The following is a 453380-nucleotide window of genomic DNA, read 5'->3' as shown; positions in this document are numbered from 1 at the left end:
CAACGAGACCGACGGGCTGACCGAGCCGGTCCGCGAGCGGATCGACAGTGTCCTGTCGCTGCCGATGTACGGCGGCGTCGAGTCCCTCAACGTCGCCTCCGCGGGTGCGGTCGCGGCCTACGAGCTGCTGCGCCGCCGCGGCTGAGGCCGCTGGTACCCGGCCGGACCGGGCCGTACGGTCGGCCCATGGTGCACCGTCGCATCCCCCGCCCGTCCGAACTCGCCCCGCTGCTGCGCCCGGCCCCGGTCACGCTGCACCGGACGACCGCCCGGCTGGCCCGCGCCACCAGCGTCGGCGACCTGCGGGAGCTGGCCCGGCGCCGGGCACCGCGGGCGGTCTTCGACTACACCGACGGCGCCGCCGAGGACGAGGTGAGCCTGCGCCGGGCCCGGGAGGTGTGGGCGTCGGTCGAGTTCACCCCGACCGTGCTGCGCGACGTGTCCCGGGTCGACACCGGGCGCGACATCCTCGGCACCCGGTCGGCACTGCCGTTCGCGCTGGGACCGACCGGTTTCACCCGCATGATGCACACGGCGGGCGAACGGGCGGTCGCCGCCGCGGCGGCGCGGGCCGGGGTCCCCTACGCGCTGTCCACGATGGGCTCGACGACGATCGAGGCCGTCGCCGAGGCCGGGGCCGGTGGCCGGCACTGGTTCCAGCTCTACCTGTGGCGGGACCGCTCGGTCGCCCGCGAGCTGGTCGCGCGGGCGGCGGCCGCGGGCTACGACACCCTGATGCTGACCGTCGACACCCCGGTCGGCGGCAACCGGCGGCGCGACGCCCGCAACGGCCTGTCCATCCCGCCGGCGCTGTCGCTGCGCACCGTGCTGGACGGCGCCCGGCGCCCCCGCTGGTGGTTCGACCTGCTCACCACCGAGCCGCTGACGTTCGAGAGCCTCGCCGCGGGCGGCCGCTCGCCGTTCGAGATGATCAACCAGGTCTTCGACCCGGCGCTGACCCTGGACGACGTGGCCTGGCTGCGGGAGGCCTGGAGCGGCTCGCTCGTGATCAAGGGGATCCAGTCGACGGCGGACGCCCGCCGGGTCGTCGGCGCGGGCGCGGACGCCGTCCTGCTGTCCAACCACGGCGGCCGCCAGCTGGACCGCGCCCCGGTCCCGGCGGAGCTGATCGAACCGGTGGTGCAGGAGCTGGGCGACGACGCCGAGGTGCTGGTCGACACCGGGATCCTGCACGGCGGCGACGTCGTGGCGGCCGTGGCGCTCGGTGCCAGGGCCGCGCTGGTCGGCCGGGCCTACCTGTACGGGCTGATGGCCGGCGGCGAGGCCGGGGTGGCGCGGGCCGTGGAGATCCTGCGGGCCGAGGTGGAACGGACGCTGCAACTGCTCGGCGTGACCCGGATCGACGACCTCCGGCCGGAGCACGCACGGCTCCGCTCGTCGATCCCCGGCGTCCATCACCGGATCGGGGGACACGCTCCGGGTGCGGACGGCCGGTGATCACGTCACGATGGCCGGCATGAGTTTCCTGGACAAGGCCAAGGAACTGCTCGGCAAGCACGACGACAAGGTCGATCAGGCACTGAACAAGGCGGGCGACTCGGCGAAGCAGAAGTTCGCCGGGCACGACCAGCACATCGACACGGCGACGAAGTTCGCCCGCGAGCGGACCGGGACCGGTGACACCACCGCCCAGCAGCCGGGTCAGCCCGGCCCGGACGGCCAGGCGCCGCCGCCCCCGCCGCCCGGGCAGGCGCCGCCGCCCCCGCCGCAGCCGTGACCGCGCGCCGGAACCGTCCGGCGCGCCGCCGCAGCAGCTGATCACGAGGCGCCGTCCGCACCGCGGGCGGCGCCTCCGTACGTCCGGGTCAGCCCGCGGCGGGGACCCCGAGCAGGACCTCCAGCTCGGCGAGCGTCGCCTCGGCGTCGACGTGCCGGACCCCGACCGCACCCGCCGCGGCCGCGCCGCGGACGCAGGCCCCGATGTCGTCGACGACGACGCAGTCCGCCGCCGCCAGCCCCAGTTCCGCGGCGGCCGCCGCGAAGGCGTCCGGGCTGGGCTTGCGGGCGCCGCGCACCGCGCCGAGCAGCACCGTGCCGAAGGCGGCCGCGCAGTCCTCCGGCACCGCGTGCGCGCCGGAGAACAACGCCGTGCGCACGCCCGCCGCGGCGGCCCGCCGGGCGTAGCCCAGCAGCAGCGGGCCGGTGCCGGGGTCGTCGAGGACCCCGCCGTAGTCGACGATCAGGCCGCGCAGGCTCCGTGTCTCCGCCACCGGATCGACTGTAGGCGAACCGGGCTCAGTCGAGGGCCCTGCGGAGGAACCCGCGGATGCCCAGCAGCGTGAACACCACGATCGCGACGGCCGGGACGAGCACGCACACCCACAGCGGCAGGTGCGGCACCTGCACCGGGACCAGCGACGCCCGGATCCCCTCGCTCACGTAGGTCAGCGGGTTCAGCGCCGAGAGCACCTGGAACCAGCGCAGGTCGGCCAGCGTCAGCAGCGGGTACTGCACCGAGCCGGTGAACAGCAGCGGCGTGAAGATCACCGCGAACATGATGTTGATCCGGCGTGGCGGCACCGCCGTCCCGATCGTCAGGCCCATCGCGCCGCCGAGCAGCGCCCCCAGCACCACCATCAGCAGCGCCGGGGCGAGCCCGGCCGCCGGCCAGCTGACGTCGACCATGACCAGGCCGATGGGCACCATCAGCAGGCTCGCCAGCAGGCCGCGCAGCCCACCGAAGACGATCTTCTCGACGGCGACCGCCCAGACCGGCATCGGCGCGAGGAGCCGGTCGTCGATCTCGCGGGTCCAGGACAGCTCGAACACCAGCGGCAGCGTGACGCTCTGCAGCGCGCCGAACATGGCGTTCAGCGCGATCAGGCCGGGGAGCATGATCTCGCCGTAGCCCTCGGCGACGATCCCGCCGCGGCCGAGCACCACGACGAACACCAGCAGGAAGAAGAACGGCTGCACCAGGGTCTGGGCCAGGAACGAGGGCAGCTCCCGGCCCGTGACGTAGAGGTCACGCCGCAGCACGGCGAGGAAGGTGGTCCCGGTCATCGCAGGTCCCTCCCGGTCAGGTCGATGAACACGTCCTCCAGCGAGGCCTCGCCGAGCGAGACGTCGCGCACCACCGCTCCGTACCGGCCGAGCAGCTCGACGACCGGGCTGAGCAGCGCGGCCGGTTCGCGGGTGACCGCGAGCCGCAGGGCCACGGTGGCCCCGGCGTCCGCGGCGGGCTCGCGCCCGGCCGGGGTCTCGGCCCGGGCCACACCGTCGAGACCGGCCAGCGCGGTGCGCAGCGGCTCGGCCCCGTCCGGCCCCGGGACGGCCACGACCTCGATGGTCGCCCGCCCCGGCAGGGCCGCGACCAGCGCGTCCGGCGTGTCGAGGGCGAGCAGCCGCCCGTGGTCGACGATCCCGATCCGGTCGGAGAGCTTGTGCGCCTCGTCCATGTCGTGCGTGGTGAGGACGACCGTGACCCCCTCGTCGCGCATCCCGCGGATCTGGTCGTGCACGAACAGCCGGGCCTGCGGGTCGAGCCCGGTGGACGGCTCGTCGAGGAACAGGACCTCGGGCCGGTGCATGAGGCCGCGGGCGATCATGACGCGCTGGGCCTGGCCGCCGGAGAGGTCGTCGGCGATCGCCTTCGCCTTGTCGGTCAGTCCCATCCGGTCGAGGAGCTCGTCGGCCCGCCGGTTGCGCTCGGCCCGGCCGACGCCGTGGTACGCGGCGTGGAACACTAGGTTGTCCCGGACGCCCAGCGAGCGGTCCAGGTTCTGGCGCTGCGGGACGACGGCCAGCTTCGCGCAGACCGCGACGGCGTCGGTGCGCACGTCGAGACCGGCGACCCGGGCGGTCCCCGAGGTGGGCACGACCCGGGTGGTCAGGACGCCGACGGTGGTCGTCTTGCCGGCCCCGTTCGGTCCGAGCAGGCCGAAGACCTCGCCTTCGGCGACCTCGAACGACAGCCCGTCGACCGCGTTGCCGGGTGCCTTCGGATACCGCTTCACGAGGTCGGTGACCTCGACCGCGACCTGTCCCATCGTTTCCCCCTACAACGGTGCGTCGCGGCGATCCTGCTCCAGGAACGCGATCACCGCGACCAGATACTCCCGGACGGCGTCGGCGTGCGCCGCGGGAGGCTCGGGCAGCCGCGGCCCGTGGGTCGCGGCCACGGCGTCGCGCAGCCGGGCGTGACCGGGCCCGGTGATGACCACCCTGCGGAGCCGCCGGTCGACCCCGTCGGTCGTGCGCGTGGCGAGCCCGGCCGCCTCCAGCACGTCGAGGACGGGGGTCAGCGTGGGCGGGGTGATGCGGACCCGCGCGGCGAGCTCACGCTGCACGAGACCGCCACCGGCCCGGGCGAGCTCCTCCAGCACCCGCACCGCCGTCAGCGAGAGCCCGTGCTCCGCGGCCCGGGCGCGCCGGGCGCCGAGCACGAGCTGACCGGCCCGGACGAGGAGATCGGCGCCGCTCGGCCCGGCCTCCCCCACGGCTACGGGGTGGGGCGGGTTCGTCAGCGACGACGCAGGCTGCGGAGGTCGGGACACCGGCGGAGCGTAGGTCGGCCGGACGACCGGCACGGCCGGTCGCGCGGGACGGTCTGCGGAAGCGAACGGCACGCGCGTACCGGACCGTGGGATGCGCACGCCGGGACGCTTCGCACGCACATGATGCGGCGACGAATGCGGATCGGAGGCGTCCGGGCGGCGGATCGCGGCCCGATGCTCCTCCGGTGACCTCCAGCCCGCCCGCCCCCGGGACCACCGCTCCGGAGCCCGCCGCCCCCGGCCGGGCGCACGTCCGCCCCTCCCCTGTCGGGGGCACCGGCTCCCCGGAGGCCGGCGCCCCGGACCCGGATGCGGACGCGGCACCGCCCGGGCCCCTCGTCGAGGACACACCGAACGGCCGGATCCTGCACGCCCGGACGGTCGAGGACGTCCCGCGGGACCTGCCACCGGGGCTGGTCGTCGTGCTCCCCGGCGGGTTCCGGATGTGGTCGGGGGGACCGCTGCCGGTACCGCCGCCTCCGGCACCGGCGGCACCCGCGCGCGGTGCCCACCGGCCACCGGCCGGGCCGCGGGAGCTCGGAGCGGCCGGGGCCCGGGCGGCGGAGCTGGTCCGGCTCGTCGCCGAGGTGCTGAACGGGCGCCGGGCGCCCGTCCAGCTGGCCGCGGTCGCCACGCCCCGGGTCCTGCGCTACCTGGGCGCCGCCCGGCTGGACACCGCGGCGACCCGGCCGATCGCCGGGCCGCACCCGGCCCGGCGCCGGGCCGGAGCGGAGGCGTCACGGGCCCGCGGACCGGTCGCCGTGCCCGGCTGCGGCGTCACCCGGCCGGCGCCGCGGCTGCACCTGTGCCGGCCGCACCGCGACGCGGTGGAAGCCTGCACCACGCTGACGGTCGCCGGGCGCCACCGCGCGCTCGCGGTCCGCCTCGATCGCCGGTCGGCGGCGGGGCCGTGGACCCTCACCGCCGTCCGGCTGATCTGATCGTTCGCGCCCGCCCGCGTCAGCGACGCCGGCGGTTCGCCTTCTCCGCCCGGCGCCGGTCGGCCCGGTTCACCCCGGGGTCGTCGTTGCCGGCCGGGACCTGGTGGGCCCCGCTGGGCGGCATGCCGCCGCCGCGGACCGGTGCCTGGCCGCCCCGCGGGACGGCGGGCTGCCGGCCCGTCCGGCCTGGGACCGGACCCGGGCCCTCGCCGCGACGGGCGACCCCTCCGTCCTCGCCCGGGCCGCTGTACTGCAGGTTCTGCGGCGGGGTGGCACGGAACAGGTTCGGCAGGACGACGGTGCTCTCGCTCGGGTCCTCGGCCGGGACCCGCCGGATCACCGGGATCTCGGTGGTCTCCGGGTCCTCCTCCTGGACCGGTGCGGCCGGCTGCTGCACCTGGACGACCACGTTGAACAGGTGGCCGATCGTCTCCTCCTTGATGCCCTCGAGCATCGCGGCGAACATGTCGAAGCCCTCGCGCTGGTACTCGATCACCGGGTCGCGCTGGGCCATGGCCCGCAGCCCGATGCCCTCCTTGAGGTAGTCCATCTCGTAGAGGTGCTCGCGCCACTTGCGGTCGATGACCTGCATCAGGACCTGACGCTCGAGCTCGCGCATCCCGCCCTGCGGCCCGATCAGCGAGTCGATCTCCGCCTCGCGGCGGGAGTAGGCCGCCTCGGCGTCGGCGAGGACGGCCTTCTCCAGCTCCTCCGGCGAGATCCCGTCGTCGTCGGCCAGCGCGCGCCAGTCGATCGAGACCGGGTAGAGGCCGCGCAGCGCGGTCCAGAGCTTCTCGAAGTCCCAGTCCTCGGCGTAGCCGTCGGCGGTCGCACCGACGATGTAGCCGTGGACGACGTCCTCGAGCATGTTCCGGGTCTGGCGCTGCACGTCCTCACCGTCGAGGACCCGGCGGCGCTCGTCGTAGATGACCTTGCGCTGCTGGTTGAGGACCTCGTCGTACTTGAGGACGTTCTTCCGGATCTCGAAGTTCTGCTGCTCGACCTGGGTCTGCGCGCTGCGGATGGCGCGGGTGACCATCTTCGCCTCGATCGGCACGTCGTCCGGCAGGTTGAACCGGTTCATGATCGACTCGACGACCTGGCCGTTGAACCGCCGCATCAGCTCGTCGCCGAGCGAGAGGTAGAACCGGGACGCGCCCGGGTCACCCTGCCGGCCGGAACGACCGCGGAGCTGGTTGTCGATCCGCCGCGACTCGTGGCGCTCGGTGCCCAGCACGTAGAGGCCGCCCGCGCTGCGGACCTCCTCCGCCTCCGCCTTCACCTGCATGCGCATCCGGTCGAGCGCCGAGTCCCACGCCGCCTCGTACTGCTCGCGGGTCTCGACCGGGTCGAGACCCTGGCTGCGCAGCTCCAGGTCGGCGAGGAACTCGGGGTTGCCGCCGAGCATGATGTCGGTACCGCGGCCGGCCATGTTCGTGGCGACCGTGACCGCGCCGGCGTGCCCGGCCTGGGCGATGATCTGCGCCTCGCGCGCGTGGTTCTTCGCGTTCAGCACCTCGTGCGGAACGTTGCGCTTGAGCAGCAGCTTCGCCAGGAACTCGGACTTCTCGACGCTGGTCGTGCCGATCAGGACCGGCTGGCCCGCGTGGTGCTTCTCGGCGATGTCGTCGGCGACGGCCTCGAACTTGGCGACCTCGGTCTTGTAGATGAGGTCGGCCTGGTCGGCGCGCACCCGCGGCCGGTTCGGCGGGATCGTGACGACCGACATCGTGTAGATCTCGTGCAGCTCGGCGGCCTCGGTCTGGGCCGTACCGGTCATGCCCGCGAGCTTGTCGTAGAGCCGGAAGAAGTTCTGCAGCGTGATCGTCGCCAGAGTCTGGTTCTCCGGCTTGATCTCGACGCCTTCCTTGGCCTCGATCGCCTGGTGCATGCCCTCGTTGTAGCGGCGGCCGGACAGGACGCGGCCGGTGAACTCGTCGACGATCAGGACCTCACCGCTGTTGACGATGTAGTCCTTGTCCTTCTTGAACAGCTCCTTGGCCTTGACGGCGTTGTTCAGGTAGCCGACGAGCGGGGTGTTCGCGGACTCGTAGAGGTTGTCGATGCCCAGCTGATCCTCGATCAGCGAGACGCCCTCCTCGGTGATGCCGACGGTGCGCTTGCGCTCGTCGACCTCGTAGTGGATGTCCTTGGACAGCATCGGCGCGAGCCGGGCGAACTCCTGGTACCAGCGGGCGCTCTGCTCCGCGGGGCCGGAGATGATCAGCGGCGTGCGCGCCTCGTCGATGAGGATCGAGTCCGCCTCGTCGACGATCGCGAAGTTGTGCCCGCGCTGGACCATGTCCTCGGCGTTCCACGCCATGTTGTCGCGCAGGTAGTCGAAGCCGAACTCGTTGTTCGTGCCGTAGGTGACGTCCTGGCGGTACTGCTCGCGGCGCTCCGCGGGCGTCATCTCGGCCAGGATCACGCCGACCGTGAGACCGAGCCACCGGTGGATCCGGCCCATCGTCTCCGAGTCGCGCTTGGCCAGGTAGTCGTTCGTCGTGATGACGTGGACGCCCTTGCCGGGGATCGCGTTCAGGTAGACCGCGAGGGTCGAGGTCAGGGTCTTGCCCTCACCGGTGCCCATCTCGGACACGTTGCCCATGTGCAGCGCACCGGCGCCCATCAGCTGCACGGTGAAGGGCCGCTGCCCCAGGGTGCGCCGGGCCGCCTCGCGGACGGTGGCGAAGGCCTCCGGCAGCAGCGAGTCGAGGGACTCGCCCTCGGCGTGCCGCCGACGGAACTCGTCGGTCCGGGCACGGAGCTGGTCGTCGGAGAGGCCCTCGAACTCGGGCTCCAGGCCGTCGATGTGTGCGGCGATCTTGCCGAGCCGCTTCACCAGCTTGGTCTCGCCGGCCCGGAGGAGTCGACTCAGGAAGGGCACTGCCGACCTCATTCACGTCGCGGTCAGGACACGGGCGGGCTCGCTCGCCGGAGGAGGTCACACCGCCCTGTCGCCATCGTACGGGCACGCGACGACGGGTTTCGCGCCGCTTCGGCGACGCAGACTCCCCGCACGCCCGGCGTCACCCGACCGGGACCTGTCCGGCGCGGGTGCGGGCGTCGAAGCGACCCGCACCCGCGCCGGACGGTCAGCCGCCGAGCCGGATGACGCCGTAGTCGTAACCGTGACGCCGGTAGACGACCGACGGACGACCGCTCTCGCTGCAGGAGAACAGGTAGAAGTCGTGCCCGACGAGCTCCATCCGCGACAGCGCCTCGTCGACCGTCATCGGGGCCGCGTCGTGGGTCTTCTCGCGGACGATCCGGCCCGGCAGGTAGTCGGCCTCCCACTGCTCCTCGAGCCGGGCGATCTCGGCGTCGGGCAGGGTCTCGCCGTGCGAGCGCGGGGCGGGGATCGTGTCGGTGGTCGGCGGCGCCTGCTCCATCAGCGCGACGGCCGACGCGTCCGCGGCGACCCGGGACGCGTGCACGCGGTCGCGGCGGCTCGGCTTGCGGCGGTCGTGCGAGCGGCGCAGCCGCTCGGCGAGCTTGCTCGCGGCCAGGTCGAGCGCGGCGTAGAAGTCGGCCGCGGAGGCCTCGGCCCTGGCGACGGCTCCGCAGCCGCCGCGGCCGGTGATCTCGACCCGCTGACAGGACTTCTGCTGGCGGCGGTTCGGCTCGTGGAACAGCTCCACCTCCATGCCGACGATCTTGTGATCGTGGCGCTCCAGACGGCTGAGCTTCTCCTCGACCAGGCCACGGAAGTGGTCGGGCACCTGGACGTTGCGGCCGGTGACGACGATCTCCACTCGGACATCCCTCGCTTCGGTCGTGCTTTTTCCGGGACTCGACGACGGCCCCGGGGTGGGCTATCGGTCGCTCCTCCTGCTGTGGTAGCGGCTGCGAGTTCATCGGACGTTAGCGGTAAATCCGCGTGCTCGACAGGTCGTTCGCCGACCCACTCGTGGGACGTTCCGCCGCCCCCCGTACGCGCTCCGCGACCGGGCCCGGCCACCCGGGTGACGATCGGATCCGCACGTGACACGCACACCGCAGCGGCCGGTCCGGCGGAACCGGAGGAGCGCCCCGGCGAGCCGGGGACACTGTTCGTCACCAGAACGGCAATGTGACTTTCGACACATGACGCCGGTCACGTCCACGGGCGCACCGTCGCGTCGGCCAGCACGACCGCTCCGGCCGGCCGGAGCCGGGCGGCGCGGAGCAGTGCACCGCAGGCGCCCAGCGTCGCGCCCGTGGTGACGACGTCGTCGACGACCAGGACCGCGTCACCGGGGCCCGGCCACGCGGCGCCCGGCAGCGGTACCGCCCGCATCGCCGCGCCCAGGTTCGCCCGGCGCCCGGCGGCGTCCAGACCGACGGAGTCCCGGGCCCGCCGGTCGAGCGCCAGCACCGGCAGCGTGCGGGCCGGGAGCCCCACGGCCGCCAGCCGCGGCTCCAGCTCCCGGCACAGCCGCAGGACGTGGTCACCCCCGCGGGCCCTGGCCGCGGCCGGCCGGGACGGCGCGGGCACCAGCCACACCCGGTCCGGGTCGGCCCGGGCGACGCCGGCCGGCAGCACCGCGCCCACCGCGGGGACCAGCAGCGCGGCCAGGGCCGGGGCCAGGTCCCGGCGCCCGCGCTCCTTGTAGGCGAGCACGGCCCGGCGCAGCGGGCCGCGGTAGCGGGCGACCGCCGCCACCCGGCCGGCCGCGGGCACCCGGACCGCGATCGGCCCCGCCGTGTCCTCCGCGCACGCGGGACACCAGCCGCCGCCCCCGGCCCGGCCGGTGCCGCAGCCGCCGCAGGTGTGCGGCAGGAGCAGGTCCAGCAGGGCGGACAGCGGAGCGGGAGCGGAGGACGGCACCCGGCGAGCATGCGTCCCCGCACCGACACCGCGCGGCCGATCACCCCGCGCGCGGGGTGATCCGTCCACAAGGTGGCGGATCCGTCCACAGGCGCGGTGGCCGGGGGCGTCAGCCGGGGTAGAAGGGCCGGGCGGAGGTCGAGGTGCCCGACGCCTGTTTCCACGCGTCCAGGTCGCTGCCGGAGAACGTCCACATGCCGGTCCGGTCGGTCACGTAGATCGGGCGTCCCGGGGCCGCCGTCACCGCGTGCAGTGGCGCGGTGAGGTTCGTCCCCGAGAGCGGGTCCACCACGAGCCCGTCGATCGTCACCAGGACGACCGGCCGTTCGGAGTCCGACGCGACCACGAGCTGCTCCTCGGACCGCCAGTCGACGGCGACCACGCCGTCCAGGTCGTTCGGGCGCAGCGCCCGGGTCGGCCCGAGCGCCACCGCCCCGGCCGGCCCCGGGACGACCGGCGCGACCAGCAGCCGCCCGTCCGCGACGACGGCGATCCGGCCGCCCTCCCTGGAGTGCGCCAGATCCACGACCGGCCCCGCGCCGTCGAGGACGGTGGTGTCCACCGCCGCCTCGCCCGGCGCGCCGGCCGCGGGGACCAGCACCCGGCGCACGCGCCCGTCGGCGACCGCCCAGATCTCGTCCCCGGAGGCGTTCCAGCTCAGCGCCGTCACCGCCGACCCGGAGACCGGCGTCGCCGACAGCTGCCCGTCGGCCGGGCCGACGAGCAGTCGCTGGGTCCCGCTCTCCTCCCGCGAGACCACCGCGATCCGCCCGGCCCGCGGCGAGGACGCCGCGTCGACCACGTCGAACGAGCCGTTGCCCGCCTGCCCGGCGACCGGCTCGTCCTGACCGCCCTCGACCACCCGGTGCACCCGGCCGTCGTCGACCACCAGCGGGTACGCCGGGATCCGTTCCGGCGTCGCGACCATGGCGCCGACGTCGTCACGGGTCAGCTCCGGACGGTCGGGCAGCAGCGGCTCGCCGTCGGACAGCAGCCGCACCCGCGGCACGCTGACCTCGGCGAGGGTCAGCACGATCTGGGCGGCGAGGCGCTGCCGGTCCGGCGGCTCCAGCCCGGACACCCCGGTGAGGTCGACGAGCACGACGCCGTCCGGGGTCTCCGCGACCGCCGAGCGCAGCTTCGCCGTCGCCGGGAACGCGGTCACCGCCGCACCGGCCAGCCCCCGCGACGGGCCGCGCATCAGCACGTCCATCGCCCGTGCGGCCAGCTCGCCCGGACGGCCGTTGGGGATGTAGTGCGGGTCCGACAGCAGCGTGTTGCGCCGGGGATCGACGAACCACGCCCGCAGCGAGCGGTAGTTGCCCCGGAAGTCCGAGAGCCGCACCAGCACCCCGGGCGGCAGGCGCTCGATGCGCCACCGGTCGTCCTGGCGGACCACGCCGATGTCGATCTCGACCGGTTGCGGCCCCGGCTCGAACGCGCCGGACGGGCTCACCTGGCCGAGCCGGTCGGCCCGCAGCCGGACCACGGCCCGGTCCGGGCCCGCGTCGGCGGAGCTCGGCGCGAACACGGTGTCGAACCGTTCCGAGAGCACGGTGAGCGTGGCGCCGTCGTCCCAGGTCGAGGCGCTGTCGGCCAGGTAGCGACGGGCCGAGGCGTGCCGTTCCTCCGGGCTGCCGGAGTTGTTCACGAAGCCGCGGACGAGCCCGAGCGGGTCCGCGTCCTCGATCGGGCCGTCCGGGACCGCGGCCCCGGTGTCCCCGGTCTGCCGGATGACCTGCACCGACGAGTGCTCCGGGACGCTCGCGCAGCCGGCCAGCACGGCGAGGCACACGAGCATCCCCACTCCGGCGGCCCACCGGGTCAGCCGGCCCGTCACCGGTCGCCGCCCGGGTCGGTGATCGCGCGCTCGGCGGGCTGCACCGGCGCGTGCTCCGGGCCACGGACCGGCCAGGCGTCACCGGCCGGCCGCGCCGAGACCCCCCGCGGGGGCGTCGGCACCGAGCCGCCGGACCGGCCGTCGAGCAGCGGTGCCGGACCGCCGCGGCCCGGGGGCGGGCCCAGCGGCAGCGGCGGCGTCGAGATGTGCCCGCCGACCAGGCGCGGCAGGGTCAGCCGGAACGCCGAGCCGCTCCCCCGCTCGCCCCAGGCCTGCAGCCAGCCGCCGTGCAGCCGGGCGTCCTCGATGCTGATCGAGAGCCCGAGCCCGGTCCCCCCGCTGCGGCGGGCGCGGGACTCCTCGGCCCGCCAGAACCGGTTGAAGACCAGGTCCGCCTCACCGGGGCGCAGCCCGACCCCGTGGTCGCGCACGACCACCGCCACGGCTGCCGGGTCCCCCGCCACCGTCACCTCCACCGGACGTCCCTCCCCGTGGTCGATCGCGTTCGCCACCAGGTTGCGGACGATCCGCTCGACCCGGCGCGGGTCGGCCTCCACCTCCTCGCCCTCGGCGAGGTCGAGCACCAGCTCGGTCCCGGCGTCGGTCGCCAGCCCGCGGACGGCGTCGACGGCGCGGTGCACCACCGCGGCCATGTCGACGCGCTCCGCACCCAGGTCGGCGACACCGGCGTCCAGCCGGGAGATCTCCAGCAGGTCGGCGAGCAGGGCCTCGAACCGGTCCAGCTCGGTCACCAGCAGCTCCGAGCTGCGGCGCAGCGCGGGCAGCAGCTCGTCGCGGGAGGCGTAGAGCACGTCGGCGGCCATCCGCACCGTCGTCAGCGGGGTGCGCAGCTCGTGGCTGACGTCGGAGGTGAAGCGCCGCTGCAACGCCCCGAACTCCTCCAGCTGGGCGATCTGGGCCGCCAGGCTGCCGGCCATCTCGTTGTAGGACTCGGCGAGCCGGGCGACCTCGTCCTCGCCGTGGACCGCCATCCGCTCGCCGAGGTGACCGCCCGCGAACCGTTCCGCGACGTCGGCGGCGTGCCGGATCGGCCGGACCACCTGCCGGGTCACCAGGCTGGCGATCGCCGCGAGCAGCACGAGCAGCACTAGGCCGCCGACGACCAGCGTGCTCTGGACCAGGTTCAGCGTCTGGCGCTCGCCCTCCAGCGGGAAGAGCAGGTAGAACTGCAGGTCGCGGCCCGCGGTGGAGATGAGCTGCCCGAAGATCAGGGTGGGGACGCCGTCGATGGTCACGTACTGCTGGCTGGTGCTGCCCTCGGCGACCGTGTCCTGCAGCTCCCGGGTGACCGGCTCGACGTCGCCGGAGGAGATCTCCGGGCCGTTGCCGGTGCCGGTCGTCAGCGCGGCGCGGTACTCCCCGACGGCGTTCGGCCGGGACTCCCGGGCGTTGGTCAGCCGCTCCAGCGCGGAGTCCAGCAGCTCCTGGGTGCCCTCGCGGTCCGGATCGGCCCCGGAGAGCTCGGCCTCCAGCACCGACCGGCTCGTCTCGGCCTGGACCAGCGCGCCCTGCGCCTTGCTCTGCAGCAGCCGCTCGGTGATCTCGCTCTGCAGCACCAGCCCCAGCACGAGCACCACCGCGGTGGACAGGGCCAGCGTGGAGACGACGACCCGCAGCTGCAGCGACCGGCGCCAGGACGCGGCGACCAGCGCGCCGAGCTCGTGGGCCTGCGCGCGGAGCGGGGCGAGCACCCGGGCGGTCCGGCCCGTGCCCGCCGGCCGGGAGGCCCCCGGCCGCGCCGCGCGCGGGCTCACCGCCGCCACGGCCCGACCGGCCCGGTCACGGGGGCCCGGCCTTGTACCCCACCCCACGGACGGTCAGGACCACCTCGGGGCGCTCCGGATCCCGCTCCACCTTGGAGCGCAGCCGCTGGACGTGCACGTTCACCAGGCGGGTGTCGGCCGCGTGCCGGTAGCCCCAGACCTGCTCGAGCAGGACCTCGCGGGTGAAGACCTGCCGCGGCTTGCGGGCCAGCGCGACGAGCAGGTCGAACTCCAGCGGCGTGAGCGCCACCGGCTGCCCGGCCCTGGTCACCTGGTGCGCCGGGACGTCGATGTCGATCTCACCGATGGACAGCTGCTCGGCGGGCTCGGCGTCGTTGCGCCGGACCCTGGCCCGGATCCGCGCGACGAGTTCCTTCGGCTTGAACGGCTTCACGACGTAGTCGTCGGCGCCGGACTCCAGGCCGAGCACGATGTCGACGGTGTCGCTCTTCGCCGTGAGCATGACGATCGGGACCCCGGACTCGGCCCGGATCGCCCGGCACACGTCGATCCCGTTCATCCCGGGGAGCATCAGGTCGAGCAGCACCACGTCGGGCTGGGTGTCCCGGACCGCGGGCAGCGCCCGTGTCCCGTCGGAGACGACCGCGGTCTCGAACCCCTCGCCCCGCAGCACGATGGTGAGCATCTCGGCCAGGGCCGGGTCGTCGTCGACCACCAGCACGCGCGACTTCATTGCTCCACTATCCCAGTTCGCCGCTCGGGGTCAGCGCAGGAGGTCCGCAGCCAGCGCCGCCGGGTCCCCCGGATCCGCCCTCGGCGCCGGTCGGGGACCGGTCCCCGGGGCACCGGGCGCGGCCAGCACGGTCCACCTGCTCAGCCAGGCGGCGTCGGCGAGCTGCCGGTAGACGGCGTCGGTGCGGGCCTGCAGATCGCCGTCGCGCTCGTAGGCGTCGCGTTCCCGCCCGGCCTCGGCCGACGCGCGGCTCCGGGCGCGCTCCGCGGCGACCGACGGCGGCGGCGCCAGCAGCAGCTGGTGGTCCGGCACCGGGACGGCGAACCGGTCGATCTCCAGCCCGCGGACCCACTCCACGACCTCGCCACCGGCGTCCTGGCCGAGCCGGGCGGCGTTGTAGGCGGCGTTCGAGGCGACGTACCGGTCGACCAGGACGACGTCGTGCCCGGCCAGCGCGTCCCGCAGCCCGGGCGCGGCGGCCCGGCGGTCGAGTGCGAACAGGACCGCCATCGCGTGCACCGACGACGCCAGGTCGCCCATCCGGCCGTAGAGCGCGTCGCGGGCCAGCTCGGCGTGCACGTCGTCGTCGTAGCGGGGGAAGGCCGTCGCCGTGACCGACGCGCCCGCCGCGCGCAGTGCGGCGGTCAGCCGACCGGCGAAGGTGCGCTTGCCGGCCCCGTCGAGCCCCTCGATGACCACCAGCCGTCCCACGGGCGAGACCCTAGGTCTCCGCCCGCAGCCCGCTCACCGCGGGCCAGCTCGCCGCGAAGCCGGGATGCAGGTCCAGCTCGTCGAGCCGGTCGGTGCGCACCCACCGCAGCTCGGTGCTCTCCGCGCCGCGGACCTCGACCGGCGGTGCGGCCCCCGGCCACCCGGCCCGCACGACCACCGTCGTGTAGCTCCAGCCGCCGTGGTCGTCGACGTACTCGCCGGTCCCCCGGTCCGGGGTCAGCGCGGAGACGTCCAGCGCGCTCTCCTCGCCCGCCTCGCGCAGGGCCGCCTCCCGGGCGGACTCGCCGCGGTCCCGGGCGCCGCCGGGGATCCCCCAGGTGCCGCCGTGGTGGCTCCAGCCGGCCCGGTGCTGCAGCAGGATCCGGTCCACGCCGGGCGGGTCACCGGCCCCCCGGTGCCGGACCAACAGCCCGGCCGCGCCGAACAGCCCCCAGTGCCGGTGGCCGCGGGCGCAGTGCACCCAGCCGTCCCCGGATCCCCGGTCGAGCACCGGTGACACCCCCTCCACACGCCGACGGCGCGATGGCCGCAGCCATCGCGCCGTCGGGCACAACGCACCAGGACTCGGTACCGATGCGCGCTCCGCAAGCTCCGCGCTCAGCACCGACGCGCGCTCCGCGAGCTCCGCGCTCAGTACCGGTAGTGCTCCGGCTTGTACGGGCCCTCGACGTCCACGCCGATGTACTCGGCCTGGTCCTTGGTGAGCTTGGTCAGCTCACCGCCGAGCGCCGTCACGTGGATCCGCGCGACCTTCTCGTCGAGGTGCTTCGGCAGCCGGTAGACGTCCTTGTTGTACTCCTCGTGCTTGGTGAACAGCTCGACCTGCGCGATCACCTGGTTCGAGAAGCTGTTGGACATCACGAACGACGGGTGGCCGGTCGCGTTGCCCAGGTTCATCAGCCGGCCCTCGGACAGCACGATGATCGAGTGCCCGTCCGGGAAGATCCACTCGTCGACCTGCGGCTTGATGGTGATCCGGCGGACGCCCTCGACCCGGGCCAGCCCGGCCATGTCGATCTCGTTGTCGAAGTGACCGACGTTGGCGAGGATCGCCTGGTGCTTCATCCGCTTCATCAGGTCGACCGTGACGATGTCCTTGTTGCCGGTCGCCGTCACGACGATGTCGGCCTGCTCGATGACCTTCTCCAGGGTGGCGACCTGGTGGCCCTCGAGCATCGCCTGCAGCGCGCAGATCGGGTCCGCCTCGGCGACGATGACCCGGGCGCCCTGGCCCGCGAGCGCCTCGGCCGAGCCCTTGCCGGTGTCGCCGTAGGCGGCGACCACGGCGACCTTGCCGCCGAGCAGCACGTCGGTGGCCCGGTTCAGGCCGTCGACCAGCGAGTGGCGGATGCCGTACTTGTTGTCGAACTTCGACTTGGTGACCGAGTCGTTGACGTTGATCGCCGGGAACAGCAGCTCGCCGCGCTCGGCCAGCTGGTAGAGCCGGTTGACGCCGGTGGTGGTCTCCTCGGTCACGCCGCGGATGCCGTCGTTGATCGTGGTCCAGCGCTTCGGGTCCTCGGCGAGGCTGCGGCGCAGCGTGTCGAACACGACGCGCTCCTCGTCGGAGACGGTGAGGTCGTCGTCGTCGAAGGTCGGCACGACGCCGGTCTTCTCGAACTCGACGCCCTTGTGCACGAGCAGGGTGGCGTCGCCACCGTCGTCGAGGATCATGTTCGGGCCCACGACGTTGCCGTCGGCGTCACGGAACTTGAACAGCTGCTCGGTGCACCACCAGTAGTCCTCCAGCGACTCGCCCTTCCAGGCGAACACCGGGACGCCCTGCGGGTTCTCCGCCGTGCCGTTCGGGCCGACGACCGCCGCGGCCGCCGCGTAGTCCTGGGTGGAGAAGATGTTGCAGGACACCCAGCGCACGTCGGCGCCGAGGCTGACCAGGGTCTCGATCAGGACCGCGGTCTGGGTGGTCATGTGCAGCGAGCCGGCGATCCGCGCCCCGGCCAGCGGCTTGGCCTCGGCGTACTCGCGCCGGAGCTCGGTCAGACCCGGCATCTCGTTCTCAGCCAGCCGGATGTCCTTGCGGCCGTACTCGGCCTCGGCGATGTCGGCGATGGCGAAGTCCAGGCCACCGACGTTCTGCAGCTTCGGGTGGCCGGTCGTCTCGGATGCGGTCATGGGGTGGGTGCGCCTCCTCGGGCGGTCGGGTCGGATACGGCCGGGGTGGTCGGATCCGGACGGACGGGCTCCGGCGGCGGGGGAACGGTGCGCGCACGGGACACGGCACCCTCCCTCCTCGTCGGAGACAGGCGCCCTTTCCTCGATCCGTGCCGGGCCGGGCCCCGAGCGTGGCGGCCGCCCCCGGTACCGGGTCGGCGACCGCTGCAGCGCCTCTCGGCGCCCGGCTCTCTCGCGGGTTCCATCGTTCCCAGCGACCCGGAGGGTGTCAACTCCGGCGGGTGATCATCCGAGCAGACGTTCGGCGAGCACGGACCGGGCCGCGGCGTGCCTGCCGTGCGACGCGAGCAGGCCGGCGGGGGCGAGCACCGACTCGCTGTCCACCCGTACCTCCACCTGGGCCAGCACACCGAGCAGCACCGGGTCGCGGCGCACCGTGGCGGCCACGGCGGCGAGCCCGGCGGCGTCGCGCTGGCGGAACACCCCGCCGGTCAGGACGACGAGTCCGACATCACCACCGGCGCCCGTGCCCGGCACCGCGACCGGGGGGTCCGGGACCAGCAGCCCGGCCGCGCCGGTGTCCGGCAGCACCCCGGTGTGGCGCAGGTGCCGCCGCAGCGCGATGACGGCGGCGATCGCCGCGAGCCGCCGGCCTCGGCCGCCGCGCCCCGGTCCGCGGGCACCGCCGGGCCGGAGGACTCCAGCGCGGCGACCGTCGGGCCCAGCAGGTCCGCCTCGACCGGATCGACGATGCCCTCCGACTGCGCCTCCACCAGCACCCCGGCCGCGGTGCCGGAGCCGTGGACGTCGGTCGTCGCGGACCCGACGTCCACGACCAGCACGCCGGTCCCGGTCAGCCGGGCGAGCGCGGTCACCCCGGCCGCGACGGCGAGCGGGGTGCGGGTGGGCGCCAGCGCACCGAGCCGGCCGGGCCCGGCCTGCACCCCGAGCGCCTGGCCGGCGTAGAGCTCGGCGACGGCGTCGCGGACCGGCCCGGTCACGATCTCACCGGGGCGCGGGGTGGCGTTCGGGCACGAGGTCACGCTGCGCCCGCCCGCCCGGAGCAGGCCGAGCGCGTCCGCACGGGCACCGGCGTCGACCGCGAGCAGCACCGGCCAGCGCCCGCGGGTCCGGGCCAGCCGGCCGGCGTTGTGCAGGACCACACCGGGGTCGCCGCCGTCGGCGCCGCCGAGCAGCAGGACCGCCCCCGGCCGCTGCCCGGTGAGCTCGCGGACCGCGTCGCCCTCCAACGCGCCGGTGTGCACGCCGACCACCCTGGCCCCGGCCGAACGACAGGCCCGGTGCGCGGCCTCGGTCGCGGTCAGCCGCTCCGCCCCGACCACGACCAGCCGCAACGGACCGCCGGCCGACGAGCAGGCCAGTACCTCCGGGGCCCGGCCGCCGGACGGGCGCCCGCCGGACGCGGCCGCTGCGGCCACCGCGGCGTCGACACCGGCCTGCACGTCGGGGGTGGTGGGGTGCTCGGCGAAACCCGCCGGGGTGCCGTCCGCCCGGACCAGGACCGCCTTCGTCCAGGACGACCCGACGTCCAGGCAGACCGCCGCGGAACGCGGATCGCCTGGCGACGGTTCGGTCATGAGCGGTGAGCGTACTGCGCGCGGGCGGTCACGAGGAGTGCTCGCGGGAGTTCTCCACCCCCTTCGACGAGCTGCCGGGACGACGGACGGCGGCGTCCCGGGGTCCGGGACGCCGCCGTCGAGGGGAGGGCGGGGTCACTCGCCCTGGGGGGCCTTCTTCCCGCGTGCCTCGGCCGCGATCTCGGCCAGGGACTGGCCGGTCGCGAGCCGGGAGCGCCGGCGCCCGTAGACGAAGTAGATCGCCGCACCGAGCGCCATCCAGGCGAAGAACCGGACCCAGGTGTCGGCCGGCAGGAACAGCGCGATGACGAAGCAGGCCACCGCCGAGACGATCGGCAGCACCGGCATGAACGGCACCTTGAACGTCCGCGGCAGGTCCGGCCGGCGACGGCGCAGCACGATCACGCCGATCGAGACCAGCACGAACGCGGCCAGGGTGCCGATGTTGACCAGCTGCCCCAGCTCGGTCAGCTCCAGGAAGCCGCCCATCAGCGCCGCCGAGACGCCGGTGATGATCGTCAGCCGGTACGGGGTGCGGTACTTCGGGTGCACCCGGGCCAGCCACGGCGGCAGCAGCCGGTCGCGGCTCATCGCGAACGCCACCCGGGTCTGGCCCAGCATCAGCGTCATGATGACCACGGTCAGGCCGATCAGGATGCCCAGCGAGATGATGAACTCCGCCGCCGGCACCCCGGTCGCGGCCATCGCCGCGGCCGCCGGAGCCTCCACGGCCAGCTGGTCGTAGGGCAGGATCCCGGTGTAGATCAGCGACACGACGATGTAGAGCAGCGTCGCGATCGTCAGCGAGGCGATGATCCCGATCGGCATCGTCTTCTGCGGGTTCTTCACCTCCTCCGACAGCGTCGCCACGATGTCGAAGCCCAGGTAGGCGAAGAAGACCAGCGCGGCCGCGGTGAACACGCCGGTCAGGCCGAACGCCGTGTCGATCCCGAACAGGTCGAGCAGCAGCGGGGTCCCCGCGTCGCTCGAGTAGTCGGCGGGCCGGGACTCCGGGATGAACGGGGTCCAGTTGGCACCGGAGACGTAGAAGACGCCGATCAGGATGATGCCGGCGACGATCACCAGCTTCAGCGAGGTGACGGTGGCGTTCACCCAGGCCGAGAGCTTGATGCCGATGATCAGCACGACCATCATCAGCAGCGCGATGAAGACCGCCGGGAGGTCGACGATCCCGCCGCCGCCCGGCCCCGCGGAGATGGCGTCCGGCACCGGGACGCCGAGGCTCGCCATGACGCTGTCGAAGTACCCGCCCCAGCCCTTCGAGACGGTGGCCGCGCCCAGCGTGAACTCCAGGACGAGGTCCCAGCCGATCATCCACGCGATGAACTCACCCATCGACGCGTAGGAGAACGTGTACGCACTCCCCGCCACCGGCACCGTCGACGCGAACTCCGCGTAGCACAACGCCGCCAGCGCACACACCACACCACTGATCAGGAACGACAGCGACACCGCCGGACCCGAGTACAACGCAGCGGCCTCACCCGCCAGCACGAACACCCCGGTGCCGATCAGCACCCCGATGCCCATGATCGTCAGCTGGACCGGGCCCAGCGCCTTCTTCAGCTGGAACTCCGGTTCCTCGGTGTCCCGTATCGCCTGCTCGACCGTTTTGGTGCGGAAGATCCCGCCATTGGGGCTTCTGGCCTTCATACGCGGAAACATACGTAATGCACGGTTCGGCCCGACACCCAGGTACGACGACGGCGGCGCCCCGGTCACCGGGACGCCGCCGTCGTGGAGCGGGTCGGGTCAGGCCTTCTCGCCCGTCGCCAGCCGGCTGCGCCGGCGGCCGTAGGCGAGGTAGACCACGGTGCCGATGATCATCCAGAGGATGAACCGCAGCCAGGTCTCACCGGGCAGGAACAGCGCCACGGCGAAGCAGAGGATCGCCGAGACGATCGGCAGCACCGGCATGAACGGCACCTTGAACGTCCGCGGCAGGTCCGGGCGGGTCCGGCGCAGCACGATCACGCCGATCGAGACCAGCACGAACGCGGCCAGGGTGCCGATGTTGACCAGGTTGGCCAGCTCGGTCAGCTCCAGGAAGCCACTGAGCCCGGCCGCGACCACACCGGTGATGATGGTGAGCCGGTACGGGGTGCGGAAGGTCGGGTGCACCTTGCCCAGCGACGGCGGCAGCAGGTGGTCGCGGCTCATCGCGAACGCCACCCGGGTCTGGCCCAGCATCAGCGTCATGATCACGACCGTCAGGCCGATCAGGATCCCGAGCGAGATGATGAACTCCGCCGCGGGTACGCCGGTCGCCGCCATGGCCGCCGCGGCCGGGGCCTCCACGCCGAGCTGGTCGTAGGGCAGGATCCCGGTGTAGATCAGCGACACGACGATGTACAGCGTCGTCGCGATCGCCAGCGAGGCGATGATCCCGATCGGCATCGTCTTCTGCGGGTTCTTCACCTCCTCCGACAGCGTCGCCACGATGTCGAAGCCCAGGTAGGCGAAGAACACGATGGCGGCACCGGTGAACACGCCGGTCAGGCCGAAGCCGGTGTCGATGCCCAGGATCTGCAGCAGCAGCGGCTGGCCGCCGACCGCGCTCTCGTAGTCCGCGGGCTGCGACGGCGGGATGAACGGCGTCCAGTTGGCGCCGGAGATGTAGAAGACGCCGATGATGATGATGCCCGCGACGATCACCAGCTTCAGCGAGGTGATCGTGGCGTTCACCCAGGCCGACAGCCGGATCCCGATGATCAGCACGACCATCATCAGCAGCGAGACGAACACGGCGGGCAGGTCGATCGCGCCGCCCTCGCTGCCCGGGCCGCCGGACAGCGCCGCGGGCAGCTCCAGGCCCAGACCACCGAGGACGCTGTCGAAGTAGCCGCTCCAGCCCTTGGCCACGGTCGCGGCACCGAGGGTGAACTCCAGGGTCAGGTCCCAGCCGATCATCCACGCGATGAACTCACCCATCGACGCGTAGGAGAACGTGTACGCACTCCCCGCCACCGGCACCGTCGACGCGAACTCCGCGTAGCACAACGCCGCCAGCGCACACACCACACCACTGATCAGGAACGACAGCGACACCGCCGGACCCGAGTACAACGCAGCGGCCTCACCCGCCAGCACGAACACCCCGGTGCCGATCAGCACCCCGATGCCCATGATCGTCAGCTGGACCGGGCCCAGCGCCTTCTTCAGCTGGAACTCCGGTTCCTCGGTGTCCCGTATCGCCTGCTCGACCGACTTCGTGCGGAAGAACCCGCCGCCGCGGTTCGTGACCGTCATGAGCCGACAAATTACGACCCGTGCGATCCGCGGTCACGCGTTTGGTCCGGATTTGAGATCACGATATGGTTGCGACACAAAACCGCTCGATTTCCGACACGATTCAGCGCCACGAGTCGATAGCCGGCGCACGACACCGCCCGCACGGGTACGATCCGCAGCCGCAAAGGGCGGACATTCCAGACATCGTGGAGTTTCGCGTCGTTCTGCCCCGAACCGAGCGGGAGACCCCGCGCTCCCGCCCGGACAGCGGTCAGAGGGTGCCGTGCTCCAGCCCGTGCGCCTGCGCCACCTCGGCCGAGAGCAGGGCGCCGCGGTGCGTCGAGAGCCCGGCGGCCAGCACCGGGTCGGCCGCGGTCGCGGCCTCCCAGCCACGGTTCGCGATCCGCAGCACGTAGGGCAGGGTCGCGTTCGTCAGCGCCCGCGTCGAGGTGTGCGGCACCGCGCCCGGCATGTTCGCCACGCAGTAGAAGACCGTGTCGTGCACCGCGTAGGTCGGGTCGGCGTGCGTGGTCGGGCGGGAGTCGGCGAAGCAGCCGCCCTGGTCGATCGCGATGTCCACCAGCACCGCACCCGGGCGCATCGCGGCGACCAGGTCGTTCGGGACCAGGGTCGGCGCCTTCGCACCGGGCACGAGCACCGCGCCGATGACGAGGTCGGCGTTCGTCACGGCCTCACGGACCGACAGCTTGGTCGAGTAGACGGTGCGGACCCGGCCGGCGTACCGCTCGTCGATCGCGCGGAGCTTGTCCACGTCGATGTCGAGCACCGTCACCTGCGCGGCCATCCCGGCCGCGATCGCGATCGCGTTCGCACCGGCGACACCGGCACCGAGGACGACGACGTCCGCGCCGGGGGCCCCGGGCACCCCGCCCATCAGCACGCCGCGGCCACCGGCCGAGCGCATGAGGTGGTACGCGCCGGCCTGCGGCGCGAGCCGGCCCGCGACCTCGCTCATCGGGGCCAGCAGCGGCAGCCGGCCGTCGGCGGTGCGGACGGTCTCGTAGGCGATCGACGTGGTGCCCGAGGACAGCAGCGCGTCGGTGCACGGCCGGGACGCGGCCAGGTGCAGGTAGGTGAACAGCGTGAGGTCCGGACGCAGGAAGCCGTACTCCGACGCGATCGGCTCCTTGACCTTCAGCAGCAGCTCGGCGGAGCCCCAGACCTCGGCGGTGTCGGCGAGGATCTGCGCACCGGCCTCCTTGTAGTCGGCGTCGGTGATCGCCGAGCCGGCGCCCGCGTCGTGCTCGACGACGACGTCGTGCCCCTGCCCGACGAGCTCGTGCACCCCGGCCGGGGTCAGGGCGACCCGGAACTCGTTGTCCTTGGTCTCCTTCGGCACGGAGATGCGCATGTCTGGCTCCTCATCCTCGACTGCCCTCCATAGTGAAGAAGAAGCGATACTCTGCCAACTCCAACGACAGATATTCTCCGAACGAGGGTCATGAGCGAAGAAGATTCCGTCAGCGTCGGCCGACGAGCGGCCGGGCCGAACGTCGTTCGACTGGACGAGACCGACCGGAGACTGCTGCGCCTGCTCGAGCAGGATGCGCGCACGCCGAACAACGCGCTCGCCGAGGCCGTCGGCATCGCCCCGTCGACCTGCCTCGGGCGGATCCGGGCACTGCGCGAGCGCGGGGTGATCCGGGGCTACCACGCCGACGTCGATCCGGCCGCCACCGGGCACCCGCTGCAGGCGATGATCTTCGTGACGCTGCAGGCCGACGCCCGCGACCGGCTCGACGAGTTCGTCACCCGCAGCTCGCGGCTGCCCGAGGTCCGCGACGTCTACTTCCTCGCCGGTGCCGACGACTACATGCTCCGCGTCGCGAGCGCCGACACCGGGGCGCTGCGCCGGCTGGTGGGGGTGCTGAACTCCTGGGGCGAGGTGGCGGGCACGCGGACGTCGCTCATCTTCGAGCACCACCGCGCGCCGGACACGTACTGATCCCGTGATCGCGAAGGGCGGAGCGAGCCCGACGGCACACGCCGGTCGCGCTCCATCCCTCGTGATCATCCCGCCGAGCGCGCGGCCCGGCCGAGCCGCAGGGCCGAGACCAGGAAGAAGACGCCGCCGAGCAGCGCGTACCCGGCCGTGCTGCCCACCATCGCGTCCGGGCCGGTCGACTGGAGCACGAACGAGGCGCCGGCGAGCACCGAGAGGCCGCCGCTGGCGATCATCGCCCACTGCCCGCCGAGCGCCCGGCGCCGCAGCGCGACGAGCAGCTGCACCAGCCCGGCCACGATCGCCCAGATCCCCCACACCCGCAGGACGGCCGGGGCGCCGGAGGTGACCGCGAAGGCCAGGCCGATCGCGACGCTCGTGCTCAGCACGATGTTGGCGACCAGTGCCGGGACCGAGCGGGTCCCCCGGGAGGCACGGGCGTCGACGACCGCGGCCCCGACGTCGAACAGCGGGTAGAGCACGAGCAGGGTCGCGACCACCGGGCCGAGGTCCGGCGCCAGTACGAACAGCGCGATCGCCCACAGCAGGGCGAACCCGAAGCGGACGAGGTAGAGCCGCCGGAGCGCGGGGACCGGAGCGGTCTCGGGGACGGTGGCCGTGGTCATGGAGGTCCTCCCGGACGGGGTGGGTGACGAACGGAGAGAGAGAAAGACCGTTCTCTCTGGTCAGCTTCGCACACGATCGCGAGCCCAGCAAGACCGACCGTTCTTTCTGCTACGGTCCGGGCATGACGTCACCGACCCGCACCGGGCGGTCCGAGGCCCGCGACCGGCTGCTCGCCACCGCGAGCGCGTTGTTCTACCGCGACGGGATCCGGGCGGTCGGCGTGGAGCGGATCCTCGCCGAGGCCCCGGCCACCCGGGCGACCTTCTACCGGCACTTCCCGTCGAAGGAGGACCTGGTGCTGGCCTACCTGCGCGCCGTGGACGCCGACCTCCGGGCCGACGCGCAGGCGATCATCGACGCGGCGCCGACGGCCGCCGAGGCGGTGCGCGGGCTCGGGGCCGCCGTGGCCGACTCGCTGACCCGCCCGGGCTTCCGCGGGTGCGCCTTCCTCAAGGCCGCGGCCGAGCACCCCGATCCCGACGACCCGGTGCGCCGCGTCGTGCTCGACCACCGGTCCTGGTACCTGGACACCCTCACCGGGCAGTTCGCCAGGGTGTTCGCGGACTCACCGCGCCGGCCGGACCCCGAGCACGCCGCACGGCACTTCGTGATGGTGCGCGACGGCGCCATGAACGGCGCCGACCTCGACGGCGCCGAGGGCGTCCGGGCCGCGTTCCGCCGCGGGGTGGAGGGCCTGCTGACCGTCCTGCACTGACCGTCCCGCACCGGCCGTCCCGCACCGGCCGTCCGCGCCGGCGGGCCGCCGGTGGCCCGGGTCAGAGCCCGTCGCCGGCCAGGAAGACAGTGGCGCCGTCGTCGCCGGTGCTCAGGACGGCCCCGGTGTCGGCCGCCGACAGGTAGACCGCGGCCCCGCGCGGCAGCTCGATCTCGGTGCCCTGCGCCTCGACGGCCGCGGAGCCGGAGGTGCACAGCAGGATGCGCGCACCGGTCCCCGGCACGTCGAGCTTGTCCCGCCCGCCGGTGTCCGCCCGGCGCAGCAGGAACTCCTCGACCGGCACCTCGTAGCGCTGCCACCCGGCGGCGGACGGTTCCGGCGCCGGCCGGCGGACGGCCGGCGGCGGGGCCGCGAAGTCGAGCACCCGCAGCAGCTCCGGGACGTCGACGTGCTTCGGCGTCAGCCCGCCGCGCAGCACGTTGTCCGAGTTCGCCATCAGCTCGATGCCGGCACCCGACAGGTAGGCGTGCAGGTTCCCGGCCGGCAGGAACAACGCCTCGCCGGGCACCAGGTCCACCCGGTTCAGCAGCAGGGCCGCGAGGACCCCGGCGTCACCGGGGTACCGCTCGGACAGGTCGAGCACCATCTTGGCCTCGCCGGTCCAGTCACCCGCGCCCCGCTCCAGCAGCCGCACCGCACCCTCCTGCAGGGCCGGGACCAGCGCGTCGAGCACGGACTGGGGCAGCGTGATCCAGGTGGTGAACAGCGCGCGCAGCCCGTCCGGGCCGGGCTGGCCGGCGAGCAGCTCGGTGTAGGCCCCCAGCTCCGGCACGTCCAGCGACCGGAGCAGCTCCACGGTGCGGACCGGCTCCCGGAACCCGACGAGCGCGACGAAGTCGGTGAGCGCGCAGATCAGCTCGGGCTTGTGGTTGGCGTCGCGATAGTTGCGGTCCCGGGCGTCCACGGCGATGCCGGCCGCGTTCTCCCGCTCCCAGCCCTCCCGGGCCTGCTCCAGGCTCGGGTGCGCCTGCAGCGACAGCGGCTCCTCGGCGGCGAGCACCTTCAGCAGGAACGGCAACCGGCCGGCCCAGCGGTCCCGTCCGGAGCCGAGGGCGGCGATCGGGTCGTCGGCGATCAGCCGGTGCAGCGGGCGGCGGCCGCCCCCGTCCGGGACCGTCGACGACGCCGCCGGGTGCGCACCCAGCCACATCTCCGCCTGCGGGTGCGGTGCCGGCACCACGTCGCCGAGGAGTTCGGCGATCACCGTCCGCGATCCCCAGGCGTAGGTGCGGATCGGGTTCTCCAGCAGTTCCACGGGTCTCCCGGGGTCGGGCGGGTCAGGGGTTGAGCGTGGCGCGGGTGGCCAGGCCCAGGTACACGGCGGCGACGTCGGCCCGCAACGCGAGCAGACCGGCGCGGATCAGCACCGCGTCCCGGGTACCCCGCGGGACCTCGTCCACCGGGTGTGCGAGATCGGCGTTGGGCCACTCACGGCCGAGGACCCGGCGGCTCACCTGCTGCGGATCCTCCTCACCCGTGCCCATCAGGACCAGTCGCGGCGGGGCCGCCGCGGCGGGTTCGGGGTCGTCGAACGGGTCCCGGAAGATGTCGTCGGAGCGCTCACCCAGGTCGACCGCCACCCGCAGCCCGGCGAGCGTCCCCGCCTGGCCGATCCCGTCGGCGTGCGCGACGACGCCGGCGTGCGTCGCCAGCGCGGTCGCCGCGTGCCGGGCGACCGCGGCCGCGGCCGGGTCGGTGCCCCACAGCAGCGGGGTCCGCTCGGCGAGCCGCAGTGCGAGCGACTTCGCCGGGTTGACGAACGGCTCGTTGCCGGGCTGGGAGCGCTCGGCCTCGGCGTCGAGCGCGTCGGCGAGGGCCTCGGTGTCCGGGGCCAGGGGCAGCAGCTCCAGCTCGCTGACCGTCACCAGCGCGACCGTCAGCGCCTGGGCGAACCCGAGCCCCTCCGGCAGCGGGATGCGCGGCTCCACCAGCCGGGCCCGCCCCGCACCGGCCCGGGCGACCGGCCCGCCGTCGGGCACCGACAGCACGGTCTCCGCGCCGCGGTGCACCGCGGTCGCGACCGACTCCGCCAGCTCGGGGTCCGACGGGTCCGCGGAGTGCGCGACGACGACGTCCAGCGGGCCGATCCAGCCCGGGACCCGCTCGGCGTGCACCACCGGCACCGGGCAGCGGTCACCGAGCAGCGCGGTGACGAGATCGGCCACCGCACCCGACACCCCGGGACGGCGCAGCAGCACCAGCGCCCGCGGCCGGTGCCCGCGCAGCCGGTCCAGCCCGGCCTCGCGGGAGGCGTGCGCCGCGGAACGGACCTGCGCGCCGGCGGTCGCGGCCGCCCGCAGGACACCGGTGGTGTCCCGCGCGGTCAGCGTCGCCGCGTCGGCGAGCAGCGTGTCGTCGAGCACCCCGTTCACCCGTCGACCCTCGCCGGGCCGGTGCCCGGGAGGGCCTCGTCCAGCAGCAGCACCGGGATCCCGTCGGTCACCGGGAAGGATCGGCCGCAGGACCCGCAGGTCAGGGCGTCGGCCTCGGGATCGGCGACGGTCCCGGGGCGGAGCGGGGCGTGCGCGTCACACGGGCAGGCCATGATCTCCAGCAGCTGGGGGTCGAGCTGTACGGCCACGGTTCTCCTCGTCGTCATGTCTCACGCTCGATGCTGCCATCACTCCACGTCACCGCGCGGCAGCCGACCGGGTACCGCGCCGGTGCCGGAGGGTGCCCGGCCCGGCGGCCGGGCCGGGTGTCAGCCGCGGACGACGGCCAGGACCTCGTCGACCAGCGCCCGGACGGCGTCGTCGTCGGCCGCCTCCACGTTCAGCCGGAGCAGCGGCTCGGTGTTCGACGCCCGCAGGTTGAACCAGGAGCCGCCCGGCAGCGTGACCGTGAGCCCGTCGAGGCGGTCGAGCTCGACGCCGTCCCGGGCACCGTAGATCGACTCGATCTCGGCCACCGCGGCGGCCTGGTCGGTGACCGTCGAGTTGATCTCGCCGGAGGCGGCGTACCGGTCGTAGCCCGCCATCAGGCCGGACAGCGGCACCGGGGCGCCGGCCGCGGCCCGGTGCTCGCCGAGCGCGGCGAGCAGGTGCAGCGCGGCGAGCATGCCGGAGTCGGCCCGCCAGAAGTCGCGGAAGTAGTAGTGCGCCGAGTGCTCGCCACCGAACACCGCGCCGGTCTCGGCCATCGTCTGCTTGATGAACGAGTGCCCCACCCTGGTCCGCACCGGGCGCCCGCCGTGCTCGGCGACCAGCTCGGGCACGGCCCGCGACGTGATCAGGTTGTGGATGACGACGACGTCGTCCTCGCCCGCCGCCTGCGCCCTGGCCAGCTCGCGGGCGGCCACCAGCCCGGTGATCGCGCTCGGGCTGACCGCCGTCCCGCGCTCGTCGACGGCGAAGCAGCGGTCGGCGTCGCCGTCGAAGGCCAGCCCGAGGTCGGCCCCGGCGTCGATCACGGCCTTCTGCAGGTCGACCAGGTTCGCCGGGTCGAGCGGGTTCGCCTCGTGGTTCGGGAACGTGCCGTCGAGCTCGAAGTAGAGCGGGACGACCCGGACGTCGAGCGCCTCGAACACGGTCGGGACGGTGTGCCCGCCCATGCCGTTGCCGGCGTCGACGACCACGGTCAGCGGCCGCGCACCGGCCAGCGAGGACAGGTCCACCAGCGAGCGCAGGTGCTCGGCGTAACCGGCGAGCACGTCGTCGCGGCGCACGGTGCCGGTGCGGTCGGCGACCGGCACGCCGTCGGCGAGGAACCCGGCCGCGGTGTCCCGGATCGTCGCGAGCCCGCTGTCCTGCCCGATCGGCACCGCGCCGGCCCGGCAGAGCTTGAGCCCGTTGTAGCGGGCCGGGTTGTGGCTGGCCGTGAACATCACGCCGGGCAGGCCGAGCGAACCGGAGGCGTAGTAGAGCATGTCGGTGCTGGCCAGGCCGATGTCGACGACGTCGAGCCCCTGCCCGGTCACACCGTCGGCGAAGGCCGCGGCGAGCGCCGGGGAGCTGTCGCGCATGTCCCGGCCGACGACGACGGCACCGGGTGCCGGGTCGTCGGCGGCGACCAGGCGGGCGGTCGCCGCGCCGAGGGCGCGAGCGGTGGGCTCGTCCAGCTGGTCACCGACGACACCGCGGATGTCGTAGGCCTTCACGATCGCCGAGAGGTCGGGCACGACGCCTGACCCTAGCGCAGCCGGGTCACCCGTCCGCGCAGGTCTCCACACCGGCGTCACGTCAGGCGGGATTCCTGCACCGGTGGCTCAGTCGTCCTCACCGGGAGCGGGCAGCACCCGCAGGTGCCCGCGCCGCCCCGTGGCACCCGGCCCGGCGACCACCTCGACCGGCCGGTCCACCCGGCCCGCCTCACGGACGGCGTCGGCCAGGGCCGTCAGGTCCTCCCCGGTGTGCTGGGGCGGGGCGAACTCGCTCTCGAACCGGACGACCTCCCAGCCCCGCGGGGCGGTGAGGTTGTGCGCGTGCCCGGTGCACAGGTCGTAGGAGTGCGGCTCGGCCTGGGTGGCGAGCGGGCCGACGACGGCGGTGGAGTCGGCGTAGACGTAGGTGAGCGTGGCGACGGCGAGCTCGGTGCAGCCCGTCCGTGAACATCTCCGCACACTCAACACACGGGCGACGATAGCCCGTGTACCCGGCCGGACAGAACTGCGACGCGCACTCTCGTGCCGGGTCGTGCGTCGTCGCGGGTCGTGCCGAGGGGGTGGGGCCTAGAATGCACCGGTGTCCGCCGCGAACCGCCTGTTGCGCCGCACCCCCCGCCGCCGGGACCGCCGCGGCCGTGGGCTCCGCGGGTTGATGTACCCGGTGTCCACGCCCGCGTTCCGCACCCGCGCCGAGCGGTTCGACGCCAAGGTGCTGGAGGCGCTCGAACCGATCGAGGCCCGGTGGGGTCCCGAGCTGGCCGATCTCGACCTGGCGATCGACGACGTCCCCGCGGTCGACCGGACCTCGCCGGACGAGGTCGTCTGGGGCACGGGCGTGCTCGCCGACGTCGGCGTCCCGCTGGCGCACCTGGTGCCGGCCGGGGTGGACCCGGCCGGGCTGCCGACCCGGGCCCGGATCGTGCTCTACCGCCGGCCGCTGGAGGCGCGCGCCACCGGCGGTGAGGACCTGGCCGACCTCGTGCACGAGGTACTGGTGGAGCAGGTCGCGGAGTACCTCAACATCGAGCCGGACGCCGTCGACGGCGGCTGAGCGCCCCGCACGGCACGACGCCCGGGCCCATCGTGTGATGGGCCCGGGCGTCGGTGGTTCGTCCCCCTGGGCGGGTGTCAGACCGCGGCGCGCCGCAGCCGCCGCCGTTCCCGCTCGGAGAGCCCGCCCCAGATGCCGAAGCGCTCGTCCTGGGCCAGCGCGTACTCCAAGCACTCGGCCCGGACCTCGCAGCCGGCGCAGATGCGCTTCGCCTCCCGGGTGGAGCCGCCCTTCTCGGGGAAGAACGCCTCCGGATCGGTCTGTGCGCACAGGGCGCGCTCCTGCCAGTCCGGTACCTCGTCCCCGGGCACCTCGTCCAGCAGCAGACCCTTCAGGTCGAGCACCTGCGCGGCCCGGTCGTGGTCGGACAGCTCCGCCGACACCCCCGGACCGTCGTGGCCGGAGACCATCGTCTGCTGCCCGACCGGCTCGACCCCGGCCGGTCGCAGCATCCGCATGAAACCCTCGACGTCGTCCACTCGCCCACCTCCCCGCAACGCACCGGCGAATGACACCGCTGTAAGTACAGCGCTGACACTAGCTGCGTGCAAGCCGCCTCTGCCGAACGAGTGACGGGGTGCGTGCCGGTGTTTGGCGCGTCCGGGAGGATGGGTACGTGCCTGCTCTCGCCCGACGCATCAGCCCGTGGTTCCTCCTGCTCGTCGGCATCACCGCGCTGGGCGGTGTGCTCGCCGCGGTGGCCGTCCCGGCCGGATCGGACGCGCTGGCGATCGCCGGGGTCTTCGTCATCGTGCTGGGCGGATGGACCGTCTCGCTGTGCCTGCACGAGTACGGCCACGCCATCACCGCCTACCGCGGCGGCGACACCTCGGTGGCCCTCAAGGGCTATCTGACCCTCGACATCCGGCGGTACACCGATCCCGGGTTGTCGCTGGTCCTGCCCCTGATCATCCTGCTGATCGGGGGGTTGCCGCTGCCCGGCGGCGCGGTCTGGATCAACCAGTGGGCGCTGCGCTCGCGGGGCTGGCGCTCGGCCGTGTCGCTGGCCGGACCGGCCGCGAACCTCGTCGTCGGGATCGTGCTGATCGTCACGGTGGCGGTGTTCACCTCGATGCCACCCCCGCTCGCGGCCGGGCTGTCCGCGCTGGCGCTGTTCCAGATCGTCGCCGTCGTGCTCAACCTGCTGCCGGTGCCCGGCCTGGACGGCTGGGGCGCGATCGAGCCGTTCCTGTCGGTGCCCGCGCAGCGCTTCGGCGCGAAGGTGCGGCCGTGGGCCCCGCTCGCGCTGCTCGGCGTGCTGCTGTTCGTGCCCGGGATCAGCACGCTGTTCTTCGCCGCGACCCAGCTGCTCTACTCGCTGGTCGGCGGCGACTCCCAGCTGGCCGGGCAGGGGTTCAGCGCGTTGTTCTTCTGGCGGTACCTGTAGCGGCGCCGGTGGCCGCGGCGACCATCGTCGCGACGGTGTCGCCGTCGCCGGGCAGCCCGTCGACCGGCCACCAGCGCAGGTCCAGCGACTCGTCGCTGATCCGCGGGACCGCCCCCGCCGGCGCCCGGACGAGGTAGCGGACGTCCAGGTGACGGGTGGGGACTCCGAGCGAGCAGGTGACGGCGTGCACGTCGACGTGCAGCGGGTGCTCGCCGATCTCCAGGCCGTCGATCCCGGACTCCTCGGCCGCCTCCCGCAGCGCCGCGTCGCGCAGCCCGGCGTCGCCGGGCTCGCAGTGCCCGCCGAGCTGGATCCAGCGCCCCACCCTGGGGTGCAGGGTCAGCAGGGTGTGCGTGCCGTCCGCGTCCAGGACCAGCGCCGACGCGGTCAGGTGGCCGGGCACGCAGGACCGGTCGCAGGCGTCGTCGGGGCGGGCGTCGAGGAACGCCAGCAGGGCCTGGCGCAGGGCCCGCTGCCCCTCCCCGGCCGGGTCCCACGCGCCCAGCTCGCGGGCCGCCGTCGCCGCGGTCACCACTCGATCAGCCCATCGCCCGGGTCCCGGGGTTCGCGCGGTACGAGCGGCTCGCGCGGCACCCCGACGGCCACCGCGCCGAGCGCCTCCCAGTCCGCGGGCAGGTCCAGCGCCTTCCGCGCCACCTCCGGGGCGAAGATCGTCGACCCGACCCAGCACGACGCCAGTCCCTCGGCGGCCAGCGCCACCAGCAGCGACTGCACCGCGGCACCACCCGCGACGGTGAACATGTCCCGCTCGCTCGCGTCCCGGGGGTCGTCACCGTCACCCGAATAGGTGTGCATCCCCTCGCGGGCGCGGAAGGCCAGCACCACCTCCGGGGCCCGGCGCAGCAGGTCCCCGCGGGCGAGCCGGCGCTCGACCTCCTCCGGGCCGCGGCCGTCGGCGACGAGATCGTCGCGCCAGCGCTCGCGCAGCGCGTCCAGCACCGCGCCCCGGCGATCGGGGTCCCGCAGCCACACGAACCGGAACGGGGTGCTGTGGTGCGGCGCGGGCGCGGTGAGCGCGGTGCCCACCGCACGGCGGAGCGCGTCCGGGTCGACCGGCTCGTCGGTGAAGTCGCGGGTGCTGCGCCGCAGCAGCACCGCCTCCCGGCGGCCGCGGGCCATCGCCTCCTCCGCCCCGAGCCAGAACAGGTCGTCGGCGACCGGGCGGACCAGGTCCCGGGCCGCCGAGCCGTCGTCGGCCAGCTGCAGGCCGCGCACGACGGCGACCGGCATCGCGCCCAGCTTGCCCTTGACCAGGTCGGCCGCGGCGGCGATCTCGTCGGCGACGGCGACCTCGGTGACCACCAGGTCGTTGCCCTGCGCGTCGACGGCACCGGCGTAGCCGTGCAGCACCGGGATCCCGGACGAGCCGATGGCGGCGTCGGTCTGCCCGACCCGCCAGCTCCGGCCGAGCGTGTCGGTGACGACCACGCCGACCTCGACCCCCAGGTGCTCGCGCAGCCCGGCGCGCAGGCCGGCCGCGCTCGCGTCCGGGTCGGCGGGCAGCAGCGCCAGCTCGTCGCGGCGCACGTTGGAGCCGTCGATCCCGGCGGCGGCCTGCACGATGCCGAGCCGGCCCGCCACGATCGCCATCCGCCCGCGCCGCGCCACCACCCGTTCGGTCTCGGCGTCGACCAGGCGGCGACGCAGCGCGTCGCGCTCCGCGTCGTCGGCCGGTGCCGGGACCAGGCGCCCCTCCACCTTGGAGAACACCTTCGAGGTGACGACGACGACGTCACCGTCGCGCAGCCAGGGCGCGGCCCCGGCGAGGGCCGCGGTGAGGTCGTCGCCGGGACGGAACTCGGGCAGGCCGGGCACCCCGAGCACCTCCAGCCGCTCCGCGGCGTGGTCCGGGTGGGCGCTGCCGGGCCGCGGCTCAGACACGCACGCCCGCCAGGTCGAGGGCGGCGCGGACCATGTCGGCGGTGGCGTCGTGGTCGGTCATCAGCAACGGGACCTCGCGCACCGTGGCGCCCGGCAGCTCGCAGCCGTCCCCGGTGTGCACCAGGTAGCCGTCGAGCAGGCCACCCTCGCCGCGGCCGCCGTAGTGCCGCCCGACGCCCGCCGCGCTGGTCTCGACACCGATCGCGGCCAGGCAGGCGTCGGCCATCCCGCGGACCGGGCGGCCGCCGACGATCGGGCTCACCCCGACGACCGGCGCCGGGGTGCTCGCGAGCGCCTGCGCGACACCCGGCACCGAGACGATCGTCCCGATCGAGACGACCGGGTTCGACGGCGCGACGAGCACGACGTCGGCCTCCGCGATCGAGGCCCGCGCGGCCGGCAGGATCCCGGCCTGGTCGGCGCCGACCGAGGCGAAGCGGTGCGCCGGCGGCGCGGCCCGGTGCTTGATCCACCATTCCTGGAAGTGCACCGCGACCTGGTCCGGGGCGTCGGAGTCCGCGGGGGCGTCCGGGGAGTCGATCACGACGTGCGTCTCGACCCGGTCGTCGGTCGCGGGCAGCAGCCGGACCCCCGGCTGCCACCGGTGGCACAGCGCCTCGGTGACCTGCGACAGCGGGTACCCGGCCCGCAGCATCCGGGTCCGGACAAGGTGGGTGGCGACGTCGCGGTCGCCGAGCCCGAACCAGGCCGGCTCGGCCCCGTAGGCCTCCAGCTCGGCCCGGACCGACCAGGTCTCCTCCGACCGGCCCCAGCCCTTCTCGACGTCGATCCCGCCGCCGAGGGTGTACATGCAGGTGTCGAGATCGGGGCAGACCCGCAGCCCGTGCAGCCAGATGTCGTCGCCGACGTTGACCACGGCGTCGATCGAGTGCGGGTGGCCGTCGCCCGCGCTCCCCGGCCCGACCGGGGGGAGCCCGAGAGCCGCCTTCACGCCTTGCAGGAAGCGGGCCCCACCGACCCCGCCGACCAGAACGGTGACCTTCACAGGGCGGACCCTACGTCCGTCGGGGCTGCTCACAGCGCCCGGTAGTCCCGCGGGGAGAACCGGGGCCCGAACCGGGGGCGCCGGAACCCCGACGCCTCGATGTAGCGGACCGCGCGCTGGCGCTGCGGCGCGTACGGCGCGAGCACCTCGAGCAGCCCGGCGTCGTCGAGATCGTGCCCGAGCAGCGCCCAGCCGACGGTGTTCGGGACGTGGAAGTCCCCGAAGCTCACCGCGTCCGGGTCGCCCCAGGCGCGCTGGGCGACCTCGGCCGCGGTCCACACCCCGATCCCCCGGATCCGGCGCAGCAGCGCCCGGCCCGCCTCGCCGCCCAGCTCGGCGGCGCGCTCCAGCCGGTGCGCGACGACGGCCGCGTGCAGGATCGCCGAGCGCCGCGCGTGGTCGACCCCGGCGCGGTGCCACTCCCACTCCGGGACCTCGCGGATCCGTTCCGGGGTGGGCGGCACCCGCATCCCGTCCGGGACGACGCCGGCCGGTCCGGGCGCCGGGTCGCCGAAGTGCCACGCCAGCTCGCGGAACGAGCGCCGCGCCTCGGTGCCGGTCACCTTCTGCTCCAGCACGGCGGGCAGCAGGGTGTCCCACACCCGTCCGGACGCGCCGAGCCGCAGCCCGGGGCGGCGGCGCACCGCGTCGGCGACGACCGGGTGGTGCGCGGTGAACCCGGCCGGATCGTCGTCGGCGCCGAGCAGCGACGGCAGCCGGTCGACCTCCCACCCCGCGCCGGGGCCCCAGCCGCTCGCGCGCACGGTCCCGTCCGGGCGGCGCCGGATCGCGACGGTGGCCGGGCCGTCCGGGGTGGTCGAGACCCGCCAGATCACCCCTCCATCGGCGACGGTGCGCCAGGTCGGGTCGCCCCGGCCGCGCCGCAGCGGCGCCAGAACCCCGTACAGGTCGAGGGGGAACGGCGGGCGCCACTCGCGGTCGCGCACCGGGGGCTCACACGTCCGGCGAGAACCGCACCCCGTGCGGCGGGAGCGACACGTCCGGCCAGATCCGCATGTCGTGGCGCAGCTCGCAGTGCGCCCCGACGACGGCCCGGTCGCCGACGACGGTGTCCCGCACGCTCGCGCCCTCCTGCACCACCGCGCCGGCCCCGATCACCGAGTTCTCGACGACGGCCCCGCCGGCGACGACGGCGCCGTCGAACAGCATCGAGCCCTCGACCCTGGCCCCGGAGCCGATCCGGGCGCCGCGGCCGACCGTCGACCCGCCGAAGACGAACGCGTCGGCCGCCACCTCGGCGCCCTCGAGGACCATCGACTCCCCGGTCGGGCCGGGCAGCGCCGCCGACGGGGCGACCCCGCGGACCAGGTCGGCCGAGCCGTGCACCAGGTCACCGGGGGTGCCCATGTCCCGCCAGTACGCGACGTCGACGTGCCCCTGCACGTGCGCGCCCGAGGCCAGCAGCCCGGGGAAGGTCTCCCGCTCCACCGAGACCGGGCGCCCGGCCGGGATGGAGTCGATGACCTCGCGGCGGAAGACGTAGCACCCGGCGTTGATCTGGTCGGTCGGCGGATCCTCGGTCTTCTCCAGGAAGTCCAGCACCCGGCCGCTCGCGTCGGTCGGGACGCAGCCGAACGCCCGCGGGTTCTGCACCCGGACCAGGTGCAGCGTCACGTCCGCGCCGGAGTCCCGGTGCGTCGCGGCGACGGCCTTCAGGTCGGTCCCGGCCAGCACGTCACCGTTGAAGATCATCACGTGTTCGGCGGACAGCGCGTGGGCGACGTTGCGGATCCCCCCGCCGGTGCCCAGCGGCTCGGTCTCGGTCACGTAGGTCAGGTCCAGGCCCAGCGCGGAGCCGTCGCCGAAGTGCTCCTCGAACGTCTCCGCCAGGTAGCTGGTGCCCAGCACGACCCGCCGGATCCCGGACTCCCGGATCCGGGACAGCAGGTGCGCCAGGAACGGCACCCCCGCCGTCGGCAGCATCGGCTTGGGCGCCGACAGCGTCAGTGGCCGCAGCCGGGTGCCCTTGCCCCCGACCAGTACGACCGCCTCGACATCGTGCACCGCGGTTCCCCCTCGGTCTCGTCTCGTCCGGGCCAGGGCCCGGGTGTCAGCGTCCGCCCCGGGTCGCCAGGCCCGACCGCACGGCCAGGCCCGCCCGCAGCGCGGCCCGCAGCGGCGCGCGGAGCGGACCGGGGTTCCGGTCCGCCAGGTAGCGGTAGGCGCTGCGGTGGTGCTCGGCGAGCATCCGCGCCGACACCTCCTGCTTGCCGGTGGACGCACCCCCGACGTGCATCACCTCGGCCGAGGGTACGTAGACGTTGCGCCAGCCGGCGCGGCCCAGCCGCTCGCCGAGGTCGGTGTCCTCGAAGTACATGAAGTAGCGCGGGTCGAACCCGTCGACCGAGTCGAACGCGGCCCGGCGCAGCAGCAGGCACGACCCGGACAGCCAGCCGGCGTCACGCTCGGTGACGTCGTCGCGCTCCCTGCGGTAGGCCGCCGAGAACGGGTTGCCCGGCCACACCGTGCCGAGCGCGGCGTGCCCGGCCCCGGTGACCAGGGACGGGACCTCCCGCGCCGACGGGTAGACCGCGCCGGACGGCTCGCGCACCAGCGGCCCGAGCGCACCGGCCCGCGGGTGCCGCCGCCCGGCGTCGAGCAGCAGGTCCAGCGAGCCGGGGGCCCACTCCAGGTCCGGGTTGGCGACGACGACCCAGCCGTACCGGTCGTCGAGCGCGGCGACCCCGCGGTTCGCGGCGGCGCCGTAGCCGACGTTCTCCCCGATCGGGAGGAACGTCACGCCGGACCGCTCGCGGGCGGCCCGCTCCGGGGCGCCGTCGACCGAGCAGTTGTCCGCCAGCACCACCGGGACGTCGTCCCGCACGGTCGCGGTCCGCAGCGAGTCGAGGAACCCGTCCAGCAACGGGCCGGGCGAGTAGGTGACGGTGACCACGGCGAGCCCGTCGCCGTAGGCACGCCCGCCCGCACTCACGTCCTGCGCCCCGCTGCCGGGCGCCTCGCCGTCCTGCACAGCCGTGCACGCTAGCGAGAACGCACACCCGGCGCGGCGGCGGGACCACCGACCGGCTCTCGTCGCGATCGCGAACGTCACACCGCGTGGCCGGGCCGCGCCCGGCGACAGCCTCCCCCGAACCGGCGACACGCTCGTCATCTGCGACGACGGTCCGCATCCGGGGATCACCCTCAAGGAGCAGCGGGGTACGGCGTCCGGGCGAGGGCACGCGACACGCATGCCGCAACGGCCTGCCCCGGCCGTCGGCATGCTGCACCCTGGGCGAAACCGGCGGTCATACCCACCGACGTGTGGCGACCGCCCGGGTTCGGTCACGACACCCGGCCGGGTGACCACCGGCCCCCGACACGTCCACGTCCCACCGCACCGAGGGAGGCGAGCATGCGCGAGCTGTACGACCGGCCCCGCCCCCCGGCGGCGGAGCGTGCCGCCGCCCGCCGGGCCGCCCGTCCGCCGGCCCCGGCCCGGCCCGAGCGCTCCCGCGGTTCCGGCGACCGGCGGCCGTCCGGTGGTGGCGGGTTGCGCTGGCTGCACCGGTTCCGGGTGCTGGTCGCGGTGCTGTCGGCGCTGACCGTGCTCGCCACCGGGGCCGTCTGGGCCCTGTACCGCGACGTCACCGGCGGCATCACCACCAGCAACCTGCTCTTCGGGGGGTCGGCGGGCGGTGAGCAGAACATCCTGCTCGTCGGCGTGGACAGCCGGACCGACGCCCAGGGCGATCCGCTGCCCGACGAGGTGCTGGCCGAGCTGCGCAGCGGCGCCGAGGCCGGGGTGCTGAACTCGGACACGATCATCGTCGTGCACGTGCCGGCCGACGGCGCCGGCGCGACCGCGTTCTCGATCCCGCGCGACGCCGAGGTGCAGATCCCCGGCCTGGGCCGCAACAAGATCAACGCCGCCTACCCGCAGATGAAGGCCGAGGCGGCGAACCGCCTGGTCGCGGACGGGATGAGCGACCCGAAGCAGGTCGACCAGCAGTCGTCGCAGGCCGGACGGCAGGCGTTGATCGAGACCGTGCAGCAGCTGACCGGCCTGGGCATCGACCACTACGCCGAGGTCAACCTGCTCGGTTTCTTCAACCTCACCCGGGCCGTCGGCGGCGTCGACGTCTGTCTGAAGGCACCGGTGTCCGACGCGTTCTCCGGCGCGGACTTCGCGGCCGGCCCGCAGAGCATCTCCGGGGCGGACGCGCTGGCCTTCGTCCGGCAGCGGCACGGCCTCGCCGGCGGCGACCTCTCCCGGATCAACCGGCAGCAGGTCTTCCTCGCCGCCGTCGCGAAGAAGGTCCTCTCCTCCGGGACCCTGACCGACCCGGGCAAGCTCGGCGCGCTCGTCGACGTCGTCCAGGAGTCGGTGGTCATCGACAGCGGGTGGGACGTCCTGGCCTTCGCCCGGCAGGCGTCGCAGATCGCGGCCGGGCAGATGACCTTCCTCACCGTCCCGACCGGCGGGCCGGAGGACACCCGCTCCGGCGACGTGCTGAGCATCGACCCGCGCGAGGTCCAGGACTTCGTCTCCCGGCACACCGATCCGGCACCGGAACCCGCGCAGGCACCCGAGCCCGGGACCGGGCAGGCACCGCCGGCCCCGGTCGTCGCCGACGTCGGCAACGGCTCCGGCCAGACCGGGCTCGCCGCGCGGGTGGCCTCGACCCTCGGCCAGAACGGCATCACGTCCGGTGCGGTCAGCAACGCCCCGGACCGGACCACCACCGTCGTGCGCTACAGCCAGGCCGACGGCGACGCTGCGGCGCGCCGGGTGGCCGACGCCCTCGGCGGGGTCGGTGTCGAGCAGTCCGACGCCGTCGGCCAGGGCCGGGTGCAGGTGCTGATCGGTACGGACTTCGACCCGTCCGACGGCGCCGGCGGCCCGTCCGCGGCCCCGGCGCCGGGCCCCGCCGCCCCGCCGATCACCGCGGGCGACGTCCCCTGCATCGACTGAGCCCGGGTAGCGTCGGCGCCCGATGACGACCGTGTTCGGCTCCGGCCTGTTCCTCACCGACGCCCTGCTGGGCCCGGCGCTCGGCGCCGCGGCGGCACGACCGCTGTTCACCCACTACGACGACGCCTCCGGCGAGCGGATGGAGCTGTCCGGGACGACGACGGCGAACTGGACGGCGAAGGCCGCCAACCTGCTGCGCGACGAGTGCGACGTCGAGCCGGGCACCCGGGTCGCCGTGCTGCTGCCCGCGCACTGGCAGACCGCGGCCGCCCTGCTCGCGGCCTGGTCCTGCGGGGCGGAGCTCGTCGGCGACCCGGCCGCCGCGGACCTGGTGCTGGCCGACGCGGCCCGGCTGGACACCGCGCTCGCCGCCGGGGCGGACACCACCGTGGCGTTCTCGCTGGACGCCTTCGGCCGCGGGATCAGCGGGCTGCCCGCCGGGGTGCTCGACTTCGCCTCCGAGGTCCGGGTGCACGGCGACGACTTCGTGCCGTGGGACCCGGTGGACGACGCGGCGCCGGCCTGGGACGGGGCGAGCGGCGCCGAGGTGCTCGCCGCGGCCCGGGACCGGGCCGTCGCACTGGGCGTCGCCGCCGGGGACCGGGTGCTGTCGACGACCGCCTGGGACTCCCCCGACGGCCTGCGCGACGGGCTGCTGGCCGTGCTCGGCGCCGGCGCGTCGCTGGTGCAGGTGGTGAACCCGGGACCGGACCCGTCGGTGCTGCGGCGCCGGGCGGACACCGAGCGCACCACGGTGCGGCTGTCCTCCCTGGTGTGAGGCCCGGACCGGCGTCGTGAGACTCTGGTCGACCGTGAACGCCAACCCCTCCACCGTGACCGCGGCCGGCGGCCGGGTGAGCGCCCGGGACGTCGACGACGCGGCGGCCCGGCTGCACGCCGTGATCGGCCCGACCCCGCTGCAGCTCAACCCCCGTCTGTCCGACGCGATCGGCGGCGAGGTCTGGATCAAGCGCGAGGACCTGCAGCCGGTCCGCTCGTACAAGATCCGGGGCGCGTACAACCTCATCGCCCAGCTGCCCGAGGCCGACCGGGCCGCGGGTGTGGTCTGCGCGAGCGCCGGCAACCACGCCCAGGGTGTCGCCTTCGCCTGCCAGCGGCTCGGCGTCCGGGGCCGGGTGTACCTGCCGGGGACCACGCCGCGGCAGAAGCGCGACCGGGTCGCCCGGCTCGGCCGCGACGCCGTCGAGGTCCGGGTGGTCGGCAACACCTACGACGAGGCCGCCGCCGCGGCCCGGGCCGACGCCGAGTCCACCGGCGCCACCCAGGTGCCCGCGTTCGACGACCCGCGCACCGTCGCCGGTCAGGGCACCATCGCCCGCGAGATCCTGGCCCAGCTCGCCGACCCGCCGGACGTGCTGGTCGTGCCGGTCGGCGGCGGCGGGCTGCTCGCCGGGGCCGTGACCTACCTGGCCGAGCACTCGCCGTCGACCCGGATCGTGGGCGTCGAGCCCGCCGGGGCGGCGAGCATGGCCGCAGCGCTGGACGCCGGGGAACCGGTGGAGCTGGGATCGCTGGACCCGTTCGTCGACGGGGCCGCGGTGCGCCGGGTGGGCGCGGCCACCTTCGACGTGGTCCGCGGCTCGGGCGCCGAGCTGCTCGCCGTGCCCGAGGGGCGGATCTGCGTCGAGATGCTCGCGCTCTACCAGTCCGACGGGATCATCGCCGAGCCCGCCGGGGCACTGTCCCCCGCGGCGCTGGCGATGCTCGACATCCCCCGCGACGCGACCACGGTCTGCCTGCTCTCCGGCGGGAACAACGACGTCAGCCGGTACGCCGACATCGTCGAGCGGGCGCTGGTGTTCGAGGGCCGCAAGCACTACTTCCTCGTCGAGTTCCCGCAGGAGCCCGGCGCGCTGCGGCGCTTCCTCGACGACGTGCTCGGCCCGGACGACGACATCACCCTGTTCGAGTACACCAAGCGCTCCAACCGGGAGACCGGGCCGGCGCTGGTCGGGATCGAGCTGGGATCCCCGGACGACCTGCCGGCGCTGCTGAAGCGGATGGCGGAGTCCCCGCCGCACATCGAGCAGATCCCGCCGGACAGCCCGCTGTTCGGGTTCATCCTGTAGGGGCCGGGTCCCGGCCCTGCGGCACCCGGTCACCGAGCCCGCGCAGCGCCGCGTCGTACTCCTCGGCGAGCCGGTCGACCAGCTCGGCCGTGGTCCCGGCCCGCTCCACGTCGGCGATGCCCTGGCCGGCGCCCCAGACGTCGCGCCACGGCCGGGGGCCGGGCCGGTCGTCCGGTGCGCTGCCGAAGTCCATCAGGGTGGGGTCGGTGCCGGTCGCCGGGACCGGGTCGAGCCCCGCCGCCTCGATGCTCCCGCGCAGGTAGTTGGCCGGGACGCCGCTGAACCGGCTGGTGTAGACGATGTCGGCCGAGGACGAGCCGAGGACCATGTCCTTGTACGCGGCCGCGGCCCGGCACTCCCGGGTCGGCAGGAACGCCGAGCCGACGTAGGCGAGATCGGCCCCGGCGGCGACGGCGGCCAGCACCGACGCCCCGTGCGCGATCGCACCGGAGAGCGCGAGCGGCCCGTCGAACCAGCGCCGGATCTCGCGGACCAGTGCGAACGGCGACAGCGTCCCCGCGTGCCCCCCGGCCCCGGCCGCCACCGCGATCAGCCCGTCCGCGCCCTTCTCGACGGCCTTGCGGGCGAAGCGGTCCGTCGTCACGTCGTGCAGGACCAGCCCGCCGTAGGCGTGCACCGCCTCGTTCACCTCGGCCCGGGCGCCCAGCGAGGTGATGACGACCGGCACCCGGTGCTCGGCGACGGTCGCCAGGTCGGCGTCGAGCCGGTCGTTGCTGCGGTGCACGATCAGGTTGACCGCGTACGGCGCCGCCGTCCCGGCGGTCCCGGCGATCTCGGCGAGCCAGTCGCCCAGCTCGCTCTGCGGCCGGGCGTTGAGTGCGGGGAACGAGCCGATCACGCCGGCCCGGATCTGGGCGGCGACGAGTTCGGGCCCGGACACGATGAACATCGGGGCGGCGAGCACCGGGACCCGCAGCGGCGTGTCGAGCGGGGGCGGGAGGGCCATGACTGCACCTCTTCGGCATCGGAGCGGCGGCATCGGGTCGCGACGACGAGCGGACCACCGGCTGAACGCTGACTGACCGCTCGTACGGTCAACATAAGTGACCGTACGAGCGGTCGGCAACCCGTCGCGGTTATGCTCGGCCCGTGGCCAGGGCGAGCTCGCGGGACGCGATCCTGCTGGTGTTCGCGGAGATGGTCGCCGACCGGGGCTACGCCGAGACCAGCATCGCCGACGTCGCGACGGCGCTCGGGCTGAGCAAGGGCACCGTCGTCCACCACTTCGGCGACAAGCAGAGCATGCTGGGCGAGCTGCACGCCGCCTACTTCACCCGCCGCTTCGCCGAGGTCGACCACGTGCTGGCCGAGCTGCCGGACCCGGTGGACCGGCTGGTCGCGCTCATGTACCTGATGCTCGTGGCGCACCGCGACGACCGCGCCGCGACGCTGGCCTGCCTGCGCGAGCTGGTCCGCTACCTGACCGGCGAGCTGCACGGGTACGTGCACCGGCAGCGGGAGCGGTTCACCGGCGTCGTCGTCGACACGCTGGTCGCCGGGCGCACGGCGGGCGCGCTCACCGTGGACGACCCGGAGATGACCGCGCTGCAGATCTTCGGCATGTGCAACTACGCCTGGACCTGGTACCGGCCCGACGGCCGGCAGACGGTCGAGGAGATCACCACCGTCTTCGCCTCCGGCCTGCTCCGGGGCCTGAGCAGCGACGCGACCGGACCGTCGGACGTCGGCGCGCGGGTCGAGCGGGCCGCGCGCGTCGTCCGGTCGGCGCCGGGACGGCTCCCCGCACCCGCCCCGGCCGGACCGCCGGCCTGACCCGCCCGGGCGCGGGAACGCCGGTCGGCCGGATCCGGTGCCCGGCCCGGGGCCCGTCCTGCCGTAGCGTTGCGTCGCGATGACCTCCCCGCCCGCGACCGCCCGCCGCCGCGGTGACGGGATCGGTGACTCCGTCGCCCTCACGCTGACCTCGGCGTTCAACTCGGTCGCCGGGCTGCTCGGGGTCGTCATCGCGGCCTGGGTGATGCCGCAGGCCGAGGTCGGCCGGGCCACCGAGTTCGTGTCGGCCATGCAGCTGATCGGCGGTGCCGCACAGCTCAACCTCGGTATCGGGATCATGCGCTGGCTCCCGGGCGCCGGGCGGAAGTCCGTACGGCTGGTGTTCGGCACGCTGCTGCTCGTCATGCCGCTGTCCGGGCTGGCCGGCCTGGTCTACGGCCTGGTCGTCCCGCGGGTCGCCGAGGTCGCCGCCGGCGACCGGCCGTTCGCCTGGGGACTGGCACTCCTGGTGCTGGCCTGCGCCGGCTGGGGCGTGTTCGTCGTGCACGACTACGTGCTCGTCGCCACCGGGCGGCCGTGGCTCGCGGTGTGGCGCGGCGGCACGTTCGCGCTCACCCGGGTCGTGCTGCTCGGCGTGCTCGGTGCGGCGTTCGCCGCCGAGGGCATGGTGCTGTCCTGGGCGATCCCGGTCGTGCTGTGGACGGCGGCGGGGACCGTCCTGCTCTGGGTCGTCGTCCGCCGGTTCGCCGCCGCCGACACCGACCGCACCGGGGACCTGCCGAGCCGCCGGACGATGGTCGCCTTCCTGGCGCCGACGGCGATCGCCCAGTTCGGCGCGGTGCTGCTCTACAACCAGATCCCGCTGCTGGCGAACTTCCGGATGGGCAACGCGATCGGCGCGGTCTTCTTCGTCGCCTGGCAGGCCACGGTCGTCGTCGACACCGCGGCGGTGTTCTTCACCAACTCCCTCGCCGTCGCGACGGCGCGGGAGCCGCACCGCGCGGCCGAGCTGGCCCGGCTCACCCGGCGCCGGATGCTGCTGGTGTTCGTGCCGCTGCTGGCACTGGGCGCGCTGCTCGGCGGGCCGGTGCTGGGCGTGCTGGGCGCGGGCTACGCCGTGGGGGCGCCGATCGTCGCCGCGCTCATGGTCGGCGTGCTGTTCCGGCTGGTGGTGGTGTTCGAGCTGGCCCGCCGCCAGGCCGACGGCGACGGCACCGGGTTCGCCCGGCTGGCCCTGCTCAACTGCGGGCTGGTGGTCCTGTTCGCCTGGCTGGTCCCGCTGCCGGTGCCCGGGACGGTGCACCCGGCGCTGGTGATGCTGCCGTTCGTGATCGGGTACGTCCTCGTCCAGGCCGGCTTCGCGGTGTACCTGCTGCTGCGGGACCGGCGGATCGGGCGGCGTCCGGTCAGCTGAGGTCGTCCCACCAGGTGAGGACGCGGGTGGCGTACAGCGTCAGCCACCGCGAGGGTTCACCGGCGGGGACGTCGACCTCGAACCACACCGCGCCGGGGTCGCGCTCGCCGTTGCGCCACCGGCCGTCCGCACCCCGGGCGGCCCGGACGACGTCGACGGCCCCGGCCAGCCGCGGGTCCGGCACACCACCGTCGAGAGCGTGCGCGCGCCGGAAGTGGTCGGTCGCCCGCAGCACGTCGAAGCGCCAGCGGAACGGATAGGCGAACCGGTCCACCCACGGCCCGACCCGCTCCCCGGTGCTGCGGCGGTACAGCAGCTCGCGGGTGAGCAGGTACTCCTCCCCGGTCCGGCGGGCCTCCCGGGTCTCCGGGGTGCCGCCGGTCGCGGTCTCGTGGGCGAGCAGCCCGATCAGCGAGTTGAGCGTCGAGTGGAACGACGAGCGCCGGGCACCCTCGACCCACTCGCAGTTCCAGCCGCCGTCGTCGAGCCGGTGGTCGGCGAACCACCGGGCGAGCCCGGAGACGTCCCGGCCGAGCCACACCCCGTTCGCGAGCGTCGAGGCGTTGATGCAGCAGTCGACCTCGCCGTCCCAGTACGGCAGGTCCTCGTACTCCCAGCGGCAGGTCGCGTCGAGCAGCTCGGCGGTGCGCCGGGCGTGCAGGACCGCGGGGTCCAGGCCCCACTCCCGCAGCGTGGTCAGCGACCAGGTGGTCGCCGTCCACGCCTGGCCGGGGACGTCCGGGGCCGGGACCGGGAAGTACGCGCCACCGGCCCAGCGGCCGTCGGGATCCTGGAGTGCGAGCAGCCGGGCGCCCCATCCCTCGTGCGCGACCCGGGCCCGGGTCGCCCGCCACCGCGACGGCGGAGCACCGGCCAGGTCCCGCTCGACCTGCCAGCGCAGGGCGGGATCGGAGTCGAGCAGCCAGTCCAGGACGCCGGTCACCCCGCGACGGTAGCGGTCCGGCGCCGCGGTGCGGACCGCCTCACTTCAGCAGGTTGCGCGCCATCACCATGCGCTGGATCTGGTTGGTGCCCTCGTAGATCTGGGTGATCTTCGCGTCGCGCATCATCCGCTCGACCGGGAAGTCCCGGGTGTACCCGGCCCCGCCGAGCAGCTGCACGGCGTCGGTCGTCACCTGCATCGCGGTGTCCGAGGCGAAGCACTTGGCGGCCGAGGAGATGAACCCGAGGTCCGGCTCGCCCCGCTCGGCGCGCGAGGCGGCGACGTAGCAGAGCTGCCGGGCGGCCTCGACCTTCATCGCCATGTCCGCGAGCATGAACTGCAGGCCCTGGAACTCCGCCAGGTGTCTGCCGAACTGCTTGCGCTCCTTGAGGTACCCGGTCGCGACGTCCAGGGCGCCCTGGGCGATCCCGACGGCCTGCGCCCCGATCGTCGGACGCGTGTGGTCCAGCGTGCGCAGCGCCGTCTTGAAGCCGGTGCCCTCGGCGCCGATGATCCGGTCGGCCGGGATCCGGCAGTTCTCGAAGTGGATCTCACGGGTGGGTGAGCCGTGGATGCCGAGCTTGCGCTCCTTCGTCCCGACCACGAAGCCGGGGTCGTCGGCGTGCACCACGAACGCGGAGATGCCGTTGGCCTTCTTCTCCGGGTCGGTCACCGCCATCACCGTGTACCAGGTGGACTGCCCGGCGTTGGTGATCCAGCACTTGGTGCCGTTGAGGACCCACTCGTCGCCGTCGCGGCGGGCCCTGGTCTTCATCGACGCCGCGTCCGAGCCCGCCTCGCGCTCGGAGAGGGCGTAGCTGACCATGGCCTCGCCGGACGCGACCGAGGGCAGCACCTGCTTCTTCAGCTCGTCGGACGCGGAGAGCAGGATCGGGGTCAGCCCGAGCCCGTTCACCCCGGGGATCAGCGACGACGACGCGCAGACCCGGGCGACCTCCTCGATCACGATGCAGCCGGCGAGCTCGTCGGCACCCTCACCGCCGTAGACCTCGGGGACGATCACCGCGTGGAAGCCGGCGCGGGTCAGCGCCTCCTGGGCCTCGATCGGGTAGCGGGCCTGCTCGTCGACGTCCGCCGCGTGCGGGGCGATCTTCGACTCCGCCAGGTCCCGCACCGCGGCGCGCAGGGCCTGGTGCTCGTCGCTGAGCCGGAAGCTGTCGAAGTCGCTGTTCATACCGACCGATGCTAACGGCACTCCGTGCCACCCAGCAACGCCGGTTGCTACCCTCCGTGCCATGACGACCAGCACCCGTCGGGGGCGTTCCGCCGAGGGACGCGCCGAGGTCCGGCGCCGGCTGGTCGCCGCCGCGGCGCGGCTGTTCACCGAGCGCGGCTACGACGACACGACCGTCGACGACATCGCCGCCGCCGCCGAGGTCGGCCGGCGGACGTTCTTCCGCTACTTCCACGGCAAGGAGGACGCGCTCTCCCCCGACCACGAGCGCGGGCTCGCCCGGATCTCCGAGGTGTTCGACGACGCCCATCCCGGCGAGCCGCTGCCGTCACTGGTACTGCGTGCCGCGGAGACGGTCTTCGACCTCTACACCGACGATCCCGACGTCGCCCGGCTCCGGTTCGCGCTGGTCGGGTCGGTCCCCGCGCTGCGCGACCGCGAGGCAGCCTCGGTGCACCACTACCGGCGGTTGTTCACCCGCGAGCTGACCGCCCGGCTGACCGGGCGCACCGACGGCGAGCTCGTCGCGGCGGTGACGGCGGCGGCGCTCGTGGCGGCGCACAACCAGGCCCTGCGCCGCTGGCTGGCCGACGGTGCCCGGCCCGCGGACCTGGCCACGTGGGTGGCCCACTTCCGGAAGGTGGCGCCGATGCTGCCGCTGGCGGAGAACCGGCCGGCCGAGCCCGACCTGGAGTCGGTGACCCGGCGCCTGGAGCGGGCGGCGCAGGCGCTGGAGCGGGACCGGCACCCGGGGTGACCGGGCGGTCCGGCGCCGTCGCGCCCGCTCGGGCGTCCGGCGGCTCCGGACCCGGCCGGGTCAGGGCGCGGGCACCCGTCCGGTGTGGCTGCGCGCGCCGGACAGCACCAGCCAGGCCCATCCCACGCAGACCGCCGCGAGGAGACCGGCGGCCGTCCCGGTCAGCTCGTCCGGCGCGACCAGCGACTGCCCCCGGACCGCCTGCCAGGTCGTGATCGCGAAGACCCCGGTGACGCCGAGCACCGCGACCCCGGTGAGCCGGGCCCGCACCGCGGGGTCCCGCAGGCGGTCGACCCGCCGGGCCAGCACCGCCAGCACCAGCACGACCAGGACCAGCACCTGGATCGCGTGCAGCCCGACGAAGTGCGGGACCCGCAGGTCACCACCGGTCGTGCTCCAGTTCGTGAGCGGCATCCCGGACCCGTCCGGGTTCCCGACGCCGCGCGCCCCGGCCAGCGGCACCGGCCGCCCGTAGGCGTCGGTCACGGTCCGCTCCGGCCCGGAACCGGCGATCCCGAACGCGACGAGTATCCCGGCCGTCGCGAGGAGCAGCCCGGCGCGCAGGGCCCGGGTCAGGGCGGCGTCGCCGACCCGCTGGAACAGCAGCAGCACCGAGATCAGCAGGCTGACGCCGAACAGCCCCAGCACCCCGGAGGTGAAGATCTGCTGCCCGATCGCGTTCACCGGGTCGGAGGCGGTGTTGAAGTGGCTGTGCGTGCCGCGCGCCGCCTGCAGGGCGATGAACCCGACGTCGACGAGCCCGGTCACCGCGAACGCCGTCCCCAGCCACCACATCGTGCGCCGCGCCCGGGGCAGCATCGGGAGCAGCGCGGCGAGCGTCAGGCCGTAGACGGCGAACGAGACGCCGAACTTCAACGGCTTCGCCCAGACCGAGGCGCCGGCCAGCATCCGGTGGTCGACGACGGTGCCGACCACCGCGACGACGACCAGCCCCGCCATCGCGGCGGACATCACGAACAGCGGTCGGTGCCAGGTGATCTCGCGCATGGTGTCCCCCTCGACGGGCCGGTGCGGCCACTGCGTCGAGCGTCGCGAGTCGTGTCCGCCGCCACACCGGGGCGGGCACCCGGACCGCGGTGGGGCACGCCGGTCGGGGATCCCCTAGGGGGCGTCCGGCCCCGGACATGCGTGATCCCCGGGCCGCACCGGTGTGCGCACGCCGGACCTGAGTGGCCCGGACCCGGGGATCACGGGTGACCGTCTGGAATTCGCCGGCACCACACCGGCTTCCACGACCGTCTCGCCGGACGGGTTCTCCCCGCCGACGCAGAACGTGGTGCTAGCTGACGGCCACCTCACGTGTCCAATAGCTCATCTGCTGGACCACCTCCTCTCCCGTGTACCGACACCGTACGCACGTGATCGGCGACGGCGCCACGGGAAATTTCAGGCCCCGTTCTCGCCCCGCGCGGTCGCCCGCAGGGCCGCGTCCTTGTCCAGCACCGTCCGTTCCAGACCGGCCTGGTAGGCCACCATCGCGGCCCGCAGCGACTCGTCGCCGGCGCCGAGGATCCGCACGGCGAGCAGGCCGGCGTTGCGGGCGTTGCCCACGGCGACGGTCGCGACCGGCACCCCGGCCGGCATCTGCACGATCGACAGCAGCGAGTCCAGGCCGTCGAGGTACTTCAACGGCACCGGGACGCCGATCACCGGCAGCGGCGTCGCGGCGGCGACCATCCCGGGCAGGTGCGCGGCACCCCCGGCACCGGCGACGATCGCCTGGAGCCCGCGGTCGGCGGCCGAGGCCGCGTAGTCGAGCATCCGCTGCGGGGTGCGGTGCGCGGAGTAGACGCCCACCTCCCACCCCACGCCGAACTCGTCCAGCGCGGCGCCCGCGGCGCTCATCACCGGCCAGTCGGAGTCGCTGCCCATGACCACACCCACCCGGGGTGTGCTCGCGTCGGCCATCAGGAGTCCTCCCGGGGGTCGCGGTCTGCGGGGCCGTGGGCCGACCAGCCGTCGGTCCACGTCGCGGTGGCGAGCCAGGTCGCGGCCAGCTCGGCGCGCTCGCGCACGGCCGGCTCGTCGGAACCCAGCACGGTCACGTGCCCGATCTTGCGGGCCGGGCGGCCGTCCTTGGCGTAGAGGTGCACGTGCGCGTCGGGGAAGCGGGCGAAGCAGTGGTGCAGCCGCTCGTCCATCGACATGGCGGGTTCCTCGGCGGCGCCGAGCACGTTCGCCATGACGGCGACCGGCGCGACCGGCGCCGTCGAGCCCAGCGGGTAGTCGAGCACCGCCCGCAGGTGCTGGGCGAACTGCGAGGTCACCGAGCCCTCGATGGTCCAGTGCCCCGAGTTGTGCGGGCGCATCGCCAGCTCGTTGACGACGACCCCGCCGTCGGCGGTCTCGAACAGCTCGACCGTCATCAGGCCGGTCACACCGAGCTCCTCGGCGATCCGGATCGCGAGGCCCTGGATCCGGGCGGCCGCGTCGGCGTCCAGGCCGGGGGCGGGCGCCGTCACCCGGGCGCACTGGCCGTCGACCTGCAGGGTCTCCACCACGGGCCAGGCGGCGGCCTGGCCGAACGGGGACCGCGCGACGCTCGCCGCCAGCTCCCGGACCATCGGCACCGCGGACTCGACCATGAGCGGCGTCCCGGCGGCGAGCAGGTCCGCGACGAGCGCACCGGTCTCCGGGCCGCCGTCGCGCAGGAACCACACCCCGCGGCCGTCGTAGCCGCCGCGGACCGCCTTGAGCACGACCGGCCAGCCCTGCGCCGCGCCGAACTCCGCGACCTGCTCCGGGCCCGTGATCCCGGTGAACGCGGGTACCGGCAGCCCGAGCGCGGCGAGCCGGCGGCGCATCACCAGCTTGTCCTGGGCGTGCACCAGCGCCTCGGGCGACGGGCGCAGCGGCACCCCGGCCGCGGCCAGCGGGGCCAGCACCTCCTGCGGCACGCCCTCGTGGTCGAACGTCACCGCGGAGCAGCCGGTGGCGAGCTCACGGAGCGCACCGCCGTCGTCCGGGTCGCCGAGGACGACGTCCGGCGTCACGCGGGCCGCCGGATCCGTCCGGGCCGCGGCCAGTACGCGCAGCGTCTGCCCCATCGCGACCCCGGCCTGCGCCGTCATCCTGGCGAGCTGGCCGCCACCGACCATGCCGACGACGGGCAGCCCGGTCGCCGTCGCCTCAGTCGCCTCAACCCTGTCCACAGGACGGAGAGCCTAATCTGGCACGATCGACGGAGTGACGGTGGTGGAGGCGACGCTGAGGCGAATCCCCCAGCCGTACCGTGACAAGGCCATCAAGCACCGGGAACTGATCAAGTTCCTGATGGTGGGCGGCACCACGTGGATCATCGACACCGCGGTGTTCCTGCTGCTGAAGACCCTGGTGCTGGACAGCAAGCCGGTCACCGCCAAGGTCGTCGCGGTACTGGTGGCGACGATCGTGTCCTACGTGCTCAACCGCGAGTGGTCGTTCCGGACCAGGGGCGGCCGGGAGCGCCACCACGAGGCGCTGCTGTTCTTCGTGATCAGCGGGATCGGGGTCGGGGTCTACTCCGCCCCGCTGTGGGTCTCGCGCTACGTCTTCGAGCTGCAGGAACCGCTCGTCTCGCTGGTGACCCAGGAGTTCGCGGACTTCGTCGCCGGGCAGATCGTCGGCACCCTGGTGGGCATGGCGTTCCGCTGGTGGGCGTTCCGCCGGTTCGTCTGGCCGGACCAGTTCGTGCGCCGCCAGACCCCACCCGCGTAGCGCCCGTCCTCCTCCGGAGGTCGGAGACCGGAGTGCGGTCGCAGGCCCGATGTGCCCGGCGGCCGGGGCGGACAGGCTCGTGGCATGAGGATTCCCCGCCCGGCACGGCTGCTCGCCGTCGCCCTCTGCGCGGTGGCGCTCCCGGTGCTGGCCGGCTGTGCGGGTGCCGTACCCGTCACCCCGGCCGAGCCGCCGCCGGCCACCACCGCCCCGCTCACCCCCGCCGACGTCGGGGCCTGGCTGGACGGCATGGTCCCGGCCGCCCTGGACCGGACGCAGATCCCCGGCGCCGCGGTCGCGGTCGTCCGCGACGGGGAGGTGGTCGCGGCCCGCGGGTACGGGGTCGCGGACGCCGGCGGCCGGCCGGTCGACCCGGCGGACACCCTGTTCCGGCTCGGGTCGATCTCCAAGGTCGCGACCGCCGTCGCCGTCCTGCAGCAGGTGGAGCAGGGACGGATCGACCTCGACGCCGACGTCCGGCGGTACCTGGACTTCCCGCTCCCGCTGCGGTTCGAGCAGCCGGTGACCGTGCGGCACCTGCTCAGCCACACCGCCGGGTTCGAGGAGCGGATCCGCGGGCTGATCGTGCTGGACGAGCAGCCGGGGACGCTGCACGACGCCGTGGCCGCCGACCCGCCGGAGCAGGTCTTCGCGCCCGGCACCACCCCGGCCTACTCCAACTACGGGTACTCGCTGGCCGGGTACGTCGTCGAGCGGGTCACCGGCCTGCCCTTCGAGCAGTACGTCCGGGAGTCGGTGCTGGACCGGGCGGGGATGACGTCGTCGACGTTCGCGCAGCCGCTGCCGCCCCCGCTGGCCGGCCGGGTGGCGGACGGTTTCGCCGTCGCCGGGACCCCGCCGGTCGGGTTCGAGGGCTTCCTCGACCAGCCGGCCGGGGCGCTCACCGCGCCGGTGACCGACGTGGCCCGGCTGGCGTCGTCGCTGCTCGGGACGGGGACACCGCTGCTGGCGCCGGAGACGCTCGCGCTGATGCAGCCGCCCGGCCCTGGACGCGGACAGCCTGGGCGGGCTCGCCGAGGGGCCGCGGATGGCACTCGGCCTGTTCGACGAGAGCCGGGGTGGCCGGACGATGCTGGGGCACGGCGGGGACACCGCCGCGTTCCACGCCCTCATGCAGATCCACCCGGGCGAGCGGATCGGCGTCGTCGTCGCGATGAACGGCAACGGCAACGACGGCCTGGCCAGCTCGCAGCTCCGCAACGCCGTGCTCGACGGGTTCACCGACCGGTACGTGCCGGGCCCGGAGCGGGCCGCACCGCAGGAGCCCGCACCGGGTGCGGAGGAGCGGGTCGCCGCCGCCGCGGGCCGCTACGAGAGCGCGCGGGCCTCGTTCAGCACGTTCGTCGGTGCGGCGAACCTCCTCGGCCAGGTCACGGTGACCCCCGGCCCGGACGGCACGCTGATCTCCTCGCCGGGGGTCGGGCGGGCCGGGCCCACCGCGTACCGGGAGATCCGGCCGTGGGTGTGGCAGGAGATCGGTGGCGAGCAGGTGCTGGCGGCACGCCACGACGGCGACCGGGTCACCGCGATCGGCGCCGAGTCCGCGTTCACGCTGCTGCGGGCCGCCCCGCTCCGGGACGCCGCGATCGTGCTGCCGGTGCTGGTCGGCGCGCTCGTCGCGCTGGTCGCCGGGCTGGCCGCCTGGCCGGTCGGGGCACTCGCCCGGCGGCGCTACGGGGTCGCAGCGGCGGGCACCGGTCGCGCGGACCGGGCGGCGATCGGGCTCACCCGGCTCGCCACGGGGTGCGCCGTGCTGGCCGCCGCGGCCTGGAGCGCGACGGTGCTCGCCGTCATGGGCCTCGCCGATCCGCCCCGCCCACTGCTGTACGCGGTCCTGGCCGCGCAGTGGGTCGCGACCGGCGGGGTGCTCGCCGCCGCCGTCGCGCTGGTCACCGGGTTCCGGGCGGGGGTCGGCCGCGCGCGCCTGGCCGGGCGGGTGCTGATGCTGCTGGGTCTCGTCGGTGTCGCCTGGGTGGCGCTGGCGTTCGGGCTGCTCTCGCCCGACCTGGGCTACTGACCACCCCTACGATCGGCGGCGCCATGACCACACACCCGTTCTCCGCGCGGTTCGACCGCGTGCTGACGGCGTGCGGGCTGACCGGACCGCTCCGCCGCGACGTCGCACTCGCCGTCGTGCTGGCCGCCGTCACGGCGGCGCTGATCCGGACGGTCACCGAGGCGCTGCCGGTGACCGTCGGGGCGACCGCGACCGCGCTGGCGGTGCTCCAGTCGCTGCTGCTGGCCGTGCGCCGGATCGCCCCGGCCACTTGCCTGCTGCTGGTCGCGGCGGTGCAGACGGCGCTGCCGCTGCTGCTGCCGTCGGACCTGACGGTGCGCGGCATCGCGACGGCGATCGCCGCCTACACCTGCGCGACGCTGCTGCCCGTCCGCCGGGTCGCGGTGCTCGTCGCCGCGGCCGGCGTCGCGGAGATCGCCGGGGTGCTGGCCGCCATGACGATCGCGGGCAGCTGGCCGGTGGTCGTCCTGCTGAGCGACGTGGTGTCCGCGGCGGTGGCGCTCGTCGGCGGCGCGCTCGTCGGCGGGTCGGTCGCGACCCGGCGCCGCTACGCCGAGCTGGTCCGGGTCCGGGCCGCCGAGGTGGTCGCCGCCCAGCAGAGCCGGGCCGACGCCGCCGTCCGGCGGGAGCGCACCCGGATGGCCCGCGAGCTGCACGACATCGCCGCGCACCACCTCTCCGGGATGGTCGTGCAGGCCGGGGTGGTCGAGCAGCTCGTCGAGCGGGACCCGGCGACGGCCCGGCGGACCGCGGCGGAGCTGCGCGCCCAGGGCCGGCGCACGCTGCGCGACCTGCGGACGGTCGTCGGGACGCTGCGCGAGCCCGGCCCGGGCGACGGCCCCGAGACGGACGCCCCGGTGCCCGGCCTCGCCGATCTGGACCGGCTCGTGGAGCGGGCCGCGGCGCTCGGGGCGCCGGTCGTCCTCCAGCGGCACGGGCCACCGGCCGAACCGGCGCCGATCGCCGACGTCACCTGCCACCGGGTCGTCCAGGAGGCGCTGGCCAACGCCCGCGAGCACGCGCCGGGCGCGCCGGTGCGGGTCGTCGTGACCTCGACCGCCGCCCACGTGACGGTCGAGATCCGCAACGGTCCCGCCCTGGCGCCACGACCCGACGGCACCGCCGACGGCGACCGCGGCTTCGGCCTGGTCGGGATGCGCGAGCGCGCACACCTGGTCGGCGCCGAGTTCTCGGCCGGTCCGGCCGCCGACGGCGGCTGGGAGGTCCGGCTGGTGGTACCGCTGGAACCGGGGACGGAAGGGGATCCGACGTGATCAGGGTGGTGCTGGCCGACGACCAGTCGGTCGTCCGGGCCGGGTTCCGGGTGTTCCTGGAGCTGGCCGGGGACATCGAGGTGGTCGGCGAGGCGGTGGACGGGCCCGGCGCGGTGCGGCTGGCCCGCGAGCTGGCGCCGGACGTGGTCTGCATGGACGTCCGGATGCCCGGCGGCAACGGCCTCGCCGCGACCCGGGAGATCGTCGCCGGGCCGGCGCCGGTGCCCGCCGTGCTCGTCGTGACCACGTTCGACCTCGACGAGTACGTCTTCGGCGCGCTGGAGGCCGGGGCGGGCGGCTTCGTCCTCAAGGACACCGGACCGGACGACCTGGTGCACGCCGTCCGCCGGCTGGCCGACGGGCACGGGCTGGTCGACCACGCCGTCACCCGGCGGGTGATCGCGGAGTTCGCCCGCCGCCGTCCCGCGCCCGAGGACCTCCCGGCGGTACCGGTCACCCCGCTGACCCCGCGGGAGTCGGAGATCGTGCGCCTGCTGGCCCGGGGGATGTCCAACGCCGAGATCGCCGAGACGCTGACCGTGGAACTGAGCACGGTCAAATCGCACCTGGGCCGGGCGATGTCGAAGATCGGCGCCCGGGACCGGGTACAGACCGTGGTGTAGGCCTACCGCAGCGGCGTGGCGAACCTCCCACCCCCCGCCCCCTGACGCCCGCCCCCGCCCACCCCGTGACCCACTCATGGAGCTTCAGCCCGGCGTCACGAGGCTGAAGCTCCATGAGTGCTGTCCGGTTCGGGACGCACGGGACGCACGGGGCGGACGTGGTGTTCGGGGCGTCGCACCGGCGCCGATGTACTCATGGAGCTTCGGCCTCGTGCGGGCAGGCTGAAGCTCCATGAGTGGAACCGGGCGGCGGGGTGGTGTGCCCGAAATGGGCTTTCGCCTCGGCGAAGATCGTGAGGAGGCGGTCCACCATCTGCTCGGTGACGGCCAGGCTCAGCGAGCCGGTGCGTGATCCGAACTCCAGGTGGAGCTCGTCGTCGTGCAGCTCCGGGCGGAGGGAACACGAGGCGTCCAGGTCGACCAACGAGCTGAGCGCTATCCCCTGCTGGGTGAGCATGTCCGGCGTCCTTCCATGTCGTCGTGTCGCGACGCCCGCGTCCCCGACCGAACGGAGCGGAACACCTAGACTTCGTCGAGGCACGCACGTCGCTAAGAGGAAAGTTCCCCGAAGCATAGGGAGAAGTTTCCTCTTGGTCACTCCTTCGATCGGGTGGCCGGCGCCGTCGCACGTTGACACGCCGGGCGACCGGGTTCCTGGTGGTGCGTGCACGCGGAGGAAGGACACCGGATGGGCGCGCGGCAGACGATGGAGCGTCGACAGCTCGGCCTGGCGCTCCGGCGTCACCGGGTGCTCCGGAGCATGTCCCAGGCCGAGGTGGGCGCACTCGTCGAGCAGAGCGACTCGCGGATCAGCAAGGTCGAGGACGGCACCGCGACGCTGAGCCCCGAGCAGCTCGCGACGGTGCTGGACCATCTCGGCGTCCACGGGACCGAGCGCACCACGATCCTGGAACTCGGCGTGCGCGCCCGGAAGCGGCAGCGGCGCGGGGAGCGGGAGAGCCATCCCTACACCGACACGCTGCCCGGCTCCTTCCAGCGCATCGCGGATCTGGAGGCCGACGCCGCCGCGATCTTCTGCTACGAGCCCGGGGTCATCCCCGGAACACTCCAGTCACCGGGATACATCCGCGCAGTCATGCAGTCGTGCGACGGGATCTTCTGGACGTCATCGGACTCCGAGATCGAGAACCGGATCACCTTCCGGCGGGAACGCCAGATCAAGACCCTCGAAGCGGCGGCGCCGAAGGACCTGCAGTTCGTCTTCACCGACAGCGCCCTCGACCTCGACGGGGACGACTCGGGGGTGCTCCGCGACCAGCTGGAACACCTCCTCTACCTGCACCGCCAGTACCCGAACATCACCATGCAGGTGGTCCGGGCGGGTGGCCTGCGCAATCCCGCGCCCAACGGCGGGATCACGGTGCTCGACTTCGGCGGCTCGGCACCGAACGTGGCGTTCGCACCCATCGTGTACGGGCCGTCCACCTACTTCGACGCCGAGCACGACACGGCGGCGCTGTTGCGTGCGTTCAGGAAAGTGCAGGAACTCGCCCGCGACCCCACGGGCACGATCGAACTCGTCCGCCGGAAGCTACAGGAGACCTGACCATGCCGACCCACACCACCGACACCGGCTGGTTCAAGAGCAGCCGCAGCAACGGAGGCGGCGACCAGTGCGTCGAATGCCGCATCATCGACGGTGTCGGCGTCCTCGTCCGCGACTCCAAGAACCGCGACGCCGCCACCCTCCGATTCACCCCGGACGAGTGGTCGGCCTTCCTGCACGGCGCCAAGGCGGGCGAGTTCGACCTCCCCGGCTGACCCACCGGTGGGACTCGCGCTCACCGGGCCCGGACGGGCATCGCCGTCAGGCTCGCCGACGCCGGGAGGCGGAGCCACGCCGTGGACTCGGCGTCCCAGCCCGACAGCTGCGCGACACCGTAGGGGGTCGCGACCCGGACGTTCTGGGCCCGCGCGAGCCCGGCGGCACTGAGCGTCACGGCGGTGACATCGTGGCGCAGCGCCGCCCAGTCGATGCCCACGGTGTCCCGGGTCACCCGGCGCGGGTGACGCCGCACCAGCTCGGCGTAGTCGTCGACGTCCCGGATGGTCCACACCTCGTCGTCCGGGCCCAGGGCGAAGTCGAAGCGCATCAGCGGCCTGTCGTGCTGGGAGAACTCGCCGGCCTCGAGCCTCTCCCACGCGCTCCGGAGACCGGGCAGGAAAGACGACGTCCAGAAGGCCCCCTCCGGCTTGTCGACCGCCGCCCAGGATCCGCTCGGGTTCGACACGCGCACGGGACGCAGCTCGGTGGGTTCGGAGAACTTCGACTGCGGCGACCGCAGAGATGCACCGGCGAGCCACCCCGAGCCGAGCCGCCGGTCCACCAGCTCTGCGACATCCGAGAGTTCGGGGTCGGCGCGCTCGGTGAAGTTCTCGACCGAGTGCTGGTGTGCGGCAGCGAAGATGATGTCGTCGTACAACTCGTCGTCCGGCTGCGTCGACGGGTCCAGGTCGAAGTCCTTCAGGGAGTCGGCGACCTGGAGCAGCACCGGCCCCCAGACCCTGTCGTTCGGCATCGCCGCTCCCGTCCCGAACCCCGGCCGCCGGTTCAGCGGGGCCCGGACCGGTCGGCCGCCGGGGCGGTCGCGGCGACGTCGTCGGTGCGCGCGGCGGGCAGGTAGAGCCGGAACACCGGCGGCCGGGCCCGGTACAGCTCCAGGCGGCCGCCGTCGGCCTCGATCAGCGTCCGGGCCAGCGCCAGCCCGAGACCGGTGGACGACTGGGCGGAGATCCCGCGGTCGAACACGTGCGGCACCAGGTCCTCCGGGACCCCCGGCCCGGTGTCGGATACCTCGACCTGCAACGCGTTGTCCCCGGTCCGCGCGGCGATCGTCACGGTGCCCTCGCCGTGCTGCAGGGCGTTGTCCACCAGCGCGCCGACGGCCTCGCGCAGCCGGGCGGCGGTGACCCGGGCGAGCATCCCGTCGGGGATCCGGACCCGCAGCGTCCGACCGGCCGCCGTCAGGGGCTCGCGCCACTCCCCCGCGACGTCGGCGAGCGCCTCCGCGAGATCGACCGGCTCGGCCCCCACCGCCCGCGCGGCACGGGCGGACTGCAGCAGGTCGTCGAGCACGGCGGTGAGCCGCTCGGTCTGTTCGAGCGCGGCCAGCGCCTCGCGGCGGGCGTCCGGGTCCGGGTGGGTGGACAGCTCGTCGAGCCGCAGCTGCAGGGCGGTGATCCGGCTGCGCAGCTGGTGCGACACGTCCCCGACGAGCGACCGCTCGCGCTGCAGCAGCTGCGACAGCGCACTCGCCGAGGAGTCGAGCACCTCCGAGACCCGGTCCAGCTCGGCGATGTCGTAGCGGGCCGGTGCGCGGCGGAAGTCCCCGGCGCCGAGCCGCGCCGCCCGGGCCGCGAGCTCACGCAGCGGGTCCGACAGCCGGCTGGCCGTGTAGATGGCGACCCCGGCGCCCACCGTCACCGAGAACCCCACCAGCAGCACGACGACGAGCACCACCTGCGTCTGCTGCGACCGCATGACGGCGGTCGGCTGGGCCAGCTCGATCGATCCGCCGGGCCCGAACGGCAGCTGCTCGCTGACCGGGTCCTCGACGGTCGCCGCCCCGTACCCGACCGGCGGCGCGTCCGGGGTCAGCACGGTGACCCGGCTGTTCGGCGGGATCGCCGCCTCCACCAGCCCCCTGGTCTGCGGGCCCGTCCCGGAGTCCTCCAGGGTGTCGGTCACCTGCTCGAGGCGCTGGGTCAGCTCGGCCCGGGTGAAGTCCTCGACGAGCTGCCAGGTCGCCAGCGCCAGCGGACCGCCGAGGAACAGGGCCGTGACCGCCACCGTCAGCAGCGTCGAGAGCAGGATGCGCCGGCGCATCAGTCGTGGTTGTAGCGGAACCCGACGCCGCGGACGGTGGCGATCCGCTTCTCGCCGCCGATCTTGCGCCGCAGCCAGGACATGTGCATGTCCAGCGTCTTCGACGACTTCATGTCGGCGTCGCCCCACACCGCGTGCAGGATCTCCTCGCGGGTGACCACCTGCCCGGCGTGCGTCATCAGCACCCGCAGCAGCTCGAACTCCTTGTTGGCCAGGGTGATCTCCGCGCCGTCGAGCAGCACCCGGCGCCCGGACAGCTCCATCCGCAGCCCACCGACGTCGACGACGTCGGTGGTCCGGCGGCGCAGCAGCGCCCGCACCCTGGCGAGCAGCTCGGCGAGCCGGAACGGCTTGGAGACGTAGTCGTCGGCGCCGGCGTCGAGCCCGACGACGAAGTCGACCTCGTCGGTCCGCGCGGTCAGCATCAGCACCGGCAGGTCGGCCTGCGTCGCCCGGACCCGCCGGCACACCTCCAGGCCGTCCATGCCCGGCAGCCCGAGGTCGAGGACGAGCAGGTCCACCTGCTCGGAGGTGACGCGCTCCAGCGCGCCGACGCCGTCGCCGACGACCTCCACGTCGTATCCCTCGCGTTGCAGCGCACGGGACAGCGGCTCGGCGATCGCCGCATCGTCCTCGGCCAGCACCACGGTCGTCATCGGCACCAGCATAGGACGCCGGGCGCCGGGCGCCGTCCGGGAGCGGGCTGGCATGCTCGGCCACCGTGCGCCCCGACCAGAACCCGGTGGCCGGCGCGGGGGACCTCGACCTCGCGCTGCGGCTCGCCGACCTCGCCGACGCGATCACCCTGCCCCGCTTCCGGGCCGCCGACCTGCGGGTGAGCCGCAAGCCGGACCGCACCCCGGTGACCGACGCCGACACCGCCGCCGAGGACGCCGTCCGCGCAGCGCTGGGCCACGAGCGTCCGCGGGACGCGATCCTCGGCGAGGAGCGGGGCGGCTCGGCGGGCGCCGGGCGGGTCTGGGTGATCGACCCGATCGACAGCACCAAGAACTTCTCCCGCGGCGTCCCGGCCTGGGCGACGCTGATCGCGCTCGTCGTCGACGACGTCCCGGCGGTCGGGGTGGTGAGCGCCCCGGCCCTGCACCGCCGCTGGTGGGGCTCGGCCGGAGCCGGTTCGTGGGCGCGCGACCTGCCGTCCGGGACGCCGCGGCGGATCGCCGTGTCCGGCGTCGCGGACCTGGACGACGCCTACGTCTCGACCACCGACACCGACGTCTTCCGCACCGAGGGCGACCGGCGCGACGGCTGGCTCGCCCTCACCGAGGCGTGCTGGGAGTCCCGCGCGTTCGGCGACTTCTGGCACCACGTGCTCGTCGCGGAGGGCGTGATCGACGTCGCGGTCGAGCCGGCCGCGAACCCGTGGGACCTGGCCGCGCCGGCCGTCGTCGTGCGGGAGGCCGGTGGGCGGTTGACCGATCTCGCCGGAGCGCCCACCCACTCCGGTGGCAACGGCCTGACCAGCAACGGCCTGCTGCACGACCGGGTGCTGGAGATCTTCGGTGGCTGAGCTCGCCTACGAGGACATGGCCCCGGGCGCGGTGTTCGACCTCGGCACCACGGTGGTCGACCACGACGAGATGCTGGCCTTCGCCCGGCGCTTCGACCCGCAGCCGTTCCACGTCGACCCGGAGGCGGCGAAGGCCTCGGTGTTCGGCGCGCTCGCCGCGTCCGGCTGGTTCACCGCCGGGCTGTGGATGCGCGCCTACACCGACAACGTCCTGAGCCGCTCGACCGCGCTCGGCTCGCCCGGCGGCGACGAGATCGCCTGGCCGGCGCCGGTGTTCGCGGGCGACGAGCTGCGCGGGACGATGGAGGTCGTCGACGCGCGGGTGTCGCGCAGCCGCCCCGGGCTGGGCCTGGTCACCCTGCGCGGGACGATGACCCGCACCACCGACGACACCCTGGTCTACCGGTCCCGGTTTATCAGCATGTTCGGGCTGCGCAACGCCTGACCCCGCCGTGCGACGGCCGGGCGATCGCCGCATCCGGTTCCCGGGGGCGCACCGGATCTCGGGAGTCGTACGTCTCCCGGCCTCGTCCGGGGCCGTCGACCTCCTGCGGGGAGCGGTGCTCCTCCCGGTGTGGCGTTCCGCGGAACGGTCCGGCGTCTGCGCAGTGATGCGTCGGCGGGTGCGGGGCCCTCTGGCCTCGTCCTCGGCGCTCCGTCAGGGCGTCGAAGTCCATGCCGGAATGCTCGGCGGCGCTGCGTCCTCGCTGGTCAGGAAGTGCTGTCCCCGCGCCTGCGGGGGTGGTCCGCGGGCTGATCCCGCGCTCACCGAGGCTGCGCGGACAACGACGCCACGATGGCTTCCGCGACCTGCGCAGGGTCCCGACCCGTGGTGTCCACGACCTCGGCACCCGACGGCCGCGCACACCCGCTCTCCCGCACCGCCGCGGCGATCGCGTCGGCCAGCGCCCGGCCGGTGAGCCCGAGTCGGCGGTCACCCGCAACGGGCGGACCGCCACCCCCGGCCCGCGACGTGACGCGTTCGGCGAGCGCATCGGGGGACGCGTGCAGCCAGAACAGCCGTACCTGCTCCGCACCCCGGACGACGCCGAGCCGGCGCACCGTAGGAACGTCCCCGCCGACCACGACGGTCCGGGCACCGCCCCGGACGAGACCTCCCGCGACCGCGCGGACGTTCCGGGCGCGCAGCCCAGCGAGCCGGTCATCGCCGACGCTGGTCCCGAGGAAACGGAGCTGATGCGCATCGAGGTACCCCACCGGCTCGCCGGCCCGTGCCAGGCGGGCGACGACCTGGTAGCCGATGGTCGACACCCCGGCACCACCCGGTCCGGTGACCAGGACGACCCGTCGCGGAACCGCGGTCGCGCCGTGCACCGGACGGGTGCCGTGGTGCCCGGAGGCGATCTCCAGGTGTGCGAGTGCCGGACCCGTGATCCGCGCTGCGACCTCCGCCGGGGTCAGGCCGGTCGTGTCCAGCCGCAGATCGGCCACCGCGGGATCGATCCGCGCGGCGTGGGCCACGGCGTCGTCGGCGAGATGGACCAGCCACCCGCGACGTCGTATCCGCTCCCGGACGGCGTCGTCGTCCGCCTCCAGCCACACCGCCAGCACGCGTTCGCGGGGTACGCCCGGCAGCAGTCGGGACAGATGGTCGCGGTCGTCGGCGAGCCCGGCGACGACCAGCACGCGGGCGCCCTGCGCGCGGTACCCGTCGCTCAGGGCGGGCATCGAGGAGGCGATCAGCTCGGTCTCCGAGGCGGCCACACCGCGGGCGAGCCGGAGCTGGTCGGCGTCCACGAACGCGGCCGTGACCCCACGCGCAGCCAGCTCGGACAGCATCCGGTACCCCGCGGTGGACTTCCCCACCCCCGAGGTCCCGAGCACCCAGACGACGGGCAGCACGCGGCGACCGTACCGCCGCCGCAGCGACCCGGCCGGCCGATATCGGTCTGCTAGCGTTCACGCAGGTCGTGACTGGCGCATACAGATGGACAACCATCGGGGAGCGACCTCACCGAGCACGTGTGCCGCGCGCCTGGGCCTTCTCCGCCGTCGTACAGGAGGCCCGGTGCCCTCGTCCCATCCCCAGTCCGTCGCCGTCAACGCCGCGCTCGAGGTCATCGGTGACGTCGAACCACGGATCGCCACCGCCATCGCGGCCGAGCTGACCGACCAGCGCGCGTCGCTCAAGCTCATCGCCAGCGAGAACTACGCCTCGCCCGCCGTCCTGCTCGCCATGGGCAACTGGCTCAGCGACAAGTACGCCGAGGGCACCGTCGGCCACCGCTTCTACGCCGGCTGCCGCAACGTCGACACGGTCGAGGGCATCGCGGCCGAGCACGCCAGGGCGCTGTTCGGGGCCGAGCACGCCTACGTCCAGCCGCACTCCGGCATCGACGCCAACCTGGTCGCCTTCTGGGCGGTGCTGGCCCAGCGGGTCGAGGCGCCGGCGCTGACCGGCGTCGGCGTCCGGCACGTCGACAAGCTCGGCGACGAGGACTGGCAGGCGCTGCGCCACGAGCTGGGCAACCAGCGGATGCTCGGGATGTCGCTGGACGCCGGCGGCCACCTCACCCACGGCGCCCGCTCGAACATCTCCGGCAAGCTGTTCGACCTCTACAGCTACGGCACCGACCCGGCGACCGGGCTGATCGACTACGACGCGCTGCGGCGCACCGCGCACGAGGTCGAGCCGCTGATCATCCTCGGCGGGTACTCGGCGTACCCGCGCAAGGTCGACTTCCGCGTCCTGCGGGAGATCGCCGACGAGGTCGGCGCCACCCTCATGGTCGACATGGCGCACTTCGCCGGCCTAGTCGCGAGCGGCCAGTTCAGCGGTGACTTCGATCCGGTGCGGCACGCGCACATCGTCACCACCACCACGCACAAGTCCCTGCGCGGCCCGCGCGGCGGGATGGTCCTGTGCGACGCCGAGCTGGCGCCCTATGTCGACCGGGGCTGCCCGATGGTGCTCGGGGGCCCGATGCCGCACGTCATGGCGGCCAAGGCGGTCGCGCTCGCCGAGGCCCGGCGCCCGGAGTTCCGCGACTACGGGGCCCGGGTGCTGGCGAACGCGGCCGCGATCGCCGAGGGACTCAGCCGGCGCGGCGCGACGCTGGTCACCGGCGGGACCGACAACCATCTCGTCCTGATCGACGTGGGCGGGTACGGGCTGACCGGGCGGCAGGCCGAGCAGGCGTTGCTGGACGCCGGCATCGTCACCAACCGCAACTCGATCCCGTCGGACCCCAACGGCCCCTGGTACACCTCGGGCATCCGGATCGGCACCCCGGCGCTCACCACCCGCGGGCTGACGACCGACGACATGGACCGCATCGCCGAGCTCATCCACACCGTGCTGGACGCCACCGAGCCGGGCACCGCCGACGACGGCACGCGCTCGCCCGCCCGCTACCGGCTCGACCCGGCACTCGCCGAGAAGGTGGCGACGCAGGCGGGCGAGCTGCTCGCCGGGTACCCCCTCTACCCGGACGTCGTCCTCGGCTGACGCCGGGCTCCCGGCACCCCGCTGCACGGCTGCGGGGTGCCGGGACTCGTCGGACGACGCAGCTCCCCATAACATTGCATTGCTTTGTTATGCTTTGGTCTCCCGACGAGAGGAGTACGGCCATGACCGTCACGCTGGTACACCCCGAGCGCGTCAACCGGGTCGACGTCCACCACCAGGTCGCCGACACCCGCGGCACGCGCACCGTCTACCTGGCCGGGCAGGTCTCCTGGGACACCGAGGGCAACCTCGTGGGACCGGGCGACGTCGCCGCGCAGGCCGAGCAGGCGTACCTGAACATCGCCGCGGCGCTCGACGCGGTCGGGGCCACGGCGGCCGACCTGGCCAAGGTCACCGTGTACATCGTGGACCTCGACGAGGCGAAGGCGGAGCAGTTCGTCGTCGGGCGCGAGCGGGCGGCCGCGACGCTGGGCGTGCAGCTCCAGCAGCCGAGCACCTGGATCGGGGTCACCGCCCTGGCTGCCCCGGGCTACCTGGTCGAGGTCGACGCCACCGCCGTACTGCCCTGACCACCGGGCCCGCAGGCCGGCGACCGTCGCCCCGGCTCACCGGCGCAGCACCGGTCCGGCGGGTTCGCACGAGGCCCGGAGTCGTGCGAACCCGCAGACGAGGTGCGGAGCCACCTCCGAGGTGATCCGGGTTCCGGAACGAGCGTCACGGGCCTTCCGGGGTGAGCGCGGTGACCACCCGCGACGGCGACGGCCGCCCCAGGTGCCCGGCCATCCATCCGCTGGTGGCGACCAGTGCCCGCAGGTCCACGCCGTGCGCGATGCCGAGCCCGTCGAGCATCCACACCAGGTCCTCGGTCGCCAGGTTGCCGGTGGCCGATCCGGCGTACGGGCAGCCGCCGAGCCCACCGGCGCTGGCGTCGACCGTCGTCACACCCCGGCGCAGCGCGGCCAGCGTGTTGGCGAGCGCCTGGCCGTAGGTGTCGTGGAAGTGCACCGCGACCCGGTCGACGCCGACGCCGCGCCCGGCGCAGGCGTCCAGGACCGCGCCGACGTGCGCCGGCGTCGCCACCCCGATCGTGTCGCCGAGCGAGAGCTCCTCGCACCCCATCTCCATCAGCCGCGCCCCGACGGCGGCCGCCTGCGCCGGGTCGACGCCGCCCTCCCACGGGTCGCCGAACACCATCGACACGTACGCCCGCACCCGCAGCCCCTCCCGCACGGCGCGGGTGACGGTCGGTTCGAACATCGCGAACTGCTCGTCGAGGCCGCGGTTGAGGTTGCGCTGCGCGAACGTCTCGGTGGCCGAGGCGAACACGGCGACGTGGTCGCAGCCGGCCGCGATCGCCCGGTCCAGGCCGCGCTCGTTCGGCGTGAGCACCGGGTAGTCGAGGCCGTCCCGGCGCTCCAGCACGTCGAGCAGCTCGGCGGCGTCGGCGAGCTGGGGCACCCACTTCGGGTGCACGAAGCTCGTGGCCTCCAGCGTGCGCAGGCCGGCGTCGGCCAGCCGGTCGAGGAACTCCGCCTTCACCGCGACGGGGACGACGGCCTTCTCGTTCTGCAGGCCGTCCCGCGGGCCGACCTCGTAGATCTCGACGCGCTCCGGGAGACCGGGATCGCGCACCGTCACCGGCAGGCTGGTCATGACGCTGTCCTCTCCGGCACGGCCCGCGGTTCCTCCGTGCTCCGTCGCTGCGGTGATCGCCCCATCCTCTCCCGGACCGCGGCGTCGGCGTGCTCCCGCAGCGCTGTGTGCTGCCTCTCCACCCCGGCGCTGTGCCGGGCGTCGGCCAGCCGGCCGATCTGGCGGTGCAGCCGGGCCTGGACCCGCTCGACCGCCGGGACGTCGGTGAACCGCAGCTGCCGGCCGGCCACGTCGAGCAGCAGGACGCCGTAGCCGAGCAGCCGGCCGGGCCCCGTCGTCCGGACCCGGACGGCGTCGATCCGGTCCATCGGGACGTCCAGGCCGTCCCGGCGCAGGACGCCGTCGCGCACGAGGAACCGCCGGTCGGTCAGGACGAGGTGCGAACACCGCCAGCGGGCGATCGGGAGCACGGTCCACCGCACCGCGGCCGGCACGGCGAGCGCACCGATCAGCGCCCAGGCGTACGGCGCCCACGGCTGCAGCCGCACGACCGCGCCCGCGAACCCGGCCATGGCCGCGACCAGCAGCAACGCAGCGGCCGGGCGCAGGCAGAGCCGCCAGTGCGGGCGCCCGGCCAGCACGACGCGCTCGTCGTCGTCGAGCGCGTCGGCCGGGAACGCCATGGGCCCCACGGTAGGCCCGCCGGGGCCGGTGCGGCCGTCACGACGCGCGGGGAGAAACCCTGGTCAGCGCTACGAGTGATCGGCAGCGCGCAGATGGACGATGTCACCGGCCGCCACCGCGACGCGCTGTCCGCCGTCCGAGTGCACCAGCAGCCTGCCCTGCGGGTCGACGTCCTCGGCCATCCCGACCAGCGACTCGCCGCCGGGCTTCTCCACCCGCACCCGGGCGCCGAGGCTGGCGCACCGCGACCGGTAGGCACTGCGCAGCCCGCTGGCGTCGGCGTCGCCGCCGCTCTCGCGCCAGTCGGCCTCCCACCGGTGCAGGTGGGTGAGCAGGGCGACCGCCACCTCGGCGCGGGACGCCGTGAGCCCGTGTGCGGACAGCGACGTCGCGCCCCACGGCAGCTCGGGGGACGGCGTCGACACGTTCAGCCCGATCCCGAGCACGATGCCGGGACCACCACCGGACAATGCTGTCATCTCGGCGAGAATTCCGGCGGCCTTGCCCAGCGACGGGCCCGCGAGCAGGTCGTTCGGCCACTTCAGGGCCACCGGCAGCTCCGGGGACAGCTCCCGGATGGCGTCGACGAGCGCCACCCCGGCGAGCATCGGCACCCAGCCGAGCCGGTCGGCCGGGACGCCCTCGGGCCGCCACAGCACCGACATGGTGAGCGCGGCGCCCGGCCGCGAGGTCCACGTCCGGTCCAGCCGGCCCCGGCCACGGACCTGTTCCTCGGCGATCAGCACCGAGCGGTCGGGGGCGCCGCGGCCCGCCTCGGCGAGCAGGTCGGCGTTGGTCGAGCCGGTCGAGGCGACCACGTCGACCGCCGCCCAGCCGCCGGCCGGGCGCAGCACCGCCGTGCGGAGGGAGTAGACGTCGAACGGCTCGTCCGCACGGTGGTCGCGCCGGCCCGGATCGGAATCGGTCCCGCTGGTCATCACGGCGAACCGTAACGGGCGCCGACCACGGACCGGTCCGCAACCCGGATGCGGATCGGTAACGACTCGCCGGTAACCGGATCGGGCTGCGTCGTACGTCACCCCGGTCGACGGGCGCGGACCGGGTTAGAGTCCGATTCCATGAGCGCCGCAACGGAGCCGATGGCGACCCCGGACGGTGAGTCCGGCCAGGACCAGCCCGACGTCCACACCACCGCGGGCCGGCTCGCCGACCTGTACCGGCGGTTCGACGAGGCGGTGCACGCCGGCTCCGAGGCCGCAGTGGACAAGCAGCACGCGAAGGGCCGCCAGACCGCCCGGGAGCGGATCGACCAGCTGCTCGACCCGGGATCGTTCGTCGAGCTCGACGCGCTGACCCGGCACCGATCGACGAACTTCGGCATGGAGACCAAGCGCCCGTTCGGCGACGGCGTCGTGACCGGTTCCGGCACCGTCGACGGCCGTCCGGTCGCGGTGTTCTCCCAGGACGCGACGGTGTTCGGCGGCGCGCTCGGCGAGGTCTACGGCGAGAAGATCGTCAAGGTGATGGACCTGGCCGCGAAGATCGGCTGCCCGATGATCGGGATCAACGACGGCGGCGGCGCCCGGATCCAGGAGGGCGTGGTCGCCCTCGGCCTCTACGGCGAGATCTTCACCCGCAACGTGCGCAGCTCCGGGGTGATCCCGCAGATCTCGCTGGTCATGGGCCCGTGCGCGGGCGGGGCGGTATACTCCCCGGCGATCACCGACTTCACCGTGATGGTCGACGAGACCAGCCACATGTTCATCACCGGGCCGGACGTCATCAAGACCGTCACCGGCGAGGACGTCGACATGGAGGAGCTCGGCGGCGGCCGCGCGCACAACTCGAAGTCGGGTGTCGCGCACTACCTGGCCGGTGACGAGTCCGACGCGTTCGACTACGTCAAGCAGCTGCTGAGCTTCCTGCCCTCGAACAACCTGTCCGAGCCGCCGTCGTTCCCGGCCCCGGAGCCGACCGAGGGCTCGGTCGCCGACACCGTCACCGACACCGACCGCGAGCTCGACACACTCGTGCCGGACTCGGCGAACACCCCGTACGACATCCGCGAGGTGATCAACCGGGTGGTCGACGAGGCCGACTTCCTGGAGGTCCAGGAGCTCTGGGCGCCGAACATCGTGATCGGCTACGGGCGGGTCGAGGGCCACAGCGTCGGCATCGTCGCGAACCAGCCGACCCAGTTCGCCGGCTGCCTCGACATCGACGCCTCGGAGAAGGCCGCCCGGTTCGTCCGGACCTGCGACGCGTTCAACATCCCGGTGCTCACCTTCGTCGACGTCCCCGGGTTCCTGCCCGGCACCGACCAGGAGTGGAACGGCATCATCCGGCGCGGCGCGAAGCTGATCTACGCCTACGCCGAGGCGACCGTCCCGAAGGTCACCGTGATCACCCGCAAGGCCTACGGCGGCGCCTACGACGTCATGGGGTCCAAGCACCTCGGCGCGGACGTCAACATCGCCTGGCCGACCGCGCAGATCGCCGTCACCGGGGCCCAGGGCGCGGTGTCGATCCTGTACCGCAAGGAGCTCAAGGGCCTGGAGGGCGACGAGCTCGCCGCCAAGCGCGCCGAGCTGCAGCAGGACTACGAGGACACGCTCTGCAACCCCTACATCGCCGCGGACCGGGGCTACGTCGACGCCGTGGTGCCACCGTCGCACACCCGCGGGTACGTCGGGCGGTCGCTGCGGATGCTGTCCACCAAGCGGGAGCAGGGCCCGACCCGCAAGCACGGGAACATCCCGCTGTGAGCGGCGACGACGAACCGACGCCCGAGGAGCGGCGCGCGCTGTTCCGCGTCGTGCGGGGCACCCCGGACGACCGGGAACTCGCCGCGCTGACCGCGGTGCTCGCCGCGGCCGCGTCCGGCACGGGCACCGGCTCCGCTCCCGCCGCCGCACCGAGCCCCTGGTCGCACCCCGCCGCCCAGCTGCGCGCCCCCCTGGCCCCCGGCCCCGGCGCCTGGCGCGCCTCCGCCCTCCCCCGGTAACCGCTGCTCCCGTCCTGACCTCACCCCGCCGCAGGGTGCACTCATGGAGCCACAGCCTCGTGCGGCCGGGCTCGTGCTCCATGAGTGGGCAGGGGCGGGGCGTGCGTGTCCGCCCGGCGGAGCCGGTCCCGGACCGCCGCGCCGTCCTCGCCCCCGAGCAGTGCCATGACCAGCACGGAGGTGTCCAGGACGACGTCGGACGGGCCTCCGGTCACCGCCGCAGCTCGGCGAGGTCGGCGATCACCGCAGCGCGCGTGACCACCGGAGACGACGCGGACCGGTTCACCTCGTCCATCGCCGCGAACACCTCGTCCGCGGTCGGCCGGGACGCCACGTCGACCACCACGTCGCGCATGTAGGACCGGATCGACCGGCCGCCGGCGCGCGCACGCGCCCGGATGACCACGTACACGTCCTCCGGGATCTCACGGACCTGAATGGTCCGTGTCCGGGGTACGGCGGCCCGGTCGGCGACGCGGCTCCCGCGGATCACCGATCGTCCGGGTCCGGGCCGAGCACCGCGTCGGTCGCGACGATCTCGACGTCGAAAGCGTCCTGGGTGGGAACGAGGTAGCGGTTCCGGTGGTTCTGCCCGTCCGATCCACCGGCCCCGGCGGCGGCCATCGGACCGAAGCCGCCCCCGGGGACGCCGGATCCGCGGCCGGTGGCCGGTTCGGCCCGGGTGGGTGCGAACTCGCCGGGAGCGGTGCGGGCGCCCGGGCCCCGCGGCTCCGCGCCCCACGTCCCGGCACCCCGGCCCGCCGGCGGGAGGCCGTCACCGCCCGGCCCACGGCCGCCGTACGGGTACCCACCGCCGCCGGCACCACGGCCCGTGTCGGGGAGCAGCTGCTGACGACGGACGTCCTCGCCGAAACGCCGGGCGATGTCGTCACGGATGCGGTCGGCACCGGGAACAGGTGCCGCCGGGTACGCGCCGGGCGGGGGACGGTCGACCGGCGGCGCGGGCTGGAAGCGCTCGGGCTGGGCGGTGGGCGGGCCCGCGCCCGGCGAGCGGGGATCGCCCGCCGGGAACTCGGGTACGCCGACCGGGGCGACGCGGTCGGTGGGGTCGGGCCGGTCGGGGGCCATCGGTCCGCCGCCGGGGACGGCGCGGTCGCCGGAGCCGCCGGGGCCGGCCGGTCCGCCGGGTCCGGCAGGTCCTCCGGGGCCGCCCGGGCCTCCGGGACCGCCCGGGTCGGAGGGGCCGGACGGTCCGCCGGGTCCCGCGGGCCCGGCGGGTGCCGCCGGGCCGGATCCGGGCGGCGGCAGTCCGGGCCCGGGCGGTGTCGCCGGGCCCCCGGCCGGGCCGGGCGGGGCACCACCACCGGTCCCACCGGGGCCGAACCCTCCGCCGCCACCGGCCCCGCCGGCCCCGCCACCGGCCGTACCGCCGCCGGCGCCTCCGGGATCGGGTGCGAGCCCCGCCGGCGCCGTCGCCGTCGTGAACCGGTCGTCGGTCTCGAAGGTCTCCGACTCGTACTGCTTGAGCGCGCGGTCGGCCGCCTCCTCGTGCGCCGCGTTGCGTTCGGCGATGGTGACGTGATCGGCCCCGTTGCCCCAGAGGGACTGCCAGCCCTCGCTGATGTTGTCCCCCGCGCGCTGGATCCAGCTGTACTGGTTCGGGTCGACGTAGCCGATCTGGCGGCTCATCCGCTCGTACGCTGCACCGTGTTCGACCATCCGGTCGGCGCCGTTGCGGCTGACCGTCACGGTGTCGGCCGCGCCGTTCGCGGTGGCGGTCAGCGACTGCCGGGCGGCGTCGCCCGCGGAGCCCTGCCAGGCCGTGCCGAGGGTGCCGACCCCCTGCCCCGTCGACAGGCCCGCGGTGTCGAGCGCGGCGCTCACCGCGCTCAACCCGTCGGCGGCCTGCTGCGCGGCGGCCATGCCCGGCTGGCCCTGGACCCAGGAGAACTTGGTCGCCATGTCGTACGCGGCGAAGTTGTGGCACGGGATGAGGGACATCGTCGTTCTCGTCAGGTCCTGGCCGGGTACGTCGCACGGACGCCGTCGAGGCGTTCCTGCAGGGCCGGGCGCGCGTCGGTGAACGAGTCCCGGATGTAGTCGTCGGTGTGGCCGTACTCGCGGGCAGCCTGCTCCAAGCGCTGAGCGGCGTCCTGAAGCTCCTCGGCGTGGGCGAGATGGACGTCGCGGATCTGCCCTATTTTGGCGTTGAAGCTCTCGGCTGCGGCGACGGAGACGACGTCGCCGCCACACGGAGTGAACCCGTTCTCGATACCGGGGGCCCGAATCGCCTCACGGATCTTCTCGGCGTGGAAACGTAGCTCGTTGCGGACGGCCAGGACGTTGTCCGGGGTGATCTGAGCCATCAAACTGTCCGACGCGGTCCCCTGGGGCGCGTGCGACGGTGTCTCCATAACCCGAGCGTGCCTGACGCAGCCCTCCAGCTACGGCCGAACAGCGACTCTGATTCGCGAGAGCAAACCCGGCGATCGAGTCACCTGCTGAGGCCACGCGCAGTTCCGACGATCCTGGCGGTGAACTCGGCGGCTTGCCGGCACACGTCGGCCATGGCCTGAGGCCGGCCCTCCACGGTTCGATGCGTCCCGACCTGCACTCGGATCGCCCTGTCCGGCCGAGCATCGACGACCAGGATGCACATCGGGTACCTGCCGTCCTGCTCCTCCCGGATCGCCCCGTAACCGGCAACCTGATCCAGTGAACCGGTACCGATCGCCGCGGTGGCATCCAGATCGATCAACTGCACGATGTAGTCCATGCCGCCCTCCCAACTACCCCCTTCGCAGTTACGGGAGCGTGCGCCGCTGACCACGTTCTCCGAGGGCTCGTCGAGATCGTCGATCTGCAACTCCGCCACCAGTTCCGGCGTCAGCAGGTCACACGGCTCGATCCGGTCCACCGCGATGTCCTGCGGCCGCGGCGGGAACGGTCCCGCGGGCTCCGCCGCCCCACACCCGGCGACCACCGCCCCCGCGACCACCAGAACACACATACGGCGCAGAGCCGTTCGCACCACGTGATCCTCCGCAACGGACGAGGGGACGCACAGGCTAACCGGCGCCCCGTCCCCCGACGGCCGATCCGCGGTTCCGGACCCGGCGTCCACCCCCGGGTGGACGCCCCGGATCCACCCGGGATCGACCGTCGCGCCGACGCGCCGGACCGGTCCCGCGGACGATCGTCGTCGGCATGGACACCACCACGCTCTTCATCACCGTCGCCGTCGTCGGGCTCGTGCTGTACCGCCAGTTCAGCGGCGGTTTCGTCCGGCCGGGGAACCGGGACGTCGTGCTCCCGGTCGTCGTGCTGGCCCTCGGGGTGACGACGCTGACCACGGCGGCCCCGCCGGTCACCGCGACCGGGGTCGCGCTGCTCGCCGGGGAGCTCGTGCTCGCCGCCGCGCTCGGCGTGCTGCGTGGCCGGGCGTTCCGGCTGGAGGCCCGGGACGGGCTGCTCTACCGCCGCGGCTCGGTCGCCCTGCTCGTGGGCTGGGTCCTCACGATCGGGTTGCGGCTCGTCGCGGGGGCGGTCGGCACCGCGCTCGGCGCCGGGCCGCTGCTGACCTCGACGACGACGCTCGTGTTCGGGGCCGGCCTGCTGCTGCAGGGGTTCGTGCTGCGCAACCGGGTCGCCGCGTCCGGGATCCCGGTCGGCGCCCCGGCCCGCCGCCGGTCCGCCGCCTGATCCGGCACCACCACCGATCTGTGCCAAGGTGAAACGATGAATGCCGCCGCCGGTCGCGGGCCCGGCAGGCCCGGGGTCCCGGCCCTGCTGATGTCACTGCTCTGGCTGCCGCTGCTGCTGGGCCTGCTGGTGCTCGGCCGCGGCCAGCAGGTCTCCCCGGTGTGGCTCTACCCGGTCGGCATCGTCCCGGCCGTGGCCGGATGGCTGCTGTTCTCCTTCCGGCCCGGGATCTCCGGGCGCACGCTGTACGCGGTGATCGTCGTGCTGGTCGGGGGCGGCGCCGTGCTCCTCGCCGGGTCCGACGGCTGGACGGCCGCCGCCGGGTTCCCGATGCTGGCCGCCCTCATCACCGGGATGCGGCTGCCGACCCGGACCGCGGCCGTCGTCTCGGGGCTCAACGCCTGCCTGCTGGTGCTGGTGGTGGGCCCGTACGAGTCGCTGTGGGACCCGGTCGCCGTCATCGCGGCGGTCGCCGCGCTGATGCTGTTCGGGATGGCCCGCCGCGACGCGGCGCGCCGGGCCGAGGAGCACGAGGGCGCGCTCGTCGCCGACGCCAGGGCCCGCGAGGAGCACGCCCGCGCCGAGGCCGTCACCGACCGGGCCCGGGTCGCCCGCGACGTGCACGACGTGCTGGCGCACTCGCTGTCCGCGCTCGCCGTCCAGCTGCAGGGGGCCCGGCTGATGGCGCTGCGCGACGGGGCGGCCGAGGACACCGTCGCTCAGATCGAGCGGGCCCAACGCCTCGCCTCCGACGGCATCGCCGAGGCCCGCCGGGCGGTCCGGGCGCTGCGCGAGGGCCCCGGCCCGGTCGACGTCGGCGCCGAGCTGCACACGCTGGCCGACGCGCACCCGGACGCGACGGTGCACGTCGACCCGGACCTGCGGCTCGGCGGACGGGAGGGCGAGACGGTGCTGCGGACCGCACAGGAGGCACTGAGCAACGCGCGCAAGCACGCGCCGGGCGCCCCGGTGACGGTGTCGCTGCGCGGCACCGGCGACGGCGCCGAGCTGGAGGTGCGCGACTCCGGATCCGGTCCCCCGGCCCCCGCCGACGGCGCGGGGTCGGGCCTGGTCGGGATGGCCGAGCGGGCGGCGCTGGTCGGTGCCGAGCTGGAGACCGGCGCCACCGGGGACGGCTGGCGGGTCCGGTTGCGGATCCCGGCGGACGCCGGGGAGAGGATCGTGCGATGAGCGCGCTGCGGGTGGTGCTGGCCGACGACCAGCGGATCGTCCGGGACGGGCTGGCGACCGTGCTCGGCCTGCTCGAGGGCATCGACGTCGTCGGGACGGCGGCCGGCGGCGACTCCGCGGTCGGGCTCGTCGCCGAGCTGGCGCCGGACGTCCTGCTCACCGACCTGCGGATGCCCGCGGGCGACGGTGTCGAGGCGACGCGGCGGGTCCGCACCGACCATCCCGGCACCGCGGTCGTCGTGCTGACCACCTACGTCGACGACGACGCCGTGGTCGACGCGATCGCCGCCGGAGCCTCGGGCTGGCTGTCCAAGGACGCCGACGCCGAGGCCATCGGCCGGGCCCTGCGCTCGGCCGCCGACGGGGTCTCCACGGTGGACGCGTCGGTGCTGGCCCGGCTGGTCTCGGCCCGGTCCGGTGGCACACGGCCCGAGCCGGCCGAGCCACCGGACGGGCTGACCCCGCGCGAGGTGGAGGTGCTCGCGCTGATCGCGGACGGGCTGTCCAACACCGAGATCGCCCGCCGGCTCGTGGTCGGCGAGGCCACGGTGAAGACGCACGTCAACCACCTGTTCGCCAAGACCGGGCTGCGGGACCGGGCGCAGGCCGTCGGCTACGCCTACCGGCACGGGCTCGCCGGGCGGTAGCCCGTAGCGTCCGGTGGGTGCGCCTGGTCCTCGCTTCCGCGTCCCCCGCCCGCCTCTCGGTACTGCGCGCCGCCGGTGCCGACCCGCTCGTCGAGATCGCGGACGTCGACGAGGACGCCCTGCTCGCCGCCCAGCCGGACGCCGACCCGGGCGACGCCGTCACGGTGCTCGCCGCCGCGAAGGCCGCCGCGGTCGTCGAGCGGGTCGCGATCGAGCACCCGGACGCCGTGGTGGTCGGCTGCGACTCGATGCTGCGCATCGACGGTGAGCTGGTGGGCAAGCCGCACGACCCGGACACCGCCCGGCGGCGCTGGAAGACCATGGCCGGACGCACCGGCGAGCTGCTCACCGGGCACGCCGTCCTGCGGCTCGACGGCGGGACGGTCGCCCGGCGGGCGCAGGCGCACGCCGGGACCACCGTCCGGTTCGCCGAGCCGGACCACGCCGAGCTGGAGGCCTACCTCGCCAGCGGGGAGCCGCTCGCGGTCGCCGGGGCCTTCACCCTCGACGGGCTCGGCGGCTGGTTCGTCGAGAGCATCGACGGGCACCCGTCCAACGTGATCGGGATCAGCCTGCCGCTGCTGCGGCGGCTGCTCGGCGAGGTCGGGGTGGGCGTGGTGGACCTGTGGGGCCCGCGACCGGTGTGAGTGTCGGACCGCGCGGTTACCCTCCCGCCATGGCTGTGGAGAACGACCCCGACGCGAAGCTCGCCGAGTACGCGCACCCCGAGCGCCTGGTCACCACCGGGTGGCTGGCCGAGCACCTGAAGGATCCGGGTCTCGTGGTCGTGGAGTCCGACGAGGACGTTCTGCTCTACGACACCGGGCACATCCCGGGCGCGGTGAAGGTCGACTGGCACACCGAGCTGAACGACCCGGTCACCCGGGACTACGTCGACGGCACCCGGTTCGCCGAGATCATGTCCGAGCGCGGCATCGGCCGGGACACCACGATCGTCGTCTACGGCGACCGCAACAACTGGTGGGCCGCCTACGCCCTGTGGGTGTTCTCGCTGTTCGGCCACGCCGACGTGCGGCTGCTCGACGGCGGCCGCTCCAAGTGGGTCGCCGAGGGCCGCGAGATGGTCACCGGCACCCCGGAGCCGCAGCGGGCGGAGTACCCGGTCGTCGAGCGGGACGACGCGGGCATCCGCGCCTTCAAGGACGACGTGCTGGCCCACCTCGGCAAGCCCCTGGTCGACGTGCGGTCCCCGCAGGAGTACACCGGCGAGAAGCTGCACATGCCGGACTACCCGCAGGAGGGTGCCGTGCGCGGCGGGCACATCCCGGGCGCCGCGAGCGTGCCGTGGGCCCGGGCCGCCGCCGAGGACGGCTCGTTCCGGCCCCGGGCCGAGCTGTCGGCCATCTACGAGCAGGAACAGGGCCTGAAGTCCTCCGACGAGGTCGTCGCCTACTGCCGGATCGGCGAGCGTTCGAGCCACACCTGGTTCGTGCTGACCCACCTGCTGGGCTTCGGCACGGTCCGCAACTACGACGGTTCCTGGACCGAGTGGGGCAACGCCGTGCGCGTCCCGATCGTCCAGGGCGAGGAGCGCGGGTCGGCATGACCGAACGGACCGAGCAGCTCCCGCCGGACCTGGCAGAGCTGGTGGACGACTTCGCGGCCCTCGGCCCGAAGGACCGGCTGCAGCTGCTGCTGGAGCTGTCCCAGGAGCTGCCGGACCTCCCGGAGCGCTACGCCGACGCGGCCGACACCATGGAGCAGGTCCACGAGTGCCAGTCGCCGCTGTTCCTGGCCGTCGAGGTCGGGGCCGACGGCGACCGGCCGGTGCACCTGTTCTTCTCCGCACCGCGGGAGGCCCCGACCACCCGGGGCTTCGCCTCGATCATGCGGACCGGGCTGGACGGTCAGCCGGCCGCGGCGGTGCTCGCCGTACCGGACGACTTCTACACCGACCTGGGCCTCGCCGAGGCGGTCAGCCCGCTGCGGCTGCGCGGGATCGCCGCGATGCTCACGCGGATCAAGAACCAGGTCCGGGCCGCCGTCGCCTGATCCCGGGGGGGTCCGGGGCAACCTCAAGTCTCGGTGAAATCCGGCTCCGTCCCGAGTGAGCGGGCGCACACTACTTCGAACGATGAAGTGTGCGCTCGCCGCTGGGGGTGGTGGAGATGGGCACGAACCTCACCGATGCGACCTGGGGGATCCCCGGGTCGACGTTCCTGGTCCTCTACGGGGTGATCGGGGTCGTCGCCGTACTGCTCGCCGTGCGTGCACGGCGGCACATCGCGCGCGGCGACCCGTACGGCCTGCACGGCCTCGACACCCGGCCCGAGGATGTCGCCTACCTCAACGGCGGCCCCGAACTGGCCGTGTACGCGGCGCTGTCGGCGATGCACGTCGACGGCACCGTGGTCACGTCGCGCCGCACGTCGGGCCAGGTCCAGGCCGGCAACCGGCCGACCCGGGCGGCGACGCCGCTGCAGCAGGCGATCCACCGCAGCGCGTACCGGCTGACGCCGCGCCGGACCCTGCACACCCACGAGCCGGTCCGTCTCGAACTGGCCCGCATCGGGCGGCGGCTGGAGGGGATCGGCCTGCTGCTCTCCGCGGGCGACCGGAGCCGGTACCGGGCGACGGCGTGGCTGCCGGGCGCGGTCTGCGTGCTGGGCGCGGCCCGGTTGGCGGCCGGGGTCGGCAACGGCCGCCCGGTCGGGTTCCTGGTGCTGCTCGTCGTGGTGCTGGGCGTGGTGACCGTGGTGCTCGCCGTGCGGGCACCGGACCGGACCCGGATCGGCACCACCGCGCTCGCCGAGGTCCGGGCCCGGCACGACGTGCTGTCGCCGGCGATGCGGCCGGACTGGACGTCGGCCGGGGCGAGGGCGGCGGCGCTGAGCGTGGGTGCGTTCGGCATGGGGGCGATGCTCGCGTCCGAGCCGGCGTTCGCCGAGGAGCTGGCCGCGCAGAAGGCCGCCGCGCTCGGCGGCGGGGGCGGGGGCGGCGGGAGCTGGTCCGGCTCGTCGGGATCGGGCGGGTCCTCCGGTGACGGCGGGTTCTTCGGGGGCGGCGGGTTCTCCGGCGGTGACGGCGGCAGCGGAGGCGGCTGCGGCGGCGGCGGCGGTGGCGGTGGCGGTGGCGGTGGCTGCGGCGGCTGACGGTCGCGGGGCGGCGCCCCGCGACCGGCCGGTGCGTCCCCGCGGCTCCGCCACCGGGGGGTGTGGAGCTGTGGGGGCGCGCCGGGACACCGGCGACCGCCGGCTGCGCGGCACGGGCGCCGGCTGGCGGGGCGCGATCGCCGCCGCCCTGGACGACGTGCCCGGGCTCGGCTTCCACGAGGTGATCGCCGAGTCCATCCGGCCGGGCTCCGCGCGCGACGACGTATCGGCGTCCCTGCTGCGCCACGACGTCGTCGTGCACGGGGTCCGGCTCTCGCTCGGCTCGCCCGACGGCCTGGACCCGGCCCGGGTCGCGCACCTCGCGGCCTGCACCGGGGCCACCGGGGCCGTGCTCGCGAGCGAGCACGTCGCGTTCGTCCGGGCGGGCGGCATGGAGGCCGGGCACCTGCTGCCGCTGCCGCGGACCCGCGAGGCGCTGGACGTGCTGGCCGGCAACGTCGCGCGCACCCGGTCCGAGCTCGACGTCCCGCTCGCCCTGGAACCGATCGCCGCCCTGTTCGACTGGCCCGACGACGAGTTCGACGAGGCCGGGTTCCTGCTACGGCTGCACGAGCGGACCGGCGCCCCGCTGCTGCTGGACGTGGCGAACGTGGGGGTCAACGCCCGCAACCGGGGCCGCGACCCGCGGGCCGACATCGACGCGCTGCTCGCCGTCCTCCCGCCGGGGGCGATCGCGTACTGCCACGTCGCGGGCAGCGCCGACCACGACGGCCTGGTCCACGACACGCACACCGCGCCGGTCGGGCCGGAGGTCCTCGACCTGCTGGCGCACACCGTCGGGCAGCTCCCCGAGCCGCCGCCGGTGATGCTGGAACGCGACGGCGCCTACCCGCCCGCGGCCGAGCTGGCGGCCGAGCTGGCGGCGATCGCGGCGGCCGCCGGGCACCCGTCGCCGTGCCGGGCACCGGCCACCGGGGTGCCGTCGTGAACGCCCTGTGGCCACCCGATCCCGGGACCCCGCTCCCGGCATCGCGGCGCTGCCCGGCCCGGTCCGCGTCGCGCACCGGCCGGGCCGCACCACTGGCCCAGCGGCAGGCGGCGCTGGTCGCCGCGCTCGTCGCGGGCGGGCCCGATCCCGCCGGCTTCCCGGAGCCGCTGCTCGCCGCCACCCGGTCCGCGCTGCTGCGCACCCGCGCCGCGCGGACCGCGGTCCAGTGGCCGCTGCTGGCCGACGACGCCGGCCCGGGCTGGGCCGCGCTCTACGCCCGGCGGTTCGCCGGCGTCCCGCCCTACGGCGCCGACCGGGAGGGCTGGGACCTGGCGCGCGAGCTCGCCGCGGCCGGCCTGCTCGGCGCGGGCGCGGTCCGTGAGCTGGACGAGCGCGAGATCGCGTTCCGCTACGACGGGCGCTCCGCCCCGGTCCCGCGGTCCGCGTTCGCCCGGCGCCTGCTGCGGTGGCGGGACGTGGTGCGGCGCGGCCCGATCGGCTCCTGAACCGATCCCGCCCCGCCCCCGGCCCGGGTGACATTGGCATCACCGCGGGCCGCAGCCGGGCCGATCACCGATCGCGCTTCTACACTCCCCGGTAACCCTGCGCCGGAGCATCGGGCCGGCGCGCGCGACCGGAGGAGTTCGACCGTGCCCGCACTGCGCAAAGTGCTCGTCGCCAACCGGGGAGAGATCGCCGTCCGGGTGATCCGGGCCGCGAGGGACGCGGGGCTGGGGAGCGTCGCCGTCTACGCCGACCCGGACCGCGACGCCCCGTTCGTCCGGCTCGCCGACGAGGCCTTCGCGCTGGGCGGCAGCACCGCGGCCGAGTCCTACCTCGACATCGGCAAGGTCGTCGCCGCCGCGCAGCAGGCCGGGGCGGACGCGATCCACCCCGGCTACGGCTTCCTGTCCGAGAACGCCGACTTCGCCCAGGCCGTCATCGACGCGGGGATCACCTGGATCGGGCCGTCCCCGCAGTCGATCCGCGACCTGGGCGACAAGGTCACCGCCCGGCACATCGCGATGCGGGCCGGTGCGCCCCTGGTCCCGGGCACGAAGAACCCGGTCGGCGACGCCGACGAGGTGCTCGCCTTCGCCGACGAGCACGGCCTGCCGGTGGCGATCAAGGCCGCGTTCGGCGGCGGCGGACGCGGCATGAAGGTCGCCCGCGAGCGCTCCGAGGTCGCCGAGCTCTACGAGTCCGCCGTCCGGGAGGCCACCGCGGCGTTCGGCCGTGGGGAGTGCTTCGTCGAGCGCTACCTCGACCGCCCGCGGCACGTCGAGACCCAGGTGCTGGCCGACCAGCACGGCAACGTCGTCGTCGTGGGCACCCGGGACTGCTCGCTGCAGCGCCGCTTCCAGAAGCTGGTCGAGGAGGCTCCGGCCCCGTTCCTGACCGACGAGCAGCGCAGCACCCTCTACGAGGCGTCCAAGGCGATCTGCACGGAGGCCGGCTACTACGGCGCGGGCACCGTCGAGTTCCTCATCGGCGAGGACGGGATGATCACCTTCCTGGAGGTGAACACCCGGCTGCAGGTCGAGCACCCGGTCTCGGAGGAGACCACCGGCATCGACCTGGTCCGGCAGATGTTCCGGATCGCCGAGGGCAAGGAGCTGGAGCTCGGCGGGGACCCGGAGCCGCGCGGGCACGCGATCGAGTTCCGGATCAACGGCGAGGACGCCGGGCGCAACTTCCTCCCGGCACCGGGCACCGTCGAGCGGATCCACTACCCGGCGGGCCCCGGCGTCCGGCTCGACGCCGGTGTCGAGGACGGGTCGGTCGTCGGCGGCCAGTTCGACTCGCTGCTGGCGAAGCTGATCGTCTCCGGCGCCGACCGGCAGCAGGCCCTGCAGCGGGCCCGCCGCGCGCTGGAGGAGTTCCGGGTCGAGGGCATGGCCACCGTGCTGGACTTCCACCGGCTCGTCGTGACCGACCCGGCGTTCACCGCCACGACCGGTGAGGCCTTCGCCGTGCACACCCGGTGGATCGAGACCGAGTGGGACAACACGGTGCCGCCGTTCGCCGGTGGTGCCGGTGCCGACGAGTCGGCCGCGGAGCGCCGGACCGTGGTGGTCGAGGTCGGCGGGCGACGGCTGGAGGTGTCGCTGCCCGGTGACCTCGCGCTCGGCGGGGGCGGCGGCAACGGCGGCCCGGCGAAGGGCGCGCCGCGGCGGCGCAGCGGAGCCGGCGGCGGGGCGAAGGTCTCCGGCGACGCGGTGACCGCGCCGATGCAGGGCACGATCATCAAGGTCGCGGTGTCCGACGGCGACACCGTCGCGACCGGTGACCTGATCCTCGTCCTCGAGGCGATGAAGATGGAGAACCCGGTCACCGCCACCAAGGACGGCACCGTCACCGGCCTGACCGCCGAGCAGGGCGCCTCGGTCTCCCAGGGCACCGTGATCTGCGAGATCAAGGACTGACCGGCGGTGCCGCTCGACCCCGTCGAGATCAACGCCGGGGCCTGGTACCTGCGCCTGCCACGCTGCGACGACCGGGTGGACGACCGCCCGGCCGTCGCCGCGGCCGCACGGGACCCGCAGATCCGGCGTCGGCACGACCTGCCGGACCCGGCGGCGCCGGACTTCGACGACCGGGTCACCGCCCGTCTCACGGACCGGATCGACGGCTGGGCCCGCGGCACCCGGTGCGCCTGGGCCGTCGCCGAGCCGACGACCGGCGAGATGCTCGGTGAAGTGACCCTCGAGCCGGATCCCGTCCACGGGACCGGCGAGATCGCCTGCTGGACGCTGCCCGGCGCCCGTGGCCGCGGCCTCGCCCGGACGGCGGCCGGTGCGGTCTGCCGGTTCGCCTTCGGCGGACTCGGCCTGCACCGGCTCACCTGGCGGCACGCCGGACCGGACGTCGCCGCGGCCCGGGTCGCCGACGCGCTGGGGTTCGTCCCGGAGGGCCGGCTGCGCGCGGCGTGGGCCGCCGACGGCGGGCGGGTCGACGTCGTGCTGCTCGGCCGGCTCGCCGGCGACCCGGTTCCGTCACTCTCGCCGCCGCGGCGTTGACCGCGCGTCACCGGAGCATCTAGCGTTTACGTGAGGGTCGTGCACGCCGCACAGGCGTCCACGCATCCTCGACCACAACTGAACAGAGCCGACCCGTGTGCCCGATCCACGGGGCCCGGAACTACCGCCACGCGGAGTACCGCGCCGCGGATCCGCTCGCCACGCCGGCCCAGCCGCGTCGTGAGCCGTCCCAGCTCGAACGAGACGTCACAGGATCCGTCATGCCCCTCACTGTCCCTGTCCCCTCCGTCGACACCGCGCAGCAGACGCTGTTCGTGACGACGCACGTCCACACCGACGGCCCGATCCCGGGCCCGCACTCCCTGCTCACCCTGACTGCGTCCGCGTACCGCGCGGACGGCGTCCCGATCGGCACCTTCACCGCCAACCTCCGGGAACTGCCCGGGGCCACGTTGCACCCCACCGCGCTGGAGACCTGGCGCGACCGGGCCGACGACTGGCTCTGGACCCGGCGGGCCGCGCGCCCGCCCGCACAGGTCGTGAACGCCTTTCTCTCCTGGGTCGAGGACCTGGGCCGGAGCCCGGTGTTCGTGACCGACCCGGAGCAGCCGGACCACCTGTTCTGCTACTGGTACCTGCAGCGTTTCGCAGGCCGGTGGCCGTTCGCCGGGATCACCCCGGCGATCGACGGGCCGGACCGGGCCCTCTCGCCCCCGGCGTGCCCGCTCAGCGGGTGCCGCCCGGCGGACGGCAGCGCCCGCCCCGTCCTGGTGGCCCCGGCGGCCTAGGGCGTGTCTCCCAGATAGGCGGAGCGGGGTGCGCGATGCTTGATCGGTGCCGCGTACCGCTGTCCTGACTGATGTCCAGTGGGCCCGTCTGGCGCCGCTGTTGCCCTCTTCCGAGGGTCGTCGCGGGCGCCCGTTCCGCGATGACCGCCGGGTGCTCGAGGGGATCATCTACCGGTATCGGTGCGGGCTTCCCTGGCGCGACGTCCCAGCCGAGTTCGGGCCGTGGCAGACGTTGTGGAAGCGGCACCGCCGCTACAGCGGCGACGGCACCTGGGACCACATCCTGGCTGCTCTTCTGGTCGAGGCCGACGCCGCCGAGGTGCTCGGGTGGGCGGTCAGCGTGGACTCCACGATCATCCGTGCCCACCAGCACGCCGCGACCCTCAAGCGCGACACAGGGGGCCGGATCGAACTACACGAATCTGCTCGCCGAACCAGCAGATCACGCGCTGGGACGGTCCCGCGGAGGGCTGTCGACGAAGATCCACCAGCTCGTTGACGGGCACGGCCGCCCGCTGGTGGTCCTCCTCGGCCCCGGCCAGGGCGGCGACTCGCCAATGTTTCCGCACCTGATGGCGCACCTGAGCATCGCCCGACCGGGCCCGGGACGACCCCGGACCCGGCCCGAACGCGTGCGCGCGGACAAGGCCTACTCCTCACGCGCGATCCGCCGGCACCTGCGCGAGCGCCGGATCATCGCTGTCATTCCGGAGCCCTCTGACCAGCAGGGACACCGCAAACGACGGGGCTCACGCGGTGGCCGACCGCCCGCATTCGATCCGGTCGACTACCGAAACCGCAACGTCGTCGAGCGCGGGTTCTGCCACGTCAAGCAGTGGCGCGGGCTGGCCACCCGTTACGACAAGCTCGCCCTGACCTTCCGCGGCGGCGCCGTCCTGAAGGCGATCGTCACCTGGCTCCGCGCATTGGGAGACACACCCTAGCGTGCGCGAGTCCGATCCCGCCGTCCTGCGGAGGCAGCCGTGCCCGAACCCCGTCCGGATCTGCAGATCGCTGCGGATGCGCCGTCCCGGACGGCGCAGGCGCTCGACCGCGCCGCCGAGCGGCTCGCCGGTGCGTTGCGCGCCCTCGACGCCGACGCCCGCCGGGTCGAGCCCTGGCTGGGTGACCCGGTCAGCGCGGAGGCCGCGGCCCGGTACGCCGGGCACGCCGCGGAGGGCCCGGACGCCGCGATCGAACGGCTGCGCGGGTTGCACACCGAGCTGGTCCGGGCCCGGGAGGCGGTCGCCGCCTCCGGGCGGGACTACGTCACCACCGAGGACGCCATCACCCGGTCCTGGAGCGTCCGGTGAGCGCCGCACGCTGGGCCGGCATCGGTCACGCCGAACTCCGCGCGATGGTGGCCGCCGGGCCGGGGGCCGCGGCGTCGGCCGGCGCGGAACGGGCCTGGCGGGACGCGGCCGCCGCGCTCGCCGAGGTGCAGCGCGAGCTGGGCGGGTCCACGCAGGCGTTACCCGCCTCCTGGACCGGCACCGCGGCGGACGGCGTCGCGCGGGCCGTCGGCACGCTCGGCGACTGGTCGGCCACCGCCGCGGCCGAGGCGACCCGGACCGCCGACGCACTCGCCGCGCAGGCCGCGCTCGCCGCGGACCTGCGGGCCCGGATGCCGAGTGCACCGGCCGCCGCACCGCCGGAGACGGCACCGGCCGGAGCCGCCGTGCTGGACGACTGGGCCGCGGCGGACGCGACCGCGGCGAACGCCGCGGGCCGGGCCGAGGAACTGATGCAGCGCTACGACGACGACAGCCGGACCGCCGACGTCCCGTGGGCCGGGTGGGCCGCCGCGCCGGTCGTGATCAGCGACCGGGCCGGGGGCGACGCCCCGCCACCGGACGGCACGGGTTCCGGCGACCGGGCCGTCCCGGCGATCGGCACCGGCGCGGCGACGGGCACCGGTCCCGGCGCCGGTTCCGTGCCCGCCGGGAGTGCGACGGTGAGCATCGGCCCGGACGGGTTCGTCGCCGCCGCCGTGGCCCCGGACGGCGCCGGGACGATCGGCGCGGGTGTCGGCATCGGCGGCGGCATCGGCGCCGTTCTCGGTGCGGGCGTCGGCGCGGGCGCCGGTGCCCCGGTGCTCACCGGCGGTGGCCCGGGCGAGGACCGCTCCCCCGCCGCGGACGGGACGGACCCGGCGGACGACCCCGGTCCCGGCCCGGACTCCGGCTCCGGTGGCGAGGGCGGCTCGCAGCGCCCGGACGCCGCCGGGCCGGGCGCGGCCGGTGGCGCCGCGACCACCACGCTGCTCGCCGGGGGTGCGGTGGCCGGGGCGGCCGCACTCGTCGGGGCGGCGGTGCGGCGGGACCGTCGCCGGTCGGCGCCGGACTGCCCCCCGCCGGGCGACGACCGCACGTCCACCGGCTCGGCGGACGCCGACACCCGGTCACCGGCAACGGGCACCGGCTCACCGGACCCCGGCACCCCCGGGGCGGACACCGGCGAACCGGGGGCGGACACCCGCCACCCCGGGACGAGCGGCGACACGGGGACGGATCGGCCGGGGCACGCCGCCGACGGCTGCACCGCCGGGCCGGAGGACCACCTCCTGCGCCCCGAGGACCCCACGGCCGATGACGGTTCCGCGACGACCGACCGGCCCGGCGGCGATGCCGCGGACGGCCGCCCCGCTCCGGGACCGGGCCACGACGGCGGCGATCCCCCCGCCGGGGACCCGGCCGCGGACGACACCCCGACCAGCGGCGCCGAGCACCGGCCGCCCTCCGGCGGTGAGCTCACCGGCGGGACCCGCGCGCAGAGCGGCACCGGCGGCACCGTCGAGACGGTCGACGGGACGGTGCCGGGCGACCGCCCCGGGCCGGTCACCGCTCCGGGAACGCCGGACGCGCCGCCGCCCACCACCGAGCCCGGCTCGGCTCCGGTCCCCGAGCCCCGGTCGCACGGCACGGCGCCCTACCTCGCGGAGGCACCGGGCACCCCGGCTCCCCCCGCGACCGCGGCACACGGCGTGGCTCCGCACCCCGCGGCACCCGCGGTCCCGGCCCCGGCCGCACCGCCCGCCGGGGTCCCGGTGTCCCCGGTCGCCCCGTTCGCGGACGGCCGGCTGCCGGGTGTGCACCCCGCGGGTGCCGACCCGATGAGCGGGGCCCCGCTGCCCGGCGGCGTCCCCGGCGCCGTCGGTACCGGAGCGGGCGCCGCACCCGCGGGCTCCCCGGCGACCGCGGCCCCCGCCTGGCGGGCCGTCGCCGGATACGGCGCCGCGGACGGCACCGACGGTGCCGACGGTGCCGACGGAACCGACGAGACGAGCGGCAGGACCGACCGTCCCGGGCCCACCGGCCCGGCCGACGACGACGCGGTCCTCCGTCCCGAACAGCGCTGGAGGGGCCGTGGCTGAGCCGTACCCGTGGAACACGACCGCACGTTTCGAGATGAGCGGTGCGGAGTTCGACGTCGTCTGGGAGCACCTGGGCCTCGGCGCGCTCCCGGTCGCGCTGCGCCTGCCGTCGCCGGGGCGGACGTTCGCCGAACGCCGCCGGGTCACCGCCGCCGGGCTCGACGGCCTGCGCGGGCGGGGCCTCGCCGGTCCCGGCGGCACCGAGCCGGCCCTCGTCCGGCTGCTCGGGCTGCTGGCCCGGCCCGCGCGGCAGCTGGAGCTGCGCGGCTGGTTCGGCTCCCCGTTGCGGGCGATCGCCGCCGAGCGCGACGACGACGGCGTCCTCGTCGTGCACACCGGCGGGCGGGTCACGATCTCGGCCGCCGGGACCCCGGCCTACGCGGCCACGTCCGCGCTGCCGTCGCTCCCGGCGGGTCCCGGACCGGCGATCGGGTTGCCGACACCGGTGCTGGCCGCCGTGCTCGACGGCACCGGCACCGGCACCGCGGCACCGGCGGACGGCCTCGGCCCCGTCCCACCGGTCGACGCCGCGACCGGCCTCGACGCCGAGCGGCTGGCCGCGCTGCTGCGGGGACCGGCCGACCGGGCGCAGGTCTGCGCGGTCCGCTTCGACCGCTGGGGCAGCCCGGCCCGGTTGCCGGGGCACGTCGCCGTCGTCGACACGCGGTACGGGCGCTACCGGCTCTCCCGGGGGCCGGGGCCGCACGGCGGCGCGGAGTGGTCGACCCTGGCCCCGGCCGACGAGCGGTCACTGCCGCCGCAGCTCGCCGCGCTGTTCGACACTCAGTCCAGGTCGGAGTGCTGCATCAGCTGACGGCCGGCCTCGGTGATCGACCCGGACAGCGACGGGTACACCGAGAAGGTGTGCGCCAGGTCGTCGACGTTCAGACCGTTCTGGACCGCGAGCGCGATCGGCAGGATCAGCTCGCTGGCGACCGGCGCCACCACGACGCCGCCGATGACCGCCCCGGACGCGGGGCGGCAGAACAGCTTCACGAAGCCGCGGCGCAGCCCCCGCATCTTCGCCCGCGGGTTCGTCGACAGCGGCAGCATCACCGTCCGGGCCGGGACCTCGCCGGTGTCGATCGCGTTCTGGCTGATGCCGACGGTCGCGATCTCCGGCCGGGTGAAGACGTTCGCCGCCACCGTCCGCAGCCGGATCGGGGCGACGCCCTCGCCGAGCGCGTGCCACATCGCGATCCGGCCCTGCATCGCCGCGACCGAGGCGAGCATCAGCACACCGGTGCAGTCCCCCGCCGCGTAGACGCCCGGCTCCGAGGTCCGCGACACCTTGTCGACCGGGATGAAGCCACCGCGGTCGGTCTCGATGCCGACCTTCTCCAGGCCCAGCTCGGTGGTGTTCGGCACCGAGCCGACCGTCATCAGCGCGTGCGAGCCGGTGACCGTGCGGCCGTCGGACAGCGTCACCAGCACGCCGTCACCGGTGTTCTCGACCTTGTCGGCGCGCGCGTTGGGCAGGATCTCGACGCCGCGCTCGGCGAAGACCTCCTCCAGCACCGCGGCGGCGTCGGCGTCCTCGTGCGGCAGCACCCGGTCCCGGCTGGAGACGAGGGTGACCCGGCAGCCGAGCTCGACGTAGGCCGAGCAGAACTCGGCACCGGTCACCCCGGACCCGACGACGACGAGGTGCTCGGGCAGCTCGTCGAGGTCGTAGAGCTGGCGCCAGTCCAGGACGCGGTCGCCGTCCGGGCGGGCCGAGGCCAGCACCCGCGGGGTCGCCCCGGTCGCGATGAGCACGATGTCGGCGAGCAGCGCCTCGGTCGAGCCGTCGGCGAGCGCGACGGTGATCTCGTGCGCGGCCCGTGCCTCCGCCGGCCCGCCGAACTGCGCGGTGCCGACGACGATCCGGACGCCCTCGCCCTCCAGCCGGGCCCGGATGTCGGAGGACTGGGCCAGCGCGAGGGACTTCACCCGCTGGTTGACCGCCGGCAGGTCCACGGCCGAGCTGCCCCGGTCGACCAGGACTCCCAGGTCCTCGGCCCGGTGCAGGTCCACCCGGACCGCCGCGGAGGCGATGAAGGTCTTCGAGGGGACGCAGTCGTGGACGACGCAGGCGCCGCCCATCCCGTCCCGCTCGACGACGGTCACGTCGCTGCCGTGCTGCGCCGCGACGAGCGCGGCCTCGTATCCGGCAGGTCCGCCGCCGATGATGACGATGCGGGTCACGGGAGGTTCCCCCTGGAGATGTCGGTGGTGGTGTGGCCGGGGGCGGCCTCGCCACCGGCGTCGACGGCGCTCACAGTACGCGTGTCCGATTCTTCTCACCGGGCGGGTCGCGGTCCCCGATCGGTGGACGTCTACCCTGCTCACGTGCCGCTGTATGCCGCCTACGGGTCGAACATGGACCCGGAGCAGATGAAGGAGCGCGCCCCGCACTCGCCTACGGCCGGGACCGGGTGGCTCCAGGGCTGGCGGCTGACGTTCGGCGGCGAGGACTACACCTGGGAGGGCGCGCTCTCCACCGTGGTGGAGGAGCCCGGCTCGCAGGTCTTCGTGGTGCTCTACGACGTCCCCGAGCCCGACGAGCGCAGGCTGGACCGCTGGGAGGGCGGTGAGCTGGGGATGCACAAGAAGCTGCGGCTGCGGGTCGCCACCCTCGACGGCAGCGTGCTCGCCTTCATCTACGTGCTGAACGCCTACGAGGGCGGCGAGCCCTCCGCGCGCTACCTCGGCGTGATCGCCGACGCGGCCGAGACCGCCGGTGCACCCGCCGACTACGTCAACGAGCTGCGCAGCCGTCCGAGCCGCAAGTCCTCGCCCGGCACCTGACCCGCACCGGCACCGTCCGCGGACGCGGTGCCCTCGGCCACGCGCACCGGCACCTGCCGCTACCGGAGCCCGCCGCCGCACCCGCGCCACACGGCACGGCGCGGCCGCACCGGAGGCACTCCGGTCCATCGGCGCACCCCGCGTCGGCGCACCGCGCCCACACACACCGCGCCGCACGCCCACCCACGGCGCGCGACACGAGATCGGCCCGCAACCGGCGCACCCCTGCCGCCTCGGCGCACCCCGCCACGGCGTTCCGCGCCCCACCCGCGGGGTGCGGCACGCCGGGCACGTGCGCGGACGCCGCGCCGGAGCACGACAGCAGGCTCGCCCGACGCACCCACACGACCGTCACGTGCACCCCTGCACGGTGACCCGGACCCGCGCTCACCGGACCGCTTCGTGCTCACCCGATTCCGCGAGCGTCCCCGTGACGCGTGAGCGTCCAGGTGCACAGGTGCAGCGACGCCGGGGCGGGGACGGGGCGGCAGATGGTCAGGGCGCGCTGCGGTGGCCCCACCAGGCGGTGGTCCGGACCCGGTTCCGGTCGGTGGGTGCCGTCGTCCGGGTACCACCGGCACCGAACCGCACCCGGACCCGGCGGCCGGTCCCGGGGTCGGTGACGTGCACCGCCCGCGTCCCCTCCGGCACCGCGACCCGGCCGTCCTGGTCCAGGTCCAGCTCCCACTGCCGCAGGATCCGCCGGTCCCCGGTCAGCGCCGTCACCACGACCCGGCGCCCCGCCCTCCTCATCGGACGGCGGCCCGGGCCGGACGCGGGCCCGATGGCGACGGCGGCCCGGCAGGCCGGGGGCATCGCTGCCGGGCCACCGCCTGATCGTGGGGGTGCCGTGGCACCGCCCGTATCCGGCCCTCCCCGGCGGGACCGGCCGCCGGGGAGCAGCGGCCGGTCCCGCCGGGGGTCGCGCCGGCCGGGGTGTCGGGTCGTCGGTCCATGTCCGCCTCGCTCAGGGGTCGGTCGCCGTCGCGGCCCGCGCCCCCGGACGGGCGAGCCGGCGATAGGCTGTAGCTGCAGGGTCTCGGTAACGCGTCCTGAAAGTAGCGCACTACAGAGGGAGCGCGCTACCGTCAGGCATGGCGCAACCGGGTGATCCCTTGCTGTGGCAACCGCTGCTCGAGGACGTGGGAGGTGACCCGGCCGTGGCGACACCACCGCGGACCGCCGCTCGCCGATGGCTGGCCATCGAGCTGGCCCGGATGCGCGGCGACCGGGAACCGGCCGAGGTCGCGGCCCGGCTCGCGAAGGGGGCCGGGGCCTACCGGCACTACGAGACCGGGGAGCGGCTGCCGTCCGCGTCCGACCTGGAAGTCCTGCTGAACTGGTACGGGCGGCCGGAGCGCGTCCCGTTCTTCCGCGACCTGCTGGACGCGGCGAAGCGCGGCACCGACTGGTGGCGGAGCATGCCCGCGACCCCACCGAGCTGGTTCGACCTGTATCTCGGCCTGGAGTCGGCGGCAGCCCGGATCAGCGGGTACGACGCCCAGGTGGTCCCCGGCCTGTTCCAGACCCGGGAGTACACCGAGGCGGTGTTCCGCGGTGGCGCGCATCCGTGGACCGACTCAGAACTCGCCACCGTGGTCGAACTCCGGATGGCTCGCCAAGCCGTGCTCGACGCACCCGACGCGCCGCAGATCTGGTGGATCATCGACGAGGCAGCGCTGGATCGGCAGGTCGGCGGACCAGAGGTGCTGGCCGCCCAGCTCGATCGCCTGAGCGAGCTCGCCGCGCGGCCCAACATCGAGATCCAGATACTCAGCCACGCCAGCGGAGCGCATGCTGGAGTCGAGGGCACCTTCGTGGTCCTCGACTTCCCGACCGACGGCTTCGAGGGCGATCCCGGCACCGTGTACGTGGAGAACTTGGAAGGCGGCAGCTACTACGAGATGCCCGACACCATTCGCAGATACCGTCGGGTCTTCGAACGACTTCAGGTGCAGGCCGACAAGCCGGCTGCCTCCGCGGAGCTGCTCAGAAGCGCGAGAAAGAGGTTCTCCTGATGGAACAGACCCCCAGCATCGACGAGGCCCGGGCGACGCTGTCCGCGGCGGAGACCGACTGGAGCAAGTCCAGCTTCTCCAACGGCGGGGCGAGCGGCTGCTTCGAGTTCAACTTCACCGTCCCCGGGCACGTCGGGGTCCGCGACTCGAAGCTGGGCAACGCCAGCCCGGTCCTGGTCTTCACCGCCCGTGAGCTCGACGCGATGCTCGCCGGAGCACGGGCCGGGGAGTTCGACGGCCGGATCGTCTGAGCCGTCCGCATCGCCTGAGCCGACCGGATCGGCTGAGCACACCGGATCGGCTGAGCACACCGGCCCGGCGGCGAGCGCGGCCACGGCCCGACCGGCCGCGCCCGGTCGCCGGGCGTCCGCTGCTCGGTGCATCGCGATCCGGCGACCTGGGCCGGACCCCGTCCTGAACCTCCACGGGTCCGGCCGAAACGGTCCGGCGAGGGTGGTGCCGGGGATAGAGTGACCGCTCGCCCGACCCCGGAGGAACACGTGGCACGACCGGCCCGGAGCCGCGCGTCCGCCCTGCTCACGCTCGCCGTCACCGCTGTGCTGGCGGCGGGCTGCGGAGCCGAGGAACCACCACCCGGGCCCTTCCCGCCCCGGCCGCAGGACATCGCGGTCGACCGCCTCGACCCCTGCCAAGGCTTCACCGCCGCGAAGGCCACGGAACTGGAGACCCGGGGGCCGCAGCCGTCGGACGACGAGCAGAACGCCATGGTCTCCAGGGCCCAGGGAGCCCGGAGCCGGGGCTGCGCCTGGCACAACTTCGACGACGGCACCAGCTACGGCGTGACCTTCATCGACCGCGACGCGACCAACGGCCACGGCGCCGACATCGGCAACGGCACCATCGACCAGATCGCCGGATACGGCATCGTCCGCCAGGAGGACGAGGTCTTCGGGGCCTGCACCATCAGCATCGACGCCAACCAGGACCGGACGATCGACGTGGACGTCTACGAACTCGCCGGCGCCGACGGTCAACGACCACCCATCGCAGGAATGTGCCGACAAGCGGCCGACCTGACCACCCACGTGATCGACACCCTGCGCACACTCGGCGGCTGACGCGCCCACCCCGTGACCACGATCTCTCGTTCCGCCTCGGCGGGAGACCCGGTCCCCTAGCTTCCCGGTATGACGCGAGCACACGAGCCACGCGGCACCGCATCCGACAGCCTCATCGTGCAGATCGACCAGGACAACGTCCTCGGGGTCCGTCACGCACTTCAGTTCCAGGCCGACCAGATGCAGGTCGCTCTGTTCGACGCCCGGAAGGCCGTCGATCAACCCCCGTGCGGGGCCGATCCCGTGTCGATCGAGGCCGCCCAGGCGTTCGACGAGAAGATCCTGCAGATCATCGCCGTGCACGAGGCACATCGACTCGAGATCGTCGGCGCCGTCGACCGTCTGCGCGACGCCGCCCTCGAGTACGGCTACACCGACCAGGACATCGAGAACTCGTTCGCCAGGGAACTCCCCGGCATCCAGCAACGCCACGCCGACGCCCTCGCCGCCCGGGCCGCCTCGGCCTGAGAGCCGAGGCCCTGCCCGGGCCGCGACGTCAGCTCGCCTCCGCCAGCGCCGCCAGCGCGGCGTGCACGAGCACCCGGGAACCGAACGGGAGTGCCCGCTCGTCCAGGTCGAATGTCGGCTGGTGGATGTCCCGCTTCGGACCACTGCCGGACCAGACGCCGAGCCGGGCCATCGCACCCGGGGCGTGCTCCAGGTACCAGGCGAAGTCCTCGCCACCGGAGGACTGCTCGGTGCTCGCGTCCGCACCGTCCCCGCCGACGGTGACCGCGGCCTCGCGGAGCATGCCGGTGGCGAGCTCGTCGTTGACCACCGGCGGGACGCCGCGGACGTGGTCCAGCACGTAGCCCACGCCGGTCGGCGCCAGGACCGAGGCGACCAGCGCGCGCAGGGTGGTCTCCAGCTCCGTCCACGTCGCGTGGTCAGCGGTGCGCAGGGTCCCGCGCAGCAGGCCGGACTGCGGGATGGCGTTCGCAGCCTCCCCGGCGTGCACCGCACCCCAGGTCAGCACGGTGCCCGACCGCGGGTCGACGTGCCGGGTCAGCAGCAGCGGGACCTGGGTCGCCAGCAGGCCGAGCGCCTGCACGAGGTCCGCGGTCAGGTGCGGACGGGAGGTGTGGCCGCCGGTCGAGGTCAGCCGCACCTCGATGAGGTCGCAGGCCGAGGTGATCGGCCCGACCCGGGTGCCGAGGCGCCCGACCTCCAGCCGCGGGTCGCAGTGCAGGGCGAAGATGCGCTGCACGTCCGTCGCGACACCCTGCTCGACCAGGTCGAGCGCACCGCCGGGCTGCACCTCCTCGGCCGGCTGGAAGATCAGCCGGACCCGCCCCGGCAGGGACGGCGCCGAGTTCAGCGCCAGTGCCGCACCGAGCAGCATCGCGGTGTGCCCGTCGTGCCCGCAGGCGTGCATCACGCCGGGGAACTCCGACGCGAACGCCACCCCGCTCTGCTCCTGCAGCGGCAGCGCGTCCATGTCGGCGCGCAGGGCGACCAGCGGGCCGCCGTGCCCGATGTCGCAGACGACGCCGGTGCCGCCGGGCGGCGTGAACGGTTCCAGCCCGGCCCGGCGCAGCGTCTCGGTCACCCGGGCGGTGGTGAGGTGCTCCCGGCGGGCGAGCTCGGGACGGGCGTGGATCGCCCGGCGCCAGCCGACGATCTCGCCCTTGTGCGCCCGCATCCAGGACTCCAGCCAGGCCGGACCCGTGCCTGCGCCCAGATCCTCGACGGGGAAGTCGACGATCTCGGGAAGCTCGGTGCGAGTCTGCAGCGCAGTCACGTTGTCCTCCTCCTCCGGCAGTACCGGACAGGTCTCGCGACGCGGTCACGGCGCCGTCCGGTCGTGCCCGCTCGAGTCCGATGGTGCTCACCCGTCCGGCGGTGTTCCAGTCGAAATCGGCCGTTCGCGACACGGGGCGGCGAGGGGTCGGCGGGGTGCTGCCAGCGGAATCAGCACACCGGACGAGCGGGCGGACGGGAACGCGACGAGCGGCCGTTTCCGCCGTTCACCGGCGGTCCGGGCGGCCGCGGCCCGCCCGTCGCACGGCGCGGCCGGCCCCGGGTCGCCCGGTCCCCGGGGTGGACCGCCGGGCGTCCCGCACCGACCGGGACGATGACACACAGTCAGCACTGCGAACGGGCTGTGACAGCAGGTGTCCGGGCCGGGAGCCCCGCGGGGACGATGGGACAATCGCCGACGTGTCCGTTCCCGAAGGCGAGGTCCAGCGCCGCCAGATCGCCGGGCGGTACCGCGTCGACGGCCCGCTCGGCAGCGGCGCGATGGGCACCGTGTGGTCCGGTTTCGACGACGTGCTGCAGCGCCGGGTCGCGCTCAAGGAGCTGAAGATCCCGGACGGGATCCCGCACGGCGAGAAGCAGGAGCTGCGCGAACGGATCATGCGCGAGGCCCGGGCGCTGGCCGGGCTGTCGCACCCCAACGTCGTCACCGTGTTCGACGTGCTCGACTCCGGCGGTGACGAGCCGCTGGTCGTCATGGAGCTGGTGCCGTCGAAGAACCTGGCCTCGGCGATCTCGGAGCTGGGCCGGCTGGACGTCTCGCAGGCCGGCGTCGTCGGGTTCGGCACCGCGGCCGCGCTGCGCGCCGCGCACCGGGCCGGGATCACGCACCGCGACGTCAAGCCGGGCAACGTCCTCATCTCCGACGACGGCCGGATCAAGCTGACCGACTTCGGGATCGCGCGCAACGAGTCGGACGCGCCGATGACCTCGGCCGGCCTCGTCCTCGGCTCCCCCGCCTACATCGCGCCGGAGGTGGCCGCCGGGCAGCCGGTGACCCCGGCCGCGGACCTCTGGGGCCTGGGCGCCACCCTCTACGCCGCCGTCGAGGGCCGCCCGCCCTACGACGTCGACGGCGACCCGGTGCGCACGATCACCGAGGTCGTCGACGGCCCGGTGCCGACCCCGACGATCACCGGCCCGATCGCCGAGGTCATCGCCGGCCTGATGGTGAAGGAGCCGTCCGGGCGGATGCCGCTGGACGAGGCGCGCGCCCGGCTGCGCCCGCTGCTCGCGGACCCGGACGACCCGGTGTTCCCCGGCTCACCGGACGTCCCCACGATCATGGCCAGGGTCCCCGCCCCGACCGCGCCGTCGGGCCCGCAGGTCCCCCAGGCCCCGCACCGGCCGCCCGGCGGGCCCACCGCGACCGGCACGAACGCGCGGGCCGGTGCCCCGCTCGCCGCCGACCCCGGGCCGGTCCCCTCCTTCGGGATGCCCGCCCCGCCCGAGCCGCAGCACCGGCCCGGCCCGCCGCGGCCGATGCCGGCACCGGTGCCCGCGCGGGCACCGCGCGCGGGCGGGGCGGCCCCGGCCCGGACGGCGGCCACCGGGGCCACCGGCGTGCTCGGCGGGGTGCCGCTCGTCATCGGCGGGGCGGCGCTCGTGCTCGCCGGTGCGCTGGCCGGCTTCGCCGGGGTCCGGGCGCTGTCCGGTCAGGAGCCGCTGAGCACGGTCACCGTCGCCACCGAGCGCACGCCGCGGATCGCGCACCCGGACCCGCTCGGGTTCTCCGTCGCCGTCCCCGACGACTGGACGCAGTACCGCTCGCCCGGCGCCGACGGAGCCGTCGTGGTGCGCTTCGTCAGCCCGGACGGGCGCCAGGAGCTCTCGGTCCGGCCCGCGGCGTCGACCGAGGCGGTGACCGGGGCGCTCACCCCGGACCTGCTCGGCGTCGACACCGCCGACGTCGGCCCGGTGACCTCCGGGCCGGACGGGTCCAGCCAGGTCGAGCTCACCACGACCAGCGGCCCGCAGGAACGCAGCACGCTGCTGCGGATCGTCCCCGGCCGCACGCCGGACGGCGTCTGGGTCCTGCAGCTCACCTCACCGGCCGGGCAGAACGAGCGGGCCGCGGCCGGGCTGTTCGACGCCGTCGCCGCGGGCTTCCGCAACACCGGCTGAACCGGGCTCACACCAGCAGCGCGAACAGTCCCCCGACGGCCGAGCCCAGCAGCGCACCGGCGACGACCTGGCCCGTCGTGTGATCGCGCAGCCGTACCCGAGACCAGGCCACGGCCGCGGCCGGCAGCACGGCCGCCCACCACCACGGGCCGTGGACGACGGCCATGACGACCGTCGCGCCCGCGACCACGCCGGTGTGCATCGACACCTTCCAGACGACGGTGATCGCCGCCGAGGCGAGCAGCAGCACCAGCATGATCACGTCGAGGGCGACGACCAGCCACGGTGCGTCCAGCACCACGAGCAGGCCGAGGCCGAGCAGACCGAGCCCGATGAGCACCAGGAACGGGATCAGCCGCCCCTCCCGGTTGCGCACGTGATGGCCGTCCCACCGCCCGGAACGGGCGCCCCAGACGATCACCGCCATCGGCAGGATGCTGCTGGTCGCCGCGACGAGCAGGCCCCAGCCCACGGTGGGGAGGACGGCCCCGGTCGCCGCCCACGCCACCGCGAGCGGGAGCAGCGCGACGACCACGGACGGAGCGAGGACCTCGGTCAGTACCCGGGCGACCCGATCCAGCGGCCCCACCGGACGATCATCAACAGCACGCACGATCGGAGGACCCTACCGACTCCCCCGCTCCCCCACGCCCCCTTTCCCACTCATGGAGCTTCAGCCTCGTGCCACCGGGCCGAAGCTCCATGAGTACGCGGGGCGCACCCTGCGGTTCCCCCGAGATCGTGGAGGGTTCTTATGCCGCGTCTCGGGTGAGGGCGGCGTTCTCGTAGTTGATCGGTGAGAGCCCGGCGGCGGCACTGTGTCGCCGCCGGTGGTTGTAGAAGCCGTAACACCAGTCGATGACCGCCGCCCGCGCCCTACTGATGGTGTCGAAGTCGTTGCGGGACAGCACTTCCCACTCCAGGCTGGAGAAGAACGCCTCCGCCGCGGCATTGTCGAAACACGACCCGACCCGGCCCATCGACTGACGGATGTCGAGCCGCCGACACAGAGCGGTGAACGCGCCCGCGGTGTAGGTCGACCCGCGGTCGGTGTGGAAGATCACCCCGGCGATTCGGTCCGCCCCGCCGCGGGCCGCCACCGCCATCCGGATCGCCGCACACGCCAGCTCGGCGTTCGGGTGCAGCCCCGTGGCCGCGCCGAGCAGCCGCCGCGAGTACAGGTCGATCACCGTGGCCAGATACAACTTCCCGGCCGCGGTGGGGATCTCGGTCATGTCCCCGACCCATCTGCGGTTCGGCTCGGCCGCAGTGAAACCCCGACGAAGCAGGTCCGGGAACTTCGGCGCCGTGCGGTCCTGGCGGGTCAGCCCGTTGTGCCGCTTGATCCGGCGGGCGACCAGGCCCTGGCGGCGCATCGAGTCCGCCACGGTCTTCTCCGACACCCGCCATCCGGCCTCACACAGGTCGGCGTGCAGACGGGGTGAGCCGTGTAGCCGCTGGGCGTCGTCGAACGCCACGGCCACGGCGGCGTCCAACGCGCAGCGGCGCTTCTCGGTCGCGGTGGCACCACCGTCGGAACGCGCGGCGCGGTCGAGCCACTTGTACAGCCAGGAGATCGACACCCCCAACAGGGCGCAGGCCAGCGTGTGCGGCACCCGGTGGAAGGTCCTCTGGTCGGCGATGAAACGGGCCACGCTCACTTCGTCGCCTCCTTGACCCACAGGACCACGGATCGCTTGAGGACATCACGCTCCATCCGCAGCTCGGCGTTCTCCGCGCGCAGCCGCTTGAGCTCCTCGACGCCGCCGCGAGACAGGCCCTCGGTGTCCTCGCGGGCCTCTCGTGCACGGGCCACCCAGTTGCCCAGCGTGCCCTCGTTGACCCCCAGGTCACGGGCGACCTGGGCGATCGGCTTGCCCGTCTCCTCCACGACCCGGACCGCTCCGTCACGGAACTCCCGGTCGTAGCGCTTCCGTACCTCTGGCATCGCTACCCCTTATAGCTGATGCCTCCCCGATCATGGGGGAACCGCACCCGGCCGCCGGGTCCACTCATGGAGCTTCGGCCTCGTGTGACCGTGCTGAAGCTCCATGAGTGGGGAAAGGGAGGAAGAGGAGGGGAGGGGCGGGACGGGCCGGATTAGGGTGGTGGCATGGCCGATCCCGTCACTCTCGCGCAGGACGCCGCCGCCGAGCTCGGGCGGCGGACCGGTGTCCCGGCCCACGACGTCGCGGTCGTGCTCGGTTCGGGCTGGCGACCGGCCGCCGACGTCCTCGGTGCCGGCGAGGAGGTCCCGCTCGCCGAGCTGCCGGGGTTCGTCCCGCCCGCCGCGGTGGGCCACGGCGGCACCGCCCGCTCGCTGCGGATCGGGGACCGCAGGGTGCTGGTGCTGCTCGGCCGTACCCACCTCTACGAGGGCCACGGCATCGACCCGGTCGTGCACGGGGTCCGGACCGCGGCCGCCGCCGGGGTCCGCACCGTCGTGCTCACCAACGCGGCGGGCGGGATCACCGAGGGGCTCTCGGTCGGCCAGCCGGTGCTGATCGCCGACCACCTCAACCTGCTCGGCCGCTCGCCGCTGCAGGGCGCCCACTTCGTCGACCTCACCGACGCCTACTCCGCGCGGCTGCGCACCGTCGCCCGTGAGCTGGACCCGTCGCTGGTCGAGGGCGTGTACGCCGGGCTGCCGGGTCCGCACTTCGAGACCCCGGCCGAGATCCGGATGCTGCGCACGCTCGGCGCCGACCTGGTGGGCATGTCGACGGTCCTGGAGACGATCGCGGCCCGCGCGGCGGGTTGCGAGGTCGTCGGGATCTCGCTGGTCACGAACCTGGCCGCCGGACTGTCCGGGCAGCCGCTGGACCACCAGGAGGTCCTGGACGCCGGGCAGGCCGCGGCGACCCGGATGGGTTCGCTGCTGCGCGACCTGGTCCAGCGGGTCTGACCGCGTGCTCGCCCCGCAGCTGCGCGACGCCGTCCTGCGCTGGATCGCCGACGACCCCGACCCGGACACCCGCACCGAGCTGCAGCGGGTGCTCGCGACCGCGATGGCCGGCGGTCCCCCCGCCGAGGACGCCGCGGCCGAGCTCGCCGAGCGGATGTCCGGTCCGCTGCGGTTCGGCACCGCGGGCCTGCGCGGACCGGTGCGGGCCGGACCGTCCGGGATGAACGTGGCGGTGGTGACCCGGGCGACGGCCGGGCTCGCCGCCTGGCTGCGCGCGTCCGGGCAGCAGGGCGGGCAGGTGGTCGTCGGCCGGGACGCGCGGCACGGTTCCGCCGCCTTCGCCACGGCGACGGCCCGCGTGCTGGCCGGTGCCGGGTTCACCCCGGTGCTCCTCGACGGACCGGTGCCGACGCCGCTCGTCGCGTTCGCCGTCCGGCACCTGGGCGCCGTCGCGGGGATCGCGGTCACGGCGTCGCACAACCCGCCCGCCGACAACGGCTACAAGGTCTACCTCTCCGACGGCGCGCAGCTCGTCGGACCGGACGACGCCGCCATCGAGGCCGCCGTCGACGCCGCACCGGCCGCCGTCGCGGTCCCGCTCGGCGCACTCCCGGACCCGGCCGACCTCACCGGCCCGTACCTCGACCGCGTCGCCACGCTGCCCCGCGGCCCCCAGGGCCCCGCCCCGCGGATCGCGCTGACCCCGATGCACGGCGTGGGCGGTGCGCTGGTCACCGCGGCGTTCGCCAGGACCGGGGTGCACGACGTCCGGGTGGTCGCGAGCCAGGCCCGGCCGGACCCGGACTTCCCGACGGTCGCGTTCCCGAACCCGGAGGAGCCCGGCGCCACCGACGCGCTGCTCGCGCTCGCCGCGGAGTCCGGGGCCGACCTGGCCGTCGCCCTGGACCCGGACGCCGACCGGTGCGCGATCGGCGTCCCCGGCGACGGCGGCTGGCGGATGCTCAGCGGCGACGAGACGGGCGTCCTGCTCGGCGACCACCTGCTGCGCACCGGACCACCGCCCGGCGACGACCGCCCGCTGGTGGCGACGACGGTGGTCTCCTCGTCGATGCTGGGCCGGGTCGCGGCGGCCCGCGGCGCCCGGTTCGCCGAGACGCTGACCGGCTTCAAGTGGATCGTCCGCGGCGGGCCGGGGCTGGTCTTCGGCTACGAGGAGGCGATCGGGCTCTGCGTCGATCCCGGCGGGGTCCGGGACAAGGACGGGATCTCCGCGGCCGTCGTGGCCGCCGACCTGGTCCGCGGGCTCGCCGCCGCCGGGTCGTCGGTACCCGCGCGGCTCGACGAGCTGGCCGCGGAGTTCGGCGTCCACCTCACCCGCGGCGTCTCGCTGCGCCTGCCCGCGGCCGAACGCGACGCCGCGGTGCAGCGGCTGCGCGACGCACCGCCGTCCGGCTGGGAGATCGACCGTCCCGCGCCGGACGTGCTGCGGCTGCGCCGCGACGGCGAGCGGGTCGTCGTCCGCCCGTCCGGGACCGAACCGAAGCTGAAGGCCTACCTGGAGGTCGTCGAGCCCCCGGCCGGGGACGTCGCGCTCGTCCCGGCGTCGCGGGCCGTGGCGGCCGACCGGCTCGCCGCGCTCGGGGCCGAGGTCGAGCGGATGCTGGCCCCGTGACCACCCTGCTGATCGTGCACCACACACCGTCCCCCGGGACGGCCGAGCTGCTCGACGCGGTGCAGGCGGGTGCGGCCGACCCGGAGATCAGCGGGGTGCGGACGGTCAGCAGGGCCGCGCTGGCCGCGACCGCGTCGGACCTGCTGGCCGCGGACGCGGTGCTGCTCGGCACCCCGGCCGCCATCGGCTACATGTCCGGGGCGCTCAAGCACTTCCTCGACCAGGTCTACTACGTCTGCGGGGACGACACCCGGGGCCTGCCGTACGGCCTGTGGGTGCACGGCGGCTCGGACACCTCCGGAGCGACCCGGTCGGTCACCCGGATCGCCGAGGGCATGGGCTGGACCGCGGCCGCCGCACCCGTCGAGCTCACCGGCCCGCCGGACGCCGCGGCCCGCGACCGGTGCCGTGAGCTCGGTGCGGTGCTGGCCGCGACCGTCATGCCGGACGGGTGAGCCGCCGCGCGGCCCGCCGGTCCAGCCAGGTCTCGATCCGGCCGGCCCACATCCCGGCGATCTCCCGGTAGGCGAGCGGGCCGGCGTGCAGCCCGTCGGCGGTGCGCCCGGCCGGGAACAGCGACGACACGTCGGCGTACTCCACGGAGTGCCCCAGCTCCCGGTGCCGCTGCGCGACCTGCGGCAGCAGCGTGTTCAGCTCGCCGCGGGCCGCACGCTGGCGGGGCAGCGGGGCCCACACCCCGGCCATGACGACGTGCGTGCCCGGCGCCGCGGCGAAGATCCGCTCCAGCACCCGGTCCAGGCTCTGCGCCGTCGACCGTGCCGACGCCCCGGCGAGCAGGTCGTTCGTCCCGGCGTGCAGCAGCACGACGTCCGGGTCCGCGGCCAGCACCCAGCCGCCGACGAACGAGGCCATCCGGGCCGCGCTCCAGCCCGAGCGTCCCTCGTGGTCGCCGTCGGGCAGCGCGTCCGGCCCGGAGTTCCGCGAGCCGACGTAGTCGAGCCGCACGCCGCGCGCGGTGAGCCGCTCCCACAGCGGCAGCCGGTACCCGGCGGTGCCGAGGCTGCCCACGCCGACCGTCGACGACGCCCCGAGCGGCAGCACCCGCAGCACGCCGGGCGCGGCGACCGCGGGGACGTCGTTCTCCTCCGGCCGGTCGGCCACCGCCAGGGCCGCGACCGCGGCGACGACGGCCGCGACGAGCACGACCGAGAGCAGCTGCCGGGCCGGCACCCGTCGCGCGCGCACCGGAGGGCTCAGACCGAGCCGAACTGGCGGTCCCCGGCGTCGCCCAGGCCGGGGACGATGAAGGCCGAGTCGTTCAGCCGCTCGTCGACGCTGGCGGTCACCAGCCGGACCGGCAGCCCGGAGTCCGCCAGCACCCGTACCCCCTCCGGGGCGGCCAGCACGCAGACCGCGGTGACGTCGTCCGCGCCGCGGCGGGTGAGCAGCTCGACCGTGTGCACCATGGAGCCGCCGGTCGCCAGCATCGGGTCGAGCACGAACACCGGGCGCCCGACGAGCGAGTCGGGCAGCGACTCCATGTAGGGCACCGGCTGCAGCGACTCCTCGTCCCTGGCCATCCCGACGAAGCCCATCTGCGCCTCCGGGACGAGGTTCAGCGCCGCCTCGGCCATCCCCAGCCCGGCCCGCAGCACGGGGACGAGGACCGGGGGCGCCGCCAGCCGGTAGCCGGTCGTCCGGGCCACCGGGGTGTGGATCGGCGTCTCGGCGAGCGGGGCGGAGCGGGTCGCCTCGTAGATCAGCATGAGGGTCAGCTCGCGCAGCGCGGCGCGGAAGGTCGCGCTGTCGGTGCGGGCGTCCCGCATCGTGCTCAGCCGGGCCCGCGCCAGCGGGTGGTCGACGACGCTCGTGTCCACGGCCGCAGCCTACGGTCGCCGGCCCGGCGGCGGTGTCCCCGGAGGCGGTGCGGTCGCCCACCAGGGCGGTGCGGTCGCCCGCCGGGGCAGCGGATCGGCCCGTGCCGCCGGTACCGGCCGGGACACGGGGACGACGGTGACACGGAGGCGTGTCATGGTTCACGAAGAGTGAGCGCTCGGCGCGCACCGACGAGTGACGGCTCCGCGTCCGGAGAGCGGCCCTCGCCCTGCCGGGTGAGGCCCGGAACACCCCCGCAGACCTTGCGTCACAGTCGATCCCCGGCCGCGTTCGTGATCACGAGGGGTACCGCTGCGAGCACCCCCCGTTGGTCCCTTCGCGTGACCGTGTGCGCCGAGTGCGGCAATCAGCACGCGGCGTCGCCGATTTCGCGATTCACCTGACCCGAACGGGTGGTATGGCCGTAACGGTGTCACACCGAGGGCTCCGGCGACGCTGTACTAGATGACGAGGAGGTGATCCGATGCCGGAGAACACGACTTCCGAGGAGCAGACGTTGATCGCTGCTGCGGAAAAGCTCACGCAGTGCGACGGGTACGTCGTCCTGGCGGTGGACCCGCAAACCGGGGAGGTGGACGCGCACGGCCCGTTCGACGGGATGACGGCGACCGTGAAGGCGGACCAGTTGCGGCGGGACTTCGACCGCGGCGGTCTGGAGGACGTCTCGATCGGCGTGGTGCGGTTGCACAGCAAGGCCTGAGCGACCGGGGTTCCCCGACCCCCGCTCCCGACGACCGCGCCCCGCCGCCCCCGAAGGGCCCCGACCCGAACCGACGGCGGGCGCGTCCCCCGAGGCTCCAGCAGCACGTCCGAGACGACTTACCGACGGTCGGCCCGGCCGGGTGACCGGCACGACGATAGGGTCACCGCGTGGCAAGCGACATCGTCCCGATCCGGCTCGCTCTCACCCGGGGCGACGTGGTCACCCTGTGGGCTCCCCCGTGGCGGGAGGACGGCGAGGAGTGGGAGGCCTTCCTCGGCGACGACGACAACGTGTTCGTCTTCGACGAGATCGCGGGCCTCGCCGCGTTCGTCCGCACCGCCTCCGGGCACGATCTGGAGGACCACCCGGCCTGGTCCGTGGTCCCCGGCCTGGACGTCGGCGAGCTGACGCCGGACGACGCCCACGGCTACGACCTCGTCGGCCTGCCCGAGCTCGCGGCGGCCGACCCGGACGCCTGGATCGTCCAGCAGCTGCACGAGATCATCTCGATCGTCCGCTCGCTGGCCGACGTCTGCGACCTGACCGACGTCGTCACCGCGCTGGACGGCGAGGAGTCCTTCGCCCGGCTCCGCGACGGCGAGTCGGCCTTCACCGGCCGCGAGGGGGCCAAGCGCTGGTCGGCGCTGTCCGCCGCGGTCACCCGGCACTGGGACGACATCCTCGACACCGTCGACGGGCTGGTCGCCACCCCGAAGATCGACACCGGCGCGCTGGAGAAGGCGCGTGCCGAGGCCGCCGAGTGGGAGGCCGCCCGCGAGGCGGCGTTCGGCAGCGGCGACGATGACGACGAGGTGCTCGAGGCCGCCGCGCTGGAGGCCGGCCCGGCCGACGACGAGCCGCAGGCCACCGGGTTCTGGGCCGAGGTCGGCATCGACCCGATCCGCATCGAGTCCGGCGAGCGGTCGGTCGTGACCCTGCGGTGCTACCTCGACGACAAGCCGGTCTACCTCGGCTCCGACGGCCGGATCGACGTGTTCGCCTCCGAGCGCGCGATGGCCCGGGCCCTCGCGGACCCGGAGCACCCCGCCGTGCACGGCACCGACCTCGCTGCGGCCGTCACGCTGCCCGAGGTGCTGGAGGCCGCCGCGACCGGCGACCTGCAGGTCGCCGTCGAGGACATGAACACCTACGTGCTCACCGGCATCGGGGCGGACCTCGCCGAGGGGGTGCTGGACCTGGACCCGGTACAGCTCGACCTGGCGTCGGAGCTGCTCACCGACGTCGGCGAGTGGGCGGGCGACCCGGAGCCGGCGGAGTACCTCGCGGAGTCGAACAGCCTGGGCTGGCTGGTGTCGTTCGTGGTCCGGCCGGACCCGACCCGGATGGCGCCCAGCCCGCCGTTCAGCCGCGAGGCGGAGGCCTGGGGCGAGCTCGTCGCCGGGCTGGAGGCCCGGCTGCGGGAGCACTGAGCAGCGCCCGGCCGGCACCCGCCGGCGCAGGGCCCGCTGCTCAGCGGCCGGTCAGCGCCCGGTACCCCGGCTTGATCACGTCGTTGATCAGCGCGAGCCGCTCGTCGAACCCGATGAAGGCGGACTTCATCGCGTTGACGGTGAACCACTGCAGGGTGTCCCACCCGTAGCCGAAGGTCTCGGAGAGATCGGCCAGCTCGCTGGTCATGCTGCACCCGGACATCAGCCGGTTGTCGGTGTTGACCGTGACCCGGAACCGGAGCGCGGTGAGCAGCCCGATCGGGTGCTCGGCCAGCGACGGGGCGGCGCCGGTGTGCACGTTCGACGTCGGGCACATCTCCAGCGGCACCCGGCTGTCGCGCACCCAGGCGGCCAGCCGGCCGAGCTGCGGGGCCCCGTCCCGGGCCCGGGTGATGTCGTCGACGATCCGGACCCCGTGCCCGAGCCGGTCGGCGCCGCACCACTGGACGGCCTCCCAGATCGACGGCAGCCCGAACGCCTCGCCGGCGTGGATGGTGACGTGTGCGTTCTGCTGGCGGACGTACTCGAAGGCGTCGAGGTGGCGGGTGGGCGGGAACCCCTTCTCCGCACCGGCGATGTCGAAGCCGACGACCCCGGCGTCGCGGTGCCGCACGGCGAGCTCGGCGATCTCCCGGGAGCGGGCCGCGTGCCGCATCGCGGTGAGCAGCGTGCCGATCCGGATCCGCCGCCCAGCCGCGGCCGCCCGGTCGGCACCGATCCGGAAGCCGTCGAGCACTGCCGCGACCACGGCGTCGACGTCGAGGCCGTTCTCGACGTGCAGCTCCGGGGCGAACCGCACCTCGGCGTAGACCACGCCGTCCGCGGCCAGGTCCTCGGCGGCCTCCGCGGCGACCTGGGTCAGTGCCTCCCGGGACTGCATGACGGCGACGGTGTGGCCGAACGTCTCCAGGTAGCGCTCCAGCGAACCGGAGTGCGCCGCACCGAGGAACCATGCGGCGAGCGCGGCCGGGTCGGTGGTCGGCAACCGGTCGTACCCGATCTCGCGGGCGAGGTCGATCACCGTCTCCACCCGGAGGCCACCGTCGAGGTGGTCGTGCAGCAGCACCTTCGGCGCCTGCCGCACCGTCTCGCGGGTGACCGGGACGGGAGCCGGGCTCGTCGGATCGGCCATGGTGACCCCCTGGGTCCTCGCCGGTGGAGGTGCCGGGCACACAGCCCCGGAACCGGGAAACCGGATGGTAACCAGCCGCACCGACATTCCGGCCCTCCGAACCACCCGGCCCCGCCCCACCCCCACACCCCCTCACACCGCCCCCTCTCCACTCATGGAGCTTCAGCCTCGTGTCACGAGGCTGAAGCTCCATGAGTACGGAGGGGAACCACCGCCCCCGGCTGCACTCATGGAGCTTCGGCCCGGTGTGACGAGGCCGAAGCTCCATGAGTGCAGAAAGAAGAAGAAGGAGGGGGCGGGGAGGAGGAGGAGGAGGAGGAGGAGGGGCGGGCTCTCGCCGCGGGGGCGGTACCGCTCGACGCAGCGCCGGGCGAACCGGACGATCGTGTGTACGGCCCCGTGCGGACCGGGCTCGCAAACATCCGGCGCCGGCGAGCACGGCGTGGCGGGTGGGCACGCGCGCACCGACCTGCCATGATCCCGCTCGATCCGGGGGCGTGACATACCCCGGATGGCTCAATCCGCCACCGTCCGTCGACGCTCGAACGGCGGTCGCTACCCTCTGGGCACTCCCCACTCAGCTCAGAGGAAAGCGCGCAGGTGCCATGAGCGACACTTCGAACCTCTCGTTCGACCGGATGCGCGGCATGCTCATGCGGGCGGCCGAGATCCGTGACAGCGAGCAACAGCAGATCTTCGACTCCCTGGACGAGATCCACGCCCGGCTCGCCGCGCTGGACGCCATCGGCACCGTGCGCAAGAAGCTCACCGAGCTCCCCGACCGGACCGAGCTCAACGTCGTGTCCGAGCGCCTCGACGAGACGGTGACGAAGCTCGACAACACCGAGATCGTGCTCGGCGCGATCACCCGGGCGATCGAGTCGCTCCCGGACAAGCTGGCGAAGCCGATCGCGCAGCTCGACGGGCGGCTCGACGGCATGGGCGGGCGCCTGGAGGGTGTGTCCGGCCGGATGGACGGCCTGGACGACCGGCTCGGCGGCCTGCACAAGCGCCTCGACGACCTGGACAACCGGCTCGACCGGCACGAGATGCGGCTCGACGCCATGCCGAACGCCGTCGCCTCCCCGATCAAGGAGCGCATCGACGGGGTCGAGCGGCAGGTCAAGGACCAGCTCGACGCCGCGGTGTCCTCGTTCGAGGAGACCGGCGAGGGCCTGCGCAACCTGCTCGGCGACACCTCGGTCGGCCTGCACCGCCGGCTGGAGGAGCTGGCCCAGCGCCCGGCCGTCGACCCGGCTCCCGGGTTCGAGGCGCTCACCAAGCGGCTGGAGGCGCTGTCGGCGCGGCTGGAGGAGGTCGGGACCCGGCTGGACTCGGTCGAGACCGGGCTCGACGGCAAGCTGTCCGACCTCGACGGGTCGGTCAAGGAGCGGGTCGGCAAGCTCGGCGGCTCGCTGAAGGAGCGGCTGAGCGAGCTCGACGGCTCGGTGGGCGACCGGTTCACCGGCGTCGACGAGAAGCTGACCGGCTTCGACGCCCGGCTCGACCGGCTCACCTCCGACGTCGACGGCCGCTTCGACACCCTCGCCGAGAACGTCGACTCCCGGCTGGAGAAGCTCTCCGGCGACGTCGACCAGGTCTCCGGCACCGTCGGCGAGCGCTTCGACACCCTCGCCGAGAACGTCGACGGCCGGCTGACCGGCATCGACGCCGTGCTGAAGGACCGCCCGGACACCGGCTCGGTGACCGACCTGGTGACCAGGGCGAACGCCGAGTCCGAGCTCCGCAACGCCAACCAGCTGGACGAGGCGATGGCGACCTTCGCCGAGCTGATCATGGGCCGTGGCGGGCAGTACGCCCAGCAGGCCCCGCCGCCCCCGCCCCGCCCGGCCCAGCGCCGCGGCCGGCAGAAGGTCGCGGTGAAGAGCCAGAACGGCGCCTCGGCCGCCGACCTGGTCGGCGACGACCCGGACGCCTGACCGGAGAACCACCCACGACGCCGTGCCCCGCACCCCGGGGCGCGGCGTTCGTGCGTCCGGGGCCGGGACGAGCCGACGGTGTCAGGACACCGCGGCGGCCATCCGGCGCACCGCGGTGGTGAGCACGTCGGGCCCGGTCGCCACGTTCAGCCGGACGTGCCCCGCGCCGCCGTCGCCGAACGTCGGCCCGGAGTTCAGCGCGACCCGGGCCCGGTCCAGGAACACCGCGGCCGGGTCGTCGCCGAGCCCGAGCGCACGGCAGTCCAGCCAGGCCAGGAACGACGCCGGGCCCGGCCGGTAGCCGACCCCGGGCAGGTGCTCGGCGAGCAGGGACGCGAGCAGCGTCCGGTTCCGGCCGACGGCGGCGACGAACCCGTCCAGCCAGTCCCGGCCGTCGTCGAGGGCGGCGATGTGGGCGTGCACCGCCACGTGGCTCGCCCCGACCTCCAGGATGTCGGTGGCCAGCCGCCCGGTGTCGGCGTCCGGGCCCGGCACGGCGACCGCCGCCTTGAGCCCGGCCAGGTTCCACCCCTTCGACGCCGACCACAGCGCGAACCCGTCCCCCGCGCCGGGGACGGCGAGCCACGACGTGAACGCGGTGCCGGGATCCACCAGCGGCGCGTGGATCTCGTCGGCCACCACGGTGACGCCGTGCCGCCGGGCCAGGTCCGCGACCGTCGCCAGCTCGTCGGCGGTGTGCACGGTCCCGGTCGGGTTGTGCGGCGAGCAGAGCAGGAAGGCGCGCACGTCCGGCCGCGCGAACGCGGCGGCGAGCGTGCCGGGGTCGAGCCGCCCCTGCGCGGTCAGCGGGGCCGGCACCGGGACGAGCCCGGCGTGCCGTAGGTGCGAGTGGAACGGCGGGTACACCGGCGGGGTGACGACGACCCCGCCGCCGGGCGGGGCGAGCGACTGCAGCACCGCGACGGCGCCCTGCATGACGTCCGGCACGAGCACCGCCCGCCCCAGGTCGACCGCCGTCGGTGCCGCCGCTCCGGCTCCGACCGCCGTCGGTGCCGCCGCTCCGGCTCCGACCGCCGTCGGGAGCCCCCACCGGTCCGCGGCGAACCGGGCGAACGCCTCGGCGTAGCCACGACCGGCGGGGTAGCCGGTGTCCCCGCGGCGCAGCACCGCGGTGACCGCCTCGACGACGGCCGGGGCGAGCGGCACGTCCGCCTCGGCGATCCAGAGCGGGAGCACGTCATCGGGGTACTCGCGCCACTTCGAGCTCGTCCGCCGCCGCAGCTCGTCCAGGGCCGGCCACTCCAGGGGATCCACCCGGCCGATACTGACACGGCCCTCAGCGCCGGGCGAAGCGCCGGAACACCGCGTCGAGCTCGGCGACCTTCAGCACCCGCATGCCGACGACGGCCAGCGGCAGCGCGACGAGGCTCCCGAGCACCAGCACGGCCCAGGACCGCACGACGTCGGACCAGCCGGCCAGCAGCGGATCGGCGAGCTGCACCAGCCCCCAGGCCAGCGCGGCGCCCACCGCGGACGCCAGCGTGACCCGGGCCAGCGTCGACAGCACCTCGACGCTGCGCGCCCGGCCGAGCCGGCGGCGCAGCAGCCACTGCCCGAGCAGCGCACCACCGACGAACGACAGCCCGTTCGCCGCGGCCAGCCCCAGCACGACCTGCTCCGGCGGCAGCAGCAGCGGGCACATGAGCAGCAGCGGGATCTTCACCGCGACCATGCCGACCTGGATCAACGTCGGCGTCCGCGAGTCGGTCATCGCGTAGAAGACCCGCATCTGCAGCATCGTCACGGCGTAGGGCAGCAGCCCGAACGCCGACCACGCGATGGTCTCGCCGAGGCGGGCCGCGCCGGTGCCGCTCCCGGCGCCGACCGAGAACAGCGCGGTGCCCAGCGCGCCGCCGAACGCCGTCATGACCGCCGCGATCGGCACCAGGCCCACGGTGGACAGCCGCGCACCCAGCGACAGGTCGGCGACGACCTGCCCGGTGTCCCCGCTCGCCGCGGCCCGGCTCATCCGCGGCATCAGCGCGGTCAGCAGCGAGACGCCGAGGACGCCGTACGGGACCTGCAGCAGCAGCCACGCGTTCGTGTACGTGGTGACCGAGCCGCCGTCGGCCGCCGCGGCGACCCGGGTGGTCACGATGTAGCCGACCGCGCCGACCGCGACGTAGCCCATGATCCACAGGACCATGCCGCCGGCCACGCCGAGCCGCGGGTCCCACCCGAGCAGCGGCCGGTAGCGGAACCCGATCCGGCGCATGAACGGGATCAGCGTCAACGCCTGCACGACGATGCCCAGCGTCGTCCCCAGGCCCAGGACCAGCAGTTTCGGGTCGCCCATCCGCACCGGGTCGAGGCTGATCTCCCCCGGCATCAGGGCGAACACCCCGAGCACCCCGAGCACGACGAGGTTGTTGAGCACCGGCGCCCAGGCGAACGGCCCGAACATCTGCTTCGAGTTCAGGATCGCGCCCAGCAGGGCGCCGAGGCCGTAGAAGAAGATCTGCGGGAGCAGCAGCCAGGCGAACGCCGTCGCCAGTTCCGGGTTGGACCGCCCCGACTCCCCGGAGCCGAGGTAGAGCTGGGTGAGCAGCGGCGCGGCGGCCATCGCCAGCAGGGTCGCGACGAGCAGCCCGATCCCGACGACGGTGAGCAGCCGCCGGGTGAACGCCTCGCCGCCGTCGGCGTCCTCGGTCTGGGCCCGCACCAGTACCGGGATCATCACGCTGGTCAGCACGCCGCCGATGAGGAACTCGTAGACGATGTTCGGCAGCGTGTTGGAGACCGTGTAGGAGTCGTTGACGACGGCGAAGCCGAGCACCGCGACCACGGCCAGTGTCCGGACGAAGCCGGTGATCCGGCTGACCAGGCTGGCGATCGCCATCATGCCCGAGGAGCGGACCAGCGAGGCGTTCCCCGATCCGCCGGACGGGGCGGCCGGACCGGCGGAACCACCCGCCGGGCCCGCCGGCCCCCCGGCCGGACCGGCGGGCTGCTCCGGCGGGCCGCCGGGGGCGTCGTCCGGGCCGGCCGGGTCCGCCGCGGCGGCCGGGGCAGGGGCGGGGCCGGGGACCGGCGGTGCGACCGGGGGGACCGGGTCGATCGGGGTCGTCTCCGGACCGGGGTCCGGCACCACGGGTCGCCCGACCGGGCGGGTGATCTCCGCGGTGGTCTCCGTGTCCGCCTCGCCGGGTGCCCGGCGGGGCCGCCCCGGCATCACCGGTCGGGGGATCGCCGCCCGTTCCGCACCTCGGTCCTCACGCATCGCTCACCATCGTGCCGGACCCGTGTCCCCGCCCCGGAGCCGCCCGGCCGGTCCGCGGGCCGCCGGTCACCGGCGGGCGGGGCGGCGGTGCGTCCGGGTGTCGCTCAGCGGAAACGGGCCGCCCAGGTCGCCGTGTGCAGCGCGCTGGCGGCCCGCCACTCCCGGGTGCGTTCCCGCAGCTCCTCGCGCACCGGCGCGTGCTCCGGAGAGGACCAGAGATCGTGCTCCTCGTGCGGGTCGGTCTCCAGGTCGAACAGCTGCCCGCGCGGATGGTCGACGAACTCGACGAGCTTGTGCCGCCGGTCCCGCACCATCGTCATCAGCTCGGTCCCCTTGAGCAGGCCGTCCCGGGCGTGCTCGGAGAACACGTGCGAGCGCCCCTCCCACCGCTCGCCCCGCAGCGCGGGGGTCAGCGACTCGGCCTCCATCCACACCGGCGGCGCGAGCCCGGCCAGCTCCAGCACCGTCGGCCCGACGTCCATCAGCGAGGCCAGCCCGTCGAGCCGCCGGCCGGCGGCGACGCCGGGGCCCCGGAACACCAGCGGGACGTGGACGCTCGGCTCGTACATGGTCCACTTCTGGGAGTGCCCGTGGTCGCCGAGCGCGTCACCGTGGTCGGAGGTGAACACGACGACGGTGTCGTCGAGCACCCCGCGCCGCTCCAGCGCGTCGAGCAGCCCGCCGACCTGCTCGTCGATCAGCGAGACGTTGGCGTAGTAGTGCCTGCGCCGGCGCTGTTCCTGCTCGGCGGTCGGATCGTCGAGGTGCACGACGGCGTCGTGGTCGTTGTCCAGGTGCTCGCGCCGCAGGGCCTGCAGCGGCTCCGGCTGGGCGTCGATGTCGGCCCGGGTGGCGTGCGCCGGGGGCATCGGCCGGTCCCGGTAGGGCTCCAGGTGCCGCGGCGGCGGGTCGTAGGGCGGGTGCGGCCCGGGGAAACCGACCTGCAGGAAGAACGGCTCGTCGTCGGCTCCCGGGTAGGTCTCCAGCCAGTGCCGGGCGAGGTTCCCGACGAACGCGTCGGCGTGCAGGTCCTCGGGCAGCTCCCACTCGAAGGCGCCCAGCCGGTCGGCGTAGTCGTCGCGCCGCCGGTAGGTGACCCGGGTCGGCTTCTCGTGCCCGCGGATCCACAGCGCCTTGTCCCACTGGTCGAGGAAGAACGGCAGGCTCGGGTGCGCCCGGTCCTTGTTCTCCACGACGTGCCGCTCGGCGAACCCGACCGGCGCCTCGTAGGGATAGGTGTGCATCTTGCCGATGCTGGTGCAGCGGTAGCCGCTGCCGGTGAGGTCCTCCACCCAGGAGTGCGACCACGGCTCGTCGTTGCGCAGCACGCCGGAGGTGTGCGGGTAGAGCCCGGTGAACAGGCTGGCCCGCGACGGCGCGCAGGACGGCGCGGCCACGTAGGTGTTGGTGAGTGCGGTGCCCTCGGAGACCAGCCGGTCCAGGTTCGGGGTGTCCACGTGCTCGTGGCCGAGCGCGGCGATCGAGTCGAAGCGCTGCTGGTCGGTGATGATCAGGACGATGTTGGGGCGGCCGTCGGGCACGGAACTCCTCCGCTGGTGGTCGGGCGATGGGTCGGAGCGGGCGGGATCAGGTCTCGGCGAGGTCGTCGCGGAAGGTCTCCCGGGTGAGCAGCACGCAGACCGCGCTGACGGCGCACAGGGTCACCAGGTAGATCGCGGCCGGCCAGTACGAGTAGCCGAACGCGGCGACCAGGGCGAGCGCGATCGCCGGGGTCGGGGCGCCACCGAGCAGCGCCGAGCCCTGGTAGACCACGCCGAGCCCGGTGTAGCGGGTGCTGGTGCTGAACATCTCGGCGAAGTAGGCGCCCTGGATCGCGAACATGCAGCCGGTGCCGACCGCGACGAGCACGACGATCGCCGTCCAGGTCAGCAGCACGCTGCCGGTGTCCAGGACCGGGAAGTAGAGCAGGCCGCCGATCCCGCAGACGACGACGCCGGTCAGGTACACCGGTTTGCGCCCGACCCGGTCCGACCACCGGCCGATGAACGGCAGCAGCACCAGCTCCACGGCGGCGGCGAGGACGAACCCGTTGAGGATCATCGACGAGCTGAGCCCGAGGTGGACCGTCGCGTAGGAGATCGCGAACACGTTGATGACGTTGAACGTGACGGCGTCGGCCATCCGGGCCCCGAGACCGAGCAGCAGGTGCCGCCACTCGGTGCGGAACAGGGTCGCGACCGGCAGCCGGTTCGCCTTCTGCCGGGCGATCTGGAACACCGGGGTCTCCGGCACCCGCGAGCGTACGATCAGCGCGACGACGACGAACACCCCGCTGAGCAGGAACGGGATCCGCCAGCCCCAGCTGAGGAAGTCCTCCTCGGGCAGCAGGCTGACCAGGCTGACCAGACCGGTGGAGACGAGCAGCCCGGCCGGCGTCCCCATCTGGTGGAAGCTGCCCATGAACCCGCGGCGCCCGGTCGGCGCCGACTCCAGCGCGAGCAGCGACCCGCCGCCGAACTCGCCGCCGATGCCGATCCCCTGCAGCAGCCGCAGCGAGATCAGCGCGACCGCCGCCCACACGCCGATCGTCTCGTAGGTCGGCAGCAGCCCGATCAGGAACGTGACCGCACCGATCAGCACGACGGTGATCATCAGCATCGGCTTGCGCCCGATCCGGTCGCCGAAGTGCCCGAAGATCAGGGCACCCAGCGGGCGGGTCAGGAACCCGGCGGCGAACGCACCGAAGGACTCGATGACGCTGACGGTGTCGTCGCTGCCCGGGAAGAACAGCCGGGGGAAGATCAGCGCCGCGGCGGTCCCGAAGAGGTAGAAGTCGTACCACTCGATGAAGCTGCCGCCGAATGCCGCCCGGACGGCCTTCCAGGACCCGCGCGTCGTCGTTGCCGCTGCGTTCGCCATGCCTTGCCCCGTATCTCTCATCCGTGAGATAGTGATCGCTCTTTCGTGAGGCGTGACCGTAACAGCGGTGCGGGCCGGACTCAATGTTGCGCAGCGGGGGCGGTCGGTACCGCTCATCCGTGGGATCAGGGGGTGTCGTGGACGGCCGTTCCGAGGTGATCGGGCGCGAGGTCGTGCTGGAGGTGGCCCGGGCCTACTACCTGCAGGACCGGTCGAAGACCGAGATCGCCCGCAGCACCGGGCTCAGCCGCTGGCAGGTCGCCCGGCTGCTCGCCGAGGCCCGTGCCGACGGCACGGTGCAGATCCGGGTCGGCGACCCGGCCGGGGAGCGGACCGCGCTCGCCGGGGATCTCACCGCGGCGCTGGGGCGCTACGGGGTGCGCGACACCCTGGTCGTCGCGGCCACCGAGAGCGCCGACGAGGAACCGGCGGTCGACGCGGTCACCGGGGCGCTCGCGACGCTGCTGACCTCGCTCGTCGACGAGGGCGCCGCGGTCGGCCTGGCCTGGAGCCGGGTGATCGAGCGGCTGCCGCGCCGGCTGGAGCGGCTGGCGCCGTGCCAGGTCGTGCAGCTCGCCGGGGCGCTGTCGTTCCCCGGCGACCGGCTGGGCTCGGTCGAGGTGACCCGGGAGGTGGCCCGGCGGGCCGGCGGGACCGCGTTCCCGTTCTACGCCCCGCTGTTCGTCGACGCCCCGGCCGCGGCCGCCGCCCTGCGCGAACAGCCCGAGGTCGCCCGGTGCCTGGAGCGGGTCGAGCACCTCGACGTCGCCGTCGTCTCGGTCGGGCACTGGAGCGAGCACGGCTCGGCGGTGCACCCGCTCGTCCCGGCCGGGCTGTCCCGCCGCACCGCCGACGCCGGGGCGGTCGGCGAGATCAGCGGCCGCCTGCTCGACGCCGGCGGCGGCGCCGTCCGGCCCGGGCTGGACCAGCACGTCGTCGGGATCACCCTGGACGGGCTCCGCCGGGTGCCGGTGCGGATCGCGACCAGCCACGGCCGGTACCGGGCCCGGGCCACACTGGCCGCGGTCCGGGCCGGGCTGGTGAGCCACCTCGTCGTCGACCAGTCGCAGGCCGAGGCGCTGCTCGCCACCCTCGCCGCACCGGTCTGAGCCCCGGCCGGCGGCGATCGCTCAGGCGTTCTCCTGCGGCGGGGCGAGCGGGCGCGGGTCGCCGGGGCGGTCGTCGGCGGTGAGGTCGATGCCGAGATCCTTCGCGAACACCAGGCGGGTCTCCATCCGGACCGTGTCCCCCTCGACGGCGAGGTCGAACACCCTGGCCCCGCGCAGCCGGTTGCGGTCCGGCCCGTCCAGCCCGTAGGCGCCGAAACCGGTGCCGGGCCCGTAGCCGAGCCGGATCCCGTAGTAGTCGCCGCAGTAGGTGTTGACGTGGTCGTGCCCGGCGAACACGCCGTGCACGTCACCGCGTTCGCAGATCGCGGAGAACAGCCCGGAGTTGAACGGTCCCGGGCACTCGTCCTCGTTGCGCTCGCCGACGATGCGGTGCCTGGCCCGGCCGCGGGCCGCGGACTCCTCGGTCCGGGTGTCCACCCCGCCCCACCACATGAAGCGGAACTCCCACAGCGGGATGTGCAGGAACATCAGTCCCGGAACCGGGCCACCGTGCCGCTCGGCGAGCGCGGCGGACTGCTCCCGGTACCAGCCGACCTGGTCGCCCCGCACCCAGTCCCAGTGCGGGTAGCCCTCGATGTCCTGGCCGGCGATCCGCTCGGGCGCGTACCGGCCGGCGTCGATCAGCCAGACCGCGTACGCCGCGCGGTCACCCTGCGGGGCGGCGATCTCGACGACCCCGTTGCCGGTCCCGGTCGGCCCCGGCTGCTCGTCGGCGTTCACGTTGTGCGCGTAGGTGCGGCAGAACCGCAGCATGTCGGGTTCCTCGGCGGCGGGCGAGTCCTCGTCGTGGTTGCCGAAGGTCAGCGCCCACGGGATCGCCCGGCTCTCCATCGGCCACACGACGTTGTTGATCGCCTGCTTGACCTGCTGGCGTCCCTCGCAGCCCTCGGTGATCACGTCCCCGTTGACGACGACGAGGCCGGGCTTCTCGGCGTCGAGCGTGCGCTCGATGAGCTGCACGGTGCGGACGTCGGTCCGCTCGTCGTCCTGGGTGTCGTTGAACTGCACGACGCGGAAGGTGCCGTCCGGGGCGAAGCGCAGGCGGCCGGCGACCACCCCGGTGCCGGGCCGAGGGCTCGCGGCGGCGGTCCCGGACCGGACGCCCGCGGCCAGCGCGCCGAGACCGCCCGCCGCCGCGAGCACGGACCGCCTGCCTATCGGGGACGAACCCACTGCTGCCTCCCGGCTCGATCGACCGGGCCCGACGCTAGCGATCACCCCCGGCCGTGCCGCGACGCGCGGGACAACGCCGGATGAACTCCGGGTCGGCCGGGTCGGCCGGGGCGGCCGGGTCAGCCGGGGCGGCGCGCGTCGAGTACGAGCGGGCGCTGCGCCGGTGGGTCGGCGGTCACCAGCAGCGCGGCCCCGGCGAGCGCCCGGTGGGCGTCCGGGAACCGCTCCGGGGTGTCGGTGTGCAGTTCCAGCAGCGGGGTGCCGGGGCGGACCTCGTCCCCGGGGACGGCGAGCATCCGCACCCCGGCACCGGCCTGCACCGGGTCCTCCTTGCGCGCCCGGCCGGCGCCGAGCCGCCAGGCCGCCGTCCCGACGGCCAGCGCGTCCGCCCCGGCGAACACCCCGGAGCGGTCCGCGGTGACCGTCTCGACGTGCGCGGCGACGGGCAGCGGCGCGTCCGGGTCGCCGCCCTGGGCGGCGATCATGCGTTCCCAGAACGGGTGCGCCGCGCCGGAGGCCAGCACCTCGGCGGGATCGGTCCCGGTGACCCCGGCCAGCGCCAGCATCTCCCGGGCCAGCGCGACCGTCAGCCCGGCGACGTCGGCGGGGCCGTGCCCGCGCAGCACCTCGACCGACTCGGCGACCTCCAGCGCGTTGCCGACGCACCGCCCCAGCGGCCGGGACATGTCGGTGAGCAGGGCGGTCGTCGGGAGGCCGTGCGCGGCACCGATCGCGGTCATCGCGTCGGCCAGCTCCCCGGCCCGGGCCGCGGTCTTCATGAACGCGCCGGAACCGACCTTGACGTCCAGGACCAGGCCGCCGGTGCCCTCGGCCAGCTTCTTGCTCATGATCGAGCTGGCGATCAGCGGGACCGACTCGACGGTGCCGGTCACGTCGCGCAGCGCGTAGAGCCGCCGGTCGGCCGGGGCCAGCGTCGGGGTGGTCGCACAGATCACCGCGCCGACGTCGGCGAGCTGGGCCCGGATCTCGTCGGTGGACAGCGCGGCCCGCCACCCGGGGATCGACTCCAGCTTGTCCAGGGTGCCGCCGGTGTGCCCCAGGCCGCGCCCGGACAGCTGCGGGACCGCGGCGCCGCAGGCCGCGACGAGCGGGGCCAGCGGCAGGGTGATCTTGTCCCCGACCCCGCCGGTGGAGTGCTTGTCGACCAGCGGGCGGCCGACGTCGCCGAAGTCCAGCACCTCGCCGGAGTCGATCATCGCCTGGGTCCAGTGCGCGGTCTCCGCGGCGTCCATCCCGTTGAGCAGGATGGCCATCGCGAGCGCGGACATCTGCTCGTCGGCGACCTCGCCGCTGGTGTAGGCGTCGACCACCCACCCGATCTGCTCGCGGCTCAGCCCCCGGCAGTCCCGCTTGTCCGCGATGACCTCGACGGCACTGAACCCGCTACCGGAACCCACGGCCCCCGTCACCCCACTTCCCGATCGATCGGCACACCGGCGCCCGGCCGGACGGTCGGACGGAGCTCACGGCAGGTGCTCCGGGCCGAACGCGTCGGGGAGGACCTCGGTGAAGCCGAGCACGCCACGGGGGGTGTCGCACAGGAGGTCCGGGCCACCGAACTCGTAGAGGACCTGGCGGCACCGGCCGCACGGCATCAGCAGGTCACCGGTGCCCGACCGGCAGGCCACGGCGACCAGCCGGCCGCCGCCGGTGAGCCGCAGCTGCCCGGCCAGGGTGACCTCGGCGCAGACGCCGAGGCCGTAGGAGGCGTTCTCGACGTTGCAGCCGGTGATCACCCGGCCGTCGTCGACCAGGGCCGCGGCGCCGACGTGCAGCCCGGAGTAGGGCGCCCAGGCCCCGGCGGCCGCGGCGACGGCGGCGTCCCGCAGGGAGGGCCAGTCGGGGTCCATCTAGCCGCCCTCCCCGCGTTGGTACGGATCACCGAGCCGGGCGGGTGGCCGTAGTCGTTGCGACGCCACCGCGAGCACGATCAGCGTGACCAGCTGCGGGGCGTAGGACGCGAACTCCGACGGCACCGACTCGATCGTCCAGTACAGGGCGTAGACGGCGACACCGGCGCCGAGCGCGACGGCGGTGGCCGTCCACATCCGGCGGATCGCCCACAGCACGGCGACGGCCACCGCGACCAGGGTCGCGCCGTAGAGCAGGGCGTGCACCGCCTCGCCGCCGGCCCGCAGCTGCAGGCCGTCGACGTAGCCGAACAGCGCCGACCCGACGAGCAGCCCGGCCGGCCGCCAGTTGCCGAAGATCATCGCGGCGAGCCCGATGTAGCCCCGGCCGCCGACCTGATTCTCCAGGTAGCTGAGCTGGCCCGGGTTGAGGACGAGCGCCGCGCCGCCGAGCCCGGCCAGCGCCCCGGAGATCACGACGGCCGCGTACTTGTGGGCGACCACGTTCACCCCGAGCGACTCCGCGGCGACCGGGGACTCGCCGGTGCTGCGCAGCCGGAGACCGAACGGCGTCCGCCAGAGGATCCAGTAGCTCAGCGGGACCAGCCCGACCCCCAGCACGACGATCGGCGTCAGCCCGGTGACCAGGCCGGAGAGCAGCCCGGCGAGATCGGAGACGAACACCCGTTGCTGGGCCTCGAGCGCCTGCAGCCCCGGCGACAGGCCGGGCACCGAGAACTGCTCGAAGCCCTCCAGCCGCGGGGACTGGCGCGGGTTCTGCGACACCGGGGTGAACACCAGCGTCGCCAGGTACTTCGTGAGCCCGGTGCCGAGCAGCGTGATCGCGACCCCGGAGACGATGTGGTTGACGCCGAACGTCACCGTCGCGACGGCGTGCACCAGCCCGCCCAGCGCACCGAACGCCAGCCCGCCCAGCAGCGCGGCCCACGGCCCCCACTGGTAGCCGGCCCAGGCCGCGCCCCAGGTGCCCAGCACCATCATGCCCTCGAGGCCGATGTTGATGATCCCCGCGCGTTCGGCCCACAGGCCGCCGAGCGCGGCGAACAGGATCGGCAGGCCCAGCCGGACCGCGGCCTCCGAGGTCCCGGACGACGCCAGCTGGGTCTGGCCGGTCAGCGTCACGGTGATCGACAGGACGAGCACCAGCCCGGCGGCGAGCAGCGCCGACCGGGCCCACCGGGGCAGGGCCGCGGCCCGCTGCAGCACGGCGGCGGTCACGAGCCCACCCCCGCGGGTTCGGGCGCGGCGACCGCGACCCGGCGTTGCTCGGCCCGCCGCTCCACCCGCCGGACCAGTTCGTAGGCGACGACCACCGACAGCACGATCAGCCCCTGCATGATCAGCACGATCTCCCGCTGGATCCCGACGACGTCGAGTGCGACCGCGGACTTGTCCAGGAAGGCCCAGAGCAGCGCCCCGAGCGCGATGCCGATCGGGTGGTTGCGGCCCAGCAGCGCGATCGCGATGCCGGTGAAGCCGTACCCCTGCGGCGAGGTGAGGGTGTAGGCGTGGTCGCGGCCGAGCAGCTCGGGCAGTCCGATCAGCCCGGCGATCGCGCCGGAGGCGAGCAGCGCGACGACGATCGTCCGGCGCGCGTTCACCCCGCCGGCCGACGCCGCCGTCGCCGACTCGCCCGACGCCCGCAGCTCGAACCCGAACCGGGTCCGGCCGAGCAGGAACCAGTAGCCGGCGCCGAGCACGGCGGCGACGACCACCATCCCGAAGATCTCGCTGTCGCCGACCGGGATGCCGGGGAACCAGCCGGACTCCGGGATCGGCGGGGTGGTGATGTTGTTGCCGCGCAGCTCGCCGAAGGTCTCGGCCCGGATCAGGAACGCGATCAGGCCGGTGGCGATCGCGTTCAGCATGATCGTGGAGATGACCTCGGAGACCCCGCGGTAGGCCTTGAGCAGCGCCGGGATCGCGATCCACGCGGCACCGGACAGCATGGCGACCACGAGGATCAGCAGCGTGTGCAGCACCGGCGGCAGGACGACCGTCCCGCCGACGATCGCGGCCAGGCAGGCCGCGACCCGGAACTGCCCCTCCACGCCGATGTTGAACAGCCGCATCTGGAAGCCGATCGCGACCGCCAGCGCGGCGATGTAGTAGACCGCCGCGGAGTTCACCGTGTCGACGGCGATCGTGCCCGAGCCGAGCTGGGCCAGGATGGTGGTGAGCGCCGTCCACGGCGAGGCGCCGCTGACGAGCAGCGCCACCGCGCACAGCAGCGCGGCGACACCGACGGCCAGCACCGGCGCCACGATCGCGCCCCGCAGCCGGATCACGTCGCGGCTCCCGTCATCGTCGTACCCAGCTCCTCCGGGGTGACGGTGGCCGGGTCGGCGGTGCCGACCAGCCGTCCGTCGAGGATGACGGCGAGCGTGTCGGACAGCCCGATCAGCTCGTCGAGGTCGGCCGAGACCAGCAGTACCGCGAGCCCCGCGGCCCTGGCCCGGCGCAGCTCGGCCCAGATCCCGGCCTGCGCGCCGACGTCGACGCCCCGGGTCGGGTGCGCCGCGATCAGCAGGATCGGGTCCCCGGACAGCTCCCGGCCGACGACCAGCTTCTGCTGGTTGCCGCCGGACAGCGCCGAGGCGGTGACGTCGATCCCCGGCGTGCGGACGTCGAAGGAGGCCACGATCCGCTCGGTGTCGGCGCGGGCCGCGGACCGGTCGATCAGCCCGCGGCGCCCGATCGGGGCCCGGGACTGGAAGCCCAGGATCCGGTTCGCCCACAGCGGCTGGTCGCCGAGCAGGGCGTGCCGGGAGCGGTCCTCCGGGACGTAGCCGACGCCGCGCTCGCGGCGGGCCATCGTGGACAGCGACGAGACGTCGTCGCCGTCGAGGGAGATCCGGCCGCGGGTGTGCCGGCGCATCCCCATGATCGTCTCGACCAGCTCGGTCTGGCCGTTGCCCTCGACGCCGGCGATACCCAGCACCTCACCGGCCCGCACCACGAGATCGACGCCGTCGAGCAGGTCCCGGCCGCCCCGCGGGTCGGTGAGCCCGAGCCCGGAGACCCGGAGCACCTCGCGGTCGGTCACGGTGGAGTCGCGGGTCTCCGGCGACGGCAGCTCGGAGCCGACCATCATCTCGGCCAGCTGGGAGTTCGTCACCGACCCGGGATCGGCGGTGCCGACCGTGCGGCCGCGGCGGATCACCGTGATCCGGTCCGCCACCGCCCGCACCTCGTCGAGCTTGTGCGAGATGAACAGGAACGTGTAGCCGTCGGCCTGCATCGACCGGACGGTCGCGAACAGCTCGTCGACCTCCTGCGGGACCAGCACCGCGGTCGGCTCGTCGAGGATCACCGTGCGGGCGCCGCGGTAGAGCACCTTGAGGATCTCGATCCGCTGCCGGTCGGCGACGCCCAGGTGCTCGACGAGCACCGACGGCCCGGCGGTGAGCCCGACCGTGCCGGCCAGCTCGGCGATCCGGGCCAGCGCGGCGCGCCCGATGCCGTGCCGCTTCTCGGCGCCGAGCAGGACGTTCTCCGCGACGGTGAGGTTGTCGGCCAGCATGAAGTGCTGGTGCACCATCCCGATCCCGGCCGCGATGGCGTCCGCCGGGCTGCGGAAGTGCGTCGCCACCCCGCCGACCTCGATCGTCCCCTCGTCCGGGGCCTGCATCCCGTAGAGGATCTTCATCAGGGTCGACTTGCCGGCCCCGTTCTCGCCGCACAGCGCGTGGACCTCACCGGTGCGCACGGCGAGGTCCACGCCGTCGTTCGCGACGACGCCGGGGAACCGCTTGGTGATCCCGCGCAGCTCGACCGCGTGCTGGGTGTCGCTCACTTGGTCGACGACACCTGGATCTCACCGGCGATGATGGCCGCCCGGTACGCCTCGAGCTGGGCCTTGATGTCGTCGACCTGGCCACCGGAGGTGGAGTAGCCGACGCCGTCGTTGCGCAGGTCGAAGCGGTCGGGCAGGGCATCGACGGTGCCACCGGCCACGGCGTTGATGTAGTCGTAGACGGCCACGTCCACCCGCTTGACCATCGACGTCATGATCGTGTCGCGGACCTGGGTCAGCTGCGGGGAGTTGTACTGGTCGGAGTCGACGCCGATCGCCTTGCGCTGCGCGGTCTGCGCGGCGGCGAACACGCCCTGGTTCGACTGGCCGGCCGCGGCGAAGGAGATGTCGGATCCGGCGTCGTACTGGCCGGAGGCGATCTCGGTGCCGCGGGTCGCGTCGTTGAACCCGGAGAAGTCACCAGCCGGGGAGATGTAGGCCGAGTCGATCTCGATGTCCGGGGCGACGGCCTTCGCGCCCTGCTCGTAGCCGGCGTCGAACTTCTGGATCAGCGGGTTGTCCACACCGCCGACGAACCCGACCTTGCAGGTCTGGGTCTTCAGCGCGGCCGCGACGCCGACCAGGAACGAGCCCTGCTCCTCGGCGAACACCAGCGGGGTCACGTTGGGCAGGTCGACGGTGTCGTCGTCGACGATCGCGAACTGCGTCTGCGGGAACTCGGCGGCGACGGCCTTGACCCCGTTGACGTAGTTGAACCCGACCGCGATCACCGGGTTGTTGCCGGCCTGCGCGAGCTGGCGCAGGCGGGTGGTGCCGGCGTCCTCGCTCTCGCCCTGCTGGGCGGTCGCCTCGGTGGCCTTCGGCATGCCGAGCTCGCTCGACGCCCGGTCCAGGCCGGCCGCCGCGGCGTCGTTGAACGAGGCGTCGCCCCGGCCGCCGATGTCGTAGGCGAGGCCGACCTTCAGCGCGCTCGCGTCGGCCTTCGGCTGCTCCGGGGCGGGCTGCGCGCTGGCCGCGGGGACCGCGGGCGGGGCGACCCGCTCGCACTCCCCGCCCTGCGCGGCACCCCCGCCGCCGGTGTCCCGGGCACAGCCCGCCAGTGCGAGTACCGCGACGGCCCCGACCGCGATGGCGGTGGCGCCCCGTCCGCGTCGTCCGGTGCGCTGGTTGATCCGCACGAACGTCCTCCCCGTCGACCGATGCCGCCCGGTCGGCAGCACACGTTCCGCGGGACGGTAGCCGCTGCACCGGCCGGACGGCAGAGGCGATACATCGCCGTGACGAGAAATCGTCGAGCGGTTGACGGACGGTACGTTCCCGCATCGGAGAACGGATCGATCAGCAGGAGGACGGATCGTCATGGATCGTGCGGAGCTGCGGGTGGACGCCCCCGCGGACGCGGTGTGGGCGCTGGTCTCGGACGTGACGCGGGCCGGCGAGTGGAGCCCGGAGGCCACCGGCGGGCAGTGGCGCGACGGTGCGGCCGGGCCCGCGGTGGGCGCCCGCTTCGTCGGCGGGAACCGGCGCGGACGGATCCGCTGGTCGACGCACTGCCGGGTCACCGAGTGCGAGCCGCCGCACCGGTTCACCTTCGTCGTCACCGAGTCCCGGACGGCGTGGGGCTGGGTGCTCACCCCCGCCGACGATCACGCGGGGACCCACGTCGTCGCCTGGCGGGAGAACGTGGGGCGCACCTCGCTGCCGGTCCGGCTGCTGCAGCGCAGCGGGCTCCTCGGCCGGGACCGCGAGGCCCTGATGCGCTCGGGGCTGCAGCACAGCCTCGAGCGGGTGAAGTCCCTCGTCGAGGACGGCCCGGCGAACGGCACGACCGGGTGAGCCCGCCGGATGGGGCATGCTTCCGGGTGTGACGACGAGGGCCCGCCGGTGGCGGCGCAGCGCGGTGACCGGGCTGGTGGCGGGGCTCCTGATCGCGACCGCGGGAACGGCGGTGGCGGCGCCGCCGGTCGCGGCGCAGCCCGGCGGCTGTCCCGGACAGGCCGTCCCGCCGGGGCCACCCGCCGAGGAGGAGACGACCGGGGCCGCGCCGGACCCGCTGCCGGTGCCCGACCCCCCGGTCGGCGCGCTCGACGTCTGCACCGAGGAGCACGTGGGTGCGGTGCCGCCGCCCCCGGTCGGCGCCGCGTCCTACGTCGTGGCCGACCTGGACTCCGGCGCGGTGCTCGCCGCCCGCACGCCGCACGCGCGGCAGCGGCCGGCGTCGACGGTCAAGCTGCTGCTCGCGCTGGTCGTGGACGACGAGCTGGCACCGGACCGGGTCGTCACCGGCACCGTGGAGGACGCGAACATCGAGGGCAGCCGGGCCGGCCTGGGCCCGGGCAGGCGCTACACCGTCGACCAGCTGCTGCACGGGCTGCTGCTCGCCTCCGGCAACGACGCCGCGAACGCGCTGGCCCGCGAGCTCGGCGGGCTACCGCCGACGCTCGCCGCGATGCAGCGGACCGCCGCCGCGCTCGGCGCCCGCGACACCCGGCCCGCGACCCCGGCCGGGCTGGACGGCCCGGGGATGGCGTCCTCGGCCTACGACCTGGCGCTGTTCCTGCAGGCGGCCCTGCAGCGCCCGCGGATCGCCGCGGCGATGCGCACGCCGAGCGTCACCTTCCCCGGGTTCGGCGACCGTCCGCCCTTCGAGCTCGGCAACGACGACCGTCTGGTCGGCACCCCGGGGTTCCTCGGCGGCAAGAACGGGTTCACCGACGCCGCCCGGCACACCTTCGTCGGCGCCGCCGAGCGGGGGGGCCGGCGGCTGGTCGTCGCGCTGGTCCGCGGGGAGCAGCGCCCGGTGCGGATGGTCGACCAGGCGAGCGCCCTGCTGGACTGGGGCGCCGGTGCCCCCGACGACCGGCTCGGGACGCTCGTCGACCCGGTCCGGGACGCACCGGCACCCACGCCGGCCGCCCCGGCACCCGCACCCGTCCCGCCACCGCCCGCCGCCCCGGCACCCGCCGGTCCGGGACCGGTGACGCTGGTGGCGGGCGGCGCGGCCGCACTCGTCGGCATGGCGGCGCTGGTGCTCGTCCCGCTGCGGCAGCGCCGGCGGGACCGCGGCTGACCCCGGGGCGGGTCAGCGCCGCCGGCGGCCCCAGGCCCGCACGCCCAGCACCCCGCCGACGATGCCCGCGGTGAGCAGCCCGGCCGACGCCAGCGCCCCCGGTCCCTCCCGCACGACGTACTGCGGACGGAGGACGGCGGGTGCCGGCAGGTCCCGCGGGCCCTGGTCGTTCTCCTGGGCGGTGGCCGCCCACGCGGTGACGAACAGCAGGAACCGGGAGGTGAAGAAGATGAAGACCAGCAGACCGAGGATCGAGCCGAACGCCGCTCCGGCCGCCGAGTTGGTCACCGAGCCCAGGTAGACGACCATCACCCGCTGCAGGACCGCGAACCCGACGGCGCCGAGCAGGGCCGCCTTCATCGCGCTGCGCAGCGCGACCGGCTCCCGCGGCAACCGGGCGATCACCCAGAGGAACACCAGCCAGTTGCCCGCGAGCACCAGCAGGAACGACGCGACCTGCAGCAGGAACCGGGCCCAGCCGGCCTCGCCGAGGCCGACCAGTCCGAGCAGGTAGGTGCCCAGCGCGCCGCCCACCGACGAGATCGCGAACGACGCGACCAGCGCCAGCCCGAGCCCGACCAGCGCGAGCAGGTCGAACGCCAGCCGCTTGATCATCGGCGGCGCGTCGTCGCGCTGCCCCCACTGCTCGGTGAGCGCCTCGCGCAGGTTGCTCATCCAGCCGATACCCGAGTAGAGCGCACCGACCAGACCGACCAGGCCGATCGCCCCGGCCCGGTTGATCGCGGTCTCGACGATGCCGCCCAGCAGCTCGCCGATCTGCCCCGGCGCCGCCGAGGCGATGCCGTCGCGCAGCTGCATCAGCAGCTCCGGGTTCCCCCGGAGCACGAACCCGGCCGCGGCGAACCCGACCATCAGCAGCGGGACCAGCGCCAGGATCGAGAAGTAGGTGATCGCCGCGGCGTAGTGGTCACCGTGGTTCTCGGTGTACCCCGCGCCGGCCCGGACGAGATGGTCGAGCCACGGGTGCTTCTCGCGCTGGCGTTCGAGGAAGGTCGGGCCGTCCTCGTCGTCGTCCAGCCCGTGCGCCGTCGTCGTCGGACGGTTGTCGGCCATCGCGTTCCCCCGGGGTCGCCTCGTGCTCGCCCACCCCGGGAGTGCCGGTCACACCGAGGGCGGGAGGAGTCCGATCCTCTCGTGAACCGCGGCCAGTGTCGCGCCGGAGACCTCGCGCGCCCGGGTGGCGCCCCGCGCCAGCACCCGGTCGAGCTCCGCCGGGTCGGCCAGGTAGCCGTTCACCTTCGCCGCGAACGGCTCGGCGAACCCGGCGACGATCTCCCCCAGGTCCTTCTTCAGGTCCCCGTAGCCGCGCCCGGCGTACTCCGTCTCGACCTCGCCGATCGCGCGGCCGGTCATCGCGGCGTTGATCGTGAGCAGGTTGGCGATCCCCGGCTTGTGCTCCGGGTCGTAGCGGATCTCGCGGTCGTTGTCGGTGACCGCCGAGCGGATCTTCTTCGCCGAGGTCTTCGGCGGGTCCAGCAACTCCACGATCCCCGACGGCGACGACGCCGACTTGCTCATCTTCGCCGTCGGCTCCTGCAGGTCGTAGATCTTCGCCGTGGCCTGCGGGATGTGCGCCTCCGGCACCCGGAAGGTCTCGCCGAAGCGGTGGTTGAACCGCTGCGCGAGGTTGCGGGTCAGCTCCAGGTGCTGGCGCTGGTCCTCGCCGACCGGGACCCGGTCCGCCTGGTAGAGCAGGATGTCGGCGGCCTGCAGGATCGGGTAGGTGAACAGCCCGACGGTCGCCCGGTCGGTGCCCTGCTTCGCCGACTTGTCCTTGAACTGGGTCATCCGGCCGGCCTCGCCGAAACCGGTGATGCACTCCAGGACCCAGCTCAGCCGGGCGTGCTCGGGGACGTGCGACTGCACGAACAGGCTGCACCGGTCCGGGTCGAGCCCGAGGCCGAGCAGCTGGGCCGCGGCGACCCTGGTCCGCCGGGCCAGCTCCGCCGGGTCGTGCTCGACGGTGATCGCGTGCAGGTCGACGACGCAGTAGAAGGCCTCGTGGTCCTCCTGCAGGGCGACCCACTGCCGCAGCGCACCCAGGTAGTTGCCGAGGTGGAACGAGTCGGCGGTCGGCTGGATCCCGGAGAGCACCCGGGGGCGGCGGTCGGCGGTCATGGGTTCATCGTCGCGCACCCGGCCGGCGCGGCGGGGCCGGGGACACCGATCTCCGGTCGAACGCCAGCCCGCACCGGTCGCAGGCCAGCCGCACCACCAGGATCTCGCCGCAGGCCCGGTGCCGGATCACGAAGTCGATCGGGGCGCCGTCGGCCCCGAACCAGCGGTGCGACCAGTCCACGAGGCAGGCGTGGATCGGGAAGGCCGCGCGCCCCTTGTCGGTGAGCCGGTACTCCCCCGTCCCGCGGCGCACCAGGACCCCGAGCTCGACGAACCGGCGCAGCCGGTCCGACAGCACCTCGGGGGAGATCCCCAGCTCGGCGACGAAGCCGTTGAACGAGCGGATCCCGGCCAGCGCCGCGCCGAGCACGGTCGCGCCCCACCGGTCGCCGACGATCTCCATGGCACCCGGCAGGAACGACAGCGGATCGACCGGCAGCGCGCCACGGGTGCGCCGCGGGTGCTGCCGGGGCAGCGCCTCGGGACCCGGCGCCCCGGGCGTCCGGTGGACCTCGGTGTCCCCCACGCCGACCACGGCGTCGCAGGCGGCGCAGCGCAGGAGCACCCCGGCGGACTCGCCGCAGCCCCGGTGCACGATCGCGGGCAGCGGGACGTCGCGGGGCACCCAGGTCTTCTCCCAGTCCCAGGTCGAGATCAGCAGCTTCCAGACGTCCTCACCGCGCGGGGTGAGCGCGTACTCCCGCCGTTCCCGGCCACCCTCCCGATACGGACGGGTCGTCAGCAGACCGGATTCGACGAGCGAGCGCAGCCGCCCGGACAGCGTGGCGTCGGAGATGTCGAGGGTCTCGCGCCAGCCCGCGTACCTGCGGGTTCCGAGGAAGGCGCGTTGCAGGATCAGCAGCGTCCAGGTGTCGGCCAGCAGCCCGAGACCACGCGCCACGGCGCCCAGATCCTGCGGCCGCACCTGCTCGCCTCCCTTGACCTGTTCCGACCATGATCGTAGCCTGGTCCTGACTCTGTCGATCGAAGCCGGGTGCGCCGCGGGGAGCGCGCACCAGGCCGGGCCCGCCGCGGCGGGTGGTCATCGGCAGAGGTGCGGACCGGCACCCGGGGGGTGGGGTCCGCCCGGCCACGGCCGGCAGGACGGGAGGCGGCGCAGAGGGGGACGTCGCCACCATCCCGCCGGCCGTGTGGCTCAGGGCCGCGTCCGGTCTCCGTCCGGCGGGGAGTCGGCGGCCGCGGGATCCTCGGGCGCCGGGTCCGGTGCACCGGCGGGCTCCACCGTCACGACGCCCTTGTCCAGGTCGATCGGCCCCAGCCGCCACTGCTCCCCGCCCTGTGCGGCGTCCGAGTCCTCGTGGATCCGCTTCCGCGGGAACATCTCTCCGAGTACGCCCATGCCGACCACGGTACGGACATCACGCCCCCGCCGGCCTCCTCCGCGCGGGCCCCCGCCCACGGTCCGCACCGCGGTGAGCGGGGGCCGGCGCGGTCAGGCCGGGGCGAGCGGCAGCATCCGGGGCCCCGACGGCCGGGCCGGGGTGAGCACCGACGGCTCGCCCCGGTAGGTCGTCGTGCGCTGCCGGACCGGGCGCCCGGCGGCGTGCGCGATCGCGGTCAGCTCCTCGACCGAGCGCTCCGAGCCGTTCTCCGACCCGGCCATCCGGCTGATGGTCTCCTCCATGAGCGTGCCGCCCATGTCGTCGGCACCACCGGCGAGGACCTGCCCGGCGAGCTCGTCCCCCAGCTTGACCCAGGACACCTGGACGTGGTCGATCCGCCCGTGCAGGGCCAGCCGGGCGAACGCGTGCACCGCCCGGTTGTCCCGCTCCGTCGGCCCCGGCCGGGCGATCCCGGCGAGGTAGATCGGCGCGTTGTGGTGCACGAACGGCAGCGGGACGAACTCGGTGAATCCACCGGTCCGGTCCTGCACCGAGGCCAGCGTGCGCAGGTGCCCGAGCCAGTGCCGGGGCTCGTCGACGTGGCCGTACATCATCGTCGACGAGCTCGCGATGCCCAGCTCGTGCGCGGTCGAGACGACCTCGATCCACTGCGACGCCGGCAGCTTGCCCTTGGTCAGCACCCAGCGGACCTCGTCGTCGAGGATCTCCGCGGCGGTGCCCGGGATCGAGCCGAGGCCGGCCGCCTTCAGCTCGGTCAGCCACTCCCGGATCGACACCCCGGCCTTCGCCGACGCCGAGACGATCTCCATCGGCGAGAACGCGTGCACGTGCATCCCCGGCACCGCCGCGGTCACCGCACGCACCAGGTCGGCGTAGAACGTCACCGGCAGCTGCGGGTCGATGCCGCCCTGCACGCAGACCTCGGTCGCGCCGTCCCGGGCGGCCTCCGCGGCCCGCTGCGCGACCTCGTCCAGGGAGAGCCGGAACGCGTCGGCGTCCCGCTCACGCTGGGCGAACGCGCAGAACCGGCAGCCGACGTAGCAGACGTTGGAGAAGTTGATGTTCCGGTTGACGACGTAGGTGACGTCATCGCCGTTGACCTGCCTGCGGACGTCGTCGGCGAGCCGGGTCAGCTCCCGCAGCGCGGGCCCCTCCCCGGTCAGGACGGCCATCGCCGCGGCCTCGTTCGCCGGGTCCAGCAGCGCGGCCGGGTCGGACGCGGCCAGGTCCAGGCCCGCGCGCACGTCGCCGTCGAGCCGCTCCGGGGCCCGTGAGCGCTGGGACGCCAGCTCGGCGGCGACCTCGTACCAGTCGCCGTAGACCGAGCCGAAGTCGCTGCGCCGGTCCTCGGTCCGGCCCTCGGTGTCGACGGCGGTGTGCAGGTCGGTCCGGCCGGTGGACGCGAAGCCGCCGTCCGGTTCCTGCCACGATCGGCCCTCGACGACGGCGTCCGGGGCGGCGAGCCCGTCCGGCGTCGCGAGCGCGGCGACGTGGCCGTGCAGCCGGGTGTCGATCCACGGCGACCCGGCCCGCACGAACTTCGGGTACGCGGTGAGCCGCTCGCGCAGCTCGAACCCCTCGGCCGCGGTCACCCGGGCCAGCTCGTCGACCGCGGGCCACGGCATCTCCGGGGACACGTGGTCGACGGTCACCGGGGACACCCCGCCCCAGTCGTCGATCCCGGCGCGCAGCATCAGCGCCTGCTCGTCGCCGACGAGGTTCGGCGGGGCCTGCAGCCGGACCTTCGGGCCCAGCACGATCCGGGCGACGGCGATGGTGGCGGCCAGGTCGCCGAGATCGGCGTCCGGATCGTTCGCCATCGCGGTGTCGGGCTTGGCCCGGAAGTTCTGGACGATGACCTCCTGCACGTGCCCGTGCGCCCGCGCCGCGGACCGGATCGCGAACAGCGACTCGGCCCGCTCGGTGCGGTTCTCCCCGATCCCGATCAGGATCCCGGTGGTGAACGGGACGCCGACCCGGCCGGCGTCGGCGAGCACGCGGAGCCGGACCGCGGGCTCCTTGTCCGGGCTGCCGAAGTGCGGGCCGCCCTTGGCGAACAGCCGCTCCGAGGTGGTCTCCAGCATCATCCCCATGCTGGCTGCGACCGGCTTGAGCCGGGTGATCTCCGCCCAGGACAGGACGCCCGGGTTCAGGTGCGGCAGCAGCCCGGTCTCCTCCAGCACCGCGATCGCGCACGCCCGGACGTAGTCCAGCGTCGAGTCGTAGCCCCGGGCCTCCAGCCACTCGCGGGCCTGCGGCCAGCGGTCCTCGGGCCGGTCCCCGAGCGTGAACAGGGCCTCCTTGCAGCCCTGTGCCGCACCCTGCCGGGCGATCTCGACGACCTCGTCGCGCTCCAGGAACATCGACTCGAGCCGGTGCGGGACGGTGGCGAACGTGCAGTAGTGGCACCGGTCCCGGCACAGCCGGGTCAGCGGGATGAACACGTTGCGGGAGTAGGTGACGACGCCCGGACGGCCCTCCTCGACCAGACCGGCGTCCCGGACCCGGCCGGCGTGGGTCAGCAGCTCGTCGAGGTGCTCCCCGCGGGCGGCGAGCAGGACGGCGGCCTCGGTGACGTCCAGGGTCGCCCCGTCACGGACCCGCCGCAGCGCCCGGCGCAGTGCCGACTCCGACGGGGCCGACTCCGACGGGGCCGACTCCGACGGGGCCGGTTCCGGGGGCGCGGGCGGGGTGCTGGCGGTGCCGGGATCGGTCGGTACGGTCCCGGCCGGATCGGGGGCAGCGGGAATGTCGGCCATGACAGCCACACTAGGTTTCCGGGCCCACCGGGGCGAGGTGTCCGATCCGGGCGGAGCATCACCGCGCGGGCGGGAATACCCGGGCCGCTACCCGACCTCGGCGGCCGTCCCGCCGGTGACCGCGACCAGCTCGGCGAACGTCGTCGGGAAGACCGAACGGGCGACGCCACCGGCCGCCCACACCCGCTCGTAGTCACCGAGGGCGACGTCGACCAGGGTGCGCACCGGCGCCGGGTGCCCGACCGGGGCGACCCCGCCGATGACCTGTCCGGTCGCCGCCCGCACGAACTCCTTGTCGGCCCGGCCGACCCGGGTGACGCCCAGGAGGCCGGCCACCCGTGCGGTGTCCACCCGGTGCCGGCCCGACGTCAGCACCAGCAGCGGCTCGCCGTCCGCGTCGAACACCAGCGAGTTCGCGATCTGGCCGACCTCGACCTCCAGCGCCGCCGCGGCGGCGGCCGCGGTGGTCACCGCGTCCGGGAGCAGGACCAGCCCGGCGATCGAGGCCGGGTCGGCTCCGGCCCGGCGCAGCGCCTCCTTGACGGCGGCGACCCTGGGGTGGTCGGCGGGGTGCTCGGGTGCGTTCACGCCCTCCATCCTCGCGGTGCGTGCCGGCGCTCTCCGCACCGGTCCTAGGGTGTGTCTCCCAATGCGCGGAGCCAGGTGACGATCGCCTTCAGGACGGCGCCGCCGCGGAAGGTCAGGGCGAGCTTGTCGTAACGGGTGGCCAGCCCGCGCCACTGCTTGACGTGGCAGAACCCGCACTCGACGACGTTGCGGTTTCGGTAGTCGACCGGATCGAATGCGGGCGGTCGGCCGCCGCGTGAGCCCCGTCGTTTGCGGTGTCCCTGCTGGTCAGAGGGCTCCGGAATGACAGCGATGATCCGGCGCTCGCGCAGGTGCCGGCGGATCGCGCGTGAGGAGTAGGCCTTGTCCGCGCGCACGCGTTCAGGCCGGGTCCGGGGTCGTCCCGGGCCCGGTCGGGCGATGCTCAGGCGCGCCATCAGGTGCGGAAACATTGGCGAGTCGCCGCCCTGGCCGGGGCCGAGGAGGACCACCAGCGGGCGGCCGTGCCCGTCAACGAGCTGGTGGATCTTCGTCGACAGCCCTCCGCGGGACCGTCCCAGCGCGTGATCTGCTGGTTCGGCGAGCAGATTCGTGTAGTTCGATCCGGCCCCCTATGTCGCGCTTGAGGGTCGCGGCGTGCTGGTGGGCACGGATGATCGTGGAGTCCACGCTGACCGCCCACCCGAGCACCTCGGCGGCGTCGGCCTCGACCAGAAGAGCAGCCAGGATGTGGTCCCAGGTGCCGTCGCCGCTGTAGCGGCGGTGCCGCTTCCACAACGTCTGCCACGGCCCGAACTCGGCTGGGACGTCGCGCCAGGGAAGCCCGCACCGATACCGGTAGATGATCCCCTCGAGCACCCGGCGGTCATCGCGGAACGGGCACCCGCGACGACCCTCGGAAGAGGGCAACAGCGGCGCCAGACGGGCCCACTGGACATCAGTCAGGACAGCGGTACGCGGCACCGATCAAGCATCGCGCACCCCGCTCCGCCTATCTGGGAGACACGCCCTAGACCGTATGGAGGCCGGCGCCTCCGCTCGTAAGTTGGCGCGGGTCGCCGTCGTTGGGTGACGGTGCCGCATTTACGGGGAGGCGCCGGTGTCGGGCGAGGGTACGTGGGTCGGGTTGGACGTCCATGCGCGATCAGTGATCGGTTGCGCGATCGAGGAGAGTGCAGCTGAGATCCGGACGCAGCGGATCGGGGCGCGGACTGAGCAGATCGTGGAGTGGGTGCGTGCGCAGCCCGGTCCGGTGATGGCCTGCTACGAGGCCGGCCCGACCGGATTCGGGCTGGCGCGGGCGCTGCGGGCCGCGGGTGTGGCCTGCGAGGTCGTGGCGCCGTCGAAGATCGAGCGACCGTCCGGGGACAAGGTCAAGACCGACCGGCGCGACGCGGAGCGGCTGGCGCGGTTGCTGCGGATCGGTGAGGTCCCCGGGGTGCGGGTCCCGACCGAGGCCGAAGAAGCCGCCCGGGACCTGGTCCGGGCTCGCGAGGACTGCCGCAGCGACCTGATGCGGGCCCGCCACCGTCTCTCCAAGCTGCTGCTGCGCCAGGGCCTGGTCTGGGACAACACCGCCTGGACCGCCGCGCACGAGGTCTGGCTGCGCAGTCACCACTTCGACCGGCGCGGTGTCCAGCTCGCCTTCGACGAGGCCCTGGATGCGGTGTTCACCGTCCATGCCCGCCGGGCTCGGCTCGACGCTGCGATCGTCGAGATGGCCGCCAGCGACCCGGTGTTGGCCGGGCCGGTCGGGCGGCTGTCGTGTCTGCGGGGCGTCTCGACGCTGACCGCGACCGGGCTGTGCGTCGAGGTCGCCGACTGGCACCGGTTCACCGGCGCCACCATCGGCTCCTACCTCGGGCTGGTGCCCTCGGAGTTCTCCTCCGGGTCGCGGCGGGTCCAGGGCGGGATCACCAAGACCGGTAACTCGCATGCCCGGCGGCTGCTGGTCGAAGCGGCCTGGCACCACCGCCGCCCGCTGCGCCCGAGCCGGGAACGGGCCCGACGCGCCGATGGGCAACCCGCCGTGGTCCGCGACCGCGCCGACGCCGGGAACCGGCGCCTGCACCAGCGCTGGACCCGCTTGGACCACCGCAACAAGCGACCGACCGTGGCTGTCGTCGCGGTCGCCCGCGAGCTCGCCGGCTGGTGCTGGAGCCTGGCCACCCTCGAGGAAACGGCCGCAGCGAGAACCGGCTGAGCCTCTGGCTCGGCCGCCACAGACCCCGGCGGGAGTCGGGAGAGGATGCAGGCAGCGCGAGGAGCGACCCGCGATACAGCTATGAGCAGCTCAGCCCCGATCAGCTCGGGACGAGGCGACGCTCGCCCCTAGACTCGCGGAACGCTCCCGACGAACACCCGGTCATGCGGTGACCAACCCGCGTATATCAGTCTGACCGCGCGTCGAGCCGACACGCCTCCACCCACCCGGCCCCGTCGGGCCCACAACCGCCCTGAGCAGCCCCGATACCAGATATCGAGGGGCCGATCACCCCTGCCCACTTGACAGAAGTGACCTCCATATCAGGTGTGATGTCCATGGACGTTGTTCCAGGTTGAGCTGATGACGGCCTGTCGCTGAGACAGGCGAGGACCCCCGGTTGTGAAGTGGAGCTGTCTAGGAACCGCTTCACCAACCGGAGGCCCTTGTGACCCACGCTAACGCTGCGCTGACTCCGCGTGCCCGGCTACGGCTGGCCCGTCTGATCGCCGACCAGGACTGGACCTGCTCCACCGCGGCCAGAATGTTCATGGTCGCCCCTCGCACCGCCCGAAAGTGGGCTGACCGCTACCGCGCCGAGGGCCCGCCCGGGATGGTCGACCGCAGCTCCCGACCACGGTCGATGCCGGCCAAGACCCCGCCGAGGCTGGTGAAGCAGATCGTGCGACTGCGGTGGCACCACCGACTCGGACCAGTACAGATCGGCGGCCGACTCGCTCTCGCCGCCTCGACCGTGCACGCGGTCCTGCGCCGCTGCCGGATCAACCGGCTCTCCCACATCGACCGGGTCACCGGCGAGCCCCTACGCCGCTACGAACACCCACACCCCGGCTCGTTGATCCACGTCGACGTCACCAAGTTCGGCAACATCCCCGACGGAGGCGGACACCGCTTCGTCGGACGCCGACAAGGCGCCCTGAACAAGCGGTCCACTCCCGGGCTGCCCAGGGGAACCGACTACAAGCCGCGCACCGGCAGAGCGTTCGTCCACACCGTCATCGACGACCACTCCCGCGTCGCCTACGCCGAGATCCACAGCGACGAGAAAGCCGACACCGCCACCGGTGTGCTACGCCGGGCCGTGGACTGGTTGAACGCCCGCGGCGTGACCGTCGAACGGGTCCTGTCCGACAACGGCAGCTGCTACCGCTCACACGCCTGGCGTGACACCTGCAGCGAACTGGGCATCACCCACAAGCGAACCCGGCCCTACCGGCCTCAGAGAGTGTTTGAGAAGATCATGTTGAGGGTGTGACTACGTACTTCTGCTGGCGTCGGGCGGGTTCGCCACGGGCGATGCGGCGGGTGATGGTGTTGATCGCCGCCCAGCGGATCATGGCCTCGGACACTGCGGGGTGGCGTTCGTAGTCGCGGGCCAGGCGGCGGTGTGCGGTGACCCAGGCCAGGGTCCGCTCGACCACCCACCGCCGCGGGAGGACGGCGAATCCGCGCTGCTCAGGCGGTTTGCGCACGATCTCGACGCTGGTGTGCAGGATCGTGGTCGCCCAGTCCAGCAGGCGCCCGGCGAACCCGGCGTCGGCGTAGACGAACCGCACCCTCGTGCGCAGGTAGAGGTCGAGCAGGATCGACTTGGCGCCATCGCGGTCCTGCACCGACGCCGAGCACACCATCGTGGTCAGCAGCAGGCCGAGGGTGTCGGTCACGATGAACCGCTTCCGACCGTTGACCTTCTTCCCGGCGTCATAGCCGCGGGTGTCCCGCCCGACCGTGTCAGCGCCCCTCACCGACTGCGAGTCGATGATCCCCGCGCTGGGTTCGGGGTCGCGGCCCTCATCAGCGCGTAGCTGACGGCGCACGATCGGGAGGATCTGCTCGGTGACCCTCTGCTGCTCCCACCGGTTGAAGTACCAGTACACCGTCTGCCACGGCGGGAAATCCACTGGTAGAGCCCGCCACGCGCACCCGGCGCGCACGACGTAGAGGATCGCATCCACCACATCACGGCGCGCGTGCTTCTCCGGCCGGCCTCCCGCCCCCGCCGCTGGCAGCAGCGGCTCGATCAACGCCCACTGCTCATCGCTGGTGTCCGAGGGGTACCGCCGCCTACGCCGAGCCACTCCTCCACGATGGACCACACCCGGACGCATCCAGCGCAGACACGCCGACCCTTCTCAAACACGCTCTCAGACCAACGGCAAGATCGAACGTTTCCACCGCACCCTCGCCGACGGGTGGGCATACGCCCGCTTCCACCCCTGCGAAACGGCTCGGCGAGACGCGCTCCCCGGCTGGCTGCACTTCTACAATCACCACCGGCCCCACAGCGCAACCAACGGCCTACCGCCGATCAGTCGCCTGACCAACCTGCCTGGACATCAGGGTCTGTAACAGGAACGGTGGTTCCGGCGTTGTTGGTCAGTAGTGCTCGGCGGACGGCCAGCGGTCACCGAACGTGATCGCGAAGGCGTTGATCACCGGCTTCCAGCGGATCGTCCACCGTGCGCGGCCTCGCCCGGTCGGGTCGAGGCTGCGGGTCACAAGATACAGGCATTTCAACGCGGCCGCCTCGCTGGGGAAATGCCCTCGCGCCCGTACCGCTCGGCGGTAGCGGGCGTTGAGTGATTCGAAGCTCTCTTGTCAAGCAGCAGCTGCGGAGCTGGTCGGTGTGGTCGCCGTGGAGCGTCTTGCGTCGGTCCACATGTGTCTGATGATGATGTTCGCGAGCTGCCGCTTGTGGCTTCGCCGAGCCTCACGTTTTGTCTTGTTGTCGGTGACCCGTTTCGCCATGTACTCTTTCGCCGGCGGGTGGCATCGGACTTGCGTGACGTGCACGATGTGCAGAACAGAGTTGACAGCTCGATTGCCGCCGAGGTCGAGTCGGTGCCGACGGGCCGGCCCGTGACCTTCACCCGACGAGAGGGCGACGGGCGCGATTCCGCACCAGCGTGCAAACTGGGCCTCGGTCGTGAACCGGCACGGATCGCCGATCTCGACCAGAAGATCCATGGCTGTGACCACGCCGACACCGCGGACCTCTGTGAGGGTGCAGCCAAGGTCGCTGAGGAGGGCGGGAATCTGTCGGTCGAGTTCCTTGATCCGCGCCGTCAGGGTGATGATGTCGTTCAGGCTGGCCGCGAGCCGGTCGAGCTTGAGCCGCTCGGCTGGGCTGAGCAGATCGGGGTTCGCGACGCCGTCGACCAGGGACTGGAGCTGCGGGAGAACGCGGCTGGTCGAGGGCAACGTGGCGCGGATGGCGACGGGGAGCGTGACGAGTACTGCTTCGGACTCGGTGAGCAGCCGAACACGCTGCAGGACAAGAGATTCACGCCAGTCGCGGATCACCGTGAGCGTCTGCCATGTCGGGCTGGGCGCGGTGTGCTTCCCGGCCGGAGGCAGCTCGGGGTCGCTGAGGGCCTCTCGGGCGATGGCCTCCGCGTCCTCGGCGTCGGTCTTGGCCCGACGACGACGCTTACGCCGCTCCGCGGTGCGGTTGGCTTGGACTTCGCGCACGTCGTAACCCGCGGCCGCGAGCGCGAGGACCAGCGGCTGGCCGAGAAATCCCGATCCTTCGATGCCGATCCGGTCGATCGTCAGCTCGACACCGAGCAGGAACGTCAGCAGCTCATCGATACCGCCCTTGGTGATGGAGAAGGACTTGTTGTCGACCACGCCGCCTCGATGATCGAGGACTGCGATGGTAGCCGTATTCTTGTGAGGATCGATCCCCGCGACACCGTGTTCGTGCGTCAACACTTGTTCCCGTCTGCGTGGCCTATCGTGGACAGCGCAGGCCCGCGGTGTCGGCAGATCTGGGTTGAGTCAGGCAGGCTCTCTTCAAGCCAGGCACCGCGGGCCTGCGCTCACGCGGCCAGCCCGACACTTCGAATCGAAGACAGCCTCACGGCGTCAATAGCGTTCAGAGTCAGGGCTGGCCGCCTCGAGCATCGGCCGGGGAAGCAACGCCCTGACCGACTCCTTGATCTAAACACCCAGATCGCGTTCGTCGAACACAACACGGCACGGATCTCGGCATCGTAGTCGAGGAACGGAACGAACTCGGTCCAGGCGTTGCGCCACAACCGGATCATCGCCGGATAAGTGCGACCCCATTTCTCGTCGAGGTCATCGAGAGCAGCGAGAGCGGCGTCGGCGGTGGGGGCCGTGTAGATCGCCCGAATCCCTCGCTTGATCGCATCGGTGTCACGCCGCGACGTCAACCGGAACGAGTTCCTGATCAAGTGCACGATGCATGTCTGCACGATGGTCTGTGGCCACACGTTCTCCACCACCTCGGGCAGGCCTTTCAACCCGTCGCAGACCAGGAAGAACACGTCCCGCATGCCGCGGTTACGCAGGTCGGTCAGCACCCCCAGCCAGAACTTCGCGCCCTCACCACCGGAGCCGGCCCACAGGCCCAGCACGTCCTTGCGGCCGTCGACGGTGACCCCGATCGCCGCGTAGACGGGCCGGTTGGCGACCTGCCCGTCGCGGACCTTCACCATGATCGCGTCCACGAAGACCGCGACGTACACCGCATCGAGTGGCCGCGACACCCATTCCTGCATCTCGGCGATCACCGAGTCGGTGATCCGTGAGACGGTCTCCTTCGACACCGACGCCCCGTAGATCTCCGAGAAATGCGCCGAGATCTCCCCGGTCGTCAAACCCTTCGCGTACAGCGACAACACGATCTCATCGACATCCCCCAACCGCCGTTGCCGTTTCCGAACGATCTGGGGTTCGAACGTCGAGTCGCGGTCTCTCGGCACCTCGATCTCGACCTCCCCGACAGCATCGGAGATCACCGTCTTCGACCGGTGACCGTTCCGGTTGTTCGTCGATTCCCGGTCCGGGTCGGCCCGGTTCTTTGCATGCCCGAGGTGCTCGGTCATCTCCTCCCCGAGCGCAGTCTCCAGAACGTTCTTGGTGAACAGCTTCAACAGCCCATCCGGGCCGGTCAGCTCCAGGCCGCGTGCTCGCGCGTCGGCCACCATCGCCGCCGCGGCGGCCTGCTCGGGCGAGAGCTGACGCCCTGAACCCGTCTCATCCTTGGCTGAACCCACAAGGTCCGATGTCATCACTCACAGTGCCCATCCCACCGGACCCGAGCCCGGCGTGTCGGGCCGGAACCACCGTTCCTTGCACAGGCCCGACGATCTTGGGGTCTCTAGAGCACCGCCCAGAGGATCATCCCGACGACCGCGAGCGCGAGCAGCGCGGCCACGACCAGCAGGATCCAGCGGTTGCGGCCGAGGTCGCCGCCGACCGCGCGGGGCCGCGCGGCCCGGTCCAGCAGGGCGTCGGCACCGCGGGCGTCGAGCCGCTGGGCCGGGTCGGCCGCGGTCAGCCCGGAGATGGCCTGCGCCAGCGCGCTCCCCGGCGCGACCCGGCGGCCCGCGGCGTGGTGCAGCACCGCGCCGAGGCTCCACAGGTCCGCGGCCGGGGTGTCGGTCCGCTCCGGGGCGGTGAAGGCTTGCGCGTCGCCGCCGGGAGCCGCGGGCCGCGGGCCGATCGCGCGGGCCAGCCCCACGTCGGTGACCAGTGCTCGGCCGTCCGGGGTGAGCAGCACGCAGTCCGGGTCCAGCCCCGCGTGGGTGCTCCCGGCGGCGTGCACGGCCCGCAGCGCGGCCAGGACGTCCCGCCCGATCGTCGCGACCCGGCGCGGTGCCGGGTCCCCGGTGGCGGGGTCGCCGCCGCCCAGCGGGTGCGCCTCCGGGTGCTCGGTGACCAGGTACTCCCGCATCCCGCCGTCCGCGGCCCGGTCGGTGACCAGGTCCAGGACGCCGACGAGGCCCGGGTGCCGCAACCGCCCGGCCGTGCGGACCTCGGCGAGCAGCCGCTCCCGCGCGGTCCCGTCGGCGGGCAGCGCGATCTCGGTGACCGCGACCGTCCGGCCGGTGATCCGGTCCTCGGCCCGCACCGACGGCCCGAACCCGCGCCGGTCCAGCTCGTCGAGCAGCAGGTAACGACCACCGACGACCCTGCTCGCGATCATCCGGCCGCCGCCAGCCGGACCACCACCGGCGCGTGGTCGGACCATCGGGCGTCGTGCGTCACCGCCCGGTCGACACCGGCGGAACGCGCGGCCGCTGCGAGGCCCGGGGTCAGCAGCACGTGGTCGATCCGCCATCCCACGTCGTTGTCGAACGCCCGCCCCCGGTAGGTCCACCAGGAGTACGGGCCGTCGGCGCCGGGGTGCAGGTCGCGGACGACGTCGGACCAGCCGGTCCGCAGCAGCCCGGCGAACCACTCGCGCTCGTGCGGCAGGAAGCCGGAGTTGCGCTGGTTGTTGCGCCAGTTGCGCAGGTCCCGCTCGGTCGGCGCGATGTTCCAATCCCCGGCGACGACCATCTCCCGCCCGCCGGCGGCGCACCGGCCGGACGCGGTGTGCAGGTGGTCGCCGAAGGTCTTGAGGAACGCGTCCTTGGCGTCCTGCCGCTCGGTGCCCGCGACGCCCTTCGGCAGGTAGAGCGACCCGACCGTCAGATCGCCGGGCAGGTCCACCTCGAGGTAGCGGCCGTCCAGGTCGGTCACCGGGTCGCCGAAGCCGATCCGGACCGCCTCCGGCTCGGCACGGCTGAGCACGGCGACGCCGTTACGGCCCTTCGCCGTCTCGCTCGGGGCGAGACGCAGGTGCCAGCCCCCGGCGGCCAGCGCGTCGGTGAACGCGGCCGGCAGCTCCTCCGGACGGGCCCGGACCTCCTGCAGGCAGACGACCTCGGCGTCGGTACCGGCGAGCCAGTCGAGCAGTCCCTTGCCGGTGGCCGCCCGGATCCCGTTGACGTTCGCGGTGGCGACAGCGGCGGGGAGGGGCACGCGCCTACTCTCCCGCACCGATCGTCACGCGGCGCAACCGCCTCAGCACACGCTGCCCGCGGTCGCGGCGACCGCGCTCGACGGCACCCAGCGGTCGCCGCCGGCCAGCTTGCGGAACCCGGTGTCCACGATCGCCTCGGCCGAGACCTCCTCGCCCTGGAGGAGGGTCTCCAGCGGCTGCCCGGACGCACTGGGTGTGGCGCGCACGGTCACCTCCGACGCCTGCACCGTGACCGAGCAGCCGCCGCCGAACTCGTCGGTGGCGCTGCCGTAGAGCAGGGCGACCAGGGTCAGCCCGATCGCGATCACCCCGACCAGCGGCCAGCCGCTGAACAGCGAGCGCCGCCCGAGGGCCGGGATCTTCAGCTTGGGCACGCCCACGCTCCTCGTCGGTGTCGTCGATGTCGTCGGTGTCGGTACGGGGTTCCGTACGCACGGTAGCCGCTCGGGGACCCCACGCAGATCCACCGGCCGGGGGTGTCGGACCGGTTACTCCTGCGGGCGTCCGGGGGCGGTGGGGGGATAGCGTGTCCGTCGAGGAAGCGGGCCGCCGCACCGGGCCACGCCCGGGCCGCCGGGCGGGTGCCGGAGCGTGCAGGGCCGCCGTACGCACCAGCACCCCCGACGACACCGAGGCAGGCCGGACACCCGATGAAGCTCATCTACACCTACACCGACGAGGCGCCGGCGCTGGCGACCCACTCGTTCCTGCCGATCATCGAGGCGTTCGCCGGGCAGGCCGGGGTCGACGTGGAGACCCGGGACATCTCGCTGGCCGCGCGCATCCTGGCCAAGTTCCCGGACCGGCTGACCGACGCCCAGCGGGTGCCGGACTCGCTGACCGAGCTGGGCGAGCTGGCCACCACGCCGGACGCCAACATCATCAAGCTGCCGAACATCAGCGCGTCGATCCCGCAGCTCAAGGCCGCGATCACCGAGCTGCAGGGCGCCGGGTACGCCGTCCCGGACTACCCCGAGGCCCCGCAGACCGACGACGAGCGGGCAGCCAAGGCCGCCTACGACGCCGTCAAGGGATCGGCGGTCAACCCGGTCCTGCGCGAGGGCAACTCCGACCGCCGCGCGCCGCAGTCGGTCAAGAACTTCGCGCGCAAGCACCCGCACTCGATGGGCGCCTGGAACCCGGAGTCCACCTCGCACGTCGCGACGATGTCCGACGGCGACTTCCGGCACTCCGAGACCTCGTTCACCGCCCCGGCCGACGGCGCCGTCCGGATCGAGCACGTCGCGGCGGACGGCACCGTCACGGTGCTCAAGGAGTCGGTGCCGGTGCTGGCCGGCGAGGTGGTCGACGGCGCCGTCCTGCGGCGGGCGGCGCTGCAGGCGTTCCTGGCCGAGCAGGTCGCCGACGCGAAGGCGAAGGGTGTGCTGTTCTCGGTGCACCTCAAGGCCACGATGATGAAGGTCTCCGACCCGATCATCTTCGGGCACGCGGTGCGCGCCTACTTCGCCGACGTGTTCGCCACCTACGGCGACGACCTCGCCTCGGTCGGCGCCGACCCGGACGACGGTCTCGCCTCGGTCCTCTCCGCGCTGGAGAAGCTCCCCGCCGGCAAGCGCACCGCCATCGAGCAGGCGATCACCGACGCGTACTCCTCCGGCCCGGCGCTGGCCCAGGTCGACTCCGCGCGCGGGATCACCAACCTGCACGTGCCCAGCGACGTCATCATCGACGCGTCGATGCCGGCCGCGATCCGCTCGTCGGGGCAGATGTGGAACGCCGACGACACGACCCAGGACACCAAGTTCGTCATCCCGGACTCGTCCTACGCCGACCTCTACGACGAGACCGTCAAGCACTGCATCGCCCACGGCGCCTTCGACCCGACGACGATGGGCACCGTCCCCAACGTCGGCCTGATGGCGCAGAAGGCCGAGGAGTACGGCAGCCACGACAAGACGTTCGAGGTCGCCGCGGCGGGCACCGTCCGGGTCGTCGACGCCGCCTCCGGCGAGGTGCGGCTCTCGCACGAGGTCGCCGAGGGCGACATCTGGCGTGCCTGCCAGACCAAGGACGCCCCGATCCGCAACTGGGTCTCCCTGGCCGTCGAGCGGGCCCGGGCCACCGGCGCCCCGGCCGTGTTCTGGCTGGACTCCGCACGCGCCCACGACGCGCAGCTGATCGCCAAGGTCGAGACCTACCTGGGCGAGCTCGACACCGACGGTCTGACCATCGAGATCCTCCCGGTCGGCGAGGCCACCCGCTACACCCTGGAGCGGGCCCGCAAGGGCGAGGACACCATCTCGGTCACCGGCAACGTGCTGCGCGACTACCTGACCGACCTCTTCCCGATCCTCGAGCTGGGGACCTCGGCGAAGATGCTCTCGATCGTCCCGCTGATGAACGGCGGCGGGCTGTTCGAGACCGGCGCCGGCGGCTCGGCGCCGAAGCACGTCCAGCAGCTGCAGAAGGAGAACCACCTGCGGTGGGACTCCCTCGGCGAGTTCCTGGCGCTGGCCGTCTCGCTGGAGATGCTGGCGTCGAAGATCGCCGACCCGGCGGCCGGCGCGAGCGCGGAGGGCGCCTCGGCGCTGCGGGCGAAGCTGCTCGGCCTGGCGCTCGACGACGCCACCGGTGCGCTGCTGGAGAACGGGCGGTCGCCGTCGCGCAAGGTGAACGAGCTGGACAACCGGGGCAGCCACTTCTACGTCGCGCTGTACTGGGCCCGCGCGCTCGCCGAGCAGACCGAGGACCCGGAGCTGGCCGCGGTGTTCGCACCGCTCGCCGCGACGCTCGGCGAGCAGGAGGAGACGATCCTCGGTGAACTCAACGGCGCCCAGGGCGACCCGGTCGACCTCGGCGGCTACTACTACGTGGACCGGGCGAAGGCCGACTCGGTGATGCGGCCGAGCGCCACGTTCAACGCCACGATCGACGGGTTCGCCCGGCGGTCCTGACCCTCGTTCGACCGGCGGCCCGTTCCTGTCCGCAGGGGCGGGCCGCCTCGCGTCCGGGGATGGTCCGCCGTGCGTGTCCGGTCTCGCGGCCGATGCGGTCACCCGGCCACCCCATCGGTACCCGGCGGCCACTCGGATGATCACCGTTACGATCTTCGGGTGATCATCGGCGGCCCGATGGACGATCATGGTCACGTCCGGAGGCACACCCGGTCACCCAGTGTGCGCGGCACCGCGTAAAATAGCGCTAGCGATGATCATTATCGAACAGTCGACAGCCGCTCCCTACGGGGTCGTCCCTCCGGCCCCTCCGGCCCCTCCGGCGCGCCCGCCGTACCGGCCGCTGGCCACCAGCACCGGCCCCGGCCGGCCGGGCAGCAAACGGCCCGCCGGCCCGCGCCGCCCACCGACCCGCCGCCCGGCGAGTCCGGGGACGACCGGCGGCGCCCGGAGCCGCGCGGTCAGCTGACCGTCAGCGAGCCCCGGGTGATCGTCAGGGCCAGCAGCAGCACGGCCAGGCCCAGCGCGCCGTAGACGATCGCGTCGACGTAGCGCCCCCGGACGGCGAGCAGCCCGACCCGGTCCGGCGGCAGCGCGACCCGCAGCCCGGCGGCGACGAGCACCGCGACGGCGAACGTCGCCGAGCCCTCCCGCCAGTGCTCGGTGGCCACCCGCTGCAACGCCACCAGGGCGATCGCGAAGACGGTGAGCAACGGCCAGTGCGCACGCAGCCGGGCGCGCAGTCCGAACCCGCTGCGGGTGGTCGCCATCGGCCCTCCCGCCTATCGGGTCCCGGCCCGCTCGGCCGCCTCGACGACGTTGGTCAGCAGCATGCCGCGGGTCATCGGGCCGACCCCGCCCGGCATCGGGGCCAGCATCCCCGCGACCTCGGCGACCTCCGGGGAGACGTCGCCGACGAGGCCGACGTCGGTGCGGGTGACCCCCACGTCGAGCACCGCGGCCCCCGGCCGGATCTGCTCGGCCGTGACGAGTCCGGCCCGGCCGGCCGCCGCGACCACGACGTCGGCCTCCCGCAGGTGCGCGGTCAGGTCCTTGGTGCCGGTGTGGCACAGGGTGACGGTCGCGTTCTCGCTGCGCCGGGTCAGCAGCAGCCCCAGCGGGCGCCCGACGGTGACCCCGCGGCCCACCACGACGACCCGCGCCCCGTCCAGCTCGACGCCGAACCGCCGGCACAGCGCGACGATCCCCCGCGGCGTGCACGGCAGCGGCCCCGGCTCGCCGAGCACCAGCCGGCCGAGGTTCACCGGGTGCAGGCCGTCAGCGTCCTTCGCGGGGTCCACGCGCTCCAGCGCCGCGCCGGAGTCCAGGCCGGACGGCAGCGGCAGCTGGACGATGAACCCGGTGCACGCCGGGTCGGCGTTCAGCTCGTCGATCGCCCCGAGGACCTGGGCCTGACTCGCGTCGGCCGGCAGCTCACGCTGCAGCGACGTGATCCCGACCTTGGCACAGTCGCGGTGCTTGCCGCGGACGTAGGCGTGCGAGCCCGGGTCGTCGCCGACCAGGATCGTCCCCAGCCCGGGAGTCCGCCCCGCCGCCGTCAGCTTCTCGACCCGGGTCTGCAGATCGTCGAGGATCTCCGCCAGAGTGGCCTTGCCGTCCATGACCGTTGCGCTCACACCGAGCATCCTCGCAGGCGGATCCGGGCCACCGCACCCGACGGCGGCGGCTGCGGTCGTCAGCACGGTGTCAGCGGAAGTCACGGGACCGCACGGCCACGGCGAGCGGCATCCGCTGCAACCGGTCCGCCAGCAGGTTGAGGACCCCCTCCGGGCTGCGCTCCAGCCGGCCGCGCACCAGCAGCGCCGCGCTGCCCGCCGCCACCGGGCGGTACCGGGCCCACAGCCCCTCCGAGCAGGTCACGTTGAGCATCCCGGACTCGTCCTCCAGGTTCACGAAGGTCACCCCGCCCGCCGTCGCGGGCCGCTGCCGGTGGGTGACCAGGCCGCCCACCAGCACCCGCGGCGGCGCGTCCGGGCCGGCGGCCGCCCCGACCGCGTCGAGCCGGTCGATCCGGACCGCACCCAGGCCGTCGAGCTCGCGGCGCAGGTGCTGCACCGGGTGGCTGTCCGGTGAGACGCCGGTGGCCCAGACGTCGGAGACGGTCAGCTCGGCCTCGGTCATCCCCGGCAGCGCCGGCGCGGTCAGGCCGACCGCGGTACCCGGCAGGTGCTCGGGCCGCACCCCCGCGACGACGCCCGCCGCCCACAACGCCTCCCGGCGCGCCACGCCGAAGCAGCCGAACGCACCCGCGGTCGCGAGCGCCTCGGCCTGCGGCCCGGTCAGCCGGACCCGGCGGGCGAGATCGGCGAGATCGGTGAAGGGCCCGGCGGCGGCGCGCTCCGCGTCGATCGTCCCGGCGAGGTCGGCCCCGATCGTCCGTACGTCCGAGAGCCCGAGCCGGACCGCCCGGCCACCGGTGCTGTCGCCGTCCGCCTCCAGGGTCGCGTCCGCCCGGCCCTCGTTGACGTCCGGGCCGCGGACCAGCACCCCGTGCCGGCGCGCGTCGGCGACCAGCGACTGCGACGAGTAGAACCCCATCGGCTGCGCGTTGAGCAACGCCGCGCAGAACGCCGCGGGATGGTAGAGCTTGAACCAGGCCGAGTAGTAGACCAGCGCGGCGAAGCTGATCGAGTGGCTCTCCGGGAAGCCGAAGTTCGCGAAGGCGAGCATCTTCGTGAAGATCGTCGAGGCGAGCTCGCCGGTGATCCCCTTCTCCGCCATGCCGGCGAAGAACCGGCCGCGCAGCCGCTCCATCTTCTCGGTGGAGCGCTTGGCGCCCATCGCGCGGCGCAGCTCGTCGGCCTCGGCCGCCGAGAACCCCGCGACGTCGACCGCGATCTGCATCATCTGCTCCTGGAACAGCGGGATGCCCAGCGTCTTGTGCAGCGCGGGCCGCAGCAGCTCGTGGTCGTGCTCCCACGCGTCGATCCCGTTGCGGCGCCGGATGTAGGGGTGCACCGAACCGCCCTGGATCGGCCCGGGCCGGATCAGCGCGACCTCGACGACCAGGTCGTAGAACTCGCGGGGGCGCAGCCGCGGCAGCGTCGCCATCTGGGCCCGGGACTCGACCTGGAAGACCCCGACCGAGTCGGCCCGGCAGAGCATCGCGTAGACCTCCGGATCGGACTCGCCGATCCGGTGCAGCTCGACCCGGGTGCCCTCGCTCGCCTCGACCAGGTCGACCATCAGGTGCAGCGCGGTCAGCATCCCCAGTCCGAGCAGGTCGAACTTGACCAGGCCGGCCGCGGCGCAGTCCTCCTTGTCCCACTGGACGACCGTCCGGTCCGCCATCCGGGCCCACTCCACCGGGACGACCTCGGACACCGGGCGGTCGCAGATGACCATGCCACCGGAGTGGATGCCGAGGTGCCGGGGCCCCCCACGAGCTGCCCGGCGAGGTCGAGCAGCAGCGGGGGCATCCGCGGTTCCCGGTCCACGTCGGCGCCGGGTGTCTCCAGCCCGTGCCAGCGCTCGATCCGCGTGCTCCACGCGTCCTGCTGGCCGGGCGAGAACCCGAGCGCGCGGGCGGTGTCGCGGACCGCCGAGCGCGGCCGGTAGGTGATGACGTTCGCGACCTGCGCGGCGTACAGCCGGCCGTAGCGGCGGTAGACGTACTGGATCGCCTCCTCCCGGCGGCCGGACTCGATGTCGATGTCGATGTCGGGATAGCCGTCGCGGTCCGGCGAGAGGAACCGCTCGAACAGCAGGCCGTGCCGGACGGCGTCGACCGCGGTGATGCCGAGCGCGTAGCAGACGGCGGAGTTGGCGGCGGATCCCCGGCCCTGGCAGAGGATGTCCGACCGGCGGCAGAAGTCGACGATGTCGTGGACGATCAGGAAGTAGCCGGGGAAGTTCTTCTCCTCGATGATCGCCAGCTCGTGCTCGATCATCCGGGCCGCGACCGGGTGCTCGGCCCGGCTGCCGTACCGCTGCATCCGGCCCCGCTCGGTCAGCACCCGCAGCCAGGACGCCTCGGTCTCTCCCTCCGGGACGTCGAACGGCGGCAGTTCCGGCGCCACCAGGTGCAGCTCGAAGGCCAGCTCCCGGCCCAGTTCCGCAGCCCGGGCGACCGCTCCCGGGTGCCGCTGCTCGAACCGGGCCGTCATCTCCCGGCCCGACCGCAGGTGGGCGGTGCCGGCCGCGGGGAGCCAGGGATCGATCTCGTCCAGGCTGCGCCGGGCCCGCACGGCGGCGACGGTGGCGGCCAGGGGCGCCCGCTCCGGGGTGGCGTAGTGCGCCGCGGTGGTGGCGACGGTCGCGACGCCGGCTCCGGCGGCCAGCGCGGCCAGCGCCTCGTCCCGCTCGGCGTCACGCGGATCGCCGTGCGCGGTCAGCTCGACCCGCACGTGCTCGCGCCCGAACCGCTCGACCAGGAGCCCCAGCGCGGCCGCGGCGGCCGCCGGCCCGTCTCGGTCCAGCGCCCGGCGCACGGCGCCCTTGCGGCAGCCGGTGAGCACGACGACCGAGCCCGCGGTGTCGGCGACGACCTCGTCGAGGTCGTAGACCGGGCGCCCCTTCTCCCCGCCGCGCAGCTGTGCGGTGGAGATCGTGCGGCACAGTGCGCGGTACCCCGCCGGCCCCCTGGCCAGCAGCAGCAGGTGCTCGCCCACCGGGTCGGCGACGCCGTTCTGCGGGGCGGTCAGCCCGAGGCTCAGCTCGGCCCCGAAGACCGTGCGGATCCCCAGCGCCGCGGCGGCCTCGGCGAACCGGACCACGCCGTACATCCCGTCGTGGTCGGTGAGCGCGATCGCCTCCAGACCCAGCTCCGCGGCCCGCTCCACGAGCTCCTCGGGGGCGCTGGCCCCGTCGAGGAAGCTGAAGTGCGAGTGACAGTGGAGCTCGGCGTAGGGCACCGTCCCCGCGGCGGGGCGCAGGTCGCGCGGCGGTTCGTACGGGCCGCGGTGCGCCGACCACGCCGGGGCGTCGCCCCCGTCTCCCCCGTCGCCGGCCGGGCCACCGTGCAGGCCGGATCCGTCACGCGGCGGCCGGCCGGAGAGCGCACTCTCCAGTTCGGCCCACGGAACGTCCGGATTCTCCCAGCCCACGTGTCGAACGTACTCGAACGTCAGTTCGAAGAACAGTCCCGGCGCCGGGCCTGTGGACCGGGCCTGTGGACCGGGCACGGCCGTACGACCGGCGGCCACGGGACGGGCGTGCCGTGCGAGGGCCGGCCGGCTGCTCCCCAGCGCCGGTCGGCCCCGCACGGCGGTACCGGGTTCCTCCACGGCACCGGCCACTCCCCAGCGCCGGGCCGCAGGGCCACCCGGGGTGCCCTGGTCGGGATGCCGGCGGCGCCCGCTCGCGGGAACCCACCGACAACGACGAGTTCACCACCGGAGTCTGTGGAAGTGCTGAGACGAGACCGTGAACCGGCCGTGGATCTTTCCCGTTCGGCCCGTGGGCGGGCCCCGGATGCCGGTACCGTGATCGACGTTCTCACGGCGGGCCCACGTCCGGTGACGGATGGTGGCCCGGCGTCGTGCGGTCCGGGCCAGCTCCGGTCACGCACCGGACGAGCACCGGTCGACCGGTGCGGACGAGGCCCGGGGGCGGGCGGGACGGCGGGGGTGGCCCCATGAGCAGGGCGATGACGGGAACGACGGGCGGCCGACGGGGCTGGTGGCCCGGCACCGGGACCCGGCTGGCCCGGGTGCTCGGAGCGGGGGTGGCGGTCGTCGCGCTGGCCGCGTGCTCCCCGGCCGGGCCGGGGACCGCGACGATGGAGACCGAGGATGCCGCGTCCGCCGGGCAGGCCGATCCGGGGCTGCCGGACCGGCTCGCCGGGGCGGTGAGCGGTGACGGCGCGTTCGCGCACCTGCAGGAGCTGGAACGGATCGCCGACGCGAACGACGGCAACCGGGCGATCGCCACCCCGGGTTACGACGCGAGCATCGACTACGTCTCCGGGAAGCTGCGCGAGGCCGGGTACGAGGTGCAGACGCCGTCGTTCGACGTCCGCACCTTCACCGCGGGCGACGCCCGGCTCACGGTGGCGGACGCGCCGGTGCCCACCGAGGTCCTGAGCTTCTCCCCGGCCACGCCGCCGGGCGGCCTGACCGCACCGCTGTCGATCCGGCCGAAGGCACCGCAGGACACCGGCTCCGGGTGCGAGGCCGCGGACTACACCGGGATGCCGGCGGGGGCGATCGCCGTCGTCGAGCGCGGGACCTGCCCGTTCGGGCAGAAGTCCCAGCTCGCCGGGGCCGCCGGGGCGGTCGCCGTGATCGTCACGAACACCGAGGACGCGGCGCTGTCGGCCACCCTCGGCGAGACCACGGACGTGATCCCGACCGCGGGGGTGCAGAAGACGGCGGGTGCGGCCCTGCGCGACGGGCAGCAGGCCACGCTGCTGCTGGACACGACGATCCAGCAGCAGACCTCGCGCAACGTCATCGCCGAGACGAGCACCGGCGACCCGAACCGGGTGGTGATGGCCGGGGCGCACCTCGACGGTGTGCCGGAGGGCGCCGGGATCAACGACAACGGCAGCGGCAGCGCGGCGCTGCTCGAGGTCGCACAGAAGCTGGGCTCGGCCCCGCCCGCCGGCCAGAAGGTGCGGTTCGCCTGGTGGGGGGCCGAGGAGATCGGCCTGGTCGGCGCGACCCGGTACATGGAGGCCCTCGCGGAACCGGATCGGGCGAAGGTCGCGCTCTACCTGAACTTCGACATGGTCGCCTCCCCGAACTCCGCCTACCTCGTCTACGACGGGGACGACTCCGACGACCTCGGTGGCGAGCCGGGCCCGCCCGGGTCGGAGACCGTGGAGCGGGTACTGACCGAGTCCCTGGTCGCCGCCGGCGTGCAGGGCCCGGAGGGCACGGCGTTCGACGGCCGCTCGGACTACGGGCCGTTCATCGAGGCGGGCATCCCGGCGGGCGGCCTGTTCACCGGGGCGGAGGAGAAGAAGACCCCGGAGCAGGCCCAGAAGTGGGGCGGCACGGCGGGCCAGTCCTACGACCCGTGCTACCACACGGCGTGCGACCGGCTCACCAACCTCGACCGGACCGCGCTGGACCGCAACGTCACCGCGATGGGTGCGTCGGTCGGGCGGTTCGCGGTGGACCTGACCGGAGTGCCCACCCGCTGACCGTGGCGGGGCCGCCGGGCGGGTGGCCGGTTCAGTCGTAGACACCGGTCACCTCCCAGCGCGCCCCGCGGTGCTGCAGCAGCAGCGCCGTCCCGTCGGCCAGCACCACCTGCAACCGGGTCGTGGGCCCCGGGCCGTCCGGTGACCACCAGCGGGCGTGCACCGGCCACGGCCCAGCCCAGCCGACGATCTCGCGGTCCGGCCCGTCGCCGCCGCGGATCCGGTGCGGTGCGTCGTCGAGCAGGTCGGGCGCCACCGGCCGGATCTCGGCTCCGCCCGCGCCCACCAGCCGGACCGGGGACGGGGACGGCGGCACGGTGGCCGGGGACGGCGCCGGGAGCCGGCCGGGCCAGGACGCGGGCGGGTCCACCGGCGGGCGCCGCCCGGGCGCGCGCCGGGCCGCGACGGCGGCCGGGCTCCCCGGCACCCCCGGCCCGGCCGCAGCACCGGGCCGGGTCCCGACCCCGGCGCTGTTCCCGGCTCCGGCTCCGGCTCCGGCTCCGGCTCCGGCTCCGGCATCGACACTGACACTGACACTGACACTGACGTCGGGGCCAGCACCGGCACCGGCGACAGCACGCGTGTCGGGGCGGGCGTCGGCGTCGGGGCAGGCGTCGTCGGCCCCGGGCCCGACGTGCCCCGGTGTCCCGGCGGCACGGCCGACGGCCGCCCCGGCCCCGGGCCGTGGTGGCACCGCCGTCGGCTCGACGACCCGCTCGTCGCCCCACGGCACCCACCGCACCCGTTCGCCGGGGTCCCGCCCGCCCGCCGGGACCGCCGTGACCACCGCGGCCGGGCCGAGCAACGCCTGCACCCGGACCAGCGCGCGCCCGGCGCGGTCGTCGTTCTCGCCGACGTCGCCCCACAGCCCGTGCTGCAGCACCCCGGCCGGCACCGTGTCCTCCGGGGTGAGCCGGAGAGCGACCAGCGTGCCCGAGCCACCGCGGCCGAGCCAGGTGTCGAGCTGCCAGCGCACCCGGTCGACGGTGCCGGCCGGGGTCAGCGGTTCGGCGCACCGCCAGATCCGCAGCAGCTCCTCCCCGCTCCCGGTACGGGCGTGCACCCCCAGCCGGGTGCACGCCAGGCCGTGCCCGGCGAGCGCCTCGTGCAACCGGGTGGCGAGCCCCCGCGCGGCGAAGGCCGCCGCGTCCACCCGGTCCACCGGCGGGTCCAGCTCGATCGCCGCGGCGAGTTCCTCCGGCGGGACCCGCCGGGCCGGCGGCCGTGGATCGAGACCGCGGGCGAGCCGGTGCGCGGCCACCGCGTCGGTGCCGAACCGGGAGGCCACGTCGGTCTCGGCGAGTGCGGCGAACGCACCGAGGGACCGCAGGCCGAGCCGGCGCAGCAGGTCGACCAGCTCGGAGCGGTCCACCGCCGGGTCCCGGTCCAGCTCGGCGACCTCCAGTGGCGCGAGGAACTCCGCCGACCGGCCCGCGGGAACCCCGCGGCCCCGCCGGGCGGCGAGCTCGGCCGCGAACATCCCGTCCGCCACGCCGATCTGGCACTCGGTGGCCGCGTGCAGGGCGACCTGGTCCATCAACCGCTCGACCGCGGCCCGCTCCCCGCCGAACCAGCCGACCGGGCCCCGGGCGGGCAGCACGAGCAGCCCCGGCCGGACGATCTCGACCCCCGGCGCGAGCGCCTCGACCGCGACGGCGACCGGCTCGAACAGCCGGGCGTCCCGCCCCGGGTCGGGGGCGAGCACGGCGAGATCCGGGCACCGGGCCTCCGCCTCGCGGCGGCGCAGCCCCCGGCGCACCCCGTGCCGCCGGGCGGTGGCCGAGCAGGCCAGCACCCGGTTGGCGCCGAGGACGGCCGCCGGCCGGTGCGCCGGCACGTGTGCGGCCCTGGCCGCAGCGGTCACCGGCCAGTCCGGCGACCACACCGCCAGCACCCGCGGATCGGGGGGCGCGCTCCCACGGCCGTGCGGGCCGGGCGCACCCACCGCCTCCGCCGTGCTCATCCCGCAGCCCGTACGACGACCCGGTCACCCGGCACCGGCGCACCGGTCACCGGCTCCGGGACGGCCGGGGCGACCGCGACCGCTCCGCCCGGCCCCGGGAGCAGTACCTCCGCCACCCGGCCCGCCGGTCCGATCCCGCGCCCGGAGGACCGGACCTCGAGCCGCCGCGACCGCAACCGCCCGGTACCCCGGCCGACCCCGCCCCACTGCGGGCGGGCGCAGCTCAGCCGCAGGTCCGCACCGGGCCACGGCCCCAGTGCCAGCAACACCGCTCCCCGCTGCCGGGCCCGCGCCGCCAGCCGTTGCCGGTCCCCGGCCCGCAGGCCGGCCCGCTCCGGACCGGCGACCGCCACCAGGTCCAGCCCGTCGAGCAGGGCCGCGGTGACCCCGACCGGGTCCGCCCCCGGATCCGGGACCAGCGCCAGGCGGTCCAGCCGCACCCCGGCCTCGGCGGCTGCCGCGGCCCCCAGACCGGGACGACCCACCACCCCCGCCCAGGCCCCCTCGGCCGATGCCGCGGCGAGCAGGGCGAACAGCAGCGAACCGGCACCGGCACCGGCGCCCACCGCGACCGTGGACCCGCGGCGCAGCCCGCCGGCCGGGAGCAACCCGGCCAGCGGACCGGGGACGGGGAGCAGGCCCGCCGCCGCGGCCTCCGGCTCCGGACCCGATCCGGCGTTCCCGGTGCGGGGAACCGGACGGGCCCGATCCCCGTCGGTCCGGGTCTGCACCCGGTGCAGTGCCTGCCGGGCGACCGCCAGCCGGTCCGACACCGGCCCGCCGACCGGGCCCCGCGACCCGTGCTGCGACTCCCGACCGCACACGGGATCACGGGGCCCGGCGAACCCGCCCCGACCACCGGTTCCGGACCGGTCCGTTGCGGCGGGCTCCCCGTCCGCCGCCACCGGCCGCAGCCCGGCCCCGATCACCGGACCCACCGGCTCCGACGATCGGTCCAGCGGGTCCGCACCGGAGCCGGGTGGATCCGGGTCCCCACCCCGATCCACCCGGTCCGGCACACCCCCGGTCACCCGGCCCACCGCCGCCGCTCCCCCGACGACGGTGACCCCGGCACCGCACGCCGCCGCACCGCCCGCATCGGCACCGCTCACCCCGGAACCCGACCCGGCACCGCGCGACACAGCCCTGCCCACACCGACCTCCCCCTCGCACCGCGACCGGTCCACGACCGGCCGGAACCTGCCCGGCACGCCGCGGGGAAGGCGACGTGGATCGAACTGACGTTCGAATCATAGGCCCGACGCCGGCCTCGATGCAGCCCCCGGACGGGGGATCCCTCGGTGGACCGGCACGGAGCACCGTCGCACGGCACCCCGACAGTTCCGGTCCGTCGCGGGACGAGCCGCAGCGGACGGACCGAGCGCAGGACGGCCCGGGACGCAGGACGGCCCGGACCGCACGCAGCGGGCCGGGCCGTCCGGGAGGGGCGGGCTCAGTGGGCGAAGTGCCGGGTCCCCGTCAGGTACATCGGGACGCCGGCCTCCGCACAGGCCGCGACGACGAGCTCGTCGCGCACCGAACCACCCGGCTGCACGACCGCCGCGATCCCGGCCGCGAGCAGCACCTCCAGGCCGTCCGGGAACGGGAAGAACGCGTCCGAGGCCGCGACCGCGCCGCGCACCCGGTCACCGGCCCGCTCCACCGCGAGCCGGGCGGCGTCGACCCGGTTGACCTGGCCCATCCCGACGCCCACGGCCGCACCGTCGTGCGCCAGCAGGATCGCGTTGGACTTCACCGCGCGGCAGGCCCGCCAGGCGAAGGCGAGATCGGCGAGGACCTCCGGGGAGGCGGGATCGCCGGTGACGAGCTTCCAGGCGGCCGGGTCGTCACCGGCGGCGTCGACCAGGTCCCGCTGCTGGGCGAGCAGCCCGCCGGAGATGGGCCGCAGCTCGGTCCCGCCCCGGACGAACTCGCCCGGGATCCGCAGCAGCCGGACGTTCTTCTTGCGCTGCAGGATCTCCAGCGCACCGTCGGCGTAGGACGGCGCGACCAGCACCTCGGTGAAGATCTCCGCGACCTGCTCGGCCAGGGTCGTCGTCACCTCGCCGTTGACCGCGATCACACCGCCGTAGGCGGACACCGGGTCGGTGGCGTGCGCCTTGCGGTGCGCCTGGGCGACGTCGGCGCCGACCGCGATCCCGCACGGGTTCGCGTGCTTGATCACCGCGACCGTCGGGGCGTCACCGTGGTCGTGCGCGGCGCGCCAGGCGGCGTCCGCGTCGACGTAGTTATTGTAGGACATCTCCTTGCCGTGCAGCTGCTCGGCCCCGGCGAGCCCGCCCGGGGTGCCGCCACCGGTGTACAGCGCCGCGGCCTGGTGCGGGTTCTCGCCGTAGCGCAGCGGGCGCTCCCGGACCCAGGTGGCGCCGAGCCACTCCGGCGTCTCCTCGTCGGTACCGGCGAACTGCTCGCCCATCCAGGTCGCGACGGCCGTGTCGTACGCCGCGGTGTGCCGGAACGCCTCGGCGGCCAGGCGGCGCCGGTCGGCGACGACGAAACCACCCGCGGCGACCTGCTCCAGGACCCAGCCGTAGCGCGCGGGGTCGACGACCACCGTCATGCTCTCGTGGTTCTTCGCCGACGCCCGCACCATCGCCGGGCCGCCGATGTCGATCTGCTCGACGACCTCGTCACGGGCCGCCCCGGACGCGACGGTCTCCGCGAACGGGTAGAGGTTCGACACCAGCAGGTCGAACGGCGCGATGTTCAGCTGCTCCAGCTGCGCGACGTGCTCGGCGGACCGGCTGTCGGCGAGCAGCCCGGCGTGCACCCGGGGGTGCAGGGTCTTGACCCGGCCGTCGAGGCACTCCGGGAACCCGGTGACCTCCTCGACCGGGGTCACCGGGACGCCCGCGTCGGCGATCCGCCGGGCCGTCGACCCGGTCGAGACGATCTGCACCCCGGCCGCGTGCAGCCCGGTCGCCAGGTCCAGTAGCCCGGCCTTGTCGTAGACGCTGATCAGGGCCCGGCGGACCGGCCTGCGCTCACTCACTGACTCACCTCGTGGTTGTCCCGGCCGCTGCGCGACGCCGCGAGGCTCCGCACCGTCTCGACCAGCAGTCGTCGTTCCTCGGTCTTGATCCGCTCGTGCAGGACGTCCTCGTCGTCGGAGGGCAGCACCGGCACCTCCACCTGCGCGAGCACCGGCCCGGTGTCCAGTCCCGCGTCGACCTCGTGCACGGTCGCGCCGGTCGTGGTGACGCCGGCGGCCAGCGCGTCGCGCACGGCGTGCGCTCCGGGGAACGCCGGCAGCAGGGCCGGGTGCGTGTTCAGCATCGGGCATCCGAGCGCGTCCAGGAAGGTCTGTGCGACCAGCTTCATGAAGCCGGCCCCGATCACGACGTCCGGCCGGTGCCCGAGGACGGCCTCGGCGAGCGCGTCGTTCCAGCTCTGCCGGTCGGGGTGGTCGGCCAGCCGCTCGACGAACGTCGGCAGGCCCGCGTCCTGCGCCCGGTCCAGTCCGGTGGCCCCCGGCCGGTCGGCACCGACGGCGACCACCCGGTAGCCGGGGTCCGGTGCGTCGAGCAGCGCCTGCAGCAGGGTCCCGGCCCCGGAGACCAGCACCACGACCCGGTACGCCCCGGGCAGATCCCGCGCCTGCACCATGCTCCTCCCGATCGGTGTCCCGGCCGCCGTCGCGACCGGCGACCAGCGTAGACGCGCCGGCACCGGGGCCGGACCTCAGCCGCCCGGCCCGTCCTCGTCCGCTCGATCGCCGGCCCGGTCGTCGGCCGGGCCCGCGGCCCCGGAGCGACGGCGGTTCTCGACGAGGTCCCGCACGCTGTCCGACCGGTCGCGACGGCCACGGCCGCCGGCCGGACGGGTGGACGGGCGGCGGTCCGGGCCACCCACCGGCACGTGCCGGGCCAGTTCCGGGCCGGCGCAGGCCAGCACGGCGGGCACCCCGACCAGCAGGAGGACCGCCAGGAACACCGAGCCCGGACGGAACGACACCGGGTCGTACGGCCCGTCGGCCAGTGGCCCGCCGGCCGCCGTCGCGAGCAGGGCGGCCCCGGCCGCGACGACGACGACCGCCGTCACCGGCGCGGCCAGGCGTTCGACCGGTGGCACGTCCCCGGCGAGCGCCCGCCGGCTCGCGTACCCGGTCAGCACCCCGACCGCGACCGGGAGCAGCAGCACCAGCGGCGCGGCGGCCGGGACCGTGGTGACCGGGAGCACCACGGTCAGCGGGAACGGCGGGAGCGGACCCGGTTCGGCGAGCAGCGGACCGGAGGTCGCCACCCCGATCCCGACCCCGGCGCCGAGCGCCCAGGACACCGCACCCACCAGCGCGTTCGGCAGGTAACCGACGGCGAGGACGAGCACCCCGAGCCCGGCACCGACACCGGGCCCGAGCCGGGCGGCCGTGTCACCGACCTCGGTCGCGGCAAGGGCCAGCGCCCCGGTCAGGACCAGCGCGCCGACGAGCAGCAGGCCGGTCGCGCCCACCCGGGCCCCGGCGAGTGCCGCGCCCGGCCAGCCCGCGAGCAGCCGCCGCCACGCGGCCGGCGGCCCGCAGGCGTGCACGACCCCGATCCCGGCGGCGGCCCCGGCCACCAGCCCGGCCCCGACCAGCGACGCCCACGGGGCCGTCACCGCCATCGACTTCGGCAGCAGCGCACCGGCCAGCACCGCGACCGCGGCCGCCGCCCCGGCCTGGGAGGCGACGACCGCGCCCGCGTCGTGCCGGACCCGTCCGCCGAGACTGCGCACGGCCCAGCCGGAGAACCCGGCGACCGTCCCGACGGCGATCAGGGTCGGCACCATGGGCAGCACGCCGAGCGGACGGCCGTCGAGGGCGATCGGGATCTGGTGGGCGGCCAGCCACATGGGCACCGCGGTGGCGAGCGCACCGTCCGGCGTCACGGGGACGCCCCCGGTCCCGGCGAGCACGGCCGCGACCGGCACGAGCAGGGTGTATCCGGTCAGGACCGAGCCCATGGTCGCCACGAGCAGGATGCGCAACCGGTCCAGCCCGGTGCCGGGACGGCGCGTCCGGGGACCGGCCCGGCGGGCCGCGGCGGGATTCCGCCCACCCCGGGCCCGATCGGGCCGCTCGCCGCGGCGCGCCCCGTCACTCCCGGACGGCCGGGACCGGACGGCGGATCGGCCACGGGTCGGCCGGGACGAGGTACTCACCCGGCCAGGGTCCCAGCGGCCGGACGTCCGGGGCCGCAGGCACGCCGGGGGTGGGCCGCCCCACCACGGGACCGGCCCCGCGGATCCGGGGGCGGATCAGGCCGAGGTGCCGGGGCCGCCGCCCGCACGGTCGCCGCGGTTCTGCTGGTCCCCCTCGGCGGTACCCGGCTCCCCCGCCACGCCGGTCTCCGGAGCCCGGCCCGGCGCCTGCTGCGGGGCGTCCTGCGGCGCGGCCTGCCACCACGCCGGAGCCGCCTGCCGGCCGGGCTGGTCCGCCGGGCCGGTGCCGGGCGGCTGCGCGCCGTCCGGCCGGCGGGCCGCGGACCGGTCGGTCTGCTCCACCGACCGGGCCTCGGGAACGGCTCCGGTGTACGGCGCCTGCCCCGCCGCGGGAGCCCCGGCGGGCGGGTACCCGATCTGCTGCGCTCCCGGGACGTCCGGAACCTGCTGCCCGGCCCCCGCCTGCGGGACCGGATCCACCTGCGGCGCCCCACCATCGGGCTGCTGGGTCCCGGCTGCGGTCTGCGGGGTCGCGGTCTGTGGGGTCGCGGCCTGCGGACTCGCGGCCTGCGGATCCGCGGCCTGCGAGCTCCCCACCTGCGGAGCTCCGGCCTGCAGCGATCCGGCCTGCGGGGCGCCCGCCTGCGGGGGCGCGGCGGATCCCGGCTGTGCCGCGGCGCCGTAGGTTCCCGGCTGCTGGCCGGCGGCTCCGGGCTGCCCCTCGTACTGCGGTGCCTGCTGGTGCTGTTGTGCCTGCGGTGCCTGCTGTGCGGGCAGCGCCGTCTGCACCGTCGGTGCGGAGTGGGTGGCGGGGGCGATGCGGTCGCCGTAGGCGACCCCGGAGAACGCGCCCCCGGACACCCCGGCGGCCGGCGGCTGCCCGTACGGCTGGCCGGGCTGGGCGTAGGACGGCGCGTACTGATCCGGCTGCTGGGCGAACTGCTGGCCCGGCTGCGCGTACTGACCGGGCTGGGCGGGCGGCGCGTACTGCCCGGCCTGGACCGGCTGGCCGTACTGCTGGCCCGGCTGCACCGGGTACTGGCCGGCGTTCACGCCGGCGGCGGGCCCGCCGTACCCGGCGGCGGGAGGCTGCTGCGGCGCGCCCGGGGTGGCCCACTGCGCGTCGCCGACGTGCGAGGGCCGGGCGGGCCGCGGCGCCGGTGCGGACAGCACGCCGGACAGCAGCAACTGCCCGTAGAGCAGGGCCGTCACCGACAGCAGGCCCAGGGCCAGGGTGACCCAGCCCACCGCCCCGGCCGCGATCGGGCTGTCACTCCCGGTGAACAGGAACAGCAGGGTCAGCACCCCCGTGCCGGCGAGCACGATCCCGCCGACCAGCACCCGGCCGGTCCCCGGGAGCAGTGACAGGCCACCGGCGATCCCGCCCGCGACGACGAGTGCGAGCGCGTAGCCGGCGGCGGCCGACAGCCCGAAGAGGGCGACGACCAGTGCGACCAGCGCCGCGACGGCCCCACCCAGCACGGCGAGCCGCACCGGGCCCGCGGAGGGTGGCGCGTCCTCCCGGGCGGCACCGGGGACGGACGGCTGGTTGCTCGGCATGACGACTACTCCAGCGGGCCTCGACGGCAGGGGATCCTGCGTCGCACGCTAGCCGATGCCCCTGACACGGCCGGGTGACGCCCGGCGGCCCCGCACACGACGACGCGCGGGCCCCGGAACCCGGGACCCGCGCGTCGTGGTGCTCGTCCGGCTCAGGCGGAGAGGATCCCCTTCATCAGCGCGGCGGTCTCGGACGGCGTCTTGCCGACCTTGACCCCCGCCGCCTCCAGGGCCTCCTTCTTCGCCTGCGCGGTGCCGGCCGAGCCGGACACGATCGCGCCGGCGTGGCCCATCGTCTTGCCCTCCGGCGCGGTGAAGCCCGCGACGTAGCCGACGACCGGCTTGGTGACGTTGGCCTTGATGAAGTCCGCGGCGCGCTCCTCGGCGTCGCCACCGATCTCACCGATCATCACGATGGCCTCGGTCTCCGGGTCCGCCTCGAACGCCTCGAGGGCGTCGATGTGGGTGGTGCCGATGACCGGGTCGCCGCCGATGCCGATGGCGGTGGAGAAGCCGAACTCACGCAGCTCGTACATCATCTGGTAGGTCAGCGTGCCGGACTTCGACACCAGGCCGATCCTGCCGGCGCCGGCGATGTCGGCCGGGATGATGCCCGCGTTCGACTTCCCGGGGGAGATGACGCCGGGGCAGTTCGGCCCGATGATCCGGGTCTTGTTGCCCTTCGCGACGGCGTGCGCCCAGAAGTAGGCCGAGTCGTGCACCGGGATGCCCTCGGTGATGACGACCGCCAGCGGGATCTCGGCGTCGATGGCCTCGATCACGGCGTCCTTGGCGAACTTCGGCGGCACGAAGACGACCGACACGTCGGCGCCGGTCTCCTTCATCGCCTCCTCCACCGTGCCGTACACGGTGACGTCCTTGCCGCCGACCGAGTGCGTGGTGCCGGCCTTGCGGGCGTTGACACCGCCCACGACGTTGGTGCCGGCGGCGATCATCTTGGTGGCGTGCTTGGTGCCCTCACCGCCGGTGATGCCCTGGACGATGACCTTGCTGTTCTCGTTGAGGAAGATCGACATTTCTCTCAGGCTCCCGCGGCGTTCGCAAGCTCCGCGGCCTTCGCGGCCGCGTCGTCCATCGTGGCGACCACCGTGACCAGCGGGTGGTTCGCGTCGGCGAGGATCTGGCGTCCCTCGACCACGTTGTTGCCGTCCAGCCGGACGACCAGCGGCTTGGTCGCGTCGTCGCCGAGGATCTTCAGCGCCTCGACGATGCCGTTCGCGACCGCGTCGCACGCGGTGATGCCACCGAAGACGTTGACGAAGACGCTCTTGACCTCGTCGTCGCCCAGGATGACGTCCAGGCCGTCGGCCATGACCTGCGCCGAGGCGCCGCCGCCGATGTCGAGGAAGTTGGCCGGCTTCACGCCACCGTGCGCCTCACCGGCGTACGCGACGACGTCGAGGGTCGACATGACCAGACCCGCGCCGTTGCCGATGATGCCGACCTGGCCGCCGTCGAGCTTGACGTAGTTCAGGCCCTTGGCCTTGGCCTTCGCCTCGAGCGGGTTCTCGGTGCGCTCGTCGACCAGCTGCTCGTGGTCGGGGTGCCGGAACCCGGCGTTCTCGTCCAGGGTGACCTTGCCGTCGAGGGCGATCACCTTGTCCTGCGGGTCCCGGACCAGCGGGTTGACCTCGACCAGGGTCGCGTCCTCGGCGACGAAGGTCTCCCACAGCTTCACGATCACGGTCGCGGCCTCGTCGGCGACGGCGGCCGGGATCTTCCCCGCGGCGACGATCTCGTCGGCCTTCGCCTTGTCGACCCCGGCGATCGGGTCGATCGGGATCCGGGCCAGCGCCTCCGGGCGCTCGACGGCCAGCTCCTCGATCTCCATGCCGCCCTCGGCCGAGCACATGGCCAGGAACGTCCGGTTGGACCGGTCCAGCAGGAACGAGAAGTAGTACTCCTCGGCGATGTCGCTGGCCTCGGTCACCAGAACCTGGTGCACCGTGTGGCCCTTGATGTCCAGGCCGAGGATCGCCCCGGCCTTCTCCTGCGCCTCGGCCGCGTTCTCGGCCAGCTTCACGCCACCGGCCTTGCCCCGGCCCCCGGTCTTGACCTGGGCCTTGACCACGACTGCGGTGCCCAGCTCGTCCGCCGCGGCCGCCGCAGCGGCGGCGTTGTCCACGGTCTTCCCCGGAAGGACCGGGACTCCGTGCGCGGCGAAGAGGTCCTTCGCCTGGTACTCGTACAGGTCCACTCGGCTCTCCCGCTCCACTTCGCTCTCACCGCGACCGGCGCGTCCCGGTGCTTGCTCCCGGACGCGCCCCGCACACCGGAGGCGGCAGCGGTCGCGGACGTCCGTCGTGCTGCGTCGGGGAGCCTAGCCAGACCGGTCCCACCGGTCCTGACCTGGGCCGGTGACAGCAGTCACCCTGTCGCCACAGTGTTCGATTCAGATGGGCCGTCCGAGTGACGGGCGCCACCGGGAGGGCAGCGGGGACGCACCGTCCCGCACGTCTCCCGCGCCCCACTGTGAGCGGGATAACCGTGCGGACGGCCCGGCCGACGTCCGCGGCGTACCGGTCGTCGATGATCATCGACCGTCCGGAACCGGGCGACGACCCGCCGTTGCCGCGTCGCGACTCCCGCGTTACCGTCGAGCCGTCCACGTCACGGACCGATCACGGTGGTCGGCGCCACCCCCGAACGGCGCCATCCCCGCGGAGCCCCACTCCGACGACCACCGCGGGACGGTCCGGGCGACCTGAACACCCAGAAGGGCAGGTCTTGGCGCGCCACCGCTCCCCCAGCGGCGCCGTCCGACCGGAGTCCCGCCCCGGCACGACCCCCGACGTGCCGGACACCGCGGGCGTCCACCGGTACCCGGCGCCTCCGTCGTCGGTACCGCGTACCCGCGTTCCCGCCGGCGTCGACCGGCGTCGGCCGGTGCCGCCGCCCGCTGCCTCCGGGCAGCCGGCGCGTACCCGGCCGGCCGCGTCCCGTGACCGCCGTGCGCCCGAGGCCCGCCCACAGCACGACGCCACCGCCCGCCGCCCCGTCAGCGGGCCCCGCGACGGCGACCGTGCACAGCCCGTGACCGGTCACCGGGCCGTCCCCCGGCCGCAGCAGGCCGGACCTCAGCGCGACGCCCGCCCGTCCCGTCCCGCGCGCACCGGACCCGCCGAGCACCGCCCGGGTCGTACGACGGCCGCACCGCCGGCCGGCCGGGCCCGTCCCGCCGCACCGCGGACGGCACCCGCGCGCCGCACTCCGGATCCGGTCCCCGAGATCGTGGCGGCCCCGCTGCCCCCCGCGGATCCGCCGGCGCCCGGTGCGCACCGGCTCCCCCGCACCCCCGCCACCGGCCACCGCACCCGCGTGACGGTGGCCGCCGCGGCCGGGGGCGCGCTCGTCGCGGCCGGCCAGACGATGGCCGGCGCGCTCGGCATCCCCGTCCTCAGCGGCGACGATGCTGTCGAGGACTCCTACTCGCGGCTGTCCGCCTCGGCGATGCTCCCGGTCTCCGCCGACCCGCGGCCGGCCGACACCACCGCGCCGGCCGTGACCTCGGCGATCGGGGGTGAGCAGCTCGCGCCCCAGGCCGCGTCGCTGCCGAACCTCGACGAGACGACCGAGGTCGACGTCGCCAGCCTCACCAAGGCCGCCCGGATGGGCGAGCAGGCCGCGAAGGTCGAGCAGGCGATCTCCGGCGCGATGTCGCACGGGGCCCCCGAAGCCGTGCTCTACGACGGCGACGCACTCGTCATGCCGACCGCGGGCCGGTTCACCTCCGGCTTCGGCGCGCGCTGGGGTGTGCAGCACTACGGCATCGACCTCGCCGCACCGATCGGTACCCCGATCTTCGCCCTGACCGACGGCGTGGTGGAGAAGGCCGGGCCGGCCAGCGGCTTCGGGATGTGGGTCGTGCTGAAGCACGCGGACGGGACGAAGTCGGTCTACGGCCACATCAACCGTTCGCTGGTCGAGGCGGGCCAGGAGGTCCGCGCCGGCGACGAGATCGCCGAGGTCGGCAACCGCGGCCAGTCCACCGGCCCGCACCTGCACCTGGAGATCTGGCAGTCCGACGGCAGCAAGACGAACCCGCTGCCCTGGCTGACCGAGCGGGGCCTGGACGTCGGGAACGCCACCGGCGGGCGCGACGCCTGACCGGACCGGCAGAATGGCCCGTGTGACGGACGGGTCCGAAATCCGGGTGGGGGACGCCGATCGCCGGGCGGTCGACGACGTCCTGCAGCGTGCCCACGGCGAGGGCAGGCTCTCCCTCGAGGAGTACGAGGAGCGCTCCGCCCTGGTCTGGGCGGCGCGTACCCGCGCGGACCTCGCGCCCCTGACCCGCGACCTCCCCGCGGGCGGTGACCTCACCCGGCCGGTGGCCGCGGAGCCCGCACCGCGGTCCCGGGCCGCCGATCTCGCGGCCACGGCCGCACGGTCGGTCGGGAGCGTGCTCGGCGCCGTCGCCCTCGTGGCCGCCGCGGTCTGGGGCGGTTCCGAGCTGCTGACCGCGCAGGACGGTGCCGCGGTGTTCAGCTCCCGGACGGTCGGTGTCGGTCCCGGCCAGGACCGGGTCGAGACGCGGTCGCTGTTCGGCTCGGTGCGCGTCGTCGTCCCGGACGGGACCCGGGCCGAGCTGAGCGGGCTCACCCTGTTCGGGTCCACCGAGTGCCCGACGGCCTGCGCCGCCCCCGGGCCGGGGACGGTCGCCGTCGATGCCTCCGGGCTGTTCACCTCGGTCGAGGTGCTGACCCCCGCGGAGTCGGCGGCGACGCCGATGGGGAGCGACCGTGAGGACCGCGGCAACAGCGGAGACGGCGACGACGACTGACGCCGCCGGGAGCCGGCGGTGGTGTCCACCGGCCCCCGGGCGACGGTCACGCCGAGGTCTCCGCCCGTGCCGCGGTCCGGCGCATCGAGCGGTAGGTGAGTGAGCGCAGCGCGGTCTCGGCCGGCCCCCGCACCCCCGCCCGGTCCATGGCGTACGCCACCACGACCGTCACCATCCACGCCGCGACACCGACGAGCATCGCCGAGGCGCTCGTGAGGTGCGCGCCGAGCCCGATACCCGAGGCGGCCAGCACACCCGCCCAGATCACCGACTGGGCGATGTAACCGCTCATCGAGCGCCGTCCCAGGGCGACCAGCGCCCGGGCCGGCAGCGGCGTCGTCCCCCGGGTGGTGATCCGGTGCGCGATCAGGGCGAACAGCGCCGCGTAGCCGATGCCGGCGAAGAAGCCCGTGTAGGCGTGGACCTGCGAGAGATCGACCGTGCCGACGTCCAGCACCCCGACGTGCACGAGCGCCTGCACCGCCCCCGCACCCCAGCCGACGGCCAGCCCGGCGACCGCGGCCCGCCGCAGCAGCGGCAGGTGCCGGGCCGGCTCCTCCAGGATCCGGTGCCGCGAGGCCAGCAGGCCGACCAGGAACGCCGCGGGCAGCACGAACATGACGAACGGCGTCACGAGCGTCGGCAGCCACTGGACCAGGCGCAGCGGGATCGACGCGAGGTAGCTGCTCTCGGCGATCGGCAGCCGCGCGGAGGCCGGGATGCCCCCCGGGGCCGACAACAGCACCGACAGCGCCGTCATACCGGCCGCGACCAGGGCGCCCAGACCGAGCAGCACGCCGATCCAGACCTTCAGGACGCGGTCACTGCGGTTCAGGAACAGCGGGACCATGATCAGCCCCATCAGGCCGTAGGTGCCCAGGATGTCGCCCTGCCACAGCAGCGCGGCGTGCACCAGGCCGAACAGCAGCATCCACCAGTTGCGGGTCCGCAGCAGCCGCCGCGCCCCCTGGACCGAGGTGCCCCCGGCGACCTGCCTGCTGTACATCTGCCCGATCCCGTAGGCGAACAGCAGCGCGAACAGCGGGTACGCCCGGGCGTCGACACCGGCGATCGTGATGAACTGGGCGATCCGGTCGGCGAGGCCACCCTCCGCCGGGTGGAGCAGGGTGGCACCGACCTCGGAGGTGTAGAGGAACCAGGGCACGTGCGCCAGTGCGATGAACAGCAGCATCAGCCCCCGGGCCAGATCCGGCGCCAGCGCGCGCCGGGACACCGGGGTCGGGGCGGACAGGACGGCGGCGCCGCCGGACGGATCGGTCGCGGTGGACATGCGAACGGTCTCCTCTCAGGTCGTTGGACCCATGAGAAACCGTGCCGCCACGGCACACGCAAACCGGTGCGAGCCAGAACACGGCCGGACGGGCCGGCACGCGGTCACGTGCCCCGGGCGGAGCCCTACAGCTTCTGCATCGGGACGCCGCCGATGAGCATCAGCCGCACCGTCCCGCCGGACCCGAAGTCGATGGTCACGGTCGCCCGCGGCCCGACACCGTCCGAGGCGACGACCGTGCCGAGGCCGTACTTGTCGTGGTTGACCCGGTCACCGACGTCGAGCTGCAGCGAGGTGTTGTTGAGGCTGCGCTCGGGCACCTTCCAGTCCCCGCGGTCACCGGAGCCACGGCCGCCCGACCGGCCGAAGCCGAACCGGCCCACCGGCGCCGACGGCCGCTCGGCCACCAGCTGCTCCTCGGTGCGCCGCCAGTCGGTGAGCTCGGGCGGCACCTCGTCGAGGAACCGGGACGCCGGGTTCGTGCTGGGCTGCCCGAACGCCGAGCGCACGATCGCCCGGGACAGGTAGAGCCGCTGCTCGGCCCGGGTGATGCCGACGTAGGCCAGCCGGCGCTCCTCGGCCAGCTCCTTCGGGTCCCCCAGGGTCCGCAGGTGCGGGAAGACCCCGTCCTCCCAGCCGGTGAGGAACACGACCGGGAACTCGAGGCCCTTCGCCGTGTGCAGGGTCATCAGCGTGACCACACCGGACTCGTCGTCCGGGATCGAGTCGGCGTCGGCGACGAGCGCGACCCGCTCCAGGAACGCGGCGAGCGAGCCGGGCTCCGGCGCCCCGGCGTCGGTGTCGTCGTCGTTGCCGGGACCGTCGGTGGCGTCCGGGCCCGCGGCGTCGGGACCGGGGCCGGAGCCGATCGCACCTCCGGCGTCCGGATCGCCGCCGACCGCCAGGTCGGCCACCGCGGCGTCCCCGGCGAACTCACGGGCGACCGTGACGAGCTCCGCCAGGTTGTCCATCCGGGTCCCGTCCTGCGGGTCCTCGGAGGCCTGCAGCTCCTCCACGTACCCGGTGCGGCCGTAGACCGCCTCCAGGATCTCCGCGGTGTCGTCGCCGCGCTCGACCAGCTCACCGAGCTCGTCGAGCATCCGGACGAACCCGGCGATGTTCTTCTGCGAGCGCGTGGCCAGTGCCGGCAGCCTCGCCGGTTCCTCGGCTGCGGTGCGCAGGGCGCGGGCGAACGACGTGCGCTCCCGCTCCGCGTACTCCGCCACGACGGACTCGGCCCGGTCCCCGATCCCGCGCTTGGGCACGTTGAGGATGCGCCGCAGGCTGACCGTGTCCTCCGGGTTCGACAGCACCCGCAGGTAGGCCAGCGCGTCCCGGATCTCGCGGCGCTCGTAGAACCGGACGCCGCCGACCACCTTGTAGGGCATCCCGACCCGCAGGAACACGTCCTCGAAGACCCGGGACTGGTTGTTCGTGCGGTAGAAGACCGCGATGTCGCTGTTGCGGTACTCGCCGGTGTCGACCAGCCGGTCGATCTCGCGGGCGACGAACGACGCCTCGTCGTGCTCGTTGTCGGCGACGTAGCCGACCACCCGCTCGCCGTCCCCCGCGTCGGACCACAGGCGCTTGTCCCGGCGCTCCGGGTTCCGGGCGATCACCGCGTTCGCCGCGGACAGGATCGTCTGGCTGGAGCGGTAGTTCTGCTCCAGCAGGATGGTCCGTGCGTCCGGGAAGTCCTGCTCGAACTCGATGATGTTGCGGATGTTCGCGCCGCGGAACGCGTAGATCGACTGGTCGGAGTCGCCGACCACGCACAGCTCGGCCGGGCGGGCCTTCTCGGTCGCCGGCAGCACCAGCTGGCGGACCAGTTCGTACTGGGCGTGGTTGGTGTCCTGGTACTCGTCGACCAGCACGTGCCGGAACCGTCGCCGATAGTACTCGGCCACCGCGGGCATCCGGTCCAGCAGCGAGACCGTCTCCATGATCAGGTCGTCGAAGTCGAACGCGTTCGCCTGGCGCAGCCGGGACTGGTAGATCCCGTAGACCTCGGCGATGCGCCGCTCGTGGTCGGTGCCGGCCCGCTCGGCCGCGTCGTCCGGCGAGAGCAGCTCGTTCTTCAGGTTCGAGATCTGCGCCGCGAGTGCCCGCGGGGCGAACTTCTTGGGGTCGAGCTCCAGGTCCCGCCCGACGATGCCGACCAGCCGGCGCGAGTCGTCCGCGTCGTACACCGAGAAGGCGCTGCGCACGCCCAGGTGCTTGGCCTCGCGGCGCAGGATCCGCACGCACATGGAGTGGAACGTGGAGACCCACATCGGGCCGGAGCGGCGCCCGACCAGCCCGTCCACCCGCTCCTTCATCTCGGCCGCGGCCTTGTTCGTGAAGGTGATCGACATGATCTCGCCGGGGTGCACGCCGCGCTCGGCGAGCAGCCAGCCGATGCGGTGGGTGAGCACCCTGGTCTTGCCCGAGCCGGCACCCGCGACGATGAGCAGCGGGGAGCCGGCGTGGGTCACGGCCTCGCGTTGCCGGTCGTTGAGCCCCTCCAGCAGCTGACGCCCGCGCGACGTCTTCGGCTCGGTCGTCGAGCTCGTACCTGGAAGTTCGAACAGCGCACTCATTGTGACGAGCACGGTACGCCGAGGGGCTGACATTCCTGCGGCCGCGGTGAACGACGACGACGCGGGACACCGTGTCGTCTACACTCGACTGCGTGCACACGGACAGGCGATTTCGCTACGGGTACCGGCCTCCGGCACCCGCTGCGCAGCCCGTCTGAGTACGGAACCCAGCCGCCCCGGAGTCCAGAGGACCCGGGGCGTTCGCGTGTCCTCGGCCCACGGACGACCCGGCGCTCGATCGAGACGAGGAGATCATGACCGCGACCGAACCCGGCACGGACGCCCGCGAGGGGACGCACACCACGGAACCGGTGCCGCCCGGCACCGGAGGCTCCGGGGGCACCACGGGACCGGCGCCCGCCGCGGACGGCCCGGCGGCCGGCGCCGAGGCCGAGATCGACCGGCTCCGCTCGGAGATCGACCGGCTGGACACCGAGATCCTGGACGCCATCCTGCGGCGCACCGAGGTGTCGAAGCGGATCGGTGCCGCCCGGATGGCCGCGGGTGGCCCGCGGATCGTCTACAGCCGCGAGATGACCGTGCTCGACCGGTTCGACGATCTCGGCCCGGAGGGCCACCAGCTCGCGATGATGCTGTTGCGGCTCGGCCGGGGCCGGCTCGGCGGCCGCTGAGCCGGGCGGTGGCGCGGCCGCGCCACCCGTCGCTCTCCGCGACGGCGCACGGACGGGTCAACCGTTCGGCGATTCGCCGTCACCGTCAGAACTGTGACCCAGCGCGCATGATCACGGGAAGCGACCTGGCCTTTCCGCCACGTCGTCGGCACACACCGGTTGCTTCCCGGACCAACGAGCCGGACGAGCGGTCGGATACGACCGATGAACGGGAATCACCTGATCGGGTTACCCACGACGAGCGGACAGTGACCGCTTGGGAATGCGCGGAGGTTCCGGTAGACCTTCCCGGGTCGAGACGACACCCGAAGGAGGACGTGCGGCCGTGAACGACACCCCTGCCGGAGCCCCGCTCCCCGGCGCCACCGGCGCCACCGGGCCCCGTGAGGTCGTGAGCGTCGCCGAGCTGCTGGCCCGTCACTCGGGCCGCGCACGCGACTCCCGCCACGCAGCCGAGCCGATGACCGGTCCCGTCCTGTCCGTGGGCGACCTGCTCCGCCGTGAGGGCGGCCCGGCCGCCGGCGCGACCGTCCGGGCCGACGTCGCCGCGGCGGGCACGCCCGGTGGCTGGCCGGACATCGAGCTCCCACAGCCCCGCGACACCGGCGCCGAGGAGGCCCCGGTCTGGGTCGCCCGGCCGGCCGGCGGGCGCCGCCGGGCCGGCGCGGTCGCCGGTGCGCTCGTCGCCGCCGGGTCGGTGCTCGGCGCGGCGCTCTACAACGGGGCCGCGACCCACGACTCCGACGCCCAGGCCGCCGCCGACGGGCTGTTCCCCGGCGTGGCGCTCCCGGCCGGCGGCAGCACGGCCCCCGAGACGCTGCCCGCGCAGTACCTCCCGGCCACCGTGGCGCTCAGCTCGCCGCTGCCCGAGGTGCCCGCCACCGCCCCCGGGGCGAACGACTGGATGGACGTCGCGTTCGGGCAGGAGTCCGCCGCCGGCAGCACGCTGCGCGAGGTCTCCACCGGGACGGGCGCCGACGCCGCGAGCGCCATCCCGGCCCAGCGCACGACGACGGCGGCCGCCGCCGCGCCGCGGGAGACCACCGACACGCCCCGCGGCTCGACGGCCACCGGATCGCCCCTGGGCGGCCTGCCGCCCGTGCAGGCGCTGAACGACCCGGACCGGGAGCCGGCCGGGAACCTGCTCGAGCCCGTCACCTCGCCCGGCCGCTCCGGCGGCGAGAGCCGCCGCACCGGGCCGCTGCAGGACGTGACCGAGCCGGTCCGCCCGCTGGTGAGCAGCGTCGGCGACGGTGTGGTCGCGCCCGTCGCCCGGGTCGCCGCGCCGGTCGGGGAGACTCTCGGCGGGGCGCTGGAGCCGGTCACCGGCGCCGTCGCACCCGTCACCGACGCCGTGAAGCCGGTGACCCGCCCGCTGACCGACACCCTCGAACCCGTCACCACGCCGGTGCTCGGCGCGCTGTCGCCGGTGACCGAGCCCGTGCTCGGTGCGACCGAGCCGCTGACCGGGCCGCTGCTGAAGGCCGCGGAGCCGGTGACCGGGCTGCTCGACACCTCGGCGAAGAAGAAGGACTCCGACGACGGGTCGCGCTCGTCCCGGAGCAGCTCCGACTCGGCGTCCGACTCCGGGTCCGGGTCCGACGAGACCCAGCCGCTGCAGCAGGTCACGAAGCCGGTCGGCGAGGTGCTGGGCACCGTGACCGAGCCCGTCGGCGAGACCGCGTCGGCGGTCACCGAGCCGGTCGGTGGCCTGCTCGGCGGAGTCACCGAGGGAGCCGGCTCGCTGCTGGGCGGCTGAGCCACGACCGACGAGCACGGCGCCGGACCCGAACGGGTCCGGCGCCGTCGCGGTTCCGGCCCGCTCCGGTCGCTGCGCGACCCACACGAGCCTCCTGGCAGTGCCGATGCTCCTTCCGGCCCGCTCCGGTCGCTGCGCGACCCACACGAGCCTCCTGGCAGTGCCGATGCTCCTTCCGGCCCGCTCCGGTCGCTGCGCGACCTACACGAGCCTCCTGTCGGAAGCCCAGCGGGACAGTTCGTGCCGGTTCGACGTCTGGGTCTTCCGGAGCACGCTCGACACGTGGGTCTCCACGGTCTTCACCGAGATGAACAGCTCCCCGGCGATCTCCTTGTAGGCGTACCCGCGGGCCAGCAGCCGCAGGACGTCCCGCTCCCGCTTGGTCAGCTGGTCCACCTCCGGGTCCACCGGCGGCGCGGCCCCGGGACGGTCGGAGAATGCGTCCAGCACGAACCCCGCCAGGCGCGGGGAGAACACGGCGTCACCGACCTTGACCCGGCGCACCGCGTCCGCCAGGTCCCGCCCGGAGATCGTCTTCGTGACGTAGCCGCGCGCCCCGGACCGGATGACGCTGATGACGTCCTCCGCCGCGTCCGACACCGACAGGGCCAGGAAGACCGACTCGGTCCCCGCCGCCCGGGTGCGCCGCAGGATCTCGGCACCGCCGCCACCGGGCAGGTGCACGTCGAGCAGCACGACGTCGGGGGCCAGGTGCGCGACCCCGGCGACGGCCTCGTCGACCGAGCCGGCCTCACCGATCACCTCGATCTGCGGTGTGCCCCCGTCGCCACGATCCAGCTCGGCACGCACCCCCGACCGGAACAGCGCGTGGTCGTCGACCAGGTAGACCCGGATCGTCGATCCGGGCTCCGCGGAGCTCATGAGGTCCCCTCTCCTGCCAGCGGCATCGACAGCCGCACCTCCGTACCCTCGCCCGCACCCGTGCGGAACCGGACCGTACCGCCGTGCCGCCGCATCCGGGCGTGCACCGAGTCCGCCAGACCGTGCCGGTCGCCGTCCACCGCGTCCGGGTCGAAGCCCTTCCCGCGGTCCCGGACGAACACCTCGGCGGCCCCGGGCTCGCCGTCCGCACCGGCCGGTTCGACCTCCACGTAGACGTCCACCTCGGCCGTCCCCGAGTGCTTCGCCGCGTTCACCATCGCCTCCCGCGTCGCCAGCACGAGCGCTCGCAGGTCGCCGTCGAGCTCCGCGTCACCGACGAGCACCGGATCGACGCCGATCGCGTAGGTGTCCTCCACCTCGCCGGCCACCCGGGTGATCGCCGCGGACAGCGTCGTCTCCGCCTCCGGGGCGACGCTCCCGGGACCGCCCCGGGCCCGGCCACCGGGCCCGTACAGCCAGGAGCGCAGCTCGCGCTCCTGCCCGCGGGCCAGCCGCTGCACCTCACGCGAGTCCCCGGCCTGGCGCTGGATCAGGGCCAGCGTCTGCAGCACCGAGTCGTGCAGGTGCGCGGCGATCTCGACCCGCTCCGCCTCGACCGCCCGTGCCCGTCGCTCCTCGCCCAGGTCGCGGACCAGCCGGATCCACCAGGGCACCGTGAGCACCGCGACACCGAGCAGCGTGGCCAGCACCGCCAGCACCCCGAACCGGACCTGCCCGATGTCGAGGTTCCCGAACAGGTAGACCGCCACGCCGGTCAGGACCAGCGCCACGCCCAGCAGCGTCCGCAGCAGGGCCGCCCGGCCCCCGACCACCCGGGTCCTGGCGTCCTGCGCCCAGCGGCGCCGCTGCGCCTCGTCGGCCTCCCGCCAGACGACGGCCGCACCGACCGTCGCCAGCCCGAGCGGACCGGCGATCCAGCCGAGCACCGACGACCCGGACGTCGCCGCCACCAGCGACAGGCCCAGCCCCAGGGTGAGCACACCCGCCGCCTGCAGCTGCTCGGAGCGGCTCACGGTGCGCTGGACCGACGGATCCTCCTGCCGGAGGAACACCCAGAGCAGCGCGTAGCCGAGCGCCGCCGCCCAGCTCAGGAACATCAGGACGACGAACGCCGCCCGCACCCACCGGACGTCGGCACCCAGGTGGTCGGCGACCCCGCCCGCCACGCCGCCGAGCATCCGCCCGGTCCGGCGCCGGACCAGCGGGGCACGGCCCCGGACGGCGGTGCGCACTCCGGCTGTGGCGGCCGCCGGGCCGGGCGCACCGGCCTCCGGCTGCGGCCCCGGCGGCTCCACGGGACCGCCGTGCACGGACGGGTTCGGGCTGTTCACGACTCCATCGTCACACGGGACACCGACGATTCCCTCCGGCGGAGTTCCGGGGTCGGCTCGGGGTTGTCCCCGAGACCGCGGGGCACCGGAGCCGGGCAGGGTGGTCCCCATGGACGGAACGCAGGCTCGCGCCCCGGGGGCACGGCGAGTGGGGACCCAGGGCACCGACACCCTGCGGGACATGTGGGACTCCCGGCCGGTGCGCCCGCGGGACGACCGGAAACTGGCCGGTGTGGGCGCGGCGATCGCCCGGCGCTACGACGTGGACCCGACCCTGGTCCGGGTCGGCTTCGTGGTCGCGGCCGTCTCCGGGCCCGGGATCCCGCTCTATCTCGCCGGCTGCGCGGTGCTGCCGGACGCCGGAGCACCGGGCGGCACGCCGGGGCGGCGCGGGCCCGGTGCGGTCTCCAGCTCGGCGCTGTCGCTCGTGCTGCTGGTCATCGCCGGGCTGCTGGCGATCCCGCTGGTCTTCTCGTTCGCCTCGATCGCGGCGACCGCCGTCACCCTCGGGCTGCTGCTGGCGCTGCACCTGACCCGGGGCTCGCTGCCCGGCCTGCGGGCCGCGGCCGCCGTCCCCACGCCCGTGGCCCCGGCCGTCCCGTGGACGGCCGCCGACCCGCCGGCGGGCGGGCCCGTACCGGCTCCGGACCCGGGCCGCCGGCCGCCGGACTGGGACCCGCTCGGCGTCGCGCCGTTCGCCTGGGACCTGCCCGAGCCCGGCCCGGCACCGGTGCCGCCACCGGAACCGCGGTCCAAGCTCACGCCGGTGACGCTGGCCGTGGCGCTCGTCGTCGCCGGGATGGTCGGGGTGCTCGCGCTGACCGCCCCGGGGCTGCTCCCGGCCTCCGCGGTGCCCGCGGCGGCACTCGCCGTCGTCGGCGTCGGGCTCGTCGTCGGGGCCTTCCGCAGGGCCGGGCGCTGGCTGATCCCGTTCGCGCTGATCCTGGCGCTGCTGACCGGGCTGACGTCACTGCTGAACGGCGCGCTCGGCCCGGACGGCTGGGCACTGCGCGGCGGGATCGGCCCGAGCGTCGAGAGCCCCATGACCGTCGCCCAGATCGCCCCGGAGTACCGGCGGGGCACCGGCACGATCGACCTGGACCTGAGCCGGGTCGACCTGACCCCGGCCGCGGGCGCCGACGGCCCGGTGCGCACCCGGGTCGAGGTGGGCGTCGGCTCCGTCACCGTGCGCGTCCCGGAGGGCGCCGATCTCCTCGTCCGCGGGTCGACCGGGATCGGCGACGTGACCGTCGACGGGCAGTCCCGGACCGGGGAGGACACCGACCTGCGGGTCGACGACCCGGGGCCGGACGGCCGGAGCGGCCGGGTACTGGAACTCGACCTGCGGGCCGAGATCGGAGCCGTGGAGGTGCTGCGTGGCCAGGACGACTGAGAACGACAGCGGGATCGGGACCGGGACGGCGCGCCGCCGCCCGGACCCGCTGGCCCTCGTCGCCGGGCTGATCGCCCTGGTCATCGCCGTCGCCGGGCTGACCGGCGTGGGCCCGTGGGAGTACGTCGACCTGCGCTGGCTGCTCGCCGGGGTGGCGGTCGTGGTGGGAATCGTGTTTCTCGTGGCGAGTCTGCGTAACTCCCGGGGCACTTCCGACGACTACTAGACATCACGGTCGTCGGCGGGCTGGGGAGCATCGCCGACGACCGCGCCGCCCGAGTGGCCGCGGCTCCGACGGGGGTCGGGAACCGCAGGCCCGGGCAGGCCGGGGCGGGACCGGTTCGACCGGTCCCGCCCCGTTCACCGTGTGCGGGTCACTCCCACTCGATGGTGCCCGGCGGCTTGCTCGTCACGTCGATGACGACCCGGTTGACCTCGGACACCTCGTTGGTGATCCGGGTCGAGATCCGCTCGACGACGTCGTAGGGCAGCCGGGTCCAGTCCGCGGTCATGGCGTCCTCGCTGGACACCGGGCGCAGGACGATCGGGTGGCCGTAGGTGCGGCCGTCGCCCTGGACCCCGACGCTGCGGACGTCGGCGAGCAGCACCACCGGGCACTGCCAGATCTCGTGGTCGAGCCCGGCCGCGGTCAGCTCCTCGCGGGCGACGGCGTCGGCGGCGCGCAGCGTCTCCAGCCGGTCCCGGGTGACCTCGCCGATGATCCGGATGCCCAGGCCCGGGCCGGGGAACGGCTGGCGCGCGACGATGACCTCGGGCAGCCCCAGCTCGGCACCGACCATCCGGACCTCGTCCTTGAACAGCGCGCGCAGCGGCTCGACCAGGTCGAACTCGATGTCGTCGGGCAGCCCGCCGACGTTGTGGTGGCTCTTGATCACCGCGGTGCCGTCGCCACCGCCGGACTCGACGACGTCGGGGTAGAGGGTGCCCTGCACCAGGAAACCGACGTGGTGGTCGGCGACCACCTCGGCCGTGGCCGTCTCGAAGACGCGGATGAACTCCCGGCCGATGATCTTGCGCTTCTGCTCGGGGTCGGTGACCCCGGCCAGCGCGTCGAGGAACCGGTCGGCGGCCTCGGCGACGTGCAGTGTCGCACCGGTCGCGGCGACGAAGTCCTTCTCGACCTGCTCGCGTTCCCCGGAGCGCATCAGGCCGTGGTCGACGAACACGCAGGTCAGCCGGTCCCCGATGGCGCGCTGGACGAGAGCGGCCGCGACGGCGGAGTCGACCCCGCCGGACAGCCCGCAGATCGCCCGGCCGTCGCCCACCTGGGCCCGGATCGCCGCGACGGTGTCGTCGATGATCGAGGCCGTCGTCCAGGACGGCCGGATGCCGGCGACGTCGTGCAGGAACCGGCGAAGCACCTCCTGGCCGTGCGGGGAGTGCCCGACCTCCGGGTGGTACTGGACCCCGGCGAGGCGGCGCTCGCGGTTCTCGAACGCGGCGACCGCGACCCGGTCCGACGACGCCGTCACCGTGAAGCCCTCGGGTGCGGCGGTCACCGAGTCGCCGTGGCTCATCCACACCGGGTGCGTGCGGGGCAGCCCGTCGTGCAGCGTGCCGGGGGTGTCCGACAGCGCGATCTCGGTGCGGCCGTACTCACGGGTGCCGTCGTGCGCGACCTCGCCGCCGAGCGCGCGGGCCATCGCCTGGAAGCCGTAGCACATCCCGAACACCGGGACCCCGGCGTCGAACAGCGCGGGGTCGATCGCGGGGGCGCCGTCGGCGTAGACGCTGGCCGGGCCGCCGGAGAGGATCACGGCGGCGGGCTCGCGGGCGACGATCTCGGCCACCGGGGTGGAGGACGGGACGATCTCGGAGTACACGTCCGCCTCGCGCACCCGGCGGGCGATGAGCTGCGCGTACTGGGCGCCGTAGTCGACGACGAGGACGGTCGGGGTCTGCACGCGACCAGGGTAACGACGCGACGGAGGTCACCCGGGGGCCGTACCGCCGAGGCCGTGTCGGTTACGTCGGAAGGGCTGGTCGCCGGGGCCGCCCCGGGGGGAGCACCCGGCATTCGCGGCGAGGGCCGGCATCACACGACGACGCTGCGTCGCCGGGCTCAGCCCCGGTCCGCGTCGGCCAGGCGCCCGATGCCGTCCAGCACCAGCCCCAGGCCGAACTCCCAGTCACCCGCCGGATTGTCCTCCTCGAACCCGCCGGCGTCCCACAGCGTCCGCATGGTCGGGAACCGCTCGTCGGTGAAGAACCTCCCCCAGAATCCCGCCCGCGCCGCGTAGTAGTCGTCCTGACTCTCCCCGGTACGGGCCGACAGGCTGGTGTCGGTGATCACGCCGCGGGCGGCGCCGAAGACGTAGGACTCGATCAGGCCGGCCGAGTGGACGACGGTCCGCGCCCCGAGGCCGGTCAGCGAGACCACCCGGTAGAGGTCCTCCTGCACGTCGAGGACCCGTGGCCCCAGCGGCATCCGCCACAGGTTCGAGCTGATCATCCAGGGGTGCTCGCGGTACATCCGCCACGCCTCGTGGGCGTGGAACTCCGCCTGCGCGCGCCAGCCGAGGGCGCGGTCGGGCAGTTCCCGCACCCCCCAGGCCCGGTCGATCATGAGCTCGAACAGCTCGTCCCGGCCGGGAACGTAGGTGTAGAGGCTCATCGCCCCGACACCGAGTTCCTGCGCGACCTTGCGCATCGACAGCTCGTCGAGCGACCGGGCGGCCACGGTCATGCCCGCCGCGACGACCCGGTCGAGGGTCAGCTTCTGCCGCGGCCCGCGGCGCGGGGGCGGCGGCGGGTTCCAGAGCAGCTCGACCATGGCCTGCCCGGCGGGCGTGCCCCACTCCTGCTGTTCGGTCACCGGCCACCCTCACACTTCCTCTTCGTACGGCGTACCCTACTGAACCCGCCGCACGACGCCCGCGCTCCGTCGATCCCCTCCCGCTCCTCCTTCGCCCGGCGCTGCCCCTGCACGCTCGCCGGACGTGCGGGCGCGCACCCGATCGCGTGCGCGGTCACGCAATCGGTGAGCGTCCTCCCCGGGTGGGTCAGGGCTCGTGGCGGCCTGGGGAGCGGTGTGGGGGTGGCTGGACGGTGCCGAGCAAGGCGCGTAGGTCGGCTGCGCTCGCGGCGCGTCGTCGCAGGTCCACCGCCACCACCGGGGCGATGTCCCGCAACCGGCCCAGCACGGCGGGCTCGGCCAGGTCGTGCCGCCCGGCGACGCTGCCGGTGACGATCGCGTCCGGCCGCAGTGCGGCGACCGCCTGCGGGTCCGGGGCCCGGGCCTCGCCCACCGGGTCGACGCCGTCGAGCTCGCCCGCGCACCCCACGACGTCGGCCCCCAGCTCGACGAGCAACGCGCCGACGCCCGGATCGGCGGCGACCACCCGCCGGACGGGGCCGCGCAACGGCACCGGGGCCCCGGTGGCGTCGACGAACGCGCGCCCGCCACCCATGGCGGCCCCGGCTGTGGGTCGGCTCATCCGGCGGTCCTCCTCGGCCTCGGTGCGACAGCCGTCATCATGCCCGCGGGGGCCCGCACCCGAAACCGGATGGACCCCGTACCGGCGACGCGCCTACCGTCGGTGGACGTGACCAGTCCGTCCGAGACCCGGATCCGCCGCGCCATGAGCAACTGCTCCAAGGGCGAGGCGACCCGGATGATCCTGCCCCCGTGGGTCCGTGACCTGGACCTCGACCACCTGGCCGACGTGTACGGCTGGCGGGACCCGAAGGCCCCCGACCGCGGTGTCCTGCTCGTGCCGGCGCCGGGGGGTGTCACCGGCGTCGCGCTCCGGGCCACGTCGGGCGCGGCCCGCGCGGCGGCGATGTGCGCGCTCTGCCGGACGACGCACACGGTCGGCGGGGTGGCCCTGTTCGCGGCGGCCCGGCGCGGCGCCAAGGGGCGTCAGGGCGACACCGTCGGCACCTACATCTGCGCCGACCTCGCCTGCGCCGAGCACGTCCGGGTGGAGAAGGCGACCGCGGCGCTCAAGCCGACCCCCGGCACGACGGTCGACGAACGCCGGGCCGGCCTGCGCGAGCGCGCGACCGAGTTCGTCGCGGCCGTGCTCGGCGAGGTCCCGGTCACCTAGACCCGCAGGTTCAGCCCGACCCGCTGGAACTCCTTCAGGTCGGAGTACCCGGTCTTGGCCATCGCCCGGCGCAGCGCGCCGAACAGGTTGGTCGTGCCGTACGGGCTGTCCGTCGGGCCGAAGAGCACCTGCTCCAGGGACCGCCCGGACCGGGCGAGACCGGTGATCTCCGACCGCGGCAGCGACGGGTGCGCCGCCGAGGACGTCCAGTAGAGCCCGCCGGCCGGCGACTCGGTGGCCTCGGCGAGCTGCTCGCCCAGCATCACCGCGTCGGCGCCGCAGGCCACCGCCCTGGCGATGTCGCCGGACGTGCCGATGCCGCCGTCGGCGATCACGTGCACGTACCGGCCACCGGTCTCGTCGAGGTAGTCCCGGCGGGCCGCGGCGGAGTCGACGATCGCCGTGGCCATCGGCACGCCGACGCCGAGGACCTCGTCGGTCGTCGTCGAGGTGGACTGGCCGTACCCGACGATGACGCCGGCCGCGCCGGTCCGCATCAGGTGCAGCGCCGTGCGGTAGTCCCCGACACCACCGGCGACGACCGGGACGTCCAGGTCGGCGATGAAGTCCTTGAGGTTGAGCGGCTCGTCGTCGGAGACGTGCTCGGCGGAGACGATCGTCCCCTGCACCACGAGCACCTCCACACCGGCGGCCAGCAGCGCCGGAGTGAGCTCACGGGCGCGCTGCGGGCTGACCCGCGCGGCGACGGTGTGCCCGGACTCGCGCAGCGGGCGCAGCGCCTCGACGATCAGGTCCTCGCGGATCGGGGCCTGGTGCAGCTCCTGCAGCACGGCCACCGCGGAGTCCGGCTCGTCGCCGGTGGCGGCCTCGACCACCCGGGCCAGCGCGCCGTCGGCGTCACCGTGCCGGGCCCACAGGCCCTCGGCGTTCAGCACCGCCAGGCCGCCCAGCTCGGCCACCCGCGCCGCCGACGACGGCGAGACCACCGCGTCGGTCGGGTGGGTCACCAGCGGGATGTCGAACCGGTAGGCGTCCATCTGCCACGCCGTCGACACCGCCTTCGAGCTGCGGGTCCGCCGCGACGGCACGATCTCGATCTGGTCGAGGTCGTACGCACGACGGGCCTCCCGGCCCATCCCGATCTCCACGAGGTCACGCACGCCGCACAGCCTAGGCGGTGGGTCCGGCAGCGCTGTTCGGACCCGGGATGTGGGCGCCGGAACGGGCGGGATCGGGCACCCGACGGCAGGCCGGGCGCTACCGGGCCACCGGCGGGCCGAGAAGTCCGGTGAGGGCGGCTGCCAGCTCCGGTACCCCAGGAAACCGCCCCTCGGCCACCCCGACGACCAGGTCGAAGATCGGGTCGTCGTCCGCGTCCACGCGCACCCCGTTGAGCGCGAGGAAGGTCTCCGTCGCCAGCCAGCCGAGCCGCTTGTTCCCGTCGACCAGCGCGTGGTTGCGCACCAGGGACTCCAGGAGCGCGGCGGCCTTCTCCGCGAGGGTCGGGTACGCGTCGGCACCGAACACCGTGGCCCGCGGCCGGGCGACAGCAGACTCCAGGAGCCCGTAGTCACGGACCTGGACGTCGCCGTCGATCGCGGCCTCAGCGACTTGGAGGAGGGAGTCGAGCGTGAGGTACTCGGTCACGCCTCGCCCAGCCGGCGGAGCAGGTCACCGCGACGTGGGGCCAGCTCCGCCAGTACGTCGGCCACGCGGTCGTGATGACCGCGCCGCTCCAGGTACTCCCGGACCGCGGCCCGCGTGACCTCGCCCATCGAGCGACCCTCGATCCGGGCCCGGTCACGGAGCTGCTCGGTCTCGTCGTCCGAGAAGCGCACGTTCATCGCCATGCCGCGATGGTACCGAACTGGTACCGGTTACCGGGCGGCGTAGTTCGGCGCCTCCACCGTCATCGTGATGTCGTGCGGGTGGCTCTCCTTCAGCCCGGCCGCGGTGATCCGGACCAGCCGGGCCTGCTGCAGCTCGGCGATCGTCTGCGCCCCGACGTAGCCCATGCCCGAGCGGAGCCCGCCACCGAGCTGGTGCACCACCGACGACAGCGGCCCGCGGAACGGGATCCGCCCCTCGATGCCCTCCGGGACCAGCTTGTCCTCGCTCAGCACGTCGTCCTGGGCGTAGCGGTCCTTGGAGTAGGAGCGCCCGGACGCACCGGCGCGGCCCTGCATCGCACCGAGCGACCCCATGCCGCGGTAGGTCTTGAACTGCTTGCCGCCGACCAGCACGACCTCGCCCGGCGACTCCGCGGTGCCGGCCAGCAGCGAGCCCAGCATCACGGTGGACGCGCCGGCCGCGATGGCCTTCGCGACGTCGCCGGAGTACTGGATGCCGCCGTCGCCGATCACCGGGACACCGGCCGGGGCGCACGCCCTGGTCGCCTCGTAGATCGCGGTGATCTGCGGGGCGCCGACCCCGGCCACCACCCGCGTGGTGCAGATCGAGCCCGGGCCGACGCCGACCTTCACCGCGTCCGCGCCGGCCTCGACCAGCGCCCGGGCACCCTCGTAGGTGGCGACGTTCCCGCCGACGACGTCGACCTGGTCACCGGCCTCGGCGCGCAGCTTCGCGACGGTCTCCAGCACCCGGCGGGAGTGGCCGTGCGCGGTGTCCACCATGAGGACGTCGACCCCGGCCTCGACCAGCGCCATCGACCGGGCGTACGCGTCGTCCCCGACGCCGACCGCGGCCGCGACGACGAGGCGCCCGTCCGGGTCCTTGGTGGCGAGCGGGTACTGCTCGGTCTTGTTGAAGTCCTTGATCGTGATGAGGCCGCGCAGCACGCCGTCGCCGTCGACGATCGGCAGCTTCTCCAGCTTGTGCCGGCGCAGCAGCCCCAGCGCCGCCTCCGCGGTCACGCCGGCCTTCGCCGTCACCAGCGGGGCCCGGGTCATGACCTCGGAGACCGGACGGTCGGTGTCGATCTCGTACCGCATGTCACGGTTGGTGATGATCCCGATCAGCCGGCCGGACTCGTCGGTCACCGGGACGCCGGAGATCCGGAACTTGGCGCACAGCGCGTCCACGTCGGCGAGCGACGCGTCCGGCGCGCAGGTCACCGGGTCGGTCACCATCCCGGCCTCGGACCGCTTGACCACCTCGACCTGGGCCGCCTGGGCCTCCGGGGAGAGATTGCGGTGCAGTACCCCGAGTCCGCCGGCACGGGCCATCGCGATGGCCATCCGGGACTCGGTCACGGTGTCCATCGGGGACGACACGAGCGGCACCTGGACCCGCACCCGGCGGGTCACCTGGCTGGAGGTGTCGGCCGAGCTGGGAATCACGTCGGACTCCGCGGGCAGGAGCAGTACGTCGTCGAAGGTCAGTCCGAGCATCGCGAACTTGTCCGGCAGGCCGCCGATGTCGCTCGTCATCTCTACCGGGGCTCCCCTTGCGTTGCGGCTGTCGCGGCGGGCGCTCGCCGCAGGCCGTCATCCTACGTCCACCGCCGCGGGGTGGGCCGGGGCCCGACCCCCCGCCCGGGTACCGTGTACGCCGTGTCACCAGAGGCGCTGCCACCGGACCCGTTCGCCGGAGACCCGGATGACCCCGCGCGCTCGCTGGAGGCGCTCGACGAGCACCGGCACGACGGCTGGGCGGACTCCGGTGACCCCGACGCTCCCCCACTGACCGAGACCGACCGTGGCGAGATCCTGGCCGATCTCGCGGATCTCGCCGTCTACCAGGCGCTGCTGTCCGGCCGTGGCGTCCGCGGCATCGTCGTCGACTGCACGGACTGCGGCGAGCAGCACTTCCACGAGTGGAACCTGTTGCGCGCCAGCCTGCAGCAGCTGCTCGACGAGGGCCGGATGCGCCCGCACGAGCCGGCCTACGACCCGGACCCGGCGCACTACGTCACCTGGGAGTACTGCCGCGGTTTCGCCGACGCGACGCTGGCCGACGGCGGGCACTGACCCGCACGGCTCAGACCACGACGAGGAACACGGCGAAGGCCCCGGGGGACGTGTCCTCCGGGGCCTTCGCCGTGCTGCGTCAGTTCGTCGTGCTGGAGACCGCGCCGGACGTGGTCGACGACGTCGGCCCGGCCGACTCGTCGGCGCCGCCCTCACCGGACGCCGTCGGCGTGGCCGGGGTGGCCGGGGTGGTGCTCGGGTCCGGGGACCCCTCGGTGGTCGGCGAGGTCTCGGTCGGGCGGGTGGTGCCCGTCCTCGGGTCCTCGGAACCCTCGCCGGCCCCGGGATCGGACAGCATCCGCGGGTCGTTGCGGCTCGGGGACGTGCCCTCGGGCCTCGTGGTCCCGCTGGAGGACTCGCCACCGGAGGTCGAGGTACCCGACTCCGCCGGGCTGGGACGCGGCTCGGTGCGCCCCTCGTCCGGACGGCCCTCGGAGGTCACCGGGGGCGGCGGGGCCGGGGTGCCGTCGCGCAGCGGCGACCGGGGATCGATCGGCGTGCCCGGCGGGGTCTCGTCGACCTTCTTGGTCAGGAACCGGTTCTGCTGCTCGAAGTCGTCGCGCTGCTGCGGATCGGTCTGGCGCAGCAGCGGCTCCAGCGCGACCAGGTCCAGCCGGGCGCCCGCGGTGTCACCGGTGGCGAGCTTCGCGTTGACCCGCTCGATGCCCTCGCGCAGGTCCGCCGCGGCCTGCACCTGCTCGGCACGCTCGCTGTAGAGCACGCGGCTGACGCTCCACAGGCTGTCGCCCGGCTGCGCCTCGTAGGCGCTGATCGAGACGACGGCCAGCGCACACGCCGCGACCGCGGCCGCGGCCAGCAGCGGGCGCAGGAACGACACCTTCCGCACCGGCCGTGCGGGCTGCAGCATCGCGACGGCGTCGTCGGTGTCGACGAGGTCGGGCACCGGCTGCCGCTCGACGTCGTCCTTCCAGGACGAGAGCAGCGCCACCAGACGGTCGTCGACGTCGTAACCGCGGTTGCCGGGCCCGGACACGCCGAGGCCGGACGAGAGCGCGTTGATCAGCTCGTCGTCGGCCTGCAGCTCGACCAGGTCGACCGGGCCGTCGTCGTCGGCCGGGGCCGGCTCGAACGGACGACCGACCGCCGACGGCGACGTGTGCCCGTTGCGCACCGGCGGACGCTCGGGGCCGCCGGGGGGCCGGGGCACGCCGAACGGGCCGCGCGACACCGGCGCCCGGCCGGGGTCGCGGCCGTCGCCGGACGGTGGGGGGAAGCCCGGACCGTACGGACCCTGGTCACGCATCCCGGACCACCTCCTCACTCATGATTTTCCGCAGCCGGGTGAGCGCCCGGTGCTGTGCCACCCGGACGGCGCCCGGAGTGGAGCCGACGGCCGCCGCGGTCTCCTCCGCCGACAGCCCCACGACCACCTGCAACACGATGATCTCCCGATGTTTCTCCGGGAGGACCTCCAGCAGCCTGGACATCTCCTCGGACAGCTCGACCTGCAGCGCCCGGGCCTCGGGGCCCTCGGACACCTCGATCCGGTCCGGCACGTCGGCGACGGGCTCGGACCGGTTGCGGGACGCCGCCCGGTGCGCGTCGATCACCTTGTGCGACGCGATCCCGTAGACGAACGCCAGGAACGGGCGGCCCTGTACCCGGTAACCGGGCAACGCCGTGAGTACGGCCACACACACCTCCTGGGCGACGTCGTCCGCCGAGACGGATCCCCTGTCGGTCCCCAGCCGGGCGCGGCAGTAGCGCACGACGAGGGGCCGGACCACGGTGAGAACGCGCTCGACCGCGGATCGGTCGCCGGCCATCGCGGCTTGGATCCACTCGTCGGGTACGTCTCTTGATTCACTCATCGTGGGGAACCGCCCAGGCGTTACGAGGCTCCGTCAGTGTCATCCGATCGTGGAGGCAACCCACGTCGCGGCAGGTGGAGGCACAGCGCGTCCACCGTATCCGAGCGGCACGTGCCCGCGGGAGTTGCTCCATGCCGAGTCCGACGATCGTGCGGGGTGTCGGGTTGCCGGCGTGTCGGGTACGCGCGGTCACCAGACGACCACGGTCGGCCGACGGTCGCCGAGGCGCCCCGAGAGCGCACCGTCCGGCGCCGGCGAAGATCGTCGCTGGTGGGCGACCGATCGTCGACCGCCCGGCGCGGGTCTCGTCCGCTTCGGCGCCGGTGACGCGAAGGGTTCCGAGGGGCCTCAGTGACGATCGGGGCCGTCGAGACAGGAGGGACGGGAGTGACAGGAGTGACAGGAGGGCGTTGTTCCCGGTTCCCGGGCAACCGTTCGGCGCCACGAAGGGGATCGGGGCAACGGGGCCGCCCGTTGGTGCCGTACCCGAGTGGGGGACGCCCGCGGGCGTCCGCGACCGCTTCCGGACGGGCGGCACCGGTACCGGGCACCGCCGGGGCCGGGACCGCGGGGGACGGTCCGGCCCGGGGAGTCACCCGGCGCGACGCCGGGACCGGGTGGGCGATCTACCGCCGCGCACCGTGCGGTGCACGACCCGCGGCAGGTGGCCTCAGGAGACCAGGCCGCGCCGGAAACCGTGGGCGACGGCCTGCGCCCGGTCCCGGACGCCCAGCTTGCGGAACAACCGCCGGGCGTGGGTCTTGACGGTGTCCTCGGACAGGTAGAGCTCGCGCCCGATCTGGCCGTTGCTCTTGCCCTGGCTCATCCCGCGCAGGACCTGGAGCTCCCGCTCGGTGAGCTGGACACCGGGGTCGGTCGGCACCCGCGGGGTCGGCACCGAGGTGCTGGCCAGGGTGTGCGCGAGCGCGGCCACCAGCTCGGGACGCGAGGCGTCCCAGCGCAGGTAGCCACGTGCCCCGCCGGCGATGGCGGCGGCGATGCTGCCGGCGTCGTCCGGGGCACCGAAGACGATGACGTTCGCCTGCGGATGCGCCGCGACCAGGCGACGGGTCGCCTCGACTCCGGTCGGCACCGCACGCTGGGTCCCGACCAGGACCACGTCGACGGACTGGCGGGCGTAGCGAGCGAGCAGCTCGTCCCCGTGGGCGACGCAGTCGATGCGCTGGACCCCGGGGACCGCGGACATGACTCGGGTCAGACCCTCGCGGACGCTGCGACGATCGTCGCAGATGAGTACCGTCGTCACGACGATTCCTTCCTGCAGCTTCCTGCAGCCGGGTGATATTCACCCTCCGAATCGGCGGGTGACCCTCTCACCTTGACACGGTCGGGGCGATTTTGTGCCCTCCGTTCGGAACTTTGGCCCACCTGCTCAGCGTCATGTGGGTGAAGAGTCGCCGAATGGAGTAGTGGTCACGGTACATCGTCCGGACGTGTCTGCGGGCGCGAGTCCCGCAGCAGGTCCCGGCCGATGCCGTCACTTCGCGTATAGAGGACGCTCACCGTGTGCAATCCTGCATGTCGGCGACCCTCCGCATCCGTTCGGCGACTGCGCGTATCGAACCGTGACGATCCGGCGTGTCGCACTCGGGCGCCAGGGGGTACCGGTCTGCTCCATCCGTGGCGGCGCGCCAGATCGGCCGCCGCGAGCAGCGCCGGCCGGTGCAGCGGGAGTGCGGACCCGAGCGCGGCGAGCGCGACGGCGTCCAGCTCCGCGAGCACGGTGCCGGGGTCGGCCCCGGCGACCCCGGCGGACACCGCGCGCACCAGCCCGCTCTTGAGCAGGTGCCGCGCCGACCCGAGCGCGACGGCGCCGGCCACGGCCGCGTCCGCCGCGGCGAGCGCCCCGGCCGGGTCCCCGGCGACCAGCGCGGTCTCCGCGGCGACCCAGTCGTACCGGATCCGGCACCGGGTCCCGGCGGGACCGCACCACGGCTCGGCCCGGGCCAGCAGGGCCGCGGCGGTGCGGGCGTCGGCCCGGCCGACGGCGTCCGCCGCGAGCCCGGTCAGCGCGTCCCCGACGGCCGCCGTCGCCCCGGTCCCCCACGGCTGCCCGCGGTCCCCGGCGACCGGCCGGGCCAGGGCCAGGGCCGCCGCGTCGAGCGGCTCGGCGAGCCGGTGCCCGCCGAGCTGGCGCAGGTGCGATGCGCGGGTGACGCCGGCGTGCGCCCGCACGGCCGGGCCGACGCCGGGGTCCCGGCGCAGCCGGTCCAGCACCGCGGCGGCCGCCGCGTAGTGCCCGGTGCCGCCGAGCGCGACCGCGGCGGCCCAGCGCGTCGGCGCATCGGGGGAACGGGCGGCCCGGAACGCGGCCGCGGTCGTCGCGGCACCACTGAGCAGCTCGATCACCCGGGGTGACGAGCCAGGTACCGGATCCGGTTTCCGGACGTGCACGATCGTTCACCTCGAATCAGGTTTGCGCACGCCGAAGCCCGGGAATCTGGTCGGAGTCAAGCCCGAGGTCGACGGCAGGAGACGAACATGGCGGACATCCGGCGGCTTCCCGGCCCGGTCTCCGACATCTACGACTGGCAGATGGAGGGCGCCTGCCGCGGCATGGACAGCGCCTTCTTCTTCCACCCCGAGGGAGAGCGCGGCCCGGCCAGGGTCCGCCGTGAGGCCCGCGCCAAGCAGGTGTGCAACGACTGCCCGGTCGTGCGGCAGTGCCGCGAGCACGCGCTCGCCGTGCACGAGCCGTACGGGATCTGGGGCGGTCTGTCCGAGTCCGAACGCGACACGATCATCCGCGGCCCGCGCCGCACCCTGAAGGTCTCCGGCGACGCGCCGGTGCTGCCGGTGGAGAAGCTCGACATCGTCTGACCCTTCCCGGCGGGGACCTCGGCGCGACACCGCACCCCTGCGACACACGAACGGCGGGCGGCCCCAGTGGGGCCGCCCGCCGTTCGTCGTGCGGGTCGGAACTCAGTGCCCGTGCCCGTGGCCGTGGCCACCGGCGGCGGGAGCGGGCTCCTGCTCCGGCTTGTCCACGACGGCGCTCTCGGTGGTCAGCACCATGCGCGCGATGGACGCGGCGTTCTCGACGGCCGACCGGGTCACCTTGACCGGGTCGATGACGCCGTCGGCCGCCAGGTCGCCGTAGCTGCGGGTGGCCGAGTTGTACCCGGTGCCCCAGCCCTTCTCGGCGACCCGGGAGACCACGATGGCGCCCTCGTCGCCGCCGTTCTCGGCGATCCAGAACAGCGGTGCGGACAGCGCCTTGCGGACGATCGCGACGCCGGTCGCGGCGTCACCGGTCAGCCCGAGGCCACCGTCCAGCTCGGCCGCGGCGTGCACCAGCGACGAGCCGCCGCCCGGGACCATGCCCTCCTCGAGACCGGCGCGGGTGGCCGCGACGGCGTCCTCGATGCGGTGCTTGCGCTCCTTGAGCGCGGTCTCGGTCGCCGCACCGGCCTTGATGACCGCGACGCCGCCGGACAGCTTCGCCAGCCGCTCCTGCAGCTTCTCGCGGTCCCAGTCGGAGTCCGAGTCCTCGATCTCGCGCTTGAGCTGCGCGACGCGGCTCTCGACGTCGGCCTTGGCGCCGCCGCCCTCGACGATCGTGGTGTCGTCCTTGGTGACGACGACCCGGCGGGCCCGGCCGAGCAGCTCCAGCCCGGCCTCGTTCAGCTTCAGGCCGACCTCGGGGTTGATGACCTGGCCGCCGGTGGCGACCGCGAGGTCGTCCATGAACGCCTTGCGCCGGTCACCGAAGAACGGCGACTTCACCGCGGCGACCTTGACGGTCTTGCGGATCGAGTTGACGACCAGGGTGGACAGCGCCTCGCCCTCGACGTCCTCGGCGATGATCAGCAGCGGCCGGCCCTCGCCGAGCACCTTCTCCAGCAGCGGGAGCAGGTCCTGGATCGAACCGATCTTGTCCCGGTGCAGCAGGACGTAGGCGTCCTCGAGCACGGCCTCCATCGACTCGGAGTCGGTGACGAAGTACGGCGACAGGTAGCCCTTGTCGAACTGCAGGCCCTCGGTGATCTCCAGCTCGGTCGCGAGGGTGGAGCCCTCCTCGACCGTGATCACGCCGTCCTTGCCGACGGTGTCGATCGCCTGGGCGATCAGGTCACCGATCTCCTGCTCGCGGGAGGCGATCGCGCCGATCTGCGCGATGTGCTCCTTGCCGTCGACCGGGGTGGCCTTCGCCAGCAGCACCTCGGAGACCTTCTTGGCGGCGGCCTCGATGCCCTGCCCGAGCGCGGCCGGGCCGGCTCCGGCGGCGACGTTGCGCAGCCCCTCCTTGACCAGGGCCTGGGCGAGCACGGTGGCGGTGGTGGTGCCGTCACCCGCGACGTCGTTGGTCTTGGTCGCGACGGTCTTCGCCAGCTGGGCCCCGAGGTTCTCGTACGGGTCCTCGAGGTCGACCTCGCGGGCGATGGTCACGCCGTCGTTGGTGACGGTCGGACCGCCGAACTTCTTGTCGATGACGACGTGCCGGCCGCGCGGGCCGAGCGTCACCTTCACCGCGTCGGCGAGCTGGTTCACGCCGCGCTCGAGCGCGCGACGGGTGTCCTCGTCGAAGCTGATCTGCTTCGCCATCTGTCCTCTCTCAACTGCTCGTCGTGGGGAGAAAAGCGACCGCCCCGGTGTGGACCACCGTCCGGTGGTCCGCCCGGGGCGGTGCGCTCACGAGGTGCTCGAACGTCAGTTGACGACGGCCAGCACGTCGCGGGCGGAGAGGATCAGGTACTCCTCGCCGTTGTACTTGACCTCGGTGCCGCCGTACTTCGAGTAGATGACGACGTCGCCGACCGCGACGTCGAGCGGGACGCGGTTCCCGTTGTCGTCGACGCGACCCGGGCCCACGGCCAGGACCTTGCCCTCCTGGGGCTTCTCCTTGGCGGTGTCCGGGATCACGATGCCGGAGGCGGTGGTGGTCTCCGCCTCGCTGGCCTGGACGACGATCTTGTCCTCGAGCGGCTTGATGTTCGCCACGACGATGATCTCCCCTTCCTGGGGTGAATCCGGTATCACGGTTCTTGTCCGGTGTCAGCAGCGCGCGGGTGACGCCCTCCGTCCCGCCGTCGCGGGTGCCGGGACGGGTGGCGTGCGTCGCGCGCATTGGCACTCTACTCACGAGAGTGCCAGAAGCACGGCGGGGGCTCAACCGCTTCCGGTGGTTACCGGGGCCCGGCGAGCTCGATGATCCGCTCGGCGGCCGCGACCGGGATCCGGCGGCGCCCCCGCAGGTGCCGGAAGACCGGGGCCAGCACCGGGTCGGCGAGCAGCTCCGGCCGCGGCACCGGGTTCGCGATCGGGTGCACGACGACCGGCGCCCACCAGCCGCCGGCGGGGCGGGCACGGGCGCCGGCGAGCGCGTCCGCCAGTGCCACGACCCCGCCGCCGGGCCCCGTCCGGTAGACCACCATCCGGTCCCCCTCGGCGGTCGTGCGCAGGCAGCACGGCTCGGCGGGCGGGTCGGCCACCTCGGCGGCGTCCCACAGCAGGATCGCGCACGGCAGGGCCGGACGTCCGGGGGTGACGGGGAGCATCGCGTCCGGCCTACCCGCGGACGCGGTGCGGCAATCCTCGCGGAGCCCGGCGGGTCACCCGCCGCCCCGCGCCGGACGTGGGTGCGCCGGGCGGGCCGGTAGCGTCCCGGGGGTGACTGACCTGGTACTCGGGGCGAACGTGTTCGGCTGGACCGCGGACCGGGAGTCGTCCTTCGCCGTCCTCGACGCGTTCGTCGCCGCCGGCGGGACCCGGATCGACACCGCCGACTCCTACACGTGGCGCGCCCCCGGCAACTTCGGCGGCGAGTCGGAGACGATCCTCGGCGAGTGGATGGCCGCCCGCGGCAACCGGGACCGGCTGCACCTCGCCACGAAGGTCGGCTCCTGGCCGGAGCGCCCCGGGCTCGGGGCGGCGAACGTCGCGGCCGCGGCCCGGGACTCGCTGCGCCGCCTGGGCACCGACCGGATCGACCTCTACTACATCCACCGCGACGACCCGGACACCGCGCAGGAGGAGACCCTCGACGCCCTCGACGCGCTGGTCCGGGAGGGCCTGGTCCGCGAGACCGGGGCCTCGAACCTCGGCGTCGACCGGCTCCGCTCGGCGCTGGAGATCTCCGCGCGCGACGGGCTCACCGCGTTCACCGCGATCCAGCCGCACTACAACCTCATGGAGCGCGACGACGTCGAGGCCGCACTCGCGCCGCTCGCGGTCTCGGAGGGGCTGGCGCTGTACCCGTACTACGGGCTGGCCAGAGGCTTCCTGACCGGCAAGTACCGGCCGGACTCCCCGGTGCCCGACGGCCCGCGCGCCGAGGGGGCGGCGGCCTACCTGGACTCGCGCGGCCGCGCGGTGCTGGCCGGGCTGGACGAGATCGCCGCCGGGCACGAGGTGCCGGTCCCGGCCGTCGCGCTGGCCTGGCTGGCCGCGCAGCCCGGCGTCACCGCACCGATCGCGAGCGCCCGCAGCACCGGACAGCTGGCCGGGCTCCTGCCGATGCTGACGCTGCAGCTGACCGACGACGAGCTGCGCCTGCTGTCCTACCTGTCCGCGACGACCTGATCCCGGCCGGAGATCACCGGACGGCGTCGCGGCGCATCGTGTGCGCGTCGGCGCCGGAGGGGTGGTAGTAGCGCCTGCGCAGGCCGACGACGGTGAAGCCGTGCGCCTCGTAGAGCGTCCGGGCCGGGGTGTTGTCCGTCCGGACCTCCAGGAACACGGTGGCCCGCAGCTCGTCGGCGGCGTCCAGCAGCCGGCCGAGCAGCGCCCGGCCGATCCCGTGCCGCTGCCAGGCCGGGTCGACGCCGATCGTGTGCACCTCGGCCTCGGCCAGCGGCGGCCCGGCGACGACCGCCAGCCCCGCGTACCCGACGAGCTCGCCGCCGGCCCGGGCGCAGAAGTACAGCTGCCCGGTCGTGACGGCGTCCCGGAACGCCTGCGCGCTCCACGGGTCGTCGCCGGGGAACAGCAGGTGCTCCAGCTCGGCGCAGCGCTCGGCGTCGGCCCGGTACAGCGGGCCGATCGTCACCTCGGTCGTGCTCATGCGGTGACGCGCTTGCGCCCGGTCGGTTCGACCGCGTCCGGCCGGCGCAGGTAGAGCGGCTCCACCGGGGCCGGGGGACGCCCGGCGCGCAGCGCGGCCGCGGCCACCCCGACCAGGCCCCCGGGCGTCGGCGCGGCGGGCCCGCCGACCGGGACACCGAGCGGCCCGGCGAACCCCGGGTCCCCGACGACCGTGCCGACGGCCAGCTCCGGCAGCCGGGCGGCGAGCGCGGCGGGCGGCTCGACGGCGGGGCCGCTCAGCCGCCGGGCCGCGGGATCGTAGGCCGCCCAGTAGACCTCGCGGCGCCGCGCGTCCGTCACCACCAGCAGGTTGTCCGGGCCCGTCCGCGGGTCCGCGGCGCCGGGCTCGGCGATCCCGGCCGCGGCCAGCGCGATCGCGTCGTGCGAGCAGACGCCGTGCACCGGCGCGTCGAGGGCGTGCCCCAGCGCCAGCGCCGAGGCGATCCCGACCCGCAGCCCGGTGAACGGCCCCGGCCCCGCACCGACGACGACCGCGTCCACCTCCTGCAGCGCCCGCCCGGCCTCGGCGCAGAGCGCGCGGACGGCGGGCACGAGCAGCTCGCCGTGCTTGCGGCCGTCGTGCGCGCGGACGGCCAGCGCCGTCGCGGGACCGTCCGCGGGCAGCTCGACCAGTCCGGCGGTGACGACGGTCGTCGCGGTGTCCAGGGCCAGTACCAGCACGGTCGCCGAGCCTACGGGCGCGCCGTCCGGCGCAGGGTGGCGACCCGGGTCTCGTCGTCGCGGCGCTCCAGGACGACCTCGACCGCCTGCTCGGCGAGCCGGTCCGCGACCCCGGCCCCCCACTCGACGACGACCACCGCCCGGTCCAGCTCGGTGTCCAGGTCCAGATCGTCGAGCTCGGCCGCCACGTCCACCGACCCGTCCGGACCACCGAGCCGGTAGGCGTCGACGTGCACCAGCGCCGGGCCGGTGCCGGACGGCGGGTGCTCGCGGGCGATCACGAACGTCGGCGACGCGACGGACCCGGTCACGCCGAGCTCACGGGCCAGGCCCCGGACCAGCGCGGTCTTCCCCGCGCCGAGCGGGCCGGTGAGCAGCACCAGGTCCCCGGCGACGAGGTCGCGGCCGAGCTCCGCCCCGAACGCCTCGGTGTCGGTGACGGTCGGCAGCTCGCGGCGCAGCGGCCCGGCCCCGGTACCGGGGATCACGACCCGTCCCGCCGGGCCCGTGCACCGGTGCGGCCCTCGCGCACCCGTCCACCGCGGAGCGGCCCGCCCCGGCGGCGACGGCTGCCGCCGCGGCCGTCCGCCTGCTCGTCGGTCTCCCCGGCGCCGCGGCCGGCCCGGCGCATCGAGCGGTGCGGCGGGCGGGTGAGCCGGAAGCGGTCGGTGCCGGTGCGTTCCATGCTCCGCTCGATGAGGTCGCCGAGCTCGTCGTCGACGGTGTCGGGCTGCTCCAGCATCGGCATGTGCCCGACGCCGTGCAGCCGGACCAGCCGCGCGGTCGGGATCGCCTCGGCGATCACCTCGGAGCGCCGGTACGGGATGATCCGGTCGGCGTCACCGGCCAGCACCAGCACCTCGGCGCCGGACAGCCCGGGCAGGGCCGCGAGCCGGTCGTGCGTGCCGAGGGTGTCGACGAAGTCGGTGAGCGCCCCCACCGCGTTCGAGTCGATCATGGTGTCGACCAGGTCGACCATCCGCGGGTCGACCTGCCGGTCGCCGTAGGCGAACCGCTTGGTGATCGCCCAGATGACGTCGCCGAGCGCGCGCCGCCCGCTCTCGACCAGGTTCGGCTGCCAGGCGGCGAGCCCGGCCAGCGTCCGGATGACCGGGTTGCGCCGGGACAGGAACGTGCCGGGCAGCCCGGACGACGCCATCTCCCCGGTCGAGGTCGACACCAGCGCGACCCCGGCGACCCGCTCGTGGAACAGCTCCGGGTGCTGCTCGGCGAGCGCCATCACCGTCATCCCGCCCATCGAGTGCGAGACCAGCACCAGCGGGCCCTCCGGGGCGAGGGCGCGGATCACCGCGTCGAGGTCCCGGCCGAGCTGCTCGATCGTGCAGCTGTCCTGCGGGGCCCGCTCGGACCGGCCGTGGCTGCGCTGGTCGTAGAGGACCGTGCGGACCGACGGGCCGGACAGCAGGGCCAGGAACTCGCGCTGCTCCTGCCAGGTCCGCCGGTCCAGCGCGAACCCGTGCACCAGCACGACGGTCAGCAGCGGGGCCGTGCCGTCCGCCGGCCCGACCTCCTCGCAGGCCAGGCGGACGCCGTCGTCGGCGGTCACCGAGCTCTCCTCGCCGGCCCACCCGGCCGGCGGCAGCCCGCCGTGCTCGGCCATCTCGGTCGCCAGGCTCTGCCGCGCCGCGGCGATCTTGCGCCGTTGCGCGGCCACCCCGGCACCGGCCACGGCGCCCGCCGCGCCGACCAGGCCACCGGCGACGCCGGCGACCGTCCAGCCCCTGCGGCTCATCGGTCCCTCCCGTCGGCACCGGTGGGGGGCACCGTGCGGCGCACCCGCCCCGAGATGCCGGTGACGATCTCGTAGTGGATGGTGCCGAGCTCGTCGGCCCACTCCTGGGCGGTCGGCCCGCCCGTGGTCCCGGTGCCGAACAGCTCGACCTGGTCCCCGGCGGCGACGCCGAGCTCGCCCGGTGCCCCGCAGTCGACGACGAACTGGTCCATGCACACCCGCCCGACGACCGGGCGGTCGGCGCCCGCGACCAGGACCCGCATCCGGCCCCGGTCGTTGCTCCGGCGCGGGACCCCGTCGGCGTAGCCGAGCGGGACCAGCGCCAGCACCCGCGGCCCCGGCGCGACCCACTCGTGGCCGTAGGACACGCCCTCGCCGGCGGCGACCGTCTTGACCAGGGCGATCCGGCCGCGCACCGTCATCACCGGGCGCAGCGGGCTGTCCTGCGGCCGGGCCACGGGGTCCAGCCCGTAGACCGCGATCCCGGCCCGCACGACGTCGAGGTGCAGGTCCGGGCGGGTCAGGGTGGCCGCCGAGTTCGCCAGGTGCACCAGCGGGGTGATCCCGCGGCCCCGGACGTGCGCGACGGCGGACCGCAGCCGCTCGGCCTGGGCGTCGATGCTGGGGTCCCCCGGCTCGTCGGCCCGCGCGAGGTGCGACCAGACCGCGGCCAGCTCGGCGGTCCCGTCGACCGCAGCGGCGACGGCGTCGTCGACCAGGCCCGGCCACTCGCCGGGCGGACAGCCGTTGCGGGACAGGCCGGTGTCGGCCTTGAGGTGCAGCCGCACCGGGCGCCCCGCGGCACGGGCCCCGGCGAGCACCGCGGCCAGGTGCTCCCGGGACGACACCGACAGGTCCACCCCCGCGGCGACGGCGGCGGCGAAGTCCTCGTCCGGCAGGTGCAGCCAGGACAGCACCGGCGCGTCGATCCCGGCCGCGCGCAGCGCGAGCGCCTCGTCCAGGGTGGCGACGCCGAGCCGGTCCGCCCCCGCGGTCAGCGCCGCCCGGGCGATGCGCTCCGCGCCGTGCCCGTAGCCGTCGGCCTTGACGACGACCATCGTGGCGGCGCCGGAACCCCCGGCCAGACCGGACAGGTACCGGACGTTGTGCCGTACCGCGCCGGTGTCGATCACGGCCTCGGCGCGGGGCCCGGCGGCCGGGGAGGCCACGGCACCGGCGCCGGGGTCGGGTTCGATCGCTGGCAGCACGGCCCGATCATCGCATCCCGTAACGACCGTCCGGTCCGGTACCGATCGGTCCCGGGTCCGGACCAGTACCGATCGGTCCCGGGGCCGGACCGGGCTCAGTCGGTCCCGGCCTCCATCGCCGCCCGGTCCAGCGACTCCTCGGCCTGCTCGGTGCCCTCCGGCGCCGCCGGGGTGGCGGTGATCTCCGCGGCCCGGCCGGACTCGACCTCGCCCACGAACTCCTCGAACTCGCCGCCGAGCATGCCGGTCGCCGCGTACTGCTCCAGCTTGGCGCGGGAGTCGGCCAGGTCCAGGTTGCGCAGCGTGAGCTGGCCGATCCGGTCGCCCGGGGTGAACGGCGCGTCCTCGACCCGCTCCATCGACAGCCGGTCCTCGGCGTAGGCGAGCGCCGGGCCGCGGGTGTCGAGCACCGACCAGTCGTTACCCCGGCGCAGCCGCAGCGTGACCGACCCGGTGATCGCGTTGCCGACCCAGCGGGTCAGCGACTCGCGCAGCATCAGCGACTGCGGCTCCAGCCAGCGGCCCTCGTAGAGCAGCCGGCCGAGCCGGCGGCCCTGCTCGGAGTAGGCCGAGAGCGAGTCCTCGTTGTGGATCGCCGAGACCAGCCGCTCGTAGGTGACGAACAGCAGCGCCATCGCCGGGGCCTCGTAGATGCCGCGGCTCTTCGCCTCGATGATCCGGTTCTCGATCTGGTCGGTCATACCGAGCCCGTGCCGGCCGCCGATCCGGTTCGCCTCGTCCACCAGCGCGACCGGGTCGTCGTAGCGGACGCCGTTGATCGCGACCGGGCGCCCGGCCTCCCACTCGACGGTGACGTCCTCGGTCTCGACCGCCACGGCCGGGTCCCAGAACCGGACACCCATGATCGGCTCGACGATCTCGAGCGAGGTGTCGAGGTGCTCCAGCTTCTTGGCCTCGTGGGTGGCGCCCCAGATGTTGGCGTCGGTCGAGTACGCCTTCTCCGCCGACGCCCGGTACGGCAGGTTCCGCGCACCCAGCCAGTGGCTCATCTCGGTGCGGCCGCCGAGCTGGTCGACGAACACCTCGTCCAGCCACGGCTTGTAGATCCGCAGGGCCGGGTTGGCGAGCAGGCCGTAGCGGTAGAAGCGCTCGATGTCGTTGCCCTTGAACGTCGAGCCGTCGCCCCAGATCGACACGCCGTCGTCGGCCATCGCCCGGACCAGCAGGGTGCCGGTGACGGCACGGCCGATCGGGGTGGTGTTGAAGTACGGCATGCCGCCGGCGCGGATGTGGAAGGCACCGCAGGCGATCGCGGCGATGCCCTCGTCGACCAGGGCGCGGCGGCAGTCCACGACCCGGGCGGACTCGGCGCCGTACTCGATCGCGCGCTCGCGCACCGCGACCAGGTCGGGCTCGTCGGGCTGCCCGAGGTCGGCGGTGTAGGCGTAGGGCACCGCGCCGTTCTCGCGCATCCAGGCGACCGCGACGGAGGTGTCGAGGCCACCGGAGAAGGCGATGCCGACGCGCTCGCCGACGGGGAGACTGGTGAGGATCTTCGGCACGGGACAGACGCTAACAATCGCGTTGCGGCCCAGGTCAGGCGGTGCCGCCCGGCGCGGCGGCACGGACCGCCCGCAGCGCGGCCGGGATCGCCGCCCGCATCTCCGACGCGGGTGCCGGGACCGCCGGGAGCCCGTGCCGCCCGGCCGCGACGGTGGCGGCCCGGCCGTGCACGACGGTGGCGCACCCCGCGGCCCACCACGGCTCCAGCCCGGCGGCGAGCAACGCCCCGATCATCCCGGTCAGCACGTCACCCGAGCCGGCGGTCGCCGCCCAGGAGTCCACGGCCGGGTCGACGAGGGCCCGGCCGTCCGGCGCGGCCACGACGGTCGCGTTGCCCTTGAGCAGCACCGTCACCCCCAGGTCCGCGGCGGCCCGGCGGGCGGCGGCGACCCGGTCCGGCCCGGCGTCACCGGCGATCCGGGCGAACTCCCCGGCGTGCGGGGTGAGCACCACCGGGCGGGCGTGGATCCGCGCCCGCAGGTGCGGGTGCCGGGCGAGCAGGGTGATGCCGTCGGCGTCGATGCACAGCGGCACCTCGCGGTCGAGCACCGCCTCCAGGACCGCGAGCCCCGCGGACCCGGTCCCGATCCCCGGGCCCACCGCCCAGGCCTGGGTCCGCCCGGCGTCGGTGATGTCGCCGGTCGCCACGATCTCCGGCCGGTGCCGGCGCACCTCGTCGGCGGCCGATCCGGCGAAGCGCACCATCCCGGACGTCGCGAGCGCCGCGGCCCCCGCGGCCAGCACGGCCGCCCCCGGGTACGTGGCCGAGCCGGCGGCGATCCCGACGACGCCCTGGGTGTACTTGTCGTCGTCCGGGCCGGGGACCGGCCAGCGCGCGCCGACCTCGGCGTCTGTGAGCAGCCGGGCGTGCGGCTCGGCGGGCAGGAACGGGCCGAGCCCGATGTCGACGAGGTGCACCGGCCCGCAGAGCGGCGCGGCGAGCGCGTGCACCGGCTTGCGGGCACCGAAGGTGACGGTCCTGGCGGCCCGGACGTGGGCGCCGTCGGTCGTCCCGGTGCCGGGGTCCACGCCGGACGGCAGGTCACAGGCCACGATCGGGACGCCGGCGTCGTCGGCCGCGGCGACCAGCGCCGGGGCGGGGTCGCGCAGCGCGCCGCGCCCGGAGATGCCGACGATCCCGTCGACGACGACGTCGGCCCCCGCCACCAGCGCCCGCGCGGCGTCGAGCGGGGCCGGGCCGGTACCGGTACCGCGGCCGCGGCCCGCGCCGCCGGTGTCCGCGCCGCCGTTGTCCGCGCCCGGGGCCGGTCCGCCTCCCGGATCACCGGTGTCCGGGCCGAGTGCCAGCACCCGGCCGCGGGCGGCGCGCAGGGCGGCCAGCCCCTCCGCGTGAGCGCGGCCCGGAGCGAGCAGGACCGCGGTGACCCGGGCGCCGCGCCGGCGCAGCTCGGCACCGGCCCAGAGCGCGTCGCCGCCGTTGTCCCCGGCCCCGACCAGCAGCACCACCCGGCGGCCGTAGGTGGAGCCGAGGAACCCGCGCAGGTGGGCGGCCAGCCCGCCGGCCGCCCGGCGCATGAGCACGCCGTCCGCGACGGTCGCCGCCATGGCGGCCTCCGCCGCCCGGACCTCCGCAACCCCGAACACCCCGTGCATGCCCAGCAGGCTAGTGGCTCACCCCGGTCCGCTCACCGGATCCGTGGACGCGCACGCGATCGCGCGAGCGTCGCCGGAACCCGTGAGCGGGCCCGGGCTCACTCCACCGTGACCGACTTCGCGAGGTTGCGGGGCTTGTCGACGTCGTAGCCGCGGGCCCTGGCGATCTCGGCCGCGATCACCTGCAGCGGGATCGTCGCGACCAGCGGCTGCAGCAGGGTCGGCACCGCGGGCAGCTCGAAGAGGTGGTCGGCGAACGGGCGCACCGTCTCGTCACCGGTCTCGGCGATCACCACGGTCCGCGCACCGCGGGCCTTGATCTCCTGGATGTTGGACAGCAGCTTCGAGTGCAGCACCGCCCGGCCCTTCGGCGACGGCATCACGACGACGACCGGCAGGTCCTGCTCGATCAGCGCGATCGGGCCGTGCTTCAGCTCACCGGCGGCGAACGCCTCGGCGTGCATGTAGGCGAGTTCCTTGAGCTTGAGCGCACCCTCCAGCGCGACCGGGTAGCCGACGTGGCGCCCGAGGAACAGCACGGCCTTGGACGGCGCGAGCAGCTGCCCGAGCGCCCGCGCCTCGCCGAGCGACTCCAGCACCTCGGCCACCGCGGCCGGGGTGGCCTCCAGCGCCTCGAACTCGCGGACCACCTCGTCCGGGTACTTGGTGCCGCGGGCCTGCGCGAGGGCCAGCCCGACCAGGTAGTTCGCCGCGACCTGGGCGGTGAAGGTCTTGGTGGCCGCGACACCGATCTCCGGCCCGGCGTGGGTGTAGATCACCGCGTCGGACTCGCGCGGGATCTGCGCACCGTTCGTGTTGCAGATCGCCAGCACCCGCGCCTTCTGGTCCTTGGCGTGCCGCAGTGCCTCCAGGGTGTCGGCGGTCTCCCCGGACTGGGAGATCGCGACGACCAGCGTCGAGCGGTCGAGCACCGGGTCCCGGTAGCGGAACTCGCTCGCCAGCTCGATCTCCACCGGGAGCCGGGTCCAGTGCTCGATGGCGTACTTCGCGAGCAGCCCGGAGTGGTAGGCGGTACCGCAGGCGATGACGAAGACCTTGTCGACGTCGCGCAGGTCCTGGTCGGTGAGCCGCTGCTCGTCGAGCACGATCCGGCCGTCGACGAGGTGCCCGCGCAGGGTGTCGGCGATCGCGGTCGGCTGCTCCTCGATCTCCTTCAGCATGAAGTAGTCGTGGCCGCCCTTCTCCGCGGCGGCCAGGTCCCAGGTCACCTCGAACGGGTTGACCTCGGCCGCGCCGCCGTCGAACCCGGTGACCGCGTAGCCGTCGCGGGTGATGGTGACGATCTGGTCCTGGCCGAGCTCGACCGCCGAGCGGGTGTACTCGATGAAGGCCGCGACGTCGGAGGCGAGGAAGGTCTCGCCGTCGCCGAGGCCGAGCACCAGCGGGGAGTTGCGGCGGGCGGCGACGACCCGGTCCGGGTCGTCGGCGTGCGTGACCACCAGGGTGAACGCGCCCTCCAGCCGGCGGGCGACGACCCGGACGGCCGCGGTCAGGTCCCCGGCGGCGTCCTCGGCCCCGGCCAGCTCACCCGCGAACGCCAGCCCGACCAGGTGCGCGGCCGTCTCGGTGTCGGTGTCGGACTCGGCCCAGATGCCGCGCGCCTCCAGCTCGGCCCGCAGCTCCAGGAAGTTCTCGATGATGCCGTTGTGGACGACCGCGACCGCGCCGTCGGAGGACCGGTGCGGGTGCGCGTTGCGGTCGCTCGGCGGCCCGTGCGTGGCCCAGCGGGTGTGCCCGATGCCCGTCGTGCCCACGAACCGGTCCCGGCCGACCTCGTCCAGGCGGGCCTCCAGGTTCGCCAGGGCCCCGGCCCGGCGCTCGACCAGCAGCTCCCCGCCGATCGGGAGCGCCACACCGGCCGAGTCGTACCCCCGGTACTCCAGACGACGGAGCCCCCCGACGACGACGTCGAGTGCGGGGCGATGACCGACGTAACCGACGATGCCACACATGACGGCGAGCGTATCGACGTCCGGACGGCGCCCCCGCGGCACCGGGTGCGAGCGGCGCCACGCCGACCGGGTAGCGGGAGCCGGGCGGGGTGTGACCAGCCCCGGTACCGTGCCTGCGTGGCCCGGAGCGATGTGACCCGCCCCCCGTCGATGAAGGGGGCCCGCGACGCCCTCGGCGTGCTCTCCCGGCCGGGCCCGAACCGGGTCCGGTTCGGTGATCTCGGGCTGGTCGGGCTGCCCGGGATCGTCTACACCCCCGAGCAGGGCTACCAGCTCCCCGCGGTGGTGCTCGGGCACGCCTGGCTGCAACCGGTCCGGCGGTACCACGAGCTGCTGCGGCACCTGGCGACCTGGGGATTCGTGGCCGCCGCGCCGAACACGCAGCGCGGTCCGGTCCCCAGCATGTCCCGGTTCTCCGCCGACCTGTCCACGGTGCTGGACGTCTGCGTCGGCGTCCGGCTCGGCGACGGCCGGATCACCGTCGACGCCCGGCACACCGCCCTGATCGGGCACGGCACCGGCGGTGGCGCCGCGGTGCTGGCCGCGGACCGCCGGGAACGGCTGGGCGCGCTGGTGACGCTGGCCGCGTCGGAGATCGCGCCGTCGGCCGTCGAGGCGGCCGGGCGGGTGCTGACGCCCACCCTGCACCTCGCCGCCGCGGTGGACTCGCTCGCCCCGTCCGAGGGACACGCCGAGCGGATCGCCGCCGCACAGCGCGAGGCCGGGGCCGACGTCACGATCCGGCGCATCGAGAAGGCCGGTCACCTGGGCTTCTGCGAGGGCAGGCACTGGTCGAGCGTGCTGCTGCAGAACCGTCAGCAGCACCGCACGCGCAAGATCACCCGGGCGCTGGTGACCGCGTTCCTCATGCAGGAGCTGCTCGGCGAGAAGCGGGTGTCCGTTCTGACCTCGGGCTCGGTGCCGGGCGCCCCGGTCATCGAGCCGATGGCGCCGGAGGCCGGCGAGGAGACCGGGGAGTCGCCGAGCCTGCTCGGTACCGGCGGCTGAGGCACCCCGGCTCACGGACCGCTGGTGGGCGGGCCCGGCTCGATCGGCTCCGTCATCGGCGGGAGCAGCGGCGCGACCACCCCACGATGCTCCGTCGTGCGGATCCCGGGCGGGCCGGGCGGCGGCATCCCGGACGTGTCCGGTTCGACGGTGCCCGGTGGCTGCTCCGCGGGCCCCTGGCCACCGTCCGGGTCGTGCGCGGTACGCCGGTCCCTCGGGCCGCGGCCCGGCGGCACCGCGCCGGGCCCGTGCACGGTGCCGTGGCCCGGAGGCACCGGATCGTGCCCGTCCTCCGCGCCGCACTCCGGTGGCAGCGCCTCGTACCCCGGCGGTAGCCGGCCGGTCCCGGCCGGTGCACCGGGTCCCGGTGGTGCCGGGGACCGATCCGGCCACACCCCGTACCCGGGTGACGCCGGATCGTTCCCCGGCCACACCCACCGCGCCGGCGGCACCGGCGCGGGCGAACCGTCCCGGGGCTCGTACCCCGCTACCGGGTCGTCGGCTGCCGGGTCGTCGGCTCCCGCGCCGATCGCGACCGCGTCGGCCAGCACGTCGTCCGCCAGCCGCCGGACCGCCCGCCGGACCAGGTCGAGCCGGTCGCCCCACTCGCGGCCCCTGGCGTCGTCCCACGGGGTTCCGGACCGCACCCCCGCCAGGACGGCCGCGGTCTCGTCCAGCCGCCCCACCAGCCGTCGCAACGCGGCGCCCTGTTCCTCGGCGGTGGCCGTCACGGGATCGGGGTGCACGGTCCCGCCCCGCCCGGGGCGTCCCGGTGCCGCTCGATCCCGTCGCGGAGCCGGACAGCCGTGGCGGTGTCGGTGTCGCGGGTGGTGGTGGCCGTGTGGGCGGCGGTGGCGGCCAGCGAGTCCAGCTCGTCGGCGATCAGCCGGGCCGCGGTGCCGGACCCGGCGGTCGCGGCGCCGGCGTCGGTCCGCAGGTCCGCGGCGGCGTGCCGGAGACGGGCGGCGGCCCGCTCCAGCCGGTCGGGGTCACGCTGCACGTCGGCACCCATGGCCCAAGAGTGCACCGCCACCGTCCCGGAGCGGCCCGCATCACAGCAGCCGGTTCACGATCGGGAACCGGCCGCCCGTCGGGCGTCACGTCCGGGCGGCCGGGGCAGCCGGAACGTCACGCCCGACGGGCGGAACGGTCAGCTCGCGGCGGCGACGACCTTCGCGAGGCGGTCGGCGACGGCGCTCGCCTCGGACTCGGTGGGCGCCTCGACCATCACCCGGACGAGCTGCTCGGTGCCCGAGGGGCGCAGCAGCACCCGTCCGGTCCGGCCCAGCTCCCCCTCCGCCTGCGAGACGGCCTCGGCCACCTCGACCGACGCGGCGACGGCGTCCTTGTCGCCGACCGCCACGTTCTGCAGGACCTGGGGCAGCGGCGTCACGACCGACGCCAGCTCGGCCAGCGACGACCCGGTCCGGGCCACCCGCGCCATCAGCCGCAGCGCGGTGAGCAGGCCGTCCCCGGTGGTGGCGTGGCCCGGCAGCACGACGTGCCCGGACTGCTCGCCACCGAGGGAGAACCCACCCTCGCGCAGCCGCTCCAGCACGTACCGGTCGCCGACCTTGGTGGTGTCCAGGGTGATCCCGGCCGCCTGCATCGCGAGGTGCAGGCCGAGGTTGCTCATCACCGTCGCGACGAGGGTGTCGTGGGTGAGCTCACCGGCGTCGCGCATGGCGAGCGCGAGGACCGCCATGATCCGGTCGCCGTCCACGACGTTGCCGGCCCCGTCGACGGCGAGGCAGCGGTCGGCGTCGCCGTCGTGAGTGATGCCGAGATCCGCGCCGTGCTCGCGGACCGCCGCCTGCAGCGGCCCGAGGTGGGTGGACCCGACGCCGTCGTTGATGTTGAGGCCGTCCGGCTCGGCGTTGAGCGCGATCACCTCGGCACCGGCCTGGCGGTACGCCTCGGGGGCCGCCACCGACGCGGCACCGTGTGCACAGTCGACGATCACCCGGAGACCGTCCAGCGAGCCCGGCACCGCCGACAGCAGGTGCGCGACGTAGACGTTGGTCGCGTCCGGCGCGTCCCACACCCGGCCGATCGCGTCCCCGGTGGGACGGCGGGCGGCCGGGTCACCGAGCCCGCGCTCGATCTCGGCCTCGACGTCGTCGGGCAGCTTGTGGCCGCCGGCGGCGAAGAGCTTGATGCCGTTGTCGGGCATCGGGTTGTGCGACGCGGAGATCATCACACCGAGGTCGGCACCGGTCTCGGCGACCAGGTGCGCGACACCGGGGGTGGGCAGCACGCCGACCCGGATCGCGTCCGCACCGGCCGCGGTGAGACCGGCGACGACAGCGGACTCCAGCATCTCGCCGCTGGCCCGCGGGTCCCGGCCGACGACCGCGACGGGCCGGCCACCGGAACCGTTCGACAGGGTGCGCGCAGCCGAGGCACACACACCAACGGCGAACTCCGGAGTGAGGAGTTCGCCGTTGGCCAGGCCCCGGACGCCGTCTGTCCCGAAGAGGCGACGCATCCGGCTGCGATTCAGCGCTTGGAGTACTGGGGCGCCTTGCGGGCCTTCTTGAGGCCGTACTTCTTGCGCTCGACGGCGCGGGCGTCCCGGGTGAGCCAGCCGGCCTTCTTCAGCGGCGGGCGGTCCTCGGAGTCCAGCTCGACCAGCGCACGGGCGATGGCCAGGCGCAGCGCGCCGGCCTGACCCGCGGTGCCGCCACCCTTGAGGTTGGCGAAGATGTCGAAGCGCTCGGCCTTCTCGAGCAGGACCAGCGGCTCCTTGACGATCTGCTGGTGCAGCTTGTTCGGGAAGTAGGTCTCGAGCGGCTTGCCGTTCAGCGTGAACTGGCCGCTGCCGGGCAGCAGCCGCACGCGCACGACGGCCTCCTTGCGCCGGCCGACGGTCTGCACCGGGCGGTCGCCCTGCAGCGACGCCTGGGCGAACGCGTCGGCGTCGAACTCGGCGAACTCGCCGGACTCGTCGGAACCGTCGATCGAGTAGTCGACGTCGGCGACGGCCTCGCCGACGGTCTCCGTCAGCTCGGTGTCCGTCAGCTCGGTCTCGGTGGCCTCGGCGGCCGACCCCTCGGTCTCGACCGCGTCGACGACCTCGTCGGGTCCGTTCTCGGGGCTGGTCACGGGCTGTCCCTCTTCGTTGCTCGGGGTGGTCACTGGGTGACCTGCTTGATCTCGAACGGCTGCGGCTTCTGCGCCTCGTGCGGGTGCGACGGACCGGCGTAGACCTTGAGCTTCTTGGCCATCGCCCGCCCGAGGCGGTTCTTCGGCAGCATGCCCTTGATCGCCTTCTCGACGAGGCGGTCGGGCTGGGTGTCGATCATCTCGCCGACCGAACGCTGGCGGAGCCCGCCCGGGAAGCCGGAGTGGCGGTAGACGAACTTGTCGGTCCGCTTGTTGCCGGACACCGAGATCTTCTCCGCGTTGATGATCACGACGAAGTCGCCGTTGTCCATGTGCGGCGCGTACGTGGGCTTGTGCTTGCCGCGCAACAGCGTGGCGGCCTTGGCGGCGAGCTGACCGAGGCGCACGTCGTCGGCGTCGATCACGTGCCAGGCATGGGTGATGTCGCCGGGCTTGGGGCTGTACGTGGGCACGAAGCTACCTCGTCGTCGTTCTCGGCTGCGGTGGGTGGAACCGGCGGGGTCCGCTCGGTTACCGGCCCACACTGGTGTGTCGGTGATCCTCAGCGTGCCGCTGGTGGACGCCGATCGGACGCTCGAACCGCCAGGACTCGCCGACGAGCCTGTCCCCAGTCCACCTGCACGAGGGATGGCGTACGGCGCCCGCGGGTCTCCACCGCTGCACAACGAGAGTCGAGAGTACCCGGCGGTTCCGGGAGCGGGCACTCCGGGGTCGGTGCACCCGCTCCCGGGGCGCTCAGGCGCTGAACCGCCTGGCGTTGTTCATCTCGACGGCGCGGTAGCCCTCGCCGGCCTGCCCCACCAGCATCTTGATCTTCTGCAGGGTCTCGGTCAGCTCGGCCGCCGAGGTGTCCCAGCGCCGCTGGGCGTCGGTGTAGCGCGCCGCCGCGTCGCCGGTCCAGGTCCCGACGACCGGGGCCAGGGACTGCTTCAGGTCGTCCAGCTGGGCCAGCATGCGTGCCCGGGACCCGTCGATGTCCGCCGCCGCCTGCTCGATCGCAGCGAACGTGACCTTGATCTCGCTTGCCATGTCCGGCCTCCTCAGCCCAGTGCCGACGTGATCGCCGAGACACCGCGGGTGTTCTCGTCCTCGACCTGCTGGTAGGCGACCGCGGTGCCCCCGAGCTGCTCGGAGATGTCGGCGAGCGCCGCGTTGAGCCGCTTGGCCTCGGCGTCCCACTCGGCCATCAGCACGGTGAACGCGGTGGCCGCGGAGCCCACCCACTGGCCGCGGGTCGCCTCCAGCCGCGACCGCAGCCCGCTCAGCTCGCCGTTGACGGCGGTGCTGACCTCCTGAACCCGGCCCGCAGCCCGGGTCATCTCCGCTGTCGTCGTGCCGAATCCCTCGGCCATGCGCCTCACCCCGATCCGATAGCCGGCCCGGCCGTGTCACCGGCCCGGCCCCGGGGACGTCCGTCCCCGCCCGCGCACCGTGGCAGCTCCGCGGCCCGGCCGTGGGCGTTCGGGGATGTTCGTTCGCGACCGGGAACGGCTCACCGGACCGGGCGGACCGATCCGACGACCTCGGCGCACGCCGCGGCAGGACCGGCGGCGCCCGGCCGGCGGCAGCCGACGACGAGCTGGTCCCCGCCGTCGAACAGGACGTGCCAGTCGACCAGGGTGCCGTCCCCGGGCCGCTGCACGTAGCGCTGCACGGCCCGCCCGGCGACCGTCGCGGCCTCGGCCCGGCCGCCGAGCAGCCCGGCCAGCTCCGCCGGTGCCCGGCCGGGCTCGCGTCCGGCGTCGTAGGTCAGCGGGCTCCGCTCCACGACGACGAGGTCCGCGCCGTCCGGCCGCCCGGCCGGGGTGAGCAGCACCCGGCGCCGGGCCGGGTCGCCGCCGCTGTGCTCCCACCCGGCGGGCACCGCGGCGCGGAACCCGTACTGCACGACGACGCCCGTCCCCGGCTCACCGGGCGTCCCCACCAGCAGTCCCGCGACGACGAGCACGGCCCCCAGCACGGCGAGCGCCGGGAACAGGAGGCGCATCGGGTCCGGTCCGTCCACCCCGGACGGGGCACTGGCCGCGGCCTCCCCGGTCCGGGCGGCGCCGGTCCCCGGACGGTCCGCCCCGAGCAGGGCCGCCCCCAGCAGCGCGGCGCCCAGCACGGCCGCCGTGCCCGGCCCGGCCCCCGCCACCTCGGCCGGGTCCCCGGCCGCCTCCGGGCCGGCGACCCGCACCGGAGCTCCGCAGCTCCCGGCGACGGCACGCACCCAGGCCGGGTCGGCGGCCCGCTCACCGGCGAGCACGACCTCGACCGGGCCGCCCGGCACGGTCGCGGCGTCCGCGGGCCCGGCGGGCACCCGGGGCGGCGCGGCACCGGGAGCAGCCGGGACCGGATCGCGGGCGCCGGGTACCGCGCACGGCCACGCCGCGGGCGTCACCGTGCGGTCCGGCGCCACCAGGGTCGCCTCGGTCCCGTCCGGACCGGCGTCGAGCACGAGGACCGGGCCGGGCGGCGGCTCCGGCCCGACCGCGAGCACCGCCACCGCGACCGGCACCGGGAGCACCCGCGGCGCCCCGGGGAGGTCCCCGCCCGGCGTCGCCCCGACCCGCACGACGATCCCGGGCGGATCGTCGCCGAACACCGCGCGCACCGCCGCCGCGGGCGGCGTCCCGGGCGCGACGGCGGCCAGGAACCGGATCCCGCGGGCGTCCGCGGAGGCGAGCAGCACCCCGCCGGGACGGGCGTGCACGGCCACCGCGTGCGGGCTCACTCCGGGTCGGTCCAGGCGATCTGCATCCGGCGGGCCCCGAACCGCCGGTCGACGAGCACGGCGCGGCCCGGCGGCATCGGGCCCGGCTTCACCTTCTCCAGCAGCGCGCCCTCGTCCGGGCTCCCGGAGCCGACGAACCCGGGTGCCCCCAGCTCGCGGAGCCGGCCGAGCACCGGGTCGAACAGCGCCCGGCTCGCCCCGCCCGAGCGCCGGGTGAGGACGACGTGCAGGCCCACGTCCCTGGCCTGCGGCAGGTACTCGGCCAGCGGCAGCAGCGGGTGACCGCCGGAGCTGCCGGTCGCCGGGACCACGAGGTCGTAGTCGTCCACCAGCAGCCAGACGTCCGGGCCGCTCCACCACGACCGCTCCCGCAGCTGACGCGGGGTGACGTCGGCGCCGGGCAGCCGGCGGCCGAGCGAGCCGGCGATGTCGGTGCAGGCCTGGACGGTCGCGTCCGGGGTCGAGGCGTGGGTGAGCAGGTGCTCCGGCGGGATCGACCCGAGCAGCGTCCGCCGGTGGTCGACGACGACGATCCGGGCCTGTTCGGGCGTCCACCGCTCGGCGATGCCGTGGGCCAGCAGCCGCAGCAGCGACGTCTTCCCGCCACCGGCGTCGGCGAAGCACAGCAGGTGCGGCTCGTCCGGGTCGAGCTCGACGGTGCCGAGCCGGTCCTCGTCGACGCCGAGGGCCGGGCCGCGGCCGGGTCCCGGCGGCAGCTCGGTGACCGCGATCCGCTCGGGCAGCAGCCGGACCGGCGGCGTCGACGTGCCCGTCCAGGCGGCAGCGACGACCGGTGCCGGGTCCGCGCCGTCGGTCAGCAGCGGTGCGGCGAACACCGCCGCCGCGCCGTCCGGGGCCAGCCCGTGGCCGGGCCGGGTGGGGACGGCGGCCGCCCGCCGCCGGTCGATCTCGGAGTCGGCCGGGTCGCCGAGACGCAGCTCGAACCGGCTGCCGACCTGGTCGCGGAACGCCGGCCGGAACTCCGCCCAGCGTGCGGCCGACACCGCGACGTGCACGCCGTAGGCCAGACCACCCGACGCCAGCGCGGTCAGCTTCTCGTCGAGGTCCTCGAACCCGGCCCGCAGCGCCGCGTAGCCGTCGACGACCAGCAGCAGGTCGGTGCAGGGCTCGTCGGCGAACTCCCCGGCCGCCCGGCGGGTGCGGAACTCCTCCACCCCGGCGATCCCGTGCGTCCCGAACAGCTGCTCCCGGTGCTCGACGACGGCGACGACCTCGGCGACCACCCGCCGGACGAGATCGGTCCGGCGGCGGTCGGCGACCGTCCCGACGTGCGGCAGCCCGGCGAGCGGGGCGAGCGTCCCGCCCCCCAGGTCCAGGGCGTGCACCCCCAGCTCGTGCGGGGTGTGGGTGAGCGCCAGCGCGACGACGAGCGTGCGCAGCGCGGTCGACTTGCCCGAGCGCGGCCCGCCGACGACGGCGAGGTGCCCCGCCGCCCCGGACAGGTCCACCACCATCGGGTCCCGGCGCTGCAGGTACGGCCGGTCCACCAGGCCGATCGGGGCCTGCAGCGCCCCGGACGGGCCGGGCACCTGCAGGCCGCGCCCCGGGCGCTCGGCCGGTTCGCCCAGCACCACGGTCAGCGGCGGCGGCTCCTCCAGCGGCGGGAGCCACACCTGGTGGGCCCGCGGTCCCGGGCCGGAGACCGCGTCGACGATCCGGTCCAGCACGGTCGGGATCCGGGCGTCCGGATCCTCGGTGGGCGCCGCCGCCGGGGCCGCGCCGTCGCGGGGCTCGCGGACCGGGACCGGCGCGGCCGAGAACGGCAGCACCCGGCGCGACACCGCCGCCGCCCGGCGCCGGACCGGGCGGTCCTCGGACGGGCCCGAGGCGTAGGCGGCGCGGAAGCGCACCAGCTCGTCGGTCCCGGCGGACAGGTAGGCGGCGCCGGGCGTCGGCGGGAGCAGGTGGGCGTCCGGGACGCCGAGCACGGCCCGGGACTCGGCGGCGGAGAACGTCCGCAGCGCGATCCGGTAGGACAGGTGCGACTCCAGGCCGCGCAGGCGTCCCTCCTCCAGCCGCTGCGACGCGAGCAGCAGGTGGATGCCGAGCGAGCGGCCCAGCCGTCCGACGGTCACCATCAGGTCGATCATCTCCGGGCGCTGGGCGAGCAGCTCGGAGAACTCGTCGACCACCACCAGCAGCGACGGCAGCGGGTCGGGCACCGGCTCGCCGCGACGTTCCGCCGCCCGGCGCAGCGCGACGTGCTCGGCCTGCGACGCGAGGTTCCCGGCGTCGCGCAGCACCTCCTGGCGGCGGGTGATCTCGCCGGCGAGCGCATCGGCCATCCGGTCGACCAGGGTCAGCTCCTCGGCCAGGTTCGTGATCACCGCGGAGGTGTGCGGCAGCCCGGCCAGCCCGAGGAAGGTCGCGCCGCCCTTGAAGTCGACGAGGACCAGGTTCAGCTCGTCGGCGGTGTGCGTGGCTGCGAGCCCCAGCACCAGCGTGCGCAGCAGCTCGGACTTGCCCGACCCGGTCGCGCCGATGCACAGCCCGTGCGGCCCGGCCCCGCCCTGCGCGGACTCCTTCACGTCGAGCAGCACCGGGCGGCCCGCCTCGTCCACCCCGATCGGGACCCGCAGCCGTTCCGCGGGGCCACGACGGCGGCGCAACGCCGTCGTCCCGGCCGCGTCGATCGTTCCGAGCCCCAGCAGCGACGGCAGCCCGGTGGACAGCTCGTCGGCCGCCGGGTCGACGGCCGCGCCCGCGGAGCCGGCCGGGCGGTAGCGGGCCAGCCGGCGGGCGAACGCCCGTGCCTCGGCGTAGGTCACGGCGTCCGGCGTCCCGATCGCCGTGCCGGTCGGGCCGCCGCGGCGCAGGACCGAGCCGCCGCCGGGGGTGTGCCCGGCGGCCAGGCGCAGCACCGACGCGGCGGGCCGGCGTCCACCGGCCGGGCCGATCCGCAGCACCGTCACCCCGGGCAGCCCGGCCCACGCCCCCGGCGAGTCGGCGACGCCGTCGAGCACGACGAGCAGGTGCGAGCCCGCCGACGACGGCTCGTCGACCCACCAGCGCCGGACCCGGTCCGGGTCCTCGGCGATCATCCGGACCGGCCCGACGGCGTCGGTGAGCCGCGGGTGCTCGGCGTGCGGCAGCCACTTCACCCAGTCCCACCGCGAGGCCGCCGCACCGGGTGCGACGACGGCGATCCGGGCGTCGTCCGGACCGTGCCAGAGCGCGTACTGCACGACGAGCGCCCGGGCGAGGTCCAGCGCCGGGGCCGCCGGGGCGGCCTCGTCGACCGGTTCGAGCCAGACGGTCGCCGCGGCCCGGACGTCCACCGCGACCGGCAGGTCGGCGACCGTCGAGTGGCGCCGCAGGAACCGGCGCAGCGCGAGCGCGGACAGCGGCTCCAGGGTCTCCAGCGGGCCGGTGTGCGGGGCGGTGAGCCGGGTCGCCAGCCGCTGGGTGCCGCGGCCGGCGCGCAGCCGCCCGAAGTCGTCGTCGGCCGGGCGGCGCTCCCACAGCCGGTTGACGGCGAGCACGTCCGGCCAGGCGCCCGGGTCCGGGTGCACCGTCTCCAGTGCGGCGCGCTGGGCGGTGGCGACGTCGCGGGCCTGGCCGGCCAGCACGTCGAGGTAGCGCAGGTAGTCGCGCCGGTCCTCGTCCATGGTCGCGGTGCGCGCCCCGGCCCCCCGGCCGCCGCCGGAGACCAGCATCGCCACCGCGGACAGCGCGAACATCCCGCCGAACAGCCAGGTGCTGGCCTCCCCGCGGCCGAGCACGACGAACAGCAACGCGCCGCCGATCATCACCAGCGGCAGCAACCGCTGCGCGAGACCGCCCGGTACCGGACGCTCCGGCTCGGGCGGCGGCTCCAGCACCAGCTCGCCGCCGGGCGGCTCCGGCACCGTGCGCCGGGGCCGTCGCAGACCGATCGTTCCCGCCACGCGGACCTCCGCACGCACCGATCCGTCGCGGATCACCCGCGAACTTGTGCCGAACGCCCACGGCGAGTGCCGGGACGGGCGAATACTCGCAGCCGGCGCGGAACCCCGTGGCCGTTTCCGCCAAGTCCCGGAGCCGCTCGTGACCAGCGTCCTGCCCGCGCCGTCGACCGTCGGTGCCACCACCGGTCCCTGGGTGCGGGTCTCCGTCCTGACCCCGCGCGGTCGGGCGGACCTGGCCCTCCCGGCGGACGTGCCGGTCGCCGAGCTGGTGCCGATGGTGCGGGAGCTCCTCGGCCGGGACCCGGCGGCGCAGCGCCCGCAGGCCTGGCGGTTCACCGGTCCGGCCGGCGGCCCGCTGCCGCCGGACGCCACCCTCGACGAGCTCCGGGTCCGCGACGGCGAGCTGCTCCGGCTCGGTCCCACCGAACCCGCACCCGCGCCCCCGGTCCTCGACGACGCCGCCGAGGCCGTCGCGCGGGCGGTGCGGGACGTGAGCGACGGCTCCGCGGCCGCGCCGTGGGCCGGCCCGGCCGCGGCCGTGCTCGGCGTCGCGGCGGCCTGCCTGGTCCTGTCCACCGTCGACGGTCCACTGCGGTGGCTGGCCGCGGCGGTCGCGGCGGCCGGGACGGTGGCGGCGCTGGTGCTCGCGCACCGGGCCCCCGGCACCGACGCCCGGACCGCGGCCGGGGCGGCGCTGTGTGCCGTGCCGCCCGCGGCGACGGTCGGCCCGCTGCTGCTGCCGGCGTCGTTCGGGGCCGGCGGGCTGCTGCTCGCGGTGGCCGGTGCCGGGCTCGCCGCGGCGGCCGGGCAGGCCGTGCGCCGGAGCGTGTCGCCGCTGCTGCTCGCGGTCGCGCTGGCCGCCACCGTGACGGCACCGGCCGTGCTCTTCCACGTGCTCCTCGACGCCCCGGCCGCCGCGGTCGCGGTCGGCCTCGCCGCGCCCGCGCTCGCCGCCGGCCCGCTGCTGCCCCGGATCGCGGTCCGGCTCGCCGGGGTCCCGGCGCCGGCGGTGCCCAGCGACGCGGGCGGGCTGCCCGACGCCGAGCGGCTGCTGCCCGGCGACACGCTCGCCGTCCGGGCCCGGCTGGCCCGCGGCCTGTACTCCGGGACGCTCGCCGGTACCGCGCTCCCGGCCGCCGGAGGCGCCGCGACGGCCGCGGCGACCGGCGGCTGGACGGGGGCGCTGCTGCTGGTGGTGACGGCGGCGGTGCTGCTGCTGCGGGCCCGCGCACTGGCCGATCCGATCGCCGCCCGGGTGCTGACCGGGACCGCCGTCGTCGCGGTCGCGGTGGCGGCGGTCCCCGCGGCGCTCGCCCTCGGCCCGGGGCTGCGGGTCGCCGTCGGGTGCGGCCTGCTGCTCGCGGTGGCCGGGGCGGCAGCCGCCGTCCGGACGACGCCGTCGCCACCGGCGCGGCGGGCGCTCGACATCACCGAGCTGATCCTGACCGCGGCGACCATCCCGGCGGCGCTCGCGGCGATGGGCCTGTTCGGCCTGGTCCGCGGCCTGTGACCGGGAGGAGGACGGCGGGCACGGGCATCCGGGTCGCCACGGCGGCCGGGATCGTCCTGCTGGCCGCCGGGCCGGTCGCGGTGACCGGACCGGCCGGGGCCGTCACCTCCGCCGGCCCCGCGGGTGCCCCGCCGGGCCCGGTCGCACCGGCGAGCGCGCCGCGCACCCCGCCCGGACCGGCCGCCGTCGGCCCGCCGGGCGGGCGGCCCGTGCCGCGGACGGGATCCGGTGCCGCGGTGGCCCAGGTGGACTCCGGCCCGCCGGGCGAGGCCGACGGGCTCCGGCAGGTCCGTGGGTGCAGCAACCCGGGAACGGGCGGGCCCGGCGCCGCCGCGGAGGCGGTCCCGCGACCGCCGGACGGCCTCGCCACCGGCGCCGGCGAGACGGTCGCGGTGATCGACACCGGGGTCGAGGCGGTCCCCCGCCTCGACGGCCGGTTGCGCGGCGGCGGCGACTACCTCGCCGGCGGCGACGGTCTCGACGACTGCGACAGCCACGGCACCGACGTCGCGCTGCTGCTCGCCGGGGCCGCGGATCCGCGCACCGGGACCGGTGCGGGCCTCGCCCCCGGCGCCGGGGTGCTGTCGCTGCGCCAGTCGTCGCTGCGCTACACCGTGCGCGACGACGAGGGCGCCGAACGTCCGGCCGGCGAGATCTCGACGCTGGCCTCGGCCATCGAGCGGTCCGTCGAGCTGGGCGCATCCGTGATCAACGTGTCCGAGGTGGTCTGCGTACCGACCGACCGGCTGGACACCGCCGACGCACCGCTGCGTGCCGCGGTCGCCGCCGCCAGCAGGGCCGACGTCCTCGTCGTCGCGGCGGCCGGGAACCTCGACCCGTCCGGGACCTGCACCGGTGACCCCGGCCTGCGCCCGCTGCCCGCGCTCTACGACGAGGTCCTTGCCGTCGGGGCGGTCGACGGCGCGGACCGCCCGGCCCCGTTCTCGGTGGCCGGAGCCTGGGTGGACCTGGCCGCGCCGGGAGTGGACCTGCCCGCGCCGACCGGGCCGGAGGGCTCGGTGATCAGCGGGACGTCGTACGCGGCCCCGCTCGTGGCGGGCACCGCCGCACTGGTCCGGGAGCGGTTCCCGATGCTCTCCGCCGAGCAGGTCGCCGACCGGCTCCGCGCGACGGCCCGCCGGCCCGGGGCGGGCCGCGACGACCGGGTCGGCGACGGCGTCCTCGACCCGACCGCCGCGCTCACCGCCGAGCCGCTGCTGCTGGACCCGGGCCCCGGTTCCGCCGTCGCGGCCGGGACCGCCGGGGGCCCGTGGACCGGCTACGACGACGCGGCGACCGCCCGTGCACCGCTCCCCCCGGCCACGCCGCACTCCCCCGTCATCCCGGCGACCGTCGCGGTGGGGGCGGTCGCGGCCACCGTGGGCGCGCTGGTCGCGGTGCTGGCCGCGCTGCGCCGGCGCTCCGGGGGCCGCTGACCCGCGCGGTCACCCCACCCGCGGCCCCCGTTCCGGTCCGGCCGGGCACACCGCCGTCTGAGCCACCGCACCCATGTCGTGTCGAGCACTCCGGCACCCTGCCGCGCGCCCCGCTCGCGGGGTGCGGCACGCCGCAGCGAGGTGCACAGCGCGCTGCCGGTCACACCGGTCCCGGGCCCCGTCCGGGCGGGCACGGGTCGCAGCTCGTCGCCGGTCCGGACGGCGCGGGCCGGGGACCACGGAACGTCCGCCCCGGCCACGGGCTCAGCCCGGGACGTCGGCCATCTCCTGGGCCTCGGCGACGTCCAGCACCCCGCCCCGCGGCAGCAACCGCACGATCTCCGCCGGGGCCGGCTCGGCCGCGCCGATCCCGAGCGCCGCGGCGGTCGGGTCGTCGGCGATCCCGTGCAGGGCCCCGGACGACGCCAGCAGCCACGGCACCCCGCCCGCCGGTCCGTCGGCGTCGGAGGATCCCGCCCGCAACGGCCCGGGGCCCGACGGCGGCAGCACGACCTCGTCGAGCGCCGGGCCCGTCCCGTCCGCACCGGCGAGCGACACCGTGACCGCACCCGCGGCCACCGGGGTCCGGGCGGTCGCGACGACCCGGGCCCGGCCGGGCTCCCAGGTCCAGCACAGCACCGGGGTGTCCGGCCCGGGACCCGCGGACGGCGGCGCCACCGGCCAGGCCTCGACCCCGGGGATCCGCGACGCCGGCACGTCGTTGATCTGGCCGGGCGGCAGGGTCGTGGGCAACCCCTGGCCGCTGCGGGAGAGCACCGCGTCGGCCAGCGTCACCGGGACCGGCGCGAGGCCGTCCTCGGTGACCAGGTAGAAGCTCTCCGGCGCCCCCAGCGGCTGGACGACCACGACCTCCCCGACCCGGCCGAGTCCGGGGATCTCGGTGCCGGTGGTGTCCGGCATCCGCAGTGGCGGGCCCTCCGGGACGGCCGACAGCAGCCCGCCGCCGACCGGGCGCACCAGCGCGTCGCGCAGCCCGAGCCCGGCCATCACGTCCGGGTCGGACGGGTCGATCCGGTGCCGGCGTCCCTCGTGGACCAGGTAGGTCGCGCTGCCCTCCGCGGTGACGAGCAGCGCCGGGCCCGGGCCGTCCGGGACCGGCCCGAGCGACCCCGCGAGCACGGTCGCCGCGCCGGGGCCGGGTCCGTCCGACGGAGCGGTGTCGCACACCGCCCACGCGGCGGGCACGGGTGCGCCGTCCAGCGCGACGCCCACCGCACCCGGCACCGCGGCCGGTGCGGTGCGGGGCGCCGTCGCGAGCGCCTCGTCGGGCACCGCCACCGGGACCGCCGTCGCCGCCCCGGCCTGGCCGCGGGCGGCCAGCACCAGCCGTCCGACGACCGGGTCCGGAACCGGGACCAGCCGGGGCGGGTCGGGGATCACGGCGTAGAGGACGCCGGTCCGCGTCCCCTGCACGAGTGCCTGGCGCTGCCAGTCGGTCGCCGGGGCGTTGCGCGCGAGCAGCGCGGTGACCCCCAGCGCGAGCAGCCCGAGCAGCACACCGGCGAACACGGCCCGGCGCTGGGAGCGGATCTGCTCGTGCAGCGGCACCGGATCGGCACGGACGAGCGCGGCCTCCGTCCGGCGGACACCGAAGCGGTAGGCGTCGACCTGGTCACGCGTGGCCGGGGCGCGCTGCACGCGGGTGGGGCCGGATTCCGGGGGCACCGGCCGGACGGTAGGCGGTCCGGGCCGGGACCGCGGCCGAACGGGGTGTGCTGCGTAGAACTACCCGGCGACGCCGATGTCCTCGTTCCAGACCTCGGGACGCTCGGCGACGAACGCCGTCATCATCTCGACGCACCGCGGGTCGTCGAGCACCTGCACCCGCACCCCGTGCTCGGCGAGCCAGTCGTGCCCGCCGTGGAACGTGCGCGCCTCGCCGGCGAGCACCGCCCCGATCCCGAACTGCCGGACCAGCCCGGAGCAGTACCAGCACGGGGAGAGCGTGGTGACCATCGTCGTCGCCCGGTAGTCGCGCTGGCGGCCGGCCGCGCGGAACGCCGCGGTCTCGCCGTGCGCCGACGGGTCGCCGTCCTGGACGCGGCGGTTGTGGCCGCGGCCCAGCACCTCGCCGTCCGGCCCGACGAGCGCGGCCCCGATCGGGATGCCGCCGGACGCGAGGCCGTTCCGGGCCTCCGCCACCGCCACGTCCAGCCAGCTCGGGTCCATGCGGGCGAACCTATACCGGGATCGCGCGGTGGGTCAGCCGGCGCCCGGGCCCGGCACCCGGATCCGCCGGGTCTGCTCGGCCCGCGCCGCCAGCTCGCCGGGCGGTGGGTAGTCGACACCGGTCAGCGACAGTCCGTGCGGGGGCGCGACGGTGACCTCCGAGGCCCGCGCCGTCCGGGCCAGCAGTTCCGCCGGCCACGCGACGGGGCGGTGCCCGCGGCCCACCTCGAACAGCGCACCGACCAGGCTGCGGACCATCGAGTGGCAGAACGCGTCCGCCGAGACCGAGGCGACCAGCACGCCCGGTTCGTCCGGCGCCGCCGCCCAGTCGAACCGCTGCAGCGCCCGGACGGTCGTCGCACCCTCGCGACGCTTGCAGAACGCGGCGAAGTCGTGCTCGCCGAGCATCAGCCGCGACGCCGCGTTCATCGGACCGGCGTCCAGCGGGTGCGGCCAGGCGACGGTCTCCCGGGCCCGTAGCGGCTCGGCACCGAACGGTGCACCGGTGACCCGGTAGCGGTAGTGCCGGCGCAGCGCGGAGAACCGGGCGTCGAACGCGTCCGGGACCCGGGTCGTCGCCCGCACCCGGACGTCCGGCGGCAGGTACCGGTTGAGCCGCCGCACCAGCCCGTCGATCTGCGGGTCGAGCGCAGCCGGGACGTCGACGTGGGCCACCTGGCCGTGCGCGTGCACGCCGGCGTCGGTGCGGCCCGCGACGGTGAGGCGCAGCGGGGTCCGCAGCACCGTCGAGATCGCCTCGGTGAGCACCCCCTGCACCGTGCGCCGGGTCGGCTGGGCGGCCCAGCCGGAGAAGTCGGTCCCGTCGTAGGCGAGGTCCAGCCGGACCCGCACGGTCGCGGACGGGTCGGAAACGCCGACGAGCCCGCCGTCGGTGACGGCGGGCTCGTCGGGGTGGTGCGATCGGCTCAGGAGCCGGACTCCTTCGTGCTCTTCGCGTCCGCCGAGCCGGCGGCGTCGGCAGCCTCGTCGGCGGCCTCCTCCGCGGCTGCGGCGGCGTCGACGGCCTTGTCGGCGGCCTCCGAACCCGGAGCGACCTCCTCGGCCTCGACGGCGGCGTCGACCGCCTTCTCGGCGGCCTCCTGGGCCTCGTCGGCCGCGGTGACCTCGGCCTCGGTGGCCGTGGTCTCCTCGTCCGCCGCAGCCGGGGCCGCGGCGGCCGGGGTGGCCGCCTGGGAGCCGGCCGCGCGACGGGCACGGTTCGCCTCGTCGGTGACCGTCTTCTGCTGGACCAGCTCGATGACCGCCATCGGGGCGTTGTCGCCCTTGCGCGGCATCGTCTTGGTGATCCGGGTGTAGCCACCGTTGCGGTCCGAGAAGAACGGACCGATCTCGGTGACCAGGCGGTGCACGACCGACTTGTCGCGGATCACCTTCATGATCTCGCGCCGGTTGTGCAGGTCGCCGGCCTTGGCCTTGGTGATCAGCCGCTCCGCGTACGGACGCAGCCGCCGGGCCTTGGCCTCGGTGGTGGTGATCCGGCCGTGTTCGAACAGCGAGGTCGCCAGGTTGGCCAGGATCAGCCGCTGGTGCGCGGGAGACCCGCCGAGGCGGGCACCCTTGGTGGGCTGGGGCATGGCTACAACTGCTCCGTTTCTGCGTAGTCCTGACCGTCGTCACCGAAGGTGCCGGGGTCGAACCCGCTGTCACCGTCGACGCCGTAGTCGCTCGCCGCCGCCGACGGGTCGAACCCGGGCGGGCTGTCCTTGAGGGCCAGGCCGAGACCGACGAGCTTCATCTTGACCTCGTCGATCGACTTGGCGCCGAAGTTGCGGATGTCGAGCAGGTCCGCCTCGCTGCGGCCGACGAGCTCGCCGACCGTGTGGATGCCCTCGCGCTTGAGGCAGTTGTAGGACCGGACGGTGAGGTCCAGCTCCTCGATCGGCATCGCGAACGCCGCGATGGTGTCCGCCTCCTGCGGGGAGGGGCCGATCTCGATGCCCTCGGCGTCGACGTTCAGCTCGCGGGCCAGGCCGAACAGCTCGACCAGGGTCTTGCCGGCCGAGGCCAGCGCGTCCCGCGGGGTGATGGACGGCTTCGACTCGACGTCGAGCACCAGCTTGTCGAAGTCGGTGCGCTGCTCGACTCGCGTGGCCTCGACCTTGTAGGTCACCTTCAGCACCGGCGAGTAGATCGAGTCGACCGGGATGCGGCCGATCTCGGCACCGGTGGCCTTGTTCTGCATGGCCGGGACGTACCCACGACCCCGCTCGACGACGAGCTCGACCTCGAGCCGGCCCTTGTCGTTCAGCGAGGCGATGTGCAGGTCCGGGTTGTGCACGGTGACGCCGGCCGGCGGCACGATGTCGCCGGCGGTGACCGCACCCGGGCCCTGCTTGCGCAGGTACATGGTGACCGGCTCGTCCTCCTCGGAGCTCACGACGAGCTCCTTGAGGTTCAGGATGATGTCGGTGACATCCTCCTTCACCCCCGGCACGGTGGTGAACTCGTGCAGGACGCCGTCGATCCGGATGGACGTGACGGCGGCGCCGGGGATGGACGAGAGCAGCGTCCGGCGCAGGGAGTTGCCGAGGGTGTAGCCGAAGCCCGGCTCCAGCGGCTCGATGACGAACCGCGACCGGGTCTCGGCGACGACGTCCTCGGAGAGAGAGGGTCGCTGAGAGATCAGCATGGGTGTGTGCCTCCTTAGCACCTGCGACAACCGCTATTTGATGTCGCAGACAGGGCCCGCCGCCCCTCCCTGCGGGGCGGCGGGGGTGTCGAGCTACTTCGAGTAGTACTCGACGATGAGCTGCTCGGTGACCTGGGTGTCGATCTGAGCGCGCTCGGGCAGCTGGTGGACCAGGATGCGCAGCGTCGACGGGACGACCTGCAGCCACGCCGGGACCGGGCGGTCGCCCTGGGTCTCCTTGGCGATGACGAACGGGTCCATGTTCCGCGACTTGTCCCGCACGTCGATGATGTCGTACCGCGACACCTTGAAGCTGGGGATGTCGACCTTCTTCCCGTTGACCAGGAAGTGGCCGTGGTTCACCAGCTGGCGGGCCATCCGCCGGGTGCGCGCCAGGCCGGCGCGGTACACGACGTTGTCGAGCCGCGACTCGAGGATCTGCAGCAGCTCGTCGCCGGTCTTGCCCTCCCGGCGGTGCGCCTCCTCGTAGTAGGCGCGGAGCTGCTTCTCCTGCAGGCCGTAGCCGAAGCGGGCCTTCTGCTTCTCCTGCAGCTGCAGGAGGTACTCGGTCTCCTTGATCCGGATCCGGCCGTGCTGGCCGGGCGGGTAGGGACGACGCTCGAACGCCTGGTCGCCGCCGACGAGGTCGGTCTTCAGTCGGCGCGACTTGCGGGTCATGGGGCCGGTGTAGCGAGCCATGGTGGTTCTTCCTTCCCCTTAGACCCGGCGCCGCTTGGGCGGGCGGCACCCGTTGTGCGGCTGCGGGGTGACGTCGTTGATGGTGCCGACCTCGAGGCCGGCGGCCTGCAGCGAGCGGATCGCGGTCTCGCGGCCGGAGCCCGGGCCCTTCACGAAGACGTCGCACTTCTTCATGCCGTGGTCCATGGCCTTGCGGGCGGCGTTCTCAGCGGCCAGCTGCGCGGCGAACGGCGTCGACTTCCGCGAGCCCTTCAGGCCGACGTGCCCGGACGAGGCCCAGGCGATGACGGCACCGGTCGGGTCGGTGATCGACACGATCGTGTTGTTGAACGTGGACTTGATGTGGGCGTGACCGTGCGCGACGTTCTTCTTCTCGCGACGGCGGACCTTCTTGGGTCCGGCACCCTGACGTGCGCGGGGCGGCATTACTTCTTCCCTGCCTTCTTCTTACCGGCGACGGTCTTCTTCGGACCCTTGCGGCCGCGCGCGTTGGTCTTCGTGCGCTGGCCGCGGACCGGAAGGCCGCGACGGTGACGGATACCCTGGTACGAGCCGATCTCGATCTTGCGGCGGATGTCCGCCTGGATCTCACGGCGCAGGTCGCCCTCGGTCTGCAGGTTCGCTTCGATGTACTCGCGAAGCTTGCTGACGTCCTCGTCGGTCAGATCCTTCGACCGCAGGTCGGGGCTGATGCCCGTGCCCACGAGGATCTCCTTCGAGCGGGCCCGTCCGACCCCGAAGATGTAGGTGAGCGCGATCTCCATCCGCTTGTCGCGGGGGAGGTCGACGCCGGCAACACGTGCCATGCGGCGTGTTCTCCTTGTTGTCGTTCCAGGTCTTCCCGATGTCCGTCCCGATCCGCCGTTGGAGATCGGGCCCCGGCCTGGTTCCGGGGGTGCTACCGGGCCCTCATGGCCCGGCAGGTACACCGGGGGCTTCTCGCGTCCGCGATCAGACGATCACGACGAGTGCCGGTCTGCTCAGCCCTGGCGCTGCTTGTGGCGCAGGTTCGAGCAGATCACGATGATCTTGCCGTGGCGGCGGATCACCTGGCACTTGTCGCAGATCTTCTTGACGCTCGGCTTGACCTTCACGTCGTCTGCCTCTGCTAGTCGATCTTCTCGGTCGTGCGACCGACGGTCACTTGTAGCGGTAGACGATGCGGCCGCGGCTGAGGTCGTAGGGCGACAGCTCGACCACCACCCGGTCCTCCGGAAGGATCCGGATGTAGTGCTGGCGCATCTTCCCGCTGATGTGGGCGAGCACCCGGTGGCCGTTCTCCAGCTCCACCCGGAACATCGCGTTCGGCAGGGGTTCGACGACCCGGCCCTCGACCTCGATCGCCCCGTCCTTCTTAGCCATGTCCTCCGCTATCCGTGACAGGTGTCGGTTGCACCGCTGCACCGGCCTGGGACCGGAGAGCGGCACGGTGCGCACGGAAGGGCCCGGACCCGAAAGTGGGATACACGACGGATCCGGCGCCACAGAGCGCACCGGCTGTCCAGTGTACGGAGGTCGCCCGCGGTGGATGCACGCGGGGGTGACGGACGCCGCGCGCCCGCCGGACCGCCGACGGTACCGAAGACCCCGCCCCCGGGACCAGGGCAGCGCGCCGGGCGTTCCCGGCCCGCCCCCGTCACCGGGCCTCAGGTCACCGACCGGTACCGCGACCACACCCACCGGCCCGGTCTCCGCGCCGACGGGCGGGGCGCGGCCGCCACCCGTACCGCGGCCCGGCAGGGCGGGCAGACCGGCCGCGGGGCGGCACAGAGCGACTCGGCGACGACCGACGCACCGCAGAGCGCCGGGAAGCCGTCCCGGACCCGGGCCGCCAGCGCCGCCGAGTGGTGCCGTTCGTGGACGTAGTGCCGCAACCCGTCCACCGCCGAGTCCACCGCCACGACACCGCGGCGCAGCAGGTCGGTGTCGGCGCTACCGCTCCACTCGCGCGCCATCAGCGCGCGCTAGCCGTTCTCATATGGAGCACGCTACATGTGAGAGATTTCTGTAGCTACGTCACTCCGTATGACCCGGCGTGTCGCGGACGACCTCACCGGGGGAGACTGCGGGGGTGGTCGCATCGGACAGCCGGACGGCTCTGAAGTGGTGGATCGCCGTGGAACTGCGCCGGCTCCGCGAGGGCTCGGGCCTCACCCGGGAGCAGGCGGCCCGCGCGACGAAGGGCAGCATCCAGGCGATCGGGCACTTCGAGACCGGCCGGACGCTGCCGGGACCGCTGCAGCTCGACGTCCTCCTGGAGCTGTACGGGGTGCCCGAGCGGATCGACCACTTCCAGGAGCTGCGGGTCCGGGCCAAGCGCGGGAAGGACTGGTGGGTCGGCGCGCACGACGCCGCGCCCGAGCACCTGAACCTGTTCCTCGGCCTGGAGACCTACGCCGCACAGATCGAGAGCTGGGACGCCCACGTGGTGCCCGGCCTGTTCCAGACACGCGACACCGCGCACGCACTGATGAGTGCCGTGCGCCGGGAGACCCCGGACTCCGACGGCGGCGGGCGTGACACCGCCATCGAGGACCTGGTCGAGCTGCGGATGGAGCGGCAGCGACGAGTGCTGGACCGGGACGAGCCGCCGCTGGTCTGGAGAGTGATCGCCGAACCCGCGCTCCGCTGGCCGATCGGTGGTGTCGAGGTCCAGCGCGAGCAGCTACGTCATCTCCTCGCGCTCGCCGAGCGCCCGAACATCGAGATCCAGGTCCTGCCGTTCGAGGCAGGCGCCCATCCCGGTACGGAGGGCACGTTCACGCTGCTCTCCGCGCCGGGCGAGCTGGAGAACTACCCGGGCTGCGTCTACGTCGAGGACCGCATCCGGGGCCACTACTACGATGAGGCCGACGACATCCGCGTGTTCAGCAACGAGCTGAACCGGCTGCGCGTGGAGGCGCTCCGCCCCGGCGACTCCCTGGCCCTCATCGCGCGCCTCCTCGAGGAGCTCTGACCGGCATGCCCCACGACGACATCGTCGCCGCGCTCTCCGCATCCACCACCTGGCACAAGTCCACCCACAGCGGCGGGGAGAACGGCGGCTGCGTCGAGGTGGCGACGATCCCCGGACACGCCGGGGTCCGCGACACCAAGCTCGGTACGGCGAGCCCGGTCCTCGCCTTCACCACGGCGGAGTGGCGCGCCTTCCTGACCGGTGTCGCGCACGGCGAGTTCCCCGCCGGCTGATCCCGCCCCGTGTGCGCGCCGAGGTGCGCACCAGCGGGGCGCTGCCGCACTCCGGGCCCGCTGACGTGCATCTCGGCGCGGGCACCGTGGCGCGCCGCGGGGATCCCGCTCGGCTCGGCTCGGCTCGGCTCGGCTCGGCTCGGCTCGGCTCGGCTCGGCTCGGCTCGGCTCGGCTCGGCTCGGCTCGGCTCGGCTCGGCTCGGCTCGGCTCGGCTCGGCTCGGCTCGGCTCGGCTCGGCTCGGCTCGGCTCGGCTCGGCTCGGCTCGGCTCGGCTCGGCTCGGACATGATGATCGAATCATCGGCTGCGTTCGGTGCCGCAGGTGGCACGTGATGTCGCCAAGGATCTGATCACCGCGGATCTGCCCCGGGAGCGGCGCACGGCATCCGCCCGGGCCGCGGATCTCCGCGCCGAGATGCGCATGAGCGGGCGCTGTCGATCACCGGAGCCCGCTCACGCACATCTCGGCGCGGGTACCGCGGAGCGGCGAGCCGCTGCTCGGCCCGAGCCGCATCCGCGACGCACCGGCGCCCGATGCCGGTGCCGGTGCCGGTGCCGGTGCCGGTGCCGGAGTCAGCGCCCATGCCGGAGCCGGTGCCCGTGCTGGACTCGGTGCCGCCGCCCGCGCCGGAGTCGGTGCCGGACTCGGTGCCTGTGCCCGCGCCTCAGCCGGCGCCCATGCCCATGCCGGTGCCGGTGCCGGTGCCAGGTCCGAACGATGAGGCCCGCACGGTTGATCGTCGGCTCGGCTGCGTCCGGTGCCACCAGCGGCACCGGACGTCGCCACAAATTCGATCACCGGAGCCCCGGCCCGGACCGCGCACATCCCACACCCGAACGCGCACTCCACACGACGCCGGCCCGAACACCCCTCCGGCGGATCGGGCGCGACACCCGTACCGACCGTGCATCCCGAAACGGATCCGAGCCCGGGCCGGCCACGCCCGGCAGGCCGGCCGCGGCCCCGGCAGACCGGGCGCGACACCTCGGACCGCACCCGGATCGCAGGAGCGACAGCCACGGGGCCCGAGCGGCCCGTCCCCGGCGACCGATCGCCACATCAATCCCACGTGATCACACGAGCCACACCCGTCACGCACCGTCGACACAAATGGCCACGCTCCGTGACTCAGTAACCCGATGGGCGTGACGTCGTTACGCCTCCCATGCACCGATCGCCACTCTGCGCGGTCGGATCCGTCGAAGGGAGTACTGGTGCCTCGTCTCGTCCGTCCCACCGTGCGGCTGCTCGTGGCGGTGGTCGCCGCTGCGACCACCGCCGTGCTGGTTCCGGCCGTGGGGGTCGCCGCGCCGCCGCCCCCGGCGAGCGGGAAGGCGGTGGCGCTGAACGGGGTCACCGACGACGGGGAGCGGTTCGCCGCGTCCCGGGTGCTGCAGGACCCGGCGCTCGGCGTCTGCTACGACCTCACGACCCCGGACGGCCGGCAGGCGTCCTGGTCGGAGTTCGTCAACGGGACGAACCGGGTCGCGCTGGTCTCCACGGGCTCCTGCGTGGCCCGGATCGAGGACCGGACGCCACTGGCCGCGGGCGAGCGGGCCACCCGGACCGTCCGCTCGGTCCGCTTCAGCAGCATCCCCTGAGGCAGGGCCCCACCACCGCGGCGACGGTGTCCCCGCGACCACCCGGCCCCGGGGACACCGCACCGGCTCAGAGCGCCTTCAGCTCCTCGGTCACCTCGGTCACCGACGACTTCGCGTCACCGAAGAGCATCGACGTGTTCTCGGCGAAGAACAGCGGGTTGTCGATCCCGGCGAACCCGGACCCCATCGACCGCTTCAGCACGATGACGTTGCGGGACTCGTCGACGTTGAGGATCGGCATCCCGTGGATCGGGCTGGACGGGTCGGTGCGCGCCGACGGGTTCGTGACGTCGTTCGCCCCGATCACCAGGGTGACGTCGGTGCGGGCGAACTCGTCGTTGATGTCGTCCATCTCCTTGAGGGCGTCGTAGGAGACGTCGGCCTCGGCGAGCAGCACGTTCATGTGCCCCGGCATCCGGCCGGCGACCGGGTGGATGGCGTACTTGACCTCGACGCCCTTGCTCTCCAGCAGCTTGGCCATGTCCTTCACCGCGTGCTGGGCCTGGGCGACCGCCATGCCGTAGCCGGGCACCACGATCACCTGCGCCGCGTACGCCATCTGGATCGCCGCGTCCGCCGCGGAGGTCGACTTCACGGTGCGCTCGACGCCGTCGTCGGCGGCCGCGGCCTGCGTCCCGCCGAACCCACCGGCGACGATCGCCGGGATGGTCCGGTTCATCGCGACCGCCATCTGGTTGGTCAGGATCGAGCCGGACGCGCCGACGATCATGCCCGCGACGATCATCGCCGTGTTGTCCAGCGCCAGCCCCGCCGCGGCGGCCGAGAGCCCGGTCATCGCGTTGAGCAGGGAGATCACGACCGGCATGTCCGCACCGCCGATCGGCAGCACGACGAGCACGCCGACCACGGCCGCGATCACCAGCACGGCGACGATCCACGTCTCCGACGCCCCGCCGAGCCCGGCGAACACCGCGGCCACCACCGCCAGCGCCAGGAGCAGCAGGTTCAGCGGCTGCTGCACCCGTCCCAGCCCGATCGGGCGCCCCGGCAGGATCTCCTGCAGCTTGCCGAACGCGATCAGCGAGCCCCAGAACGAGATCGACCCGACGATCGCCGCGAACATCGACGCGATGACGACGTAGAGCTCGATCCCGGCGAAGCCGTCGGACCCGCGGAACTCCGCCCACGCGATCAGCGCGACCGCACCGCCGCCGACGCCGTTGAACAGCGCCACCATCTGCGGCATCTGGGTCATCTTCACGTTGCGCGCGGACGGGACGCCGAGCAGCGTGCCGACGACCAGCCCGACGACGATGAGGATCCAGTTCGCCTGCACGAGCAGCAGGGTCGCGAGGACCGCGATCGCCATCCCGACGGCGGCGATCTTGTTCCCGCGCACCGCCGTGCGCGGCCCGGTCAGGCCGGACAGGCCGTAGATGAACAGCGCGAACGCGACGATGTAGAGGATCGGGACGATCACGCCGAGCGGACCGTCCGGCAGCGTCTCGGTGGCGGCGAGGTTCACGATCCGTCTCCCTTCCGCTCGGTCGGCTTCGCCTTGAACATGCCGAGCATCCGGTCGGTGACCAGGAAGCCGCCGACCACGTTGATGACGCCGAACGCGATCGCGACCACCAGGATGATCCCGTCGACGACGCCGACCTCCTCCCGGCCGAGCACGACGATCGCGCCGAGCAGCACGATCCCGTGGATCGCGTTGGTGCCCGACATCAGCGGCGTGTGCAGGGTGTTCGGCACCTTCGAGATGACGGCGAAGCCGACGAAGCCGGCCAGCACCAGGATGGCGAGGTTCGCCAGCAGTCCGGTGTCCATCAGGAACCCTCCTCCGCGCGCGTCACGCAGGACTTGACCAGGACCTCGTCGTCGACGTCCGGGGTCAGCACGCCGTCGGCGAGCATCAGCTCGAGCAGCGAGGTCACGTTCCGGGCGTAGAGCTCGGAGGCGTGCTCGGGCATCGTCGACGGCAGGTTCAGCGGGGACACGATCGTCACGTCGTGGCGCACGACCGTCTGCCCCGGCTCGGTCAGCTCGCAGTTGCCGCCGGCCTCGCCCGCCATGTCGACGATCACGCTGCCGGGCCGCATGCCCTCCACCGCGGCGGCGCTGACCAGCCGCGGGGCCGGGCGGCCCGGGACCAGCGCGGTGGTGACGACGACGTCGAACCCGGTGATCGCCTCGGACAGCGCCTGCTGCTGCTGCGCGCGCTCGTCGTCGCTGAGCTCACGGGCGTAACCGCCCTCCCCCGCGGCGTCGATCCCGAGATCGAGCCACTGCGCGCCGAGCGACCGGACCTGGTCCGCGACCTCCGGGCGCACGTCGTAGCCGGTGGTGCGGGCGCCGAGCCGCTTCGCCGTGGCGAGTGCCTGCAGCCCGGCGACGCCGACGCCGAGCACCAGCGCGGTGGCCGGCTTCACCGTCCCGGCCGCGGTGGTGAGCATCGGGAAGAACCGGGTGGAGTGCTCGGCCGCCGCCAGCACCGCCTTGTACCCCGCGACGTTGGCCTGCGAGGACAGCGCGTCCATGCCCTGGGCCCGGGAGATCCGCGGGATCGACTCCATCGCGAACCCGGTGACCCCGGCCGCGCGCAGCTTCTGCACGGTCTCCGGATGGGCCAGTGGGGACAGGAACCCGACCAGCACCTGCCCGGACCGGAGCCTGCCGATCTGCTCGCCGGTCGGCGGGTTCACGACGGCGACGACGTCCGCCGCCCACGGATCGCCGATCTCGGCGCCCGCCGAGGTGTACTCCGCGTCGGGGATCAGCGCGCCGGAACCGGCGCCGCTCTCCACCACGACCCGGGCGCCACGACCGGAGAGCTTCCCCAGCACCTTCGGGACCAGCGCCACCCGGCGCTCGCCCTCGCGGACCTCGCGCGGTACCCCGACCGTGACCGTTCGCTGCGGACCGTCCCGCCCGGCCTCATCGCTCATGACCGGAACCTAGTCCAGATGTCGCGCCCCGTGGGCCGAACACGTGATCACGGCTACCCCCGGGGAGGGCACTGGACCGATGCGCCCGATCCGGCTGGATCGTGCAAGTGCCCCGATCAGCTACCCGGGCGGTCCGGTGCGCCGGCCGGCGCGGTGAGGAGCCACGGGCCCTCCTCGGTCACGGCGACCGTGTGCTCCCAGTGCACCGCCCGGCCCCCGCTCGCGGTGACGACGGTCCAGCCGTCGTCCAGTTCCTCGGTCTCCGGGTCCCCGGCGACGAGCATCGGCTCCACCGCCAGCGCCATCCCCGGCCGCAGTCGGGGTCCGCGGCCCGGGTCGCCGTGGTTCGGCAGGAACGGGTCCATGTGCATCGAGGTGCCGATGCCGTGCCCGCCGTACTCGGCGACGATGCCGTAGTCGGCACCGTCGGCCTCGGCCGCGGCCCGGCACGCCTCCTGGATAGCGTAGGAGACGTCGGTCAGGCGGGCGTCGGCCCGGACCGCCAGGATCCCCGCCTCCATCGCGCCGCGGCAGGCCGCGGACAGCGCGAGATCGGCGGCGGACACCGACCCGACGGCGATGGTCACGGCGGAGTCGCCGTGCCAGCCGTCGAGGATGGCGCCGCAGTCGACCGAGAGCAGGTCACCGTCGGCCAGCACCTGGTCCGGGCCGGGGATGCCGTGCACGATCCGGTCGTTCACCGAGGCGCAGATGCTGCCCGGGAAGCCGTGGTAGCCGAGGAAGGACGGCACGCCACCGCCGTCCCGGATCGTCTGCTCCGCCAGCGCGTCCAGCTCACCGGTGCTCACCCCGGGCTTGGCCTGCTCGGTGACCGCGGCGAGCGTGGCCGCCACCAGGGCACCTGCCTCCCGCATCAGCTCGAGCTGGCGCTGGGTCTTGAGCTCGATGTCGCGGCCCCGGTACCGGGCGATGGCGCCACGGATGCCACCCCGACCGTTCATGATCGTCCCTCGGTTCCCCGCGTGCTCAGGCGCCGCGGTCGCGCAGCGCCGCGAACACCCGCTCGGTGATCTCGTCGATCTCGCCGACCGCGTCGATCGTCACCAGCTGGTCGCGGTAGTGGTCCAGCAGCGGGGCCGTCTCCTCGCGGTAGACGCGCTGCCGGTTGCGGATGGTGTCCTCGTTGTCGTCGCTGCGGCCACGGCCCAGCAGACGCTGCACGACGACCTCGTCCTCGACGTCGAACTGGACGACGGCGTCGAGCGCCAGCCCCTTCGCGTCCAGGATCTCCGCCAGCGACGCCGCCTGCGCGGTGTTGCGGGGGAAGCCGTCGAGGATGAACCCACCGGCGGTGTCGGCGTCGCCGAGCCGGTCGGCCACCATCCCGACGGTCACCTCGTCCGGGACCAGGTCGCCGGCGTCGATGTAGCGCTTCGCCTCACGACCGAGCTCCGTCTCGTCGCGCAGGTTCGCGCGGAACAGATCTCCGGTGGAGATGTGCAGGACGTCCAGCCGCTTGGCCATCTGCTCAGCCTGGGTCCCCTTGCCCGCACCGGGCGGTCCCACCAGAACGAGTCGCACGAGAACCCGACCTCCTGAAATCTTGTCTGCATCGCACCGGCGGCGTCACCGGTGCACGGTGCCGCCGGCACCGGGTCGGGGCCGGGGCCCCGACCGGGGTTCCCGCACGGCCACGCTTCGACGAGCCTAACGCAGGAAACCCTCGTAGTTCCGCTGCATGAGCTGGCTCTCGATCTGCTTCAGGGTGTCGAGGCCCACGGTCACCATGATCAGCGCCGCGGTACCGCCGAACGGGAAGTTCTGGTTCTGGCCGCTGCCGGTGATGCCGAGGAAGAAGTTCGGCATGACGGCGATGATGCCCAGGTACAGCGAGCCCGGCAGGGTGATGCGGCTGAGCACGAAGTTCAGGTACTCCGCGGTCGGCCGGCCGGGCCGGATGCCCGGGATGAAGCCGCCGTACTTCTTCATGTCCTCGGCGCGCTCGTCGGGGTTGAACGTGATCCCGACGTAGAAGTACGTGAAGAAGATGATCAGCGCCATGTAGAGCACGATGTGCACCGGGTTGGACTGATCGACCAGGTAGGTCTGCACGAACTGCTGGAACCAGCCGCCGTCGTTCCCGGCCAGCCGGGCGATCAGGTCGGGCAGGTAGAGCAGCGAGCTACCGAAGATCACCGGCACGACACCGGCCTGGTTCACCTTCAGCGGCAGGTAGGTCGAGGTGCCGCCGTACATGCGACGGCCGACCATCCGCTTCGCGTACTGCACCGGGATGCGGCGCTGGCCGTTCTCGATGAACACGACGCTCGCGATGATGGCCAGCGCGAACACGCAGACACCGGCGAACACCAGGCCGCCGGAGTTCTCCAGGATCTGCTGGCCCTCGGCCGGGATCCGGTGCGCGATCGACGCGAAGATCAGCAGCGACATGCCGTTGCCGATGCCGCGCTCGGTGACCTGCTCGCCGAGCCACATCACCAGCGTGGTGCCGCCGACCATCGTCACGACGATGACGATCAGGGTGAAGATCGACGAGTCCGGGATGACCGGCAGCGCGCAGCCCTGGAACAGCTGCCCGCGCTCGGCCAGCGCGACGAAGCCGGTGGCCTGCAGGACGGCGATGCCGATCGTCAGGTACCGGGTGTACTGCGTCAGCTTGGCCTGGCCGGACTGGCCTTCCTTCTTCAGCTGCTCGAAGCGCGGGATGACCACCTGCAGCAGCTGCACGATGATGCTCGCCGTGATGTACGGCATGATCCCCAGCGCGAAGATCGACAGCTGGAGGAGCGCGCCACCGGAGAACAGGTTGATCAGCGAGTAGACACTCGCGTTGTCACCGCCCTCGACCTGGCGGACGCACTCCTGGATGTTCGGGTACGACACACCCGGCGACGGCACGTTGGCCCCGAGCCGGTACACCGCAACGATCGCCAGCGTGAAGAGGATCTTCTTGCGGAGATCCGGTGTGGTCAGGGCCGACCGGACTGCGCTGAGCACTCGGTGATCCTCCTACGACGTCGACGGTTCGACACCGCCTGCGCCGGCCCGGACGGGCCGGCCGGATGGAAGTCGCGGTCCGCGCCTTCCGGGACACCCGGGCCGGCGTTGTCCGCCGACGGGGGTTGCGCCGTACCACGCGGCACCGCGCGGTACTGCGACGTCCGGTCATCACGGACGCACAGTCCGGACGTGACTGTAACAGCGGTCCGGAGGCACCCCGGCGCCCGCCCACGCACCCGGCCCCGCCGGAGCGGGACACGAACGGTGGGAGCGGTACGGACGGGGCCCGAACGAGGTCCGGGCCGGCCCGGCGCAGTGCGCCGGACCGGCCCGGTGGCCGGAGCGGGAGACCCGCTGCGAAACCTCAGAGCTCGGAGACGGAACCGCCTGCGGCCGCGATCTTCTCGCGGGCCGACGCCGAGAACTTGTGCGCCTTCACGGTCAGGGCGACGCCCGAGAGCTCACCCTCGCCGAGCACCTTGACCAGCTGGTTGCGACGGACGGCGCCCGCCTCGACCAGCTCGGCCGGGCCGACCTCGCCGCCCTTCGGGAACAGCTCGGCCAGGTCACCGACGTTCACGACCTGGTAGTCGACCTTGAAGCGGTTCTTGAAGCCCTTGAGCTTCGGAAGCCGCATGTGCAGCGGCATCTGCCCGCCCTCGAACCGCGGCGACACCGTCTTGCGGGCCTTCGTGCCCTTGGTGCCGCGCCCGGCGGTCTTGCCCTTCGAGCCCTCACCACGACCCACACGGGTCCTGGCCTTCTTCGAGCCCGGGGCCGGACGCAGGTCGTGCAGCTTGATGACGTTCTGCTCGTCGCTCACGCCTGCACCTCCTCCACGGTCACGAGGTGACGCACCACGTGGACGTACCCGCGGGTCTGCGGGTCGTCCGGGCGCTCCACCGACTGCCGGATCTTGCGGAGGCCGAGCGAACGCAGCGAGTCCCGCTGGTTCTTCTTGGCCCCGATCTTGCTCTTCACCTGAGTGATCTTGAGAGTGGCCATGTCACTCACACCCTCGTCGCTTCGGCCTCGGCACGCTGGCGCAGCATGCTGTGCGGAGCGACGTCCTCCAGCGGCAGGCCACGGCGGGCCGCGACCTCCTCCGGACGCTGGACCCCCTTCAGCGCCGCCACCGTGGCGTGCACGATGTTGATGGCGTTGTCGGAGCCGAGGGACTTGGACAGGATGTCGGAGATCCCGCCGCACTCCAGCACCGCGCGGACCGGACCACCGGCGATGACGCCGGTACCCGGCGAGGCCGGGCGCAGCATGACGACGCCGGCAGCGGCCTCGCCCTGCACGCGGTGCACGATCGTGCCGCCGATGCGCGGGATGCGGAAGAAGTTCTTCTTCGCCTCCTCGACACCCTTGGCGATCGCGGCCGGCACCTCCTTGGCCTTGCCGTAGCCGACGCCCACCAGGCCGTCGCCGTCGCCGACGATCATCAGCGCGGTGAAGCTGAACCGGCGACCGCCCTTGACGACCTTGGACACGCGGTTGATCGTGACCAGCCGCTCGATGTACGGGGTCTTGTCCTGGGCCGCCCCGCCACGGCCGCCGTCCCGGCGGTCCCGGTTGTTGCTGCGGTTGTCGTTGCTACCGCCGCCGGGCCCTCCGCCGTCACGCCGCGTACGTCCCGGCATCAGACGATCCCTTCAGTGTGCTTGGTCTGCATCAGAACTCCAGGCCCCCTTCGCGGGCGGCGTCGGCCAGAGCCGCGATCCGCCCGTGGTAGGCGAGGCCACCGCGGTCGAACACGACCGCGGAGACGCCGGCCGCCTTGGCCCGGGCGGCGATGAGCTCGCCGACCTTGGCCGCCTTGGCCTTCTTGTCGCCCTCCAGGCCACGGACATCGACGTCCAGGCTCGACGCGTGGGCCAGGGTGTGCCCGGCCAGGTCGTCGATCAGCTGGACGGTGATGTGCCGCGAGGAGCGGTTGACCGCCAGGCGCGGACGGACCGGCGTACCGGAGATCTTCTTGCGCAGCCGGGCGTGCCGGCGGATGCGCGAGTCGCGACGCTTGCGCGCGACCTGGGACGCCATCCGGCGACGAGCGGCCCCGGAAACGGTCTCGTTCGTCTCGGCCATCACTTACCCGTCTTTCCGACCTTGCGGCGGACCTGCTCGCCGGAGTAACGGACGCCCTTGCCCTTGTACGGGTCGGGGCGGCGCAGCTTCCGGATGTTCGCGGCGGTCTCGCCGACGAGCTGCTTGTCGATGCCGGAGACGGAGAACCGGGTCGGGCTCTCCACCGCGAAGGTGATGCCTTCCGCCGGCTCGATGATGACCGGGTGCGAGAAGCCCAGGGCGAACTCGAGGTTCGAGCCCTTGAGCGCCACCCGGTAACCCACGCCGTGGATCTCCAGCTTCTTCTCGTAACCGGCGCTGACGCCGACCACGATGTTGTTGACGAGCGAGCGGGTCAGGCCGTGGTAGGCACGGACCTCGCGCTCCTCGTTCGGGCGCTTCACCAGCACCGTGCCGTCGTCGTCGCGCTCGACCGTGATCGGCTCGATGACGGTGTGCGACAGGGTGCCCTTGGGGCCCTTCGCGGTGACCGTGCGGCCGTCGACGGTGATCTCCACGCCGGACGGAACGGTGATGGGCAGCTTTCCGATGCGTGACATCGTTCGTTACCCCTCTCTCACCAGGCGTAGGCGAGGACTTCCCCGCCCACGCCGTTCCGGTAGGCCTGCTGGTCGGTCATCAGACCCCGGGAGGTCGAGATGATCGCGACGCCGAGCCCACCCAGGACCCGCGGCAGGTTGGTCGACTTCGCGTACACACGCAGACCGGGCTTGGAGACCCGGCGCAGACCGGCGATGCTCCGCTCCCGGTTGCGGCCGTACTTCAGTTCGACGACCAGGGACTTGCCGACCTCGGCGTCCTCGGTGTGGTGGGCCGCGATGTAGCCCTCCTTCTGCAGGATCTCCGCGATGGAGACCTTCAGCTTGGAGTGCGGCATCACGACGCGGTCGTGGTAGGCCGAGTTCGCGTTCCGCAGACGGGTCAGCATGTCTGCGATCGGATCGGTCATCGTCATGGTGTCTGTCTCTTTCCCGCCGTGGTTCCTCGCGGCCCGGTGCGGCGCCCCGGTCGGGGCGCCGCACCGGCGTGGGCCTTCGGCGATCGGGTTGATCCCCTGCCCCGCGGGTGCGGGGCCGGTGAGATCACCAGCTGGACTTGCTCACACCCGGCAGCTCGCCGGCGTGGGCCATGTCGCGCAGGCACACGCGGCACAGGCCGAACTTGCGGAAGACGGCACGCGGACGGCCGCACTTCTGGCAGCGGGTGTAACCCCGCACCGCGAACTTCGGCGTCGCGTTCGCCTTGTTGATGAGCGCCTTCTTCGCCATTCGCTCAGCTCTCCTTGAACGGGAAGCCCAGGTGGCGCAGCAGCGCCCGGCCCTCGGCGTTCGTGGTCGCGGTGGTCACGACGGTGATGTCCATGCCACGCGGCCGGTCGATGGTGTCCGGGTCGATCTCGTGGAACATCGACTGCTCGTTCAGGCCGAACGTGTAGTTGCCACGCCCGTCGAACTGGTTGCCCTCGAGCCCGCGGAAGTCGCGGATACGGGGCAGCGCGATCGTCAGCAGCCGGTCCAGGAACTCCCACATGCGGTCGTTCCGGAGCGTCACCTTCGCGCCGATGGGCATGCCCTCACGCAGCTTGAACTGCGCGATGGACTTCGTCGCCCGACGGAGCTGCGGCTTCTGGCCGGTGATGGTGGCCAGGTCCCGCAGCGCGCCGTCGATGAGCTTGGAGTCCCGGGCGGCGTCGCCGACACCCATGTTCACCACGACCTTGGTCAGGCCGGGGATCTGCATGATGTTCGAGTAGCCGAACTCCTCGCGCAGCTTGTCCAGGATCTCGTCCCGGTAGCGCTGCTTGAGACGAGGGATCTCGGTGGTCGGAGCGGTCATCTCAGATCTCCTTCCCGTTGCTCTTGGAGATCCGGACCCGGCGGGCCTTGCCGTCCTCGCCCTCGACGGACTTCGAGCCGATGCGGGACGGCTTGCCGTCGGAGTCGACGACCATCACGTTCGAGACGTGGATGGCAGCCTCCTGGGTGACGATCCCGCCACTCTCGGCACCGCGCTGGTTCTGGCTGATCCGGGTGTGCTTCTTGATCCGGTTCACGCCCTCGACCAGCACGCGCTGGCGGTCCGGGTAGGCCGCGATGACCTTGCCCGTGGCGCCCTTGTCCTTACCGGCGATCACCTGAACGGTGTCGCCCTTCTTCACCTTCATCTTCGCCTTCATGGATCAGAGCACCTCCGGAGCGAGGGAGATGATCCTCATGAACTTGCGGTCGCGCAGCTCGCGCCCGACCGGGCCGAAGATTCGGGTCCCTCGCGGGCCGTTGTCCGGCTTGATGAGGACAGCGGCGTTCTCGTCGAATCGGATGTAGCTGCCGTCGGGACGGCGCTTCTCCTTCTTGGTGCGCACGATGACCGCCTTGACGACGTCACCACGCTTCACGCCGGCGCCGGGGATGGCCTCCTTGACCGTGGCGACGATGACGTCGCCGATCCCGGCGTAGCGCCGCGCGGAGCCGCCCAGCACCCGGATGCACAGGATCTCCTTGGCACCGGTGTTGTCGGCGACGCGCAGCCGCGACTCCTGCTGGATCACTGTGTCTCCTACTTGGCCTTCTCGAGGATCTCCACCAGCCGCCAGCGCTTGGTCGCCGACAGCGGACGGGTCTCCATCAGGCGAACACGGTCACCGATGCCGGCCGTGTTGCCCTCGTCGTGCGCCTTGACCTTGCTGGTCCGGCGGATGACCTTGCTGTACCGCGGGTGCTTGACCCGGTCCTCGAGGGACACGACCACGGTCTTGTCCATCTTGGCGGACACGACCAGGCCCTCACGGACCTTGCGCTCCCCGCGCTGCCCCTCCGGCTTCGTCTGCGCGGTGGACGGCTTCGCCGCCGCCGTCGCATCCTTGGCCGGGGTGCGAACGTCCTCGCTCACGCCCTCGCTCATGCTGCGCCCTCACTCTCGGTCGGCGCAGCGGACAGGCCCAGCTCACGCTCGCGCATGACGGTGTAGACCCGCGCGATGTCGTGGCGGACGGCCCGCAGGCGCCGGTTGTTGTCCAGCTGCCCGGTGGCCATCTGGAAGCGGAGGTTGAACAGCTCCTCCTTGGCCTCCCGGACGCGCACGACCAGCTCCTCGTCGGAGAGCTCGCGCAGCTCGGCGGCCTTGGTGTTGCCAGCGCTCGCCATCAGATGTCACCACCCTCACGGGACACGATCCGGCACTTCATGGGCAGCTTGTGGATGGCCCGACGAAGTGCCTCGTGGGCCGTCTCCTTGTTCGGGAAGCTCATCTCGAACAGCACCCGGCCGGGCTTCACGTTCGTGACCCACTTCTCCGGCGAACCCTTACCGGAGCCCATGCGGACCTCGGCGGGCTTCTTCGTCATCGGGATGTCCGGGAAGACGTTGATCCAGATCTTCCCGCCACGCTTGATGTGCCGGTTGATCGCGATACGCGCCGACTCGATCTGCCGGTTCGACACGTACGCGGGCTCCAGCGCCTGGATGCCCCAGTCGCCGAAGGTCACCGCGGTGCCGCCACTGGCCATGCCCTTGCGCTTGGGCCGGTGCTGCTTGCGGTGCTTGACCTTGCGTGGGATCAGCATCGGTCAGCTCTCCCCACCGTTGCTCTGGTTCTCACCGGAGGCCGGGGTCTCGGCGGTCGCCGTGGCGGCGCCGCCGCCCTGGGCGGCGCGCCCGGCCTCGGTGCTGGTCGCAGTGGTGCCCGAGGCACCGGACCGACGACGGGCCGGACGCTCACGGCGCGGGCCACGGCCCGGAGCGTCGGCGGCGGCGGGCGCGCCCTCACGGCGGCCCCCGACGACGTCACCCTTGTAGATCCAGACCTTCACGCCGATCCGGCCGAAGGAGGTCCGGGCCTCGAACAGGCCGTAGTCGATGTCCGCGCGCAGCGTGTGCAGCGGGACCCGACCCTCGCGGTAGAACTCCGACCGCGACATCTCGGCGCCGCCGAGCCGGCCGGAGCACTGGACCCGGATGCCCTTGACCTGCGGGCTGCGCATGGCCGACTGGATGGCCTTGCGCATGGCCCGCCGGAAGGCGACCCGGTTCGACAGCTGCTCGGCCACGCCCTGCGCGACGAGCTGCGCGTCCGACTCCGAGCCCTTGACCTCGAGGATGTTCAGCTGGACCTGCTTCTTGGTCAGCTTCTCGAGGTTGCCCCGGATCCGGTCGGCCTCGGCGCCACGACGGCCGATGACGATGCCCGGACGCGCGGTGTGGATGTCCACCCGCACGCGGTCCCGGGTCCGCTCGATCTCGACCTTGGAGATGCCGGCCCGCTCCATGCCCTTGGAGAGCATCTTGCGGATCTCGACGTCCTCCTTCACGTACTCCGAGTACTGCTTGTCGGCGTACCAGCGCGACTTCCAGTCCGTGGTGATGCCCAGGCGGAAGCCGTGCGGGTTGATCTTCTGCCCCATCAGCGGGCCCTCCCCTTCGCACCACGACGGCCGGCCTTGGCGGGAACCGACTCGACCTCGATGGTGATGTGGCTCGTCCGCTTGCGGATGCGGTACGCGCGCCCCTGGGCACGCGGCCGGATGCGCTTCAGCGTCGGGCCCTCGTCGACCATCGCCACGGCCACCACGAGGGTGTCCGGGTTCAGGTCCAGGTTGTTCTCCGCGTTGGCCGCGGCGCTCGCCACGACCTTCGCGACCGGCTCGGCCGCAGCCTGCGGCGAGAACCGCAGGATGGCCAGTGCCTCCGAGACCGGCAGGCCGCGGACCAGGTCCACGACGCGACGGGTCTTCATCGGCGAGCTACGGACGAACCGTGCCACGGCGCGCGCACGAGTCGGCTCGAGCGCAGCGCCGGTGGTGTCGGCAGCTGTGTTCACAGCGTCAGCCATTTCTCTCCACCTCTCCTAGTCGCTACTCGGGCCGGCTTCTAGCGCCGACGCGCCTTGCGGTCGTCCTTGATGTGTCCCCGGAAGGTCCGGGTCGGGGCGAACTCGCCCAGCTTGTGCCCGACCATCGAGTCGGACACGAACACCGGCACGTGCTTGCGGCCGTCGTGCACCGCAATGGTGTGACCGATCATGTCCGGAATGATCGTGGACCGACGGGACCACGTACGGATGACGGTCTTCTTGCCGGACTCGTTGAGGGCGTCCACCTTCTTGAGCAGGTGGTCGTCCACGAAGGGGCCCTTCTTCAGGCTGCGCGGCATCTTTACCTCCCTGCTCAGCGCTTCTTGCCGGTACGGCGCCGGCGGACGATCAACTTGTCGGACGGCTTGTTGCGACGGGTACGCCCCTCGGGGGTACCGGCCGGGTTCACCGGGTGGCGGCCACCGGAGGTCTTGCCCTCACCACCACCGTGCGGGTGGTCCACCGGGTTCATGACGACACCACGGACGGTCGGGCGCTTGCCCTTCCACCGCATGCGGCCGGCCTTACCCCAGTTGATGTTGGAGTGCTCCGAGTTGCCCACCTCGCCGACCGTGGCGCGGCAGCGCACGTCGACGTTGCGGATCTCGCCGGAGGGCATCCGCAGCTGCGCGTAGGGCCCGTCCTTGGCGACCAGCTGGACGCCGGCACCGGCCGAGCGCGCGATCTTGGCGCCGCCACCGGGGCGGAGCTCGATCGCGTGCACCACGGTGCCCGTCGGGATGTTGCGCAGCGGCAGGTTGTTGCCCACCTTGATGTCGGCCCGGGGACCGTTCTCGATCGGGTCGCCCTGCTTCAGCTTCGCCGGCGCGATGATGTAGCGCTTCTCGCCGTCGGCGTAGTGCAGCAGTGCGATCCGCGAGGTGCGGTTCGGGTCGTACTCGATGTGCGCGACCTTGGCCGGCACACCGTCCTTGTCGTTGCGGCGGAAGTCGATCAGGCGGTAGGCCCGCTTGTGACCGCCACCCTGGTGCCGGGTGGTGATCCGCCCGTGCACGTTGCGGCCGCCCTTGTTGTGCAGCGGACGCAGCAGCGACTTCTCCGGGTGGTCCCGGGTGATCTCGGCGAAGTCCGAGACGCTGGCGCCGCGGCGGCCGGACGTCGTCGGCTTGTACTTACGAATGCCCATGGCTCAGCTCGCTCCCTCAGCTCGCCTGGCCACCGAACACGTCGATCGCCTTGCTCTCCTCGGAGAGCGTGACGATCGCGCGCTTGGTGTCCTTGCGCTTGCCGTAGCCGGTACGGGAGCGCTTGCGCTTGCCCGAGCGGTTGAGCGTGTTCACGCTGGTCACCTTGACCCCGAACACCTTCTCCACGGCGATCTTGATCTGCGTCTTGTTCGCGTCCGGTGCGACGACGAAGGTGTACTGGCGCTCGTCGAGCAGCCCGTAGCTCTTCTCCGAGACCACCGGCGCGAGCAGCACGTCCCGCGGGTCCGTGATCACTTCTCGGCCTCCTCAGCGGCAGCCCGGCGGCTCGCGGCCTTCGGCTTCGCGATCGGGCCGGACAGGAACTCGTCCAGCGCCGCCTGCGTGAACACGACGACGTCGTTGACGAGCACGTCGTGGGTGTTCAGCTGGTCCGGCGCGATCATGTGGATCTGCGGCAGGTTGCGCAGGCTCAGCAGCGCGGTCTCCGCGGTCCGCTCGACGACGACGAGCACCCGGCTCGCCAGGGCCTCCGGCACGACGGCCTCGAGGGCCTTGCGGGCGGCCTTCGTCGACGGGGCGTCGCCCTCGACCAGCGAGGAGACGACGTGCACGCGGCCGGCACGGGCCCGGTCGGAGAGGGCACCGCGCAGGGCGGCGGCCTTCATCTTCTTCGGGGTCCGCTGCGAGTAGTCCCGCGGCGTCGGGCCGTGCACGATGCCACCACCGGCGAACTGCGGCGCGCGGACCGAACCCTGACGGGCGCGGCCGGTGCCCTTCTGCCGGTACGGCTTCTTGCCACCGCCGCGGACCTCGCCGCGGGTCTTGGTGTCGTGCGTGCCCTGGCGCGCCGCGTTCAGCTGCGCGGTCACCACCTGGTGCATGAGGGCGATGTTGGCGGTCACGTCGAAGACGTGGTCGGGCAGCTCGACGCTGCCGTTCGCCTTGCCCTCCGGGGTCTGGATCTGCACGGTGCTCACTTGCCATCGCCCTTCGCGGGGGTCTTCACCACGACGAGGCCACCGCGGGGACCGGGGACCGCGCCCTTGATGAGCAGCAGGCCGCGCTCGGCGTCCACCCGGTGAACCTTGAGGTTCTGCGTGGTCTGACGCTCGGAGCCCATCCGGCCCGCCATCCGCACGCCCTTGAACACGCGACCCGGGGTGGCGCAGCCACCGATCGAGCCCGGCGAGCGGTGCTTGCGCTGCGTGCCGTGCGAGGCGCCCAGGCCCTTGAACCCGTGACGCTTCATGACACCGGCGAAGCCCTTGCCCTTGGTGACGCCCACGACGTCGACCTCGGCCACCTCGGCGAACGCCTCGGCGGTGACCTCCTGGCCGGGGGTGTAGTCCGCGGCGTCGGAGGTGCGGAGCTCCAGCAGGTGCCGGCGCGGCGTGACGCCCGCCTTGGTGAAGTGGCCGGTCTCCGGCTTGTTCACCTTGCGCGGGTCGATGGTGCCGTAGGCCAGCTGGACGGCGGTGTAGCCGTCGGTCTCCTCGGAGCGCACCTGGGTCACGACGTTCGGCCCGACCTGGACCACGGTGACCGGCACGATCCGGTTGTTCTCGTCGAACACCTGGGTCATCCCGAGCTTGGTGCCCATGACGCCGGTGATCTTGCGCGCCTGCCTGGTGGCGACGGTCTTCTTCACAGCTGCAGTCATCGTCTGTATCCCCACGCCTACTGGATGTTGACGTCGACGCTCGCCGGCAGGTCGATGCGCATGAGCGCGTCGACCGTCTTCGGCGTCGGGTCGAGGATGTCGATGAGGCGCTTGTGCGTACGCATCTCGAAGTGCTCGCGCGAGTCCTTGTACTTGTGCGGCGAGCGGATGACGCAGTACACGTTCTTCTCGGTGGGCAGTGGCACGGGGCCGACGACCCGGGCACCGGTACGCGTCACCGTCTCCACGATCTTGCGAGCAGACGCGTCGATTGCCTCGTGGTCATAGGCCTTGAGCCTGATGCGGATCTTCTGTCCCGCCATGGTCGTCGGTCGTCCTCTTCTTCCTGCCGCGGGGGTGTCGCGGTGTCGGCCCCGTCGAGACAGCACGGCGCGAAGCTCCGTCGTGTACGGCCGGCCTGCGGCCCGTGCTCTGTTCAGGTCTGTCGGCCGGTAGCGGCTCCAGTCGCCTGGAACGCACGTCCTGCCGGGGCTCTCCGGTCCACGCGGTCGGGCGTGTCGCGCCCGATCCTCATGGATCTACCCGGGTCACCGCGTCCCACCCCCTGTGGGGCGGGCATGTAGCTGATCTTCGCAGGCCCTGTGCTCTCCGCGGACGGAGGGACGGACCCGAGGGCTGACAACGAACATGGCGCGTGGAGCGCGACACCTGGACTACCGGGAACCGGGAACCGGGAACAGGAGCGGCGCTTCCACGCGCCATGCTCATCGTGCAACCCGTCAAGGATGCCACACGCTCGTGCGGCGTCCTCGACCGGGGGGTGTGGTGCGGGCCCACCGGGATCCGGCGGGCCCGCGACCTCACGCGTTGATCTTGGTGACCTGGCCGGCGCCCACGGTGCGGCCACCCTCACGGATGGCGAACTGCAGGCCCTCCTCCATGGCGATCGGCTGGATCAGCTGAACGCTCATGGTGGTGTTGTCACCCGGCATGACCATCTCGGTGCCCTGCGGGAGGGTCACCACACCGGTCACGTCGGTCGTCCGGAAGTAGAACTGCGGACGGTAGTTGTTGAAGAACGGGGTGTGACGGCCGCCCTCGTCCTTGCCCAGGATGTACACCTGGCCCTCGAACTCGGTGTGCGGGGTGATCGAACCCGGCTTCACGACGACCTGGCCGCGCTCGACGTCCTCGCGCTTGATGCCGCGGAGCAGCAGGCCGACGTTCTCACCGGCCCGACCCTCGTCGAGGATCTTGCGGAACATCTCGACACCGGTGACGGTGGTCGAGGTCTTGTTCGGCCGGATACCGACGATGTCGACGGTCTCGTTGACCTTGACGATGCCCCGCTCGATACGACCGGTGACGACCGTGCCGCGACCGGTGATCGTGAAGACGTCCTCGACGGGCATGAGGAACGGCTTCTCGATGTCGCGCTCGGGCTCCGGGATCGCCTCGTCGACGGCGTCCATGAGCTCGACGATGGCCTCGGCCCACTTGTCGTCGCCCTCGAGGGCCTTGAGCGCCGAGACGCGGACGATCGGGAGGTCGTCTCCCGGGTAGTCCTGGTCCGAGAGGAGCTCACGGACCTCCATCTCGACGAGCTCCATGATCTCCTCGTCGTCGACCATGTCCGCCTTGTTCAGGGCGACGACGATGTACGGCACGCCGACCTGACGCGCGAGCAGCACGTGCTCACGGGTCTGGGGCATCGGGCCGTCGGTCGCGGCGACCACCAGGATCGCGCCGTCCATCTGGGCGGCACCGGTGATCATGTTCTTCACGTAGTCGGCGTGCCCGGGGCAGTCGACGTGCGCGTAGTGCCGCTTCTCGGTCTGGTACTCGACGTGCGCGATGGAGATCGTGATACCGCGCTGGCGCTCTTCCGGCGCCTTGTCGATCATGTCGAACGCCGACGCCTCGTTGAGGGTCGGGTACTTGTCGTGCAGAACCTTGGTGATGGCCGCCGTCAGCGTGGTCTTGCCGTGGTCGATGTGACCAATGGTGCCGATGTTGACGTGCGGCTTGGTCCGCTCGAACTTCGCCTTCGCCACTGGGGGGTCCTCCTGGACTTCTTGTGTTCTCCGCCGTGCTGACGGCAGGTCTGTGGGGGTGGTACGAGGTGCGGGCCGCGGACCTTACCGATCCGCGGACCGCGCCCTACGAGCGGTGCAGGATTACTCGCCCGTCGCCTTCGCGATGATCTCCTTGGCCACGCTCGCCGGAACCTCGGCGTAGGAGTCGAAGACCATCGTGTAGTTCGCCCGGCCCTGGGTCCGCGACCGGAGGTCACCGACGTAGCCGAACATCTCGGACAGCGGCACGAGCGCCTTGACGACGCGGGCGCCGGCCCGCTCCTCCATCGCCTGGACCTGGCCACGGCGGGAGTTCAGGTCGCCGATGACGTCGCCCATGTAGTCCTCGGGCGTCATCACCTCGACGGCCATCATGGGCTCGAGGATGGCGGGGCTCGCCTTGCGGGCCGCCTCCTTGAACGCCATGGAGCCGGCGACCTTGAAGGCCATCTCCGAGGAGTCGACCTCGTGGTACTGGCCGTCCAGCAGCGTGAGCTTCACGCCGACCACGGGGTAGCCGGCCTGGATGCCGTACTGCATCGCGTCCTGGGCACCGGCGTCGACCGACGGGATGTACTCCCGCGGGATACGGCCACCGGTGACCTTGTTCTCGAACTCGTACAGCGCACCGTCGCCGCTGGTGAGCGGCTCCAGGTTGATGATGACGCGGGCGAACTGCCCCGAGCCACCGGTCTGCTTCTTGTGCGTGTACTCGTACTTGGTGACCGACTGCCGGATGGTCTCCCGGTAGGCGACCTGCGGCTTGCCGATGTTCGCCTCGACCTTGTAGTCGGACTTCATCCGGTTGACGAGCACCTCGAGGTGGAGCTCGCCCATGCCGGCGATGATCGTCTGACCGGTCTCGTCGTCCAGGGACACCTGGAACGTCGGGTCCTCCTCCGCGAGCTTCTGGATCGCGAGGGAGAGCTTCTCCTGGTCCGCCTTCGACTTGGGCTCGACGGCGACCTGGATGACCGGGTCCGGGAAGGTCATCGACTCGAGGACGATCGGGTTCTGCGAGTCGCAGAGCGTGTCCCCGGTGGTCGTGTCCTTCAGACCGATGACCGCGTAGATGTGGCCGGCCACGGCCTCGTCGACCGGGTTCTCCTTGTTGGAGTGCATCTGGAACAGCTTCCCGATGCGCTCCTTCCGGTCCTTGGTCGAGTTGATGATCTGCGCACCGGAGGCGACCCGGCCCGAGTACACCCGGACGTAGGTCAGCTTGCCGAAGAACGGGTGCGCGGCGATCTTGAAGGCCAGGGCCGCGAACGGCTCGTCCTTCGAGGGCTTGCGGCTGGCCGGCGTCTCACCGTCGGTCAGGAAGCCCTCGACCGGCGGCACGTCGTACGGCGACGGCAGGTAGTCGATGACCGCGTCGAGCATGGGCTGGACGCCCTTGTTCTTGAACGCGGACCCGCACAGCACCGGGTAGGCGGCACGGTCGGTGACGAGCTTGCGGATGCCGGTCTTGATCTGGGCGACCGACAGCTCCTCGCCGCCGAAGTACGCCTCCATCAGCGAGTCGTCGGTCTCGGCGACGGCCTCGATGAGGGCGGTGCGGTACTCCTGCGCCTTCTCCAGGAGGTCGGCCGGGATCTCCTCGACCGCGTAGTCCTCGCCCTTCTTGGGCTCGCCACGCCAGGTGAGCGCCCGCATCTCGACGAGGTCGACGACACCGATGAAGTCGTTCTCCGACCCGATCGGGATCTGCAGCGGGAGCGGGGTGGCGTTCAGCCGGTCCTGGATGGTCCGGACCGTGAAGAAGAAGTCCGCGCCCAGCTTGTCCATCTTGTTGACGAAGCAGATGCGGGGGACGTCGTACTTGGTGGCCTGCCGCCAGACCTGCTCGGACTGCGGCTCGACCCCCTCCTTGCCGTCGAAGACCGCGACGGCGCCGTCGAGCACCCGCAGGGACCGCTCCACCTCGACGGTGAAGTCGACGTGCCCGGGGGTGTCGATGATGTTGATCTGGTGGTCGTTCCAGAAGCAGGTCGTCGCGGCCGACGTGATCGTGATGCCGCGCTTCTGCTCCTCCTCCATCCAGTCCATGGTGGCGGCGCCGTCGTGCACCTCACCGAGCTTGTAGTTGATCCCGGTGTAGTACAGGATCCGCTCGGTCGTGGTGGTCTTACCGGCGTCGATGTGGGCCATGATGCCGATGTTGCGGACCTTCGTGAGGTCCGTCAGCACATCCTGTGCTGCCACTGCTCAGCTCTCCCTCGATCGCGAGTTGGCGCCCGACGGCTCGCCGGTCACCAGCGGTAGTGGGCGAAGGCCCGGTTCGACTCCGCCATCTTGTGCATGTCCTCACGCCGCTTGACGCTGGCGCCGAGGCCGTTGCTCGCGTCGAGCAGCTCGTTCATGAGGCGCTCGACCATGGTCTTCTCCCGGCGCTGCCCGGAGTAGGTGACCAGCCAGCGCAGACCCAGGGTGGTCTGGCGGACCGCACGGACCTCGACCGGGACCTGGTAGGTCGCGCCACCGACACGGCGGCTGCGGACCTCGAGGGCCGGCTTCACGTTGTCCAGCGCACGCTTCAGCGTGACGACCGGGTCGGTGCCGGTCTTGTCCCGGGTGCCCTCGAGGGCGGCGTAGACGATGCGCTCGGCGAGCGACCGCTTGCCGTCCTTCAGCACCTTGTTCACCAGCTGGGTGACCAGCGGCGAGCCGTAGACCGGGTCCGACACCAGCGGACGCTTCGGGGCGGGGCCCTTGCGCGGCATCAGCTCTTCTCCTTCTTCGCGCCGTAGCGGCTGCGGGACTGCTTGCGGTTCTTGACACCCTGGGTGTCCAGCGATCCGCGGATCACCTTGTACCGCACACCCGGGAGGTCCTTCACACGCCCGCCGCGCACCAGCACGATGCTGTGCTCCTGCAGGTTGTGACCCTCACCGGGGATGTACGCGGTGACCTCGATGCCGCTGGAGAGCCGCACACGCGCGACCTTGCGCAGCGCCGAGTTCGGCTTCTTCGGCGTGGTCGTGTACACGCGGGTGCAGACCCCACGGCGCTGGGGGCTCCCCTTCAGCGCGGCGGTCTTGGTCTTGGTGACCTTGTCCTCGCGGCCCTTGCGGACCAGCTGCTGGATCGTGGGCATGAACCGTCTACTTCTTCCCGTCGGGTGTGACTGCTCGACTGTCTGTCCGTGTGACTCCGGGGACCGGGCGCCGGGGTGGCCTGTCGCATCCGCCACCGTCGCGCCGGACCCCGGGGTCGGGCGTGTCGCCCCGCGCACGCTCGGAGCCGGAAGGGCCCCGCTGAGGCATTCGGGACGTCCGTCGTGCCCGTGGTCGAGGCGCGGAACCGGCCCCGGGGAGTCGAACCACCCGGGGCCCGTGCGCCACGAGGCACGCGGACCGGCCCGACCGAAGTCGAGCGCAGGGCATAACCGTACTCGGCCCTCTTCCGGGCGGTCAAAGCGGGTCCCTCCGGACTCCGCCTCGCCGACCTCCGGGGGCTTCGGAGGTCCGCGCATCCGCCGGGGAGAACCCCCGACGGAGACCTGTGGTGACCCGACGATGCCGCACACGGCGATCCCTGGCAAGCGGACTCACCCGCTCGCCGCGGAACAGCTGCCGCTCGTCGTGGCGGGATCGGTGCTGGCCGATCGGGATGCACCCCGGTTACCGTCCGGTATGCATCTGCCGACGGCCGTCAACCGGCTCGCCACGCGCGCGCTCGTCGCACCACTGCTGGCGCCGACCCTACCCCGGCCGGTCCGGCGGGCCGGCCTCGACCTCATCGGCGCGGCGATCCCGGCGCCCCGGGGGACCCGCCGGGCCCGCGGCGAGCTCGGCGGCGTGCGGACCTCCGTCGTCGCCCCGCCCGGCGCACTGGCCCCGCACCGGGTGCTGTACCTGCACGGCGGGGGCTACGTCGTCGGCTCCTCGGCGTCGCACGGCCCGCTGCTGGCGGGGCTCGCGCACGCCACCGGGACCGCGGTGTTCGCCCCGCACTACCGGCTGGCGCCCGAACACCCCTTCCCCGCCGCTCTCGAGGACGCGCTGGCGGCCTGGCGGGCCCTGCGCGCCACCGGCCGGCCGGCCGGGCACATCGCGGTGGCCGGTGACTCGGCGGGCGGTGGGCTGACGACGGCCCTGCTCCTGCGCCTGCGCGAGACCGGCGAGGACCTCCCCGGAGCGGTCGGGCTGATCTCCCCGTGGCTGGACCTGAGCTGTACCGCGGACGCGCTGTCCCGCAACGCCGCGAGCGACGCGATGCTGGACCCGTCCTGGCTGCCGTCGGCGGCCGCGGACTACGCGCCGGGCACGCTCGCCGACGCCCCCGAGCTGCGCCCGCTCGAGGCCGACCTGTCCGGGCTGCCGCCGCTGCACGTCGTCGCGGGGGCCGAGGAGATCCTCGTCGACGACGCCGACGTCCTGGTGGAACGGGCCGAGCGGGCCGGGGTCCGGGTCCGCTACCAGCGCACCGCGGGGATGTGGCACGCGTTCCCCACGTTCGCCGGGATGCTCGCCGAGGCCGACGACGCGCTGCGGGTCCTGGGCGCCGGGCTGCGCGCGGACTGCACGTCCTGACCCCGGGGCCCGGGCCGCTGCTCCGGCCCTGGGTCCGGCCAGTACCGGCCGTGCTGGTCAGGCCGGTCGGGCCGGTCAGGCCAGTCAGACCAGTCCAGCTGGTCAGGCCAGTCGAGCTGGTCAGGCCAGTCGGGCTGGTCGGGCGGGTCGAGCCAGTCGGGCTGGTCAGGCCGGGCCGGTCGGTCGTGGACGCGGCTGCGGCGCAGGCGGCGGGGCGGATGTCGGTCGCTGGGCCCGGGCCGGGCTGACCCACGGTCCGGCCGCGACAGGCGTCCCGGTGCGGCTCTGCGGTCCCCCGCGGGCCCTCGCGGCCTCGGGACCGGTCTCCCGTGCCGAGATGCATCTCATGGGGGTTCTCCGGACGCCCGTGCCCCGTGGTGTGCATCTCGGCGCGGGGCACCGCCCGGTCGTGCCCGCCCGCGCCGACCGGCACTGCTCCGGGGTCGAACGGCCGCCACGCATGCATGCTCCGGGCTCGGGCGGTCGAGGCGCCTCCCCGGCCACGGGCACGCCTGCGCACGCCGAGCACGGGACATCTCCGGGACGACCGGCCCGCGTGTGCCCCTCAGCCACGGCCGCCGACACCCCCTGGCCACCGGCACGCCTACGTACCCCGGGCACTGCACATCTCCGGGACAACCGGCCCGTGTGTGCCCTTCAGCCATGGCCGCCGACGCATCTGCCGGGCGATCGGCATGCGCGCGCACTCCAGGTCCGAGCCGACGGCGCCTCCCCGGGCAGCACCGCGTCCTTTCCGGCCGGGCCCGCACCGATCGCGCCGCTCTCCGTGCCGAGATGCGCTGCACGGGGCTCGGACGATGTCCCGGCGCCCTCTGACGTGCATCTGGGCACGCCGGGCGATACGGGAGCCCCGAGCCCGTCCGGTTCGCCATCGCGATCGGTCCGTCCGGACCCGGGCCGGCGGGTGCCCGGGCGGCGCAGGATCACGGGATGACGGTGCGCGGACGGGCCGAGGTGTTCCGGGGAGCCGACGCGGTGGCGGCGGGGCTCGTGACCCGGGACCGGCTGCGTGGGCCGGGGTACGTCCGGTTGCTGCCCGACACCTACGCCCGGGTCCGTGACCGTGAGCCCGATCTGGGGCTGCGGTCCCGCGCCGCGAGCGTGTGGGCCGGGCCCGGGTCCGTGCTCTGCGGGTACTCGGCGGCGGAGCTGCTCGGACGGTCGTGTGCGCCGCCGTCCGCGCCGGCCGAGGTCGTCGTACCCGGGCGGGCCGCGCCCCGGACCAGGGCCGACGCCGTCGTCCGGCGGGAGACGCTGCGTCCCGCGGAGGTCACCGAGGTCGATGGGGTGCGGGTCACGACCCCGCTGCGGACGGCGTTCGACCTCGCGCGCCGGGTGCCGGGTTCCGAGGGGGTCGTGGCGGTCGACGCGCTGGCCCGGGCGCCTTCCACCCGGACCTGTTGCTGAACCTCACCGTCCGCCACCCGGGAGTGCGCGGCGTACGGAACGTGCTCGACGCGCTCACCTGGGCCGACGCCCGCTCCGGATCTCCGCAGGAGACGCGGCTGCGCCTGCTCCTGGTCCACGGCGGGCTGCCCCGGCCGGTCCCCCAGCACCCCGTCGTCGACGACCGGGAGCAGCTGTACTGGCTGGACCTGGCCTACCCGGACGCGCGCGTCGGCGTCGAGTACGACGGCGGCGACCACTTCGCGACACCGACCGCGGCCCGGGCCGACGCACACCGGCACACGAGACTCGCCGCCCTCGGCTGGCGGGTGCTCCGCTACACGGCCACGGACCTGCGCGACGCACCGGACCGGGTCCTCGCCGAGGTGCGGCGCGCGCTCGGCGGACCGGTCCGCCCGGTGCGCACGGCCTGAGCCGGTGCCGAGAGGCACACGAGGGGGCGTCGCGGCGGCTCCGCGGCCCGCTGGTGCGCATCTCGACGGGGGCCGTCCGTGCCCGGACGGTCCTGGGCGCGAAGGACCACGGCGGCGGGCACGTCTACGGACGGGCGCGGCGTCCGAACCGGCGGGCGCCGCAGTGCCGCGTGACGCGCCGCCACCGGCGACGGACCCGGCGATCCCGCCGCCGGTCGACCCGGACCCGGATCGGACGACCTGAACCGGCCCCGGACACACGAACGGGGCCGGTCACCGCCACGGGAGAGCGGTGTCCGGCCCCGTCCGGGACCTCTTCGGGAGCCCCGACCGGCCGTCGCCGGTCGGGGCGGTCTCCCACCGGTACGTACTACCGGTAGTCGCGCCCGAAGTCGTAGTCGTCCAGCGGCACCGCGGCACCGGTACCCGTGCCGAACACGTCGGGGCTGTAGTAGCCGTCGTCGTAGCTCGGCAGGGCGTAGGCGGCCGCGCGGGCCTCCTCGGTCGGCTGGACCTGGATGTTCCGGTACCGGTTGATGCCGGTACCCGCCGGGATCAGCTTACCGATGATCACGTTCTCCTTGAGCCCGACGAGCTTGTCGCGCTTTCCGTTGATCGCGGCATCGGTGAGGATCCGGGTGGTCTCCTGGAACGAGGCCGCGGACAGCCACGACTCCGTCGCCAGCGAGGCCTTGGTGATCCCCATGAGGACCGGACGGCCCGAGGCCGGCTCGTTCCCCTCGGCGACGACCCGGCGGTTCTCCGACTCGAACTCGCCCCGCTCGGCCAGTGCACCGGGCAGGAACTCGGTCGCGCCGGAGTCGATGATCGTCACCCGGCGCAGCATCTGCCGGACGATGACCTCGATGTGCTTGTCGTGGATGTCCACGCTCTGCGTGCGGTACACCTTCTGCACCTCACGCACCAGGTGCAGCTGCACCTCGCGCGGGCCCATGACACGCAGCACCTCGTGCGGGTCCGCCGTGCCCTCCAGGAGGAGCTGACCGACCGTCACGTGGTCGCCGTCCGCCAGCGGACGCTCGACGCCGTCGACGGTGGTCATCCCGAGCCACTGCCGCTTGGACAGCTTCTCGTAGGCGATCTCCTCGCTGCCGTCGTCCGGGATCAGCGTGATCTTCCAGAAGCGGTCGCCGTCCTCGATCCGGATGCGCCCGTCGACGTCGGCGATCGGCGCCTTACCGCGCGGGACCCGGGCCTCGAAGAGCTCGGTGACACGCGGCAGACCGGTCGTGATGTCGTCGCCGGCGACGCCACCCTGCTTGAACGTCCGCATCGTCAGCTGGGTACCCGGCTCACCGATGGACTGGGCGGCGACGATGCCGACGGCCTCGCCGACGTCCACCAGCTGACCGGTGGCCATCGAGCGGCCGTAGCAGGTGCCACAGATGCCGGTGGCCGACGCGCAGGTCAGCGCGGACCGGACCCGGATCTGCTTGACGCCGGCGTCGACCAGCGCGTCCAGCGCCTGGTCCCCGAGGTCGTCGCCCCGCCCGACGATCACGCTGCCGTCGGCCGCGGTGACCTCCTCGGCGGAGGACCGGGCGTACACCGAGGTACGCAGGTAACGGTGCGGGATGAGCCGCCCGTCGCTGGTCTCCTCGGTGACCGGCATGGAGATCGCCCGCTCGGTCCCGCAGTCGACGTCACGGACGATGACGTCCTGCGAGACGTCGACCAGACGACGGGTCAGGTAACCCGAGTCCGCGGTCCGCAGCGCGGTGTCCGCCAGACCCTTCCGGGTGCCGTGCGTGGAGATGAAGTACTCCAGCACCGTCAGGCCCTCGCGGTAGCTGGCCTTGATCGGACGCGGGATGAACTCACCCTTGGGGTTCGCGACCAGACCCTTCATGCCGGCGAGCTGCCGGATCTGGGTCATGTTGCCCGCGGCCCCGGACTGCACGATCGTCGGGATCGGGTTGTCCTCGGGGAAGTTCTCCTCCATCGCCTTGGCGACCTCCTCGGTCGCCTGGCTCCAGATCTTCACCATCTCGTCGTTGCGCTCCTGGTGCGACAGGGCACCACGCTGGTAGCGCTTGTTGACCTGGTCGGCCTTCGCCTCGTAGTTCTCGAGGATGCCCGCCTTGCTCGGCGGCACGAGGACGTCGGCGATCGAGATGGTGACGCCGGACCGGGTGGCCCAGAAGAAGCCGGCGTCCTTGAGCCGGTCCAGCACCTGCGCGACCTCGGTCATCGAGTACCGCTCGGCCAGGTCGTTGACGATCGTGGCCTGGCGCTTCTTCGGCAGCGGCTCGTTGACGAATGGGTAGTCCGCCGGGAGCAGCTCGTTGAACAGCACCCGCCCGAGCGTCGTCTCGGCCGTCCAGACGCCCTCGTCGTTCACCGTCTCGGACGCGGCACCCGGCGTCGGGGTGACGTCGGGGAGCCGGATCTTGATCGGCGCCTGCAGGTGGAGCACCTTGCGGTCGTAGGCCATGATCGCCTCGGCCGAGGAGCCGTAGTGGTTACCGGCGCCCTGGGCCTCCTCGCGCAGCCGGGTCAGGTGGAACAGACCCGTCACCATGTCCAGACGCGGCATGGCCAGCGGCCGGCCCGACGCCGGGGACAGGATGTTGTTCGAGGACAGCATCAGCACGCGGGCCTCGGACTGCGCCTCGGCCGACAGCGGCAGGTGCACCGCCATCTGGTCACCGTCGAAGTCCGCGTTGAACGCCTCGCAGACCAGCGGGTGCAGCTGGATGGCCTTGCCCTCGACCAGCTGCGGCTCGAAGGCCTGGATGCCGAGACGGTGCAGCGTGGGCGCCCGGTTCAGCAGCACGGGGTGCTCGGAGATGACCTCCTCCAGCACGTCCCACACCTGCGAGCGGCCGCGCTCGACCATCCGCTTGGCCGACTTGATGTTCTGCGCGTGGTTGAGGTCCACCAGGCGCTTCATCACGAACGGCTTGAACAGCTCCAGCGCCATCTGCTTGGGCAGACCGCACTGGTGCAGCTTCAGCTGCGGGCCGACGACGATGACCGAACGGCCGGAGTAGTCGACGCGCTTGCCGAGCAGGTTCTGGCGGAACCGGCCCTGCTTGCCCTTCAGCAGGTCCGACAGCGACTTGAGCGGCCGGTTGCCCGGCCCGGTCACCGGACGCCCGCGACGGCCGTTGTCGAACAGCGCGTCGACGGACTCCTGCAGCATCCGCTTCTCGTTGTTGACGATGATCTCGGGCGCGCCGAGGTCGATCAGTCGCTTGAGGCGGTTGTTGCGGTTGATGACCCGGCGGTACAGGTCGTTCAGGTCCGAGGTCGCGAACCGGCCACCGTCGAGCTGCACCATCGGGCGCAGGTCCGGCGGGATGACCGGGACGCAGTCGAGCACCATGCCCATCGGCGAGTTGCCGGTGGTCTGGAACGCCGCGACGACCTTCAGGCGCTTGAGCGCACGCAGCTTCTTCTGGCCCTTGCCGGACCGGATGATCTCGCGCAGCTTCTCGGCCTCGGCCGGGATGTCGAAGTTCTCCAGCAGCTTCTGGATCGCCTCGGCACCCATGGCACCGGTGAAGTAGTCGCCGTAGCGGTCGTAGAGCTCGCGGTAGATCGACTCGTCCGCGATGAGCTGCTGGACGTCGAGCTTGGTGAACGTCGTCCAGATCTCCTCGAGCCGGTCCAGCTCGCGCTGGGCCCGGTCACGGAGCTGGCGCATCTCCCGCTCGCCGCCGTCCTTGACCTTGCGGCGGACGTCGCCCTTGGCCCCCTCGGCCTCGAGCTCGGCGATGTCGGACTCGAGCTTCTGGGCGCGGGCCTCGAGGTCCGCGTCACGGGTCTGCTCGATCCGCCGGCGCTCCACGCTCATCTCGTTCTCGAGCGTGGACATGTCGTTGTGCCGCAGCTCGGTGTTCACCGAGGTGATCACGTAGGCCGCGAAGTAGATGATCTTCTCGAGGTCCTTGGGAGCCAGGTCGAGCAGGTAGCCCAACCGGCTCGGGACGCCCTTGAAGTACCAGATGTGCGTGACCGGCGCGGCCAGCTCGATGTGGCCCATCCGCTCACGACGCACCTTGGCGCGAGTGACCTCGACGCCGCAGCGCTCGCAGATGATCCCCTTGAAGCGGACGCGCTTGTACTTGCCGCAGTAGCACTCCCAGTCCCGGGTCGGACCGAAGATCTTCTCGCAGAAGAGCCCGTCCTTCTCCGGCTTCAGGGTGCGGTAGTTGATGGTCTCCGGCTTCTTGACCTCACCGTGCGACCACTGGCGGATGCCTTCGGCGGTGGCCAGGCCGATGCGCAGTTCGTCGAAGAAGTTGACGTCGAGCACGTAAGTCCTCTGTTTCTTCGTTATCTCGGCTACTCGGTCTACGGCAGGGTCAGTTGACGACGTCGTCGACGGTCATCGACTCCGAGCCCGGGCGGCTGGACAGGTTGATGCCCAGGTTCGCCGCGGCACGCTCGAGGTCCTCGTCGTCGGCGTCCCGCATCTCGATCGCCGCGCCGTCGCTGGAGAGCACCTCGACGTTCAGGCACAGCGACTGCAGTTCCTTCAGCAGCACCTTGAACGACTCGGGGATCCCCGGCTCCGGGATGTTCTCGCCCTTGACGATCGCCTCGTAGACCTTCACGCGGCCCACGACGTCGTCGGACTTGATCGTCAGCAGCTCCTGCAGGGTGTAGGCCGCGCCGTACGCCTGCATCGCCCAGCACTCCATCTCACCGAAGCGCTGGCCACCGAACTGCGCCTTACCGCCCAGCGGCTGCTGGGTGATCATCGAGTAGGGGCCGGTCGACCGGGCGTGGATCTTGTCGTCCACGAGGTGGGCCAGCTTCAGGATGTACATGTAGCCGACCGCGACCGGGAACGGGTACGGCTCGCCGGAACGCCCGTCGAGCAGCTGCGCCTTCCCGTCCGGGCCGACCATCCGCTCGCCGTCCCGGTTCGGACGGGTCGACGCGAGGAGGCCGGTGATCTCGCCCTCGCGCGCACCGTCGAAGACCGGGGTGGCGGTGTTGGTGTCGGCGGGCACCGAGTACAGCTCCTCGGGCATCCGCTCGGCCCACTCGGGCCGGCCCTCGATCTCCCAGCCGGACTTGGCGATCCACCCGAGGTGGGTCTCCAGGATCTGGCCGATGTTCATCCGTCGCGGAACACCGTGGGTGTTCAGGATGATGTCGACCGGCGTGCCGTCGGGCAGGAACGGCATGTCCTCCTGCGGGAGGATCTTGCCGATGACGCCCTTGTTGCCGTGCCGGCCGGCGAGCTTGTCGCCGTCGGAGATCTTGCGCTTCTGGGCCACGTAGACGCGGACCAGCTCGTTCACACCGGGGGCCAGCTCGTCGTCGTCGTCGCGGGAGAAGACCCGGATGCCGATGACCTTGCCGTACTCGCCGTGCGGGACCTTGAGCGAGGTGTCGCGGACCTCGCGCGCCTTCTCACCGAAGATCGCGCGGAGCAGGCGCTCCTCCGGGGTCAGCTCGGTCTCGCCCTTCGGCGTGACCTTGCCGACCAGGATGTCGCCGGGCTGGACCTCGGCGCCGATCCGGATGATGCCGCGCTCGTCGAGGTCGGCGAGCACGTCCTCGGAGACGTTCGGGATGTCCCGGGTGATCTCCTCGGCGCCGAGCTTGGTGTCCCGGGCGTCGATCTCGTGCTCCTCGATGTGGATCGAGGTGAGGACGTCGTCCTGGACGAGGCGCTGCGACAGGATGATCGCGTCCTCGTAGTTGTGGCCCTCCCACGGCATGATCGCCACGAGCAGGTTCTTGCCCAGCGCCATCTCGCCGTTCTCGGTGCACGGCCCGTCGGCGAGCACCTGGCCCACCTCGACCCGCGCGCCCTCGTCGACGATCGGCTTCTGGTTGTTGCAGGTGCCCTGGTTCGAGCGGCGGAACTTGTTCAGCCGGTAGGTCTGACGCTGCCCCTCGTCGTCCATGACGGTGATGTAGTCGGCGCACAGCTCCTCGACCACACCCGCCGCCTCGGCGGTCACGACGTCGCCGGCGTCGACCGCGGCACGCAGCTCCATGCCGGTGCCGACCAGCGGCGACTCGGAACGGAGCAGCGGCACCGACTGACGCTGCATGTTCGCGCCCATCAGGGCGCGGTTCGCGTCGTCGTGCTCGAGGAACGGGATCATCGCGGTCGCGACCGACACCATCTGGCGCGGCGAGACGTCGATGTAGTCGACACCGGTCGGCGAGATCAGGTCGACCTCGCCGCCCTTGCGGCGCACCAGGATCCGGTCCTCGGCGAAGGAGCCGTCGTCGTTCAGCCGGGCGTTGGCCTGGGCGACGACGAAGCGGTCCTCCTCGTCGGCGGTCAGGTAGTCGATCTGCGAGGTGACGACACCCTCGGTGACCTTCCGATACGGCGTCTCGATGAAGCCGAACGGGTTGATCCGCGCGTAGGACGCCAGCGAGCCGATCAGACCGATGTTCGGACCCTCGGGGGTCTCGATCGGGCACATCCGGCCGTAGTGCGACGGGTGGACGTCACGGACCTCCATGCCCGCGCGCTCCCGGGACAGACCGCCCGGGCCCAGCGCGTTGAGCCGGCGCTTGTGCGTCAGGCCCGCGAGCGGGTTGTGCTGGTCCATGAACTGGGACAGCTGCGAGGTGCCGAAGAACTCCCGGATCGCGGCCGTGATCGGCCGGGTGTTGATCAGGGTCTGCGGCGTGATGGCCTCGACGTCCTGCGTGGTCATCCGCTCGCGGACGACGCGCTCGGTCCGGGACAGCCCGACCCGCACCTGGTTCTGGATCAGCTCGCCGACGGTCCGGATCCGGCGGTTGCCGAAGTGGTCGATGTCGTCGGTCTCGACCGGGATCTCGGTGGCCGCGTCGCCCTGGCCGGACGTCATCGAGGTCTCGCCGGCGTGCAGCCGGACGAGGTACTCGATCGTCGTGGCGATGTCCTCCTCGGTCAGCGTGCCCGTCGGGATCCCGACGTCGAGACCGAGCTTCTTGTTGGCCTTGTACCGCCCGACCTTGGCCAGGTCGTACCGCTTGTCCTTGAAGAACAGGTTCTCCAGGAGCGCCTGGGCGCTCTCCCGCGTCGGCGGCTCGCCGGGGCGCAGCTTGCGGTAGATGTCGAGCAGCGCCTCGTCCTGGCCCGCGGTGTTGTCCTTCTCGAGCGTCGTCATGATCGTCTCGGAGAACCCGAAACGCTCACCGATCTGCTCGGCGGTCCACCCCAGGGCCTTCAGCAGCACGGTGACCGGCTGCCGGCGCTTGCGGTCGACCCGGACGCCGACGGTGTCGCGCTTGTCGACGTCGAACTCCAGCCAGGCACCCCGGCTGGGGATGACCTTGACCGAGTAGACGTCCTTCTCGGTCGTCTTGTCGATCGCGTGGTCGAAGTAGACACCCGGCGAGCGGACGAGCTGCGACACGACGACGCGCTCGGTGCCGTTGATGATGAACGTGCCCTTGTCGGTCATCACGGGGAACTCGCCCATGAAGACCGTCTGGGACTTGATCTCACCGGTGGTGTTGTTGGTGAACTCCGCCGTGACGAACAGCGGGGCACCGTAGGTCATGTCCTTGTCCCGGCACTCCTCGACGGAGGCCTTGACCTCGTCGAAGCGGGGGTCGGAGAAGGACAGCGACATCGACCCGGAGAAGTCCTCGATCGGCGAGATCTCGGTGAGGATCTCCTCCAGCCCGCTGACCGGCATCTCGTCACCGGCCTCGATCCGGCGCTGGAACCAGGCCTCACTGCCGACGAGCCACTCGTAGGACTGGATCTGCAGGTCGAGGAGGTCGGGGACCTCCAGCGGCTCTGCGATCTTCGCGAAGGTGACCCGGGTCGGTGCGCCGGGGTAGTTCGGGTTCGCCGAAGCGGAGAGGGTCGAGGTGGTCGCGGCGGCGCGGGAGACAGCCAAGATGCGTCCTTCCGAGAACTGCGCTTCTCGTCTGGCGTGCACCGGTGGCGAGCGCTACCGTCTCCCTCGATCCGTTCGGGGTCCCCCCGGATCGCGAGCCGGCAGCCCGGCCACGTGGCACGCCGTCTGTTGTCGGACACTGCCGTGCGCTCCAGATTCCCCGCGCCCGCCAGGACGGACCACTCCGGCGGAGCACCGGACGAACCAGTGCAGTCGGCGAAGCTTTCCCCGGTGGCGAGCGCGCAGAGCCTGGACGCAGACAGCGCAAACAATGACTATAGACGCTGCGAACGCAGCTGTCGAGACAGGTCGCCGATTCCAGCATCCAGGCAACCACCGTTGCCCAAGAGTGACCTGCCGGGCTCACCGAGTCAAGTCCCCGTCCGTCGATGAGCGGTCGGAAGTCGGGGACGACCGGTCGGCAACCGGCTTCCTCCGGCGTACGCAGCGGTTTCCGGGCGGCATCGGCACCCGGTCGGGGACGCACCGGGACGAGCGGTCCACGGCCCGGAGGCCCCGGAGAACGGCGAAGGGGGCGGGACCCGGTACGGGTCCCGCCCCCTTCGCGGAGCGTCGCTCAGATCACTTGAGGCTGATCTTCGCGCCGGCCTCCTCGAGCTTGGTCTTGGCGGCCTCGGCGGCCTCCTTGGTGACACCCTCGAGCAGCGGCTTCGGCGCGCTCTCGACGAGGTCCTTGGCCTCCTTCAGGCCCAGGCCCGAGACGACCTCACGGACGACCTTGATGACCTGGATCTTCTTGTCGCCGGCGCCCTCGAGGACGACGTCGAACTCGTCCTTCTCCTCCTCGGCGGGGGCCGCGGCACCGGCCGGGCCGGCGGCCGCGACGGCGACCGGGGCGGCGGCGGTGACGTCGAAGGTCTCCTCGAACTTCTTCACGAAGTCCGAGAGCTCCAGGAGGGTGAGCTCCTTGAAGGCGTCGAGCAGGTCGTCGCTGGACAGCTTCGCCATGATGGCTGGTCCTTTCTCTTACGAAAGACGTTCGGTGGGGGTGGTGATCAGCTCTCGGCGGAGTCGCCGTCGGCCGCGGCCGGGGCGGACTCGCCACCGTCGGCCTTCTTGTCGGCGAGCGCCTGGGCGAGCCGGGCAACCTGCGAGGCCGGCTGGCTGAACAGCGAAGCGGCCTTCGACATGTTCGCCTTCATCGCGCCGGCCAGCTTGGCCAGCAGCACCTCGCGGGACTCGAGGTCCGCGAGCTGCTCGATCTCGGCGACGGACAGGGCGCGCCCGTCCATGTACCCGCCCTTGATCTCCAGGCCGGGGTTGTCCTTGGCGAACTTCTTCAGCGCCTTGGCGGCGTCGACGGCTTCGCCCTGGACGAACGTGATCGCGGTCGGCCCGGCGAACAGGTCGTCGAGACCCTCGATCCCGGCGTCCGCGGCCGCGCGCTTGACCAGGGTGTTCTTCGCGACGCGGAAGTTCGCGTCCGACCCCAGGTCCCGGCGCAGCTGGGTCAGCTTGGCGACGCTGAGCCCGCGGTACTCGGTGACGACCGAGGCGTTCGACTCGCGGAAGCGGTTGGTGATCTCCTCGACCGCCGCGACCTTGTCGGGTGCTGCCATCGCTGCCCTCCTCTCGGGTGGTTGGTCCGTGCAGTGCCACCGCGCTGCGCAGGTACCGCCCTCGGGGCCGACGGCCCCCGGGAGAACGACGAACGCCCCGTGCGCAGGGCACGGGGCGGGAAAAGTACCGGCGGGCGCCGAGCGCCCGGATTCGCCTCGTCCTCCTGCGCGGGCCGCCCGGTGTTCCCGGGACCTTCGGTGGCCGGGGAACCCGGACACGGACCTGCGGTCTTCGGTGGATCGACGACGACAGTACCCGGGCGCCCCGGCCCGCCCGTCGCCGGGGGTCCGGGGCACCCGGGCCCGGGTCAGGCCGGGGTCATGGCGGCGATCTTCCAGCCGCCGTCGACGAGCTCGGCGTCCACCCGCAGCCGGGCCGCCGCGGCGCCCTCCTGCGGGGCACCGCCGTCGGCCTGGCGGCGGATCACCTGGTTCACGAAGACGTACACGGTCGCCCGGTCGCCGTCGATGCTCGCGACCGCCGACTTCGGGATCGTCGCGGTCACCACCGCCTGCTGCTGCGGGGCCAGCTCCCGGACGCTGCCGAAGATCCGCTCGAACTCCGGCTGGAAGGCCGGGGTGATCACGGCCCGGGCGTCGTCCTCGGCCTGCTGCAGGCGGGCGTGGTCGAACGAGTAGACGCGGGTGACGGCCTCGCCCACCTGCCGGCTCACCTCGGCGGTGGCGCCGACGTCGGCGAGCGCGCTGTTCGCGGCGGAGCCGGTGTACTCGGTCCGGTACCACTGCACGCCGAAGAAGGCCGCGGCCGTCGTCAGCAGCACGGTCGCCACGAGCAGCAGCACGGTCGCCCGGCGGGACCGCGGGGCGGCGGGCAGCCGGGGCCCGCGGGCGGCACCGGCCGGGCGGCCGGCGGCCTCGGGCCCTGCGGCCCGGCCGGTCCCGCCGTCGGCGGCGGATCCCTCGTCGGGTCCGGTGCCCGCGGAGCCCGCGGGGTCGTCCGGGCGCCCGGGAGCGTCGGGACCGGCCGGCCGTCCCGGTCCGCGCCCGCCCTCCGGCGCGTCCCCGGCGAGCGTCCGGCCGGCCCGGTCGGTCCGGCCCGCACCGGGTGCGGGGCCCGCGTCCGGGGCGGCCCCGGCGGGATCCGGGTCACCGGGGGCGGGCGGGGTGAACGGGGCACCGGTGCGGTCGTCGAGCGCGACGCCGCCGGGCCGGGTCCCGGGCTCGTCCGGCCCGGTCTCGTTCTCGCCCCGTCCGGGCCGGGGGCGACCGGCGACCTGGGGCCTGCGGATGCCGCCCGTGGGGCGGCGGCGCGAGGTGGACATGCGGTGACCTCCTGGGGTGGTCGACCTGGGAACGGGCGGTGGGTGCGGGTCAGCCGCCGGAGCCGGGGGTCGTCAGCGGCTCCAGCGCGTCGACCTTCCAGCCGTCCGGCGTCTCGACCATGCCGAGCTCGATCCGCTGGCGGGTCACCGTCGGCTCGGCACCCTCCGGGGTGACGGTCACGTCGACACCGGCCAGCACGCGGGCGGTCCCCGCCCGCGGGTCGACCTCGGCGACGGCGGCGTCGGCGACCGTCGCGGCGGTGGTCCGGCGCTGCTGGGTCACCAGCCGGGCGTAGGCGTCGCGGTTCTTCTCGAACTCGTCGCGCACCGAGCCCGACGACGACTGGATCCAGAGGTCCAGCCCCTTCTGGGCGTCGTCGTGGTCGAGGGTGTTGAGGTTGACGACGGCCTGGCGGGCGTCCCGCAGGACGTCGTCGCGGGCCTCGGCGACCCGTACCGGGTCGCTGTTCAGCGCGAACAGCCACAGCGCGCCGAACACCAGCGCCAGCACCGCGGCGACGACCGCGGCCACCGGCAGGATCCGGGCGGCGACGCCCGGCTCCGGCCCGGCCGGGTCCTCGGCGGTGTCGGTGACGTCGGGGCGGTCGGTGAGATCAGTGCTCATGGGGAGCGTTCCTCCTCCCGGCTGCGGGGCGCACAGCCGCTCGGTGGCCGCGCATCGGCGACCGGGGGACCGTCCGGGGAACCGCGCCGCCCCGATGGGCCGTCGCGGTACCCGCGGACGTGGTGCCGGGCAGGGTCACGGGGCTCACCCGCCCAGCAGGATCTGGGCGGCGTCGGTGACGAACGGCGAGCCGACGCGCTGGGCGCGGTCGTCGCCGAGCGAACCGGCGTTGGGCCGGGTCCCGGGACCACCGTCGGTGTCCCCCTCCCCCGGCGGCGGGCCGGCGTACCCGGAGTTGCCCGAGTAGTCCGGCACGTCCAGCGGCTGGGGCCGGTCGACATTCTGCATACCGCGCACGTTCGTCGGGCTGCCGGGGGGCTCGGCGCAGCGGGCGTTCGCGTTCACCGGGACCTCGGTGACGTCGAGGCCGCCGCGGTTGTCGGTGCCCTCGTAGCCCCGCGCGCAGGCCGGCGGGTCGAAGAAGTTGACGACCAGCCCGAGGTGCGCGGTGCCGTCACCGGGCACCACCTTGGGCGCCACCGCCACCAGGCCCGGGTAGGTCACCAGGATCTGCCGGAGCCCGGCCTGGCGCGGCTCCAGCAGCTCGCTGACCGTGCGCAGGTTCGCGACCGACTCGCCGAGGCCGGGCCCGCTCTCCCGGACCAGCGCGCGGAGCTCGTCGCCGGCGCGGGGGCCGTCGTCGATGATGCGGCGCAGGTCCGGGTCGGACTCGCGCAGCTGCTCGGCGACCTCGCGCAGGCCCCGGCTGAACTCCTGGAACTGCGGGGCGACCTCGTTCTGCGTGGTCAGCACCGGGCGGGCGTCGGCGATCAGCGCCGTCGTCTGCGGCAACGCCTCGGTCGCCGCGGTGGTGAACTGCCCGGTGGTGTCGAGCAGCTGCTGCAGCGGCTGGGCCGTCCCCTCGAAGCCCTGACCCAGCTCGGAGACCACGGTGCGCAGCGAGTCCTTCGGCACCGTGGAGACCAGCTGGTCCAGCTCGGTCAGGAAGGTGTTGATCCCCACCGGGGCCTGGGTGCGCTCCTGCGGGATGACCGTGCCGGCGGCGAGCACCGGGCCGCCGTCGGCGACCGGCTGCAGGTCCACGAACTGCTCACCGATCGGCGACAGGTTCCCGACGACGGCGCGGGCGTCGGCCGGGATCTCCGGTGCGTCGTTGGAGATGTCGAGCTGGACGTCGATCCCCGCGTCGGTCAGCGACAGCGGGCCGACCCGCCCGACGCTGGTCCCGCGGTAGGTGACGTCGGCACCGGTGAAGATGCCGCCGGAGTCGGCCATCTGGATGGTCACCGGGTACGTCGTGGCCCCGAACAGCCGGTCCAGCCCGGCGTAGCGGAACCCGGCGTAGCCGACGCCGACGATGGTCACGAGCGCCAGCGCCACCAGCTGCCAGCGGACGGTCCTGGTGATCACGATCCACCTCCGAAGAGACCGCCGAGCAGCCCGTCCCCGCCGGAGTCACGGGGCTCCGGGGTGGGCGTCGGGGTCGGGGTCGCCCCGGTAGCCGGGGCCGGGGCCCCCGGTTCGGCGGGCGGTGCGGCCGGGGCGGGGGTCTCCTGCTCCGGCCCGAGCAGCGGCAGCCGGGGCACACCGGGCGCCTGCGGGACCGGCGGGGCCTCGCCACCGAGCAGCGGCGTCAGCAGCTGCGCGGTCGGCGGCAGGGCCTGGAGCTGCTCCAGCGGCAGCGGCAGGCCGAGCTGGCGGCTCCGCAGGATGTTGTCCAGGATGCTGCCGAGGTCGGCGTCGACGGTCACGTAGAGGTTCGCGTAGTCCCCGGCGACGGCGTCGGTGGCCGCGTCGGTGAACGGGATGGTCAGCAGCAGCTCCAGCGACTGCGGCAGGTCCTGCCCGGAGTCGGCGAGGTTGCGCAGCACCGGGCGCAGCGCCTCCAGGTCGGCGAGCAGGTCGTCGCGGGACCGGTTGACGACGTTCGTCGCGACCCCGGAGAGCCGGTCCAGCGCCTGCAGCATCCCGACCAGCTGGGTCCGCTGGGCCTCCAGCTCGCGCAGCCCGGGGCTGATGTTCTGCAGCGCGTTGCTGATCTGCGGGCGCCGCGCCGCGAGCGTCGCCGACAGCCGGTCCAGGCTGTCCAGGGCGCGGTTGATGTCGTCCTTGCTGTCGTCGAGCGAGCCGACCAGCCGGTCGAGGTTGTCCAGCAGGGCGCGCACCTCGGGCTCGCGGCCGGAGAGCGCGTTGTTCAGCTCGGTGGAGATCGTCCGGATCTGTGCCACGCCGCCGCCGTTGAGCAGCATCGACAGCGCGCCGAGCACCTCCTCGACCTCCGCGGCCCGGCCGGTCGCGGCGACCGGGATCCGGCCGGCCGCGGCGAGCGAGCCCTCCGCCGGGCCGGCGGGCCGGTCCAGCGACACGAACTTCTCACCGAGCAGCGAGGTCGTCCGCACCCGCGCGGTGGAGTTCGCCGGCAGCTCGACGTCGCGGTTGACGTCGATCGTCACAAGCGCGTTCCAGGTGCCCGGCTCGACCTCGACCCGCTGCACCGCGCCGACCGGGACGTCGCCGTAGCGCACCAGGGACTGCGGGACGAGGTCGACGACGTCTCCGAAGGCGATCTGGACCTGGTAGGGGTCCTCGCCGAGGTTCGCACCGCCGGGCAGCGGTACCCCGCGCAGCCCGCCGCTGATCACCCCGCAGCCGCTCGCACCGACCGCGGCCGCGGTCAGCAGCGCGGCGACCCGCGCGGTACGGCCGCTCACGAGCCACCTCCGAGGAGTCCGCCGAACAGGCCGCCGTCCCGGGAGTCACCGGAGCCGTCCGGCTCCTCGGTGGCGTCCGGCTCGTCGGGCACCGGTGTCGGCGTGGCGGCCGGGCCGGGAGCGGGCGCCGGCGGGGCCGCCGGGTCCGGCTGCGGGCCGGGCGGCGGGGCCGGGGCCTGCGGGTCGCGCAGCTGCGACCCGGGATCGGTCAGCGACAGCGGTGAGCCGGGCAGCAGCTGCGGCGGCAGCGGGGACGACGGCGACACCCCCTGCTGCAGCTGGGTGATGACCTCCTGCGGGGTGGGCAGCGGGACCGCGCCGTCGAGCACCGGGCGCAGCCCGTCGCAGAGCGCGCCCGTGCCGGCCGCCGGGCCGTCCACCGGGAGCGGGGTCGCCGAACGTCGCAGGATCTCGCAGAGCGCCACCGGCAGCGGGTAGGCCAGCTCGTTGATGTTCGCCCGGGTGTCCAGGGTCTCCGACGAGCCGTTGTAGATGTTGGTCAGGTTGCCCAGCGCCGCGGGCGCGGTGTCGGCGACCTCGGCCAGCGCCCGCTGGTGGTCGACGATCTCCTGGGACACGTTCGCCAGCTTGTCCACGTTGGAGTTGAGCGCACCCCGGTTGTCCTGCACGAACGTCGCGACCTCGCCGAGTGCGAAGGACAGCTCGTTCAGCGCCCCGCCCAGCTCGCCGCGCTGCCCGGCCAGGAACCCGGTGACGTCGGCGAGCTTGGCGTTCAGCTCGCGCACCCCCGGGTCGTTCTCGCGCAGCGTGGAGGTGAACTTCTGCAGCTCGGTCACGGTGCCGAAGAGGTCCTCACTGGACCCGTTGAGGGTGGCCGAGAGGCCGCCGAGGTTGCGGACCGTGTCGTTGAGCGCCCGGCCGTTGCCGTCCAGGTTGCGCGCGGTGACGTCGAGGACGTCGTTCAGCGCCCCGTTCGCGTTCGCCCCCTGCGGGCCGAGCGCCCGGGACAGCTCGGTCGCGGTCCGGGTGAGGTCGTCGACGCCGAGCGGGAACGCGGTGCGCTCCAGCGGGATCGGCTCGCCGTTCCACTCCGGGCCGCCGGTGTAGACCGGGGTGAGCTGGACGTAGCGCCCGGTGACCAGGCTGGGCGAGACCACGGCGGCCTTGACGTCGGACGGGAGCCGGACGTCGTCGTCGGTGATCGTCATGTCGACCCGGACCCGGTCGCCCTCCGGCGTGATCCGGTCGATCTTGCCGACCGGCACGCCGAGTACCCGCACGTCGTTGTCCTGGAACAAGGCCGCCGCGCTGGTGAAGTAGGCGGTCACCGGGCGCCCGCCGCCGGAGCCGATCAGCCAGACCGCGCTCGCCGCCAGCACCGCGGCCACCGCCACGAGCGCGCCGAGCTGGATCTGGCGCCGGTCGTTGGCCCACGAGCCCATCAGCAGTCACCCCCGAGCGGGACGGCCGGCGGGACGAGCCCGCAGACGTAGTTGTCGAACCAGCGGCCGTTGCCGAGCGCGTTGCCGAACACCCGGATGAACACCGCCTCGTTGTCCAGGATCTCGCCGAGGTTGTCCCGGTTCGCCTCCAGCACCGCGAGCACCCGGTCCAGCGTCTCCAGCGCCGGGCGCAGCTGCTCGGTGTTGTCCGCGACCAGCCCGCGCAGCTGCACCGACAGACGCTGGACGCCGTCGAGCAGGTCCGCGATCGCCTGCTTGCGCTGCTGCAGCTCGCCGAGCAGCAGGTTGCCGTCGTCCACCAGCTTCACGACGTCGCCGCGGCGGTCGGCCAGCGTCGTCGACAGCTGCCGGGTGTTCGCCAGCAGCTGCTTCAGCTCGGCGTCCCGGCTGGAGATGGTGGTGGACAGCCGCGACAGCCCGTCCAGGGCGCCGCGGATCTCCGGCGGGGTGTCGCGGAAGGTGTCCGACAGCGTGGTCAGGCTGTTCGCCAGCGCCGCGGTGTCGAGCTGGTCGATGGTCCCGGAGAGCCCGTTGAACGCGTCGACGACGTCGAACGGCGAGGTCGTGCGGTCCCGGCCGATCGGCGCGTCCGGGTCCTGCTCGCCGTCGCCGCGCGGGTCGAGGGCGAGGAACTTGGACCCGAGCAGGGTGGCGATCTCGATCGAGGCCGTCGTCCGGTTGCCGACCCAGGCGTCGTCGACGGTGAACTCGACCTTCACGTGGTCGCCGTCCAGCTCGACGCTCTGCACCCGGCCGGCCTCGACCCCGGCGACCGTGACCCGGTCCGCCGCCTGCAGACCGGCCGCCTCCGGGAACTCCGCGGTGTAGCGGGTCGCCCCGGAGAACAGCGTCTCGAAGTTGAACGCGGCCAGGGTCAGCGCCACGACGGTCACGAGCCCGACGGTGGCGACGAGAACGGGCCGCTTCTGCCCAGCCTGTGCCATCAGTTGCCTCCCGGCTGCAGGGCCGCGGTCGGGTCCGCACTGGAGTCGGTGGCGGCCCCGAGCACCCCGCTCAGCGGGTCGGCCAGCCGCTGCAGCGACTCGGTGTCCGGGGTCCGCAGCAGCGGGTTCCGCTCCGCCTCCTGCGCCCGGTTGTCCCCGGTCGCGTCACCCGCGCCGCCGGTGGGGCCGGTACCGCCCGGACCGAGGCCGGACGGGTCGGGGCCGCAGCGGCGCTCCGGGTTGCGCAGGTCCAGGCCCAGGTCCTCGAGCGAGGTCGGCGGCAGGATCGGCGAGATGCCGATCTGCCCGTCGAGCCCGCAGAGGTAGAAGTTGAACCAGCTGCCGTAGGAGCCGACCCGGGCGATCCGGTTCAGCTTGAACGGCGCGTACTCCAGGAACCGTTCGACGGCCGGGCGGCCGCGGTCCAGCTCGGTGGCGAGGTCGCCGAGGTTGCGGATGTCGTCCCGCAGCGCCGGCCGGGCGTCCTCCACGAACGAGCCGGTGACCTGGGTCAGCGTGCCGATCGAGGAGATCGCGTCGCCGATCGGCTCCCGGTCCCGGGCCAGCCCCGAGACGACGGCCTGCAGCGAGCTGATCAGCTCGTCGAGGCCCTCGTCGTTCTCGTTGACCGTCTGCAACGTGAGATTGAGGTTGTCGATGACCTGGCCGATCACCCGGTCCCGGTCGGCGACCGAGTTGGTCAGCGACGACGTCGAGGCCAGCAGGCTCTGCACCGTGCCGCCCTCACCCTGCAGGACCTGCACGATCTCCATCGAGAGCTTGTTGATCTGGACCGGGTCGAGGCCCTGGAACAGCGGCTGGAAGCCGTTGAAGAGCACCGTGAGGTTGACCGCGGGCCGGGTGCGGTCCAGCGGGATCTGGCCGCCCGCCGGCAACGTCTGCCCGGTCGGGCCGGCGCCCTGGTCGAGGGCGAGGTAGCGCTGCCCGATGAGGTTGCGGTACTTGAGGGTGGCGTTCACCGTCGCCGGGAGATCGGTCGCGGAGTCCACGTCGAACTCGACCTCGGCGACCCGCTGGTCGACGATCCGCACGTCGGTCACCGAGCCGACGACCACCCCGGAGATCCGGACGTCGTCCCCGGCGAGCAGGCCGGTCGCGTCGGTGAACCGCGCGGTGTACGGGGTGACCTCGCCGCCGCGGGCGTTCGCGATCGTCAGCCCCAGCACGGTCGTCCCCAGTGCGGTGACCAGGGCGAAGACCAGGAACTTCAGCAGCGGTGACAGGGGGAAGCGGGTCACGTCAGCGTCACCTCCGCGCCGCGCAGCAGCGGCCCGACCATCGTGCTGCTCCAGGCCGGGACGGCCTCGGGGGAGCCGCCCTGCTGGGCGGCGAGGAGCTGGGCGACGACCTGCTGCTCGCCCGGTGAGTTGGCGACGCCCATGTCGACGGTCCCGGACTGGTGCGTGCCGTCCTCCGCCGGGAACGAGCTGGGCTCGATGCCGATGTTGCCGAGCGCCGTCGTCAGCGGCGGCAGGATGCCCGCGCCGTTCTGCCCGCTCTGGTCCTCGACCAGGTCGAAGCTGTTCGTCCCGTCGTAGGTGCCGTAGTCCTCGACGCCGAAGTCGCCGGGTGCCCCCATCGGCTGCCCGACCGGGCCCGGCCCGGGCACCGAGCCGTCCCGGAACGGGCCGTCCGGCGGGTACTGGGTGCCGTCCGGGACCGGGATCGGGTAGCAGCGCGGGCCGCGGTCGTCGGCGTACTCGGGCTCGTCCTGGTTCGGCAGGTACTTGCCCTTGCTGGCGACGATCTCCAGCGTGATGTTGACGCCGACCCGGTCGGTGCCCGGCCGGATCGCGTCGTTGATCTTCGGGATCAGGTCCACGAGCTGCCCGGTGAGGCAGGGGAACTCCGGCGAGTACCGGGCCAGGGTCTCCAGCGTCGGACGGCTGGACCGGGACAGGCCGATGATGTTGTCGCCGTTCGCGTCCAGGAAGGCCCGCAGGTCGTCCGAGGCGCCGGTGACCGAGCGGTAGAGGTTCCGCAGCCCGTCCCGCTTCTCGACGATCGTCCGGCTGGTGACCGTGAGGTCGTCCAGCGCGTCGAGCAGGTCCGGCGCGGCCACGTTCAGGTTGTCGGAGAACGTCGCGAGCTGGCGGATGTCCTCCTGCAGGTCCGGCACCGCCGGGTTCAGGCCCTCGACCAGCGTGTTCAGCCGGGACAGCGTGTCCCCCAGCTGGTCACCCCGGCCCTGCAGCGCCTGGGACAGCGAGCCGAGCGTGGTCGCCAGGTCCTGCGGGCGCACGGTCTGCAGCAGCGGGAGCAGCTCGTCGAGGACCCGCTCGACCTCCAGCGCGGACCGGCTGCGGTCCTCCGGGATCACCGCGCCCGCGGCGAGCCGGGCCGTGGACGGGGCCGGCGGCGGGACCAGGGACACGAACTTCTCGCCGAACAGCGTCTTCGGCAGCATCTGCGCCTGGACGTTGCCCGGGATCAGCTCGATCAGGTCCGGGTTCATCGACATCTCGATGCTGGTGGTCTCGCCGTCGGAGACGACCTGCTCGACCTCGCCGACGATCAGCCCGCGCACCTTCACGTCGGCGCGTTCCTGCATCTGGGTGCCGACCCGCGCCACGTTCAGCGTGACCGGGACACCGGAGCTGAACAGGCCGGCGTACTGCGCGACGGCGAGGCCGAGCAGCAGCACGATGACGACGACGAAGGTCAGCCCCTGGACGACCCGCTTGGTGGACCTCATCCCGCCACCCGCACCGAGGTCGACGTGCCGAACATGACCAGCGTGAGGAAGAAGTCGAGGATCGCGGTGCTGACGATCGACAGCCGGACCGCGCGGCCGACCGCGACGCCGACGCCCGCCGGGCCGCCCCGGGCCGTGTAGCCGTAGTGGCAGTGGATCAAGATGATCACCGTCGCGAAGACGATCACTTTCAGGTACGACAGCAGGACGTCCCCGACCGGCAGGAACAGGTCGAAGTAGTGGTCGTAGGTGCCGCCGGACAGCCCGTTGATCAGCGTGACGTTGAGCCGGGCCGCGGCGTAGCTGGCGAGCAGGCCCAGCGTGTAGATCGGGATGATCGCGACGATCCCGGCGACCACCCGGGTGGTGACCAGGTAGGGCACCGACGGCACCGCCATGACCTCCAGCGCGTCGATCTCCTCGGAGATCCGCATCGCGCCGAGCTGGGCGGTGAAGCCCGCGCCGAGCGTCGCGGTGAGCGCCGACGCGGCGACCAGCGGGGCGATCGAGCGGGTGTTGAAGTAGGCGGTGATGAAGCCGGTCAGCGCCTCGACGCCGAGCGCGTCCAGGGCCCGGAAGCCCTGCAGGCCGACCAGCGAGCCGACGAACAGCGACAGCGACGCCATCACGCCGACGGTCCCGAGGATGACGATCAGCGCCCCCGAGCCGAAGGAGACCTCGGCCAGCAGCCGGGCGACCTCCTTGCGGTAACGGGTGACCGTCTTCGGGATCCACAGGATCGCCCGGACGTAGAGCGACAGCTGGTCGCCCAGCTCCTCGAGCTGGTTCAGCGGCGCCTGCGCGGCCCGGCGGGCCCGGACGCCCAGTCGGTTGGCCATGTCAGAAGCCCTTCGGCGGGACGAGCTCGAGGTACAGCGCGGTGAGCACGAGGTTGATGAGGAAGACCAGGACGAAGGAGATGACGACGGCCTGGTTCACCGCGTCGCCCACACCCTTCGCCCCGGGCGGCGGGTTGAGCCCGCGGTAGGCCGCCACGACCCCGGCCACGATCCCGAACAGGAACGCCTTGATCTCCGAGACCACGATGTCGGAGACCTGGGCGATCGCCGAGAAGCTGTTGATGTACGCGCCGGGCGACCCGCCCTGGATGATGACGTTGAAGAAGTACCCGCCGGAGACGCCGACGCAGGTGGCCAGCCCGTTCAGCACGACGGCCGTGATGCCCATCGCCAGCACCCGCGGCACCACCAGCCGCTGGATCGGGGAGATGCCGAGCACCTCCATCGCCGAGATCTCCTCGCGGATGGTCCGGGCCCCGAGGTCGGCGCAGACGGCGCTGCCGCCCGCGCCGGAGATGAGCAGCGCGGTGACGATCGGCGCCGCCTGCTGCACGATCGCGAGCACCGAGCCGGCACCGGTCTGCGACTGCGCGCCGAACTGGCGGGTCAGCTCACCCAGCAGCAGCGCGATCGTCGCGCCGAAGGGGATCGTGAACAGCGCCGTCGGCAGCGCGGAGACCTTGGTGACGAACCAGACCTGCTCGACGAGCTCGCGCAGCTGGAACGGGCGGCGCAGGGACTGCTTGCCGATCTCGACGCCCAGCCCGAGGAACCGGCCGACCGGGGTGAGCGCCCGGGTGACCGGGCTCGGCGCGGTCACCGGTCGCCGCCGGAGAGCTGGTGCCGCCCGGACGCCGGCGGGTCGTCGGGGCCGGAGTCGGTGACCCGCGGGTGGATGTCGGTGGGCCACTCGTCGGTGTCGGGGGCCGGCTCGCGTGCCTCCTCGTGGGTGCTGCCGTCCCGGGCCGGGGCCCACTGCTCGGTCGGCCCGTCGTCGTCGGCCGGGGCCGCGGAGCCGTAGGAGGCGCGGATCGCCCGCTGGGCCGGCTCCGGGAGCTCGTGCAGCATCGCCTGCACCCGCTCCCGGCGGCGGTGCACCGCCTGCCGGTCCGGCATCCCGGTGGAGGCCTCCAGCTGCGGCTTCATCGGCGGCAGGCCCTCCAGCTCGCCCGCCTCCTCCATCTCCCGGGCGGCCTGGGCGGCGTCCTTCTCCTCGGACATGCCGATCGGGCCCTCGCGCCGCCCGTTGAGGAACTGGGCGACGACCGGCTCCTCGGAGGTCAGCAGGACCTCGCGCGGGCCGAACATGGCGAGGTGCTTGCGGTAGAGCAGGCCCATGTTGTCCGGCACCGTCTGCGCCGAGTTGATGTCGTGCGTGACGATGAGGAACGTCGAGTCGGTCTGCGCGTTCAGGTCGATGATCAGCTGGTTCAGGTACGCGGTGCGCACCGGGTCGAGCCCGGAGTCCGGCTCGTCGAACAGCACGATCTGCGGGTCGAGCACGAGCGCCCTGGCGAGCCCGGCCCGCTTGCGCATGCCGCCGGAGATCTCCCCGGGCAGCTTGCCCTCGGCCCCCGTCAGGCCGACCATCTCGATCTTCTCCATCACGATGTCGCGGACCGCGGTCTCGGACTTCTTCGTGTGCTCGCGCAACGGGAAGGCGATGTTGTCGAACAGGTTCATCGAGCCGAACAGCGCGCCGTCCTGGAACAGCACGCCGAACAGTTTGCGGATGTCGTAGAGATCGGACTCCGAGCACCGCACGAGATCGACGCCGTCGATGACGATCGAGCCCTGCTCCGGCTTCAGCAGCCCGATCAGACACTTCAGGAAGACCGACTTGCCGGTACCGGACGGCCCGAGCAGGACCGACACCTCACCGGGCGGCAACGTCAGCGAGACGTCCGACCAGATGTTGGCCCGGCCGAAGGACTTCGTCAGCCCCTCGACCTTCACCTCGACACCGGTCACCTGCCGCCTCCTCGCGCAATCGACCGTCCGGCCCGCACCGGGGGCCGGAAGACGCGGGGAGCGTGGGCCACTCGTCGGTGCTGAACGGCACAACGAGACGACGCGCACCGAGTTACTTACAGGTATCGGAAGCCCGGAACCGTGACCATAACGTGCTCTACGTTATGGTCACGCTCCGTCAGCAATTTCCGGCGATGATAGCGGACCGTGGGTAACAGTTGCTCCCGGAGCGGGCACCGAACTGGGCCGAACGGACCTTCCGCCCCCCGGGACGACACCGGAGGTCGCCGGACCACCCGAACTGACGATCACTCGATCGGCCCAGTGCCCGGCCGGACGTCGACGGGCGCGTAGGTCAGGATCAGCCGCTGGAAGTCGTCGAACAGGACCCGCAGGAGATCGCGGTCGCGCGGGTCGCAGGTCTGCTGGAACCCGGCCATCAGCGACATTCCGAGCACCGCGAGCCGGTGCGCGTCGGCCCGGTCCGCGACGACCTCGCCGACCACCTGCTCCAGCGCGATCCGGCGCTGCACGTCGACCCGGGCCTGGGCCCGGCCCACCTCGGCGTCGATCTGCGCCCACGCCCGGATGGCGGCCTCCGCGTCGTGGCGCAGCTCCACGGTCAGCCGCTTGACCACGAGCATCCGCTCGATCGGGTCCGCGGTCGCCCGGGCCAGCTCGACGACGCGGTCGGTCTGCTCGGCCTCCCAGTACTGCAGCAGCCCGCGGACGAACCCGGCCCAGCCGCCGAAGTGGTGGTAGAAGGACCCGCTGGTCACCCCGAGCGAACGGCACAGCGGGCCGATCTTCAGCCCGGCCGCCCCGTCCCGGGCGAGGATCGACATGGCGGCGTCGAAGTACTGCTCGGCGACCACCTGCCGGCCCGCTCTCCTGGCCACCTCGCCCGATCCCGCCCCTCGCCGCCGTGTTGGTGCGACCAGGGTGCCACGAGCCGCGTCCGCCGCGACTCTTGGGCAGTAACGTAATCTACGTTATGTTCTGGACCGGACGCAGCACTCGCACGACGACGTGGAGGAGACGTGCCCGGATTCGCCGACGAGGACGAGCTGTACCGCTACATCGGCGGGATCTTCGAGACCGCCCTGGCCGATCCCGAACTCGAACCGAAACTGCGCGCCACCGGCCTGGTGCTGCGCCAGCAGTGCACCGATCCGGAGTCGGCCCTGGTGATCGACCTGCCCGGCGGTGCCGTCTGGCGGGGCTCTGATCCCGGCGCCCCGGCCGCGCACGCGACGATGACGATGGCGACCCAGACCGCCAACGCCTACTGGCAGGGGGCGGTCAACCTGACGTTCGCCATGGCCAGGGGCCGGGTCACGGTCGACGGCACGGTGACCAAGCTGCTGCAGCTGGCGCCGCTGGCCAAGCGCCTGTTCCCGGTCTACGTCGAGCGGCTGCGCGCCGACGGCCGCGACGACCTGCTGGTCGCACCGTGACCGGCGCGGGCCGGGCGTACGACCCGCTCGACGTCTCCACGCAGGCGTTCTGGTCCCGATCGCCGGACGAGCGCGAGGAGACCTTCGCGCAGCTCCGCCGGGACCGGCCGCTGTCCTGGCACCCGCCGGCGGAGACCGAGCTGCTGCCGGACCCGGACGCACCGGGGTTCTGGGCGCTGGTCACGCACGCCGACATCACCGCCGTCAGCCGGGACCCGGAGACGTTCGCCTCGGGACAGGCCTACGGCGGTGTGATGCTCGAGGACGTCCCCGAGGACATGCTGGAGGCGGCACACTCGATCCTCGCCATGGACGCACCGCGGCACGCCCGCCAGCGCCGGGTGATCGCCTCGGTGTTCACCCCGCGGCGGACCCGGCGGATCGAGGACCAGATCCGGGCCCAGGCCGCCGCGATCGTCGACGACCTGCTCGCGCTGGGGGGCGAGGCGGACTTCGTCACCGCCGTCGCGGCCCGGCTCCCCATGTGGACGATCTCGGAGATGATCGGCATCCCGGCGCAGCGCCGCCAGGAGGTCGCCGACGCCGCCAACGCGATGGTCGCCTGGAACGACGCCGACTACATCGGCGACGGCGACCCGATGGCGGTCCTGCTGAACGCGCTGATGACCCTGCACACCGCGTCGTTCGAGCTGTCCGCGCTGCGCCGCGACGAACCGGCCGACGACCTCATGACCGCGCTGGTGCAGGCCGAGGTGGACGGCGCCTCGCTGACCGACGAGGAGATCGCGGCGTTCTTCGTGCTGCTCTGCGTGGCCGGGAACGACACCACCCGCCAGACCGCGAGCCACGCGGTGCTGGCGCTCGACCGGCACCCGGAGCAGCGCCGCCTGCTCACCGCGGAGTTCGACGACCGGATCGGGCCGGCCGTCGAGGAGTTCGTGCGCTGGGCCACCCCGGTGCTGACCTTCCGCCGGACCGCGACCCGGGACACCGAGATCCGCGGGCAGCGGATCTCCGAGGGCGAGCGGGTGGTGCTCTTCTACCACTCCGGCAACCGGGACGGGTCGGTCTTCACCGACCCGCACCGCTTCGACATCACCCGGGCCGAGAACCCGCACGTCGCGTTCGGCGGCGGCGGGCCGCACTTCTGCCTGGGCAGCCACCTGGCCAGGACCCAGCTGCGCTCGCTGTTCGGCGAGCTGCTGACCCGGGTCCCCGACCTGTCCGTCGGCGAGCCGGACCGGCTGACCGGCAACTTCATCAACGGGATCAAGCGGCTGCCGGTGACCTTCGGGACGGGCGGCTGAGCCGCCCGTCCCGCACGTACCGGGCCGTTCAGACCGCCGTGTCCTGCCGGTGCACCGGGCAGGCCGGGAACGTGCCCAGCTCGCGGACGTCGTAGCCCTGCGGGTAGCTGCGGATGTTCGGCGAGTCCGGCACCGAGTACGGCTCCGTCCGCACCGGCATCCGGCGCACCACCGCGCCCCGGGCCCGCAGCAGGGCGTCGGCCGCACGGCGGACCGGCGCCGGCGGGAACCGGTAGCCGAGCGCGTCGAGCAGCGGCGGGTCCATGAGCGCCAGCACGAACCCGCGGGCGGCCCGCTTCGGCAGCCGGTCGGTCGGCGGGAACGTCGTGGCCAGGTCGAGCGTCGCGTCGGCGACGGCCCGGCCGCCCGGGTCGTAGCCGAAGTGCTCGCCCTCGTAGGCGTCGAGCAGCGCGCCGAACTCCTGCCAGGTCGCCGGGACGTCCCGGATCCCCATGTGCCGCCCGAGCCGCCGGTAGTAGTTCGCGGTGGCGACCCGTTCGACCTCGGTGTGCCGGCGCCAGCCCCACCGGTCCACCCAGCGCAGCGGCACGACGACGAACGTCGCCAGCACGTAGCGCATGTCGTCGTTCGAGATGTCGTAGGAGCGGTGCATCTGGTTCATCCGGCGGATCCCGGCCCGGCCCTCGACGTGGTCGAACCCGTTCGCCAGCACCGACTCCAGGATGAGCGCGGTGTCGTCGTAGCGCTTCTGCACCCGTCCGGTGAACTCACCGGTGCCGGCGAGCAGCCGCCCGATCGACGGCACCGCGTAGGTGCGGAACAGCGCCAGCGACAGCGCCTGCTGGATGTCCCAGGGGAACTCCAGCCCGGCCAGGTCCCGGTAGATCTCGACGTAGTCCGTCTCCGGGTCCATCGCCGCGAGCGCGTCGCGCCGGTCGTACCGTCCGGGCCGGGTCATCGTGTCCGTCCTCTCTGCTCCGCGGTCAGGACGCCGCGGCCGCGGCGAGCACCTGCTGGTCCTCGGCGTGGAAGCGCTCCTCGAGCTTCTCCGGCTCGGCGTCGGAGTCGATCGTGCGCAGGTCGGCGCCGCGGGCGGACTCGATCGCCCCGAGCCGGCGGCCGACCTTGTCCATCGCGTACTCGGCCATCTCGTTGATGTCGATCCCGAACGGGGCCCGCCCGTCCTCCCACCGGTCGACCGTGCCGGTGACGACGCCCATCGCCGGCACCATCAGCTCCTGCATCCGGCCGTCGACGACGTCCCACAGCGCGTCGTCGGCGGCCACGTGCCGGCGGCAGGTGAAGGTGCCCCAGGCCATGTGCCTGCGCTCGTCGTCGCCGATGTGCTTGATCACCTTCTGCATGCCGGGCAGGATGCCGCGCTCGGCGCAGATCTTGTTCCAGGCGAAGTAGCCGGTGAGCGCGAGCGTGCCCTCGACGACGTGGTTGTAGGTCACCGAGGCGCGGATCTGGTTCGCCGGGCTCGGGTCACCGGCCAGCGCGTAGAGGCTCTCCGGCAGCGCCCGGGTGAAGATCTCCAGGTAGGACTCGTTGCGGTCGATGTAGGAGTGCAGGTCGCCGGTCATCCCGACGGCGTCGAACCACAGCCGGAAGGCCTGGGTGTGCTTGGCCTCCTCGAAGACGAACTGGGTCAGGTACATCTCGTCGCCGAGCCTGCCCTCGGCCGCCATCGCCGCGACGAACGGCTGCAGGTCCTGGGTCACCGACTCCTCGCCCGCCATGAACTGCGCGGCGAGCGCGCAGGTCTGCCAGCGCTCGTCGTCGGTCATCGCGGCGAAGTCGACCGCGTCCTGGGTGAAGTCGATCGCGGCCGGGTCCCAGTGCCTGGCGTTGCCCTTGCCGAACAGCCGCATCGGGAACGAGTCGGCCCGCAGCCGTCCCGCGGACAGGCTGGCGAACCCGTCCCGCTTGCCGTGCTCGATGGTGCGCGTCGCGGTGGTGGTCACGTTCGGCTCCCTTGCCGTCGGTGGGCACTAGTAGCGGATCAGGCCCCTGATGTTGCGCCCCGCCCGCATGTCCTCGTAACCGTCGTTGACCTGGTCGAGCGTGTACTCCCGGGTGATCAGCTCGCGGAGCTTGAGCTGGCCGAGGTTGTGCATCTCGAGCAGGCGCGGCACGTCGTGCTGGGCGGCGGAGCTGCCGAACAGGGCGCCGCGGACCTGCTTCTCGTAGAGGGTGAGGTCGAGCAGCGACAGGGTCGCCGTCTCCTCCTCGGCGTTGGCCAGCGCGGTGACGACGACCCGGCCCCGCTTCCCGACCAGCTGCAGCAGCGGCTGCAGCTCGGCCCCGGCCGCGACGCCGGTGCAGAGGATCGCGGCGTCGGCCATCTGCCCGCGGGTCAGCTCGCTGACGATCCCCCACGCCTCGTCGATGCTCGCCGCGACGTGGGTGGCCCCGAGCTCGCGGGCGCGCTCACGCTTGAACTCGACCGGGTCGACCGCCACGACGTAGCGGCAGCCGGCGACCCGGGCGCCCTGCACCGCGTTCGCGCCGATCCCGCCGACGCCGACGACCACGCACGCGTCGCCCGCGCACAGCTCGGCGCTGCGCACCGCGGACCCGAAACCGGTGGTCACACCGCAGCCGACCAGCGCGGCCAGGTCCAGCGGGAAGCCCTCGTCGATCTTCACGACCGACTTCACCGGGACGACGGTGTGCTTCGCGAACGTCCCGAGCAGACACATCTGCCCGACCTCCTGACCGCGAGCGGAGAACCGGTAGGTCCCGTCCAGCTGCGGGCCGAGGGTCGCGCCGGCGCCGTCGTTGCAGAGGTTCGGCAGACCCTTCGCGCAGTACGGGCACCGCCCGCAGGACGGCAGGAACGTCATCACGACCGGATCGCCGACCGCCAGCTCGGTCACACCGGGACCGACCTCGATCACCCGGCCGGCGCCTTCGTGCCCGCCGACCATCGGCAGCACCGCGGGCAGGTCCCCGGTCACCAGGTGTTCGTCGGAATGGCACATCCCCGACGCCGTCAGCTCCACCATCACCTCACCGGCGTGCGGGGCGTCGAGTTCGACCTCCTCGACCTCCCACTTGCCGCCGGGTTCCCACAGCACCGCTGCCGTCGTCCGCATGCCGGTCGATGATGCGGACCGGGTGGCCTGGGGCACACCCGCCGTCCGCGCCACGGCTGGCCCCCGGGTGCCACCTCAGGCCGGGGGGAGCGGCAGCGTCAGCCGGGCGACGAGCCCGCCGCCGTCGCGCGGGAGCAGCCGCAGCTCGCCGTCCATCGCCGAGGCCAGCGCCTCCACGATCCACAGGCCCAGCCCGGCGGTGCCGCGCCGCTCCCCCAGTGCGACGCCCTTCGCCGTCACCACGCCCTGCTGGCCGTCCGGCAGGCCCGGGCCGCGGTCGCGGACCTCGGCGAGGAGCTGCGAGCCGTCGTGGGTCAGGTGCAGCTCGACCGGCGCGTCGCCGCTGTGCCGGGCCGCGTTCTCGGCCAGGTTCGTCAGCAGCCGGCGCAGCCGCTGCGGATCGCAGAGCACCGCTGCGTCCGGCGGCACGACGACCGGGCGGCGGCGCCCGGCCGCGACCCCGGCGGCGTCCAGCGCACCGGCGGCGATGTTGGCCAGTGCGACCCGGCGGGGCCGGTTGCGGCCCAGCGGGCTGCCGTCGGAGACGGCGAGATCGGCCAGCCCGTCCAGCATGTCCTGCAGGTGGGCGGCGTGATCGGCGAGCAGCCGGGACGCCGTCCGGGCCGCGTCCGGGGACAGCCGTTCCCGGGCCAGGTCCGCGGACAGCGCGGTCAGCGACGCGACCGGCGTCCGGAACTCGTGCAGCACCACCCGGGCACCGTCGAGCCGGACCCGGCTCTGCGAGACGATCCGGTCCCGCAGCTCCCGCTCGGACAGGTACCGCTCGTGCTCGCTCTCGGCCCGGGCCCGGTTGGTCGCGGTCTCGGCGAGCTGGCGTTCCAGGAGCCGGACCAGCACACCGACCAGCACCGCGGTCGCGAACAGGAACCCGGTCCACCACACCCCGGCGACGATCCGGTCCGGCAGCGAGGTCCCGGGCGCCGACCCCGGTACGGCGGCCGCGGTGTAGCCGACCCCCAGCACGACGGCGGCCGCCCGGCCGACCCGGTCCCCGGCCCGCAGCGCGATGGCGATGACGACCAGCGGCAGCGCCGCGACCATCGGGCTGGCGATCCCGCCGGTCAGCCCGCAGGCCAGCACGGCGAGTGCACCGTCCACACCGGTCAGCACGGCCGGCCGGACCGGCAGCGTCCCGCGCAGCACCGAGATGGCGGCGAGGGCGGTCGCGTACACCGCGGTGAGTCCGATCAGGACGGTCGCCGCGAGCACCCGGTCCCCGGCGACCTCCGGCCGCACGACGACGAGCACCACCGCGGCGAGCACCACGCACAGCCGCAGGACGACCGCGGTGCGCTCCTCGTCGACCCGTTCCGGGAGCTCGTCGGAGCCCCGTCCGGCCGCCCGGCCGGCCGTCCTGTCCGCCATGTCGGTGACACCCCGATCTCCCGGCTCGCCCGTTGCCGGCGCGCCCACACTAGGCTCGCCGTCGTGCCCGACGAGCCACACGTCGTCGTCATCGTCGACGACCACGCCCTGTTCTCGCAGGGTCTCGCCCTGCTGCTGGAGTCACGCGCCGGGGACAGGTTCCGGGTCGCGGGCTCGGTCACCGTGGGCGAGGAGGCGGTCGCCCTCGTCGGCCGGCACCGGGCCGGGATCGCGATCGTCGACCTGGCGCTGCCCCCGCTCGGCGGGGTGGAGACGATCCGGCGGATCAAGGCCGCCTACCCGGCGACCCGGGTGCTGGCGCTGTCCGGCACCGAGGACCTGGACCTCGCCGCCGACGCGCTGCGCGCCGGTGCCGACGGCTACCTCGGCAAGTCGGCGGACCCCGAGGTACTGGTCGCGCCGCTGCTGGCGATCGCGGCCGGGGTGCGGGTGCTGCGCGGCGAGCTGCTGGACGCGCTGCTCAGCGCGTCGGACCGGACCTCCGGCGGTCTGCTCGACCGGCTCGGCGAGCGCGACATCGAGCTCTGGACGCTGCTCGCCCGCGGGATGGAGACCGCCGACATCGCGCGCCCGCTGCTGGTGAGCGAGCGCACCGCGAAGCGCATGATCGCCTCGCTGCTGCACAAGCTCGGCGCGGCCAACCGGATCGAGGCCGCCGCGCTCGCCGGCCGGTGCGGCCTGCTCGACGAGGATCCCCCCGGCCGCTGACCGGCGCTCAGCCGCGCGCGACGGTGACCTGCCCGACCGCGGCGACGGCCGCACCGTTGCGCGCGACCAGCTCACCGAGGCGCTCCGGGACACCGGGACCCTCGGCAAGCCACTGCCGGCGGGCCAGCCGCCAGGCCGCGACGACGGTCTCCAGGGCCAGCCGCACCAGGTGCTCGGGCTCCCCGCCGGTCACCGGCCGGATCCGGTCGTAGAGCCGCTCGGTGGTCGCCGCGCACAGCCGCAGCGCCGCGGCCTCCACCGTGGGGTGCTCGTCGATGATCCGGGCCGCGGCGGCGACGCGGGCGAACCAGGTCCCGTCCCGCTCGGCGAGTGCGCCGGTCAACGCCGTCGTCAGGGCCGTGGTGAGCGGGCCGGGCGACAGGTCGTCGGCAGCGTCGACGAACGCGTCGAACAACGCCCGCTCGACGGCGAGCACCACGTCCTCCTTGGAGCCGAACAGCCGGAAGAACGTGCGGGGCGACACCTCGGCGTCCTCCGCGATCGCCTCCACCGTGGTGGCCGCGAAACCGCGCGAGCCGATCAGCCGCAACGCCGAGTCGACGAGATCGGACTCGGTGCGGCGGCGCCTGCGCTCACGCAGCCCCGGGGTGTCGGACACAGCGGTGATCCTAACCGCGGGGACCCGTTCTGGCACTTGCTGCCCACTGGCAGTCCGTGCCACATTGTGGTCATGGATGCTCTCGTCGTCGATCCGGCCGCCCCGGCGCGGCTGCGCCCCGCCACCGTCCCCGATCCGGTGCCCGGGCCCGGTGAGCTGCTCGTGCGGGTCACCGCGGCGTCGGTCAACCCGGGCGAGCTCGCGGCGCTGGCCACGGCCGCGCCGGGGACGGTGCCCGGCTGGGAGGCGGCGGGCGTCGTCGTCGAACCGGCGGCCGACGGCAGCGGCCCGGCCCGCGGGTCCCGCGTCGTCACCGCCGGTTGGGGTGGCGGCTGGGCCGGGCTCCGGGCGGTGCCGGTGGGCGTCACCGGGACGGTCCCGGACGGCGTGCCGGACACGGAGGCGGCCACCCTGCCGATCGCCGCCGGGTCCGCGCTGCGGGCGCTGCGCGACCTCGGCCCGCTGCTGGGGCGCCGGGTACTGGTGACCGGCGCGACGGGTGCGGTCGGCCGGTTCGCGGTCCAGCTCGCCGCGCTCGGCGGGGCCGACGTCGTCGCGACCGTCCGCGACCGGGGCCGGATCGACGAGCTGCGCGCGCTCGGCGCCGGCGAGGTGGTGGCCGGCGCGGGCGCGGTGCCCGGGCCGGTCGACGGCGTCGTCGACACCGAGGGCGGGCCCGATCTCGTCGCCGCGTTCGGCGCGCTCGCCCCCGGCGGCACCGTGGTGTCCGTCGGCCGCGCGTCCGGTGCCGACGCGGTCTTCGAGCCGGCCGCGCTGCTCGGCGACACGCTGCGGCACGGCCGCTCGCTGCGCACGTTCTTCCTGTTCGACGGCACTCCCGGCCTCGACCGGGACTTCGGCTGGCTGGCCGGGCTGCTCGGCCGGGGGCTGCTGCGCTCCCGGGTCGACCACGTCGCGGCGCTCGCGGACGCACCGGCGCTGCTGTCCGGGACACCGGGCGGCAAGGTGGTCCTGCTGCCCGGCGGGGGCTGACCGGCCGGCCCGGCCCGGGCGGGCCACGGCTGGCCCGGCCACCGGCTGGGCGGGCATGATCCGGTGCCGCGAGAATCACACCGGGCCGGGCAGGTCCGTGCCCGCCACATCTCGCGAGGAGGCGCTGATGGCCGTGTTCGCCGACGAGGCCGAGGTCTACGAGTACCTGGGCGGGGTCTTCCGGCTCGGCCTGCAGGACCCGGAGCTGGTGGCGGCGCTGCAGCCGTCCGGGGTGGTCCTGCGGATCACCTACACCGGCCCGGACGCCGTCGTCACCGTCGACCTGCCGAACGCCGAGCTGCACACCGGCGCCGGCGCCGGCCCGGATCCGAACATCGAGCTGTTCATGACCGCCGACACCGGGAACCGGTTCTGGCTGGGCAAGGTGGTCCTGCCGGTCGCGCTGGCCAAGGGCGACGTGCGTGCGAAGGGGCCGGTGTCGAAGCTGCTCAAGCTGCTGCCGCTGGCCAAGCAGCTGTTCGAGCCGTACCGCCGCAGGCTGGAGGCCGAGGGGCGCGAGGACCTGCTCAAGGCCTGAGCCCGCAGGACCCACACGACGAGGAGGTTGCCGGTGACGCAGGGCAAGGGGCCGCTGGCCGGGCTGAAGGTGGTCGAGCTGGCCGGGCTCGGCCCGGGACCGCACGCCGCGATGATCCTCGGGGATCTGGGCGCGGACGTGGTCCGGATCGACCGGCCGTCCGGCGGGCTGCAGCTCGGCTCCGCCCGGGTGCCGGACCCGACGAGCCGCGGCCGGCGCACCGTCACCGCGGACCTGAAGGACCCCGGCGGCCGCGAGACCGTGCTGCGCCTGGTCGAGCGGGCCGACCTCCTCCTCGAGGGCTACCGGCCGGGGGTGACCGAGCGGCTCGGCGTCGGGCCTGCGGACTGCCACGCCCGCAACACGCGCCTGGTCTACGGCCGGATGACCGGCTGGGGCCAGGACGGGCCGCTGGCCGCGCGCGCCGGGCACGACATCAACTACATCTCGCTGACCGGTGCGCTGCACGCGATCGGGCGCTCCGGTGAGCGCCCGGTGCCGCCGCTGAACCTGGTCGGCGACTTCGGCGGCGGCTCGATGCTGCTGGTCGTCGGGGTCCTCGCGGCGCTGTGGGAGGCCCGCTCGTCCGGGCAGGGTCAGGTCGTCGACGCGGCGATGGTCGACGGCGTCAGCGTGCTCAACCAGATGGTCTGGGGCTTCCTCGCCCAGGGTGCCTGGGCCGACGACCGCGACTCCAACCTGCTCGACGGGCACGCCCCGTTCTACGACACCTACACCTGCTCCGGCGGCGGGCACATGGCCGTCGGCGCGCTCGAACCGCAGTTCTACGCCCAGCTCGTCGCCGGGCTCGGGCTGACCGACGAGGAACTCGGCGACCAGTACGACCGCTCCGGCTGGCCCGCGATGCGGGCCCGGTTCGCCGAGGTGTTCGCCACCCGGACCCGCGACGAGTGGACGGCCGTGTTCGCCGGCACCGACGCCTGCACCACCCCGGTGCTCTCGTTCGCCGAGGCGGCCGAGCACCCGCACCTGGCCGCGCGGGCCACCATCGTCACCGCCGACGGCGTCCCGCAGGCCGCACCGGCACCCCGGTTCTCCCGGACCGGCACCACCACCGCGACCCGCGGCACCGATCCCGAGACCGTCGAGGACGTCCTCAGGGACTGGTGACCGGGAGCGGACGACACGACGCCCCCGGCTCCGCGAGGAGCCGGGGGCGTCGTGTGGTGCAGGTCAGGAGATCAGACCGTCTCCTCGACGTCCGCAGACAGCAGGTTGCGGGTGCGGTTCGGGTCCACCGGGATGCCCGGGCCCGTCGTCGTCGAGAAGGTGATCTTCTTGACGTAGCGGCCCTTGGCGGCCGACGGCTTGAGCCGCAGGATCTCGTCCAGCGCGGCGCCGTAGTTCTCCACCAGCTTCTCGGTGTCGAACGAGGCCTTCCCGATGACCAGGTGCAGGTTGGCCTGCTTGTCGACCCGGAAGTTGACCTTGCCGCCCTTGATCTCGTTGACGGCCTTGGTCACGTCCGGGGTGACGGTGCCGGTCTTCGGGTTCGGCATCAGGCCACGCGGGCCGAGGATGCGGGCGATCCGGCCGACCTTGGCCATCTGGTCCGGGGTGGCGATGGCGGCGTCGAAGTCGAGCCACCCACCCTGGATCCGCTCGATGAGGTCCTCGGCGCCGACGGCGTCCGCACCGGCGGCCTCGGCCTCGGTGGCCTTGTCGCCGGTGGCGAACACGATCACCCGGGCGGTCTTACCGGTTCCGTGCGGCAGGTTCACGGTCCCGCGGACCATCTGGTCCGCCTTGCGGGGGTCGACGCCCAGCCGGAGGGCGACCTCGACGGTCGCGTCCGTGTTGCTGCTGGAGGTCTCCTGGGCCAGCTTCGTCGCCGAGAGCGGCGAGTAGAGGCGGTCCGCGTCGATCTTCGCGGAGGCCTCGCGGTAGGCCTTGCTGCGCTGTGCCATCTGTCCTCGTCTCCTTCTGGGAGGTCAGTCCGTGGTGCGAGCCGCGCCCGGCTCTCCCACGCGTGCGGTGTGGACTCTCAGCCCTGGACCGTGATGCCCATCGACCGGGCGGTGCCGGCGATGATCTTGGCGGCCTGCTCGATGTCGTTGGCGTTGAGGTCCTTCATCTTGGTCTCGGCGATCTCGCGGACCTGGGCCTGCGTGACCGTGGCGACCTTCGTCTTGTGCGGCTCGCCGGAGCCCTTGTCGACGCCCGCCGCCTTCAGCAGCAGCCGGGCCGCCGGCGGGGTCTTGAGCTCGAAGGTGAACGAGCGGTCCTCGAACACCGAGATCTCGACCGGCACGACGTTGCCGCGCTGGGCCTCGGTCGCCGCGTTGTAGGCCTTGCAGAACTCCATGATGTTGACGCCGTGCTGGCCCAGTGCGGGGCCGACCGGCGGGGCCGGCGTCGCGGCGCCGGCCTGGATCTGGAGCTTGATGATCGCGGAGAGCTTCCGCTTCTTGGGGGGCATGTCCGTTCCTCAGTGATCGATGTACACGACGCGCGGCCCTGCCATGCCGCGGACGTTCCTCACGGGTGCGTCAGATCTTGGAGACCTGGTTGAACCCGAGCTCGACCGGGGTCTCCCGGCCGAAGATCGAGACCAGCACCTTGAGCTTCTGGGCATCGATGTTGACCTCGGAGATGCTCGCGGGGAGCGTCGCGAACGGGCCGTCCATGACGGTCACCGACTCGCCGACCTCGAAGTCGACCTCGATGGTGGGGGCGCCGCCGGAGCTCGCCGAGCCGCCGGTCGTCGCGGCCTTGCCGCCCTCGGCCTCCTTCTTCGGGGCCTCGGTCTTGGGCAGCAGGAACTTCACGACCTCGTTGATCGTCAGCGGCGACGGCTTGGACGTGGCACCGACGAAACCGGTGACGCCCGGGGTGTTGCGCACCGCGCCCCAGGACTGGTCGTTCAGCTCCATCCGGACCAGGATGTAGCCGGGCAGCACCTTGCGCTGGACCTTCTTGCGCTGCCCGTTCTTGATCTCGGTGACCTCCTCGGTGGGCACCTCGACCTGGAAGATGTAGTCCTCGACGTCCAGCGTCTGCGCGCGGGTCTCGAGGTTGGACTTCACCTTGTTCTCGTACCCGGCGTAGGAGTGGATGACGTACCAGTCACCGGGGGCGCGGCGCAGCGCGGCGCGCAGCTCCTCCTCCGGGTCCACGTCCTCGGCGGGCTCGTCGTCGGCCCCGGGCTCCCCGGACGCGTCGTCCGTGGTCCCGTCGGCGGCGTCCGCGCCGGTCCGGTCGTCGTCGGAGTCCGCCGCGCCGACCGTGTCGCCTGCGTCGGCCGGGTCCTCGTCGGAGTCCGCGTTCTCGGCGTCGATCGACTCCGCGGCCGCGCCGGGGGTCGAGTCGTCCTCGGCGTCGGTGTAGTCACCGGACACGGCGTCCTCACCGTGGGCGGCCTCGACGTCGGCGTCCTGCACGGACTGCTCGGGCAGCGTCTCGTCGGCCGCGTGCTCGGCGACGGCGTCGATCGCGGCCTCGTCGGCCTTCTCGTCGTACGCGTTGCTGTCGGAGGTCACGTCCGTCTCGCTTCCTTGTTGCTGTCCGGGTCGCTGTGGGTCGCCGGTCGGTCGGTCGTCGGCGCGCGTCAGTTGCCGAACAGCAGGGCGACGCCCTCGGCGAAGGCCGAGTCGAGCAGGAACACCAGTGTCACCATGAACGTCACGAAGACGAGAACGGCGATGGTGTACTTCACCATCTGGGAGCGGTTCGGCCAGATGACCTTGCGGAGCTCGGCGACGACCTCGCGCAGGAACCGGGCGACGCGGGCGAACGGGGAGGGCTTCTTCTCCTTCGTCGCCATCGCACCGGCGCGCGTCGGGGTCGCGCGGCCCTTGGCCGGGGTGCCGCCGGAGCCGGACCGCGCCGCTCGCCGCCCGCGACGGTCGGCTGCGTTGCTCGGGCGCTCCCGCCCGGAACGCTCCGACTCGTGCTCGTCGCTCACGCGCCCTCCTGGCTGCGGACGCCCTGCCCGCTCTCGATCACGTCCCCCACTCGGGGAGGACCTGCTCTGCTTCGCCGTCCGTGCCGTCGGCCGCGCCACCGGACATCCCGATGGCCTGCGGCGTCGTGGCAGGGGTGACAGGACTTGAACCTGCAACCTGCGGTTTTGGAGACCGCTGCTCTGCCAATTGAGCTACACCCCTCTGCCCCGAACCACCCCTGAGGGCAGCGGGACGGGCACACCGATCATCCGGTGCGCCCGGCTGATCCCAGCATACGCATCCGCTCCAGCGGGTTCGCACACCGGGGTCGATCAGGCCGGCAGTGCCACCTCGGCACGCGCCCGGCCGAGCACCGTCCGCCCGTCGAAGACCGCCTTGAGATCGACGACGGCGACCCGGCGGCCCTCGGACTCCCGGACCTCGGCCACGGTGCCGGACAGCTCCACGGTGGCCCCCTCGTCGTCGTCCGGGACGACGACGGGCCGGGTGAACCGGGTGCCGTAGCTCAGCACCGCCGCGGGGTCCCCGGTCCAGGCCGTGAGGACCCGGCCGGCCAGCGCCATCGACAGCATCCCGTGCGCGATGACCCCGGGCAGCCCGGCGGCACCGGCGACCCGGTCGCTCCAGTGGATCGGGTTGAGATCACCCGAGGCGCCCGCGTAGCGGACCAGGTCGGCCCGGGTGAGCCGGACCTCCAGTGGCGGCAGCCGATCGCCCGCCTGCACGGATCCCGCGGTCACCCGGACTCCCCCGCCGGGCTGACGAGCAGCGCGTGCGTGGTGGCGACCGGCTCGCCGCCGGTGTCGGACACCTCGCACCGCAGCGTCAGCATGTGGTTGCCGGCCCGGGTGCGCAGCTCGTCGACGTGCAGCACGGTGACCAGCTCGTCACCGGCCCGGATCGGACGGTGGTAGGCGATGCGCTGGTCGCCGTGGACCATCCGGGTGTAGTCCCAGCCGAGCGCCGGGTCCTTCAGGAAGGACTCGATCACCGGCATCGTGAAGCACACCGGGAAGGTCGGCGGGGCGACGAGATCGGGGTGCCCCGCGGCTCGTGCGGCACCGACCTCGTGGAACAGCGGATCGCCGTCACCGATGGCGACGGCGAACTCGCGGATCTTCTCCCGACCGACCTGGTACGGCCCGACCGGATCGAGCGAGTGCCCGACCCAGGACTGGTCGACCACCCTCAGGACCGATTCTCGCTACGCAAGCTGCGCTCAGCGGGTCTCGCGGTGGGCGCGGTGCACGCCGCAGTTCCGGCAGAACTTCTTGATCTCGAGCCGGTCCGGGTCGTTACGCCGGTTCTTCTTGGTGATGTAGTTGCGGTTCTTGCACTCCTCGCAGGCCAGAGTGATCTTCGGCCGTACGTCCGTGGCCTTGGCCATCGCGGGTGCCTCCCAGCAGGTGTTCCATGTCGTGCGCCAGAGTGGTGACGATGGCCGGACTTGAACCGGCGACACAGCGATTATGAGCCGCTTGCTCTACCGACTGAGCTACACCGTCATGAAGGGGCTCCGCCGATCACGGCGAAGCCCCTACGAGCCCCCTTACGGAATCGAACCGTAGACCTTCTCCTTACCATGGAGACGCTCTGCCGACTGAGCTAAGGGGGCGGCAGCGGATCCGGGAGTCGCTCCGTTCACCGACCTGAAGAAGATTACACGCCGGTCCCGGGCCCCGTGGCCGGGGGGCCCGGAACCGGCGTGTGCGCAGGTCACGCCCCGTTCGGGGGACGTGTCACCAGCTCGACTTGCGGACGCCGGGGAGCGCTCCCTCGTGGGCCAGCCCGCGCAGCCGCACCCGGGACACCCCGAACTTGCGCAGGTGCCCGCGCGGGCGCCCGTCGACCGAGTCACGGTTGCGGACCCGGGTGGCACTGGCGTCGCGGGGCTGGCGGCGCAGCTCGGCCACCGCGGCGTCGCGTTCGGCCGCCGGCGTCGACGGCCGGGCGATGAGCGCCTTGAGCTCGGCACGTCGCTCGGCGTGGCGCGCGACGATCCGCTTGCGCCGCTCGTTCTTGGCGATCTGTCCGGTGGTGGCCATCAGATCCGCACCCCGTTCGCCCGGATCCGGGCGACCGCGGCGGGCACGCCGATCCGGTCCACCGTCTTGATCCCCTTGGCCGAGAGCGTCAGCCGCACCCAGCGGCCCTCCTCGGCGAACCAGTAGCGCCGGCGCTGCACGTTCGGGTCCCAGCGCCGGCTGGTCCGGCGGTGCGAGTGGGACACCGACTTCCCGAACGAGGGCTCGCGGCCGGTGAGGTCACATCGACGCGACATCGCTCACCGCCCCGCGTGCGGGTAGGGCAGCAGTGCCATCTCGCGGGCGTTGCGGATGGCCACCGCCACCTGGCGCTGCTGCTGACCGGTCAGGCCGGTCACCCGGCGCGCGCGGATCTTGCCGCGGTCGGAGACGAACGTGCGCAGCAGCGCGGCGTCCTTCCAGTCCACGTGCTCGATCCCGCGGGCGTGCAGCGGGTTCGGCTTGCGCCGCGTCGTCCGCAGCGGCTTGTCCCTGGACCTCATCAGCGCTCCTCCTTGAACTCGACGTGTGCCCGGATCCGCGGGTCGTACTTGCGCAGCACCAGCCGGTCCGGGTCGTTGCGCCGGTTCTTCCGCGTGACGTAGGTCGTGCCGGTGCCCGCGGTCGAGCGCAGCTTCACGATCGGCCGGACGTCGGTCGTCTTCGCCATCGGAACCCTCCTCTCAACATGAGAATCATTTTCGTTTACTCTACACCCGACCGTGACCGCCCGACCCCGGGAGGAAGACATGACCGAGCTGGTGGTCCTGTGCGGGACCGAGCGCGACGGGACGGAGCGCGCGATCGCGCGGATGCGGCAGCTCGACCCGGACGTCGTCGTGCTGCACCACGACCTGCGCGATCTCGGCCGGGGGCTGGTGCACCGCAGGCTGCGCGACGGTGGCCGCGACGAGCACTCCGTACTGGAGCTCGACCACGGGTGCGTGAGCTGCACGATCCGCGCGGACGTCCTGCCGACGCTGGCCGCGCTCGCCGGCGCCGTGCCCCGCGTCGTGCTGCACCTGGATCCGTGCCTGGAGCCCGAGCCGGTCTGCTGGGCGCTCGGGGCGGTGCTCGTCGACCCCGGCCGGGGCCGCGCCCCGTGCCCGGCGACCGATCTCGTGGACCTGCGCGGGGTGGTGACCGTGCTCGACCCGCAGACCTGGCTCGACGACGCCACCGGCGACGTGACGCTGCCCGAGCGGGGCCTGACGACGCTGCCCGACGACGAGCGGACGATCGCCCAGCTCGCGGTCGGGCAGGTCGAGTTCGCCGACGTGCTCGTCACCACCCGGCCGGCCGGGCCCCGGCCGGACCCGACCGTCGCCGTCCTAGACCGGCTGGCCCCCACCGCCCCGCGGCTGGACGTCGACGACGCCGACGAGCGGGTGTTCTGCACGCGGCTCGCCCCCGGTGCGCGCCGCGGGGTCCCCGGCGGGGTGCACGAACCGCTGCTGCGCGGCGCACCGTCGCTGGACGCCGACGCCGGGGTGCGCACCCTGGTGTTCTCCCAGCGGCGCCCGTTCCACCCGGACCGGTTGCACGACGCGATCGACACGCTGCTCGACGGCGTGGTGCGGGCCCGCGGCCGGGTCTGGCTGGCGACCCGGCCGGACGCCGTGCTGTGGCTGGAGAGCGCGGGCGGCGGCCTGCGGATCGCGCACGCCGGGGAGTGGCTCGACGGCGCCGGCCCGCAGGCCTGGGACGCGGCCGGAGCGGACCGGCAGGCGCTCGCCGCGCTGGCCTGGCACCCGCGGTGGGGCGACCGGGCCCAGGACCTGGTGGTCCTCTGCCACGCCGCCGACCCGGACGAGATCGACGCCGCCCTGCGCGGCGCGCTGCTCACCGACGCCGAGGTGGCCGCCGGCCAGGACGCCTGGTCCGGCCTGCCCGACCCGTTCGGCTGGGCACACGACGAGCCGTGCTCGGACCCCGAGCCGGCCCACACCGACCCGGGCACCGGGGACGGACGAGAGGGAGGCAGCTGATGGCCGTACCGAAGCGGCGGACGTCGCGGGCGAACACCCGGCACCGCCGGTCGCAGTGGAAGGCCCAGGCGCCCGACCTGGTGCCGCTCACCCTGGACGGACGGCGGCACCTGGTGCCGCGCCGGCTGGTCCCGGCCTACCGCCGCGGCCTGCTGCCCCCGCCTGCCTGAGGGGATCCCTTACCCCGGCGGCCCGGCACCGCCGCCGGGTCCCCGCCGGGAGTGCGTGACCGTCCGATGTGCCCGGCGGGGCCTCAGGGACAGCGTCGGGACCATGCTGATGAACCGGATCCCGATGGACCACCTGCAGGCGCTCGCCGAGGACCGGCGGCGCCGGCTGCACGCGGAGGCGGAACAGGACCGGCTGGCCCGGCCGTTCCGCAGGCCCCCGGTGTGGGTCAGGCTGCTGCGCCGGAGTACCGGCACCCGGGTCGGCCGGGCCGAAACCGGGGGCTGAGCGTCGGTGCGCCGTGCCACGATGCCCGGGTGTCGGTGGAACTGGAGCAGGACGGGGCGGGCGCCCCGCCCTGTCCCGGTCCGCTGCTGGGGCGCGCCGCCGAGCTGACCGCGCTGGAGGCCGATCTCGCCGCGGCCCGGGCCGGGCGGGCCGGCGCCGTGCTCGTGGCGGGCGACGCGGGGATCGGCAAGTCCCGGCTCGCCTCCGCCGTCGCCGACCGGGCCACCGCCGCCGGGATGCGGGTGCTCACCGGCCGCTGCCTGGACACCGGCGACGCGGCGCTGCCCTACCTGCCGTTCTCCGAGGTGCTCGCGGCGCTGACCGGTCCGGGGGGCGCCCGTCCCGCCGCCCGTCCCGCGCTGCGCGACCTGCTCCCGGGGCCGGCCACCGGCGAGCGCACGGTCGGCGACCAGGAGTTCGGGCGGCTGCAGGTGTTCGAGGCGGTGGCCGGCGCGCTGCGCACGGCGGCCGCCGCGGTACCCCTGCTCGTCGTCCTGGAGGACCTGCACTGGGCCGACCGCTCCACCCGGGAGCTGCTGGGCTACCTGCTGGCCCAGCTCGGGTCGCACCGGCTGGCGGTGCTGGGCACCTACCGCACCGACGACCTGCACCGGCGGCACCCGCTGCGCGCGGCGCTCGCCGAGCTCGTCCGGCTGCCCGCCGTGCGCCGGATCACGCTCGGGCCGCTGAGTGCTGCGGAGACCCTCGACCTGGTCCGCAGGCGTTCCGCCGGATCGCCGGGGCCGGCCGCACCCGCCGACGAGGCCACGCTGCGCCGGATCGCCGCCCGCAGCGAGGGCAACGCCTTCTTCGCCGAGGAGATGGTCGCCGCGGGCTCCGACGGACTGCCCGACGACCTGGCCGACGTCCTGCTGACCCGGCTGGACCGGCTGTCGGCGCCGGCCAGGGCGGTGCTGCGGGTGGCCTCGCTCGCCGAGCACCGGATCCCGCACGACCTGCTCCGGGACGCGGCGGAGCTCCCACCGGCCGAGCTGGAGGCCGGGCTGCGGGAGGCCGTGTCGCACCACGTGCTCGTCCCCGCCCGCGGCGCGGCCGGGGCGTTCGCGTTCCGGCACGCCCTGCTCCGCGAGGCCGTGCACGCCGATCTCCTGCCCGGCGAGCGGCTGCGGCTGCACGCCAGGCTGGCCGGGCTGCTGGCGGAGCGCGAGGGTGAGCCGGGTGTCGCCGCGGAGCTCGCCCGGCACGCGCTGGCCGCGCACGACCTGCCGCGGGCACTGGCCGCCTCGGTCCGGGCGGCCCGGGAGGCCGACCGGCGGCACGGCCCGGCGGAGATGCTGGTGCACGCCGAGCGGGCGCTGGAGCTGTGGCCGGCCGTCGGTGACCCGGAGCGGGTCGCCGGGATCGCGGAGAGCGTGCTGACCCGCGAGGCCGCGTGGGCGGCGAGCGCATCCGGGGACCCGGACCGCGGGGCCGCGCTCGGCGCCCGTGCCGTGCAGGTGGCCGACCTCCGGGAGGGGGTGCGGGCCCGGGCCGACGCCCGCCGTCGCTACGCGATGCGCCTGCTCGACGGCGGTTTCCGGATCGACGACGCGATCGCCGCCGTCTCCGACGCGGTGGACCTGCAGCGCACGGGGCCGCCGAGCACGGATCTGGCGTGGTCGCACGCGGTGCTGGCCCGGGCACTGCTCAGCGCCGACCGGCCGGAGCCGGCCTGGGAGCAGGCCCGGGCCGCGCTGGCCGCCGCCCGGGCGGTGCACGACAGCACACCGCCCGGCCCGGGGACCGCGGAGTTCCGTGATCTCAACGCGGTGTGCGCGGACGCGCTGGTCACGCTGGCGTTCTGCGCCCGGATGGAGAACGACCCGACGAGCGCGCGGGAGCGCCTGGCCGGCGCCGCCGCGCTGGCCGCCGCGTCCGGCAACCGGGTGGTGGAGCTGCGGACGGTCTGGAACCGCGGGGTCTCCTTCATCGAGGACGGCCTGCTCGACGCCGCGGCCGCGGAGTTCGCCGACGGCGCCCGCCGGGCCGCCGGGTACGGCCTGTCCTGGGGCGGCTACGGCCTGGAGTTCCGCGTCGCCCGGGTCCGGGTGGCGTTCCAGCGCGGCCGGTGGGACGAGGCGGCCCGGCTCGCCGGGGACGCCGACCCGGCGCTGTCGCTGCGGGTGACCGGGCTGCTGGCCGTCGCGGGGGCGCTGGTGACCGTCGGCCGGGGCGATCTCGCCGGGGCGGAGCGCCTGCTCGACGCGCTGCAGACCGAGCCGTCACCGAACGACCAGGCGGTCCTGCTGCGGGGCGTGGTCGGCGCCGAGTGCGCGCTGTGGCGCGGCGACCCGGCGCTCGCCCACCGCCGGGTCGACGCGGCCCTGGCCCTGCTGCGTCGGGAGTACCCGCACCACATGGGCGAGCTGGCGCTCTGCGCACTCGGCGCGGGCGCGCACGCCGATCTCGCCGACGCCGCACGCGCCGCCGGGGGCGCCGCCGACGAGCACCGCAGCGCGGCCGGCGGGTTCGCCGCCGCGGCCGCCGCCACCGCCCGCAACGGCGTCCCGCGCGGGACGGCGATCGGTCCGGAGGGCCGGGCCTGGCTGGCCAGGGCGCACGCCGAGGCCGCACGCGCCGCGGGCGACGCCGACCCCGCGGTGTGGGACGCCGTGGTCGACGGGTTCGCCGCGCACGGCGACGGCTACCGGGCCGCCGAGGCGCGGTGCCGACGGGCCGGGGCCCACCTGGAACGGGCCCGGCTGCGACGTACCGGCCCCGGCGACGAGACGGCGGCCGCCGGGCGCCGGGCCGCGTCCGCGGACCTCACCGAGGCCGGGGCCGAGGCCGAGCGGCTGGGCGCGGCACCGCTGGCCGCGGCCGTCGCGGCGCTCACGACCCGGGCCGGGGTCCCCGGGTCCCCGGGCCCGTCGGCGCCGGAGCCCGCGTCGCCGCTCACCCCGCGGGAGCGCACGGTGCTCGGACAGGTCGCGCTCGGGCGGACGAACCGGCTGATCGGCGAGCAGCTCTACATCAGCGAGAAGACCGTGAGCGTCCACCTGTCCCGGGCGATGGCGAAGCTCGGCGTGTCGAGCCGGACCGAGGCCGTGTCGGTGGCGCACTCCCGGGGCCTGCTCCCACCGCACGCATGATCGTCGCGTGTCCCGTCCGGTCCGCCGCTGGCCCGCCGGGGCCGTGACACGCACCACGGCCGCTCCCTAGCCTCGGTGGTGCCGCGCGCCCGCGGCAGGAGGGACGGCGACGATGCCGGACACGACCACCCCCGACCTCTCGGACCTCGACGGTTTCTGGACGGCCCCGCTCACCGAGCGGGCCGCCGGGTTCGCCGCGCTCCGGCGGGCACCCGGGATCGGCTGGTTCGAGCAGCCGCCGAGCCCGGTCCCGGACCCGGGGCCCGGCTACTACGCGCTGACCCGGCACGCCGAGGTCGTCGAGGCCAGCCGCGCCCCCGGCGTCTTCCGGTCCGGGCCGGGGGCGACCTCGGTCGCGGACATGCCGGCCCCGTTCCTCGAGTTCTTCGGCTCGATGATCAACACCGACGATCCCCGGCACGCCCGGCTGCGCCGGATCGTCTCCCGCGGGTTCACCCCGCGCCGGCTCGCCGGCCTGCAGGAGTCGATCGAGCGCCAGGCCCGCGAGATCGTCGACGACCTGCTCGCCGCCGGCGAGTGCGAGGGCGTGGAGTCGATCTCGGCCCGGCTGCCGCTCGGCACGATCTGCGAGCTGATGGGCATCCCGGCCGAGCACCACCGGTTCGTCTACGACCGCTCGAACGTCATCCTCGGCGCGGGCGACCCGGAGTACGTTCCCGACGAGAACGACATCGTCACCGCGCTGCTCACCGCGGGGGGTGAGCTGGCTGCGCTGATGCGCGAGCTGGCCGAGGCCCGGCTGGCCGAACCGACCGACGACGTCACCTCGGCGCTGGTCAACGCCGAGATCGACGGCGAGCGCCTCACCCCCGACGAGCTGGCGAGCTTCTTCATCCTGCTGGTCGTCGCGGGGAACGAGACCACCCGCAACGCCACCAGCTGGGGCCTGCAGCTGCTCACCGAGCATCCGGAGCAACGGGCCGCCTGGCTCGCCGACCTCGACGGGGTGACGCCGACGGCGATCGACGAGATCGTGCGCTGGGCCTCGCCGGTGATCTACATGCGCCGCACCCTGTCCGAGCCGGCGGTGCTCGGCGGCGTCGAGCTGCCGGCCGGGGCGAAGACGGCGTTGTTCTACTGGTCGGCCAACCGTGATCCGGAGGCGTTCCCGGGCACCGATCCCGAGGCCTTCGACGTCCTCCGCTCGCCGAACCCGCACCTGGGCTTCGGCGGGCCGGGACCGCACTTCTGCCTGGGTGCGCACCTCGCCCGGCGGCAGCTGACCGTGCTGTTCACCGAGCTCCTGCGCCGGGCACCGCGGGTCGCCGTCTCCGGGGAGCCGCGACGGCTGCGCTCGATGTTCATCAACGGCATCACCCGGCTGCCGGTCGTCGCCGACGGGGGCCGGGCCGTCGGCGGATGACACCGGCATCGGGGTGATGCGGAGGTGACCGCGGGTCATCGTGGAGGGAGCGTCCGGGTGGACCCGTCAGCCACTCGGGTGGAGTAGTCACTCCGACGATTGGCGGACACGGTCACCGGATAACAAGGTGAACACCCGACACGACAGGACGGGCAGAAGCAGGAACCGGCGGCGCGCACCGGATCCCGACGAACCCGTATCGACTCCCCGAGATCGTGGTGATCGCCATGCCAGCGCCCGCCGTCCGCATCCCGAGCCCGCGCCGTCCCGTCGACTCCGCCGTCTCCGTCCCGCCGGTCGCGGCGCCCGCCGCCCCGGTGGTTACCGGATCCCTCGTCCCCGCACCGCGCACGGCGCCGGACGGGACGACCTCCGGATCGGGCCGCCCGGCCGCACCCCGGCACGCGCTGCGCCCGCAGCCGACGGTCCCCGCCCCGCGGGCCGGGGCACCGGAACCCGGCGGCGTGCCGCGCGGGGTGCCCGGCCGGCACCGGGGCCCGGCCGGACCGACGCCCCTCGCCCGGAGCTTCGCCGTCCTGGCCCGGGCCGGGAGCCTCACCACGCTGGCCGCGATGGTCGTGCTGGCCGCCGCCGTCGTCGGGCTGGCCGACGGCTCCGCCCCGGCGGGCGACGGCACGGGCGCGTCCGAGGCCGCGGTCAGCGACGAGCGCTGACCGGCCGGCTCACCCCGGACCTGCTCAGGCGGCGTCCGACCGGCGGTCCGACGGGGCCCGCAGGACGTGGTCGACCAGCTCGGCGATCATCCGGTCGCCGCCCAGGCGGTACCCGAACTCCTCCCAGGACAGGATCTCGCGCGAGACCAGCTCGCCGACCGGGCCCGGATAGAGCCGGGTGGCCCGGAACGCGGCGGCCCGCATCCGCGTCTTCTCGTGGTGCTCCATGGGCGCCGGTGCGCTCATGCCCTCACCTCCGCGATCGGTGGACGTCTCCCGGGCGCGGGCGCCGCGCCGGGCCCCGCCCGTCCCCATGGTGACCCGCGGGCGGGGATTCGCCCGCGGACGTGCGCAGCGTCTCAGCGCGACGTCGTCACACGGCCGGCGGCGACGGCGCGGATACCGTGGCGGGTATGGCGGAACGCACGCGTGACCTGCTCTGGTCCGACGTCGAGGACATCCACGGCGCGATCCTCGCCCATCCGTTCGTCACCGGGCTGACCGACGGGACGCTCGCGCACGACGCGTTCCGGCACTACATCGTGCAGGACGCGCACTACCTGCGCGGCTACGCGAAGGCCCTGGCGGTGTGCGCCGCCAAGGCCCCCACCGACGACGACACCCTGATGTTCGCCGAGCACGCGGGCGGCGCGATCGCGGCCGAGCGTGAGCTGCACCAGGACCTGCTCGGCGGGCTGGGACTGTCCTCGCAGCAGGCGAGGACGGCGCCGGTCGCCCCGGCGACCCGTGCCTACGTCAGCTACCTGCTCGCCACCGCGCACGGCGGGTCCTACGCGGAGGGCGTCGCGGCGGTGCTGCCCTGCTACTGGATCTACGCGAAGGTCGGTGAGCACCTGGTCGGTGCGGGCTCACCGGACCCGCTCTACCAGCGCTGGATCGACATGTACGCCGGAGCGGAGTACCAGGCGGTCGTGGCGGCCGTGCTGGCGGCGACCGACCGGGCCGGTGCCGCCGCCTCGGCCGCGGAGCTCGCCCTGATGCGCGAGCACTTCACGACGACCGCCCGCTACGAGTGGATGTTCTGGGACGGCGCGCACCGGCAGGAGACCTGGCCGGTCTGACGGTCCCGGCCGGCGCCCGGGTCAGCGGGCGTCGTACCGGTCCGGGATGACCAGGTGCAGGAAGAACGACACGATCGCGACGATGATCGCGCCCCAGAAGGCCGACCAGAACCCGTCCACCACGAACGGCAGGTTCAGCAGCCCGGCCAGCCAGCCCGTCAGCATGAACATCAGGGCGTTCACGACCAGGGCGAACAGGCCCAGCGTGAGGACGTAGAGCGGGCAGCCGAGGGTGGCGACGATCGGCTTGACGACCGCGTTCACCACCCCGAACAGCAGCGCGACCCCGAGCAGCGTGCCGACCCGCAGGGCGGTGGAACCGGACCCGAGGTCGACGCCCGTCACGAGCACGGTCGCCACCCACAGCGACGCCGCGACGACGAGCGTCCGGACGACGAACGCCAGTCCTGCGCCGGCCTGGGACACCGGTCGGTCACTCATCGGTCGATCACCGCCTGTTGCACCAGCGTCTGCAGCTGGGATCGGATCGGGTACGTGCTCGAGGGCATGAGCTGGGTGAGGAACACCACGACGATGTCGTCCACCGGGTCCACCCAGAACGCGGTGGAGGCCAGCCCGCCCCAGGCGAAGGTACCCGGGTTGGCGAGCTGCTTGGACGCGGCGGGGTCCACCACGACCGAGAAGCCCAGACCGAACCCGACCCCGGCGAACGACGACTCGGAGAAGATCGGCCGGCCGACCGTGTCGAGGTCCCGGCCGCCCGGCAGATGGTTGCGGGTCGCCGCCGCGAGCGTGCGCGGGCCGAGGATCCGGACGCCGTCGAGCTCGCCGCCACGGGCGAGCATCCGGGCGAACCGCAGGTAGTCACCGGCGGTCGAGATCAGACCGCCGCCGCCGGAGAGGCAGGTCGGTTCCCGGGTGGCGGACCGGGCGAGGACCTTGTTGACGACGAACCCCCCACCGGGGCGTGCGTTGTAGAGCGTGGCGAGCCGCCCGGCCGCCGCCGAGTCCGGCGGCACCCAGAACCCGGTGTCGGCCATCCCCAGCGGACCGGTGATCTCCTCGCGGAGGAACTCGTCGAGGCGGCGCCCGGACGCGACCTCGACGACCCGGCCCAGGACGTCGGTGGCGACCGAGTAGTTCCATTCCGTCCCGGGCTGGAACAGCAGCGGGAACGACCCGAAGTGCTCGGCGGCCGTCGCCAGGTCCACCCCGGCCGGGGCACCGAACTCGAATCCCTTGGCCCGGTACATCTCGTCGACCGGGTGCGCGTGGTGGAACCCGTAGGTGAGCCCGGCGGTGTGGGTCAGCAGGTGGTGGATCCGCACCGGCTCGACGGCGGCGTCCGTGCCCGGGTTGAGTGCGGAGCCCCCGCGGTACACCCGCTGGTCGGCGAACGCCGGGATGTAGCGCGAGACCGGGTCGGTCAGCTCCAGGGCACCGCGTTCCCACAGCATCAGGGCCGCGACCGAGGTGATCGGCTTGGTCATCGAGTAGATGCGCCAGATCGTGTCGCCGGTGACCGGCGTGTGGGTGTCCACGTCCCGGTCGCCGTGGTGGGTGAGGTGCACCAGCCGGTCGTGCCGCGCCACGGCGACGGTCCAGCCCGCGAGCCTGCCGTCGTCGACGTAGCGGCGGAAGTGGTCGTCGACCCTGGCGAGGCGGGCCGGGTCGAACCCCACCTCGGCCGGGTCCGCCTCGATCTTCGGAACCGTCACCGTCCCGACCCTACCGACGGGCCGGGGCGGGCCGGGCGACCCGCGCCGGGCCCGCCCGGGTCAGGTGGCGACGAGTTCGTAACGGGCCAGCCGGTGCCCGCGCAGTGCGGGCGTGGCCCGCAGGCCGGTGGCCAGTGCCCGGGTCGTGCGCGGCAGCCGGGCGGCGACGGCGGCGGGCGGGTCGCCGGCACCGCAGGAGTCGGTCAGGCGCAGGCCCCACGGCTCCAGCTCGCGCGGGTCCTCGCAGGTCCAGTCGACGTCGACATCGCGCAGCGCCCCGGCCACCAGCCGGTCGGCGGCCGACCGGGAGAGCACGTCGGTGACCAGCACCGCGCCCGGCAGCATCCGCGCGGCGGTGAACACGATCCGCTGCACGCCCTGTTCCGGGAGCAGTGTCAGCACCTGGTCCGACACCAGCAGGTGCGGGCCGGGCAGGTCGCGGGCCAGCTCCATCCAGTCCTCGTCGAGCACGGAGCCCTCGACGAGGTGCGCCGGGCCCGGCAGCAGCTCGCGCCGCAGCGCGGCGATCTCCGGGAGCTCGACGTCGACCCAGTGCGCCGGGGCGGTGCCGCCGAGCCGCCCGGCCCGGTCGTCCAGGCCGGGGCCGAGCTCCACGACCGTGCCGTCCGGGTGCTCGGCGACGAAGGCACGGACCCAGTGGTCGAGGACCGCACCCCGCAGCAGCGTGCAGAGCGTGTCGGTGCGCCCGGGCGTGCTGCCCAGGTCGAGATCGTCCGCGAGACCTGCGGCGACCGGATCCGCCACCACCGGACGTCGGCTCCGGGCGTCGCGGGCCCGGACGGACGCGGCCGGGAGCGACGTCGACTCGATCGCCCCCAACCGCAACTGGCGTCGTTGCGTCACGGTGGTACCCCCTGGTCGCGCGAACCTACTAGCAGGCCGCCGCGCGGCCCGGACCGGGCGGTGGACGGCGGGTGCCGGGCGGCCGGTGGCGTGCGGACGGTCGGGTGGCGCCGGCCCGCCGATGACTTCCGGGCCGGCGGACGGTCAGATCATTCGGTACCCGTCCGAGCCCCGGGCCGAGAGGAGGGCGAACCGATGCCGGCGACCCCGCCGTTCCGGACCCGCACGGTCACCCTCGCACCCGGCCGGTCCCGCCCGCACGACGAGGACGAGTGGCGCGGCGCGATCGTGGTCGTCGACCAGGGGCGCATCGAGCTGCGGTGCTCGGCGGGCGGGAAGCGGACGTTCGGGGCAGGCTCCGTGCTGTGGTTCACCGGACTCGACCTCGTGCTGGTGCACAATCCCGGCCCGGCCGACGCGGTGTTCCGCGGCATCACCCGGACCGCCCCCTGACCGCCGGCGCGGCTCCACCCACCCGGTCGGGGGACCGCTGCCAGATGCCGTTACGGGTGGTCACGAGGCCCAGCTCGCCGGGATCGGCGACGCACACCCCCCGCGGCCGGTGGCTGTCCCACAGTTCCGCGTCGTCGAAGACGGCACCACAGCCGCCGAAACGACCGCAGCAGTGGGCTCGATCCGGCCCGGCCCACTCCCGGCCACAGCACGACATACGCACGACCTGCACCGGCGGAACGCTACGCGTGACCACCGACAGTGACGCCGCCTCGGTCCCGCGGGCGGTGACGGCCCGGTTCTCTACGATCGGGCCAGCCCGCAGCCCGCGGGCGGCGAGGGGGAGGTGACGATGGCTGCGCTCGCGGAGCGCCTGGTCGACCGGCGGCTGGGATTCACCCGCGCCGCGCCGTACGTGCGCGAGCGGGACCTTCGGGTCCCGCTGTCCGACGGTGTCGTGCTGCTCGCGGACCTCTACCGCGCGCCCGGCCCGGTCGAACCCCGCCCCACGGTGCTGATGCGCACGCCCTACGGCCGCGGTGGCCTGGGCGCGATCACCGGGTCCCTGCTGGCCCGGCGCGGGTTCCAGGTGCTGGTGCAGTCGACCCGAGGGACGTTCGGCTCCGGCGGGCAGTTCCGGCCGTTCCTGCACGAGAGCCCGGACGGCCTGGACACCCTGGCCTGGGTGCGCGAACAGGCGTGGTCCGACGGCCGGGTGTCGACCGCCGGGCCGAGCTACGTCGGGCACACCCAGTGGGCGATCGCGCCGTACGCCGATCCCGGCCTGTGCTCGATGAACGCCGACATCACGGCGTCGGAGTTCACCAGCACGTTCTACCCGGGCGGCGCTCCCGGCCTGCTCAACCTGGCGAGCTGGGTCAACCAGATCGGCCGGCAGGAGCGGCTCGGCGCCGTCACCGGCTTCCTCGCGACCCCGGTGTTCAGCCGGCGCAAGCGCCGCGCCGTGGCCTCGCTGCCGCTGCAGGCCGCCGACGTCGCGCTGACCGGGGCCCCGGTCGTCTTCTGGCGGGACTTCGTCGAGCAGGCCGAGCAGCCCCGCGAGTTCTGGGCACCCGCCGAGCACGACGGTTTCGACGCCGCCGCGATGCCACCGGTCTGCATGGTCACCGGCTGGTGGGACCTGTTCCTGGACCGGCAGGTCGTCGACTTCACCGCGCTGCAGCGCGGCGGGGCGACCGCACGGCTCACGATCGGGCCCTGGAGCCACGGCGACCGCAGGTCGCTACCGACCATCGCGCACGAGATGGTGCACTGAGCCTTTTTCAACCTGCCGTTCCGGCAGCTCAGGGGCCTGGTTGTGTGGGTGCAGACGCCGAGCTGGCGAGCCGGTGACCTGTGCAGCTGTGGTCAGAGCAGTTGCGCTGCAACCTTCGCGATCTCCTGACGCAGAAGCTCGCTGGTCAGGTTGAAAAAGGCTCACTGGCTCGGCGTCCACCTGCGGGGCGAGGAGCACGACGGCCGGGCGCCGGTCCGTGCCTACGTCCAGCACGCCGACCGCTGGACCGACCTGCCGTGCTGGCCACCGCCGGACGCGCAGCCGACCGAGTGGTACCTGGCCCCCGGCGGCCGGCTGCGCGGTGACTCCGCGGGCGTCCGCGGGGTGGACACGTTCGTCTACGACCCGGCGGACCCGACACCCACCGTCGGCGGGCCGATGCTGCAACCCCCGGCGAAGCAGCTCGACAACCGCGCCGTCGAGGGCCGTGACGACGTGCTGGTCTACACCGGTCCGCCGGTGGACACCGACGTCGACCTGCTCGGCCCGGTCTCCGCGGTGGTCTACGTCCGGACCGACTCCGGCGAGGGCGACGTGTTCGTCCGGGTGTGCGACGTCGCCCCGGACGGGACGTCGCTCAACATCACCGACGCGATGCACCGCCTGGTGCCGGGCCGGGAGGCGACCGCGCCGGACGGGACCACGGTCGTCCGGATGGCGCTGAGCCCGACCGGGTACCGGGTGCGGGCCGGACACCGGATACGGGTGCAGGTCGCTGCGGCGGCGTTCCCGCGATTCGCCCGGAACCACGGATCGGGCGAGCGAATGGCGGCGGCCGTCACCGGCCGGCAGATCCGTTACGAGATCCGGTACGGACCGGACCACCCCTCGCACGTGGTACTCCCCTATCACCCCTGACACACCGAAACGGCCGACCGATTCCGGGAAGACAGTCCCGGAATCGGTCGGCCGACGGGTGGAGCGAGGTCAGTCCTGGACGTTGACCTGCTCGGTCTTGCCCGGCGAGCACTCCGAGGAGCTCGGGGCGTCCTCACCGTTGACGGCCTGGCCGCCGAGGATGCCCAGGACGCTGGCGGCGACGTCGGCGCCGTTCAGCGAGCAGGACAGCACGTTGGCGTTGTTCAGCGCGTTCACGTCGCCGATGTTCACCAGGCCGGACTGCGCCGAGTCACGCGACTCGTCGATGTTGTTGATCTGGTCGGCGTTGACGACCTTCTTGTCGCCGTGCTTGTGGCCGTCCCCCCCGGCGTCACCGGCGAACGCCAGCGGCGAGATGGCGAGCAGTCCGGCGGTGACACCGGCGGTGACGATTCCAGCCTTCTTCAGCACAGTATTTCTCTCCGTTGTGTACGGGTCCGTTCTGGACCGGCGTGTTCGGCGTGGGTTCGGGAGCCCCGCCGATGCACAGAACGCTATCGCCCCGATCCCCGATTCAGCGAACTTTCTACCACCATTGGACCAGCAACATTACTTAATGCGAGGATACTGCTCTCTTCCGGCATTCCGGCCGCGAATGCAACGACCCCTCCCGGCCGCGGACCACGACCGTCGGTCACCACAGTGGACCCGAACGGACGCGCAACCTTCGCCCCGGACACGCTCGGTGAGACCGTCTTCCGACCTGATCGGGTTGGCATCACCCTCACACACCCCGGAGTCTCCGCGTACGACACGAAACGGAGCCGTCCGGTGCCGTCGGGACCCGACCGGGGTACGTCGCCCAGCGCGGGCCGCTCACGCGTACGTGGGACACCCGACGGCCCCACCGCCCCCGCCGCCCCACGACGAGCCGGCCGCCGAGCAGGACGGTGTGCGTCCTCCCGGATCGCTGACCAGGTCAGCGATCCGGCCGCCGGAGCGCCCGGCTCGCTCACCGGGCCCGGCGGTCCGTCCCCACTCCGGTCCCATCCCGATCCGATCTCGCCCCTGCCCTACCCCCGCCCGACTCCGGCCAGCGGATGACATGCCTTGACAGGCATATACTGTTCACGGCATGTTCGTCCGGTGCGCGATGTCTTCGACGTGCTCGCCGATCCCACCCGGCGGGCCATCCTCGACGAGCTCCGGCGACGTGACGGATGCGTCGTCGGGGCGCTCGTCGACGCCCTGGAGATCAGCCAGCCCGCCGTCTCGAAGCATCTGCGGGTGCTGCGCGACATGGAGCTGGTCGAGGTGGTGACGGAGTCACAGCAACGCCGCTACCTGCTGCGCCCCGGCGGACTGGCGGAAGCCGAGGCGTGGCTCGCGCCGCACCGGGCGTACTGGACCGACCGGTTCGACGATCTCGGCGCACACCTGGACGCCACCCACCCCCGCGGAGAGGACACCCCATGAGCACCGACGTCCGAGTCGAACGCGGTCCCGCCGGGACCGTCCTGCACGTCACCCGCCGGTATCCGCACTCCGTCGACCGGGTCTGGGCCGCCCTGACCGAGCCGGACCGGTTGAGCCGGTGGTTCCCGTGCGAGGTCGAGGCGGACGTCCGCGTCGGGGGGCTGATCACCTTCCGGTTCGGTCCCGACGACGTCGACACCGCGGAGATCACCGAGCTGGACCCGCCCCGGGTGCTGGCCTTCCTCTGGTCCGGTGAACACCTGCGCTGGACGCTCACCCCGGACGGCGACGGCTGCACGCTGCACCTGGCCAATCCGGTCGCCGACCCGGGGTGGACGGCCAACACCGCCGCCGGGTGGGACCGCTGCTTCGGTGCGCTCACCGCCGTCCTGGGCGGAGGTCCGGTCCCGGTGCACCGCGGCCCCGACGAGGCGCTCACCGAGCACTACCGGACGGTCCTCGCGCCGTAGCGTGCCGGGATGGGAATCAGCTGGGCGGCACTGACGATCGACGCACACGATCCGGCGGCCTGCGCCCGCTGGTGGGCCGAGACCCTCGGCGGTGAGCTGTGCGAACCGAATCCGCACGGCGTCGAGGTCCGTCCGCCGGGGGGCGCGGGCCCGAGCCTGTTCTTCGTCCCGGGCGCAGCGGACAAGCGCGGCAAGAACCGGCTCCACCTCGACCTGCTGACGCCGGACCCGGCCGCGACGCTCGCGTGGCTGGAACGACGCGGTGCGCGCCGGGTGGACATCGGGCAGGGCGACGCCCCCGGCTGGTCGGTCCTCCGCGACCCGGAGGGCAACGAGTTCTGCCTGCTGGAACCGGCCGGGCAGTGATCTCCGAGCAGAGCGCGGTCATCGTGCCGGTGCCCGAAGCGGACGCCGTCGTCCGTCCACTGCGCACCGAGCTGGACCGGACCGCGGTCTGGGGCGTTCCGGCGCACGTCACCGTCGTCTACCCGTTCGGCGCGCCCTCCGACCTGGGCCCGGCGGACCTCGACCGGCTGCGTGCCGCCGTCGCCTCGGTCCCCCGCTTCGAGGTGACGTTCGACGAGGTCCGGTGGTTCGGCGACGACGTCGTGTGGCTCGCCCCGCGGCCGGACGGCGGTTTCCGCGCGCTGCTCGGCGCGGTCGTCGCCGCGTTCCCGCAGTACCCGCCCTACGGCGGCGCGTTCGGCTCCTCGGTCCCGCACCTCACGATCGGTGCGCACGGCGAACGGGCCCGGCTCCGCAGCGCGGCCGCCGAGGTCGCACGCCGGTTGCCGATCCGGGCCGCCGTGACCGCGGCCCACCTGTTCCAGGGGTCGGACGCGCCGGGCGGGTGGCGCGGTGTCGCCGAACTACCGCTCGGCCCGCGGCGCTCCGGACCGAATCCGGGGGCGTGATCGACGGGTTCGCGCTACGGTCCCCGCGTGGTGATCGCCGGAGCGGTGGTGTGGCGCGCGTCGTCGTAATGACGGCACTCCCGGAGACAGTTCCCGACGGATCGGGAACCACGATGTCCGACACCCCGCACCGCACCGTCTCCTGGACCGAGCACGGCTGCCCGGTCACCGCACGATGGCTGACCGCCGACGGGCGGCGTCCTCCGCAACGCATCCTCGTCGCCGGGAACGACCTGTCCGCCGACACCGCGCTGCGGCTCGCTGCCGTGGCTCGTCCACCGGGCCGGGCTCGCGGTGCGCAGCCGGCGGAGTGTGCCCGGGACGACGGCGCACCGCTCGGGCGACCCGCTCCGGGGACACCGCAAACCGGGAGCGTGTCGTCCTGTGGACGCTCGTTCTCCGGCGAGGACTCGACCGTCCGACCGATCACGGTGGACCGACCATGGAGGACCGATGACCATCGCCTTACCGTCGACCACGCTCGTCGTGGCCGACGCACCGGGGACCGGGGCCGGACGTACCGCCGCGGCCTGCATCGTGCTCATCGGACCCCTCGCGGTCGAGAGCCGATGACACGGCCACCGCACGACCGGACGGTCGTGTCCGATCTGGTCGTTCGCCCGGCGGTCCCGGGAGACATCCACGCCCTGCACCGCTTCGTCGTCGCCCTGGCCGAGGACGAAGCGTTCCCCGGCGACGTGACGGCGAGCCCCTCCAGCCTGACCGACGCGCTCTTCGGGGCCCATCCGGTCGCCGAGGCCGTCATCGCGGCCGTCCGCGAGCGCCCGGTCGGTTTCGCCCTCTTCTACCCCACCTACAGCACGGTCCTGGGCCGACAGGGCATCCACCTCGACGATCTCTACGTCGATCGCATCTGGCGGGGCCGGGGCGTCGGTCGGATCCTGCTCAAGTATCTGACCGACATCGCGAACGCCCGCGGCTGCGGCCGTGTGGAGTGGTGGGTGCTGCGGACGAACGTCGACGCGATCCGCTTCTACCGTCGGCTACAGGCTCGAGGTCTCGACGAGATCGAGGTCATGCGCCTCGATGGGGACGCTCTCCGATCGTTCTGACCGGCAGCCGGGTGGGTCGGTGGCGCTATCCCCCGCGGCGGCACACACTCGGCGTCATGACACGCAGTGGGAAGGACGATGGGGCGTAGGCATCCACCCCGTGGCCGCCGCTTCTACCGCCCGCCCGCGTCCATCCAGGGGCTCCCTCGCACCACCTGCCACGCCCTCGATCTCCTCGACGATCCCGGTCCGTGCGCCGCCGAGGTCGGGTGGGCGCTCCGCTTCTGGGACCACTACACGCGGATCCCGCCGGAACAGCACCGCGGAGCGCGGGACCCGTTCGAGGAGGACGGGGCCGAGCGGGCCTGGGACGTGCTCGAATCGGCCGTCGCGGCGCTCGACGAGCGCTCGGCCGCTCCGCTGCGCCGCCGGGTGCGGACGATGAACGAGCGACTGCTCACCGGCTCGGTACCACTTCCGGCCGCGCCCCCCGGGCGTCCGTGGTGGCAGCGTCGTGACTGGTCCTGACCGAGCCGAGCCGGTGACCGTCCCCCTCAGGCCGACGCCCCGTCCAGCCAGAGATCGACCGCCAGCACCAGCCCGAGCACCGCGACCCCCCACCGCACCGCGACCGGCGGCACGAACCGGGTGATCACCGGCCCGGCCGTGCTCCCGGCGAACAGGCCGATCGCGAGCGGGACGACGGCCGCCCACTCGATCGGCGTCGCGACGGCGAAGACCAGCGCCGACACCAGGGCCGTCACAGCGACGAGGACGTTCTTCATGGCGTTCGCCACCGGCAGCCGCTCGTCGACGACCACGAGCAGCAGCGCGAGGAGCATGATCCCGGACCCGGCGCCGAAGTACCCGGCGTACAGCGAGACCAGCACCAGCAGCAGGACGGCCGCCCTCCGTGGGCGTTCCGCCCGCCGGGCGACCGCGGCCGTCAGCCGTGGCTGCACCAGCAGGACCAGAGACGCCAGTGCCACCAGGTAGGGCACGACCACCGAGAAGACCCCCGGCGAGGTGGTCAGGAGCAGACCGGCGCCCACCGCCGCGGCGACGACGGCGGGCAGCAGCGCACGCCGCAACGGTGCCGCCACCGACCGGATCTCGCTCCGGCTGGTGAGCGCGGCACCGGGACCGGTGGCGACGCAGGCGACCAGGTTCGCCACCGTCGCCGGGAGCGGCGGCAGGCCCACGGCGAGGAGCGCCGAGTACGACACGAGGGACGTGATCCCGCCCGCGGCACCGAGCGCGCCGGCCGCCACCCCGGCGGGGACCAGCACCAGCATCTGGGCGAGCGACGGCATCGACGACGATCGTCCCACCGCAGCGCAACGGGATCGAGCCGTGCTCCCGCCCGGGCGGGCGTCGTTCTAGCTGCTCCGGTCGGCCACCGCCGTCGCCAGACCCACCAGGTGCCGGACCGCACCGTCACCGGGCCCGAGCCGCTCGGCGTAGCGGCACGCCGAGGTCACGTGGTGCCGGGCCCGGGTCTCGGCCGCCGCGCGCCCGCCGCTGCGCTCGACGACGTCCGCGACCCGCGCGGCCTCCTCGTCGCTGAGGACGTCCCCGCCCCGGTAGACCTCGCGCAGCCACTGCGCATCGGGACCGCTGCCGGCCATCGCGACGACGACGGGCAACGTCATCTTCCGGCGCCGGATGTCGCCGAGGACCGGCTTGCCGGTGATCTCCGGGGCGCCCCAGGTGCCGAGCAGGTCGTCGGTGATCTGGAAGGCCAGGCCGAGGTGGCGCCCGTAGCCCTCCAGGTCGTCGAGGACCGGCCGCGGGGCCCCGGCGAGCAGCGGTCCGACCGTGACCGCCGCGGTGATCAGCGCGGCGGTCTTGCCGGCGGCCATCGCCAGGTACTCCTCGACGGTGACCGAGTGCCGCGTCTCGAACGCGACGTCGCGCTCCTGCCCGGCGATCAGCCGCCGGACCGTGCCCAGGAGCAGGCGGATCGCCTCGGCGCGTCCGGGGCCCTCGGCCTCGGTGAGTACCTCGACCGCCGCGGCGAGCAGGGCGTCGCCGGTGAGGATCGCCGTCGGGGTGCCGAACACCGTCCAGGCCGCCGGGCGGTGGCGACGCTCGGTGTCGCCGTCCATGACGTCGTCGTGCAGCAGCGAGAAGTCGTGCACCAGCTCGACGGCGACCCCGGCCGCGATGCCGTGCTCCTCCCCTGCGCCGGCGGCGCGTGCCGCGAGCAGCGCCAGTGCCGGGCGCAGCGCCTTGCCCGACGACCGCTCCAGCGGCCGGCCCCGCTCGTCGGTCCAGCCGGCGTGGTAACCGGCGACGTGGGCCACCGCGGGACAGAGCCGCTGCACGGCGTCGCGCAGCGCCTCGAACGAACGGGTGCGCGCAGCCGCCAGCTCGGGTGCGTCCAGGCCGGTCGGCCGGGCCGTCGCGGTCATCGCGGTCCCGGCGCGCCGGGCGCGGTCACCAGGCCGGTGTCGGTGCTCAGGCGCACCCCGTCGGCGACCCGGTAGCGCGAGCAGGTGCGCGACCACTCGAGGTTGCCACGCATCCAGGACCGCATGCCGTCGACGAACAGCTCGACCGCGGCGACGTCGTCCGCGGTCAGGCCGGCCCACTGCTCGAGAAGCCGGGTGAGGTCGGCCCGGGTGTGGTGGAACTCCTCGATCTGGGCGGCGACGAGGTCGTAGACGGCGGTCACCGCGTCCTGCAGCCCGAGATCGCGCTCCGCGGCGAGGACGAGCACGCCGTTGCTCGTCTCCCCGGCGGCGAGCTCCTTCTCCAGCGACACGACGTCGTTGACCCAGACGACGACGTCGGCCGCCCGGTCGAACATCGCGCGCAGCTGCTCGGACTCGTGGATCAGCACCGGGACCTCCCGCCCGGCGGCGAGTTCCAGCAGGTCCAGCGACGGCGTGATCCCGCCGGAGGCGCGGCGCAGCTGCGTGTAGCTCACCGGGCCCGGCGCCCGGCCGAGTCCCCGGTTGGCCGCCTCGTACTCGAACGCGGCCATGAACTGGGCCATGTGCAGGGAGAACCGCATGCGCCAGTGCCGGCTGCACCGGGCCGAGGCGAGCTCCCACATCCGGGTGAGCTGGGCCTCCAGCCGGGTGGGCGACCCGACCGGGACGCCGGCGAGGACGTCGAGCACCCGGCCGGCGGTGACCCCGTAGTCCTCGACACGGTCGTCGAAGCAGTCGTCGATGACGAACGCCCAGACGAACCAGCCGGCCATCGCCTCGATCCGGTCCGGTTCGATGCGCGGGTAGGAACGGGCGATCAGCTCACCGAGCCGGGTGCGCTCCAGCTTGCGCCGGGCCCGGTCGTCGTCGAGCAGTGCGAAGTCGTCGGCCCACCCGAGGATGCTGCGTTCCAGTTCCTCGACGTGCGGCGAGATCCGTTCCGGGAGCTGCAGGAGCGGATGGTCCTCGGCCGGCCAGATCTGCAGCCGGTCGGTGTGCAGGGTGCTCATGCCGCCGTCCCCCCACCGTCACGGGGCTCGACGATCATCGGCATGTGACCGATGGTCAGCTCCGCCTTCGGTACCGGCTTGAGGACGTGTCCCGGCTTCTCCCGCAGCCGCCACCGGGCCGAGACCGTGGCGAGCGCGATCGTCATCTCGTGGTTGGCCAGGACGTCGCCGAGGCACTTGCGGCTGCCCCCGCTGAACGAGATCACCGCGTTGCGCGGCAGCTCCCGCAGGCGTTCGGGCAGCCAGCGGTCGGGGTCGAAGCCGTCCGGGTCGGCGAACACGGCGGGGTCGCGGTGCAGCGCGTACGGGCTGAACAGGATGCTCGACCCGGCCGGGACGTGGTGCCCGCCCAGGGTGGTGTCGGTCGTCGCGCGCCGGGTGATGAACCAGACCGGCGGGTACATCCGCAGCGCCTCGTTCACGATCCGGTTGGTGTAGGGCAGCTGCGGATGGTCCTCGGCCGTCGCGGTCCGCCCGCCGAGGACGGCGTCCACCTCCTCGTGCAGCCGCGCCTCGACGCCGGGGTGCCTGCTCGTCAGGTAGAGCGCCCAGGCCAGCCCGGACGCCGGCGTCTCGACACCGGCCGCGAGGATCGTCATCAGCTCGTCGCGGATCTCGGTGTCGGTCATGGGGTGACCGTCCTCGTCGCGCCCGGCCAGCAGGATCGACAGGATGTCGTCGCGCTCGCGCTCGTCGCGGCGGTAGGCCTCGGCCATCGTCGAGATGACGCCCTCGAGCCGGTCGAGGGCCTGGCGGTACTCCCGGTTCGCCCGGGTCGGGATCTCGTGCACGACCGGCAGCGGGACCATCATCCGGCGGAAGACGCCCTTCCACACCACCGGGAACGACCGCTGGACCTCGGCGATCGCCGCGGCGCTGACGTCGGGGTCGGAGAACATCGCCTGCGCGGTGACCCGGGTGGTGAGCCTGCTCATCTCCTCGAGCACGTCGATCTCCTGCCCGGGCCGCCAGTACTCGACGAGCCGGGCGGCCTGCGTCGCCATCACCTCGGTGTACCCGGTGATCTTGTGCTTGGAGAACGCCGGCTGGATGAACGCCCGCTGCCGCTTGTGCGTGTTCACGCTGCAGGTCCCCACCCCGTCGCCGAGGATCACCCGCATCTTGTCGATGAACTCCCCGCCCTTGTCGAAGATCCGGGGGTTGTGCAGCACCTCCTGCACGACGTCGTGGGTGACCGCCATGTACGCGGTGTCCGGTCCGAGCTTCACGCGCACGACGTCGCCCTGCTCGCGCAGCGCGGGAAGGTAGTTCAGGGGATCGGAGAAGATCTTGAGGGCGTTGCCGACCAACGGCATCCGTCCGGGTGCCTCGCCGAGCCGGTAGTGCGGGTTCTCCGAGGTGACGGCCATCGTTTCCTCCACGATCCGATCGTGCGAACCGCCGCGGATCGCCCTCGGGCGACACGACGGCGGTCGATGTACAGCGCGTTCCCACCGGTCCGGGACGCGTTCTGCGAGATGCGTCCGTTCCCGGGGACGACGAGTGAGCCGGGCGGGCGGGGCGGCCGTCCCGCGCACTCGGTGCAGTTGTGGCCGGCGGTGGCTCCCCGGGCGCCGGGGTTCGGCGACGGCCGGGATGTCCGCCGCCGGATGGCGGAACATCGAGCAGACCACTGGGACACGACGCCGGGCGAAGTGGAGTGCGGCACGGAGAATCGTCCGGTCCATAGCGGACGCGCGTCCTGACCGGGGCCTGACCAGGAACTTCGGGGAGGATCCCCCGCGAGGAGAGTGCGGAACCGGCCAGACCGGACGACTCCGGCTGTCAGGGGGCGCGTTCCGCGGAACGCGCTGAGCACGTCGCGGCCGGGTGCTCGGCGAGCGACCTCAGGTCAGCCCGCCCACTCACGCCGCAGCAAGCCGTACACCCACGAGTCGGACACATCACCGTTGACGATGCAGTCCTCCCGCAACGTCCCCTCGCGCACGAATCCGAGCTTCTCCAGCACCCGCGCGGAGGCCACGTTGCGGGTGTCGGTCTCCGCCTGGACCCGGTTGAGGTCGAACGTGCCGAACGCCCACCGGAGCAGGACCCGCGCCGCCTCCGTCGCGTGGCCGCGTCCCCACGCCGCCTCGGTGAGGCAGTAGCCCAGGGAGGCGCTGCGCCAGTCGGGATTCCAGCTGTTGACCGAGCACCAGCCGATGAAGGCGCCGTCCGCCGTGCGTTCGACTGCCACCCGCACGCCGCTGCCCTCCTCCGCCATCGTCCGGCAACGGCCCAGGAAGCGCGCGATCGACGCGCGGTCGGTCCAGGGCGGGGAGTCCCAGTAACGCAGCACGTGGGCATCGCTCTGCAACGCGTAGACGGCGTCGGCGTCGGCGTCGGTGAACGGCCGCAACCGGAGCCGTCCGGTCTCCAGCGTCGGAGTCGGGATACCCATGACGCCATCGTCGCACCCGGGGCCGCACCGCCGGACCCCGTCGCCGCTCCGTTGATCGGCGCACGCCGCAGCGGACACGAGGAGCTGGATCCCCGGACACACCCGGACAACGAAAGAGACCCCCGGTTCCGGCGTTTCCGCTGGTCGGGGGTCTCTTTCACCTGCTGTGGCTGGTCCAGGATTCGAACCTGGGAAGGCTACGCCGACGGATTTACAGTCCGCTCCCTTTGGCCGCTCGGGCAACCAGCCGGGGTGCACGTCGATCTCTCTCAGTGCGTGGACGAGGATACGACACGACACGTGCGCCCCCGACGAGGGGGCCCCGACCCCGGAGGAGGACCCGCACATGGCCGACCCGTCGTTCGACGTCGTCAGCAAGGTGGACCGGCAGGAGGTCGACAACGCGCTGAACCAGGCCGGCAAGGAGCTCTCCCAGCGCTTCGACTTCCGCGGGACGAACACCACGGTCTCCTGGGCCGGCGAGGAGGCGATCACCTTCGAGTCCGACACCGAGGAGCGCCTGCGCGCGGGCATCGAGGTGTTCAAGGAGAAGCTGATCAAGCGGGACATCTCGCTGAAGGCGTTCGAGGCCGACGAGCCCGCGATCTCCGGCAAGACCTACCGGGCCGGCGGCAAGATCCTGCAGGGCATCGCGCAGGACAAGGCCAAGGAGATCAGCAAGGCCATCCGCGACGAGAAGCTCAAGGGCGTCCAGGCCCAGATCCAGGGCGACCAGCTGCGGGTGTCGGGCAAGAAGAAGGACGACCTGCAGGCGGTGATCGCCCTGCTCAAGTCGAAGGACTTCGGCATCGCGCTGCAGTTCACCAACTACCGGTGACCGACCGGCCCTGAGCTGCTGAGACCTTGACTCAGGGGGTGCCGGGTACAAACCCGGTACAACTGAGCGCGGAATCCACCAGCGTCCGGGTCTGGTCGACGGCGTCCGGCCAGTACCCGACGTAGGTGTTCAGGGTGACCGTCGGCGTGGTGTGCCCCATGGCGAGCTGGACCGTCTTCACGTTGGCTCCGCCGAAGATCAGGACCGTGGCGAAGTAGTGGCGGAGGTCGCGCAGCCCGTAGCCCGTAGGGGCCCCGCGACGGCGACGGCCGGGCGTCAGATGTGCGACCGGAGCGGGCCGAGGGACTGACCGACGCGGACGCCATCGCCGTCGTCGACGACATGCATGCCCTGATCGAGGCACTGCGCCCGTGACCGGACTTCGACCCGACGTCGCACACGCCGCAACGGCACGGTGGCCCGACCGCGCACGCGCGTGGATCGACGCCCTGCCCACCGAGCTGACCGACGTCTGCGCCGACCTCGCCGTGACCCCGACCGGCCAGATCTTCCGAGCCCGGTTCGCCCACGTCGTCGAGGCCACCAGCGTCACCGGCGCACACCTGGTCCTGCGATCAAGTCCCGACCACGACGCCGTCCACCAGGCCGCCGTACTCGACCGCCTCGCCTGCGTCGACCTCGCGCCCGCCGTGCACCTCGTGCGGCAGACCCAGACCAGCACGTGGACCGCGATGGACGCCGTCACCCCCGGCACCTCACTCGCCGAGGACGAACCGAACCCGGCCGACCTGGAAGCAGTGGCGATCAAGCTGCGAACGCTCCTCGACCAGCCGGGCGCACCGAAGGCGCCGAGCATCATTCCGTGGCTCCGGGGACGCCTCATCGACCCGCCGATCGACAACCAGCCGCCGCACCGCGGTCCCGCTGCTCCCGCTGACCGACGCGCCGCGATCGCGGTACTCGACCAGCTCGACAACGGGGCGTCGGACCGCCTGTGCCACGCCGACCTCTCGCCGCCCAACGTGCTGCGCGGACACTCGCGGTTGTGGGTGATCGACCCACGTGGAATGAACGGCGAAGCCGCCTACGACGTCGCCGTGCTCGCCCTGAAGCTCAGCGACGACCAGTTCGACACGACACGACCCCACGCCCGGAGCATCGCGATCACCAGCGGCGCCGACGCCGATCGAGCCGAAGCGTGGGTGACCGTGGTCGACGCCGGCACCGTCTGACCGCGCCCGAACGTCAAGCATCAGGTGCGACCGGAACGTCAAGCATCAGCCGGGACACGACAACGGAGCCAGCGCGCCGTGTCTAGACCTTCCATTCGGTATCAAGGCGGCGCCTACGGCGCCGCGCGGAGCGTGCGGCCTCCGGCCGGTCCCCGCGCGGCGAGCCCCGACTCGCTAAGGAATTGGCTCATAAGGGGCGGCAACAATTCCGAGTTCACTTTCGAGTGCGCCGTAACGGCGTGGCCCATCCATCAGGAGTACGTTAGCCTCCCGCGCGGCCTTTCTAACATGAAACCGCGCCGGGCGGAGCGCGACGTACGCGATCACATCCGAATGCCCGTCCAGCTTTGCGGCTTCGAGGAAATTCGTGAACTCTGTCATGCTGTGTCTGCGCGTATCGTCGATAAGTAGGCCAACGACAGCCCTTCTTCCGTTCCCGCCCGCTGTAGCGAAAGCATGTTTAGTATTATCGCTGCGGAGTATGGCAACGTTATCAAACCCCATTGCTCTTATAAGTCTACCGACTAGGGCTGTTAGCTCCGTTGAGCTCAACGAACTCAGAATGAGCTGACCGCTGTCCGGGGTCGCCGCCTCGCGCAGTTGCTCCACTGTGTCATCGGAGATATGCGAGTTCGGTCGCTCTTTCGCCAGGCGAACGAACTCTGCCAGCGATAGCAGGATGAGGGAGGCGCTGGCCTCTTCTGCAAGCTCATGAATTAACTCGGGTCTTGCGGCACCGGTCGATTCGCCATCTTTCAGGACCCACCAGTCCCCCTTACGTTCGCTCGTGACAAGCACAACTGGAGCCATCTCGTGCTTTTGGATGACGCGCACATGTTCGATTACCTGTCGCCAAAGAAGATAGTCCCCGGCTGCCAGCAGATCCGTAGGTTTGCCAGCGTCGTCGTAACCAGGAGGGATTTCATTCGGGAACCGGAAACTGACGGCTTCTTCGACGTGCGAGCGGAGCTCGTTTGCCGGGAACGGCGAACCGATCTTCCCGGCCAAGAGCTCGTCTACCTCCAAGAATAGATGGTCATCAGTATGAACTGCCTCCGTTGTGACATCCTGCTCTTTTTGGAGGCGATCGATCTCTTCGAGCGCGGCATTAATCGTCCCTGCAAGCATCTTAGTTAGGTCGTCCTTCGTTAACGAGTGCGCTTGTGGGAGCCAATCGTGCGTAGTGCGCGCCTTCGCGCGAAGTTCTATGAGCCTCTCGACTGGCTTATAGAGCTCTCGCGCGGCGGCTTCTGGGGCATTTCGCAAGGATAACGCAATCGCCTTATACTTCCCCTGCCTATTTCGCACTGTAGTAGTTCGGTTGCGGCTGAACTCAAGAGCTGCTTGGTAAGGGACCCATAGACGCGCTCCTAAACCACGAAGAGCTTCCATTACCTCGTTGCGTGGAGCTCTACCGAGTTCGTAAAGGTCAAGCAGTACATTAGCATCGAGGACAACAGTAGCGGCCGCGTCGAGCTTTCGATAATTCAGCTCTTCTGGCCTGAGATAACCCGAAAAGTCAGTAGACAGGCGACGGGTCGCTCGCAAATCTGTCTGGTCAGATGGGCGCATAGTTCAACTCTACTGTCATGTCGGCGGTGTAGTTCACCGGCTCCGTAAGGTCGTGGTCGTAGCTGGCCGCTCGCCGAGGCTGTGCAAAATGCTTTTTAGTCCACCTGTGTGCTGTTTATCCAACTAGACCGCCAGTGGTTACCAAGAATCCGCCTAGCATGGCCAGAGCAAGCGAAACTTGAACAATTCGATGTTTCCTCCAAGCGATTTTGCTCATATTGACAAGTTGCCTACTCAGAATAGGAAGAATATCGTCCTTCGAAGATTGGAGTCGATCCGCCAAGGCATCGGAGCTCCAGTGCCGGAGGTGTCCAAAATAGATATAGTTGTCAGGCCACTCTTGGGCAGTACGGTCCGACCGAATTCTGGGCATTACTACAGCAATAGCAGCAAGTGCCGCAGAAAACAATAGGATGCAGCCGAGCCAGAAAGTAGCTAGCCCGAGCTGCGAAGAGATCTGACTAAGGGGCTGCTGAGGTCGTGTAAGCAGTACGATCGCCGACAGGCCAGCCGCTTCAAGGGTCAACGCGAATGATGCTTTGGTGTCGACCTTGCCAGTCCAGTCCGATATAGCTGCATGAATCTTCCACGCGTTCTCTATACCGCTATCGCTCATGGCTTCCAGTACCAGCTAGACTTGTACACGTGGAGATTCTCGCCGCCAACGTCTCGAAGGTATGGGCCTTCCCACATTAGACGATCATCTTTACCGTACTTTGATTCCTTGTTTAGTCGATCAAAGACGTCCTTCGTGATATATGTGAAGTACGGATCGTTGCGTATGTCGCTCAGCTTGGCGGCGATGTTTGGTGGCCGCCCGACCGAAACCAGATCATTGTTCCCGCGGACGCCACCTCGTACAATAAGCGATTTGCCAGAGGCGACGCCAACACAATGCTTGAGCTTGTAGCCCTTCGAGGTCAAGCTCGACAGATTCCTCTCGACTATCGGTTTGACGATATGCTTCACGGTATAGTTGATTTGTAGAGCGCACTTTGCCGAATCCGAGTTCTTGGACTCGCCCACGAAAATCGCCATGACTCGATCTCCGTCGAAGCTTCGAATCTTTCCGTTGCGGGCATTGATTACACGACAAGTGGCGTCGAGATAGGACCTGATAACTTTTGCCGCTGTGGTCGGGGCAAAGTCACGCGCAAGCCCTGTGGAGTCTGCCATGTCAGAGTACAAATAGACCGCGTCAAGCTCGACAGCGCCATTTTTTAGCGCAATGTCCTCTGTTCTTGGGACTACTACACCTTTACGAATGTTCCAGTCACTGGTGACGACGCCAGTGACCGCCGTCGTGATCTCGTCGGCCAGGCTCACGCAATCTCCGTTCCAACAGAGAGCTCAAAAGTCATATGTTGTGGAACAACAGCCATGTAAGCACAACATGTGGGATCGGCGCTAGTCGCTGGCGGGCGACAGCACGCAGTCCGCGATCTACGGTCGCTGGGCAAAAAGGGCCCTCGCCGGGCAGGCAGGTCTCCGGGATGGTGGCGTCGTGCCATCCCGCCGACCTCCCGTGGGGCGTACCGCACGGCCACCCGCACGGTCGGTCTGGCGACAGGTCGACGGGATGGCACTCAGAGACGCAGGGGAGCGGGCTCGCCCCGGGAAATCCCGGAAATCAACGGCAGGAGCCGACGATGGACCGTTGCCCGATGGAAGAAGTGACAGTGAGGTGTTCTCAGTAGTGGTGGTCGTTCCGCTGCGACACGCCGAGGGAGTGGAGATGTCTAGCCCGGACTCTTCACGGGTTGTGCCGGTGATCTCCGACCCCAACTGAAGAAAGTGCCTCGTGACCAGGTAAGACAGCGGGTGTCGAAGCCCTGTCCGCCATGGTCGAGGAGGCACTTTCCGAGTGCAGACTACAAGCACGCGCCCACCGGTCATCGTGACCGCCGACGGCGCTGGGGTGGTGTCGCACGTCGGGTCGCGTCTGCTGGCCGATGTCGCCGACCGGACCACGTTGGCCAGTGAACTCTCGACCGCGCTCGCACCGCTGCGACGAGCTCGGGCGCGTCATGATCCGGGGCGGGTGCTGGTCGATCTGGCCGTCGCGGTCGCCGACGGGGCCACGAGGATCTGCGAGATCGCGGTCCTGGCCGATCAGGGCGCGGTGTTCGGGTCGGTGGCATCGGACTCGACCTGCTGGCGACTGCTCGACAAGCTCGACGAGCGCCGGTTGTCCTCGATCGCGGCGGGGCGGGCGCGGGCCCGGGAGGTGGTCTGGGCCCAGCACGCCGACGTCGATGGTCGCGCGTTTCCCGCGGCTCGGGTCGCCGGCCGCGACCTGCGCCGGCACGGCCGGGACGTGCTGGTGATCGATCTCGACGCCACGATCGTCATCGCCCACAGCGAGAAGGAACAGGCCACGCCCACGTTCAAGAAGACGTTCGGGTATCACCCGATGCTGGCGTTCTGCGACAACACCGGCGAGTTCCTCGCCGCCCGCTTGCGCCGCGGGAACGCCGGTGCGAACACCGCCGCGGATCACATCAGCGTGCTCGACGACGCGCTCGCCCAGATCCCTGACGCGTTCCGTCACGGGCACCCGATCCTGGTCCGCACCGACACCGCGGGCGCCACGAAAGCCTTCCTCGCCCACATCCGAGCGCAACAAGACACAGCGGTGAGCTGTGAGTTCTCCGTCGGCTGGGCCGTCACCGACCGCGAACGCACCGTGATCAGCCTGGTCCCGAAGACGGTGTGGGCCGAGGCGGTCGACGCTGACGGCGGGCACCGTGACGGCGCCGGGCTGGCCGAGATCACCGGCTTGCTCCCCGCCTCCGCGTTGGTCGACTACCCGGCCGGGACCCGCGTTGTCGTCCGTCGTGAACGGCCGCATCCCGGCGCGCAGCTCGATGCGTTCGAGGAGCGTGACGGCTGGCGCTACACCGCGTTCGCCACCGACACCCGCGTCGGGCAGCTCGCCTTCCTCGACGCCCGCCACCGCGCCCACGCCCGGGTCGAGGACCGGATCCGCTGCGGCAAGGACACCGGCCTCAACCACTTCCCGTCCCGGTCCTTCGCCGTCAACGCGGCGTGGTTGACCGTGGTCATGCTCGCGGTCGACCTGATCACCTGGACCCAGCGCCTGCTTCTCGACGGCGACCTGGCGAAGGTCGAGCCGAAGGCGTTGCGCTACCGGTTGTTGCACACCGCCGCGCGGATCACCCGCGGGCAACGCCGAGTCTGGGTCCGCATCCAACGGTCCTGGCCCTGGGCGGTCGATCTCGCCCGCGCGTTCGCGCGGCTGTGCGCGTTGCCTGTTCCTGCTGGTTGATCTCCGAAGCCCGACACGACGAGCGGCGGGAGCTCCCGGCAGAACGCGCAGGCCGGCCCCTTCGCCATGCCCACCCATCGAACGAACCGGACCGGATCCGCCGCCAGCCGATCACGCGGTCAATCCGCAGCTCCGTGAATCACCAGGGCTAGGACATGGGGCAGGGCCCCGGTAGAGCAGTTGGTCGACCAAGATCAACGAACTCTCCGAGGCCCCGCATGTCCGATCCTGTCACCTACACCGCTGTCCTCCCGATCGGGGAGCACACCGTGGCCTACCTGGCTCGGCTTCTGGCCGCTCAACGCTGTCGCCGCGGTACCCGCCCCCGGCGGCGGGCGTTGACCCCGTTCGCCCAGGCAGTGCTGGTGATCCGCTGGTTCTGCGACGCCACCCGGGTCCGGCACCTGGCCCGCGACAACGCGATCAGTACCGCGACCACCTATCGCTACCTGCACGAAGGCATCGACGTCCTCGCCAGCGCCGCACCCGGGCTGCACGGTGCCCTGCTCGCCGCCCGCCTCGCCGGACACACCCACGTTCACCTGGACGGCACCCTGATCGCCACCGACCGCTGCCGCGCGCTCGGCCCCACCGCGGGGGTCGACCTGTGGTGGTCGGGTAAACACCACCGCCACGGCGGGAACGTCCAGGTCGTGTCCGCCCCGGATGGATGGCCGCTATGGACATCCCCGGGAAGACCCGGGCGCGAACACGACGTGACCTGTGCCCGAGCCCACCCCGGTCTGCTCGAAGACCTCGATCACTGGATCGATGATGACCACGCCGCGCTGGGCGATCTCGGCTACGAAGGTGAGGCCCACCGACTCACCGTGCCGATCAAACCCATCCCCGCCGGCGGCCGAACAGTCGATCAGCGCACCGTCAACAGCCTGCACTCAGCCACCCGAGCACTCGCCGAACGAGCAAACGCCCTGCTCAAGACCACCTTCGCAACGCTACAGCGAGTCACCCTCTGTCCCTGGCGCACCGGCGCGATCACCGCCGCCGCGCTCGTGTTACTCCACACCGAATACGACCGCACAACATGATCACCACGCTACTGAGAACACCTCAGTGATCATCTGGCCGATGGTTCTGTGTCAGCGTAGTGGGCTGCCTCGAACTCGGTGGGGCTGATCATGCCCAGACTTGAGTGCAGTCGGCGGTTGTTGTACCACTCGACCCAGCTGGCGGTGGCGTACTCGACGTCGGCGATCGTGCGGTAGGGGCCGTCGTGGAAGACTCGGGTGCGGATGCATTCGGCCTTGTAGAGGCCGTTGATGGTCTCCATCAGGGCGTTGTCGTAGGCGTCGCCGACGCTGCCGACCGAGGGCCGTATGCCCTCGAGGTGCAGGTGCTCGGTGAACCGCAGACTCGTATATTGCGACCCGGCATCGGAATGGCAGATCAGCTGGTCCCGGGCCACGGCTTTGCCCTCGTGGGCACGTCGCCACAGCGCCATCCGTAACGGCACGTCCACCAGCTCGACGTCACGAGTGAGCGCGGCGTGCCAGCCCACGATCTTCTGCGAGAAGCAGTCCACGATGAACGCCACGTAGGTGAACGACTGATACGTGCGCACGTAGGTGAAGTCGGTGACCCACTTGCTGTCGGGTGCTGAGGCGGTGAAGTTGCGGTCGAGCAGATCAGCGGCCCGCTGGGCGGTCGAGTCCGGGATGGTCGTGCGCGGCCGTTTCCCGCGGACCACTCCGGCCAGCCCCACCGAGCGCATCGCCCGGTCGACCGCTCCGAACCCAGCCTCGGGCAGCACCGTTCGACGGATCAGGGCCAGCATCTTGCGACGCCCATAAAGTCCCTCTGGGGCCAGCACCGGTTCGCCGGCGCGGTTGGTGGTGAACGCCGCCGCACGGACGGCGTCTTCGACCAGGGCGTCGGTGACGGTCCGGGCCGCGACCCGGCCGGCGGCGCCGTTCCTGGTGCCGGTCCGAGCGCACCAGGCCCGCAAGGTTCGTGCCGCGATCGTGAGCCCCAGGGTGTTGAGGGCAGCAAGGATCGACTCGACGGCATGACCAGCAGCCCGCATCTGATCGACGAACGCGACGATCAGCGGTTTCGGGGGTCGAGCTCCCCCACGAAGAAAATCGTCGCCGACTTGAGGACCTCGTTGACCTCGCGCAGGCGCTTGTTCTCCGCCCGCAACCGCCGCAGCTCCTCGCGGTCATCGCTGGTCACGCCCGCTACGACGCCGGTGTCGACGTCGTGCTGGGACACCCAGCGACGCACGGACTCACGCGACACCCCGAGTGACTCAGCGACCTGGACATGCACGGCACGCTCGGTCGAGTACGCCGAACGATGCTCGGTCACCAGACGCACAGCCTGGCTCCGAACCGCTGGGTCGATCTTCTTGGGCACGACACCCATCCTCTCAGAGAGTGTTTGAGAAGATCATGTTGAGGGTGTGACTACGTACTTCTGCTGGCGTCGGGCGGGTTCGCCACGGGCGATGCGGCGGGTGATGGTGTTGATCGCCGCCCAGCGGATCATGGCCTCGGACACTGCGGGGTGGCGTTCGTAGTCGCGGGCCAGGCGGCGGTGTGCGGTGACCCAGGCCAGGGTCCGCTCGACCACCCACCGCCGCGGGAGGACGGCGAATCCGCGCTGCTCAGGCGGTTTGCGCACGATCTCGACGCTGGTGTGCAGGATCGTGGTCGCCCAGTCCAGCAGGCGCCCGGCGAACCCGGCGTCGGCGTAGACGAACCGCACCCTCGTGCGCAGGTAGAGGTCGAGCAGGATCGACTTGGCGCCATCGCGGTCCTGCACCGACGCCGAGCACACCATCGTGGTCAGCAGCAGGCCGAGGGTGTCGGTCACGATGAACCGCTTCCGACCGTTGATCTTCTTCCCGGCGTCATAGCCGCGGGTGTCCCGCCCGACCGTGTCAGCGCCCCTCACCGACTGCGAGTCGATGATCCCCGCGCTGGGTTCGGGGTCGCGGCCCTCATCAGCGCGTAGCTGACGGCGCACGATCGGGAGGATCTGCTCGGTGACCCTCTGCTGCTCCCACCGGTTGAAGTACCAGTACACCGTCTGCCACGGCGGGAAATCCACTGGTAGAGCCCGCCACGCGCACCCGGCGCGCACGACGTAGAGGATCGCATCCACCACATCACGGCGCGCGTGCTTCTCCGGCCGGCCTCCCGCCCCCGCCGCTGGCAGCAGCGGCTCGATCAACGCCCACTGCTCATCGCTGGTGTCCGAGGGGTACCGCCGCCTACGCCGAGCCACTCCTCCACGATGGACCACACCCGGACGCATCCAGCGCAGACACGCCGACCCTTCTCAAACACGCTCTCAGCCTGCTCACAACGGAGCGGCAGAGAAGCCGGGACGGTTCAAGAAGGAGCGTTGACAGAGCGAGGTGGACGCCGTGCCCGAAGCCGGACTCGAACCGGCAGCCGGACCCAGACCGCGCGCGACGCGATGGAGTTGTCGGTGTCAGCTTAGTGGCAGGGGCTCAGTAGCCACAGCCGGTACAGATCGGGTACAAACCTCGGCCGATCGAGTCCGTAACCCGCCGACACTCGATGGCATGAAACGACAGGTAGGGGCAAGACAGTTCGCGTTTGCCCTGGCCGGACGCAGTTCACCAACTACCGCTGAGCGGTTCCGGGGGCCGGGCCCGGCCCCCGGACCACCGGCTCAGATCCCGGACGCCAGGACGAGGATCACCGTCGCGTGCGTCACGGTCGCGGCGAGCACGCCGTGCCGCAGCCGCACCCAGGCACACAGCAGCCCCTCCGCGAGGGTGAACGCCAGCACCGGCCGGCCCAGGCCGGTCACGGTCGTCGCCAGGAACACGTGCCCCGCCGCGAAGAACAGGCCGGAGCCGAGCACCGTCCGCACCGGGCCGAGCCCGGCCGTCCGTTCCAGGTGCCCCTGCACCAGCCCGCGGAACAGCACCTCCTCCAGCAGGTTCCCGCCGAACGCGACGACCACCAGTGCCGGGAGCAGCGCCGTGGCCACGGCCCCGCCACGCTCGTCGAGCGGGACGCCGCGGAGCAGCCCGAGCATCGGGACCAGCAGGGCCGCGGCCGCCCCGAGTGCGGTCAACAGCGCCCGTGGCCCGAGCCGCCCCACACGACGAGACCCCGCAGGTCCCGCGGGCCGGACGCGACGGCGAGCGCCCCGGCCGCCCCCGCGAGCCCCAGCCCCACGAGCACGACCGGGTCCGGCGCGAAGCGCAGCCAGGGCACCCCGACCGGCGCCACGCCCATCGTCCACAGCCCGAGCGGGGTCATGGCGTCGCGCACCAGGACGAACCCCAGCACCAGGACGGCGATGCGCAGCGGCGTCGCCGCCCGGCCGAGCACCACGAACAACGCGCCCAGCACGAGCGTCCCGGGCAGCAGGCGCAGCGGGTAGTCGACGAGGAAGACGCTGGTCACCGGCTCAGCGTCGTGGTCGGATGGGGCCGTCGACAACTCGCGTACGGCGGCCTGGCAAGGAGCGGGACGGATGCGCAGAACGCCACGTCAGGCCCGGTCCCGGGAGACCGTGGAGATCATCCTGACGGCGGCTGCTCAGATCTTCCGGCGCGAGGGCATGTCGGCGACGACGAACCGGATCGCGGAGCGCGCCGGGGTGTCGGTCGGCTCGGTGTACCAGTACTTCCCGGACAAGCGGGCGCTGCTCGACGCGCTCGTCGCCCGGCACGTGGCCCACACCGCGACGGTGCTCCGGGAGACGTTCGCCGAGCTGCGGGCGACGCCACCCGACCCGGTGGCGGCCGTACTGCGGATCGCGGACATCGTCGTCACACTGCACGCCGACCACCCGCACCTGCACGCACTGTTCGCCCGGTTCGCCACCCGCACGGCCGACGGCACGGCGACCGTCGACGCGCTGCGCGAGTCGTGCGTGCGGGAGGTCGCCTTCCACCTCGGGCGCCGTCCCGGGGCGGCCGATCCGGAGGACCTGGCGCGGACCGTCGTGCACGCCGTCGACGGGCTGCTGCACCACGCACCGGCCCCGGCCGACCGGCAGCGGCAGCGGGTGCGCGAGATCGCCCGCCTGCTCGACGGGTGATCCGGCCGGGTCAGGGGGTGGCTGCGGGCGCGGGCGGGGCCGGTGCGGGAGCGGGCGCCCCGTTCACCCCGGCGACCACCCCGAGCGCCAGGACCAGGGCGGTCGCCGCGCCGAGCACGGCGGGCAGCACCGGCCGGACCGACTGCGGGAGTTCCGGGAGGCGCAGCCCGCCCGGTGGCCGGGTGACCGGTGCGGGCGCGGGACGCAGCGGCTCCGGACGCCGGGCCACCGGCGGCGGACCGGACCGGCCGGTCCGCTGACGCGGGATCATCGGCAGCACCTGGGTCGGCGCGTCCTCGAAGGACGCGACCGGGGCCGGACGGTGCGGGTCCGGGGCGGACTGCTGCTCGGGCACGCTCGGCCACGCCACGGCCGACGGCCCGGTGTCCGACAACGCGTGCCGGCGCTTCTGGGGCGGGGTCTCGCTCATCGGGCTCTCTTCTCGGATCGCGTGCGCAGGGGGAGCTCTGCTGCCCCCGGTCCATCGCCCGGCGCGCCCTGATCGTTACGAATTCGCGACCTGAGCGACGCCGGTCAGCGGGCCATCGCCTGCAGGCGGGCGATCCGGTCCTCGATCGGCGGGTGCGTGGTGAACCACCGCGCCATCCGCTCACCGGGCCGGAACGGGTTGGCGATCATCAGGTGCGACTGCGCGGTCAGCCGCGGGTCCGGCGGCAGCGGCGCGGCCGCGGTGCCGAACTTCAGCTTGTGCAGCGCCGACGCCAGCGCCAGCGGGTCCCCGGTCAGCTCGGCCCCGGACGCGTCGGCCTGGTACTCCCGCGACCGGCTCACCGCCATCTGCACGACGCCGGCCGCGACCGGCCCGAGCACCGCCACCAGGATGATCGCGATCGGGTTCGGCCGGTCCTCGTCGCCGCCGCCGAACAGCGAGCTGAACATGGCCATGTTGGCGATGAACGAGACGGCGGACGCCATCGCCCCGGCGACCGAGGAGATGAGGATGTCCCGGTTGTAGACGTGGCTGAGCTCGTGCCCGAGCACGGCGCGCAGCTCGCGCTCGTCGAGCAGCTGCATGAGACCGGTCGTGACGCAGACCGCGGCGTTGCGCGGGTTCCGGCCGGTCGCGAACGCGTTCGGCGCGTCGGTCGGGCTGATGTACAGCGCCGGCATCGGCTGCCGGGCCCGCTGGCTCAGCTCGCGGACCGTGCGGAACAGCTGCGGGTACTCCGCCTCGGTGACCGGCTGGGCGTGCATCGAGCGCAGCGCCAGCTTCGCCGAGTTGAAGTAGGCCCAGCCGTTCATGCCGAGCGCGACGACCACCGCGAGCACCAGCCCGGTGCGGCTGCCGATCATCCCGCCGATGGCGATGATCAGGGCGCTCATGGCGCCGAGCAGCACGGCCGTCTTCAGACCGTTCATGTGACTGTGCACCCACCCTCACCCTCCGTGCGATCTCCGTGGGCCCACCGGTTGAACGGACGAACCGGGCGCAGCGTTCCACGGTGTGATCCAGCCGCGTCCCGGCAGCGTGACCCGGCCCCGCCCGGCGTGGATGATCGGGGCATGGCCGACATCGAGGTCCGGACCGACATCAACGACGGCGTCGCGGTGCTGACCGTGTCGAACCCGGCCCGTCGCAACGCACTCAACCTGGAGCTCTCCGCGAAGCTCGTCGACGCGGTGCAGGCCGCGAACGCCGACGGGGACGTGGGCGCCATCGTCCTCACCGGGGAACCGCCGGCGTTCTGCGCCGGTGGGGACCTCGCCGAGCTGCAGGAGGCCGACCCGGACACGCTGCGCCGGGTGTACTCCGGCTTCCTCGCCGTCGCCTCGTCACCGCTGCCGACCCTGGCCGCGGTCAACGGGGCCGCCGTCGGTGCCGGGATCAACCTCGCGCTCGCCTGCGACGTCCGTCTCGCCGGCCCGTCGGCACGGTTCGACGTGCGCTTCATGCAGCTCGGGCTGCACCCCGGCGGGGGTTTCACCTGGATGGCGCACCGCGCGCTCGGCGCCCAGGGTGCCGCGGCGATGACGCTGTTCGGTGACGTCCTCGACGCCCGGGAGGCCGAACGGGTCGGGCTCGCCTGGCGGGCCTACGACAGCGACGAGGCGCTGCGGGCCGGTGCCCAGGAGCTCGCCGCCCGGGCCGCCGCCGCGCCGCGCGATCTCGTCACCACGACGAAGGAGACGATGCGGATCACCGCGCGGCTGCACGCGCACGCCGACGCCACCGACGTCGAGGTCCGCGCACAGGCCGAGAGCGTGCACTCCGCGGCGTTCACGGAGCGTGTCGCCGCCCTGCGGCAGCGGATCAGCTCGACGTGAGCATCGCCACTGCTCACACCGGCCGGATCGGGCCTGTGATGTCCGACCGGGCCGGGAGACACCCTTGCGAACAGACGGTTAACCTCGATGCAGCACCGCACGTTCGACGGAACCGGGGGCCGATCTGCCCATGACCACCAGCGACACCTCTGTCGGGGCCCAGAGCCCCGACGACGCACAGGTCGTCCAGCGCGACCGGGTGGTGATCCGCTTCGCGGGTGACTCCGGTGACGGTATGCAGCTCACCGGCGACCGGTTCACCTCGGAGACCGCGAACTTCGGCAACGACCTGTCGACGCTGCCCAACTTCCCGGCCGAGATCCGGGCGCCCGCCGGGACCCTGCCGGGGGTCTCGTCGTTCCAGCTGCACTTCGCGAACTACGACATCCTCACTCCGGGTGACCGCCCGGACGTCCTGGTGGCGATGAACCCGGCGGCGCTCAAGGCCAACATCGGCGACCTGCCGCACGGCGGGGTGCTGATCGTCAACACCGACGAGTTCACCAAGCGGAACCTGACCAAGGTCGGGTACGAGGCGAACCCGCTGGAGGACGACTCGCTCGACGCGTACGCCGTGCACGGGGTCGCGATGGCGACCCTGACCCGGGGCGCGCTCGAGGAGACCGGGCTGTCCAAGAAGGACGCCGAGCGGGCGAAGAACATGTTCGCGCTCGGGCTGCTGTCCTGGATGTACCACCGCCCGTCGGAGTCGACCGAGCGGTTCCTGCGCGAGAAGTTCGCGAAGAAGCCGGACATCGCCGAGGCGAACATCCTGGCCTTCCGCGCCGGGCACGCCTACGGCGAGACGACCGAGGCGTTCGCGGTGACCTACGAGGTCGCCCCGGCCCGGCTGGACCCGGGCACCTACCGGCAGATCACCGGCAACGTCGCGCTGGCCTACGGGATCATCGCCGCCGGGCGCACCACGAGCCTGCCGGTGTTCCTGGGGACCTACCCGATCACCCCGGCGTCGGACATCCTGCACGAGCTGTCCAAGCACAAGTCCTTCGGCGTGACCACCTTCCAGGCCGAGGACGAGATCTCCGGCGTCGGCGCCGCGCTGGGGGCCAGCTTCGGCGGGGCCCTCGGCGTCACGACGACGTCCGGGCCCGGTGTCGCGCTCAAGGCCGAGACCGTCGGCCTCGCGGTGGCGCTGGAGCTGCCGCTGCTGGTGATCGACGTGCAGCGCGGCGGGCCGTCGACCGGGCTGCCGACCAAGACCGAGCAGGCCGACCTGCTACAGGCCCTGCACGGCCGCAACGGCGAGGCCCCGCTCCCGGTGATCGCGCCGTGCACCCCGGGTGACTGCTTCGGCGCCGCCGTCGAGGCCGCGGCGATCGCCGTGCGCTACCGGACGCCGGTGATGCTGCTGTCCGACGGGGCGCTGGCCAACGGGTCCGAGCCGTGGAAGGTCCCGGACGTCGCGTCGCTGCCGACCGTGGACCCCGGGTTCGCGACCGAGCCGAACGCGCCGGACGGCTCCGGCGAGTTCTGGCCCTACCTGCGGGACCCGGAGACGCTGGCCCGGCCGTGGGCCATCCCGGGCACCGCCGGGCTGGAGCACCGGGTCGGCGGCCTGGAGAAGGCCGACGGCCGGGGCTCGATCTCCTACGACCCGGACAACCACGACCGGATGGTGCGGCTGCGCCAGGCCAAGATCGACGGCATCGAGGTGCCGGACGTCGCGGTCGACGACCCCGACGGCGACGCCGGCGTGCTCGTCGTCGGCTGGGGCTCGACCTACGGCCCGATCAACGCCGCGGCCCGCCGGGTGCGCAAGCTCGGCCACTCGATCGCGACCGTGCACCTGCGCAACCTCAACCCGATGCCGGCCAACCTCGGCGAGGTGTTGGCCGGGTACGACACGGTGCTGTGCCCGGAGATGAACCTGGGGCAGCTGGCGATGCTGCTGCGGGCCGAGCACCTGGTCGACGTCAAGAGCCACACCAAGGTCGCCGGACTGCCGTTCGGCGCCGAGGAGCTGCAGGACGTGTTCCTGGACTACCTCACCGGTTCGCACCCCGAATCCGCCACCGCCGCGACCACTGGAGCGCAGGCATGACCGCCACCGATCTCGGCCTGCCGTCGATCGGCGGGCTGGACGGCGTCCCCACCACCGACGCCAAGCAGACCGCGAAGGACTACACCTCCGACCAGGAGGTGCGCTGGTGCCCCGGCTGCGGCGACTACGCCGTGCTCGCCGCGGTCCGCCAGTTCCTGCCGACGCTGGGGATCCGGCGGGAGAACACCGTCTTCGTCTCCGGCATCGGCTGCAGCTCGCGGTTCCCGTACTACCTCAACACCTACGGGATGCACTCGATCCACGGCCGCGCGCCGACGATCGCGACCGGCCTGGCCACCAGCCGTCCGGACCTGTCGGTGTGGGTCGTCACCGGGGACGGTGACGCGCTGTCCATCGGCGGCAACCACCTGATCCACGCGCTGCGCCGGAACGTGAACATCAAGATCCTGCTGTTCAACAACCGGATCTACGGTCTCACCAAGGGGCAGTACTCCCCGACGAGCGAGGTCGGCAAGGTCACCAAGTCGACGCCGATGGGGTCGCTGGACCACCCGTTCAACCCGATCTCGCTGGCGCTGGGCGCCGAGGCGTCGTTCGTCGGGCGGGCGCTGGACTCCGACCGCAACAGCCTCAAGGCGGTGCTGCAGGCCGCGGCCGAGCACCGCGGCTCCGCGCTGGTCGAGATCTTCCAGGACTGCCCGATCTTCAACGACGGCAGCTTCGACGTCCTGCGCAAGGGCGAGAGCGAGAACCGGCTGGTCCCGATCACCCACGGCGAGCCGATCCGGTTCGGGACCGACGGCTCGCAGGCCGTGGTCCGGAACGGGTTCGGCCTGAAGGTGGTCGAGGCGGCCTCGGTCGACGAGTCCGAGATCGTCGTGCACGACGCGACGGACCACGAGCTGGCGTTCGCGCTGTCCCGGCTCTCCGACCAGGACCTGACCCACACGGTCACCGGGGTGTTCCGCGACGTCGACCGCACCACCTACGACGACGCGGCCCGCGCCCAGGTGCAGGCCGCCAAGGACGCCGACCCGGCCGCGAACCTGCAGGCCCTGCTCAACGGCCGGGACACCTGGACGATCCTGTAGGTCCACGCACGCACCACGACGACGGCTCCGGTACCGCTGGGTACCGGAGCCGTCGTCGTCGTGGGGGGTCAGCGCGCCCCGGGGTGCTCGTTCCAGGCGATGAACCCCGCGGCCCGCGCCTCCCGCGCACCGGAGAAGTACAGGTCGGCCCGCGTCCGCACGTAGTACGGCGAGTCCGGCGTGTGGAACCGGCGGGAGCCGGTGTGCACCTTGACCCGGAACGACTCCGGCGGGTCCGCGCCGTCCTCCGGGGCGAGCATCGACCCGAGGTACGGGCCGGGGCGGGCGCCCGCGGGCAACGGGTCCGACGTCGCCGTCGGCCCGATCAGCTGCGAGTCCAGCGCCGAGAGCGCGGACCCGCCGCTGGCCGGCGCCCGCGGTGCCGGCCGGGACGGGATCGGCAACGGCTCGGGTGGCTCGGGCGGGCCGGTCTGCTCGGGCAGCGTCAGCTCGGGCAGCGGTGCGGGCTCGGCGTCGTCGGGCAGCGCGTGACGTCCCGCCGGACCGGGCCGCTCGTCCTCGCCGTTCTGCTGCTCCGGGATCGCCGGGACGGGCGCGTCCGCGACCGGCTCCGCCGGGGCGGGACCGGCCGGTCGCGGTTCTGCGGCGCTCCCCGGACCCGGGTCGTCGGGATCGGCGGACCCGGGCTCCCCGGCGCCGGGGACCGCTGCAGGGGCCCCCTCGACGACGCCGGTGGCACCGGTCCCCGGGCCGTCCGGGTCTCCGGCGACCGGCTCGATGTCCCCGGCCGGGACCACACCCGGGGTGCCCGGAGGTTCTCCGGCAGCCACCCCCGGCCCGGTCGACGCACCCGCGGCACGCTCACCGGCCTCCGTGGTGGCCGCGTCGTCCGCACCGGCCCCCGCGGTCGCCACGCCGGGCACACCGGCCCCCGAGCTGGCCGCGTCGTACGCTCCCGCATCCGGGGTGGCCGCCCCGTGCACTCCGGTCCCACCGGTGTCCGCGTCGTACACGCTGGTCCGCAGGGTGGCCGCATCGTCCGCGCCGGTCCCCGGTGCGACCGCGGCGGCGTCGGTCCCGTCGCGTCGGGCGGCCGCCGTGGTGGCCCCGGTGCGCTCATCGGTCCCCGCGGGGTCGTCCTCGTGCGCGCCGGTCCCCGTGGCGGAGCCGTCGTCCGCACCGGGGGCGTGCTCGTCGCGCGGACCGTCGTACCCCGCGTCCGGCGACGGCGTGTGCGCCCCGGCGGCCGCGGCCGCCGGATCGACCGCGCCCGCGGTGTCGAGCCGGTCCGGGGCCGGCGCACCGGCCCGCCGGGTCCGGCCGCGCGTCCTGGCCACCGCGAGCCCGGCCACCACGAGGACGACGACGACCCCGAGCAGTACCCACATCCAGCTCATCACCGGACCTCCGTCCGTCCGGGACCTCCCCGGCGCCGCAGTGCTTGGTCAGTGCTTGGTATCACGGATCGTGCACGGTGGCCGCGCCCTGGCGACGCGGTACCCCCGTACCGGATCATCGTGCACGTGACGGGCCACGGAGCGGTAACGCGATGAGCGGGCCTTCGCCCGAACGAGCCACCCCCGGCCGGAGCGAGTTCGACCCGAAGGGCCTGGCCTGCGGGGTCGTCGCCTACGTGGTGTGGGGGCTGTTCCCGGCGTTCTGGCCGCTGCTGGACCCGGCGGCGCCGATCGAGGTGCTGGCCCACCGCATCGTCTGGACGGCCGTGCTCATGTCGGTGATCCTCACCGTGCTGCGGGGCTGGGGCCACCTGCGCCGTCTGGACCTGCGCGGATGGTGCGCGACCGCCGCGGCGGCGGTGTTCATCGCCGTCAACTGGGGCATGTTCATCTGGGGTGTGTCGGCCGGGCGGGTCGTCGAGGCCGCGCTGGGCTACTACATGACGCCGCTGGTGGGGGTGCTGCTCGGCGTCGTCGTCCTGCGGGAGCGGTTGCGACCGGCACAGTGGGCCGCGCTCGGGCTCGCCGCCGTCGCCGTCGGGGTGATCGCGGTCGGCAACGGCACCGTGCCGTGGCTGTCGATGGTGCTCGCCGCGTCGTTCGGGGTCTACGGCCTGTTGAAGGCCACCGTGACGCTCCCCGCGGCGACCAGCCTCACCGCCGAGGGACTGGTCCTGCTCCTGCCGGCGGCGGGCTACCTGGTGCTGCTGGAGTCGACGGGCGCCGGCACGTTCGCCTCGTTCGGCCCGTGGCACCTGCTGCTGATGCTGTCGGCGGGCCCGGTGACGGCGCTGCCGCTGTTCCTCTACGGCGCGGCGGCCCGGCGGCTGCCGCTGTCCACCCTCGGCGTCCTGCTCTACCTCAACCCGACGCTGCAGTTCCTGTGGGGCGTTCTCGTGGTCGGCGAGGCCATGCCCCCGGCCAGGTGGGCCGGGTTCGCCCTGGTCTGGCTGGCCCTCGTGGTGTTCACCGCCGACCTCGTGCACCGGGCCCGCCGGGCCCGGCCGCCCGCTCAGCCGGTCCGCTCCACGGTGTAGTCGATCAGGGTGCTCAGCGCGTCGACCGCCGGGCACGGCGGGAGCACCGCCAGCTCGGCGCGGGCCCGGTCGGCGTAGCCCACGACCGTCTCCCGGGCCCGGAGGAGCGCGTCCCCGCTGCGGAGCAGGTCCAGCGCCTCGGACACCTCGGCGTCGTCGGTGATCGGGGCGGACAGCAGCGCGCGCAGCCGCCGTGACGACGCCGAGTCGTCACCGTCGCGCAGCGCGTACAGCATCGGCAGGGTGTGCACGCCCTCCCGCAGGTCGGTCCCCGGGGTCTTCCCCGAGTCGTCCGACGGCGACGCGATGTCGATGATGTCGTCGGAGATCTGGAACGCGGTGCCGATGACGTCACCGAACCGGCGCAACGCCTCGACGTGCTCGACCGGGGCCCCGGAGAACATCCCGCCGTAGCGGGCGGCGGTCGAGATCAGCGATCCGGTCTTCTCCGCCACCACCCGCAGGTAGTGCTCCACCGGGTCCTCGCCGGCCTTCGGGCCGCGGGTCTCCCGCATCTGGCCGGTCACCAGCTGCGCGAACGTCTCGGCGATGATCCGGACCGCCTCCGGGCCGAGGTCGGCGACCAGCCGCGAGGCGTGGGCGAACAGGAAGTCGCCGGTGAGGATGGCGATCGAGTTGTCCCAGCGCGAGTTCGCCGACTCGGCGCCGCGGCGCATCGCGGCCTCGTCCATGACGTCGTCGTGGTACAGCGTCGCGAGGTGGATCAGCTCCACCACCGCCGCCGCGGTGACCACGTCGTCGCGCTCGGGGTGCGGGCCGACCTGCGCCGCGAGCAGGGTGAAGAGCGGCCGGTAGCGCTTGCCGCCCGCCTGGATCAGGTGCAGCGAGGTCTCGGTGACGAACTCGTAGTCACTGTGCACCTCACGGTGCACCAGGTCCTCGACCCGCTTCAGCCCGTCGGCGGTCGCCTCGGCCAGAGCGGGGTCGGCCATCCGGACCCCGGCCACACTCTGTGTCTCCACCCCCACATCCTACGAACGTCAGCCGGCGAATGCGCCGCTGGCGGCCCATTCGAGGACGAGTGTGGGCAGAATCCCCAGAACCAGCGTCGCCAGCACCCCCAGCGTGATCGCCACGGTGGTGAACGCGCCCGGCACCACGACCGTCGGCCCGCCCTCGGCCGGCTCGTGGAAGTACATGAGCACGACCACCCGCAGGTAGAAGAACGCGGCCACGGCCGACGCCACCAGCGCGATCACGACCAGCGGGACCATGCCGTCCGCCGAGGCGGCCGAGAACACCGCGAACTTCGCGGTGAACCCGCTGGTCAGCGGGATGCCGGCGAGGGCGAGGAGCAGGAACGTCATGACCCCGGCGACCAGCGGGGACCGCTTCGCGAGCCCGGCCCACTGCTCCATCCGGCTCGCCTCGCCGTCGGCGTCGCGGACCAGGGACACCACGCCGAAGATCGCGACCGTGGTGAAGCCGTAGGCCAGCAGGTAGAAGCTCAGCCCGGAGCTGCCCTCCGGGGTCAGCGCCATCGCGCCCAGCAGGATGAACCCGGCGTGCGCGATCGAGGAGTACGCGATCATCCGCTTGATGTCGGTCTGGGTCAGGCCGAGCACCGCACCGACGACCATCGACACGATGGCGACCGCCCAGAGCACCCCCCGCCACTCCCAGACGGTGCTACCGAACCCGACGTAGAGCACCCGTGCGATCGCACCGAACGCGGCGACCTTGGTGCAGGCGGCCATGAACGCGGTGACCGGGGTGGGCGCACCCTGGTAGACGTCCGGCGTCCAGGTGTGGAACGGCGCCACCGAGCCCTTGAACAGCAGGCCGACCAGCAGCAGGGCCAGACCGGCGAACAGCAGCGTGTCCGAGGCCAGCGTGCCCGCGGTGGCCGCCGAGATGTCGGCCAGGCGCACCGAACCGGCGTAGCCGTAGAGCAGCGCGATGCCGTAGAGGAAGAACGCCGACCCGAAGGCACCCAGCAGGAAGTACTTGACCGCCGCCTCCTGGGACAGCAGCCGACGGCGCCGCGCCAGCCCGCACATCAGGTACAGCGGCAGCGAGAGCACCTCGAGCGCGATGAACATCGTCAGCAGGTCGTTCGACGCGACGAACGCCATCATCCCGCCGAGCGCGAACAGCACGAACGGGAACGGCTCGGTCTGCATCGTCGGTTCCTGGTCCGGCGTGCCGTAGGACCGGTCGACGTGCTCGACGTCGGAGCCTCCGGGGCCGCTGCCCCCACCGGCGCGGGCCGCGGCCCGCTCGGCCGCCGAGGCGAGGAACACCCCGCCCGGCTCCACCGACCGGTCCGCGAGCAGCAGCAGGCTCGGGATCGCCAGGACGATCAGCGTGCCCCAGAGGAACAGTGCCGGGCCGTCCACCGACAGCGCGGAGCCGAAGGTGAGCACCGGCGCGGGTGCGGTCAGCGCGTACCCGGCCAGCGCGACCAGCGCGGCGAGGAGGGTCAGCCCGGTGCAGACCACCTGGGCGGGCCAGCGCTGGTGCCGCGGGAGGAACGCCTCCAGAAGCACCGACGCGCAGGCCCCGAGGAACACGATCCACAGCGGCGCGGACGCCGCCCAGTCGATCGGGGGCATCTCGATCTGCGTGACCTGGGCCGGGACGGCCGTCGGGAACGGGGCGGTCATCGGACGATCCCTCCAGCGGGCACCGGGTCGGCCATGCCGACCTCCTGCATGGTCGCCGTCACCGACGGGTTGATCAGGTCGAGCACCGGCGCCGGGTAGAAGCCCAGCACGACGATCGCGACGATCAGCGGCGCGAGCACGCCGATCTCCCGGCCGGTCAGGTCGGGGAAGCCGCTGCCCTTGCGCTCGGCGGCCACCGCCGGGTCGATCATCGATCCGGGGCCGCCGGCGCCGCCGCGCTCCAGCGCGGCGATCACCGCGTCACCGCGGACCGGGCCCTGCATGGTGCGCTGGTAGAACCAGAGCACGTAGAGCGCGGCGAAGATGATCCCGACCGTCGCGATGATCGTGAACACCGGCCGGGTCGGGAACGACCCGAGCAGCACCAGGAACTCCGAGACGAACGAGTTCGTGCCCGGCAGCGCCAGCGAGCTCATCCCGGCCAGCAGCAGGCAGCCCGCCAGCACCGGGGCCAGCTTGGCGACGCCGCCGTAGTCGGCGATCCGCCGCGAGCCGCCCCGGCTGATCAGCACGCCGACCATCACGAACAGCATGCCGGTCGAGAGGCCGTGGTTGACCATGTAGAGCGTCGCACCGGCGAACGCCTGCGAGGAGAACGCGAACACGCCCAGCGCGATGAAGCCGAAGTGCGCGACCGAGGTGTAGGCGACGAACCGGCCCATGTCGGTCTGGCCGACGGCGAGGATCGCGGCGTACACGATCCCGGCCACGGCGAGCACCAGCACCAGCGGCGCCAGGACCACGCTGGCCTGCGGGAACAGCGGGAGCAGGTAGCGCAGGAAGCCGTAGGTACCGACCTTGTCGAGCACCCCGACCAGCAGCACGGCGCCGACGATCGGGGCCTCGGCGCCGGCGTCGGGCAGCCAGGTGTGGAACGGCACCAGCGGCGCCTTGATCGCGAACGCGACGAAGAAGCCGAGGAACAGCCAGATCTGGGTCGACGTCGGCGTGCCGGTGGCGATCGACTGCAGCTCGGCCCAGGTGAACGTGCCCCGGCCCAGCTGCTCGGCGCTGGTCACGTACAGGCCGATCAGCGACGCCAGCATGATCAGGCCGCCGAGCAGCGAGTACAGGAAGAACTTCACCGCCGCGTACTGCCGGCGCGGGCCGCCGAAGCGCCCGATGAGGAAGTACATCGGGACCAGCATGGCCTCGAAGAACACGTAGAACAGGAAGACGTCGGTGGCGGCGAAGACGCCGACCAGGGTCGCCTCGGTCGCCAGCAGCAGCGCGAAGTAGCCGGCGGCCGAGCGCCCCTCGGGCAGCTTCTCCGCCCAGGCGAACAGCATCAGGCCGGGGACCAGGAACGCGGTCAGCCCGATCATCGCCAGTGCGATGCCGTCGACGCCGAACGCCAGGTGCGTGCCGAACGCCGGGATCCACGGGATCGAGAACTCCAACTGGAACCGGGTCCCGGCCGCCGCGGCCGGGATGGAGTACGCCACCCAGGCCACGACGACGAGCACGAACTCCAGCAACGCCGTCGCCATCGCGACGGCCTTGGCCGCACCGACGTTGCGCCGCAGCGGGTACATCACCAGCGCACCCAGCACCGGGACCAGCAGCAGCACGATCAGCAGCGGGTTTCCGCCGCTGCCGGGAACGATCGGGTCGATCATGCGAACCTCACCGCCAGCATCGCCGCGACGATGAGGACCCCGCCGCCGAGCATCGAGAGTGCGTAGGACCGGACGAACCCGGTCTGCAGCCGGCGCAGCCGGCCGGAGCCACCGCCGAACGCGGCGGCCGTGCCGTTGACCAGGCCGTCGATCCCGCGGTCGTCGACGTACATGAGGAACCTGGTGAGCCGCAGCCCCGGGCGCTCCAGGAACCGCTCGTTGAAGGCGTTCGCCCCCAGGTCCGCGCGGGCGGCCCGGACCACCGGCGACACCCGCTGCGGGCGCTCGACCGGGACCCGGCTGCGGCCCACGAACAGGTACGCCAGCAGCACGCCGAGCAGCGAGACCCCGACGACCAGCCACGGGATCACCGCGTGCGGCAGGACGCCGCCCTCGGCCTCGACCCGCTCGCCGACCGAGGGGGCCAGCCAGCCCGGCAGCATCCCGTAGAGGATCCAGCCGGCGAACACCGAGCCGAACGCCAGCACGACCATCGGCACGGTCATCGTCGCCGGGGACTCGTGCGGGTGGTACTCGCGGCCGTCGGTGGAGGGGACCTGTCGCCACCGCTCTTCACCGAAGAAGGTCATCAGCATCAGCCGGGTCATGTAGAAGCCGGTGAGCCCGGCCGCCAGCGTCGCGAGCCCGCCGAACAGCCAGCCCTGCCAGCCCTCCTGCGCGAACGCGGCCTCGATGATCGCGTCCTTGGAGAAGTAGCCGGACAGGAACGGGAAGCCGATCAGCGCGAGGTAGCCGAGACCGAAGGTCACGAAGGTGACCGGCATCTTCTTCCACAGGCCGCCGAAGCGGCGCATGTCGACGTCGTCGTTCATGGCGTGCATGACCGAGCCGGCGCCGAGGAAGAGCCCCGCCTTGAAGAAGCCGTGCGTGAGCAGGTGCAGGATGCCCAGCGCGTAGCCGGCCGGGCCGAGCCCGACGGCCAGGATCATGTACCCGATCTGGCTGACCGTGGAGTACGCGAGGACCTTCTTGATGTCGTCGTAGGCGCAGCCGATGATCGCGCCGATCATCAGCGTGACCACGCCGATCAGCGAGACGACCAGCCGGCCGGTCTCGGACAGGTCGTAGATCGGGGACGAGCGGGCGATCAGGTAGACGCCCGCGGTCACCATCGTCGCCGCGTGGATCAGCGCCGAGACCGGGGTCGGGCCCTCCATCGCGTCCGGGAGCCAGGACTGGAGCGGGAACTGGCCGGACTTGCCGCAGGCGCCGAGCAGGAGCAGCAGCGTGATCGCCGGTACCGTTCCGCCGGGCACCTCGCCGATCCGGGCGAAGACCTCGGTGTACTGCAGGGTCCCGAGCTCCAGCCAGAGCAGGAAGATCGCGATGGCCAGGCCGACGTCGCCGACCCGGTTCATGATGAACGCCTTCTTCGCCGCCGTCGCCGCGGACGGCCGGTCCTGGAAGAACCCGATCAGCAGGTAGGACGCCAGGCCGACGCCCTCCCAGCCCAGGTAGAGCATCACGAAGTTGTTGCCGAGGACCAGCACCAGCATCGCCGCGACGAACAGGTTCAGCTGCGCGAAGAAGCGCCGCCGGTTCGGGTCGTGGCTCATGTAGCCCACCGAGTACAGGTGGATGAGCGTGCCGACACCGGTGATCAGCAGCACGAACGTCAGCGACAGCGGGTCGAGCCGGATGCCGAAGTCGACGCTCAGCGCCCCGGACGACATCCAGGACCACAGCGACTGCTCACGCAGCCGGTCGTCGGCGGCGAGCCCGAGTGTCTCGACGAAGATCGAGACACCGACCGCGAACGACGCCAGCACGGTGGCGACACCGAGCCAGTGCCCCCAGCCGTCGGCCCGCCGTCCGGCGAGGAACAGGACCAGTGCACCGGCCGCGGGGAGCGCGATCAGCAACCAGGCCAGCGATGCGGCGCCGGTCGCCTGCGGGGCGGCCTGTGCGAGAAGGACGGTCACCAGCTCGCTCCTAGTACTTCAAGAGGTTCGCGTCGTCCACCGAGGACGACTGGCGGGTGCGGAAGATCGCCGTGATGATCGCCAGTCCGACGACGACCTCGCAGGCGGCGACCACCATCACGAACAGCGCCATCACCTGGCCGTTCAGGTCGCCGTGGATCCGGGAGAACGTGACCAGCGACAGGTTCACCGCGTTCAGCATCAGCTCGATGCACATGAACACGACGACGGCGTTGCGGCGGACGAGCACGCCGACCGCACCGATGGCGAACAGCAGCGCGGAGAGCAGCAGGTAGTACTCGGGTGTCATCGGTGCTCCCCGGTCTCGCTGGTCATCCCGGGCTCGCCGGCCTCGATGGTGCGGTCCGGGGCCCGGCGGCCGGTGAGGGCGTGCGCGTCCGGCGTCGTCGTGTCCGGCACCTCGACGGCGACCGACTCGATGATCTCGGCCATCGACTCCTCGGCGACCGAGCCGTCCGGCAGCAGGGCCGGCACCGCGACCGAGTTGGCGGTCGCGTAGACGCCGGGGCCGGGCAGCGGCGAGATCCGGGCGTGCTGGCCGCGCAGCCGGCGCAGCACCGTCTCGCGCTGGGAGAGCTTGGCGTGCGCGCTGCTCTGCGAGCCGGTCAGCACCATGGCACCGAGCGCGGCCACCATCAGCAGCGCGGCGGTCAGCTCGAACGCCAGCAGGTAGTCGGTGAAGATCAGCCGGCCGAGGCCGGGGACGTTGCCGTTCCAGCCCTGCCCGCCACCGGCGAGCCCGGCCGGGGTGACGTCGGTCAGCCCCCGGGACAGGCCGCCGACGAGCAGCGCGGCCAGACCGACGCCGAACACCAGCGCCGCGGCCCGCTGGCCGCGCAGCACCTCGATCACCGAGTCCCGCGAGTCCCGCCCGACCAGCATGAGCACGAACAGGAACAGCATCATCACCGCGCCGGTGTAGACGATGATCTGCACGAACCCGAGGAACGGCGCGGACTGCACCAGGTACAGCACGGCGATCGAGAACATCGTGAGCACCAGCAGCAGCGCGGCGTGCACCGCGTGCCGGGCGAAGACCAGGCCGAGCGCACCGGCCAGCGCGATGGGCCCGAGGATCCAGAACGCGACCGCCTCGCCGGTGCTCACCTCGCCGGCCGCCTGGGCCAGCACCGCGGTGCTCATCGGGTCTGCTCCCCGGTCTGGTCCTGGCCGGCCGCCCCGGACGGGGAGGACACGGCCAGCGTGGGCCCGGAGACGTAGTAGTCCTGCTCGTCCTCGCCGAGCCGCATCGGGTGCGGCGGCTGCTCCATGCCCGGCAGCAGCGGAGCCATGAGCTGCTCCTTGGTGTAGATGAGGTCCTGCCGGTTGTCGTCGGCCAGCTCGTAGAAGTTCGTCATGGTCAGCGAGCGGGTCGGGCAGGCCTCGATGCACAGGCCGCAGCCGATGCACCGCAGGTAGTTGATCTGGTAGATCGCGCCGTAGCGCTCACTCGGGGAGTACCGCGCCTCCTCGGTGTTGTCGCCGCCCTCGACGTAGATCGCGTCGGCCGGGCAGGCCCAGGCGCACAGCTCGCAGCCGACGCACTTCTCCAGCCCGTCCGGGTGCCGGTTGAGCTGGTGCCGGCCGTGGTAACGCGGCGCGGCGGGCGGGAAGTCCTCGGGGTACTCCTCGGTGACGACCTTCTTGAACATCGTCGAGAAGGTGACGCCGAATCCCTTGAAGAAGTCGAACATCTACTTGTTCTCCCTTCCGGCACCGACGGTCCGGCGGCGCTTGGGGGGCGATGCGGGCACCTTCAGGTCCAGCGGCGGGACCGGGTAGTCCGACGCCGGTTCCACCGACGGCGGTTCCACCTGCCGGTCCGGCAACAGGAACGCCACCGTCAGCACCACCGCCAGCGCGAACCCGATCAGCGACAGCAGCAGCACCACGTTGTTCCCACCGGTGTTCTGGAACGTGCGGATCCCGAAGATCGCCACGATCCACACCAGCATCACCGGGACCAGGACCTTCCAGCCCAGCTTCATGAACTGGTCGTACCGGAACCGCGGCAGCGTCCCCCGCAGCCAGATGAACACGAACAGGAACAGCAACACCTTCACGATGAACGCGACGAACTGCATCCACCCGTACTCGTTGAGGAACGACAGCGGCCACGGCCACATCCCGCCCCCCAGGAACAGCGTCACCGCCATCGCCGAGACCGTCACCATGTTCACGTACTCGGCCAGGAAGAACAGCGCGAACTTCAGCGACGAGTACTCGGTGTGGAACCCGCCCACCAGCTCCGACTCCGCCTCCGGCAGGTCGAACGGCGCCCGGTTGGTCTCCCCCACCATCGAGATCACGAACACCACGAAACTCGGCACCAGCAGGACCGCGAACCAGCCCGACGCCTGCGCCTCGACGATCGTCGCCGTCGACATCGACCCGGCGTAGAGCACCACGCCGACCACCGACAGCCCGAGCGCGATCTCGTAGGAGATCACCTGCGCCGCCGAGCGCAACGCACCCAGCAACGAGTACGGCGACCCGGACGCCCACCCGCCCAGCACGATCCCGTACACCCCGATCGACGAGCAGGCCAGCACGACCAGCACCCCGACCGGCACGTCCACCAGCTGCAACGCCGTCGGCTCACCGAAGATCGTCACCTCGCCGCCGAACGGGATCACCGAGAAGGCGACGAACGCCGGGATCGTCGAGATCACCGGGGCGATGAAGTAGACCTTCTTGTCGGCCATGGCCGGCATGATGTCTTCCTTGAACGCCAGCTTCAGCCCGTCGGCGAGGCTCTGCAGCCAGCCGCCGGGGCCGGTCCGGTTCGGGCCGGGCCGGTGCTGCATCCGGCCGACGACCTTGCGCTCCCAGTTGATCATGAACAGGGTGAGCACGACGCCGAGGGCGAAGAGCCCGACCACCTTGATCAGGATCAGCCAGATCGGGTCGTCGGCGAGCAGTTCCTGGGTACGGGTCAGCCCGTCCACCGGGGGCGCCTGGAGCAGGTTCACGACGCACTTCCGTTTCCGCCGGCCGGCCCCACGCCGACCAGGTCACCGTGCCGGGCCCCGAGGGTCGGCCGGACGTGCGAGCCGCGCGACGAGGTCGGCAGCCAGACGACGCCGTCGGGCAGGTCGGTCAGCGCGACCGGCAGGGTGATCGCCCCGCGCTCGGTGCGGACCGTCGCGTCGTCGCCCTCGACGAGGCCGAGCCGGGCCGCGGTGGCCGGGTTGACCTTCACGTACGGGCGGCGCGCCGTACCGGCCAGCGCCGGCTCGTCGACGGCGAGCGAGGCGTCGTCCACCATCTGGCGCGAGGTGGCGAGCACCGCCTGGCCGTAGCCGGGCACCCGGACCGGAGCCGCGGGGTGCGCCGGGGCCGTCGTACCGGCACGCCGGGTGCCGAGCCGCTCCAGCTCACCGGCCGCGGCCGCGGGGGTCTGGGTGAACAGGTCGGCGTCCATCTCGACGGCGAGGGTGTCCAGCACCCGGCAGTCGGGCAGCACGCCGGTGGCGTCCAGCGCGACGCCGAACGGGCGACGACGGCCCTCCCAGTTCAGGTAGCTCCCCGAACGCTGGGCGTCCGGTGCCACCGGGAGGACGACGTCGGCCAGCTCGGTCACCGCCGAGGTGTGGATCTCCAGGCTGACCAGGAAGCCCACCTCGCGCAGCGCGGTGCGCGCGGCCTGCGGGTCCGCCGTGTCGTCCGGGTCCACCCCGCCCACGACCAGCGCGGCCAGCTCCCCGACCGCCGCGGCGGCGAGGATGGCGTCGGCGTCGCGGCCCGGGGTCGCGGGCAGCGCACCGGCCCCGAGGCCCCAGGTCCGCTCGACGTCGGCGCGGGCGGCGGCGTCGGTCACGGGGCGCCCGCCGGGCAGCAGGGTCGGCAGCGCGCCGGCCTCGACCGCACCGCGGTCCCCGGCCCGGCGCGGCAGCCAGCCGATCGCCGCACCGGTCCGCGCGGCCAGCGCCGAGACCGCCGAGTAGAGACCGGGCGACTCCGCGGCCCGGTCCCCGACCAGGATCACCGTGCCCGGCAGCTCCAGCGCCGCCACGACGTCGGCACCCGGGTCGGCCACCACGGCGGCCTCCGCACCGGGCACCGCGTGCAGCACGGTGGCGCCGGTCTTCTCCGCGCCGACCGAGGTGAACGGTGCGACCTGGAAGTGCCGCAGGCCCTTCTTCCGCCACGCCTTGCGCAGCCGGAGGAAGACGATCCCGGACTCCTCCTCGGGATCGGTGCCGACGGTGAGGACCGCCGGGGCGTCCTCGATCCGCTGGAAGGTCACGGCGTCGTCCGGGGTGCCGCCGACCACGTGCGCGGCCAGGAAGTCCAGCTCCTCGGCCGAGTGCGGCCGGGCCCGGAAGTCGACGTCGTGGGTGCGGGCGGCGACCCGGGCGAACTTGGCGTAGGCGTAGGCGTCCTCGACGGTGAGCCGCCCCCCGGGCAGCACGCCGATCCCGGCGCCGGCGCGGGCCGCGAGCAGCCCGTCCGCGGCGATCTGCAGCGCCTCGGTCCAGGAGGTCTCGGTCAGCTCACCGTTCTCCCGGCGCACCATCGGCCGGGTGATCCGGCCTGCGCTGCCCTGGTAGCGGAAGGCGAAGCGGCCCTTGTCGCAGAGCCACTCCTCGTTGACCTCCGGGTCGTTGCCGGCCAGGCGGCGCAGCACCGTGCCGCGCCGGGAGTCGGTCCGCATCGAGCAGCCGGAGCTGCAGTGCTCGCAGGTCCCGGGGGTGGAGCGCAGGTCGAACGGGCGCGACCGGAACCGGTAGGCGGCGCTGGTCAGCGCGCCGACCGGGCAGATCTGGATGGTGTTGCCGGAGAAGTAGGACTGGAACGGCTGCCCGTCGGCGATCCCGATCTGCTGGTTCGCACCGCGCTCCAGCAGGTCGATGAACGGGTCACCGGCGATCTCCTCGGAGAACCGGGTGCACCGCTGGCAGAGCACGCAGCGCTCGCGGTCCAGCAGGACCTGGCTGGAGATCGGCAGCGGCTTCGGGAAGGTCCGCTTCTTCTCCTCGAAGCGCGAGTCGGACCGGCCGTGCGCCATCGCCTGGTTCTGCAGCGGGCACTCGCCGCCCTTGTCGCAGATCGGGCAGTCCAGCGGGTGGTTGACGAGCAGCAGCTCCATCACACCCTGCTGCGCCTTGTCCGCGCGCTCGGAGGTGTGCTGGGTCTTGACGACCATGCCGTCGGCGACCGTCATCGTGCAGCTGGCCTGCGGCTTCGGCATCGGCCGGCCGCCCATCTCGACCTCGACCAGGCACTGCCGGCAGGCACCGGCCGGGTCGAGCAGCGGGTGGTCGCAGAACCGCGGGATCACGATGCCGAGCCGCTCGCAGGTGCGGATCAGCAGCTCGCCCTTGGGCGCGTCGACGACCTGGCCGTCGATGGTGAGACGGACGTGCCCCTCCGGGACCGGCGTCTCGGTCGTCTCGTCCGGTGCGATGGTCATGCGGAGGCTCCGCTCAGCTCGGCAGGAGAACGCTCGACCGTGTCCTCGGCGGGCTGTTCCGCGATGAGGTCGAGGAACTCCTGGCGGAAGTACTGGATGCCGCTGGTGATCGGGCTCGTCGCGCCGTCCCCGAGCGCGCAGAACGAGCGCCCGAGGATGTTGTCGCAGACGTCGAGGAGGGTGTCGATGTCGGTCGCGGTGCCCTCGTGGCGCACCATCCGCTGCAGCACCTGCACCAGCCAGTAGGTGCCCTCCCGGCACGGGGTGCACTTGCCGCAGCTCTCGTGCTTGTAGAACTCGGTCCACTTCATGACCGCCCACGGCACCGAGACGGTCTCGTTGAAGACCTGCACCGCGGTCGTCCCCAGCATGGAGCCGGCCTCGGCGGCGCCCTCGAAGTCCAGCGGGACGTCGAGGTGATCGGCGGTGAACATCGGCGTCGAGGAGCCGCCCGGGGTCCAGAACTTGAGCGGGATCCCGTCCTTCATCCCGCCGGCCAGCTCCAGGAGCTCCCGCAGGGTGATGCCCAGCGGGGCCTCGTACTGGCCGGGCCGCTCGACGTGCCCGGAGATCGAGTAGATCTTCGGGCCCGGGGACTTCTCCCGGCCCATCGACCGGAACCAGCCCGAGCCGCCGTTGACGATCGCCGGGACGCTCGCGATGGTCTCGACGTTGTTCACCACGGTCGGGCAGGCGTAGAGCCCGGCCGTCGCCGGGAACGGCGGCTTGAGCCGCGGCTGGCCGCGCCGGCCCTCCAGCGAGTCGAGCAGCGCCGTCTCCTCGCCGCAGATGTAGGCGCCCGCACCGGCGTGCACCACGATCTCCAGGTCGAAGCCGGACCCGAGGATGTCGCGCCCGAGGTAGCCGCGCTCCTTCGCCTCCCGGACGGCGGCCCGCAGCCTGCGGATGCAGTGCAGCGCCTCACCGCGGACGTAGATGGCGCAGAAGTTGGCCCGGATCGCGTAGCTCGTGACGATGCAGCCCTCGATGAGCGAGTGCGGGTCGGCCATCATCGTCGGGATGTCCTTGCAGGTACCCGGCTCGCCCTCGTCGGCGTTGATCACCAGGTACTTGGGCTTGGCGCCGGGGCCGGTCCCGCTGCCGTCGTCCTGCGGGATGAAGCCCCACTTCATCCCGGTCGGGAAGCCCGCGCCGCCGCGGCCGCGCAGGCCGGACTCCTTGACCAGCGCGATGAGCTGGTCGGGGTGTGCGGCGAAGGCGGTGCGCAGCGACGTGTAGCCGTCCAGGCGCTCGTAGGTGTCGATCGACCAGGACCGCGGGGCCAGCCACCGCCGGGTGAGGACGGGCGTGAGCGGGTCCGGCGTGGTCGTGGCCGGTGTGGTGGGGTCGGGCGAGCTCATCGGGTCACCTCTTCTCCGCTGCGGCGGGCATCGCGGGCGGCTGGTCCGGCATCGCCGGGGCGGCCCAGCCGTTCTCCTCGGCGAGCCGGGCACCGCGTACGGACTCGATCGCGCTGGACGGGCCCTCGACCCGGGCGGTGGTGTCGACCTCCGCCGCGTCGTCGGTGAACCCGGCCAGTTCCAGCTCGACGGTCCGCAGGTCGGTCAGCGGGGCACCGCGGGTCGGCTGCGGACGCTCGCCGCGGCGCAGCGCGTCGACCAGCTCGACCGCGGAGTCGACCGTCTGGTTGTCGTAGTACTCGTAGTTGACCTGCAGCACCGGGGCCAGGTCACAGGCCGCGAGGCACTCGGCGTGCTCCAGCGTGACCGAGCCGGGGGTGCCGGGCTCGCCCGCGGTGCCCTCGTGGCCCAGCGGCCGGTCGCCGGTGCCGAGCCGGGTGCGCAGCCGGTCGTAGATCTCGTCGCCGCCCAGCGCCGCGCACAGCGTGTTCGTGCAGACGCTGACCAGGTGCTCGCCGCACGGGTTGCGCTTGTACATCGTGTAGAACGTGGCCACCGCGGACACCTCGGCGGTGGTCAGTCCCAGTGCCTCGGCGCAGTAGCGGATGCCGTCCTGGCTCACGTACCCCTCGACCGACTGCACCAGGTGCAGCAGCGGGAGCAGCGCCGAACGCGACTCCGGGTAGAGGGAGATGATCTCCTTCGTCCGGGCCCTGGTGACCACGTCGAACGTCGGCGAGACCGGCGACGGCTCGGCCGGGGGTGCTGATGCGCGTTCCGCCTGCGCTCCACGCTGGGTGAACTCGCGCTCGGCCGGGGCCACCGGGCTCGCCGAGTTGGACTCCGGGTTGCCTCCGGGGAGGGTCATCGGTCGCAACCTCCCATCACGGGGTCGATCGACGCGACGGCCGCGATGACGTCGGCGACCTGGCCGCCCTCGCTCATCGCGGGCATCGACTGCAGGTTCACGAAGCTGGGGTCGCGCAGGTGCACCCGCACCGGGCGGGTGCCGCCGTCGGAGACCAGGTGCACGCCGAGCTCGCCGCGCGGGGACTCGACGGCGGAGAACGCCTGGCCGGGCGGGACGTGGAAGCCCTCGGTGACCAGCTTGAAGTGGTGGATCAGCGACTCCATCGACTGACCCATGATCTTGCGGACGTGCTCCAGGGTGTTGCCCATCCCGTCGCTGCCGATCGAGAGCTGGGCCGGCCAGGCGACCTTCGGGTCGTCGACCATGACCCGGCCCGGCCCGACCTCGTCCAGCTTCGTCAGCGCCTGCCGCATGATCTTGAGCGACTCGTGGATCTCGGCGACCCGCAGCCGGTAGCGGGCGTAGCAGTCGGCCTCGGTCGCCGTCGGGACCTCGAAGTCGTACTGGTCGTACACCGAGTACGGCATGTGCTTGCGCAGGTCCCAGGCCAGCCCGGCCGAGCGCAGGATCGGGCCGGACGCGCCGAGCGCCAGGCAGCCGTCGACCGGGAGGTAGCCGACGCCCTCCAGGCGCTGCTTCCAGATCGGCTGGCCGGTGAGCAGCCGGTCGTAGTCGGGCAGCCGGGAGTCCATCACGTCGAGGAACTCGGTGACCTTCTCGCGGTAGCCCTCGGGGAGGTCCTGGGCGAGCCCGCCGGGCCGGATGAACGCGTGGTTCATCCGCAGGCCGGTCAGGAACTCCAGGAGGTGGAGCACCTCCTCGCGCTCGCGGAAACCCGAGGTCATGCCGGTCAGCGCGCCCAGCTCCATGCCGCCGGTGGCCAGCGCGACCAGGTGCGAACCGATCCGGTTGAGCTCCATGAGCAGCACCCGGATGTGCTCGGCCCGGTCCGGCACCTGCACGCCGAGCAGCTTCTCGACGGCCATGCAGTACGCGGCCTCGTTGAACAGCGGCGCGAGGTAGTCCGCGCGGGTCACGAACGTGACCCCCTGGGTCCAGGTCCGGTACTCGCAGTTCTTCTCGATGCCCGTGTGCAGGTAGCCGATGACCGCCCGGCCCTGGGTGACGGTCTCGCCCTCCAGCTCCAGAACCAGGCGCAGCACGCCGTGCGTGGACGGGTGCTGCGGACCCATGTTGATGACGATGCGGTCCTCGTGGTCCGCGTCCATCAGGGTGTCCCAGTCACCGCCGGTGACCGTGTAGACGGTGCCCTCGGTGGTCTCGCGCTCCGGCGCCGAGTACGGATCGGGGCCCGCGCTGTCCTCGGGGCCGATACTCGTTCCGCCTGCGCTGTTCTCGGTGGTGGTCACGAGTACGCCCTCCGCTCGTCGGGCGGGGGGATCTCCGCACCCTTGTACTCCACCGGGATGCCGCCGAGCGGGTAGCTCTTGCGCTGGGGGTGGCCGTCCCAGTCGTCGGGCATGAGGATCCGGGTGAGCGCGGGATGGCCGTCGAAGACGACGCCGAACATGTCCCAGGTCTCGCGCTCGTGCCAGTCCGCGGTCGGGTAGACGTCGACGACGCTGTCCACGTGCGGGTTCTCGAGGTCCAGTGCGGCCTCGAGCCGGATCCGGCGCCGGTAGGTCATCGACAGCAGGTGGTAGACGACGTGCAGCGGCCGCTCGACCGGGGCGCCGTCCGGCGCGGAGTAGTCGACCCCGGAGACCGTCGAGCAGAACTCGAAGCGCAGGCCCGGGTCGTCGCGCAGGGTGCGGGCCACCGCGTTCACCCGCGCGGGCTGCACGTAGAGGGTCAGCTCGTCGCGGTCGATGGTGACCTGCTCGATCGCGTCCCGCGGGATCGAGCGCTCGTCCAGCGCGGCGCCCAGCTCGTCGGCGAACTCGTCGAACCAGCCACCGAACGGGCGCTCGGCCGGCGCCGGGGCGTGCCCGGGCAGCCGCAGCCCGCCGTAGCCGGAGGTGTCACCGGTGCCGCGGACGCCGAACATGCCCGACCGCACGCGGGTCTCGGTCATCTTCGCGGCGGGGCGGGCACCGCCGAGCGCGTCGCCGGGGGCGGTACCGCCACCGGCCCGCTGCTGCTCGACGGCCGCGCCGCTCTCCTGCGACGAGGAGTGCGCACCGCCGGTGGGCTCCGCGTCGTCCTTCGAGGTCCCGGTGGGTCCGGTCGGCTCGGTCACTGCTGCTCACCTCCGCGGGCGGCGTCGGCGAGCGAGGGGAGCTCCTGCTTCTCCCCCGCCGCCAGCTGGTTCGTCGACGGCTTCGGCTGCGCGCCCGGCTCCAGGTAGTTCGGCACGTCCACGGTCGGGGTGTTCTTCAGCGCGCCGAGCTGCTTGTGCTTGGGCGCGAACTTGACCGACGACGGCACCATCGGCGTGCGGTAGCCGGACTCGGCCAGCTCGGCGGCCCGCTTCGGGCCGAGCGGCTCGTCGGAGATCTTGGCGTGGATCTTGAGGATCGCGTCGATCAGCATCTCCGGCCGCGGCGGGCAGCCGGGCAGGTACATGTCCACCGGCACGACGTGGTCGACGCCCTGCACGATCGCGTAGTTGTTGAACATGCCGCCGGAGCTGGCGCAGACGCCCATCGCGAGCACCCAGCGCGGCTCGGGCATCTGGTCGTAGATCTGGCGCAGGACCGGCGCCATCTTGTTGCTCACCCGGCCCGCGACGATCATCAGGTCGGCCTGGCGCGGCGAGGCCCGGAAGACCTCCATGCCGAACCGGGCGAGGTCGTAGCGCGGGGCGCCGGAGGTCATCATCTCGATGGCGCAGCAGGCCAGGCCGAAGGTGGCGGGCCAGAGCGACGACTTCCGGGTCCAGTTGACCAGCTTCTCGACGCTGGTCAGCAGGACGCCGCTGGGCAGGTTCTCCTCGAGTCCCATGCTTGCCTCAGCTCCACTCGAGCCCGCCGCGACGCCATTCGTAGGCGTACGCGAAGGCGATCGTGGCGATGTAGAGCGTGATGGCCACGAACCCGAAGACGCCGACCGCATCGGCGACGACGGCGTACGGGTACATGAACACCAGCTCGATGTCGAACAGGATGAACAGCATCGCCGTGAGGTAGTAGGCGACCGGCACGCGCCCGCCGCCGACGATCGGCTGCGGCGACGGCTCGATGCCGCACTCGTAGGAGTCCAGCTTCGCCCGGTTGAACCGGCGCGGGCCGATCAGCGGCGCCGAGGCGACGGAGAACAGCGCGAAGCCCGCCGCCAACACGAACAGCAGTACGAGCGGGAGATAGGGATCGAGCATCCGTGCACCTTCGTGATCGCGCCGCCCACCGTCGCTGGTGGTGATCGACAAGCCGGTCGGGGGGACCCTATGTCCGCCACCGTGTGATGAAGAACCCAGGCGAGCCTTACCTGAAGGGCGGTGCGGATCACGTGTGATCCACATCCGTCCTGGTCGAGCACCTCCCGATCCCGTGCCGCGTGCCACGCTTGTGAAAAACTTCACGATGTCGGGAAGAGTGTAGGGCGTGCACGGGCATTTTGCGTCAGCGGATCGGACCTGACGCGGGAATATTCGACGACGCAACGACGTGTGGTCGCCCAGGTACGGCGGGTGGCGACGGACCCGGCGATGCCGGTCGGATCCGGCCCGTCACCACCCCAGGAGACGTCGGCGGTTGGCGCGGACCCGGCGGTGGACCGGCCGCACGGCCGCGGCCACCGACCCCGCCGGCGACGCCTGCGCCACCGCCCGGGCCATCTCGGGCAGCACGGCGACCTTCTCGCCCACCATCCGCCCGATCTCGTCGCGGGCCCGCGCCCCGCCCCGCAGGACGACACCGGCCCGCGCCACCACGATCAGCGGCACCGACCACCCGATCTCCGCGACCTGCCCCGCCACCCGTCCGCGCACCACCCCAGTGTGACCCGCGGCCCACTGAACCGGTGCAGCATTTCCACCTGCCCCGCCACCGCGCCCCCGCGACCACCCCCGTCCCACCGACGTCGCAGGCCCCGCACCGACCTCGCACGGTCCGCAGCGGCTGCGAGGTGCGGGCGGGGGCTGCGAGGTCGGGCAGGGGGTGCGGGGTGCGGGGATAGGGTGGCGCCGTGGTGGGGGGCGACGAGCAGCTGGACCGGCTCGTGCGCAGCCGGATCCGGGCGCTGCGGGTCGCCCAGGGGTGGTCGCTGGAGGAGCTGTCCGGCCGCGCCCGGCTCAGCCAGTCGTCGCTGAGCCGGATCGAGAACGGGCAGCGGCGGCTCGCGCTGGACCAGCTCGTCACCCTCGCGCGGGCGCTGGACACCACGCTCGACCAGCTCGTCGACAACGCGACCGACGACGTCGTCGTCGGCCCGACGGTGGACAGCGCGCACGGGCTGATGCGCTGGCCGGTCCGCAGCGACCCGGGGCTGAGCGTCGTGCGCCAGCGGATCACCGAGCCACCGCCGGAGAACCCGGCCGCGATGCGGGCGCACCCCGGCCGCGAGTGGCTCGTCGTGCTCTCCGGCACCGCCGTCCTGCTGCTGGGCCACCGGCGGTTCCGCGTCGAGACGAACCAGGCCGCCGAGTTCCCGACGATGGAGCCGCACGCGATCGGCACCGCGGGCGGGCCCTGCGAGATCATGGGCATCTTCGATCGCGACGCCCGCCGGGGCCACCAGCGCGACGGCGACGACCGCCCGGGTGCGACCCCGTGACCTGCCGGTCTTGCGCGCGGGGCAGCAGGATCCGGAACCTGTTTGCGTTGTAGGCATAACGCTGTGCCACACACGCATGACGGTCCTACGGTGCGGTCATGCATCCACAGCACACCGCCCCCGACGACGGCGGACAGGTCGAGATCCTCGATCTCGACGCCGAGGTCCTCGCCGGGCACACCGCGTCCATCACCGCCCGGCTGGCGCAGCGGTCCGCGCCGCACCGGATCGTGGACCTGGGCTGCGGCACCGGGGCGGGCACCTTCGCGCTCCTGGAGCGCTTCCCCGGCGCGCAGGTCACCGCGGTCGACTCCGCCGACGCCCAGCTACGGGCCCTGCGGGAGTCCGCGGCCGGGCGCGGCGTCGCGGACCGGGTACAGACCGTGCAGGCCGATCTCGACGGCGACTGGCCCGGCCTCGGGCGACCGGACCTCGTGTGGGCGTCCGCCGCGATGCACCACATGGCCGACCCGCACCGTGCCCTCGCCCGGGTGCACGGGCTGCTCGCGCCGGGCGGGGTGTTCGCCGTCGTCGAGCTGGCCGGCTTCCCCCGGTTCCTGCCCGCGACGGCCCCGGCGGGACGGCCGGGCCTGGAGGAGCGCCTGCACGCCGCGGCCGACGCCGTGGCCGCCGGGCACGTCCCGCACCGCGGCGCCGACTGGGGCCCGATGCTGACCGCGGCGGGGTTCACCGTCGCCGACGAGTTCACCGTCGCCGTCGACGTCGGGCGGGACGGCGGGCGCGGCGACGCCGTCGGCCGCTATGCGCTCGCCGGCCTGCGGCGGATGCGCGGCGTGGCCGCGGACACGCTCGACCCGGCGGACCTCGCCGCACTCGACGAGCTCCTCGACGCCGACGGCCCGCAGGGCGTCGCGCACCGCGACGACCTCGCCGTCCGGACCGAGCGCACGGTCTGGCTCGCCCACCGCCCCTGACGGACCGACCGCCCGGACGGCACGCCACGACGGGCGGTGGCCGCCGTCCGGACACGGGGTGTGCCGTTCGGCGGGGCCGGGCTCAGGCCGGCTTGTACGCCCGGTGCAGGGCGACCGCGCCGACGGTCAGGTTCTGCCAGGCCACCCGCTCCCAGCCGGCCCCGGCGATGGTCCGCGCCAGCGTGGGCTGGTCCGGCCAGTCCCGGATGGACTCGGCGAGGTAGAGGTACGCCTCCGGGTTCGACGACACCGTGCGGGCGACCGCCGGCAGCACGTGGCCGAGCACGGCGCCCTGGTAGAGCGCCCGGAACGGGGCCCAGGTGGGGGTGGAGAACTCGCAGACCACCAGCCGCCCGCCGGGGCGGGTCACCCGGGCCAGCTCGCGCAGGCCCGCCCCGGTGTCGGAGACGTTGCGCAGCCCGAAGGAGATGGTGACGGCGTCGAACGACCCGTCGGCAAAGGGCAGGTGCAGGGCGTCCGCGGCGGCCTTCGGGACGTCCCGGTGGGCACCGGCCCGCAGCATGCCGAGCGAGAAGTCGGCCGCGACGCACCAGGCGCCGTCCTTGGCCAGCTCGACGGTGGACACGGCGGTGCCGGCGGCGAGGTCGAGCACCCGCTCGCCCGGCCGCAGCGCCAGCGCCCGGCGGGTCCGGGCCCGCCAGTAGCGGTCCTGGCCACCGGAGAGCGCGGTGTTGGTCAGGTCGTAACGCCGGGCGACGCCGTCGAACATGCGGGCGACGTCGTGCGGATCCTTGTCGAGCTCGGCGCGGGACACGCCGTCGAGCCTACGCACCGGGCCCGAAGTGCTCCCGGAGCACGTCACGCAGGCCCTGCAGGTACTCGGCGCGCACCCGGGCCGCCAGCGCGGGCCAGTCCTGCGACGGCGTCGACACCCGCCCGCCGGTGCCGGTGAACGCGCCCATGCCGTGCAGGGCGATCCAGCGGTGGTCGTACTCGTGCGGGTTCCTGCGGTCCCAGGCCACGGCGGTCACCGCGGCGCGGCGCACCCGCTGCGGGTCGGCGAACGCCCACCGGTTCACCGGCTCGCCGAACCGCTGGTGCAGCACCCCGAGCGCGGACGCCGCGGTCGGGTCGGTGCAACGCCCGGCGTCGAACTGGGCGCGCACCTGCGCGGTGTAGAACCACCGGGCCGCCCCCGGCAGGTCACCGGCGGCGACGAGATTCTCCGAGAGCGCGAACAGCACCGGCGGCGGACGGCGGTGCGGGGCGGCGAGCACCGCGTCCCGGGCGTTCGCCCGGGACACCGGGGACCGGTCGAGCAGTCCCCGGATCGCAGCGAGGGCCGCCGACGTGTCGATCTCCGCCATCGCACCGCCCGGCTCGACGACGATGGCCCGGCCGACGTGCTGTCGCTCACCCATGCTCCGAAGGATCCGCGCCGGACCCGGTCGGCGGATCCGTGTGACTACCGATCGCCCCGGCCGTCCGTGCTCACGCCGCCAGCCGGTCCGGTGCGGCCGACTCACGCAGCACCTGGCCGTAGTGCGCCAGCAGCTCGTCGCCGACCGCGGTCCACGTCCGGCGCAGCACCGACTGCCGGGCCGCGGCGCCGAACGCGCGGTTGCGGTCCGGGTCGCACAGCGCGGTGACGGCGGCGACCAGCTCCCGGTCCGCGGCGTCGGTCACCGGGTCGCCGGGCTCACCGCCGTCCGGGCGGGGCGCCACCAGGTAGCCGGTACGGCCGGGCAGCACCAGGTCGCGCGGGCCGCCCGCGTCCGGCGCCACCACCGGCACCCCGGAGGCCAGCGCCTCCTGCACCGCCTGGCAGAACGTCTCGGCCTGCCCGGTGTGCACGAACACGTCCAGGCTCGCGTAGATCTCGGCCAGCTCGGCCCCGCCGCGGTGCCCGAGGAACGCCGCGGACGGCAGCCGATCGCGCAGGTACTCCGTGCTCGGCCCGTCGCCGACCACGACCAGCCGGGTGCCGGGCACGGCGCCCAGCACCGCGAGCCGCTCGACCTGCTTCTCCGGGGCGAGCCGGCCGACGAACCCGACCAGCCGCTCGCCGGCCGGGGCCAGCCGGGCCCGCAGCTCGGTGCTGCGCCGGGACGGGGTGAACCGCCGGGTGTCGACGCCGCGGGCCCACTGGTGCACCCGCGGCACCCCGCGCTCGCGCAGCGCACCGGTGGCCCAGCTCGACGGCGCGAGCGTGCGGTCGGCCATCGAGTGCAGCCGGCAGGTCCAGCGCCACGCGGCCCTGGCCGTCAGCCCGAGGCCGTAGGACGTGGCGAACCCGGCGACGTCGGTCTGGTAGACCGCCACGGTCGGCACGCCGAGCCGGCGCGCGGCGGCCAGCCCCCTGGCCCCCACCACGAACGGCGCGGCCAGGTGCACGACGTCCGGCCGGAACGCCCGCAGCGCGGTGAGCACCCGGCGGCTCGGCACGCCCACCGGCATGGAGTTGACCACCGGCAGCCCGACCGCGGGGATCCGCACGACCGGGACGCCGTCGTACTCCTGCGTCTCGCCCGACCCGGGCGCGATCACGAGCACCTCGTGACCACCGGCCCGCAGGTGCTCGCACACCCGCAGCACGGAGTTGGTGACGCCGTTGACCACCGGCAGGAAGCATTCGGAGACGATTGCGACGCGCACGGCACAGAGCGTGCTCGGGGCGGGACGCCGGTCCGGGTCCACGGCGTGATCGCCCACCCAACCCTCGGCGAACATCGGGTGGGCCCGCGGGCGGCGCCGCGGCGAGTTGTCGAACCGGGAACGGGCCCGTCACCTCACGGACGCGACCGGGTCACCACCGACCCCGACACTCGGTCCGTATGACGGCCGTCCCGTACGTCCCCCGGCAGGTGCGCCCGGTGGACCCCGCCCTGCTCTCGCGCGCACTGGAGACGGCAGGCCGGCTGGCCAACGACGCCGCCGAGGTGATCACGGCGACGCTGGGCCGCGAGCACGGCGCCGCGATCGACGCGACGGCCAAGACGAACCCGTTCGACTGGGTCACCGACACCGACCGGACGCTGGAGCGGCACACCCGCCGGGTGCTGGCCGCCGAGTTCCCGGACTGCCCGGTGGTGGGCGAGGAGTATGGAGCCGATCACGGGGCCGCGGACGCGCCGATGCGCTGGGTGGTCGATCCGGTGGACGGCACCGCGAACTACGTCGCCGGGCTGCCCTGGTGCGCGTACAGCCTGGCGCTGGTCGCCGTCGACGGGCCGGCCGTCGGCGTCGTCGCCGACCCGGGGCGCGGGCAGATCTACGCGGCCGCCCGCGGGCGGGGTTTCCGGGCCAACGGCACCCCGGTGCCCCCGGCTCGGCCGGCCCGGCTCGCCGGCTCGCTCGTGTGCGCCGAGGACCCGGAGCCGGGCTTCGTCGAGCGCGCCCGCGCCGGGCACGCCGGGGTCCGGGTGCTCGGGTCGGCGGCGCTGGCGATCACCCAGGTGGCGCTGGGCCACGCCGTCGCCGCGGTGCTGACCCGCTACCACGAGTGGGACGTCGCGGGCGCGCTCTGCCTGGCCACCGAGGCCGGGGCGCTGGTGCTCGGCCGGGACGGGCACGAGGCCGCGCTGCCCGCCGGCGGGATGCTCGTCGTCGCGCCGCAGGTCGCGGCCGAGGTGTGCGCGCTGTGGCGGGGTCAGGACGGCTGATCGCGGCGCCGCCGCAGCGCGACGAACGTCGGGCCGACGACCAGCCACACGACGGCCAGGCCGCCCGCGACCGGGAGGATGCCGTCGACCGCGCTGCGCCCGGCGACCCGGACCCGGCTCGGCTCGGTCAGGTCGTACTCGACGTAGATGTTGGAGCGGTCGCTGAGCCCCGGCGGGTAGGCGATGCCGGCGCCCGGGGTCTGCAGCCGGCCCTGCTCGTCGACGAACCGGACGACCGAGCGCCAGTAGCCCGACCCGTCCAGCACGGTCGCCGCGGTCGTCGCCCGGTTCGCCGAGATCCGGGCGTCGGTGAGGAACGCGCCGCCCAGCGCGGTCACCGCGAGCAGGGTGATCGTGACCCCGACACCCAGGACGATCTCCGGGATCCGGTAGCGGACCCGCGCCAGCAGGCGGCCCGCCGCGGCACGGGTCTCGGTCAGCACATCGCCGGTCGGACTGGTCACGCCCGGCGATTCTAGGGACTCCCCGGCACCCGGGTGTGTCCGGTGCCTCGCCGTGCGGTCCGAGCAACGACGCGCCGGGTTGCCTACCCTCGTGGTGTGACTGTCGCACCGGCCCTGACCGCGCTGCGCGTCCGTACCCGTCCGCTCCGGCTCGACGGACCGCTGCTCGACGTGCTCCCCGGCCGGTCCGGCGAGCTGTGCTGGGTCCGCGGCGGGGACGGTCTGGTCGGCTGGGGCGAGGCCGCCCGGTTCACCGGGACCGGCCCGGACCGGTTCGCCGACGCCGACCGCTGGTGGCGTTCCGTCGTGGCCGGGCTGGACGTGCGCGACGACGTCGGGTTGCCGGGCACCGGCGCGGTGGCCTTCGCCTCGTTCACCTTCGACCGCCGCTCGCCCGGGTCGGCGCTGGTGGTGCCGCGCACCGTCGTCGGGCGGCGCGGCGACCGGGCCTGGATCACCGAGATCACCCCGGCCGGGCAGCCGCAGGACGGTCCGGCGCTGCCGGTCCCGGCCCCGGTCCGGTCCGCCGTCCGGCTCCGCTACGCCGACGGCGAGGCACCCGCCCACCGGTACCGCACCGCCGTCGCCGAGGCGGTGCGCCGGATGCGGGCCGGTGAGCTGGACAAGGTCGTGCTCGCCCACGACCTGCTCGCCCACGCCGACGCCCCGCTGGACCCGAGGGCGCTGCTGCAGGCACTGGCCCGGCGGTACCCGACGTGCTGGAGCTTCGCCGTCGACGGCCTGGTCGGCGCCACCCCGGAGCTGCTGCTGCGGCTCGACGGGACCACCCTGGAGTCGCGGGTGCTCGCCGGGACGATGTGGCCCTCCGGCAGCGGCACCGGCGGCACCGGCGGCACCGGCGGCACCGGCGGCACCGGCGGCACCGACGTGGCCGGGGCGCTCGCCGGGTCGGCCAAGGACCTGCGCGAGCACGCCTACGCCGTCGACTCGCTGGCCGCGTCGCTGCGCCCGCTGGTCGCCGAGCTGCAGGTGCCCCGGCGCCCGTCGGTGCTGACCCTGCCGAACGTGTCGCACCTGGCCAGCGACGTCCGCGCCCGGCTCGACCCGGCCCGGCCCGCGTCGCTGCTCACACTGCTCGGGGCGGTGCACCCGACCGCCGCCGTCGGCGGGACACCGACCCCGGACGCGACCGCGGTGATCGCCGAGATCGAGGGGCTCGACCGCGGCCGGTACGCCGGGCCGGTCGGCTACGTCGACGCCGACGGCGGCGGCGAGACCGGGATCGCCCTGCGCTGTGCCGAGGTCGGCGGCCGGACGGCCCGGCTGTTCGCCGGCTGCGGGATCGTCGCCGCCTCCGACCCGGACGCCGAGGTCCGCGAGGCCGCGGCGAAGATGCGCGCCGTCCGCGAGGCCCTGGAGGACTGAGCCGGGCGGGGCTCAGAGCCTGCCGAGTGCCGCCGTGACCGCCCCGCGCAGCGCGGAGTGCGCGTCGCGCAGGCCGGTACGCAGCGCCCGGACCCGCAGCAGCCGGCGGCCGGAACCGGGGTACGCGGCCAGCTCGGCGGGGTCGCCCGACCAGTCCTCCGCCGTCCAGCCCGCGGCCCTGGCCAGCCCGACCAGATCGGCACCGGTCGGGGTGCCGAAGATCCGCTCGAAGGCGTGCGCGTGCTCCGGGCCGCCCTGTTCGAGCAGGTGGAAGATGCCGCCGCCGTCGTCGTCGAGGACGACGGCGGTGAGGTCCGGCGACGGCTCACCGGGCCCGATGACCAGGCCGGTGGTGTCGTGCACCAGGGTCAGGTCGCCCAGCAGCAGCGTGGTGGGCACGCCGCGGGCGAGCGCGGCGCCGACCGCGGTCGACACCGTGCCGTCGATGCCGGCGACGCCCCGGTTCGCGTGCACGGTGAGCCCGGGGCGCGGGGTCGCGGCGAGGGCCACGTCGCGGACCGGGTTCGACGAGCCGAGGACCAGCTGCCCGCCGTCGGGCTGCGCGGCGGTGACGTCGCGGGCCAGCCGCAGCCCGGGGGCGCCGGCCGCGGTGCCGTCGTCGAGCGCGGTGTCCAGCGCCTTGGCCGCGGCGCGGTCGGCGTCGCCCCAGGACCACGTCCAGTCGTCGGGCGGGGTGAGGGCCCGCAGCGCCCCGACCGCGCGGACGGTGCCCGGGACGTCGGTCCACGCCGCGCCGTCCGGACCGGGATCGGCGTACACCGCGACGGCGGGATCGGCCAGCATCGCCGACACCGCGCGGTGCAGGGTCGGCCGGCCGAGCACGACGACCTGCTCCGGGCGCAGCTCGGGATGGTCGAGCAGCCACGGGCCGGTCCGCAGGGCGTGCGGCCACCAGGCCGAGGACGGCTCCGCGACCAGCGGTGCCCCGCCGAGCAGACCGGGATCGGCCGCGGGGCCGCCGCTGCCGGCGATCACCAGCGTCCGGGCGGAGGGGTCCAGCGGCAGCGGGGGCAGGGTGCGGACGGGCCGGGCGACCGCCGTCCACGGTGCACCGTCGTCGCGGCCGCCCGGGATGCCCGGGCCGAGCAGGTCGTGGCCCGGTCCGGTGTCCCCGGCGGTGGGCACCAGCGGCTCGCCGTAGGGCAGGTCCAGGTGCACCGGGCCGGGTGCGCCGGCACCGGCACCGGTCGCCGCGGCCAGCGCCCTGGCCACCGAGGACCGCCAGCGCCGCACCTCGGTACCGGTGACCGCGGTCGGCACCGCGAGCGACCCGGACCAGCGCACGGCCGGCCCGAACAGCTCGCGCTGGCTGATCGTCTGGCTCGCGCCGGTGCCGACCAGGTCCGGTGGCCGGTCCGCGGTCAGCGCGACCAGGCCGATACCGGCGTGCGCGGCCTCGAGGACGGCCGGGTGCAGGTTCGCGACGGCCGTGCCCGACGTCACCACCACCGGGACCGGGCGCCCCGACGCCAGCGCCAGGCCGAGCGCGAGGAAGCCCGCGGTGCGCTCGTCGATCCGCACGTGCAACCGGAGCAGGCCGAGCATCTCGGCGCGGGCCAGCGCGAACGCCGGCGGCGCGTTGCGCGATCCCGGGCAGAGCACCGCGTCGGTGACACCGGCGCGGACGAGCTCGTCCACGAGAACGCGTGCCTGAGCGGTGGAGCCGTTCACGGAATCAACCCTAGGTAGCGGTGGTGGTGGGGCCGGGGCGGCGCCGGGACGCGCCTCTCCCGGCGGCGCGCGACGCGCCCGGCCGGGGTACCGGGCGGCTCTCGACGGTACCCCGAACCCGCCCGGACGGGCTGTGACGCCGGTCGGGCGCCGGTCAGACCCGCAGGTACTCGAACGGTACGGCGGCGCGGGCGCCCGGCATCCGGGCGGCGGCCTCGACCGCCCAGGTCCGGACGAACGCGGGGTCGGCCATCGGCCCGTCCAGCGCGGCCAGGTACGCCCGGTGCGCGCGCAGCGAGGCGACGGCCGCGTCCAGCCGGTCGGAGACGTCCACCGCGTGCCGGGCCCGCGGCGAGGCCGCCGCCGCGATCCCCCGCACCCCGTCCCAGCGCGGGCCGGCGTCCGGGAACAGCCACCGGTTGGCCGCGTCCCGCACGGCGTCGACGACGGCCCGCCCCACCGCGACGTGGTCGGCGTGGTTGGGCTCGGCGCCCTCCTCGTCCCAGGAGTCCCGGAAGTTCCCGGTGACGACGAGCTGCGGCCGGTGCCGGCGCACCGCGGTCGCGATGTCGCGGCGGAGCCCGACCGAGTACTCGACGAGCCCGTCCGGGTGGTCGAGGAACTCGACGCTGTCGACCGGGTCGACCCCGACGACCGCGCAGGCGGCCCGCTGCTCGGCCTCCCGGATCCGGGCGCACTCCGCGGGCGGGACCGTGTCGATACCGGCCTCGCCCCTGGTCACCAGCAGGTAGGTCACCTGCCGGCCCTGTGCGGTCCAGCGGGCGACCGCGCCGGACCCGCCGGACTCCATGTCGTCGGGATGGGCGACGACCACCAGCACGCGGTCGGCGTCCTCGGGCAGCGGCAGGTAGTCCTCGGTCACCGGTCCAGTCTCCGGCGAAAACGAGGTGCGGCGCACCGCGGGGTGCCGGGTAGTGTCGTCCGGCTGTGGCGACGATCATGTACCGACGGCGCCGGTGGTCGTCACCGGTGCGGGTCTTCGCGCGCCTGCTGACGGCCGGCTTCCGGCAGCGGTCGGCCTACCTGGGCGCGGCCTGGGGCAGGCTGGCCGCCAACGCGACCTTCGGCTTCCTCAAGGCCGGGATCCTGGGGGCCACCGTCGTCGCGGCGGGTGGCTCGGTGGGCGGCTACGACCTCGCGCAGATGATGGCCTTCGTCTGGCTCGGCCAGGGCCTGCTCGGCGCGGTCGACCTCAACGGCACCGACACCCTCGCCCGGCGGATCCGCACCGGGGACGTGGCGGTCGACTTCGCCCGGCCGCTGGACCTGCAGCTGTCCCGGCTCGCGAGCTTCCTGGGCGAGCGCCTGTTCAGCCTGATCCCGCGCGGGCTGCCCAGCATCGCGATCGGGCTGGCCCTCACCCCGATGACGCTGCCGCTCGCCGCCGGGCCCTACCTGCTCGGCGCCGTCGCGCTGGTGCTCGGGATGGCGCTGTCGTTCGCCGTGGTCTACCTGGTGCAGGTCCTGGCGTTCTGGCTGGTCGAGGTGCGCGGGCTGCAGGTCCTCTACATGTCCTTCGCCGGCTTCTTCAGCGGCCTGTTCGTGCCGGTCGGGTTGTTCCCCGGCTGGCTGCAGGGGGTGGCCGCGGCCACGCCGTTCCCGTCGATGCTCATGACGACGATCGAGATCGTCTCCGGCCGGGTCACCGGGTCCGGCGCGCTCGGCCTGGTCGCGGTGCAGGTCTGCTGGCTGGCCGGGGCGCTGGCCGCCGGGCAGGTGCTGACCCGGCAGGGCCGTTCCCGGCTGGAGATCCAGGGTGGCTGAGGCCCGCGGCCCGCTGGCGCCGTACCGGGCGGTGCTGGCGTCGCGCGTCCGGGCCCAGACCGCGTACCGGGTGTCGTTCGCGACCGACCTGGCCGGGACCGGACTGGTCAGCCTGGTCGAGCTGGCCGAGATCTGGGTGCTGTTCCACAACGTCCCGGCGCTGGGCAGGCTGACGTTCCCGGCCGTCCTGCTGGTGTTCGGGCTGGCCGAGCTGACGTTCGCGACGGCCGACCTGCTCGTCGGGCACCTGGACAACCTGCCGACCTACCTGCGCGAGGGCACCCTCGACGTCTTCCACCTGCGGCCGCAGCCGTTGCTCGCCCAGCTGGCGACCAGCGACATCGCCCTGCGCAGGCTCACCCGGATCCTGTTCGGCGCCGGGGCCGTGGTCGCGGCGCTGGTGGTGAACGACGTCGAGCTGGACGCCCGCGCGGTCGCCGTGCTGCTCGTCGCCGTGCCCAGCGGGATCGCGATCTACACCGCGATGTTCGTGTGGGCGGGCGGGGCGCAGTTCTTCCTCGTGCACGCCGCGGAGACCACGAACGCGTTCACCTACGGCGGCCGCTACGCCGGGAGCCAGCCGGCGAGCGTCTGGCCCGGACCGGCCCGGGTGGTGTTCGGGTTCCTGTTCCCGGTGGCGTTCACCGGCTACCTGCCGGCGTTGCTGCTGCTCGGCCTGCCGGGCCCGGACTGGCTGCCGACCTGGCTCGGCTGGTGCGCCCCGGTGGCCGCGCTGTGGATGTGGATGTTCGCGCTGGGCACCTGGCGGCTCGGCGTCCGGCACTACCAGGGAGCGGGTGGATGAACCGACCGATCATCGAGACCGACGGTCTGACCCGGACGTTCGTCCGCCGGGTCCGGGAGGGGCGGCGGCTGCTGCGGACCCGGGTCGACGTCCCGGCCGTCGTGGACCTGGACCTGCGGATCGACGCCGGCGAGGCCGTCGGGTACATCGGCGCGAACGGCGCCGGGAAGTCCACGACGATCAAGATGCTGGTCGGGATCCTGGTGCCGACCGCGGGGACCGTCCGGACCTGCGGCCGCGAGCCGGTCGCCGGGCGCCGCGCGGTCGCCAGGGAGGTCGGCGTGGTGTTCGGGCAGCGGTCGCAGCTGTGGTGGGACCTGCCGGTGCGCGACTCGCTGTCCATCCTGGCCGCCGTGCACCGGCTCGGTCCCGCCGACGAGCGGAGCCGCACCGCGGAGCTGGTCGAGACCCTCGACCTCGGGGAGTTCCTCGCCGCGCCGGTCCGGCAGCTCTCGCTCGGCCAGCGGATGCGCGCCGAGCTGGCCGCCGCCCTGATGCACCGGCCCCGCCTGGTGATCCTCGACGAGCCGACGATCGGGCTCGACGTGCTGTCCAAGCAGCGGCTGCACGAGTTCCTGATCGGCGAGCGCGCCCGGCACGGCACCACGCTGCTGCTGACCACGCACGACATGGACGACGTCGAACGGCTCTGCGACCGGGTGCTGGTGCTCGACCGCGGCCGGACGCTCTACGACGGCGCGCTGTCCGGGCTGTCCCGCACGGTCCGGGCGGAGCGGGTGCTCACCGTCGACCTGGAACGGCCGGCGGCCGACCTCACCGGCGTCACCGACACCCGGCACGTCGACAGCGAGGCGGACGGCCTGCGCCAGCGGCTCGCGTTCGACCCCGACCGGACCACCGCGGCCCGGGTGCTGGCCGAGATCGGGGCCCGGGCCGACGTGCGGGACCTCTCGATCTCCGAGCCCGACATCACCGACGTCGTGCGCCGCATCCACGCCCGCGAGCGGGAGCGGGCCACCGGGTAGCGTCTGCGACCGAGATGAGCGCAACCCTGCACGTGACGGGCCTGGCCGCGGGCCACGGCGACCGCCCCCTGTTCTCCGGGCTCGACCTGGTCGTCGCCGCCGGGGACGTGGTCGGGCTGGTCGGCGCCAACGGCGCCGGGAAGTCCACCCTGCTCTCGGTCCTCGCCGGGTCCCGGGTCCCCGACGCCGGGTCGCTGACCCTCGCCCCGCCCACCGCGACGGTGGGGCACCTGCCCCAGGAGCCGGACCGCCGGCCCGGTGAGACCGTGGCGGGCTTCCTCGCCCGGCGGACCGGCGTCACCGAGGCCCAGTCCACGATGGACACCGCGGCCGAGGACCTGGCGTCCGGGGCGGGCGGGGCCGACGACCGCTACGCCACCGCGCTCGACCGCTGGCTGGCGCTCGGCGGGGCCGATCTCGAGGAGCGGACCGGCGAGGCGCTGCGCGAGGTCGGGCTGACGGTCGGGCCGGACGCGCTGATGACCGGGCTGTCCGGCGGCCAGGCCGCCCGGGCGAACCTCGCCGCGCTGCTGCTGTCCCGCTACGACGTGCTGCTGCTCGACGAGCCGACCAACGATCTCGACCTGGCCGGGCTGGAGCGCCTCGAACGCCTCGTCACCGGGCTGGCCCGCCAGGGCACGCCGACCGTGCTGGTCAGCCACGACCGGGAGTTCCTCGCCCGCACGGTGAACCGGATCGTCGAGCTGGATTTCGCCCAGCAGCAGGTCCGGGTGCACGACGGCGGCTACGAGGCCTACCTGACCGAGCGCGAGGTGGCGCGCCGGCACGCCCGCGAGGACTACGAGGAGTACGCCGACAAGCTGTCGTCGCTGCACCAGCGCGCCGTGATGCAGCGGAACTGGATGGCCCAGGGCGTCCGCAACGCCCGCCGGAAGACGAAGGACCCGGACAAGAACGTCCGGGCCCAGCGCGCCGAGTCCAGTGAGAAGCAGGCCGCGAAGGCCCGGCAGACCGAGCGCGCGATCGAGCGGCTGGACGTGGTGGAGGAGCCCCGCAAGGAGTGGGAGCTGCGGATGACGATCGCGTCCGCACCCCGGTCGGGTTCCGTCGTGGCCCGGGCGGACGCGGCCGTGGTGCGCCGCGGTGACTTCGTCCTCGGCCCGGTGACGGTGCAGCTGGGCTGGGCGGACCGGGTCGTGGTGACGGGTGCGAACGGCGCCGGGAAGTCGACCCTGCTGGGGCTGCTGCTCGGCCGGATCCCTCCGGACGCCGGTGCGGCCGGGCCCGGCTCGGGCGTCGTGGTCGGGGAGATCGACCAGGCCCGCAACGCCTTCCTCGGGGAGCAGACGCTGCTGCGGGCGTTCTCCGAGCAGGTCCCGGACCAGCCGGAGGCCGAGGTCCGCACGCTGCTGGCGAAGTACGCGCTCGGCGCCGACCAGGTGCTGCGCACCGCGGCGTCGCTGTCACCGGGCGAGCGGACCCGGGCCGGCCTGGCCCTGCTGCAGGCCCGCGGGGTCAACCTGCTGGTGCTCGACGAGCCGACCAACCACCTCGACCTGCCCGCGATCGAGCAGCTGGAGCAGGCCCTGGACGCGTTCGCCGGGACGGTCCTGCTGGTCACCCACGACCGCCGGATGCTGGACACGGTCCGCTCCACCCGCCGCTGGACCCTCGCCTCCGGCACCCTCACCGAACACTGAGCCCGCCCGCCCCGCCCCGCCCCGCCCCCGAACGCACTCATGGAGCTTCAGCCCGGCGATACCGGGCCGAAGCTCCATGAGTGGGTCGAGCGGGGTGGTGCGGGGTCAGGACTCGTCCGGCTCCTCGGTCTGCGCGACGATCGCGAAGCGCAGTTCCTCCTCGCCGCCCTCGGTGGTGACCGGCTGCACGTCGAGGACCTTGTCGTCCAGGATCTGCGCCGCGGTCGGCTCCAGGAAGACGGTGATGCCCTCCCCGCGCAGGACGGTGTCGGAGTCGTCGGCCGTCTGGGCGAGCGCGAGCTCGAGGCCCTGCGCCGGGTCCGGCGCGGTGATGCGCAGGCCCCCGTCGTCGGGCAGCTCGGCGTCGGTGCTCAGGGTCTTGATCGCCTCGGCGGCGTTCTCGGTGATCGCCAACATCGTCCCCACCGTACGGACGCCGGCGATCACGTCCACCGCGGGACCGGAGAACGATCACGATCGGGGGCTCCGTGACGCCGTGCCCTCCGGGAAAGCGGTGAGTGACCCGCGTCACCACCCCCCGAACGGGCGATGCCCGGCACCCCGAGGGGATGCCGGGCACCCCGACGGCGCGCGCTCAGCCGAAGTCGTCGGGATCCGGGCCGATCCGCTTGCCGGTGTGCAGCTTCTCGATCGAGGCGATGTCGTCCTCGCTCAGGGAGAAGTCGAAGATCTCGAAGTTCTCCTTGATCCGCTCCGGGTTGTTCGACTTCGGGAACACGATGTTCCCGAGCTGGACGTGCCAGCGGAGCACGACCTGCGCGGCGGACCGGTCGTACTTCTCGGCCAGCTCGGTCAGCTCCGGGGCGTCGAGCAGGCCCTTGCCCTGGCCGATCGGGCTCCACGCCTCGGTCGCGATGCCGTGCTGCTGGTGGTACTCGCGCAGCTCACGCTGGACCAGGTTCGGGTGGAACTCGATCTGGTTGACCGCGGGCACCGTCGAGGTCTCCCTGGCGAGCCGGTCCAGGTGCGCGACCTGGAAGTTCGAGACGCCGATCGAGCGGACCTTGCCCGCCTGCTTCGCGTCCTCGAGGCCCTGCCAGGTCTCGACGTAGCGGTCCTCGGCCGGCCGCGGCCAGTGGATCAGGTAGAGGTCGACGTGGTCGAGGCCGAGCCGGGACAGGCTGCCGTCGAGCCAGGACACGGCGTCGGCCCGGCTGTGGCCGGGGTTGTCCAGCTTGGTCGTGACCCACAGCTCGTCGCGCGGGATGCCGGAGTCGGCGATGGCCTTCCCGACGGCCTCCTCGTTGCCGTACATCTGCGCGGTGTCGATGTGCCGGTAGCCCACGTCGAAGGCCGCCTGCACCTTGTCCGCGGTGTGGCCCGGCTCGATCTGGAAGACGCCGAACCCGAGCTGGGGGATCTCGCGGCCGTCGTTCAGCTTGATGGTGGGGACAGACATGACCGGGGTCTACCCCGGTCCGCACCGCCGCATGCCTCGGCGTGGGATGGGCCTCGACCGGGAATAGCGCCGGGACGGCTCAGCGCCAGACCCTGGCGACCTCCGCCGCGACGGCCGCCGACTGGGCCCGGCCGGCCCGGGCCGCGCCGGGACGGCGGGCGGGATCGAGCACGTTGCGCCCGAAGGCCCGGCGCGACCGCCGGTCCGGCTCGACGAACGCCACCCTCCCCAGCGCGCCGAGCGCCTCGGCCTGCACCCGGGGCGGGACGGCCGAGCCGAGACCACCGCTCATCGGCGCGAGGACGACGACCCGCCCGTACCCGGCGGCGAGATCGGCGTTCGCCATGGACCGCACCCCACCGTCGATCCAGCGGGTGCCGGCGGCCGACACCGGCGGCCACACCCCGGGGACGGCGCAGCTGGCGGCGACCGCCGTGGCGAGCGGCACCCCGTCGTCGCGGGTGAACACCCGGAAGTCGCCGGTGTGCGCGTCGACCGCGGTGATCCGCAGCTCCCGATCGGTGGGCCAGTCCGCGCCGCCGAGCCGGGCGCCGATCGTGGCGAGCCGGTCGGACTCGGGCACCGTGCCGGTGGCCAGCGCCATCCGCCCGATCCGGGCGCGGACCCGGCGCGCGTCCCGGGGGCCGGCCAGCGCGGCGATCCCGTAGCGGGCCGCGAGCCGCAGCCCGAGGTGCGCGGCGATCTCCCCCTCGGGCGGGGTGAGCTGGGCGGCCAGCAACGCCTGGACGTCCCGGCCGGCGGCCACGTTCGCCCCCACCGCGGACCCCGCCGAGGTACCGACGACGAGGTCGGCCCCGGTCAGGTCGATCCCGTCCGCCGCGAGCCCCGCGAGCAGCCCGTACATCCAGGCGATGCCGGTCTGCCCGCCCCCGCCCAGGACCAGTGCCCGCCGGTGCTCGCCCATCGTGCCTCCCCGCTCGCCGTGCCGGTCACCTCCACAGTGCCCGAGATCGGCTGCGGCGGGTCACCAGTTCTGCACGGACCGGGTGAGGATCCCGGCGATGTCGTCCTCGGTCGGGGTGTGCGGGCAGGTCGCGAGCAGCCGCTGCTGCTTCATCGTGCCGGGGACCAGGTCCGCGACGTCGGACTCGGAGTAGCCGACCCCGCCGATGCCGTTCGGGATCCCGATGTCGCGCATCAGGCCGACGAGCACCGACGGGAGCTGCTCGCGCTCGTCGCGCTGCGCCTCGGCGCCCGGGTCCATCAGCTCCGCCGCCCGCAGGTGCCGCTGCGGGGCGGAGTCGAAGGTGAACCGGAACGCTTCCGGTGCGGTCAGCGACACGGCCATGCCGTGCGGGACCAGCGGCTCGTCCTGCGGGTAGCCGGACGGTGTGAAGTCCCGGACCATCCCGGCGATCGGGTAGGCGTTGGCGTGCGGGATGTGCACGCCGGAGTTGCCGAAGCCCATCCCGGCGAACGTCGCGGCCATCATCATGTCCGTGCGGGCGTCGATGTCGTCGGCGCCGTGGTGCACCGCGGTGCGGAAGGACCGGGCGAGCAGCGTCATCGCCTTCTCGCACCACAGGTCCGACACCGGGTTCGACCCGCAGTAGGTGACCCGCTGCTCGGGCGACTTCCGCTCGTAGGTCGCGTACCAGCGCGCGGTGTAGGACTCCAGCGCGTGGCAGACGATGTCCATCCCGGACGCCGCGGTGACCTCCGGCGGCAGCGACAGCGACACCAGCGGGTCGACGACGGCCAGTGCGGGCCGCAGCCGCCAGTGGCTGATCCCCGTCTTGACCTTCATCGACAGGATGTCCAGCACGCACATCGCGGTGGACTCCGAGCCGGTGCCGGCCGTCGTCGGGACGGCGACCAGCGGGGCCAGCGGGCCGTCCGGGGCCTTCGCCGCACCGATCGGCGCGTTCACGTAGTCCATGAGCTCGCCGGGGCCCGAGGTGAGCAGGTTGATCGCCTTGGCGGTGTCGATCGCGGACCCGCCGCCGACGGCGACGAAGCCGTCCCACGGCCCCTGTGCGCGGGCGTACTCGGTGGCCTTGACCAGCGAGTCGTCGGTCGGCTCGACGTGCACGTCGTCGAAGACCTCCGCGGTGATCCCGGCCGCGTGCAGGGACTCGGCGATCCGGTCCGCGACCCCGGTCCGGCGCACCCCCCGGTCGGTGACGACGAGCACCCGGGTCGAGCCGTAGGCGGTCATCTCGAAGCCGATCTCGTCGACCGCCCCGGCGCCGAACTTCAGCGGCGGCGCGCCCCAGGTGAAGATCTTCTCCTCGGTACCGGCGGGCTGCGACACGGGTGCCTCCAGGGTGCGGCGCTGCGGGGTCCTCGTGGTGAGTCTGGCCGGGTCCGGATCGGCCCGCGACCGGACCGCGGCGCGGAAACCCGTTGCCCCCGTCCGGCGCCACCGCCAGGTTCGACGCCGTGACCGGATCCCTGCGCGACGACCTGCACCCGACCGTGTCCCGGACCTGGGGCGCCGCCGGCGTCGCCTGGCTGTCCGCGCTGGACCCGCTGCTCGACGGCCTGGCCACCGAGCTGGACCTGGAGATCGGCCGGGCGCTGCCCCAGTCCTTCCACGCCGTACGGGCTGTGACCTGCGCCGACGGCACCCCCGCCGTGCTCAAGGCCGGTGTCCCGGACGGCCATCTCGACGCCGAGATCGCCGCCCTGCGCGCCTTCGACGGCCGCGGTGCCGTGCGCCTGCTGTGGGCCGACCCGGGGCGCGGCGCGCTGCTGCTCGAACGCGCCGACCCCGGCCACGAGATCGTCACGCTGCCCGACGACGAGGCGGTCGGCGTGCTCGGCGGCCTGCTGCACGAGCTGCACCGGGCCCCGCTGCCGGCGGCCGGGCCGGAGCACGTCCGGGCCGAGCAGGCCGCGTTCGAGGACCACCTGGCCCGCTTCCCGGGCGCCGGCCCGCTCCCCCGGCGGCTGGTGACGACGGCGGCCGGGCTGTGGCGCGAGCTGTGCGACTCCGCACCGCGCGAGGTACTGCTGCACGGCGACCTGCACCACCACAACGTCCTGGCCGCCACCCGGGAGCCGTGGCTGGCGATCGACCCGCACGGCCGCGTCGGGGACCCCGGCTACGACTGCGGCCAGGTGCTCTACAACCCGCTCGACACCGATCCCGCCGTGCTCGCCGACCGGGCCCCGGGCCGGATCGAGCGGCTCGCCGACGCCGTCGGCGTCGACCACGACCGGGCCACGGCGTGGGGGTTCGCGGTGTGCGTGCTGTCCGAGGTCTGGTGCGCGCAGGACGGCCCGATCGACGGCACCGCCCTCGCGGTCGCCGAGCGGCTGGCGCCCGGACTCTAGGCTGCGGATCATGGGAGTCTCCGAGACCTTCGATCCGCAGGCGTGGCAGCCGGTGGAGGGCTTCGCCTTCCGCGACATCACCTACCACCGGGCGGTCGACACCGGGGCGGTGCGGATCGCGTTCGACCGGCCCGAGGTCCTCAACGCCTTCCGGCCCGGCACCGTCGACGAGCTGTTCACCGCGCTGGAGCACGCCCGCACCAGCTCCGACGTCGGTGCGGTGCTGCTGACCGGGAACGGGCCGTCGCCCAAGGACGGCAAGCGCGCCTTCTGCTCCGGCGGCGACCAGCGCATCCGCGGCCGCTCGGGCTACCAGTACGCCTCCGGCGAGACCGCCGAGACGGTGGACCGCGGCCGGGCCGGGCGCCTGCACATCCTGGAGTGCCAGCGGCTGATCCGGTTCATACCCAAGGTCGTGATCGCCGTCGTCAACGGGTGGGCCGCCGGCGGCGGGCACTCCCTGCACGCGGTCGCCGACCTGACCCTCGCCTCCGCCGAGCACGCCCGGTTCAAGCAGACCGACGCCGACGTCGGCTCGTTCGACGGCGGTTACGGCTCGGCCTACCTGGCCAAGCAGGTCGGGCAGAAGTTCGCCCGGGAGATCTTCTTCCTCGGCCGGACCTACACCGCCGAGCAGATGCACCACATGGGCGCGGTCAACGAGGTGGTGCCGCACGCCGAGCTGGAGGCCACCGCCCTGCAGTGGGCGAGGGAGATCAACGGGAAGTCCCCGCAGGCCCAGCGGATGCTCAAGTACGCGTTCAACCTGACCGACGACGGCCTGGTCGGCCAGCAGCTCTTCGCCGGTGAGGCGACCCGGCTGGCCTACCTGACCGACGAGGCCGTCGAGGGCCGGGACTCGTTCCTGGAGAAGCGCGCGCCGGACTGGTCGGCGTTCCCCTGGCACTACTGAGTCACCACCGGGTGGCAGGCTGGGTCCATGGACGTGCGGGTGCTCGGGGTCGACGGCTCGCCGGAGTCGGTGACCCGGCTGACCGGGGCACTGGGCGCCGCGCTCGAGGGCACCGGACCGGCCGTGCTGCCGGTGCGGGCCCGTCCCGGCGCCGAGCCGCCGCCGCCCGCCCCGGTCGCCGCCGGGCCGCTGCCGGACGGGCTCGCCGCCGTCGTCGCCACCTCGGGGTCGACCGGCGACGCGAAGTACGTCGGGCTGACCGCGGACGCGTTGCGCGCCTCCGCCGCGGCGACCCACGACCGGCTGGGCGGGCCGGGTGCGTGGCTGCTGGCCCTGCCCGCCGAGCACGTCGCCGGGCTGCAGGTGCTGTCCCGGGCGCTGCTCGCCGGCACCGGCCCGGTCGTGCAGGACGTCCGTGACGGGTTCCGGCCCGCCGACCTCGCCCGGGCCACCGGCCGGATGCGGCACGGGGGCCGCCGCTACACCAGCCTCGTCCCGACCCAGCTGGCCCGGGTGCTCGACCACGGGTCGGCCCCGCTGCACGCGCTCGCCGGCTACGACGCCGTCCTCGTCGGGGGCTCCGCGCTCGATCCGGAGCTGCGCACCCGGGCCGAGGCGGCCGGGATCCGGGTGGTCGCGACCTACGGGATGAGCGAGACCTGCGGGGGCTGCGTGTACGACGGCGCCCCGCTGGACGGCGTCCGGGTCTCGATCGAGCCGGGGTCCGGACGGATCGTGCTCGACGGCCCGGTGCTCGCCACCGGCTACCTGGGCGCACCCGGCGACACGGCCGCGGCGTTCGGACCGGCCGGGTTCCGGACCAGCGACCTCGGCACCGTCGCCCCGGACGGCACGCTGACCGTGCTGGGCCGGGCCGACGACGTGATCAACACCGGCGGCGTGAAGGTCGCCCCGGCCGCCGTCGAGCGGGCGCTCCGGTCCGTGCCCGGCGTCCGCGGGGCCTGCGTCGTCGGCCTCCCCGACGACGAGTGGGGCCAGATCGTCGCCGCCCTGGTCGTCGCCGGTCCGGGCGGCGGACCGGACGACACGGCGCTGCGGGACGCGGTCCGCGCGGCCTGCGGCCGGGCCGCGGTGCCGCGGGTGCTCGGCCGGGCCCCGGCCGTCCCCGAGCACGGGATCGGCAAGCCCGACCGGCGCGCGGTCGCGGCGCTGCTCACGGCCGCGCACTGAGCCACGACCGACGGGTCCCACCCCCGCGCACCGGTCGCACAGCGCGACCGGTTCGTCGCGGCCCGCGAGATCGGCGCCACCCGGATCAGTGACGGTCGATGGCACTCCTTGGAGTTGGTTCACGCAGTGTTCGTTGCGCACCACCGGCACATCGAGTTTGCTACGACCACTGACGACCCAAAATCCACACATTCCACACAGACCTCACGGATCACGGGCGTCACACGGGCCACAGCAATCAGCGGGGGTAGTCCATGCGCAGGATCACGCGGGCCGGGCTGCGGAGCGTCGGCCTGCTCGCCGCGACCGGCGTGCTGTGCGCAGCGGCCGTGGCACCGGCCGTCGCGGACGAGCCGGGGACGACCTGGCAACCGGACCTGAGCACGGGCAGCGGCACCGGCGTCGCCGTCGACGGGGCCGGGGCGCGGTTCGACCCGGCCACCGCGGTGGGCGCGCCGGTCGAGGACGGCGGCGACGCCGAGGCGTCCGCGGACCCGGCCGGGGTCGTCCCGACCGGGCTGCTGACCCTGGAGCCCCGCACCCTCGACGCCCCCACCCGCGAGGTCGGCACCGCGCTCGCGGCCGACACCCCGGACGGCTCGTCGGCGACCCTGGACGTGCGCGGGCGCAAGGCGAACGGCAGCTGGAGCGAGTGGATCCCCGCCACCGACGACCGGGTCGCGCTCCCGGAGGCCGTGCGGGAGGTGCAGGGCCGGCTGGTCCTGACCGCGACCGGGCAGGCCGCGCCGACGGTCCGCGAGGTCACGCTCAGCGCCGCGCCGGCCGCGGGGAGCGAGGCCGACGGCCCGGTCGCCGAGGCCGCCCCGCTCAGCTACTCGGTGTTCGCCACGCGCGAGGGCCTGGAGGGCGGGACGACCGCGAACGGCCACGTCATCGCCCCGCGCGACCGGTTCGTCGCGCTCCCGTCCCGCAGGGCGCTCTCCCCGCAGGGCGAGACGGGCTACTCGGTGAAGGTGTGCGCCCCGAACGGGCGCTGCGCCGTCGCGCCGGTCTGGGACATCGGCCCGTGGAACACCAAGGACGACTACTGGAACCCGTCCGCCGAGCGGGAGATGTGGAAAGACCTCCCGCAGGGCCTGCCGCAGGCCGCCGCCGCGTTCCACGACAAGCACAACGGCGGCAAGGACCAGTTCGGCCGCACCCCGGCCAACCCCGCCGGGATCGACCTCGGCGACGGCCTCTTCTGGGACGCGCTCGGTCTGAAGGACAACAGCCAGGTGCAGGTGGACTACCTGTGGACGGGCTCGCAGAAGCTGTCCGCGGTCCGCGCCGAGGGCGCGGCCGACGTGCAGATCCTCGCCGAGCCGAAGGCCGGTGCCGCGTCGGTGGGCATCGCCGTCGACACGACCCAGGTGCCGGTGCTCTGCACGGTCGGCGACTTCGCCCGGATCGACGACGGCCAGTACCTGCCGGTCTCGGCGCTGGGGCAGCTGCCCGCGGACGTGTCCGGCTGCGCGGCACCGGGCGCACCGGATCCGGCCGACCCGGCTCCGGCCCCGGGGGCCCCGGCCACCGGGTCCACCGGTACACCGGCCGCACCGTCCGGGGATCCGTCCGGCCCGGCCGCCTCCCCCGGCGACCCGGCCGCCTCCTCCGCCGGCCCCGGGCCGACCGCCGGTGGCCCGACGCCGCCGTCCGGGGGACCCGGCGCACCGACCGGCGGCGATCCGGCCGCTGGTCCCGCCACGGGCCCGGCGGCCACGCCGACCGATCCCGGCCGGGCCGCAGCGGGCGCACCCCCGGCGACCGGCAGCACCGGTGGCGTTCCCGCCGCCGGCGAGGCCGGCGGAGCACCTGCCGCACCCGTCCCGGCCCCGGCAGGTGGGGAGCAGCAGGCCGCCACGCTCCCGCAGTCGGCACTGCGCGCCCCGTCCGGGGGCCGCTGAGACCAGGGCCACCCGGCCCCGGCGGGTGCGACGACTAGATTCGTCGGCGTGGCCACCACGGCAGAGTGGATCGAGGGCGCGCGTCCGCGCACCCTGCCCACCGCTATCTCCCCCGTCCTCGTCGGCACCGGTGCGGCGATCGGCGCCGGTGCCGTCGCCCCTAGACCGGCGCTGCTCGCGCTCGTCGTGGCCGTCGCCATGGTCGTGGGGGTGAACTTCGCCAACGACTACTCCGACGGCATCCGCGGCACCGACGACGACCGCGTCGGCCCGCAGCGGCTCGTCGGCTCCCGGGCCGCCGACCCGGCGACCGTCCGCACGGCGGCGTTCGCGTGTTTCGGGATCGCGGCCGTGGCCGGGATCGCCCTCACCGCGGTCTCCGGGCAGTGGTGGCTGATCGCCGTCGGGGCGCTGTGCATCGTCGGTGCCTGGTTCTACACCGGCGGCGCCCGCCCCTACGGCTACGCCGGCCTCGGCGAGGTCGCGGTGTTCGTCTTCTTCGGGCCGGTCGCGGTGCTGGGGACGACCCTCACCCAGGCCGGCTCGGTCGATGCCGCCACCGTGGGCGCCTCCGTCGCCGCCGGCCTGCTGACCTGCGCGGTCCTGGTCGCCAACAACCTGCGCGACATCCCCGGCGACCGTGTCGTCGGCAAGCGGACGCTCGCCGTGCGCCTGGGCGACCGGGGCACCAGGGGGCTGTACGTCCTCACGGCGCTGGGACCGTTCGTGCTCGCGCTCGGCGCGGCGTTCGACCGGCCGGGGCTGCTCGTCACGCTGCTCGCGCTCCCCGCCGCACTGCGCCCGGTGCGCACGGTGCTCGGCGGGGCGCGGGGCCCGGAGCTGATCCCGGTGCTGCGCGACACCGGCCTGCTGCTGCTGGCCTGGGCCGTCGCCATCGCGATCGGCCTGGCCATCGGCTGACCCACCGTCCGGCGTCCGCCCACCGTCGACCGGACCCGGTCCCGCCACCTCCACCGGCGCGCCCCGCCCCCGGCATGCCACGCCAGGCTCCGCGCCCCACGCCCGGGCTACGCGTCCCTCGCCCGGGCTCCGCACGCCACGCCGGGCTCCGCGCGCCACGCCCGGTTCCGCGTCTCTCGCCCGGGCTCCGCATGCCGCGCCGGGGCCCGCGCCCCTCGCCCAGGCTCCGCGCGCCGCACCCGGGCTCCGCGCGCCGCACCCGGGCTTTGCGTGCCGCGCCCGGGCTCTGCGTGCCGCGCCCCGCGCCCGAGGTGCGGCGCGCCGGAGCAGGACGCGCCACCGGTGTGCGGGTGCGCGACCGGAGCCACCGGACGGAAGTGGCCGCCGGGCGTGCGCACGGGACGCCGCCGGCAGGATCCGTCCGGGTCCGGGTCCGGGTCCGGGTCGGGTCGCCGGCGCCGAGATGCACGTGCACAGGGCGCCGAGGGCGTGTCCGGCCCGCTGCGCTGCATCTCGGCGCGGCGAGCCGCGGGACGGGCCCGGCGAGCGACCCCGGCACCCGGGGCGCGCCGCTGCCGATCCGCGGTCCTGCCGCACCCCGGCACAACTGCGGCACCCCGGTTCGGCGTGCCACACCCGCCGCGTGGGATGCGGCACGCCGAACCACGGTGCACCGGCTGGCGGCCGTAGCGGCAGGCCGGCGGAGCCCGGCCACGCCGGAGCACCCTGATCTGCCCGAATCAGCCCGGCCTGCGTGAAAGCACGCCGGCCGAGACCGGCGCGCCCCGGCCCACTCGGCGCGCACGAACCCGACGTGTCGCACCGCACGCGCCGGGTGCGGCACGCCGAAAGGGAGTGCGCCGACGCCCGGCGGCCCGGCGGCAGTCGACTCCCGGTCGGTCAGGAGCGGTCGGTCGGGGCCGCGCCGTCGGTGGCGCGCTCCTCGCCGCCGGGGCGCCCACCGGGCGCGGGCAGTACGTCGTCCGTGGTCTCGTCGCTCCGCGCCGGTTCGGGCCCGGCTGCCGACCGGGGCTCACCGGCCCCGGCACCGTCCGGTCGGTCCACCACGGGCTCCGGCGCGACAGCGCCGGCCGGGGCCTCCGGGGCGTCCGGGGCGTCCGGGGCCGCGTCGCCGCGCAGCTGGGCGCGCAGGGACTCGCGTTCCGCGGAACGCCGGGCCGTCGACACCGCGATCGCCCGGTCCAGCCGCCCCCGCAGCCCGCGGAACAGGACCATCGACAGCGGCAGCGCGACGATCAGCCCGATCAGCACGGCCAGCAGCAGCGGCACCCCCGCGACCGCCAGCACCAGCGCGACGACCAGCACCAGGCCGAGCCGGGCGAGGGTGTACAGCGCCACCGTCGCGGCCAGTCCGGGCTCGGCGGCGCGGGCCCGCGCGGCGGTCCGGGACGACGGGGACGGAGACGTCATGCCGTCCAGGGTACGGTCCCCGACGGGCACCCCTCGCGGCCGATCCGGTCGGCCCGGCCACGGTCGTCGTACCGGCCGATCCTCCCGTGGTGTCCGGTTCGCCCATTTCACCGGCTTTGCCCTTTAAGAACCCTTTACCTCCCGACAACCGTTCGAGTACCTGGGGTCTGAGGTGTCACGATGGCCCGGAACACCAAGCGGTGCCCGATCGGCGGCCACGCCGGCGCACACCGTCCGACGGCATCACGCTGCACTTCCGGGAGGACTCCATGGCAGCTCCGACGCAGGCCCCCGAGCGACTGCTGACCCCGGGCGAGGTGGCCACGCTCTTCCGCGTCGACCCCAAGACCGTCACCCGCTGGGCGTCCGCGGGGCGCATCGGCTCGATCCGCACCCCGGGCGGCCACCGCCGCTTCCGCGAGTCCGAGGTCCGCGGCCTGCTGGCCGACCTCACCAGTGAGGCCAGCGCCGGTCTCCGCTGACATCGCACCCATCGGGTGAACCCTCGGCTTCACTCGGACATCAGGCCACCTTCGCTACGCTGGACAGCGGAGGTGGCCTGATGTTCTTGTTCCTGATTCTCCTGCTGGGTGCGGCCGTCGTCGCCGTGCTGCTGGTCCGGACCCTGCGCTCCGAGCAGGTCGCGGCCGACCGGCCCCCGCGTACCGACTTCCCGTGGACGCCGGGCGCCCGGCCCGAGCGCCCGCGCGCCACCGGGCCGGACGACGACCCGGACTTCCTTCGTCAGCTGGACGAGAAGGTCCGTAACGAGGAGGACCCGCCCGAGCGGCCCTGACCGGAGCGGGCTCGCGGCACGGTCAGACCGGGAAACCGTCCGCCACGGCGGCCGCGAGCTCCAGCAGGGCGATCCGGGTCGGCTCCTCGAGCCGGTCCAGGTCGATCTCCGCCCCCTCCTCCAGGTGCGGGTCGAACGGCAGCCGCACCACGGCCCGGCAGCGGCCGGCGAAGTGCTCGGCCACCCGGTCCAGGTCGACGCCGCCGCCGGCCCGCCGGTACACCGAGTTGATGACGACGACGGCGTTGCGGACCAGCGCGCCGTACCCGTGCGCGTCCAGCCAGTCCAGCGTCGCCGAGGCGCTGCGGGCCCCGTCGATGGATCCCGACGAGACGATGACGATCTGGTCCGCCATCCCCAGCACCCCGTACATCGCGGAGTGCATCAGGCCGGTACCGCAGTCGGTCAGCACCAGGTTGTAGAAGTGCTCCAGCAGGTCGACCGCACGGCGGTAGTCCTCCTCGCTGAACGCCTCCGACACCGCCGGGTCCTGCTCGCTCGCGAGCACCTCGAGCCGGGACACCCCCTGCGAGGTGTAGGCGCGGACGTCGGAGTAGCGCCGGACCTTGTCCGCGTCGCGCAGCAGGTGCCGGACCGTCGCCGTCGTCTCCAGCGGGATCTTCTGGCTGAGCGTGCCGCGGTCCGGGTTCGCGTCCACGGCGACGACCCGGTCCCCGCGGTGCGCGGCGAAGGTCGAGCCCAGCGTGGCCGTCACCGTGGTCTTGCCGACCCCGCCCTTGAGGCTGAGCATGGCGATCTTGTGCGAGCTGACGAGCGGCCGGTTCAGCCGCGAGACCAGGTCCCGCCGGTGCAGCTCGGCCGGGCTCTCGCCCGGGTCCACCAGCCCCCCGGTCAGCAGGTGCACCCACCGGCGCCAGCCGCTCGCCGGCGGGCGGCTGGCGCGCGCGCTCCGCGAGGGCGTGAGGTCCAGGCCGCCGTGCTTCCCGTCGCTGCCCCTGCGGTGCTGCGCGGCACGTGCCTCCACCGCCTCGGGCGCGGTCCAGCGCGGGCGCCGGGGTGCGGGCTCCGGATCGGGACGGGCCTGCTCGGCCGCCCGCGGCCGGGACCGCGACGCCCGCTCGGAGGCATCCCGTTCGGCGGCGTCGCGGTCCCAGGAGGTCCGCCACGGCCGGTCCGCGGCCGGGCGGCCGGTCCGCGCGGGACCGTCGGTGCGCCCGTGCCCCGCCGCCGGACGCGGCGCGTCCCCGGGCCGGACCGTGCCGGCCGCCTCGGCGGGACGGGTCCGGTCGGCCGGCGCGTCACCGCTCCGGACCGTGTCGGCCGGACGGGCCCCGTGGGCCGGGCCGGTCCCGTCGGCCCCGCCGGTCCCGTCCGCCGGCCGGGCACCATCGGCCGGGCCGGTCCGGTCAGCCGAGCTGGTCCGGTCCGCCGGGCTGGTCCCGTCCGCCGAGCCGGACCCGTCCGCCTGCCTGGCCCCATCGGCCGGGCGGGGTCCGTCGGCCGGGCGGGACGGCGACGCGCCACGGACCGCGGCGGCCGTCCGGACCGTCGGCTCCTCGTCGGAGTGCGCCGCCCCGGCGGGCCGGGCCGGGCCGGTGGGCGCGGGGCCGTCCGGAGACACCCCGGCCCGCTCGGCGGGACCGTCGTCGCCGGACACCGGGGTGCCGGGGTCGTCGTACGGCACGGAGCGGGAGTCCGGACCGCCGCCGATCGGCGTCGTGCGCTCGCCGGGGCCGGACGCACCGTCCCCGTACGGCTGCGGGTCGGCCGGATCGGGACGGCGCCAGATCACCTCACCGTCCGGGTCGTCCGGGTACTCCTCGGACGGCGTGCCCCACCACGACTCCGGATCGCCCCCACCGGAGCGGTAGAGGCCGGTGTCGTCGGGGCCGTGGTCACCGGGACCGTGGTCGCCGGGGCGTGGATCGGGCTCGGCGGCCCGGTGCCGCCCGTCGTCGGAACCCTCCGGGGACGGCGGCAGCTCCGCGCGGGTCTCCCCGGCCGCGCGCACCGCCGAGAGGTCCAGGCCGTGCGGCGGGGTGCGGGGATCGATCTCGTCGACCAGCTCGTCGTCGACCTCGGGCAGTTCGCTGCCCCACGCCGAACCGGACGGCGGCGTCTGGGTGCCCACCCCGGCCCGCCCCGGTGCCGGTGCGGACGCGGCACGCTCCGCGGCCGAGGGCGGCGGGCGCTCACCCCGTGCCGGTGCCGCGGGCCCGGCCGCCGGTGCCGGGTCCTCACCACCGGTCCGGCGACGGCGGCCGAAGGACCGGCCGGCGTTGTCCGCCGCGCTCCAGCGCTCGCGCACGTAGCGGCCCACGGATCCGTCGGGCTGCTCGCCGGCACCGTTCTCACTCACGGGGTTCGACGTTAGCCGGGCATCCGGCCGGTCAGAACCCCGCGTACGAGTGGAGACCCGCCACCACCATGTTGATGAAGAAGAGGTTGAACACCAGAGTGACGAAGCCGATGGTGTTGATCCAGGCCGCCCGCGACGAGCGCCAGCCCGACGTCGCGCGCGCGTGCAGGTAGGCGGCGTAGAGCAACCAGGAGATGAACGCGACCGTCTCCTTGGGGTCCCAGCCCCATGACCTGCTCCAAGCGGTCTCCGCCCAGACCGCGCCGCTGATGATCCCGAAGGTGTAGATCGGGAACGCGATCACCGTCACCCGGTAGGCCAGCCGGTCCAGCGCCTCGGCCGACGGCAGCCGCAGCGCCAGACCCGCCGGACGGCCGCCGCGGCGGAGGATGAACAGCACGCTCGCGACGCCCGGGATCAGCAGCAGCCCGGAGCCGATCGTGATCGTTGTCACGTGGATGACGATCCAGTACGACTGCAGCGCCGGGAGCACCGGAGCGGCCTCGATGTACAGCACGGTGCCGGTGACGAACATCAGCAGCATGATCGGCGTCAGGACGAACACGCCGGCCGGCCGCAGCGCCGGGTGCCGGCGCAGCAGCACCAGCCACGCGACGACCGACATCAGGCACAGCGCCGAGGTGAACTCGTACATGTTGCCCAGCGGCCAGCGGTAGGCCGACAGCCCGCGCAGCACGATCGACCCGACGTGGGTCAGCACCGCGAGGATCATCAGCGCGACGCCGATCCGGCCGCTGCGGTCGGACCGCGTGCGGCCGCCGTCGTCGGCCGGTTCGTCCGGGGTGTCCTCCGGGGTGTCGGCGACCGCGACCGACGACTCCCCGGCCGCGGGCTCCGCGGCGACGGCGGCGGGCTCGCGGCGGGCCGCCTTCGTCATCCGGATCGCCGCGTACTCCAGCGTGGTGAACACCAGCGCCAGCAGCAGCACGAAGAGCGTGGCCTGGAACAGCCGGTCGCTCCACTGCGACAGCACGGGATCGACGAGCATCGCGGTCAACCGTCCTTCTTCGTCGTGGTCTCGAGCAGGTCCTCGGCGATCCGGTCGAACTCGTCGCCGTAGCCCGCCCGGTCGGTCCGGGCGAGCCCGCCCACCTCCACCCGGGAGGTTCCGTCCGCGGCACCCGGCCGCACCCGCACCCAGATGCGGCGCCGCTTGATCGTCAGCGACAGGGTCAGGCCGGCCAGCATGACCAGGGCCGACACCAGCAGCCAGGACTGCGAGGGGTCGTGCCCGACCAGCAGGTTCACCCACGGGGTGACGCCGTCGAACCGGACCGTGGTCCCGTCCGGCAGACGCACGGTGCCGCCGATGCCGATCCGGTCGGTGGCGACGGTCCGCAGGTCGCCGTCGTCGATCTTCTGCTGGTCGACGGTGAAGATCGACTGGCCGCGGCCGTCGTCGATGCCCAGGTCGCCCAGCATGATGTTCACGTCGGCGGTCGGCGCCCGCAGGTCCGGGTGCACCGACGCGAGCCGGCCCTCGGGGTCGATCGCACCGGTCGGGGCGAACGTCCCGGTCACCGCGATCTGGGTGGTGCGCCGCACGTCGGCGTCGGTGACGCCGGGCCGCTCGAACTTGGTGGCGCCCTCGGAGAGCTGGGTGCCGCCCTGGTCCACCGGCCGCCACTGCACCTCGCCGGTGCGGCTCTGGCCGTCCGGCCAGGTCACGGTGAACTCCGGCGCGTAGCCGTAGCCGGTCAGGTAGACCCGGTCGCCGTCGGTGCGCAGCGGCTCGTTGACACCGATCCGGTACGGCCGCCAGTCCGTGACGCCGTTCTCCAGGTCGGCGCCCGTCTGGTAGCCGATGTCGGCCTCGAACGCCGACGGCTGGCCGTTCGGCAGCCACTGGCCGTCGAACCGGTCGACGCGCACGCAGAACTCGTTGAGGTCGGTGCCGTCGACCTGCAGGCCGGCGTTGAACGAGTCGTAGCCCAGGATCGAGCTGTTGCAGAACTCGCTGCCGTCCGCCCGGACGATGACGTCGCCGTCGTAGCGGTAGAGGGTGCTGGCCGCGACGGCCAGCAGGATCGCGATCAGGCTGAAGTGGAAGACCAGGTTGCCGGTCTCGCGCAGGTAGCCGCGCTCGGCGGAGATCGAGCGGGAGCCGTCCGCCGCGGTGTGCTCGGCCCGGCGCCAGCCGCGCAGCAGGGTCCGGGCCCGGTCCAGGACGGCGTCCGGCGCCGCGGGCAGGTCGCCCTCGGCGTGGTGCGGCAACCGGGCCAGGTTCCGCGGCGTCGCGACCGGCGGCTGGCGCATCCCGCGCCAGTACTCCATCGAACGCGGCAGCACGCAGCCGACCAGCGAGAGCATGAGCAGCAGGTAGATCGCGGCGAACCACGGGCTCTTGAAGACCTCGAACCCGCCGATCGCCTCGACGACCGGTGCGATCGTCGGGTTGTCGGCGTAGAAGTCGTCCACCAGCGACGCGTTGAGCGACCGCTGCGGCAGCAGCGCGCCCGGCACCGCGGCCACCGCCAGCAGGAACAGCAGCACCAGCGCGGTGCGCATGCTGGTCAGGCCGCGCCAGGTGTTGCGGCCGAACGCGAGCAGCCGGCGCAGCGGGCCCTGGCGACGCGCCGGTGGCTCGCCGTCCGGTGAGGTCACGGACGGCTGCGTGGGGGCGGTGGGCGGGGAGCTCATCTAGATCGGCGGGGTGAACCCGGAGATCGACACCTGCAACGCCACGAGCCAGCGGCCCCACAGGCCGGACACCAGCAGCAGCCCGACCGCGACCAGGAGCACGCCGCCGGCGATCTGGATCGCCCTGGTGTGCCGGCGCAGCCAGCCCAGCGCGGACACCGCGCGGGTGGCGCCGAGCGCGATGAGGACGAACGGGATCCCGAGGCCCGCGCAGTAGGCCAGGATCAGCACGATCCCGCGGGCCGAACCGCCGCCGGTCCCGGCCGCGACCGCGACGACGCCGGCCAGCGTCGGCCCGATGCACGGGACCCAGCCCAGCCCGAACACCGCGCCGAGCAGCGGGGCACCGGCCAGCCCGGCCCGCGGCGTCCAGTGCGCGCGGTACTCGCGCTGCAGCGCCGGGATGAGCCCGGCGAACGCCAGCCCCATCACGATCATCACGACGCCGCCGAGCCGCTGCAGCAACGCCTCGTTGTCGATCAGCAGGTCGGACAGCTGGACGACGCCGACCATGATCACGCCGAAGACGACGGTGAAGCCCGCCACGAACAGCAGCGCCGCCCCCGCGACCCGCCAGCGCCCGTCGGCCCGGCGGGTCCTGGTGGCGGTGCGGACCCCGGCCCGCTCGGCCGCCTCGGCCGGGGTCACCGGCGGGGGCTGCGCGCCGACCAGCCCGGCCAGGTACGCCAGGTAGCCGGGGACCAGCGGGACCACGCACGGCGAGGCGAAGCTGACCAGCCCGGCGAGCACCGAGACACCCGCTGCGAGCAGCAGCGGGCCCGATATCGCCAGGGCGGTCGTGGGGTCCATCGGCATCCAGGGTAGAAGCCCCGCACGCTGCAACGACGAGCGGGTTCTACACGCTGTAGGAAATTCGACCCCGCAGCTCGTCCTCGGACCTCACAGCCGCCGCCGGGCCTGCGGGGACGGTGCACGGGCTGCGAGGTCAGGGGATCAGGGGCCGGGCGCCTGCGGCGCGGGCTCCGCGGCCAGCTTCGTGATCAGCGGGAGCAGGTCCGAGCTGCCGACCGGGACCAGGAACACCGCGGCCACCCTGGCCTGCCGGTCGAGCACCAGCGTCGACGGGACGACGTTGCGCGGGTAGCCGTCGAGCCGGGCCAGCGTGCGGCCGGAGAAGTCGTAGATCGAGTCGTAGGTCAGGCCCCGGTCGGTGGCGAAGTCCAGGGCCGCCTGCCGGTCGTCCTTCACGTCGATCCCGAGCACCACGGCGTCGTCGGCGGCCGCCTCCGCGACCGCCTGCAGCTCGGGGGCCTCGGTGCGGCACGGGCCGCACCAGGAGCCCCAGATGTTGACGACCCGCACCTTGCCCGGGAAGTCCGCCAGCCCGACCTCGGTGCCGGGCCGCAGCAGGCTCTCCCCGCGCAGGTCGGTGATCGGCTGGCGGCTCTCCGGCGGGTCGTAGGTGATCCGGGTCTGGCCACCGGGCGCGACGAAGCGGAACTCCTGCGGGCCGGACCCGACGGCGTCCTTGCCGACGCCGCACCCCCCGAGGAGCACCAGCACGGCCAGCAGCGGCAGCAGGAGCCGTCTCATGCCCCGGTCACCATCGCCCCGCTCGGGCCGGCCGGCTCCGCGTAACGGACCGCGGTGATCCGGGACCCGGTGAACTCGACGCTGGTCAGCGACGCGAGCGCGCACTGCCGGTGGCGCGGGTCGTGCCACAGCCGCTGCCCGAGCAGGTAGCGGCGCAGGGTCCAGATCGGCAGCTGGTGGGACACGCAGACGATCTCGCGCCCGGGGGCGGTCGCGCGCGCCGCGGACACCGCACCGAGCATCCGGTGCGCGATCCGCAGGTACGGCTCGCCCCAGGACGGGGTGAACGGGTCGCGCAGCAACCGCCACGCCCACGGATGGCGCAGCGCGCCGTCCCCGACGGCGAAGCTCTTGCCCTCGAACAGGTTGCCGGACTCGATCAGCCCGTCGTCGGTGCCGATGTCGCAACCGTGCGCGTCGGCGATCGGCCGGGCGGTCTCCTGCGCGCGCTGCAGCGGGGAGGCCACGACGGCGGCGACGTCGGCGTCCCCGAGGTACGCGGCGACCGTCTTCGCCTGGGCCTGCCCGTGCTCGGACAGCCGGTAGCCGGGCAGCCGGCCGTAGAGCAGCTTCTCCGGGTTGTGCACCTCACCGTGGCGCAGCAGGTGCACCACGGTCCGCGGGCCGTGCGCGTCGGGGCTGGTCCGGTCCCCCACGGCTCAGGCCCCGTCCGGCCGGACGGCCGTCGCGGCGGCCCGCGCCCCCGCCGCCAGCGCGGTCTCGATGCGCTCGAACGCCTCGTCGTCCAGCGCGGTGGAGACGAACCAGCCCTCGAACGCCGACGGCGGGGTGTAGACGCCGTGGTCGAGCAGCGCGTGGAAGAACGCGGGGTGCCGCCAGGTCTCGGCGGCCTTCGCCCCGGCGTAGTCGGTCACCGCGGAGTCGGTGAAGAACGGCGAGAACATCGTCCCGGCGTACTGCACGGTGTGCGGCACGCCCTCCTTCGCCAGCGCCGCGGTGAGCATGGTGCCGATGCGCTCGGCGTTCGCCGCCAGGGTCGCGTAGGCATCCGCGTCGGCGTTACGCAGCGTGGTGAGGCCCGCGGCGACGGCGACCGGGTTCCCGGCGAGCGTCCCGGCCTGGTAGACGGGGCCGGCCGGGGCCAGGTACGACATGTGCTCCACCGAGCCGCCGAACGCGGCGGCGGGCAGCCCGCCGGACATGACCTTGCCGAACGTGTAGAGGTCCCCGGGGACGCCGTCGCAGCCGAACCAGCCCTGCGCCGAGGCCCGGAACCCGGTCATCACCTCGTCGACGACCAGCAGCGCGCCGTGCGCGTGGCACAGGTCGCGCAGCGCGTCGTTGAACCCCTCGACCGGCGGGACGACGCCCATGTTGCCGGCCGCCGCCTCGGTGATCACGCAGGCGATCTCGGCGCCGCGCTCGGCGAACACCGCACGCACCGCGGCGAGGTCGTTGTACGGCACGACGACGGTGTCCGCGGCCTGCGCACCGGTCACGCCGGGGCCACTCGGCAGCCCCAGGGTGGCGACGCCGGACCCGGCGTCGGCGAGCAGCGCGTCCACGTGGCCGTGGTAGCAGCCGGAGAACTTGACGATCACGCTGCGCCCGGTGATGCCGCGGGCCAGCCGGATCGCGCTCATCGTGGCCTCGGTGCCGGAGTTGACCAGCCGGACCTGCTCCACCGGGGTGCGGTCGACGATCTCCGCGGCGAGGTCGATCTCGCCCGGCGTCGGGGTGCCGAACGACAGCCCGTACGACGCCGCCGCCCGCACCGCCTCGACGACGGCCGGGTGCGCGTGCCCGAGGATCATCGGCCCCCAGGAGGAGACGAGATCGACGTAGGTCGCGCCGTCGGCGTCGGTCATCCGGCAGCCCTGGGCCGACACCATGAACCGCGGGGTCCCGCCGACCGAGTTGAACGCCCGCACCGGGGAGTTCACCCCGCCCGGGATCAGCTCCGCCGCCCGGCGGAACAGGCGGGCGGACTCCTCGGTCCCTGGGCTCTGTTCGGTGGCGCTCACGGCCGACAGTCTCCCAGCCGTGCTCAGGACCGGCCCGCGACCCCGGTCCGGCGTGCGGCGTACCACTCGCGGGCGGGTGCGCTGTAGAGCAGCGTGACCCCGCTCGCGGCCACCGCGATCACCAGCACCGCGAACAGCGGCATGGCCGCCATCAGCAGCAACAGGGTCAGCCCGTAGACGCCGGTGAGGATCGCCAGGGTGAGCCGGGCCCCGCTGCGCCCGAGGAACGCGACGACGGCCAGCACCGCGTAGGCGAGCGCCAGCACGACGAAGATCCCGCCCATCACCCGGAACAGCTGGTTCAGCACCTCCATCGTCATCCCGGTCTGCGCCATCGCCTGGTCGATCTGGTCGCGCGGGACGCCGGCCTCGTCGAGCAGCCGGTCGTCGACCGTGACGAACAGGGCGGTCACCCCCATGACCACGAACGGCAGCACCGACGCGAGCAGGAGGATCAGCGCCGACACGACCTGCCGCGGCCGCGGGACCTTCCGGACCGGCGCGGGCCCGAGCCCGGCCGGCGACGGCTGCACCGGACCGTGCGACGGGTACGGCGCCGGGGCGGTGCCCGGCGTCCAGCCCTGCGGGTACGGGTTCTGCGGGTACTGCGGATAGGTCCCCGACGACGGGCCGGGCCGGTAGTACTGCGGTGCGCCCTGCTGGCCGGGGTCGGTGCTCACCCGACCACGGTAGCCGGACAGGTGTCCGGTTTGCCACGTTCGGCGGTACCGCAGACGGGTGCGGTTCGGCTCAGTCCAGCCAGGACGCGGCCTCGGTGGCCCAGTAGGTGAGGACCACGTCGGCACCGGCCCGGCGGATCGAGGTGAGCGTCTCCAGGATCGTCCGGTCCCGGTCCAGCCAGCCGTTCGCCACCGCGGCCTCGATCATCGCGTACTCGCCGGAGATCTGGTAAGCGGCGACCGGGACGTCCGCGGCGTCGGCGACCCGCGCCAGCACGTCCAGGTAGGCCAGCGCCGGCTTGACCATCACCATGTCCGCGCCCTCGCCGAGGTCGAGCTCCAGCTCGCGCAGCGCCTCGCGGGCGTTGCCGCCGTCCTGCTGGTAGGTCCGGCGGTCCCCGCTGAGCTGGGAGTTCACCGCCTCGCGGAACGGCCCGTAGAAGGCCGATGCGTACTTCACGGTGTAGGCGAGGATCCCGGTGCCGGTGAACCCGGCGTCGTCGAGGGCCGACCGGATGACGCCGACCTGCCCGTCCATCATCCCGCTCGGCCCGACCAGGTGCGCACCGGCGCGGGCCTGCTCGACGCCCATCCGGGCGTAGAGCTCCAGGGTCGCGTCGTTGTCGACGTCACCGTCCGGGCCGAGCACGCCGCAGTGGCCGTGGTCGGTGAACTCGTCGAGACACAGGTCGGACATCACGACCAGGTCGTCGCCGACCTCGGAGCGCACGTCGCGCAGCGCGACGTTGAGCACGCCGTCCGGGTCGAGGGCCCCGGAGCCGGTCGCGTCGTGGGTCTCCGGCACCCCGAACAGCATGACCCCGCCGACGCCGGCCGAGGCGGCCTCGGCGACCGCCTTGCGCAGCGAGTCCCGGCTGTGCTGGACGACCCCGGGCATCGACGAGATCGGCACGGGCTCGGTCGCACCCTCCCGGACGAACATCGGCAGCACCAGCTGCCGCGGCCGGACCTCGGTCTCGGAGACCAGCCGCCGCATCGCGGGGGTGCTCCGCAGCCGACGGGGACGCTGTGCCGGGAAACCCATGCCGGCCAGGGTAGGACCCGGCTCAGCCCACCGGCGCCTCGGTCCGGATCCGCAGGGCCTCGACCAGCTCGCGGTAGAGCACGCTCGACACGAGCAGTTCGGCGTGCGTCCCGCGGGCGACGACCCCGCCCCCGTTCATCACGACGATCTGGTCCGCGTCCAGCACCGTGGACAGCCGGTGCGCGATCGTGACGACCGCGCCGCGCTCGGCCTGCTCGCGCACCACGGTCTGGATCGCGGCCTCGGTGATCCCGTCGACCTGCGCGGTCGCCTCGTCGAGCAGCAGCACCGGTGGGCGGGACAGCAGGGCCCTGGCCAGCGCGATCCGCTGCCGCTGCCCGCCGGACACCGAGGTGTCCGACAGCGGGGTGTCCAGGCCGTGCTCCAGCCCGGCCACCACGGTGTCGAGACCGATGCTGCGCAGCACCTCGTCGATCTGCGCGTCGGAGACCTCCGGTGCGGCGAGCACGAGGTTCTCCCGGATCGTCCCCGGGACGACCGGCGTCTCCTGCTCGACGTAGGCGAAGTGCGCGCGGATCCGGCGGGCGTCCAGCTCCGGGTAGGGGACGCCGGACAGGAGCAGCTCACCGCGCTCGGGCTCGACGAACCGCAGGAGCAGCGACAGCAGCGTCGTCTTCCCCGCGCCGGACGGCCCGACGACGGCGACGTGCCCGTGCCGCGGCACGGTCAGGTCCACCCCGCGCACCGCGGGCTCCGCGGCGCCCGGGTACCGGACGTCGACCCCGCGCAGTTCGACCAGCGGCGCGCCCGCGACCGGCTCCCGCGCCGGGCCGCCCGGCGCACCCGGCTCGGACTCGATCGCCCGCACCTCCCGGATCCGCCCGGCCGCCGCGACCCCGGACTGCAGCGTGCTCAGGTTCTGGCTCAGCTCCATGATCGGCCCCATCAGGCCGAACGCGTAGAGCAGGAACGCGACGAGCGTGGACACGCTCATCTCACCCGACGCGACCCGCCAGGCCCCGACGCCCAGAATCACCACGATCGCGGCCTGCAGGCCGGCCCACGCGACCGTCCACACCAGCGCCTCGCGCCGGACGGCCCGGATGCCGAACCGGCGCGCGTCCGCGGCGTGGCCGAGCAGCCGGTCCCCGGCGGCGTCCTCCACGCCGGCCGCCTTCACCGTCTTCACCGCGCGCAGCGTCCCGTCCAGCGAGCCGCCGAGGTCACCGAGCGCGCCCTGGGCCCGCTCCTGGGAGGTAGCGATCGCCGGGAGCAGGACCGAGAACAGCACGACGACCACCGCGGTCGCGCCGAACGTGACCAGCGCCAGCGTCGGGTCCAGGAAGGTCATCAGCGCCAGCGAGCCGACCAGCATCACCGCGCCGTTCAGCAGCCCCACCAGGCTGGACGACGCCGCCTCCCGCAGCAGCACGGTGTCCGAGGTGACCCGGGTGACGAGCTCACCGGCCGGGCGGGCGAGCAACGGGAGCACCTTCGCCCGCAGGTAGCGGACGATCATGTTCTCCCGCGCGTCGTAGACGATGCGCTCGGCCAGCGTGCCCAGCACGACCCACTGCCACCAGGTCACCACCGCCCCGACCACGAGCAGGGCGACCAGCAGCAGCACCGGGCGGGCCAGCGACCCACCGGCGGCCACGGTGTCGAGCACCCACCGGGTGACCAGCGGGCTCGCCAGCTCCATGGCCGAGCCCGCGAGGGCCAGTACCAGGCCGAACACCAGCGTGGGCAGGTGCGGTCGGGCGTGGTCCCAGAGGATCCCCATCCGCGAGCGGTCCGGGGTCGCGACGTCCATGTCCACCAGTGAGACAGGAATGTCCTATTTTCGCAACGAGGTTTCCGATCAGGGGATTGTTATGGTCGTCTCGTGACGGTGCAGGACCGGGAGGAGAGCCCGACCCGGGAGCGGACCAGGCGGGCCATCCTCCGCGCGGCGATCGGGGTGCTGGCCGCGCACCCGGGGGCCGCGGTCGGCGAGGTCGCCGAGGCGGCCGGCGTCGCACGCAGCACGCTGCACCGCTACTACCCGGACCGGGCCGCGCTGGAGGCCGCGGTGGGCGCGTTCGTGCTCGCCGAGTACGGCGCGGCCGTCCAGCGCGCGCGCCCCGGCGAGGGCACCGGGCTGGCGGCCTACACCCGGCTGTGCGGGGAGCTCCTCGACGCGCAGGAGGTGTTCGCCTGGTGGATGCGGACCGAGGTGACCGACGAGATGCCGGCGGAGACCGACTCCGACCGGCAGGTCGCGGCGGTGGTGCGCCGCGGCCACGACGACGGGAGCATCGACCCGTCGCTGGACGCGGAGTGGCTCACCAACCACATCTGGTGCGGCCTGTTCGCCGCCTTCCACCTCCCGGACCAGTCCGGCCGCCGCACCCCCCGCGAGACGCGCGACATGTGCCTGCGCACCCTGGTGAAGGCCGCGCGGGCCTGACCCGAGGACCGCCCGCTAGCGTCGGGGCATGCCCACGGTCCCGACGCTCGTCACGTTCATGTTCGCGTCGGCGGTGCTGATCGCGGTGCCGGGCCCGAGCGTGCTGTTCATCGTCGGCCGCGCACTGGCCCACGGACGGCGGGCGGCGATCGCCTCGTCCGCGGGCAACTGCGCGGGGGTGCTGGTCCTGGTCGTGCTCGTCGCTGCCGGGCTGGGACCGCTGGTGCAGGGCTCGGCGACGGCGTTCGAGGTGATCAAGCTCGTCGGCGCCGCCTACCTGGTGTGGCTCGGCGTGCGGACGTTCCGTGCCCGCGACGAGATGGCCGGTGCCCTGACCAGCGCCACCACCGCGACCGCGGCAACCGCCGCTCCCGCTCCGTCCGGCCGGTTCGTGCGCCAGGGCTTCGTGGTCGGGCTGACCAACCCGAAGGCACTCGTGTTCTTCGCGGCCGTACTGCCGCAGTTCGTCGACCCGGCGGCGGGTAGCGCACCGGTGCAGATCGCCGTGCTCGGCCTGCTGTTCGTGACGATCGGCTGTCTCCTGGACGGCATGTGGGGCCTGGCGGCGGGCGCCACCCGGGACTGGTTCGCCACGTCGCCGGTCCGCCTGCGCCGGGTCGGCGCTGCCGGGGGGCTCGTCCTCGTCGGCATGGGCATCGGCCTGGCCGCGACCGGCCGGCAGGACTGACCCCGGGGCGACGCCCGCGGTCCGGTGCGGCACGCGTCGATCTGGTGCGTGGTTTCCCCCCGATATCGGCGCGCTCCGCACGCTCCGTGCCTTCGCGGACTCGGACAGCAAGCACCGTCGGTCGTCGGAGACGGCGCGTGAACGGGTCACGCGGGCACGGCGGATTCGAGGGGACACCGGTTGCGGATGTCGGAGAACGTGGCACACCGATATGCGGAGCGCACGCGCGACGAGGGGTGGGCCGGGCGGACCGCGTTCCACGCCGACGACCGGGCGTGGACCTTCGCCGAGGTGTTCGACGGCGCCGCCCGGGTGGCGGCCGGGTACCGGTCGCGCGGCCTGCGCGACGGGGACCGGGTGCTGCTCGCCCTGCCCGACGGCGTGGAGCTGGTGTGGTGCCTGCTCGGTGCGTGGCAGGCGGGTCTGGTCGCGGTGCCGGTGAACGTCCAGATGAGCCGGGACGACCTGGCCCGGGACGTCGCGACGGTGGAGCCGGGGCTCGTCGTCGTCGATCCGGACACCGCCGGATGGCTGGTGGGGCCGCGCCCGCACCGACGACGGAGGTCGGTCCGCTCGTCGCCGGCGAGCCGGACGGGGCGTTCGCCCCCGGCGGGGACGCGGCCGCGCTGGCGGTGTTCACCTCCGGCACGACCGGGGCCCCGAAACTGTGCTTCTACCGGCACCGCGACCTGCGCGGCGCGCGCCCTCTGGGATCGGTGGGCGGCCCGGGGACCGTGGTGCTGTCGCTGTCGCGGATGTACTTCCTGCGCGGGCTCATCGCCTCGGTGCTCACCACGCTCGAGGCCGGGCAGACGGCCGTCCTGTCGCGGCCCCGGGCGACCCCGGCCGCCGCGGTCGAGCTGATGCGGCGCCACGGGGTCACCGCCCTGTTCGCGCAGCCGAGCTTCCTGGCGCGGCTACTGCTCGAACCGGGGCACGCCGAGGTGCTCGGCCGCCTGCGCCGGGCCTCCTGCGGTGGGGAGGTGCTCACCGCGCGGCTGCGCGGGCAGCTGGTGCCGATCCTGGGTGACCGGCTGCAGAACGACTACGGCATGACCGAGGCCGGTGTCATCGCCGTCGGCAGGCCCGCCGACTACGACGTGGCGTCGGCGGTCGGCCCGCCGCTGCCCGGCAGAGAGGTGCGTGTCGTCGACGCCGACGGCCGGGAGCTGCCCGCAGGCAGCCGCGGCGAGCTGCACATCCGGGTGCCGTCGGCGCACCGCGGCGTCGCCCGCGGCGGCCTGGGGCCCGACATCCTGACCGACGTGTGGTGGCCGACCGGCGATCTCGCCTCGGTCGACGACCAGGGTGTGGTGCACGCGTTCGGCAGGCTCGACGACGTCGAGGTGATCGGCGGCCAGAACGTCGTGCCCGGCGAGATCGAGCGCCTGCTGGAGGGCCATCCCCGCGTGCGGGAGGTCGCGGTCGGCGCCGTGCGCCGACCGGCCGGGGACTCGAGCATGCGGGCCTACGTCGTCGCCGCACCCGCGCCGGGCTCGGCGGGGACGGCCGCGGTGCACGACGAGGCGCTGGGCGTCGAACTGATCGAGCTCGTGCGGTCCACGCTGTCCTGGTACAAGGTCCCCCACGACGTCGTGTGGCTGGAGGCGCTGCCCCGCAACGGCAACGGCAAGGTCCTGCGCAGGGAGCTGCGCGCGCGGGCCGAACGGACCTGACCGGCCGCCGGCCGCGGCACCCACGGCGGGGACCGCGAGCGCGCCGGCCATGACGACCCCGTCGCGACGGAGCCGGCCGCGACGGACGTGCGAGTGACGGGCGGCGCCGCGGCACCGCACACCGGAGCGGGCCCGCCGCACGGCGGGAGCCCCGGTGGGCCGCGGCGCCGTCGAACCGTGCGCGGGCGGCACCACATCCGGCCCGCGCCGGGATCGGGCCGGCACAGCACCCACGCCCAGGGAGGGCACGACCATGACCATCGACGGAGCAGCCGACCTCGCACCCCGGTCCGGGCCTGCGGCGGACCACCGCGACGGCCCGGCCGACGGCATCACCGCCGTGGGCCTGCGGCCCCCCGGTGGGCCGCACGTGGCCGCGTTCGACTGGAACGCACCCGTCGCGGTGGTCGACGGGCACTCCACCGGACTGCAGGACCTCGCCGTCGGCGGCTACGTGCTGCCGCCGTACCGGTACACCCCGCCGATCGAGCACCGCAGGACCGACGTCATCGTCCACATCCGCAGGTGCGGGCCCGAGAAGGCGGTGATCCTCTACGGCGACCGTCTCCGGTACCGCGCCGTCGCGGACCGCGGCGACCTGGTCGCGATCCCGGCCGGTCACCGGTACCTCGTCGCCAACGGCAGCGCCGACGAGGCCGTGGAGTTCACGGCCTGCCACTCCGACCGGACGCTGCACGACGTCCATCCCGTCACCGATCCGGCCGCCGACGCGGAGGACGGGTTCGCCGCCGTGGTCTCCCAGCAGCTCTGGCGGTGGGACTTCGCGCCCGGCCCGGTCCGGGTCGTCAGCCCGCACGGCGTCGGGGCCACCGGCGTCTCGCCCCAGGGACACAGAACGCTGCGACCGGTCATCGACGGCCGCCACGACGGCACGACCCCGGGCATGCGGGTGTGCGCCGGGTACCTCGAGGTGGCTCCGCAGTTCCTCGCCAGGGCACACCACCACCCCGGCACCGACGTGATCGTCGAGGTGCTCGAGGCGGGCCCGCAGGGTGCGGTCACGCTCTTCGGCGACGAGCTGCAGCACGAGGCGCGGCAGCTGGCCGGCGAGCTGCTCCCCCTCCCGCGCACCGTGCCGCACACGGTCTTCAACCCGAGCATGTTCGACCGCGTCGTCGCGGTGGAGTACCGCAGCAGCCAGAGCGTGGACCACGACAACGAGGTGCTCGCGCACCTGCAGCCCGAAGCCGTGCGGTGTGCGGAGCGGCTCCTGGCCGAGGACACCGATCCGGCCCTGCTCGAGGCGTACCGCCGCCACCGCGACCCGGCGGAGCAGGGGCGGCTCGGATGACCGCGCTCCCCACCTCGTCCCTCGCGCCCGGCAGCAGGGGCGACCGGCCGACGACGTCGCGGCCCGTGCTCGATCTCTCCGGTAACGAACTGCCGGTCCGCCCTCCGCGGTCGGTGCGGGACGCCCAGGCCGGCAGCGACGCCGTCGCCCAGCCGCAGCGGTACCCCCAGCCCCACAGCGACGACCTGGTGGCCGCGCTCGCCGCCCGGCACGGGGTGGCACCGGAGCAGGTGGTCGTCGGCGCCGGCGCGTCGGGCGTCCTGGAGGCGATCCTGACCGCGAGCGTGCGCCGCAGCAGGGGCGCCGGAACGTCCTGCCCCGTGCTGTTCGGGGGGCCGCCCGCGTTCTCCGAGCTCTTCGACCGGCCCGAACAGGTCGGGGCGCAACCGCACCCGGTGCCGCTCCGCCCCGACGGCGCCCCCGACCTGGACGCGATCCTGACGGCGGCCGGCGACCTGGGCGGGATGGCCGTCGTCGTCCTGGTCAGTCCCAACAACCCGACCGGCGCGGTCCTCGGGCGCGGGGAACTGGCCGGCTTCCTCGACCGGGTACCCGCGGACTGCCTGGTGGTGCTCGACGAGGCCTACGTCGAGTTCGCCGACCGGCGCGAGGTGCCCACGGCAGTGACGCTGGGCGGCGGCCACCACACCGCGGCCGGTCATCGGCCCGGCCTCGTCCGGGTGCGCACGTTCAGCAAGGCGTTCGGTCTCGGTGGGGGGCGGGTGGGCTACGCGATCGCCCATCCCGACGTCGCGCACCGGGTCCGGGCCGCCGTCCGGCCGTTCTCCGTCGCCCGCACCGGCCAGGTCACCGCGCTCGCCGCGCTGCAGGACGACTCCGGGGAGTACCCCCGGACCTGGGACGCCCTGGCCGGCACCCGCTCCGAGCTGACCGTGCGGCTGCGTGCTCTCGGGTACCCGGTGCCGGACTCGCACGCCAACTTCGTGTGGCTGCCCCTCGGGACGCGGGCACAGGCGTTCGCCGACCATCTCGCCGGGTCATCGGGGATCCTCGTCCGGACCTGGCCCGGAACCGGCGTACGGCTCACCGTCCCGGCCCGGCCCGACCTGCACCGCGTCATCGACGCGGCCCGCACCTTCCCCGGGTGGGCGGGCCGGGCGCGAGGCTCAGCGGCGGCGGGCCTTGACCTTCTTCGGCGGGGGCAGGTTGCCCTCGGCGCGAAGCTTGGCGGTGTGGCTCGCCAGTGCGTCGACCAGGGTCGGGACGCGGGACTCCTCGGGCTGCACGTCCACCCGCAGGCCGAACTCGCGGGCGGTCTCCGCGGTGGCCGGGCCGATGCAGGCGACCAGGGTGCGGGCGTGCGGCTTGCCGGCGATGCCGACCAGGTTCCGCACGGTCGACGACGAGGTGAAGCACACCGCGTCGAACCCGCCGGTCTTGATCGCCTCACGGATCGGCGCGGGCGGCGGGGCGGCGCGGACGGTCCGGTAGGCCGTCACGTCGTCGACCTCCCAGCCACGCTCCTGCAACCCGGCGGACAGCGTCTCGGTGGCGATGTCGGCGCGCGGGAGCAGCACCCGGTCCACCGGGTCGAGCACGTCGTCGTGCGGCGGGAAGATCTCCAGCAGCCCCTCCGACGTCGAGGACTGCGCCTCGTCGATGTCCGGGACCAGCTCCGGCTCGATGCCGAACTCGCGCACCTTCTCCGCGGTCGACCGGCCCACGCAGGCGATCTTCACACCGGAGAACGCCCTGGCGTCCAGGCCGAACTCGGCGAACTTCTCCCACACGGCCTTGACCGCGTTGGTCGAGGTGAAGACGACCCACTGGTAGCGGCCGTCGACCAGGCCCTTGACCGAACGCTCCATCTGCGCCGGGGACCGGGGCGGCTCGACGGCGATCGTCGGCACCTCCTCCGGGATGGCGCCGTGCATCCGCAGCCGCTCGCTCATCACGCCGGCCTGGTCCTTGGTCCGCGGGACCAGCACCCGCCAGCCGTAGAGCGCGCGCGACTCCCACCAGGACAGCTCGCCGCGGCGACCGGCGGCGTCACCGACGGTCAGGACGAGCGCGCCCTCCAGGTCGCCCCCGTCGGAGGCGAGCTTGCCCACCGACGACGAGATCGTCCGCTGGGTCGAGGTGGTGCCACCGGCGGTGATCGCGACCGCGGTCTCGGCGGGCACGCCCTGCGCGGACAGCCCGGTCGCGACGTCGGCGAGCAGCGCGCCGGTGGCGTGCAGCACGACCGGCCCGGGCGAGGCGGCCAGCGCGGCCCAGTCGACGCCGGCCCGGACGTCGGCCTCGACGTGCGCCGAGCCCAGCGCGACCCCGGCATAGGCCGGGACGGCGGTGGAGGCGGGCACACCCGGCACGACGTCGAACAGCGAGCCCGACGCGGAGACGGCCATCGCCTCCGCGACGACGGCGTCGTTGGTCAGCGGGTCACCCGAGACCAGGCGGGCCACCGACCGGCCCTGTGCGGACTCGGCGAGCAGGTCGCTCGCGATGTCGGCGGGCTGACCGACGGCCGGGCGGACCTCGGCGCCGTCGGCGGCCAGGGCGAGGATGCCCTCCGGCACGTCCGGGTCGGTGATCACCAGCGGCGAGCCGGCGAGCACGTCCCGGGCGCGCACCGTGAGCAGTGCCGGGTCACCCGGTCCGCTGCCCACGAAGGCGATCCGCCCCGAGGTGTTGGCAGGTCCTGTCATCTACGAACTCCCGATCCAGCGGTTCACGGAGCCGAGACCCGCAGGGGGCAGGTCCTCGGCACCCAGGTCGAGAAGCTCGTGCGCGACTGCGGCCCCGAGCTTCTCGGCATCGTCCAACTCTCCGGTGGCGGACGCGCGCAGCACGTCGCCCCCCGCGATCTCTCCCACTCCCAGCGCGGCACGCAGCGACAGCCGGTCGATCGCCCGGCCGTCGTCGTCCAGGTCGGACACGACGTCGGCCAGCGCCGCGATCGGCGCCGTGCAGCCGCCCTCCAGCGTCACGAGTACCGCGCGCTCCGCGGCGACGGCGGCGCGCACGCCGCTGTCGTCGAGCACCGAGTGCAGCGTCGCCGCCAGCTCGGTGTCCCGCTCCCGGCACTCGATGGCGAGCGCACCCTGGGCGGGGGCGGGCAGCATCTGCAGCGGATCGAGCAGCTCGTCCGCCTCCTCGATGCGGCCCAACCGGCGCAACCCGGCCGCGGCGACGACCACCGCGTCGAGCTCGCCGGACCGGACCTTCCCGATCCGGGTGTCCACATTGCCGCGGATCGGCACGACCTCGAGGCCCTGTCCGAGCGCGTAGAGCTGCGCCGCCCGGCGCGGCGATCCGGTGCCCACCCGGGCACCACGGCCCAGCTCGCCCAGGACGCGGCCGCCCGCGACGAGCGCGTCGCGCGGGTCCTCGCGGTCCGGTACCGCCGCGATCCGCAGCCCCTCGGGCTGCGCGGTCGGCAGGTCCTTGAACGAGTGCACGGCGACGTCGATCTCCCCGGCGTGCAGCGCGTCCCGCAACGCGGAGACGAACACCCCCACACCGAGCTGGGGCACCGGCGCCATCGAGCGGTCGCCGCTGGTGGAGATCGTCACCAGCTCGCTCGGGTACCCGGCGGCGGTGAGCCGGTCGGCGACCGTGCCGGACTGGGCGACGGCCAGCTTCGAGGGCCGCGTCCCGATCCGCAGCGGGGTCGGAGTCGCGGCGCTCACGAGACCTGCTCCGGCGGCCGGGAACCGATCGAGGGCACCGGGTCGAGCGGCGCGTTCAGGGCGGCGCCGACGTCGGAGCCGTCCACGCTCGCGTCCGTGCCCCGGACCGGTGCGGCGACCGCGGCGGCGGCCTGCGGGTCCAGCTCGAACAGGGTGCGCAGCGCGGCGGCGTAGCTGTCTCCGTCCGGCCCCTCGGCGAGGCGCTTGACCTGCACCGTCGGGGTGTGGAGCAGCTTGTCGACGACCCGGCGCACGGTGCGCGAGAGCTCCTCGCGGACCTGGCCGTCCAGGCCGGGCAGGCGGGAGTCGAGGCGCAGCAGCTCGGCGTCGACGACCTCCGACGCCCGCCGGCGCAGCGCGGTGACGGTCGGTGTGACCTCCGCCGACCGCTGGCCGGCGAGGTACTGCTGGGCCTCGGCGTCGACCATCTCCTGCGCGGCCGCGACCGACCCGCCGTCGGCGGCGTCGAGCAGGCGGCGCTGCAGGGTGATCAGGTCGACCATCCGGACCCCGGCCAGCTCGCCGACGGCCGGGTCGACGTCGCGGGGCAGGCCCAGGTCGCAGATCACCAGCGGGCGCTCCCGCGGGGTGGCCAGTGCCGCGGCGACCGGGTCCACGCCGACGACGTGCCCGATCGCCCCGGTACACGCGACGACGAGGTCCGCCGACGCGAACTCGGTGGCGAGGTCGTCGAGCGAGGCGGAGCGGGCCGGGACGCCGTGCTCGGTGACCTTCTCCACCAGCCGCTCACCACCGGAGACGGACCGGTTCGCGACGACGATCTCGCCCGCCCCGGCCCGGCGCAGGTGCGCGGCGGCGAGGGCACCCATCGCCCCGGCTCCGACGATCACGGCGCGGGCCCCGGCGAGCCCGTCCAGCTCGCGGTCGGCGTCGCGCAGCGCCTCGGAGACCACCGAGGCACCCGCCTCGTCGATCCCGGTCCCGGCGTGCACCCGCTTGCCGACCCGCAGCGCCTGCTGGACCAGCTCGTGCAGCACCTTGCCGACCGAGCCCGCCTCGTCGGCGACGGCGTAGGCGCTGCGCAGCTGGCCGAGGATCTGCGACTCGCCGACGACCATCGAGTCGAGCCCGGCCGCCAGCTGGAACAGGTGCTGGACCGCCGAGCCCGCGTAGTGCACGAAGAGATGGTCGGACAGCTCGCCGATCGGGACCCCGGCGTAGCCGCCGAGGACGTCGGTGACGTCGCCCAGGCCGCCGTGGAACGCGTCCACGACCGCACAGACCTCGATCCGGTTGCAGGTCGAGAGGACGACGGCCTCCTCGACGTGGCTCCGGTCGAGCATCTCCTCGAGCAGTTTGGGCACGTCACCCGGCGCGACGGCGAGGCGCTCCAGCACCTCGACCGGCGCACTGCGGTGCGACAGGCCGACCACGAGGACGCTCATGGCTCTACGACACCACCGATCCGTTGGTCTCACTGTGGTCCCGGCCCGGGGCCGGGGGCGTGGCACCGGCGGCAGCGGGCTGCCTGCGGGCCACGTGGAAGGCGAGGACCTGCAGCTCGACCGAGAGGTCGACCTTGCGGACCTCGACGTCGCCGGGCACCTGCAGCAGCACCGGGGCGAAGTTGAGGATGGACTGGACCCCGCCCTGCACGAGCAGGTCGCAGGCCGCCTGGGCGACCGGGGCCGGGGTCGCGACCATCCCGATCGTCACCCCGCCCGCCGCGCAGACCTCGGGGACCTCGCTCAGGTGCCGGACCGGGATGCCGTTGATCTCGGTGCCGACGACGGCGTCGGAGACGTCGAACAGGGCGCTCACCGGGAACCCGCGACCGGCGAACCCGGCGTACCCGGCGAGCGCGTGCCCGAGGTTGCCGACGCCGACCAGCGCCACCGACTGCCGGTGGTCCATCCCGAGCTCGCCCTGCAACCGCGACTGCAGCGACGCGACGTCGTAGCCGACCCCGCGTACGCCGTAGGAGCCCAGGTAGGAGAGGTCCTTGCGGAGCTTGGCCGAGTTGACCCCGGACACGCCGGCCAGCTCCTCGGAGGAGACGGTCTCGACCCCGGACTCGCGCAGCTCGCCCAGCACGCGCAGGTACACGGCGAGCCGGGAGACGGTCGCCTCGGGCACCGGGCGGACCGGGCGCTCGGCGTCACCGGTCTCGGGCGGCAGGCTCACGGGCCTCCTCCTCCGGTGTCGGTCGTGGGCGTCGTGGGCAGGGTGCGACGGCGGCCGGTGACACGTACCGCTCACGGGGGCTTGTCCGCGGACGGCCGGTCATCGACACTGATCGCACTCCGGTTCGGGGCTGGTCCCTCCCGCCCCCACCGGTGCTCCGGCGCGGGCGCGATCGCCGCTCACGCCGCACGCGGACCGCTCGTGCGACCGGTCGACGCGTGCGCCGGCGGGCCCGGGGACACGGCGCCGCGTGGCGGCGGGTGCCGCCCGGAACGGCGACGAGAACCCACGGTAGCCGCTTGTGAAGGCACGCACAAAGTTGCGATCTTGGTCCCGGACGTGCTCCGTTCCGCGCCTGACCTGGAGCTACCGGTGATCGACGCGCACGGACCGCTCACCGTGCGACCGAGGCCACATCGAGGCACGCGCCACCCGGTCGTCCCCGCCGTCAGACCACCGTGACGGTGCGCGACGGGAGCCCGGTGGCCGCCCCGGGCAGCGGGGAGCGGCGCTCGGCGGTCTGCACCACGCCGTCGGAGTCGGTGGCCCGGCAGGTCACCGTGTACCCGCCGGGGGGCAGGTCCAGCTCGGCCCGCCACATCCGCCATGTCACGCCGCCGGCCGGGACGTCGGCCAGCTCGGCGTCGACCCAGCGGTCGTCGCCCGCGGTCACCTCGACCCGGGAGATCCCGCGCGGGACCGCCCACGCGGTGCCGGTCACGACGACGCGACCGGCCGGGACCCCGGCGAACGCCGCCGGGGTGTCGATCCGCGACGCCGTCTCCATCGGGCCCGGCGGGTCCCAGCCGCGGACCCGCCAGTAGTCCGAGCGGGCCGCGAACGTCGTGAACTCGATCCCGGTGACCCACTTGGTCGCCGAGACGTAGCCGTAGAGCCCCGGGACGACGATCCGGACCGGGAACCCGTGCTCGGGGGGCAGCGCCACGCCGTCCATCGCGACGGCGAGCAGCGCCCCGCGGGCCGGGTCGCGCAGCAGGTCCGCCGGGCTGCCCGCCGTCCAGCCGTCCACGGAGGTGGACAACACCTGGTCGGCGGCCGGGTCCGGGACCGCCTCGGCCAGCAGCGGGGCCAGTTCGACCCCGGTGAATCGGGTCGTCGAGACCAGGCCCCCGCCGACCTCGTTGGAGACGCAGGCCATGGTCAGCCACCGCTGCACCAGCGGCCGGGCCAGCAGGTCCTCCAGCGTCAGCGTCAGCTCCCGGCCGACCATGCCGTGCACCCGCAGTCCCCACGACGCCGGGTCCACCGCGGGCACCCGCAGCGCCGTGTCGATGCGGTAGAAGTCCGCGACCGGGGTGACGAACGCCGCCCCGCCGGGCACCGTCGCGCCCGGCGGCAGTGGCGCCGCCGGGGTGATCCGCCCGGCTGCGGCGAGCGCCTGCAGGCGTGCGGTGAGCGCGTCGCGGGCGGGCCCGATCCGGCCGGACGGCAGCAGCGGCGCGACGGCGGCCGATCCCGCACCCAGCACCAGGCCGCCGGCCCCGGCCAGCGCGCCGGCCCGCAGGAACCGGCGCCGGGTCAGCGACGCCCGCAGCGGCCGCCCGTCCGGGAGCGTCCCGTCCGCGCCCGCCGCCGGGATCCGGGCGGCGAGCCGGTGCAGGCGGCGGAACGCCGTCACCGCGACGAGCAGCGCCCCGGCCGCCGGGAGGATGTCGAGCTGGCCCGCTCCGGCCGCCGTCGCCGCGGCGACCGTGCCGAGCACCCCGAGCAGCGCGATCCCGACGACCCCCGGCCGGTCGGTCCGGCGGGAGAGCGCGCCGGACCCGGCCGCCACCGCGGCGAGCACGACCAGCACCCCGGCGACGACGGTGTACCGGCTCCCGAGCCCGGCCCCGACCGTCGCCAGCTCGGCGAGCGCGGGCGGGGTCAGCGCGACGACCTGCTCGGCGACCGCGCCGACCGGCCCGGCGTCCGGGGCGACCGCCAGCGCGGCCAGCTGACCGGCGCCGACACCGAGCGCGGTACCGGCCAGCCCGGCGAGCGCACCCCTGACCGGTGCGACCCCGGCCCCGGGCCCGGTCACCGGGCGAGGTCCGCGCGCAGCCGCGCCTCGTCGACCCGGAACGAGTCGTGCTCGCGGCCGTCGAGCAGGACCACCGGGACCTGGTCGCCGTACTCGGCCCGCAGCTCGGGGTCGCCGTCCACGTCGACGCTGTCCCAGCGCTCGCCCAGCTCGCCGCACACCCGGGCGAGCACCTCGGCCGCGTCGTCGCAGAGATGGCAGCCGGACCGGGTCAGCAGCCGCACCCGCACGGTCACATCCCCGCCAGGGTCCGGCGGGCGATCTTGCCGGTCGGGGTGCGCGGCAGCTCGCCCGCGAACGCGACGACCGAGGGCCGCTTGAACCGGGCCAGCCGGTCGGCGCAGTGCGCGGCGACGTCGTCCTCGGTCAGCTCCGCCCCGTCGGTGGTGACGACCACCGCCTTCACCGCCGCCCCGGTGCGGTCGTCCGGCACCCCGACGACCGCGACCTCGGCCACCTCGACCAGCTCGGCGATCACCTGCTCGATCTCCCGCGGGTAGACGTTGAAGCCGTTCACGATCACCAGGTCCGACGAGCGGTCGACGAGATGGAGGTCGCCGTCCGGGTCGAGGTAGCCGACGTCGGCGGTGACGAACCAGCCGTCGGGGTCGGGGCCACCGGAGCCGTCCGGCCAGTAGCCGGAGAACAGGTTCGGCCCGCGCAGCGCGATCAGCCCGGTGTCGTCGGTCGGGTCGGAGCCGACGTCGAGGTCGATCTCCTCGTCGTCCGGTTCCGGCTCCGGGTCGTCCAGCGGACGCCCGGCCGCGTCCACCAGCCGCAGCTCGACGCCGGGCAGCGGCCGCCCGACCGAGCCGGGCTTGGCCGGCCGGCCCAGGTCGTTGCTGGTCACGACGGGGCCGCCCTCGGACAGGCCGTAGCCCTCGTGCAGGTCGAGCCCGGTCGCGCTGCGGAAGTCCGCGAGCCAGCCGGCCGGCAGCGGCGCACCGCCCGAGGTGCACAGCCGCACGCCGGCCATCGCCCGGTGCAGGTCGTCGGCGGGCAGGTCGAGCAGCATCCGGAACATCGACGGCACCCCGGCGACCACGCTCGCCCGCTCGTCGACGATCGCGCTCAGCATCCGCCGGGCGTCGAACCGCCCCGCCACGACGACCGTGGCCCCGGCCCAGCAGACCTGCAGCAGACCGGCCGCGAGCCCGTAGACGTGGAACATCGGCAGTGCGAGCAGCACCCGGTCCACGGCGTTGACCGGGGCCGGGCGCAGCCCCGCGGTCTGCTCCCGGTTCGCCAGCAGGGCGCGGTGGGACAGCTGCACCCCGCGCGGGGTGCCGGTCGTGCCCGAGGTGAAGACGATCAGCGCGAGCTGCTCGGGATCGACCGGCCCGCGCTCGGCCGGCGGCGCGTCCGGGGCGGTGGCGGCGGTGTCCGGCGGGCCGAGCAGCGTCGCACCGGCCCGGCCGGCCGATCCCGCGGCGACGGCGTCGTCGGCGAGGGCCACGACGACCGACGGCCGGGCCTGGCCGAACACGATGTCCAGCTCGCGGGCGACCGAGCCGGAGCCGATCGGCACCACCACGGCGTCCGCCCGCAGCGCACCGAACAGGGCGACGCAGAACGCCGCCCCGTCGGGCAGCCCCACCGCGACCCGGTCACCGGGGCCGACCCCGGCGGCGCGCAGCCGGGCCGCCTCGGCACCGGCCGCCGCGTCGAGCGCGGCCCAGGACAGGGTGAGCGGTAGCGCGCCGCCGAGATCGCGGACGGCGTCGTGCCCCGGCCGCTCGCGCGCGTTGCGGGTCACGAGATCGGCCAGGTGGACGATGCCGGCGGTGGATCCGGCTGGTGAACTCGGCACGGGGCCTCCTCGACGGGCGTCGCCGGCAGGACACGGAACGACGTGGAGCGACACGGAGGGACCAGTCTGGCAAACCGGTGGCGGACATCGGCACCGCTCGTCGCCGCACACCTGCCGTGTCGATTCGGACACGCTCAGCTAACAGTTCACTGACCGCTCCGCTGCCGCCGCTCGGCGGAAGGAAGCACGGTGAATGGCGGCGAGTGCCGTACACCACTCGATCACCGTTTATGCTCCGCCGCTACACGAGGTTCAACGCGCGAGCCGCCGGTTCGACGCGCGACTCACCCTAGGGAGTGGCATGCAGCTCGTCCGCAGCGCACCACCGCGCGGCGCCGGCGGCGCGGCCCGGCGATGTGCCGGGGACGGCGCCCGGCGCCGTGCCGGGCCCCCGGGAACGCGTCGCACGCCGGTCCGCCCGACCCCCCGGGATCCATGACCCGGCCCGTGCGACCGCAGCGGCCGTACCGGCCGCGAGAACGACCCGAGACCACAGCTGATCAAGCCGTCCGTCCCGGCCGGGTCCCCGACCCCGGACAGGACCGACCCGACGCCGTCCGCCCCCAGCCGGACGGGGAGGTGTCCGTGACTTCAGCGACCTCAGCACCGTCCCAGCCGACGGGGCCGATCGCGTCCGCTCCCCTGGTCGACGCTCCCCCCACCTACCCCGCGCAGGCGGGACCGCACCATCCCGGAGCCGGGATCACCCGAACGGGTGGTCAGGGCATGCCGGCACCGCGCCGGGCCCCGCAGATCTCGCAGGACCTGCCGCGCCCCGAGCAGGACCCGGCCGACGAGGCCGCCCGCGCGGTCGAGGACGCCAACAGCTCCTGGGCGCTGGTCGAGGCCTGCCAGGCGGGCGACACCGGCGCGTTCGGCGAGCTGTACGAGCGCTACCACGACGTCGTCTACCGGTACGTGCTGTTCCGGATGGGCGACCGGGCGTTCGCCGAGGACGTGACGCAGGAGACCTTCGTCCGTGCCCTGCGGCGGATCTCGTCGGTGAGCTACCAGGGCCGCGACATCGGGGCCTGGTTCGTCACGATCGCCCGGAACCTGATCTTCGACTACGTGAAGTCCAGCCGCTACCGGCTGGAGCAGACGACGTCGGAGATGGTCGACTTCTCGCCCACCACCAGCGGGCCGGAGCAGCAGGTCCTCGACATGGCGACGAACGACGAGCTGCTCGCCTCGATCGCCAAGCTCAACGCGGACCAGCGCGAATGCATCCAGTTCCGGTTCCTGCGCGGGCTGTCCGTCGCCGAGACCGCCGAGCTGATGGACCGCAACGAGGGGGCCGTCAAGGCCCTGCAGCACCGCGCCGTGCGCCGGCTCGCCCAGCTCCTCCCGGACGGCCTGCGGTGAGCGGCTACCCGGCCGTTCCGGCCGGAGCGCGAGAGTTGATGCTGATCACTGCGGTGAGCGCACTACTCGATGCGGTGAACGGTACCCGGCCCGTAACCTCGCGGTCGGTCGGTCGTTGTGCAGACGAGCGCGCCAGATACGCGCCGACGAGCAGCGCGAGACTGCAGTGAGGACGGACGGCATGCCCAGGGCATGGGACGACGACAGGTACCCGGCGGAGGACGGCTCCGGCCGGGCTCCCGCGGGTGCCCCCGCGTCGGAGGAGTTGGCGCACGAGATCGCGCTGACCGCCGCACTGGACCGCTCGCGCCGCGATCTCTCGCCGGACCCGCACGCCTCGGCCCGGATGCGGCAGCGTCTCTTCGACGTGCTGGCGCAGGAGGGTATCGGCCGTCCGGAGCAGTCCGACCCCAGGGCCCCGCACGGGTTCCGGCCGGCCGACCGCTCGGACCTCACCGCACCGATCGGCCCCCCGATCGCCGACGACCTGGACTGGGACGCCGTGTCGAACCGGCGCTCCGCCGGCGAGCGGACCCCGGTCGCCGACGACCAGGCCCCCCGGTCCGGGCGCGGGCGGCGCGGCGGGCGGCACGTGCTGCCCAGCGACCACCCCGACCACCCGGAGCAGGCGCCCGTCGGCGCCGCCGCCGGTCCGGCCCGCGACGCGGCGCCCGGCCCGGCCCGTGACACCGACTCCGGTCCCGGCCGGGACAGCTCGGCGCGGCCGTCGGCCCCGCGGATGCTGGACCGCCGCCGGCCGAGCGTCCGCAAGCGGTTCGGCGTCGTCGTCGGCGGGTTCGCGGCGCTGGCCGTGATCGCCGGTGTCACCTCCACCGTCAGCCGGGACGCGCTGCCCGGCGACACGATGTACGGCGTGAAGCGGGCCAGCGAGAGCATCGGCGGCGCCTTCACCGTCGGCGAGCAGGCCGAGGCGAACCGTCAGCTCGATCTCGCCCGGTCCCGGGTGGACGAGCTGGAGAACCTGGTCGCCCGGTCGACCCCGCCGTCGCCGGACGCCGTGGCCGCCGCGATGACCGACTTCGACCGGGCCACCAGCACCGGCGCCCGGATGGTGCTGACCGGCTCCGGGTCCGACGGCGCCGACCCCGCGGAGCTGGCCGAGCTGCGGACCTGGGCCGCCGCCCAGTCCGGCCGGATCAGCCGGCTGCAGGAGGAGCTCCCGGCGGCGAGCCGCCCGGAGACCGACGAGGCCGTCCGCCTGCTCGACCGGGTGCTGGACCGGGCCGAGGCGCTGCGCGCCTCCAGCGGTTGCGCGTCGGACAGCGGGAGCACGGTCGACGACCTCGGGCCGGTCCCCGGCGAGTGCCGGACCGGCAGCCCGACCCCGGTCGAGGCGTCGAAGCAGTCGGCGCCCGCGACTCCGGAGGGCAGCACCGCACCGTCGGAGACCACCGCCCCCCGGTCGGAGACGACCACCCCGGAGACGTCGACGTCCGAGTCGCCGACCAGCACCTCGGAGCGCGAGGAGTCCGACGGCGGGCTCCCGCTGCTCGGTGGCGGCTCCTCGTCGAGCAGCTCGCCGAGCAGCCCCTCGGACACCGAGGAGTCCGACGACGGCGGGCTCTCGATCACCATCCCGCCGTTGCTGCCCGGACTGGGTCCGGTCACCCTCGGCTGAGGAGTCGGCGTGCGGCACCATCGCGCGGCTCGGGCCCGGGCATCGTGCTCGGGGTCCGGGCCGCGCGGCCGTTCCGCCAGTAGGGTGGGAGCGCGCCCCGCGCTCGGGGCACGTGACGACGCCGCACCAGGAAGGCCGCCGTGGTGAGTGATCCCGGGTCCGCTCCCGACGAGGTTCGGGCCGAGACGGGGTTGTCCGAGGAACCCGGCGTCCTGGATCAGGTGACCGCGCTCGACCCCGCCGAGCGGGCCGGTCAGGCGTCCGCGGCGGCCGCCGTCGCCGCGGAGAGCGCCGACCACGTCCCGCCGGACGCCGACTCGGCGGAACCCGACCTGACCGCCGCCGCGTTCTTCGACGTCGACAACACGATGATGGTCGGCGCGTCGATCTTCCACTTCGCCCGCGGGCTCGCCGCCCGCAAGTTCTTCACCACCTCCGACATGGCCGGGTTCGCCTGGCAGCAGCTCAAGTTCCGGGTCGGGGGCCGCGAGGACAAGGGCGGTATCGCCGGGCACCGCGACACCGCGCTGTCGTTCGTCGCGGGCCGCCCGGTGGACGAGGTCGTCGCCCTCGGCGAGGAGATCTACGACGAGCTGATGGCCGACCGCATCTGGGCCGGCACCCGCGCGCTCGCCCAGATGCACCTCGACGCCGGCCAGCGGGTCTGGCTGGTCACGGCCACCCCGATCGAGCTGTCCCGGATCATCGCCCGCCGGCTCGGCCTGACCGGTGCGCTCGGCACCGTCGCCGAGTCCGTCGACGGCCTCTACACCGGCCGGCTGGTCGGCGAGATCCTGCACGGGCCGGCCAAGGCGCACGCGGTGCGCGCGCTGGCCGCGTCCGAGGGCCTGGACCTGCGCCGGTGCACCGCCTACTCCGACTCGGTGAACGACGTCCCGATGCTCTCGGCGGTGGGCACCGCGGTCGCGGTCAACCCGGACTCCGAACTGCGCGACGTCGCGAAGGCCCGGGACTGGCAGATCCGCGACTTCCGCACCGGCCGCAAGGCGGCGCGGATCGGGGTGCCGTCGGTGCTCGGCGCCGGGGCGCTCGCCGGGGCCGTGGCGGCCGGGATGGCCTACCGCAGGCGCTGAGGCGGGCAGGGACCGGCCAGGAGCCTGGTCAGCCGGTCCGGGGCAGGTCGAACTCGCCGTCGGCGGCGCCACGGCGGAACGCCGTCCACTCAGCGGTCCCCGGCCCGCTGCACTGCATCTCGGCGCGCGGAACCGCGGGATCGATCCGGCCGGCGGCGACCGACGCGCAGCACTCGTCCCGTGGTCGTGCAGCGCCCCGGCTCCGGTGCGGCACCGTCCTCCGGTGTGCCGCACCTGCCGGGCGGGTAGCGGCACGCCGGAGGAGGTCGCGGGACATCAGCCGGGGTGCGACAGGGTCCGGCACCGCGCCCCGATCCCGTGGCGGCAGCCCGCTCACCGCGCCCGGCACGACCGCGGCCGTGGCCCGGGCTCAGCCCAGGAACACGTTCCGGCGCTGGGACAGCAGCCGGTACAGCGTGTGCTGGATGGTCTCCCGGACCTGGTCGGTCAGGTTGAACACCAGCATCGGGTCCTCGGCGTCGGCCGGGGTGTGGTCGTCGGTCCGGATCGGCTCGCCGAACTCGATGTACCACTTCGACGGCAGCGGGACCAGGCCGGCCGGGCCGAGCAGCGGGAACGTCGGCGTGATCGGGAAGTACGGCGCCCCGAACAGCCGGGCCAGCGGGGCGATGTCCCCGAGCTTCGGATAGGTCTCCTCGGCGCCCACGATCGAGCACGGGATGATCGGCATCCCGGTCCGCAGCGCCGCCGAGACGAAGCCGCCGCGCCCGAACCGCTGCAGCTTGTAGCGGTCCCGGAACGGCTTGCCGATCCCCTTGAACCCCTCCGGGAAGACGCCGACGACCTCGCCGGCGCGCATCAGCCGCTCCGCGTCCGGGTTGCAGGCCAGCGTCGCGCCGGACTTGCGGGCCAGCGAGCCCGAGACCGGCAGCGTGAACATCAGGTCCGCGCCGAGCAGGCGCAGCTGCCGGCGGGCGGGGTGGTCGTCGTGCACCGCGACGGTGGTCATCGCGGCGTCCAGCGGGAGGGTGCCGGAGTGGTTCGCGACGATCAGCGCGCCGCCGGTCTCCGGGATGTGGTGGGCGCCGATCGTCTCCACCCGGAACCAGCGCCGGTAGAGCGGGCGCAGCGCCGGCAGCACCATGGCCTCGGTCAGCTCGGGGTCGAACCCGAACTCGTCGACCGGGTAGTCGCCGCCGAGCCTGCGGCGCAGGAACTCCAGCACCTGTTCCAGCCGCGTTTCCCAGGCGGACCGGTCCTCGTCGGCCTCCGGCCCCGCGAGCGGGGGGACCATCGCCGGGCGCACGGACTCGTCCGGCCCCGGGTCTCGCACCGGGCGGGCAGGGCCCCGGTTGCCCCGGATCGGGATCACGCGTGCCTCGGCCATCGCCTCGCCCCTCCTCTCACGTCCCGGCACCGTCAGCGCAGCGCCCGGACCAGGCCGAGCACGGCGCGCTCGGCCGAGGCTATGCGCTCCGGGCCGAGGACGGGGCTCAACGCCTTGCCGCGGACGAAGTCGTCGAACGCCTGGGTGGTCGTCCAGCGGGGTTCGAACCCGAAGTCTTCGATCAGCCGACTCAGGTCGACGACCCGGCCGAAGTTGAGGAAGCGCATCTGCTCGGGCGAGAAGTCGACCACCCTGGCCCCGCGCAGCACCCGGCTGACCGGGCTGACGGCGCTGCTCGGGACCGGCACCGCGACCTTGCCGGCCCGGCGGATCGCCTGCGACAGCATGAGCACGCCGTGCGCCGCGACGTTGTAGACGCCGGGCAGCTCGTGGGTCGCCGCCCGTTCCAGGACGGCGAGGCCGTCCTCCTCGTGCAGCAGCTGGATCCGCGCGTCGTAACCGAGCACGGTCGGCACCACCGGCAGGGCGAAGTACCGGTTCAGGACGGTGTCGATCCGCGGGCCGATGAAGTTGGCGAACCGCAGCACCGTGGTCGTGACGTCCGGACGGCGGCGGCTGAACCCGCGCAGGTAGCCCTCGATCTCGGCGGCGTCCTTGGCGTAGCCGCCGGAGGGGAGGTCCTTCGCGCCGGTGGCCTCGTCGAACACGGCGGGATCGCGCGAGCTGGAGCCGTACACCGCGGTCGTCGACTTCAGCACGACCCGCCGGACGCTCGACGCCTTCTGGCACGCAGCGAGCAGCTGCATCGTGCCGATGACGTTCATCTCCTTCATCGTCGCCCGGCCGCCCGCGGACGCGGGACTGGCCGAGAGCGACGCGTGCACCACGGTGTCGACACCGGCGGTGGAGATGACCTTCGCGATCAGCGGGTTGCGGATGTCGGCGCGGACGAACTCCGCCCGGCCCATCCGCTTGAGGAGGTCACGCGGCGGGGGCACCGTGTCGACGCCGAGCACCCGGTCGATGTCCGGGTTCGCGGCGAGCCGCGCGGCGAGGTGCCCACCGAGGTATCCGCTCACACCGGTGACCAGCACGACCGACGGTGCCGACGCCATGGTGCGACCTCCTCCGTAACGACACCGGCCGCGCTCCCGCCGATGGCGGGGGCACGGCCGGTGCGCGAGTCACTTACCGAGCTTGCGGCGCTGCACCCGGGTCTTGCGCAGCAGCTTGCGGTGCTTCTTCTTCGACATCCGCTTGCGGCGCTTCTTGATGACCGAGCCCATGGTGCTCCTTCTGTGTCGACGCAGATCGCCCGCGACCGCACCACCGGGTGATCGCGAGGCGGATCGGCCCGCACCTGCCGGAACGGCCGTGCGAGGCGTGCGACCGGTGGCGGTCCGCAGCCGGTTCGTCAGTCTACCCGGCCGGTCCGGCCGGGGCCGGAGGAGGGTGAGACGGCGATCAGCCCGCGTCGAAGTAGGCGTTGCGCAGGTAGTCCTCGACGGCCCGCTGCGGCACCCGGAAGGACCGGCCGACCCGGGCCGCCGGCAGCTCGCCGGAGTGCACCAGGCGGTACACGGTCATCTTCGAGACGCGCATCATCGAGGCCACCTCGGCCACCGTCAGGAACTGCACCTGCGCCGGCCGCAGGGGCTCGGGGCGTTCCGCCGCCATCGGGTACCGCCTTCCTCCCCCGTCAAGCGGCCGTACGCCCAGTGTTGGGGGATGCACGAGCAGTGTAGCGGGGCGGATGTGACGATCGGTACCCACGAGTCCGACCCGATCCTGGCACGGCTCGGCGCGTCGCGGTGACGACACGCCACGGAGCGCATGCGGGACAGGCGGATCTCACCCCTCAGGGTGACCCAGCTCGACCGAGCGGTCCCGGGCCGCGGTCGCCGCCGCCGTGAACGCGGTGCGCAGCCCGTGCCGCTCCAGCGCGGCCAGCGCGGCGGCGGTCGTCCCGGCCGGCGAGGTCACGTTCTCCCGCAGCACGGTCGGGTGCTCGCCGCTCTCGCGCAGCATCCGGGCGGCGCCGAGCGCGGTCTGCACCGTGAGCTCCGTCGCCGCCGGGCGGGCCAGGCCGAGCGCCACCCCCGCCTCGATCATCGCCTCGGCGACCAGGAAGAAGTAGGCCGGGCCGGAGCCGGAGAGCGCGGTCGCCGCGTCCTGCTTGGACTCCTCGACCCGCAGCACCTCGCCCACGGTGCTCAGCAGCGCCTCGGCCCGGTCCAGGTGCTCGGAGCCGGCGTGCGCCCCCGGGGAGAGCACGCACATCGCGGCGCCGAGCAGCATCGGGGTGTTGGGCATGACCCGCACGACCGGCGTGCCCTCGGGCAGCGCCCCCTCGAACAGCGCGGTCGGCAGGCCGGCGGCCAGCGACACCACCAGCACGTCCGGGTCGAGCGCACCGGCGATCTCCCCCAGCACCGTGACGACGTCCTGCGGCTTCACCGCGACGACGACCGTCCCCGCCCCGCGCACCGCGTCGGTGAGCGGCAGGGCGGCGACACCCAGCTTCTCCGTCAGCTCGGCGGCACGGTCGGCCGAGCGCTCGGCGACCACCAGCTCACCCGCGTCCCGCCCGGCCGCCAGCAGCCCGCCGAGCAGCGCCTCCCCGATCCGTCCGCCGCCCAGTACCGCGATCCGTGTCCCAGTCATGGACGCCAGCGTAGGAAGGACCTACCGCTGCAACGGCGCGAGGGCGAGCTGGCGGGCCTGGCACACCGTGCGCCCGCGGGAGTCGACGACGGTCACGTCCTCGTCGAACTGGGTGCCCGAGACCGTCCGCGAGCGGGAGTCGACCCGCAGCCAGCCCGGGGCCGGGCGGCCCCGCAGCAGGGCCGTGAGCTGCACCGTCGGGGCCCATCCCACGCGGCCGTCGAGGTTGAACACGGTCGGCGGCAGGATGTCGCCGGACAGCAGGGCGAACAGCACGTCCGGCTCCTCGCCGCGCGGACGCACCCAGCCGCTCATCCGCGGCGGGCCGGTCTCGCCGCGCAGGAACGGCAGCGCGGTGGCCGGGTAGCGGAGGTCACAGACCGTCGGCAGGCCGCTCACCCCGGGCTGGGCGGACGGGTCGGCCGCGTCCGGGTCCGGCTCCGGGCCGAGCCCGGCGTCGGTCTCCCAGACCGGTTCGCCCTCGGGCAGGACGCCCGCGGTGACCGTCGCGTGCAGCATCAGGCGGTCGTCCTGGAGCAGCCGGACCGCGACCGAGGAGATCGTGCGCCCGACCTTGAGCGGGACCGCCTCCAGCTCGACCGGCGCCAGGTCCGGCGCGCGCAGGAAGTCCGCCGAGACGGCCAGTGGATCGAGGGCCGGGGCGCCGTCGGCCGTCAGCCGGGCCAGGCCCGCCTTCGCCATGAGCACCATCAGCAGGCCGCCGAACGCCTTCGACCCGATCGCCCACCGGTCGTCGAGGGCCACCCGGAACCGGCCGTCGCCAAGGTCGGTCAGGACGTGTGCGTCCGCGAAGGGGCGTCCGGTTCCGACCGTCGTGTCGCTCATGCCCCCACGTTACCCACGGGTAGGGCGGGGTCAGCGGGTGAGCCCGGCCACCGGCGTCCTCGGCACGTTCGGCTCCAGGTGCAGCCGTGCGAACAGCAGCGACTCGGCGAGCAGCCCGGTGCGTTCCTCGCGGGTGCGGCAGCGCCGGGTGGAGACCTCCAGGACGACGGTCCCACCGGCCCGCGCGAACGCGCCGCCGGAGAGCGCCTGGCAGACCTCGGCGCACGGCTGCGTGCCCCGGCCCGGCACGAGATGCTCGTCGCGCGGGGCACCGGTGCCGTCGGCCAGGTGCAGGTGGGTGAGCCGGTCGCCCATCCGGGCCAGCAGCGCGAGCGCGTCGGTCCGCGCGGCCGCGGTGTGCGAGAGGTCCAGGGTGTAGGCGCCGAAGCCGGTCTCGGTCGGGTCGTGGCCGAGCGCGTAGGGGACGGTGCTGATCGAGCCCCTCCGCACCGGGAACATGTTCTCCACCGGCAGGCCGAGGCCGTGCTGCTCGTGCGCCCGGACGACCTCCGCGGCGAACACCCCGGCGTAGCGGCGCTGCCAGCGGAACGGCGGGTGCAGCACGACGGTCCTGGCCCCCAGGCGGGCGGACACCTCGGCGGTGCGCCGCAGCCGGTGCACCGGGTCGGCACCCCACACCCGCTGGGTGACGGCGAGGCAGGGGGCGTGCACGGCGAGCACCGGCATCCGGTGCCGCTGCACGAGCCGCTGCACCGCTGCCGGGTCCTGGCTCACCGGGTCGGTCCAGATCATCAGCTCGACGCCGTCGTACCCCAGTTCGGCGGCGATCTCGAATCCCGCGGCGACCCCCTCCGGGTACACCGAGGCGGTGGACAGCGCGACCGGCACGGGCGGGGACGGCTTCACATGACGAACAGTCGCCGCGCCGTCGCCCATCGTTACCGGTCCAGCAACACCAGGATCGCCGGGGACACCGTGAGCAGCAGCCCGACCAGCACCGCGAACAGCGTGGTGCGCAGCTCGTCGTTGCGCAGCAGGGCCCGGACGCCGAGGACCAGCCCGACCGTCAGGACGACGGCGAGCGCCAGCGCGACGATCGGGTAGGAGAACCACAGGAACCGGAACAGCACCCAGATCCCGGCCCCGGCGAGCGCGCCGCCGATCCACTGGGCGATCACGACCGCCCAGGCCTGACCGGTCCCGGCGGCACCCGCGGAGTCCGCGGCGTCGTCCAGCCCGGCCGGTGGCTCGGCCTCGTCCCGGCCGCGCCTGCGGGCACCGCGGCCGCGCGGGGCGTCGTCCTCGACGGCGCCGTTCTCCAGCTCGCCGTGGTCCTCGTAGTCGTCGAGGTCCGGGGACCCCGGGCGGGCCGGCGGGGCGCTCAGGACACCGGTACGGCCGCCGTCGAAGCCGGGACCGTGCTCCCGGCCGTCCTCGGCGTAGGCGTCGTCGTACGGGTCGTAGGTGCCGGTCGGCGGACCGTCGTCGGCGTAGCCACCGCGCGCCGGGGCGTCGTCGGCGTAGGCGTCGTACGGGTCGTAGGCGCCGGTGGGCGGGCCGCCGTCGTCGGTCAGGGGCGGGGCCCCGAACTGGGTGGGCGGGCCGTCGTCGGCCACCGCGGGGCGGTGGGCGTTCATCCGGCTGGTCGGGATCTCGTCCGGGGAGTCACCGCCGTACGGGCCCGGGCCGGGCGGGGGCGGCGGGGGCGCCTGCCGGGGCGGGGCGGGCGGACGGCCGTTGGGCGTGAACGCCTGCGGCGGGTAGCCGTCGGGGGCACCGCCGTAGGGCGCGCCGTTGGGCTGGGGTGCGCCGTTCGGGTACGGCCCGCCGTTCGGATGCGGGGCACCGTTCGGATGCGGCGCGCCGTTGGGGGCGTAGCCGTTCGGGGCGCCGTTCGGGGCGTTGCCGTTCGGGACGTACGGGCCGCCGTCCGGCTCGCCGCCCGGGTACGGCCGCCGGGCCGGGAACGAGGGGTGCTCGCCCGGCGCGGGCGCCGGCGGGCGCTCCGCGGTGCGGCGGGGATCGGCGGGCGCTTCGGGGACCCGGCCGGCGACGGGCGACGGGGCACCCGCCGGACCGTCGTCGTCGGCCGCACGCCTGCGACGGCGCCGACCCGTCTGGGAGCCGCCGTTGGCGGCCAGTAGTTCGGCGACCGTCCGCTGACGCGGCTCTGGGCTGTCCACACTCATCACGTCCACCGTGCCCTGTGCGTTGTCAAGGGTCCAAGCCCATCCCCGGGAGCGTGCGCCGAGCGGTCGCTCCCGTTCGTTCCGTCGAGCATGTCGAAGCGACGGAGGATCACGCCCTCGCGCAACGCCCACGGGCAGATGTCGAGTTCGTCGACGCCGAGGACGTCCATCGCGGCCTGCGCCACGACCGTCCCGGCGACGAGCTGGTGGGCCCGGCTGGGGCTCACGCCGTCGAGCTCGGCCAGGTCGGGGCCGGACATCCGGGTCACGAAACCGGACAGCTGGCGCAGCCCCTGCGCGGTCAGCCGGCGCGGTGCCCGGGGACCGGCCCCGGACGGTGCGGCCCCGGTGAGCCGGGCCAGCGTGCGGAAGGTCTTCGACGTCGCGACCGCCCGGTCCGGGCGCCCGGCCTCGCGCAGCCGGGCCGCGACCGGTTCGAGCTCGGCACGGACCCGCTCGGCGAGCGCCGTGACCTCCGAGCGCGGCGGCGGGTCGGCGGTGAACGCCTCCCGGGTCAGCCGGCCGGCGCCCAGCGGGACCGAGGCGGCGACGTACGGCGTCTCGTCCCGGCCGATGGCCAGCTCCAGCGAGCCGCCGCCGATGTCGAGGACCAGCAACCGCCCCGCGGACCAGCCGCACCACCGGCGGACGGCGAAGAAGGTCCACCGGGCCTCGTCCTCGCCGGGCAGCACCTCCAGCGCCACCCCGGTCTCACGCTGGACGAGCGCCAGCACGTCCGCGGAGTTGGTGGCGTCGCGCAGCGCCGAGGTGGCGAACGCGATCAGGTCGTCGCACCCGGAACCGCGGGCGATGTCCCTGGCCCGGTGCACGCTCTCCAGCAGGGCCTTGATCCCGACGCTGGTGAGCGCACCCCCCCCCCGCGTCGAGGTGCTCGGCCAGCCGCAGCTGGTCCTTGTCCGAGGACATCGGCTTCGGGTGCGCACCGCGGTGCGCATCCACCACCAGGAGGTGGACGGTGTTGGACCCCACGTCGAGGACGGCCAGGCGCACGACCCCAGGTTACCGAGGCGTTATCGACGCGCGGGCAACCCCTTCGGGTCACACGTCGAACTTGTACCCGAGACCACGCACCGTGACGAGGTGCCGCGGGGTGGACGGGTCGCCCTCCACCTTGGACCGCAGCCGCTTGACGTGGACGTCGAGGGTCTTGGTGTCCCCCACGTAGTCCGCGCCCCACACCCGGTCGATGAGCTGGGCCCTGGTGAGCACCCGGCCGACGTTGCGGAGCAGGTACTCCAGCAGGTCGAACTCCTTGAGCGGGAGGGCGACGTCGTCACCGTTCACCGACACGACGTGCCGCTCGACGTCCATCCGGACCGGACCGGCCTCCAGCACCCCGGCCCCGCCCTCGGTCTCGCCGGCCGGCTCGCCGCCGCGGCGCAGCACGGCGCGGACCCGGGCGATCAGCTCCCGGGCCGAGTACGGCTTGGTGACGTAGTCGTCGGCACCGAGCTCCAGCCCGACCACCTTGTCGATCTCGCTGTCCCGGGCCGTCACCATGATCACCGGGACGGCCGAGCGGGAGCGCAGCGCCTTGCAGACGTCGGTGCCGCTCATGCCGGGGAGCATGAGGTCGAGCAGCACGATGTCGGCACCGTTGCGGTCGAACTCCGACAGCGCGTCGTTGCCGTTCGCGGCGACGGCCGTCGTGAAGCCCTCCTTGCGCAGCATGAACGCGAGCGGGTCGGCGAAGGACTCCTCGTCCTCCACGATCAGCACCCTGGTCATCTCATCCTCCGGTTCTCGCGGTCACCGGCGGCGCCTGCTCCGGCACCGCCCGCCGCTCGGTCGGACCCCCGACGCCCAGCCGGGCGGGGAGCCGCATCGTGAAGGTCGATCCGGTGCCCGGGCGGCTCCACAGCCGCACCTCGCCACCGTGGTTCGCGCAGACGTGCTTGACGATCGCCAGGCCCAGCCCGGTCCCGCCGGTGGCCCGCGACCGCGCGGGATCGACCCGGAAGAACCGCTCGAACACCCGCTGCTGGTGCTCGGGGGCGATGCCGATCCCGCGGTCGGTGACGGCGATCTCGACCGAGCCCCCGGCGGCCCGGCGGCTCACCGACACCGACGAGTCCGCGGGCGAGTACGCGATCGCGTTCTCGACCAGGTTCGTCAGCGCCGTCACGAGCAGCGTCCGGTCACCGTCGACGACCAGGCCGGACGGCCCGTCGGCGGCGATCTCGACGGCGCCCGACTCGGCCGAGTTGCGGCTGCGCGACAGCGCCTCGGCCACGACGTCGTCGACCCCGACCGCGGCCAGCTCGGGGAGCCGCTCGGCGCCGGTCAGCCGGGACAGCGCGATCAGCTCCGAGACCAGGTTGCCCATCCGGGTCGCCTCGCGCAGCAGCTTCTCGCCGAACCGCCGGACCTCCGCCGCGTCGGCCTCGGACCCGGCCGCCGGCGCCATGCCGTCCAGCGAGTCGAGCAGCGCCTCGGCCAGCAGCGCGACCGCGCCGACCGGCGTCTTCAGCTCGTGGCTGACGTTCGCGACGAAGTCCCGCCGGGTGGCCTCCAGCCGGGCGACCTCGGAGGTGTCGACGGCCTCGACCAGGGTGAACCCGGCGCCGAGCGGCCGGATCCTGGCCTGCACCGCGACCGGGCCGCGCGGGGTCCGGTCCAGCGGTGAGAGATCGACCTCGAGCTGCTCCTCGCCGGGGCCCACGCGCTGGCAGGCGGCCCAGGCGCGGGGGTCGAGCCGGTCGTCGGTGACGGCGCCGAGCGCGGCGGCCCGCGGGTTGTGCAGCAGCACGTCCCCACCGGCCCCGACCACCGCGAGCCCGGACGACGAGTGGTGGAACGTGCGGTGCAGCAGCTCGCCGAGGGTGGGCGAGCCGGCGTCGGCGCCGTCGGCCGGGGGACGGTCGGCGGTGCCGGGACGATCGGGGTGGGCGGGCGACGGTCGTCGCGCCAGCGCGACCCCGGCCAGCAGGCCCAGGCCGAGCGCGACGACGGCGATCAGCCACGCGAGCGTGGTCACGGGGGCATGGTAGGCAAGCGGGGGTGCCCTCTGGCCAGCGCCGGAGCCCGGATGGTGACGCCCGCGACCCGTCCGCGCGACACTGTTCCGCCCGCGTTCACCGCGGGTTCACCACCGGGCCCCGGACGGGCGACCCCGGGCCTCAGCGACCCTGGTTCGCCACTCCGGCGATCGCCGCCTCGGCCGCGGCCGGGTCGAGGTAGCGCCCGCCCGGTGTCGTCGGCGCCAGCGCGTCGTCGAGGTCGTAGACCAGCGGGATACCGGTGGGGATGTTCAGGCCGGCGATGTCGGCGTCGGAGATCCCGTCCAGGTACTTGACCAGCGCGCGCAGCGAGTTGCCGTGCGCGGCGAGCAGCACCGTCGCGCCGGCCCGCAGGTCCGGGATCACGGCCTCCTCCCAGTACGGGAGGAACCGGGCGACGACGTCGGCCAGGCACTCGGTCAGCGGGGCGTCGATCCCGGCGTAGCGCGGGTCGGCGTCCTGGGAGAACTCCGACCCCTTCTCGATGTGCGGCGGCGGGGTGTCGTAGGAGCGGCGCCAGAGCATGAACTGCTCCTCGCCGTAGGCCTCCAGGGTCTGCTTCTTGTCCTTGCCCTGCAGCGCGCCGTAGTGACGCTCGTTGAGCCGCCAGTCCCGCTTCACCGGGATCCAGTGCCGGTCGGCGGCGTCCAGCGCGATGTTGGCGGTGGAGATCGCCCGGCGCAGCAGCGAGGTGTGGACGACGTCCGGGGCGATCCCCGACGCCGCGAGCAGCTCGCCACCGCGGCGGGCCTCCTGCTCGCCCTGCTCGGACAGCGGGACGTCCACCCAGCCGGTGAAGAGGTTCTTGGCGTTCCAGTCGCTCTGACCGTGGCGCAGCAACACGAGGGTCGGCATGCCCCCAGCCTGCCATCGCCCGCCGCAGGGTCAGGGGGCCAGGTGCTCGAGGGTGGCGCCCAGGGTGTCCACGAGCAGGTCGACCTCCTCGCGGGTGACGACCAGCGGCGGGGACAGGCGGACCGTGCTGCCGTGCGTCTCCTTCGCCAGGACCCCGCGCCGGGCCAGTTCCACGCACACCTCCCGGCCGGTCCCGACCGCCGGGTCGACGTCGACGCCGAACCACAGCCCGGCCCCCCGGACGGCGGTCAGCCCCGGCAGCCCGGCCAGCCGCTCACCGGCGCGGCGCCCGAGGTCGCGGGCCGCGGCCTGCAGCTCCCCGGTGCCGAGCAGCCCGCACACCGCGGACCCGACGGCGGCGGCGAGCGGGTTCCCGCCGAACGTCGAACCGTGTTCCCCGGGCCGCAGCACGCCGAGCACGTCCCGCCGCCCGACCACGGCGCTCACCGGCAGCACGCCGCCGCCGAGTGCCTTGCCGAGGGTGTAGAGGTCGGCCCGGACACCGGACAGGTCGCTGCACAGCGTGGCCCCGGCCCGGCCGAGCCCGGACTGGATCTCGTCGCAGACCAGCAGCACGTCGCGCTCCGCGGTGAGCCTGCGCACCTCGGCCAGGTACCCCTCCGGCGGGACGATCACCCCGGCCTCGCCCTGCACCGGTTCGAGGAGCACGGCGACCGTGTCCTCGGTGAGCGCGGCGGCCAGCGCGGCGGCGTCGCCGTAGGGCACCCGGTCGAAGCCGGGGGTGAACGGCCCGAAGTCGGTACGGGCGTCCGGGTCGTCGGAGAAGGAGACGACCGTCGTCGTCCGGCCGTGGAAGTTCCCCCCGGCGACGACGATCCGGGCCGCCCCGGGCCGCACGCCGCGGACCCGGTAGCCCCAGGCCCGCGCGACCTTGATCGCGGACTCCACGGCCTCGGCGCCGGTGTTCATCGGGAGCACCGCCTCGGTGCCGGTCAGCTCGGCGAGCTGCTGCTGGAACCCGGGCAGCCGGTCGTTGTGGAAGGCCCGCGCGGTCAGCGTGAGCGACTCCAGCTGCCGGTGCGCGGCCTCGACCAGCACCGGGTGGCGGTGGCCGAAGTTCAACGCGGAGTAGCCGGCGAGGGCGTCGAGGTAGCGGCGGCCGTCGACGTCGGTGACCCACGCCCCCGTGCCCTCGCTCAGCACCACCGGCAGCGGTGCGTAGTTGGCGGTGCCGAACCGGTCGGCGAGCGCGATCGCGTCGCCGGTGCGTCCGGAGAGCCCGGTGCGTCCGGGGAAGGTGGCGGTCACGGGGCCTCCCGCAGTTCGAGGGTGCAGCACTTGATCCCGCCGCCACCGCGGCGGAGCTCGGAGGTGTCGACGCCGACGGTGCCGTACCCGCGCTCGGCCAGTGCGGCCGCGAAGCGGGCCGCCTGCGGCGCGTGGACGACGGTCCGGCCGTCGGAGAAGCAGTTCAGGCCCAGCACGGCCGCGTCGTCGTCGCCGACGGTGACCGCGTCCGGGAACCGGTCGCGCAGCACCTCCCGCGACGCGGCGTCGAACGCCGCGGGGAGGTAGGCGACGGAGCCGGGCCCGCCCGCCGGGTCGAGGACGGCGAACGCCGTGTCGAGGTGGTAGTAGCGCGGATCGACCAGGCGCAGCGACACCACGTCGCGGCCCAGCACCGCGGCCGCCTCGGCGTGCGCTGCCGGGTCGGTCCGGAACCCGGTCCCGGCGTAGATCGTGTCCCCGACCAGCAGCAGGTCACCCTCGCCCTCGTTGACGGCCGCGGCCTCGTGCACGTCCAGGCCGGCCGTGCGGAACCAGGCCGCGTACGCGGGCGCCTCGGCGGCGCGCTCCGGGTACCGGAAGCGGGCGGTCCAGGCGATCCCGTCGACGACCGTGCCGCCGTTCGCGGCGTAGACCATGTCCGGCGAGCCGGGCAGCGGGTCGACCAGCCGGACGTCGAAGCCCAGCTCGCGGTAGACCGCGTGCAGGTCCTGCCACTGGCGCACCGCCAGCGGGGTGTCGGTGTGCTGCTCGGGGCGCATCCACGGGTTGATCCGGTAGCTCACGGTGAAGTGGGTCGGACGGCACATGAGCACCGACGGCACCCGGGCCGGGCGAGCGGCCACGGGGAGCGGTTGGACGAGCTCGACGGTCATGTCATCAGCATGCTGCGCACCCTGCCTGCGTTTCCCGGCATCGTGCGCAGGATTCGTGCGTCTTTACCGGCGTCCGTGCACGGATCTAGCATCGGACGCCGTGGACGGGATCGACGCGACCGACCGGAAGCTGCTGGACCTGCTGCGGGTCGACGGCCGGGCCGGCTGGGCCGAGCTGGCGGAGCGGGTGGGGCTGTCCGCGTCCGCGGTGCGCCGCCGGGTGGACCGGCTCACCACCCGCGGGGTGATCACCGGGTTCACCGTGCAGGTGGACCCGGAGGTCGAGGACGGCCCCGGGGTCGAGGCCTACGTCGAGCTGTTCTGCCGCGGCACGGTCGCCCCGGCCGAGCTGCAGCGGATGCTGTCGGCGGTCCCGGAGGTGGTCACCGCGGGCACCGTCACCGGCGAGGCCGACGCGCTGGTCCTGCTGCGCTCACGGGACGTCCGTTCGCTGGAGGACGCCCTGGAACGGCTCCGGATGGCGGCGAACGTCGACCACACGCGCTCGGCCGTCGTCCTCACCCGGCTCGTCACCCGTTGAACCCGGGGTCGCCGCGGCGTACGCTTTAGATGAGAGTTCAACTAATCCGGGAGCGACCATGCCCGTCCAGCGCCTCAACCACGCCGTCCTCTACGTCCGCGACGTCGCGCGCAGCGTCGCGTTCTACGCCGACACGCTCGGCTTCCGGGTGGTCACCGAGATCCCCGGTGGCCGAGGCGCCTTCCTGCAGGCGGCGGGCTCGTCCAACGACCACGACCTCGCGCTGTTCGCCGTCGGGGAGCAGGCCGGGCCGTCCCTCGCCGGGCGCGGCACGGTCGGGCTCTACCACCTGGCCTGGGAGGTCGACACCCTCGCCGAGCTGGCCCGGATCGCCGACCGGCTGCGGGCCGCCGGGGCGCTGGCCGGTGCGTCGGACCACGGGAGCACCAAGGCCCTCTACGCCCACGACCCGGACGGGCTGGAGTTCGAGGTCTGCTGGCTGGTCCCGGCCGCCCTGCTCGACGGGACCGGCATGACGACCGCCGCGCTGGACCTGGACGCCGAGATCGCCCGCTACGGCGCGGACACCCGCGGCGGGCTGGGCGTGTCGGTCCCCGCCTGACCCGCCGGGATCACACCGGCTCGGACAGGTCCACCCGGTAGCCGGTCCGGGACGAGAAGCGTGCGGTGACCGAGAACCGGTCCCCGCGGACCAGGGTGTGCCGCCACTCGACCGGACGGTCGCCGGCCAGACCGAGCCGCTCGATGGACAGCGCGGCGACGCCGTCGTCGATCCCCAGCAGCTCGCGCTCGCCGCGGGAGGGGAACACGGCCCGGATGTTCTCGTTGCCGCCGTCGACCCGGATCCCGCAGCGGCGCCGGTACTCCGGGTACAGACCGGTGTTGGAGAAGTCGACATCGAGCAGCGGGCCCGCGAGGTCGTGCGGCAGCCACACCCGGTCGACGGCGAGCGGCTCGGCGTCGGCGAGCCGCAGCCGCTCCAGGTGCACCAGCGGCGTCGACTCCTCCAGGCCCATCCGGGCGGCGATCACCCCGTCCGCCCGCACCTCGAAGATGCGCACGACGCTGCGCTGGGTCCGCCCGGCCGCCTCGACCGCGACGTAGAGCGAGTACGGCTCGTCCAGCGGCTGTTCGATCTCGGCGCCGGCGCTCGGCCGCGACACCCGCCCGCGGCTGGCGACGACCGCGCCGTCCTCCCGCATCCGGCGCAGCGCCTCGCGGACGGTGTAGCGGCTCACCGAGTACTCCGCCGCGAGCGCGAACTCACCGGGCAGCGCGCGGGCGAACTCGCCGTCGTCGAGCCGGCGGCGCAGATCGGTCAGCAGCTGCTGCCACAGCGGCGTCCCGTCGCCGCGCACCAGCGTCCGCCCGCCCATCGCCGTACCCCTGTCCTCGCCCGTGCACCGCCCCGGCGCACGGAGCACCACCCTAGGCGAGGCCACAGCTGATATGGAGGTCACTTCTGTCAAGTGGGCAGGGGTGATCGGCCCCTCGATATCTGGTATCGGGGCTGCTCAGGGCGGTTGTGGGCCCGACGGGGCCGGGTGGGTGGAGGCGTGTCGGCTCGACGCGCGGTCAGACTGATATACGCGGGTTGGTCACCGCATGACCGGGTGTTCGTCGGGAGCGTTCCGCGAGTCTAGGGGCGAGCGTCGCCTCGTCCCGAGCTGATCGGGGCTGAGCTGCTCATAGCTGTATCGCGGGTCGCTCCTCGCGCTGCCTGCATCCTCTCCCGACTCCCGCCGGGGTCTGTGGCGGCCGAGCCAGAGGCTCAGCCGGTTCTCGCTGCGGCCGTTTCCTCGAGGGTGGCCAGGCTCCAGCACCAGCCGGCGAGCTCGCGGGCGACCGCGACGACAGCCACGGTCGGTCGCTTGTTGCGGTGGTCCAAGCGGGTCCAGCGCTGGTGCAGGCGCCGGTTCCCGGCGTCGGCGCGGTCGCGGACCACGGCGGGTTGCCCATCGGCGCGTCGGGCCCGTTCCCGGCTCGGGCGCAGCGGGCGGCGGTGGTGCCAGGCCGCTTCGACCAGCAGCCGCCGGGCATGCGAGTTACCGGTCTTGGTGATCCCGCCCTGGACCCGCCGCGACCCGGAGGAGAACTCCGAGGGCACCAGCCCGAGGTAGGAGCCGATGGTGGCGCCGGTGAACCGGTGCCAGTCGGCGACCTCGACGCACAGCCCGGTCGCGGTCAGCGTCGAGACGCCCCGCAGACACGACAGCCGCCCGACCGGCCCGGCCAACACCGGGTCGCTGGCGGCCATCTCGACGATCGCAGCGTCGAGCCGAGCCCGGCGGGCATGGACGGTGAACACCGCATCCAGGGCCTCGTCGAAGGCGAGCTGGACACCGCGCCGGTCGAAGTGGTGACTGCGCAGCCAGACCTCGTGCGCGGCGGTCCAGGCGGTGTTGTCCCAGACCAGGCCCTGGCGCAGCAGCAGCTTGGAGAGACGGTGGCGGGCCCGCATCAGGTCGCTGCGGCAGTCCTCGCGAGCCCGGACCAGGTCCCGGGCGGCTTCTTCGGCCTCGGTCGGGACCCGCACCCCGGGGACCTCACCGATCCGCAGCAACCGCGCCAGCCGCTCCGCGTCGCGCCGGTCGGTCTTGACCTTGTCCCCGGACGGTCGCTCGATCTTCGACGGCGCCACGACCTCGCAGGCCACACCCGCGGCCCGCAGCGCCCGCGCCAGCCCGAATCCGGTCGGGCCGGCCTCGTAGCAGGCCATCACCGGACCGGGCTGCGCACGCACCCACTCCACGATCTGCTCAGTCCGCGCCCCGATCCGCTGCGTCCGGATCTCAGCTGCACTCTCCTCGATCGCGCAACCGATCACTGATCGCGCATGGACGTCCAACCCGACCCACGTACCCTCGCCCGACACCGGCGCCTCCCCGTAAATGCGGCACCGTCACCCAACGACGGCGACCCGCGCCAACTTACGAGCGGAGGCGCCGGCCTCCATACGGTCTAGGGTGTGTCTCCCAATGCGCGGAGCCAGGTGACGATCGCCTTCAGGACGGCGCCGCCGCGGAAGGTCAGGGCGAGCTTGTCGTAACGGGTGGCCAGCCCGCGCCACTGCTTGACGTGGCAGAACCCGCACTCGACGACGTTGCGGTTTCGGTAGTCGACCGGATCGAATGCGGGCGGTCGGCCACCGCGTGAGCCCCGTCGTTTGCGGTGTCCCTGCTGGTCAGAGGGCTCCGGAATGACAGCGATGATCCGGCGCTCGCGCAGGTGCCGGCGGATCGCGCGTGAGGAGTAGGCCTTGTCCGCGCGCACGCGTTCAGGCCGGGTCCGGGGTCGTCCCGGGCCCGGTCGGGCGATGCTCAGGCGCGCCATCAGGTGCGGAAACATTGGCGAGTCGCCGCCCTGGCCGGGGCCGAGGAGGACCACCAGCGGGCGGCCGTGCCCGTCAACGAGCTGGTGGATCTTCGTCGACAGCCCTCCGCGGGACCGTCCCAGCGCGTGATCTGCTGGTTCGGCGAGCAGATTCGTGTAGTTCGATCCGGCCCCCTGTGTCGCGCTTGAGGGTCGCGGCGTGCTGGTGGGCACGGATGATCGTGGAGTCCACGCTGACCGCCCACCCGAGCACCTCGGCGGCGTCGGCCTCGACCAGAAGAGCAGCCAGGATGTGGTCCCAGGTGCCGTCGCCGCTGTAGCGGCGGTGCCGCTTCCACAACGTCTGCCACGGCCCGAACTCGGCTGGGACGTCGCGCCAGGGAAGCCCGCACCGATACCGGTAGATGATCCCCTCGAGCACCCGGCGGTCATCGCGGAACGGGCGCCCGCGACGACCCTCGGAGGAGGGCAACAGCGGCGCCAGACGGGCCCACTGGGCATCAGTCAGGACAGCGGTACGCGGCACCGATCAAGCATCGCGCACCCCGCTCCGCCTATCTGGGAGACACGCCCTAAGTGCCCGGCCGGAAAGTCGTGTGGTACTACTTTCCCGAACCGCAAGGAGGTCACCCATGGGGCAGCAGCCCACTCCACAGCCCACCCCGCAGGACGCCGCGCGAGACGTGGCCGAGGTCGACGCGGCCCGGATCGCCGTCGGGGCCGCCGAGAGCCGGGGCCTGCCGATCATGCTCGCGGCCACGGGGGTCCTCACGTTCCTCGACTTCGCCGCGAAGGACGAGATCGCCAGCCCACGCCGGCGCCGGCTGGTCACCGGGATCATCCAGACGGCGATCGCCGGGATCGGGATGCTCGAGGCCCGCGCCAACCCGGTCAACCCGTTCGCGATCGCGCCCGTCCCGCAGCCCGCGGCGTTCGGCCGGTACACCGCGGTCGCGGCCGGCTGGTACGCCGATGAGCGACTGGCCGTGCACCTGCTGCGGCGCAGCCGGCTGTCCCGGCCCAACACCGTCGCGGGTGCCCTGCTCGCCGTCTCCCGGCCGGTCGGCACCCTGGTCGCCATCCGGATGATGCCGCGGGTGGACGACCGTGCCTGAGCCCGCCGACACCCGGCTGGTCCCGCTGCTGCTGGACCCGACCCGGCTGCGGATCGCCGCCACGCTCGTCGCGGCCGGTAAGGTCGAGTTCGGGTTCATCCGGGACCGGGTCGGGCTCAGCGACTCGGCACTGTCCAAGCAGCTCAAGGCGCTGGCGGCGGCCGGGCTGCTGACCTCGGACCGGGAGCCGACCGGCGCGGCGCGGCGGACCTGGATCCGGCTGACCGAACAGGGGCGCGAGCAGGTCGGCGCGCACGTCGTCGCGCTGCGGGAGATCGCCGCCGGCGCCCCGGCGGACGAGGGCTGAGACCCGGGTCACCCCGCCGGCCCGTCACAGGCGTCGCGGTCGTCTCGTCCACCGGGTGTACGCGCCCGATCCGCGACCGAGGGAGCACGCCATGACCGCCCGAATCGACTACCTCACCGAGCCGACCGCCGTCCCGTTCGTCGAGCACGTCATGGGACTCGGTGCGGCCCTGAAGCGCTCGTCGCTGCCGCCGGTGACGCAGGAGCTGGTGGCGCTGCGCGTCAGCCAGATCAACGGCTGCGCGCCGTGCCTCGGCATGCACACCGCGGCGGCGGCCGCGGCCGGGGAGACACCGGTGCGGCTCGCCCTGCTGGCGGCCTGGCGCGAGGCCACGGTCTTCACCCCGGCCGAGCGGGCCGCCCTGGAGATCGCCGAACAGGGCACCCGGATCGCCGACGGCGCGACGGGCGTCTCCGACGACGCCTGGGCGGACGCGGCCGCGCACCACGACGACGCGCAGCTCACCGCACTGGTCACCCTGGTCTCGTTCCTGAACGCGGTGAACCGGCTGAACGTCCTCACCGCCCGGCCGGCGGACGGTGACCTGCCGGCCCGGTTCCGGCCGGCGGCGCACGCATGAGCGACGACGACGACCGGGCCGCCGAGTTCGCGGAGCTGCGTCCGCTGCTGTTCTCGATCGCCTACCGGATCCTGGGCAGCGTCGCGGAGGCGGAGGACGCGGTGCAGGAGTCCTGGCTGCGCTTCGCCCGGACCCCGGCCGCGCCGGAGTCGGTGCGGGCGTACCTGTCCACCACGGTCAGCCGGATCGCGATCGACGTGCTGCGCTCGGCGCGGGTGCGGCGCGAGGAGTACCCGGGACCGTGGTTCCCTGAGCCCCTGCTCGCCGACCCCTACCAGGACCCGGAGCGGGCGCTGGAGCTGTCCGACTCGGTGTCGATGGCCGCGCTGCTGCTGCTCGAACGGCTCAGCCCGCTGGAACGGGTGGTGTTCGTGCTGCGGGACGTGTTCGCCTTCGGCTACGCCGAGATCGCCACGACGACCGGCCGCTCCGAGGCCGCCTGCCGCCAGCTCCTGGTCCGGGCCCGGGCGCACATGCGCGCCGACCGGCCCAGGTTCGAACCCGGCCCCCGGGAGCGCGACGAGCTCGCCACCCGGTTCTTCGCCGCGCTGTCCGACGGCGACGTCGGCGGCCTGCGTGACCTGCTGGCCGCCGAGGTGACGATGTCCGGTGACGGCGGCGGCAAGGCCCCGCAGTTCGCCCGGACGCTCGTCGGCGCCGACCGGGTCGCGCGCCTGCTGGCCTCGGCGTTCCCGCGGATGGCGGGCGCCGGCGTCGTCCGGGAACGCCACGAGGTCAACGGCCGGCCGGGCGCGGTCCTCCGGGACCGCGCCGGCCGGGTGCTGACGGTGCTGGTGCTCGAGGTCGCCGACGGGCGGATCACCGCCGTCCGCTCGGTCCTCAACCCCGACAAGCTGGGCCACCTCGGCCCGGTCGGCGACGCCTGGGCGGTGCACCGGGAGATCGTCGGATCGGGCCGGCCCACCCCGAACTGAGATCGTTCACAGGGGAATGTCGCTAGTGTCCGGATCGATGTCACCGACCGTCACGCTCGTCCGCCGCGCCGTGCGCACTCGTCCGTCCGGGTGCGCGCCATCCGATCAGGTGCCCGGCCACCGGGGCACCCGGCCTGCCCGCGCGGGCGGCGTGACCGATCGTGCAGCGGATCGTCGTCCGGATCACTGTGCACGGCCGGTCGAGTCGCTACGATCCGCACGTTCGTGTGTCGTCAAGGACCCGCGGTGACCGGAGGTGACGGGCGTATGAGCAGGTGGCCGAAGGTCGCCGCGACGCTCGGGAGTCTGTCCGTGCTCGCCGCGCTCGCGCCGCTGGCGCTCGACGGCGCACCGGCCGCCGTCGAACCATCCTCGCGGGCCGCGGACAGCCTGTCGGTGCAGCCCGCCGCCTGGACCCGCCCGGCCCAGGAACAGCAGGAGCAGCGGGAACAGGAGCAGGACACCGACGAGAGCAGCACCCAGGGCGGATCGGCCGCACCCGACCCGCTCGTGCTGGACGACGGCACCGCCGTGGACAGCGTCGAGACCTGGGAGAACGTCCGTCGCCCGGAACTGCTGGAGGCGTTCCAGGACAACGTCTACGGGCGCACCCTGCCCGAGCCCACCGACATGAGCTTCGACACCGCCGCCGGTGGCGGTGCGAACAGCAAGAAGGTCACGATCAACGTGACCGGCCCCGAGGGATCCGGCAGCTTCACGCTGCGACTGTTCCTGCCGGAGTCCGAGCCCAAGGGCACCTTCCTGCTGATCGACCACCGCGGTTCGGTGGGCGACGACGCCGGGGCCTCGTCCGGGTACGCGCCGGTGTCCACGGTCCTCGAGTCGGGCTACGCGTTCGCCGCGCTGAACGCCGAGGAGGTCGCGCCCGACGACAGCGGCAGCTTCCGCGACGGCGTGATCAACCTGTTCCATCCGGCCGGGCAGGAGCTGCCCGCCGACGCCGGGCGCGCGGTCAGCGCGTGGGCCTGGGGCGCCAGCCGGGCGATGGACTACCTGGAGACCGATCCCGACGTCGACCCGGCCAAGGTCGCGGTGATCGGGCACTCCCGCGGTGGCAAGGCCGCGCTCTGGGCGGGTGCCCAGGACACCCGGTTCCCGGTCGTCATCTCGAACAACTCCGGGTCCACCGGGGCCAAGCTCGCCAGCCGGGACGGCAGCGGCGAGTCGATCGCCGCGATCAACGACCAGTTCCCGCACTGGTTCCCGGAGACCTACAAGGAGTTCGCGGGCAACGCGGACGCGCTGCCGGTGGAGCAGAACGAGCTGCTGTCGCTCATCGCCCCCGGGCGGGTCGTCGTCGCCAGCGCCACCGAGGACGGCACCGCCGACCCGCAGGGCGAGTTCCTCTCCTACCTCGGTGCCGCACCGGTCTACGAGCTGTACGGGCTGGGCGACACCGGCCTGTCCTCGACGAGCTGGCCGCCGACGACCGGCGAGAGCTTCCGCGGCCCGGCGATGAGCTACCACCTGCGGCCCGGCGGTCACGGCCTGGAGGACGCCGACTGGGAGATGTACCTGGGCGGGAACCTCTTCAAGCGCTGACGGCCCGTCAGACGACCGGATCCGCCAGCACCTCGCCGAGCACCCGTTCCTGCACCGGGTCCGGCGAGGACAGGCCGAGTCTCACGCCCCGTGCTGCGGGCGTCGTGGGCATTTCCCGCCTGGCAGGATCGCAGGCTGTGTCCTGCGACGCGTGCGACCTCATGACCGGGAAGACGCCGCTGCCCGGCGGACGGATCCACGGGACCGCGCACTGGGTGGTCGAGCACTGCGTCGGACCGCTCGGGCTCGGCACGCTCGTCGTCAAACCGCGGCGGCACGTCACCTCGGTCGCCGACACCACCGACGCCGAGGCCACCGAGCTGGGCCCGCTGCTCCGCCGCACGGCGCGGATCGCCCGTGACCTCACCGGGGCCGAGCAAGTCTACGTGTGCCTGTGGTCGCACGCCGGCGGGGAGCCCGGGCACATCCACCACGTCGTCCAGCCGGTCACCCGCGACCGGATCGACGGCCATGACGGGCGCTACGGCCCGGCGCTGCAGGTGGAGATGTTCCGGCGCGGAGAGATCCCCGATCCCGGCGACGTCGAGCGGGTCGCCGGACGGGCCCGGGAACTGTTCGGCTGACGGCCGCGGTTCAGGACGAGGCGGGCGCCGGGCTCAGCGCGGTCCGGACCGCGAACCCGCCGAGGACGCTGCCCGCCACCCAGCGCTGCACCGTCATCGCCCGCGGCCGGGCGGCCAGGAATCCCGACACGGAGGCCGCCGTGAGGACGATCAGCCCGTTCACCGTGACGGCGACGACGATCTGCACCCCGCCGAGCTGCACGAGCTGTCCCCAGGCCGACCCGTCGGCCGGACGGACGAACTGGGGCAGCAACGCCGCGTACATCAGCGCGATCTTGGGGTTCAGCAGGTTGGTGAGCAGGCCCATGCCGAACAGCCGGGCGTCCGACACCGCCGCGAGGTCGCGGGCCTCGAACGGCGACCGGCCACCCGGGCGGAGCATCTGCCAGGCCAGCCAGGCCAGGTACAGCGCCCCGGCGACCTTCACCGTGGTGTAGGCGGCCGGGACGGCGGCGAACAGCGCGGAGAGCCCGGCGGCCGCGGCGAGCAGGTAGCAGACGAACCCGAGCGCGGTCCCGGCCAGCGAGACGAGCCCGGCGCGGCGGCCCTGGGAGATCGCGCGCGAGGCCAGGTAGATCATGTTCGGGCCCGGGGTGAGGACCATGCCGAGTGCGATGACGGCGACGCCGAGGACTGCGGTCGGCTCGATCACGGCGGTGGCTCCCTCACGGTCGGTTCCGTGCCGGAGCCAAGCACGCGGACGCCGGGGACCGACAGCGATGTCGGCCGGGCCCGCGGTGCCAGACTGACGCGATGCCCGCAGCGTCCGAACGTGTCCTCGCGGTGGCCCGCCTGAGCCACGCGCAGTGGTTCTCCGTGACCCTCTACGAGGCGGTCGCCGGCGTCCCGGACCGGCTCGCCGACGAGCACGACGCCCCCGGCCGTCCCGGCGTGGCCCGCTCGGCCCGGGGAGCCCGGCGCGCTACCACCTCCCCACCCTGCCGCTGGTGCTCGGCTCGGCGCTGGGCACCGCGGCGACGGCGGGGCGCGACGCCGGACGGCGGCGGACGGTCACCGTCGCGACCGTGTCGTCGCTCGGCGCGACGGCGATCACCGGGTACCTCGTCCGGGCCGTCAACCTGCGGTTGCTGGACGACGGCCCGCCGCTCGCCCCGGACGAGCGCCGGCGGCTGCTCGGGCGGTGGTACACGCTGAACCGGATCCGGCTGGTCCTGCTCGCCGTCGCGACGCTCGGGTACGAGCGGGCGGCGTGGAACCGGCGGTCCCGGTGAGGCCGGCCGAACAGCGCGACCGGTTCGTCGACGCGGTACTCGCCAACCCGGTCAACGCGGCGATCCTGGAACGCGGCGACGAGCTCGGCGCCGGCGACTGGTGGCTGACCGGCGGCGCCGTGTTCCAGACCGTCTGGAACGTCCTGACCGGACGGGACCCCGCCGCCGGGATCGCGGACTACGACTTCTTCTACTTCGACGACGCCGATCTCAGCTGGTCCGCCGAGGACCGGGTGATCCGCCGGGCGGCGGAGCTGTTCGCCGATCTCGACGGCGTCGTCGAGGTGCGCAACGAGGCCCGGGTGCACCTCTGGTACGAGGCACACTTCGGCCGTCCGGCACCGCGGTTCACCTCCGCCACGGACGCGATCGACCACTTCGTCGCCGTCGTGTGCTGCTACGGCGTGCGCCGCACCCCGGCCGGTGACGTCGCCGTGCACGCGCCGCACGGCTTCGACGACCTGTTCGGGATGCGGGTGCGCCCGAACCCGGTGCTGGCGCCACGGTCGGTCTACGAGGCCAAGGCCCGGCGCTGGGCGTCGGTGTGGCCGGAGCTGGACGTGCAGCCGTGGCCGGCCGGGGACGCGTGTGCCGATGCCGCCCGGTGACGGCACGGGCCCGCAGGCCCTGCTCCGGGCCGGGCGTCGTCGCACGCCTCGGCCGGACCCCCTGAGCGTTATCGTCGCGCCGTGACGTGGTCCTCGTACGGCGTGTACGTGCTCATCTCGATCAGCCTGGTGCTCGCGCCCGGCCCGGACACCTTCGTCGTCCTGCGGGCGGCGCTGGCCGGCGGCCGGGCCCACGGCGTCCTCAGCGCCGCGGGGGTCTTCACCGCCAGCGCCGCCCAGGGGGTGGCGGCGGCGTTCGGGCTCGGCCTGCTCGTCGTGCAGTCGCAGACCGCGTTCACCGTGGTGCGCTGGCTGGGCGTCGCCTACCTGACGTACCTGGGGCTGCGGGCGGTCCGGGCGGCCGTGCGCGGGCGGTACGGCCCGCTCGGCGGACCGTCGCCCGACGGTGCGGCCGGCCGCACGTTCGCGGCCGGGTTCCTCTGCAACATCACCAACCCGAAGATCCTCGTCATGTACGTCTCGGTGCTCCCGCAGTTCCTGGACCCGCAGCGGGCGACCGTGGCCGACGCGCTGCTGCTCGCCCTCACCGTCGCGGTCGTGGGCACGTGCTGGCTGATCGGGCTCGCACTGGCCGCCGTGCGGATGCGCGGATGGCTGTCGAGCCGCCGGGCGCGGCGGAGCCTCGACGCGGTCGCCGGGACGGCGTTCCTCGGCTTCGGCGGTGCCATGGCACTGAACGGCTGAGGCCCGGCGCGTTCCGCGGAACGCGGACGTCGCGTGACGCCCCGGACGAAAACGGCTGGACGCGGCCGGGCCCGCGGCTAGCCTCCGGCACCGTGCTGACCCCACCGGAACGACGGCTCGTCGAGGCCGCGACGGCCACCCTGCGTACCGCCCACCGTTCCGCGGACCACACGGTCGCCGCGGCCGTGCTCGACTCCGGCGGCGCCGTCCACACCGGTGTGAACGTCTTCCACTTCACCGGCGGGCCGTGCGCCGAGCCCGTCGCCGTCGGTCAGGCGGTCGCCGCGCCCGGGGTCCGGTTGCCGCTCCTCCGCGTCGTGGCCGTGCACGAGCGCGGCGTGATCGCCCCGTGTGGCCGCTGCCGCCAGATCCTGTTCGACCTCTACCCGGAGATCCGGGCCGTCGTGCGGACCGCGAACGGCCTGGCCGCGGTGCCCGTCCGCGATCTGCTGCCCTACGTCTTCGACCAGCGTGCGCTCGAACCGGGCGTCCCGCAGGAGCTGCACGTGTGGGAGGGATACCTCGACGCCGTCCGGTCCGGCGCCAAGACGAGCACCGTGCGCGTGGACGATCCCGCCACCGCCGGGCCGTGCCGTCTCCGGTTCGACCACGCGGACACCGGCACCACGACCGTCGAACCGGTGGACGTCACCGACGTCGTCGGGTGCACCGTGCGCGACCTGACCGAGGACGACGCCCGCCGCGACGGCTTCGCCGATCTCGCCGCCCTGCGGCGGGCGCTGGCCGGGCACTATCCCGGCATCGACGACGACACACCGGTCGACGTGATCCGTTTCCGCAGGTCGGTGGCCTGATGACGACCGCGGGCCACCCGTCGCTCGGTCGTCAGGGTTTCGGCGCGATGCGCCTGCGCGAGCACGCGGCCGGCGGTCCCGACCGCGACCCGGTCGCCGTCGTCGACGCGGTGCTCGATGCGGGCGTGACGATGATCGACACGGCGGACATGTACGGCAACGAGGATCTCGTCGGCCGTGCCATCGCCCGGCGCCGGGACGAGGTCCTGCTCGCCGGCAAGTTCGGGGTCGTCTGGGACGACTCGCTGCCCGGCGGCTACGGGATCCGGGCGGATTCGGAGTACGTGCGCCGGGCGTGTGAGGCCAGCCTCCGGCGCCTCGGGACCGATCACATCGAGCTCTACTACCTGCACCACCGCAGTACGACGACGCCGATCGAGGAGACGGTGCAGGCGATGGCCCGCCTGGTCGAGCAGGGTGCGATCGGGGCGATCGGTCTCTCGAACGTGACGGCCGAGGATCTCCGGCGCGCCCATGCCGTCCATCCGGTCGCCGCGTTGCAGGAGCAGTGGTCGCTGGCCGAACGCGGCATCGAACGCGATCTCGTTCCCGTGGCCGCGGAGCTCGGCGTCCCCCTCGTCGCGCACTCGCCGACAGCGCACGGCGTCCTGCACGCAGCGCAGGAGAGCGGCTCCGGTGGGCACGTCGCCCTGCGGGAGATCGCTTCGGCACACGGCGTCACGGTCGGGCAGGTCGCGATCGCCTGGGTACACAGCCGGGCGGCGACGCACGGTGTCGACGTCGTGCCGCTGCCCGGGAGCACGAGCGCGGACCACGTCAGGGCGAACGTCGCGGCCGGGGACATCCGGCTGGGGCCGGCCGAGCTGGACCGGCTGACCGCCGTCTGGGCGCCGGGGGACTGACGCGGTCCGACACGTCCCGTCCTGCGCCTGCCGCCGCGACACCGCGTTCCGCGGAACGCGGACCGGCCTGCGCCGGGTCCGGGCTGCTCGCGTCCCGGGCCCGTGCGCGGTCGGCTCCGTCACCACCTGCCGCCGCGGATGGATGCGGCCCGGCGACGGCGCTCGAGGAGCCAGACCGCCCCGAGGACCAGCAGGTGGAACGGCACGAGCGTGAGCACCAGGGCCATCGAGTCACCGCCCGCCCCGGCACTGCGGTCGACCACCACACCGGCCCCGCCGGACGTGAGGGTGGCCAGTCCGAAGAGGACCACGTTGTTGGCGACGTGGAACGCGATCGGCGTCTCCAGACCCCGCGTCACGACGGCCAGCAGGCCCATCGCCAGACCGATCCACACCGTGTAGCCGATCATCCACGGGTCGGTCGCGAAGTGGATAGCGCCGAACAACACCGAGGACACCGCGAGCCCGGCGACGACGGCCGTCGCGGGCGTGCGGAACCACGCGCCGACCGCGGGCCCGACGACCCCGCGGAAGAGCACCTCCTCGGCGGCGGCGGCCAGCGGCATCGTCAGCACGGTGACGACCAGCAGCGTGACCGCCGGAGTGTCGAACCGGACCTCGCCGTAGCCGCCCGGGACCGTCAGGGCGGTCGTCAGTACGGCGACGACGAACACCGGCGCCAGCGCCATCACCGTCACGGCCAGGCGCCGCCAGGAGAACGACCGCCCGGTCGCGAGCACCGCCCGCCACGGGACCCGGCCGACGACGTGCACCGCGACCAGCGTCAGCGGGACGAGCAGGCCGAGCGCGAGGTTGGCGGCGAGCAGCATCACCGGGTGCCCGACCAGCCGGACCGGGTCCTGCTCGCCGGTGACCGCCGACAGCACGGGCAGCACGACCGCCGCGGGCAGGAACTGCAGCACGAGCATGGCCGCGAGCAGACCGGGGACCAGGACGAGCGTCCGCCGTCGCTGCAGGTCCAGGTGTGCGAAGAACGGGCGCGCGGTATCGGTCTGCGCGCCACGTGCGTGGGATCCGACGGTCGAGGTGGACATGTCGTCTGCTCCTGCTCGTGTCGTTCGGGTGGATCGCCGTACCGGCGCCACCGAAGCTACGAGCTATAGGTAAGAACTACAACCTTTAGGAAGACGACGGCCAGGCCCGGAGTGCGCGGTCGAGGGCGTCGAGCGTCCGGACCCAGGACGTCTCGACCAGGTCCGGGGGATCGAACGCACCCGAACCGGACAGGCCGAGGAACCCGCTCAGCGTGGCGGCGACGAAGCGCATCGCGTGCGCGAGCTCGGCCTCGTCGATCCCGTAGCCCCGCAGCACCGCGACCGTCAGCCCGGCCAGCCGGACGATCTCGGCCGACCCGGCGTCCACCGGCGTCACGGGCCGGTTCAGCGCCGCCCACGCGCCCGGCCGCTCCCGGGCGTAGGACCGGTGGGCGTCGGCGAGACCGGTCAGCGCGGCCCGCTCCGAGCGGCCGGCGACCGCGTCCGCGACACGGTGCCCCAGCTCGCCCGTCGCCATCCGGTGCACCCCGGCCAGCAGCGCCGCCCGGTCGCGGACGTGGGCGTACAGGCTGGCGGGCTTGACCCCCAGCTCGCGGGCGACGGCGGAGACCGTCACCGCGTCGTACCCGTCACGGTCGGCGAGCACCGCCGCGGCCTCGACGACGGTGGTGGGCCCCAGGTTCGCACGCGGCATCGGCGCAGCCTACAAGCCGTAGCCCGGCACCTACACCCTCGCGACGGGGCGCGCCGCCCGGCTGTACGGCACGTGGCTTCCCGCCCTCGCTCTCGCCTGCCAGGATCGGCCGCATGCCAGCTCTACGAGCAGTAGGACGCGTGATCGGGTGGGCCTGCGTCGCGATCGGCGGACTTCAACTGGTCGGCGGGGCCCGGGTGGAGCCGGGAATGACCACCGACCCCACCGTCGACTCGCACGTCCGCTTCATGGGCCCGGTCTTCGCCGGTTACGGAATCGCCTGGCTCGACGCCGCCGACCACCCGAGCATCAGCCGTATGCGGCTCCTGGCCGGGCTCATGCTCCTCGGAGGTGCCGGACGGCTGGCGACCCGCGCGACGCTGGGCCGCCCGCACCGGTTCCACGACGCCCTGCTCGCCGTGGAGGTCGCTGTGCCGGTCGTCGTGGAGGCAGCCGGGTACCGCCATCGCCGGGCGACCCGGCGGTCACCCGCCCTGCGGCCGACGCCGGTTCCGCACTGACGGTCCGCACCGTCCGCCGACGCCGGACCACCAGGCTCGTGGCTGCCGGTCCGCGGGCCGCCCGCGACGCCCACGGACAGCCCGGGACGGCGCCGTCCCCCGCGTTCTCGCAGGTCACGGCGCCGTACCGGGCGTCCGGGCGGGTCAGGCCTTCTCGTTCTCCCGGGCCCGCAGGTCCTTGCGCAGGATCTTCCCCGACGCCGACTTCGGGATCTGCTCGATGAACTCGACGACCCGCACCTTCTTGTGCGGCGCCACCCGCTCCGCGACGAACGCCTTGACCTCGTCCTCGGTCAGGTCGTCCCCGCCCGCCTGGGTCACCACGAACGCCTTCGGGACCTCCTCGCCGTCGGCGTCCTTGACCCCGATGACCGCCGTGTCGGCGATCTTGTCGTGGGTCAGCAGCAGGGCCTCCAGCTCGGCCGGCGGCACCTGGTAGCCCTTGTACTTGATCAGCTCCTTGACCCGGTCGACGATCGAGTACACGCCCTCGGAGTCCACGACGGCGATGTCACCGGTGTGCAGGTAGCCGTCGGCGTCCTTGGTGGCGTCGGTCGCGTCGCTGTTGTTGAGGTACCCGACCATCACGTTCGGGCCCTTCACCCACAGCTCGCCGCGCTCGCCGACACCGGCCTCCGCGCCGGTCTCCGGGTCGACCAGCTTGCACTCGATGTTCGGCAGCGCGAAGCCCGAGGAGTTCAGGTCGAGGTCACCGCGGTCGTCGGGCATGCAGTGGCTGACCGGGGACAGCTCGGTCATGCCGTAGCCCTGCAGCACGGTGCAGTCGAGCCGCTTGGCCACGGCCCGGCCCAGCTCGCCGTCCAGCGGGGCGGCACCGGAGAACACCGTCTTCACCGACGACAGGTCGTAGGAGTCGACGACCGGGTGCTTGGCCAGCGCCACCGCGACCGGCGGGGCGATGTAGAGCCGGTCGACGGCGTACTCCTGGGTGATCCGCAGGAACTGCTCCAGGTCGAACTTCGGCATGGTGACGACGGTGGCGCGGGCGTGCAGCCCCTGGTTCATCATCACGGTCATGCCGTAGATGTGGAAGAACGGCAGGAACGCCATGATCTTCGTGCTGCTGTCCACGTCGCCCATGACCCGGATCTGCAGCAGGTTCGCCACCAGGTTGCGGTGGGTGAGGATCACGCCCTTGGCCAGCCCGGTCGTCCCCGAGGAGTAGGGCAGCACGGCGGTGTCGGACGCCGTCGTCGTGAGCTCGGGCGCCGGGGCCCCGGTGGAGACGAGATCGGCCAGCGAGTCGTGGCCCTCGACCGCGTCGATCGTCAGGACGGCGTCGGCGGACAGTCCCGCCTCGCTCGCCCCGGCCACCGCGCGGTCCAGGAACGGCGAGACGGTGATCAGCATCCGGGCGCCGGAGTCGGTCAGCTGGTGCGCCAGCTCGCCACCGGTGTACATCGAGTTGGCGCTGGTGACGACGGCGTTCGCGCGCAGGATCCCGTGGAACAGCGCCGCCCACTGCGGCAGGTTCGGCGCGAACAGGGCGACCACGTCGCCCTTCCCGATCCCGCGGGCGGCCAGTCCCCCGGCGATGCGCTCGGACAGGGCGTGGAACTCCGCGTAGCTCAGCTGGTCGCCGGTGGTCCCGTCGAGGAAGGCGGGCGCGTCGGCGCGGTCACCGAACCCGTCGGCGAACAGGAACTCGGTCAGCGAGACGTCGGGGATCTCGACGTCCGGGTACGGGCTGCGCATCGACAAGGCTTCGCTCCTTCGCGAGGTCCACATCGGGGACCGGGCGCCGGCAGGGGCCGCCCGGTGGTCGCCGGACATGCTAAGGGCATCGGGGCACGGCGCGCCGGGTGCGTGGCGAAAAGTTACCCGCGGGTCACCCGTCGAGCAGGTGCTCGAACGCCGCGAGGTTCGCCGTCGACTCGCCGTTGCGGGTCCGCCAGGCGTGCTCGCGCCGGATCGAGGAGGCGAAGCCGAGCTCCAGGAAGGTGTTGAAGTCGCCGTCGGCGGCCTCCAGCACGGCGCCGAGCACCCGGTCGAGCTCCTCGGCGGTCACCGCGTGCCGCGGGATCCGGCCGACCAGGTGGATGTCACCGACCCGGTCCAGGCAGTAGTGCACGCCGTAGAGCCGGGCGTTGCGCAGCAGCATGAACCGGTGCACGCCGTCGTGGTTCTCGTCGGGATGACGACAGACGAACGCCTGCACGGCGAGGGTCTGCTCGCGGGCCAGCAGCCAGGTCTGGGTCTGCAGCCGGGCCTGCCCGGGCAGCGTCACCAGCCACTGCCCCGGCCCACGGTGCACGTGCTCGACGTCCATGCCGGCCAGCGCGGCGCCCAGCACCGGATCCAGCTCGCTCACGCGCCCCGCCGTTCCCGCACCCGGAACTCCGACCGGGCCTCGTCGTAGGCGCCCAGCAGGGCGTCGGTCGTGCGGTCCCAGGAGAACCGGCGCGCGTGCTCGGCGGCCGCGGCGGCCATCCGCTCCCGGCGGGCGGGATCGGGCACCAGCTCGCCCAGCGCGTCCGCCCAGTCGGAGATGTCGTGCCCGGTCACCAGCAGCCCGGACCGCCCCTCGGCGACGGCGACCGGCAGTCCGCCCACCCGGCTGGCGACGACCGGGGTACCGCAGGCCTGCGCCTCCAGCGCGACCAGGCCGAAGGACTCGTTGTGGCTGGGGACGACGACGAGGTCCGCCGCCCGGTAGACGGTCACCAGCTCGTCCCCGCCGCGCGGCGGCAGGAACCGGACGACGTCGGTGATCCCCAGCTCGGCGGCCAGCTCGTGCAGCGAGGTCGGCTCGGCCAGCCCCGACCCGGACGGGCCGCCCGCGACCAGCACGACCAGCCGCTCGCGCAGCGACGGGGTGCGGGCGAGCAGCTCGGCGGCGGCGCGCAGCAGCACGTCGGGGGCCTTGAGCCGCTGGATGCGGCCGACGAAGGCGAGCACCACCGACCCGGGCGCCACGTCCAGCGCGGCCCGGGCCGCGGCCCGGTCGCCCGGCCGGAACCGGTCGGTGTCCACCCCCGGCGGGATCGTGACGGTGCGGTGCGGGTCGGCGTCGTAGAGGTCCATCAGCTGCTTGGCCTCGATCTCGGTGTTCGCGACGAGCCGGTCCGCCTCCGCGACGACCTGGTCCTCCCCGATCACCCTGGCCCGTGGCTCCGGGGTGTCGCCCACCGCCAGCGCCGCGTTCTTGACCTTGGCCAGGGTGTGCGCGGAGTGCACCAGCGGCACCCCCCAGCGGTCCCTGGCCAGCCACCCGACCTGGCCGGAGAGCCAGTAGTGGGAGTGCACGACGTCGTACCAGCCGGGGTCGCGCCGGGCCTCGGCCCGCAGCACGCCCGCGGTGAACGCGCACATCTGGCTGGGCAGGTCGTCCTTGCCGAGGCCCTCGTAGGGACCGGCCGCGACGAACCGGACCGTCGCCCCCGGCGCCAGCTCGACCGTCGGCGGCTGCTCCGACGACGTCGCCCGGGTGAAGATCTCCACCTCGACCCCGCGGCGGGCCATCCGGAGCGCGGTCTGGGCGACGTAGACGTTCATCCCGCCGGCGTCGCCGGTGCCGGGCTGCTCGGTCGGGGACGTGTGCACGGAGAGCACCGCCACCCGGCGCGGGAGCGCGGTCGGGCCGTCGGACGTCACGATCTCATCCTGACACGCCGCACCGAGCCGAGCGCAGCGACCAGGGCCCGCAGCGGGTCCGAGGCGTGCCAGTGACCGGCCGCGTCCGGCCATGCGGGGAGGGTGACCGCGGCGCCGCTGTCGAGGTCCACGACCAGCCGCTCGTGCAGCCGCAGCTCGCCGGCCGGGGGCTCGGCACCGAGCGCCTGGCAGGTCGCCGCGATCTCCGGCAGTGCGGTCCAGTCCACCGGTTCGCCCGCGCCGCGCACGGTGCCGGTGACCCGGTCCGACGCGAGCGGCAGGTCGAGCAGCTCGGCCAGCGTCGCCGGGTCGGTCCCGGCCGGGACGGCCGGGGTGTCCCCGAGCGCCGGCAGCACCCACGGCGCGTCGAGGACGACGGCGCGGTCCGCCGGCCCGAGCGCGCCGGTCACCGTCCGGACGTGCTCGGGCAGGTCCAGGTCCTCGGGGTCGAACGCACCGGCGGCGCAGGCCCGCGCGAGCGCGGCGTGCGCGCTCCCCGCGACGTGGCCGGGGACCGCCCGCTCCGGATCGGCCAGCCGGTCGAGCAGCTCGACGGCCTCGTCTGCGCCGGTGACCGCGAGCCCGCTGCGCACGCCGATCGCGGCGAGCACGGCGTCGTCGACCCCGTCCTGCGGCGGGACCGGGTCGTAGAGCCCGGCCAGCGAGGACGCCGACCGCAGCCGCCAGGCCGACGGCAGCCGCCCGCCGATGCGCACGTGCCGGCCCAGCCACCACGCGGTGTAGCCGGTGAGCATCGCGGCCCGGCACTCCCGGTCGGCGGCGAGCACCGCGAGGGCCGCGGGCCAGGAGCGGTCGTCGACGAGATCGAGATCGCGGACCGCGACCCCCTCGGCCGGGCCGTCGTGCACGCCGTCGGCTGCGTGGTCGGCTGCGTGGTCGGCGTAGAGCTCGCCGTCGTGCAGCTCGTCCGGGTCGAACGCGACGACCGTGAACCGGTCCAGCACCCCGGCCGCGACCAGGGCGCCGGTCCCGGCGTCGAGCCACCGGGCGTCGAGCACCCCGACCGGGGCGTCCGGGTCGAGCAGGTCCCGGACGGCCGCACCGGGCAGGACGAGATCGTCGGCGCGGGCCGGGGCCCCGGTGTCGTCGGTCAGCGCCAGGGCGCCGAACCGGGCGTCGCGTTCCGCGGACGGCCGGTCCAGCAGCGCGAGGACCGCCCGGGCCAGCGGCTCGGTGTCGAGTCCCGCGTCGGCGTCGTCCAGCGAGCCGGCGACCGCGTCGTGCAGGGCCGGTGCGGCGAGCAGGGTCTCCCGGTCGGCGTCGGTGGCGCCGAGCCGGCGCAGCAGCGGGTGCCCGGCGTCCGGGTGCACGATCCGCAGTCCGGGCACCGCGGGCACGTCGGCCCCGGCGAGCAGCACCGACGCCGGGCCCGGGACCAGCCGCCCGTCGGTCAGCGGGACCGGCAGCGCACCCAGCTCGGCCGCGAGACCCGGCACCGCGGAGACCGCCGGGGCCAGCAGGTCGTACAGCTCCCGCCACCACGACGGAGCCGCCTCGACCCCGGTGAGCCGCTCGGTCAGTGCGGCGGGCCCGAGCCGCTCGACGTCGAGCCCGGCCGGGGCCCGTACCCCGGAGCCGACCAGGCGGCCGAACGCCGGGTCCGCGCGGGCCAGGAGCTCCGGGAGCCCGTCCGGCACCGCGCCCGATCCGCCGAGGTCGATCCACTCGGCCCGGTCCGGGGCCAGCGGGTCCCGCCCGGCCGCGGGCAGCCACGGGGTGCGGGCCAGTTCCGCGGCCACCGCGTCGCGCAGCCGCCCGTCCAGCGGTGAGCGCGGGAACGCCGGCTCCGGCACCAGCGCCGTGCGCTCCGCCGGGGCGACCGCACCGACGAGCAGCGCGTACGCCGACGCCGCCGCGGCGACGAGCCCGGCGGTCCCGGGATCCTCGGCCCGGATCCGGCGGCGGTCCGGGTCCAGCGGGAACGGGGCGATCAGCCGGGCCGGCAGCGACAGCTGCTCCGCGCTCGGGGTCGGGGCGTGCAGCACCTCGCCGGCGTCGGGCCCGAGCGGGGCGGGACGGCCGTCGGTGACGGGCAGCGCCCAGCGGGCCCGGGCGTCGCCGGCCACCAGGAACTCGCGGTCGCCGATCCGCACGCCGCCACCGGGCAGCTCGGTGCGGGCGACGGTGACCGACCCGATCTCGACCCGGTCCAGGGCGGGCAGCGCCAGCAGCAGGTCCGCACACGCCGCGGCCAGTTCGCCGAGCAGCGCCGTCGGGTCCGCGCCGTCCGGGCGCAGCCGCACCTCGGTGCCGAATCCGTCCGGTGGCGGGTCCTCCTGCACCGGCCAGACCAGGCGCAGGACCGGTACCCGGGGATCGCGGTCCAGCTCGGCGGCCGCGGCACCGCCGAGCGCCCGCACCTCGTCCGCGGTGCGCTCCGCAGAGAACCCGACGCCGTCACCAGGCGGGGCGCGGAGCAGACCGCGAGCACCGCGGCGAAGCCGACGCCGAACCGGCCGGTCGCCCCGGCCGCGTCCCGCTTGGCCGAGGCCCGCAGCGCGGCGAGCGCCGCGACGCCGGCCGCGTCCAGCGGCGTGCCGGTGTTCGCGATCCGCAGCTCCCCGCCGGTGACGACGGCCCGGACCCGGCCGGGCACCCCGGCCGCGACCGCGGCGTCGGCCGCGTTCTGCAGCAGCTCGGCGACCCAGGTACCGGCGTACCCGCCGCGGAGCAGGTCGTCCTCGGTGTTGACGTCCTCCCGGAACCGCGTCGGCGACGACGACCAGGCCGCGAGGACGCCCGCCCGGAGCGCCGCGGTGCCGAACCGATCGGCGCTCAGGACCCCGGGCCGACCGGTTCGAGGTCCACGCCGTCGTCGTAGACCAGTGCGGACACGTGCACCGGGGAGCCCGCGGTCTCGGCGACCGAGGAGTGCGCGCCGCAGCCGAACCCGACCGCGACCACCCAGGCGTCCGCCGGGGACGACGAGTTGGCGCACACCCCGAACGCACCCCGCAGCGCACCGGCCAGCGGCACCCGGAACCCGCAGGTCCCGCAGGACGCCGGCGCCGCGCGGGCCAGCTCGGCGTCCGGGCCGTGCTCGCCGTCGAGCCAGCGCTCGGCGGCGGCCGCCCGGCCCTGGGGCGACAGCACCCGCTCCCGGCCGAGCCCGACCTCCCGGGCCAGCGCGTCGACGTCCGGGTCGCCGGAGCCGGTGTACCCCGGCACCAGCCGCAGGTCGTCCGGCGAGCTGGGGAGCAGGTCGCCGGGGCGCAGGTCCTCGGGCCGGACCCGCTGGTCCCACGGCAGCCACTGCGGCGCGACGAGCGCGGTGTCCCCGGGCAGCAGCACCGACTCCGAGACGGTGACCGGTTCGTCGGAACCGGCGCTGGCCACGGTGACCGCCCAGCGCCAGCCCCGGTAGCCGGGCAGCTCCGCGGCGAAGGAGTGGGTCACCGACCCGTCGTCCTCGGCGGACGCGCCCAGGTGCACGCCGACCGCGGCGGACGCGGCCCGGTCGCCCAGCTCGCCGGCGGACTCGTCGACGGCGGCGGCCCTGGCGAGATCGACGGCGGCGAACAGCTCGGGCGGTGCCGCACGGGGCGCGGCGGGTGCGGGGCTGGTCGCTGCCTGGTCCTCACCTGCGGTCACCTCGACAGTGTGCCACCGGGCTACGGCATGCTGGGGCGGTGCCCGTCCGTTCCGCTCCCGCGCGCCGCCCGGCGGGCCTGCTGGTGCCGCTGGTCCTGGTGCTGGTCGCCTGCGGGGCCACCGTGCCCGCCCAGCGGGCGACCGCCGATCCCGGCGCCGTCCCGGTCGTCGCGCCGCAGGTGCTCGGCGAGATCCCGCACGACCCCGAGGCGTTCACCCAGGGCCTCGAGCTGCGCGACGGGACGCTCTACGAGGGCACCGGCCGGGTCGGCGAGTCCGAGCTGCGGGCGCTCGACCCGGACACCGGCGCGGTGCGGTCGGCGAGCCCGCTGCCGGAGGCGTACTTCGGCGAGGGGATCACCGTCGTCGGTGACCGGATCTGGCAGCTGACCTGGACCGACGGTGTCGCCGTCGAGCGGGACCGGGCGACCCTGGAGCCGCTGCGCGAGGTCGCGGTGGACGGCGAGGGCTGGGGCCTGTGCCAGTCCGCGCCGGACCGGGTCGTCCGCTCCGACGGCACCGACACCCTGCACTTCCACGACCCGGCCGACCTGGCGCCCACCGGCTCCGTCGCGGTCACCCTGGACGGCTCGCCGCTGGGCGAGCTGAACGAGCTGGAGTGCGTCGGGAACCGGGTCTGGGCGAACGTCTGGAAGACCGACCGGATCGTGCGGATCGACCCGGCGACCGGCGTCGTGGACGCCGTCGTCGACGCGGCCGGGCTGCTCCCCGCCGACCGGCGCGCCGGGGCCGACGTGCTCAACGGCATCGCGCACGTGTCCGGGGACGAGTACCTGCTCACCGGGAAGCTGTGGCCGACGACGTTCCGGGTCCGGCTGCCGGTCCCCGCCGCCTGAGCCCCTCCGGCTCTCGTCCGCCCGGGTGATGACGCGCCCGGGTGTGGCCCGACACGGCGAAACCGTCGGGGGCACTCTGCACAATGGTGGCGTGGCAGGGAACTCGTTCCGGCGCTCCGGCACCGACCCGCGGACGACGCCGATCGCGTCGGACGCGTCGTTGCGGTCCGGCACCACGACCGAGGAACCGCCGCCCGCCCGGCCCCGCGGGCCCCGCAAGCTCACCGTGACCCGGGTCGCCGGGCACCGCGTCCGGGAGCTGAGCGGCCGCGCGGTCGGCCTGTTCCGGCGGGCCGCCACGGCCGACGGGGCGGACCGCTCCGGGCTCACCGCGCTCACCTACGCCACGATGCTCACCTACGCGCTGGACGCGGCGGTCGCCGTCGCGCTGGCGAACACGCTGTTCTTCGCCGCGGCCACGGCCGAGTCGAAGGCGAACGTGGCGCTCTACCTGGCGATCACCGTGGCACCGTTCGCGCTGGTCGCCCCGGTGATCGGCCCCGCGCTGGACCGGCTGCAGCGCGGCCGGCGGATCGCGATGGCGGTGTCCTGCGCCGGGCGGACGGTGCTCGCCGTCGTGCTCGTGTTCCAGCTCGAGACCTGGCTGCTGTACCCGGCCGCGCTCGGCATCATGGTGCTGAGCAAGTCCTTCCTGGTGCTCAAGGCCGCGGTGACCCCGCGGGTGCTGCCCTCCTCGATCACCCTGGCGACCACGAACTCCCGGCTGACGACGTTCGGGATGGCCGCGGGCGGGGTGGCCGGTGCGGTCGCCGGTGGCGCCGCCTTCCTGCTCGGCTCGCCGGGGGCGCTGTGGTGGGTGGCCGGGCTCGGCGTCGTCGGCGCGGTGCTGTGCCTGCGGATCCCGCGGTGGGTCGAGTCCACGGCCGGCGAGGTCCCGGCCGCGGTCCCGGCGAGCCGTCCCGGTGCCAGGGCCCGGGTGCCGGCGAGCCGCTCGGTGCTCGTCGCGCTGTGGGGCACCAGCGCGGTCCGGGTGCTGACCGGCTTCCTCACACTGTTCGTCGCGTTCGTGGTGAAGGCCGGTGCCGAGCAGGCCCCGGCCGGGGACCCGGCCGCCCAGCTGTTCGTGATCGGCCTGGTCGGCGCCGCCGCCGGGACGGGGCTGTTCCTCGGCAACGCGATCGGTGCGCGGAGCCGGTTCGACCGGGTCGAGCCGGTGGTGCTGGCCGCGGCCGGTGCCGCGCTGCTGGCCGCGACGGCGGCGGCGATCGTGCCCGGGGTCCCGGCCGCGGTGGTGACCGCGCTGGTGGCGTCGACGGCGAGCGCGCTGGCGAAGGTCTGCCTGGACGCGGTGGTCCAGCGTGACCTGCCCGAGCACGCGCGGGCCTCGGCGTTCGGGCGGTCGGAGACGGTGCTGCAGCTGGCCTGGGTGCTCGGCGGGGCGATCGGCGTGCTCGCCCCGCACGACACGTTCCGCACCGGTTTCGTCGTGGTCGCCGCCGTCGTCGCGGTGTTCGCGCTGCAGACGGCGCTGATCCGGCGCGGCGGGACGCTGGTGCCGGGGCTCGGCGTGCGCCGGGCACCGGTCCCCGAGCCCGGGCTGCGCTGAACCGTAGGGTGGTCGTCGTGACCACCCGCCCCCGGCGGCCCGGGATCGTGATCGCCGGGCTGCTCGCCGCCGCCGCGTTCCTGCTCGCCGGTTGCGGCGGCGCCGCCCCGAACGTCGTCTTCGACGTCGGCGGCACCGCCCTCACCGCCGCGCCCACCCAGTTCTGCGACAACCGCATGGAGAGCTGCGAGGACGACCCGAACGCCCGGGTCACCACGGCCGTGCCGCCCGGGGCCCCGATCCGGATCACGGTGCCCGAGGAGGTCTCCTCCGGCCCGTGGCAGGTCAGCTACGCCTTCGCCCGCGACGGCGAACCGGCGCCGCTGCAGCAGCGCAGCGAGATCGCCCCGGCCGGGGAGCGCACCGAGTTCACCCTGGAGCTGCCCCGCCCGGACGACCGGCTCGTCACCGCCCAGGTGCAGCTGTTCGGCCCGGCGCCGTCGATCGACCCGCAGAGCCAGCAGCTGCAGTTCCCGGTCCGGGCCACCTGGGTGCTCGTCGGCGAGGGCACCCCGGCCTGAGCCCGGGCCCCTATCCGGCCGGGAGCACGCCGAGCAGGCGGGCCACGGCCTCGTCGGAGGCGGCCAGCGCGTCCCGGTCCCAGGTCGAGGAGCTGATCATCAGCTCGTCGGCACCGGTCCGGGCGGCGAGATCGTCGAGGTGCTCGGCGACCGTGTCCTCGTCCCCGGCGATCGTGCGGGACAGCGCGGCGTCGAGGACCTCGCGCCGGCGGCCGGTCACCCGGCGTTCCGGTGCCGGCGGCTCCAGCGGCGGGAACTCGCCGGTGGACCTGGCCACCGCGAGCGCCCACGCCTCCGGCAGCGCCAGGTCCGGATGCCCGACGAGCACGTCGGCCGACACCACCAGCCGGGCCGCGGCACCGGCCCTGGCCCGGTAGTCCTCGAGCGCGGCGCGGTCGTCCAGCGCCGGGCCGCCGACGACGACCGGCAGCCCCAGGTCACCGGCGATCCGCAGCCCGGCCCCGGTGGCCAGCAGGAACACCGGCACCGGCTGCTCGACGCGGGGCCGCACGGTGACCGGCGCCGTGCCGTCGAGGTAGGACCGCAGCTCCTCGACGTCGGCACGGAACCCGTCGTCGCCGGACTCCGTGGCCCGCAGCGCCCGCCGGACCGGGCCGGTGAACCCCGGCGAGCGGCCGAGCCCGAGATCGATCCGGCCCGGGTGCAGCGCGGCGAGCAGCGCGATCTGCTCGGCCACCACCACCGGCCGGTGGTTGGGCAGCATGATCCCGCCGGACCCGACGCGGATGCTCCCGGTCGCCGCGGCGACCGCCGTCATCAGGACCGGCGGGCTGCTGGACGCGATCCCGGGCACCGCGTGGTGCTCGGCGACCCAGAACCGGTGGTAGCCGAGCCGTTCCGCCCGACGCGCCCGCTCGACGGTGTGCCGGACCGCGGCCGAGTCGGGTTCCCCGGCCCGGGTCCGCGTCCGGTCCAGCAGCGAGAGGTGCACGACCGGCACAACGCCACGGGCGCCACCGGCATTTCGGCCGGGGCGCCGGTCAGCCGTCGAGGTCCCGGGCGACCGCGCGGACGACCTCCGCCGCCAGCTTGCAGGTCTTGCGGTCGGGGTAGCGGCCGTGCCGCAACGCCGGCTGGATCTTGCTGTCCAGCAACCGCATCATGTCCTCGACGAGGCCGTGCAGCTCCTCGGCCGGGCGGCGCGTGTTCTCCACGGCCGACGCCTGCTTTTCGACCACGCTGACCGAGAGCGCCTGCGGGCCACGACGGCCCTCGGCCATGCCGAACTCGACCCGCTGGCCGGACTTGAGCGCCTCCACGCCGGACGGCAACGCCGCCTTACGCACGTAGACGTCCTCACCGCCGTCCTGGGAGAGGAAGCCGAAGCCCTTCTCCGCGTCGTACCACTTCACCCTGCCGGTGGGCACCGCGTCCCTCGATTCCTGCGCTTGTTCCATGCACGACGAACGCGCCCGGGAAGCCGGTGGCTCCCGGACGCGCCGTCGTCATCGTACCGTGCGGTAGCGCCCTCGGTCAGGGATTCCGGGGCCGGTCGGGCGTGGCCGCGCCGAGCAGCGCCGGGGACTTCTCCCGCATCTCGACCTTGCGGACCTTCCCGGTCACCGTCATCGGGAACTCCTCGACGACCAGCACGTAGCGCGGGATCTTGTAGTGCGCGAGCTTCCCGGTCGCGAACTCCCGCACCGCGTCCGCGGTCAGGGCCGCGGCGCCCTCGCGGAGGATCACCCAGGCGCACAGCTCCTCGCCGTAGCGCTCGTCCGGGACGCCGACGACCTGCGCGTCCACGATGTCGGGATGGGTGTAGAGGAACTCCTCGATCTCCCGCGGGTACACGTTCTCGCCGCCGCGGATGACCATGTCCTTGATCCGGCCGGTGATGGTGACGTAGCCGTCGTCGTCCATCACCGCGAGGTCGCCGGTGTGCATCCAGCGGGCCCGGTCGATCACCTCGGCGGTCTTCTCCGGCTGGTCCCAGTAGCCGAGCATCACCGAGTAGCCGCGGGTGCACAGCTCACCGGCAGCGCCACGGGGCACCGTCGCGCCGGTCTCCGGGTCGACGACCTTGACCTCCAGGTGCGGGTGCACCCGGCCGACGGTGGCGACCCGGCGGTCCAGCGAGTCGTCGGCCCTGGTCTGGGTGGACACCGGGCTGGTCTCGGTCATGCCGTAGCAGATCGTCACCTCGGTCATGCCCATCCGCTCCACGACCTGCTTCATCACCTCGACCGGGCAGGGCGAGCCGGCCATGATCCCGGTGCGCAGGCTGGACAGGTCGTAGGAGCCGAAGTCCGGGTCGTTGAGCTCGGCGATGAACATCGTCGGGACGCCGTAGAGCGAGGTGCAGCGTTCCTGCTCGACCGCGCGCAGGGTCGCTTTCGGGTCGAAGCCCTGGGCCGGGATGACCATCGTCGCACCGTTGGTGGTGCAGCCGAGGTTGCCCATGACCATGCCGAAGCAGTGGTAGAAGGGCACCGGGATGCACACCCGGTCGGCCTCGGTGTAGCCGCAGAGGCGGCCGACGTAGTAGCCGTTGTTGAGGATGTTGTGGTGCGAGAGCGTCGCGCCCTTGGGGAACCCGGTGGTCCCGGAGGTGTACTGGACGTTGATCGGGTCGTCCGCGGTGAGCGAGGCCTGCACCCGGTCCAGCCGGTCGTGGTCCGGGGCGGCGCCGCCGGCGGCCAGCGCGTCCCACTCCGGTGAGCCGGTGATGACCACCCGCCGCAGGTCCGGGCAGTTGCCGCGGACGTCGGCGATCATCGCCGCGTAGTCCGAGGTCTTGAACTCCCGGGCCGAGACCAGCGTGGAGATCCCGGCCTGGCGGAGCACGAACTCCAGCTCGTGCGTCCGGTAGGAGGGGTTGATGTTCACCAGGACGACGCCGAGCTTCGCGGTCGCGTACTGGGTCAGCGTCCACTCGGCCGTGTTCGGCGACCAGATGCCGAGCCGGTCGCCCGTGGTGACACCGGCGTCGAGCAGACCGCAGGCCAGCGTGTCGACGGCGTCGCGCAGCTCGGCGTAGGTCCAGCGGCGGCCGGTGGCGACCTCGACCAGCGCGTCGTTGTCCGGGAACCTCGCCGCGGTCCGGTCCAGGTTGTCCCCGATGGTGTCGCCGAGCAGTGGGGTGTCGGAGACCCCCGAGGCGTACGACGGGACGGCGGGTGAGGTCACGGCGGTGTTCTCCTCGGCGAGTCACGGCGGTCACGGCCAGTCCCGACATCCTCGCCCCGGCCGTGCGCGCTGCCAACCGTCCCGGCGGACGGGATCCGTGCCACGAACCGGTGGTCCCGGACCGCGCGACAGCGGCGGCCGATAATTCTGTACTACAGTACGAATTGTGGACGGACGCCGTCATCGCAGCGCACGGACCCGTGCCGCCCTGCTGGACGCTGCCGTCGAGATCATCTGCACCGACGGCGTCGCCGCCGTGACCCAGCGCGCGGTGGCGGCCAGGGCCGGGACGTCGCTCGCCTCCACGACCTACCACTTCCGCACCGCCGAGGACCTGCTCGTCGCCGCCTTCGAGCTGACCAGCACCCGCACGATCGCCGACATGCGCCGGATGGGCCGGGCGGCGGCCGAGGGCCGGATCGGGCTGCTCGACGCGGCCACCGCCATCGTGGGCCGTGCGCCCTACGGCGAGCGTCTCCCGCCGGACGGGGTCATCCAGCTGACCCTCGCGGCGGTCCACAACCCGCGACTGCGACCGGTCGCCGACGGGTTCGTCGAGGAGCTCGCCGGACTGCTGGCACCGCTGCTGCCGGCCCCGGACCACGCGGGCACCCTCGCCCGGGCGCTCTCCGGCCTGATCCTGCACGAGATGGCCCGCGGCGCCGGGGAACCCACGGAGACGGTGCGCGTGGACGTCGCACGGCTCTTCGCGGCCTTCGGCATCACCGACGTCCACCGGGACGAGACCCAGGAGGGTCCATGAGTACCACCGCGCACTGGCCGACCGCGCGATCCGGCCGGTCCGCCGTGCTCGCCCAGTTCGGCGAGGGCCGCGCCGACCTCATGCAGTGGGCCCTCACCACCGCCGACCCGCTCGCCGACGCCGTCGTCACCGAGATGCACGAGATCGGGATGCCGGTCGCGCGGCCACTGCTCGCGCAGGGACTGCGGGACGGTCTCGCCACCCTCGCGGACCCGCCGCCCGCGCTCGCCGCACTGCTGACCGCGGTCGAGAGTCCGCCCGGCTACGTCGACGACGACCTGCTCGACGAGCTGTCCCGTCCCTACTTCAGCTCCCCGGCCCCGGTGCACATCGTCTCGCTGAGCGCCGGGGCGCTGGTCCGGGTGTACGAGTCGCCCTCCATCGCGAAGGTCCTCTCCACCACCGGGCGGCTCGTCGACCGGGCCGACAGGCGCCTCACCGAGACCGGGACCTGGCTGACCCTGGCCATGCTCCCCGGCAACCTGCGCCGCGGCCGTCCCGGGTACGTCGCCACGCTCGAGGTCCGCATGCTGCACGCGCACATGCGCAGGCTCGCTCTCGACCGCGGGTACGACAGCGCCGCCGACGGGGTCCCGATCAACCAGGTCGACCTCGCACGGACCTGGATGGACTTCACCCTGACCTCCTACACCGCGGAGGAGCTGCTCGGCTTCGGACTCACCGGGCGTGAACTGGACGGCCTGTACCGCTACTGGTGGTACCTCGGCCATCTGCTCGGCATCGACGCGCGGCTCGTCGAGGGGATCACCGGCAACGACGCCGCCCGCCGGGTCGACGACGTGCTGCAGACCGTCACCGGGCCGGTGTCCGACGACTCCGCCCGGCTCGCCGACGCGACGCTGAACTCGATCTCGGCCCTGCTCCGGGACATGTTCGGGGTACCGGCGCGGGCGTCCCGGCCGGTGCTCGACGCCATCACCCGGCGCATCCACGGCACCCCGATGAGCCAGGATCTGCGGATCCGCCCCGCCCCGGTCGCCGGCGCCCTGCTGCGTCCGGCCGTCACGGGCCTCCGGCAGGCCCGCGCGAGGCGGCGCCGCTCGCCCGAGCGGTGGCGGGCCGCCGTCGACGCCACGATCTCGGCCGAACGCGAACGCGCGGCCGCCGGCGGGGATCCGACCGCCTACGAGCGCGGGGCGACCGGCTCCGCCGACTGACCCACCGATCCGGACCGCACCCCCGACGACGGGAGACCACCCGATGCCCCGCACCATCGACATCACCCTGCCCGACCTCACCGGGCGGCTCGCCGTCGTCACCGGAGCCAGCGACGGCATCGGGTTCGTGATCGCCCGGCGGCTCGCGGAGGCCGGGGCCGAGCTGATCCTGCCGGTGCGCAACCCCGCCAAGGGTGAGCATGCGGTCGGGCGCATCCGTGGCCACGTCCCCGGCGCGACGATCACCACCCGTCCGCTCGACCTGGCCTCGCTCGAGTCCGTCGCCGCGTTCGCCGGGACCGTCGTGACCGAGGGCCGGCCGGTGCACATCCTGGTGAACAACGCCGGCCTGATGAACCCGCCGGCCCGGCACACCACCCGGGACGGCTTCGAGGTGCAGTTCGGCACCAACCATCTCGGGCACGTCGCGCTCACCCACGGGCTGCTCCCGGTGCTGAGGGAGGGGCGGGCCCGGGTCACGAACCAGTCCAGCGTCTCGGCCCGCAGCGGCTCGATCAACTGGGACGACCCGAACTGGGAGTCGAGCTACGACGTCGGCAGGGCCTACAGCCAGTCCAAGATCGCCACCGGGCTGTTCGGCCGGGAACTCGACGCCCGCAGCCTCGCGGGCGGGTGGGGCATCACCAGCACCCTGTGCCACCCCGGCGTGTCCCCGACGAACCTGCTCGCCGCGCAGCCGGGACTCGGACGCAGCCGGGACACCGTGGCGGTCCGCATGATCCGGCTGATGTCCCGGATCGGGCTGGTCGGCACCGTCGAGTCCGCCGCACTGCCGGCGCTGCTCGCCGCCACCGGCCCCGACTCCCAGCGCGGGCGGTTCTTCGGCCCGGGCGGACCCGGCGGCGTCGGCGGTGCCCCCGGTGAGCAGAAGCTGTGGGGGCCCCTGCAGAGCACCGACGACGCCCACCGGCTGTGGGAACTCTCCGAGCGGCTGCTCGACCTGCAGTTCCCGGCCTGATCCGCCCGCGGCCGGTCGCGACGGCTCAGGAGGACAGCCGGCGGCCCGCGCGCCGCCCCGACTCCGCCACCCGGGCGGCACCGCGCCGGGCCCCGCGGGCGGCGCGCTGCAGCGGTTTCGGCGACGGCTCCGGCCACGGCCCGACCGGGACCAGCACCCGCTCGGCCGGGGCGAACCCGGCCGGGTAGCCCGGCACCCGCCAGGTACCGGCCGGTGCGTCCGGCGGCAGCCACTCCGGGCGCCAGATCCCCAGCGCCAGGTCCAGGTCCTCGATCGAGGGCCGCAGCTCGTCGGTCGGCTCGGTGCGCAGGTGCTCGGCCCACAGCCGCACCCGCAGGTCCCGGACCTGGTCCCCGGTGGTGACGAGCACGGTGCTCAGCTCGGTGTCGGTGCCGCGCATCGAGCGGGAGAAGAAGTTCGCCGACCCGACCGAGGCGAACACGTCGTCGATCAGGGCGAGCTTCGTGTGCACCGTGAGGTCCTCGATCCGGTGCATCATCACGTTGCCGCGGTCGGCGGGATCGAGCTGGTCGACGACGCCGCGCTGCACGTCCCCGGTGACCCGGCGGCGGAACTTGTTGACCCCGGCGTCCACCGGGTCCCGGCGGCCCGAGCAGACCAGCACGATCTTCACCCCGCGGGCCGCGGCGTCCCGGAGCAGGCCGTAGAGCCGGAACGCGCGCCGTCCGCCCGGCACCTCGAAGAAGTACTGGTCCTCCAGGTAGACGTAGTGCCGCGCGGCCCGGATCGCGGTGGCCAGCGCGTGGTAGACCTCCTGGACGCCGTACCGCGGCTGCACCGTCCAGTGCCTGCGGTAGAGCATCCCGAAGTGGTCGATCTTCCACGGCCGCAGCGAGCGCAGGACCTGCACCGCGGTGCCCGGGGCCGGGCGCGGCGGCGCCGGCGGGGCCGGTCCGACGACGCGCGACACCGGCTCCGGGGTTCATCGGCTCCCAGTCCGCCGGGCGCACCATGAACCGCCGCGACGGCAGCGTGGCCGCCTCGGTCCAGCGGGCCGCGTAGAGGTCCCACACCCGGGCCGCGGCCGGGCCGCGCAGCCGGACCGCGCCGTCGTGCCAGCCCCACCGCTCCTCGCCGATCGAGAGCCGGTCGTGCGGCTCGGCGTCGAACCGGTTGGCCGACAGGTCCAGCCCGCCGACGAAGGCGGTCAGCTCGCCACCGGTGTGCACCGCCACCACCTTCTGGTGGTGGCAGCCGATCCCGGAGCCGGACCAGTCCAGCAGCACCCGGTCGCGCAGGGCCGGACGGCTGCGCAGCTCCAGCGCGGCGAACGCGTTCGCCCGGAACGGCCCGATCGCGACGCCGGGCACCGAGCCGGAGAACAGCGCCGCGGTGAGCAGGACGCGCACGTCCACCCCGGCCCCCACGAGCCGGGCGAGCCGGTCCGCGAGCGGCTCGTAGCCCTCGTCCCCCGGTTCGAGGCCGGTGAGGTCCATGTCCGGCTCGAGGTTCAGCCCGGTGATCAGCACCGAGTCGCCGGGGCCGGCCCGGTCGAACAGCGCGCACAGCTGGGCGAAGTAGCCGACGCCGTCGATCACCGGGGTCCACTCGGTGTCCTCGCGGAACGTCGGGCTCTGCGGCGTCCCGGGCACGAGGTAGCGGGCGACGAGATCGTCCAGCGTGGCACCGGGCATGGGCCGGACGCTATCGCCCCGGTCCGGGATCAGAGGCCCGCGGTCTGCAGGAGCAGGTTGGGGGTGCCGCCGGTGCCGCCGTCGGCGATCTTGTCGCGGGCCGCGTTGTCGATCAGCCAGGAGCGGACCGTGCCGGACGGCTGGTCCCCGCGGGCCTGCTTGTAGAGCGCGGCGACCCCGGCGGCGAACGGCGCCGCCATCGACGTCCCGCTGTAGGACGCGGTGCCACCACCGGGGACGGGGGCCACGATCCGCGAACCCGGGGCGTAGAGCGCGACGCAGCGGCCGGTCGAGGAGTTCGAGGCCCGGCGGTCGTCGATGGTGGAGTTGGCCACGACCAGCACCCCGCCGACGGCCCGGGGCAGCGCGGTGCAGTCGTCGCCGCCGGTGTTGCCGGCCGACGCCGCGGTGAACACCCCGGCCCCGACCATCCGGTCCACGGCCTGCTTGAGCATCGGGGAGTCGCCGTAGCTCCAGGAGGTGACGGCGACCGACGGGCCGCGCTTGTTCTGCACCACCCAGTCCAGCCCGGCGAGCAGCGAGGACAGCGTGCCGGTGCCGTTGCAGTCGAGCACCTTGACCGCCCGGACGGCCGCACCGGGCGCGACGCCGTAGTCCTGCGCCGCGGCGATCCCGGCGACCACGGTGCCGTGCCCGTCGCAGTCCTCGTCCCGGTCGTCGATGGTGTTGGTCCCGAACGTGGCCCGGCCGCCGAACTGCGGGTGCTCGGTGTCCACCCCGGTGTCGAGCACGTAGACGTCCACACCGGACCCGTCCGCGGTGTGCCGGTAGCGGTCGTCGAGCGGCAGGTCCGGCTGGTCGATCCGGTCCAGCCCCCAGTTGCCGGGCCCCTGCTGCTCGGCCTGCCCCGGCTGCGCCGGGTCCGCCGGTGCGTCCTGGTGGGTGCCGAGCGGACCGACGGCGGTGACCGTCCGGTCCTCCTCCACCCCGACGACGCCCGGCCGGTCGCGCAGCCGGGCGGCCTGGTCCGGGCTCAGCTCGGCGGCGAACCCGTGCAGCACCGAGTCGAAGGTGACCCGCGGCGCGACGCCGACGGACTCGGCCGCCGCCCGGGTCTGCCCGGCCGACGCCGTCTGCACGAGGTACCCGGCGGGGGCCGCGGGCGCGGCCGGGACCGCCGGTGCCGCGGGCCCGGTCTCGGCCGCCACGGCGTGCGGGGCGGCGAATCCACAGAGAGCGACCGCGAGAACACCAGCGGTGACCGTCAGGGCGGTTCGATGGCGCACAATGCTCACGGATAGCGACGCTATGCGGAAGTGACGCCAGATGCGAGAGACACGATGGTGTCCAGGGTGAACCCCGGTGCTCCTGTGACGCCCGGTCAGCCCTGGCGTCCGTGCACCGCCACCTCGGTCGCCTTCACGGCGAACCACACGTCGTGGCCCGGTTCGACGCCGAGATCGGCGACCGCCGCCGGGGTGACGTCGGCGGCCAGCCCGTTCACCCAGTCCGGTCCCCCCGGCGGGGCGGCCGCCCGCAGCCGGACCGTGTCGCTGCGCGGTTCCAGGGCCGCGACCCGGACCCGGACCACGTTGCGCGGGCTGCCCCCGGGCGCCGTGGTGTGCACCGAGACCGCGGACGGCGGGAACACCGCCACCGCGGGCTCGCCCTGCTCCACCTCGACCGCCGTGCCGTGGAACCCGGTGCCGTCGGCGGTCCGGATGCCGGGGCCGTCCGCGGTGCCCGGCACGAGGTCGAGCCCGGCGATCCGGGCCGAGAACGCGCTGCGCGGCCGGGCCAGGACGTCGCGCGCCGGACCCTGCTCGACGATCCGCCCCCGGTCCAGGACGACCACCCGGTCTGCCAGCACCAGCGCGTCCAGGGCGTCGTGGGTGACCAGCAGGGCCGTCTGCTTCGCGTCGGCGATCACCCGGCGGAGCAGGGTGCGCATCGCCGGGGTGGCGTCGACGTCGAGCGCGGCGAGCGGCTCGTCGAGCAGCAGCAGACCGGGGCGGGGGGCGAGCGCCCTGGCCAGTGCGACCCGCTGCTGCTGCCCGCCGGAGAGCTGCGCCGGCCGCCGGGTGGCCAGCGCGCCGACACCGACGTCGTCGAGCAGCCCGCGGGCCCGCTCCTCGGCCCCCGCCCGGCCGGTGCCCTGGGCCCGCGGCCCGAACGCCACGTTGGCCAGCGCCGACAGGTGCGGGAACAGCAGCGGCTCCTGGGCGAGCAGGCCGACACCGCGCCGGTGCGGGGGCACGAACACCCCGCTCGCACCGCCGACGTCGAGCAGGGTGCGCCCGGCCACCCGCAGGTGCCCGGTGTCCGGCCGGAGCAGGCCGGAGACGATCCCGAGCAGCGTCGACTTCCCGGCGCCGTTCGGCCCGAGCACGGCGACGACCTCGCCCTCGGCGACCGACAGCTCCAGGTCCAGCGCGAACCCGTCCCGGTCCAGCCGCGCCGCGAGCTCGACGCCGCTCATCCGCGGCCGTCCAGACCGCGCGGCCGGCCCACGACGATGACCACCAGCGACACCACCACGAGCAGCAGCGACAGCGCGACCGCCCCCGCGACGTCGGTCTCGCCCTGCAGGTAGACCAGCAGCGGCAGGGTCCGGGTGACGCCCTCCAGGCTGCCGGCGAACGCGATCGTCGCGCCGAACTCGCCCATGCACCGGGCGAACGCGAGCACCAGGCCGGACGCCAGGCCGGGCAGCACCAGCGGCACCGTGACCCGGCGGAAGGCCAGCCCGGGGGACGCGCCGAGGGTCGCGGCGGTCGCCTCGTAGCGCTCCCCCGCCGTCCGCAGCGCGCCCTCCAGGGAGACGATCAGGAACGGCATCGCGACGAACGTCTGGGCCAGCACGACCGCGACCGTCGAGAACGGCACGAAGATCCCGAACGCGGCGTCCAGCCCAGCCCCGAGCAACCCGTTCGCGCCGAGCAGGAACAGCAGCGACAGCCCGCCGACGACCGGCGGCAGCACCAGCGGGAGCAGCACGACCGAGCGGATCGCCCGCATCAGCCGGGGGATCCGGTTGATCCGCCCCCTGGCGAGCACGACGGCCAGCGGCCCGCCGAGCAGCAGGCACAGCGTCGTCGAGATCGCGGCCGTCAGCAGCGACAGCCGCAGCGCCGACAGCGCGGCCTCGCTGGTGAGCAGCGTCGGCATCGACGCCCAGTCGGCCTCCCACAGCAGCCCGGCCACCGGCAGCGCGATGAGCAGGAACCCGACGCCGGCCGGCACCCACATCCAGGCCGGCAGTCCCACGCCGGTGCCGTGCCGGTCGGCGGCACCGGCCCGGCGCCGGGCGCGGGGACCGGCCGCGACCGTCACAGGTGGCCGCCGGGTGTCTCCACCACGACGTTCGTCGACTTGATCACCGCCACGGCGAGCGCACCCGGTTCGAGGCCGAGGTCGCGGACGGCCTCGCTGCTCATCAGCGAGACCACCCGGTGCGGGCCGCACTGCAGCTCGACCTGGGCCATCACGGTGTCGGCGATGACCGAGGTGACCAGCCCGACCATCCGGTTGCGGGCCGAGCGCTGGACCACCGACGGGTCCGGCGGCGCGGTCGCGTGCTCCCGGGCGAACTCGGCGAGCGCGGCGCCGTCGATCACCTTGCGGTTGGAGGCGTCGTTGCGCACCGGCAGCGTCCCCGCGTCCACCCACCGCCGGACGGTGTCGTCGCTGACGCCGAGCAGGCGGGCTGCCTCGGAGATCCTGAAGTGCGGCACGGACCGGATACTAGGACCCGCCGCTGCGGAGCGGCACGGCGGCGGAACGCGCAGGTTCGCGCGGGCCCGGCGCCCGCGGGAACCGCCACGGGCGGCCGGGGTGTGTTCTCATCGCGTCGTGGACTTCGCACCCGGTGACGTGGCGGCCGACTACACCGCGCGCATGCGCGCCTTCCTCGACGAGGAGGTCCTCCCGGCCGAGGCGGAGTACGACGCCTTCCGCGCGCAGCGCCGGGGGACGCCGCAGGAGTGGGACCTCCCGCCGGTCGTCGAGTCGCTGAAGGAGCGGGCCCGCGAGCGCGGCCTGTGGAACCTGTTCCTGCCCGCACTGTCCGGCCTGTCCAAC

General features: G+C 73.9%; 450 protein-coding genes, 4 tRNA genes, 14 pseudogenes and 1 riboswitch (2 of these 469 running past the window's edge). Of the genes and pseudogenes, 160 read left to right on the top strand and 308 right to left on the bottom strand.

Annotation, left to right across the window (positions count from 1 at the left end; all coding sequences use genetic code 11):
* The 3 genes in view from AFB00_RS16300 to AFB00_RS16290 are tightly spaced (at most 41 nt apart) and all read left to right on the top strand, a layout consistent with a single transcriptional unit that may run on beyond the window.
* Window positions 1-145 carry the 3' portion of a TrmH family RNA methyltransferase gene (locus AFB00_RS16300; protein ID WP_068797953.1) on the top strand. It extends 659 nt beyond the left edge of the window, so 145 of the gene's 804 nt are visible here — the last part of the coding sequence; its start codon lies off the left edge, out of view; its stop codon occupies window positions 143-145.
* Window positions 146-186: 41 nt separating this feature from the next.
* Window positions 187-1458, top strand: a complete 1272-nt coding sequence (locus AFB00_RS16295; RefSeq protein ID WP_068797952.1) for an alpha-hydroxy acid oxidase — start codon at window positions 187-189, stop codon at window positions 1456-1458.
* A 19-nt stretch (window positions 1459-1477) separates the two neighbouring features.
* On the top strand, window positions 1478-1738 hold the full coding sequence (locus tag AFB00_RS16290) for an antitoxin (RefSeq protein ID WP_068800370.1): 261 nt from the start codon (window positions 1478-1480) through the stop codon (window positions 1736-1738).
* An 88-nt stretch (window positions 1739-1826) separates the two neighbouring features.
* Here the strand turns inward: AFB00_RS16290 and AFB00_RS16285 are convergent, their stop codons facing one another.
* Genes AFB00_RS16285 through AFB00_RS34075 form a run of 4 tightly spaced genes read right to left on the bottom strand, consistent with a single transcriptional unit; the run spans window position 1827 to window position 4460 of the window.
* Window positions 1827-2231: an HAD-IA family hydrolase gene (locus tag AFB00_RS16285; protein WP_083275566.1), complete on the bottom strand. Its 405-nt coding sequence runs from the start codon at window positions 2229-2231 to the stop codon at window positions 1827-1829.
* A gap of 25 nt (window positions 2232-2256) precedes the next feature.
* On the bottom strand, window positions 2257-3024 hold the full coding sequence (locus AFB00_RS16280) for an ABC transporter permease (RefSeq protein WP_068797951.1): 768 nt from the start codon (window positions 3022-3024) through the stop codon (window positions 2257-2259).
* Complete coding sequence (locus AFB00_RS16275) at window positions 3021-4010, bottom strand: ABC transporter ATP-binding protein (RefSeq protein WP_068797950.1); 990 nt, start codon at window positions 4008-4010, stop codon at window positions 3021-3023. Before AFB00_RS16275 ends, AFB00_RS16280 begins: the two co-directional genes overlap by 4 nt.
* A 9-nt stretch (window positions 4011-4019) precedes the next feature.
* Window positions 4020-4460, bottom strand: coding sequence for a MarR family winged helix-turn-helix transcriptional regulator (locus tag AFB00_RS34075; RefSeq protein WP_068797949.1), 441 nt, complete (start codon window positions 4458-4460; stop codon window positions 4020-4022).
* 242 nt (window positions 4461-4702) lie between these two features.
* Between AFB00_RS34075 and AFB00_RS34070 the strand changes: the two genes are divergently transcribed.
* Window positions 4703-5458 (top strand): Rv3235 family protein, encoded by a 756-nt coding sequence (locus AFB00_RS34070; protein WP_068797948.1) that lies wholly within the window; start codon window positions 4703-4705, stop codon window positions 5456-5458.
* Between the two features lie 92 nt (window positions 5459-5550).
* On the opposite strand, the pseudogene secA reads toward AFB00_RS34070, so the two are convergent.
* From secA to ald, 14 genes and pseudogenes are all read right to left on the bottom strand, one after another.
* Window positions 5551-8357, bottom strand: a pseudogene (gene secA, locus AFB00_RS16260) (preprotein translocase subunit SecA); the annotation flags it as partial.
* A 196-nt stretch (window positions 8358-8553) separates the two neighbouring features.
* On the bottom strand, window positions 8554-9213 hold the full coding sequence (gene hpf, locus AFB00_RS16255; protein ID WP_068797947.1) for a ribosome hibernation-promoting factor, HPF/YfiA family: 660 nt from the start codon (window positions 9211-9213) through the stop codon (window positions 8554-8556).
* Between the two features lie 341 nt (window positions 9214-9554).
* Window positions 9555-10268 (bottom strand): double zinc ribbon domain-containing protein, encoded by a 714-nt coding sequence (locus tag AFB00_RS16250; protein ID WP_068797946.1) that lies wholly within the window; start codon window positions 10266-10268, stop codon window positions 9555-9557.
* A gap of 109 nt (window positions 10269-10377) precedes the next feature.
* A complete protein-coding gene (locus AFB00_RS16245; RefSeq protein ID WP_156819566.1) occupies window positions 10378-12069 on the bottom strand; it encodes an LpqB family beta-propeller domain-containing protein in 1692 nt (563 codons plus the stop codon).
* A gap of 35 nt (window positions 12070-12104) precedes the next feature.
* Window positions 12105-13820: an MtrAB system histidine kinase MtrB gene (mtrB, locus tag AFB00_RS16240; RefSeq protein WP_156819565.1), complete on the bottom strand. Its 1716-nt coding sequence runs from the start codon at window positions 13818-13820 to the stop codon at window positions 12105-12107.
* Window positions 13821-13908: 88 nt separating this feature from the next.
* Window positions 13909-14586, bottom strand: coding sequence for an MtrAB system response regulator MtrA (gene mtrA, locus AFB00_RS16235; RefSeq protein WP_068797944.1), 678 nt, complete (start codon window positions 14584-14586; stop codon window positions 13909-13911).
* A 30-nt stretch (window positions 14587-14616) separates the two neighbouring features.
* A complete protein-coding gene (locus tag AFB00_RS16230; protein WP_068797943.1) occupies window positions 14617-15297 on the bottom strand; it encodes a dTMP kinase in 681 nt (226 codons plus the stop codon).
* A gap of 10 nt (window positions 15298-15307) precedes the next feature.
* On the bottom strand, window positions 15308-15808 hold the full coding sequence (locus tag AFB00_RS16225) for an NUDIX hydrolase (RefSeq protein ID WP_068800367.1): 501 nt from the start codon (window positions 15806-15808) through the stop codon (window positions 15308-15310).
* 140 nt (window positions 15809-15948) lie between these two features.
* On the bottom strand, window positions 15949-17451 hold the full coding sequence (ahcY, locus tag AFB00_RS16220; protein WP_068797942.1) for an adenosylhomocysteinase: 1503 nt from the start codon (window positions 17449-17451) through the stop codon (window positions 15949-15951).
* A 285-nt stretch (window positions 17452-17736) separates the two neighbouring features.
* Window positions 17737-17988 carry a hypothetical protein gene (locus AFB00_RS16215; RefSeq protein WP_156819564.1) on the bottom strand — a complete coding sequence of 84 codons (252 nt, stop codon included), beginning with the start codon at window positions 17986-17988 and terminating at the stop codon, window positions 17737-17739.
* On the bottom strand, window positions 17943-19049 hold the full coding sequence (locus AFB00_RS16210) for a glutamate mutase L (protein ID WP_068797940.1): 1107 nt from the start codon (window positions 19047-19049) through the stop codon (window positions 17943-17945). Before AFB00_RS16210 ends, AFB00_RS16215 begins: the two co-directional genes overlap by 46 nt.
* Window positions 19050-19184: 135 nt before the next feature.
* The gene (locus tag AFB00_RS16205) at window positions 19185-20723 is read right to left on the bottom strand and encodes an amino acid permease (protein WP_068797939.1); all 1539 of its coding nucleotides are present in this window, start codon (window positions 20721-20723) and stop codon (window positions 19185-19187) included.
* Window positions 20724-20822: 99 nt separating this feature from the next.
* Window positions 20823-22319 (bottom strand): amino acid permease, encoded by a 1497-nt coding sequence (locus AFB00_RS16200; protein ID WP_068797938.1) that lies wholly within the window; start codon window positions 22317-22319, stop codon window positions 20823-20825.
* A gap of 253 nt (window positions 22320-22572) precedes the next feature.
* Complete coding sequence (gene ald / locus AFB00_RS16195; protein ID WP_068797937.1) at window positions 22573-23673, bottom strand: alanine dehydrogenase; 1101 nt, start codon at window positions 23671-23673, stop codon at window positions 22573-22575.
* A 90-nt stretch (window positions 23674-23763) separates the two neighbouring features.
* Between ald and AFB00_RS16190 the strand changes: the two genes are divergently transcribed.
* Window positions 23764-24267 carry an Lrp/AsnC family transcriptional regulator gene (locus AFB00_RS16190; RefSeq protein WP_068797936.1) on the top strand — a complete coding sequence of 168 codons (504 nt, stop codon included), beginning with the start codon at window positions 23764-23766 and terminating at the stop codon, window positions 24265-24267.
* Between the two features lie 65 nt (window positions 24268-24332).
* On the opposite strand, the gene AFB00_RS16185 is transcribed toward AFB00_RS16190, so the two are convergent.
* Window positions 24333-24890 (bottom strand): hypothetical protein, encoded by a 558-nt coding sequence (locus AFB00_RS16185; RefSeq protein WP_068797935.1) that lies wholly within the window; start codon window positions 24888-24890, stop codon window positions 24333-24335.
* A gap of 122 nt (window positions 24891-25012) precedes the next feature.
* On the opposite strand from AFB00_RS16185, the gene AFB00_RS16180 reads away from it, so the two are divergent.
* Window positions 25013-25606, top strand: a complete 594-nt coding sequence (locus AFB00_RS16180) for a TetR/AcrR family transcriptional regulator (protein WP_068797934.1) — start codon at window positions 25013-25015, stop codon at window positions 25604-25606.
* A 61-nt stretch (window positions 25607-25667) separates the two neighbouring features.
* Here AFB00_RS16180 and manA read toward each other — a convergent pair whose 3' ends face one another.
* The 5 genes from manA to AFB00_RS16155 form a co-directional block, all read right to left on the bottom strand.
* Window positions 25668-26882: a mannose-6-phosphate isomerase, class I gene (manA, locus tag AFB00_RS16175; RefSeq protein ID WP_068797933.1), complete on the bottom strand. Its 1215-nt coding sequence runs from the start codon at window positions 26880-26882 to the stop codon at window positions 25668-25670.
* Window positions 26883-26904: 22 nt separating this feature from the next.
* Complete coding sequence (locus AFB00_RS16170) at window positions 26905-27999, bottom strand: SIS domain-containing protein (RefSeq protein ID WP_156819563.1); 1095 nt, start codon at window positions 27997-27999, stop codon at window positions 26905-26907.
* A complete protein-coding gene (locus AFB00_RS16165) occupies window positions 27996-28208 on the bottom strand; it encodes a Trm112 family protein (RefSeq protein WP_068797932.1) in 213 nt (70 codons plus the stop codon). The genes AFB00_RS16170 and AFB00_RS16165 overlap by 4 nt, the downstream gene beginning before the upstream one ends.
* Before the next feature lie 120 nt (window positions 28209-28328).
* Window positions 28329-29744, bottom strand: a complete 1416-nt coding sequence (locus tag AFB00_RS16160) for a phosphomannomutase/phosphoglucomutase (RefSeq protein WP_068797931.1) — start codon at window positions 29742-29744, stop codon at window positions 28329-28331.
* Between the two features lie 87 nt (window positions 29745-29831).
* Window positions 29832-30185 (bottom strand): DUF3499 domain-containing protein, encoded by a 354-nt coding sequence (locus tag AFB00_RS16155; protein ID WP_068797930.1) that lies wholly within the window; start codon window positions 30183-30185, stop codon window positions 29832-29834.
* Window positions 30186-30306: 121 nt separating this feature from the next.
* Between AFB00_RS16155 and AFB00_RS16150 the strand changes: the two genes are divergently transcribed.
* Window positions 30307-30780 carry a metallopeptidase family protein gene (locus AFB00_RS16150; RefSeq protein WP_068797929.1) on the top strand — a complete coding sequence of 158 codons (474 nt, stop codon included), beginning with the start codon at window positions 30307-30309 and terminating at the stop codon, window positions 30778-30780.
* 77 nt (window positions 30781-30857) lie between these two features.
* Here the strand turns inward: AFB00_RS16150 and AFB00_RS16145 are convergent, their stop codons facing one another.
* A complete protein-coding gene (locus tag AFB00_RS16145; protein ID WP_442965871.1) occupies window positions 30858-31190 on the bottom strand; it encodes a WhiB family transcriptional regulator in 333 nt (110 codons plus the stop codon).
* A 206-nt stretch (window positions 31191-31396) separates the two neighbouring features.
* Between AFB00_RS16145 and AFB00_RS16140 the strand changes: the two genes are divergently transcribed.
* Complete coding sequence (locus AFB00_RS16140) at window positions 31397-32167, top strand: site-2 protease family protein (protein WP_068797928.1); 771 nt, start codon at window positions 31397-31399, stop codon at window positions 32165-32167.
* Here the strand turns inward: AFB00_RS16140 and AFB00_RS16135 are convergent.
* Genes AFB00_RS16135 through AFB00_RS16110 form a run of 6 tightly spaced genes read right to left on the bottom strand, consistent with a single transcriptional unit; the run spans window position 32136 to window position 38067 of the window.
* A complete protein-coding gene (locus tag AFB00_RS16135; protein ID WP_068797927.1) occupies window positions 32136-32702 on the bottom strand; it encodes an NUDIX hydrolase in 567 nt (188 codons plus the stop codon). The two genes, AFB00_RS16140 and AFB00_RS16135, sit on opposite strands and share 32 nt — an antisense overlap.
* A complete protein-coding gene (locus tag AFB00_RS16130) occupies window positions 32696-34069 on the bottom strand; it encodes a coenzyme F420-0:L-glutamate ligase (RefSeq protein ID WP_068797926.1) in 1374 nt (457 codons plus the stop codon). Before AFB00_RS16130 ends, AFB00_RS16135 begins: the two co-directional genes overlap by 7 nt.
* Window positions 34062-35075: a 2-phospho-L-lactate transferase gene (cofD, locus tag AFB00_RS16125; RefSeq protein WP_068797925.1), complete on the bottom strand. Its 1014-nt coding sequence runs from the start codon at window positions 35073-35075 to the stop codon at window positions 34062-34064. Before cofD ends, AFB00_RS16130 begins: the two co-directional genes overlap by 8 nt.
* A 29-nt stretch (window positions 35076-35104) precedes the next feature.
* The gene (locus AFB00_RS16120; RefSeq protein ID WP_068797924.1) at window positions 35105-36022 is read right to left on the bottom strand and encodes a DNA-3-methyladenine glycosylase family protein; all 918 of its coding nucleotides are present in this window, start codon (window positions 36020-36022) and stop codon (window positions 35105-35107) included.
* A gap of 7 nt (window positions 36023-36029) precedes the next feature.
* Window positions 36030-37100 carry a sugar phosphate nucleotidyltransferase gene (locus AFB00_RS16115; RefSeq protein WP_068797923.1) on the bottom strand — a complete coding sequence of 357 codons (1071 nt, stop codon included), beginning with the start codon at window positions 37098-37100 and terminating at the stop codon, window positions 36030-36032.
* 46 nt (window positions 37101-37146) lie between these two features.
* Window positions 37147-38067 (bottom strand): glycosyltransferase family 2 protein, encoded by a 921-nt coding sequence (locus tag AFB00_RS16110; RefSeq protein WP_269466012.1) that lies wholly within the window; start codon window positions 38065-38067, stop codon window positions 37147-37149.
* Window positions 38068-38451: 384 nt separating this feature from the next.
* Between AFB00_RS16110 and AFB00_RS16105 the strand changes: the two genes are divergently transcribed.
* The 3 genes from AFB00_RS16105 (at window position 38452) to ilvA (ending at window position 42101) form a co-directional block, all read left to right on the top strand.
* A complete protein-coding gene (locus AFB00_RS16105) occupies window positions 38452-40011 on the top strand; it encodes an LCP family protein (RefSeq protein ID WP_083275562.1) in 1560 nt (519 codons plus the stop codon).
* 22 nt (window positions 40012-40033) lie between these two features.
* A complete protein-coding gene (locus AFB00_RS16100) occupies window positions 40034-40789 on the top strand; it encodes a TIGR03089 family protein (protein ID WP_068797922.1) in 756 nt (251 codons plus the stop codon).
* Window positions 40790-40865: 76 nt separating this feature from the next.
* Entirely contained in the window at window positions 40866-42101 is a 1236-nt protein-coding gene (gene ilvA / locus AFB00_RS16095; protein ID WP_068800362.1) for a threonine ammonia-lyase IlvA, read from the top strand.
* Here the strand turns inward: ilvA and AFB00_RS16090 are convergent.
* Window positions 42091-43068, bottom strand: a complete 978-nt coding sequence (locus tag AFB00_RS16090; RefSeq protein ID WP_068797921.1) for an NAD(P)H-dependent flavin oxidoreductase — start codon at window positions 43066-43068, stop codon at window positions 42091-42093. The genes ilvA and AFB00_RS16090 overlap by 11 nt on opposite strands.
* Before the next feature lie 143 nt (window positions 43069-43211).
* Between AFB00_RS16090 and AFB00_RS16085 the strand changes: the two genes are divergently transcribed.
* On the top strand, window positions 43212-43895 hold the full coding sequence (locus AFB00_RS16085) for a TetR/AcrR family transcriptional regulator (protein WP_068797920.1): 684 nt from the start codon (window positions 43212-43214) through the stop codon (window positions 43893-43895).
* A 79-nt stretch (window positions 43896-43974) separates the two neighbouring features.
* Window positions 43975-45270 carry a lipopolysaccharide biosynthesis protein gene (locus AFB00_RS16080; protein WP_068797919.1) on the top strand — a complete coding sequence of 432 codons (1296 nt, stop codon included), beginning with the start codon at window positions 43975-43977 and terminating at the stop codon, window positions 45268-45270.
* Here AFB00_RS16080 and AFB00_RS16075 read toward each other — a convergent pair.
* Complete coding sequence (locus tag AFB00_RS16075; protein ID WP_068797918.1) at window positions 45263-46213, bottom strand: squalene cyclase; 951 nt, start codon at window positions 46211-46213, stop codon at window positions 45263-45265. The two genes, AFB00_RS16080 and AFB00_RS16075, sit on opposite strands and share 8 nt — an antisense overlap.
* Before the next feature lie 40 nt (window positions 46214-46253).
* On the bottom strand, window positions 46254-47408 hold the full coding sequence (locus AFB00_RS16070) for an acyl-CoA dehydrogenase family protein (RefSeq protein WP_068797917.1): 1155 nt from the start codon (window positions 47406-47408) through the stop codon (window positions 46254-46256).
* A 61-nt stretch (window positions 47409-47469) separates the two neighbouring features.
* On the opposite strand from AFB00_RS16070, the gene AFB00_RS16065 reads away from it, so the two are divergent.
* The gene (locus tag AFB00_RS16065; RefSeq protein ID WP_068797916.1) at window positions 47470-48165 is read left to right on the top strand and encodes a TetR family transcriptional regulator; all 696 of its coding nucleotides are present in this window, start codon (window positions 47470-47472) and stop codon (window positions 48163-48165) included.
* Window positions 48166-48225: 60 nt separating this feature from the next.
* Here the strand turns inward: AFB00_RS16065 and AFB00_RS16060 are convergent, their stop codons facing one another.
* The 3 genes from AFB00_RS16060 to AFB00_RS16050 form a co-directional block, all read right to left on the bottom strand.
* Complete coding sequence (locus tag AFB00_RS16060) at window positions 48226-49173, bottom strand: hypothetical protein (RefSeq protein ID WP_068797915.1); 948 nt, start codon at window positions 49171-49173, stop codon at window positions 48226-48228.
* A 399-nt stretch (window positions 49174-49572) separates the two neighbouring features.
* Window positions 49573-50094 carry a 5-(carboxyamino)imidazole ribonucleotide mutase gene (gene purE / locus AFB00_RS16055; RefSeq protein WP_068797914.1) on the bottom strand — a complete coding sequence of 174 codons (522 nt, stop codon included), beginning with the start codon at window positions 50092-50094 and terminating at the stop codon, window positions 49573-49575.
* The gene (locus AFB00_RS16050; protein WP_083276057.1) at window positions 50094-51284 is read right to left on the bottom strand and encodes a 5-(carboxyamino)imidazole ribonucleotide synthase; all 1191 of its coding nucleotides are present in this window, start codon (window positions 51282-51284) and stop codon (window positions 50094-50096) included. The genes purE and AFB00_RS16050 overlap by 1 nt, the downstream gene beginning before the upstream one ends.
* An 88-nt stretch (window positions 51285-51372) precedes the next feature.
* Between AFB00_RS16050 and AFB00_RS16045 the strand changes: the two genes are divergently transcribed.
* The 5 genes and pseudogenes from AFB00_RS16045 to AFB00_RS16030 all read left to right on the top strand — a co-directional run bounded on the left by AFB00_RS16045 (window position 51373) and on the right by AFB00_RS16030 (window position 55817).
* Window positions 51373-51882 carry a GtrA family protein gene (locus AFB00_RS16045; protein WP_068797913.1) on the top strand — a complete coding sequence of 170 codons (510 nt, stop codon included), beginning with the start codon at window positions 51373-51375 and terminating at the stop codon, window positions 51880-51882.
* 84 nt (window positions 51883-51966) lie between these two features.
* Window positions 51967-52839 (top strand): annotated as a pseudogene (locus tag AFB00_RS36235) (serine hydrolase domain-containing protein); the annotation flags it as partial.
* Window positions 52840-52930: 91 nt separating this feature from the next.
* Window positions 52931-53920: a hypothetical protein gene (locus AFB00_RS34900; RefSeq protein ID WP_231973953.1), complete on the top strand. Its 990-nt coding sequence runs from the start codon at window positions 52931-52933 to the stop codon at window positions 53918-53920.
* 23 nt (window positions 53921-53943) lie between these two features.
* The gene (locus tag AFB00_RS34895; RefSeq protein ID WP_068797912.1) at window positions 53944-55194 is read left to right on the top strand and encodes a sensor histidine kinase; all 1251 of its coding nucleotides are present in this window, start codon (window positions 53944-53946) and stop codon (window positions 55192-55194) included.
* Window positions 55191-55817, top strand: a complete 627-nt coding sequence (locus AFB00_RS16030; protein ID WP_068797911.1) for a response regulator transcription factor — start codon at window positions 55191-55193, stop codon at window positions 55815-55817. Before AFB00_RS34895 ends, AFB00_RS16030 begins: the two co-directional genes overlap by 4 nt.
* Before the next feature lie 193 nt (window positions 55818-56010).
* Here AFB00_RS16030 and AFB00_RS16025 read toward each other — a convergent pair whose 3' ends face one another.
* On the bottom strand, window positions 56011-56274 hold the full coding sequence (locus AFB00_RS16025; protein ID WP_068797910.1) for a hypothetical protein: 264 nt from the start codon (window positions 56272-56274) through the stop codon (window positions 56011-56013).
* Between the two features lie 231 nt (window positions 56275-56505).
* Here AFB00_RS16025 and AFB00_RS16020 point away from each other — a divergent pair, with 231 nt between their 5' ends.
* Window positions 56506-57384, top strand: a complete 879-nt coding sequence (locus tag AFB00_RS16020) for a helix-turn-helix domain-containing protein (protein ID WP_068797909.1) — start codon at window positions 56506-56508, stop codon at window positions 57382-57384.
* Window positions 57385-57386: 2 nt separating this feature from the next.
* Window positions 57387-57599 carry a DUF397 domain-containing protein gene (locus AFB00_RS16015; protein WP_068797908.1) on the top strand — a complete coding sequence of 71 codons (213 nt, stop codon included), beginning with the start codon at window positions 57387-57389 and terminating at the stop codon, window positions 57597-57599.
* Window positions 57600-57619: 20 nt separating this feature from the next.
* Here AFB00_RS16015 and AFB00_RS16010 read toward each other — a convergent pair whose 3' ends face one another.
* From AFB00_RS16010 to AFB00_RS16000, 3 genes are read right to left on the bottom strand one after another with little or no spacing between them, the layout of a single operon-like run.
* Entirely contained in the window at window positions 57620-58357 is a 738-nt protein-coding gene (locus AFB00_RS16010; RefSeq protein ID WP_068797907.1) for a hypothetical protein, read from the bottom strand.
* Between the two features lie 32 nt (window positions 58358-58389).
* A complete protein-coding gene (locus AFB00_RS16005) occupies window positions 58390-59664 on the bottom strand; it encodes an ATP-binding protein (protein ID WP_068797906.1) in 1275 nt (424 codons plus the stop codon).
* Window positions 59664-60320, bottom strand: a complete 657-nt coding sequence (locus AFB00_RS16000; RefSeq protein WP_068800360.1) for a response regulator transcription factor — start codon at window positions 60318-60320, stop codon at window positions 59664-59666. Before AFB00_RS16000 ends, AFB00_RS16005 begins: the two co-directional genes overlap by 1 nt.
* Window positions 60321-60385: 65 nt before the next feature.
* Here AFB00_RS16000 and AFB00_RS15995 point away from each other — a divergent pair, with 65 nt between their 5' ends.
* Together AFB00_RS15995 and AFB00_RS15990 are read left to right on the top strand one after the other, a co-directional pair.
* Window positions 60386-61192 carry an inositol monophosphatase family protein gene (locus AFB00_RS15995; protein ID WP_083275561.1) on the top strand — a complete coding sequence of 269 codons (807 nt, stop codon included), beginning with the start codon at window positions 60386-60388 and terminating at the stop codon, window positions 61190-61192.
* Complete coding sequence (locus AFB00_RS15990; RefSeq protein ID WP_156819560.1) at window positions 61185-61637, top strand: MaoC family dehydratase; 453 nt, start codon at window positions 61185-61187, stop codon at window positions 61635-61637. Before AFB00_RS15995 ends, AFB00_RS15990 begins: the two co-directional genes overlap by 8 nt.
* Before the next feature lie 320 nt (window positions 61638-61957).
* On the opposite strand, the gene AFB00_RS15985 is transcribed toward AFB00_RS15990, so the two are convergent.
* Window positions 61958-63055: an AAA family ATPase gene (locus tag AFB00_RS15985; RefSeq protein WP_068797905.1), complete on the bottom strand. Its 1098-nt coding sequence runs from the start codon at window positions 63053-63055 to the stop codon at window positions 61958-61960.
* Window positions 63056-63113: 58 nt separating this feature from the next.
* Window positions 63114-63201, top strand: a riboswitch (ZMP/ZTP riboswitch).
* A 20-nt stretch (window positions 63202-63221) separates the two neighbouring features.
* On the opposite strand from AFB00_RS15985, the gene AFB00_RS15980 reads away from it, so the two are divergent.
* Complete coding sequence (locus AFB00_RS15980; RefSeq protein ID WP_068797904.1) at window positions 63222-64661, top strand: glycine hydroxymethyltransferase; 1440 nt, start codon at window positions 63222-63224, stop codon at window positions 64659-64661.
* A 122-nt stretch (window positions 64662-64783) separates the two neighbouring features.
* Complete coding sequence (locus AFB00_RS15975; RefSeq protein WP_068797903.1) at window positions 64784-65191, top strand: RidA family protein; 408 nt, start codon at window positions 64784-64786, stop codon at window positions 65189-65191.
* Between the two features lie 145 nt (window positions 65192-65336).
* Here the strand turns inward: AFB00_RS15975 and AFB00_RS15970 are convergent, their stop codons facing one another.
* From AFB00_RS15970 to AFB00_RS15960, 3 genes are all read right to left on the bottom strand, one after another.
* Window positions 65337-66275, bottom strand: a complete 939-nt coding sequence (locus AFB00_RS15970; RefSeq protein WP_068797902.1) for a hydroxymethylglutaryl-CoA lyase — start codon at window positions 66273-66275, stop codon at window positions 65337-65339.
* On the bottom strand, window positions 66272-66898 hold the full coding sequence (locus AFB00_RS15965) for a PH domain-containing protein (RefSeq protein WP_068797901.1): 627 nt from the start codon (window positions 66896-66898) through the stop codon (window positions 66272-66274). Before AFB00_RS15965 ends, AFB00_RS15970 begins: the two co-directional genes overlap by 4 nt.
* Before the next feature lie 69 nt (window positions 66899-66967).
* On the bottom strand, window positions 66968-67837 hold the full coding sequence (locus AFB00_RS15960; protein ID WP_068797900.1) for a biotin--[acetyl-CoA-carboxylase] ligase: 870 nt from the start codon (window positions 67835-67837) through the stop codon (window positions 66968-66970).
* Between the two features lie 141 nt (window positions 67838-67978).
* Here AFB00_RS15960 and AFB00_RS15955 point away from each other — a divergent pair, with 141 nt between their 5' ends.
* Window positions 67979-69625 (top strand): acyl-CoA carboxylase subunit beta, encoded by a 1647-nt coding sequence (locus AFB00_RS15955; RefSeq protein WP_068797899.1) that lies wholly within the window; start codon window positions 67979-67981, stop codon window positions 69623-69625.
* On the top strand, window positions 69622-69864 hold the full coding sequence (locus AFB00_RS15950) for an acyl-CoA carboxylase subunit epsilon (protein WP_068797898.1): 243 nt from the start codon (window positions 69622-69624) through the stop codon (window positions 69862-69864). Before AFB00_RS15955 ends, AFB00_RS15950 begins: the two co-directional genes overlap by 4 nt.
* A gap of 41 nt (window positions 69865-69905) precedes the next feature.
* Here the strand turns inward: AFB00_RS15950 and AFB00_RS33285 are convergent, their stop codons facing one another.
* The 5 genes from AFB00_RS33285 to AFB00_RS15930 form a co-directional block, all read right to left on the bottom strand.
* Window positions 69906-70079 carry a hypothetical protein gene (locus AFB00_RS33285; protein ID WP_156819559.1) on the bottom strand — a complete coding sequence of 58 codons (174 nt, stop codon included), beginning with the start codon at window positions 70077-70079 and terminating at the stop codon, window positions 69906-69908.
* Entirely contained in the window at window positions 70076-70276 is a 201-nt protein-coding gene (locus tag AFB00_RS15945; protein ID WP_197519554.1) for a hypothetical protein, read from the bottom strand. The genes AFB00_RS33285 and AFB00_RS15945 overlap by 4 nt, the downstream gene beginning before the upstream one ends.
* 77 nt (window positions 70277-70353) lie before the next feature.
* Window positions 70354-71826, bottom strand: a complete 1473-nt coding sequence (locus AFB00_RS35605; RefSeq protein ID WP_068797896.1) for a hypothetical protein — start codon at window positions 71824-71826, stop codon at window positions 70354-70356.
* Window positions 71827-71837: 11 nt separating this feature from the next.
* On the bottom strand, window positions 71838-72191 hold the full coding sequence (locus tag AFB00_RS15935) for a PE domain-containing protein (RefSeq protein ID WP_197519553.1): 354 nt from the start codon (window positions 72189-72191) through the stop codon (window positions 71838-71840).
* A gap of 128 nt (window positions 72192-72319) precedes the next feature.
* The gene (locus AFB00_RS15930) at window positions 72320-72835 is read right to left on the bottom strand and encodes a DUF3558 family protein (protein ID WP_068797894.1); all 516 of its coding nucleotides are present in this window, start codon (window positions 72833-72835) and stop codon (window positions 72320-72322) included.
* Between the two features lie 197 nt (window positions 72836-73032).
* Here AFB00_RS15930 and AFB00_RS15925 point away from each other — a divergent pair, with 197 nt between their 5' ends.
* The 17 genes from AFB00_RS15925 to AFB00_RS15850 all read left to right on the top strand — a co-directional run bounded on the left by AFB00_RS15925 (window position 73033) and on the right by AFB00_RS15850 (window position 87383).
* Complete coding sequence (locus tag AFB00_RS15925) at window positions 73033-73527, top strand: hypothetical protein (protein ID WP_068797893.1); 495 nt, start codon at window positions 73033-73035, stop codon at window positions 73525-73527.
* 36 nt (window positions 73528-73563) lie between these two features.
* Complete coding sequence (locus AFB00_RS15920; RefSeq protein ID WP_068797892.1) at window positions 73564-74718, top strand: sensor histidine kinase; 1155 nt, start codon at window positions 73564-73566, stop codon at window positions 74716-74718.
* On the top strand, window positions 74715-75365 hold the full coding sequence (locus tag AFB00_RS15915) for a response regulator (RefSeq protein ID WP_068797891.1): 651 nt from the start codon (window positions 74715-74717) through the stop codon (window positions 75363-75365). Before AFB00_RS15920 ends, AFB00_RS15915 begins: the two co-directional genes overlap by 4 nt.
* Before the next feature lie 17 nt (window positions 75366-75382).
* The gene (locus AFB00_RS15910; protein WP_068797890.1) at window positions 75383-76012 is read left to right on the top strand and encodes a Maf family protein; all 630 of its coding nucleotides are present in this window, start codon (window positions 75383-75385) and stop codon (window positions 76010-76012) included.
* 29 nt (window positions 76013-76041) lie between these two features.
* A complete protein-coding gene (locus AFB00_RS15905; RefSeq protein WP_068797889.1) occupies window positions 76042-76932 on the top strand; it encodes a sulfurtransferase in 891 nt (296 codons plus the stop codon).
* Window positions 76929-77378, top strand: a complete 450-nt coding sequence (locus tag AFB00_RS15900) for a SufE family protein (protein ID WP_068797888.1) — start codon at window positions 76929-76931, stop codon at window positions 77376-77378. Before AFB00_RS15905 ends, AFB00_RS15900 begins: the two co-directional genes overlap by 4 nt.
* 89 nt (window positions 77379-77467) lie before the next feature.
* Window positions 77468-78478 carry a TIGR04222 domain-containing membrane protein gene (locus tag AFB00_RS15895; protein WP_083275559.1) on the top strand — a complete coding sequence of 337 codons (1011 nt, stop codon included), beginning with the start codon at window positions 77468-77470 and terminating at the stop codon, window positions 78476-78478.
* Window positions 78479-78548: 70 nt separating this feature from the next.
* Window positions 78549-79427 (top strand): DUF692 domain-containing protein, encoded by an 879-nt coding sequence (locus AFB00_RS15890; RefSeq protein ID WP_197519551.1) that lies wholly within the window; start codon window positions 78549-78551, stop codon window positions 79425-79427.
* Window positions 79424-79933 (top strand): hypothetical protein, encoded by a 510-nt coding sequence (locus AFB00_RS15885; RefSeq protein ID WP_156819557.1) that lies wholly within the window; start codon window positions 79424-79426, stop codon window positions 79931-79933. The genes AFB00_RS15890 and AFB00_RS15885 overlap by 4 nt, the downstream gene beginning before the upstream one ends.
* Before the next feature lie 144 nt (window positions 79934-80077).
* Window positions 80078-81853 (top strand): acetyl/propionyl/methylcrotonyl-CoA carboxylase subunit alpha, encoded by a 1776-nt coding sequence (locus AFB00_RS15880; protein ID WP_068797886.1) that lies wholly within the window; start codon window positions 80078-80080, stop codon window positions 81851-81853.
* Window positions 81854-81859: 6 nt separating this feature from the next.
* Window positions 81860-82447: a GNAT family N-acetyltransferase gene (locus AFB00_RS15875; RefSeq protein ID WP_068797885.1), complete on the top strand. Its 588-nt coding sequence runs from the start codon at window positions 81860-81862 to the stop codon at window positions 82445-82447.
* 221 nt (window positions 82448-82668) lie between these two features.
* On the top strand, window positions 82669-83196 hold the full coding sequence (locus AFB00_RS15870) for a hypothetical protein (RefSeq protein ID WP_068800355.1): 528 nt from the start codon (window positions 82669-82671) through the stop codon (window positions 83194-83196).
* Between the two features lie 46 nt (window positions 83197-83242).
* Window positions 83243-83695 carry an IS5 family transposase gene (locus AFB00_RS36230; protein WP_442965807.1) on the top strand — a complete coding sequence of 151 codons (453 nt, stop codon included), beginning with the start codon at window positions 83243-83245 and terminating at the stop codon, window positions 83693-83695.
* The gene (locus AFB00_RS36225; protein ID WP_414706231.1) at window positions 83619-84140 is read left to right on the top strand and encodes an IS5 family transposase; all 522 of its coding nucleotides are present in this window, start codon (window positions 83619-83621) and stop codon (window positions 84138-84140) included. The genes AFB00_RS36230 and AFB00_RS36225 overlap by 77 nt, the downstream gene beginning before the upstream one ends.
* A 39-nt stretch (window positions 84141-84179) precedes the next feature.
* Window positions 84180-84509 (top strand): PE domain-containing protein, encoded by a 330-nt coding sequence (locus tag AFB00_RS15860; protein ID WP_068797884.1) that lies wholly within the window; start codon window positions 84180-84182, stop codon window positions 84507-84509.
* Entirely contained in the window at window positions 84506-86569 is a 2064-nt protein-coding gene (locus tag AFB00_RS15855) for a hypothetical protein (protein ID WP_068797883.1), read from the top strand. Before AFB00_RS15860 ends, AFB00_RS15855 begins: the two co-directional genes overlap by 4 nt.
* Complete coding sequence (locus AFB00_RS15850; protein ID WP_068797882.1) at window positions 86562-87383, top strand: ESX secretion-associated protein EspG; 822 nt, start codon at window positions 86562-86564, stop codon at window positions 87381-87383. Before AFB00_RS15855 ends, AFB00_RS15850 begins: the two co-directional genes overlap by 8 nt.
* Here the strand turns inward: AFB00_RS15850 and AFB00_RS15845 are convergent.
* A complete protein-coding gene (locus tag AFB00_RS15845; RefSeq protein WP_068797881.1) occupies window positions 87353-88756 on the bottom strand; it encodes an NAD(P)H-quinone dehydrogenase in 1404 nt (467 codons plus the stop codon). The genes AFB00_RS15850 and AFB00_RS15845 overlap by 31 nt on opposite strands.
* Before the next feature lie 144 nt (window positions 88757-88900).
* On the opposite strand from AFB00_RS15845, the gene AFB00_RS15840 reads away from it, so the two are divergent.
* Window positions 88901-89359, top strand: coding sequence for a gamma-glutamylcyclotransferase (locus AFB00_RS15840; protein ID WP_068797880.1), 459 nt, complete (start codon window positions 88901-88903; stop codon window positions 89357-89359).
* 495 nt (window positions 89360-89854) lie between these two features.
* On the opposite strand, the gene AFB00_RS15835 is transcribed toward AFB00_RS15840, so the two are convergent.
* Window positions 89855-90175 (bottom strand): hypothetical protein, encoded by a 321-nt coding sequence (locus tag AFB00_RS15835; RefSeq protein ID WP_068797879.1) that lies wholly within the window; start codon window positions 90173-90175, stop codon window positions 89855-89857.
* 278 nt (window positions 90176-90453) lie between these two features.
* Between AFB00_RS15835 and AFB00_RS15830 the strand changes: the two genes are divergently transcribed.
* From AFB00_RS15830 to AFB00_RS15815, 4 genes are all read left to right on the top strand, one after another.
* On the top strand, window positions 90454-91377 hold the full coding sequence (locus AFB00_RS15830) for a DUF5753 domain-containing protein (protein WP_231973952.1): 924 nt from the start codon (window positions 90454-90456) through the stop codon (window positions 91375-91377).
* Window positions 91377-91628, top strand: coding sequence for a DUF397 domain-containing protein (locus tag AFB00_RS15825; RefSeq protein ID WP_068797878.1), 252 nt, complete (start codon window positions 91377-91379; stop codon window positions 91626-91628). Before AFB00_RS15830 ends, AFB00_RS15825 begins: the two co-directional genes overlap by 1 nt.
* 249 nt (window positions 91629-91877) lie before the next feature.
* Window positions 91878-92456, top strand: coding sequence for a DUF3558 family protein (locus tag AFB00_RS15820; protein ID WP_068797877.1), 579 nt, complete (start codon window positions 91878-91880; stop codon window positions 92454-92456).
* Window positions 92457-92525: 69 nt separating this feature from the next.
* Window positions 92526-92924, top strand: a complete 399-nt coding sequence (locus AFB00_RS15815; protein WP_156819555.1) for a hypothetical protein — start codon at window positions 92526-92528, stop codon at window positions 92922-92924.
* Window positions 92925-92952: 28 nt separating this feature from the next.
* On the opposite strand, the gene AFB00_RS15810 is transcribed toward AFB00_RS15815, so the two are convergent.
* Window positions 92953-94197, bottom strand: a complete 1245-nt coding sequence (locus AFB00_RS15810) for an amidohydrolase (RefSeq protein ID WP_231973951.1) — start codon at window positions 94195-94197, stop codon at window positions 92953-92955.
* Between the two features lie 419 nt (window positions 94198-94616).
* On the opposite strand from AFB00_RS15810, the gene AFB00_RS15805 reads away from it, so the two are divergent.
* Window positions 94617-96338: a serine/threonine-protein kinase gene (locus AFB00_RS15805; protein ID WP_231973950.1), complete on the top strand. Its 1722-nt coding sequence runs from the start codon at window positions 94617-94619 to the stop codon at window positions 96336-96338.
* 7 nt (window positions 96339-96345) lie between these two features.
* Here AFB00_RS15805 and AFB00_RS15800 read toward each other — a convergent pair whose 3' ends face one another.
* From AFB00_RS15800 to AFB00_RS15790, 3 genes are all read right to left on the bottom strand, one after another.
* On the bottom strand, window positions 96346-96927 hold the full coding sequence (locus AFB00_RS15800) for a hypothetical protein (RefSeq protein WP_068797874.1): 582 nt from the start codon (window positions 96925-96927) through the stop codon (window positions 96346-96348).
* Window positions 96928-97090: 163 nt separating this feature from the next.
* Window positions 97091-97999, bottom strand: coding sequence for an IS3 family transposase (locus tag AFB00_RS15795; RefSeq protein ID WP_060710839.1), 909 nt, complete (start codon window positions 97997-97999; stop codon window positions 97091-97093).
* On the bottom strand, window positions 97996-98286 hold the full coding sequence (locus AFB00_RS15790) for a transposase (protein ID WP_060710840.1): 291 nt from the start codon (window positions 98284-98286) through the stop codon (window positions 97996-97998). The genes AFB00_RS15795 and AFB00_RS15790 overlap by 4 nt, the downstream gene beginning before the upstream one ends.
* Before the next feature lie 165 nt (window positions 98287-98451).
* On the opposite strand from AFB00_RS15790, the gene AFB00_RS15785 reads away from it, so the two are divergent.
* Genes AFB00_RS15785 through AFB00_RS15775 form a run of 3 tightly spaced genes read left to right on the top strand, consistent with a single transcriptional unit; the run spans window position 98452 to window position 101331 of the window.
* Entirely contained in the window at window positions 98452-99243 is a 792-nt protein-coding gene (locus AFB00_RS15785; protein WP_068797873.1) for a purine-nucleoside phosphorylase, read from the top strand.
* 4 nt (window positions 99244-99247) lie between these two features.
* The gene (locus AFB00_RS15780; RefSeq protein WP_068797872.1) at window positions 99248-100876 is read left to right on the top strand and encodes a phospho-sugar mutase; all 1629 of its coding nucleotides are present in this window, start codon (window positions 99248-99250) and stop codon (window positions 100874-100876) included.
* On the top strand, window positions 100873-101331 hold the full coding sequence (locus tag AFB00_RS15775) for a flavodoxin family protein (RefSeq protein WP_068797871.1): 459 nt from the start codon (window positions 100873-100875) through the stop codon (window positions 101329-101331). Before AFB00_RS15780 ends, AFB00_RS15775 begins: the two co-directional genes overlap by 4 nt.
* Here AFB00_RS15775 and AFB00_RS15770 read toward each other — a convergent pair.
* Window positions 101315-102082: a GDSL-type esterase/lipase family protein gene (locus AFB00_RS15770; protein ID WP_197519550.1), complete on the bottom strand. Its 768-nt coding sequence runs from the start codon at window positions 102080-102082 to the stop codon at window positions 101315-101317. The genes AFB00_RS15775 and AFB00_RS15770 overlap by 17 nt on opposite strands.
* A gap of 8 nt (window positions 102083-102090) precedes the next feature.
* Complete coding sequence (gene upp / locus AFB00_RS15765; RefSeq protein WP_068797869.1) at window positions 102091-102714, bottom strand: uracil phosphoribosyltransferase; 624 nt, start codon at window positions 102712-102714, stop codon at window positions 102091-102093.
* A gap of 482 nt (window positions 102715-103196) precedes the next feature.
* Here upp and AFB00_RS15760 point away from each other — a divergent pair, with 482 nt between their 5' ends.
* The gene (locus AFB00_RS15760) at window positions 103197-103433 is read left to right on the top strand and encodes a hypothetical protein (protein WP_068797868.1); all 237 of its coding nucleotides are present in this window, start codon (window positions 103197-103199) and stop codon (window positions 103431-103433) included.
* A 170-nt stretch (window positions 103434-103603) separates the two neighbouring features.
* Window positions 103604-104866: a primosomal protein gene (locus AFB00_RS15755; RefSeq protein ID WP_068797867.1), complete on the top strand. Its 1263-nt coding sequence runs from the start codon at window positions 103604-103606 to the stop codon at window positions 104864-104866.
* A gap of 40 nt (window positions 104867-104906) precedes the next feature.
* Here the strand turns inward: AFB00_RS15755 and AFB00_RS15750 are convergent, their stop codons facing one another.
* Complete coding sequence (locus AFB00_RS15750) at window positions 104907-106019, bottom strand: adenosine deaminase (protein WP_068797866.1); 1113 nt, start codon at window positions 106017-106019, stop codon at window positions 104907-104909.
* A gap of 605 nt (window positions 106020-106624) precedes the next feature.
* Here AFB00_RS15750 and AFB00_RS15745 point away from each other — a divergent pair.
* Window positions 106625-107959 carry a hypothetical protein gene (locus AFB00_RS15745; protein WP_068797865.1) on the top strand — a complete coding sequence of 445 codons (1335 nt, stop codon included), beginning with the start codon at window positions 106625-106627 and terminating at the stop codon, window positions 107957-107959.
* 81 nt (window positions 107960-108040) lie between these two features.
* Here the strand turns inward: AFB00_RS15745 and AFB00_RS15740 are convergent, their stop codons facing one another.
* The 4 genes from AFB00_RS15740 to AFB00_RS15725 all read right to left on the bottom strand — a co-directional run bounded on the left by AFB00_RS15740 (window position 108041) and on the right by AFB00_RS15725 (window position 114080).
* The gene (locus AFB00_RS15740) at window positions 108041-109234 is read right to left on the bottom strand and encodes a MalY/PatB family protein (RefSeq protein WP_068797864.1); all 1194 of its coding nucleotides are present in this window, start codon (window positions 109232-109234) and stop codon (window positions 108041-108043) included.
* A 22-nt stretch (window positions 109235-109256) separates the two neighbouring features.
* A complete protein-coding gene (gene murJ / locus AFB00_RS15735) occupies window positions 109257-111200 on the bottom strand; it encodes a murein biosynthesis integral membrane protein MurJ (RefSeq protein WP_068797863.1) in 1944 nt (647 codons plus the stop codon).
* 104 nt (window positions 111201-111304) lie between these two features.
* Window positions 111305-112741, bottom strand: a complete 1437-nt coding sequence (locus AFB00_RS15730) for a sulfatase family protein (RefSeq protein WP_068797862.1) — start codon at window positions 112739-112741, stop codon at window positions 111305-111307.
* A gap of 46 nt (window positions 112742-112787) precedes the next feature.
* Window positions 112788-114080, bottom strand: a complete 1293-nt coding sequence (locus AFB00_RS15725; protein WP_068797861.1) for an MFS transporter — start codon at window positions 114078-114080, stop codon at window positions 112788-112790.
* Window positions 114081-114199: 119 nt separating this feature from the next.
* Here AFB00_RS15725 and AFB00_RS15720 point away from each other — a divergent pair, with 119 nt between their 5' ends.
* The gene (locus AFB00_RS15720; protein ID WP_197519549.1) at window positions 114200-115189 is read left to right on the top strand and encodes a sugar-binding transcriptional regulator; all 990 of its coding nucleotides are present in this window, start codon (window positions 114200-114202) and stop codon (window positions 115187-115189) included.
* A 21-nt stretch (window positions 115190-115210) separates the two neighbouring features.
* Here the strand turns inward: AFB00_RS15720 and AFB00_RS15715 are convergent, their stop codons facing one another.
* The 7 genes from AFB00_RS15715 to AFB00_RS15685 all read right to left on the bottom strand — a co-directional run bounded on the left by AFB00_RS15715 (window position 115211) and on the right by AFB00_RS15685 (window position 123210).
* A complete protein-coding gene (locus AFB00_RS15715) occupies window positions 115211-116353 on the bottom strand; it encodes a metallophosphoesterase family protein (RefSeq protein WP_231973949.1) in 1143 nt (380 codons plus the stop codon).
* Window positions 116354-116502: 149 nt separating this feature from the next.
* Window positions 116503-117801 (bottom strand): thymidine phosphorylase, encoded by a 1299-nt coding sequence (locus AFB00_RS15710; protein WP_068797858.1) that lies wholly within the window; start codon window positions 117799-117801, stop codon window positions 116503-116505.
* 66 nt (window positions 117802-117867) lie between these two features.
* Window positions 117868-118254: a cytidine deaminase gene (locus AFB00_RS15705; protein WP_068797857.1), complete on the bottom strand. Its 387-nt coding sequence runs from the start codon at window positions 118252-118254 to the stop codon at window positions 117868-117870.
* The gene (locus AFB00_RS15700; RefSeq protein ID WP_068797856.1) at window positions 118255-119493 is read right to left on the bottom strand and encodes an ABC transporter permease; all 1239 of its coding nucleotides are present in this window, start codon (window positions 119491-119493) and stop codon (window positions 118255-118257) included. It lies immediately after the preceding gene.
* Complete coding sequence (locus AFB00_RS15695; protein ID WP_068797855.1) at window positions 119490-120563, bottom strand: ABC transporter permease; 1074 nt, start codon at window positions 120561-120563, stop codon at window positions 119490-119492. The genes AFB00_RS15700 and AFB00_RS15695 overlap by 4 nt, the downstream gene beginning before the upstream one ends.
* The gene (locus tag AFB00_RS15690; protein WP_068797854.1) at window positions 120560-122071 is read right to left on the bottom strand and encodes an ABC transporter ATP-binding protein; all 1512 of its coding nucleotides are present in this window, start codon (window positions 122069-122071) and stop codon (window positions 120560-120562) included. Before AFB00_RS15690 ends, AFB00_RS15695 begins: the two co-directional genes overlap by 4 nt.
* A complete protein-coding gene (locus AFB00_RS15685; protein WP_083276049.1) occupies window positions 122068-123210 on the bottom strand; it encodes a BMP family lipoprotein in 1143 nt (380 codons plus the stop codon). The genes AFB00_RS15690 and AFB00_RS15685 overlap by 4 nt, the downstream gene beginning before the upstream one ends.
* Before the next feature lie 181 nt (window positions 123211-123391).
* Between AFB00_RS15685 and AFB00_RS15680 the strand changes: the two genes are divergently transcribed.
* Together AFB00_RS15680 and AFB00_RS15675 are read left to right on the top strand one after the other, a co-directional pair.
* Window positions 123392-123868 carry an SRPBCC family protein gene (locus AFB00_RS15680; protein ID WP_068797853.1) on the top strand — a complete coding sequence of 159 codons (477 nt, stop codon included), beginning with the start codon at window positions 123392-123394 and terminating at the stop codon, window positions 123866-123868.
* A gap of 28 nt (window positions 123869-123896) precedes the next feature.
* Complete coding sequence (locus AFB00_RS15675; protein WP_231973948.1) at window positions 123897-125102, top strand: D-alanyl-D-alanine carboxypeptidase family protein; 1206 nt, start codon at window positions 123897-123899, stop codon at window positions 125100-125102.
* A gap of 12 nt (window positions 125103-125114) precedes the next feature.
* On the opposite strand, the gene yhjD is transcribed toward AFB00_RS15675, so the two are convergent.
* The 7 genes and pseudogenes from yhjD to AFB00_RS31960 form a co-directional block, all read right to left on the bottom strand.
* Window positions 125115-126176, bottom strand: a complete 1062-nt coding sequence (gene yhjD / locus AFB00_RS15670) for an inner membrane protein YhjD (RefSeq protein ID WP_083275555.1) — start codon at window positions 126174-126176, stop codon at window positions 125115-125117.
* Between the two features lie 48 nt (window positions 126177-126224).
* Window positions 126225-127241, bottom strand: coding sequence for a tryptophan--tRNA ligase (gene trpS, locus AFB00_RS15665; protein ID WP_068797851.1), 1017 nt, complete (start codon window positions 127239-127241; stop codon window positions 126225-126227).
* 4 nt (window positions 127242-127245) lie between these two features.
* A complete protein-coding gene (locus AFB00_RS15660) occupies window positions 127246-128166 on the bottom strand; it encodes a winged helix-turn-helix transcriptional regulator (protein WP_068797850.1) in 921 nt (306 codons plus the stop codon).
* Window positions 128167-128397: 231 nt separating this feature from the next.
* Window positions 128398-128601 carry a hypothetical protein gene (locus tag AFB00_RS15655; RefSeq protein WP_156819554.1) on the bottom strand — a complete coding sequence of 68 codons (204 nt, stop codon included), beginning with the start codon at window positions 128599-128601 and terminating at the stop codon, window positions 128398-128400.
* Window positions 128602-128694: 93 nt separating this feature from the next.
* Entirely contained in the window at window positions 128695-131364 is a 2670-nt protein-coding gene (locus AFB00_RS15650; RefSeq protein WP_442965806.1) for a bifunctional FO biosynthesis protein CofGH, read from the bottom strand.
* Between the two features lie 87 nt (window positions 131365-131451).
* The gene (locus AFB00_RS15645) at window positions 131452-131961 is read right to left on the bottom strand and encodes a YbaK/EbsC family protein (RefSeq protein WP_068797848.1); all 510 of its coding nucleotides are present in this window, start codon (window positions 131959-131961) and stop codon (window positions 131452-131454) included.
* Window positions 131962-131996: 35 nt separating this feature from the next.
* A pseudogene (locus AFB00_RS31960) lies at window positions 131997-132894 on the bottom strand (IS5 family transposase).
* Between the two features lie 136 nt (window positions 132895-133030).
* Between AFB00_RS31960 and AFB00_RS15630 the strand changes: the two are divergent.
* Together AFB00_RS15630 and AFB00_RS15625 are read left to right on the top strand one after the other, a co-directional pair.
* Complete coding sequence (locus AFB00_RS15630) at window positions 133031-134134, top strand: IS110 family transposase (RefSeq protein WP_197520039.1); 1104 nt, start codon at window positions 133031-133033, stop codon at window positions 134132-134134.
* 448 nt (window positions 134135-134582) lie between these two features.
* Window positions 134583-135377: pseudogene (locus AFB00_RS15625) on the top strand (IS481 family transposase); the annotation flags it as partial.
* Between the two features lie 16 nt (window positions 135378-135393).
* On the opposite strand, the gene AFB00_RS15620 reads toward AFB00_RS15625, so the two are convergent.
* Window positions 135394-136263: an IS5 family transposase gene (locus tag AFB00_RS15620; protein WP_068795877.1), complete on the bottom strand. Its 870-nt coding sequence runs from the start codon at window positions 136261-136263 to the stop codon at window positions 135394-135396.
* Window positions 136264-136294: 31 nt separating this feature from the next.
* Between AFB00_RS15620 and AFB00_RS31955 the strand changes: the two are divergent.
* Window positions 136295-136504 (top strand): annotated as a pseudogene (locus tag AFB00_RS31955) (integrase core domain-containing protein); the annotation flags it as partial.
* A gap of 27 nt (window positions 136505-136531) precedes the next feature.
* Here AFB00_RS31955 and AFB00_RS33275 read toward each other — a convergent pair.
* The 6 genes and pseudogenes from AFB00_RS33275 to AFB00_RS15595 form a co-directional block, all read right to left on the bottom strand.
* Window positions 136532-136747, bottom strand: a pseudogene (locus AFB00_RS33275) (transposase); the annotation flags it as partial.
* Between the two features lie 6 nt (window positions 136748-136753).
* Entirely contained in the window at window positions 136754-137869 is a 1116-nt protein-coding gene (locus tag AFB00_RS15615) for an IS110 family transposase (protein ID WP_083275376.1), read from the bottom strand.
* A 215-nt stretch (window positions 137870-138084) separates the two neighbouring features.
* A pseudogene (locus AFB00_RS15610) lies at window positions 138085-139194 on the bottom strand (IS256 family transposase); the annotation flags it as partial.
* Between the two features lie 89 nt (window positions 139195-139283).
* On the bottom strand, window positions 139284-140111 hold the full coding sequence (locus AFB00_RS15605) for a protein kinase domain-containing protein (protein ID WP_197519547.1): 828 nt from the start codon (window positions 140109-140111) through the stop codon (window positions 139284-139286).
* Window positions 140108-140932 carry an exodeoxyribonuclease III gene (locus AFB00_RS15600; RefSeq protein ID WP_068797846.1) on the bottom strand — a complete coding sequence of 275 codons (825 nt, stop codon included), beginning with the start codon at window positions 140930-140932 and terminating at the stop codon, window positions 140108-140110. The genes AFB00_RS15605 and AFB00_RS15600 overlap by 4 nt, the downstream gene beginning before the upstream one ends.
* Window positions 140933-140974: 42 nt before the next feature.
* The gene (locus AFB00_RS15595; protein WP_156819553.1) at window positions 140975-141307 is read right to left on the bottom strand and encodes a hypothetical protein; all 333 of its coding nucleotides are present in this window, start codon (window positions 141305-141307) and stop codon (window positions 140975-140977) included.
* A 276-nt stretch (window positions 141308-141583) separates the two neighbouring features.
* Between AFB00_RS15595 and AFB00_RS15590 the strand changes: the two genes are divergently transcribed.
* Complete coding sequence (locus AFB00_RS15590) at window positions 141584-143848, top strand: NADP-dependent isocitrate dehydrogenase (protein WP_068797844.1); 2265 nt, start codon at window positions 141584-141586, stop codon at window positions 143846-143848.
* Window positions 143849-144309: 461 nt separating this feature from the next.
* Here AFB00_RS15590 and AFB00_RS15585 read toward each other — a convergent pair whose 3' ends face one another.
* From AFB00_RS15585 to AFB00_RS35440, 3 genes and pseudogenes are all read right to left on the bottom strand, one after another.
* Complete coding sequence (locus AFB00_RS15585; protein WP_068797843.1) at window positions 144310-144618, bottom strand: DUF3017 domain-containing protein; 309 nt, start codon at window positions 144616-144618, stop codon at window positions 144310-144312.
* A gap of 12 nt (window positions 144619-144630) precedes the next feature.
* Complete coding sequence (locus AFB00_RS15580; protein ID WP_068800349.1) at window positions 144631-145485, bottom strand: bifunctional methylenetetrahydrofolate dehydrogenase/methenyltetrahydrofolate cyclohydrolase; 855 nt, start codon at window positions 145483-145485, stop codon at window positions 144631-144633.
* A 70-nt stretch (window positions 145486-145555) separates the two neighbouring features.
* Window positions 145556-148914: pseudogene (locus AFB00_RS35440) on the bottom strand (error-prone DNA polymerase).
* Between the two features lie 542 nt (window positions 148915-149456).
* Here AFB00_RS35440 and AFB00_RS15570 point away from each other — a divergent pair.
* Window positions 149457-150956, top strand: coding sequence for a M28 family peptidase (locus AFB00_RS15570; protein ID WP_197519546.1), 1500 nt, complete (start codon window positions 149457-149459; stop codon window positions 150954-150956).
* Window positions 150957-150987: 31 nt separating this feature from the next.
* Here the strand turns inward: AFB00_RS15570 and AFB00_RS34875 are convergent, their stop codons facing one another.
* The 8 genes from AFB00_RS34875 to sucC form a co-directional block, all read right to left on the bottom strand.
* Complete coding sequence (locus tag AFB00_RS34875; RefSeq protein ID WP_156819552.1) at window positions 150988-152919, bottom strand: DNA polymerase Y family protein; 1932 nt, start codon at window positions 152917-152919, stop codon at window positions 150988-150990.
* A complete protein-coding gene (locus AFB00_RS34055) occupies window positions 152916-154031 on the bottom strand; it encodes a hypothetical protein (protein WP_197519545.1) in 1116 nt (371 codons plus the stop codon). The genes AFB00_RS34875 and AFB00_RS34055 overlap by 4 nt, the downstream gene beginning before the upstream one ends.
* Window positions 154032-154372: 341 nt before the next feature.
* Window positions 154373-155932, bottom strand: coding sequence for a bifunctional phosphoribosylaminoimidazolecarboxamide formyltransferase/IMP cyclohydrolase (gene purH / locus AFB00_RS15555; RefSeq protein ID WP_068797842.1), 1560 nt, complete (start codon window positions 155930-155932; stop codon window positions 154373-154375).
* Window positions 155929-156543, bottom strand: coding sequence for a phosphoribosylglycinamide formyltransferase (gene purN, locus AFB00_RS15550; RefSeq protein WP_442965805.1), 615 nt, complete (start codon window positions 156541-156543; stop codon window positions 155929-155931). The genes purH and purN overlap by 4 nt, the downstream gene beginning before the upstream one ends.
* Before the next feature lie 78 nt (window positions 156544-156621).
* The gene (locus AFB00_RS15545) at window positions 156622-158079 is read right to left on the bottom strand and encodes a cell division protein PerM (RefSeq protein ID WP_156819551.1); all 1458 of its coding nucleotides are present in this window, start codon (window positions 158077-158079) and stop codon (window positions 156622-156624) included.
* Window positions 158080-158175: 96 nt separating this feature from the next.
* The gene (locus tag AFB00_RS15540) at window positions 158176-159639 is read right to left on the bottom strand and encodes a hypothetical protein (protein ID WP_068797839.1); all 1464 of its coding nucleotides are present in this window, start codon (window positions 159637-159639) and stop codon (window positions 158176-158178) included.
* Window positions 159640-159791: 152 nt separating this feature from the next.
* Complete coding sequence (sucD, locus tag AFB00_RS15535; RefSeq protein ID WP_068797838.1) at window positions 159792-160676, bottom strand: succinate--CoA ligase subunit alpha; 885 nt, start codon at window positions 160674-160676, stop codon at window positions 159792-159794.
* A gap of 5 nt (window positions 160677-160681) precedes the next feature.
* Window positions 160682-161857, bottom strand: a complete 1176-nt coding sequence (gene sucC, locus AFB00_RS15530) for an ADP-forming succinate--CoA ligase subunit beta (protein WP_068797837.1) — start codon at window positions 161855-161857, stop codon at window positions 160682-160684.
* Between the two features lie 1121 nt (window positions 161858-162978).
* Between sucC and AFB00_RS34870 the strand changes: the two genes are divergently transcribed.
* Window positions 162979-163767, top strand: a complete 789-nt coding sequence (locus tag AFB00_RS34870) for a M23 family metallopeptidase (RefSeq protein ID WP_068800345.1) — start codon at window positions 162979-162981, stop codon at window positions 163765-163767.
* Window positions 163768-163789: 22 nt separating this feature from the next.
* Complete coding sequence (locus AFB00_RS15520; RefSeq protein ID WP_197519543.1) at window positions 163790-164443, top strand: DUF1707 SHOCT-like domain-containing protein; 654 nt, start codon at window positions 163790-163792, stop codon at window positions 164441-164443.
* A gap of 46 nt (window positions 164444-164489) precedes the next feature.
* Here AFB00_RS15520 and AFB00_RS15515 read toward each other — a convergent pair whose 3' ends face one another.
* Together AFB00_RS15515 and AFB00_RS15510 are read right to left on the bottom strand one after the other, a co-directional pair.
* Complete coding sequence (locus AFB00_RS15515) at window positions 164490-165734, bottom strand: DUF418 domain-containing protein (RefSeq protein WP_068797835.1); 1245 nt, start codon at window positions 165732-165734, stop codon at window positions 164490-164492.
* A 125-nt stretch (window positions 165735-165859) separates the two neighbouring features.
* Window positions 165860-168313 (bottom strand): UvrD-helicase domain-containing protein, encoded by a 2454-nt coding sequence (locus tag AFB00_RS15510; protein ID WP_068797834.1) that lies wholly within the window; start codon window positions 168311-168313, stop codon window positions 165860-165862.
* Between the two features lie 311 nt (window positions 168314-168624).
* Between AFB00_RS15510 and AFB00_RS34865 the strand changes: the two genes are divergently transcribed.
* Both AFB00_RS34865 and AFB00_RS15500 read left to right on the top strand, forming a co-directional pair.
* Window positions 168625-168945: a chorismate mutase gene (locus AFB00_RS34865; protein WP_257785257.1), complete on the top strand. Its 321-nt coding sequence runs from the start codon at window positions 168625-168627 to the stop codon at window positions 168943-168945.
* Window positions 168946-169270: 325 nt separating this feature from the next.
* Window positions 169271-170704 (top strand): hypothetical protein, encoded by a 1434-nt coding sequence (locus tag AFB00_RS15500; RefSeq protein WP_068797833.1) that lies wholly within the window; start codon window positions 169271-169273, stop codon window positions 170702-170704.
* 201 nt (window positions 170705-170905) lie between these two features.
* Here the strand turns inward: AFB00_RS15500 and AFB00_RS15495 are convergent, their stop codons facing one another.
* Together AFB00_RS15495 and AFB00_RS15490 are read right to left on the bottom strand one after the other, a co-directional pair.
* Window positions 170906-171586, bottom strand: a complete 681-nt coding sequence (locus tag AFB00_RS15495; protein WP_068797832.1) for a LuxR C-terminal-related transcriptional regulator — start codon at window positions 171584-171586, stop codon at window positions 170906-170908.
* On the bottom strand, window positions 171583-172938 hold the full coding sequence (locus tag AFB00_RS15490; RefSeq protein ID WP_231973945.1) for an ATP-binding protein: 1356 nt from the start codon (window positions 172936-172938) through the stop codon (window positions 171583-171585). Before AFB00_RS15490 ends, AFB00_RS15495 begins: the two co-directional genes overlap by 4 nt.
* A gap of 109 nt (window positions 172939-173047) precedes the next feature.
* Between AFB00_RS15490 and AFB00_RS15485 the strand changes: the two genes are divergently transcribed.
* Both AFB00_RS15485 and AFB00_RS15480 read left to right on the top strand, forming a co-directional pair.
* On the top strand, window positions 173048-174331 hold the full coding sequence (locus AFB00_RS15485) for a PspC domain-containing protein (protein WP_083275552.1): 1284 nt from the start codon (window positions 173048-173050) through the stop codon (window positions 174329-174331).
* The gene (locus tag AFB00_RS15480) at window positions 174315-174557 is read left to right on the top strand and encodes a hypothetical protein (RefSeq protein WP_068797830.1); all 243 of its coding nucleotides are present in this window, start codon (window positions 174315-174317) and stop codon (window positions 174555-174557) included. The genes AFB00_RS15485 and AFB00_RS15480 overlap by 17 nt, the downstream gene beginning before the upstream one ends.
* A 148-nt stretch (window positions 174558-174705) precedes the next feature.
* Here the strand turns inward: AFB00_RS15480 and guaA are convergent, their stop codons facing one another.
* From guaA to AFB00_RS15465, 3 genes are all read right to left on the bottom strand, one after another.
* Window positions 174706-176256 carry a glutamine-hydrolyzing GMP synthase gene (gene guaA / locus AFB00_RS15475; RefSeq protein WP_068797829.1) on the bottom strand — a complete coding sequence of 517 codons (1551 nt, stop codon included), beginning with the start codon at window positions 176254-176256 and terminating at the stop codon, window positions 174706-174708.
* A 158-nt stretch (window positions 176257-176414) separates the two neighbouring features.
* Entirely contained in the window at window positions 176415-177167 is a 753-nt protein-coding gene (locus AFB00_RS15470) for a TetR/AcrR family transcriptional regulator (protein WP_231973944.1), read from the bottom strand.
* A 187-nt stretch (window positions 177168-177354) separates the two neighbouring features.
* On the bottom strand, window positions 177355-177789 hold the full coding sequence (locus AFB00_RS15465) for a hypothetical protein (RefSeq protein WP_156819550.1): 435 nt from the start codon (window positions 177787-177789) through the stop codon (window positions 177355-177357).
* 108 nt (window positions 177790-177897) lie between these two features.
* Between AFB00_RS15465 and AFB00_RS15460 the strand changes: the two genes are divergently transcribed.
* A complete protein-coding gene (locus AFB00_RS15460; protein WP_083276047.1) occupies window positions 177898-178401 on the top strand; it encodes an FBP domain-containing protein in 504 nt (167 codons plus the stop codon).
* Here AFB00_RS15460 and AFB00_RS15455 read toward each other — a convergent pair.
* From AFB00_RS15455 to guaB, 4 genes are all read right to left on the bottom strand, one after another.
* Entirely contained in the window at window positions 178398-179522 is a 1125-nt protein-coding gene (locus AFB00_RS15455; protein WP_068797826.1) for a GuaB3 family IMP dehydrogenase-related protein, read from the bottom strand. The two genes, AFB00_RS15460 and AFB00_RS15455, sit on opposite strands and share 4 nt — an antisense overlap.
* A gap of 97 nt (window positions 179523-179619) precedes the next feature.
* The gene (locus tag AFB00_RS15450) at window positions 179620-180009 is read right to left on the bottom strand and encodes a type II toxin-antitoxin system death-on-curing family toxin (protein WP_068797825.1); all 390 of its coding nucleotides are present in this window, start codon (window positions 180007-180009) and stop codon (window positions 179620-179622) included.
* Entirely contained in the window at window positions 180006-180212 is a 207-nt protein-coding gene (locus AFB00_RS15445) for a ribbon-helix-helix protein, CopG family (RefSeq protein WP_083275551.1), read from the bottom strand. Before AFB00_RS15445 ends, AFB00_RS15450 begins: the two co-directional genes overlap by 4 nt.
* A gap of 27 nt (window positions 180213-180239) precedes the next feature.
* Window positions 180240-181751 (bottom strand): IMP dehydrogenase, encoded by a 1512-nt coding sequence (guaB, locus tag AFB00_RS15440; protein ID WP_068797824.1) that lies wholly within the window; start codon window positions 181749-181751, stop codon window positions 180240-180242.
* Window positions 181752-181874: 123 nt separating this feature from the next.
* On the opposite strand from guaB, the gene AFB00_RS15435 reads away from it, so the two are divergent.
* A complete protein-coding gene (locus AFB00_RS15435) occupies window positions 181875-182291 on the top strand; it encodes a DUF5319 domain-containing protein (protein ID WP_083276046.1) in 417 nt (138 codons plus the stop codon).
* A gap of 79 nt (window positions 182292-182370) precedes the next feature.
* Here the strand turns inward: AFB00_RS15435 and AFB00_RS15430 are convergent, their stop codons facing one another.
* The 4 genes from AFB00_RS15430 to AFB00_RS15415 all read right to left on the bottom strand — a co-directional run bounded on the left by AFB00_RS15430 (window position 182371) and on the right by AFB00_RS15415 (window position 186493).
* Window positions 182371-183555 (bottom strand): anti-sigma-D factor RsdA, encoded by a 1185-nt coding sequence (locus AFB00_RS15430; RefSeq protein WP_068797822.1) that lies wholly within the window; start codon window positions 183553-183555, stop codon window positions 182371-182373.
* Window positions 183548-184123, bottom strand: a complete 576-nt coding sequence (locus AFB00_RS15425; protein WP_068797821.1) for a sigma-70 family RNA polymerase sigma factor — start codon at window positions 184121-184123, stop codon at window positions 183548-183550. The genes AFB00_RS15430 and AFB00_RS15425 overlap by 8 nt, the downstream gene beginning before the upstream one ends.
* A 670-nt stretch (window positions 184124-184793) precedes the next feature.
* Window positions 184794-185390 carry a response regulator transcription factor gene (locus AFB00_RS15420; RefSeq protein ID WP_010225624.1) on the bottom strand — a complete coding sequence of 199 codons (597 nt, stop codon included), beginning with the start codon at window positions 185388-185390 and terminating at the stop codon, window positions 184794-184796.
* A gap of 167 nt (window positions 185391-185557) precedes the next feature.
* Window positions 185558-186493, bottom strand: coding sequence for a hypothetical protein (locus AFB00_RS15415; protein ID WP_068797820.1), 936 nt, complete (start codon window positions 186491-186493; stop codon window positions 185558-185560).
* A 132-nt stretch (window positions 186494-186625) separates the two neighbouring features.
* On the opposite strand from AFB00_RS15415, the gene AFB00_RS15410 reads away from it, so the two are divergent.
* Entirely contained in the window at window positions 186626-186964 is a 339-nt protein-coding gene (locus AFB00_RS15410) for a WhiB family transcriptional regulator (protein ID WP_068797819.1), read from the top strand.
* A 102-nt stretch (window positions 186965-187066) separates the two neighbouring features.
* On the opposite strand, the gene groL is transcribed toward AFB00_RS15410, so the two are convergent.
* From groL to AFB00_RS15395, 3 genes are all read right to left on the bottom strand, one after another.
* Window positions 187067-188689: a chaperonin GroEL gene (gene groL, locus AFB00_RS15405; RefSeq protein ID WP_068797818.1), complete on the bottom strand. Its 1623-nt coding sequence runs from the start codon at window positions 188687-188689 to the stop codon at window positions 187067-187069.
* A 105-nt stretch (window positions 188690-188794) separates the two neighbouring features.
* Window positions 188795-189085 carry a co-chaperone GroES gene (gene groES, locus AFB00_RS15400; RefSeq protein WP_010225616.1) on the bottom strand — a complete coding sequence of 97 codons (291 nt, stop codon included), beginning with the start codon at window positions 189083-189085 and terminating at the stop codon, window positions 188795-188797.
* 185 nt (window positions 189086-189270) lie between these two features.
* A complete protein-coding gene (locus AFB00_RS15395; RefSeq protein ID WP_068797817.1) occupies window positions 189271-189642 on the bottom strand; it encodes a hypothetical protein in 372 nt (123 codons plus the stop codon).
* Window positions 189643-189754: 112 nt separating this feature from the next.
* On the opposite strand from AFB00_RS15395, the gene AFB00_RS15390 reads away from it, so the two are divergent.
* Window positions 189755-190666: an aldo/keto reductase gene (locus tag AFB00_RS15390; RefSeq protein ID WP_068797816.1), complete on the top strand. Its 912-nt coding sequence runs from the start codon at window positions 189755-189757 to the stop codon at window positions 190664-190666.
* A 13-nt stretch (window positions 190667-190679) separates the two neighbouring features.
* Here AFB00_RS15390 and rimI read toward each other — a convergent pair whose 3' ends face one another.
* From rimI to glmS, 8 genes are all read right to left on the bottom strand, one after another.
* Window positions 190680-191147, bottom strand: coding sequence for a ribosomal protein S18-alanine N-acetyltransferase (rimI, locus tag AFB00_RS15385; protein WP_197519542.1), 468 nt, complete (start codon window positions 191145-191147; stop codon window positions 190680-190682).
* The gene (gene tsaB / locus AFB00_RS15380; RefSeq protein WP_068797815.1) at window positions 191144-191848 is read right to left on the bottom strand and encodes a tRNA (adenosine(37)-N6)-threonylcarbamoyltransferase complex dimerization subunit type 1 TsaB; all 705 of its coding nucleotides are present in this window, start codon (window positions 191846-191848) and stop codon (window positions 191144-191146) included. The genes rimI and tsaB overlap by 4 nt, the downstream gene beginning before the upstream one ends.
* A gap of 11 nt (window positions 191849-191859) precedes the next feature.
* Window positions 191860-192336, bottom strand: coding sequence for a tRNA (adenosine(37)-N6)-threonylcarbamoyltransferase complex ATPase subunit type 1 TsaE (tsaE, locus tag AFB00_RS15375; RefSeq protein WP_083275550.1), 477 nt, complete (start codon window positions 192334-192336; stop codon window positions 191860-191862).
* Complete coding sequence (locus tag AFB00_RS15370; RefSeq protein WP_068797814.1) at window positions 192333-193601, bottom strand: alpha/beta fold hydrolase; 1269 nt, start codon at window positions 193599-193601, stop codon at window positions 192333-192335. The genes tsaE and AFB00_RS15370 overlap by 4 nt, the downstream gene beginning before the upstream one ends.
* Window positions 193598-194806 carry an alanine racemase gene (gene alr, locus AFB00_RS15365; protein WP_231974447.1) on the bottom strand — a complete coding sequence of 403 codons (1209 nt, stop codon included), beginning with the start codon at window positions 194804-194806 and terminating at the stop codon, window positions 193598-193600. The genes AFB00_RS15370 and alr overlap by 4 nt, the downstream gene beginning before the upstream one ends.
* A gap of 98 nt (window positions 194807-194904) precedes the next feature.
* A complete protein-coding gene (gene argG, locus AFB00_RS15360; RefSeq protein WP_068797813.1) occupies window positions 194905-196332 on the bottom strand; it encodes an argininosuccinate synthase in 1428 nt (475 codons plus the stop codon).
* 34 nt (window positions 196333-196366) lie between these two features.
* Entirely contained in the window at window positions 196367-197947 is a 1581-nt protein-coding gene (locus AFB00_RS15355; protein WP_068797812.1) for an NAD(P)H-hydrate dehydratase, read from the bottom strand.
* Window positions 197948-198045: 98 nt separating this feature from the next.
* Window positions 198046-199920 carry a glutamine--fructose-6-phosphate transaminase (isomerizing) gene (glmS, locus tag AFB00_RS15350; protein WP_068797811.1) on the bottom strand — a complete coding sequence of 625 codons (1875 nt, stop codon included), beginning with the start codon at window positions 199918-199920 and terminating at the stop codon, window positions 198046-198048.
* Window positions 199921-200037: 117 nt separating this feature from the next.
* Here glmS and AFB00_RS15345 point away from each other — a divergent pair, with 117 nt between their 5' ends.
* A complete protein-coding gene (locus tag AFB00_RS15345) occupies window positions 200038-200928 on the top strand; it encodes a dienelactone hydrolase family protein (protein WP_231973943.1) in 891 nt (296 codons plus the stop codon).
* A gap of 11 nt (window positions 200929-200939) precedes the next feature.
* Here the strand turns inward: AFB00_RS15345 and AFB00_RS15340 are convergent, their stop codons facing one another.
* The 9 genes from AFB00_RS15340 to eccCa all read right to left on the bottom strand — a co-directional run bounded on the left by AFB00_RS15340 (window position 200940) and on the right by eccCa (window position 210678).
* Window positions 200940-201659, bottom strand: coding sequence for a hypothetical protein (locus tag AFB00_RS15340; protein ID WP_068797809.1), 720 nt, complete (start codon window positions 201657-201659; stop codon window positions 200940-200942).
* Complete coding sequence (locus AFB00_RS15335; protein WP_068797808.1) at window positions 201656-201940, bottom strand: hypothetical protein; 285 nt, start codon at window positions 201938-201940, stop codon at window positions 201656-201658. The genes AFB00_RS15340 and AFB00_RS15335 overlap by 4 nt, the downstream gene beginning before the upstream one ends.
* Before the next feature lie 138 nt (window positions 201941-202078).
* Window positions 202079-203416, bottom strand: a complete 1338-nt coding sequence (gene glmM / locus AFB00_RS15330) for a phosphoglucosamine mutase (RefSeq protein WP_068797807.1) — start codon at window positions 203414-203416, stop codon at window positions 202079-202081.
* Between the two features lie 11 nt (window positions 203417-203427).
* Window positions 203428-204033, bottom strand: a complete 606-nt coding sequence (rpsI, locus tag AFB00_RS15325) for a 30S ribosomal protein S9 (protein ID WP_083275549.1) — start codon at window positions 204031-204033, stop codon at window positions 203428-203430.
* Window positions 204034-204062: 29 nt separating this feature from the next.
* On the bottom strand, window positions 204063-204506 hold the full coding sequence (gene rplM, locus AFB00_RS15320; protein WP_068797806.1) for a 50S ribosomal protein L13: 444 nt from the start codon (window positions 204504-204506) through the stop codon (window positions 204063-204065).
* 283 nt (window positions 204507-204789) lie between these two features.
* On the bottom strand, window positions 204790-205083 hold the full coding sequence (locus tag AFB00_RS15315) for a WXG100 family type VII secretion target (RefSeq protein WP_068797805.1): 294 nt from the start codon (window positions 205081-205083) through the stop codon (window positions 204790-204792).
* 11 nt (window positions 205084-205094) lie between these two features.
* Complete coding sequence (locus AFB00_RS15310; RefSeq protein ID WP_068797804.1) at window positions 205095-205406, bottom strand: WXG100 family type VII secretion target; 312 nt, start codon at window positions 205404-205406, stop codon at window positions 205095-205097.
* A gap of 140 nt (window positions 205407-205546) precedes the next feature.
* Window positions 205547-206770, bottom strand: coding sequence for a type VII secretion-associated protein (locus tag AFB00_RS15305; RefSeq protein WP_068797803.1), 1224 nt, complete (start codon window positions 206768-206770; stop codon window positions 205547-205549).
* The gene (eccCa, locus tag AFB00_RS15300; protein WP_068800336.1) at window positions 206767-210678 is read right to left on the bottom strand and encodes a type VII secretion protein EccCa; all 3912 of its coding nucleotides are present in this window, start codon (window positions 210676-210678) and stop codon (window positions 206767-206769) included. Before eccCa ends, AFB00_RS15305 begins: the two co-directional genes overlap by 4 nt.
* 139 nt (window positions 210679-210817) lie before the next feature.
* On the opposite strand from eccCa, the gene eccD reads away from it, so the two are divergent.
* Entirely contained in the window at window positions 210818-212188 is a 1371-nt protein-coding gene (gene eccD, locus AFB00_RS15295) for a type VII secretion integral membrane protein EccD (RefSeq protein ID WP_068797802.1), read from the top strand.
* Window positions 212185-213624 carry a type VII secretion-associated serine protease mycosin gene (gene mycP, locus AFB00_RS15290; protein WP_068797801.1) on the top strand — a complete coding sequence of 480 codons (1440 nt, stop codon included), beginning with the start codon at window positions 212185-212187 and terminating at the stop codon, window positions 213622-213624. Before eccD ends, mycP begins: the two co-directional genes overlap by 4 nt.
* A 264-nt stretch (window positions 213625-213888) precedes the next feature.
* Here mycP and eccB read toward each other — a convergent pair whose 3' ends face one another.
* From eccB to AFB00_RS15235, 11 genes are all read right to left on the bottom strand, one after another.
* A complete protein-coding gene (gene eccB, locus AFB00_RS15285; protein WP_083275547.1) occupies window positions 213889-215310 on the bottom strand; it encodes a type VII secretion protein EccB in 1422 nt (473 codons plus the stop codon).
* Between the two features lie 60 nt (window positions 215311-215370).
* A complete protein-coding gene (locus AFB00_RS15280; protein WP_068797799.1) occupies window positions 215371-215814 on the bottom strand; it encodes a nucleoside deaminase in 444 nt (147 codons plus the stop codon).
* 33 nt (window positions 215815-215847) lie between these two features.
* Window positions 215848-216666, bottom strand: a complete 819-nt coding sequence (gene truA / locus AFB00_RS15275; RefSeq protein WP_068797798.1) for a tRNA pseudouridine(38-40) synthase TruA — start codon at window positions 216664-216666, stop codon at window positions 215848-215850.
* Window positions 216667-216740: 74 nt separating this feature from the next.
* A complete protein-coding gene (gene rplQ / locus AFB00_RS15270) occupies window positions 216741-217409 on the bottom strand; it encodes a 50S ribosomal protein L17 (RefSeq protein WP_068797797.1) in 669 nt (222 codons plus the stop codon).
* A gap of 2 nt (window positions 217410-217411) precedes the next feature.
* Window positions 217412-218464 carry a DNA-directed RNA polymerase subunit alpha gene (locus AFB00_RS15265; RefSeq protein WP_068797796.1) on the bottom strand — a complete coding sequence of 351 codons (1053 nt, stop codon included), beginning with the start codon at window positions 218462-218464 and terminating at the stop codon, window positions 217412-217414.
* 93 nt (window positions 218465-218557) lie between these two features.
* Entirely contained in the window at window positions 218558-219163 is a 606-nt protein-coding gene (rpsD, locus tag AFB00_RS15260) for a 30S ribosomal protein S4 (protein WP_068797795.1), read from the bottom strand.
* An 18-nt stretch (window positions 219164-219181) separates the two neighbouring features.
* Window positions 219182-219589, bottom strand: coding sequence for a 30S ribosomal protein S11 (gene rpsK, locus AFB00_RS15255; RefSeq protein ID WP_068797794.1), 408 nt, complete (start codon window positions 219587-219589; stop codon window positions 219182-219184).
* Complete coding sequence (gene rpsM, locus AFB00_RS15250; RefSeq protein WP_068797793.1) at window positions 219589-219969, bottom strand: 30S ribosomal protein S13; 381 nt, start codon at window positions 219967-219969, stop codon at window positions 219589-219591. The genes rpsK and rpsM overlap by 1 nt, the downstream gene beginning before the upstream one ends.
* Before the next feature lie 174 nt (window positions 219970-220143).
* The gene (gene rpmJ / locus AFB00_RS15245; RefSeq protein ID WP_068797792.1) at window positions 220144-220257 is read right to left on the bottom strand and encodes a 50S ribosomal protein L36; all 114 of its coding nucleotides are present in this window, start codon (window positions 220255-220257) and stop codon (window positions 220144-220146) included.
* A 46-nt stretch (window positions 220258-220303) separates the two neighbouring features.
* Complete coding sequence (gene infA, locus AFB00_RS15240) at window positions 220304-220525, bottom strand: translation initiation factor IF-1 (protein WP_010228514.1); 222 nt, start codon at window positions 220523-220525, stop codon at window positions 220304-220306.
* A 284-nt stretch (window positions 220526-220809) separates the two neighbouring features.
* Window positions 220810-221118 carry a hypothetical protein gene (locus AFB00_RS15235; RefSeq protein ID WP_068797791.1) on the bottom strand — a complete coding sequence of 103 codons (309 nt, stop codon included), beginning with the start codon at window positions 221116-221118 and terminating at the stop codon, window positions 220810-220812.
* Window positions 221119-221234: 116 nt separating this feature from the next.
* On the opposite strand from AFB00_RS15235, the gene AFB00_RS15230 reads away from it, so the two are divergent.
* The 3 genes from AFB00_RS15230 to AFB00_RS15220 all read left to right on the top strand — a co-directional run bounded on the left by AFB00_RS15230 (window position 221235) and on the right by AFB00_RS15220 (window position 223954).
* A complete protein-coding gene (locus AFB00_RS15230) occupies window positions 221235-222119 on the top strand; it encodes a helix-turn-helix domain-containing protein (protein WP_068797790.1) in 885 nt (294 codons plus the stop codon).
* A 5-nt stretch (window positions 222120-222124) separates the two neighbouring features.
* Window positions 222125-222352, top strand: a complete 228-nt coding sequence (locus AFB00_RS15225) for a DUF397 domain-containing protein (protein ID WP_068797789.1) — start codon at window positions 222125-222127, stop codon at window positions 222350-222352.
* Between the two features lie 1215 nt (window positions 222353-223567).
* Window positions 223568-223954 (top strand): hypothetical protein, encoded by a 387-nt coding sequence (locus AFB00_RS15220; protein WP_156819547.1) that lies wholly within the window; start codon window positions 223568-223570, stop codon window positions 223952-223954.
* A 67-nt stretch (window positions 223955-224021) separates the two neighbouring features.
* On the opposite strand, the gene AFB00_RS15215 is transcribed toward AFB00_RS15220, so the two are convergent.
* From AFB00_RS15215 to rpsL, 31 genes are all read right to left on the bottom strand, one after another.
* Window positions 224022-225440 (bottom strand): NAD(P)(+) transhydrogenase (Re/Si-specific) subunit beta, encoded by a 1419-nt coding sequence (locus tag AFB00_RS15215; protein WP_197519541.1) that lies wholly within the window; start codon window positions 225438-225440, stop codon window positions 224022-224024.
* Window positions 225437-225748, bottom strand: a complete 312-nt coding sequence (locus AFB00_RS15210; protein WP_068797787.1) for an NAD(P) transhydrogenase subunit alpha — start codon at window positions 225746-225748, stop codon at window positions 225437-225439. Before AFB00_RS15210 ends, AFB00_RS15215 begins: the two co-directional genes overlap by 4 nt.
* Entirely contained in the window at window positions 225748-226866 is a 1119-nt protein-coding gene (locus tag AFB00_RS15205) for a Re/Si-specific NAD(P)(+) transhydrogenase subunit alpha (protein WP_068797786.1), read from the bottom strand. Before AFB00_RS15205 ends, AFB00_RS15210 begins: the two co-directional genes overlap by 1 nt.
* Window positions 226867-226982: 116 nt before the next feature.
* The gene (gene map, locus AFB00_RS15200) at window positions 226983-227828 is read right to left on the bottom strand and encodes a type I methionyl aminopeptidase (protein WP_068797785.1); all 846 of its coding nucleotides are present in this window, start codon (window positions 227826-227828) and stop codon (window positions 226983-226985) included.
* Window positions 227829-227853: 25 nt separating this feature from the next.
* Window positions 227854-228408 carry an adenylate kinase gene (locus AFB00_RS15195; RefSeq protein WP_068797784.1) on the bottom strand — a complete coding sequence of 185 codons (555 nt, stop codon included), beginning with the start codon at window positions 228406-228408 and terminating at the stop codon, window positions 227854-227856.
* Between the two features lie 126 nt (window positions 228409-228534).
* Complete coding sequence (secY, locus tag AFB00_RS15190) at window positions 228535-229845, bottom strand: preprotein translocase subunit SecY (protein ID WP_068797783.1); 1311 nt, start codon at window positions 229843-229845, stop codon at window positions 228535-228537.
* Between the two features lie 367 nt (window positions 229846-230212).
* On the bottom strand, window positions 230213-230671 hold the full coding sequence (gene rplO, locus AFB00_RS15185) for a 50S ribosomal protein L15 (protein ID WP_231973942.1): 459 nt from the start codon (window positions 230669-230671) through the stop codon (window positions 230213-230215).
* Window positions 230668-230853: a 50S ribosomal protein L30 gene (gene rpmD, locus AFB00_RS15180; protein ID WP_068800334.1), complete on the bottom strand. Its 186-nt coding sequence runs from the start codon at window positions 230851-230853 to the stop codon at window positions 230668-230670. The genes rplO and rpmD overlap by 4 nt, the downstream gene beginning before the upstream one ends.
* A 5-nt stretch (window positions 230854-230858) precedes the next feature.
* Window positions 230859-231494, bottom strand: coding sequence for a 30S ribosomal protein S5 (rpsE, locus tag AFB00_RS15175; protein WP_068797782.1), 636 nt, complete (start codon window positions 231492-231494; stop codon window positions 230859-230861).
* 31 nt (window positions 231495-231525) lie between these two features.
* Window positions 231526-231894, bottom strand: a complete 369-nt coding sequence (gene rplR, locus AFB00_RS15170) for a 50S ribosomal protein L18 (RefSeq protein WP_068797781.1) — start codon at window positions 231892-231894, stop codon at window positions 231526-231528.
* Window positions 231895-231938: 44 nt separating this feature from the next.
* A complete protein-coding gene (gene rplF / locus AFB00_RS15165) occupies window positions 231939-232478 on the bottom strand; it encodes a 50S ribosomal protein L6 (RefSeq protein WP_068797780.1) in 540 nt (179 codons plus the stop codon).
* 17 nt (window positions 232479-232495) lie between these two features.
* Window positions 232496-232894, bottom strand: coding sequence for a 30S ribosomal protein S8 (gene rpsH, locus AFB00_RS15160; protein WP_068797779.1), 399 nt, complete (start codon window positions 232892-232894; stop codon window positions 232496-232498).
* Window positions 232895-233021: 127 nt separating this feature from the next.
* Window positions 233022-233207 (bottom strand): type Z 30S ribosomal protein S14, encoded by a 186-nt coding sequence (locus AFB00_RS15155; protein ID WP_068797778.1) that lies wholly within the window; start codon window positions 233205-233207, stop codon window positions 233022-233024.
* Window positions 233208-233211: 4 nt separating this feature from the next.
* Complete coding sequence (gene rplE / locus AFB00_RS15150) at window positions 233212-233775, bottom strand: 50S ribosomal protein L5 (protein ID WP_068797777.1); 564 nt, start codon at window positions 233773-233775, stop codon at window positions 233212-233214.
* A 1-nt stretch (window position 233776) separates the two neighbouring features.
* Window positions 233777-234103: a 50S ribosomal protein L24 gene (rplX, locus tag AFB00_RS15145; protein WP_068800332.1), complete on the bottom strand. Its 327-nt coding sequence runs from the start codon at window positions 234101-234103 to the stop codon at window positions 233777-233779.
* A 15-nt stretch (window positions 234104-234118) separates the two neighbouring features.
* Complete coding sequence (rplN, locus tag AFB00_RS15140; RefSeq protein WP_068797776.1) at window positions 234119-234487, bottom strand: 50S ribosomal protein L14; 369 nt, start codon at window positions 234485-234487, stop codon at window positions 234119-234121.
* 8 nt (window positions 234488-234495) lie between these two features.
* The gene (gene rpsQ, locus AFB00_RS35820) at window positions 234496-234828 is read right to left on the bottom strand and encodes a 30S ribosomal protein S17 (protein ID WP_083276043.1); all 333 of its coding nucleotides are present in this window, start codon (window positions 234826-234828) and stop codon (window positions 234496-234498) included.
* Window positions 234829-234836: 8 nt separating this feature from the next.
* Window positions 234837-235082, bottom strand: a complete 246-nt coding sequence (rpmC, locus tag AFB00_RS15130) for a 50S ribosomal protein L29 (RefSeq protein WP_068797775.1) — start codon at window positions 235080-235082, stop codon at window positions 234837-234839.
* Window positions 235082-235501 carry a 50S ribosomal protein L16 gene (gene rplP, locus AFB00_RS15125; protein ID WP_068797774.1) on the bottom strand — a complete coding sequence of 140 codons (420 nt, stop codon included), beginning with the start codon at window positions 235499-235501 and terminating at the stop codon, window positions 235082-235084. Before rplP ends, rpmC begins: the two co-directional genes overlap by 1 nt.
* Window positions 235502-235504: 3 nt before the next feature.
* Window positions 235505-236338, bottom strand: a complete 834-nt coding sequence (gene rpsC, locus AFB00_RS15120; protein ID WP_068797773.1) for a 30S ribosomal protein S3 — start codon at window positions 236336-236338, stop codon at window positions 235505-235507.
* A complete protein-coding gene (gene rplV, locus AFB00_RS15115) occupies window positions 236338-236766 on the bottom strand; it encodes a 50S ribosomal protein L22 (protein ID WP_068797772.1) in 429 nt (142 codons plus the stop codon). The genes rpsC and rplV overlap by 1 nt, the downstream gene beginning before the upstream one ends.
* Window positions 236767-236804: 38 nt before the next feature.
* Complete coding sequence (gene rpsS / locus AFB00_RS15110; RefSeq protein ID WP_020622935.1) at window positions 236805-237086, bottom strand: 30S ribosomal protein S19; 282 nt, start codon at window positions 237084-237086, stop codon at window positions 236805-236807.
* Between the two features lie 14 nt (window positions 237087-237100).
* Window positions 237101-237934, bottom strand: coding sequence for a 50S ribosomal protein L2 (rplB, locus tag AFB00_RS15105; RefSeq protein WP_068797771.1), 834 nt, complete (start codon window positions 237932-237934; stop codon window positions 237101-237103).
* Between the two features lie 16 nt (window positions 237935-237950).
* On the bottom strand, window positions 237951-238250 hold the full coding sequence (gene rplW / locus AFB00_RS15100) for a 50S ribosomal protein L23 (protein ID WP_068797770.1): 300 nt from the start codon (window positions 238248-238250) through the stop codon (window positions 237951-237953).
* On the bottom strand, window positions 238247-238933 hold the full coding sequence (rplD, locus tag AFB00_RS15095; RefSeq protein ID WP_068797769.1) for a 50S ribosomal protein L4: 687 nt from the start codon (window positions 238931-238933) through the stop codon (window positions 238247-238249). Before rplD ends, rplW begins: the two co-directional genes overlap by 4 nt.
* Window positions 238930-239616: a 50S ribosomal protein L3 gene (gene rplC, locus AFB00_RS15090; protein ID WP_068800330.1), complete on the bottom strand. Its 687-nt coding sequence runs from the start codon at window positions 239614-239616 to the stop codon at window positions 238930-238932. Before rplC ends, rplD begins: the two co-directional genes overlap by 4 nt.
* A 17-nt stretch (window positions 239617-239633) precedes the next feature.
* Window positions 239634-239939: a 30S ribosomal protein S10 gene (gene rpsJ, locus AFB00_RS15085; RefSeq protein WP_003938093.1), complete on the bottom strand. Its 306-nt coding sequence runs from the start codon at window positions 239937-239939 to the stop codon at window positions 239634-239636.
* Window positions 239940-240437: 498 nt separating this feature from the next.
* Window positions 240438-241631: an elongation factor Tu gene (gene tuf, locus AFB00_RS15080; RefSeq protein WP_068797768.1), complete on the bottom strand. Its 1194-nt coding sequence runs from the start codon at window positions 241629-241631 to the stop codon at window positions 240438-240440.
* A 123-nt stretch (window positions 241632-241754) separates the two neighbouring features.
* Window positions 241755-243803, bottom strand: coding sequence for an elongation factor G (fusA, locus tag AFB00_RS15075; protein ID WP_068800329.1), 2049 nt, complete (start codon window positions 243801-243803; stop codon window positions 241755-241757).
* 101 nt (window positions 243804-243904) lie between these two features.
* Window positions 243905-244375: a 30S ribosomal protein S7 gene (gene rpsG / locus AFB00_RS15070; protein ID WP_020622942.1), complete on the bottom strand. Its 471-nt coding sequence runs from the start codon at window positions 244373-244375 to the stop codon at window positions 243905-243907.
* Complete coding sequence (gene rpsL, locus AFB00_RS15065) at window positions 244375-244749, bottom strand: 30S ribosomal protein S12 (RefSeq protein ID WP_068797767.1); 375 nt, start codon at window positions 244747-244749, stop codon at window positions 244375-244377. Before rpsL ends, rpsG begins: the two co-directional genes overlap by 1 nt.
* Window positions 244750-245287: 538 nt before the next feature.
* Here rpsL and AFB00_RS15060 point away from each other — a divergent pair.
* From AFB00_RS15060 to AFB00_RS34045, 3 genes are all read left to right on the top strand, one after another.
* Window positions 245288-246187, top strand: coding sequence for an alpha/beta hydrolase (locus AFB00_RS15060; protein WP_068800328.1), 900 nt, complete (start codon window positions 245288-245290; stop codon window positions 246185-246187).
* Window positions 246188-247138: 951 nt separating this feature from the next.
* Window positions 247139-247615 carry a type IV toxin-antitoxin system AbiEi family antitoxin gene (locus tag AFB00_RS33270; RefSeq protein ID WP_156819546.1) on the top strand — a complete coding sequence of 159 codons (477 nt, stop codon included), beginning with the start codon at window positions 247139-247141 and terminating at the stop codon, window positions 247613-247615.
* A gap of 23 nt (window positions 247616-247638) precedes the next feature.
* Window positions 247639-248028, top strand: coding sequence for an endonuclease domain-containing protein (locus tag AFB00_RS34045; RefSeq protein ID WP_197519540.1), 390 nt, complete (start codon window positions 247639-247641; stop codon window positions 248026-248028).
* A gap of 370 nt (window positions 248029-248398) precedes the next feature.
* Here AFB00_RS34045 and AFB00_RS15050 read toward each other — a convergent pair whose 3' ends face one another.
* The 16 genes and pseudogenes from AFB00_RS15050 to AFB00_RS14975 all read right to left on the bottom strand — a co-directional run bounded on the left by AFB00_RS15050 (window position 248399) and on the right by AFB00_RS14975 (window position 270843).
* Window positions 248399-252310 (bottom strand): DNA-directed RNA polymerase subunit beta', encoded by a 3912-nt coding sequence (locus tag AFB00_RS15050; protein WP_068797766.1) that lies wholly within the window; start codon window positions 252308-252310, stop codon window positions 248399-248401.
* Window positions 252311-252359: 49 nt separating this feature from the next.
* Window positions 252360-255869, bottom strand: a complete 3510-nt coding sequence (rpoB, locus tag AFB00_RS15045; RefSeq protein WP_068797765.1) for a DNA-directed RNA polymerase subunit beta — start codon at window positions 255867-255869, stop codon at window positions 252360-252362.
* A gap of 582 nt (window positions 255870-256451) precedes the next feature.
* Window positions 256452-256838 (bottom strand): 50S ribosomal protein L7/L12, encoded by a 387-nt coding sequence (gene rplL, locus AFB00_RS15040; RefSeq protein WP_068797764.1) that lies wholly within the window; start codon window positions 256836-256838, stop codon window positions 256452-256454.
* A 47-nt stretch (window positions 256839-256885) separates the two neighbouring features.
* The gene (rplJ, locus tag AFB00_RS15035) at window positions 256886-257449 is read right to left on the bottom strand and encodes a 50S ribosomal protein L10 (RefSeq protein ID WP_068797763.1); all 564 of its coding nucleotides are present in this window, start codon (window positions 257447-257449) and stop codon (window positions 256886-256888) included.
* A 308-nt stretch (window positions 257450-257757) separates the two neighbouring features.
* Window positions 257758-258732 (bottom strand): nuclear transport factor 2 family protein, encoded by a 975-nt coding sequence (locus AFB00_RS31935; RefSeq protein ID WP_083275539.1) that lies wholly within the window; start codon window positions 258730-258732, stop codon window positions 257758-257760.
* A 49-nt stretch (window positions 258733-258781) separates the two neighbouring features.
* Window positions 258782-259357, bottom strand: a complete 576-nt coding sequence (locus AFB00_RS15025; RefSeq protein WP_083275538.1) for a hypothetical protein — start codon at window positions 259355-259357, stop codon at window positions 258782-258784.
* Window positions 259358-259501: 144 nt separating this feature from the next.
* Window positions 259502-260788 carry an MCE family protein gene (locus AFB00_RS15020; protein ID WP_068797762.1) on the bottom strand — a complete coding sequence of 429 codons (1287 nt, stop codon included), beginning with the start codon at window positions 260786-260788 and terminating at the stop codon, window positions 259502-259504.
* Window positions 260785-262089 (bottom strand): MCE family protein, encoded by a 1305-nt coding sequence (locus tag AFB00_RS15015; RefSeq protein ID WP_068797761.1) that lies wholly within the window; start codon window positions 262087-262089, stop codon window positions 260785-260787. The genes AFB00_RS15020 and AFB00_RS15015 overlap by 4 nt, the downstream gene beginning before the upstream one ends.
* Window positions 262086-263492 carry an MCE family protein gene (locus AFB00_RS15010; protein ID WP_068797760.1) on the bottom strand — a complete coding sequence of 469 codons (1407 nt, stop codon included), beginning with the start codon at window positions 263490-263492 and terminating at the stop codon, window positions 262086-262088. The genes AFB00_RS15015 and AFB00_RS15010 overlap by 4 nt, the downstream gene beginning before the upstream one ends.
* The gene (locus tag AFB00_RS15005; protein ID WP_068797759.1) at window positions 263492-264457 is read right to left on the bottom strand and encodes an MCE family protein; all 966 of its coding nucleotides are present in this window, start codon (window positions 264455-264457) and stop codon (window positions 263492-263494) included. Before AFB00_RS15005 ends, AFB00_RS15010 begins: the two co-directional genes overlap by 1 nt.
* A gap of 254 nt (window positions 264458-264711) precedes the next feature.
* Window positions 264712-265701 (bottom strand): annotated as a pseudogene (locus AFB00_RS15000) (MCE family protein); the annotation flags it as partial.
* Window positions 265702-265712: 11 nt separating this feature from the next.
* Complete coding sequence (locus AFB00_RS14995; RefSeq protein ID WP_068797757.1) at window positions 265713-267173, bottom strand: MCE family protein; 1461 nt, start codon at window positions 267171-267173, stop codon at window positions 265713-265715.
* Window positions 267170-268012 carry an MlaE family ABC transporter permease gene (locus AFB00_RS14990; RefSeq protein ID WP_068797756.1) on the bottom strand — a complete coding sequence of 281 codons (843 nt, stop codon included), beginning with the start codon at window positions 268010-268012 and terminating at the stop codon, window positions 267170-267172. The genes AFB00_RS14995 and AFB00_RS14990 overlap by 4 nt, the downstream gene beginning before the upstream one ends.
* A gap of 1 nt (window position 268013) precedes the next feature.
* The gene (locus tag AFB00_RS14985) at window positions 268014-268793 is read right to left on the bottom strand and encodes an MlaE family ABC transporter permease (RefSeq protein ID WP_068797755.1); all 780 of its coding nucleotides are present in this window, start codon (window positions 268791-268793) and stop codon (window positions 268014-268016) included.
* Complete coding sequence (locus AFB00_RS14980; RefSeq protein ID WP_068797754.1) at window positions 268790-269944, bottom strand: ABC transporter ATP-binding protein; 1155 nt, start codon at window positions 269942-269944, stop codon at window positions 268790-268792. Before AFB00_RS14980 ends, AFB00_RS14985 begins: the two co-directional genes overlap by 4 nt.
* Before the next feature lie 308 nt (window positions 269945-270252).
* Entirely contained in the window at window positions 270253-270843 is a 591-nt protein-coding gene (locus tag AFB00_RS14975) for a TetR/AcrR family transcriptional regulator (RefSeq protein ID WP_156819545.1), read from the bottom strand.
* Window positions 270844-270984: 141 nt separating this feature from the next.
* Here AFB00_RS14975 and AFB00_RS14970 point away from each other — a divergent pair, with 141 nt between their 5' ends.
* Window positions 270985-271401 (top strand): SCP2 sterol-binding domain-containing protein, encoded by a 417-nt coding sequence (locus tag AFB00_RS14970; RefSeq protein WP_068797753.1) that lies wholly within the window; start codon window positions 270985-270987, stop codon window positions 271399-271401.
* The gene (locus AFB00_RS14965; protein ID WP_068797752.1) at window positions 271398-272669 is read left to right on the top strand and encodes a cytochrome P450; all 1272 of its coding nucleotides are present in this window, start codon (window positions 271398-271400) and stop codon (window positions 272667-272669) included. The genes AFB00_RS14970 and AFB00_RS14965 overlap by 4 nt, the downstream gene beginning before the upstream one ends.
* A 28-nt stretch (window positions 272670-272697) precedes the next feature.
* Here AFB00_RS14965 and AFB00_RS14960 read toward each other — a convergent pair whose 3' ends face one another.
* The 4 genes from AFB00_RS14960 to AFB00_RS35600 all read right to left on the bottom strand — a co-directional run bounded on the left by AFB00_RS14960 (window position 272698) and on the right by AFB00_RS35600 (window position 277117).
* The gene (locus AFB00_RS14960; RefSeq protein ID WP_068797751.1) at window positions 272698-273588 is read right to left on the bottom strand and encodes an oxygenase MpaB family protein; all 891 of its coding nucleotides are present in this window, start codon (window positions 273586-273588) and stop codon (window positions 272698-272700) included.
* 25 nt (window positions 273589-273613) lie between these two features.
* Window positions 273614-274597, bottom strand: coding sequence for a R2-like ligand-binding oxidase (locus AFB00_RS14955; RefSeq protein ID WP_068797750.1), 984 nt, complete (start codon window positions 274595-274597; stop codon window positions 273614-273616).
* Window positions 274598-274624: 27 nt separating this feature from the next.
* On the bottom strand, window positions 274625-275731 hold the full coding sequence (locus tag AFB00_RS14950) for an NDMA-dependent alcohol dehydrogenase (RefSeq protein ID WP_068797749.1): 1107 nt from the start codon (window positions 275729-275731) through the stop codon (window positions 274625-274627).
* 75 nt (window positions 275732-275806) lie between these two features.
* Window positions 275807-277117, bottom strand: coding sequence for a sensor histidine kinase (locus AFB00_RS35600; protein WP_068797748.1), 1311 nt, complete (start codon window positions 277115-277117; stop codon window positions 275807-275809).
* A gap of 63 nt (window positions 277118-277180) precedes the next feature.
* Here AFB00_RS35600 and AFB00_RS14940 point away from each other — a divergent pair, with 63 nt between their 5' ends.
* Entirely contained in the window at window positions 277181-277846 is a 666-nt protein-coding gene (locus AFB00_RS14940; protein WP_068797747.1) for a response regulator, read from the top strand.
* A 7-nt stretch (window positions 277847-277853) separates the two neighbouring features.
* Here the strand turns inward: AFB00_RS14940 and AFB00_RS33265 are convergent, their stop codons facing one another.
* Window positions 277854-278465 carry a TetR/AcrR family transcriptional regulator gene (locus AFB00_RS33265; RefSeq protein ID WP_068797746.1) on the bottom strand — a complete coding sequence of 204 codons (612 nt, stop codon included), beginning with the start codon at window positions 278463-278465 and terminating at the stop codon, window positions 277854-277856.
* A 72-nt stretch (window positions 278466-278537) separates the two neighbouring features.
* Here AFB00_RS33265 and AFB00_RS14930 point away from each other — a divergent pair, with 72 nt between their 5' ends.
* From AFB00_RS14930 to AFB00_RS14920, 3 genes are all read left to right on the top strand, one after another.
* Window positions 278538-279458 (top strand): zinc-binding dehydrogenase, encoded by a 921-nt coding sequence (locus tag AFB00_RS14930; RefSeq protein ID WP_083276042.1) that lies wholly within the window; start codon window positions 278538-278540, stop codon window positions 279456-279458.
* Window positions 279459-279585: 127 nt separating this feature from the next.
* Complete coding sequence (locus AFB00_RS14925; RefSeq protein WP_068797744.1) at window positions 279586-279996, top strand: sterol carrier protein; 411 nt, start codon at window positions 279586-279588, stop codon at window positions 279994-279996.
* A 33-nt stretch (window positions 279997-280029) separates the two neighbouring features.
* The gene (locus AFB00_RS14920; protein WP_068797743.1) at window positions 280030-281127 is read left to right on the top strand and encodes a CaiB/BaiF CoA transferase family protein; all 1098 of its coding nucleotides are present in this window, start codon (window positions 280030-280032) and stop codon (window positions 281125-281127) included.
* Window positions 281128-281198: 71 nt separating this feature from the next.
* Here the strand turns inward: AFB00_RS14920 and rplA are convergent, their stop codons facing one another.
* The 14 genes from rplA to rpmG (AFB00_RS14850) all read right to left on the bottom strand — a co-directional run bounded on the left by rplA (window position 281199) and on the right by rpmG (AFB00_RS14850) (window position 286616).
* Window positions 281199-281924, bottom strand: a complete 726-nt coding sequence (gene rplA, locus AFB00_RS14915; RefSeq protein WP_068797742.1) for a 50S ribosomal protein L1 — start codon at window positions 281922-281924, stop codon at window positions 281199-281201.
* Between the two features lie 77 nt (window positions 281925-282001).
* Window positions 282002-282436, bottom strand: coding sequence for a 50S ribosomal protein L11 (rplK, locus tag AFB00_RS14910; protein ID WP_068797741.1), 435 nt, complete (start codon window positions 282434-282436; stop codon window positions 282002-282004).
* Window positions 282437-282506: 70 nt separating this feature from the next.
* Entirely contained in the window at window positions 282507-283496 is a 990-nt protein-coding gene (nusG, locus tag AFB00_RS14905) for a transcription termination/antitermination protein NusG (protein ID WP_442965859.1), read from the bottom strand.
* Between the two features lie 68 nt (window positions 283497-283564).
* On the bottom strand, window positions 283565-283921 hold the full coding sequence (secE, locus tag AFB00_RS14900) for a preprotein translocase subunit SecE (RefSeq protein WP_068797740.1): 357 nt from the start codon (window positions 283919-283921) through the stop codon (window positions 283565-283567).
* A 126-nt stretch (window positions 283922-284047) separates the two neighbouring features.
* Window positions 284048-284123: transfer RNA gene (locus tag AFB00_RS14895), tRNA-Trp, on the bottom strand.
* 110 nt (window positions 284124-284233) lie between these two features.
* Window positions 284234-284662, bottom strand: coding sequence for a MaoC/PaaZ C-terminal domain-containing protein (locus AFB00_RS14890; RefSeq protein ID WP_068797739.1), 429 nt, complete (start codon window positions 284660-284662; stop codon window positions 284234-284236).
* A complete protein-coding gene (locus AFB00_RS14885; protein ID WP_068797738.1) occupies window positions 284659-285108 on the bottom strand; it encodes a MaoC family dehydratase N-terminal domain-containing protein in 450 nt (149 codons plus the stop codon). The genes AFB00_RS14890 and AFB00_RS14885 overlap by 4 nt, the downstream gene beginning before the upstream one ends.
* 33 nt (window positions 285109-285141) lie before the next feature.
* Complete coding sequence (rpmG, locus tag AFB00_RS14880) at window positions 285142-285309, bottom strand: 50S ribosomal protein L33 (RefSeq protein ID WP_068797737.1); 168 nt, start codon at window positions 285307-285309, stop codon at window positions 285142-285144.
* Window positions 285310-285351: 42 nt separating this feature from the next.
* Window positions 285352-285427: transfer RNA gene (locus AFB00_RS14875), tRNA-Met, on the bottom strand.
* A 37-nt stretch (window positions 285428-285464) separates the two neighbouring features.
* Window positions 285465-285537: transfer RNA gene (locus tag AFB00_RS14870), tRNA-Thr, on the bottom strand.
* 124 nt (window positions 285538-285661) lie between these two features.
* A complete protein-coding gene (gene rpsN / locus AFB00_RS14865) occupies window positions 285662-285967 on the bottom strand; it encodes a 30S ribosomal protein S14 (protein ID WP_068797736.1) in 306 nt (101 codons plus the stop codon).
* Window positions 285967-286203 (bottom strand): 50S ribosomal protein L28, encoded by a 237-nt coding sequence (rpmB, locus tag AFB00_RS14860; RefSeq protein ID WP_068797735.1) that lies wholly within the window; start codon window positions 286201-286203, stop codon window positions 285967-285969. Before rpmB ends, rpsN begins: the two co-directional genes overlap by 1 nt.
* 3 nt (window positions 286204-286206) lie before the next feature.
* Window positions 286207-286449, bottom strand: coding sequence for a 30S ribosomal protein S18 (rpsR, locus tag AFB00_RS14855; protein WP_068797734.1), 243 nt, complete (start codon window positions 286447-286449; stop codon window positions 286207-286209).
* Entirely contained in the window at window positions 286449-286616 is a 168-nt protein-coding gene (gene rpmG / locus AFB00_RS14850) for a 50S ribosomal protein L33 (RefSeq protein WP_068797733.1), read from the bottom strand. Before rpmG (AFB00_RS14850) ends, rpsR begins: the two co-directional genes overlap by 1 nt.
* Before the next feature lie 79 nt (window positions 286617-286695).
* Here rpmG (AFB00_RS14850) and mrf point away from each other — a divergent pair, with 79 nt between their 5' ends.
* The 6 genes from mrf (at window position 286696) to AFB00_RS14820 (ending at window position 293540) form a co-directional block, all read left to right on the top strand.
* On the top strand, window positions 286696-287934 hold the full coding sequence (gene mrf, locus AFB00_RS14845; RefSeq protein ID WP_068797732.1) for a ribosome hibernation factor-recruiting GTPase MRF: 1239 nt from the start codon (window positions 286696-286698) through the stop codon (window positions 287932-287934).
* On the top strand, window positions 287934-288104 hold the full coding sequence (gene rpmF, locus AFB00_RS14840; protein WP_068797731.1) for a 50S ribosomal protein L32: 171 nt from the start codon (window positions 287934-287936) through the stop codon (window positions 288102-288104). The genes mrf and rpmF overlap by 1 nt, the downstream gene beginning before the upstream one ends.
* A 103-nt stretch (window positions 288105-288207) precedes the next feature.
* Window positions 288208-288390 (top strand): hypothetical protein, encoded by a 183-nt coding sequence (locus AFB00_RS33260; protein ID WP_068797730.1) that lies wholly within the window; start codon window positions 288208-288210, stop codon window positions 288388-288390.
* 29 nt (window positions 288391-288419) lie between these two features.
* Window positions 288420-291482, top strand: coding sequence for a helix-turn-helix transcriptional regulator (locus tag AFB00_RS14830; protein WP_197519863.1), 3063 nt, complete (start codon window positions 288420-288422; stop codon window positions 291480-291482).
* Window positions 291483-291594: 112 nt separating this feature from the next.
* On the top strand, window positions 291595-292866 hold the full coding sequence (locus AFB00_RS14825; protein ID WP_068797729.1) for a cytochrome P450: 1272 nt from the start codon (window positions 291595-291597) through the stop codon (window positions 292864-292866).
* A 227-nt stretch (window positions 292867-293093) separates the two neighbouring features.
* On the top strand, window positions 293094-293540 hold the full coding sequence (locus AFB00_RS14820; protein WP_156819543.1) for a hypothetical protein: 447 nt from the start codon (window positions 293094-293096) through the stop codon (window positions 293538-293540).
* Between the two features lie 24 nt (window positions 293541-293564).
* Here AFB00_RS14820 and AFB00_RS14815 read toward each other — a convergent pair whose 3' ends face one another.
* Window positions 293565-293786, bottom strand: a complete 222-nt coding sequence (locus tag AFB00_RS14815) for a hypothetical protein (RefSeq protein ID WP_231974390.1) — start codon at window positions 293784-293786, stop codon at window positions 293565-293567.
* 167 nt (window positions 293787-293953) lie between these two features.
* Between AFB00_RS14815 and tenA the strand changes: the two genes are divergently transcribed.
* Window positions 293954-294622 carry a thiaminase II gene (tenA, locus tag AFB00_RS14810; protein WP_068797726.1) on the top strand — a complete coding sequence of 223 codons (669 nt, stop codon included), beginning with the start codon at window positions 293954-293956 and terminating at the stop codon, window positions 294620-294622.
* A 21-nt stretch (window positions 294623-294643) separates the two neighbouring features.
* Here the strand turns inward: tenA and AFB00_RS14805 are convergent, their stop codons facing one another.
* The 3 genes from AFB00_RS14805 to AFB00_RS14795 are packed head-to-tail and all read right to left on the bottom strand — an operon-like array spanning window position 294644 to window position 297066.
* Window positions 294644-295063 carry a phage holin family protein gene (locus AFB00_RS14805; RefSeq protein WP_197519862.1) on the bottom strand — a complete coding sequence of 140 codons (420 nt, stop codon included), beginning with the start codon at window positions 295061-295063 and terminating at the stop codon, window positions 294644-294646.
* Window positions 295060-296301, bottom strand: coding sequence for a serine hydrolase domain-containing protein (locus AFB00_RS14800; RefSeq protein WP_068797725.1), 1242 nt, complete (start codon window positions 296299-296301; stop codon window positions 295060-295062). The genes AFB00_RS14805 and AFB00_RS14800 overlap by 4 nt, the downstream gene beginning before the upstream one ends.
* Window positions 296302-296361: 60 nt before the next feature.
* Window positions 296362-297066: a class I SAM-dependent methyltransferase gene (locus tag AFB00_RS14795; RefSeq protein ID WP_197519861.1), complete on the bottom strand. Its 705-nt coding sequence runs from the start codon at window positions 297064-297066 to the stop codon at window positions 296362-296364.
* A 294-nt stretch (window positions 297067-297360) separates the two neighbouring features.
* Here AFB00_RS14795 and AFB00_RS14790 point away from each other — a divergent pair, with 294 nt between their 5' ends.
* Window positions 297361-297618, top strand: coding sequence for a hypothetical protein (locus tag AFB00_RS14790; protein ID WP_068797723.1), 258 nt, complete (start codon window positions 297361-297363; stop codon window positions 297616-297618).
* Here the strand turns inward: AFB00_RS14790 and AFB00_RS36220 are convergent.
* Window positions 297599-297835 (bottom strand): FDXHR family putative zinc-binding protein, encoded by a 237-nt coding sequence (locus AFB00_RS36220; protein ID WP_442965870.1) that lies wholly within the window; start codon window positions 297833-297835, stop codon window positions 297599-297601. The two genes, AFB00_RS14790 and AFB00_RS36220, sit on opposite strands and share 20 nt — an antisense overlap.
* A 135-nt stretch (window positions 297836-297970) precedes the next feature.
* Between AFB00_RS36220 and AFB00_RS14785 the strand changes: the two genes are divergently transcribed.
* Together AFB00_RS14785 and AFB00_RS14780 are read left to right on the top strand one after the other, a co-directional pair.
* Window positions 297971-298894: a CocE/NonD family hydrolase gene (locus AFB00_RS14785; protein ID WP_068797722.1), complete on the top strand. Its 924-nt coding sequence runs from the start codon at window positions 297971-297973 to the stop codon at window positions 298892-298894.
* Window positions 298895-299044: 150 nt separating this feature from the next.
* Window positions 299045-299773, top strand: a complete 729-nt coding sequence (locus tag AFB00_RS14780) for a CocE/NonD family hydrolase (protein ID WP_068797721.1) — start codon at window positions 299045-299047, stop codon at window positions 299771-299773.
* A 69-nt stretch (window positions 299774-299842) separates the two neighbouring features.
* Here AFB00_RS14780 and AFB00_RS14775 read toward each other — a convergent pair whose 3' ends face one another.
* Window positions 299843-300205, bottom strand: coding sequence for a hypothetical protein (locus tag AFB00_RS14775; protein WP_068797720.1), 363 nt, complete (start codon window positions 300203-300205; stop codon window positions 299843-299845).
* A 675-nt stretch (window positions 300206-300880) separates the two neighbouring features.
* Between AFB00_RS14775 and AFB00_RS14770 the strand changes: the two genes are divergently transcribed.
* From AFB00_RS14770 to AFB00_RS14745, 6 genes are all read left to right on the top strand, one after another.
* Window positions 300881-301210 (top strand): ArsR/SmtB family transcription factor, encoded by a 330-nt coding sequence (locus AFB00_RS14770; protein WP_068797719.1) that lies wholly within the window; start codon window positions 300881-300883, stop codon window positions 301208-301210.
* Entirely contained in the window at window positions 301207-301680 is a 474-nt protein-coding gene (locus AFB00_RS14765) for an SRPBCC family protein (RefSeq protein ID WP_068797718.1), read from the top strand. The genes AFB00_RS14770 and AFB00_RS14765 overlap by 4 nt, the downstream gene beginning before the upstream one ends.
* Before the next feature lie 9 nt (window positions 301681-301689).
* A complete protein-coding gene (locus AFB00_RS14760; protein ID WP_068797717.1) occupies window positions 301690-302046 on the top strand; it encodes a VOC family protein in 357 nt (118 codons plus the stop codon).
* A gap of 29 nt (window positions 302047-302075) precedes the next feature.
* Window positions 302076-302594 (top strand): 2'-5' RNA ligase family protein, encoded by a 519-nt coding sequence (locus AFB00_RS14755; RefSeq protein WP_231974389.1) that lies wholly within the window; start codon window positions 302076-302078, stop codon window positions 302592-302594.
* A 113-nt stretch (window positions 302595-302707) separates the two neighbouring features.
* A complete protein-coding gene (locus tag AFB00_RS34040; RefSeq protein WP_197519860.1) occupies window positions 302708-303667 on the top strand; it encodes a GNAT family N-acetyltransferase in 960 nt (319 codons plus the stop codon).
* Between the two features lie 78 nt (window positions 303668-303745).
* Entirely contained in the window at window positions 303746-304135 is a 390-nt protein-coding gene (locus AFB00_RS14745; RefSeq protein WP_068797716.1) for a hypothetical protein, read from the top strand.
* A gap of 26 nt (window positions 304136-304161) precedes the next feature.
* Here the strand turns inward: AFB00_RS14745 and AFB00_RS14740 are convergent, their stop codons facing one another.
* The 6 genes from AFB00_RS14740 to AFB00_RS14715 form a co-directional block, all read right to left on the bottom strand.
* Window positions 304162-304920, bottom strand: coding sequence for a sulfite exporter TauE/SafE family protein (locus AFB00_RS14740; RefSeq protein WP_068797715.1), 759 nt, complete (start codon window positions 304918-304920; stop codon window positions 304162-304164).
* A gap of 66 nt (window positions 304921-304986) precedes the next feature.
* Window positions 304987-306021: a polyprenyl synthetase family protein gene (locus AFB00_RS14735; protein WP_068797714.1), complete on the bottom strand. Its 1035-nt coding sequence runs from the start codon at window positions 306019-306021 to the stop codon at window positions 304987-304989.
* The gene (locus AFB00_RS14730; protein ID WP_068797713.1) at window positions 306018-307055 is read right to left on the bottom strand and encodes a terpene synthase family protein; all 1038 of its coding nucleotides are present in this window, start codon (window positions 307053-307055) and stop codon (window positions 306018-306020) included. The genes AFB00_RS14735 and AFB00_RS14730 overlap by 4 nt, the downstream gene beginning before the upstream one ends.
* Complete coding sequence (locus AFB00_RS14725) at window positions 307052-308425, bottom strand: cytochrome P450 (RefSeq protein ID WP_068797712.1); 1374 nt, start codon at window positions 308423-308425, stop codon at window positions 307052-307054. Before AFB00_RS14725 ends, AFB00_RS14730 begins: the two co-directional genes overlap by 4 nt.
* A gap of 482 nt (window positions 308426-308907) precedes the next feature.
* Window positions 308908-309456, bottom strand: coding sequence for a GNAT family N-acetyltransferase (locus AFB00_RS14720; RefSeq protein ID WP_068797711.1), 549 nt, complete (start codon window positions 309454-309456; stop codon window positions 308908-308910).
* A 167-nt stretch (window positions 309457-309623) separates the two neighbouring features.
* Window positions 309624-309705, bottom strand: a tRNA-Tyr gene (locus AFB00_RS14715).
* Window positions 309706-309802: 97 nt separating this feature from the next.
* Between AFB00_RS14715 and AFB00_RS14710 the strand changes: the two genes are divergently transcribed.
* The gene (locus AFB00_RS14710) at window positions 309803-310294 is read left to right on the top strand and encodes a YajQ family cyclic di-GMP-binding protein (RefSeq protein WP_068797710.1); all 492 of its coding nucleotides are present in this window, start codon (window positions 309803-309805) and stop codon (window positions 310292-310294) included.
* A gap of 31 nt (window positions 310295-310325) precedes the next feature.
* On the opposite strand, the gene AFB00_RS31920 is transcribed toward AFB00_RS14710, so the two are convergent.
* Window positions 310326-310475, bottom strand: coding sequence for a hypothetical protein (locus AFB00_RS31920; protein WP_231974388.1), 150 nt, complete (start codon window positions 310473-310475; stop codon window positions 310326-310328).
* Window positions 310476-310665: 190 nt separating this feature from the next.
* Here AFB00_RS31920 and AFB00_RS14705 point away from each other — a divergent pair, with 190 nt between their 5' ends.
* The gene (locus tag AFB00_RS14705) at window positions 310666-311487 is read left to right on the top strand and encodes an aminoglycoside phosphotransferase family protein (protein ID WP_068797709.1); all 822 of its coding nucleotides are present in this window, start codon (window positions 310666-310668) and stop codon (window positions 311485-311487) included.
* Between the two features lie 174 nt (window positions 311488-311661).
* Here AFB00_RS14705 and AFB00_RS33255 read toward each other — a convergent pair whose 3' ends face one another.
* From AFB00_RS33255 to AFB00_RS33250, 3 genes are all read right to left on the bottom strand, one after another.
* Window positions 311662-313059 carry a PIN-like domain-containing protein gene (locus tag AFB00_RS33255; protein ID WP_197519859.1) on the bottom strand — a complete coding sequence of 466 codons (1398 nt, stop codon included), beginning with the start codon at window positions 313057-313059 and terminating at the stop codon, window positions 311662-311664.
* Between the two features lie 115 nt (window positions 313060-313174).
* Window positions 313175-313675, bottom strand: coding sequence for a Pycsar system effector family protein (locus AFB00_RS36215; RefSeq protein ID WP_083275531.1), 501 nt, complete (start codon window positions 313673-313675; stop codon window positions 313175-313177).
* A complete protein-coding gene (locus AFB00_RS33250) occupies window positions 313672-314385 on the bottom strand; it encodes an adenylate/guanylate cyclase domain-containing protein (RefSeq protein ID WP_156819541.1) in 714 nt (237 codons plus the stop codon). The genes AFB00_RS36215 and AFB00_RS33250 overlap by 4 nt, the downstream gene beginning before the upstream one ends.
* A gap of 538 nt (window positions 314386-314923) precedes the next feature.
* Between AFB00_RS33250 and AFB00_RS14695 the strand changes: the two genes are divergently transcribed.
* Both AFB00_RS14695 and AFB00_RS14690 read left to right on the top strand, forming a co-directional pair.
* Window positions 314924-316348, top strand: coding sequence for an IS1380 family transposase (locus AFB00_RS14695; RefSeq protein WP_068797110.1), 1425 nt, complete (start codon window positions 314924-314926; stop codon window positions 316346-316348).
* 218 nt (window positions 316349-316566) lie between these two features.
* A complete protein-coding gene (locus AFB00_RS14690) occupies window positions 316567-317397 on the top strand; it encodes an HARBI1 family protein (RefSeq protein WP_068796054.1) in 831 nt (276 codons plus the stop codon).
* Between the two features lie 29 nt (window positions 317398-317426).
* Here the strand turns inward: AFB00_RS14690 and AFB00_RS14685 are convergent.
* The 4 genes from AFB00_RS14685 to AFB00_RS34030 all read right to left on the bottom strand — a co-directional run bounded on the left by AFB00_RS14685 (window position 317427) and on the right by AFB00_RS34030 (window position 320757).
* A protein-coding gene (locus AFB00_RS14685) for an IS3 family transposase (protein WP_145981349.1) occupies window positions 317427-318724 on the bottom strand; the annotation gives its coding sequence in 2 pieces (ribosomal slippage) (window positions 317427-318451 and window positions 318451-318724; 1299 coding nt in all).
* A 33-nt stretch (window positions 318725-318757) separates the two neighbouring features.
* Window positions 318758-319627, bottom strand: coding sequence for an IS5 family transposase (locus AFB00_RS14675; protein WP_068796711.1), 870 nt, complete (start codon window positions 319625-319627; stop codon window positions 318758-318760).
* 384 nt (window positions 319628-320011) lie between these two features.
* On the bottom strand, window positions 320012-320422 hold the full coding sequence (locus AFB00_RS34035) for a CPBP family intramembrane glutamic endopeptidase (RefSeq protein ID WP_197519858.1): 411 nt from the start codon (window positions 320420-320422) through the stop codon (window positions 320012-320014).
* A complete protein-coding gene (locus AFB00_RS34030) occupies window positions 320419-320757 on the bottom strand; it encodes a hypothetical protein (protein WP_197519857.1) in 339 nt (112 codons plus the stop codon). Before AFB00_RS34030 ends, AFB00_RS34035 begins: the two co-directional genes overlap by 4 nt.
* A 70-nt stretch (window positions 320758-320827) precedes the next feature.
* Here AFB00_RS34030 and AFB00_RS34025 point away from each other — a divergent pair, with 70 nt between their 5' ends.
* The gene (locus tag AFB00_RS34025; protein ID WP_083275530.1) at window positions 320828-321397 is read left to right on the top strand and encodes a TetR/AcrR family transcriptional regulator; all 570 of its coding nucleotides are present in this window, start codon (window positions 320828-320830) and stop codon (window positions 321395-321397) included.
* A 10-nt stretch (window positions 321398-321407) separates the two neighbouring features.
* Here AFB00_RS34025 and AFB00_RS14660 read toward each other — a convergent pair whose 3' ends face one another.
* Window positions 321408-321827, bottom strand: a complete 420-nt coding sequence (locus AFB00_RS14660) for a hypothetical protein (protein ID WP_068797706.1) — start codon at window positions 321825-321827, stop codon at window positions 321408-321410.
* Between the two features lie 104 nt (window positions 321828-321931).
* Window positions 321932-322789 carry a zinc metalloprotease HtpX gene (htpX, locus tag AFB00_RS14655; protein ID WP_068797705.1) on the bottom strand — a complete coding sequence of 286 codons (858 nt, stop codon included), beginning with the start codon at window positions 322787-322789 and terminating at the stop codon, window positions 321932-321934.
* 132 nt (window positions 322790-322921) lie between these two features.
* Here htpX and AFB00_RS14650 point away from each other — a divergent pair, with 132 nt between their 5' ends.
* The 3 genes from AFB00_RS14650 to AFB00_RS14640 all read left to right on the top strand — a co-directional run bounded on the left by AFB00_RS14650 (window position 322922) and on the right by AFB00_RS14640 (window position 326797).
* Complete coding sequence (locus tag AFB00_RS14650) at window positions 322922-323683, top strand: enoyl-CoA hydratase (protein ID WP_068797704.1); 762 nt, start codon at window positions 322922-322924, stop codon at window positions 323681-323683.
* A 130-nt stretch (window positions 323684-323813) separates the two neighbouring features.
* Window positions 323814-325745, top strand: coding sequence for a 2-oxoacid:acceptor oxidoreductase subunit alpha (locus tag AFB00_RS14645; RefSeq protein WP_068797703.1), 1932 nt, complete (start codon window positions 323814-323816; stop codon window positions 325743-325745).
* A complete protein-coding gene (locus AFB00_RS14640; protein WP_068797702.1) occupies window positions 325742-326797 on the top strand; it encodes a 2-oxoacid:ferredoxin oxidoreductase subunit beta in 1056 nt (351 codons plus the stop codon). Before AFB00_RS14645 ends, AFB00_RS14640 begins: the two co-directional genes overlap by 4 nt.
* A gap of 68 nt (window positions 326798-326865) precedes the next feature.
* On the opposite strand, the gene AFB00_RS14635 is transcribed toward AFB00_RS14640, so the two are convergent.
* A complete protein-coding gene (locus AFB00_RS14635; protein ID WP_068797701.1) occupies window positions 326866-328155 on the bottom strand; it encodes a sunset domain-containing protein in 1290 nt (429 codons plus the stop codon).
* A gap of 152 nt (window positions 328156-328307) precedes the next feature.
* Here AFB00_RS14635 and rarD point away from each other — a divergent pair, with 152 nt between their 5' ends.
* Window positions 328308-329252, top strand: coding sequence for an EamA family transporter RarD (rarD, locus tag AFB00_RS14630; RefSeq protein WP_068797700.1), 945 nt, complete (start codon window positions 328308-328310; stop codon window positions 329250-329252).
* On the opposite strand, the gene AFB00_RS14625 is transcribed toward rarD, so the two are convergent.
* From AFB00_RS14625 to AFB00_RS14550, 16 genes are all read right to left on the bottom strand, one after another.
* Entirely contained in the window at window positions 329228-330205 is a 978-nt protein-coding gene (locus AFB00_RS14625) for a polyprenyl synthetase family protein (RefSeq protein ID WP_068800319.1), read from the bottom strand. The two genes, rarD and AFB00_RS14625, sit on opposite strands and share 25 nt — an antisense overlap.
* Before the next feature lie 48 nt (window positions 330206-330253).
* Window positions 330254-331879 (bottom strand): NADH-quinone oxidoreductase subunit NuoN, encoded by a 1626-nt coding sequence (gene nuoN, locus AFB00_RS14620; protein ID WP_068797699.1) that lies wholly within the window; start codon window positions 331877-331879, stop codon window positions 330254-330256.
* The gene (locus AFB00_RS14615; protein ID WP_068797698.1) at window positions 331876-333519 is read right to left on the bottom strand and encodes an NADH-quinone oxidoreductase subunit M; all 1644 of its coding nucleotides are present in this window, start codon (window positions 333517-333519) and stop codon (window positions 331876-331878) included. Before AFB00_RS14615 ends, nuoN begins: the two co-directional genes overlap by 4 nt.
* On the bottom strand, window positions 333516-335462 hold the full coding sequence (gene nuoL / locus AFB00_RS14610; protein ID WP_068797697.1) for an NADH-quinone oxidoreductase subunit L: 1947 nt from the start codon (window positions 335460-335462) through the stop codon (window positions 333516-333518). Before nuoL ends, AFB00_RS14615 begins: the two co-directional genes overlap by 4 nt.
* Before the next feature lie 10 nt (window positions 335463-335472).
* Window positions 335473-335772: an NADH-quinone oxidoreductase subunit NuoK gene (gene nuoK, locus AFB00_RS14605; protein WP_068797696.1), complete on the bottom strand. Its 300-nt coding sequence runs from the start codon at window positions 335770-335772 to the stop codon at window positions 335473-335475.
* The gene (locus AFB00_RS14600; protein WP_068797695.1) at window positions 335769-336626 is read right to left on the bottom strand and encodes an NADH-quinone oxidoreductase subunit J; all 858 of its coding nucleotides are present in this window, start codon (window positions 336624-336626) and stop codon (window positions 335769-335771) included. The genes nuoK and AFB00_RS14600 overlap by 4 nt, the downstream gene beginning before the upstream one ends.
* Complete coding sequence (gene nuoI / locus AFB00_RS14595) at window positions 336623-337177, bottom strand: NADH-quinone oxidoreductase subunit NuoI (RefSeq protein ID WP_068797694.1); 555 nt, start codon at window positions 337175-337177, stop codon at window positions 336623-336625. Before nuoI ends, AFB00_RS14600 begins: the two co-directional genes overlap by 4 nt.
* A complete protein-coding gene (nuoH, locus tag AFB00_RS14590) occupies window positions 337178-338422 on the bottom strand; it encodes an NADH-quinone oxidoreductase subunit NuoH (protein WP_156819836.1) in 1245 nt (414 codons plus the stop codon).
* Window positions 338423-338451: 29 nt separating this feature from the next.
* Complete coding sequence (locus AFB00_RS14585) at window positions 338452-340899, bottom strand: NADH-quinone oxidoreductase subunit G (protein ID WP_068797692.1); 2448 nt, start codon at window positions 340897-340899, stop codon at window positions 338452-338454.
* Window positions 340896-342260 (bottom strand): NADH-quinone oxidoreductase subunit NuoF, encoded by a 1365-nt coding sequence (gene nuoF, locus AFB00_RS14580; RefSeq protein WP_068797691.1) that lies wholly within the window; start codon window positions 342258-342260, stop codon window positions 340896-340898. The genes AFB00_RS14585 and nuoF overlap by 4 nt, the downstream gene beginning before the upstream one ends.
* Window positions 342261-342264: 4 nt before the next feature.
* Window positions 342265-343128 carry an NADH-quinone oxidoreductase subunit NuoE gene (gene nuoE / locus AFB00_RS14575; RefSeq protein ID WP_068797690.1) on the bottom strand — a complete coding sequence of 288 codons (864 nt, stop codon included), beginning with the start codon at window positions 343126-343128 and terminating at the stop codon, window positions 342265-342267.
* Window positions 343125-344501, bottom strand: coding sequence for an NADH-quinone oxidoreductase subunit D (locus tag AFB00_RS14570; protein ID WP_068797689.1), 1377 nt, complete (start codon window positions 344499-344501; stop codon window positions 343125-343127). Before AFB00_RS14570 ends, nuoE begins: the two co-directional genes overlap by 4 nt.
* The gene (locus AFB00_RS14565; protein WP_068797688.1) at window positions 344498-345331 is read right to left on the bottom strand and encodes an NADH-quinone oxidoreductase subunit C; all 834 of its coding nucleotides are present in this window, start codon (window positions 345329-345331) and stop codon (window positions 344498-344500) included. Before AFB00_RS14565 ends, AFB00_RS14570 begins: the two co-directional genes overlap by 4 nt.
* The gene (locus AFB00_RS14560) at window positions 345328-346035 is read right to left on the bottom strand and encodes a NuoB/complex I 20 kDa subunit family protein (RefSeq protein WP_068797687.1); all 708 of its coding nucleotides are present in this window, start codon (window positions 346033-346035) and stop codon (window positions 345328-345330) included. Before AFB00_RS14560 ends, AFB00_RS14565 begins: the two co-directional genes overlap by 4 nt.
* A gap of 7 nt (window positions 346036-346042) precedes the next feature.
* Entirely contained in the window at window positions 346043-346408 is a 366-nt protein-coding gene (locus AFB00_RS14555; RefSeq protein WP_068797686.1) for an NADH-quinone oxidoreductase subunit A, read from the bottom strand.
* A 351-nt stretch (window positions 346409-346759) separates the two neighbouring features.
* On the bottom strand, window positions 346760-347020 hold the full coding sequence (locus tag AFB00_RS14550; protein WP_156819540.1) for a hypothetical protein: 261 nt from the start codon (window positions 347018-347020) through the stop codon (window positions 346760-346762).
* A 197-nt stretch (window positions 347021-347217) separates the two neighbouring features.
* On the opposite strand from AFB00_RS14550, the gene AFB00_RS14545 reads away from it, so the two are divergent.
* Entirely contained in the window at window positions 347218-347805 is a 588-nt protein-coding gene (locus AFB00_RS14545; protein ID WP_068797684.1) for a helix-turn-helix transcriptional regulator, read from the top strand.
* A 98-nt stretch (window positions 347806-347903) separates the two neighbouring features.
* On the top strand, window positions 347904-348740 hold the full coding sequence (locus AFB00_RS14540) for a class I SAM-dependent methyltransferase (protein ID WP_068797683.1): 837 nt from the start codon (window positions 347904-347906) through the stop codon (window positions 348738-348740).
* Window positions 348741-348822: 82 nt separating this feature from the next.
* Here AFB00_RS14540 and AFB00_RS14535 read toward each other — a convergent pair whose 3' ends face one another.
* From AFB00_RS14535 to AFB00_RS14525, 3 genes are all read right to left on the bottom strand, one after another.
* Window positions 348823-349515, bottom strand: coding sequence for a demethylmenaquinone methyltransferase (locus AFB00_RS14535; RefSeq protein WP_068797682.1), 693 nt, complete (start codon window positions 349513-349515; stop codon window positions 348823-348825).
* Window positions 349516-349525: 10 nt separating this feature from the next.
* Window positions 349526-350122 (bottom strand): hypothetical protein, encoded by a 597-nt coding sequence (locus tag AFB00_RS14530; RefSeq protein ID WP_068797681.1) that lies wholly within the window; start codon window positions 350120-350122, stop codon window positions 349526-349528.
* A 70-nt stretch (window positions 350123-350192) separates the two neighbouring features.
* Window positions 350193-351356 (bottom strand): glycosyltransferase family 4 protein, encoded by a 1164-nt coding sequence (locus AFB00_RS14525; protein ID WP_068800318.1) that lies wholly within the window; start codon window positions 351354-351356, stop codon window positions 350193-350195.
* Between the two features lie 179 nt (window positions 351357-351535).
* Between AFB00_RS14525 and AFB00_RS14520 the strand changes: the two genes are divergently transcribed.
* Window positions 351536-352363: an inositol monophosphatase family protein gene (locus AFB00_RS14520; RefSeq protein ID WP_068797680.1), complete on the top strand. Its 828-nt coding sequence runs from the start codon at window positions 351536-351538 to the stop codon at window positions 352361-352363.
* Here AFB00_RS14520 and AFB00_RS14515 read toward each other — a convergent pair.
* On the bottom strand, window positions 352351-352827 hold the full coding sequence (locus AFB00_RS14515) for a DUF3592 domain-containing protein (protein WP_156819539.1): 477 nt from the start codon (window positions 352825-352827) through the stop codon (window positions 352351-352353). The two genes, AFB00_RS14520 and AFB00_RS14515, sit on opposite strands and share 13 nt — an antisense overlap.
* 96 nt (window positions 352828-352923) lie before the next feature.
* Here AFB00_RS14515 and AFB00_RS14510 point away from each other — a divergent pair, with 96 nt between their 5' ends.
* Window positions 352924-354213, top strand: coding sequence for an isochorismate synthase (locus tag AFB00_RS14510; protein ID WP_068797679.1), 1290 nt, complete (start codon window positions 352924-352926; stop codon window positions 354211-354213).
* 12 nt (window positions 354214-354225) lie between these two features.
* Here AFB00_RS14510 and menD read toward each other — a convergent pair whose 3' ends face one another.
* Both menD and AFB00_RS14500 read right to left on the bottom strand, forming a co-directional pair.
* Window positions 354226-355905 carry a 2-succinyl-5-enolpyruvyl-6-hydroxy-3-cyclohexene-1-carboxylic-acid synthase gene (gene menD, locus AFB00_RS14505; RefSeq protein ID WP_068797678.1) on the bottom strand — a complete coding sequence of 560 codons (1680 nt, stop codon included), beginning with the start codon at window positions 355903-355905 and terminating at the stop codon, window positions 354226-354228.
* Between the two features lie 154 nt (window positions 355906-356059).
* The gene (locus AFB00_RS14500; RefSeq protein ID WP_068797677.1) at window positions 356060-356788 is read right to left on the bottom strand and encodes a PIG-L deacetylase family protein; all 729 of its coding nucleotides are present in this window, start codon (window positions 356786-356788) and stop codon (window positions 356060-356062) included.
* 107 nt (window positions 356789-356895) lie between these two features.
* Here AFB00_RS14500 and AFB00_RS14495 point away from each other — a divergent pair, with 107 nt between their 5' ends.
* The 4 genes from AFB00_RS14495 to AFB00_RS14480 are packed head-to-tail and all read left to right on the top strand — an operon-like array spanning window position 356896 to window position 361142.
* Entirely contained in the window at window positions 356896-357690 is a 795-nt protein-coding gene (locus AFB00_RS14495) for an ABC transporter permease (protein ID WP_197519856.1), read from the top strand.
* Complete coding sequence (locus tag AFB00_RS14490) at window positions 357683-358495, top strand: ABC transporter permease (protein WP_068797675.1); 813 nt, start codon at window positions 357683-357685, stop codon at window positions 358493-358495. Before AFB00_RS14495 ends, AFB00_RS14490 begins: the two co-directional genes overlap by 8 nt.
* Window positions 358492-359481, top strand: coding sequence for an ABC transporter ATP-binding protein (locus AFB00_RS14485; RefSeq protein WP_068797674.1), 990 nt, complete (start codon window positions 358492-358494; stop codon window positions 359479-359481). Before AFB00_RS14490 ends, AFB00_RS14485 begins: the two co-directional genes overlap by 4 nt.
* Before the next feature lie 14 nt (window positions 359482-359495).
* Window positions 359496-361142, top strand: coding sequence for an ABC-F family ATP-binding cassette domain-containing protein (locus AFB00_RS14480; protein ID WP_068797673.1), 1647 nt, complete (start codon window positions 359496-359498; stop codon window positions 361140-361142).
* Window positions 361143-361247: 105 nt separating this feature from the next.
* Here the strand turns inward: AFB00_RS14480 and AFB00_RS14475 are convergent, their stop codons facing one another.
* The 4 genes from AFB00_RS14475 to AFB00_RS14460 form a co-directional block, all read right to left on the bottom strand.
* The gene (locus AFB00_RS14475; protein ID WP_068800316.1) at window positions 361248-361559 is read right to left on the bottom strand and encodes an adhesin; all 312 of its coding nucleotides are present in this window, start codon (window positions 361557-361559) and stop codon (window positions 361248-361250) included.
* A gap of 178 nt (window positions 361560-361737) precedes the next feature.
* Window positions 361738-362562, bottom strand: a complete 825-nt coding sequence (locus AFB00_RS14470; protein WP_068797672.1) for an aldo/keto reductase — start codon at window positions 362560-362562, stop codon at window positions 361738-361740.
* Window positions 362563-362641: 79 nt separating this feature from the next.
* A complete protein-coding gene (locus AFB00_RS14465; RefSeq protein ID WP_068797671.1) occupies window positions 362642-363487 on the bottom strand; it encodes a patatin-like phospholipase family protein in 846 nt (281 codons plus the stop codon).
* A 60-nt stretch (window positions 363488-363547) separates the two neighbouring features.
* Entirely contained in the window at window positions 363548-364837 is a 1290-nt protein-coding gene (locus AFB00_RS14460; protein ID WP_156819538.1) for a hydroxyacid-oxoacid transhydrogenase, read from the bottom strand.
* Between the two features lie 128 nt (window positions 364838-364965).
* Here AFB00_RS14460 and AFB00_RS14455 point away from each other — a divergent pair, with 128 nt between their 5' ends.
* The 5 genes from AFB00_RS14455 to AFB00_RS14435 all read left to right on the top strand — a co-directional run bounded on the left by AFB00_RS14455 (window position 364966) and on the right by AFB00_RS14435 (window position 370794).
* A complete protein-coding gene (locus tag AFB00_RS14455) occupies window positions 364966-365862 on the top strand; it encodes an aminoglycoside phosphotransferase family protein (RefSeq protein ID WP_068800315.1) in 897 nt (298 codons plus the stop codon).
* 10 nt (window positions 365863-365872) lie between these two features.
* The gene (locus tag AFB00_RS14450) at window positions 365873-366775 is read left to right on the top strand and encodes a 1,4-dihydroxy-2-naphthoyl-CoA synthase (RefSeq protein WP_068797669.1); all 903 of its coding nucleotides are present in this window, start codon (window positions 365873-365875) and stop codon (window positions 366773-366775) included.
* A gap of 27 nt (window positions 366776-366802) precedes the next feature.
* Window positions 366803-367966, top strand: coding sequence for an o-succinylbenzoate--CoA ligase (menE, locus tag AFB00_RS14445; protein WP_442965858.1), 1164 nt, complete (start codon window positions 366803-366805; stop codon window positions 367964-367966).
* A gap of 254 nt (window positions 367967-368220) precedes the next feature.
* A complete protein-coding gene (locus AFB00_RS14440; RefSeq protein WP_068797668.1) occupies window positions 368221-369873 on the top strand; it encodes a hypothetical protein in 1653 nt (550 codons plus the stop codon).
* A 48-nt stretch (window positions 369874-369921) separates the two neighbouring features.
* Complete coding sequence (locus AFB00_RS14435; protein ID WP_068797667.1) at window positions 369922-370794, top strand: 1,4-dihydroxy-2-naphthoate polyprenyltransferase; 873 nt, start codon at window positions 369922-369924, stop codon at window positions 370792-370794.
* Window positions 370795-371694: 900 nt separating this feature from the next.
* On the opposite strand, the gene AFB00_RS14430 is transcribed toward AFB00_RS14435, so the two are convergent.
* On the bottom strand, window positions 371695-372225 hold the full coding sequence (locus AFB00_RS14430; protein WP_083276041.1) for a DUF4229 domain-containing protein: 531 nt from the start codon (window positions 372223-372225) through the stop codon (window positions 371695-371697).
* 269 nt (window positions 372226-372494) lie between these two features.
* Between AFB00_RS14430 and AFB00_RS14425 the strand changes: the two genes are divergently transcribed.
* A complete protein-coding gene (locus AFB00_RS14425; RefSeq protein WP_068800313.1) occupies window positions 372495-372707 on the top strand; it encodes a BldC family transcriptional regulator in 213 nt (70 codons plus the stop codon).
* An 80-nt stretch (window positions 372708-372787) separates the two neighbouring features.
* A complete protein-coding gene (locus AFB00_RS14420; RefSeq protein ID WP_068797665.1) occupies window positions 372788-373021 on the top strand; it encodes a hypothetical protein in 234 nt (77 codons plus the stop codon).
* 22 nt (window positions 373022-373043) lie between these two features.
* Here the strand turns inward: AFB00_RS14420 and AFB00_RS36210 are convergent, their stop codons facing one another.
* The 10 genes from AFB00_RS36210 to AFB00_RS14370 all read right to left on the bottom strand — a co-directional run bounded on the left by AFB00_RS36210 (window position 373044) and on the right by AFB00_RS14370 (window position 385040).
* Window positions 373044-375341 carry an AAA family ATPase gene (locus AFB00_RS36210; protein ID WP_442965857.1) on the bottom strand — a complete coding sequence of 766 codons (2298 nt, stop codon included), beginning with the start codon at window positions 375339-375341 and terminating at the stop codon, window positions 373044-373046.
* 31 nt (window positions 375342-375372) lie between these two features.
* Complete coding sequence (gene ccsB, locus AFB00_RS14410; protein WP_068797664.1) at window positions 375373-376350, bottom strand: c-type cytochrome biogenesis protein CcsB; 978 nt, start codon at window positions 376348-376350, stop codon at window positions 375373-375375.
* Window positions 376351-376355: 5 nt separating this feature from the next.
* Window positions 376356-378002 carry a cytochrome c biogenesis protein ResB gene (gene resB / locus AFB00_RS14405; RefSeq protein WP_068797663.1) on the bottom strand — a complete coding sequence of 549 codons (1647 nt, stop codon included), beginning with the start codon at window positions 378000-378002 and terminating at the stop codon, window positions 376356-376358.
* The gene (locus tag AFB00_RS14400) at window positions 378003-378812 is read right to left on the bottom strand and encodes a cytochrome c biogenesis CcdA family protein (RefSeq protein WP_068797662.1); all 810 of its coding nucleotides are present in this window, start codon (window positions 378810-378812) and stop codon (window positions 378003-378005) included.
* 144 nt (window positions 378813-378956) lie between these two features.
* Complete coding sequence (locus AFB00_RS14395; protein ID WP_068797661.1) at window positions 378957-379556, bottom strand: TlpA family protein disulfide reductase; 600 nt, start codon at window positions 379554-379556, stop codon at window positions 378957-378959.
* Window positions 379553-380212 (bottom strand): histidine phosphatase family protein, encoded by a 660-nt coding sequence (locus AFB00_RS14390; protein ID WP_068797660.1) that lies wholly within the window; start codon window positions 380210-380212, stop codon window positions 379553-379555. Before AFB00_RS14390 ends, AFB00_RS14395 begins: the two co-directional genes overlap by 4 nt.
* Before the next feature lie 3 nt (window positions 380213-380215).
* Complete coding sequence (hemL, locus tag AFB00_RS14385; RefSeq protein WP_068797659.1) at window positions 380216-381541, bottom strand: glutamate-1-semialdehyde 2,1-aminomutase; 1326 nt, start codon at window positions 381539-381541, stop codon at window positions 380216-380218.
* Between the two features lie 23 nt (window positions 381542-381564).
* Window positions 381565-382221, bottom strand: coding sequence for a hypothetical protein (locus tag AFB00_RS14380; protein WP_068797658.1), 657 nt, complete (start codon window positions 382219-382221; stop codon window positions 381565-381567).
* Between the two features lie 70 nt (window positions 382222-382291).
* Entirely contained in the window at window positions 382292-383266 is a 975-nt protein-coding gene (gene hemB, locus AFB00_RS14375) for a porphobilinogen synthase (RefSeq protein ID WP_083275525.1), read from the bottom strand.
* Between the two features lie 22 nt (window positions 383267-383288).
* Entirely contained in the window at window positions 383289-385040 is a 1752-nt protein-coding gene (locus AFB00_RS14370; protein ID WP_231974387.1) for an ABC transporter ATP-binding protein, read from the bottom strand.
* A gap of 72 nt (window positions 385041-385112) precedes the next feature.
* Here AFB00_RS14370 and AFB00_RS14365 point away from each other — a divergent pair, with 72 nt between their 5' ends.
* The 6 genes and pseudogenes from AFB00_RS14365 to AFB00_RS36200 all read left to right on the top strand — a co-directional run.
* Window positions 385113-385676: a TetR family transcriptional regulator gene (locus tag AFB00_RS14365; RefSeq protein WP_068797656.1), complete on the top strand. Its 564-nt coding sequence runs from the start codon at window positions 385113-385115 to the stop codon at window positions 385674-385676.
* Window positions 385677-385704: 28 nt separating this feature from the next.
* The gene (locus AFB00_RS14360) at window positions 385705-386364 is read left to right on the top strand and encodes a LysE family translocator (protein ID WP_068797655.1); all 660 of its coding nucleotides are present in this window, start codon (window positions 385705-385707) and stop codon (window positions 386362-386364) included.
* A gap of 186 nt (window positions 386365-386550) precedes the next feature.
* Window positions 386551-386874: pseudogene (locus AFB00_RS36205) on the top strand (AMP-binding protein); the annotation flags it as partial.
* Window positions 386875-386891: 17 nt separating this feature from the next.
* Window positions 386892-388040: an ANL family adenylate-forming protein gene (locus AFB00_RS14355; RefSeq protein ID WP_083275524.1), complete on the top strand. Its 1149-nt coding sequence runs from the start codon at window positions 386892-386894 to the stop codon at window positions 388038-388040.
* A 253-nt stretch (window positions 388041-388293) separates the two neighbouring features.
* Entirely contained in the window at window positions 388294-389352 is a 1059-nt protein-coding gene (locus AFB00_RS14350; RefSeq protein ID WP_068797654.1) for a hypothetical protein, read from the top strand.
* A pseudogene (locus AFB00_RS36200) lies at window positions 389349-390344 on the top strand (pyridoxal phosphate-dependent aminotransferase); the annotation flags it as partial. The gene AFB00_RS14350 and the pseudogene AFB00_RS36200, both read left to right, overlap by 4 nt.
* Before the next feature lie 135 nt (window positions 390345-390479).
* Here AFB00_RS36200 and AFB00_RS14345 read toward each other — a convergent pair.
* The 7 genes from AFB00_RS14345 to AFB00_RS14315 all read right to left on the bottom strand — a co-directional run bounded on the left by AFB00_RS14345 (window position 390480) and on the right by AFB00_RS14315 (window position 399004).
* Window positions 390480-392021: a uroporphyrinogen-III synthase gene (locus AFB00_RS14345; RefSeq protein ID WP_068797653.1), complete on the bottom strand. Its 1542-nt coding sequence runs from the start codon at window positions 392019-392021 to the stop codon at window positions 390480-390482.
* Window positions 392022-393005: a hydroxymethylbilane synthase gene (gene hemC / locus AFB00_RS14340; protein WP_068797652.1), complete on the bottom strand. Its 984-nt coding sequence runs from the start codon at window positions 393003-393005 to the stop codon at window positions 392022-392024. It lies immediately after the preceding gene.
* Window positions 393002-394411 carry a glutamyl-tRNA reductase gene (locus AFB00_RS14335; protein WP_068797651.1) on the bottom strand — a complete coding sequence of 470 codons (1410 nt, stop codon included), beginning with the start codon at window positions 394409-394411 and terminating at the stop codon, window positions 393002-393004. Before AFB00_RS14335 ends, hemC begins: the two co-directional genes overlap by 4 nt.
* A 4-nt stretch (window positions 394412-394415) precedes the next feature.
* Window positions 394416-395150 carry a redox-sensing transcriptional repressor Rex gene (locus AFB00_RS14330; RefSeq protein WP_068797650.1) on the bottom strand — a complete coding sequence of 245 codons (735 nt, stop codon included), beginning with the start codon at window positions 395148-395150 and terminating at the stop codon, window positions 394416-394418.
* A 448-nt stretch (window positions 395151-395598) separates the two neighbouring features.
* Window positions 395599-397194: a molybdopterin-dependent oxidoreductase gene (locus AFB00_RS14325; protein WP_068797649.1), complete on the bottom strand. Its 1596-nt coding sequence runs from the start codon at window positions 397192-397194 to the stop codon at window positions 395599-395601.
* On the bottom strand, window positions 397191-397430 hold the full coding sequence (locus AFB00_RS14320; protein ID WP_068797648.1) for a glutaredoxin family protein: 240 nt from the start codon (window positions 397428-397430) through the stop codon (window positions 397191-397193). Before AFB00_RS14320 ends, AFB00_RS14325 begins: the two co-directional genes overlap by 4 nt.
* The gene (locus tag AFB00_RS14315; protein WP_156819536.1) at window positions 397427-399004 is read right to left on the bottom strand and encodes an AMP-binding protein; all 1578 of its coding nucleotides are present in this window, start codon (window positions 399002-399004) and stop codon (window positions 397427-397429) included. The genes AFB00_RS14320 and AFB00_RS14315 overlap by 4 nt, the downstream gene beginning before the upstream one ends.
* A gap of 726 nt (window positions 399005-399730) precedes the next feature.
* Here AFB00_RS14315 and AFB00_RS14310 point away from each other — a divergent pair.
* From AFB00_RS14310 to AFB00_RS14300, 3 genes are all read left to right on the top strand, one after another.
* Window positions 399731-400369: a sigma-70 family RNA polymerase sigma factor gene (locus AFB00_RS14310; protein ID WP_156819535.1), complete on the top strand. Its 639-nt coding sequence runs from the start codon at window positions 399731-399733 to the stop codon at window positions 400367-400369.
* A 181-nt stretch (window positions 400370-400550) separates the two neighbouring features.
* A complete protein-coding gene (locus AFB00_RS14305) occupies window positions 400551-402008 on the top strand; it encodes a DUF5667 domain-containing protein (RefSeq protein WP_068797647.1) in 1458 nt (485 codons plus the stop codon).
* A 191-nt stretch (window positions 402009-402199) separates the two neighbouring features.
* On the top strand, window positions 402200-403102 hold the full coding sequence (locus tag AFB00_RS14300; RefSeq protein ID WP_068800309.1) for an HAD family hydrolase: 903 nt from the start codon (window positions 402200-402202) through the stop codon (window positions 403100-403102).
* A gap of 370 nt (window positions 403103-403472) precedes the next feature.
* Here AFB00_RS14300 and AFB00_RS14290 read toward each other — a convergent pair whose 3' ends face one another.
* The 14 genes and pseudogenes from AFB00_RS14290 to ddaH form a co-directional block, all read right to left on the bottom strand.
* Complete coding sequence (locus tag AFB00_RS14290) at window positions 403473-404450, bottom strand: lysophospholipid acyltransferase family protein (RefSeq protein WP_068797645.1); 978 nt, start codon at window positions 404448-404450, stop codon at window positions 403473-403475.
* A 32-nt stretch (window positions 404451-404482) separates the two neighbouring features.
* Window positions 404483-405526, bottom strand: a complete 1044-nt coding sequence (locus tag AFB00_RS14285) for an NAD-dependent epimerase/dehydratase family protein (protein WP_068797644.1) — start codon at window positions 405524-405526, stop codon at window positions 404483-404485.
* 69 nt (window positions 405527-405595) lie between these two features.
* Window positions 405596-405697 (bottom strand): 30S ribosomal protein bS22, encoded by a 102-nt coding sequence (locus tag AFB00_RS31895; RefSeq protein ID WP_010241351.1) that lies wholly within the window; start codon window positions 405695-405697, stop codon window positions 405596-405598.
* A gap of 178 nt (window positions 405698-405875) precedes the next feature.
* Window positions 405876-406088 carry a helix-turn-helix domain-containing protein gene (locus AFB00_RS14280; RefSeq protein ID WP_010241349.1) on the bottom strand — a complete coding sequence of 71 codons (213 nt, stop codon included), beginning with the start codon at window positions 406086-406088 and terminating at the stop codon, window positions 405876-405878.
* 174 nt (window positions 406089-406262) lie between these two features.
* On the bottom strand, window positions 406263-407075 hold the full coding sequence (gene proC / locus AFB00_RS14275) for a pyrroline-5-carboxylate reductase (protein ID WP_068797643.1): 813 nt from the start codon (window positions 407073-407075) through the stop codon (window positions 406263-406265).
* A 21-nt stretch (window positions 407076-407096) separates the two neighbouring features.
* The gene (locus AFB00_RS14270; RefSeq protein WP_068797642.1) at window positions 407097-407921 is read right to left on the bottom strand and encodes a thioesterase family protein; all 825 of its coding nucleotides are present in this window, start codon (window positions 407919-407921) and stop codon (window positions 407097-407099) included.
* 30 nt (window positions 407922-407951) lie between these two features.
* Window positions 407952-408788 (bottom strand): sugar phosphate isomerase/epimerase family protein, encoded by an 837-nt coding sequence (locus tag AFB00_RS14265; protein WP_231974386.1) that lies wholly within the window; start codon window positions 408786-408788, stop codon window positions 407952-407954.
* 32 nt (window positions 408789-408820) lie between these two features.
* Window positions 408821-410071 (bottom strand): hypothetical protein, encoded by a 1251-nt coding sequence (locus AFB00_RS35655; RefSeq protein WP_156819534.1) that lies wholly within the window; start codon window positions 410069-410071, stop codon window positions 408821-408823.
* Window positions 410071-411082 (bottom strand): annotated as a pseudogene (locus AFB00_RS14255) (Ppx/GppA phosphatase family protein). Before AFB00_RS14255 ends, AFB00_RS35655 begins: the two are co-directional and overlap by 1 nt.
* A gap of 48 nt (window positions 411083-411130) precedes the next feature.
* Window positions 411131-411820, bottom strand: a complete 690-nt coding sequence (locus AFB00_RS14250) for a response regulator transcription factor (protein WP_068797639.1) — start codon at window positions 411818-411820, stop codon at window positions 411131-411133.
* Between the two features lies 1 nt (window position 411821).
* Window positions 411822-413069, bottom strand: a complete 1248-nt coding sequence (locus AFB00_RS14245; RefSeq protein WP_068797638.1) for a sensor histidine kinase — start codon at window positions 413067-413069, stop codon at window positions 411822-411824.
* A gap of 142 nt (window positions 413070-413211) precedes the next feature.
* Window positions 413212-413946 carry a phosphoglyceromutase gene (locus AFB00_RS14240; protein WP_068797637.1) on the bottom strand — a complete coding sequence of 245 codons (735 nt, stop codon included), beginning with the start codon at window positions 413944-413946 and terminating at the stop codon, window positions 413212-413214.
* 30 nt (window positions 413947-413976) lie between these two features.
* Window positions 413977-415215 carry an ornithine--oxo-acid transaminase gene (gene rocD, locus AFB00_RS14235; protein WP_068797636.1) on the bottom strand — a complete coding sequence of 413 codons (1239 nt, stop codon included), beginning with the start codon at window positions 415213-415215 and terminating at the stop codon, window positions 413977-413979.
* Window positions 415212-416069, bottom strand: a complete 858-nt coding sequence (gene ddaH / locus AFB00_RS14230; protein WP_068797635.1) for a dimethylargininase — start codon at window positions 416067-416069, stop codon at window positions 415212-415214. The genes rocD and ddaH overlap by 4 nt, the downstream gene beginning before the upstream one ends.
* A gap of 100 nt (window positions 416070-416169) precedes the next feature.
* On the opposite strand from ddaH, the gene AFB00_RS14225 reads away from it, so the two are divergent.
* Complete coding sequence (locus AFB00_RS14225) at window positions 416170-416610, top strand: Lrp/AsnC family transcriptional regulator (RefSeq protein ID WP_335726573.1); 441 nt, start codon at window positions 416170-416172, stop codon at window positions 416608-416610.
* A 58-nt stretch (window positions 416611-416668) separates the two neighbouring features.
* Window positions 416669-417172, top strand: coding sequence for a VOC family protein (locus AFB00_RS14220; RefSeq protein WP_068797634.1), 504 nt, complete (start codon window positions 416669-416671; stop codon window positions 417170-417172).
* Between the two features lie 10 nt (window positions 417173-417182).
* Here AFB00_RS14220 and AFB00_RS14215 read toward each other — a convergent pair whose 3' ends face one another.
* From AFB00_RS14215 to AFB00_RS31890, 3 genes and pseudogenes are all read right to left on the bottom strand, one after another.
* Window positions 417183-417947, bottom strand: coding sequence for a GntR family transcriptional regulator (locus AFB00_RS14215; RefSeq protein ID WP_068797633.1), 765 nt, complete (start codon window positions 417945-417947; stop codon window positions 417183-417185).
* Between the two features lie 395 nt (window positions 417948-418342).
* A complete protein-coding gene (locus AFB00_RS14210) occupies window positions 418343-419398 on the bottom strand; it encodes an IS110 family transposase (protein ID WP_231973946.1) in 1056 nt (351 codons plus the stop codon).
* 134 nt (window positions 419399-419532) lie between these two features.
* A pseudogene (locus AFB00_RS31890) lies at window positions 419533-420430 on the bottom strand (IS5 family transposase).
* A 106-nt stretch (window positions 420431-420536) separates the two neighbouring features.
* On the opposite strand from AFB00_RS31890, the gene AFB00_RS14195 reads away from it, so the two are divergent.
* From AFB00_RS14195 to AFB00_RS14170, 6 genes are all read left to right on the top strand, one after another.
* Entirely contained in the window at window positions 420537-421019 is a 483-nt protein-coding gene (locus AFB00_RS14195; RefSeq protein WP_156819533.1) for a hypothetical protein, read from the top strand.
* Complete coding sequence (locus AFB00_RS14190) at window positions 421012-421326, top strand: transcriptional regulator (RefSeq protein ID WP_068797631.1); 315 nt, start codon at window positions 421012-421014, stop codon at window positions 421324-421326. Before AFB00_RS14195 ends, AFB00_RS14190 begins: the two co-directional genes overlap by 8 nt.
* Window positions 421327-421417: 91 nt before the next feature.
* Complete coding sequence (locus AFB00_RS14185; RefSeq protein WP_068797630.1) at window positions 421418-421906, top strand: carboxymuconolactone decarboxylase family protein; 489 nt, start codon at window positions 421418-421420, stop codon at window positions 421904-421906.
* Window positions 421903-422841, top strand: coding sequence for an RNA polymerase sigma-70 factor (locus AFB00_RS14180; RefSeq protein WP_068797629.1), 939 nt, complete (start codon window positions 421903-421905; stop codon window positions 422839-422841). The genes AFB00_RS14185 and AFB00_RS14180 overlap by 4 nt, the downstream gene beginning before the upstream one ends.
* A gap of 267 nt (window positions 422842-423108) precedes the next feature.
* Window positions 423109-424404, top strand: a complete 1296-nt coding sequence (locus AFB00_RS14175) for an alpha/beta hydrolase family protein (RefSeq protein ID WP_068797628.1) — start codon at window positions 423109-423111, stop codon at window positions 424402-424404.
* A gap of 137 nt (window positions 424405-424541) precedes the next feature.
* Window positions 424542-424988, top strand: coding sequence for an HIT family protein (locus AFB00_RS14170; RefSeq protein ID WP_231974385.1), 447 nt, complete (start codon window positions 424542-424544; stop codon window positions 424986-424988).
* A gap of 10 nt (window positions 424989-424998) precedes the next feature.
* On the opposite strand, the gene AFB00_RS14165 is transcribed toward AFB00_RS14170, so the two are convergent.
* On the bottom strand, window positions 424999-425640 hold the full coding sequence (locus AFB00_RS14165; protein WP_068797627.1) for a LysE family translocator: 642 nt from the start codon (window positions 425638-425640) through the stop codon (window positions 424999-425001).
* 295 nt (window positions 425641-425935) lie between these two features.
* Between AFB00_RS14165 and AFB00_RS14160 the strand changes: the two genes are divergently transcribed.
* The 5 genes from AFB00_RS14160 to AFB00_RS14140 all read left to right on the top strand — a co-directional run bounded on the left by AFB00_RS14160 (window position 425936) and on the right by AFB00_RS14140 (window position 429211).
* Window positions 425936-426220 (top strand): anthrone oxygenase family protein, encoded by a 285-nt coding sequence (locus AFB00_RS14160; RefSeq protein ID WP_068797626.1) that lies wholly within the window; start codon window positions 425936-425938, stop codon window positions 426218-426220.
* Window positions 426199-426828: a nucleotidyltransferase family protein gene (locus AFB00_RS14155; protein ID WP_231974384.1), complete on the top strand. Its 630-nt coding sequence runs from the start codon at window positions 426199-426201 to the stop codon at window positions 426826-426828. Before AFB00_RS14160 ends, AFB00_RS14155 begins: the two co-directional genes overlap by 22 nt.
* 81 nt (window positions 426829-426909) lie before the next feature.
* Window positions 426910-427533: a LysE family translocator gene (locus AFB00_RS14150; RefSeq protein WP_068797625.1), complete on the top strand. Its 624-nt coding sequence runs from the start codon at window positions 426910-426912 to the stop codon at window positions 427531-427533.
* 92 nt (window positions 427534-427625) lie between these two features.
* Window positions 427626-428348: an ASCH domain-containing protein gene (locus AFB00_RS14145; RefSeq protein ID WP_068797624.1), complete on the top strand. Its 723-nt coding sequence runs from the start codon at window positions 427626-427628 to the stop codon at window positions 428346-428348.
* Window positions 428348-429211 carry an aldo/keto reductase gene (locus AFB00_RS14140; protein WP_068797623.1) on the top strand — a complete coding sequence of 288 codons (864 nt, stop codon included), beginning with the start codon at window positions 428348-428350 and terminating at the stop codon, window positions 429209-429211. The genes AFB00_RS14145 and AFB00_RS14140 overlap by 1 nt, the downstream gene beginning before the upstream one ends.
* 119 nt (window positions 429212-429330) lie before the next feature.
* Here AFB00_RS14140 and AFB00_RS14135 read toward each other — a convergent pair whose 3' ends face one another.
* Window positions 429331-430266, bottom strand: a complete 936-nt coding sequence (locus AFB00_RS14135; protein ID WP_068797622.1) for a CPBP family intramembrane glutamic endopeptidase — start codon at window positions 430264-430266, stop codon at window positions 429331-429333.
* Window positions 430267-430351: 85 nt separating this feature from the next.
* Window positions 430352-430921 carry a TetR/AcrR family transcriptional regulator gene (locus AFB00_RS14130; RefSeq protein WP_068797621.1) on the bottom strand — a complete coding sequence of 190 codons (570 nt, stop codon included), beginning with the start codon at window positions 430919-430921 and terminating at the stop codon, window positions 430352-430354.
* 113 nt (window positions 430922-431034) lie between these two features.
* On the opposite strand from AFB00_RS14130, the gene AFB00_RS14125 reads away from it, so the two are divergent.
* Complete coding sequence (locus AFB00_RS14125; protein WP_068797620.1) at window positions 431035-431442, top strand: DUF4345 domain-containing protein; 408 nt, start codon at window positions 431035-431037, stop codon at window positions 431440-431442.
* A 144-nt stretch (window positions 431443-431586) separates the two neighbouring features.
* On the opposite strand, the gene AFB00_RS14120 is transcribed toward AFB00_RS14125, so the two are convergent.
* The 6 genes and pseudogenes from AFB00_RS14120 to AFB00_RS14100 form a co-directional block, all read right to left on the bottom strand.
* Complete coding sequence (locus tag AFB00_RS14120) at window positions 431587-433158, bottom strand: AMP-binding protein (RefSeq protein ID WP_197519853.1); 1572 nt, start codon at window positions 433156-433158, stop codon at window positions 431587-431589.
* A gap of 133 nt (window positions 433159-433291) precedes the next feature.
* A complete protein-coding gene (locus AFB00_RS14115; protein ID WP_083276039.1) occupies window positions 433292-433732 on the bottom strand; it encodes a YbjN domain-containing protein in 441 nt (146 codons plus the stop codon).
* A gap of 38 nt (window positions 433733-433770) precedes the next feature.
* The gene (gene mshA, locus AFB00_RS14110; protein WP_083275521.1) at window positions 433771-435057 is read right to left on the bottom strand and encodes a D-inositol-3-phosphate glycosyltransferase; all 1287 of its coding nucleotides are present in this window, start codon (window positions 435055-435057) and stop codon (window positions 433771-433773) included.
* On the bottom strand, window positions 435054-437438 hold the full coding sequence (locus AFB00_RS14105) for a hypothetical protein (protein ID WP_068797617.1): 2385 nt from the start codon (window positions 437436-437438) through the stop codon (window positions 435054-435056). The genes mshA and AFB00_RS14105 overlap by 4 nt, the downstream gene beginning before the upstream one ends.
* Before the next feature lie 101 nt (window positions 437439-437539).
* A pseudogene (locus AFB00_RS36195) lies at window positions 437540-437674 on the bottom strand (hypothetical protein); the annotation flags it as partial.
* A 179-nt stretch (window positions 437675-437853) separates the two neighbouring features.
* Complete coding sequence (locus tag AFB00_RS14100) at window positions 437854-438669, bottom strand: DUF3027 domain-containing protein (RefSeq protein ID WP_231974382.1); 816 nt, start codon at window positions 438667-438669, stop codon at window positions 437854-437856.
* A gap of 38 nt (window positions 438670-438707) precedes the next feature.
* Here AFB00_RS14100 and AFB00_RS14095 point away from each other — a divergent pair, with 38 nt between their 5' ends.
* The 3 genes from AFB00_RS14095 (at window position 438708) to AFB00_RS14085 (ending at window position 441614) form a co-directional block, all read left to right on the top strand.
* Complete coding sequence (locus AFB00_RS14095) at window positions 438708-439526, top strand: glutaminyl-peptide cyclotransferase (RefSeq protein ID WP_068797616.1); 819 nt, start codon at window positions 438708-438710, stop codon at window positions 439524-439526.
* Between the two features lie 91 nt (window positions 439527-439617).
* Window positions 439618-441093, top strand: a complete 1476-nt coding sequence (locus AFB00_RS14090; RefSeq protein ID WP_068797615.1) for an MFS transporter — start codon at window positions 439618-439620, stop codon at window positions 441091-441093.
* A 17-nt stretch (window positions 441094-441110) separates the two neighbouring features.
* Window positions 441111-441614, top strand: a complete 504-nt coding sequence (locus AFB00_RS14085) for a DUF2771 family protein (RefSeq protein ID WP_197519852.1) — start codon at window positions 441111-441113, stop codon at window positions 441612-441614.
* Between the two features lie 10 nt (window positions 441615-441624).
* Here the strand turns inward: AFB00_RS14085 and AFB00_RS14080 are convergent, their stop codons facing one another.
* The 3 genes from AFB00_RS14080 to AFB00_RS14070 all read right to left on the bottom strand — a co-directional run bounded on the left by AFB00_RS14080 (window position 441625) and on the right by AFB00_RS14070 (window position 444764).
* Window positions 441625-442566, bottom strand: coding sequence for an MsnO8 family LLM class oxidoreductase (locus tag AFB00_RS14080; protein ID WP_068800303.1), 942 nt, complete (start codon window positions 442564-442566; stop codon window positions 441625-441627).
* A 49-nt stretch (window positions 442567-442615) separates the two neighbouring features.
* Window positions 442616-443002, bottom strand: a complete 387-nt coding sequence (locus AFB00_RS14075) for a cold-shock protein (protein WP_068797613.1) — start codon at window positions 443000-443002, stop codon at window positions 442616-442618.
* 106 nt (window positions 443003-443108) lie between these two features.
* Window positions 443109-444764: an AMP-binding protein gene (locus tag AFB00_RS14070; RefSeq protein WP_068797612.1), complete on the bottom strand. Its 1656-nt coding sequence runs from the start codon at window positions 444762-444764 to the stop codon at window positions 443109-443111.
* 166 nt (window positions 444765-444930) lie between these two features.
* On the opposite strand from AFB00_RS14070, the gene AFB00_RS31885 reads away from it, so the two are divergent.
* Genes AFB00_RS31885 through AFB00_RS14055 form a run of 3 tightly spaced genes read left to right on the top strand, consistent with a single transcriptional unit; the run spans window position 444931 to window position 447684 of the window.
* Window positions 444931-445527: a TetR/AcrR family transcriptional regulator gene (locus AFB00_RS31885; RefSeq protein ID WP_197519851.1), complete on the top strand. Its 597-nt coding sequence runs from the start codon at window positions 444931-444933 to the stop codon at window positions 445525-445527.
* Window positions 445524-446705: an oxygenase MpaB family protein gene (locus AFB00_RS14060; protein ID WP_068797611.1), complete on the top strand. Its 1182-nt coding sequence runs from the start codon at window positions 445524-445526 to the stop codon at window positions 446703-446705. The genes AFB00_RS31885 and AFB00_RS14060 overlap by 4 nt, the downstream gene beginning before the upstream one ends.
* A gap of 43 nt (window positions 446706-446748) precedes the next feature.
* On the top strand, window positions 446749-447684 hold the full coding sequence (locus tag AFB00_RS14055) for an SDR family oxidoreductase (RefSeq protein WP_068797610.1): 936 nt from the start codon (window positions 446749-446751) through the stop codon (window positions 447682-447684).
* A gap of 25 nt (window positions 447685-447709) precedes the next feature.
* Here the strand turns inward: AFB00_RS14055 and AFB00_RS33240 are convergent, their stop codons facing one another.
* Complete coding sequence (locus AFB00_RS33240) at window positions 447710-448615, bottom strand: phospholipase D-like domain-containing protein (protein ID WP_068797609.1); 906 nt, start codon at window positions 448613-448615, stop codon at window positions 447710-447712.
* Window positions 448616-448866: 251 nt separating this feature from the next.
* Between AFB00_RS33240 and AFB00_RS33235 the strand changes: the two genes are divergently transcribed.
* A complete protein-coding gene (locus AFB00_RS33235; protein ID WP_068797608.1) occupies window positions 448867-449106 on the top strand; it encodes a hypothetical protein in 240 nt (79 codons plus the stop codon).
* 262 nt (window positions 449107-449368) lie between these two features.
* Here the strand turns inward: AFB00_RS33235 and AFB00_RS14040 are convergent, their stop codons facing one another.
* The 4 genes from AFB00_RS14040 to AFB00_RS14025 form a co-directional block, all read right to left on the bottom strand.
* Window positions 449369-450595: a S8 family peptidase gene (locus AFB00_RS14040; protein ID WP_068797607.1), complete on the bottom strand. Its 1227-nt coding sequence runs from the start codon at window positions 450593-450595 to the stop codon at window positions 449369-449371.
* An 86-nt stretch (window positions 450596-450681) separates the two neighbouring features.
* On the bottom strand, window positions 450682-451779 hold the full coding sequence (locus AFB00_RS14035; RefSeq protein ID WP_068797606.1) for a sulfate/molybdate ABC transporter ATP-binding protein: 1098 nt from the start codon (window positions 451777-451779) through the stop codon (window positions 450682-450684).
* Window positions 451776-452549 carry an ABC transporter permease gene (locus AFB00_RS14030; RefSeq protein WP_068800302.1) on the bottom strand — a complete coding sequence of 258 codons (774 nt, stop codon included), beginning with the start codon at window positions 452547-452549 and terminating at the stop codon, window positions 451776-451778. The genes AFB00_RS14035 and AFB00_RS14030 overlap by 4 nt, the downstream gene beginning before the upstream one ends.
* Window positions 452550-452629: 80 nt before the next feature.
* The gene (locus tag AFB00_RS14025; RefSeq protein WP_068797605.1) at window positions 452630-453034 is read right to left on the bottom strand and encodes a TOBE domain-containing protein; all 405 of its coding nucleotides are present in this window, start codon (window positions 453032-453034) and stop codon (window positions 452630-452632) included.
* Window positions 453035-453152: 118 nt separating this feature from the next.
* Here AFB00_RS14025 and AFB00_RS14020 point away from each other — a divergent pair, with 118 nt between their 5' ends.
* Window positions 453153-453380 carry the 5' end (the start) of an acyl-CoA dehydrogenase family protein gene (locus AFB00_RS14020; RefSeq protein ID WP_068797604.1) on the top strand. Its footprint extends 975 nt past the window's final position, so only the first 228 of its 1203 coding nucleotides appear in the window; it begins with the start codon at window positions 453153-453155; its stop codon lies beyond the right edge, outside the window.

The organism is Pseudonocardia sp. HH130630-07 (assembly GCF_001698125.1).
Classification (GTDB): Bacteria; Actinomycetota; Actinomycetes; order Mycobacteriales; family Pseudonocardiaceae; genus Pseudonocardia.
Note: the sequence above shows the minus strand (reverse complement) of the source record. Positions and strands in the feature narration are given on the sequence as shown.

Coding starts and splice junctions, on each gene's coding strand:
- AFB00_RS31935 (WP_083275539.1), bottom strand. CDS start 258,732: ATGTCCACCTCGCGCCGCCGCCCCACGGGCGGCATCCGCAGGCCCCAG.
- resB (WP_068797663.1), bottom strand. CDS start 378,002: ATGAGCTCCCCGCCCACCGCCCCCACGCAGCCGTCCGTGACCTCACCG.
- AFB00_RS14765 (WP_068797718.1), top strand. CDS start 301,207: ATGAGCACCGACGTCCGAGTCGAACGCGGTCCCGCCGGGACCGTCCTG.
- rpmD (WP_068800334.1), bottom strand. CDS start 230,853: ATGGCCACTCTCAAGATCACTCAGGTGAAGAGCAAGATCGGGGCCAAG.
- AFB00_RS14285 (WP_068797644.1), bottom strand. CDS start 405,526: ATGGCGTCGGCACCGTCGGTCGTGCTGGTCACCGGTGTGAGCGGATAC.
- AFB00_RS14395 (WP_068797661.1), bottom strand. CDS start 379,556: ATGAGACGGCTCCTGCTGCCGCTGCTGGCCGTGCTGGTGCTCCTCGGG.
- AFB00_RS15485 (WP_083275552.1), top strand. CDS start 173,048: ATGGACGGAACGCAGGCTCGCGCCCCGGGGGCACGGCGAGTGGGGACC.
- AFB00_RS14540 (WP_068797683.1), top strand. CDS start 347,904: ATGCATCCACAGCACACCGCCCCCGACGACGGCGGACAGGTCGAGATC.
- AFB00_RS16145 (WP_442965871.1), bottom strand. CDS start 31,190: ATGGTCTCCGGCCACGACGGTCCGGGGGTGTCGGCGGAGCTGTCCGAC.
- AFB00_RS15005 (WP_068797759.1), bottom strand. CDS start 264,457: ATGGCACAGGCTGGGCAGAAGCGGCCCGTTCTCGTCGCCACCGTCGGG.
- rplQ (WP_068797797.1), bottom strand. CDS start 217,409: ATGCCCCAGCCCACCAAGGGTGCCCGCCTCGGCGGGTCTCCCGCGCAC.
- AFB00_RS14310 (WP_156819535.1), top strand. CDS start 399,731: ATGCCGGCACCGCGCCGGGCCCCGCAGATCTCGCAGGACCTGCCGCGC.
- rplA (WP_068797742.1), bottom strand. CDS start 281,924: ATGGCACAGCGCAGCAAGGCCTACCGCGAGGCCTCCGCGAAGATCGAC.
- AFB00_RS35655 (WP_156819534.1), bottom strand. CDS start 410,071: ATGAGTGTGGACAGCCCAGAGCCGCGTCAGCGGACGGTCGCCGAACTA.
- AFB00_RS16005 (WP_068797906.1), bottom strand. CDS start 59,664: ATGCGCCGGCGCATCCTGCTCTCGACGCTGCTGACGGTGGCGGTCACG.
- AFB00_RS14180 (WP_068797629.1), top strand. CDS start 421,903: ATGAGCGACGACGACGACCGGGCCGCCGAGTTCGCGGAGCTGCGTCCG.
- AFB00_RS15280 (WP_068797799.1), bottom strand. CDS start 215,814: ATGGACCCGAGCTGGCTGGACGTGGCGGTGGCGGAGGCCCGGAACGGC.
- hemB (WP_083275525.1), bottom strand. CDS start 383,266: ATGGGTTTCCCGGCACAGCGTCCCCGTCGGCTGCGGAGCACCCCCGCG.
- AFB00_RS14250 (WP_068797639.1), bottom strand. CDS start 411,820: ATGACCAGGGTGCTGATCGTGGAGGACGAGGAGTCCTTCGCCGACCCG.
- AFB00_RS15410 (WP_068797819.1), top strand. CDS start 186,626: ATGGCGGACATCCGGCGGCTTCCCGGCCCGGTCTCCGACATCTACGAC.
- AFB00_RS14960 (WP_068797751.1), bottom strand. CDS start 273,588: ATGACCCGGCCCGGACGGTACGACCGGCGCGACGCGCTCGCGGCGATG.
- AFB00_RS14995 (WP_068797757.1), bottom strand. CDS start 267,173: ATGAGGTCCACCAAGCGGGTCGTCCAGGGGCTGACCTTCGTCGTCGTC.
- rplF (WP_068797780.1), bottom strand. CDS start 232,478: ATGTCACGCATCGGAAAGCTGCCCATCACCGTTCCGTCCGGCGTGGAG.
- AFB00_RS15750 (WP_068797866.1), bottom strand. CDS start 106,019: ATGGCCGATCCGACGAGCCCGGCTCCCGTCCCGGTCACCCGCGAGACG.
- mrf (WP_068797732.1), top strand. CDS start 286,696: ATGACCGAGCTGGTGGTCCTGTGCGGGACCGAGCGCGACGGGACGGAG.
- AFB00_RS15315 (WP_068797805.1), bottom strand. CDS start 205,083: ATGGCAAGCGAGATCAAGGTCACGTTCGCTGCGATCGAGCAGGCGGCG.
- AFB00_RS14930 (WP_083276042.1), top strand. CDS start 278,538: ATGGATGCTCTCGTCGTCGATCCGGCCGCCCCGGCGCGGCTGCGCCCC.
- AFB00_RS15815 (WP_156819555.1), top strand. CDS start 92,526: ATGACGCGAGCACACGAGCCACGCGGCACCGCATCCGACAGCCTCATC.
- AFB00_RS16020 (WP_068797909.1), top strand. CDS start 56,506: ATGGGCGCGCGGCAGACGATGGAGCGTCGACAGCTCGGCCTGGCGCTC.
- AFB00_RS15655 (WP_156819554.1), bottom strand. CDS start 128,601: ATGGGCGTACTCGGAGAGATGTTCCCGCGGAAGCGGATCCACGAGGAC.
- AFB00_RS35600 (WP_068797748.1), bottom strand. CDS start 277,117: ATGGCGGACAGGACGGCCGGCCGGGCGGCCGGACGGGGCTCCGACGAG.
- AFB00_RS16245 (WP_156819566.1), bottom strand. CDS start 12,069: ATGCTCGTGTGCCTCGCCGTGCTGGCCGGCTGCGCGAGCGTCCCGGAG.
- AFB00_RS16105 (WP_083275562.1), top strand. CDS start 38,452: ATGCGCGAGCTGTACGACCGGCCCCGCCCCCCGGCGGCGGAGCGTGCC.
- AFB00_RS14425 (WP_068800313.1), top strand. CDS start 372,495: ATGGCAGCTCCGACGCAGGCCCCCGAGCGACTGCTGACCCCGGGCGAG.
- mtrA (WP_068797944.1), bottom strand. CDS start 14,586: ATGAAGTCGCGCGTGCTGGTGGTCGACGACGACCCGGCCCTGGCCGAG.
- AFB00_RS16100 (WP_068797922.1), top strand. CDS start 40,034: ATGACGACCGTGTTCGGCTCCGGCCTGTTCCTCACCGACGCCCTGCTG.
- AFB00_RS14585 (WP_068797692.1), bottom strand. CDS start 340,899: ATGACCATCGCACCGGACGAGACGACCGAGACGCCGGTCCCGGAGGGG.
- yhjD (WP_083275555.1), bottom strand. CDS start 126,176: ATGGCCGACAACCGTCCGACGACGACGGCGCACGGGCTGGACGACGAC.
- AFB00_RS14950 (WP_068797749.1), bottom strand. CDS start 275,731: ATGCGGACGACGGCAGCGGTGCTGTGGGAACCCGGCGGCAAGTGGGAG.
- AFB00_RS15155 (WP_068797778.1), bottom strand. CDS start 233,207: ATGGCGAAGAAGGCGCTCATCAACAAGGCGAACGCGACGCCGAAGTTC.
- nuoI (WP_068797694.1), bottom strand. CDS start 337,177: ATGTTCGACTTCTTCAAGGGATTCGGCGTCACCTTCTCGACGATGTTC.
- rpsG (WP_020622942.1), bottom strand. CDS start 244,375: ATGCCGCGCAAGGGCCCCGCCCCGAAGCGTCCGCTGGTGTCGGACCCG.
- AFB00_RS15975 (WP_068797903.1), top strand. CDS start 64,784: ATGACCGTCACGCTGGTACACCCCGAGCGCGTCAACCGGGTCGACGTC.
- AFB00_RS15025 (WP_083275538.1), bottom strand. CDS start 259,357: ATGAGCACTGATCTCACCGACCGCCCCGACGTCACCGACACCGCCGAG.
- AFB00_RS15010 (WP_068797760.1), bottom strand. CDS start 263,492: ATGGGCTCGTGGGCCAACGACCGGCGCCAGATCCAGCTCGGCGCGCTC.
- rimI (WP_197519542.1), bottom strand. CDS start 191,147: ATGAGCACGACCGAGGTGACGATCGGCCCGCTGTACCGGGCCGACGCC.
- AFB00_RS15645 (WP_068797848.1), bottom strand. CDS start 131,961: ATGGAGGGCGTGAACGCACCCGAGCACCCCGCCGACCACCCCAGGGTC.
- AFB00_RS14645 (WP_068797703.1), top strand. CDS start 323,814: ATGACCACCAGCGACACCTCTGTCGGGGCCCAGAGCCCCGACGACGCA.
- AFB00_RS14470 (WP_068797672.1), bottom strand. CDS start 362,562: ATGTCTGTCCCCACCATCAAGCTGAACGACGGCCGCGAGATCCCCCAG.
- AFB00_RS14240 (WP_068797637.1), bottom strand. CDS start 413,946: ATGCCGACCCTCGTGTTGCTGCGCCACGGTCAGAGCGACTGGAACGCC.
- AFB00_RS14370 (WP_231974387.1), bottom strand. CDS start 385,040: ATGGACGTCGCGACCCCGGACCGCTCGCGGATGGGGATCCTCTGGGAC.
- rpsM (WP_068797793.1), bottom strand. CDS start 219,969: ATGGCACGTGTTGCCGGCGTCGACCTCCCCCGCGACAAGCGGATGGAG.
- AFB00_RS14175 (WP_068797628.1), top strand. CDS start 423,109: ATGAGCAGGTGGCCGAAGGTCGCCGCGACGCTCGGGAGTCTGTCCGTG.
- AFB00_RS15705 (WP_068797857.1), bottom strand. CDS start 118,254: ATGGACCCCGACTGGCCCTCCCTGCGGGACGCCGCCGTCGCCGCGGCC.
- AFB00_RS15590 (WP_068797844.1), top strand. CDS start 141,584: ATGAAGCTCATCTACACCTACACCGACGAGGCGCCGGCGCTGGCGACC.
- AFB00_RS15905 (WP_068797889.1), top strand. CDS start 76,042: ATGGCTGTGGAGAACGACCCCGACGCGAAGCTCGCCGAGTACGCGCAC.
- AFB00_RS14430 (WP_083276041.1), bottom strand. CDS start 372,225: ATGACGTCTCCGTCCCCGTCGTCCCGGACCGCCGCGCGGGCCCGCGCC.
- rpsK (WP_068797794.1), bottom strand. CDS start 219,589: ATGCCGCCCCGCGCACGTCAGGGTGCCGGACCCAAGAAGGTCCGCCGT.
- AFB00_RS14815 (WP_231974390.1), bottom strand. CDS start 293,786: ATGAGCGCACCGGCGCCCATGGAGCACCACGAGAAGACGCGGATGCGG.
- AFB00_RS15605 (WP_197519547.1), bottom strand. CDS start 140,111: ATGATCGCGAGCAGGGTCGTCGGTGGTCGTTACCTGCTGCTCGACGAG.
- AFB00_RS15725 (WP_068797861.1), bottom strand. CDS start 114,080: ATGGCGAACGCAGCGGCAACGACGACGCGCGGGTCCTGGAAGGCCGTC.
- nuoF (WP_068797691.1), bottom strand. CDS start 342,260: ATGAGCTCGCCCGACCCCACCACACCGGCCACGACCACGCCGGACCCG.
- AFB00_RS16050 (WP_083276057.1), bottom strand. CDS start 51,284: ATGGTCGGTGGCGGCCAGCTCGCCAGGATGACGGCGCAGGCCGGGGTC.
- AFB00_RS16280 (WP_068797951.1), bottom strand. CDS start 3,024: ATGACCGGGACCACCTTCCTCGCCGTGCTGCGGCGTGACCTCTACGTC.
- AFB00_RS14060 (WP_068797611.1), top strand. CDS start 445,524: ATGAGTACCACCGCGCACTGGCCGACCGCGCGATCCGGCCGGTCCGCC.
- AFB00_RS14030 (WP_068800302.1), bottom strand. CDS start 452,549: ATGTGGGTGCCGGCCGGCGTCGGGTTCCTGCTCATCGCGCTGCCGGTG.
- AFB00_RS14520 (WP_068797680.1), top strand. CDS start 351,536: ATGACGGCCGTCCCGTACGTCCCCCGGCAGGTGCGCCCGGTGGACCCC.
- AFB00_RS14805 (WP_197519862.1), bottom strand. CDS start 295,063: ATGAGTGACCGACCGGTGTCCCAGGCCGGCGCAGGACTGGCGTTCGTC.
- AFB00_RS14195 (WP_156819533.1), top strand. CDS start 420,537: ATGGGGCAGCAGCCCACTCCACAGCCCACCCCGCAGGACGCCGCGCGA.
- AFB00_RS14125 (WP_068797620.1), top strand. CDS start 431,035: ATGCCAGCTCTACGAGCAGTAGGACGCGTGATCGGGTGGGCCTGCGTC.
- AFB00_RS16080 (WP_068797919.1), top strand. CDS start 43,975: ATGACCTCCCCGCCCGCGACCGCCCGCCGCCGCGGTGACGGGATCGGT.
- AFB00_RS31895 (WP_010241351.1), bottom strand. CDS start 405,697: ATGGGCTCGGTCATCAAGAAGCGCCGCAAGCGGATGTCGAAGAAGAAG.
- AFB00_RS16010 (WP_068797907.1), bottom strand. CDS start 58,357: ATGCCGAACGACAGGGTCTGGGGGCCGGTGCTGCTCCAGGTCGCCGAC.
- AFB00_RS14660 (WP_068797706.1), bottom strand. CDS start 321,827: ATGAGCGAGACCCCGCCCCAGAAGCGCCGGCACGCGTTGTCGGACACC.
- AFB00_RS15265 (WP_068797796.1), bottom strand. CDS start 218,464: ATGCTGATCTCTCAGCGACCCTCTCTCTCCGAGGACGTCGTCGCCGAG.
- rpmC (WP_068797775.1), bottom strand. CDS start 235,082: ATGGCGAGCGCTGGCAACACCAAGGCCGCCGAGCTGCGCGAGCTCTCC.
- AFB00_RS16185 (WP_068797935.1), bottom strand. CDS start 24,890: ATGACCACGGCCACCGTCCCCGAGACCGCTCCGGTCCCCGCGCTCCGG.
- AFB00_RS15915 (WP_068797891.1), top strand. CDS start 74,715: ATGAGCGCGCTGCGGGTGGTGCTGGCCGACGACCAGCGGATCGTCCGG.
- AFB00_RS14130 (WP_068797621.1), bottom strand. CDS start 430,921: ATGCCGCGTGCGAACCTGGGGCCCACCACCGTCGTCGAGGCCGCGGCG.
- AFB00_RS14560 (WP_068797687.1), bottom strand. CDS start 346,035: ATGGGACTCGAGGAGAACCTGCCCAGCGGCGTCCTGCTGACCAGCGTC.
- AFB00_RS14625 (WP_068800319.1), bottom strand. CDS start 330,205: ATGGCCGACCCCGCTCTGGCCGAGGCGACCGCCGACGGGCTGAAGCGG.
- AFB00_RS14480 (WP_068797673.1), top strand. CDS start 359,496: ATGAGCGCAACCCTGCACGTGACGGGCCTGGCCGCGGGCCACGGCGAC.
- AFB00_RS15900 (WP_068797888.1), top strand. CDS start 76,929: ATGACCGAACGGACCGAGCAGCTCCCGCCGGACCTGGCAGAGCTGGTG.
- AFB00_RS36215 (WP_083275531.1), bottom strand. CDS start 313,675: ATGAGCGATAGCGGTATAGAGAACGCGTGGAAGATTCATGCAGCTATA.
- AFB00_RS14740 (WP_068797715.1), bottom strand. CDS start 304,920: ATGCCGTCGCTCGCCCAGATGCTGGTGCTGGTCCCCGCCGGGGTGGCG.
- AFB00_RS15960 (WP_068797900.1), bottom strand. CDS start 67,837: ATGACCAGCGGGACCGATTCCGATCCGGGCCGGCGCGACCACCGTGCG.
- AFB00_RS14400 (WP_068797662.1), bottom strand. CDS start 378,812: ATGGACCCCACGACCGCCCTGGCGATATCGGGCCCGCTGCTGCTCGCA.
- AFB00_RS14335 (WP_068797651.1), bottom strand. CDS start 394,411: ATGAGCGTCCTCGTGGTCGGCCTGTCGCACCGCAGTGCGCCGGTCGAG.
- AFB00_RS15205 (WP_068797786.1), bottom strand. CDS start 226,866: ATGAGCGATGAGGCCGGGCGGGACGGTCCGCAGCGAACGGTCACGGTC.
- AFB00_RS14140 (WP_068797623.1), top strand. CDS start 428,348: ATGACGACCGCGGGCCACCCGTCGCTCGGTCGTCAGGGTTTCGGCGCG.
- AFB00_RS16015 (WP_068797908.1), top strand. CDS start 57,387: ATGCCGACCCACACCACCGACACCGGCTGGTTCAAGAGCAGCCGCAGC.
- AFB00_RS15790 (WP_060710840.1), bottom strand. CDS start 98,286: ATGCCAGAGGTACGGAAGCGCTACGACCGGGAGTTCCGTGACGGAGCG.
- infA (WP_010228514.1), bottom strand. CDS start 220,525: ATGGCTAAGAAGGACGGGGCGATCGAGGTCGAGGGCCGGGTCGTCGAA.
- AFB00_RS15785 (WP_068797873.1), top strand. CDS start 98,452: ATGGCCGATCCCGTCACTCTCGCGCAGGACGCCGCCGCCGAGCTCGGG.
- rpsE (WP_068797782.1), bottom strand. CDS start 231,494: ATGCCGGGACGTACGCGGCGTGACGGCGGAGGGCCCGGCGGCGGTAGC.
- AFB00_RS16190 (WP_068797936.1), top strand. CDS start 23,764: ATGAGCGAAGAAGATTCCGTCAGCGTCGGCCGACGAGCGGCCGGGCCG.
- AFB00_RS14735 (WP_068797714.1), bottom strand. CDS start 306,021: ATGACCGCGACGGCCCGGCCGACCGGCCTGGACGCACCCGAGCTGGCG.
- AFB00_RS14730 (WP_068797713.1), bottom strand. CDS start 307,055: ATGAGCACCCTGCACACCGACCGGCTGCAGATCTGGCCGGCCGAGGAC.
- ald (WP_068797937.1), bottom strand. CDS start 23,673: ATGCGCATCTCCGTGCCGAAGGAGACCAAGGACAACGAGTTCCGGGTC.
- AFB00_RS14790 (WP_068797723.1), top strand. CDS start 297,361: ATGCCGGCGACCCCGCCGTTCCGGACCCGCACGGTCACCCTCGCACCC.
- AFB00_RS14345 (WP_068797653.1), bottom strand. CDS start 392,021: ATGACAGGACCTGCCAACACCTCGGGGCGGATCGCCTTCGTGGGCAGC.
- AFB00_RS36220 (WP_442965870.1), bottom strand. CDS start 297,835: ATGTCGTGCTGTGGCCGGGAGTGGGCCGGGCCGGATCGAGCCCACTGC.
- AFB00_RS14220 (WP_068797634.1), top strand. CDS start 416,669: ATGCCCGTCCAGCGCCTCAACCACGCCGTCCTCTACGTCCGCGACGTC.
- AFB00_RS15925 (WP_068797893.1), top strand. CDS start 73,033: ATGGACACCACCACGCTCTTCATCACCGTCGCCGTCGTCGGGCTCGTG.
- AFB00_RS34025 (WP_083275530.1), top strand. CDS start 320,828: ATGCGCAGAACGCCACGTCAGGCCCGGTCCCGGGAGACCGTGGAGATC.
- AFB00_RS34040 (WP_197519860.1), top strand. CDS start 302,708: ATGTCCGACACCCCGCACCGCACCGTCTCCTGGACCGAGCACGGCTGC.
- AFB00_RS14465 (WP_068797671.1), bottom strand. CDS start 363,487: ATGGGCGAGCACCGGCGGGCACTGGTCCTGGGCGGGGGCGGGCAGACC.
- nuoE (WP_068797690.1), bottom strand. CDS start 343,128: ATGACCCTCCCCGGAGGCAACCCGGAGTCCAACTCGGCGAGCCCGGTG.
- guaB (WP_068797824.1), bottom strand. CDS start 181,751: ATGACGAGCGACATCGGCGGCCTGCCGGACAAGTTCGCGATGCTCGGA.
- AFB00_RS16065 (WP_068797916.1), top strand. CDS start 47,470: ATGACGACCAGCACCCGTCGGGGGCGTTCCGCCGAGGGACGCGCCGAG.
- AFB00_RS15965 (WP_068797901.1), bottom strand. CDS start 66,898: ATGGCGTTCCCGGCCGACGCGCTCGACGACGACGAGCGCGTCGTGCTG.
- AFB00_RS14350 (WP_068797654.1), top strand. CDS start 388,294: ATGACCATCGACGGAGCAGCCGACCTCGCACCCCGGTCCGGGCCTGCG.
- AFB00_RS14450 (WP_068797669.1), top strand. CDS start 365,873: ATGGGAGTCTCCGAGACCTTCGATCCGCAGGCGTGGCAGCCGGTGGAG.
- trpS (WP_068797851.1), bottom strand. CDS start 127,241: ATGACCGCCGACCGCCGCCCCCGGGTGCTCTCCGGGATCCAGCCGACC.
- AFB00_RS16000 (WP_068800360.1), bottom strand. CDS start 60,320: ATGACGACCGTGGTGCTGGCCGAGGACGATGCGGCGATCGCCGAGCCG.
- rpmG (WP_068797733.1), bottom strand. CDS start 286,616: ATGGCGAAGACGACCGACGTCCGGCCGATCGTGAAGCTGCGCTCGACC.
- AFB00_RS16290 (WP_068800370.1), top strand. CDS start 1,478: ATGAGTTTCCTGGACAAGGCCAAGGAACTGCTCGGCAAGCACGACGAC.
- proC (WP_068797643.1), bottom strand. CDS start 407,075: ATGACTGGGACACGGATCGCGGTACTGGGCGGCGGACGGATCGGGGAG.
- AFB00_RS14675 (WP_068796711.1), bottom strand. CDS start 319,627: ATGCGTCCGGGTGTGGTCCATCGTGGAGGAGTGGCTCGGCGTAGGCGG.
- AFB00_RS16180 (WP_068797934.1), top strand. CDS start 25,013: ATGACGTCACCGACCCGCACCGGGCGGTCCGAGGCCCGCGACCGGCTG.
- AFB00_RS15970 (WP_068797902.1), bottom strand. CDS start 66,275: ATGACCAGCCTGCCGGTGACGGTGCGCGATCCCGGTCTCCCGGAGCGC.
- AFB00_RS14825 (WP_068797729.1), top strand. CDS start 291,595: ATGCCGGACACGACCACCCCCGACCTCTCGGACCTCGACGGTTTCTGG.
- rarD (WP_068797700.1), top strand. CDS start 328,308: ATGAGCGGGCCTTCGCCCGAACGAGCCACCCCCGGCCGGAGCGAGTTC.
- AFB00_RS14785 (WP_068797722.1), top strand. CDS start 297,971: ATGGCTGCGCTCGCGGAGCGCCTGGTCGACCGGCGGCTGGGATTCACC.
- AFB00_RS14485 (WP_068797674.1), top strand. CDS start 358,492: ATGAACCGACCGATCATCGAGACCGACGGTCTGACCCGGACGTTCGTC.
- AFB00_RS14725 (WP_068797712.1), bottom strand. CDS start 308,425: ATGGCCGTCACCTCGGAGAACCCGCACTACCGGCTCGGCGAGGCACCC.
- AFB00_RS15395 (WP_068797817.1), bottom strand. CDS start 189,642: ATGCTCCCCGTCACCCCCGGACGTCCGGCCCTGCCGTGCGCGATCCTG.
- AFB00_RS16090 (WP_068797921.1), bottom strand. CDS start 43,068: ATGGCCCTCCCGCCCCCGCTCGACACGCCGCTGCGGGTCCCGGTGCTC.
- rpmF (WP_068797731.1), top strand. CDS start 287,934: ATGGCCGTACCGAAGCGGCGGACGTCGCGGGCGAACACCCGGCACCGC.
- murJ (WP_068797863.1), bottom strand. CDS start 111,200: ATGCGTGAGGACCGAGGTGCGGAACGGGCGGCGATCCCCCGACCGGTG.
- AFB00_RS14640 (WP_068797702.1), top strand. CDS start 325,742: ATGACCGCCACCGATCTCGGCCTGCCGTCGATCGGCGGGCTGGACGGC.
- AFB00_RS15620 (WP_068795877.1), bottom strand. CDS start 136,263: ATGCGTCCGGGTGTGGTCCATCGTGGAGGAGTGGCTCGGCGTAGGCGG.
- AFB00_RS16275 (WP_068797950.1), bottom strand. CDS start 4,010: ATGGGACAGGTCGCGGTCGAGGTCACCGACCTCGTGAAGCGGTATCCG.
- AFB00_RS14720 (WP_068797711.1), bottom strand. CDS start 309,456: ATGGGTATCCCGACTCCGACGCTGGAGACCGGACGGCTCCGGTTGCGG.
- rpsN (WP_068797736.1), bottom strand. CDS start 285,967: ATGGCCACCACCGGACAGATCGCCAAGAACGAGCGGCGCAAGCGGATC.
- AFB00_RS14440 (WP_068797668.1), top strand. CDS start 368,221: ATGCGCAGGATCACGCGGGCCGGGCTGCGGAGCGTCGGCCTGCTCGCC.
- AFB00_RS14690 (WP_068796054.1), top strand. CDS start 316,567: ATGTCCGATCCTGTCACCTACACCGCTGTCCTCCCGATCGGGGAGCAC.
- AFB00_RS33270 (WP_156819546.1), top strand. CDS start 247,139: ATGACGGTGCGCGGACGGGCCGAGGTGTTCCGGGGAGCCGACGCGGTG.
- AFB00_RS15825 (WP_068797878.1), top strand. CDS start 91,377: ATGGAACAGACCCCCAGCATCGACGAGGCCCGGGCGACGCTGTCCGCG.
- AFB00_RS15920 (WP_068797892.1), top strand. CDS start 73,564: ATGAATGCCGCCGCCGGTCGCGGGCCCGGCAGGCCCGGGGTCCCGGCC.
- AFB00_RS14035 (WP_068797606.1), bottom strand. CDS start 451,779: ATGAGCGGCGTCGAGCTCGCGGCGCGGCTGGACCGGGACGGGTTCGCG.
- tenA (WP_068797726.1), top strand. CDS start 293,954: ATGGCGGAACGCACGCGTGACCTGCTCTGGTCCGACGTCGAGGACATC.
- AFB00_RS14055 (WP_068797610.1), top strand. CDS start 446,749: ATGCCCCGCACCATCGACATCACCCTGCCCGACCTCACCGGGCGGCTC.
- AFB00_RS14615 (WP_068797698.1), bottom strand. CDS start 333,519: ATGATCGACCCGATCGTTCCCGGCAGCGGCGGAAACCCGCTGCTGATC.
- AFB00_RS14530 (WP_068797681.1), bottom strand. CDS start 350,122: ATGGGTGAGCGACAGCACGTCGGCCGGGCCATCGTCGTCGAGCCGGGC.
- AFB00_RS15060 (WP_068800328.1), top strand. CDS start 245,288: ATGCATCTGCCGACGGCCGTCAACCGGCTCGCCACGCGCGCGCTCGTC.
- AFB00_RS16070 (WP_068797917.1), bottom strand. CDS start 47,408: ATGAACAGCGACTTCGACAGCTTCCGGCTCAGCGACGAGCACCAGGCC.
- AFB00_RS14420 (WP_068797665.1), top strand. CDS start 372,788: ATGTTCTTGTTCCTGATTCTCCTGCTGGGTGCGGCCGTCGTCGCCGTG.
- AFB00_RS14185 (WP_068797630.1), top strand. CDS start 421,418: ATGACCGCCCGAATCGACTACCTCACCGAGCCGACCGCCGTCCCGTTC.
- rplJ (WP_068797763.1), bottom strand. CDS start 257,449: ATGGCAGCACCCGACAAGGTCGCGGCGGTCGAGGAGATCACCAACCGC.
- AFB00_RS15835 (WP_068797879.1), bottom strand. CDS start 90,175: ATGCCCCCGGCCTGCCGGGCCGCCGTCGCCATCGGGCCCGCGTCCGGC.
- glmS (WP_068797811.1), bottom strand. CDS start 199,920: ATGTGTGGCATCGTCGGTTACGTCGGTCATCGCCCCGCACTCGACGTC.
- AFB00_RS15760 (WP_068797868.1), top strand. CDS start 103,197: ATGCCGGAGAACACGACTTCCGAGGAGCAGACGTTGATCGCTGCTGCG.
- AFB00_RS16060 (WP_068797915.1), bottom strand. CDS start 49,173: ATGCGCGAGATCACCTGGCACCGACCGCTGTTCGTGATGTCCGCCGCG.
- AFB00_RS35605 (WP_068797896.1), bottom strand. CDS start 71,826: ATGTCCCTCATCCCGTGCCACAACTTCGCCGCGTACGACATGGCGACC.
- AFB00_RS14990 (WP_068797756.1), bottom strand. CDS start 268,012: ATGGCCAACCGACTGGGCGTCCGGGCCCGCCGGGCCGCGCAGGCGCCG.
- rpsH (WP_068797779.1), bottom strand. CDS start 232,894: ATGACGATGACCGATCCGATCGCAGACATGCTGACCCGTCTGCGGAAC.
- rplE (WP_068797777.1), bottom strand. CDS start 233,775: ATGACCGCTCCGACCACCGAGATCCCTCGTCTCAAGCAGCGCTACCGG.
- rplL (WP_068797764.1), bottom strand. CDS start 256,838: ATGGCGAAGCTGTCCAGCGACGACCTGCTCGACGCCTTCAAGGAGCTC.
- AFB00_RS15465 (WP_156819550.1), bottom strand. CDS start 177,789: ATGAGCCGACCCACAGCCGGGGCCGCCATGGGTGGCGGGCGCGCGTTC.
- AFB00_RS16295 (WP_068797952.1), top strand. CDS start 187: ATGGTGCACCGTCGCATCCCCCGCCCGTCCGAACTCGCCCCGCTGCTG.
- AFB00_RS15830 (WP_231973952.1), top strand. CDS start 90,454: ATGGCGCAACCGGGTGATCCCTTGCTGTGGCAACCGCTGCTCGAGGAC.
- rplV (WP_068797772.1), bottom strand. CDS start 236,766: ATGGCTGACGCTGTGAACACAGCTGCCGACACCACCGGCGCTGCGCTC.
- AFB00_RS34900 (WP_231973953.1), top strand. CDS start 52,931: ATGGCACTCGGCCTGTTCGACGAGAGCCGGGGTGGCCGGACGATGCTG.
- AFB00_RS14635 (WP_068797701.1), bottom strand. CDS start 328,155: ATGAGCTGGATGTGGGTACTGCTCGGGGTCGTCGTCGTCCTCGTGGTG.
- rpmG (WP_068797737.1), bottom strand. CDS start 285,309: ATGGCCAAGGCCACGGACGTACGGCCGAAGATCACTCTGGCCTGCGAG.
- rplB (WP_068797771.1), bottom strand. CDS start 237,934: ATGGGCATTCGTAAGTACAAGCCGACGACGTCCGGCCGCCGCGGCGCC.
- rpsD (WP_068797795.1), bottom strand. CDS start 219,163: ATGGCTCGCTACACCGGCCCCATGACCCGCAAGTCGCGCCGACTGAAG.
- rpsJ (WP_003938093.1), bottom strand. CDS start 239,939: ATGGCGGGACAGAAGATCCGCATCAGGCTCAAGGCCTATGACCACGAG.
- AFB00_RS14215 (WP_068797633.1), bottom strand. CDS start 417,947: ATGGGCGGGCGGACGCTGGTGCGCGGCGACGGGACGCCGCTGTGGCAG.
- AFB00_RS15235 (WP_068797791.1), bottom strand. CDS start 221,118: ATGGCGCGCGAGTGGAGCGGTAGCGCCGACACCGACCTGCTGCGCCGC.
- AFB00_RS14360 (WP_068797655.1), top strand. CDS start 385,705: ATGCCCACGGTCCCGACGCTCGTCACGTTCATGTTCGCGTCGGCGGTG.
- AFB00_RS15310 (WP_068797804.1), bottom strand. CDS start 205,406: ATGGCCGAGGGATTCGGCACGACGACAGCGGAGATGACCCGGGCTGCG.
- rplP (WP_068797774.1), bottom strand. CDS start 235,501: ATGCTGATCCCACGCAAGGTCAAGCACCGCAAGCAGCACCGGCCCAAG.
- AFB00_RS15935 (WP_197519553.1), bottom strand. CDS start 72,191: ATGGCTCAGATCACCCCGGACAACGTCCTGGCCGTCCGCAACGAGCTA.
- AFB00_RS14555 (WP_068797686.1), bottom strand. CDS start 346,408: ATGCTCGATCCCTATCTCCCGCTCGTACTGCTGTTCGTGTTGGCGGCG.
- AFB00_RS15370 (WP_068797814.1), bottom strand. CDS start 193,601: ATGAGCCGCAGGGGCTGGACGGTCGCCGGCGTCGCCGGTGGCCTGGTC.
- AFB00_RS16210 (WP_068797940.1), bottom strand. CDS start 19,049: ATGACCGAACCGTCGCCAGGCGATCCGCGTTCCGCGGCGGTCTGCCTG.
- AFB00_RS14600 (WP_068797695.1), bottom strand. CDS start 336,626: ATGAGCACCGCGGTGCTGGCCCAGGCGGCCGGCGAGGTGAGCACCGGC.
- AFB00_RS15510 (WP_068797834.1), bottom strand. CDS start 168,313: ATGAGTGCGCTGTTCGAACTTCCAGGTACGAGCTCGACGACCGAGCCG.
- AFB00_RS14355 (WP_083275524.1), top strand. CDS start 386,892: ATGGCTGGTGGGGCCGCGCCCGCACCGACGACGGAGGTCGGTCCGCTC.
- AFB00_RS15495 (WP_068797832.1), bottom strand. CDS start 171,586: ATGAGCTCCGCGGAGCCCGGATCGACGATCCGGGTCTACCTGGTCGAC.
- AFB00_RS14270 (WP_068797642.1), bottom strand. CDS start 407,921: ATGAGCGACACGACGGTCGGAACCGGACGCCCCTTCGCGGACGCACAC.
- purE (WP_068797914.1), bottom strand. CDS start 50,094: ATGGCCGACGCGAGCACACCCCGGGTGGGTGTGGTCATGGGCAGCGAC.
- AFB00_RS15540 (WP_068797839.1), bottom strand. CDS start 159,639: ATGCCGAGCAACCAGCCGTCCGTCCCCGGTGCCGCCCGGGAGGACGCG.
- rpsC (WP_068797773.1), bottom strand. CDS start 236,338: ATGGGGCAGAAGATCAACCCGCACGGCTTCCGCCTGGGCATCACCACG.
- rplX (WP_068800332.1), bottom strand. CDS start 234,103: ATGAAGGTGAAGAAGGGCGACACCGTTCAGGTGATCGCCGGTAAGGAC.
- AFB00_RS14650 (WP_068797704.1), top strand. CDS start 322,922: ATGGCCGACATCGAGGTCCGGACCGACATCAACGACGGCGTCGCGGTG.
- AFB00_RS14925 (WP_068797744.1), top strand. CDS start 279,586: ATGGCCGTGTTCGCCGACGAGGCCGAGGTCTACGAGTACCTGGGCGGG.
- fusA (WP_068800329.1), bottom strand. CDS start 243,803: ATGGCCCACATCGACGCCGGTAAGACCACCACGACCGAGCGGATCCTG.
- rpsL (WP_068797767.1), bottom strand. CDS start 244,749: ATGCCCACGATCCAGCAGCTGGTCCGCAAGGGCCGCGAGGACAAGGTC.
- AFB00_RS15745 (WP_068797865.1), top strand. CDS start 106,625: ATGAGCGACACTTCGAACCTCTCGTTCGACCGGATGCGCGGCATGCTC.
- AFB00_RS14280 (WP_010241349.1), bottom strand. CDS start 406,088: ATGGCGGCGGAACGCCCCGAGCCCCTGCGGCCGGCGCAGGTGCAGTTC.
- nuoN (WP_068797699.1), bottom strand. CDS start 331,879: ATGACCGCCCCGTTCCCGACGGCCGTCCCGGCCCAGGTCACGCAGATC.
- AFB00_RS14760 (WP_068797717.1), top strand. CDS start 301,690: ATGGGAATCAGCTGGGCGGCACTGACGATCGACGCACACGATCCGGCG.
- AFB00_RS16025 (WP_068797910.1), bottom strand. CDS start 56,274: ATGCTCACCCAGCAGGGGATAGCGCTCAGCTCGTTGGTCGACCTGGAC.
- rpsR (WP_068797734.1), bottom strand. CDS start 286,449: ATGAGGTCCAGGGACAAGCCGCTGCGGACGACGCGGCGCAAGCCGAAC.
- rpsS (WP_020622935.1), bottom strand. CDS start 237,086: ATGCCGCGCAGCCTGAAGAAGGGCCCCTTCGTGGACGACCACCTGCTC.
- AFB00_RS15225 (WP_068797789.1), top strand. CDS start 222,125: ATGCCCCACGACGACATCGTCGCCGCGCTCTCCGCATCCACCACCTGG.
- rplC (WP_068800330.1), bottom strand. CDS start 239,616: ATGACTGCAGCTGTGAAGAAGACCGTCGCCACCAGGCAGGCGCGCAAG.
- menE (WP_442965858.1), top strand. CDS start 366,803: ATGGACGTGCGGGTGCTCGGGGTCGACGGCTCGCCGGAGTCGGTGACC.
- AFB00_RS15570 (WP_197519546.1), top strand. CDS start 149,457: ATGACGGGAACGACGGGCGGCCGACGGGGCTGGTGGCCCGGCACCGGG.
- sucD (WP_068797838.1), bottom strand. CDS start 160,676: ATGTCGATCTTCCTCAACGAGAACAGCAAGGTCATCGTCCAGGGCATC.
- AFB00_RS14135 (WP_068797622.1), bottom strand. CDS start 430,266: ATGTCCACCTCGACCGTCGGATCCCACGCACGTGGCGCGCAGACCGAT.
- AFB00_RS14475 (WP_068800316.1), bottom strand. CDS start 361,559: ATGTTGGCGATCACCGAGAACGCCGCCGAGGCGATCAAGACCCTGAGC.
- AFB00_RS16205 (WP_068797939.1), bottom strand. CDS start 20,723: ATGAAGGCCAGAAGCCCCAATGGCGGGATCTTCCGCACCAAAACGGTC.
- AFB00_RS15930 (WP_068797894.1), bottom strand. CDS start 72,835: ATGTGTGTTCTGGTGGTCGCGGGGGCGGTGGTCGCCGGGTGTGGGGCG.
- AFB00_RS15445 (WP_083275551.1), bottom strand. CDS start 180,212: ATGGCGATGAACGTGCGCTTCTCGGACGACGAGACCGAGCAGCTCCGT.
- AFB00_RS14120 (WP_197519853.1), bottom strand. CDS start 433,158: ATGCGCAGCCCGTACCCGGACGTCGAGATCCCCGACGTCTCGCTGACC.
- AFB00_RS15425 (WP_068797821.1), bottom strand. CDS start 184,123: ATGAGTGAATCAAGAGACGTACCCGACGAGTGGATCCAAGCCGCGATG.
- ddaH (WP_068797635.1), bottom strand. CDS start 416,069: ATGACCGTCGAGCTCGTCCAACCGCTCCCCGTGGCCGCTCGCCCGGCC.
- AFB00_RS14290 (WP_068797645.1), bottom strand. CDS start 404,450: ATGGCCGAGGCACGCGTGATCCCGATCCGGGGCAACCGGGGCCCTGCC.
- AFB00_RS15335 (WP_068797808.1), bottom strand. CDS start 201,940: ATGGGTGCCGACGTGCAGCGTGACCCCGACCGGCTGGAGCGGGCCGCC.
- AFB00_RS15430 (WP_068797822.1), bottom strand. CDS start 183,555: ATGCGTGACCAGGGTCCGTACGGTCCGGGCTTCCCCCCACCGTCCGGC.
- AFB00_RS15515 (WP_068797835.1), bottom strand. CDS start 165,734: ATGTCCACCGCGACCGATCCGTCCGGCGGCGCCGCCGTCCTGTCCGCC.
- AFB00_RS15680 (WP_068797853.1), top strand. CDS start 123,392: ATGGATCGTGCGGAGCTGCGGGTGGACGCCCCCGCGGACGCGGTGTGG.
- AFB00_RS15210 (WP_068797787.1), bottom strand. CDS start 225,748: ATGGACACCGGACTGCTGGCGAACCTCGCCATCCTGGTGCTGGCCGGC.
- AFB00_RS14820 (WP_156819543.1), top strand. CDS start 293,094: ATGCCAGCGCCCGCCGTCCGCATCCCGAGCCCGCGCCGTCCCGTCGAC.
- AFB00_RS34895 (WP_068797912.1), top strand. CDS start 53,944: ATGACCACACACCCGTTCTCCGCGCGGTTCGACCGCGTGCTGACGGCG.
- ccsB (WP_068797664.1), bottom strand. CDS start 376,350: ATGCTCGTCGATCCCGTGCTGTCGCAGTGGAGCGACCGGCTGTTCCAG.
- rplK (WP_068797741.1), bottom strand. CDS start 282,436: ATGCCCCCCAAGAAGCGGAAGCTCTCCGCGATCATCAAGCTCCAGATC.
- map (WP_068797785.1), bottom strand. CDS start 227,828: ATGAACGGTCGGGGTGGCATCCGTGGCGCCATCGCCCGGTACCGGGGC.
- AFB00_RS33255 (WP_197519859.1), bottom strand. CDS start 313,059: ATGCGCCCATCTGACCAGACAGATTTGCGAGCGACCCGTCGCCTGTCT.
- AFB00_RS15955 (WP_068797899.1), top strand. CDS start 67,979: ATGAGCGCCGCAACGGAGCCGATGGCGACCCCGGACGGTGAGTCCGGC.
- AFB00_RS15585 (WP_068797843.1), bottom strand. CDS start 144,618: ATGGCGACCACCCGCAGCGGGTTCGGACTGCGCGCCCGGCTGCGTGCG.
- AFB00_RS33260 (WP_068797730.1), top strand. CDS start 288,208: ATGCTGATGAACCGGATCCCGATGGACCACCTGCAGGCGCTCGCCGAG.
- AFB00_RS14305 (WP_068797647.1), top strand. CDS start 400,551: ATGCCCAGGGCATGGGACGACGACAGGTACCCGGCGGAGGACGGCTCC.
- AFB00_RS14115 (WP_083276039.1), bottom strand. CDS start 433,732: ATGGACGTCGAGCACGTGCACCGTGGGCCGGGGCAGTGGCTGGTGACG.
- AFB00_RS34875 (WP_156819552.1), bottom strand. CDS start 152,919: ATGAGCACGGCGGAGGCGGTGGGTGCGCCCGGCCCGCACGGCCGTGGG.
- nuoK (WP_068797696.1), bottom strand. CDS start 335,772: ATGACACCCGAGTACTACCTGCTGCTCTCCGCGCTGCTGTTCGCCATC.
- AFB00_RS16200 (WP_068797938.1), bottom strand. CDS start 22,319: ATGACGGTCACGAACCGCGGCGGCGGGTTCTTCCGCACGAAGTCGGTC.
- groL (WP_068797818.1), bottom strand. CDS start 188,689: ATGGCGAAGCAGATCAGCTTCGACGAGGACACCCGTCGCGCGCTCGAG.
- AFB00_RS14710 (WP_068797710.1), top strand. CDS start 309,803: ATGGCCGACCCGTCGTTCGACGTCGTCAGCAAGGTGGACCGGCAGGAG.
- AFB00_RS15650 (WP_442965806.1), bottom strand. CDS start 131,364: ATGGCCGACATTCCCGCTGCCCCCGATCCGGCCGGGACCGTACCGACC.
- AFB00_RS14745 (WP_068797716.1), top strand. CDS start 303,746: ATGGGGCGTAGGCATCCACCCCGTGGCCGCCGCTTCTACCGCCCGCCC.
- glmM (WP_068797807.1), bottom strand. CDS start 203,416: ATGCGTCGCCTCTTCGGGACAGACGGCGTCCGGGGCCTGGCCAACGGC.
- AFB00_RS15870 (WP_068800355.1), top strand. CDS start 82,669: ATGCCCCTCACTGTCCCTGTCCCCTCCGTCGACACCGCGCAGCAGACG.
- rplR (WP_068797781.1), bottom strand. CDS start 231,894: ATGGCGTCCCAGGTCGCGCGCAAGCGTCGCGACTCGCGCATCCGCCGG.
- ahcY (WP_068797942.1), bottom strand. CDS start 17,451: ATGACCGCATCCGAGACGACCGGCCACCCGAAGCTGCAGAACGTCGGT.
- AFB00_RS15355 (WP_068797812.1), bottom strand. CDS start 197,947: ATGCACGGGGTGTTCGGGGTTGCGGAGGTCCGGGCGGCGGAGGCCGCC.
- rpmB (WP_068797735.1), bottom strand. CDS start 286,203: ATGTCGCGTCGATGTGACCTCACCGGCCGCGAGCCCTCGTTCGGGAAG.